Genomic DNA, 461373 nt, shown 5'->3' on the forward strand with positions numbered 1-461373 from the left:
AGATACCAACTGGAATATCATAAAGTACGATACTCATAACCAGTACACCAATGATAAGAACGACAAAAGGCACTTTCTTTTTATCAAATTCCTTAAAGCTATAATATTTGACATTACTGACCATGAGCAAACCGCAAATCACTACCCATGCTGCAAACAAGAACATGACAGCGGTATCATATTGCCCAATCCACTCGTTGTGATCTACTGCAACCATAACAGCAGAGGTTACCAAGATAGCTGCAAGCGGACTTGCCAATCCAACAAAATATTTTTTGTCCACAGCGCCAATCTGCACATTGAATCGCGCCAAACGAAAGGCACCGCAAGCGGTAAACACAAAAGCACAGCCGAGACCAATGCGTCCCAATGGCTGTAGTGCAAAACTATAAATCAAAATAGCAGGTGCCACGCCAAACGCTAGCATATCGGCTAATGAATCATACTGTTCACCAAATGGGCTTTGCGCATTTAGCATACGAGCAACGCGACCATCTGCCCCGTCTAAAATAGCAGATAAGAAGATTGCTAAAGAAGCTTTGTAAAACTCACCTTGCGTGCTCGCCAAAATCGAGTAAAAGCCTGACAGTAGCGATAAGGTAGTGATCAGATTGGGTGCCAAATAAACACCGCGACTGACGACTCGCTTACCTTCAGCCACTTCAGCTTCAACGACTTCAAAGGTCAAGCCATCATAGTTATCGTTGTTTGCTAAGCGTATATTAAAATCATGCTCATCCACGAACGGTGGCTGAGTGGCTGCATTATCTTGCAATAAACCGTCATTCACTGTCTCACTATGGGATTGGCCAGTAGGTGGTTGCACATTTGTCATCTTAATATCCTTATTGGCCGCTACTGCTATTCACTGACACCGTTATTTGCTGACGCTTTTATTCGCCAACGAGCCAGCGCACATTGGTCGCGCTATCAGGTGTCAAGTCTGGCGCGTCCTCTACTTTTAGTACTGGCTGCAAGAAACGTAATATCTCACGTGCATGGTTATCAAACTGCCATGGTGGATTGATAACCAGCAGACCGGTACCGTTCAGACCAACCGCAACATCATTAGGATAAATATTTAGCTCACAAACCAGCTGACGTCTCATTTCAGTACGTTTGAGCTTTTTATAAAAAAGCTCTACGGCTTCGATGTTTTTGATTGGGAACCAAAGCGCATAAGTGCCTTGTGGCCATTTGTTATAAGCCGCAACCAATAAATCGATGAGGCGCGTAAAATCTTTGTGCTCCTGCTCATAAGGCGGATCAAGGAAAATCAAACCGCGCTTTTCTTTTGGTGGAATAACAGCGGTGATACCTTCAAAAGCATCACGATGCTGGATACCAATTGGCAGCTTATGTAGCTGATAGTTCAACGCATCGTATTCAGTCGCTTTGGCTTCAAAAGCCTCAGCACGCACGCCAGCATCAGGCTTTTTAGCCGCGCTTTTTTCGACGTGATGGGCTACCCACCATGGCGAACCAGGGTAGACTTTATTATCATATGTGAATTTGGCTTGTTTGATGCCTTCCATATAATCTTTGACAGCAGCTGGTGCTTTTTCAGTATCTGCTTTCAAAAAAGCTTGAATACCGCCTTTAGCCTCACCTGTCTTACGTGATTCTTCACTACTCAGTGAATATAGTCCACGGCCGCCATAAGCGTCAAGCACATAAAACGGTTTGTTTTTCTGCCCCAGTTGGTTAAGCAGTTGTACCAATAAAATGTGTTTAACCACATCAGCAAAGTTACCAGCGTGGTAGGCGTGTTTATAGTTCATAATCTCAAAAGTTTAAATAAGAAAAATTGCATCTATGGTAGCATAGGCAGAGTAAAAGATAATGTGGTTTTAGTAAGTGCTTTCAATAAAAACGCATTGAATGACGGTATATTGACAGCTGATTGATAATAATGAGATGAAATGACGCAGATTATTAGCAACTTGAGCACGACAGAGCTGGTCGTTGATCGTCCTATCGGTCAGGACAATCCGCCATTACTGCTGCCAGACACTCATAATGATAGCCAAGAAATTCCTACTCAGCACGTATTGCAAATGTCTGACTTTGCGGTGGACTGGGAACAAAAGCTAACGGACCAAAAACTTGATACCTTTGTCAGTGAGGGCTGGCTGATCATTGATGAGGTTTTTGATAGTACCGCATTGCTCGCGCTACAAGCAGAAAGCGGTTTTATTGACTATCGTGATGCAGAGCTGACCGCTGGCGTTCGCATCAGCGATATCCGCGGTGATAGAATACGCTGGATCACCGAAGACTTTTTTGCAGGCTATTACTATATACAAAGCATCAATGCGCTGGCTTCATTATTTAATCGTAGCTTGTTCGCAGGTATTCGCCATAGTGAAGCGCATTATGCGTGTTATCCAACTGGCTTTGGTTATAAATGGCATAGCGACAACCCTGCTGGGCGCGATGAACGAGTGATCTCGGCAGTGTTTTATCTTAATGATGATTGGGAAACAACTGACGGTGGCGCGTTAGAAGTCGTGGATAAATATGGTGTTCACCATGAAGTGATGCCAGTTGCCAATAGACTCATTATCTTTGACAGCGACCTACGACATCAAGTGCAAACTGCCTATCGCCAACGCTACTCTATTGCCACTTGGATGCGCCGTGATGGCCTTGTTCCCTTTGTCGAAGTAGAAGTTTAACACCTACCCTTCTTTACTCATTTATATTAAATATTTTAATTATTATACAAAAGGCTTATTTATGTCTGACTCTTACAACCAAACAAGCACGTCTCAACAAACGACTCATCAGCAAGCAACCTTAGATTTGAGTATTGCGCTGTTAGAGCGCCCTTCAGTGACTCCAGACGATGATGGTTGCCAAGATATATTGTCAGAGCGTTTGGAGCAAGCAGGCTTTGATTGCGAGTTTATGTACTACGGTGATAGACAAGCAAAGGGCGAGCATGCTGAAGTCAAAAACTTGTGGGCGCGCCGTGGCACGACGGATCCCGTCATTTGTTTTGCTGGTCATACAGATGTGGTGCCAACAGGTGATGAGAAAAACTGGACATACCCTCCGTTTACCCCAACTATCGCTGATGGATATCTATGGGCACGCGGTGCCGCTGATATGAAGACCGGCATTGCTGCCTTTACTATCGCAGCTGAACGCTTCGTCGCCAATCATCCTGAGCACAATGGTTCAATTGCTTTTTTAATCACCTCAGATGAAGAAGGGCCGTCAATCAATGGCACGGTCAAAGTTATCGAAACCTTAGAGGCGCGGCAAGAAAAAATTACCTACTGTCTCGTTGGTGAGCCATCAAGTACCGATACGTTAGGCGATATCATCAAGAACGGTCGTCGTGGTTCATTGGGTGCAGAGCTTACGGTCACAGGTAAGCAAGGTCACGTTGCCTATCCACATCTGGCATCTAATCCGATTCATGCGGCGATGTCTGCCCTTGCGGAGCTAACGTCGACTGCATGGGACAATGGCAATGACTACTTCCCAGCCACGTCATTGCAAATATCAAACATCAACGGTGGCACAGGTGCAACCAATGTCATCCCTGAAACGTTAGACGTTGTCTTTAACTTCCGTTTTTCAACTGAAACCACTGAAGATGAACTAAAGGCAAAAACGCATGCTATTTTTGACAAATATTTTGCTGATAGCAAGGCAAACTACGATATTCATTGGAAATTATCTGGCCAACCGTTTTTGACCCCTGAAGGAAAACTGGTCTCGGCATGTCAAAACGCCATCAAAAAAGTCACCGATGTCGATACTACGCTATCAACTTCTGGCGGTACGTCTGATGGTCGCTTCATCGCACCAACTGGTGCCCAAGTCGTCGAGCTTGGCGTGCGTAATGCGACGATTCATCAAGTTGATGAAAAAGTAGAAGTCGATGATTTGGGTAAACTGGCACAGATTTATGAAGGGATTTTAGAAAATTTATTGTTAGATTAATTACTGAGATTCAAAGTAAAAAGCGCCACATCGTATGCGAATGTGGCGCTTTTTTGTGTCCTTATATACTAGCTTGCTTTTATAAAGGATATAACAACTCTATTCAATACCAATATAAACATCGACTTGACCATACTCTAAATTGCCACCGATATAATGCTCAAAATCCACATTAAACGTTCGGGTATGCTCACAGTCTGCCGTATTGAAGTACTCCCAAGCACTCTCCCATGCATTCATGACGGTATTAGGCATGTGCCCTTCTTCAGAAAACACCAAGTATTTTCCTGCAGGTATATTTACTTCTACCACATCACTCATGTTAGCCGCAATTTTACTGTCTGAGCTGTCTAATTGACCATCTTGCTCGCTAGCAGTTTTCCAGCTGGCAACAACATCAAACGCCCCTGCTAGATCATCGCTTTCGTAGTTATGATAGATGCCATAGATATCTTCACCTTCAGGCAGTTCACCCGCATAATTTTGGTAGAACTTTTGCCATAATCTGCCCAGTTTGGCAGTGTCATGGCTAATCTCAGCGTTATTGGTGGTACGCACGCTGATACCGCTACACGCTATCGCTTCTGGTAGCTCTTTAATTTGTGATGTCATGATGCGGCCCTTTATATCTGTTGGTTTAATTTCTTATTTATAGTTATGCTTACAGACTAAGTCGATTAGTCTGCTTCATCGATCCAGTTCATTTGAATGGCTTCTAAAATGCCTTCATTTGAGCGTTGTGGATCATCATCGAAGCCTTCAAGCTCAGTCACCCAGCGGTGCAAATCGGTAAAGCGTATGTACTGCGGATCAGTCTCAGGAAACTTTTCATATAGCTCAATTGCGATATCTAAGCTGTCTGTCCATTTTAATTTTTGCGGGATCATAACGGTACCTTATTCTTTGATGGTTTTGAAATAGTTATTTTAAACACAGTACAGTCGCCTTGAGACCGACGACTTTATGGGTTCTATCCTACCAAAATTTATCAAATGATTATAGCCAAGTTGCTTTGCGACACTGTTTTCGGTGCGGTTTCTTGGTACTGTTTTTGGTGTCCTTTATGCTGACTTGGCTGATTTGACAGCGACTTGGTGCTCGTTCCATGTGTTAATGGTATCCGTCAATTGCTCACCTGTCATATCTAGCACCTCTGGTGTACGCATACCGGTATCATCGGTAAATACAAATTTAGTCATACCAACGCCCATCAACTGGTTTTTTACAAAAAAGCGATGCTCAAAATAGACGTACTTATGATCCCAGCCTGCAACTGCACTGCTCAGCGTCATCTTGTCCAAAAATTTAATTTGCTTGAGATAAATCATCTCCTGCATGGCAATGACCCAGTTTAAAGGTTTGATGCCTTTTTGATGACAGCATGCCTTTACCCAACGTGTCACGTTTAATTCAATAAAAGACAGATAACGATAATTGGGCAGATGATCACGGAAACCCATGTCATGGGGCAATACGCGATAATGACGGACGGTCGGCGCGGTTAATGTCTCTAAGCTAATTGTTTCGCTTGTCGGTTGATGCTTGAGCTGTTGTTTGAGCAAACTGACCATAATAAAAAAACGCAGTAACATATTCATAAATCTTTCTCTTATTTCATTGTATTTATAAGTGCTGATGATAGTAGACATTGACACCAGCTTATAATCCCGCCATAAACGCAGGCCACTTTAACGCAAAAAAAGCCACCTGAGTGACTTTCTTTGTTTGGCTTTGTTTGGCTTATAGGTAAATGCTTATGATCAAACACATGCCTTAGCGATTAGTGACCACCACCATTGATACTACGTACCATCTCTTCTACCATTTTCTTGGCATCACCAAAGATCATCATGGTTTTATCCATGTAGAACAAGCTGTTGTCTAGACCGGCGTAACCCGTGCTCATTGAGCGTTTGATAACCATAACCGTTTGGGCTTTGCTGGCTTCTAAAATAGGCATACCAAAAATAGGCGACGTCGGATCATCTTTTGCAGATGGGTTTACAACATCGTTTGCACCGATAACTAGAACCACATCGGTACTCGCGAAGTCTGAGTTGATCTCATCCATCTCTAGAATATCATCATAAGGCACGTCAGCTTCTGCCAATAGTACGTTCATATGACCTGGCATACGACCAGCGACAGGATGAATCGCAAAACGAACATTGACGCCTTCTTCTTTAAGTAGCTCGTATAGCTCTTTTACTGCATTCTGCGCACGGCCCTGTGCCATACCATAACCCGGTACGATAACCACGTTGCTGGCATTAGACATAAGGAACCCTGCGTCTTCTGCTGATCCTGCTTTGTAGTTCTTGGGTGCACCATCATCGCCGCCTGCGGCAACAGCGCCTGTACCCATACCACCGAACAACACATTGAGTAATGAGCGGTTCATGGCTTTACACATGATGTAAGACAAGATCGCACCTGATGAACCGACCAGCGAACCTGCGATAATCAACATTGAGTTGCCAAGGGTAAAGCCAATACCCGCTGCCGCCCAACCAGAAAACGAGTTCAATAGTGATACCACCACTGGCATATCACCGCCACCGATTGGCGCAATCCACATCCAACCAAAGATAACCGCAATCACTGCCATTGTATAAAACGCTGGTAATGAGTCTGTGACGAAATATACGCCGCCGAAACCAATCATAGCAATGAACAGTAATGCTTGAACCGGTTTTACCCAGCCGCCGACCAGTGTCTTGGCCCAGCTTTTTGCTGCCAGTTTACCAAAGGCAAAAACAGATGCTGAGAATGTGATCGCACCAATAAAGCAACCGATAAATAACTCAACACGGGCCACCGCGCCATGCTGCTGCTCAGTATGTAATACTGTGGCGAGGGCAATCGCTACCGCTGCCAAACCGACGAATGAATGCATCAACGCAACGGTTTCTGGCATCTGTGTCATCGCGACTGTTTTTGCTTTCCACATACCAACGAGGGCGCCTAAAATCATTGCCCCGATAATGAGCCAAAGCACAGGACCTTCTGCTAAAAAGAACGTCGTCACAACAGCGATAGCCATCGCTGCCATACCGAAACGATTACCACGGATAGCGGTTTTTGGGCTAGATAGACCACGTAGCGTTAATACAAAGAGGATGGCACCAACTAGGTAGAACCAATCAGCATTTGCCGCAATCATTGTTGAAAAATCATTCATGCGTCACCTCCAGTTTCTGTTGCTACTGGTGCTTTTTTTGCTTTGGGTTTGAACATCGCAAGCATACGCTCGGTCACCGCAAAGCCACCAAAAATATTTATACTGGCCAAAAATACAGCAAAGGCACCAAGCAAACTGGTTGGTGTGAACATCGAGCCGTCAATATGAACGGTCTGCAGCATCGCACCTACGATGACAATACTTGATAATGCATTGGTTACCGCCATCAAGGGCGTATGCAATGCAGGGGTAACGCCCCAAACGACGTAATATCCGACAAAAATAGCGAGTACAAATACGGTGAAAATCGCTACAAATGGTGTGCTACTCATGGCCGCACCAGCTGGCGCTGCAGCTAAAATAGTGGCAATCATCTTATCCTCCTAAAAATTTATTCATTACTGGCAAATGTATAGTGACAAAACATATCGTGATAGGCAGTCGAACCTAGCGCTTGGCTAGTCGTACCTGACTGTCATGTGTCACTGCCAGTGCGCCCTGAATTTCGTCTTCCATGTCTAAGTTAAGCGAAAGGTCGTTTGCTGGCGCGTCATCGCTAGCAGGCTTGATCAACGTCGTGATAAAGTTGACAAGGTTATTGGCATATAGATCTGATGACTGCGCTGCAAGCATCGATGGGATGTTGGCAGCACCAACAATACGTACGCCGTTATCTGTGGTGACGGTCTCGTTAGGTAGACTGCCTTCGACGTTACCACCGGTACCAGCAGCCATATCGATCAGGACTGAGCCTGCCTTCATTTTGGCAAGCGTTGTCCCGTGTACGAGACGCGGTGCTTGACGACCAGGAATCTGCGCGGTTGTGATGACAATGTCAGCATTGCTGAGTGCTTTATCAACGACAGCGGCTTGATCTTTGATGTATTGCTCTGATGGTGTCCACGCATAGCCGCCTGTTGCTTTGGCTTTTTGCGCTTCGTCTTCACTCATTGGTACATCAAGCCATTTTCCGCCAAGTGATTCGACCTGTTCTTTTGCCGCAGGGCGCAAATCGCTGGCTTCTACGACGGCACCCAAACGTTTTGCGGTGGCGATCGCCTGTAGGCCCGCAACACCAACGCCTAAGATAACCACTTTGGCTGGCTTGACCGTACCCGCTGAAGTCATAAACATTGGAAATGGACGAGAGTATTCATTGGCTGCTAGCAGCACTGCTTTGTAGCCGGCGAGGTTGGCCTGTGATGACAAGACGTCCATGTTTTGGGCACGTGAAAGCGTACGTGGCAACAATTCCATAGCAAAAGCGGTTGTGCCTTTGGATGCATAAGTGTCAAGCTGAGTATTGCGATAAGGGTCCAACATGCCAATGACGATCTGACCCGATGATAGGCTTTGGGTAGCCTCCGTCGGCAAGTCATTGACGGTGGTAATAATTTGAGACTGGGTAATGACCTCGGTGCTGCTATTGGCAATATCGGCACCAGCAGCCTGATACATGTCGTCAGCATAGTATGCTGCTTGACCGGCACCTGACTGTATGACGACCTCAAACCCAAGTTTACGCAATTTTTTGACCGCGTCTGGGGTTAGTGCGACACGGCTTTCGCTCGCGATATCTGCACTGATTACACCGATTTTCATATCGTCTCCTTACTTATATATAATGACTTACCCTTAATACCCTCAACGCATTTTCAAAAAGCACAGGGGACAAAAAACCCTTATTCCATGACTTATTTACTATCAAGAATAAAGACTATCAATTTAATAAATGATGGATTGTTTACCATCATGTCTTTTTATTATAGAGACAACACCCAACAATTTTCATTGTCTAATGATGACCCACAAGTAAAATAAAAATTTTGGGATTTATACCATTGGCATACTTTTTGTTGTTATATTGAACGTATCATCTTTTTCAGAATTCTTTAGACCTTGTACTATATGGCTTGCCATCGCTAGTGAGCCGACTTTGCACATGCTCATAACCTGATAGATAACATCAAGAAAACATAAAAAACCAAGGCTAAGTCAAGTTAAAATCCCATGTATCGTATAATAAGAACGCTTGACACCCAGAGCGGTTGGTCATCGACTCACTATAATAAGGAATAATCATGTATTTTTTACTCTCCCCTGCCAAATCTTTGAATGAGACAGACGATGTACCTGTGAATCTCGGTAACTACTATGGTCAGCCAGAGCTTATCGAGCACTCTCAGGCATTAATGAAAATACTAAAGTCAAAAGAGCCCGTTGATTTACAAGAATTGATGAGTATCTCTGACGATCTTGCCCAGCTCAATGCGGCGCGTAATCAGCAATGGAGCTGGAGCAAAGACAAGCCATTTACCGATGACAGCACTGACGACGCTAACAATGCAGCCAAGCCTGCAGGGTATTTATTCGACGGCGATGTCTATACTGGTCTTGATATGTATCATATGGATAAAGATACCGCCATCTATGTTAATGAGCATCTGGGGATTTTGTCTGGGTTATACGGTGTGTTAAAGCCACTGGATCTTATCCAGCCTTATCGCTTGGAGATGGGTACCAAGCTTAAAAACGAACGTGGTGATAATTTATATGAGTTTTGGGGCGAGGAAGTGACTGACGTTATCAATACTCGTATGGCAGATAGCGATGATCAGGTTTTGATCAATCTGGCGTCGAATGAATATTTTAAAGCAGTAAAAAAGAAAGCGCTGAATGCGGATATTATCACGCCACGATTTGAAGACGAGAAAAATGGTCAATACAAGGTCATTAGCTTTTATGCCAAAAAGGCACGCGGCTTGATGGTCAAGTACGCAGCAGACAATAAGCTCACTACTGCTGAGCAGCTAAAGCAGTTTGATTTGGCAGGCTATTACTATTGTGAAGAAGCATCTGATAATAAGACGTGGACGTTTAGACGAGATGCGGCGGATCAGTAACTTGATATAAAAACGATATTTACTACAGTCACTAGAAGTCACTAAAAGCATTTCGTTCAGTGCTTCTAGTGACTTCATAAAATATCTCTTAGTTAAACGTATGGATAGTTAAACGTATGAACGGATTACAACAATCCTTCTTGTACCATCATTTCCTGTACCGAGGCGCGGTTCAGCATGGCTTGATAGTGTGCATTTAGGTGTGTCCAATCTTGTGCTCGACTGGAATATCGCTGACTCCAGAGAGCAACCATAAATAAATGAAAATCAGCCCCACTTAGTTTATCGCCCAACAACCATGGACCGTTATTAGCTAACTCCTTTTCAACAAGATCCCAGCATTGGATTAGCGTTTCATTTGCTTTGTCTTTTACTTGCTGCAAATTTTTCTCGCCACTGATGTACTGCTCAGGATGTGCCCAGCGATTAGCGGCTTCTTGTAGTGTAGAAGACATCCAGAACAAATACTGGTAATAGACACCGCGCCTAGCCGATCCTGTGTCAGGCGCTAGCCCAGACTCAGGATGCTGATCTAGTACATACATTAAAATTGCCGCAGACTCATAAATGATCTGTCCCTGATGCACTAACGTAGGTACTTTACCATTTGGATTGATGGCTAGATATTCAGCTGATTTTTGCATGTTTTTAGAGAGGTCTATTTCTATCATTTCATAAGACGCGCCTAGCTCTTCAAAGACAGCATGGGTCGCCATGTTAGCGCCGCCCTTATCCCAATATAAAGTATAAATAGTCGTGTCCTTCTTGCTGTGGCGATTATCGAATAAAACCATTGTACTAAGTTATAAAAATTATGCTCTAACGTGAAATAATCGACATGATAGCATCAGCCAATTGAGGAATTTCCGTCATTTTCAAACCGGCAATATTAATTCTGCCATTTGGCATGCCGTAAATCGCGAACTCATCTTGCAATACGAGCATTTGACTCTCTGTTAACGGTAATAGAGAAAACATACCTTTTTGATGCGAGATGTCCAAAAACTCTACAGGTGCATTCCTATCCTTCAAAGCTGCGCCTAACGCTTGGCGAATAGTATCGACCCTATCACGGTAGCTTGCCAGCTCGACTAGCCAAGCATCTGGGCTGTCTAACAAATGAGAAGCCACTGCGGCACCGTGATTGGGCGGCATAGAGTAATTGGCACGTGTAATGGTTTCTAAAAGTGTCTGTATATCTGCGTGACGCTCATGGTGCGTCGTTACCACCGAGGCAATACCTGTACGCTCGTTGTATAGTCCCATGTTTTTTGAACAGCTGGCAGCGATAAATGCAAAATCAGCGTCTTCGATCATTAAACGAAGTCCTGCAGCATCGCTATCAGGATCATCTCCAAAACCTTGATATGCCATATCAATAAATGGGACAATATTTTTCTGTTTACACTTATCAGAGAACAGTTGCCACTGCTCTAAAGAAGGATCTATACCGGTAGGGTTGTGGCAGCACGCATGTAATAGCAGTACGTCCCCTTCTTTTGCTTTTTCTAGCGCGGCAAAACACGCATCAATATCTAATTGACCATTTTTATTTTGCCACGGATACGTCTCAACCGTTAACCCAGCACCTTGCATCAGTGGACGATGATTGATATAGCCAGGATCACTGATCCAAACAGTTGAATCCGGAGCAAGCATAGCGATAAAGTCAGCAATGAGCCGTAACGCCCCTGATGCCCCAACCGTTTGAATCGTGCATTGGTTTTTTAGACTTGGACTCTCACCCAGTACAAGTTTTGCCATTTGTTGATTAAAATTAGCGTTACCCGATAGCATGCCATAAGCCTTTGAGTGCGCTTGATGAGCCAGATGTACTTCTGCATCTTGCACAGTTTTCATCACAGGCGTATCGCCATGCTCGTCTCGGTAAACACCAACCAATAGATCTATTTTATGTTTGCGTTGGTCAGCGCGAAACCTACCTAACAATGCCCACAGTGGATCACCATTGATAACAGGCATATTATCTAACATCATGATATTTCCTTAATTAGTTTATTTCGCTCGATTAGACAAGATGACACCAATAGTACTAAGTACGATGCCGCACATCATAATGACTGATAGAGACTCGTTGAGTATCAGCGCAGCCAGTATAGCGGTTAGTCCTGGAGACAAAGAGCCAAATAATAACGTACGAATGGAGCCCAATTGTTTGACAGCATAAGAGAATGCAATAGTTGATACTACTCCTACACCAAGGCCTTGTACTAGGATAAATGGAAGCGCATCATCAAAAGACACAGACCCTATATTGGTCTCTACGATACCAGACAGAACCATCATCAATGTCAGAAAAAAAGAGGTATAAGAAAGCACGATAGCGATAGCGATTGGACTCAACTTGGTGCTCTTTAACCCTAAGGTAAAACCTGCCCAAATCAAGCTTGCCATTAATAATAACCCCACGCCGTACAGCAGACTATTTGGTATTGCCTGTGCGTGTCCGCCAATCATAGTAGCGATACCAAAGAGAATAAGCATTAATGCGGCAAATTTCCGTAATGATATTCTCTGACGATAAAAAACAAAAGACAATAATGCGGCAAAGAAGACTGGCGTACCTGTCAAAATAGTACCCATGTAAGCTGCTGGCACCGTGCTGGCACCAAAAGCCGCCAACAGCAGAAAAGGCACACCGCCAAGTAGAATAAACATGATATCTGACAGTCTTATGTTTTTGACTTCATTCACACTAGAGAGTACCCAAGGAGTCAATAAGACCAGCGGTACACTAAAGCGAATAAGCATGACATCCGCAATGCTCAGCGGCGATGCCTCAACCGCTCGCACAGTCAACGCAAATCCTGACCAAATCAATAATACGACGCTCATAGCTACATAGCCTTTGGTTAATGGCGACATAATGAACAAAGGATTTTTGCGCGATGAGGGGTGAAATATCGTATTCATAGTCGTGTCTTATACTGGTATACAAAGACCAATTATCGATTAAAATACGCGCTTTTATCTCTATTTATTCATTGCAATTTTGCAAATATTTGGTGGATAATGCCAATTAAATCAAAATTATTGGCTTAAAAAGCCAAAAGGTAAATTATGGACAAAATCGACCGTCATATTTTGGAAGTGCTCCAAAAAGAAGCACGCTTATCTACGGCGGAACTGTCCGAACGCGTAGGGCTGTCGCCGTCTCCTTGTGCACGGCGTTTAAAGCGTCTAGAGGACGAAGGTTATATAGAGAACTATCAAGCAAACATAAATAAAGCCAAAGCGGGCATTATGATGAGTTTCTTTGTGGAGGTCAGTCTCAACAACCACCAAGAAGATTCTATTGCAGCTTTTGAGCAAGCCCTATCCAATATGGACGAGGTCATTAACGGACATGTGGTATCGGGTTCTTATGATTATTTATTGGAAGTGGTTAGCCCCAATCTCGATGGTTATGAGCGGTTCACACGTAAGCTAAATAAACTTGCTAGCGTAAAAGATATACATACTCATTTATCAGTGAGAAAGGTAATTAAAAAGACGACTCTACCTATTTTTGTGTGAGGTTTTTAATACTAATGACTGAAAACGAAAGCTATTATAAACAACTCGTTAATTTGAATGCTTACATAGCTTTGTTATCGCGCATAAAAAAGCCCTGCTATCTTTCGATAGCAGAGCTTTTGATAGTCAAACAGACTTTATGACAAAATCATACTTTTAGCGAAAAGTGGTTTGTCGAGGAAGACGAGCGAAAATAGTACTTATTGTACATTAAGCAAGTCTGACAAAGACAAACCGCTTTGCAGCAGAAGTAGAATTACATCATGCCGCCCATTCCACCCATTCCACCAGCACCGCCGCCCATAGCAGCCATACCGTCATCGCTCTGCGGTAAATCAGTAATCATGGCTTCAGTGGTCAACATGAGACCAGCAACAGACGCTGCGTTCTCTAGTGCTGAACGAGACACTTTGGCTGGATCAAGAATACCCATCTCAAGCATATCACCGTATTCACCAGAGGCAGCATTGTAGCCGTAGTTACCAGTGCCATTTTTTACTGCATTTACGACAACTGATGCTTCTTCGCCAGCGTTGGTGACGATTTGACGTAATGGCGCTTCCATTGCACGACGTAGGATGTTGATACCTGCGTCTTGGTCATCGTTGTCGCCTTTTAGCTCAGACAATGCATTCATTGCACGAACTAATGCAACACCGCCGCCAGGTACAACGCCTTCTTCAACCGCAGCACGAGTGGCATGTAGTGCATCGTCAACACGGTCTTTCTTCTCTTTCATTTCGGTTTCAGTTGCTGCACCGACTTTGATTACTGCTACGCCGCCTGCTAATTTCGCAACGCGTTCTTGTAGCTTTTCTTTATCGTAGTCAGAAGTAGATTCAGCGATCTGACGGTTGATAGACTCAACACGGTTTTCGATGTCAGCTTTGTTACCAGCACCATCAACGATTACGGTGTTTTCTTTGCCAACAGTGACTTTTTTCGCCGTACCCAATTGCTCTAGAGTAGCAGTCTCTAAGCTTAGGCCAATCTCTTCAGAGATTACGGTACCGCCAGTTAGCGTTGCGATATCTTCTAGCATGGCTTTACGACGATCGCCAAAACCTGGTGCTTTAACGGCACAAGTTTTCAAACCGCCACGCATGTTGTTTACAACTAGGGTTGCCAATGCTTCGTTTTCTACGTCTTCAGCAATGATAAGCAATGGCTTGCTTTGCTGCATGACTTGCTCAAGTAATGGCACGATTTCACGAATATTACTGATTTTTTTGTCAACCAATAGGATATATGGGTTTTCAAACTCAGCAGTTAAGCTGTCTTGTTTGTTGGCAAAGTACGGGCTGATATAACCACGGTCAAACTGCATACCTTCGACAACTTCTAGAGTATCTTCGAAGCTTGAACCTTCTTCAACAGTGATAACGCCTTGCTTACCCACTTTTTGCATCGCTTGCGAAATCAGCTCACCAATTTTGGTGTCTGAGTTAGCAGAGATAGACCCTACTTGTGCGATGGCTTTTTCGTCATCAGCAGGCGTTGATAGGTTATGAATTTCTTGCACTGCTACGCGAACGGCTTTATCGATACCGCGTTTCAGATCCATTGGGTTCATGCCAGCAGCTACTGACTTCATGCCTTCTTGTAAGATTGATTGAGCCAATACCGTTGCAGTCGTTGTACCATCACCAGCCACGTCATTAGTGCGGCTAGCCACTTCACGAACAAGCTGTGCGCCCATGTTTTCGAATTTGTTTTCAAGCTCGATTTCTTTGGCAACCGATACACCATCTTTTGTGATGGTAGGTGCGCCAAATGATTTGTCGATAACGACGTTACGACCTTTAGGGCCTAGAGTGACACGCACTGCGTTTGCTAGAACGTTTACGCCGTCCATCATTTGTTTACGGGCATCAATGCCGAATTTTACGTCTTTTGCCATGTTAAATTACTCCACTATTATAAGTATGAGAATACAATGAGATGATTTATTCTTATCGAGAGTCGATATTAGATATGCGCTGAATGTGAAACCACACTCAAAGGGATTAACCTTCTAGCACACCTAATACGTCAGACTCTTTCATGATCAATAATTCTTCGCCGTCAACTTTTACCGTTTGACCAGCATACTGACCGAACAATACTTTATCACCAGCTTTTACGTCTAACACACGAGTTTCGCCGTTGTCACGAACTTGACCATTACCAACAGCAATCACTTCACCTTGTGAAGGCTTTTCTTGTGCAGAACCCGGCAATAAGATACCACCCGCAGTTTTTGTCTCTTCTTCTATGCGGCGGACGACGATACGGTCATGTAAAGGACGAATGTTCATCGATATGACTCCAAAAATTAGTTGTTTGAATAAAGGGTTTATTTGAATTAATAGTCTCAATACCAGTATCTATAAGAGTCGCCATTCAATAACAGCAATCTAAAGATACGCTTTGAGCTTGTAACAAAAAGTGGGGGCAAGATAGGTTGGCTTCAAGTGTAAAGCCCAAAAATTTACAAGATTATTCTGCTGGTTGTTAATGGCACTCAAGAGAAATGGAGCCTAGTAGAGACCATGTGTTTTATTTATCCTCTATTGCTGGCTTTACAGCACGTTACGCCTTATCAAATTATTCCTGTCTATAGCAACATTCGCTACAAGCACTACACGCGTCAGTCGACTGTAACTCTTGAAAATGTAACAGAGTATGACCATTATAAGCGGTGTGAGCATAATAAGAATGATCGATAAATGCTGCTATATCAGCATCATATCAGTTCAGTAATATATTACTAAAGAGGTATCTATGAGTTTGACGTTAATGCACAAAAAATCACTGCACAACGAGTCTAATAGTACGACACGCAAACCATCTACGTTTGTATCTGCCTTAATGACAGGTATCAGTATTTCTACCATTGGAGCCTTAAGTATGACCGCACCCACGCTTGCCAGCGCAAAGACCGTTCAGCCATCGACTGCCGATTATAGCTTTACGGTTGAAGACAAATACAAGGGATCGGCGACTCGTACGCTAAGTAAGTCCGGTAGCACGTGGAAATACAACGTAAAGGCACGCGTCGCTGGGGTGGCTAGTGCTTCGCAAAACAGTACCTTTACGATCAATGGTAATAACGTCAGTCCTACGCAGGCGAGCACTACTTATAAGCTACTAGGTCTTGGTCGTACACATAAGCTGGACTTTAACTCAAGCGCAAAGAAAGTCACTAGCAACTATAAAGGCAAAACCACGACCATGAATATGTCGCAGCAAGCCTTTGATGACTTGAGTCTTGAGGTACAAATTCGCCAAGACCTATTAAATGGTAAGTTCTCTGGTAATTACTACATGGCAAAGAAAAACAAAGTTGAAAAGACACCATTTAAAAAATCAGGCAATACCAAGATTACCGTACCAGCTGGCACCTTCGATACCGTGCGTGTTGACCGCGTCCACGATGACGACAGCCGTTCTACCAGTTTTTGGTTAGCTCCTAGCTTAGACTACTTACCTATCAAGGTCAGTCAGATCAATGATGGTAAAAAAATGGATTTAGAGTTGACCAAAGTCAACTAATACCAGTAAGCACAAGAATCGCTTTATCGTATTAAAAAAGCGGCATCCTAAATAGGATGCCGCTTTTTTTGTTTCAAGTCTGTGTCTCAATGAAACCTATTCATGATAAATAAAGGCTCTTGGATAATGTAGAAATACTAGCGAGAGCGCGGCTGTTTGACGACATTATTCATTGACGGTAAACGTTTTAGCAAAATGAACAACCAGACATTGATACCAAACAATAAGACAAAATCAGTCAAATAGACAACAATCTCAGCCCAGCTACTGCCGTATATACGAGTGAACAGCACCACCCCACTTGCGCCCAGATAGACAAGCGTAAACATACTGCCTATCAGTAAGGCATAAGGCGAGCGTCCACGCAGTATCCATGGTGTCAAAATAAATGCGGGCACAAGCCATAACGCTTGCCAAGCAATACCGCCAATGATGTCAGGACTACTTGGATTGAACACACTGATGAAGACAGGTAATCCAATCATTCTATAAACAAGCCATATCAACCAAGTAATCGTCAAGCGCTTTGCAATAGGTGCAATAGGCTTGGTAGCTTTTAGGGTCTTACTGTCAGAACGGTTTGTGGCCATTAGAGGTATGTATTTCCTAGATTAATATTTGGCTATCAGCGCCTAACAATAAGTCGCTAATCATGCAATTCTTATATAAGCGCTGCATGACAGTAAATAAATGACAGTACAAACTATAAAGAGTCGGTTAACGACCCCAGTTCGCCTGTGCTAAAGCAGTAGCTGTAATTGCCAAACGGTGACCCTGTGCAACCCCGAGCTCACGCTCATCAGCCGATATTGGCTGATCATGAGAGGCGCCGCTGACATGACTGGCACCATAAGGCGTACCACCGCGATCAGTACGATTCAGCGCAGGTTCAGCATAAGGGACGCCCACAATCATCATACCGTGATGCATCAATGGTAACATCATTGTCAGCAATGTGGTCTCTTGACCACCATGCATAGAGCCTGTCGCGGTAAATACGGACGCTGGCTTATTTTGTAGGTTTCCTGCTAACCAAAGCGTTACGGTATTGTCCCAAAAGTATTTCATGGGCGCTGCCATATTGCCAAAATGCGTTGGGCTACCGAGCGCCAAACCGCTACAGTCTTTTAGGTCATCCATCGTACAGTATAGGTCGCCTTCATCAGGTATCGCAGGCTTGCTCGACGTCGTCTCAGGCGCAACTGTCGGTACGGTGCGGATACGAGCAGTCATGCCAGCATCCTCGATCCCTTGAGCGATAGCATATGCCAATGTCTTGGTCGTACCGTAATTAGAATAATAAAGCACTAAAACATAAGGGTCGGTCTGACTCATTGGCAACACTTCCTTATAAAATTATTAACGTTATCATTTATAACCACTATCAGCAGATTGATACTGCCAAAACGTCTGTATTATAGCACTGTGGAATATGGGCACATTATGCCCGAGTCATTCACTGACATGCAAACAACCCTAGTTCTTATTATAGCGAATGCCGTGCTCTATTGGTGTGCTCTGTGCATTTTGACACAATTAAACCGCAGATGATGACCGCGCATGTTTGTTACACTATTGTCACTCTTACTTTTGCTAACTGGTCGACATGGAAAAACTATCACAGAAAATCCCATTTTTGCAGCAACGCTGGTTTCAGTTTTTGCGATTTTTGGTTCGACATTTTTTTGAAGACAACTGTCAGCAAAAAGCAGCATCGCTCACCTATACCACCATGCTGTCGATTGTGCCTGTATTAACGGTATTATTGATGATTCTATCGTCCGTACCAGCGCTCGCCTCAGTGAGAGCACAGATATATGAGGTGATTTATAGCAATCTATTACCACAGTCTAGCCTGCAAGTTAGTGAGTATATTAATGACTTCGCCGAAAAATCATCCAACCTGACCATCATCGGTGCCATGATTTTGTTTTTGACGACCATTCTGACGCTGACCACTATTGAGCGCGCTTTTAACCAAATCTGGCGGGTAGAAAACCGTTCAGGGGGTCTCAAAAGTATGATGCGCTATTGGACGATCGTAACCCTAGGACCGTTAGTATTAGGCACAGCTTTTATTGCCTCTAGTACCGTTCAAAGTCTGAGTTTTCTCAATCGACAAATCGCAGGTTACGGTATTGATTGGGGATTTTGGGTACAGGCTGTATCGATTGGTATCACTGTTGCAGGCTTTATCGGCATGTACTGGTTCATACCGAAAGCACGCGTACCTATAAAAAATGCGGCGATTTCTGGTGTATTTGTCGCCATCGTTTTTGAGCTAATGAAACATCTGTTTGGTACTGTAATGGCCAACTTTACCAGCTACGAGGCGATTTATGGAGCATTTGCAGCGCTTCCTATATTCTTACTATGGATATTTCTGTCGTGGAACCTTATCTTGCTAGGCGTTGAGATCAGTTATACCTTGACTATTTTTGAGACAGAGGAGGTCTACCCTCGCCATCCATTACTTAGCTTGCTGGACATGCTGAACTTGGTATACACCCATCACCTAAAAGGCGAAGCGGTTAGCGAACAAGCGCTGCGCAATGTACTGGGGCGAAAAGAGCTTCCTAAATGGTATACCTATATTAATTATCTACAAGACAGTAATCTCATCACCATGACAGAAGACGATGACTATGTACTCAAAAAAGACTTGAGCGCAATGACGTTATGGGATTTTTATCGTACGCTACCCTATCCGCTGCCGATCAAAGACGAGCTTGACGAGATGAAGTTAGAGGACCAGAAACCTTGGCTCAGCCTATTAGTAGGTCGCTTTGAGCATACCGAAGCCTATGCCAAGCAGCAACTGCATCTACCGCTAAATGCTATTTTTGCCAATAGTGAACCGCGCAAAAAATCTGCTTCTGGCAATAAAAGAAGTCATGCTAAATTATTTAGAAAAACGGCGGCAGCAGATGCTGCTTTAACACAAAACGACCTGGATAAAAACAATACAAATAGAGTCCATTCGACTAACATAAACGGTGAAGCGTCACCGCATTTCGACCCTATTGCCTATGACAAAGACAGCAATGTTGATTACGATGATCACAATAATGAAGCCGTTATTCCCATAGGCTCTACTGAGCACTCGGATAAGACGGAATCAAACAGACGTGGCTATAAGCATGCTGTTATCACTGAGGCTGATAACCCAAAAGCAAACTCGTAACCCATCAACGAGCACTGAATTTAAGGGCACTTGAATTTAAGGGCGCTCGAATCTAAGAGCATTTGAACCCAAAAGCTTGTAGCGAGATGTTCTGACAACTCTGCGACAACAAGCCACTTTACTATTATTTTTGGATACTTTAAGTATATGGCAGCGCACAAAGACGATGACACAAGCATGTGGATCCGTACTATCAGTACCGGTCAAAACAAACTCAAACAGTTTACTCAGTTATGGTCGCTACAGACACTTACCGACCTGCCTGACCGCTTAAGAAACTTGTGGCAGCAGCTTATTGGATCTTATTGGTTTATCCCAACCGCTTGTGTGATTGTCGGCATTTTACTTGCGCCTTTATTAGTGACGATAGATCAGCACTTTGATCGTGAAAGGGTTCGAGAGATCTCTTTTGCGTTTACAGGTGATGACGATGCAGCACGTGCCATCATGACCGCTATTGCTGGTGCGGTATTAGGTGTGGCTGGCACGACGTTTTCGATTACGATTGCTGTACTGTCTATGGCCTCATCACAGTTTGGTCCTAGGTTATTACGTAACTTTTTGACAGATACGCCAAACCAGTTTGTCCTTGGCGCCTTTATCGGCACGTTTAGCTACAGCTTACTCGTCCTAAAATCTATTCATAAGTACGATGTGTCTTTTGGTGTACCGCAATTAGCCGTCACCTTTGCCATTATCATGGCTATTGTTTGTGCGCTGTTGTTGGTTTATTTTGTACAGCATATGGTACATGCCATTCAGGCATCTCACGTTATTCAAAACGCCAGTAATGATGCTTTGACCAACATTTACTATTGGTACACCGATCAGTGTGATATCCAACATCAGCGTGATGCTGAACATCATGATGTCGAACAATTTCACAATTGGCCTGCCATGCCCATCTACTCACCACGCTCAGGCTATTTGCAGCAGATCTATCTTGAGTCACTAATAGCACTGTCGCAAGATTATGGCGGTGTGGTACAGATGCATGTCAATCTTGGCGAGTATATTACTGACAAAAACGTCATTGGGTACTTTTATCAGCGTCCAGCAGACCATCCGTACAATCAACAGAAGACCGCCACCGCGCATCTGGCTATGATACCGCGGTCACCTGACGGTATGTTTTGGCAACGCTTTGCAGGCTGCGTGCGAATCGAACAACGACTGGCGCATTCTGATGACATCGCCTACAGCTTGGGTCAAATGACTGAAATCGCTGTACGAGCACTGTCTCCTGGTATCAATGATCCAAAGACAGCCGTCAACTGCGTCCAGTCTCTGACCAGCTGCTTAAGTATTATGATGCGGCGCCAACCGCCAAGTCCTTATCATTTTTATATACCACACCCAGAGAGTAATGGTTCTGAAAACGCAGTCAAACAAAAGCGACTGGCCATACTCGCGCTAGTCACACATACACCCAAAATATCTGATTTTATCAATGTGTCGCTTGGTGAAATACGCCGTTATGCGGCGGCTGACTTAATGGTGTTAAAAGCACTGTGTCGAGCCATGGTCAATCTGAACTATGCACGGGTGAACAGTGCACAGCAGCAGACGCTACTGCATGAGCTAAAACTGGTGAAACGAGCTGGTGAAGAAAATTTGAGCTATCAAGAGTTGATAGATGATCTAGTCGCTATGTGTGATCAGGCCGAGCAGTTTATTCTCAATGAGGATGCTCGGCATCAACACTTTGATTACGTCAGCGAGTTTGCTATCAATATCCGCCAAGCATTAGAATCGCAGTCAAGCTGAGTGTATGGCCAGTCAATGAAATAGAGTACTGGCTGACTTGGTGCGCCAATATTGATAGATGACAGAACAACAGTTACGTAGCACTTATAAGTCTTTGGCTTAGGGTAAATTTTATATACATACGAGACCTGCTTTATGGCATCTGCAACCAGCTTGACCATACTTGAAATCAGCGCCATATTTTTATCAATTACTGCATCACTGACTTATATCAATCACCGTTTTATTGGTTTACCCACCACCATCGGTGTGATGGTCATTTCTATATTATTGTCTATCGGCGCGATATTTTTGGGGTTCTTGGGGTTCGATCAGCTGATTGATTATGAAGTCAGTCTGTTAGAGCAGCTTGATTTTACCGAAGTACTGTTAGACGGTATGCTCTCGATGTTGCTATTTGCAGGCGCATTACATGTCAATATTAATGACCTTAGACGCTACAAACTACCTATTGGCATATTAGCTGGTATTGGCACTATTGTATCAGCGCTGCTGATTGCTACGGCAATCTACTTTATGCTGCCATTATTTGGTTTTGGTTTGCCGTTTCTGTGGTGCTTATTATTTGGTGCGCTAATATCGCCTACCGACCCTATTGCCGTGATGGGCATTCTTTCATCAGCTGGTGCGCCAAAAAGCATCGAGACTGTCATCGCTGGTGAATCGTTGTTCAACGATGGTATCGGCGTGGTCATTTTTGTCTTGCTGCTTGGTATCCTATCCAGTGGTGATATCCCAACTGCCAACTATGTGGCACATACGCTAGCTGTCGAGGCTGGCGGCGGTGTGGTCTTTGGCTTGGTCCTTGGCGCAATTTTATACTATTTACTCAAGAGTATAGATAGCTATCAAGAAGAGGTGCTATTGACTTTAGCTGGTGTCATTGGCGGCTATGCGCTTGCCAGCCACTGGCATTTGTCAGGACCGCTCGCTATGGTTATGATGGGATTGATGGTTGGTAATCGCGGGCGGGAGCTTGCAATGAGTGATCAGACGCGTCACTACATTGACCTATTTTGGGAATTAATCGATGAGATTTTAAACGCGATTTTGTTTGTACTCATCGGGCTAGAAGTAGTGATGATAGCTTATTCTGGCAATTTATTTATTGCGGCGGGCTTGACCATTTTGATTGCTCTGATTGCTCGGTTCATTGTGGTGGGTATGACGACCAAAACTTTTCATCGTCAATTGGACCTGCCTACTGGTGCTTGGAAAGTGCTGACATGGGGCGGACTGCGCGGTGGTATTTCTGTCGCGTTAGTCCTACAACTGCCCACTGGTACAGAGCGCGATATCTTATTGGCCCTTACTTATGCCGTCGTGATATTTTCTATCCTGGTACAAGGCCTCAGCGTCGGCAAAGTTGCAAAAAGCATTCGCACAGAGGACAAAACCATAGACGTATAATCTTTAAGTGCAGTAGCATAGAAAAGCTAGCGCAAGAGCTGCCTCTTACGCGGGCTTTTTTACGTACGTACAAGGGTTATATCAGACCTTTTTGTTTCATACTACGGTATACCACCATAATAATGATTAGATTAAAGATAAGTATACCAAGCTTAAACCAATCAAATGGGCTAATAATCAGATAGTAGACTTCTATAGGAATAAATATGCCGTAGCCCAGCACGCCAAACCAATACGCCCATGTCTTGTCATGCCATAAGCCATAAGCTTCAAGAAAACGCAGGCTGGCATATGCAAATATCAGTAATAGGAATAATGACCAGTTTTTGCTCGCCTGTTGAGCAATACGTACCACGCTATCGATTTGCGGTGCAAGCAGCTGACCAAAGGTTTGCTCCCAAGAAGATGTGGCAGTCTTTAACCAATGGTCGAGATCCGTATGCCATGACCACAGAGCGCCCGCCCCCAATATCGCACCAACGCCTTTAACCACTTCATAAACCGCTACCGCTTTGATGGACTCACTGGCAGTGCTGCGTGGTTTGTCTTGATGGTCGTCAACGTCAACCTCTTTGCCCTTCGAGGATGGCGGCAAACTGTCATCCTGTCGGGACCAATTAGCCAAAGAACGTCTCCACGACTCGGCCTTGCAATTGCTGATTAAAGAATGGCGTGTTCTTGCCATTTGATAACATAGATTGTGCGGTCACTTGCCACTCGATAGTTGGATCAACCAGTACAGCGCCACCAATGGCTTCGTACTGATCACTGATGCCAGCGATTTTTGCAGGATTGAGACAGATCTTATCGACTAATTGTGCGAGTGTTAAGACCTCATCATGTACCAACTGACACGCCAGCGCCATAAAAGTATCAAAGTTTGAGATACCAGGCGTACTCTCAGCAAACGGCGCTTTTTTTGCCGTACTGTTCAACGGCTCATGATGACTACAGATCGCATCGATAGTGCCATCTTTTAGTCCACGGCGGATAGCTTGCTGGTCGGTATTACTACGTAATGGTGGCAACACGTAAGCTTGTGCATTAAAGCCTTCAAGATTGTCATCGGTTAAGTACAGCTGATGCATCGCAACATCACACGTAACAGGTAGACCCTTGTCTTTTGCCCAGCGCATAAGCTCGATAGAGGACTTGCATGATAGCTGACTAAAGTGAGCGGCGATTCCAGTCTCTTCAACCATGAGCAGCTGCGTAGATAAGGCAACGGTTTCAGCAATCCAAGGAATCCCTTGTAGACCATGATAAGAAGCAATATAGCCCTCATGAGCAACCCCGTCTCCAGACAGGCTTGCCTCATCAGGATAAAAGAATACCTTCATACCAAAGGTCGCTGCATATTCTAGGGTACGTAATAGCACCAAATCATTGCGAAACGGTCTGCGAGCATTAGACACAGCTATACAGCCGCCTTTTTTTAGCCCTGCTATATTAGAAGGACGCTCGCCCTCTAAACCTGCAGTCAGCGCACCCAAAATATGTAAGTGAATGCCACCATCGCCAAGCGCACGCTCACGCAAACCCTTTAAGAGTGAACCGTTTTCTAAAATAGGATTGGTGTCTGGTGGGATAACGACATGCAAGAACCCATTACCACGAGCAGCGCTGCCTTCTGATTTTAGCGTGCCGTGTTGCTGCTGACCTGGCTCACGTAAACGAGCACATAAATCTACCAAAGGCGGTAGTAGCCATTTTTCTTGCCCAGCCTCGAGAGTAGATAGCTTGTTTATTACAGATTGTGGTAGCGCATCTCTGAATGCTGCTGGTAAATGGTCAAGGATAGGTGCATCAGTATTAAGCATGGTAGACATAACGTTATTACCGTATCAATAAAATGAAATAAATGAGAATAAGTCGCGCAGCGGGCTATTACTTACCAGCCGCTTGGTGAGCGCGCTGGCCTTCCATCGCAAGCGATAAGACTGCCATACGTATGGCAATACCATTGTTTACCTGCTTTAAGATGACAGATTGTGCGCCATCTGCCACGCTAGAAGCAATCTCAACGCCTCGGTTCATTGGACCTGGATGCATGACTAATGCATCAGGCTTGGCGAGAGCGACTCGTTCTGGCGTAATACCATAATGCTTGTAATACTCATTGGATGATGCCAAAAGCGGTGAGCCGATACGCTCATTTTGTATTCTTAATCCCATAATGACGTCACAGTCCGTGACGCACTCATCCATACTTTCATACACGGTTACACCAAAACGCTCGATACCTTTGGGCAGTAACGTACGCGGCGCACAAACACGGATATCTGTCACACCTAGCGTTTGCAGTGCACTGATATCAGAGCGTGCCACGCGTGAGTGCTTGATATCACCAACGATTGCGATAGACAGCGCTTCAAATGGACGCGGTGCCTCACGGTGGATGGTCAACATATCAAGCATCCCTTGGGTAGGATGCGCGTGCCAGCCATCACCGCCATTGATGATCGCGATATCAGGGGTGACTTCTGTCGCCATGAAATGCGCAGCACCCGAAGCTGAATGACGTACCACAAAGATATCTGCGGTCATTGCCTGTAGGTTCCATAGCGTATCGCGTAGACTTTCGCCTTTCTTCGTACTGGAGCGTTCGATATCGATATTAAGTACATTGGCGCCCAATCGCTTTTCTGCCACTTCAAACGTCGTTCGCGTACGAGTCGATGGCTCAAAGAACAAATTCATTACGGTATAGCCATCCAACTCAGGACGGTTGATTAATTGACCATTATCATCAAAGAAAGTCTCTGCTTTAGCGATGATTGCTTTGAGCTGCGCTTTATTGAGACCTTCCACACCTAAGAAATGCCGGATACTGCCATCAGTATTCAGCTGCGGACGGCTCAGTGAGGTATTGAGTCTATGATGAATGGTATTAGGATCAAATTTTGCATAATCAGTTGGCGAAACTGCTTGTGTAGCGCTACTATCGATAGAATTTGACATAATGACAAGTCTTCATTGTGGGTTTATATGAGTCTATAGCAATCACTTATTTATCTTTGTTCGATCATTTATCACTGATAAGCATAGATACAAAGGACATTTTGATGCTTATTTGCTACAATTTACCGTAATCGAATGTGACCAAAACGGCATCAGCAGACAATCAGAAAGCATAAGCAGACATACTGCATTCTCATAGAGAACAAGTCTGACAAAACTATAAATGAATAACAATAGATATAGTGTAGCCGATTTTGTGGTCGGGACAAAGATGCCGTATTAGCTATTTAAGAATTTACCTATTTCAGGTGTGCTAAATGCCACCTACTTCTTTACTTTGACACCTATCCGTTCTTTTACTTTCCATACCATTTATTAGGAAGCCTTATGACGACCTTAGCAGACTATCTCAACGAAAATGCTACCAACACTGCGCTCAATGATGTTATTACCACCGTCACTGATGTCGGTAAGACAATTTCGCAGCTACTCAGAAAAGGTGCTCTAGCAGATATTTTAGGCGAAGCTGGCAACCAAAACGTTCAAGGTGAAGACCAGAAAAAACTCGATGTACTGTCCAATGACTTATTACTAGAGGCGTTAGCAAGTAATTCACATTGTGCAGGCGTTGCATCAGAAGAACTCGATGACGCTACCCCTTCCAACAACGATGGCAGCCTATTGGTACTCTTTGACCCATTAGATGGTTCATCAAATATCGATATCAATATGGCAGTGGGTACGATTTTTTCTGTTCTGCCCTATGAGCGTCAAGGTCAAACCAGCGAAAACAGCGATTACCTACAAGCAGGTAATAAGCAGCTAGCCGCAGGTTACCTATTGTATGGCACCTCTACTGTACTGGCGTTAACCATCGCAGACAAGGTTGTGATGTTCAGCCTAGATCCAGAAACTTCTGACTACGTGCTGATAGAAGACAATGTTCAAATTGATGCCGATACGAGTGAATATGCTATCAATAGCTCTAACTATCGCTACTGGCGCGCGCCGATGCAACAGTACATTGATGAGCTAATCGCAGGTGAAACTGGCGTACGCGGACGCGACTTCAATACGCGTTGGGTCGCGGCTATGGTTGGTGACGTTCATCGTATCTTGTGTCGCGGTGGTCTCTTCACTTATCCGTTTGATACCAAATACGCTCATAAAGCAGGTAAGCTGCGTTTGATGTATGAAGCCAATCCAATGAGCCTATTAATAGAGCGCGCAGGTGGCGGTGCGACAGACGCTGTCAATCGTATCCTGGACATTGAACCGACCGATATTCATCAGCGTGTCCCTGTGGTACTCGGCAGCAAAAACGAAGTCAATTATGTGAAAGACTTGCACCTAAACTACTCTGAAAAATAATTAGTTTGCGCCCATGTTAGAAACAGCCAGCAGATTGCTAAATCAAAAATAGACCTTTTGCTGGTTGTCCAAACGACTCCTTTACTCTTCTCTAAGCGATCCACTATGGTACACAATCCCACCGAGCTGATTACCTCAGATAAGAACACAACCGTAAAGCTTGTAAAAGCGCTATTAGCACAAGCACGCCAGCGCAAAAAGAACGGTCAGACCGTTATAGAGGGCGTCCATTTGATAGATGCGGCACTGCGTAGTGACTATCCCTTTGTTCAAATCTTACTATCTGAGTCAGCGCGTAGCCACCCTGAGGTTCAGCAAGTGCTCACTCGCCTGCCCACTTATACGCCTATTCTTGTTTTGTCAGACGCGCTCTATGAGAGCATACGTAGCTTAGGTACTGGCATCGATATTATGGCAATCATCAAGGTGCCAACGCCTAGCTTGCCGATGATCAATGAGGATTGCCTGATCTTAAATGATGTACAAGATAGTGGAAATGTCGGTACGCTACTGCGCACAGCGGCTGCCGTTGGTATTCGCAATATCCTATGTACCAGTGCGACAGCTCAGGCTTGGTCTCCTAAGACGTTACGAGCCGGTATGGGTGCACAGTTTGCACTGACTATTTTTGAGGGCTTAAGTACGCAAGATATTTTAGATTATGTACAGGTACCGCTATTGGCGACTAGCTCACATACAGATACTATCATTTACGATCACGACTTATCTGCACCTGTGGCTTGGATTATGGGTCATGAAGGTCAAGGCGTTAGTGACGATCTAATGCAATGTGCGACGCCTATAGCGCTACCGCAGCCAAATGGTCAAGAGAGTTTAAACGTAGCCATTGCAGGGTCTTTATGTCTGTATGAGACCTTACGTCAAAGACAATACTCTTAGCGTCTATTTATAACTACTATTAAAACCCAATCTATCAAGCATGAAAAAACCCACTATCACTTGATAGTGGGTTTTTTATTATCTGTCTACTACTGATATAGTCAAAGAAGTCTAAAACGGATACAAGGCAGCCGACTGCAGATTATACAAGTAGTACATCTAAGGAGGGTAACGCCGTAGCCGTTTAGTAGTTCTGTGACTATATACTATACCTTGCTGGTTAGCTCAGGCAGTGCTTCGAACAAATCAGCTTCTAAGAAATAGTCAGCAACGCTAGCGATAGGGGCTTCTGGGTCATTGTTGATAGCAACAATAACTTTAGAGTCCTTCATACCAGCCAAATGCTGAATCGCGCCTGAGATACCAGCGGCGATATATAGCTGCGGTGCAACGATTTTACCTGTTTGACCAACCTGCATATCGTTTGGTACATAGCCTGCATCAACAGCAGCACGTGATGCACCAACAGCAGCACCTAGCTTGTCTGCTAGTGGCTCGATATACTTAGTGAAGTTTTCACCGTTCGCTAGTGCACGACCACCAGAAACTACGATACCAGCTGACGTTAACTCTGGACGGTCAGACTTAGCCATCTCTTCATTGACAAAGCTTGCTTTACCAGTTTCTTGTACATTGTCGATAGTTTCAACAGTAGCTGAACCGCCTTCGCTTGCCACTGGGTCAAACGCAGTGGTACGTACGGTTAGTACGACTTTGTCTTCTGTCGTTTTTACTGTCGCTGTTGCATTACCTGCATAGATAGGACGCTCAAACGTTTGTGCGTCTACCACACCAGAGATCTCTGACAACATGCTAACATCAAGTAATGCTGCAGTACGTGGCATAAAGTTTTTGCCAGTAGTCGTTGCAGCAGCCAAGACATGGCTATAGTCACTAGCAATATCTGCAACCAGTAACGCAACGTTGCCTGCTAGTTGATGCTCATAAGCCGCGTTGTCAGCCAATAGTACTTTGGTCACGCCTTCTGCTTTAGCCGCTTCATCAGCCACCGCTTGAGCGCCACTACCTGCAACCAACACATGGATATCATCCCCCATTTGCTTAGCAGCAGCGATAGTGTTCAAAGTTGCCTTTTTTAGACTGGCATTGTCGTGTTCTGCATATACCAAAATTGCCATGGTTTTAATCCTTTATTTATTCGTGTTATCTATTCATGCGGTTGTTTGTGTACAACGCTATTTGAGAGGCTATTAGTTCATATAGAACGGCTCGATCCATAGCCTTGTACAAGATATGCCGTAACAAAGCATCCAATCATTGAAATATTAAATGACTTTTGCTTCGTTTTTCAGCTTATCGACCAACTCATCAACTGACCCTACTGTAATACCAGCTTTACGTTCAGCAGGTGGCACGACTTTAATAATTTCTTGCTTAGATGCCATATCAACACCAAAATCCGCTGGCGTTTTTTCATCAAGTGGCTTTTTCTTCGCTTTCATGATGTTAGGCAATTTAGCATAACGTGGCTCATTCAAACGTAAATCAGTCGTGATGACCGCTGGTAAATCAAGTGCGACTGTTTGCAGGCCACCATCGATTTCACGTGTTACGTTTACTTTATCGCCTTCAACCTTCACTTCTGATGCAAACGTACCCTGACCGATGCCCATCAATGCCGCTAGCATTTGACCCGTTTGGTTGTTGTCATCATCAATCGCCTGTTTACCTAGCAAGATAATATCAGTGCTTTCAGTTTCAGCGATGTTCTTTAAGATCTTAGCAACTTGCAATGGATATGGTTTTTCGTCACTTACTACCAATACACCACGGTCAGCACCTAATGCTAAGGCTGCACGAATCTGCTCTTGTGACTCTTTTGGACCGATTGAAGCAACAATGATCTCATCAATGACGCCAGCTTCTTTTAGGCGAACCGCTTCTTCTACTGCGATTTCATCAAAAGGGTTGATTGACATTTTAGTGTTTGATAAGTCAACGCTAGAGTTGTCGGCTTTTACACGAACTTTTACGTTATAATCAATGACACGCTTGACCGCTACTAATGCTTTCATACGTTCCTCGTTTATTAATGTTATGAATTAAAAATATCAGTTAAGAACCAAATTTTCGTTGTGGTTCGAATTGTCGTTCAAAATACTACTCAAGGTTATTACTACATCAACAGAATGTGATTACTCAAGAAATACAAGCCAATATCAACAATCATATTAGCAATGTGTACTTTATCGATAAATCTGCTAAAGCTAAGCCAACCGTTATTATCAGACCTATGTATCTTGCGTCAGCATGCAGATAAGGTCAAGACAACGCCGTGAATAATGCGTCATAAATTTGTCACCATTCTAAAATAATTGGTCTATAAGCACGTTATTCCACGATTTTTTTAATTGACAGTCGTAATTACTGATACCTTTATAGCATTCTCAGCCCTAGCCTTACTTAACATTTTGTTATTATTTATCTCTTTAGCGTTAATAGATAGGGACTCAGCACTTGTTACTGGTTATCTTCGTTAGAGCTGACATTAGAACCAATCAGCAATTCACTATCACGTATATCATCAAATAATGACCGATCAGGAGTTACTTCACTATTTTTGATAACACTCATATCCCCTGTTGTTTCCATTATGACAGCAAATACCTCAGTTTTAGATTTGATACCGTTTTTACGTAGCACTTCTTGGACATCGCTCGTACTTAGGTTAGCTTCTTGCAAATTATCTGGAAAATACTCGCCATGTGCCATCAATATGATAGCTTGATTGTCTATTAGCGCTTTGAGTGGCTTTATTTTACGCCTTACCACTGAGACCACGCCTTGAATCACGAACAGCACCGCAACAGCGCACAACCCTTGTAGCAGAGAGGGCTCATCAGACAATACGGTAGAGGCTAATATACTACCAATACCAATGGTCATAGCAAAATCATGACTTGATAGCTTAGAAAAGCTACGTAAACCCATGAGGCGTGTAAACAGCATCAGACCCAAATAAAAACCTACTGCGGATATAGAAATACCCAGTATCTGTTGCCAGTCAATTGAAAGCCAAGTTTCCCATTTCATCATAGAACCTTATTTTTAGTGTAGTCAGTGTCTATTACGAACTGATGATACTTGTGAAAATATCAACGATATTTCTTACAAATCGCTCTGCTATAAATATGATGATACAAAAAAAGCAACCTGATAAGAGGTTGCTTTTCTTTAAAGTCGATACAGTATTTTTATTGTTTTGACAAACAAAGTAATCAATGCATATTAGTCATATTACTGTTATCAGGTCTGCTTAGGAAGCCAACTCAATAATGAATAAAATTAGATAGCTTCGATTTGCTCAGCTTGTGGGCCTTTTTTGCCATCACCTAAGATGAAAGACACTTTTTGGCCTTCGGCTAGAGTTTTGAAACCGTTACCTTGGATAGCGCTGTAGTGAGCAAATACGTCTTGTCCGCCATTGTCTTGAGCGATAAAACCAAAACCTTTAGCTTCATTAAACCACTTTACAGTGCCTTCAACTTTATCTGACATAAATTTTCCTGACTCTTTAACTGTTGGCGAGACTTGTGTCATCACCGATTAATTGATATATACCTGCGTATTTTTTGCTTGATGCAATCGTAAAAACTTTAAATAATCTGAAAGAAAATTCAAAATTTTTACCTAAAATATTTCGGGTACAGCCTGATTATAACAGTTTTCGATGTGGGTAACAGTCTAAATTAATAATTTTTGTAAATAAATTTTAGCTATTATTTCGACCTAGGATAAACCATACTTATAAACATATGATACTGATATTAAATGATTTTTAAGTTTTCTTATACTAAATGACGTGTTAGTGGATCTATTAACAACTCAAACAATCAAACCATTCTAGGACTTTATACTAATCATTACTTATTGCGATATAGGTAGCCATGGTGCACTTAATACTAACAAGCATAACGCAAAAAAGATTAATGAGAACGATTGGCTATAGGCAATATATTTGGCTGGTATCACAAGATCCTTTGGAGAATCTGGAATTCCTTTGCGCTTTAGTAACCGTGTGCCATATATCCAACCAAAGGTAGTATAGATACCATAAGCAGCAGGAACCGCAATCGCCAACGGTGCCAAATCAATCACATATAGAGCGACTACAGAGATGAAGAACCATATCGTATCTAAAAGCGAGCTGAATTGAAAAAACTTAGATTTGGGCAATTTGCCATCTGTTTTTTTGAGCATCTCCCCTTCTATCCAAATTAAAACTGCTACCACAGCACTGAGAGTCACATACACGAATTGCGGCGTTAGCCAGTCTGGATAAGATATTTGCACAACATACAACCTGTAATCTGTAGAAAATAAGAATGAGACACCCATCTGCATCTGTTATTCAAAGACAAATAAGCGTGGTAAAAGCACTTTGGACAGTGTAAAGATGACTGCTTATATTGGGCAGTTATTACTACTTTTCAACCAGCATATATAATAACTTGTGTCTCTACCAAGCATGACTTAAAAAACCCGTGCTATCTAGTGATAACACGGGTTCTAGGACTATCTGTCAGTATACTTTAAAGTGATATCGATTTAGTTTTTGTCTTTATCGATAATTTTGTTACCACCGATCCAAGGCATCATACCGCGTAGCTTGGCACCAGTTGTCTCGATTTGATGCTCAGCGTTGTTGCGACGACGTGCTGTCATTGATGGATAGTTGGTTGCACCTTCAGAGATGAACATCTTAGCGTATTCGCCAGACTGGATGCGTTTTAGCGCATTACGCATGGCTTCACGTGACTGCTCATTGATAACTTCAGGACCCGTAACGTATTCACCGTACTCAGCGTTATTACTGATTGAATAGTTCATGTCAGCGATACCGCCTTCATACATCAAATCAACAATTAGCTTTAGCTCATGTAGACACTCAAAGTAAGCCATTTCTGGTGCGTAGCCTGCTTCTGTTAGTGTCTCAAAGCCCATTTTTACTAGCTCTACTGCACCGCCACAAAGCACTGCTTGCTCGCCAAATAGATCCGTTTCCGTCTCATCTTTGAACGTGGTTTCGATGATACCTGAACGACCGCCACCAACACCAGCAGCATACGATAGTGCTAGTTGTTTGGCTTGACCAGAAGCATCTTGATAGATGGCGATAAGATCTGGGATACCGCCGCCTTTAGTAAATTCTGAACGTACAGTATGACCTGGTGCTTTTGGCGCAACCATAATGACATCTAGATCACCGCGCGGTACCACTTGATTGTAATGAATAGCAAAACCATGAGCGAAGGCTAATGTCGCGCCTTCTTTGATGTTTGGCTCGATGACGTCGTTATAAAGCTCTTTTTGAAACTCATCAGGTGTCAAAATCATGATAACGTCAGCAGCTTTTACCGCTTCTTCTACTTCAGCAACTTTTAGACCTGCATTTTCAGCTTTTTTCCATGAGCCTGAGTTGGCACGTAGACCAACCGTCACATCAACGTCAGAATCTTGTAGGTTAAGCGCGTGCGCATGGCCTTGTGAACCGTAACCGATGATGGCAACTTTTTTACCTTGAATAATTGATAAATCACAATCTTTGTCATAAAAAACGTTCATAAATAGAGTCCTTGTCTCAATCATGGCTTGCCATGGATAGTAAACGCTTATGCTGTAATTAATATAGTCACTGGCATAAGCGTCTTGTTGATTTAGATAAATAGTTTTTGATTAAAGTAGAGCTTGATTAAAATAGGTCGTAATGAGTATTAAATACTAAGCGTCTTTTCACCGCGAGCAATACCAATCACACCCGAGCGAACCACTTCCATAATGCGCTCACGTCCGAGCACATCGATAAAGCCGTCAAGCTTTGCCTTGTCGCCAACGATTTGAATCGTATATAAATTGGCATTGACGTCGACGATCTGCGCACGGAAAATATCTGCACTACGTTTGATCTCTTCGCGCACACTACCAGTCGCTCGTACTTTGATCAGCATCAATTCACGCTCGACGTGTACATTCTCTGTTAGATTGTGCACTTTAACCACTTCAATCAATTTATGCAATTGTTTGGTGATCTGCTCGATTCTCTCTGGTGACGTAATAGTTGTCAATGTTAGGCGAGAGATGCTTGGGTCATCAGTAGGTGCGACGTTTAACGTTTCGATATTGTAGCCACGCTGTGAGAACAAGCCGACTAGACGCGACAACGAACCCGCTTCGTTTTCCATCAATACCGAAATCAGATGTTGTTGTTGCATTAGGTACGCTCCCCTTTTGTTAACCACATGTCACGCATTGCCTGTCCAGCGATTTGCATTGGATATACATGCTCATTACGATCGACATAAATATCGATAAATACCAGTTTGTCTTTCATTGCCATGGCTTCTGCCAATTGCGCTTCCATGGTCGCAGGGTCAGTGATCTTGATACCGACGTGACCATAACTTTCAGCCAATTTGACAAAGTCTGGTAATGAATTCATGTAAGACTGGGCGTGGCGACCTTCATACAACATGTCCTGCCACTGCTTCACCATACCTAACTGGGCGTTATTTAGGTTTAGGATTTTTACTGGCAAGTTGTACTGTAGGCAAGTTGATAGCTCTTGGATATTCATCTGAATAGAGCCTTCACCTGTGATACAAACGACGTCACGCTCAGGGTTAGCAAGCTTTGCTGCCATCGCATATGGTAATCCAACACCCATGGTACCTAGACCACCTGAGTTCAACCACTGACGAGGCTCATTGTATGTGTAGTAAAGTGCTGCAAACATCTGATGCTGACCGACGTCACTGGTGATAATAGCGTTACTGTTAGTCACTTTATCTAGAGCCTGTACCGCGCTTTGTGGCTTGATACCATTGTCTGTACTGGTGTCATAACGCAGACCATGGCGCTTACGCCATTCATTGATCTGTGACCACCAGTCTAGTAATGCATGTTGCTCTAGCTGCTTATCCTGACCGACGATCTCTAACATATCTGTTAGGACAGATTTTACGTCACCAACGATAGGGATATGCGCCAGAATGGTTTTTGAAATCGAAGCAGGATCAATATCGATATGAATAATAGTTGCGTTAGGGCAGAATTTTTTGACGTTATTGGTCACACGATCATCAAAACGCGCACCAACTGCCAAAATAACATCAGCATGATGCATACTCATATTGGCTTCATAGGTACCATGCATACCGAGCATGCCTAAGAACTGCTCATCTGAGCCCGGGAATGTGCCCAGACCCATCAACGTATTGGTCACTGGCAGATTTAGACGATGAGCAAGGTCAGTCAACTCTTCATGCGCTTTACTCCAGATCACGCCGCCACCTGCATACACTACTGGACGCTGCGCCGCGAGTAACGTCTCAACCGCCTTTTTGATCTGACCACTATGGCCTTTGAGTGAAGGCTGATACGAACGTATAAATACCTCTTCTGGGTACTCATAGGCATGTTTTTCGCTAGGGGCGGTCATGTCTTTTGGCACATCGATAACCACAGGACCTGGACGTCCAGACTGCGCAATATGGAATGCCTTTTTGACAATCATAGGAATTTCGCTAGCATGGCGTACTTGGAAGCTATGCTTAACGATAGGGCGTGACACCCCAACCATATCTGTTTCTTGGAAAGCATCTTCGCCGATTAGGCTACTTGGTACCTGACCTGAAATCACTACCATCGGTACTGAGTCCATAAAGGCAGTAGCAATTGCAGTAACGGTATTGGTTGCACCAGGACCTGATGTTGCGAGCACCACACCAGTATTGCCAGTCACTCGTGAATAAGCATCTGCCATGTGACCCGCAGCCTGCTCGTGGCGTACTAGAATGTGTTCAACGGCTTCTTGCTGAAACAGCGCATCATAAATGTGTAGAACAGCACCACCTGGGTAACCAAAGATGTATTCGACACCTTCGTCAGTCAGCGCTTGTACCAGCATTTCAGCGCCCGATAGCATTACAGGCTCTGCACTGCCCTCTGCGAGACGTTGTTGCTTTTCTTCAAAATTTTTGGCGGCATTACCCGTTTGGGTATGTCCCGTCATATTCGGACTTTGCGTGGTTTGCGTCACTGTCATCACCTTTTTTTGCGGCGAGAATTTGCAGCATTTTATGAGGAGAGAGAATCCATGTAGGCATTACTTCTAAGTTCGTAAAACGATTGCCAATTCTTGTCCATATCAAGAATATTTGCCTAATGTATTGAGTTACGTTGTTTTTGAAGACAACAAATCACTCAAACACAGCAATGTATTTAAGGTCAGCTTTGTGATGGACATTTATCGATATACAGTGACAAGATACGAGTGCATCTAAAAAAGAAGCTTATTATTGCAAGTGAATACAAGCAAGCACTGATGACAAATTCATTGGTACAGCCGTATAGATATAAACAAATAAGATAAATTCTATAGCCAATAATTTGGCTGTCTCGCAAGCGTATTGACCCTTACGATAGATTTTTAAAAAACCTTATACTTACCTTATGTTTAACACAACTGATAGAATCACATGTAGTACATTTTAAATAATAAGTTTATCTTAGTCATTGTAGACAGATAAGTCCGGAGACGATGATTAGCGGTTAGTAGTCGCTTGACCACTACGTCTGCTAATCATGATCACAAAGGAAATAAAACTGCGTAAGCTACCGATAAGTAACCCGTAGTTTGCATTCACAAGTGCCACGGCAATATCATAAAAGCCGCTCACTGACCAATCAACTGCTCTTATATTCGATGGTTTAGGCCCTATTGTCAAGAAAAACTTCTAAACCCTATACCTAACTATTAGTTATTAAATAATATACATTGATAAGTATTTTTTGCTAAAATCAAAAGTCGGCAGGTTATTACTATCAATAACAGGCTTAAATGTTATATTTAACCTTATACCTATCTGCTTCTACCAAACAAGAGGATTGCCACTATGGCATATGCATCTATAATCACTACTGCTGCCAAACTGCTAACGAGCACTGCGTGTATGCTAATGCTGTCTATGAATGCCAGTCAGGCTATTCAGGTATATAAATCCATTGGTGCACATGGTGAAGTCAAGTACAGTCAACATGCTCCGCAGAATGGCAAAAACATCGAATTGATTGAGTTTCGTAGTGACGGCAGACAAAACAACGCTGGAGAAATGGCAGGCAAAACAGATGCCAGCCAAAGCAATAATACCCAAACGGCAGAAGAGCAGCGTGTAGCCGCTCTTGAAGCACGTATTAAAGAACAAGAAGCACAGGCCAATGCCCAGCGCTGTCAATCGCTGCGCAATAACCTAACCAACCTAAATGTTGGCGGACGTATCTATGAGATGGATGCAGATGGCAAACGTCAATACTTAGATGGACGTGAAATTGAGCTAAAACGTGAGCGCGTACAACAAGCAATCAATCAGTACTGTGGTAGCGCTACGACCTAGTTTTTGTAGCGATGATTACTCAACAATCATCAGCTGCATAACATGGCGAATGGCTGCTGGCATATCTTGAGCTTGTAGCCCTCGCTGTCCGACCAATAGCATATTGTTACTATAACAATCGCCCGTTTGGTTGACCAACACATCCCCTGCAAACCCATGTATAAGTACTGCTTGATGCAAGCTGCGCGACGCTGATACTAAGTCCTGCTGCGCCAACAATCCAGCAGTCACACCAGATAATACATCACCCATGCCAGCCGTTGCCATACCAGCGTTTCCAGCATTGCAGACGTATACCTGCTTTCGCCCTGATTTTTGCTCCAACACTAATGACCCTGCTCCCTTTAGTACCCAGTCACCACCATAAACCTTGGCGCACTGCGCTATAGCTTGCAGTCTATCACGCTCTACCTTGCTGATTTTTTGATCAAGCAGCTTAGCCGCCTCCCCACTATGCGGTGTCATACAGACTCGATGATTTGAGCTATATTCTCGTAGCTCTTTTACCAGTTCATGACTGTCCATATGCAGTGATGCTAAATGATAAAGCCCGTCAGCATCAATCACTATTGATTTTTCATACTCTATAGCTGCCTTTATATAATCGATGAATAGTGCTTTTGCTTTTTCGTCACGGCCTAATCCCATACCGATAGCAATGACGCTGGCTTGTTTTATTAAGGTCTTCACACTATCTGCATCGTGCAGATTGATAGTCATTGCATCTGGCAACGAGGTTAACAATGCACCATGAAAAGCCTCATGGCAGGCAACCGTTATCTTTCCAGCACCAGTAGCCATCGTACTAGACGCAGCGAGTATCGCGGCTCCGCCCATACCTTGTGAGCCATCAATACGATTTCCGCCGATAACGAGTGCGTGACCATAGCTGCCTTTATAACTGTTTTGACGGCGTGCCTGCATACTATGTGCAGCCTTCAGCAGCATAGCAATGGGTTCAGATGCTGGGCTCGTGCTTTCATTGGCTATGGTATGGTTGCTAGCTTCTTGTGGTCGAGTCAACTCATAAGGTATGAGCGGTATATCAGTGACTTTTCCACTATAATCTGTACCATCTTTGGTATGCAGACCAAACTTGCGTGCTATCAGACACAAAGTCACATCAGCCTGTATCGCAACGCGGTCGAACACTTCACCAGTAGAGGCCACCAACCCACTTGGAATATCGACTGCCACTGCTAATGCTTTATGTCGTTGCGTACTATCATTAAAAGTATTAATCGCTTCTTTGTAGATACCTTCTGGCGCACGGTCAAGTCCAATACCAAAGAGAGCATCGATATGCATATCCGCAGATAAGATACTCTCGTTTAAACTATCCTGACGATGATGGATCTCTTCAAAACGTTGATAGTTGCAATTGGCAGATAAGGCTATCTGTAGCGCTTTGGTAGCATCAGTCATGTTGCTGCTATCACTATTTTTATTATTAGCAATTACTGCCTGATTGTTTATGGCAAGATCACTTTTATCAAATCCTACAGTGATTACTTCGACTTGCCAGCCTGCTTGCTGCAAGTAATGAGCAATGAGCCACCCGTCCCCACCATTGTTGCCCTTTCCTACCCAGATGCATGCCCGATGCGGACAAGTATCATGATGATAAACATAAATATTGGGATGACTGTCTTCAAAGTATTTTTGCTCATAAAGCTGTTCTATCCGTTGCGCCATCTGCCAAGCGGCTTGTTTCATTAGCCCAAAGCTATCATACCCTTCTGCAAACCATGCTTGCTCCATCGCGTATACTTGCTTGCTACTATACAGTGCCACAGGTTTTGTGTTTTTTATGGGTAATATAATGGTTTGATTTTTCATTTTATGTCCTCTACTGGTCTTTTCTTATATTTCGTACTAGCTTAGCAAAAGCTAATATCGACTTATGTATCGATATGACTGTAGGTTTATTTTCTTTTATACTTGCGATCGTCACTCACTGGCTTATCATATCGGTATACCCATCACTCATGATCAAACACAAAACCTTCAATCGAACCAAATAAGCATCTATATCTATGCATACTGATAAAAACAAGATTGCCATTAGCGACGCCTATGTATTTTCAACCACAGCAGATGTTAAGCAATGGATCAAAGCGCAAGCACAAGCACTAGGGTTTGCTGACTGTGGATTTCTATCTGTCCACCACCCTTTGTTTACTCAGCAAATTGAACAGTTACAGCAGTGGCTGAGTAAAGGCTACGAGGGACAGTTACAGTTCATGCATAACAACCACCATCTGCGTGCTCATCCTGAGGAGTTAGTAGATGGTGCAAAGACCATTATCAGTGTACGAATGGATTATCTCACTCAGGCACCGACGCCGCGTGCTGTCACGGACAACGATCATCCCAATCAAGGCATCATCGCGCGTTACGCCAGAGGACGTGACTATCATAAGACGATGCGTAGCCGCTTGAAGCAATTGGCCTTGAATATCGAAGCAATGCTTCCTGAATGGCAGCATCTAAGTATCGGTGCAGAAAAAGAATTTATATTCAGACCTTTCAGCGATTCTGCGCCTATATTTGAGCGGCCTATCGCAGATGCTGCAGGTCTTGGCTGGACAGGCAAGCATACGTTATTGATCAACAAACAAGCGGGCTCATTCTTTGTGCTGGGTGAGTTATTTTTGAGCCTTGAGTTACCCGATGATGAGCCTGTTAAGGAACACTGTGGTAGTTGCAGCGCTTGTATTGATATATGTCCTACTCAAGCGATTGTAGCGCCTTATGAGCTCAATGCATCTGCCTGTATCTCTTATTTAACAATTGAGCACGATGGTATTATTGATATCAAATACCGACGCGCGATTGGCAATCGGGTGTTCGGCTGTGATGATTGTCAGCTGATATGTCCATGGAATCGATACGCCAACCTTACTACCGTCGAGGACTTCGCGCCAAGACATGGTCTTGATAACAGCAGTTTGCTTGAATTGTGGCAATGGCAGGAAGCGGACTTTTTAAGAAATACACAAGGTAGTCCCCTTAGACGCACAGGCTATATCAATTTTTTGCGTAATATCGCGATTGGTTTGGGCAACGCCAATGCCAGTTTGGAAGTGGTTGAGCAACTGAAATCTAAGTTGACTATACATAATGCTATGCTCGACGAACATATCGAATGGGCATTGGATGAGCAGTATAAAAAATTAAATCCTAATAGCGAGCTAACCAATTCATAGATACGAATAAATATATGAACTCATTATTTGATCTGATAGAAACCCACAAAAAAAGCCTCTTAAACATAAGAGGCTTTTTTATATTTAGTCGACTCTACTCAATCTCTAAGCACTTTTTGAGAATTATGGCTTAGGAATGCGTAGTACTTGACCTGGATAAATTTTGTCTGGATCAGACAGCATTGGCTTGTTGGCTTCGAATATTTTCATATAATCACCAGATTCGCCATAAACATCTTTAGCAATTTTAGATAAACTATCGCCAGATTTTACGGTATACATAGTTGATTCAGGTGCATCTTCTTCGATGTCGATATTGTCAATAACTTTTGCGACGTTCTGCACATTACCAATAGCGATGATGGCTTTTTCGCGATCAGCTTGAGTCTTAGCATTACCACTGATCTCTGCAGTATCTGTAGAACCATTATATTTGATTTTGAGATTGCTGATATTTAAGTTTTGCTGCTGAATACGACGTAGCAAGATGTTAGCGACTGACTGTGCTGAAGGCTCACTGCTTTGTACTGGTGTATTAGCATCTGCTTTGGTTTCAGATTTTGCGTCATGCTTTTCGTCATCACGGTTAAAAATCTTGTCACCGATATCCTTTGCGAAACTGAACATACCCATATAACTACTCCTTAAATTTTTATTATTCATCGTTGTTTTTTTGATGATATGTAATAAAGCACTGTCTTGCTCTATTCCTAATTACCATGATGAGTATAGACAAAGGAGAATAAAGTAAATAGTAAGAGTATGTTGAGTAATGTTGGATTGACGTAGCTTATGTTAATACAACTCAGTAGTCCAAAGTTCATACATATGAAAACCAGTATATCTAGCATAGTCAGCATATAAAGAAGAACAGACGCATAAAAAAACCGCCTATCTATAAGATAAGCGGCATCACAAAACTGTCAACTGTATAGCAAATTATAGCTGAGCTTGTACGTAATCGATTGCTTTTTGAACAGTAGTCAATTCTGCAGAGTCTTCATCAGGAATAGTGATACCAAAATCACTTTCAAAAGACATAACCAGTTCAACTAGGTCCAATGAATCTGCACCTAAGTCTTCCATGAATGAAGCATCATTGTTGATGTCTTCAACATTCATACCTAATTGCTCAGCTACTGCTGCTTTTACTCTTAGTTCGATATCATTACTCATATAGATCACTCCATTATCATCTATTATTTTTGATAAACTGCTATAGCGCTTAATCTAAGCTTTATAGCATGGTATATAAAATGTATTTGCCAGATCAGCATTGCTGTCTGAGTACTCTATGACATAGTGTACAATCTGTCTGATGTCTAATAAAGCCCTGCTATCATACAGGGCTTTGACTCAAAAGTATCCGTCATTATAGCACCCTTTATTATAGTTTACACTCGTTCACACAGTTTTTTATTATAACTGTGTAACGCCTACATATACATGCCACCATTGACAGGAATAACAGCACCTGTGATATAGCTGGCCTCATCGCTGGCTAAGAAATGTACGGCTGCTGCAATGTCTTCTGGCTGGCCAAGACGGCTGATAGGAACAGCATCTAGCATAGAGTTCAATAGGCGCTCATCAAGCTCATCTGTCATATCCGTTTCGATCAAACCTGGTGCGACGCAATTGATAGTCACTTGGCGTGAACCGATTTCACGCGCAAGCGTACGGCTGAACCCTTCTACACCGGCTTTGGTCGCAGCATAGTTAGATTGACCTGCGTTACCCATTTGAGCGACGACGGAGGTTATATTGATAATGCGACCACGACGTGCTTTCATCATGCCACGTACTGCACGCTTACTCATGCGGTATACTGATGTCAAATTGGTATCGATGACGTTTTCCCAGTCTTCATCTTTCATACGCATCAATAGACCATCTTGGGTGATACCTGCGTTGTTGACGAGTACCTGTACCGCACCATAGACACTTTCGATTTCTTCGAACAGTTTATCAATTTGGGCAGTATCACGTACATCTAACACACGACCGATACCGCCAGTATCGTGAAGATAATCATCAATCAGCTCAGCACCTTTCTCTGTAGTGGCTGTGCCAATGACGAAATGTCCTTCTTTCGCAAAGCGTTTAGCAACTGCCTTTCCAATACCGCGGCTAGCACCAGTCACTAATGTAATCGTACGGCTCATAATAACACCTCTAATAATTTTTCTAGACGGGCAGGCTTGTCAGTCGGATAGCTTGCGATCGGCTGTGCTTGACGCTTCGCCAAATTGCTGAGGACATTACCACTGCCACACTCGATTAATATATTAATTTGTTTGTCAGCCAACTCTTGCATGGTTTTTGACCACAATACAGGTTCACTTAGCTGTTCAGTTAAGGCTTGCTTGACGCCCGCTGCACTGGTCTCAACACGCGCATGGCGATTTTGAATCACAGGGATAGTAGCCTGATCAAATTTGATCTCTGCTAATATCTCAGCTAAGGCATTACTTGCAGGTTCCATCAGTGCGCAATGAGATGGCACACTTACCTTTAGGGGCACAGATTTTTTGCCAGTATTTTTTACTTTGTCGATAACAGCGTTGACGCCCGCAGCATTACCCGAAATAACCACTTGCCCTGGACTATTAAAATTAGCAGCACCAACTACAGCAGCTTCAACATGTTCTGTTGCTTGTTCACATAGGTTTTCGACTCTATTGTCTTCAAGTCCTAATACGGCAGCCATAGCAGTATCAACCCCTACAACAGCCTCTTGCATCAACTGACCACGCTTATGTACCAAGGTCACGGCATCACCAAGCGATATCACATTGGCAGCACATAACGCGCTATATTCGCCAAGAGAATGCCCCGCTAAATAACAAGGCGTTTCTTTTAGTTGTTGTTGTAAAACACGCCAAATAGCAATGCTAGCTGTCAATAGCGCTGGCTGAGTGTATTGAGTTTGATTGAGTTTATCTTCATCTTGACAGATTGCCCACAAATCCTCACCAAGCGCCTCACTCGCTTCGGTAAACGTATCACGTATCTCTGGGTAAGTTTCAGCAAGCTCACTTGTCATTGAGACGGCTTGAGATCCTTGACCAGGAAAAATAACCGCGATACGAGCGGGTTGCTTTTTTACCATATCGGGTACAGAAGCCATAACCAATATTCCTTATCTGATTAGAATATCCCTAAAAACAATGGGGTTTATTATATTATTAGATGTTATACAAAGCCGCTACTTCGACTACCTGTCTACGACAACGGATTGTCAGTAAACTATACACTGACGCAAGCCATTATCATAGCGGATGCGTATCAAGCGATGATAGTGAAGCGCTGTGCGAACCAAAAGACTAATGACATTATCATGCTCTATTATCTACTAGGAACAGAAGCTCGTTTGGGTAATGAGTAGAGTCATAAATAACAAAAAGCCAAGTTATCCAGCCACATAATATATGATAGCGAAATAACTTGGCTTTTTTAGCTCGAAGCTTATTGACTAATAATAATCAGGCAAGACAATGACAGTCACCAGTACTATCACTGCTTTGCTCAAATTATCATAGAGTCAATGTCTTAGGCGTCTTGACTTACTTTAAATAGCTGACGGCCACGATAGAAACCATCTTTAGTCATGTGATGACGACGATGTTTTTCACCAGTAGTAGCGTCTACGCTTAGTTCAGCAATTTCCATACGGTGATGTGAACGGCGCATGTCACGACGAGAACGGCTTTTACGACTTTTTTGAACAGCCATGATATAGCTCCTATACTTAAAAGGGATAAGCTTAAAATTCAGCTTTAGTCGATACTGACAGAGGCTATATAATCATAACAACCTAAGTCTTAAGCATCATTAGTTAAATAAATTGTCACTTACATAAAGCGCTAACTATGTCTGAAATTTATGAAAAATTTACCTAGTCAGCTCCTATCAGCACGCAACAGGTTGCTCGAATGCAATAAACCGGACATTATACGCATGTTTATTGAATTAATAAAGCCCTGCCTTGCACTCTTCTGTGCAAAGCTGACAAAAGGCTCAATAAATACATCTAGCAAGTCAATTCTGTATTTATAATTTGCCTTTTAATGAAGCCAAAGCTGCAAAAGGGTTTTCGGTTTCTTCTTCTTCTGGTAGCTCGCCGAACTGCTCAACTGACATTTCACAGTCGTCATGTTTTGGCGCCATTGGTGTTTTGAGCAAAATCTCATCTTCTACCAGTTTTTTGAATGGCAATAAACGCTCAGGAGATTGCTCAGTGACGATTTCATCGAGCAACAAGTAATCTTGCTCATCATTGACCAAGCGTACTTGGCTATCATTTTCAAGTAGCGCAATATCGTAGTCATCAGACAAGTCTATCGCAATTGGCTGTAAACAACGTTGACACGTCAACCAGACATCACCTGCCAAAGTGAATGCCAGATGCAAAACATTATTGCGGCGATAAAGCGTCGCATTCAACTGAATATGTGATTGTTCATGCTCTGTACTTAGTGTAGTAGCAAGACGATCAAATAGTTTTGGATCAACCTCTCCTGACCACTCATAACCCGTGTCAGCCCACTTATCCAATGAAATATGATCAGGCATGCTAGTAGATACGGACGCTTTTTTATTATCAGCAAAAGGTGCTGACGGCTTAGTTTCTGAAGTGCTTGACATGCGAGGCCTCATTCATAAAAACGGAGTATAATATTGCCTGCCATACTAACGGAAAGTATCAGGCTACGCTAGCGGTAGTATGTTAATATTTTTTGACAGAAAAACTATCTAAGTCTCTATACTTGCTCCTTTTTCATTCAGATAATCTTTCTGTTTTTAATGCTTATCTTTTAACATTTATTGAGTCAATACTTTATCTATGGATCTGTCTAACAACAAAACTGATTTTTCTAACTTACTCTCTTCTATTGACGCCAATGTACTTATCGAGCGCATTACTGAGCAAAATAGCAATCTAGCAAAAATATCTACTAAGTCAGAATGTTTTGACTGTAATAAATGCTTAAAAGAATGGGAACGTCAGTGGCAAAAACTGTCTAGTATCAATCTTGAGTACAGTCGTCAAGCAGTAGAAGCGACTGATAGCGAGCGTGGAGCTACTGATTGGCTGATAAGTCTATTCAATACATTGTTCCGTGAGCAGCAGGTCGTATTGGTCCGTAGTAATAGTGAGCCTGAATACTTCCCTATTCAGGGTAATCAACCTGCCAGAATCGAATTCGCCCATGGTTTTTTTGCAAGTGCTTTGCATGAAATCCACACATCTCCTTATAGGTTGACATGCTAGAAACCTCTTATTCTAATAGTGTACATCGCTATATTATTTGTAGGCATCTAAATTAAAACTATCACTTCGGTGATTATTACAACCTATCAGAACAAATCACTTTTACCTATCCAAAAGATAATGGTCGTTCTATCAATTAGGTATCATAACAATTAAGTTTTTCAGGTATCTTTCACATCTTCAGAAGCATTCTTTCTAATATCATCCTATCTAAGCTATAAACGCGGACATGATGCGCTTCGCTACGTCTATCTATTAATGGTTACTTTTGATCAATCGTACCATCCTCTAATCCAGTAGATTTTATCTATGTCAGATAGGTAGAAGTAAAAGTAGTTTTCTGCTATTCATGTTTATCATTAACGTCTTTGCACATAGTATTGTCAGTTGCAAGATATCGAATCATATGAACACGGATATAATGATGGTAATATTAAAGCACGCGAGTGTAGATAGAAGCAGACCCAAGGATGTAATTCACCACGGTGATATTAGGTCTTAATGCTTATCTATTCACTAAGCGAATAAGCTGACTAGCTATAGCATTATTATGTTTGTGGGCAGAATAGTTATTCTTTATTTCGGAGATGGCTGGACGAGAGTTAGTGATACTGGACTAGTAATCTTACATAGGTGAAATGATTTGATAAATATGATTGAATAGCACAATTAATTATGTTTCATCTTTCGATACTGGCTGTGAAAAGCAATACTATAATAGCTTAGCAACGTCGGGCTCAAACTATAAGAGCTAATTATCTTCGAGCGCTATCTTAGTATAGTGAGCATGTAGCAAAGCTTTTACTTCCTTGCTAGTTGCAATTTTACCTTCCTCAAAGTCTTGAAAGATGTGCTGAGTATCTGGGTTAATAGGAATATTATCGACTGCGAAGCTGCCCAAAGTATCAAAGTTAATGCGGCGGCGCTTTTCTATTTCTTGTTTGCTAACGAGGATAGGACGATCATCGGTAATCGATGCTTCAAATTTAGAATCTTCCATACTAGCTCCTATCAGTAGTAATAAAATTGTTCAGCAAGTCAGATAGTCTTCTATCTAGACAATCTTTCTCTCATTGCTATGTCTTATTCGGCTGATTTAATTGTATTAGTGATTTAGACATCGGTAAATCATGATTGTTTAATATCAAGAGCTATTGTGACTGAATAATTCGTACTTCTAGCATCTCCTAGAGTTGCGTAACTTACTTGCTCTAAAGTTTTTTGGGACCTATATGGGCTGAATAGCTCATCAAGAGTATGGTGAAAACCACCATCATCTACTGCAAATACATAATCAAAAAATATTTTGGCCATTGCAGACTGAGGGTGGCTAGCATCGCGAAAAGATTTATTGTGACTCCAACTACCACTGTATATTTTATTGAATACTCTCTCTATATTACCAGAAACAGAATTTGAAGCATGTTTTCGAGTAATACCTGGTTTTTGCACGTATGCAGCAGCATTTTCCACAGACTTCCAAATGATATAATGCATGGTTGATACAGAGCATTCAGCTAAACATGATCTGAGAATACTAATTAGCTTTTCGCCAATAGGCGGTGCTAGATAGTTCAATCTTGACCTAGTAATCAGGTAGCTTAAACACTCTCCTAGCTGTAACTTTTCACACCAGTTCTTAAATTGATCATTCGCTACTAGAGCACTGGTATTTTTCTGAGATTTAGCGTTTATCAAGATTTTAGTAAGATTCTCAATACTATAAGCAAACTCAAAGATCGCTTGATAGAAATCTATCTCTAGCTCTTTTTCTTCGTTGATAGTTACGTATTCGTAGCTATTTTCAGAAGCGAGTATGAGCAGATTTCGGTTAAAAAGATGCTGTAGTATCTCTTCATCTAATTTAGAGAACGGTGATAAAGGTAATGATAAATTGTCACGTAGAGAGACTGTATTCCTTATATTATCTGCCCCTAGGCTCTCTACAGTCGCTGCGAGTAGAAGTTTATCCACATCGTTAAGCTCAGTGACTGAAGGAATACTGCTTAATTGAATGCTTCGGCATTGATTGATGTACTCTAGAGCGGTCTGTCTCTTTTCTTCTGCTAAACGGTCTTGTTTAAGACGATACTCTAAGTACTCTTGATCCATTCTTTTTTCAAGCGCCGCCCTGCAATCATCACACCGCCATCTAATAAGATCCAATCGAGTTAGCTGTGAGCGAGTATAGCAAATCTTAGTTGTACCGCAGTCTATGCATTGGCAGTCTAGTACGACAAGATGAGCATTTATTTTAACGATACTAGGTATATCCTGATGCTTAACATCAAACTCTTGACCTATTTCTTTACAGGTATATATAAAACCACTTCGTTTATCGCCTTCTCTTAACCAGTACCTCTCACAGATCAGCTTATTAGTTTCTGTTATATCTGGCTGATACTCTAGTTTTGTTTTCATACTCACCTCATAATACCGACTATATCCCGTGGATATTATAGCCCACCACTGTGAGTATTGCTATTTTTAGCAGTGGTTGGTGAGATGAAGACAGATGAACGCATGATAGCCTTTGGAAAGCGTATCCGTGATGTGCGCAGAAGCAAAGGAATATCTCAAGAAGTGCTGGCAGAGATGGCAGATATTGATCGAAGTTATATGGGAAATATCGAGCGTGGAGAGAAGAATGTCACTCTCAAAAAGGCCTATGATATTTGCGATGCATTGGATATAGATATTAAGGATCTAGTCTAAATTGTTCGATTCATAATAATATGATAGTTAACTATAGTCAGTCTAGAATAAAAGAGATACAACCCATATCATGAAACAGCTTAGGTAGATTATTCTCCATCCAGCCTTGACGTAGAAATTTTGCCTGTGCCCACTTCTTTTCAATGGGATTTAGATCAGGGCTGTAGGGTGGCAACCAAAGAATACGAGAGACCATCCCAGATTCTGTGTAACTGACGTTTAGATTAAATACTTACACAAAATTTAGGAAGGTCTCTGAAAATTAACCACCTGACACAACTCGTCACCTACTAACAGATCTTGGCGGTCATAAAAGTTGCCCCAACGCTTATAATTATTATCCGTTCTCGACTCAGGGTTATAAGTAATGGCGATGTAGGTTTGAATTTTATTAGTGTCCTAAATTAGTTGACCACCACCAGATTCTTATCAAAGACTTCATCATCTATTATTCGCCAAACGGCAACTTGCTGATGGTCTTTGGTGGTGACTAGATTTAAAGTTTGTTCAATCATTGCTTGAGGTCTCATATCCTTATGATGTTTATTTGCTTCAAACCCAGTTACTTTACACTTAGCGGTTTAATTAAGCTACTTACTTGAGCTATTTGCTTCAGTTATTAGGCTTGGCTACTTACTCAACTTCAATATTCTAAAGGCGCCCTGAATAACTAAAGCAAATACGATGCTACCAATAATCAAATCAGGCGTACTAGAGTGTAACCAATTAACCAAAATCCCTGCAACAATTACCCCTAAATTGATAATCACATCGTTTGAAGTGAAAATCATACTGGCTTGCATATGGGCTTCTTCTTTTTTGCTTTTCGATTTTTGTAGTAAATAGAGGCAAATCAAGTTTGCAATTAGCGCAAGAATCGATATGACTATCATGGTAGAAAAGTCAGGTAACTGCTCATTGCCAAAGAAACGTCTTAGTACTTCTAAAAAACCAAGAATCGCTAGCGTAATTTGAAAATATCCGGCAATTCTAGCAATCCGTTTTTTCTTAATGACCGTTCCACCGACCGCAAATAAGCTAATTCCGTACACGAAGCTATCTGCTAACATATCTAAGCTGTCGGCGACCAACCCCATCGAACGAGAAATCAGTCCCGTGCTCATTTCAATAATAAAGAAAGCAAAGTTAATGACCAGCACTATCCATAGTAGCTTTCTTTGCTCAGCATCTTTTTTGTGACTAGAGTCAGCATCAATTTTAAAATTATTGTTGGGATCAGAGGGGTCAATGGTTTCGGTCGAGAGTAGGGTGTCTCCTAATTTTAGGTCATGAATAGCAGTCTCTATCCCTTCTATATTGTCATGATGAAACACAGTTAATTGACGGTTAGGAATGTCGAACTCAAGATGTTCAATATTCGAGTGGCCCTCTAATTTCATTCGGATTAGGTTTTCCTCCGAAGGGCAGTCCATCTTCGATATTTTAAAAGTTGTTTTATTCATAGCTACATTTATATCCGGGTGGTGGTTCAAAAAGTAGGCTGGAAAAAAACAGGCTGAGAAATTGATAAATAGTGAAATGCAAATGACACTATACATCAAATGCCCAGCCTGTCTAAGTGACATTACCTTCCAGTTCACATTTTATAAACATACTCAAGTATAAAAAGTATTTTTCCGTATAGAGTGAATACGACGCTAGTTCATTTTGTTTGTGATAATCGGCATCAATGTGCTTATTTATTACGCTTACTTTCTAAAAATATCATGTCAATTATAATCAATGCGACACCGACACAGACACCTATATCTGCAACATTGAAAAGAGGATAATTCCAGACATCAGCATAATGCACATGGATAAAGTCAACCACTTTACCAATTCTTAAACGATCGATTAAGTTGCCAATCGCACCACCAAGCATTAAGGCCAACCCCATAGATAATAGCTTGGCTGCACGTGGCGCTTTGATTAAATAAACCGTTAAAAAGATAGCCATTACAAAAGCTACGCCTGAGAAAAACCATTTCTGCCAACCGCCAGCGTTGGCTAAAAAGCTAAATGCTGCCCCATAGTTATAAGCGAGTGTCCAGTTGAGAAATGGTTCAATGACCGGTACGGGGTCATTGAACGCTAATGTGGTTTGGGCCAACCACTTAGTCCATTGATCAAGTATTAATACCATTATCGCCAACAAATACCAGATAAAAGCGCGACTGCCATTGGCAACCATTTTTGGTATTTTGTCCAACTTATCTTTAGGTGTTATTGAGTTGCCTGAAGTCACGTACATAGCTTTAGGCGTATGATTTATGGTTTTAGAGTCAATCGATTGATGAGTACTACTCACAGCTATAGGTACCTTCTTGTCAGCAATATTAGTACTAGCCGATTCAACGCTATTCAATTTAGTACTATCTAATCTGTCGGTAGATTCAGTCATAGTTGTTTCCTTTATCTATGTTTATACAATGAACAATGTTAAACGTATATGTTTTTGGTATACGATTATTAATCGCGCCACTTTCATAAACGGCTCCACTTACCGCTCTGGTATTATGAAACTTACGGTAATAATTTTTTATTAGGGAATCTGTTGATTGATTTCAACATTAACCTGAGTCTGTTCAACGCTAATCATTATAGGATTACCCGATAAGTCGCCTGATTCTGCTATGGCATTACCGCTATGACTAATACGAGCAACGACTGCTAACTGAGTTTTGTCACTACGAGCTGAATTTAACGTGCGATCTGGCATCATCGCATCAAGATTGCTTAAGCGGATACTAGCCTCACCTTGCTTGATAATACTAATGGGTAAACGTTTGGCGGCAAACGGAGGGCCCCCTTTCACATCACGTATCGCTACAAACAACACATCATCAGCTTTCACTAACGGTAATAAATTAGCGTTAATTTTCACTGTCACGTCAATACCTTCTAGCGCTTGCTTTTCTTGCGTGCTAACGTAGTTGCTTAACTCATCTAAGCTTGCTAAAGCTTTAGTATGATCACCTGGTTTGGCCACAATGCTGCCTTGTAAGCGTTTAATCCAACCTTGCGCTTGGGCAAAGTTACTACCACGTGCCTCACCCATTGCCATTAGCATCTGCGCACCTTCATGCTGTGGATTTTTGGCAAGGACATCTTGTAATACACGGCGGCTACTGGCATCAAGCTGACCTTTATTGGCAAAAAAGCTAATCTGCGCATAAGTGGTCGCAATCTCTTCATTGTCTGGTGACAGACGGTAAGCGCGTGACAAAGCTTCAATCGCTGAGTCGGTAGCTTCAAGCGATAAAAACAGCTCTGACAAACGCATCCAGCGATCAGGATCATCGGCATGACGATAAACGTTGGTCTGCATCGCGCTGATAAGCTGCTGGCCGTTTTCGATTGCCCATACAGGTGGCTGATCGATTTTGCCAGTCAACAAGTCATCAGCGACTTTTCCGACCTTGTCTTCGGCCGTCCACAGATCAAACACAGGCGTTCGGTCACCCACCATCAGATACGCCAGCGCAGCCAATACAGGCACCCAAACCATGAGGATCAAGCGGCTTTTGATACCAGGGGTGACCATCGGCGTGACTTCACGCTGGGCATCCAATAGCTGACGCTCCAGTTCCAGCTTTTGATTTTGATAATGGCTATTATTAATAGTACCGCTGTCTTTATCTGTTTGTAGCTCAGCTAAACGTTCGCGAAATACTGCAACATTAATATCTAGCAGTTGATTGTCTATTGGTTTGGACTGCAAACGCGGTGCTCGTAGCCATGGCATAATAGCAATTAGCGCAAATATAAGAGCAATCAGCAAGCTTAGAGCTACAAATAAGCCAAAAGTAGAAAATAGAGTCATTTTTTGTCCTCTAGGCTAGTAATATCGTGGTCGACATTCTCAGCTTGCGATAATAGACGATCAAGCTCAGCCTTTTCCGCAGAGGTCAAGGCAGCAGTACTGTTCACTGTAACGCCGTTTTGGCCACGGGCGACAACTTGGCGGCGTTTACTTTGCCAAAACCAACCAACAATTAAGACGAGCAATAATAGTGGTGGAAAAAACCATAGGATCCATGTCGATGGTCGCATAGGCGGCTTGTAGCTAATAAAGTCACCGTAGCGCTCTTGCATATAATCCCGGATTTCCGCATCACTACGTCTGTCTTTAATCAAATCATAGACTTTTTGCTTTAAGTCTTGGGCAATCGGCGCATCAGAACCTGCCAAGTTTTGGTTTTGGCATTTCGGGCAACGTAGCTCTTCGATTAGCCCTCGATATTGGGCTTCTTGTTGTGCAGAGTCAAAATCATATACCTCTATCGCCGCATAGCTGGTCACACTTAGGAGACAGGCAAGTATTAAGCTCGCTACTTTTATCGTAACGGCCTTTATTGAACGGGCTATCATTTGCACACCTCTTCAACCTGAATCGCATCTGGACTGACGTTATTATCATTGGCATCATTGAGTACCGTTAAGCAAGGCTCAATACGATCTTGCCAGTTACTCTCGTTAATCTCACCAACAATGTGCTGGCGAATAACGCCTTCACCATCGACAGTGAAAGTCTCAGGCGCACCCGTCAACCCTAAGTCCAAGGCAAACTGGCCGGACAAATCCTGAATAGACATCGAAAAGGGATCACCGCCTCGGTTGAGATAGCTGAGCGCATCACCGATATCGTCTTTATAATTCACGCCAACCAGATTGACACCACGCTCCTCTAGCTGCATCAAAAAAGGATGCTCAATAACGCAAGTTGGGCACCAAGAGCCCCAAATATTCATCAAAAAGGGCTCATCAGGTAAGTTGTCATTGGTCATGATCCGACTGGTATCGGACAACAATGGCAGCTCAAACGCTGGTACTGGGCGTTCAAGCGCGGTATTGGTTACGATTTCAGTCGGCTGCCCCAAACGAAAATAAAGCATAACCATAACAGCAGCAAAGATGATCAGCGGGATCAAAAACCATATTCTAATTTGGCTTTTTTTCATTGTTCGATTACCTTTTGTTTCAGGGGGTTGCTCGGAAAAATGATTAGACTTAGTCATTTTGCTTCTCCCCTATTAGTGTCGTGTTATTAGTAGTGCTTTTAACATCTAAATCAGTAACCGTCGTAAAGCCTGACTTACTCGCTGCAATTTGTGCAGGGGTCTTGGATGTTTTGAGACGATAGCGCCTATCAAGCATACTCAGCAGACCACCCAATGCCATAATAATAGCGCCGAGCCATATCCAACGAATTAATGGTTTTACATAAATCCTTAATGCCCATTGGTTACTACCATCGGCAATAGGTTCGCCCAGTGCGACATAAACATCGCGCATAAGACTGGGGTCAATAGCGGCTTCAGTCGTTGGCATCGTGCTGATAATATAAGTACGCTTTTCTGGAGTCAGTTTCGCCACTTCACGACCGTCTTTGGATACCACGACTTGCGCTTGCGTTGCATCAAAGTTACTACCCTTTATTTCAAAAAATTCAGTTACTTCAAAATCGTAACCTTGAACATTGACTGTATCGCCAATACCCATTGCTACGTCACGCTCAATACTCAGGCTACTAGTAAAGGCTATGCCAATGACAGCAACCAATACGCCAATATGAGCAGTCTGTTGACCCCAATAGCTCAGACGCAACTGCCGCAAACCGTTAAAAAGATTAGGCGCATTCTTAGTTTTATCTTTAAAATCAACTGCCATCCATAGCAGTGCCCAAAAGCTAACGGCTAAAGTCACACCAATATTAAGCATAGACGATGGATTAACAAAGTAAGTAATAATGGCGGCTAATACTAAGCTACTAACGGCGATGACCATGCCTATACCCAGTAGTGGACGGGTGTCTTTTTTCCAGCGAATATTTGAGCCCATACCCATAGCTATTAATAACAGCCACGTTAAAGGTACAAATAATGCATTAAAATAAGGAGGGCCAACGGACACTTGTCCTAAACCAAAAGCATCAGCGATAATAGGGTAAAGGGTGCCGAGCAGCACCACTAAGGTTGCAATCAAAATGATGGCGTTGTTGATCACTAAAAAGGACTCACGTGAAATCAGCTGATATTGACTTTCAACGGTTAAACGCCAACCTCGAACGGCAAACATTAATAGACCACTACCGATGATAATGCCAAGAATAGCTAAGATAACCAAACCACGCGTCGGATCAGCGGCAAACGAATGCACTGAGGTAAGGACTCCAGAGCGTACCAGGAACGTGCCAAGCAAGCTTAAGGCAAAGGCGAAAATAGCCAGCATGATGGTCCATGCTTTAAACACCCCGCGCTTTTCAGTGACTGCTAATGAATGCAGCAATGCTAAGCCGACAAGCCAAGGCATAAACGAGGCATTCTCTACCGGATCCCAAAACCACCAACCGCCCCAGCCAAGCTCGTAGTAGGCCCACCACGAGCCCAGTGCAATACCAATGGTCAAAAATCCCCAAGCCGCGAGCGCCCATGGACGTGACCAGCGTGTCCAAGCAGCATCTAAACGCCCTTCCCACAATGCCGCCATACAAAATGCAAAAGGTACTACCATACCCACATAGCCCATATATAACATGGGCGGATGAATAATCAGACCGAAATCTTGTAGGACAGGATTTAAATCAGCGCCATCGACCGCTAGATTGGGTAAGGTACGCTCAAACGGTGACGAGGTAAATATCAGCATCGTTAGCATCATTAACTGTACACCGGCCAAAATAACTAATACCCGCGCACGCATTGATAACGGCAAGCCGCGACTAAAGTATGATACCAGTGCACACCATGTGGCCATGATGGTCATCCATAGCAGCAAAGAGCCCTCGTGTCCGCCCCATGTCGCCGATAACTTATAGTACCAAGGCAACAGCGTATTGGAATGCTGCGCGACGTAACTGAGGCTAAAATCATTATAATAAAAACCTGCTATCAAAGCGCCAAATGACGTTATCATGGCGGCAAACTGTGCCCAAGCTAGGCTAGGGGCTAGTCGTTGCCAAGCAACTTGGTTACGAATAACACCAATAGTTGGCAGAATTACCTGCAATAACGCCAGTACAAAAGCGGTAAGCAAGGCAAAATAGCCCAATTCTGTAATCAACATACGGTCTAACCTTATTTACTCTAATGCGGTTGCAGTTTACTGTGGCGGTGGAATTTTTATTATTAGAACCCACCCCGAAATCTGCTGCTATCTCTAGTTTTTAATTGATTTCGAAGGGTTTTATTTAACTACTTTAGGCGGATTTACCAGTGGAGGCGCGCCTTTAAAGCGCAGTAAACGTAACGCATTAAGAGTAACGATCACTGTTGCTCCAGCATCAGCTAGAACCGCAATCCATAGTCCAGTAATGCCGAATATGGTCGTGATCAGAAAGACGCCTTTGAGACCTAAAGCGAAAATGACGTTCTGATGAATGTTGCGCATGGTGGCACGTGAAAGTGCGATGAGATGAGCCATGTCCGTAACACGACTTTTTAATAATGCGATATCGGCCGTCTCAATGGCCACATCGGTACCACCACCCATCGCGATGCCAACATCGGCAGTTGCTAGCGCTGGCGCATCGTTAATACCATCACCAACCATCGCTATTTTGCGGTTGTTCTTCATCTCGTTAAGCAGGCGCAGTTTGTCCTCAGGCAACAGCTCAGCTTCCCATTCCACGTCTAAATTACTGGCAAGTGCTTGAGCGGTTAAGCGGTTGTCGCCTGTTAGCATGACGGAGCGCACACCCATCGCTTTGAGCTGAGCCACACCTTCATGAGCGTCGTCTCGTAATTCGTCTCTTAGCGCGATTAATCCAAGCACTTCACGGTTTTGCTCATCGAAAAGAACAGAGACGGTCTTACCCTCATTTTGCAGCGCCTCAATTTGCGCCTGTTGTGTGGATGAAATCAATGCCTCATCGGCTGCGTAAACAGGCGAACCGATAGCTAGCGCGCGCTCCGCGACAGTTGCGTGTACCGCTTTACCGGCAGTTGCAGAAGTATTGAAGGCCACAGGTATGAACACTTTAGCAGCTTCAGCATGACTAACAATGGCTTCAGCAAGCGGGTGACTAGAACCAGTCTCCACACTGGCAAAAAGTGCCAATATCTCATCTTGACCTTGAGAATTCTGACCTTGAATACTTGAGTCCTCTTGTGTAAAGGCAACAACATCGGTCACGCGTGGTTTGCCTTCAGTTAAAGTGCCTGTCTTGTCAAAAGCGACCGTCTTCACTTGGCCGATAGTTTCTAAAGCACTACCGCCTTTGATCAGCAAGCCACGGCGCGCACCAACAGCAAGACCAGAGGCGATGGCAGCGGGTGTTGATAGTACAAGAGCACAGGGACAGGCAATCAGCAACAGTGCTAGACCGCGATACAACCAAGTCGACCAATCTCCACCCATGGCTAACGGTGGAATGATAATAATTAGTGCGGCAATAGCCATCACTGCGGGTGTGTAATAGCGACTGAATTTCTCAATAAAACGGGCAGTGGGTGCTTTGGAGGCTTGGGCTTGCTCTACCAGCTCAATAATGCGCGAAATGGTGTTATCGGCGGCTGTCTTTTCTACGCGCACTTGGAGCACACCATCGATGTTAATTGACCCTGCAAATACATTGTCACCCATCGTCTTGGCAACAGGAACAGACTCTCCCGTCACGGGCGAATCATCAAGGCTGGACGCACCTTGAACAATGGAACCATCAGCAGATACCCTATCTCCAGGACGCACCAGCACAAGGTCATTCACTTGTAATGAAGTCGCTGGAACGTTACGCTGCCCACCTTGAGCATCAAGTAAAATTGCACTTTTCGGAACCAGCGATGATAAGGCTCTGATGCCAGCGCGAGCGCGATCAGCAGCGATACTCTCAAACAGTTCACCGATTGAGAACAAAAAGACAACCGCTGCGGCCTCTTCAGCTTCACCAATGATAAGTGCGCCAAGCACGGCGACGGACATCAGCGTTTCAATTGAAAAGAATGAACCTGTTTTAGCCAGTGCTAAGGCTTTGCGCGCAAATGGAAAAACGCCTACAATCACAGCGATGGCAAACACCCATATCCCATAAGCGGGCAACAGTAGTGACAGTGCATAACCGCTGCCCATCAAAATACCGAGGCCAACAACCTGTTTGCCTTTTTGAGTTTGCCACCATTGCTTATCCTGCGGAGCCATCTGATTGTCGCTGTCAATATCAATAGCCGATACAGTTTGTTGACCAGTATTGGCAGAGATGCCGAACCCTAGGCTTTTGATTGTTTTTTCGATATCACTAGCCTGAGTCGGCGCACCAGGGGCTAAATTTAGCTCTAGCGTTTCTGTAGCGAAATTCAGCTGAACATCAGAAACCCCAGGCATACGTTTCAAAGCTGTTTCAATCTTGCCGATGCAACTGGCACAGTCCATACCTTCAATATGATATTTCATAATAATTTACCCTTTGAATAATGATATTATGAACCCTATAGTGGCTTTAGAGTCAAGGTTATTTATCTACAGTTTCGTAATTTTAATTTCTCTAGCGCTAGTCTTTACAGCCACTTTAATTATTTAAATCATAGAGGTTGTTATGACAATCAAAATTGGTGAGCTCGCTAAACGCACAGGTGCCACAGTAGAAACCATTCGCTATTATGAAAAAGAGCGTTTATTACCCGAGCCTTTTCGTAGCGAAGGGAATTATCGTTTATATAATGAAGAGCACATTGAGCGTCTACAATTTATCCTACATTGCCGTACGCTCGATATGGCTTTAGATGATGTGCGAATCTTACTTGAATACTGGGAGTCGCCTGACAAGGACTGCGGCGATGTGAATAACTTGCTAGATGAGCACATTCATGCTGTGGAAATACGAATGGAAGAACTGATGCACTTAAAGCATCACTTGACCGTTTTGCGCCAGAAATGTGCAAGTAGTGCACCAGCGTCATCATGTGGCATTTTAAACGCGCTTGTCGATAACTCCTGTCATGAGTAATGATATCAGTAGTGTTCATTTCTGACGGATCAAATCATGAAAGGTTAAATACGCCCTGATGTTAAGCACAAAAAAACCCAGCAATGATATTAAGATCACTAGGGCGTGTTGAACATTGGGTATAAATTAATGGCAAAAAAAATAGCGAACGGTTAATCTTTAAGTTCTCACACAAAAAAGATATCGTTCGCTATGCCTCGCACTATGCTCAAAGATGAACACTGGACAAGACTGAAACCTATATTACTAGAACTTAATATCTATGACAAAGGAAATCTTAGACAAACGGTTGAAGGCGTGCTTTATCGCATGCGTGTTGGCTGTCCTTGGTGCGACTTACCCGAGTGTTTTGGCAAGCCCAATACCATCTATAAAGCTTACCAGCGCTGGTTTCGTAGTAATAAGCTGATTACGCTGTTTGCTTTATTAATCAAAGACGCAGACCTTGAGTGGGTCTTCATTGATGGTACTCATATTAAAGCGCATCAGCACAGCAGTGGTGGCAATGAGAACCTACAATCCATTAGTAAAAGTGTGGCAGGACGCGCGACCAAGATTCACTTGGCAGTAGATGCGCATGGCAATCCGATTACCTTTATCTTGTCAGATGGCACGACCCACGATGTTAAAGTCGCACCTGACTTAGTAGACAAAGTTAATTTGAGCAACACAGAGGTTTTATGTGCCGATAAAGGCTATGATTCTGATGCACTACGAGCGCATATTGAACAAGCAGGGACACGGGATAACATCCCTCGAAAACGAAATACTCAGTCTTCTAACGACCATATGGACTGGGACTTATATAAAGCGAGGCATCTAGTAGAAAATGCTTTCGCCAAACTAAAACAGTATAGGGCGGTTGCCACCAGGTTTGATAAGCTCAAGCAAAGTTATGAAAATACGGTCGCTCTTGCTTGTGCTTATATCTGGCTCAAATTATGAATGTTCAACACGCCCTAGTCAGTTCAAAATAACATGGTGATAAATTGAAGAGTGCTACTGGAATGAATGTTGCGCAGCCTCTGTAATAACAGCATGCAAGGAAAATTTATACCAGTAGCACGATGTCATTTTTGCAGTGAATCGACTATAGCTTACTGGCTGCATTTTTACCTCGTCGTTACAGCTTCTAATACTCGACTATGTTAGATTTATCATTAATCCTTGAAGTTATTTACCATAAGTCTTAATAAATTTGAGTAACGTTATGAGTCAAGAAGATGCCAGTCATAAGCAAAATAAGCATTTGCCTCCAAGTGAGCCTATTGATGTCTATAAAAACAACGATAGTAACTATACTGCTGGCAATCAAGACGCTCATGATCATGACACTCACCTAGAGCAAAACACCGCACCAAGAGATACCAAAGGCTATCAGCGTACGTTACTGATTAGCTTTGTGATCATCACAGGCTATATGTTTATCGAGGCGATTGGTGGCTTACTGACAGGCAGCTTGGCGTTACTCTCTGATGCAGGACACATGCTCAGCGACGCCATCGCCCTTGGTGCGACGTTGATGGCATTTAAAATCGGCGAAAAAGCCGCCACCCATCAAAAGACCTTTGGCTATAAACGCTTTGAGATTATCGTGGCCACCGTCAATGGTGCGACGCTAGTAATTATCGCCTTGATGATTTTTTATGAAGCGATCAAACGCCTTAACTCACCGCCTGAGATTGCTACCCAAGGTATGCTAATCGTCGCCACCATCGGTATGCTGGTTAATATCTTGGTCGCTTGGCTGATGCATCGTGGTAGTAGCGGCAGCGATGGACACACCCACAGCCATGGAGCAAATGCAGACAAAGTAAATAAAGAAAAAGCAAATAAAAGCAATGATTCCAAAGAGCCTGTCAACCTCAATATGCAAAGCGCTTACTTGCATGTATTAAGTGATTTGATGGGCTCTGTCGCCGCGATCATCGCCGCTTTACTGATGATGGGGTTTGGCTGGGTTTGGGCCGATGCCGCAGCGTCGGTGATCGTCGCGGTACTTATCTTAGTAAGTGGTTACCGCGTTGTACGTGATTCGGTACATGTCTTGATGGAGGGCACGCCAGAAGGCATATCGCTGGTAGATGTGGAAGACAAGCTGCTTGCCCATCCACAAGTAAAACAAGTCCACGACCTGCATATTTGGAGCATCACCAGCGGGCTAAATGCGCTATCTTGCCATGTGATGGTCGATGGGGATATGAGAATCTCGGATGCCAGCGTATTGATTGCCAATCTTGAGCAAGGGTTGCTTGCGCTTGGTATTCATCACGCCACCATTCAGGTTGAAAGCTTGTCACACCCGCAGACCAGCGCCCATAGCGATGCATTGGTCTGCGACATATCAGAGCAGCAAAGCTCTGCGAATAACCATATCGGGCACAGTCACTAGTCACTAGGGCGTGTTGAACCTTCAACCATGGCACTGACAGAGACTATTTGTGAATGTTCAACACGCCCTACTGGGTTGGAGGAAATAACAACTATGTTGTGCTGACTTAGAAAGTCTTATTTATCATTCATAGCAAGGTAGATATTACGATCTGATGCGGATGCGTCATCCACGTATTTTGAATCGCGCCATGTCGTATAAGCATAGACACCACTGTATGGGCTGATGCTGTTCTGACGGAAGTCAGAAATCCAATTTGTACCATCGAAAATTTGAATATGGCCATGTGGACGCTTTGATGAGCGATCATAGACAATAACATCACCTACTTGGGTTGGCATATCATTGCTGATTTTGCTGAAACCTGCTTTCTCAAGTGTGCCACGAGTAGCGTACTGATAGGCTGAAGGATTTGGAGTGAACTCATAACCAGCTGATTGTAGTGCTTTACGTACGTAACGGGCACAATATCCAGAGCTGCCAGATAAAGCCACTTTTGAGGCGCGAGCAGCAGCGATAGCGGGGGCTGAATTGCTGTCAGGAACCTTATTGACTTGCTGCTGTTGTTTTTCAGCGTATAAGCGGCTGTTTAATGATGAAAGCTGATTCTCTTTTTGCTTGGCCTGCGCACTTAGGTTGCTAATTGCTTGACTAATTTCATCATTATTAGAAACATAAGCACCACTTTTGGTGCTATAGATGTTTTTTGATGAACCGTAGTTTGATGCCACAGAAGTATTGGTGATGGTATTATTTGTTTGAGAGATTGTGATAGCAGCACCACTCGTTTGTGCTATGCCCATACCCAGTACTGACAAAATCAATAAAGCCTGTTTCATAAATCTAATACCTACGGTTAATTCAAAATCGTCTGTTATCAACAACAGCGCAGTCAATTAAATCTCAATAACTCAAGTATATATATGTCATAGTGACTGATACTTCTGCTGCATATTATTCATATAAAAAATGATTATTGGCGATCACAGCTCATTGAAGTCTTACGAAGCTGTTACAAATCAAGCTGCTGACCAAAACACAAAGCCGACTTTAGCATAGGCTGTTTAGCCTGTCATCCCCCTTAAAAACCCCAAAAATACTTTTTTGATGTCGAAAAAATTGCTAATATCCCACATTTTACAATGTAAGTTTGTGTAACATGTACAGAATATAGCTGACTAGATTGACCACAATTTCTACTGTTTTATAAGCAAAAAAACGTCTGAGGGTTAAATCTATAATTTAGATTTAACCCTCAGACGTTTTTCTATTGGATGAAGTAATTACCCTATATAGGGTCTAACTAATTATTAAGATAATATAATAATTTATAATATTAATATAGATGTTAATTCCCTACTGGCTTATGTAATATTACGTAATTGTTTCGATACATCCTGTATATTCTTGTATTAACCCTTAGTTATTTATCTATTTTAAGGGTTAATAACCGATAAATCCGCTTACATTGTCATCAAAAGTTACAAATTCAAAGTTATTTTTAATTTTAAAGTCGCAATAGCTAATGAATTTTTTGATGAAGAATCATTTTATAAGCAATAGAACAGTCTTATACTTGCTTCATTCGCTTTTAACGCTAACACTATAATCAAAGTATTCTTAACTGCTAACACACTATAATTGCTGCTCTACCGATTCAATATCAGCATAAACTTGGGTCGTCCCGTCTTTATTGAGTTGCATAACCTGATAGGGCATGAATTTATTTTGATACTCCATACCCGGGCTACCAACAGGCATGCCAGGTACGGCAAGACCCATAGCTTGTACTGGCGGATTTTCTAAAAACTGTGCCATATATTTAGCGGGTACATGACCTTCAAAGACGTAACCATCAGTAGTGACTACAGTATGGCAAGAACGCATTTCATTTGGAACGCTGTAGCGCTCTTTAAATACGGCTAAGTCCGCAACATCTTGCGCGGTTGCACTTAGACCATTATCTTCTGCATGACTTATCCATTCTTTACAGCAGCCGCAATTGGCATCTTTATAGACAGTGGCTGAGACGTTTTTTAGTAGGTCTGGTTTATTTACTGATGTCATCATAGAAGTATTTATAACGTTTGGTTCAGCTGTCTTCGGAACAGTCACTACATCTTCAGTTGATGCCGATGTTGTGCTTGCATCAGATACGCCACTACTCGGTTGGCTACAAGCAAATAGTGATGAGGCGGCAAGTAATACTAACGTACTACGCAACCCCTTAGACAGATAACGATTGAATATAAGACTGGATTTTATTTTTAAGGGGGTCATAGTGCTCTCTCATGTACTGTAGATATTGTGAGCTATAGAAGGTCAAGTAACACTTCATATCGTTTGGTAATGTAGCATAATAACCCATCAAACGGAGTACGTAAATTTATCCATTGAGCAGTGCGGACTGGTATCATAAGCAGTTTTTATTTTAAAATACTGCCTGTAGTATTAACGGCTCTATCTAAGTTTTGGATTTTGATTAAAAATTCAAAACTCATAATTTTGGATAATTTGCGATGCGCCTGTCTACTATTAATCTACAAAAGCGTTTGAGTACTCACTTAAATCAATTACCGCTATCGCTTACGCTAGTAGCAGCATGGCTTGCAGGAGCTATTTTTTTATTTTCGCTAGCGCCTTATGGGTTTTGGCCGCTAGCAATAGTATCACCAGCGATTTTATATGCGCTGTTGGTGACAAGTATGAGTGGTCGTCGCGCTTTTATTATCGGTGAAGCTTACGGTATGGGGCTATGGTGCGTCGGCGGCTTTTGGCTCTATACTGCTATCCATGATTATAGCGATACACCAACGTGGCTCGCATTGATTATGATTGCATTGATGGGTCTCGGTATGGGACTATTTCATGGATTGTTAGCACTAGTCTTTAACCGTATGGTAGGCAAACAACCCTTTTCATTTGCTGCTCTTTGGGTGCTACAAGAATGGTTAAAAACTTGGTTATTCACAGGCTTTCCGTGGCTGTTTGTTGGTTATGCATTTACTGAAGAGTATTGGTTATCGTCCTTAGCACCCGTTGCTGGTGTTTTTTCCGTCTCTTTTGTTGCCATACTATTGGCTGCAAGTTTAGTAGAGCTACTGCTTCGGCGCAGTAGTTATGCCATCGTTTCTGTACTGTTATTAGCCATTAGCACATCATTATGGCTGGTCAATCCGCAATGGACAAAACCTAAGGGCACACCTGATCTGTCAGTGTCATTGATTCAAGGTAATATTTCACAAGATATAAAGTGGCTGACTAAGTATCAATTAGAAACGCTAAAGATTTATGCGAAGTTAACACGCACTGAGTGGGGACGTGATGTTGTGGTGTGGCCTGAATCATCTATTCCTATGTTTCAGGATGAGGCTGCGGGCTTTATTAGTGAAATGATAGAAATGGCTAATGCGACCAATACGACATGGATAACTGGTATCCCTTATAAGGATAAAGCGGCATTCAATGCCAGTACGGATAAGTATCCCCCATTTTACAATAGCGTGATTGCTCGAGGTGTAGAAGCGGAAGGCCTATACAAGAAGCAGCGTCTAGTGCCTTTTGGAGAGTATATTCCATTTGAAGGCGTGCTCGATATTTTCCCAAGTTTGGCCGGTAGTCAGGATATTAAGAACTATAGTCGTGGTAGTGATCAGCAGTCACCTCTAAAGGTGCGTGGACACAATATAGGGACGGCTATCTGTTATGAGGTAGCTTATCCAGATACCACGCGTAAAAATGCCATCGATACTGAATTTTTGTTGACCGTCTCTAACGATGCCTGGTTTGGCACTTCAGCAGGACCATTGCAACATTTGCAAATGGTACAAATGCGCGCGCTTGAGAACGGGCGCTGGTTTATTCGAGCGACCAATACTGGTGTTACCGCTATCATTAACCATAAAGGTCGTATTGTAAAACGCGCACCGCAGTTTGAGCGTACTGTACTACGTGGTGAGATACAGGCACGGGTTGGTAACACGCCCTTTATGCTTATGGGAAATTATCCTATCTTGATAATAATAACCTTGTTATTACTACTAAGCTATTTTGGCAAAGGTCTAACCACACTTAGAAGACGAGGGTAATAGTAAACTTAATCATAATAATTTAATCAGTGTAAGTTTTTTATTTTTTCTAGGTAACGTCCTAACGCACGTAAATATAAAAGTTTTAAACTATTGACCCCTGCCGTCAAATCCGTATACATAAACTTGGGAGATTTTAATTACGCAGCCTGACGATAATAATCAAACCACACCTGTCTTGGCGATTGATAGCCCAAACCCTTTTGAATCCTCGTCTGATTGTAGTACAGCTCGATATAACTGATAATATCATTGATGGCTGTGAACCTTGTTTTATAGTCTTGATGATATACCAGCTCATTCTTTAATGTGCCCCAGAAGCTTTCTATCGGAGCGTTATCGAAACAGTTGCCTTTGCCGCTCATTGAGCCTATAAATTGATGCTGCTTAATGGTCTTGTGGTAGGCGTGACTGCAATACTGACTGCCTCTGTCTGAATGAACGATTAGCCCTTTGCTTGGACGTTTATTCTTGATGGCCATATTTAGTGCTTTGCAAACTAAATCTGCGGTCATACGCTTGTTAATAGCGTAACCGACAAGCTCTTTGGTGTATAAGTCTTTGACCCCTGCTAAGTACAGCCAACCCTCATTCGTCCAGATATAGGTGATGTCGCTGACCCACGACTCGTTAGGGCGCTTAGCATCAAACTTCTGATCCAGTACGTTTGGATAGACCAGCTTGTTGTGATTGGAGTCGGTGGTGACTTTAAAGCGCTTATGACGACGACATTTAATGCCGTGTTGCTCTTTGATGCTTCTTACCATATACAGGCTAATGTTATGGCCTTGCTCGCTTAGATGAGCATGCAGTCGATCTGCGCCATAACGTTCTTTCGTTTCATTGTGAGCCGCTTTAACCAGTAATTCAGACTGGTTGCGATGTATCTGTTGGTCGCTGAGATCACGACTTAGCCAGTCGTAATAGCTTGATGGCTTAACCCTTAACACACGGCACATAGTGGTGATGCGAAAGAGGAACTGGTTGTCTTTGATAAAGGCGTACCTGACTAGCTGTTTCTCGCGAAGTACGCCGTCGCCAACTCGAGCATAGCTCTCCCCTTGCGTCGGGGCGAAGCAGTGCTTCGCTTTATCCCTCCTCATTTAGTATTTCGCGTTCCTCTTCAGCCACTTTGAGCTGCCGCTTGAGCTGCTTTATTTCTTGAAGAGCACTCATAAGATCAGGATCGTATTGCTTTGTGCCGACAAGCTTGCCTTGATTGGCTTTGTTATGCCAATTTGATAGCGTTTGCATGGCAATGCCAAGCTGCTTTGCAGTGGCTGAGATATTGCCATTATTGTCTGATATCTTCTTGACGGCCTCGGCTTTAAATTCGTCACTGTAGGTTCTTACTTTCTTGGTCATGGTAAACTCCTGTCAATACGCTTAGTTTACCAAGTTTATCTCTACGGTTTCTTCAGCATAGCTCACCATGATTTTGTATCCCTTAATAGTATATTGTAGTATGTTGTATATAATATAACCCCAGTTCGGGATAAGGGCTCAAAAAAAAAATAAAAAAAGAAGTCCGAAGTTGCTAAAGTAAGTTTACCAAGACAAACTTCACAACAAGGACTTCTTACATGGACAACCTAACCGAACTATACTGCCATATTGACGACTTTTATCAGCAATTCAAACCTGAGTTTGACGCTCATTTAATCGCAACGGGACACCAAAGGTTAAGAGCATGCCAGATAAGTGTAGCAGAGATTATGACCATCTTGATACTGTTTCATCAATTACGTTATCGACAGTTTAAGGCGTTTTACTACCATCACATGCTTGGCATGATGAAACGGGAGTTTCCAAATCTGCCGAGCTACTCGCGATTTATAGAGCTTATACCGCGCAGTATCATACCACTGTGCAGCTACTTGCAAAGCATGATGGGCGACTGTACGGGTATCAGCTATATTGATTCAACCAAGATAGCAGTTTGTCATAACAAGCGTATCTACCGTCATAAAGTCTTTAAGGGACTTGCAACCCGAGGCAAAAGCAGCATGGGCTGGTTCTATGGCTTTAAGCTGCACGCCATTATCAATCATAAGGGCGAGCTTGTATCTGTTAAAGTCACTGCGGGTAATACGGATGACAGAGTGCCTGTTAAGGATATGGCAACGCCGTTATTTGGTAAGCTGTTTGGTGATAGAGGATACATCAGTAAAGCACTAAACGCGTGGCTCACAAAACACAGTGATACTAGGCTGATAACGAAACTTCGGCGTAATATGAAACCCCAATTACTTGAGCCTATGGATGAGGCACTACTCAATCATCGCTCTTTGGTTGAAACGGTGTTTGGGGAGCTTAAAAACTTGTGTCAGATTGAGCATTCACGCCATCGTAGTGTCACGGGGTTTATCACAAACTTGCTGTCAGGTTTAATTGCTTATTGCTGGTTTCCCTATAAACCCACCATCAAAAATATGCCTCAGCAGGGACAGGTAGCAACATTGTAAATAGTATCAATGAGTTATAATGTGGCTTATCCCGAACTGGGGTTGTAAATAGACAAGTCCATACAGACAGTGAATTGGTCAATTCGAATATTGGAAATAATAGGTAGCCCTTCATGTCCCTTAAGAGCGCAGAAAAGTCTCCGTCATTAACGCAAAATAAATCGTCGAAAAAATCTTATCTGTTGGCGTTCGCTTTCAGCGCGGGTTCATTATTGACAGGGCTAGCAGCGACTGGGCTGACGGCCGTGCCAGTGGCATCGCAAGCGGCAGGATTGGGCGATTTATTTAGCAGTGATAAAAGCGCGACCCAACCGAAATTTTTGCCTGTTGATGAAGCGTTTCAGGTCAGTAGCAGTAGTAAACCTGTCAATAATGGCACGCGCTTAGCCATTAACTTTGACATTACGCCTGAGCACTATGTTTATAAAGACCAAATTAAGCTAACGTTGCCTGCTGGCGTGAGCGCTGCACCTTTTAGCTTTAGCCAAAAGCCTATCTCCATAGATGATCCGACCTTTGGTCAAGTATTGGTCTTTGACCAAGCCAATATGGTTGCTAGCACCGTTTTGAGCAGTAGTAATGGCAAGGCGATAAATAATGCCGCTGTAACGATAGGTTGGCAAGGCTGTGCCAAAGCAGGACTTTGTTATCCACCGGAGAAAATAAAAACCACGGTCAAAATTGCTGCGTCACAATCGGCAGCCAATAGTTCAAGTAGCACTGCTACAGTTTCTGCGAGCAATAACAGCAATGCAGAAACTGCGCAAGCATCTACAGAGGCGACTGATACTGATCGTCTTGCTACAGAGCAAACTACGCCAGATGACGAGGTGATTGATTACGCTTTGTTAGATGATGAAGCATTAGATGCAGAGCTTGGTACTAGCAATACCATCTCTGGTGCCGATGAAGAAGTTGTAGGCGACAATGTCACAAGTAATATGCCAGCAAACGATAGCGCTACAACTGCAACAAACAATACCGTTGTCGTTGATAACGCCATTAATAGTGACCCTTTTGGCTTAGCTTCGCATCCGTGGTTGGCATTGGTGTTATTGTTCTTGGCAGGGTTGGTCTTGGCATTGACGCCATGCGTGTTACCGATGCTACCGATTGTTGCCAATATCGTCGCGCGTGAAGACAATCCAACGGTAAAACGCGGTGTTATTTTAACGACCAGCTACGCTATTGGTGTTGCCATCGCTTATGGTATTTTAGGCGCGGTCATTGCGGTATTTGGCGAATCGTTAGGCATTATCGGTTGGCTACAAAATCCGATTATTTTAATTGGGTTTGCCATCGTTTTTGTCTTATTAGCCCTTTATATGTTGGGCGTATTTAGCATTCGTCTGCCGAGATTTATCAGTAGTAAAATGCAGGGTCTAAGCCAAGCGGGGGATAGCAAACTTGGTAGTACGGGTGGCAGTTTAATTGCGGGATTCTTATCGGCGCTCGTGGTATCGCCATGCGTTTCGGCACCCTTATTTGGGGCGCTGCTTGCTGTATCAACGATTGGAAGTCCGCTCCTTGGCTTTGCCGCTTTATTTATGCTCGGTTTTGGTTTATCGGCGCCGCTTATCTTAATTGGCGCGACCCAAGGTAAAATCATGCCAAAAGCAGGCGAGTGGATGAATTGGGTCAAGCAGGGCTTTGCTTTGTTGCTTTTTGCCGTGGCATTGTTATTAATTGAACGCGTCTTTATCTCGCCTGTGATGCTGATGGTTTGGGCGCTGTGGTTTATGGTCGTGGCGATGTGGGCGTGGAGCTGGCTAGGCAAAGGTCGGATGCTGACCCAAGCGCTAGGCTTAATCGCTGGTATTTGGGCGACGTGTTTAATCGTCGGCGCCGCATTGGGCAATGACGACAGCTTGCATCCGCTCGCGTCATTAAGCGCCGCGCCGGTGATGCAGACGACTGCTGATCAACCAGCCATGAGTAATGCAACAGATAAAACTGTTACTACGCTTGCTGAGTTAGATGCCATTGTCGCCGCCAATCCTAAAGTGCTGGTCGATGTCACCGCCGAATGGTGTATTGCATGCCGGATTATGGAGAAAAACTTATTTCATAATCGCCCTGCGCAAATGCAAGATTGGCAATTGGTCAGACTTGATATCACGGAGACTACGGCTGATTCAAAAGCAATCTTAGCGCGTTATAAACTATTTGGTCCGCCAGCATTGCTGTATTATCAAGACGGGCAATTGGTCAATCAGCAAGTGGGTGAAATCGGGCGCGCAGCGTTTGAGCAAACCTTAACCGCGCTAAATTAATCGTTTAAATGTAGATAAATTCCACATCATTTCTACCCATTAAAAAGACAACGTCCTTTGATAATAGGACGTTGTCTTTTTCAATCTTACTAAATAGCCTTTTTAACATAGACGCTAAATCCTTGGTTTAGCATTATTTATTACTACTTACCTTATTATTTACATCAGTATTTGCTCGCAATAACGCTAGTATAGTGCCCTTATTTTCATTACAATAAAGCAACATTGCTAAAGGCGCATTACCACGAGTAATGGCTACCTTGCACGTCCATATTTATTGATTTTCTTTAGGGCGTGTCATCAATTAAGCCAAACGACACAAGAAACTAAGTGAATGGCACTAAGGAAATGACTGGCTAACTTATCATAGCGAGTGGCAATCGCACGATACTGCTTAATCTTGGCAAAGAAGTTCTCTATTAGGTGCCTCGCTTTATAAAGCTCTTTATCGAAGTCTCTTGGCTGCAGCCGATGACACTTAGATGGTATAACTGCATTACCTTGCACTGCTTTAATCGGTTCAATAACGCGGGCATCAGCATCGTAAGCTTTATCGGCAAGCCACGTTTGGCTAATACTGACATCAAGCAATTCATCTGAGCCACACAGGTCATGAGCTGCCCCACCTGTTAGATAAAAGCCAGTAGGATTGCCTAATGCATCTGTTCGAGTATGTATTTTAGTCTTCAGTCCACCTTTGCTGCGTCCAATGGCTTGATCCCTTTTTTTCCAGCACTGTGCTGGTGGGCTTTAACAATCGTGGCATCTAGCATGGCATATTCGTCATCGGATTGTTCAGAGAGTTGATTAAAAACCTGCTTCCATACGCCTTTTTTTGACCAGCGACTAAAACGAGTATGAATCACTCTGAAGTCGCCAAAGCGTTCAGGTAGGTCACGCCAAGGTATGCCGGTCTTGTAACGGTACAGAACCGCTTCTACGAACAAGCGGTTATCCTTTGCAGTAACACCAACGTCACTTGGTTTACCAGGTAGAATGTCTTTAATTCTCTCCCATTGGTCATCACGTAGGGCATGTCGTCTTGTCATAGTCATTGAGCTCAAATTCCTAAATACGATCTAAGTATAGCTTATTCTGAAATATCTATGCTAATTGATGACACGCCCTAGTATGGCATACTTATTTTATCTCAAATTACTTTATAGATATTTTAGATAAAATCTCATGTCCACTAATATAAAGTTCATTAGACATGCACATCTCACTCCATCCTTTCCAGTAACTATTAGCTTTCTTTGAATACATTGACCTATCCCAAATATCTTCAATCCAAGAATTGTGACGATACTTATCAATTACTTTGATCGGATTTTGTTTGGCCCAAATTAATTCGTTAAAGTCTGGTTCTGAAACTATTGCTCCTCTGATCTTTGAGATATGGTACTTACAAAGATACTTTAATGTTAAGGATAGGAGCGCTCTGTCTTCAGAGCCACCTATACCTACTTTGTCACTGACATGCACACGAGAGTCTAGAACCAAACCATGCCAACTATCGTAATGCTTGATAATAACTAGTTCACCGTTTTCAGTATTGTTCCGAGCAAACCAGACCAACTTAACCTCATCTTCATTATTACCTTTTAATAAGCTTCTAGCATTCTCTTCAATATCATAACCAAACTCAAATGTTTCTTTTGCGAAAGGCCTTCCTTCATCATGAACGAGCCAATTCTTTTGGCATCCAAAGTATGTGGCTAATTTTTCTAATTCGTTAAACGATGGCTCTTTTCGCCCTTCAAACCAATCCTCAGTAACGCCCACACTATTGTATCCCAGGGCCTCAGCAACTCTAGAAATACTTGGGGTATGAAAACTATCAGTTGCCTTAGCTTCACTCAAGAGGAAATTTAGTTTGCCAGATAGTAGATTTAAGCGATCGCTACGTAAATGAGCATCAAAAAAACTCTTTAAATCGTCGATAGCTTCGATATAACTTCCTTCTTGACCTTCAAAAGATTTTTCTAGTCGATACTGTGCCTCGGCATTAATTGAACGTCCACTAACTTTTGAGGCATCGGAGATCAGGGCTTTCAATTCAGTAGGAATTCTTAAATTAAACTGCACATTTTTTGACATTTTAAAGCCCAAATAGAATATTGAATTTAAAACAAATAATATTACCATAAGGAACTTGCGGCAATGATAGCATAATGCTATCATATTATGTAACAAACCCTAAAGAGGTAAATACATGTCAAATCAGAAGGTTCAGATGAACGTCCGGGTACCTAAAGAACTTAAGAATTTTGCCATAAATGATGCAAAGAACCAGTTCCATTCGTTATCTCAATATATAGAAAAGCTTATGTTTAAAGCCAAAGAACTCAGTGAACTAGAAAAGAGATGAAACCTTCTCTTAAAGACCTTTTTGACTCTAATGCAAAAGTAATTTATCTAAGACGGTTTAGATTGCAGAATGCAAATTGGTCAAAGACTGCTCAGGCTAATGATTACGATTACACTTTTAGCTCTTTAGCTAACTCAGATTATCACTTCAGAATGCCTGTTATCATTCAATCAGATGGTTTACCTTGGAAAATAGGTAACCTATATCTCATGGGACAACTAGACACTCCTGCGCTTTCAAATATGAAAACGTTATCCGCAAGAGCTATCCACCTAAAATACTATCTACAGTACCTAGAACATAGTAACCAACACTTTTTAGACTTACCTACCCAGTATCAGCAAAGAGTTCCTCGCAAATTCAAAGCTTTTTTACAGGCTGTAATAGAACAGCACGACTTTAGCTCTCAATACATTAATAACATTCTGTCCTCTGTTGCTCATTTCTATAATTATATACAGCATCAATCATTCGTATCTCAGTCTGATATAGAGAATAAGCCCTTTAGAGAAAGGAAGGTTTCTATACCTATTCATAATAATGTAGGAATAATGAGGAATATTAGTGTTATTACAAATGATCTCAAGCTAAGAAGCAGCAGAAAACCCTTACCATCACTAGGTAAGTTGAGAGATGGAGGCAGTCTGCGTCCTTTAAGCTCTGAAGAACAAGAAATTATTTTCAGGGCATTTGATAAAAACTATGCGTCAATAGAGTTAGAGCTAATGATAAGAATAGCTCTCGGAACAGGAGCTAGACAACAAAGCGTATGCACTCTCTCTATTGCTTGTATCAAAACTGCTCTCCACTACTTAGAACAAAATGCTGATTCAAATTATGCCGTGATAAATACTGGATATAAATACAGAACAGATTCAAAGGGTGGGCGACTAAACCGCTTAATGTTTTCACGTAACCTAATTGATCATTTAGCAACATATATAGATTGCGAAAGAGCGGAACATAGAAGACAAAATATAAACAGCTTTTATGCAAATACTGACGATAACTATGTGTTTTTAACTCGAACTGGAAACCCCTATTTAACTGCTGAAAGAGAAATTATAGATCGTAATCGTAACAACCCTAAACCAGTTTGGAACACTGAAGCGCCCGTTATGGTACCTAAAAACGGCCAATCTTTAAGAAATGAATTAAAAAAATTCATTTCCAAGGTTCAAAAATTTGAACCAAGTCTTCAAAATTTTTCATTCCATGATTTGCGTGCTACCTATGGGATGAATATCGTAAGAAACCTTAGAGCTAAGGAATACCCTGATTCTAAGATATTTGATCATGTCAGACAAAGGTTAAACCATAGAAGCCTAACAACCACTGAGGCCTATCTAAAATTCGACTCGGAAGTAAAAGAATTCAATGATATACAAGATACGTTCGGCGTAACATTTGATAAGGGCGAATATAATGTCTAATTCTTTCAATGACAGGCAGCTTATTGAGATAAGCACTAAGCAAATAGAAGATATCGTTGATCCTCAATACACAGTAATTGTAGGTTCAAGAGCTGATGGTGTGTCCTTTAAAGTCGATATTGGTAGAGTCTGCTATACCAATAGAGAGAACGATTCTGGTCATTCCCGAGATAAAACTAAGAGCTATATTACGGGCCTAGTTGATGAATCAACATTGTCTATAGAACGTGTAGAATGGTTGAGAAGGTACCTTAGGGAAATCCTTCAAAAAGGGTTGAGAGATGAAACGGTGCGAGGTTACCTTCATAATTTAAGATATTTTTTTGATTTTTGTGATTTTGAAGGCTCTAAGCCTCTTACTTTAGATGATTTAGCATCTAATTATAAATATTATCAAATTAATCTCTATCAAAAGGCGCGTTTAAGTGGTGCAAAATCTATAAGCACTACAACTCTTTATGACAAGCTAAATACTGCAAGAGATTTCATAAAAATCGCTTATAACTTATCTGATATCGATATACTTAGTATTATTCCCAAGCATCGTCATATGGGGCATAACAGTAAAGAAAGAGACTCCTCATTAGAAGACTTCAAAAACTTCTTACAAACCTGCATTACATACTTTAATGAATTCTCATACGCCATATTAAATAAAATCTACCCTATACCTATTACTTTAGCAAAATCATCAAGTAATGATTATTATTGGGATTCAACTAGAAAATATGGCATAAAGAAACTACCTAATTGCTTCTACAATAGTGGTGAACCCTTACCCTTTAATGAGGTAAAAAATGCTTTATCAAATTATTATAATTGTGAGCATACTAAGAAAGATTTCTATAAAAACACATTAATAAACAACAGAAATACATGGATCAATGAGAATTTAGACTCTAGAAAAATTTATGCTTATAACCTATGTACATATTGCTTTTATTACATTTACCTTTCTTTCACTGCTGCTAATATACAACCCACACTTGATTTGAAAATATCTGATTTAAATTTGGAAAACCTTGGCTTATCAACTTTTGCTAAAAAACATAAATATCGAGCAGGTAGACAGATTGAATTTTCCGCTCCTTCTCACTTAAAACGTTATCTCATACAGTATTTGAAACTTAGAGAGTGGGTTGATAACCTTCATCTTCCTGGAGACTGTCAAGAATACTTGTTTATGCGTATTGGAGAACATCGTCAATTAAAGCGTTTTGCACGTAGCTCTGTCAGTTCTATTGACGACAATACTCCACTTTTTAAAGGGGTTAAAAGGGTTACTGCTAGAGACATTAGAAACCTATGTGCGGAATACTACATAAAACATTCTAAAGGAAATTTGTCATTAGTAGCTAGGAAGTTGAATAACTCTTTAACTACAGTAGCTAAATCTTACACTTCGATCGATATTGAGTCTCAAGCAATAGAGATGAATCATTATCACGAAAAAATGATTACCGCAGTTCTTAGGTCTAATCGAACTAATGAACAAACTATATCTATCAAGACTTCAACTAACTATGATACGGAGAAAATACCAGCAGGATCTTGTTCTAACCTATCAGATAATGATCCTGTTAAGGCATTGGGCTTTAATAATGAAGCCCCCAACCCTTCCTGTGCTACATTTGAAAGTTGTTTGTTCTGTGAATTTTTTGCAATTCATATAGATTTTGAAGATATACATAAACTATTAAGTTTGAAGGAGGCTCTACTAAAGTCTTCTATGATTCGTGATGATCCTGAATATCATCTTCTCTCTATAGAACCATCACTATTTAGAATTGACGAGATTATCAATATTCTTAAAGGAAAAGATAATAGAGTAATTGAACTCGTTGATGATGCTGAACAAAAAATAAAAATGCAAATTTATAATGAGTATTGGGATGAGCATATAAATTTTCTCACTGTAGCCTCAGAATCTAACAGAAAAAGCTTAAGTTTATGACCAAGACAATGATGCGTGAACCCCTCGTTAAAGAGATACAACCAATATCTAAAGACCTAATCGAAAACCCATCATCTGGTTTGATTGTAACGCTTTCCAAGAGTGGAGATGCTTTATCATTATTCTCTGATGATATTTGGGACTATAGTGCTACTAGCAATTCACATAGAACTATTAATTTTAGAACTAAAATTCGGAACCTATCCTCATCTATTAATACCGACGGCAAAAAATTCAAATCAGCAGTTAAGTTTTTGAAGGTATTTACTCTCAATTGGAATTGTGAGATGAATGGATGTTCTATGTCAAAATTGAATAGTGATATAGTCGCTATATCCTTCCTAATTAGTTACTGTGTAAACAATAATATTGACTTTAATAATATATTTACTGACAGTAGTGCAATCGACTTCCTAGTAACTAATAGTTCGACGGAGAAACAAATAGGTTTGCATTTAGGCAAGATACAAAGATTTATTGATACAGCATCTGTTTTAAATCAAAGTAATTTTTGGTGTAACATGCAACCTTCAAAAGAATTTTCAAGCAAACTAAGAAAGACTAGAAAATCTTTCCCTGAGACTTCTCAAAGTCTTCAAACCATGATCATTCTGACCTATGCTGTCAAATCTGTAGACATTGACTTGGGAGATTTTAGTTACGCAGCTTGACGATAAAAATCAAACCACACCTGTCTTGGCGTTTTATAGCCCAAACCCTTTTGGATTCTAGTCTGGTTATACTCAAGCTCAATATATTTAATGATGTCATTGATAGCTTCGAATCTCATTTTATAATCCTGATGATACACTAACTCATTTTTCAATATGCCCCAGAAACTCTCTATCGGAGCATTATCAAAGCAATTACCACGTCTGGACATTGAACCCTTAAATTTATGCTTCTTAATGATCTTATGATAGTCATAACTACAGTACTGACTGCCTCTATCAGAATGCACAATCAGCCGTTGGTTGGGTCGTTTGTTCTTGATGGCCATATTGAGTGCACGGCAAACTAAATCTGCTGTCATACGCTTGTGGATAGCATAGCCGACCAGCTCTTTAGTGTAGAGGTCTTTAACACCTGCTAAGTATAGCCAACCCTCATCTGTCCATATGTAAGTGATGTCACTAACCCAAGCTTCGTTAGGACGACTGGTATCAAATTTTTGATCGAGCAGGTTTGGATAAATAAACTTGTTATGGTTTGAGTTGGTGGTAACTTTAAAACGCTTGTGACGACGGCAAACAATGCCGTATTCTTCTTTAATGCGTCTTACCATGTATTGACTGATATGATGGCCTTGCTCTGCAAGATGAGCATGCAATCGCTCACAGCCATAGCGCTGCTTAGTTTCATCATGAGCCACGCGAACCAGCAGCTCACACTGGTTGCGGTGGATCTGCTGATTACTAACACCACGATTTATCCAGTTATAATAGCTTGATGGCTTGACATCTAATACGTGACACATACAAGTGATGCTAAATATTTTCTGGTTATCCTTGATAAAGACGTACCTCATCAACTGTGCTTCGCGAAGTACGCCGTGGCCTTTTTTAGAATATCTCTCTCTTCCTGAGCAACTTTGAGATCACGTTTAAGACGTTTATTCTCTTCTAGTATAGCCATGAGCTCAGGATCATATTCTTTAGTACCAATAAGCTGGCCTTTATCAGCTTTGTTTTGCCAGTTAGATAATGTCTGCATGGCGATGCCAAGCTGCTTTGCAGTCGCTGAAACATTGCCCTTATTATCTGCTATCTTTTTAACGGCTTCAGCTTTGAATGCTGCACTATAGGTTCTGATTTTCTTAGTCATGATAAACTCCTCATTGAGTCGTTAGTTTACCAAGTTTGGTTCTACAGTTTTTTCAGCATAGCTCATTCCTTCACGTATTTATCAGAACCTGCTAAAAGATACCATTGAAAGTTTGCAGGTTTTTAATAAGCACGCTGAGCAGATCTCATATGTTTTTTCTGCACGTACTAAAGTAAGAGATGAAGCATTAAGATTAGATCAGAGTGTACCTATGAGTAAGCTTACTAAATCACAAAAAAGCTTAATCAGATTTTATTGGCAAACTGCTTTGAAGACAGATACAAAGCTAACTAAGATTTTAGCAGAATTAACAGATTTAAACATCATCAAGAATGCTAATTGGTTAAGTTTAACAATCAGCTTAGGTCAAATACAGATGAAAAGCGCTTTTGTTATAGCTGCGTTTACAGGTATGCGTAAAAATGAATTACTATCTATCCCTTTCAACGGGCTAAGACATATTCATTCCGATACTGGGAATATACCTGTAGTATGGTCAACTACAACAAAATTGGAAAGTAATGGAGTACCAAGATTTACAAAATGGGTAACAGGTTCAATTGTTGAAGAAGCTTTTGAAGCAGCTAAATTTATCACTCAAGGAGCTTTGAACTGGTCTGCTAATAAGAGTCAGGTGGCAGAAGATGAGAGTAAGTTACCGTTGTTTTTTTCAATTGAAAATGGGAAATCTGGAAAGCCTCATCCGCATTTTGATTATGCAACAACTGCCTTAAATAGCAACCTCATTCAAAAAATAATGTCATCAGAGCACTTATTAATTTCAGAACAAGACTTAAAGGAAGTCAGTCAATTTTTATACGGCGATGAAATATCTAATAATATTAAATTAGGTAAGCCTTGGCCTTTAGGCTTTCATCAGTTTAGACGCTCCTTAGCCGTGTATGCTGCTTCTAGTGGTTATGTTTCATATCCTACTCTTAAATCCCAGCTAAAACATATAAGCATGATGATGACAGTCTATTACACGGACTCAAACTCTAGAGCGATAAATATTTTAGGCAACGGCCCTGAAGTCAAAGCTATGCAAAAGGAATGGCAGGAGGCCCAAGCAAGAGTAGAGTCAGATAATTTGCATGAATTGTTAGATAGCAGGGTGACACTAACTGGTGCAGCTGGTAAAAATCTACAAAAAAGAAAAGTAGAGAATAAGCTTCCTAAGTTCTTAGATAATAGAAATAGTACTAAGAAAGCAGTCAAAAATGGCAAAATTCGTTATCGATCTACTTTAGTTGGCGGATGTATGTCTATTAAACCTTGTGATAAAGGTGCTGGTGTATTGGCATCTGCTTGTATTAGCTGTGAAAATGCGGTGTTTTCACCAGAATCCAAAAGTATTTTGCTACAAACTAAAGATTTTTATAAGTCTCAACTCACTTTAGATATTCCAAAGCGTGTTCATCATGAATACGAAGTGAGTATTAAAAAAATAGACAGTCTTCTTTCAGTATTAGAAGTAAATCAAGAGAAATAACATGAAAACTAGCCAGGCAGAACAGGCTTATTGGGATGCTTTGAATCGTCTACAAGATGGTACAGCCAAAATTGTCAATACAAAGTCATCACGGTTTAAGTTTACTAGAGACGCTGTAGGTAGAGAGGCAGGTAAAGGAAAAGGGTATGTCCGTAATGAGAGATATCCAGAACTTTGCGAAGCAATAACAAAAGCGGAAGAAGAACGCAAAAATCGTGCTCAAGAAAAACCTAATACTTCTACTAAGTTAAAACATGAAAAAGAGCTCAAAATCAAAGCTAATTTGAAATACGACATGATAAAAGAAGAATATGACATTATAATGCAAGATTATCTTAACATTCTAAGACAGAATTTTGAACTTCAAAGAGAGTTAGCAGATTCTCCACATATAAGATTAGTGAAAAGATCTAATAAATAGCTTAATCTTGTTCCTGTTTAGCTCAAATACAATCTATGAATAAAGCCTCTCTAAAGCTTTATTTCTCATATTACGGCTATTAAGATGCCTTAAAAGTATTCCTATGAATGACGATCATTTGTGTAACAAACTAAAAATTTTATTTGAACATCTTTTTCCTACTCTAACCATAATTGGTGGAGTAGATGAACCCTACTATGAAGCGCCAAAAGCAGATACAAATGCGAAGATCTTTTTTAAAGAAAACTACCCAAGAAGCCTATTACATGAAATTGCTCATTACTGTTTGGCAGGGCAAAAACGACGCAAATTAGATGACTATGGTTACTGGTATACTGAATGTGGTAGAACAAGTGAAGAGCAAGAGCTATTTCAATTGGTTGAAGCAAGACCTCAAGGCTTAGAAAAGGCTATGTGTGAAGCTATAGGTATACATTTTTCACCTAGCTTTGATGATTTTTCAGGTCGACCGATATCAGAGGTGTTTCTAAAAAACTTAGAAGTTAATTATCAAGAGATGATTACGAATCCTCCTCCTACGGCTAGAATAGCTTTAGAAACATTAATGCATACAGATTTTTCTACGTTAAGGGATAATTAGTTTATTAACTACATATTGCAAATTCATACTTACTTAATTTTAAAATTTCAAAGCAGTCATGTGAAGTATATTCATCAGGCTACTATTCAGCCGATGATAACTATAGTAAATATTCTAGCCTTCCCAATTTTATTGAAAAAACAAAGAATATCTACTAAGAGAAGAACCAACAAAAAGTCCCGATCTATTCATCAAAAATAAAATATTGATATGTCTCGATTGTATATACACGGCTAATATAAGCTTCTTAGTGCTTTGAAAAGTGATAATTCCAATGACTCACTTAATGTACAATATCTCCTTTTATGAGGAATATTGTACATTTTTTTATCAAGAAGCTGATTTTACATCATTACAATTACTTCTTTATCAATCAATAACTTAGTAATGTACATTTATAGTTAAGAGTTTACTAGACGTAAGTCATTGGTGTGTGGCTGGTGAGGCTCGTAGGCGGCTACCTGATTTTGGCTACTGGTATGCCCCAGACGGTCGAACAGCAGCTCAGCAGCAGGCATTTGAACGTGTAGAGATCAAGCCGCAGGCACTAGAATGTCTATTTACTCTAGCATGTGGGCGACATTTTCAAGTCTCACAAGATAACTTGTTTGCTGACTTTGACACTAGCGAGAGTACGTTTGCTAATGACGTCTATCAACAAGTAGAAACCTATCTTGAAAATCCAAAAATTTTACCACGTGATGCTAAGACATTACTCAGCACCCTACTCAGTATCTGCCAAGATAAATAATATCAAACGCCAATAAGGCTTTTATTTGAGCTACTCATTTTTTGCCGTTAACGATTTTCTACGATTGGTAACGCCTTACCACTAAAGCTCTATTGGCTTTGAGCTATACTAATAATTGAAATATTATTTTTGAGTAGATTGCATTACCAACACATAAAGTAGTGTTCGTCGACACTACTTTTGATTAAATTAGCTTTAACGAGCTGACAAATTGTTTGTATTAATAAAAAACCAATAATTATAAAATAAGGAATTATTATGGAAGTACTCTATATTCATCCAGAAAATCCGCAGCCACGTCTCATCGAACAAGCTGCCAACATGCTACGCAAGGATCAACTGATCATTTATCCAACGGATACCAGTTATGCTTTTGGTTGTCGGTTGGGCGCAAAGGACGCCTTGACTAAGCTAAAGCAAATTCGCGAGCTTGATGACAAGCATCAATTTACTTTGTTATGCCGTGATCTTAGTGAGATTGCAAACTACGCTACAGTCGACAATGTACAGTTCAAACAACTTAAAGCGCATACGCCAGCGCCAATTACTTTTATTCTCAACGCTACAAAAGACGTGCCTAAGAAACTCGCCCACGCAAAGAAGAAAACGATTGGTATTCGTGTGCCTAGCAATCCTATTGCCCAGGCGCTATTAGAAGCGATGGATGAACCTATTTTGACCAGTTCTTTGATTCTTCCTGATAGAGACGATATTTTAGATGATCCGTTTGAAATCGAAGACTTGTTAGGTAATCAAATAGACGGTCTTATCAATGCAGGCATAAAGACAACCAAACTTACCACCATTGTAGACATGACCAATAGTCAGCCTGAAGTGATCAGACAAGGTGCTGCTGACGTTGATTCGTTATTACTATGAACGGATAATAAATAATTAAACTTCAAACAAAAAAAAAGCTCCAATTCAATTGGAGCTTTTTTTTGAAATATATCTATGGTGCAAAATTAGTCGCGATCAACCAATTCTACATAAGCCATTGGCGCATTGTCACCATCACGGTAACCACACTTTACGATACGCAAATAACCACCTGGACGCGTCTGGTAACGAGGACCTAACGTGCCAAATAATTTGCCTACCATAGCTTTGCTACGCATACGGCTGAATGCTAAACGACGGTTAGCAACGCTGTCTTCTTTAGCCATAGTGATCAATGGCTCGGCAACGCGACGTAGTTCTTTAGCTTTTGGTAAAGTTGTTTTGATCAGTTCATGCTCAAATAATGAGTTGGTCATGTTCTGAAACATTGCCTTACGATGACTGCCGGTACGACCCAGCTTGACTCCACTCTTACGATGGCGCATAGTCAAAAATCCTTAAAGTTTAACGGCTACGATAAGAAAAGCGATCATCAACACGTAAATCAGCTGGTGGCCAGTTATCTAGGCGCATACCGAGCTCTAAATCTTTAGACGCTAATACGTCCTTGATTTCTGTTAATGATTTCTTACCAAGATTTGGGGTTTTTAGAAGTTCAGTCTCTGAACGCTGTACCAAATCACCGATATAGTAAATGTTTTCAGCTTTCAAGCAGTTGGCTGAGCGAACCGTTAGTTCAAGATCGTCCACAGGGCGTAATAGCACCGGATCAACCTCTTCTTTTTCTTTCACAGGCTCAGGCGCTTCTTCAGCTTCTAGGTCAACAAAGATAGAAATCTGTTGCTGTAAAATAGTTGCTGCTTTACGAATTGCTTCTTCTGGATCTATAGTGCCATTAGTTTCAAGCTCAACGATAAGACGATCAAGATCAGTACGCTGCTCAACGCGAGCGTTCTCAACCTGATAAGCAACACGTAGCACAGGACTAAAACTTGCATCAAGCTTTAAGCGTCCAATTGCTCTAGTATCACCATCTTCACGGCGCTGGTTTGCTGGCTCATATCCACGACCCATCACTACGCGCAAACGCATCTTAAGATGACCACGGTCGCTCAATGTACCCAAAACCAATTCTGGATTGATAATATCAACATTGTGCGGTAACGCGATGTCTGCAGCAGTGATAGTGCCTGGACCTTGTTTATCCAAGGTCAAAAATACTTCATTTTGGTCATGAAGCGTAATTGCCAAACCTTTTAAGTTCAAAAGCAAGTCAAGTACATCTTCTTGTAGCCCTTCAAGCGTAGAGTATTCATGGTCAACACCATCAATCTCAGCTTCAATGACTGCAGCACCAGGTAATGAAGATAACAAGATGCGACGCAGAGCATTACCTAGGGTATGCCCAAAGCCGCGTTCTAACGGTTCGAGCGTGACTTTCGCAATCGTTTCATTAACCGTATCCACATTAATGGCATTCGGCGTTAGAAACTCAGTTGCATTTAGCATCATGATGTCACCTCGATTTATTAAACTGGTTTAATTAACGTTGAGTGCTCAATGCTATTTTCATAACATTGAGCATTACGTTATTACTTAGAGTATAGCTCAACGATCAAGCTTTCGTTGATTTCAGCAGGTAGATCAATACGATCAGGCGCTTTTTTGAACGTGCCCTGTAGTTTGCTGTGATCAACATCAAGCCATTCTGGAATGCCACGTTGTGACGCTAGTTCAATAGCGTTTTTAATACGTAGCTGTTCGCGAGACTTCTCTTGGATAGCGATAACATCACCATCTTGAAGCTGAATTGATGGAATGTTCACACGAACAAACTCATCACGACCAGCTTTCTTTACCATTACGGTACGATGGCTAACCAGCTGACGTGCTTCAGCGCGAGTTGAGCCAAAGCCCATGCGATATACAACGTTATCTAGACGGCTCTCAAGCATGGCTAAAAGGTTTTCACCAGTAGCACCGCGCTTACGAGCAGCTTCTTTATAGTAGTTAGCGAACTGACGCTCTAATACACCATAAATACGCTTAACTTTCTGCTTTTCGCGCAACTGTAGAGCATATTCTGAGGTCTTGTTACGGCTTACACCGTGCTGACCTGGTGGACGACCAGCTTTTTTCGTTTTTACGTCGTATGGTTTAACGCCAGACTTAAGACCTAAGTCTGTACCTTCGCGACGTGATAATTTCAGTTTTGGTCCAATATAGCGGGCCATTGTTATGTCTCCTATAAGCTTTTGGAATAAAAAGCTTCGTCTTTAATATTAGACGCGGCGCTTTTTCGGCGCACGGCAACCATTGTGTGGGATTGGGGTTACATCAGAGATGCTGTTAACTTTATAACCCAATGCACCTAGTGCTCTTACCGCAGACTCACGACCCGGTCCTGGTCCTTTGACCAAAACGTCGATATTCTTAACACCGTATTCTTGAGCCGCTTTACCAGCGACTTCAGCTGCAACCTGAGCTGCAAATGGTGTAGATTTACGTGAACCACGGAAGCCTTGCCCACCTGAAGTGGCCCAAGCCAATGCATTACCTTGACGATCGGTAATCGTAACAATGGTGTTATTAAAAGACGCATGGATATGGGCAATGCCCTCCGATACTGAACGACGAGTCACCTTCTTGCGACTACGAGTGTCTTTTGCCATCTTTTAGCTTCCTAAGTTAATTATCTTTTGAGAGGGCGTGTCGGACCCTTACGAGTACGAGCGTTGTTCTTGGTGTTCTGACCTCTAACTGGTAGGTTACGACGATGGCGGATGCCACGGTAACAACCAAGATCAACTAAACGCTTGATATTCATTGAAACTTCACGACGAAGATCACCTTCAGTCATGTAGTTTGCAACTTGTGCACGGATAGCATCTAACTGTGTATCATCTAACTGACTAACTTTAGTAGTAGGGGCAATGCCAACTGCTTCTAAGATTTTCTGAGCAGTGGTACGACCTACACCAAAGATGTAAGTTAGTGAAATAACAGCATGCTTATTATCCGGAATGTTTACGCCGGCAATACGAGCCATTGATTTCTCTCCATTAAAGAAAAATAAGCGTTATTTATCAATAAGGCATTATTTTTCAGAATTGTTGCTGTTGATACTACACACTCTATAATAACTTTTGATACTAGGATTTGGTAAAAACCTGTACCTAAAAACCATTATAAAACATTTTGTATAAACACGGCAAGTGGCGGATGATATCCCATCCGCCGTTATTTTTCAAGTATTAATTTATATAGTAACAAAAGTTTAAAACTTTATGATACTAGATATTAACCTTGACGTTGCTTGTGGCGCGGTTCTGCCGTACAAATGATATGTACACGGCCTTTACGGCGCACAACTTTACAGCTACCACAAATCTTCTTAACTGATGCTTGAACTTTCATAGCATGCTCCTTGAAATATCGTACCGCTCATTAAGGTTGAGTGGGCGATTGAATTAACGTCTGATCATGATATTGATGGGTCATCAAATGCGCTTGAATCTGCGAGATGAAGTCCATTACCACAACCACCATAATCAGTAGCGACGTACCACCAAGTTGAAACGGTACACCAAACGATGACTGGACGACCATTGGCATTAAACAAATAACCGTCATATACATCGCGCCAATAAAGGTCAGTCGGTTTAATACATGATCGAGGTAACGCTGAGTTTGTTGTCCTGGGCGAATACCTGGGATATAAGCACCACTACGTTTAAGGTTTTCTGCTACTTCACGAGGACTAAATACTAATGCCGTATAAAAATAACAGAAGAAAATAATCATTGCACCGAACAATACTAAATACAGCGGCTGTCCTGGAGACAACACCAATGCCATATTTTGCAGTATTTTTTGTACAAAGGTAGGGTCAGTTGATTGACCTACCCACTGCCCTAAACTTGCAGGGAACAACAATAAAGAGCTTGCAAAAATAGCTGGGATAACCCCTGCCATATTAAGCTTCAACGGCAAATGTGACTGCTGCTGAGCGTAAATTTTGCGGCCTTGCTGTTGTTTCTGAGCATAGTTAACAGGGACACGGCGCTGAGCACGTTCAATATAAACAATACCTGCAGTTACCGCTATTCCCAGTAATACAAAAATAAATAGTACAATCAAGTTCATTTGACCTTGATTGACCTGTTCGATAGATTGCGAAATCATACCTGGTGTACCAGCCACAATACTCGCAAAAATGAGCATTGAAATACCGTTACCAACGCCACGTTCTGTAATCTGCTCACCGAGCCACATCAAGAACATTGCGCCCGCTACTAATGAAGTAACGGCTGGAATATAAAAGGTCAAACCAGATGATAAAGTAAGATTTTGGCTGATCAAACCAGCACACATTCCTAATGACTGTACTAGTGCTAAAGCAAGCGTTCCCTGACGGGTGTACTTGTTTAGCTTACGTCGTCCTGCTTCACCCTCTTTTTTGAGAGCCTCAAGCGATGGCAATACTGCAGACATCATCTGTACAATAATCGATGCTGAGATATATGGCATAATGCCAAGTGCCATGATAGACATACGCTCTAGCGCACCACCTGAGAACATATTAAACATGCTCAAAATGGTGTTTTCGTTGCGCGAAAACAGATCAGCCAAGTTAACCGGGTTAATACCCGGCACTGGAATATGTGACCCTAAACGATAAACAATCAATGCGCCGATTAAGAATAATAAACGCGACCATAACTCATCATACTTACGTATAAATGCGAATGGATTAAGCGGTATACCAGTCGATGACATTGATTGTTTTGACACGTTACTACTCCTCGATGCTACCACCAGCAGCTTCGATCGCTTGCTTAGCACCTTTAGTCACTTTGATACCTTTAAAGGTATAAGCTTTGGTGACTTCGCCTGATAGCATAACACGGGCACGCTTCATGTCATGACGGACAAGATTAGCAGCTTTAAGTGTCTCAAGGCTAACCACATCGCCATCAATTTTATTCAGTTCAGAAAGACGTACTTCAGCAGTCTTCATAGCCAATTTACTGGTAAAACCAAATTTTGGTAGACGACGATATAAAGGCATTTGACCACCTTCAAATCCTGAGCGAACGCTAGAACCTGAACGAGACTTCTGACCTTTTACACCACGACCACCAGTCTTACCAAGACCTGAACCGATACCACGACCACGACGTTGGGCAGTTTTCTTTGCGCCAACACCTGGTGATAATTCATTTAATCTAAGACCCATTACGCTTCCTCCACTTTTACCATGTAGTTAACGCGATTAACCATACCACGTGTTGAAGGAGTATCTTCTACTACAACAGTGTGATTAATGCGGCGTAAACCCAATCCTTTCAAGCTCGCTTTGTGGCTCTTTAGGCGATGGGCACCCGATTTGAATTGAGTGACTTTCATTTTTTTCATCGTAACTCACCTAGTCTAAGTTAACCCAAGATTTCGTCTACAGATTTACCACGTTTAGCTGCCATCTTCTCTGGAGTTGACATATCACGTAAACCGTTAAACGTTGCACGAACAACGTTAGCAGTATTGGTAGAACCATAACATTTAGTCAAAACATCTTTGACACCAGCAACTTCTAATACAGCACGCATTGCGCCACCGGCGATTACGCCAGTACCTTCAGATGCAGGTTGCATATAGACTTTACTAGCACCATGACGTGCTTTGATCGGATGATACAAAGTTGCATCATTTAATTCAACAGTGATCATATTGCGTTTAGCAGCTTCTAGTGCTTTTTGGATAGCAGCTGGCACTTCACGTGCTTTACCACGACCAAAACCAACACGGCCATTACCATCACCCACTACGGTCAACGCAGTGAAAGAGAAAATACGACCACCTTTAACAACTTTTGCAACGCGATCAACGGTAACTAAGCGTTCTACTAGACCGTCAGTCTGTTCATTTTTATCATTTTTATCATTTCTAGCCATGATTAAAACTCCAATCCGTTTTCGCGAGCAGCTTCTGCTAAAGCTTTAACTCGACCATGATATTTAAAACCACTACGGTCAAAGGCAACTTTAGTAATGCCAGCTGCTTTTGCGCGTTCTGCGATCATTTGGCCTACAGACGTTGCTGAATCAGCATTACCAGTCGCGCCTGAACGCAAGCTGTTGTCTAAGGTGGATGCCTGAGCAATCACTTCACCACCATTTGGAGAGATAATCTGGGCATAAATATGTTTTGACGTGCGGTTAACCGTTAAGCGATGAACGCCTAAGAAACGGATATGTGCGCGTGTTTTCTTAGCTCGACGCAGACGAGCTGCTTTTTTATCAAACATTTCAACTCACCTTATTTTTTCTTAGCTTCTTTGCGAATCACATGCTCGTCACTATAACGAATACCTTTACCTTTATAAGGCTCAGGTGGGCGGAAACCACGGATATTAGCCGCTGCTTGACCAAGCTGCTGCTTATTGTTTGATTTCAAAACAATTTCAGTTTGCGTTGGGGTTTCAGCTGACACACCTTCAGGTAACGTGTACTCTACTGGATGAGAGTAACCAACATTTAGGGTTACCTTGTTACCAGCAACTTGAGCACGATAACCAACACCAATTAACTGAAGACGTCTTTCAAAGCCTTCGTTCACGCCTTTAACATAGTTGTTAATAAGAGCGCGCATGGTGCCAGTGTGCATCATAGCTTCTTTTGAATCGACTGTAGGTGAGAAAATGATAGCATCATCTTCCTGTTTCAGCTCGACCAATTCATGCAGGTGTAAAGACATAGTACCGTTCTTGCCTTTAACTTCGACCTGCCGATCGTTCAAAGTAACGCTTACGCCGTTAGGCAGCGTCACTGGGGCTTTAGCCACACGAGACATAGGAATATTCCTTAAAAAATTTAACTTCTTTATATTAGCGAAAAAACTAACAGGCTAAAAAGCGTGTTAGTTTAGCATAGTTGACTATGTTAGACACCTATCAATTTGAAATAATTTAATATTACTCAATCAATAGAAGCCTAACAATCATCAAGTAGACTTCATCGTCGTATAGCTTACGCTACAAATGCGACGATTTCACCACCGATACCAGCAGCGCGTGCAGCACGATCGCTCATGATACCTTGGCTAGTAGATACGATAGCAACACCCATACCTTGCTTAACAGTAGGGATTTCATCTTTACCGCGGAACTGGCGTAGACCAGGACGGCTATAACGTTGAATAGTTTCGATGACAGCACGGCCTTCGAAGTATTTCAATTCAATAGTAAGGGTCGCTTTGTTGTTTTCTTCTTCAGCAACAACAGCGCTAGCCACATAACCTTCGCTAACTAGCAAATCAGCAATTGATTTACGTAATTTAGAGCTCGGCATTGCTACCGATACTTTGTTAGCCATTTGTGCGTTACGGATACGGGTTAGCATATCCCCAACGGTATCTTGCATACTCATATAGTTACTCCTTACCAGCTTGCTTTACGAACACCAGGCACATCGCCTTGCATGACACGCTCACGCAGCATATTGCGTGATAAGCCAAACTTGCGGAAGTAACCGTGAGGACGACCGGTGATAGCACAACGATTACGCAGACGTACTGGTGATGAATTGCGTGGAAGAGCTTGTAGCTCTAACATTGCTTCCATACGAGCTTCGTCACTTGCAGTCATATCACTGATAGTTTCTTTTAGCTTGATACGCTTTTCAGCATACTTAGCAACCATTTTTTCGCGCTTTAATTCGCGGTTAATCATGCTCTTCTTTGCCATAACGTCTTTACCTTATTTAAATGGGAAGCCGAATGCTTTAAGCAACGCACGACCTTCTTCATCAGATTGAGCTGACGTGGTGATAGTCACATCCATACCACGGATACGATCAATCTTGTCAAAATCTACTTCTGGGAATACGATCTGTTCTTTGATACCCAATGAGTAGTTACCACGTCCGTCAAAGGCTTTAGGTGAAAAACCGCGGAAATCACGAATACGAGGAATTGCAATGGCAACGAGACGATCTAAAAATTCGTACATTTGCTCACCGCGTAGCGTTACTTTACAACCAATTGGCCATTCTTCACGAATCTTAAAGCCAGCGACTGATTTACGCGCTTTAGTGACAACAGGCTTTTGACCAGCAATAGCGGTCATATCAGCTACAGCACCTTCAAGCAATTTCTTGTCTTGAGACGCGCCGCCCACACCCATGTTAAGTGTGATTTTAGTGATTTTCGGCACTTGCATCACATTATCCAAACCAAGTTCTTCTTTGATTTGTTGCTTTAGTTCATCGTTATATAAAGATTTTAATCTTGCCATTACCATTACACCCTTAGTGTCTTACGCAGTCGCCACTACTTCACCGTTTGAACGATAGACGCGTTGTTTCTTGCCGTCTTCGCCAAACTGATAAGTAATACGGTCTGCTTTTTGGGTTTGCGCATTTAAGATTGCGACATTTGAAATATGCAGAAAAGCTTCTTGCTTAAGAATGCCACCTTCAACGCCAGTTGCCTGATTTGGCTTCTGATGTTTAGTAACAATATTAATGCCTTCAACTTTAATACGATCATTTTTTACAGCTTGTACAGTACCTTGCTTGCCTTTGTCTTTCCCAGCAATCACGATAACTGTATCGCCTTTACGTAATTTTGACATGGATTACCTCACAATACTTCTGGTGCTAGTGATACAATTTTCATAAACTGATCACCACGTAGTTCACGAGTTACCGGTCCAAAAATACGAGTTGCAATCGGCGCTTTGTTTTGGTTCAACAATACCGCAGCATTGTCATCAAAACGTAACACAGAACCATCAGGACGACGAACGCCTTTTTTGGTACGTACAACTACTGCATTCATCACGTCGCCTTTTTTAACACGACCGCGAGGAATGGCTTCTTTAACCGTTACTTTAATAATGTCGCCAACTGATGCATAACGACGATGAGAACCACCCAGTACTTTAATGCACTGAACTCGCCTTGCACCGCTATTGTCTGCAACTTCCAGCATTGACTCAACCTGAATCATAGCGTTACTCCACACGTATGAGCAATAAAAACCAGTTGCTGCCGCTAGCACAGAATGAGTAGACGGCATTTTAATATAAATAGCCGCAATTTACTCTTCATGTGAGTGATATACGCTCGGCGCAATCAGCATCCTTAAAAAGGCGGCTATTTTAACAGCTTCTGGCTTTTAATGCAATTTACTTAGATTTTTTCTACTTTTTCAACCACATCAACCAAAGTCCAAGACTTAGTTTTTGAGATTGGACGCGTTTCTTTGATACGGACAAGGTCACCTTGTTGGCAAACGTTGTTCTCATCATGTGCTTTGATTTTAGTAGAACGACGAAGCTGCTTGCCATACAAAGGATGACGAACCAGACGCTCAATCAAAACTGTGATGGACTTGTCCATCTTGTCGCTGACAACTCGCCCTGTCACTACGCTAGCATTGGTAGCTGTTTGATTGTTATCGCTCATGAGTCGCCTCGTTGTTTCTCGTTAATCAAAGTCTGAAGCTGGGCAATCGTACGACGATTGTCTCTAACTTCATGGGTATTACCCAACTGACCAGTTGCTTTAGCCATACGAATACGGAAAGCATCAAGTTGCTTTTCATCAAGTAACTGGGTCAGTTCTTCTAATGATTTATCACGTAATTCACTGATCTTCATTACATTATCGTCCGCTTAACAATGGTAGTTTTAAAGGGCAGTTTTGCTGCAGCAAGCGTTAAAGCATCGCGAGCAAGCTCTTCAGATACCCCTTCAATTTCATATAGCACTTTACCAGGCTTGATTTCGCATACCCAATATTCAACTGGACCTTTACCTTTACCCATACGTACTTCTAATGGTTTGTTGGTAATTGGCTTGTCTGGGAATACACGAATCCAAATCTTACCGCCACGCTTAATTTTACGAGTGATGGTACGACGTGCTGCTTCAATTTGACGAGCTGTCATACGACCACGCGTCAATGATTTTAGACCAATTTGTCCGAATGCAACGGTGCTTCCACGATGAGCTAGCCCAGTGTTACGACCTTTGTGCATTTTACGAAACTTGGTACGTTTTGGCTGTAACATAGTTTAACCTCTGTCTGAGTTTCGACGGTTTCCACGACCACGGCGTTTTGGCGCACGAGTCTGCTCTTCTTTGACGGGATTGTAAACACTGTTCATACCGTCAAGGATTTCGCCACGGAAAATCCAAACTTTAACACCGATGGTGCCGTAAGTTGTCTCTGCACGAATTGACGAGTAGTCAATATCAGCACGAAGTGTATGCAATGGCACACGGCCTTCACGATACCATTCGCTACGAGCAATCTCAGCACCGCCAAGACGACCAGACAGCTCAACTTTGATACCTTTAGCACCAGAACGCATGCTGTTCTGTACGGCGCGCTTCATCGCACGGCGGAACATAACACGACGCTCAAGCTGGCTACCGATACCGTCTGCTACCAAACGTGCATCAAGATCAGGTGACGTGATTTCTTCAATATTGACCTGAGCAGGTACGCCCATAATTTTGGTCAATTCTTTTTGAAGTCTTTCGATATCTTCGCCTTTCTTACCGATAACGATACCAGGGCGCGCAGTGGCGATGGTAATCTTAGCAGCGCCAGTAGGACGCTCGATCATGATGTTGCTGATCATTGCGTTATCTAGCTTCTTGCGTAGATATTCACGAACTTGAATATCGTTGATTAGGTATTCTGAGTATTGTTTAGGGTTAGCATACCAGTTTGCGTTATGCTTTTTTACAACACCAAGACGAATTCCGATTGGATGTACTTTTTGACCCATAACTTATTCTCCTACCTTTATAGTGATGTGACAAGTACGCTTGCTGATACGATCAGCGCGACCTTTGGCACGTGGTAGGATACGTTTTAGCGTAATGCCTTCATCAACATAGATAGTCGCGACTTTAAGATCGTCGATATCTAGGCCGTGATTATGTTCGGCATTGGCGATGGCTGAGTTAAGACATTTCTTAACAAACACAGCGCCCTTTTTATTGCTATACGTTAGGATATCCAAAGCACGCTCAATAGATTTGCCACGAACTTCATCAGCAACGAGTCTAACTTTTTGTGCCGATATGGCGGCACCGCGTAATTTTGCAGTTACTTCCATGGTAAGCACCTTATCTCTTAGCTTTTTTGTCAATGCCATGACCACGATACGTACGAGTCGGGGCAAATTCACCTAGTTTATGACCAACCATCTGCTCACTTACGATAACCGGTACATGAGTACGGCCGTTGTGGACAGACAAAGTTAAGCCAACCATTTGTGGTAGGATCATCGAGCGGCGCGACCAAGTCTTAATTGGCTTGCGTGAGTTGGTGTCTAATGCATTCTCAACTTTAGCAAATAAGTGCGCGTCTATGAATGGACCTTTTTTCAATGAACGAGGCATGAAATTCTTCCTTTATTTCTTCTTGGCGCGACGGCGGATGATCATGTTGTCAGTACGCTTATTATGACGCGTTTTAAGTCCTTTAGACTTCTGACCCCAAGGGCTAGTTGGATGGCGACCTTTGTTACGACCTTCACCACCACCATGTGGGTGATCAACCGGGTTCATAGCGACACCACGAACTGAAGGACGAACACCACGCCAACGTGAAGCACCAGCTTTACCAAGTGATTTCAAGTTGTTTTCAGTGTTAGAAACTTCACCAATAACAGCACGGCAATTTACGTGTACACGGCGTGTTTCACCAGAGCGTAGACGTATAATAGCGTAGATACCGTCACGGCCTAGTAACTGAACGCTAGCACCCGCAGAACGAGCCATCTGTGCACCTTTACCGATTTTAAGCTCGATATTGTGAATCACAGTACCCAATGGGATGTTTTTTAGCGGTAAGCAGTTACCTGGACGAATTGGAGAAGTCTCACCTGACATTACGGTATCACCAACTGCTTGTTTTTTAGCAGCAATGATGTAACGACGTTCGCCATCAGCATACTTAAGTAGTGCAATATGTGCAGTACGGTTAGGATCGTATTCAATACGCTCTACCGTTGCTGGGATATTGTCTTTAGTACGTTTGAAGTCGATAATGCGATAATGTTGCTTATGACCACCGCCAATGTGACGAGTAGTGATACGACCATTATTGTTACGACCACCTGACTTACTTTTTGATTCTAGAAGCGCTGCATAAGGACGACCTTTATAAAGGTGTGGATGCACAACTTTTTCAACAAAACGACGGCCTGGTGATGTTGGCTTTGCTCTTACGATAGGCATGAGTGTAATCCTTATTCGTTATTCGCTGTTTCACTAGTAGAAGTAGTAGTGTTCGCTACGTCTTCACCAGCATCAGCCATTTGTACATCTTGACCAGCTTTTAAGGTAACATAGGCTTTCTTGTAGTCATTACGACGGCCGATGCTTTTACCAAAACGCTTTGTCTTACCTTTAACATTCAAAGTGTTTACTTTAGTAACTTCAACACCTTCAAACATCAACTCAACTGCTTTCTTGACTTCAAGCTTAGTAGCATTAGAATCAATTTTAAATACCTGCACACCAAGTGAGTCGCCAAGCATTTGAGATTTTTCTGAGAATACAGGTCCTCTTAAGACCTGATAAAGTCTTGCGTTGTTCATGCTAGTGCTTCCTCAAATTGTTTCGCAGCTTCAACTGACATGATCACTTTATCAAATGCGATCAAGCTCACTGGATCCACTTCGCCTGTACCAAGTACGTTGACGTGTGGAATGTTGCGAGCAGCTAAGTATAAGTTCTCGTCAACTTCTTTAGTGACGATCAATGCACGAGGTGCACCAAGCTCATTTAGCTTTGCAATCAGTTCTTTAGTTTTCGGCCCAGAAACGCTCAACTCTTCTACCAAAATCAGACGCTCTTGACGAATCAATTCTGCTAGGATGCACTGCATCGCACCGCGATACATTTTACGGTTTACTTTCTGTGACCAATCTTGTGGTTTTGCAGCGAATGCACGACCACCTGAACGCCAGATTGGGCTACGAATAGAGCCCGCACGAGCGCGACCAGTACCTTTTTGGCGCCATGGCTTGATACCACCGCCAGAAACTTCGGCACGGGTTTTTTGTGCGCGTGTACCTTGGCGAGCACCAGCTAAATAAGCGGTGACGACTTGATGCACTAGTGCTTCGTTGAATTCACGACCAAAAGCCGTATCAGAAAGCTCAACCGCCGCACCTGTAACTGTTTTTAAATCCACGTTAATCCCCTTGCTTAGGCTTTGACTGACGGACGTACGATAACATCGCCACCGGTGGCACCTGGGATAGCACCCTTGATGACAAGTAACCCTTTTTCGGCATCAACCGAAATCACTTCTAGGCCTTGAACGGTAACACGCTTGTTACCCATCTGGCCCGCCATCTTTTTGCCTTTGAATACTTTACCTGGTGACTGGTTTTGACCAGTTGAACCATGCGCACGATGAGACACTGAGTTACCATGAGTAGCATCTTGCATACTAAAGTTGTGACGCTTTACTGGACCCTGAAAGCCTTTACCTTTGCTCTGTCCTGTCACATCAACCATCTGACCTTGTTCGAACAAATCAGCTAGAATCTCGCCACCAATCTCACGACCTTCAAGATCGCTTTCCTTGGCACGGAATTCCCAAACACCACGGCCAGCTTTAACACCAGCTTTAGCGAAGTGACCTTTCTGTGCTGCAGTTACGCGGCTGTCACGACGGGTACCTGTAGTGATTTGGATGGCTTGATAACCATCTACATCAGTACTTTTTACTTGAGTAATGCGGTTTGCATCGACCTCAACTACTGTTACAGGGATAGATGCGCCTGCTTCAGTGAAGACACGGGTCATGCCGCACTTTTTACCGACTAAACCGATCGCCATTTTAGACCTCTTTATATCTTATATTAATGGGTTGGGTGTGCATTAACCCAAAGCAATTTGAACGTCAACACCCGCCGCTAAATCTAATTTCATTAGCGCATCCACAGTTTTGTCAGTAGGTTGAACAATATCAACCATACGCTTATGAGTACGGATTTCGTACTGATCACGAGCGTCTTTGTTAACGTGTGGTGAGGTTAGAACGTTGAAGCGCTCAATGCGAGTCGGCAACGGTACAGGACCACAAACTTGCGCACCGGTGCGCTTTGCAGTATCAACAATCTCTTGTGCAGATTGATCAATCAGACGATGATCAAAAGACTTAAGACGGATACGGATTCTCTGGTTAGCCATGCCAGCAAGCTCCTAATATGTGCTTTCGTCATTCTTGCGTTGCAAGATCATGATCAAAAGCAGTTTGGTTAAATATTCACTTAAAGCGGCCTTCTGTTCTTAACCAGAATGAGTTCTTTATCCGAACTTATAGCGTGCCAAAAGCAAAATAGTTTAAAGCCCCGCCGACCCTCCTATAATGGATGTCAGCAAAGGCATAATGAAATAGTGCTAGAAACGATGCTCCAGCTGTAATAGCGCCAGCTTTTCTGTTCAGCTGCGCGTATATAATTCAGTGGTGTATATTATACACAGTATTTTGGTCATTGCAAGGGCAATATATTTGAGAGTTTCACATGCCAACTCTAAAAATTTCTCGCATATAAATTCATTTATTACTTAGACCTATTAACTGCGCTTAATAATAACTATTGATATCGCTAATCCAGAACAATATCGTACTGTTCTTGGGTATATAGGTTTTCTACATCAAAAGTAATCACTCTACCTAGTAGATACTCTAAATCGGCTACTGTGTCTGACTCTGTTGTGAGTAGTAAGTCAATAACTGCCGCATGAGCCACTACCGTGAACTTTTTGGGAGAGTTATATGTACGAGCACATCGCATGATCTCACGGAATATCTCAAAACAAACCGTTTCTGCGGTTTTTACGAACCCGCGACCCTGACAGGTAGAACAAGGCTCACAAAGCTGCTGACCTAATGACTCACGTGTACGCTTACGTGTCATCTCCACCAATCCAAGCTCACTGACTTGTGTAATCTTGGTTTTGGCATAGTCTTGAGTAAGCTGTGACTGTAGGCTCTCTAGTACATCATCTTTGTGCTGTTGCTCCAGCATGTCGATAAAATCTAGGATAATAATACCGCCCAGATTACGTAGACGCAGCTGACGCGCAATGGCATGTGTGGCTTCTAAATTGGTCTTATAGACGGTGTCCTCTAATGAACGACCACCCACAAAAGAGCCCGTATTGACATCAATAGTTGTCATTGCTTCTGTTTGGTCGATGATTAGATACCCACCAGACTTTAGATCAACACGGCGTTTTAAGGCATCACGCAAGTCATCCTCGACACGATGTACATCAAACAATGACAGCTCTGCCGTATAATGCACGATTCTGTCATATACAAATGGTACAAACTCTTTGGCAAAGTATCTTATTTGCTCATAAATCTGTGTGTTATCGATGATGACTTTTTCGGTATCAGCATGCACTAGGTCGCGGATAGAACGCAGCGGTAGAGACAACTCTTGATAAATAAGCTCTGAGCTCTGGTTATGGTTGATCTCTTGACGACGAGCGCAGATAGTACGCCATAGCTGTAGTAGATAATAGATGTCTTCTTCCAGCTTATCAACAGGCACACGCTCAGCGGCAGTGCGAGCAATGAGTCCACCTTTTAGATTGACTGTCTGCATCAAACTACTCAGCTCAGTTTTTAGACGCGTGCGTTCTTCGTCACCATCGATACGCTGTGATATACCAATATGATCGCTTGAGGGCAGGTAAACCAAATAACGTGATGGTAGCGATATGTTGGTCGTTAAACGCGCGCCTTTACTACCTAGCTGATCTTTGGTCACCTGCACCAAGATACGCTGGCTTTCGTGCAAACGGTGTTGAATCAAAGTCTTCGACGCAGGCACGACCTCAGTACTTTTTGCACTGACAACTGGCGGGGTTACCTCTAAGTTGTCTGCAGAGGTCTCTATAGCCGATCTACTATCACCCGTTTCTTTTTTGGTTTCTGCAGCCATTTTATTTTTATTTTCTGCGACTGGGCGTGGCTCTCGCTGCATGTCGTTGACATGCAAAAATGCAGTTCTTGACTGACCGATATCGACAAAAGCTGCCTGCATACCAGGAAGGACACGTACAACCGTACCCAAATAGATATTGCCGACCAAACCCAGTTTGTGATGTCGCTCAATATAAATCTCACCCAAGATGCCGTTGTCTAAAACCGCAACACGGGACTCCATTGGACTAATATTAATCAGCAGCTCTTCGGACATAGTTTTTTCTCTTATCTTTTAGCTTTCTTATTAGGCGTTCATCGCCTATTCGTTTGACAGTGTAACAAATGCTGCTTGCTCTTGCCCATTACCCTACCGTGTCATTATGTGCATATCCGACATGGGAGGTCGATTGCGTTCACCTTGTGCTATGTGTTCTCGCTACCCTATGACATATCTTTGATCAATGCCAACGTTTGTGCCAATGGCAGACCGACAACATTGGTATAGCTGCCGTTGATACGCTCAACCCAAGCCACACCTAAACCTTGAATGCCATAGCCGCCTGCTTTGTCAGCGGGCTCTCCGCTATCCCAGTAATCGCTCATCATCTGCGTGGTTAACGGTATAAAGGTCACCTCTGTACGTTCAGTGAATTGCTGCTGATCAACAACCTGGAAGTCTTTGATACGGTCTGGTGTATGGCCTTCTTTTTTTGATAGCAACTGTACTCGAGTTGCTTGCACAGCTGTCCACACTTCATGAACATTATCAGACATCTGCTGCCACATACGATAAGCATGCTCGCGATCGACTGGTTTGACCAATACTGTCTTACCATCTGATAGTACACCAATGGTGTCGGAGGTTAGAATAACAACTGACTCGGTAAAGCTATCCTCATTACTCTCATCTATACTTAGTGTTTGGTTTAATTGCTCTATAGCAGCCGCAGCTTTGGTAGCGACCATACGTTCGATATAGTCTTTTGGCAACTCATTAACTTGCTGGGTCTCATCGATGTCTACGCTTAGAACTCTAAAATCTAACTGCGCTCTGGCTAGTAACTCTCGACGACGCGGCGAACCAGACGCTAAAATGATATTCATCGCTTTTCTCTTTATGTATCAAAGTATAATGTATGGGTTTGCTGAATAGATTGGCAAATGCAAAAGCGACTGTGACAAAGCAACCATTGATAGCAACCATTAATAACAGCGCTGTCATTAACGTGCGAATTTGCGTAGCGCCAACAGTATAAGTGGCCAACTGATAATACTCATGATGAGTGACAGTGCAGATTTTGCGACAAAGATGTTTTGGACAAACAATTGCAGTATCCATAGATTCAACTGAAAAACGAACAATCCTAGGCTGGCGATCAACCACGCGCTAATTGTGTTTAACTGCCTAACATAAATACTGACAATCTTGATCACAAGGGCAACCACAACCGCTGCAAACGCTTGCTGCCCTAAATGCGTATCCATCAGTAAGTCTGCAATAAGCCCAATGGTAAATGCCGTAAAGATACCGACATAGCGCGGCTGAAATAGCAGCCAATAGATCAGTACCATAATCATAACCATAGGGCGCAAGGTTGCCATACTAGGACTTAATGGATAGACATTGAGTGAGGAGGCAACGATAAAGCTTAGGGCAATGACCACAATCAATAGCGCCGTTGAATTCTCAGAATCAGGATACGACATGAGTACTTACCTTAGCGATTGTGTGGTGGCGACTGTTATATTGTGGGATGAATACTAAAAGGGCAAATACTGTGAGTATAGTTTGATAACAGAGTTACCTAACGAGCAAGCTATTCGATAGCTTTACGCTAAACATGATACGATCAGTGTTTACTGACTCATAACAGTATTGTTTTTATTGGGCATCTTGTCTTGGAGTATTAACACATAGGCATTATCAATAAAGTTGGCAGCGGGTGTAATTTCGATACTTCTGAAATTATCGGCTTGCTCGTCTTTGATATGAGCAATACGGCCAACACGGTAGCCTGCTGGGATACGTCCACCCAATCCCGACGATACCAACTCATCACCAACGCGTACATCTGAGGTCTTAAAGACATAGTTAAGGCTTAACGCAGATGGGATACCCTGACCTGTCACGATAGCCCGCTGACCAGTACGCTTGACAGTGACTGCAACTGACTGCTGCTCATCAGTAATCAGTAGTAAGCGGCTGGTATTAGGATAGACATTGATAATCTGCCCCAAAATACCATCTTCATCAATGACTGTCTGTCCAACTTGCACGCCATCTTGCTCGCCCTTATTGAGCACAACAATCTGTCTGAGCAGGTTGGTATCGGTACCGATGACTTGAGCCAAGTTAAGATCAAACTGCTCGGGTTTGGTCGTCGACAAAATACCTTGCAAGCGCGCATTTTGTGCCAAGATATAATCTTGCTGCTGCAGCTTTGCATGTGCATGAATAAGTTGCGATTTTAATTGCATGTTTTCGCGGCGCAGTGCTTCTTTTGATTGTAGGCTACCACTCGCCCAATGCTTGGCATAACTGGGCAATAAAGAAAGCTCATAAATAGGCTGCATAGCGGCATGACTGGTATTACGCACTGGATTGAACCATTCCGAATTTTTGCTATCAAACCACATCAGTACTGAGGCCACTATCAATACGATAGCAGTCTTACGAAGTGATAATGCCTGGCGCGCAAAAATACTTGGGGTCATAAGTCGTCTAATTTAAGAATTCTAAAATGAGCAATAGCACGGGGTTAGAGCGTGAGTGTTTATCGATAATATTGGGTTCTAGCATGGTTCAATGCAATTAAAGGCAGCGCAACTGGCTACCTTTAATATTGTAAACTGCGATCTCACAGAATATTTAGCTGTCATAAAGCATGATAGACGCTATAACGACAACCTCACACTCATGAGTAAACGCTACTTAAACAAAAATCATGTTCAAGCTTTTGTTATTGATGAAATCAAGCGCAATACCACCACCGCGGCTAACACAGGTTAATGGATCTTCTGCTACAGTCACTGGCAATCCTGTCTCTTGTGAGATAAGCTTATCAAGATCGCGTAACAATGCGCCGCCACCCGTCAATACAATACCACGCTCAGCGATGTCTGATGATAACTCTGGCGGTGTCTGCTCAAGGGCTACTTTTACAGCACTGATAATACCGCTCAATGGGTCGGTTAATGCTTTTTGCACTTCTTCTGAATTGACGATAAAGGTCTTGGGTACGCCCTCTGCCATACTACGACCACGCACTTCTACCTCTAGCTTGCTGTCTTCATTCAATGCAGAGCCGACTTCTTTTTTGATACGCTCAGCGGTCGTCTCACCGATCACACAACCGTGCGTACGACGTACGTGTGTGATGATTGCTTCGTCAAACATATCGCCACCGATGCGAATAGACTCAGCATAGACACAACCAGACAGCGCGATAACGGCAATCTCAGTCGTACCACCACCAATATCAACGACCATAGAACCACTGGCTTCGTGGACAGGCATGCCAGCACCGATAGCCGCAGCCATAGGCTCTTCTAGTAGTAACACCTTGCTTGCGCCCGCTGATGATACCGCTTCGCGAATCGCCTTACGCTCAACCAACGTAGACTTACAGGGTACACAAACCACCACGTTAGGCTGCGCCATAAAACGCTTGGCTTTTACTTTAGCAATGAAGTGCTTTAGCATTTTTTGCGTCACTTCAAAATCAGCAATCACGCCGTCCTTCAACGGGCGAATCGCTGTGATGTTCGCAGGCGTACGGCCTAACATCTGCTTGGCATCAATACCAACAGCAGCGACGGTCGGGTTTTGAGTACGATTGCTTCGTAACGCGACCACCGTGGGCTCGTCAAGCACGACGCCTTTATTAGGAATAAAAATTAGGGTGTTCGCAGTACCGAGGTCGATAGCGATATTATTTGATAAAAATCCAAACAGGTTCATGACTAATATATCCAGCGTCTTACGAATGAGGCGAATGAGATTGACTGAGGGGTTACTCGTCAGTGTTGAGCAGGTCATCGTTAGACAGTAACGGCAGCGAAATTAAGTCATCGCAACCCGTCAAACCTAAGCAATAATGATGAAATGAAAAACTGAGCTAAATTATACCGATTTAGCTCGAAAAAAACATAGCTATTTGCATCAGTAAGCAAGGATTTTTGTCTTAGACGCCAAAAGTTGTTACAAAGTTTGAAATAGTAGTGACTATCATTCCATTCAATGAAACATCATTTATTCTGATAACTAACAAGGCTCTACAGGCAGATGATTGTTTTACTTAACAGCAGATGCATACTGTAACGTATTTTAGAACCTAATTGGGGAGCAATTGAGAATCAATCGCCAATTATACGCGTAGTTTTGCAAATGTTTGTGTCGCTCTGTTTATACACCCTTATATCATCAGTCCATCTTGGTTGATATTGTGCATCAATCAAGCCTCATACTCTGTAAACTTGAGTCAGATGCTTTATAATAAGCCAACTTTATAGCCAATTACATTTGAGCGCTTATATATTCGCCCTACCCCTACTCTAACAAAAACTGTCCTTAACTGGAGAAACTATGTCTCAGCAATCAGCAACGTCTGACAACACTGTCAGCCGTGAAGAAATCCTAGAAGTGGCCAACCTTGCCCGCTTGGGTGTCAATGAAAGCACGGCCGATAGCTATGCCGACGATATCAGTAAAGTATTAAAACTTATGAACACGTTATCTAACGTAGATACCACAGACATCAAGCCATTAGCCAATATCCACGAAGCTTGCCAAGAGCTACGTGTCGATGTGGCCAAGCACGATATCGAACGCGAGCGCAATCAATCGGTAGCGCCTGCCGTTGAAGACGGCTTGTATCTGGTACCACAGGTGATCGAATAGTCATATCACATGACAGTGATTAGCGCGCCTAATCACGTATTTGCCATTATCTCATCTTATCTTATGCTATTAACATTTTGACGGACGACACCTTATGTCTGAACTTCATCTATTAAGTACCGATCAGCTCATTATGGGCTTGCAAGACAAACAATTTAGTAGCGCGGAATTAACCGAGCACTATATCAAGCGCATCGACGCGCTAGACAGCAAGATCAATAGCTTTATCACGCATACTTCTGAGACTGCACGTGCACAAGCAAAAGCGGCAGACGAGATGCGTGCACAAGGCGATAAGCGTCCGCTACTTGGCGTGCCGATGGCGCACAAAGACATCTTTTGTACCCAAGGCGTACTGACGACTTGTGGCTCAAAGATGCTGCATAACTTTGTCTCACCATATAACGCGACCATCGTCTCTAACATCGACAACGCTGGCATGATTAGCTTGGGCAAGCTCAACATGGATGAGTTTGCAATGGGCTCAGACAACAGCAGCTCGTACTACGGTACGGTACAGAATCCTTGGAACCTAGAGCGCGTCCCTGGTGGTTCATCAGGTGGTAGTGCTGCCGCGGTTGCCGCTGGTTTTGTGCCAGTTGCTACCGGTAGTGATACAGGTGGCTCTATTCGTCAGCCTGCTTCATTCTGCGGACTAACTGGTATCAAGCCTACTTATGGCCGTGTGTCACGCTTTGGTATGATTGCCTATGCCTCAAGTCTAGACCAAGCCGGTAGCATGGGACGTAGCGCAAAAGACTGTGCCTACCTGCTACAGCCAATGATTGGTCATGATCCGCGTGATGCCACCTCTATCAAACATGAGATGCCTGACTACGTACAAGATATCAATGATGCTCAGGCTGCTGCTGGTGATAAGCCATTTGAAGGTCTTCGTATCGGTGTTGCCAAAGAATACTTTGGCGCAGGGCTGGATAGCGAAGTTGAGCAAGCTGCCCGGGCTGCATTAACAAAATACGAAGAGCTGGGGGCGACGATTGTAGAAGTAAACATCACTGATCCTGAGATCACGCTTGCCACTTACTATATGTTAGCGCCTGCTGAAGCATCATCGAACCTATCACGCTTTGATGGCGTACGTTTTGGCTATCGCTGTGAGAACCCAACGGATCTGATCGATCTATATACACGCTCACGCTCTGAAGGCTTTGGCCCTGAAGTACAGCGCCGTATCTTGACCGGCACTTATGCGCTATCGGCTGGCTACTTCGATGCTTACTATACAAAAGCACAGAAGATTCGCCGCCTAATCGTCAAAGACTTCGATGAAGCATTTGCTAGTTGTGATGTGATTGCTAGTCCAACGGCACCGACAGCAGCCTATAAGCTGAGTGAAGATCTTGACCCTGCAACCATGTATTTAGGCGACGTCTATACCATCGCGGTCAACCTAGCAGGTCTGCCTGCACTTAGCCAACCCGTTGGTTTGACTAAGGAAGGTCTACCTATTGGCCTGCAGTTAATCGGTAAGCACTGGCAAGAGAGTCAACTGCTTACGACTGCGCATCTATTCCAGCAGCATACAGACCATCACTTACAACACTCAGCCATCGCAAAGGAGACGGTATAATGAACACAGCAACTACTGATAACAATGCCGCCCGTGAACACGCCGTGCGTAAAGAGCTATTTGTTGATGGTTATGAAGTGGTCATCGGTATCGAGATTCACTGCCAGCTAAACACAGAAAGTAAAATATTCTCAAGTGCGCCGACTGACTTCGGTCATGAGCCAAACAGCCAAGCGAGTATCGTTGACTTAGGTCTACCTGGCGTATTGCCCGTATTAAATGCTGGTGTGGTCGATCGCGCGTTAAAATTCGGTATTGGTGTCAATGCTGAGCTGGGTCTGTTTAATACGTTTGACCGTAAGAACTACTTTTACCCTGACTTGCCTAAAGGCTATCAAATCACTCAGATGGCCAATCCTATTGTCGGCGTTGGCTATATCGATGTCGTGGTCAATGAAGGGGATAAGAACGAATACCCTAAACGTATGGGTATCACCCGCGCGCATCTAGAAGAAGATGCAGGTAAATCAGTGCATGACGCAGTCGACGGTATGACCGGTGTGGATTTGAACCGTGCTGGTACACCACTGATCGAAATCGTCTCTGAGCCAGACATGCGCTCAGCTCACGAAGCACTTGCCTACATCAAAGCCATTCATCAGCTAGTCACGTGGCTTGGTATCTCAGACGCTGTAATGGCTGAAGGCTCGTTCCGCTGTGACTGTAACGTCTCTGTGCGCAAGCCAGGCGCTGATCTCGGTACACGTACTGAGCTGAAGAACCTAAACTCATTCCGCTTTATCGAGCGTGCTATCAACCGTGAGATTGAGCGTCAAATCGATATTATTGAAGATGGTGGTAAAGTCGTTCAAGCGACGATGCTATATGATCCAGAGCGCGACGAAACGCGTACCATGCGTACCAAAGAAGACGCTAACGACTATCGCTACTTCCCTGATCCTGACCTGCTACCTGTCCGTATCGAGCAGCATACGGTTGATGCCATCAAAGCAGCGATGCCAGAGCTACCAGTTGCTCGTCGTGCACGTTTCGAAGAAGCGCTTGGTCTGTCAGAGTATGACGCACGTATCCTGACTGGTAGTCGTCAACTTGCCGATTACTTCGAAGATGTGGTGGCTGAAATCGGTCAGTCAGATGCCAAGATGGCTGGTAACTGGGTCATGGGCGACTTGCTTGGCGCACTGAACAAAGATGACAAAGACATCGTCGATTCCCCTATCAGCGCCAAGCAGTTGGCTGGTATGCTAAAACGTATCAAAGATGACACGCTATCTGGCAAACTGGCTAAGAAAGTCTTTAGTGCTCTATATGAGCGCGAAGGTGGCAATGATGATGACGCAGCAGATGAAATCATCAAAGAAAAAGGTCTCAAGCAAGAAACTGATACTGGCGCTATCAAAGCGATGGTCGAAGACGTCATTGCAAAAAATGAAGCCATGGTAGAAGAATATCGCGGCGGTAAAGAAAAAGCCTTTAACGGTCTGGTCGGTCAAGTCATGAAAGCCAGCCGCGGTAGCGCCAACCCGCAGCAAGTGAACCAAATCCTAAAAGAGCTATTGGGCTAAAGTCACCTGCGCAATAGAAATACTGACTGTGATGCGTAGAATAATGTGGTAGATTTTGGCTAGTATAAATAGCCCTTGCAATATACATAATTTTGCGTAAAATAGTCAGTCATTCGGGGCGTAGCGCAGTCTGGTAGCGCACTACACTGGGGGTGTAGTGGTCGCAGGTTCAAATCCTGCCGTTCCGACCAAACATAGTAGTAAAGAGAAAAGCCAATCATTGTTTTCAATGGTTGGCTTTTTTTGTGCTAAATTTGGCTAGTGATTGTATGATGATTAATAACGCAAAAAATAATAAAAGTACTGCAAGGCACAATGAGTATCCGAAAGCCAGCCGTTCACACACCTTTAGGCTGATAGTGTCTTGTACTTAATCTGATTTAGGGGTGTGTGGAGATATAATATATGCAAGGTGTTTATAAAGATGCTAGATATTATTCACAATTTAATAATTGCGATAATATTAAAAACAATTTTGACTATTTAACCGTACCAGAAGCAGCTATTTTATGGTGTGGTATTCCTAGAAGCGATTTAGCTATTGAGTTAGCTCAATGTAAGCCTAAAGGAGATGGGAATGCTTTATCAAGAAATACTATGAAGCATCCATATGTTCAGTGTGTTGAACCTAGATGCGTATTACTGCATCAAGCTTTTGATGATGGTAAATTGAAAATGGGCAGGGATGGTGACAAAGGAGATTATATAAATGGTGAAAAAGAAAGAGAAGTAGCTAATTATATGAGTGGTGGCATAGGTCATATAAGCCCTGATCGACGTACTATAAAAATTAATGATTTAAAAGAATTTATTGCAGAATACCATGCTGATGATATGCCTAAAACGTTATTTTCTGATATTGATATTCATAAGCTAAAGCCAATTACACATGACGACTATTCAGCTTTATTAGCTAAAAATGAAGCTTTAGAAGCACGCTTAGAAAAAGCCACAGAAGTTTATTACAGCCAGCGTAATGAAATAGACTCATTAAATAAGACCCTACAATCTCAATCAGCTATTACTCAAGATGATATAACGCAAGCAAGCGTTTATCAGCTAATCAATACTATGAAAGGACTATTATTGAACAGTGAAATAACTGAAAGCTTATTTGTGAATAAAGACAATGCAAATGCTGGCAAGCAACCAACACAAAGCATGCTTGTTAATCACATAGCTGATATGAACATCAAAACTTTGAGCGAAAGAACTATTAATGGAATATTTGCTAAGGCAAACAAAATCTGAAAGGTTTTGTAATTTGCAATTTTGATCTTGCAGCTTGCAATGACCCTAGAACCTACACCCACTAACATAGACCATGTAAGCTGTAAAATACCTTTACGGCTCAATACACAACATGGAGCTATAAGCATGGGCCAGCAAAACCAATCACCGCATAACGCACCTAGTCACTTATCAAAATGGCTACTACCAATACTTAAAGCAATAGTTAGCATCCTTCTACCTTACTTGCTATCACCGCCTGATATCAGCATTCATATCCATCACATTAATATCATATTTTAGCGCCAAGAGACTGAGCACTACCCTAGCAGATACTTGTCATCTATAGACTTTTATAGAGCGAGCCGTTAGGGTAAATGCTACCCCTTACACTGGTTTATCTTATGTCCGATCCTGTCAATCAGCCCACATCTACCCGCCTCATAGATAACGCACCTTGGGAGCGTTACCGCCGACCTTATGTGCGCGATTTGGCTTATGTACTGGCGTGTCCCAATGTTTTGACACAGTGGCTAGATTTTGCGCCGCATGAGAGCACACATGCTGTTTCAGTACATAGCGCACAATTTTGGCAGACGCAGTTTGAGGCGTATGAGCAGCGACTCACAGAGTTAGACACCACTGTCGCCTATCAAGAGTTGACCCGCTATTTACTCAAGCGTCCTAGTCCCAATCGCTTGGGGTTTCATTTTGAAGGGTTACTGTCATTTTGGTTAGAGGATGGCTATGCGCGTAACCTACATCCGTATGAGACACTGGCGAATAATGTGCAGCTGTATAATGGTAAGCAGACGGTCGGTGAGCTTGATTTGATTTTATACAATCATGCAGAGAATCTGGTCGAACATTGGGAACTGGCGATTAAATTCTTTATGGGCTCAGCACCGTTTGAACCTGAGAACTGGGTGGGGATCAACTCCAACGATAATCTACAGCGTAAGATGACGCACATGCAGACTAAGCAGTTTCGAGCGGTGTGGGTAGATACCGAAGATCAAGGGCAAGTCAAAATAGATAAGCGCTATGGTGTGATAAAAGGACGATTCTTTTTACCGATTAATACCACTGACCTTGGCGATTATGAGTGGCCTTTGTGGCTTACACCTAGCTTTCCAATACATGAATGGTGTGACAAGAGAGACAAGGCAGGTCTTGCTACGATTGACACCACTGCATTGCGAGCTGCGCATTACATTGAGTGGTTTACTCAGCGCAGCTTTTACAATGACCGTAAGCAGCAGCTAGGTTGGTCAGATAGCGAGTTACCTAAGACAGGTTTGTACTTTGAGGGTGATAGACCCATCGTCATTTACTCAAGACGGCTGAACTCAGACACAGAATTAGAATAAAACCCAGATTAAATTGATAAACCAACTTAGTTAGCTTAGATAGATTAGAGGCTATAGCTCAAACAGCACTGTAATAAGGAACATGATTTGGACGGCATGGCTTAAATAACAATGTTGTTTCAAGCGTCAGATCTATCTAATGAACGGCTTAATAACTCTCGATGACTTGCATCAGCTCATATCTCAGCATATCGGCACTCGGCATACGCTCAGCGTGAAAACGGACAATAGCGATACCTGCGCTCGCAAGGGCTTTGTCTTTTTTGTCATCGGCTTTTTGCCGCGCTTTACTATTGTGAGTCCAGTCATCCAGCTCAATAGCAAGCAGCGTGGTCTGAGCATCGACGTCTACAATCACATAATCAACACTCTGACGACAGATACGATTGAACCAAAAGCTGCGCTCAGATGTCTCATCACTATTGGCTTCAATGATTCGTGACAGCTGAACTTGTACGAATATATGATACTCAGGCAGTGCATTTCTTAATTTATTAAAAAATATGACCTCGGTATCTGTCATGATCGGCATCGGTGCAAATGGCCAGATGGCCAGCTCATCACCGCGCACAGGCTTTGGGTCAGGCTCAGCAACTGGGCGTCGTCTGGCTGACAGTTTCGGTAATGTAATCAGCCCTAAAAACCCAACGGCCAATATTAAAAATATAACACCAAATGACATGGTTTTACCTTATACAATATGAATATGATCTGTCAGTCATTTGCATCAAAAGGCATCGATGACTGACAGATCACAACGCGGCAACCTATATAGGCTGACAAGTTATACAAAGACAAATAATAAAATGGTGCTCATCGTACCCAAGCTTACCTCAATCGGCAAACAATAAAACAAAAAACACGACAGTAGATGTCGTGTTTTAATAAATCAGTAGATATTAGACCAGCACATATTAGATTAGCATCGTGGAGCGTATTTCATTTATTCAAACAGCTCTATTACCAAACCTTTTAGTCTGTGGCTTAACGCCAATATAGTACCCAAGCACTCGTCGTGTTGACATTCGGATCGCTATTGATCTTGTCTTTTAGTGCCAATGCTGCAACTTTGCCGCGCTCAGGACCGACGACAACACGTACGCCGCGACTGGTAGGGCTGGTCTTTACTTGATAGCCTGCGGATTGGAATGTTTTCGCTAATTGGTCTGCTTTAGCTTGGTTATCCGCTAATGCCACTTGTACCCCAAAGCTACCTTTGGCATCGGTCTCTTTCACTTCTTTACGCGCTTCGCTAAGTTTTTGCTGGGCGTCACGTTTGGCGTCGGCAGATTTCTTCGCAAGCGCTTCTTCTTGTTCGCGCTTCTTCTCACGCGCCTGCTCAGCTGCTACCGCTTCACGCTCTAGACGTTGTACTTGGCTACGAGATGGTATAGTGATTTCTTGACCCAGCTGCAGTGAGGTCGATGGTGAGATATTATTTGCTTGAGCCAATACTTCGACAGGCATATTGTACTGCCTTGCCAGTTTAATCAGTCCATCACCTTTTTTTACTTGATAATCAGAGGGCGATTTTGGTGGTTCGTTTTTAGCCGCTTCGGCTGCTTCCCGCTTTTTTTCAGCGGCTGCTTGCACCTCAGCTTGTTTTTTAGCTTCAGCCTGTCTCTTTGCTTCTGCTTCTTTTTTACTATCTGCCAGTTTTTTGGCTGCGGCTTGCTCTTGAGCCTCTTGCTGCTTTTTCGCCTGTGCTTCTTTTACTGCATCGTCCGCGGCTTTGATCAGTTTATCAGCGTCCTGTACTTCTTTGCTTGTCGCATTACTTTGCGTGTTGGTTGCATCTGCTGATTCATCGGTCTGCTCACTTGTCGCAGCAATGTTCTGCACATACTGCTGACTCTCAGCACGGGCTTTGGCTAGTGCTTCTGCTTCAGCAACTTCTTGCTCAGTCAAAAACTCTTTTGCACGCTTTTCTTGCTCTGCGACACGTGCAGCCCGTTCTTTTTGCTTTTGCGCAAGAATACGTTTTTCTGTCTCAATATCCGTTGTTAGCGGCTGCGGCGCCTCCTCTTCAACACTTGGCTTTTCTATCATCGCGGTTGCAGGCTGTGGCTGATTGCTCTCACCGATCTGCTGCACCATGGCGTATAGCATCACGCTACCGCCTAGAATCATCCCAATGCCCAATAAGGCTTGTCTCGAAAAGTTCATCCGTTTACGTCTCTTAGTTGGTGATAAGGTTGATTGAGCGGTGCTCTGACTGTCCTGTAGCAATAGTATCACTGATACAAGACAGTATCGCTTGCCGCCAGTTAATGCCATTAGTGTTCAAGAGCTATGCCGACTATAGCCTACCAGTCTTGCAAATCATTTTGATTATAAAGCATATTTTTTGTGCTGTCTGCTATCAGGCTACGACTAAGATTAACATTAAACTGGCGTGATTTTAACTTAAATTATCATACGGTAAGTGCACTCAATGCCTCGCCAATGGTATGAAACGAGCCACATACTACAATGAGGTCTTGCGGTTGGCTAGCCTCTATCACTGCATGAGTCGCTGCGTGCAAACCATCGCACTCATGAATGGTGCCGCTATCAATATACTTAACCAACACACCCTCTAGCTGCTCAGTGCTCGCAGCACGTGGATAGTCAATCTCAGCCAGATACCAATCACTAATCGGTAGACCTACTTGAGTCAGACGCTGCACCACCATATCAATGTCTTTATCACCCAGCATAGAGAACAGCATGTTTATCTTTGGCATACCTTTATCAGTTTGGCTGCTGTGTTTTGCCACATGCTGCTGCCAAAACGGTAGCAACTGCGCGATTAAGAACTCAACGCCTTGCTCATTGTGCGCCACATCAAACAACCAATGGCGGTCATGACTTTCACGATAGTCAAAGCGCCCAGCCAGTTTAACCGTATGTAGTGCGTGCTCAATAGCGTTGGTATCAACCTCTAGCGGGCTTGCAAGCACTGCCGATAGGGCATTGGCCGTATTGGTCAAAGATAGTGCAGGACGAGGTAATTGCAAGGTGACAGCGGCATTGCTGTATTGCCACATATCGACACTGATGTCTCGATAACTAAAATCTTGTCCAATCTGATAACAAGTCGCCTGTTTCTCATCGATAGCATGCTGCACGCTAGACGGCATTTCTGTAGCCCCATAAATCAGAGGGATGCCTTGTCGTAAGATACCTGCTTTTTCGCGTCCAATGTCTTCGACGTTGTCACCTAGCCAGTCGACATGATCGATACCAATATTGGTAATCACCGCCATATCAGGATCGATGATATTGACGACATCGAGTCTGCCGCCGAGCCCTACCTCTAACACCCAAACATCACAGTCAGCCTCAGCAAATATCAGCAGTGCTGCAAGCGTTGTCATCTCAAAGAACGACAAGGTCAAGCCGCACGCTAAGCGAGCTGACTCAACCTTGCTAAATACGTGGATCAATGTCTCGTCGCTGACCATTTCGCCATTGATACGCACGCGCTCGTTGAAGACGCTTAGATGTGGTGACTGGTATAGCGCTGTCTTATAACCTGCGGCTTTACACATTTCAGCGATGACAGCGGTCGTAGAGCCTTTGCCGTTGGTGCCTGCGACAGTGAAGACATAAGCATCATCTTTGGCTGACTGTACTACGCCTAGCGCTTCGGCGACAGGCAATACGCGTGACAGTCCCATATCTATCGCAGACACATGTATTTGCTGCATATAGTTTAGCCATTCGGTCAAGCTGGCCAAACCGACTTTTTCATTGAGGCTACTAAGATCAGACGCTGAAAAATCAGACATGAATAAAACCTATATAAAATTTGATAAGAGATAAACTATATGTGTTGGCTAAAACCAAAAATAGCATTTACCGTGCAATGACGATAAATGCTATTAGGGGTCTTGCATATGCTGTAGATAGTAGCACGCAGCTATACTGTTATGCACTCAATAAATGGCTCAGACTACTAAGCCATTCATGCTACTGAGCATCTACATTGGGTACGTGGCATAGTTTTGCGAGCAAGCGATAGATCGTATCAATCAATTGGTGACGATGTACCACTTCATCTACCACGCCATGCTCTAACAAGAACTCAGCACGCTGGAATGGCTCTTCTAATGTCTCGCGTACGGTCTGCTCAATCACACGCTTACCAGCAAAGCCGATCATCGCTTTTGGTTCTGCCAAGTGGATATCACCCAGCATCGCAAGCGACGCCGTTACGCCACCGTAGACAGGATTGGTCAATACCACAATATACGGAATACCAGCAATTTTTAGACGTTCAATCGCGGCAGCTGTACGTGCCATTTGCATCAATGACAATAGACCCTCTTGCATACGCGCACCGCCCGAGGCTGCAAAACAAACCAAAGGTATCTTTTGCTCTAGCGCCTTTTCGGCAGCTTGGACAAACCGATCACCGACGACCGATCCCATCGAGCCACCCATAAAGCGAAAGTCAAAGGCACAAGCGACGATATCAAGATTACGCAGTTTGCCATACATAGCAACCAGCGCTTCAGACTCACCTGTTTTTTCTTGTGCTTCACTCATACGTGCAGGATACGGCTTACTGTCCACAAAGCTCAACGGGTCTTTTGCCGTGAACTCTTGACCAGTCTCACCATCTACTTGGTCAAGTAACCAGTTTAAGCGCTCACGAGCACTCATTGGTAGATGATGATCACAATGCGGGCACACATAACAGTTAAAAATTAGTGCTGTATTAGTAATCATCGAGTGACAGTTACTGCACTTAGTTGACGGCTCAGTCTCTACCGCCGTCAGTGGTGCAGTCAGTTGCTGCTTGATACCTGGGATAGGACGATTGAACCATGACTGCTTGCCTGTGTTATTTGGCTCAGCGTTAGCAGTATTGTTTTCAGATTTTGTTATTGTATCAGTCATATTATTTGCCATCATAAAAGGCTTATTGACAAGTTTGCTCATTGGCTTGTCATTGAGAGTGTAATGGTCGTCTAAACAAAGCGTCAAACCCAGTCACAACATGAGCAGTTATGCGACATATCAGATGTTAAGCTAATATGTCGGTACTCTGGCGGTATGCTTTTTGATAGACGATGCAATTATGAGGATAATCACTCACAATAAACTACTATCAGACGCCATATAATAATCATGTTAGTTTACACTCGTAAACTAAATTTAGCAAAGTCATTATTTAGCAAAGTCATTTAGCATTGTCTTCACGTAAAGCACTTGAGTAAAGTCTGTAAAAAAACAGTGGCTGCGATTTGACTTTGCCGTTTCAAATAACTATTTCTTCAAATAACAGCAATACTAAAACAATAGCTACTAAGCACTTAAACTGTCTAGCGCACTACGTAGCTCATCCATTTTTTCCATGATTTTCTGCTGGGCATTGGCAACTGCCGCGGTGTCGTTAGCATCAATATCGGCAAAGTTCTGTACCAATGCACTACCGACGATAACACCATCTGCATGAGTACCGATTGCTTTTGCAGAGGCACCATCACGGATACCGAAACCGACGCATACTGGTAAGTCTGTTTCTGCTTTGATTGCTTGTACTTGAGTTGCAACATCATCTGTATCTAGGGTGGCTGAACCCGTCACGCCTTTTAGCGACACATAATAAATATAGCCACCACAATGAGTCAATACCTGTTCACGGCGCTCAGGCAAAGTCGTTGGCGATAGTAAGAAAATCTCATTCATCGCATGGTCAGTTAGATGCTGAGTAAAGCTGCCCGCCTCGGCTGGTGGCAAATCTACCATTAATAAACCATCAACGCCTGACTGCTCGCATAGCGCCACAAAGTTGTCATAGCCGATGATCTCCACAGGGTTGAGATAACCCATTAGGATAATCGGCGTTTGCGTATCGGTTTGACGGAACTCTGCTACCATCTTGAGCGCATCACGGGTACTGGTACCGGCGGCTAATGCACGCTCGCCAGCCAGCGCAACGGTTGGACCATCTGCCATTGGGTCAGAGAACGGTAAGCCAACTTCGATCATGTCTGCACCGTGCTTGACCAAGTCATGTAACAGACCGACAGTGGTTGCAGGATTAGGATCGCCTGCCATTACATAAGGAATCAAGGCTTTTTTATTTTGTGATTTTAAGGTTTCAAAGGTACTTTCAATTCTGGTCATAGTGGTCTCTTAATTATTAAATTCATATTGAAATAGTTTTCTAATATTTTTATCGCTTTCAGAAGTACAAACAAGTGTGAGCAGAACATTAATATTTGAATACTTAAATATAATTTTTGGCTTAAGCTTCTGATTAATAAAATCCCCCAGATGGGAAGTTATAATCTCTATATCTAAATGCTGACGTTCAAAGGTAGGAACTATCAGAACAAAATTAATCCTATTGCAAACGTCAAGCTGGCTAGACATAATTTGCAACTTTTTAAGGATCGAATTTTCCAATAATTTATAGCCAGTTTCGCTCAAGTACTCTAGGCTTACTAATTCTTCTCTTTCCCAATCGTCTACAGTTAAAAAGTCATAGAAATACTCTTGATTACTTTCTTCAACATGAAAGTAATTTTCTTCTAACCATCTGACGACCTGCTTACGTATATGAAAACCTTCTACCTTTTTTTGGATGTTGCTATTAATAGATGATTTTACAAAAATACTTTGAATATCCTTGATGGTTTCATCTTGAATATCAGTTTCGAGGTATTCTTTAGAATAGTCTAAGAAACTTCTAGTATGATAGATATAGAAATTTTCAACACCTGCTTCTTTGAATATTTCGGATACCAACTCCGGTCTAGCACCTATAGTCTTTTTGCCATGTGAATTTATGATTCGCATCCAATCTTCTTTCGTATCATCAGTAACAAAGATAATGTTTTTCTTTTGATTTTCACGAGCAAACTCAATTATCTGTTTCCAAACGATAAGATCACCATAACCTTTCTTATAGTTGAGTCCTTCAAAAGCATAATACTCTTCATCACTTTTTTTCTTTTGAGCTTCCAAAATATCTTCAAAGCTTGGTGGAATCTTATTCTTTGCTCTAAATTCTCCATCCTTATATATACTTTCCAAGACCTTTTGGTCTTTAGGAGGAGAACCTAAACTTCCCTTACTGACATTAAATAATTTCGTTAATTCAGTTAGAACCACATCTTCATCGATGTCATTAGTCAGTTTTTTAGCCTTAATCTCATCTAGCTCGTTAATAACACTGTCAGACAACTCTCTGAACCTTTCAATGAAGGTTGAGGTTTTAATCTCACTATGTCTCTTATCTAAATCTAGATCTTTGCATTTTTTTTCAATACTACTTATAGAATCTCTAATAGAATTTTTAATAGTTGATAAACTTGAGTTCTGCTCACCTAGCACGGTCAGTCTATTTCTATGGAACTCTAGACCTACTTGGTAAGGTATCCAAACTCTATTTTCTATCTGTTGAATAATATTAAGAACTTCATCTCTTGACTCTATCTTATAGCGGTATAGGTTGAGAAGTACGTTTGTATCAAATACAAACGTACCTTCTTCCCATAGTTCCTTAAACTGCTCAGGCGTTGGTTGATAATAGCCTTTAAATAAACTTTCCATAACTACTACAGCTCAATTCCTTCCGCCTTCATCACTGAATGCAAATCTTTGTCACCGCGACCTGACATATTAACGACGATCGTCTGATCAGGGGTCATGGTTTTAGCCAGTTTCAATGCATAAGCGACGGCATGAGCAGTCTCAAGCGCAGGTATGATACCTTCTTTACGCGTGGCTTCATGGAAGCCTTCTAGCGCTTCTTTGTCAGTACAGCCGACATACTCAACACGCTTCATGTCTTTTAGGAAGCTGTGCTCAGGGCCAACGCCAGGATAATCAAGACCTGCTGAGATGGAATGTGTCTCCTGAATCTGACCATCATCATCTGCCATTAGGTAGGTGCGGTTGCCATGTAATACACCGATACGACCCGCTGCCAATGGCGCAGAATGGCGACCTGATTCGATACCATCGCCCGTGGCTTCGACGCCATACATTTTGACATCGGTGTCATTGAGGAAATCAAAGAACAGACCAATAGCGTTTGAGCCACCACCCACACAAGCGACCAATGCATCAGGAAGCTTGCCTGTTTTTTCTAAATGCTGGATACGGGCTTCTTTACCAATAATCGCTTGGAAATCACGCACCAATAGCGGATAAGGGTGCGGACCTGCCACCGTACCGATAATATAATACGTGCTATCGACATTAGTTACCCAGTCACGCATGGCTTCGTTCATTGCGTCTTTGAGCGTACGTGAGCCAGATGTCACAGGCACAACTGTCGCACCAAGCAAACGCATACGATAGACGTTCATCTTTTGACGCTCAACATCGTCAGCACCCATATAGACGATACATTCTAGTCCTAGGCGTGCTGCAATCGTCGCCGTTGCGACACCATGCTGTCCTGCACCAGTTTCGGCGATGATACGTTTTTTGCCGCACATTTTGGCAAGCAATGCCTGACCGATCGTGTTATTTACTTTATGCGCACCTGTATGGTTGAGATCCTCACGCTTAAAGTAAATTTGCGCTCCACCAATCTCATCGCTCAAACGCTTGGCATGATATAGCGGTGTTGGACGGCCGACATAATTGACCAAATCGTTGTGATACTCTTCCCAAAACGCTGGATCTGCTTTTACTTTGGTATAGAGGGTCTCTAGCTCCTCTAAGGCAGCCATTAGCGTCTCAGAGACAAAACGACCACCATGTACGCCAAAGTGTCCACGTACGTCGGGATACTGGTTAAAGTCCTGTACATTTTCAGGATTGGTAAAGGTGTTTACAGACTGTGCTGTATCAGATAAATCTTTATTAGCGACATGACTCATGATAATTCCTACTGTAATAAGTGGTATTTTTTATAATAAATATAAAGGGAAAAATAAGATTCGAACAGAAAGATCGGAATAACGATCAGATAAGCCTATTATATATAGAAAATCACCTATCATAAAAAACTTAAGCGACGTCAGTGACCGTTTCATTTTGCCATCGGTCACGCTTGACGGCTTTCATAAAGGCACGCATTTTGGCAGCGTCTTTTTTGCCCTTGTCACTCTCGATACCGCCACTGACATCGACGCCATAGATAGGTAGATTAGAGGTTTCTGCCACGTTCTGCGCATCGAGACCACCAGCCAATACAACTGGCAGCGTGCTGTCTTGTGGAATAAGACTCCAGTCAAAGCGCTGCCCTGTACCGCCGTATGCCGCCTGATGATAAGCATCTAACAAAATACTACTGGCACCTGCGCTAGCAAACTGTGCGATCTGAGCACGAACGCTATCGGGTGTATCTGCTTCTGCATTGATACGCAGCGCTTTAATCCAGCGTTTATTGACCATACTTGCCAGCTGCGCGCATTGCTCAGGCGTCTCATCGCCGTGGAACTGAATGATATCAAAGGGTACAGTATTTGCCAGTTCGATCAGCTCATCTGTAGACATATTGACCACTAACGCCACAACGCTCACAAAAGCAGGTACGGCAGCGCTTAGAGTTTGTGCTTGCTCCATCGTGACCGCACGCGGACTTGGCGGATAAAACACCAAACCGACCGCGTCAGCACCTAACTGTGCCGCCGTCTGAATATCACTAAGCTGAGTAAACCCGCAAAACTTAACATGCATGTCGTGACCTTTGATTTTTTGGTACTTTTTCTTTCTTAAGACTGATGATTTCTTTAGAACTGCTTATCTTTTGAGACTTCATCTTCCTAAGCATGACACTGATTATAACGGTATCAGATAGGTTTGAGCTAAAGGTAAATCGTTAGATATGATGATGATTTGTTACTCAAACGGCAAAGCCATTGCATCCAAAAACTTATCCTAGCATACTTTTATCACCAGTTTTGTTTATGATTGCGATTGATTAATATAGGGATACTTTGATGTCTAAGACTACTAACAACAGTGGTAGCAATAATAAGAATAGCGACAGTAGCAGTAGCGATAGTCCGTTGCATTACTTAATGTGGTTTCGTCGGGACCTACGCCTTCATGATAATACCGCATTGGCAGCGCTGTGCGAACGCGCTAATGAGGACAATGCATCAGTATCTGCTGTGTTTTTTTTGACACCTGAGCAGTGGCAAGAGCATGACACTTCTCTTGTCCAAGTCGATCATATTATCCGCACCTTGCCTAATCTAGCGAAGGACTTGCAATCAAAACTCAATATCACCTTGATTGTACAGTTATGCCCTAGTTTCTCTGACTGTATAGATACTCTGACAAGCTTATGCAATGACAACAATATCAGCTGCATTATGGCCAATCATGAGTATGAGGGTAATGAGATCAATCGTGATGAGCAAATAAGCGACCAGCTTGCAAAAGACGATATCGAGTTCGTCCGCTGGCATGATCAATGTATTTTACCGCCACTGAGCATTACGACCAATGACGGTGACAGTATGTATAAGGTCTTCACGCCGTTTTATAAGAAATGGCGACATACCTTGGACGTGAGCACCATCCAAATGCATGACGCAGCAGCGGTTGATTGCGATGATAAACTCAATCTAAAGTCATCAAAGAGTATAGCTACTACAATCGACGATATCGAAACACTCAGTAAAAAAATACTCAGTGATTATCAAAAGACGCTAGAGAAAGGAGATTCATTAGCGCATATCGATATGGAAGCACAATTGACTGCCACAAGAGACGCCTATCCTGCAGGCGAATCTGCTGCTTGCCAGCGTGTAGAGACGTTTGTCGCTGATGATATCAATGATTATGATGTCAGCCGTGATGTACCACATCTGCATGCTACCAGCCAGCTATCGGCTTATCTCACTATAGGCTCTATCAGCCCTAGATTCTGCTATCTACAAGCAAGCAAAGCCCAAGAAAAACTGCATGGCAATGATGGTGACAATGAAGATATCAACCGCTGGATAAGTGAGCTGGCGTGGCGCGACTTTTATCGTCATGTGCTGGTCGACAAACCAAACCTCATTCGTCATAAAGCCTACAAAGAAGACACCGACACCAAAGTCAGTTGGTCATACGATGAAGATGAGTTTGAATCATGGTATACCGGCATGACCGGTGTGCCACTCGTTGATGCGGCGATGCGCTGCTTAAATGCGACTGGATTTATGCACAACCGATTGCGCATGGTCACAGCGATGTTTTTGACCAAGGACTTATTGATTGATTGGCGCTTAGGTGAGCGCTACTTTATGCAGCAGCTCATCGATGGTGACTTTGCGTCTAATAATGGTGGCTGGCAGTGGAGCGCGTCAACAGGTACTGACTCAGCGCCCTACTTCCGTATTATGAATCCTTTTAGTCAAGGCAGTACGCATGACAAAAAAGCATTGTTTATCAAAACATGGCTACCGGAACTAAAAGATATCCCTGCGAGCACCCTGCATAATGAGGACAAGATGCGTAAAGCACTGTCAAAGGATGGGGAGTTTGCCGATGTTGATTACCCTGCGCCAATGGTCGAACACAAATCAGTCCGAAAACTGGCTATCGCTGAATTCAAGAAAGAGGCTTAAGTTTAAAAAGAAGTTTAAGTTTAAGAAAACAACCAACAGTCTAGCCATTCGTAATTGCGGGCAACTGACAGGCGCCTGCACCCTGCGTGGTCACCGTCACAATAGCACCAGTCAATGTAAATAGCTGCTGCAATTGCGTTTGGGCGTTTTGCAGCGCCATATTCATCACGTCGCCTCTACAAGCACGCTCTAGCACCTCTGCTTTTGCCATACGCTGTGCTTCATCCAGTATCTTAGGATCGACTTGCATCATGCCAAAAGCACCGGTCTGCCAGTCATAAATCTCGATGTCATCCAAATATACCGAAAATATCTCTGTAGGTGGTAAGGTAATATTGATTTGGGGCATAGTGGCAGCTGATGAGTTAGGATCAGCGACTTTCTCTTCATCCGTATTAGCTGGAGCAGGCTGTACCACTTGCACCATCTCAGGTGTTAGCGCGCTCAGATCAACCCCTGCCTCTACGCGCCCATGAGCGATAAACAATGCTTTTTGTTCATCTTGCCACAGCTTCATCCAGCTGCCTGGTCGCTCACTGGTAATCACGGTATCCACACTAAACGCAACGGTATGTAATCGGTTGAGCTGCTGAATTTGTGTCACCACGCCCTCTCGTGTGATGGTCTCTATTGGCTCTTCTTCTGTCACGTTTTGTGCACTATAAATAGCAAAAACGATTGCAGCCAAGCCAATGAGTAGTATCACCCAAGACATCGTAGCAATAGGTTTCTTGACTGATTGATCGGTGCCATTGGTATGATTGGTATCAGGACTGTTCATAGAGGTTCCCTTTATAGTATTGCATCGTTCTTATAAGACCAATGGTGCTGTAGAGCCAAAGCAAGTGCTCACGGTATAAATGCGACTATTGTGCAGTAAATTCAAGTAACGACTACCAATCCTCTACATAATATCTGGCGGAGCTGTCTACAAAGTGTCTTACGGTTTGCCATAAAATCATAGGGATAACTTAATTATTTGGCTGTTATCAGAGCCTTTGCGTAGCGTTCGGTCTGAAAAGACAAAAAGTCATTGCGTCTTAGGCTAACTTTACCTAACATAGTCAGACTGTATGTATAAAATGTCAGCATAAGTGTGCTTCTCGGGTTTTGACCTGAGTATTTATCATGACTACTTTGCATTTCGACATCGTGATATATCAGTCTAAATTTGCCGCTCTATTACAAGAGTGGTTTTTACTAATGTGCTTTTACATGAGCATATCAGTAACTAGGAAATACCCTAGATTATTGCTAAGTAATAAAGGTAAGCTTGCGGCGGCAACGAAACGATTAGCCATACGCTCAACATCCTACTATTTCTTATTTTTTTATCGTTGATAAGGTTACGCTTTATTTATGAAAGCCAGTCAATTTTTATTTGCTACACTAAAAGAAACCCCAAGTGATGCTGACATCGCCTCAAGCCAATTGATGGTGCGTGCTGGTCTTATCCGTAAGATCGCTTCTGGGTTATATATTTGGTTGCCTATGGGTTTGCGCATCTTGCAAAAGGTCGAACGTATTGTTCGTGAAGAGATGCAAAATATTGGGGCGCAAGAAGTACTGATGCCAATGACTCAGCCAGCTGAGCTTTGGCAGACGACTGGACGTTTTGATGATTATGGTCCTGAGCTACTGCGTTTCAAAGACCGTCATGATCGCGACTTTGTGCTGGGTCCAACGCATGAAGAAGTCATCACCAACCTCGCACAAGGTGAGCTGCGTAGCTACAAGCAACTGCCGATAAGTTTCTTTCAGATTCAAAACAAATTCCGTGATGAGATTCGTCCGCGCTTCGGTGTGATGCGTGCACGCGAGTTCACCATGAAAGATGCCTATTCATTTCATGTGGATCAAACCTCATTGGCCAAAACTTATGATGACATGTATGACGCTTATACCCGTATCTTCACCCGTCTGGGTTTAGATTTCCGTGCGGTACAAGCAGACACAGGCTCTATTGGCGGGTTTGCCTCACATGAGTTTCATGTATTGGCAGATAGCGGCGAAGATGATATTGCTTTCTCAGACTCTTCTGATTATGCAGCCAACGTCGAGCTGGCTGAATCTGTCAGCACCGCTGAGCGTCAGACACCTAGCATGGATCGTGAAGACGTACTAACAGAAAAGATGACCACTTGTAAGATGGTCGCTGAGCACTTAGACATCCCATTAGAAAACACGGTCAAAACATTAATCGTACACGGTCATACCGAAAACGATGAGCCACAGCTAATCGCTGTTGTGCTACGTGGCGATCATCAGCTCAATACGATCAAGGCTGAAAAGATTGAAGAAGCCAACGTTCCACTAACGCTCGCCTCTGACGAAGAGCTAAAGGCAGCGGGTCTGCATAAAGGCTATATCGGCGTCAATTTAGATATGCCAGTATTCGTTGATCGCTCAGCAGCAGCATTGTCAGATTTTGTCTGCGGTGCCAACGAAATCAATAAGCACACTATCGGCATGAACTGGGAACGCGACGCCAGCATCACGCGTGTCGTTGATGTACGCAATGTGCAAGAAGGTGACCCTTCTCCTGATGGTAAAGGTAGCCTAAAAATCAAACGCGGTATCGAAGTGGGTCATATCTTCCAATTGGGTGATAAGTACTCACAAGCGATGAATTGCACGGTCTCTGGCGAAGACGGCAAGCCTGTGACTCTCATGATGGGTTGCTACGGTATTGGCGTCAGTCGTATCATCGCTGCTGCAATCGAACAGAACAACGATGACAATGGCATCATGTGGCCAAAAACGCCAACGGTTGATGACTCAATCGCACCTTTCGAAGTCGCTATCATACCGATGAAGTCAAAAGAAGAAACCGTTATGCAAACAGCAACGGCATTGTACGAAGAGCTGAAGTCTCAAGGTATCAACGTGCTGCTCGACGATCGTAACGAGCGTCCAGGCGTCAAGTTTGCTGATCTTGAGTTGATTGGTATTCCGCACCGTATTGTCGTCTCAGATCGTAACCTTGCAGAAGACAAGTACGAGTACGTCAACCGCCGCGAAGCTGAAAAACAGATGCTAAGTCGCGAAGAAGTCATGGCAAAAGTAACCGGCAAATAGCAGTATCAATAAGAACGATAAAAAAAGCGCCTATCTTATGAGATAGGCGCTTTTTTGTTGGCTTAGCATGGTTCATACTCTAGCCCTAGTAGTGCTAGCGTTACTGACGAATCAAACGACTAGGCTTAGGTAATAGGCTAATATCGCTCACACGGAAAGGATTGATATCGATACCGCCGCGGCGCGTATACCATGCGCGAACCATCAACTCGCTTGGCTGATAGTGCTGACTCAGGTCAGCAAATATCTGCTCAACACACTGCTCATGAAAACCATTGTGTTGACGAAAGCTCAATATATAACGCAGCATATTAGCATTATTAAAAGTCTTGTCAGTCGTTATGGACACCGCCAAAGTGCCCCAGTCTGGCTGATTGGTCACTGGACAATTACTACGCAGTAGATTGGAATAAAAAGTATACGGCTGCGTACCATCATTTGCCATGCTTTCACCGCTCGCCTCTACTTCGTTAGTACTCAGCAATGACGCATCAGGATGCTCAGTTAACGTTACTTTTTCACTACTATTCGCGAGAGCATCATCAATACAAATCCCTTCAGGCTGAGCAATCAGCAATCCTGTGGCTTTGTCATTCAAGTCGTCATTCAAGCCAAATAGCTCTACCTGTACGTCAGCTTGCAGACAGGCTGACAAATCTTTGGCAATCAACGTCTGTACATCATTCCAGCTAGCAAACTCAGTAAAGTTAATACTATTCAAATACAACTTAAGCGACTTTGACTCTACGATAAAGGGCGAGCTGGCAGGGATACCAAAGCGTGCAATCGCCACTTGTGAAATTCCTTGTGTATTTAACCAAGACATCTCAAACGCCTGCCACCAATCCACACCAACCGTTAATTTATCATCCTGCCAGCCAATCGCATCACGTCCCATACTACGTGCAATAGGATATAGCGTCTCTGGACTATACTCAGTAGGATAGTCTGTGGTTTGCTCACCCAAGATACCGTGGATACTCATCTGTCTTCCTAATATTGAACTGTTAAAAACTTGCTATAACTAATACATTCAGTGGATAGTATCTGTACTACCCTTTTGCATCATACATACTACAAGCGCACGCGCGAACCGTTGCTTAGTAAGCGATAAGCAATCGTATAGAATATTGCGCAGAATACAAAAATCGCTGCCATCGAATACCAGACATTGACATCAGAATAGCCAAGAATCCCGTAGCGGAATGAGTTGACCATGTACACGATAGGATTCAGTAGCGAGACATTTTGCCAAAAAGGTGATAGATTCTCCATCGAATAAAATACACCACCAAGATAGGTCAATGGGGTCAATACAAAACTCGGTATGATAGAGATATCGTCAAATGAGCGCGCAAATACCGCATTGATAAAACCGCCTAGTGAGAACAAAATCGACGTGCCAAGCACCGTAAACACCGTTACAAATAAGTGCTCGATACCAAGATCTGTAAAGAATAACGCCACTATCGAAACAATGACCCCAATAGCCAGTCCGCGAAAGATACCACCGCTGATATAACCCATCAAAATGGCATGTTTGGATACAGGCGATACCAATAACTCTTCAATACTAGATGTGAACTTGGCACTAAAAAAGCTCGACACCACGTTCGAGTAACTGTTGGTAATGATCGACATCATGATCAAACCAGGTACGATAAACTGCATGTATGGTACGCCACCCATCTCACCCACACGCGAGCCAATCATCTTACCAAAGATGACAAAGTACAGACTCATCGTGATCACTGGCGGTAGTAACGTCTGCGGCCAAATACGCAAAATGCGGCGTACTTCTTTGAACCATATCGTACGAAACGCAATCCACTTTTTGCTCAATGACATGGTTTTATTATGATCGGTTAATTCCTGACTCATAATCCCGCCTCCTTCATGCTGTCTGCACTTTCAATATTTTTGTCTACCAAGCGCATAAACAACTCTTCTAATCGGTTGGCTTTATTACGCATGCTTCCTACCTTGATGCCTTTATCAGACAACTGATCAAAAACGCCATTCAATGACTCGCCTTCTGTCAATGTGACTTCTAGTGTTTGCTCATCCGGTTGTAATATATCTGTCACCCCAGTCAAAGCCAACTGCTCAGTGAGCGGCGTATCCAAATCAAAAACAAACGTCTCTACTGACAGCTGTGCCAACAAGTCTTTCATTTCTGTATTGATACGAATCTCACCATGATCCAAGATAGCAATGCGTTTACATAGCTGCTCGGCTTCCTCGAGATAATGAGTCGTCAAAATAATCGTGGTGTTTTCTTCGATGTTAATCTGCTGCATAAACTCCCACATAGAGCGGCGCAGCTCGATATCAACACCCGCCGTTGGCTCATCAAGAATCAATAGCTTTGGTTTATGAATCAATGCTCGTGCGATCATCAGACGGCGCTTCATACCGCCGGACAGCTCACGTGATTTACTGTCGCGCTTATCCCACAGCCCAAGTGCGGTAAGTAGCCTTTTCGCCCGTGGTTTGGCTTCTTTGGCAGGAATACCGAAGTAACCCGCTTGAGTAATCAAGATATCTTCGACTTTTTCGAACATATTAAAATTAAATTCTTGCGGTACCACGCCAAGGTATTGCTTAGCAATCGAAGGGTTTTCTAGTAGATCTGTCCCAAAGATATGCACACTGCCTGTGGTTGGCTTGAACAGTGAGCTGATAATACCGATCATCGTAGATTTACCTGCACCATTTGGGCCGAGCAGCGCAAAAAACCCACCTTGTGGTACCATTAAATCGACCCCTTTTAGAGCCGAAAAGCCGTTATCGTAGGTCTTGGATAAGCCTTGGATAGAAAGTGCTGGTACATCAGACATGAAGACCTCTTTATTTGTTATCGGTGTATATAAAGTGCCATTTTAGAATAATAGGCTGTGTTGAACATTCGACTGTCATATAGGCAAAAGCCATATAGAAACGCAAGAGTATGAGAATGTTCAACACACTCTACTACCTAGAAGAGACGGTACAATCTCATAAAATGAGGCTACCAATGATGAATTTCAACTGCTTTATATTCGAAGTACCGTATTAATAATACTCATCATGAAAAAGCGCCTACCTCATTGCTGAAATAGGCGCTTTATAGATAACTATCCTAAAAGCTTTGAGAGATAGTTAATAAGAATTAGCTGGCTTCTGCAACCATATAATCTACAGCGTTTTGGACTTCTTCGTCAGGAATGTCCGCGCCACCTTTGGCAGGCATCGCATTAAAACCGTTGATAGCATGAGTGTATAAGGTTTCTTTACCCTTTGCTATACGTGGTCCCCACGCACCAGCATCACCAAAGATAGGTGAGCCCAGCAAACCTGCTGTGTGACAAGTCTGACATACCGCGTTATAGACAGCTTTACCATCACGAGGACCATCACCCGCTGATGGACCAGCAGCACGTGCTGTTACATCACAAACTTCATCATCTTCAAAACAGACATTGGCAACAGGCTGAATACGAGCAATTAGATTCGGGTACAGCGCGATCAGTTTTTGGACTTGTGGCGTATCTTGCGGGATCGGCTCTTCGTCAGCGGCAGGTGCTACAGCGGCTGTTTCTTCGCCATCTGCTGCTGCCGTCTCTGCGCCGTCTGCTAGTGCAGCTTCGTCCGTAGTCGCAGCGCCATCTGTGGTATCTGCAGCAGCTATAGGCTCACCACCTAACGTTTGCGGCGCCTCTTCTACAGCATCTTGTCCTTCTGCTACATCAGACACAGATACAGGGGTGTCTACAATATCTTCAGCTTGGCTCACCGCGATACTAGCGATTCCTAGAATGGCAGCTGCCGATAACATAACTACTTTTCTCATTCGTCACGTTCTCTTATTACGTATACAAGGGCTGAGACGGCTCGGACATTCTGTCTGTCCTCCTTTGATGACCTCTAAGTCCTCAATAGCAGACAGCCATCCCGCGTGCCAGCGCACTTGTAATCGGTGATTATAAATATGAATTCTCCCCAACATTATAAGGGAAAAGGCAGGTAAATTGCCATGCTTGTTTAATGACTTGACTGTTTTTTCTCAAAAAACCTCAATCACAGCTGTCATTCATTGGCTTTATGCATTTTATTTGTTAGACTAAGCGGTCTTTATTTACAGGCACTTTATGCTGGTTATCATGCTGATCTAAGCGTGACACTCTGGCATACCGTTATCATATGCGCTCGTAGCTCAGTTGGATAGAGTATCGGTCTCCGAAGCCGAGGGTCGTGGGTTCGATTCCCGCCGAGCGCACCATTATTTATAGCTTAAGTTTTATTCAAGTTTCGCCTCAAACATTATATTGTTTGAGGTTTTTTTGTGTCTATAATTTCCTTTAAAACCTTTATCTATAAAGCCTAGCTATTGTGTCTTCATCAACCCTTAAGAAGCAGTCTACTCTTTAATAACATAATCGCGATAAGTTTGTGGGCATGCACTCTACCCTTTAAAAATTGGTGACCACCTGCTCGGTGACCAAACGGTGACCAAACGGTGACCATTTTGTGACCAAGGTTGTTGAAGGTCGGTGATGGTTATCGACTCCATTGTCGAGGTAGTTAATCGCTAACTTAGCAACCCATTTTCAATATACCTAGTTGCTCGCTTCACCTCATAGCTATCTGACTTTAATAAATTATCCCAAACATCTAAGCATAGACTCAGAGTAACATCATCCTCATCATCGACCGCTTCATCATATATTCTCTGCAATATTTTGGTTAATTTATCCATTTCACTGTAAACAATTTGTTTAGTTTCATCAGATAGACTGGCTGTAGCTATTTCAATAAATAACTGTAATAACATACTTTTAAAATCACTTAAACATAAAACATGGTTTTCTAAAGCGTAAAATAAATGGTATAGCTTTTTGTTCACTACTTGAGAGTTCATATATATATCAACTAGTTCTTCAGTAATACCTTTATTCCAAAAATTCTTTTCTCGAATACAAGATAGCAAATTTCCTCTTACTTTCTGTGAATCATCGTTAAGTAAGGACCTATATACTTCAACTAGTTTATGTTCTTGTTCTGCATAATCATCCGTGGTCAGAAGTTGAACTAAAACTTGAGCAACACCTAGCTTAACTGACTCATCAGCCATTAAAACAGAGAATATTTCTTTTGCAAATAAATCGTTAAAGAAGTAACGGGCGAAAATTTGTGTGCCAGCCTGCCTACGAACCTCTTCGTACTCAGAAGTAAGCATAAGTCTAACTAAATCTATATACTGATCTTTAAATTTATCTATGAAAGCTGAATTAAAAAAATTATAAGATTCATAAGCACAGCTCATTCTTAAGTCAGATTTACATAAATCTAGAAACCTTTGCAATGCATAATTTATGTCGTAATTTAAGAAAGGAGTCAATAATCTGACTGCTACTATTTTTACAGCTGGATGAGGATCATTTATAGCAGAGTCAATCAAACTCAGATTATCCCGTGCATACTCTTCATTATCCCAAAATATTTTGGCAATACCACCGTATGCAATCCCTCTATAACAGTTTATAGAATTTTGCATTAGACTCTCAGCAGTAGTGTGCTCAGCACCTTCTCCCTCTTGAGGGTCATATACATTGAGCTTGTTATTGTTCGGATTGGATGAGTGAAGAGCAATATCAATAAGCTTATCTAGCATATCAGGATGGTCTATAATCTTTGGAGTATCTGTTAATAATCTTGTCAGTGCTTGACTCTCATCAAAACCTTCAAAATGTCTAATAACTTTGTAACGAAGGTCTAATAGGCAAGGTTGCCAGCTTTCTTTAAAATCTTCCGCTAAATTAGATGAATTGTTATCTGCCAGTCCATAGTAAATATTCTCAATAAACTTCTCATTGATATTTTTTGGCAGTGTTAATGATAGTTTTGCGAACCTCTCAGGCTCATTTTTTACAGCTGTACTTAGACTATTAGAAAATGCGCGTATACTGGATTCTGTAATATTCCCCCTATCTAAAGGTTTCATCTTCCAAGTACTGAAACGTTCTTCGTTTGTGAGTATAAGCTTTGTCCATGCTCTATCAGATAATTTATTCGCTTGTGGTATAGGTGAAACAACTGCACCACCATATGAAGAATCATATGAATAAAAATAAGTATCGCTACAACCTTTAAATCTTCTTTGTAAAACATTATATAAGTCTATGGATTTTTTGCTGATACGATTATCATCAAGTTTATTAAGTAAGAAATATTGAGCTTCTCCCCAATAACTTGTCCAAAAGTTTCCAAATTTTCTTCTCATCTCCAACGCATACTCTATACTCTCGAGATCTTTACTAAGCCCGATACCTGATATTACAATTTCAAGGCAATTAAAAATCTCGTCCTCACAATATGGTGAAAATTTATCAATCAATTTTCCAGCCAGTACCCATCTCGGCTCTTCATAATCATTCCCACAAGCTAACCTAGTAGTCGGATTATCTAGGAGCCATTTAATAATTTGATCAGAATACCCAATGGGTAGATTGAGCAACAGATTTGCAATAATGTGCTCTACAACTGGATGCTTATTCGTTAAATATAACGTCAGTAAATTGAATAGCTCATCTGGTTTATCTGTATACTGTTTACCTGCTTCGAAAAAAATACCTAATACACCTCTTACTAAAGAATCTCTATGTTCATTAAATGAATGTCTTGCGCTGTAGAGCCATATTCTTGTATAAGAGCTTTCATTAATTGAGCTATTAATTATTTCGAAGACCTGAAGCATTAACTCTTTAAGAACATCGTAAGGCAGAGCTTCTGAGATACTTTCTAAGTCTTCGATTTGACCTTCTCTCCATACCTTTCGGTGTAGATGCTTAACCGACTCTTCAGACTCCTTTATATCCAGACTCGAGTCTGTTAATTCTTCTTTATAACCTTCTAAAATTAACTGTATTAAATCAATCGCCTTTCTCGGATAGCTTTTTGCTAACTCATTCCAATCAATGTAATTGACTGCACAACCTAGTTGTAAAAGCTTTTTGCGTACTTCAAACATCTTTTCTGAATCATTTTGAATGTTCCAGCTCAAAGCAGAATAGCATCTATTATTCCACTCCTCAGATATACCGATAAATGGCTCAATTTCTTTTAAAACAATATCAGGTGCTTTGTCAGCTATAGAGCTTAACAATCGAATAGCCAAACCAATTTCCGAGTCAGATCCATTCAGCCATCTGGAAATTATATTTTTTTCTGAAAGCACCGTAACTAGTTGTGAATGTCCAAAACAAGCATGGTCAATAAAAGGCTGACTTAACTCTTCATTATTTATAAGACTTGTAATCAAATTACGCATAGGCGTTTTAATAACTTTGATCTCGCCAACCATATTTATAGCTAAGTACTTGATATGGAAACGAATTTCGGAGCTATCAAACAATGCTGAAATATTTTCGCAAAACACTGATTGTCTGGATTGTGATAATAGTTTTAAGGCATATTTGATATGCTCTCTTCGTATTAGTGTTTGTTCAGACTTAGAGCCAATTTCTTTAAGAAAGTCGTCGCTTGACTGTCGAGCAATATCAAAAAGGCGTTTTCCCAAGTGGTAATCGAATAGTGCTTGATGCTGAAAGCTAACCTGATTACCTGTCTTATTAAAAATACCGACAGATATTATTGCCTCAAGAACATTGGGATTGTGACTGCATAAAGCGTTAATTGATATAGAAAACTGCATCTCTCGGCTTGCTTTTTCTATAAAGTCATCAATAATGGTGTTAGCCGAACTTAAATCATTTATAGCATTGTTTAGTTGCTTCAATCTATCAACCCAATACAAACTTATAAGGTCGCTTTTGCTGTTAAAATTGAGGCTGCCCTGATCATTCTTTATAAGCTGTATGTAAAAACTTAACCATATTGGAATTTTCAAAATAGTCTGCTTGACAGGTGATAACGAGTCATAATTTTCGTATGGTGAAAGTAATTTTTTAACTTCTACAACAGATAGCTCTTTTATTGTTATATGCGCTACTTTATTATTTAGACTTGAAATCCAACTTTGTAATTGAATATCTTCGTTTAAATCAAAGTCTCTACAAGCTAAAACTAGACTAATATCATAGTTATCTTTCCTTAGTTGAATCACTTGATACGCAATTTGTTGACAGACTTGTAAAGCACTGCTTGAGTGACTAGCTGTCCAACGTATGGCGTCTAATTGATCCAAAATAATAATAGCTTTTTTAGCGCCTGCAAACTTATTTAAGCTAAATACAGGTGAATGGCTAAAACCTAAATCATCTCCAAAAGCATCTGCATTTTTTTTAGGACGGTTTCGATCTAATCGTATTGGTAGACATATATGACCCTTCTTTTGCATCTCATCGCACAACTGCAATAGAAAAGCACTTTTACCCATACCCGCTTCTGCTTTAATCAAGGTAATTGGATAGTTATCTATTGAGTCAATACAATTTGCCATTTCAGAACGCTCAATTAAACTACCTTCAATTAAAAAGGGTGTAATTGAATCTCGAAAAGCCTGATTAACACGCTCTATAATAGGGAATAATCTTGTGTCGTTTTCATAAATTCTTTGGTTAAAACCTTGGCCTTTCATACTTTCGAGGAGCTGAAACGATGTAATTGATGAGCGTAAATTGTTATCAGTGGGATAATTTTTTAAGTAGTCAACTATGTTATTAGAGTTACTACTAAAATTCTTATCGATTTTTCCAATAATATTACGTTGAGATTCAGAGTTAGCAGGAAAAGCAATAACCTCAAAATTTTTCAAAAACTGAATAGCTTTTGCAATATCAATCTCTACATTAATGTTTAAACCTAACTTATGACACAAATCTTCAAATAACTTTCGACGTTTACCGCTCTGGTCAACCTGAAGTTCAATAAAATCTTGAGGATTAGATGTTGTATTTTTAGCGCTCAAACTTAGTTGGGATAGCTGAGTGAATGATAATGGAGATACGACTTTAAAGGTACAATCTGTTCTCTGTATTTGATTAAAGGCTTTTATCAATACACCCGAAATCTCTAGTGATGATAAGGTCCATACATCCGAATTATTGTGACTAGATTTACATTGATGAAACTCTCTAGATCCGTTTGATTTTTCAACAATCAAATCTACGCCTGTTTCATCTTCACCTAATGGCTCTACAGTTACGGAGGTTATCTCTTCCTCAACTAGTCTTAATAATTGCTCAGCAACCCAAAATTCTTCGTAGCTATTACCGAATTTATCTGCAAACCCACCACCTTCTAATGCCATAGCTGAACTACCTTCACTAATATCAGTATACTGAAAATAGTAGCATGAAAGAATGTTTAGAGAAGATAAATATAGAAATCCTTAATCAAAAAAACCAGAGAGCATTAGCAATCTGGTTATCAAGTACATTTCAAATTGTTACCTGCCCATTGTAAGCTGACCACCAGCAAAGCTAATACATGATTCGCAGAACCAAGATGATCGTTTTCTGATATAAGGTATATCCGCTGGTACATCAAGTTGATACGGCCGTCCACAGTACTCACAGTGCACATCATCTAAGTAAGCCTGACACTCTGCTAATACACCAAACAAAACATGATAATCAACACTATACTGTCTACAGAGCATTTCTATATGCTCTACATACCATCCATCATGCCCGTATGCCCAATAGTCTTCACATAGTTGTATGTCGGACTGATCTGCATTGGCGCTAAAAATAAGTTTTAAGCTCATGGTTATCTCCAAACCAAATAGTTGATAGTAATCACAACGAATAAGGAATCTCGTAATGATTCATAATGACCAAAAATTTGGTTTCAAGATTCGTTAATGCATAATGATTTAGCACTAACCCCTCATTGAGCTCACGTTGGACCCATATCCTAACCGCTTCATCATTGTAGAAAAGGGGGTTAACCCCTAGCATTCTTGCTAACTGCGAGCCCTGTTGTATTTGCAGATTTACCATAAGCTTGGTAGATAGCGATATCGCTTCGGCGCTTAACCAGATTGAAGCATGCGGCGATTTAATAAAGGTGTTCATGTATAATCTCCTGTAGATTAATATTTCTTTCTGTTAGTCGTAATGACTCCCTACAGATTGAATTATACATATATTTTGAGCTGATGCAACTCAAAATAACCTTCTATAGAACTTTTTATTACTTAATAGAACATTTAACTCATTTGAGAAACTATATTGCTGCGTATTATTTGGTGTAATAACTGATAAGCGCAGCACTATCTTGAATTTTAAAAGGAGGAAAGTTTATTCTTCTTCCTTAACTAGCTCATAAAGGTCGCCCACTTCAATATCCAAATATAAGCATAGCTTTTCTACTACCTCTAGATCCACTCTGGTCGCTTCTTCGTTATACATACGTGTGATTGTGCCTCTGTTGACATCTGTATCTCTAGACACATCGGCAATCTTAAGTCTTTTTTCGCCCATAATTCTAGATAAATTACATTTCACCATAACCTCCTCCATAATAAAATAACCTACTGTAGATAAAAATGTCTTGCAAAAGATGATTTTTAGTGTAAATTATGTTCTATAGCAGGTCATAAAGCTATTAGATAATAACACTTTAATCTTTAGTAAGGATTTTACTATGAGTTATACCTATTTAACAACCGAAGAGCTGTCACAACGTATTAAATATGACAGCAAGACAATACGCAATCAACTTAAGGATGCGGTATTCATTGAGGGCGTTCATTACATCAAACCATTTGGAGGTAGAAAAATTCTTTTCATATGGCAAAAGATTGAAGAGTTAATGCTGACAGGCTACGACGATAACATTCCATTTGCAGCGGGAGCGTAATCATGGCGAGTATCAATAGCCGTAATGGCAACCTATATGTAGATTTCCGATACATAGGCCAACGTTGTAGAGAGCAAACCTTACTGGCAGACACTAAGCCTAATCGAAAGCGTCTAGAAAATTTCGTTAGTAAAATGCAAGCAGAGATTCAACTAGGTAGTTTTCGATATGAAAACTATTTTCCGCAGAGTAAAAAGCTTGAGCAGTTTCAAAGCTTAGAGCTCATGAGATCAACGAATAGCCATAAGGACTCAAGCTCAGGATTTGATTGCTTTAGCAGAGTTTGGTTAGAGGAAAAAAAACCGGAATGGCGGTGCTCTCAGATAACTAATGTAGAAAACATACTTAAGATTTATCTATTTCCCTATTTTGGCAATGTGCCACTAAATACCATTAACAAAGCTAAAATAATGGCTTTTCGGGGTAATCTAGTCAAGGAAGGAAATAGTGGACGACTTTTATCAGCATCTCGAATCAACCACATTATGACGCCATTACGTATGGTGATTACCGAAGCATCTGAGCGTTTTGATTTTGAGAACCCTTGGAAGAATATAAAGCCACTAAGTGTACCTAAAAGTAATGTTAGTCCTTTTACCTTAGAGGAAGTCATGCTCATCATTGACAACGTCAGAGTAGACTATAAGCCATATTTCACAGTATGAACCGCCCCGACTATATCGGAAGCTGATCTACTTGAGTCAGGCAGCGATGCCTGACAGGGTTAAATTATCATAATACCGCTTTTCAAACTCAAAGGGTGACACATATCCAATCGTGCTATGTAGACGCTTCTTGTTGAACCAATCCACCCACTCAAGGGTTGCCAGTTCAACATCGTTCACACCAGTCCAGTTCTGCTTTAAATAATGAATCACCTCAGACTTGTAAAGCCCATTGACCGTTTCAGCCAATGCATTGTCGTATGAATCGCCTGTTGTACCAACAGAAGCAATCACGCCAGAGTCCGTCATCTTATCGGTATAGCGAATAGATAAGTACTGAACCCCTCGATCACTGTGATGAATGACATCTTTGGGATTGTTTCTATCTGTTATCGCTTGATTTAATGCCGCCATTACCATATCCGTGTTCATACGATTCGATACTTTCCAGCCGACAATAGCGCGAGCAAATACATCAATAATAAAAGCGGTATAAACCCAGCCGCTCAATGTCTTGATATAAGTAAAATCTGCAACCCACAGCTGATTAGGACGATGGGCATTAAAGTTACGATTGACCAAGTCGTCAGCACGCTTTTGGTCGTCACGGCTGTTGGTGGTAATCTTACCCTTACCGCGCCAGACACCTTGTAAGCCGTGCTGACTCATTAAACGCTCGACGGTGCAGCGTGCGATATAAATGCCATCTGCCTTCATCTGCCGCCAGACTTTGCGAGCACCATAGCGGCATTTGCTGTCCTGCCAGATGCGTTTAATCTCGCTGAGATAGTAGTCGTCATGCTGACTGCGCAGTGAACGCCTTTCAGGGCAGCACTCTAGGTCTTTAGCACGGTGATAGGTTGACGGGGCAATCGGTAGTACTCTACAAATCAGCTCGACCCCATAACTACCTCTATAGTCATCAATAAACTGAACCATTATCTGGGTGGACGGTCGAGCTCCGCCTGGGCGAAAAAAGCAGCAGCCTTACGTATAATCTCATTGGCTTGCTTGAGCTCTCTGCATTCGCGTTCAAGCTCTTTGATACGCTCTTTGTCACTTTGAGCCTGCACTGAGGCGGGAATGGTTTGGTCTATGTGCTTTTTATGCCAGGATCGCAGTGTCTCAGGCGTACAGCCAATCTTTGACGCTATGGCTTGAATGGCTGACCATGTAGAAGGATAGTCGCTCGACGCTTCAATCAGCATGCGAACGGCGCGTTCTTTAATCTCAGGAGTGTAGGTTTGTCTTTTCATTGTCGTATTCTCTCAGAATGTTGAGTCTCCGACAATCCCGGGGCGGTTCAGTACGGTTTTTTACAGGCATGCGGACAGGTGAAATTGACGGTTTACCGTGGAAAAATATTGACTTTGAACGTAGACAAATCGTTATTGATCAAGCAATTGTTGGAGGTGTTATAGGTGACACTAAAACTTCCAGCTCTAATCGTATTATCCACATGAATCAACTGGTTTACGATGCATTGATTGAGCAGCAGAGCTTGACTAAACATCGAAGTGAGTTTGTTTTTAGTACAAAAGCAGGTACTCCTTTGAGTCATCGCAATGTGACAAAGAGAGTTTGGTATCCGTTATTGCGATATCTAGAGCTTGATATACGTAATCCCTATCAAAGTAGACATACGGCTGCCACTCTTTGGCTTGCTGCAGGCGAGTCTCCTGAGTGGATTGCTGCGCAAATGGGTCATAGCAGCACTACAATGTTATTCACAGTGTATTCACGTTATGTGCCCAATCTAACTCGTCAGGATGGGAGTGCTTTAGATAAGCTACTGATAGAGCGAGGTATAATACAAAATCCATGAAAATACCTATGTTTAACAAAAAGACATCCAAATAGATGTCTTTTTTCGATTTTAATGCTGGATGCTTTACATTAATGAAGCTACAGTTATTTGAATGCCTTGTAACGGTAGCAGAATAATGGCTAGTAAAGATAGTAACTCTACAAATATTAAGGATTGGTTGAAGCTAAATCTCCTTGATTTCGCTAATGGCCATGATCTTGAAATATTACTTATCGAGCTAAAATTTTTAAAAGATACCTTACCTGAGCAATTTAGATCAGAATTGAAAGATGAGTATCGAACATTGTCTGAATGGATAAAAACATTAGATGTGGATAGTAATTTGACGAAGACGCATGAATTACAGATATACGAAAATGGAATTGCTCATAAAGTATTTTTAGAAAATATTAGAAAGCCTCATCTGCATTTAAAAGAGCTCTATCTAATTACCTTTTTAATCCATCGAGCAGACTCGTCTAAAATAAATACTATCCGTGCTGTCTACTTTTTTCTATGTTTAAGGATGGTTGAGTTAACTGACTATGATAGTCGAATTGAAACTACGCTCGATGAATGCAGATTTTTAACGAACAAAACTCGTGAATTTTTAGTTCCGTTTTTACCAGACGTCACTCAGTCGAAAAATCTGCAAGATATTAAAGAGCGTCTTATTCAAACGCAAGAAGATGATAACTACACTAGATGGCTAAATAGATCTCCAAAAACATTCGAATTAGAGGTGCGAAGATATAAGAATAAGCTATTAAGCGCAGGAGCTTCATTATTCTCTAGCGATGCTCAGTTTGAGATTAACGAACGTATAGCCAAATATCTGTATGAGTATATCCTACCACTCGAAAACTACTTTAAAAATGACTCAGGTATTACCCGAGTAACGACTGAGACTCATAAGATTATAACTATCTTACAAGATAAGGATGACATCACTGGTAATACCGTTAGCGATCTTACCTACATATCAGAAAATACTAGCGAAGAAAACGGATTTGAAGATCGAGAACGACAAGACGATGAAGAGCAATCATTTGAACAAGTCAGTTTCGAGCAGCCTACAAACTACTATTTAGATAAAATTAGAGCTGAACAACAAGTTAACTGTAGACATCAACGGACTTTAAGTCAGGTAACTGATGTAAATGTTGCACATGCTGATGAAATACAGGTTTTAGTCAAATACTTGCTGAGAAATCTGATGAGTTTAGATCTCAGAAGGATAAATGATAATGAGAACAGCGAAAAAAAACCTTCAAATATTGAATATGATCTGGACCATCAAGCTTCTTTGTATTTACTAATAGTTCTATTGACAGGTAGACCTCAATTATTAATATCCGAAGATTTAAAGAAGAGTTACCTGTGCTATCGGTATCCACTGGAATTCACACCTACTCGTAGTAAAGCTCAAGAAAGCTGGGACTCTAAACTATATGCAGAAAATAGTTCCATCCTTCATCTTATCTACCCTACCGTTATTGGTGATATACACTATTATCTATTACATGACATAAGCATAAAGGATCTAGAAGAAATTAGAAACAAGGCTAATGAAAATTTAAAAGCTCTAAATAAGAAAAGCAAAACTAGATTAACTATTAATAAAATTAAGAATTATTTAGAGCACTTCCTTATACACAGTGGACGAGATCACGCTTTAATCAATGTCCTAATTAGTAAACCAATACACCATTCTTCGGCACTTCCTTATTTCAATGTTAGCCAACTAGATTTATTCCTTTGCCAGGACGACTTTAATGAGCATTTGTATGAAATAACATTTGATAAGGTCAACGATGAATCAAAAAAAAATCAGGAATATCTATTTTTTAAATTACCTGATGATAGAGAAATAAATTACTGGGACAAACAGATAGGTAGTGTTTTAGCCGTACAAGAAGGCCGCTTAACATCTATAGTTAGCGATTTAATCACTCGGATCAATTCTTCATTGCTAGATAGGAATACCCTAAACTCTAGATCTATAGTTGACCTACATAATACCTTTACTGATTACTTATATATTTTGCTATCGGTTTCAAGTGGTTATCGTCCAGTGCGTGAACCTTTTGGTAGGCTTATAGATATAGATGTTAGAACCAAGAAATATTTCATCAGCGACAAGGAAAACCGCCAACATACTCGAGGTAGATATATTTATCTACCTGATATAGCAAATCATCAGATTGAGCAGTACATCAAGTATTTAAAGACAAATGTCTTTATTTTAAATAATCTAGATAATAGTCTATGCGATATTTATTCAAATATTCTTGCTAGCAATATTGGACTTATCAGTTATCTAAAGCTGGATGAAAAAACTAATACTATTACTGAAGTCAGTCTCACTCAAACATTTATTCAAGAAAGACTATCTAGGATTTTAGAGTTACCGTCAAACTGGCATCGTCATTTTATACGCTCATATAAAAGCCCAGAAGTTGGAATCTTTTCTGCTAAAAGCAGTTCATCATTATCTGATAGTTTTGGTCATGATGTTATTGGAGCTTGGATGGGGCATGCTGATGAACTTGGTTTCGATTACTACGATAAGCATAGTGGTCTTAAAAGAAGTGAGTTGCGCAGGTTTGCTTATGAGCTTAATAAAATACTTGAGTATAACGGCTTTAAAATTATCTATTTGGAGAATAATTAATGGCTCAGCGTAAATCAGGTATCAAGGAGCGTGCAGAGAATAGAAGCAAAGAAACCTTAAAGCGTAAAAACTTGTCTAAACGAATAGTTAGAGAGTCTATAGATTTTGACAAAATTATTGCATCAAATGATCCTCAAACAATATTTAATGCTATGTGGGAGCAGCTTGATAAAAGATTATTAGAAAACAAACATTTTCAGGGCTATCTTGGTTATGTAGAAGGATATAACGAAGCAGTAAAGTGCTGTCAAGATTATATTGAAAATAAGGACATTGATATTGGTTTTCCAAAGCTTATTGTTACCTCATACCGTCCAAAGTCTTTTAGAAATGAAGTAACCTTTTCTGAAAACCAACAAATATTAGATTTTTATTTGTATTGGATAGATGGTATAGCTAGCAAAGCTTATGAGCTTACTATCACAGATTTAATGCTATCGTTAATTTTCCATAGTGCTGTATTAAAAAAGCTAATATTACAAACGCTTATATCTCGCATCAGTGACAAATCATTAACTATAGAAAGCATATTTGAACTGCCTGTGACAACACTCATTATTGATGACGATAGCTACCATACTAACACTTACAACGATTCAACAGCTGTACATGAAGTAAAAGTCTTTTTATCGCCATTAACGAGCTATTTAATTAAGCTCTATAACAAAAAGGGCAAGACTAAAAAGGTATCGCTTAGTACTGATATTCATAAGCTATACCAAACATTGCAGATGACTAAATCTCTTAGTCAAAACCAACTATCTATGACTTTAAAGAAGTTTTTAATAGGTGCAGTCTATGTTTTAGAAGATTATCTATTTTTAGATCTGCCAGAACATACTTGGTATCTATTAATTGGTTGGGACTCTACCTATGGTCTGTCAACAGCCAATTGGCAGTCTCTAATCTTTAACATATCTCATGAGACCCTTGCCAATGTAACTACTAGCATTGAGTATCATAACGATGTCGTTGTAGAGCCTAGAAAAGCTAACCCTACTATCACTGTCGAGATTGCTAAGCTATTCAAAAAGAATAAAGATGAAAAAATCTCAATGACTACATTCTCAGCTGGCCTCAAACAGCTATATGAACGTTTATCCACGAGCGATGCTCCTTTAAGTGAGATCGCAATTGTAGGTTGGTTACTGACGAAAACAGTAACTTGCAAAAAAGTAAGTAGTGTTCAGACTTACAGCGGCACTATTACGAATCGTTGGTTATCTCTGACGCAGGGTGTTGCTCTTGAGGAGCACACTGAAGAGGATTATATTCAATTTTATAGCGAACTTATTGAACTTGGGAAGTCAAAAGACGCTAAGAATACTATTGCTACTCGTATTGATGAGATTCATGAATATTTAGTTAATCAACATAATATTGAACCTATTGCACCTCTTTCGTCTACCAAGAGAGCACATCATAGGACAGGTTATCTTTCAGAAACTATGTTTCAGGCTATTCTTAGCAGTGCTGACAATCTTGAAATGACTAAAGATGAGCTAGAAGCGGTAAAGCTCGCTCTGATTTTAGGTCAACGCTGTGGACTTAGAATAGGTGAGATAGTTAAGATTAGATTAAAAGATGTGGCTATAACTTCAGCTTATCTAGAGGTGCGTGACAACAAATATGGTAATAATAAAACGGGTTCTGCATTAAGACGGACGTTGTTAGAACAACTTTTGACAGATTCAGATATGTTGTTTTTTAGAAAAGTCGAGCTTATTCGTGGTGAGGGTAAAGGTGACACCTTAATCGCTAACCAAGCGGGTATGGCTTATCGTGCCAGTGATTTATCTAAAATTTTATCTCAGTTAATTAAAACTGTTACAGGACTTCCTCATCTTACGACTCATCATCTAAGACACAGCTTTTTGACTAATTTTCAATTAATGTCATTTATGTATGACCAAGCTAATAATTTTAAGGGACACAAATGTACTCAGGCTTTAAAAGACCTATTACCTTATGACGAAGAAAAGTCTTGTGAAATATTAGCTTATATTGAGACATCACTACAATACAAAAAAATCTATGCCTTAGCAGGGGTTGCTGGTCATGCCAGTCCTAGTACCACTTTTGAATCTTATGTTCATTTGACTGACATTCAGATTGGATTGTTACTTTGGCATATGGATTACCACCTAACGTCTAAACACCATGAATTAATAAGCATTCCTAGACGTTTGAAAAAGCAGTTAGCCGCTTCACCTGTTGCAGTTAATGACTATCTGCTTAACAAGCTCAAACTTAAACCACTGCCTAAACCAAAACATAGTAAACGACTAAAGAGAGCAGATAAAAAATCTACAAAGCCAAAAAGATACTCATTCGATGAAGTTCGTCAGATTCTAGAGGTACATAATAGAGAGGAAGATTTCAAGGAAAAAATGGATGTTTATAAACTTGATCAAAATACTTTTGAAATGTGGCTTGAGAATGCTAGACGGCTCAGAAACGATTCTGCGTTTAAAACCACACACGGTAATTCCAGATTGTTTGCCTCTGATGATAACAGGAGTTTATTACCAGTTCTCGATAGGTATGCTGAAGACAACCACATGCTCATGCAGATGACCAATAAATTTCGTGACTTATATAAGATAAAAGACAATCGAGAACCTATGCTTCAGTTTGTAGGGCTTACGCTTACGAACTCTCAATACTACAAAAATCATATTAGTTTTAATGAAGCTCTGGATCTATATAGTTATATACAAATACTGAGACAACTAGTCTTAAAGAAGAATATTAATTTAAAAATATACCATTATGCACAAGCTAAAGATGACGATAAAAAGGAATGGCAACCTGTAATGAAATTACTTGCCTCATCTCAAATAAAAAATTGTAATGTAGCAGATAAATTGAACGGCAACGTATACAAAAAGAAGATCCGTGCTGAATTATCACTATCTAGCCAAACTGAGCAGACTAGGCTTAATAATAGAGAGAAATCAAATCTCCCAATCAAGCAATGGACCGTTAGAACTTTACAAATTTTCTGTCATTACGCTTTCATTATGATAGGGCAAAGAATTAATTTAGGAGATCACAAGCCATGAATCTGTCAGCAAAGTCTATCAGCATTAACAATAGCACTAAAATTAGTCTTCATCCGTTGGCTAGCCAACTAAATAAGCTAATAGTGAAAGCCTACTTAATTGGTGGTCAAGAAGCCTATATTAAATCTATGCATACTAAGTTTGATTGTTATAACAGTGTACCTATTCATAATGTATCGTTAGTGAATAATGATGTGAATGAGTATTTACTCATTGGTGGTTGTTTTTTACCTGTATTTAACCTAAAAGATCTTAATAACAACAACACTATTTTCTTAAGTTATAAAACCTCTAAAAAAGACTCTAAGCCTGAGCATAAGAAACAAGTTAAGAAAGAATTTGATCAGGATGTGATTGACTTTATATACATGGACTTTATCCGAGCAATATCAATACTCTCGTTAGCTAAACCTGGGCTTATGTATCCAAGTCTTAAAACAATAACGCAAGAGTATAAAAGTCAGATATGGAGTGAAATATTCAATAGGGAATCAAAAACCCCAAAAGATTACATTTTATTAAATAACGTCGCCGATCTGCTTGATACAACACGTGGCACATTGAATAGTCATACTAAACTAAAGAAGTAGCGGTTAGTTCTTTCCGCTATGCCTGATTAGAAACAGAGCTATCTCACTAAGCTTAGAGTAACAAGCTAGACAACCTTAATCCTCGAATTGGAACACAAGCGATCTAATGCGAGGACTTATTCAGGATTGGATAGCGATATATCTACTTCTAGGAGTCATTAAAGAGATGATTTATGAGAGAGATACAAAGGGATGTATTCACAACCGTATTAAAACTTAATAGCTCTGCCTAACCACGCTACCAACTCACGGGCAGGAGCCTGACTCAAACACTGCGGACAATTAATATAGGTCATTATGCAGTCATTTAAATCAGTCAACATATGTAGTAATAACCCTAAACCAATTACCTTATAGGGCTTTGGTAAAAACAACATGCCCGCATATACTGCCATCGCATAATAAGTATGTAGCGGATGGAAATTAATACTACAACGATTGGGCGAAAAGATAGGTGTCGCTAGCAGATGATCTAAATCAACTAGCATGGTTGCTAATAGGATCAAATAAACTCGCTTATAGTCACTACGAAAAAACATATAGGCGATGATAAACGGCATACCAAAGTGTAGAAAATAATGGATAACGGTTTGAGTCATCGCTTTTTCCGATTTAAGAGGGTGTTTTAGAAAGTGTTCTAAGAGTATCATACACGATCTGAGGTATACCTTCACACCTGAAAGACAGGCGCGAATCCACCACCTGGCATACGGAAGTTGGTCATCTGACCGTGATAAACACGCGCAGCAGGTAACATGCTAATCTACCGTTGAGAGACGCCAGTAAACGGTAACTCGGTCTGGTAATGAGGAACGAGTAAACATGCAACTGTATTTATTGCTATGGCTATTTTTGGAGGAATTATGACTCTTGTAAACCAATCGTGCCGAGCAGCAGCGTTAGCTGTGCTTGCCCTGATGGTGTGGAGCGTAAGTTTCTTTCTCCATTTTTTTTGGGAGATGGCACAGGTACCGTTCTTCTCAGGCATGGCAGAAGCGAGCCACTGGGAGGTGGTCTGGCTTTGTACACATGCGACCTTCGGTGATGCCAATATTGCCTTTGGCGCCTACGTGCTTGGGGCGTTGTTTGTAAAAGACTGGTTCTGGATTTCAAAGCAGTGGCTTCTGTCGACTTTATCGATATACCTTGGCGTTGGCCTGATTGTGACAATACTCTTTGAATACTGGGCAACTGGAGCTGGCCAAAGGTGGAATTATAGTGGTCTGATGCCTGATGTTCCGTTACTAAGCATAGGTGCGTTGCCGCTCTTTCAGTGGATGGTCATTCCGATAATATTAATCTACGCTGTCAAATGGATGTTCCTTAGGTGGCTGGTTTCGAAGCGTACCGAACGCGAGTAGATCGAGTAAAGACAACCACATTCTCTCAAAGCGCTTCCGGAACAGTCAACATCCATGTCCTGACCTGACCTGACCTGAGGTATGAAACTCTGCTCGATATATCGTTGAGAGGGCGTTTAGCTAATTTGAAAGGGGTTTTTTACCACTCATGATCTGAAGAACAAAGGTTCCGGATACTGTAATCAATAGGAAACCGTGGAAAGCCTCCATAGCAGTCATGAATCGTAGATGTCCGTTGGGCATGAGATCGCCTCGCCCAAGCGTTGTGAAGTTGACTAGCGAAAAGTAAAAGTAGTCCATAAAATTAAGAGAGCTACCATCGCTAGATGAGGACGATACGAGGTTACCGACCTCAAGGTCGTGCACAGCAAACCAGAAGCCAGCAGCGTAGAGCAACGCCTCGAACGTATGGGCAAGTACGATTGAGCCGACTGCGACCCCAAGACAGTGTCCTAGACGGCGAGACGGCGTCACAAACTGTGACGAGAACTTTAACGCGCCGTAATGTATTGTCGTGCAGACAGCGATCAGAATCGCTGCCATTATGATTGCCAGAACCACTTTTTACCCTCTTCAAGAAAGTCATGTTATAGTCGAAGGAACGGCACAGATTACCACGCTCTATCTATCAACTGTAGTTGTTTCTTCCTATCGGTGTAAGCACAATAAGCCAGAAAAACTTATGCCCGTTTCGCCTCATAAGATAACGTATCCCTTTTATTCAGTATCGGATATAGTGATCCTAAGCCAATTATTTTGATGCAGAAAGTAATGAATAAAGAGTTGAATCATCATTTTTCCAGTTCAGCATGATATTTTGATTATTGCATTAGTACTTAGAATAATCCAAATAGTAAACACTGCTTAAAAGCCAAACCCAAATGATCACACTTGGAAAACAGGCGCAAATCCACCCCCTGGTGTGCGAAAATTAGTCGCTTGACCTTGATAGATACGCCCAGCAGTTAGTAACAGCTGTCCTGCATAGGTATAAAGACGTATATCTACTTTTTTGGTCGTCACAACATCATCGATTTTTATTGATCGCTCTGTAGCAGGTATAAAGGTCTGTGCAATATAATCCTCATCCAGAATGTTCTCAAAAACGCGTCGAGTGAGCTTGCTACCGCGATAGACGCCTTTGCTTCCATATCCAGCAACTGGCTTAAAAAACAATTGTCCCCGAGTACGCCATAACTCTGCTGCATCCTCTTTTATAACCATTTTGGTAGTTGGCACTGCCCTTTCTAGACATTTTGCATCATCATTATCTAGTCCCCACGACTGCAAAGTTTGCGGATCGGATAGTAAGGCTAAGTTGCGCTTATTCGCAAATATAGCATGGACATGAGGATTAGGCGTTACTACTACCGCACCCTCTAGATAGGCACTTTTAAGCACGGCGTGGTTAGGGTTTTCAAATGCAAAGTCGACCAACCGATTATAGATCATATCAATGGGCTTACCATGCGCTGTCAGCTTGCCATCAACATAGTTAATTTCAGACGGATCAAGTATAACGGTATCAATGCCCTTAGCTTGAAGTAGTCGGCAAGCCAGCTGAAACTCTAAATACATGAACTGACTTTTGGGATCATTATCGATAATAGCTATGCGATTAGGCATGGCAGTAGCCGATTGTCGCTGCCACTCTTGTATGAACATGTTAGTGACGGCTTCTTCAAAGCCATCAAGCATTTTAGTAGTATCAGCACTTTGCTCGGAAGGGTGGCAGCATTGTTTTTGTGCGCGGGCAAGTGCTACGTTTAAAAATGCGCCTCCAGCGTTAGTATTGATCTCAATAAGTTGAGGGCTATCGCTACCTAAGTGAAAGTCATAACCCATAAAGGCTCCTATTGGCCCTGGATCGAAAGCAGCAATTTTGGGTGCCCATGACAATACTTGCTGTTGGTAAGATGGAAGTCTAGCAGCCGACTCAATAGCTGCGACAATTCGCACCATTGTCTCTATCTCTGTTTTGGGGACAAACACCGGTGTTGCTGAAAAAATTTTATTAAGCTCATTAGCTCCTATTGGGTTGTCTCTAGTGTCTGACAATTGATTTTGAAGGCTAGTATTAAGTACTTTACGATCTAAAGTACGGCAATAGCACTCTTTATTAAGTTGATCTGCAAGATTGTCATTCACTTTATCTTGGTTATTGCTTAGGTGTTCCATTTAAATCTCATTACTAAGTTTAGTGGGTATGCTGATAAGGTTTAGAAGACAGCCAAAGTAAAAAAGGTATTTGAAATGTTTAAGATAAGGTTGTTTTTATAGTTGTTTTATAAAATAGTCATTGTGCGCCATAGCTACTTTGCGAGGTTAAACAGTTTTATGCTCTTCTTTGATTAGCACTTTTGCTAAAAACAAACCTAACTCGAACAGTAGCCACATCGGAATCGCTAGCAATAGCATTGAGACACCATCGGGTGGTGTAACTACAGCTGCCACAGCAAAACAACCAACAATGATATATCGGCGCTTACTCTCTAGACTCTGAGTGGATACGATACCGAACATTATCAATAGTAAAGTAACCACTGGAATCTCAAAAGTCAGTCCAAACACCATAAACAACTTGAGTGCAAAGCTCAGATAACTATCAATATCGGTCATAGGTATGACATTCTGCGGAGCGAATAGGATAAAGAACTTTAATACGCCTTTGAGTACCACAAAGTAGGCAAAGGCAACACCCGTATAAAATAGAAATATCGAAGAAAACAGCACAGGAATGGCAATTTTCTTCTCTTTTTTATATAAGCCAGAAGCTATAAATGACCAAATTTGATACAGAATATAAGGCATCACTACAAATGCAGCAACGAAAATTGTCAAGCGAATAGGTGCCATAAAGTTTGAGGTAATGTCAGTGGCAATCATAGTCGAGTTCGCAGGCAACTGTGCAACTAGAGGGTCTGATAAAAGGTTGTAGAGTTCACGCGAAAACCCTACCAATGCTAAGAAAACAATCAAAACGGCTACGCATATTTTGATGAGATGCTTGCGTAGTTCAATCAAGTGTTCAGTAATAGGCATATCACTGAGCGCATTCAGCACATTATCAGCCTCATCACTATGGGCAGTGTCTGGGGCTTTAATATTTGTATCCGCTAACTTTTTTTGTCGATTTTTTTGGCGTTTAAATAAGCTCATTCATTCACCTTTTCTATAGGTGAAGAAGAAATATTTGGCTGATGAGGATCGGTTGGTTGATGTGAAGCGTCTAAGCTTTGATTCTGCGAGTCTTCAAACTTTTGCATACTACCGCGCATCTCTGCTAGTTCACGCTTCATATCTGACTCAGTCTGACGAATTTTTGCAAGCTCATTTTGCATTTGTTGGCGCGTTTCAGCCAGATCAAGCTCAGCTTCTATTTCAGACTGTAAAATGGATACTGTACGGCGCAGTTTGGCATACCATTGCCCAGCCGTACGTGCGGCCTGCGGCAGTTTTTCTGGGCCCAATACGATTAAGGCTATGACGCCAAACAAGAGTAACTCGGAAAACCCGATATCAAACATAACAGACAAATATATTAATTAATAGGCTATTGAGTATCGCCATCTATAGCGGCGCATTTCATACTTTCTGCTTATTATCAGTGGTAGCAGGGTTGATTTCTATATCATCAGCCTGTGTATTTGAGTCAGTATCTGGTACTGGCAGATTGCCTTCATGACTAAGTGCGCGGTTTTTGCGAGTATGCTCGGTCTCTTCATCTTTTACCGCTTCTTTAAAGCCCTTTACCGCACCGCCTAAATCTTTACCCGCGTTTTTGAGCTTAGCGGTACCAAATACAACCACTACGACTACTAACAAAATCAGCCAATGTGTAATAGAAAAACTACCCATAACAGTATCCTTATTTTTAAATTCTAATAAAACCCGTATTGGGCATTACGTTTTGACAATTTTTCCTAACATTCATATCACAAGTCCAACCTACGTAGTCTAAGCGCGTTAACAATCACCGAGAATGACGACAAGCTCATAGCTGCCGCTGCTATCATTGGACTAAGTAGAAGCCCAAATACGGGATAGAGCACACCTGCGGCAATTGGGACACCAAGTGCATTGTAAATAAAGGCAAAAAACAGGTTCTGTCTGATATTGCGCATGGTGGCGTGGCTAAGCTTATAAGCTTTAGCAATGCCCATTAAATCACCTTTTAGCAGGGTGATACCCGCACTCTCCATCGCCACATCGGTACCCGTTCCCATAGCGATACCAACATTAGCCTGCGCTAGTGCGGGCGCATCGTTGATACCGTCACCTGCCATTGCTACCAATTTACCGCTATCTTGCATCTCTTTGACGATACGGTTTTTGTCCTCTGGTGAGACGTCGGCATGGACTTCATCGATACCTAATTTATTGGCGACTGCCTGCGCGGTTTTTTCGTTATCACCCGTTAGCATGACGACTTTTAGTCCCGCGTCATGAAGCAGTGAAATAGCCTCTTTGGTGCTTGGTTTAATAGGGTCAGCAACTGAAATAATACCAGCAGCTTTACCATCTATAGCCACAAACATTACCGTTTCACCGTCTTTTCTACGGACATCAGCTTTAATGGACAGCTCATTATCAAAACTATTTAGGCTTTCCATAAGCTTAGAGTTACCAATAGCGACTTTCTTACCATCGACCACGGCTTGTACGCCTTCGCCAGTAGTCGAATTAAAGTCAGTAGCTTTAGGAATAATGAGTGATCTTTCTTGAGCCGCTCTAACGATAGCTTCTGCTAAAGGATGCTCGCTTGCACTTTCTACTGCGGCTACCAATGCGAGGAACTCGTCTTCATCTTGACCTACCTGCGCGTCAATTGCAGTAAGCTCGGGCTTACCAGCGGTCAGTGTTCCGGTCTTGTCGACGACAATAGTATCGACTTTTTCCATACTCTCTAACGCTTCAGCATTTTTGATAAGCACGCCATTCTGAGCACCCTTGCCAGTACCGACCATAATCGACATAGGTGTGGCGAGTCCTAAAGCACAAGGGCAAGCGATGATTAACACTGCAATAGCGTTGACCAGTGCAAAGGCCATAGCGGGCTCAGGGCCGAATATCGCCCAGACAATAAAGGTAATGACGGAGCAGATAAGCACGATCGGTACGAACCACCCAGCTACCTTATCTACCAATTTCTGTATAGGTGCGCGGCTACGCTGAGCTTCGGCAACCATTTGTACAATTTTGGATAATACCGAATCTGCTCCAACATTGACCGCTTCGACCAATAGCGTTCCAGTGCCATTTACCGTACCGCCAGTAACCGTATCTCCTTGTGCTTTTGACACAGGGATTGGCTCACCCGTTACCATTGATTCATCAACATTACTATTGCCATCGATCACTGTACCATCTACGGGTAGTTTCTCACCCGGTTTAACCCGTAGCTTATCGCCAGTGACGACCTCATCAAGCGAGACTTCGACTTCGTTGCCATTTTCATCGACACGTCTTGCAGTCGGCGGTGCGAGCTCAAGCAATGCTCGAATCGCGCCTGAAGTTTGACTTCTGGCTTTGAGCTCTAATACTTGACCCAAAAGTACTAAGGTTACAATGACAGCTGCCGCTTCGTAATACACACCGACTTGACCATTAGCGTCTCTGAAACTGTCTGGGAAAATATTGGGAAAAAAGGTCGCGACAATACTAAAAATATAAGCAGCGCCTACGCCTATCGCAATCAAAGTAAACATATTGAGATTGCGGCTTTTTATAGACTGCCAACCACGGACAAAAAACGGGGCGGCGCCCCAAAGCACGACAGGGGTCGCAAGCACTAACTCAGCCCATTGTAAGATCTGTGATGAGATACCATACTGACTGAAATTAACTACGTTTACGTCAAACATACCGCTCATCACATATATTAATAGCGGTACAGTCAGTACTGTACAAACCCAGAATCGACGAGTCATATCATCGAGCTCTGAGGTATCTTCTTCACCGATAGTAAGCGTTTCAGGCTCAAGTGCCATGCCGCATATTGGACAGCCACTATTCTCAACATCTCTGACTTCAGGGTGCATAGGACAGGTGTAGACCGTGCCATCATAATCAGCAGGAACTTTGTCGTATTTACCGCCTTTGATAGATTTTACATCAGTGCTGTTAGAAGTATCCTTTCCATGACAGTGTGCATGACTGTCTTCATCAGTAACCTCGTTCTCAGGTTTGAGAAACATACCGCATATTGGGCAATCGCTTTTTTCCACATCTCTCACTTCTGGATGCATAGGACAGGTATAAACGGTTCCGCTATAATTTTCAGGTACTTTGTCGTAATTACTCTCTTTAGTAGGATGGGCATCGGTATTTGACATGCTATGGCAGCTTGCATGGTCATCTTTCATTGCTACCATCTCGGCAACAGTGTCTTCAGGTTTAAGAGACATTTTGCATATGGGACAGCCTCTATCTGTAATGTCTCTGACTTCCGGATGCATCGGACAGGTATAAATGGTTCCACTGTAGCAAGTTGGCACCTTATCGTAAGTGGTATCTTTATTAGATTCTATGCCTGTATTCGCTGTACTGTCACAGCAATCAGGGGCTTCGCTGTCCGAAGTATTTTTTGTCGTATCGTGTTTCATGACTATGTTCCCGTTATTGATTGCAATGATAGTTTAGGGCTAAGTCGCTAGCTTTTGATCCCATTCAAGATTGGTGCACTGTTCGTCTTTCTCAGCATAGCTGACCTATCTGAGCCGAAGATTCAATGGCTACGCTAGACTCATCCTGCTTTAGCAAACCAGCGATATAGCGGTACAAACACAATCGCAAAATACCAACCATAAAGATAGGATTCGACAAATCCAATTAGGAAACCTGACCATGTCAGCCATTCAAAACCAGGTAGCAGCGGTGCCCAAGCCTCATGCATGCTTATCTGCTCAGGTGCGAGTAGGCCAAAGCCTATGCACAAGAGATAGCTAATGAGCAGAAACAGAGAAACGCTATTGCCCACAGGACCAATTCTTAAAGTATTCGCTTTTGAATTCAATTCGTTTATCTTGACTCTCCTTGGTGGATGCTATACACCGCTTTCGTCACTACCAAACAACGGTATGGTATATGACCCGAGCATCCGAGCCAGAAAGCTTTGCGCAATAATTATAGAAAATTACATCAGTAGAGCATTAAAACCGGTCGTCAAACAGTCTCCATATACTTGATGCAAGTACGTCGCAGCACCGCCAGCTGACGGGTAAGCGTTAGAGATTTTGATATAGGAGTAAGCACTAAAAGAGACAACAATTGCAGCAGCCAGAAGGCCAGTAGGGAAAGTGAACCATGCATACTCAGCCTTTTATTGCTTTTTCATGAGCAATGTTTTGATTCTGTAGTGAAAGTAGCTTTGAATAAAAAGACCTATATGCTTAAGTCTATCATTTGATAGACCATTATTTTATTTGTTTAAAATATTCCTATCAGTATAGATCGTTATTCAAGCTCATCAATCAATTGCTTCATCTCAGCGATTTCACGCTTTTGCGCTTTAATAATATCGTCAGCAAGCTTTTGTACACGCGGATCTTCAATATCAGCGCGACTACTAGTGAGAATGGCAATCGAGTGATGCGGTATCATCGCTTGCATCCAATCGACTTGATCGACAGTTGCTTGTGATCTAACACCCCAAATACCAACAGCAAACATCAATACGCTTAGACCATAGATCATTAAATTGACTTTGGTCTTCTTATACATATTCGTCATAAATGCCAACATGACCACTGCCATACCGGCACCCATGTAGAGCGCCATGTAAGCTCGGGTTTCACTAAAATAAATATGATCCCATTCATAAGTATTGAAATACATCATGATGTACATCACAATCGTAGACGTCACAATCATCAGAGTGAACTTTACATAAGGGTTCATGCCCTGTTGATGATCCATGGTGTTTTGATCTGAAGCATTCATAGTATATCCCCTATTATTTTAATAATATTAGAACCAGAATTTGACCCCCGCAGTCAAACTACTGCTATCAACCGATTCATTTTCTTGACGTCGTTGACCACGAGCCTTGCCAAGCGCTGTCTCATAACTCACACCCACATAAGGGGCTAGCTGGCGACTGAACGTCTCATAAGTCAGCCTAACCTCGGCTTCCATTTCATTAAAGCCCTTGGTAATGCCATTATCATGGTCATCTTTACTAAAGGCAGTCAGTCCCACCTCCGGTATGACCACCCAATGCTGATCCAAACGCCATTCGTACTCTGCGCCTAAATCAAGACGAAGTTGACCATCGGTATATAAATAGGCTCTCGCATCTGTTTCGATAAAATACGGCGCGGTACCGACAATACCTGCCATAAGGGCAGCGTTATCGTTTTCAGTATCGTAAGCGACACCAGCTTCACCATTCCAGAAAATGCTCAGTGGTTTCCAATAAGCAAGCGAGCTCAAGCTATCGATTTCTTTATCATCTTTAGTCTGAGCACTACCTTCCGTGCGTAGCCTGATACGATTACTGTCAGTACCATACCAACCCGTCGCCTCGAAGTTGATTTGATCCTCATCAAACTGATAGCCCAAGTCGTCTACTGATACTCCCCATAATGGCATGCTGCCCATCATCATTGGCTTACCATACTGCCCGTAGGGAACCCCATTTGAATAGTCTGGACTACGAGCATCGGCTGGCGGCTGCCCGCCTTGCATCCCAGACATATCCATGCCGCTGTGATCCATGCCTGACATATCCATACCGCTGTGATCCATGCCTGACATATCCATACCGCTGTGATCCATATCAGACATATCGCCTGACATATCCATGCCGCTGTGATCCATATCAGACATATCGCCTGACATATCCATGCCGCTGTGATCCATATCAGACATATCGCCTGACATATCCATGCCGCTATGATCCATACCAGACATATCGCCTGACATATCCATACCGCTGTGATCCATGCCAGACATATCCATATCTGACATATCCATACCGCTATGATCCATACCAGACATATCACCTGACATGTCCATGCCGCTGTGATCCATATTCGACATATCAGCAGCCGTTGCAAACGATGATGTGAGCAAGACTAGCGATGACAAACCAATGAATGGCAGATTTTTCTTAGATACTTTCATAATAAGCCTCATATTCGAAGGTTTGTTAAACGACGGCAACTTCTCTGAACATACCGGCTTCCATGTGATAAAGCAGATGGCAATGCCACGCCCATCGTCCAACTTCACCCGTCACATCGAAGCTAATCTTTTGCGCTGGCTGCACCACAATCGTATGTTTACGTACCTGAAAGTCTCCAGATGGGGTGCGCAAATCACTCCACATACCATGCAAATGCATCGGATGGTTCATCATGGTGTCATTGACTAAGGTGATGCGCACGCGCTCGTTAGGTTTAATATTAACAGGCGTTGCATCCTTAAACATCACACCATCTAACGCCCAAATATAGCGTTCCATATTGCCAGTCAGATGTAATTCGATCTCTCTAGTAGGCTTGCGCTGCTCTGCCAATACTTGCTCATCCACGGAGCGTAATTGGTCATAAGTTAAAACCTTTCTATCAATCTCACGCAGGTTAATACCGGGGTCATCGAGGTTCATACGTGGGCTGTCGACACGCATATCAGATTTAAAGTCATACTCGGTCTTGGCGTGCTTTGCTTTGTAGCCTTTATCACCCATCGCACCCATCATATCAGCCATGGTCAGCCACTCGATCTTATCCATAGCAGGTATTGCAGCACGAGCGCCTTTTTTGGTCGCAAGCGTGGTCGCGACATAGCCCGAACGATCGATGTTTTGGGCAAATATCGTATGTGCATCTTTGGTCGGCGTGACGATGACATCATAAGTCTCAGCCACCCCAATACGGAAATCATCAATCGCAACGGGCGCGACATCATTGCCATCCGTTGAGACGACGGTCATTTTCAGACCCGGTATACGCACATCGAATATCGTCTGTGCTGAGCCATTGATAAAGCGCAGTTTGACGGGCTGTCCCGCTTTCACTAGCTGTGTCCAATTGGCTGCGGTGGTTTTACCATTCATAAGGTAGGTAAAGGTTTTTTCACCAGACAGATCGGTGAAATCTGTCGGCATCATGCGCATCTTATTCCACATTTTGCGCTTGTCATAAGCGGCTTCTAGATCTGTTGCGGCAATATCAGACAGCAGCTTTTTAAAATCTGGCAAGTGGTAGTTATCAAAGTCAGCACGCTGCTTCAATAGCTTTAGCAAGTTATGCGGATCGCGGTGTGTCCAATCACTCAATAAAATCACGTGATCTTCGGCGACTGGATGGCGTTCGCGGCCTTTAGGCTCAATGACGATAGCGCCGCGCATTCCAGTTTGCTCTTGAAAGCCAGTATGGGAGTGATACCAATACGTACCCGATTGAATCAGTTTGAATTTATAGGTAAAGGTACTGTTCGCAGGAATACCATCAAAGCTGATACCTGGCACACCATCCATTTCAAATGGGACGAGCAAGCCATGCCAGTGAATAGAGGTCGACTCATTCATCTGGTTATGGACACGGATGGTCACGGTATCGCCTTCTTGCATCTTTAGCGTTGGCGCTGGCAGTGAGTCATTGATGAGGGTTGCCATACTCGACTTGCCATTGACAGTAACGGGCTTTTTGCTGACATACAGGTCAAACTCATTACCGGTTAGGATAGGTACGATATGGTCAGATTTATCACTGTTGACGGCTACGTTTTGTTGACCTTTACCGAGCGCACTATTGGCAATAGATGGCAGTGTGGATAGCATGGATGCCCCTAATAGAGTAGAGGACCCTGTCAAAAAACGCCTGCGGTTAAGCATATTCTTGTTCATAATTATTTACCTAACTTAATCCATGAAATGGGAGTTGAGTCTATATATTTATCAGTCAAGCTTATGTCTTCGACAGCCCATTAGTAGAGCTGGATAAGCTATTTAAACGTCACTCAAACTATAATTGCTGCTGCGGTGACTCAATGGTTGCATAAATGGCTGTTGAGCCATCTTTGTTAAGCTGCATCACTTTATACGGCATAAATTTATCTTGATATTCCATACCAGGGCTACCAACTGGCATCCCAGGTACGGCAAGACCGATCGCATCACTTGGTGGGTTTTTTAGGAACTGTGCCATATATTTGGCAGGGACATGACCTTCAAATACGTAGCCGTCAGTAGTGACAGCGGTATGACAAGAGCGCATCTGCTGCGGTACGCTGTAGCGCTCTTTAAACAAGGACAAATCTTCGACGTTCTGTGCGGTTGCATTTAGGCCATGACCTTCGGCATAACCGACCCATTCTTTACAGCAGCCACAATTGGCATCTTTATAAACGGTGACTGAGATATTTTTTAGGATAGTTGGCTGGGTGTCTGAATGAGCACTGACAGGCATTATTTCCGCTTTTGGTTGCTCTGTTTGCGCGGTTTGCGTAGCGGTAGTTGGCTCAGTCGCTGGTGTTGAGTCAGCAGCAGCGTTAGGTTGACTACAAGCCGCTAATAATAGTGAAGATGTCATCATCACTAAAAGAACACGACCAGATAACCGGTTGTGTTCACTAGAAAATATATTGGTATAGCGTCTCATAAAATCACTCCTGAGCATTTATCTGACGATCAAATTTATAAAAATTAAAGCCGTAACACTGACCAAAGTGGTATTGGTAAAGCTTAAAACTCAAATCGCAAAAGGCAGCACTCTTGAGTACTGCATTTCTTACGAATAATCAATGTTGCATGCCGGATCCATCACCAGACATATCCATCTCACCATCACCAGACATATCCATCTCACCATCAAATGACATGTCCAACATATCATCGTCTATCCTAGTCGTTAGCATGGTGTATTGATTTTCATCTAAGTCAGGTAACGATCTGATAAAAGCGACCATTGCCCACATTCTATCGTCATCGTGCGAAGCGCCCCATGCTGGCATACCTGATGCCATAATGCCGTGTTTAATGGCCCAAAAAGCTTGCTGAGCACCGGCATCGGTCTTATAGCGTTCAACCAAGTCAACATTGGTAAAACTTGGCGGCTTAGGATATAAACTGGCGCTAAAATCAGTGCTTTCTACCCCAGGAGACAAGTGACAACCTGCACACATATCTTTGTAATCGGCACCGCCCGAGCTGATCATTTCTGTCTTTTCTAAGTTGGGAACCGTAATGTCCTTACTAGCATTCGCTATTGAACGCGTGCGGGCAGTCTCTAAAAAATTGTAAACCAGTGGACTATGGGCTTGATCAGCGCCGATATTTATCATGCCACTCGTCACTACAATAAAAACACCCACAATCGCGACAAAGACGGTAAACAGTATTCCTAGTAAAAACTTCATAGGTTTGTCCTAAAAATCCATTTTTGTTAATATCCAATTACTGCTCGACAAAACCATCTAACAATAATATTGAATTTCTACGATCCACTTCTATAAGATCAATGCCTAAGAGTCACTTTTACTAGTAACACAGTGCTTTTGATACATCGCTTTCATTTTGCTCATGTTGGTCATCATGGCTTTCATAGCAGGATCGTTCATATCCATTTTGCTATGATCCATTTTTCCCATCATATCCATGTGTTTTTCCATCTTTTCACAGTTCATCTGATCTTTCTGCGCATGCATTTTTGGGTCGTGCGCCAAAGCTGACGTTGAAACAACTAAGGCTATAGCAGTGGCTACGATTGATTTAGATAGTGGCATTGATTTGAATAATGACATGGTAAATCCTTATTTGATTTGGTATAAAGTCAAAAAATCTTTGGGATGTTAAGTTATTTTAAAGCATACTTCATTGATTCTGACAGAGAGATGACAGCAAGATTACAATATTGTCATCTTGCTGTTTTTAGTTTTTAATGTTGCTTGTATTCATTTAATATTGAGGCAGCATTAGAATCACGATCACGTCCATACTTATCTACGAAATACTTTTCAGACTGTAAATGTTGATCTTTGTGTTCGATCTCACAAGCCACTCGTGCATCATTATAGCGCTTCATTTGCGTACTAGAAACTTGCGCATCGTTGTGATCCAAGTTTTTTGCAAAGTCAGTAACCGCATCACAGTTATTGATGACTGACGTACTTAGCTCGGTAGTGTGCGCATTAGCCGCAGTAATACCAATAAGTACAGAAGCCGATAGCAGTACTGCTTTTTTGAATGAACCATATGTTTTCATGTAAAACCTCTTTTGTAAGTTGTTAGATATTTAAGTTGTTAGATATTTGAATTGATTACCTGTGAAAATAATTCATAGTCGCTAGGTATGAACAACTATGTTTCATTCATACAGATTAGCAAATGAAGACTGACAATCTGATTACGAACAGATGACATCTTTGTCAGCTAGCAGTCAATTTTGTCATCTGTGTGGGTTAAAACGTTAAATAATTATAATCGTACTGAGGAATTACCATGAAAGTACTGCTGGTAGAAGATGAGTTGAAGCTTGGCGAGTACATAAAAAAAGGCTTAACGGAAGCTGGGTTTATTGTGGATCATCACATAACAGGTTTAGATGGCTATCACGCATTGATGACGGAAGAGTTTAGCGTGATACTGATGGATGTCATGCTACCTGATGTTAGTGGCTTTGAGCTGGTGCGCAATTACCGAGCGGCAGGTAAGCGTACTCCCGTGCTGTTTTTAACGGCAAAAGATGACTTAAGTGACAAAATAAAAGGGATTGAAATTGGGGGCGATGATTATTTAACCAAGCCTTTTGCGTTTGCAGAATTGATCGTTAGAATCAAAAGCTTATTACGACGTGCCAATCAATCCGATTATCAAAGTACGATTATGCAAATAGCGGATCTTAAAATGGACATTGCCAAGCGCACTGTGCATAGAAAAGACAAGGCTATTAAGCTCACGGCAAAAGAGTTCTCATTATTACAGTTTTTATTAGAGCGCCGAGGTGAGGTGCTACCTCGCTCAGTCATTGCTTCTCAAGTATGGGATATGAATTTTGAAAATGATACCAATGTGATTGATGTGGCGATAAGGCGTCTTCGCATAAAAATAGATGATGAGCATGAGGCAAAGCTGATTCATACTGTGCGCGGTATGGGCTACCGATTGGAGGCGCTAGCTACTGAAGTCCAAAGTGGTGCGGACGGAGACTATTCTAAATAGCATGAACTATAAACTCAAAAATCGGCGCTGGTCATTGCTATGGCGAACTATTTTCTTATTGACAGTCTTCGTTATCATCTCTCAGGTCATCATCTATGCGTGGGTGCAGCGCTCTGTGAGTGGACACTTTGAGCAAATGGACTCAGAGATTATCACCCATGCGGCTTTTAACCTGCGCAAACGCATGATTGATGTTAACGATCACATAGAACCATTCACAGTGTCAAAGTCCCAATCACTCATTAATGACAATCACTTGCATTCCTCTTGGCTAGATTATGATTTAAAAACCTTAGTAGCAGATAAAAAAGGCAAATTATTATCCAGTGACCCTAGTAATTTCATTCATAATTTACCGCCCGATTTTAGCTTGTTATCACTATGGCAGGATCATCACGATCAGCAGTTTATGATCAAGATAAATAATAGGCATTACCGAGCAATTATTATTCCAAATCAAGAGGTTTTGGCGTTTATTGCATTACCTATCGATGTGCATCATCAATATCTTATCCAGTTCAATCGCCAGCTGAGCTTGATACTTACTGCCATCACCTTATTATTAGTTTCAGTAGCGGCATTAAGTGTTTATTGGGGTTTTGCTCCTCTGGCCACTATCGTACAAAAAATGAAAGGCATAAACCTCCAAAGGTTAGACGAAAGAGTTGGGGTTGACGATATGCCGTTAGAACTGCGGCCACTAGCAGAGTCTTATAATTCGATGATGGTCAAGCTTGAAAGCAACTTTGAATCTTTGTCACGATTTTCAGACAATATCGCTCATGAGCTACGTACGCCAATAGCGACGCTTAGTACACAAACGCAGGTCATGTTAACTAAGCCAAGAGCTGGCGATGAATACATTGAGCAGCTACATCATCAGCATGATACGTTAGAGCAGCTGTCGGCTATGATAAACAATATGTTGCTACTGGCAAAAACTCAGAAAGGATTAAGTGACTCGCAAATCAGTCACGTGGATACAGTCAGCTTAATTACAAAGCTCGTTGATTACTATGAAATGATTGCAGAAGATCGAGGGATAATTTTTGAGAAATCGGGTAATTTCGAAAGAGTATTAGGTGATGAAGGCTTATTGCAACGGCTGTTTGCCAACCTGATGTCAAATGCCATTTATTACGCAGCTAGTGATAGTACTATCATGATATCCGCTACCGTCTTCACCTCAACCACCTCAATTAATGTAGCAGAAGACGAGGTTCGGCCCTCACAGCAGCCATGGTTAAGACTAACGATAACCAATCGTTTAGACAAACCGTTAGATCAGAGTCAAGCCGATAAATTATTCGAGCGATTTTATCGTCATGATAGAACTAGCCATAAGTATGCAGGTACAGGGTTGGGATTGTCTATCGTGCAGGCTATCGCTAATGCACATAAAGGTACGGTTGGTATCACTATCAAAGATGAGTATTTTTTTGAGGTTACTGTAGGATTATTGATGGCTTAACAAGGTAAATCAAAAGAAGATAAACTCAAAACGTTGTTGTCAAAAACTCAATATCAGAGTATTTGCAAGTGTAGTCCAGAACCGTTTCTTCAACGCATTCGAAAAATCGTTAAGATCTAAACTACGGCTGAAATACCTGACTATTTTTTCGAAATTATAGCAGCCCATTTCTACAGTAATTTCTTCCAATATTACTTTGATGAGTTAATAATTCGCTTAATCAGTAATTTCTGAAAAAGTTAAGTATAAAATACGTACATTAATACTATAAAAAATGATTTAATTATATACTTAACTAGTGACCAAAATTGATATCAATGTTGCTATAAAATACTTTAAAATACGCTAAACGTCATGGCATAAAATCCTTCCTATCCCTTTATTTATAATGTATAGTAGGTTTATATACATCAAAGTCATTTAACGAAATATGGTGGTTCCAGCCTCCGAAGCCGAGGGTCGTGGGTTCGATTCCCGCCGAGCGCACCAATTATCGTATTTACCTTTCCTTAGCATGACATCCACTATCTGCTACAGATAAGTACATAGCAAGGTAATACTTCTAAGTGCTGGCGTTGCTGTGTCCATATACTTTATACAAGCCTACTCTGCCTCTTGCAAATTGGCAGTCAGTTGAGCACGGCTGGGTACACGGTGATAGTTAATCACTGGCATATCTCCTAGACGGCGCTGACTTGCAGCAACCTTCTTATCAATAGTAATCATCGCAACCTTTTTACCTTGTTTGCTAATAAGCAAATGATTCACCTTACGGGCAACGTTGTAATCAGGGAAATACTGCTTTAATAATGCGGATGTCTTGTGCAAGGCATCATTAGATGTTGTTTTTTTTGACTGGTTACCACTCTTTTTGCTTGTCTTTACTCCGCGGGACTTTGCAATAAACCATAAGATTGCAATGACCGCAAACAGTATGACAAGCCACCAAATTCCGTCTATCATAAGAAAAAATATCCATTATTAGCAAGGGTTGGCTCATGTTAGCAGAATTATCACCAGCGTTAATAGCAGAAGTAAAACGTGCAGCAAAACTGTTGGCAGCACAATCACGTATCTGTATCTTGACTGGGGCTGGCATCTCAGCAGAGAGCGGTATCCCTACGTTTCGAGATAAACAAACTGGACTGTGGGAAAACTACGGTGTCGAAGACTTAGCCACACCTGAAGCCTTTATGCGTGATCCAGAGCTAGTATGGTCATGGTATCAGTGGCGCAGACAGATAGTCGCAGACAAAGTACCTAACCCAGCACATCATGCGCTGGCCCAGTGGCAGTATCATGCACAAACCTCCGATCAGCAAGTGACCCTTATCACCCAAAATGTCGATGATTTGCATGAGCAAGCAGGCAGTACGCTCACTCACTTACACGGTCATATATGGCGCAATCGTTGTGGACAGTGTGAGATACCCTACCAAGATCAATTAAGAGCATCATACGATGGCCAAGATACTGTAAGTTTTGAAGATGAGCTGATTACTTGTCCACATTGCAACGGCTATATTAGACCAGATATTGTATGGTTCGGAGAGGCGTTGCCCGCGCAGGCGTGGGAGACTGCAGAAAAGGCAGCTGCCAAATGTGATGTGTTCATCAGTATCGGTACCTCAAGCTTAGTCTACCCTGCTGCTGGGTTATCACAGTTAGCCAAACAAAACGGCGCGCAACTCATTGAGATAAACCCCGATCCAACACCCAATACCATAGTCGATATCACATTAGCAGAAAAGGCTGGCATCATATTGCCGTTACTTATAGAAGAGATTACGTCTTTATAATAGCTACTACTGGTCAGTAGTATCGCAAGATAGACAATAAAAAAGGTTTAACGATTTATATAAACCGTTAAACCTTCTCAACTAAAAAGTCTGGAACGCCTAATTCAGCGCTAGATCAACTTTCGCTAAGTAGGCTTCTTTTAGCTCATCACTGATGAACGCAGATCTAAAAGAGTTCTTTACCAGTTTGACAATATCTTCTTCTGTTATCGGTAGATTCTCGTGTAGATTGATAAAGTTCTGATTTACGTAGCCTTTGAAATACGCAGGATCATCTGAGTTGACACTGATATTGAGACCATAGTCTAAGAGTTCTTTGATATTGTGCTCTTTGTAAGTATCAAACACTCTCAATTCGATGTTTGAGTTTGGGCAAACGGTCAGCGGCATTTGCTCATCTTTGAGCCTTTGCATCAGCTCTGGGCTCTTTATAGACTGTACACCATGATCGATTCTGTTGATATTTAGCAGATCAAGTGCTTCGTAAATATATGAAAAATCTGCTTCTTCGCCTGCATGCGCTACCAGTTTAAAGCCTTCCTCTTTGGCTTTTTTGAAGACTTCTTTGAACTTCGATGGTGGGTTACCCAATTCTGAAGAGTCAAGACCAACCCCGATGATGTCATCTTTATAATCTAGTGCTTGCTCTAGGGTCTCAAATGCTTCTTCTTGCGATAAATGGCGCAAGAAACACATGATGATGCAAGAAGTGATGCCATACTTTTCTTTAGCGTCTGCCAATGCGTCTTTGATACCTGTGATTACCGCATCAAATGGCACGCCGCGCTCTGTATGTGTCTGCGGATCAAAAAATATCTCTGTATGAACGACATTGTCTTCGACACACTTCAAAATATATTCCCACGTCAAATCATAGAAATCGTCTTTGGTAAGTAATACATTTGCACCCGCATAGTAGATATCCAAAAAGGTTTGCAAATTGGTGAAGTTGTAAGCGTTGCGTACGTCTTCTATATCTTTGTAAGGAATCTCCACATTGTTCTTTTTGGCCAGTCTGAACATCAGCTCAGGCTCCAATGACCCTTCAATATGTAGGTGTAGCTCAGCTTTTGGTAGTTTCTTTATTAATTCAATCATAGTATTCCAATAATGGTGTTATCGAGACGTGCTTGTCATCAATGCTATATATTCTTGTACTGTATTCCAACCGTACATATATCAGGCATTATTTATCGCTAGAGGCTCTATTTTAGCATCAAAATCATATCGCCTAAAACAAAACACTTTGCTTATACCCTTTGCTCATATAAATCAAGCAGTCACTCTATTTATAGAGCCAACTACTACGTGTAAAGCCTACAAGTCACTGCTATTTTAAAAATACTACGGTATCAGACAGCTCATTGCCTGCTGGGTCATGTTCGAGCTGATAATACTGACGCAGTAGCTGTCCTACCTCATCGAGTAAGTCAGCCAAACTCTCTTCTGTTTTTTGACTGGCAATACCTGATACTGCCTTTTCGCACATGGCACGCCAGACAGTCGGACTGACGTGAGCACTAATACCGCGGTCAGCGACAATCTCTAGCTGATGCTCACAGATATTGACGTAAATTAGAACGCCTGTGTTTTCTTCAGTATCCCAAACTCGATACTCACTGAATAAATCAATCGCACGCTCTCGGCAATCCATGTGATAGGCATCTTGAATAGGCAAATGGTTTTCTACAATCAAAAAAACCTCACCGCGGTGTCCGAGCTCAGCTTGTGTCACTGCTTCTGTGAGACGTGCCCGAGCTGCTGCTGTTAGCCACTTACTGTGTAGTAAAGGGACAAACAAGACCTGACGCCACCAGCGAGCAAAGCTGGATGTTGAGCTAGAAGTTGAAACGGAGTTTGTAGCGTGGTTTTCTGCCATTATATTATTTCCTCAAATACATCGTTCTAATGGTTGTTTTGGTCTATTACGTAGAACTTGATGGACACTTACCACGAGCCACCAGCGCCGCCGCCGCCAAAACCACCACCGCCGCCGCCGAAGCCGCCACCACCAAAACCACCGCCACCAAAGCCGCCACCACTTCCACCGCCCATACCAGGCAAGAAGATCATGCCACCTCTGCGTCCACCTTTACCGCCGCCGCCTTTACCACCACCGCCGCCACGCGAAATCAAGAACATCCATATAAATATCGCCATGATCAGCGTCATAAAAAAGCCGCCGCCTAATGCCAACGAACCAGCAAAAAATCCACCTGCCGTGACAATCGAGCCAAATACTCGGCCTAGGATATTGGTGATAAAGCTACCAAATATCATCGCCATGATAAATAAGAAAATAGGAGATGGCATCTCCTCTGAACTTTGCTGAGCGCTACGCTCTGCAGCTTGTGCATCAGCACGTGCCAGCACTTCAGGATCAGCGCTCAGACGTGTTTTGAGCGCATCCACACCTGCCAGTATCCCACCACCATAGTTGTTCTGTTTAAATAGTGGTGTGATATCTTCTCTAATAATACGGTTGACTGCCGCGTCTGGGAGCACACCCTCCAGTCCATAACCAGTTAGGATATACATATCACGATCGTTGACTGCGACGACGATGAGCAAGCCATCATCGATAGCGTCATCACCCAGCTCCCATTTCTCTGCAACCTGCAAAGCATAATCAAATATAGGTAAGCCATTGGTCGTCGGTACGATGACAACTGCTGCTTGAGCCAGCCCTTGCTGATAGATATTTCTCAGCTGCGCCTCTAAGCGCTGTTTTTCTTGTGGGTTTAGGATATTGGCCTGATCGACAACTGGCTCATTGAGTATGAGTTTATCGGCATCGACGCTCTGGGCGCTTGAGGTTATTGGTGGTTGGGCTTGCGCCTCAGCTATTGCCTCATCATTCGCCGCGCTTGGATTGATCGCATCATTACCTAAGACCGCACCGTTAATGGCATCATTGTTCAATACTGCATCATTGATGGCTTCGTTGGACTCTCCTGCTTTTGCAATGGCTACCAGATCTTCAACGCTACGGTTTTGTAGATTTGAGTTATTATCTGTCGCAGCAGCACTGCCAACATCATCACCTGGTGCAGCATGTAGCACTGATGTTCCACCGATGCTCAGTGTAAACAATAATGCTGATAAGATTGCTTTTGAATTATTCATCTAATCTATACCACCTCAAATGACATTTTTACAGATTGACAGACATTAGCTAGGCGTCATTACGTCATCAGCTAAATAAATAGAGCGGCATACACCGCTCTATTCTGTATATTTTTAACCAGTACTACTCTGCTGCTGCAGAATCTCCAAAATCGACACTGGGTGCGGTCGAGATAGCTTCCTCATTAGCAACACTAAAGTTTGGCTTGGTATCCATGCCAAATACTTTTGCCGTGATATTGGTTGGGAACTGGCGCACCGTTGTATTGTAACCTTGCACTTCTTGGATGTAGCGATTACGAGATACAGCAATGCGGTTTTCTGTACCCTCTAACTGCGCCTGCAGATCTTGGAACAACGCATCTGATTTTAGTTCAGGATATCGCTCAGATACTGCCATTAAACGTGACAGCGCCCCAGTCATTTGCTCTTGCGCCGCAGCGTAACGCTCCATTGCTTCTGGATCGTTCAGTACTTCAGGTGTCACAGTAATACCGCCAGCACGTGAGCGAGCTTCAGCTACTTGGGTGAAGACCTCTTGCTCTTGCTCAGCATACTGCTGTACAACCTTGACTAAGTTTGGCACCAAATCACTGCGACGCTGATATTGGTTGACCACTTCTGACCACGACGCTGTTACTTGTTCATCTTGCGCCTGTAAGTTGTTATAACCACAACCGCTTAGACCAACCGTAGAGGTTGTCAATAGTGCTGCTAGCAACATCGGCTTCATAATTGATTTGCGCGTCATCTTTGTTTCTCCTAATAATGATAAATAACAAATATCTAATAACCCATTTTTAATAATTTTTGCGTATATGTCCCAATAATCATCGAGCAGTCACATATGTTTTGTATTTTGTATCGAGGCGACTGTTTATAAGCAGTCAAAATACAATATGCGCAAAACTCGCTATTCTTATCGACAATATTATCGGCAGCCACATCGATAACTTCCATATATCGATAGCTTCTATATATTGGTAATCCGCTAACAATGTCGATAGCTTACAGGATGTCATGATAATAATGGCGCTATCGCAAAGCTTTTACAATTGACCGTTACCAAAACACAACCACGTACGTCACCAGTTATCTGATTTCGCGACTGTACATAGATTGGTAGGTTAGTAAACTGGTTCAAATAGACGAAAAGTTGTATGTATACAAACAATTATTTATATCTAAACCAAAACTTGCTAATGTATCTGTCAAATAAAATTCGAATATATCTGCTCTCTACAAAGAAATTTCTAGTAATTAGCATAAAAATATGGCAAATTGCAGTTACGTAGCCGTACGGTTTGAATACATTTGGTAGTGGACTTATAGTTTGATACGTATTAGCGAGTTGGTAGCTGAGACATAAAAACGTCAACCAGCCACCAAATCTTTTCTAATGCTATCAATTCGCCATATCAGCAGTGTAGTCAATCGTAATGGCTCATAGCAAATTGAATACCATCGTCATGACGAGTATTTAATTATATAACCGCCTGTTTTATCCGCGGGTTAACTGATGACTCATCTCATTAATAGCGTGATGATAGGACACCGCACGAATTGATGCTGTATAACATTTACAAACGCAGCTGATATTAATGCTATCGACGATAAGTACTCTGCACATGGTTTTATTGTCGATAAGCCAAGCGGATAAATACAGACAACTACAGTCCATTTTTGGTGGCTAAGCACGTATGAGACTTAACTAATAAAGATATGAGTCAATGCAGATAATTTAACTGCTTAACTTAGATAAGTAAGTTAACCAGTTAATTTACTCCTAGCATACAGAGCCACCTCAAGACAGTACTAGGAATATATATATGGAAGGTTTAGTTAACTTAGTAAATGGAATTATCTGGAGCCCAGCACTGATCTATCTGTGTTTGGGTGCTGGTCTATTCTATTCCATCATGACGCGCTTCGTTCAGGTGCGTCTATTCGGTGAAATGATCAAACTCCTATTCACTGGTAAATCTAGTGCACAAGGTATTTCATCATTTCAGGCACTAGCCGTTTCCCTCGCAGGACGTGTGGGTATGGGTAACATCGCTGGGGTAGCTGCTGCTATCGGCTTCGGTGGCCCAGGTGCTGTATTCTGGATGTGGGTTGTGGCCTTCTTAGGCGCATCTACTGCCTACGTCGAGTCTACCCTTGCACAGATTTATAAAGAAAAAGATGTGGTAACTGGCGAATATCGCGGTGGCCCTGCTTATTACTTTGAGCGTGCCCTTGGTCAAAAGTGGTACGGCATCCTCTTTGCAATCTCTTCTATATTAGCTTGTGGTATGTTCTTACCTGGTGTACAGGCGAACGGTGTTATCAGTGCGTTTGCACAGGTAATGGGCGAAGGTACGATCATGAACGTTGGTGGCCTAGAAGTCGGCTCTATGCGTTTAGTGGCACTAGCTATTATCTTAGTCGTACTAGGTATCATCATCTTTGGTGGTATTAAGCGTATTGCAACCTTTACCGAGTACGCCGTACCTTTCATGGCACTTGGCTATATCGTTCTAGCGTTGATCATCATGTTCGCTAACTTCAGCATGATCCCACAAGTATTTGGTATGATTGTTGGTGATGCGTTCACTGCACAAGCAGGTTTTGGTGCAGCGATTGGTTGGGGCGTAAAACGTGGTATCTACTCTAACGAAGCGGGTCAAGGTACAGGTCCTCACGCTGCTGCTGCTGCTGAAGTTGAGCATCCATCACAGCAGGGTCTGGTTCAGGCATTCTCAGTATATGTTGATACACTGTTAGTATGTTCTGCTACTGCCTTTATGATCCTAACGATGGGTACATACAACATCCAAGGTACGCTACCTGATGGTCAGTTCATCGTTCAAAACGTTGCAGCGACTACTGAAATCAACGCACCTGCCTTTACGCAAATGGCAATGGAATCAGTATACGGCTCATTCGGTGATACCTTTATCGCTGTCGCTGTATTCTTCTTTGCCTTTACAACGATTTTGGCTTACTACTACATCGCTGAAGTAAACGTCACTTACTTGACTCGCTTTATCGGTCGCGGCGCGCACAAAACAGGTCTATTCTTGGTTAAGATCTTGATCATGGCGATGGTTGCTTATGGTGGTCTAAACTCAGCTGGTTACATCTGGGCAATTGGTGATATCGGTGTTGGTCTTATGGCTTGGCTCAACATTGTTGGTATTTTGGTTATCTTTATTGTGGCACGTCCAACCCTTACCATGCTTAAAGACTACGAAGCACAGCGTAAAGCTGGCGTAAAACGCTATAGTTTTGATCCTGCTAAATTCGGTATCAAGAATGCACCTTATTGGGAAGAGCGTCATCTAGAAGAGCAAAAAAGAATGAATGCAGATCCACTACGCAAATAACATATACGTAGATAATACGCATAGTATGTTTTAGAGTAGGTACTGCTCACTCTAATAAAAAGCCCGAGGCAATGGTCTCGGGCTTTTTTGTTGTCTTATTTTCGTACATACCGTTGTAACGACTATTGCAGTAGGTTTAGATAAGTTTAAACCTTAACCGTATGCAAACTTTACTCTGATAGTAGCCTTGTCTGATAAAACGTTTCTTAATAATAATTGCTTGCAGTAGCCCAACGAGTAGCCTACTCTTTTATGCTTATATCAGAAAAACTGCTCATCTTTTGCTAGAGTGACAGCAACGCCAAGTATATTTCTGGTATGTGCTCTTGTCATCTAAACACTCAAAGCACTTTCGTAACTTTTTTATTATCAGATTGCGCTCTAGATGTTTGAGACGTGACGACTATTTCCTTATCTTGCAGGTTCATTATCTTATAAGTACAAAAAAGCCTAGCACTATGGCTAGGCTTTCTCTGTAAAATCAGTTCTATGGTTCAACGTTATCAAATGTGAATCATAAGACTAACCTACATTACAGAATAGTTTACTCAGGCATCAACACTGCATCGATAGTATGTACTACGCCGTTTGTCGCCATGATGTCTGTACCAGTGATGTTTGCTGTACCACCAGTAGCATCGGTAATCACGTTATCTTCACTGATAGTGATGGTTTTACCGTTCGCTGTTTCAATATCAGTACCATAAGGGATATCAGCAGCTTGAACTTCCATTGCTACGACATGGTAAGGAAGTACTGTTTTTAATAGGTCTGTATTGGCCAACAACTCTTCTTTGGTCACACCTAGTTTTTCTAGTACAGGAGCAAATGCATCATCAGTTGGTGCAAATACAGTGTACTTAGTGTCTTCCATTAGCATGCTGTCAAGACCAGCTGCTTGTAGCGCGGCTGTTAGGATAGTTAAGTTTTCGTTACCTGCTGCTAGCTCTGCGATGGTTTGCGTCGCTTCCATATCCATATCGTCTGCCATTGGCTCTGCTTCAACCATTGGGTCAGTCTCTACAACAGGATCCATGGCCACTTCTTCAGTGGTAACTTCAGGCTCAACTGGCTCAGCAACGGTTTCGGTGTCATTACAGGCTGCTAGTGACATGGCTGCTGTAACGACTGCGATAGATAATAAGTTCTTCTTTAACATGGTTATTTCCTTTTATATAATTGGGTGCGTCATTTATTTAACGATGTGTTGTTTTCAATAAATATAACAGTGACTGATATATTGTAAGTATGACCAATCAATCAGTCATAATGTTATGTCCGCTATATCAATAACTACAATTCTAACGATTTAATTTTTAATTGATACTTACTTAAGTAGTGGCACTGTATCAATCACGTATACAGCATTATCAACTTGTATATTAGTTATTGCGATATTTGAAATACAATCGCGTTTTTAACTGTAAATACTCACAAGATATATCTGTCTGACTAGCTAAACGATGGTTATCAATTCTTTCCTAAACTTCTTCTTAAATTTTAAAACAGCTACTACTCGATGATAAGTTCATCAAATAGTAGCTGTTTACTCAAGCTTTGCTATAAAATTTGAGTATTTTTACTGAGTCTTATTTAGGTAGTAATACTCTATCGATGACATGTACAACACCATTAGTGGCTGCGATGTCTGTTTTTACGATATTGGCAGTACGACCGTTTTCATCCATTAATTTACCTTGGTTGGTAACCATCAATGTATCTTTGCTTGCAGTCATGACGTTGCCTGGCTTGACGTCTTTGGCATACATTGCCATATCGCTGCTGACTACGTGGTATCCTAAAACTTTCGTTAACAATGGCTTATTGGCGAATAACTGCGCTTTGGTCATGCCTGTTTCTTGCAATGCTTGCATGAATGCAGCGTTAGTTGGTGCAAATACAGTATAGTCCGCGTTAGGGTCAGACAGCATACCTGTTAAGCCTGCTGCTTGTACCGCTTCTACTAATACTGAAAAATCAGAATTGCCCTGGGCAACCTGTACAACATTCATTTTCGCCATGTTTTGGCTGTGCATTGGTGCTTTCATGTCTGCGCTTTGCGCTGGCATCATATTATTACAGGCACTTAGACCAGCAACAGAAATGGCTAGTGTACCGATAGTAGCAAGTTTGGTTAATTTCATAACATTATCCTTAATGATTGAGTATTTGTTAGCTATAGTTTTACAGGTCACATTCGCTTCTTATACAAGCTGCTTGTTTTATATAGTAACTTGAACTGATACCTCACATTAATATGAGAATACCTGTCTGAGCTACTTAAGCAGTGATTTTTACTTATAAGCAAAACTTACGAAGACCTTATCTTTCTGAAATCAAATTAACATTTATAAGACAACTATCAACCTGCCTTTGCGCAACTTTTTGTAGTACAGGTGTAAACTCTGTCGCACTTGTAAGAACAACCGTTGACTTTCATTTGCAAAACCAAAGCTTTATGTAATCTCTAAGCGAAATGATATTCATTTGTTCTTATTTTCTATACGACATAGAATCGATATCATGCTGTAAGCAGTGCCACAGCCAAACTGCTTGTCTATCACAAAAGTAGAATAGGCAGTATCCACGTGGGGGATATGTTTCATGCTAGAATAATGCGAATTTGCCTACCCCTCTTTATTAGATTTTTTACTCTATTTATTTGTTATTCCTTCCTTTTATAATATTGACGATATAAGCAGCGCTACTATGACTCAAACGATGACTTCACAGACTTCTTCTCACTCTGACATTACTTCTAGCTCGTCATCTGTTGATGACTTTATTCTGACACCGCCTGCTGTCTTTCCTTATAAAGAGCAGCAGCTGACGGCACGCGCCCGTATCATCGAGCAAATGACGTCACGAATTCTGCTGCTAGATGGCGCGATGGGTACGCAGATTCAGACCTACAAGCTAGAAGAGTCTGACTATCGTGGTGAGCGCTTCGCTGATATCGACCAAGACGTACGGGGCAATAACGATCTGCTGGTGTTGACTCAGCCGCACATGATTAAAGACATTCATCATGATCATCTGTTAGCTGGTGCGGATATTATCGAGACCAATACCTTTAACGGTACGCGCCTGTCGATGGCTGACTATGACATGCAGTACTTGGTGCCTGAGCTGAACAAAACAGCAGCCAAGATTGCGCGCGCAGCGGCTGATGAGTTTACCGCCAAGACGCCTGAGAAACCGCGTTTTGTCGCTGGTGTGGTCGGTCCGACCTCACGTACGTGCTCGCTATCGCCTGATGTCAACGACCCTGCATTTCGTAATATTACTTTTGATGAATTGGTGCTTAATTACCGTGAAGCAACTTTATGCCTGATAGAAGGTGGCGTCGATCTTATTTTGATTGAGACAATCTTTGATACGCTAAATGCCAAAGCGGCGATATTTGCGATCACAGGTGTGTTTGAAGATATTGGCTTTGAGCTACCAATCATGATTTCAGGTACGATCACCGATGCCTCAGGTCGTACGCTATCTGGTCAAACGGCGGAAGCATTCTACAACTCGATTCGCCATGCCAAGCCACTATCCGTTGGCTTTAACTGTGCGCTTGGTGCTGATGCGCTGCGCCCACATATCCAAACACTATCAAACATCGCTGATACCTATGTCTCTGCGCATCCAAACGCGGGTCTACCCAATGAGTTTGGTGAGTATGACGAAACAGCAGAAGAAACTGCTGCGCTGCTAGAAGGCTTTGCCAAAGCAGGTATCTTAAACATCGTGGGCGGCTGCTGTGGTACGACGCCTGAGCATATCCGTCAAATCGCTAAAGTCGTGGCAAACTATCCACCACGCATCATTCCAGAGATTGCGCCTGCCTGCCGCTTATCGGGGCTAGAGCCTTTTACCATCAATGCTGATAGCTTATTCGTCAACGTCGGTGAGCGTACCAACGTCACAGGCTCCAAAAAATTCCTGCGTTTGATTAAGACCGAAGCCTATCTTGAGGCACTCGATGTCGCGCGCGATCAGGTTGAAGGCGGCGCGCAAATCGTCGATATCAATATGGACGAAGGCATGCTCGACTCCAAGCAGGCGATGATTCACTTCGTCAACCTCGTATCAGGCGAACCAGATATCAGCCGTGTGCCGCTTATGATTGACTCCTCTAAATGGGACATCATCGAAGAAGGCCTCAAGCGTACGCAAGGCAAATCTGTCGTCAACTCCATCTCGCTAAAAGAAGGTCACGCTGAGTTCGTTGAGCGCGCCAAATTGTGTATGCGTTATGGGGCAGCCGTTATCGTCATGGCGTTCGATGAAGACGGACAAGCTGACACCTACGAGCGCAAGATTGAGATATCGAAGCGTAGCTATGATGTGCTGGTCAATGAAGTAGGATTCCCTTCTGAGGACATTATTTTTGACCCTAATATCTTTGCCGTCGCCACGGGTATCACCGAGCACAATAACTACGGTGCTGACTTTATTAATGCCACGCGCTGGATCACGGAAAACCTACCAAATGCGATGGTTTCGGGCGGGGTGTCCAACGTTTCGTTTAGTTTCCGTGGTAACCCGATTCGTGAAGCGATTAACTCTGTGTTCCTATTTCATGCGATCAAAAACGGTCTGACCATGGGTATCGTCAACCCAGCCATGCTGGAGCTGTACGATGATATTCCAAAAGAAGCGCGTGATGCCATCGAAGACGTCATGCTCAACCGCAACCAAGGCGAAACTGGTCAAGATGCGACTGAACGTCTAATGACCGTCGCTGAGAACTACCAAGATGGCGGCAAGAAAAAAGACAGCACCGTCGATATGAGCTGGCGTGAGGGCACAGTAGAAGAGCGCATCGCTCATGCTCTCGTTAAAGGGGTGACCACCTTTATCGAAGAAGATACCAAAGAAGCCTGGGAGAAATACCCCAAACCGTTAGAGGTCATAGAAGGGCCACTCATGGACGGCATGAATATCGTCGGTGATTTATTCGGTGCGGGTAAAATGTTCTTACCGCAAGTCGTCAAATCTGCCCGCGTGATGAAGCAGTCCGTCGCATGGCTAAACCCATATATCGAAGCGGAAAAAGTCGAAGGCGAAGTCAAAGGTAAAATCCTAATGGCAACCGTCAAAGGCGACGTCCATGATATCGGCAAAAATATCGTCGGCGTGGTTCTTGGCTGTAACGGTTACGACATCGTCGATCTGGGCGTGATGGTACCGTGCGAAACCATCCTCGATACGGCTATTAAAGAAAAAGTTGATATCATCGGTCTGTCAGGTCTGATCACCCCAAGTCTCGATGAAATGGTCTATGTCGCCAAGCAAATGCAAGAGCGCGGTATGACCCTGCCGCTAATGATCGGCGGCGCAACGACATCGAAAGCGCATACGGCCGTCAAGGTCGAGCCGCAATATCAAAACGATGCGGTCATCTATGTCTCAGATGCCTCACGCTCAGTCGGTGTGGTGACCAAGCTGCTATCAAAAGAGCACCGTACTGCCCTTATCGATGAGACCCGCGAAGAGTATATCAAAGTACGTGAGCGTCTGGCTAAGCGTCAACCAAAAGCCGCCAAAGTCACCTATGCTGAATCGGTCAAGATTGGCTTTCAGTATGATTGGGAAACCTATGTGCCACCAGTGCCAAATAAGTTAGGACAAGTGATATTGGATGACTATCCAATCACTAACCTACTGCCCTATATCGACTGGACACCGTTCTTTATCTCTTGGGGTCTGACGGGCAAATATCCCAAAATCTTGCAAGATGATGTGGTGGGTGAAGCGGCGCGAGATCTGTTTGAAAATGCAGAAGAGCTGCTACAAAAAATGATTGAAGAAAAATCAATCGTCGCAAAAGGCGTGTTTAAACTCATGCCGGCCCGCCGTACTGACTCGGATACCGTCACCGTCTATGACAATACGCCTGCTGATGGCGGCAAACCGACCTATCAGTTCGAACACTTACGTCAGCAGAGCGACAAAGCCAGTAGCAAGCCAAACTTTAGCTTGGCAGACTTTATCTCGCCATCAGAGACGCATACCGATCACTTGGGCGGCTTTACCGTCTCTATCGTCGGTACAGAAGCACTGGCTGAGCACTATAAAGCGGCAGGTGATGACTATAATGCCATCATGGTACAGGCGCTATCTGACCGCCTCGCAGAAGCCTTTGCCGAGCATCTGCATGAGCTGATCCGCAAAGACTACTGGGGCTATCAGCCGACTGAATCTCTCACCAATGATGAGATGATCAAAGAAAAATATGTCGGCATCCGCCCTGCCCCTGGCTACCCTGCTTGCCCTGAGCACACCGAAAAAGGTAAGTTGTTTGACTGGCTCGGCACGGTAGAGGCAATCGGTACGACACTAACTGAAAGCTACGCGATGTGGCCTGCGTCATCGGTCAGCGGATTCTATTACTCGCATCCTGATAGTGAGTACTTCAATGTCGGTAAGATCAGTCGTGACCAGTTAGAGAGTTATGCTGAGCGTAAAGGCTGGGATATAAAAACGGCTGAAAAGTGGTTAAATCCGAATTTGTAGATTTTTAAAACTCAGTTAACACTTAAATAATTTGTGATAATTTTTTGGCTTACTCATTTAATGTGGGTAAGCCATTTTTTATGGCGCATCCTTTATTTACTATCAGCGAACTTATCGCTACGTTCATAGCAAAATACTTTTATCATTTACTAGCAATAACCATTCTAGATTATTGTCTACTATATTATTTTTATTGTTGTGAGACAGGCTATGAATCAGATTGCATTACTTTCTAGTTGGATTGGCAAAACGTTTGCAATCTGGGCATTGGCCAGTGCCGTGTTAGGCTTTGTGTTTCCTACATTTTTTGCTTCATTGGCTTTTCTGATTGTGCCAATACTTGGCATCATCATGTTTGGCATGGGTATGACGCTCAAAACCGAAGATTTTTTAGAGATTGTCAAACGCCCCAAGCCTGTACTGGTAGGACTGTTGGCACAGTTCACGCTCATGCCGTTGATTGCTTACCTATTAACCGTCATTTTTAACCTTGATCCTTTAATCGCGGTCGGTGTCATCTTGGTAGGTTGCTGCCCTGGCGGTACGTCTAGTAATGTGATTACATTTTTGGCAAAAGGGGATGTGGCGCTGAGTGTCGCGATTACCTCTATCTCCACCTTACTTGCGCCTTTTTTGACGCCTATTCTATTAAACGTGTTTGCCGGTCAGCTGATCGATATCGACCTAGCCAGTATGATGGTAACCATTACTAAAATCGTCATCTTGCCCATATTACTCGGTGTTATATTCCATAAGTTTTTGGGTAAAAAAATCGAGTTCGTCACGGAGGTATTGCCAATGGTGTCGGTGTTGGGTATATCTATTATCATCGCGGCGGTGGTAGCAGTGTCTAAAGCGACCATCTTAGATAGCGGTGCCATCGTCTTTATCGTCGTTGCTCTACACAATATGCTGGGATATACCTTAGGATATGTGATCGCGCGCTTGTCTGGATTTACGGAGAAACAGCGCCGTGCCATTATGGTGGAAGTGGGCATGCAAAACTCTGGTCTAGGCGCTGCCCTTGCCGCGACTTATTTTAACCCTGTCGCTGCTCTGCCGAGTGCGATATTTAGTGTCTGGCATAACTTTAGTGGTGCGCTGGTTGCGAATATTTTTGCTAAAAGAGATGCGAGTTAGGAGTTTTATTTCTTAATTATAAGCACTTGAATGTCAATGAAGTTAGTTGTAGTTTATTGGAGGGTTAGGGTTAGCATGTAACTTTACAATCTACGCTATCAATATCAATATGCTAACTCATTCATTTAAGAATAGAAGGCAAATCTTTTCTCACCTTTATGCTTAAAATAATTATAATGTTTTCAAACTAACAGTTATCGTAAACTTTGGCTCTAGGAAAACTCGATGATACATAATGACAAACCAATTGAAAGAGCTGAAGATGACTTCCTTAACAGAAAAGATTTTTCACATGAATTAGCTAATAAAATTATAGAATGGAAACATAAGGATTCGTGGGTAATTGCTCTTACAGGGAATTGGGGAATTGGGAAAACGTCTGTTAAAAATTTAGTAGTTAATAGAATTAAAACAACTAATCAGGATACACGTATAATCGAATTTAAGCCTTGGGAGTGGTCATCTCAAGATCTGATCATGAGTGCATTTTTTAAGGAAATAGCTAGTGAGCTAGAGCTTAGAGACAATAATAAAAAATATAAGAGATTAGCTGAAAAATTTCGAAGATATAGTTATTATCTGAATAATATACAAGTCATTACAAGCCCTGCAATAAAAATTATTCCACTTCTGTTAGGTGTGTTACTTGGGGGTAGTTTCTTTATTGAAATTTTTTCTAATAATACTTCACCTGAATTACTATCTAACCTAATAATAAGCGTGTTAGCTATTTGGCTAGTTTTTTTTGAAGGACTGGGTGGGCTGTTTAAATCCATAATGGATAGAAATGAATATTTAGCAAATGAAAACAGTCAGTCTGTTAATGAATTAAAAGAAGGTATTGCGGAAAGCTTATCTAAGATTAATGATCCTATAATCATCATAATAGATGATATCGATAGACTGCAACGTCATCAGATTCTTACAGTTATGCAATTAGTTAAAACTAATACTGATTTTGAAAATATTGTATTTTTACTTCTATATTCAAAATCTGTTCTAGAGAAAAAAATAACAGATAACACTCAAACTGGTCATGAATATATGGAAAAAATAGTTCAGGTGGAGTTTAAAGTCCCTGAACCTGATGTCATTATGCTAAGAAAATATATTATAGACCGCTTAAATTTAATTTTAGATAAAGTAAAACATGACAACTTCGATCAAGTTTTTGATAATGGTTATTTTACCGATATTTTTTACCAGCAAGGCTTAGCTAGTTATTTTACCAACTTGCGCTCTGTTTATAAATTTCTTAATTCTTTCGAATTTAATTTGATATCACAGCTAGAAAATGATTATCTAGAAGTTAATTTTGTGGATTTTATGGTTTTGGAGACATTTAGAATATTTGAGCCGAAACTATATTCAGCTATACATGCAAATAGAGATTTAATGCTAGGTAGGTTAAAAAATACAAATAATCTGATAAGCATGACAGATGAAGAAAAAAAGGATATAGCTAATCTATTTATAAGTAATTTTTGTAACAATCACTCTATTAATTTGATAAAAACTATCTTCCCAGACTTCCATAGCTATATTGAAGAGTCATTCGATACTAATAGCCAGCAAGAAAAAATTGTCAAAAATATGATTTCTCACGAAAGTCGATTTGACAGATACTTCACACTTAAAATATCATCTAACAAATTATCTACTTACGAAGTTATAGTTTTTTTCAAAAATTTAGATGATGAACAATCTACTAGAGCGTATTTAAATAATATCTATGAATACGATAAGTTTGATAGCTTTATTGAAAGCTCATTTTCCAATATCAATAAAATACCTAATAATCTAATTAGTAATTATTTTAACTCTTTAGATTATTTATACAGTATAGTAAAAAATGAAGGTATGATATCAGACAAAAATAGAGTGGGCTTTTTATTCTTTGACTCTTTAAAAAGCTTTAAAGATGAACAGTTTAATATTTTAAGTAAATTCATTGATGATAATCATTTATCGTCTTTACTTCCTACAATCTACTCAAGAATTCAACAAAGAAGTGAAAATTATTCTATAAATGAACACGATCTTAAGATCATCCGAGATAAGATAGCTGCAAATATAGAAGGATTTATCAAAAACCAACTAGAAGATTTCGTCAAGCATGAACGTCGCGTGACATTTTTGTTATTCTGGTATAGTTATGATCAAAATAGCTGTAAAGCTTACATAAGTCAGCTGCTTCACAATCCATCCGATTTTTTCCAAATATATAACGTATTTATAAGAACTAGTAGAACAGTTTCAAATTATGGTACAAGCGAGACTACATTTGTAGACAAAGATCTAATTTCTAGCTTCGTTAATATAAATAATTTTGAACAGCTACTAATCGCAAATAGTATAAATTCCACGAACAGTAAAGAGCTTGAAATGAAAAGCTTATTTTATGAACCTCGTGAAGATTAGTTTTTGTTCTATTACACCTTTTTCCCTCGCCGACAGCGCTCAGAACAATAAATCACTTGCTCCCAGTCTTTCTCCCACTTCTTGCGCCACGTAAATGGACGCTGGCAGACGGGGCAGGTTTTTTGCGGTAGATTTACTTTTTTATGTGCCATTGTTTGCTCCCATCTACTTTTGACTATTTGCGTTATGGTGAAATCTTACTTTTGATGTTCTACGCCCTCATATTTCTTGATTCGACGGCATTGGTCTGAGCAGTACACCATGCTTTCCCAGTTTTTATCGAGCTTCTTCGTCCAACTAAACTCACGCTCACAGACGGGGCAGAGTTTTTTTCGAACGTTCTTTTTTTTGTGCGCCATACATTTCTCATTGGTTTGTTTACGACATCCGTCGCGTGTCACTATAGCCTACTACGTATCATTGCTATTAGTCACAGTTACTAGTCATAATCGTCAAATATTTTATTTAGGCGATTGAGACTGTTGACGATCAGCTTACCAGACTGATCAGTACTGCTATCAATCGCGAGCTTCTCATCCATGCGCATCGTCAGTGGTGCCAGCGCTTGCTTGAGCGCATTGGCCATCAGTGTGGTCTGCTCATGAATATCAGGCGCATCGTTCTCTACGGCTTTACTGTCTTCATTTTTAATCAGGCTTTCGGCTAAGCTACGAGATAAGCTGTCCGCCATATTGTGTGCCAGCTGCTCGACGGCATCGACCAGCTGTACCATCAGCACTTTTTGCGCGTCTTGGTTTTGCTTAAGGTACTCGCCCTCGGCTTTGTGGTCATGCTTGTATATTTGTAGCAATTGGCTCACGCTTTTCTCAAAGCCATTATCGATACTATCGCTGACGACTTTGGCGTTATTGATCACGCTATCGGCGAGGATTTTTTGTGAGGCTAGCTGCGCTTCCATCTGAGTCTCTAACTGAGCCTTACGCTCTGCTTCTCGCAAGCGGGCGATTTGCTCTGGATCGTTTTTGGTTAAGTACGTCTCAAACTGACGACTGATAGTATTGAAGCCACTCGCCAAGTCGACCAACTGCGCGACGATACGCGCACCCGTATCGCCGTCTTCGCCGCCCATGGCTTTATTACGTAAGAAGTCGGCTTTGATTTGCGCCCAACGCGCTTTTTCTGCCTCGGTTAAGGTGCCGCGCATCTCACCAAGCTTCAGTAGATTGCTCTCTGCGCCTTGGGTCAATAGCTGCGACTCGCCCAGATAGTGATCGTCTATCAGCTGGTTTAGCTCATTCTCATTCATGACCGCTGACAGCTTTTCGGTCATTTTATTCATATTACGATAACTGCCTTGTAGCTTAAATATCGGCTCGGTGCGGTATTTATCATCTTGCGAGGCGGAGGCGATATAGGCTTGGTTGACGTCCAGAATGACTGCTTGCACGGCAAACATATGACGCAAGATCGCGACAATCTCGTTGATCTCTGAGGTGCTATATGGATAGGTTAGATCGCTGCTTTGCGCTTGCGCGAGGTTGGCGTTGTCTGTTTTTGCCATTTTAATCAAACGATGTACATCGCTTAAATCACGGTTTGCTAGTGGTGCGAGGACACTATTAGAGGTTAGTGAGTTTTCGATATAACTGAGGGCAAATATGTCTTCCATGCCGCTCATGATGTCGCCTAAGTTGTAGATATCGGCACGGTTGGCAAGCATGTCAGGCACTTTAAAGGCTTCGCCGCTCTCGGTATACGGGTTACCCGCCATGACCACACAGAACTTTTTGCCGCGCATGTCATAGGTTTTGGTCTTGCCTTGCCAGACGCCATCGATACGGCGCGTCCCATCGCCGAGTGAGATAAACTTCTGCAAAAACTCCGCGTGCGTATGCTGAATATCATCGAGATACAGCATGACGTTATTACCCATCTCAAAGGCTAAGTTGATTTTATTTAGCTCTTCTCTTGCCGTGGCATTGGGGGCTTTTTCAGGATCTAATGAGGTGACGTCATGACCGAGTGATGGACAATTAATCTTCATAAAGATCAGACCGAGACGATTTGCTACATATTCCATCAAGGTCGTTTTACCATACCCTGGTGGCGATATCATCATGAGGATACCCATCAAATCGGTCCGCTTATCCTCGCCGACCGTGCCCATCTGTTTGGCAAGGTTGTCACCGATGAGCGGCAGGTAGCTCTCATTAATCAGGCGGTTACGCACAAACGAGGACAATGGACGCGGCATAAATTCGTCCAATCGCAAGGTTTCTTTTGACTCATGTAATATCTCTGAGCGCATGGCCAGATAGCGTCGATAGGCAGGAATCACTTGGGTGTCATGGTGATGCAGACGATTTAAAAAGTCATCGACGGCAAAGGTTAGGCTCTGCTGATGAATACGCGAATGTTCACCCAGTAGATTATTGACTTGTATTTCAAGCGATACCTTACCCGTGTGACGCGCAAATCTTTGCACTTGATTGAGCGGGTTATTGATACTGGTCAGTGACGTTGATGATGACGCTGGAGGTGAAGAGAACGATAAGGTGGAAGCGGCATTAGCTGTGCTTTTATTTGCGCCGCCTTTATCAAAGCGCGCGCCCGAATCAATCAGACGCTGTACCAAAGCTTCACGCTGCGCATCGTTCAGTTGAGTGAGTAATACAGCAATGGCTTCTGGCACATAATGACGACCACTCTCTAGTTGCTGCTTACGTAGTGCGTCTTTTTCTTGACGTTCAGCCAGCTGCGTTTCACTAAGCGCCTCACCTGCCTCACCCAAACCATCATCTGCTGCGTTAGCCGACTCACTATTACCGTAAGTCTTATCAAGCAGTGCATGAAACCATGTGGCTAACAACTCATAGGCTGATTTGGGTTGGAAGCCAAGCTTACCAATTGAGGACTGTAGCTGCGCAAAACTGGCATTACTTTGCGTACTGACGGGCGAGCTACTTAGCGTTTGGCTCAGCTGCTCGCATAATTGCTCGGCTTGCTTGCTGGTCTGCCAGTTTATTGTATTATATGCAGCAGCATTTGATTCCGTTGACTGCCCCATGACGCTGACTAAGTATTCACTCGCCAACTGCACATAGCTTGGCTTAAAAATATTAGTGTTATGAACATCGCTGGTCGTTGAATCTGGCTCTGACGCCAATGCAGCGTCTGACGGCTGCTTAGCATCATGACTACTGCCAATACGCTCGTCACAATAGGCCGCGACAAAACGGTGCATCACTTGGCTCATGTCCTCGACCAGTAAGGATTTAGCAGTGTCGCTGCCCAATGCACGGCGCAACTGCTCGGCGGTAGCGGCTCTATCCGTCCAGTTATTTGCGCGTGTCAGTATTGACTCATTCAGCCAATTGTCGTAGCCAAATTGACGTAGGTTATCTAGCCCCAGCGCTTGTACGATGTTTAATTGCCAATAGAACAACTGTGCTAAAGCACGTACTTGCGGGGTATAAATCAGTAACCCGGCCTCGCGTAATGTCGGCAGTATTTGCATCAACAGTAGCGTAGCATCATGGTCATGAATGCCCTTGTCATAACCGAGCTGATAACGCGGGGTGGCATAGGCTTTGACCAATTTTGCCAGCGGACTGTCATTATAGATATCACCGTTGACGTCCAAAGTAATGACGGTTTCGTCGTATGCTTGGTATAAGCGGGTCTCGGTTAGGCCGTCTTGGCTGTCTTTGGCACTTTCGATGATGCTATACGCCAAGTACTCGGCGCGGTATACCTTGTCGGACTCGGAGGCAATATTCATCTCCCAATACGGACGCAAGTCATTTAATTCAGCGTTGTCGAGCACTTCATAATAGTCGGTACCTGTCAGGTGCAAATTGAGCACGCGCTTGCCATCTGATTGCTGACGACTGAGTAAGGTTAAGTCTAATGGCTGGGTGTTAACCGAAAAACGGTGCTTGCCAAGCTTGATGATCTGACCGCCATCTTCAAACAAGTCCGACTTGTCTTTTAGACTCTTGTAGCTCTCGATTTGAATGGCTTTTAGGCGCGCATCAATGTCATCGGCTTTGACGCTAAAGCCCATCGCTTGTAACTCTTTTGCCATATTGCGGACTTTTTGTACCAATCCATCTGAGGCAAAGTAAGTATTGAGCGCTTCTTCTTCGGTAAAGCCCGTCACGCCTGTGCTTTGCGTACGCTTCTTAATACTCTCAAGCATCCGCAGCGCGCCATCACCTAGGTTTTGCGCTTTACGATTGCGGGCATCGAGCAGTTGCTGCTTATGGTTTTCAAAGGTCTCGTAGATCTCTTCACGTTTGCTGATGATATCGGCTAAAAACTGATCGCCACTATTGGTCTCAGGATCGGCGAACTGGCTTTCTAATTCCTCTAGCTGTACGAGCAGCTTTGCCATTTGCTCGTCTGATTTTTCAGGCGTATTGGCAATCGATAAGGCGCTGGCAATCGACTGACCAAACAGCTTAAACTGCGCGCCAAATTGCGCGACCGCTTCAGCAGATCCTAAGTTTTTACGTTTGTGATTGAGCTTGGCTTTGCTCTGGTTGAGGCTGGCATAAATGGTCGAGATGTCATCGATGATTTGCGTGCGTACCGTGGCATCAGCAACATCTAACGTACCGAGCAGCTCGGTCAATAAATCTAACCCTTGCGCCGTATCGTCAATTTTATCCAGCACTGGTTTTAATTCAGCATTGGTCTCTGCCGTGTTTAAGCGCTCACTGACATCGACCAATATTCCTTCGTAGCTTGATAGCGCTTTATCACCGCTTAAAAACAGTACGGTTTTTTCGGCAAGATCGCTTTCTGCTTTTTCTAGCTGCGCTTGCAACGCTTCTAATTTATCACTGTCTAAATAACGCAAATCCTCTAGGCTGACCAAGCGACCTTTTTGTCGTCTTAATGCTGACAGCTGATCGACATAGTCGCTGGCAGACTCAAACGTCGTGACCCGTATCTGCCGCAAAATCTCATTTTGCTGAGATTCGGCATCCGCGAGCGCGGTTTGGGTTTGCTTTTGGATGCTTTGGACTTTGGCAAATTCATCAATGACCAGCTCAGCCGTCGCCGTCACTTCTTTAATACTACTGGCGACGTCGCTCAGCTCAGGCTCAGACAGCCAGTAGTAGCTATCAAATAACCTGCTGGTATTGTCCGACAGCTCTTCGTAGAGCTTCTGTGATACGCTTTGGTTGTCAATGAGGCGGGTAATGCTATAAAGATCAGAGATGCCGCGTACCAGCTCTTTGTTACCAATTTTGCCATAGAAGCTCGTGCTTTCAGGCAATTCGCTCACATACTCAGGGGAGGCATAAGGGGTGTGCCATATCTGCATCGGATGAATGCGCGACGGCTCACTTTGGTCACTAAACAGTACCAAGCGACCATTGTCTGCCAATGCCATACCGTTACAATAAATTGGGTTTGCCAGTTGTTTTTTGATCAGGTTATAAGGAAATAGCCCCGTGATGCCCAGCTCTCTATCGTAAAATAAGAAGAGAACATCTTCGCCATTCGTTGAGATGATTTTGCGCTTAAACTTTAAGTTTTTGGCACCGACACTGTTGGCATCGAACAGCTTATACTCGCCCGTCTGTAGATAATAACCACCCGGAAATATAATGCCGTGATCTTCGGGCAACTGTACACAGGACTGACCAATCGCATCCAAACGCAGCACCGCTTCGGTCAAGGTGTTATAAACAAAATAGCGGTAATGCTCTTCGCGGTACGGCAGTATTTTGAGGAGGATTAAGCTACCGACCTTGGCGTAAGCAATTTCAGCATCGGTGAGCGACTGGGTGCGGTCATTGACAGGCTCGCTATAGATGCCCTGCCCTGATTGGGTGTTGTCCTCAATTTTAATAGTCAAATCGCCACCGACCGTTTCCACAAATATCGTATCCAAGATATTCATGTGCGGATACTTACCATTGACCATCTGCTCTCGCGTGGTTTCAATCCAATCAAAGTCATAGGCAGGCGGCAACTCAATATCACGCTCGCCGCGATTGTCCACGTAGGCGACTTGGGCAGCTTCTGGTGTGCCTTGGCTAAAATCTAACGCAAAACGAAATACCCGAATATCGGTGATACGCTCACCGATCTGAAAGGCCAATAGCAGCTTGCTGTCTTTCACGGTTAGCTGAATCAGGCGTGTTTGCTTGTAATAGCGATAGAGCTCATTGAAGTCTTGGACAAAGGCATCTTGATCTAAAAACGTCCCTTTTAAATCGACCTCTTCGAGCTGATACTCTTGTTCAGCACTATCACCACCAACATTGCTCTGCGGACTCTCATCGCTGTCATTTTTATCAGCAGGATCTATCAAGCGATATAGCGACAATACATCCTTAACATTGCTGGCACGTTTTAGCCCCATAAACACGTTGTAGCCAAACAGCAGATAGTCGCCAACTTGCACCATATCTTGCGCCACACAGTTGTGTTCGGTACGGATGCGCGTGCGGGCAATGACCTGCATCTGAGTGCTGCCGAACTCTGTCAGACGCGCAGCATTTAGTTTGGCGGTCAGTTGCTCTAGACGGCTGCCTTGCTCTGTTAGGCGTTTTTTGATGAGCTCGTACGCATTACCAGAGGCCACGGCCTGATCGGTTTGGGTTGCTTGGTTCGCATTAGGATCGCTTTTACTATCTGAATTGGTTGGGTATTGCGTGTCCGCCATCGTTGCTCGTCCGTTTCTGTTTTTACATAATAAGAGAATTGTCTGGCAATCAGGAAATAAGAAGCTATTTGAGATAAAACAGTATTAAAAGTAAAGAAGCACGTGGCTAATCTAAAAGAACGGTCAATATGGGTTTGTTTAGATTAGCCAACTCATTTTCAGCGTAAGCGTTGAAAATGCGTTGGTTAAAGCGCTCTGCTATCTAGATAACAGAGCGTTTATAACGACTAATATTCATACCAATCGCACATCATTTAAGCAGTTTTGTCATCATTTGACTGATTGGCTTTCATCGCTTGGTTGGCCATGACCCCATTGATAATACCGCTTAACGTGTCTGACTTACCCGCTAAACCATCAATGGCTTTACCGATCGACAATGATTTGGCAAAGTTGTCAAAGAAGTGCGCTTCACCGCCAACGATATCGATTTTGGCTTTTTGGAGCGCCACTGCCAATACTTCGGCGTTTTCTTTGGCAATCTCTTTACCCGCCTCGATAGAAGCCATGGCTTCTTGTAGCGCAGTCTCAAGTCCCATGCGGAACTCTTCGTGCTCACGTGCTTCCTTACTCATGCTGCCCATAGCATTAAACTTCTCGACCAGACCATCGGCTTCGGCTTGGAAGTGTGCGCGAGTGACTTCGGCTTTTGCTAGTCCAACGTCACGCTCTGCCTTGGCATTGGACTCGCCGCGAGCAGCGATAACCTCAGCATTGGCCATGCCGACATCACGCTCGGCTTTAGCATTAGATTCACCGCGAGCAGCAACAATCTCTGCATCGACCATACCGATGTCACGCTCCGCTTTTGCTTTAGAGGCACCGCGAGCAGCAATAACTTCGGCTTCAGCCATGCCTTTTTCACGGTCTGTTTGAGCCTGAGCCTGCCCTGTAGCTTTGATGACATTGGCTCTCGCAATGCCTTCTTTTTCAAGCGACACTGACTTGGCTTCTTGAATCGCTGCTTCAGCAAAGCCGTGCGCTGACTCTTCTGCTTTAATACCTTCCGCCATCTTGATTTTGGCGTCCGCATCTTTTGCAGAGGCTTCCAGATTGGCATTGGCAAGCGTGGTAATTTCGACAGCTTTATGCTTGGCAGACAGCTCTTCTGCTTCGGCTTTTTTCACCTGACGCACTTTGAGCTCTTCAGCATCTGCTTCGGCAGCCAGTACGCGCGTTTGCTTAGAGCGATCCGCTTCGCTGACTTCGCGAACTTCTTTGATACGCTCTTCTTCTTGCGCCACAGTTTTGTCCACCGCGATGCGCTCACGAATGACGTTGGCGATTTCTTTTTTCTCAAGCTCAATCGCGCGCTCGGCTTCGATACGCTGCAAGTCTACTTCGCGCTCACGCGAGACAATTTCTAAATCGCGAGCACGCGTGACTTTTTCTTCTTCAATGACTACGGCACGCAGGCGATTTTGACCCGCCACTTCGATTTCACGTTGCTGATTTTCACGCTGAATCGCCAAATCTTGCTCCACCATAATGATGGCAGTTTCTGATTTTTTGCGCTCTTCTTCTTCAATCTTGCGAGTTTCGGCCGTTTCACGGGCAATCACTGATGAGATTTCACGCTTTTGCTTGGCTTCGGCATCGGCTTGTTGACGCTCCAACTCTAGCATCGCTTCTCGGGTTTCGACATTCTTTTTCTTAACGGCCAGCTCTTCGTCACGCTCAAGCTCATTGGTAATGACGTTTTGGAACGCTGTTAGCTGAGTGATCTTCTTGATACCTTCAGCATCTAGGATGTTGCTTGAGTCTAGTGATACTTTTGGTGTTTGTTCCAGATAATCAATCGCCACATCCTCTAGGACATAACCATTGAGATCGTTACCGATTTCTTGGACAATACTGTCGCGGAACTCGCTGCGGTTTTCGAACAGTTTGACAAAATCAATCTGCTTACCGACGGTTTTTAGTGCTTCTGAAAACTTAGCGTTAAACAGCTCATTGACCGCGACTTTATCGGAGGCTCTCTCAACACCGACGGACTTGGCGACTTTGAGTACATCCTCTTCGGTTTCATTGACACGTAGATAGAATGCGACTGTGATATCAGCACGCATATTATCCGCACAAATCAAACCTTCTTTACCACGTCTATCAACCTCTAGCGTGATGAGCGAGATTCTCATCAGCTCTTTTTTGTTGATTACTGGCCACACAAAGCCGCCATCAAAGCGTACGGCTATTTTACTCACACCGTTGATAATGAGTGCTTTGCCCTGCTCAACCTTGAAGTAAAAGGCTTTGAGCATCAAAAGTGCGACCATCATAAAAACAAACGCCAGCACCACAACCACGCCGACGATAATGAGTATGTCCATATTCATTCCTTTAATTAAAACATTCCAAGCGAATTTAAAACTCTTGCTATATTTACTAAATACTTATTTTTTATGTTATTGAGCCATCATCCACTGAGCAATATCATTGATGAGCTTTATTTGTCTTCAACAGGAGTCACTCGGTAGGTGTTGGTGCTATCTAAATACTCTACCAGCACGACTTTATCGCCTTGTTTTAGTTGATGGTCGTTCATGTCTGATCGAATCTTGAGTATCAGTCCAGCACCGCCATCATTGAGTGTCGCCTCGCCATGTTTGTCCGTCACACTGAGCGTACGCACTACAGCGACTCTACCCACGTTACTAGACGAATTACGTTTGGGAATTTTGGCTATATTTTTGCGGATAGGGGAAATAATAATGCCTGTCAACCACATCGATACAACCAAGACAAAGACAAGTGCCCCTGTACCGAATAAATAATACAGCGCACCCGAATCAAGATACTGATGTAAAAAGCTGGTATATAAGTAGCTGAGTAGCCACCCTATCAAGCTAACGAGACTGAGTATGATGATCAACGGAACACCATAAAGACCAAATTTGAGCATGAGACCTGTGAAAAAACCAGTCGATGACAAGTTGGCGATATCAGTATCGCTGCCTGACTCACCACTTACATCAACCAGATCGACAGTGTCCATATCTGCCATGCCAAGCAAAGACACAACCCAATACAAGGTGACAAACATCACAAGCCCAGTAAAAATAATCGTGGGATACAAACTGATCTTAGTAACAAATACTAAAAACGCTTCTTGCATGACACCTGCTCTCCCTTTACCCACCTAGTCTGATACGCTAATCGTTCAGTGCAGCGCTTAGTACGATGCGGATAACGCTTAACCGACCTGACGCTATTTGTTTAAACCCTTCAGAATCAACTTATATTTTCTTATTCATAATTATATATACATTTCATTACATAATATATAGGAATTGTTACTAACGTCCCCATATCGGTGAGCGCACGACGCCACCATCTTGACTATTAATGGCGTAGCTTGTATTCCCTGAGAGCGAATGAATCACCAGATCTCCCCCATTCTTACCGCCGATTTGCCCACTGATTTTTGAGTAGCGTGTAGGATAAACCGCATAGTTTCCAGAAGGAGACAGACGAGCAGGTTCATCAAGTCCAGTTTCTGCCAGATTGGATACTTGTCCAGTTGTCAGCGTCATAACAGCGGCTTTACGGCCATTAAGGTAAGCCATCCGTTGACCGTCTGAGCTGAGCTGTGGACTGGCGACATAACCGCTGGTCGGTACAGGCGTGGCACTACTGGTTGCAAAGTTGTAGCGATAGATACGTGGGCGTCCAGCCCGGACTTTATCACTGGTATATACAAAGCTCTTGCCATCTGCTGCATAACTTGGCTGAACCTCAGTACTCGGCAAGGTTGTTAGCTGACGCGTCTTGCCATCGCTCAGTTGCATCTCATAGATATCAGCATTGCCGCCGACGGTCGAGCTGTAGAGTAAATGCTGACCATCCGGTGAGAATGACGCTGACATGTTACTGCCTTCAGCATTGACGACTAGATTGCGCGTCTTGCTACGACGATCATATATATAGATCTTGGGATGTTCACGTGCAGCTTGTTTGCTATAAGCAAGTAATTGCCCATCGGCTGACCATGCTGGTGCATAGATATAGCCGCGCAGTTGATCAATGAGCTGACGATCACTACCATCAGGACGGATACTATAGAGTGTCGATACTTTAGCCGCTCCAAGCCCTTGCTCCTCTACGTAAGCAATATACCCTTGACGATCAATGGTAGGCATACGCGCAGTCAGCGGATTGCTGTCGACGGTACTGATCGGTTTTTTGGTTTGAATATCAGGCAATGTCTGACAGCCTGTCAGCGCCGCAACGATAGCGAGCGTAGTGACACCTCTCACTGTCACTCTTGGCAACTTGAGTTCTGACATGTGGATTTTGAGCATAATGTAGTATCCAATAACGTCTGAGGGAAAAAGCACGGTAAATAGCTAAAATTAAGCATCACTGCTCTGATATTTAAATCCGTAGCTGCTTTTTTAAAAATTAAGTTTATTGCAGGAGCATTACGCTAGTGTAGCGCAAAATTCGACAAACTTTGGACGAAAAAAAGCCCCACTAGTTAGTGGGGCTCTACGAAGTTTAACTCGTCTGTTTGTCTATTAGTCTGTTTACGCTTAATACGTGCTCATCTCAACAAATGGCAAACCTATTTTGAGACCGCTTTGAAGTGAGCTACTTGATTCTCACTTTTGATCGTTAAGATAGGTAGATTATTGGCATTTTTACTGAGGCTGTACTTGCCTTGTACTGTGGCTAATGCTGCGGTATCAAAACTGGCTTGCGGCTCAGGACAGGCCATCAAAGTACTGATACCGTTTTTGATCTGCACATCACCATTTATAACGCTATAACCTGCGCTCATGTTGTTGCAGGTATTCATGAATGCTACGTAGTCTCTGCCCTCATCGTTCATAAAACTTAAGGTCAGAGGTTTTGCTGGATCAAAGAACAGTTGCGATACTTGCTCACCATTGCTCTCTTTGGCGTCAACCAGCTGCCAAGCGTAAGCTTGTAAGGCATCGTTGGTAACTGCCTGACTGCTTGGCGCAGGCAGATTAGCAGTTGTCTGGCAACCAGCAGCAAGCGCCCCAGTGGCAAAAGTAGCGACTATCATTACTTTCATCAGGTTATTCATTTCTTCTCCTTACATATTGAACCGAAAACTCTTGTTATAAGCCCCAATAAGCTTAGCCAAAATTTTAGTTTTATTATGATTGATTGTGTTATTTCCTGTATTAAAGAATAACTACGTTTATCCTGACTCATTATCGGCTGTCATTATAAACTGGGTGTTATATTTAAAACTCATGGATTAAATCCTATAGTCGTCTGGATGCTATTCTAACAAGTGATAAAGCAGATTTGCTCGATGAGTGTTTATACAAAAACACCCCACTATATAGTGAGGTGTTTCATATATTGTTGTTAGATACTAGTGATTGCTGTCATTCCCTACTGCCTCAAATGAAACATCTAAAGAGGGTTTAGTCAGCATATCAGTTATCATTTTAGATCACATCTGTACCTGTAATCTCTGGCTGGTCAGTAGCAGGTGCTGTCATGCTCGACATAGATTGGCAACCGACGAGTACCGTTACCATTACAATACCTGTCATCAATGCTTTGGTCATGTTTTTCATATGAGCTCCTAAATAGTTTTAATATACCGTTATGGTTGGTTCAAGTGAAGTATAACTATCATTGTATTAAACTACAGATATTGGGCCGTACTTCTCCCAGAGACCATAGCTTATTCACACTTTTAGCATACCCATCTCTTACATTGCTGTAAGTTAATTAATGTTAATGAAATAAGCTTACTGCGCCTTCATTTCTTGTAGAGCAGCATACCCTGATAAACGCTTGCGTTCAGCATCGTCAAACAACTGCTGCTCAAGTTGTTCTATCTGAATTTTTGCTTGGCTTTGATCTGCACTTTGACTTAATAAGCGCTGTTTTTGCGTCTCATACTGGTTGAAACGCTGGTCAAAGTTGGCGTCTTCTAGATCAACTTGTGCCAGTCTCTCTGCCGCTGGTGCGCCGACGAGCTCTCGACGCATATCGTATAAGGCTTCGGGTGTTGCACCGCGCGCTTTCATTTGTTCGGTACGAGCCATCAGCTCACCAAGATTGGCTTGCTGCTGGATATTGGTTTTGGTGGCATTGTCTGGCAAGCGACTGACATAGTCTTGCCTAGCGGCTTGCTTTTGAGCGTCGCTCATTTGCTGGTTTTGATTGATTCTGACCATTTCTACACTATAGTCATCATAATCATCTGCAGCACCGAAGAACGCCGTAATGGTCGCTTTGTCAAAATATTGCTGACGTAAGCTGGCCACGTCTTGCTGTTGTTGAGCGACTGCATTCAAGTCCAGCTCGCCACTTTTGGTCGCTTGTAGCTGTAGATTACCGTAACGCTTTTCTATCTCTGGCAGTGCCTTTAGATAGGCGACATACTTGTTAAATATAGCAACTGCTTGGCTGGCAGCAGGTTCTGGCGTGTGGTGACGGATATAACTCTCAACACGTGCGATGATAACTGTTTCGTCCTCCTCACCAAGTGCGGATAAAAAATAATCGAATAAACGCCGCAGCCCTTCTGTAACGACCAATTTCTTGTTTTCATCAATGATGATTTCGCCATCGATTTGTGTGCCCTTTAGTGATCGTGGCAGACGCTCTAATCCAGTGACAAATGCAGACTGGTTTTGGGAGGTTGTCGCTTCCATAACTTGTCCAGTAGCCAACTCAGTTGAGATTGACTCGTTATATTCACTATCATCAACAGATGCCATCGTTTGAGCTGAGCTTGTCTGGTTATTATCAGGCTTGAACCACATAATCACCACCGCAGTTAGCGCTATGATGACCGCGGCGATTATAGCGATGGGTAAATAGGCTGGGCGGCGATTATTCGACATAGATGAGGGTTCTTTTTACTAGTCAGCTTTAGGGCTTATGTTTTTAAAATCTTGCGTTTTTAAAATCCTGCGTTTTAAAACCTTACGCTCTTAAAGGTTAGCGTTTTTGAGACGATTGACCTGAGTACGGTAGATAGATTTTGGTTCAGAATCACCCCATGCTGTCAGACCTAGCACCTGATCAGCTGAATCCAAATGGTTCATTCTATAGTTATCACGAATCACATAACCAAGACGACTCGAACAGGCAGATACCAACCCATCATTAGACTCACCTGCAAACGGTACACCTGTCGCGGCCAATAGATAATCGCTAGGATCAAGTGCGCTTGTGATTTGTCCAACACCGCTAAATGAGTAGTATTTGATCCCATTGACCGCAGTACTGGTAGGCTGACCACAATAGTTTCTTGGCATGGCTGCAGGGAATTTAGCATTGAAGCGTGCAGCACCGTCAGTTGATAACGCCATGAGTGCTTGCCAGCCATCTTGCTCTTGTATCTCTTTAAAACTGATACCTGAACCAACATCTGCAAAACCACCAATCAAATTAAAGACGCCTGATACTAACTCTGTGGTGATGTTCGATGGCGTACCAGTATTGTTATTTGGTTCGAGGACGTTTTTGACAAAATCGGCTGTTTTTGATCCTTGCTCTGGGCTCGACACTGCTGTAACTGATGCGACGTACTTTGGTGCGACGCCAGCGACATAACGAATATCTATACCGCCTTGACTATGCCCAAACAAATTGACTTTAGGATCGCCTGAAATTGCGGCGATGGTTTTGACTTGTTGTAGCAGCTGCTCTCCGCGAATCTCACTGTTATTGACGGCTGACGTCTTGGTGGTATATACCTCTGAGCCACCCTTCATCAACTCTGTAGGGATGCCGTTGAAGTAATCGATAACCCCAAATAACTGGGTGAACCCGCCAAGTCCATGAGCCATAACGACTGGGTATTTGGTTTTGGTATAGCTAGATGTGAAGTACCTACTGTCAACCAGCTTACAACCATTGGCATTGGCACAATTATAGTACTGACCTGCTGCTTGGGCTGATGTGGTTTGTAGTGTCATTAATAAGACACCAGTACCGATTGAACCCAGTATTGGCAAAAAAGCTTTTGGTGTGATGGCGGCACGAACGTATGAAGAGAGTGTCATAACAACATCCTTGTTATCGTTGATTTTAGTTATCTGTACCGCACAAAAGCGATAAAGATTGCTGCTAATCCCTTTAGCAGGCAAAGTTACATTACTGATATCTTCTGTAAGATTCAACTAAATTATCAGAATATGAATATATTAATGTGACTACGGGGTCATGTTCAGTTTTTATAGGCTGTAAAGCAATTATTATCAATCATAATGATAGGTTGACTATCATTTAACCTAGAACTGACGTTCTTCCATTTATGGTATAATTAGTTCACATGAAACCCATAATTATAAGATAGATGATGATGACTAAAAAAAACCTTATCCAGTCGGCTGATGCCATAGAAAAAATGCGCGTGGCTGGCAAACTCGCTAGTGATGTTCTGGTGATGCTTGATGAGCACGTCAAAGTTGGCGTCAGTACCGAGGCATTGAACCAAATCGCTCATGACTATATTGTTAATGTACAGCAGGCTATCCCTGCACCGCTTAACTATAATGGATTTCCAAAATCCATTTGTACTTCAGTCAATCACGTGGTCTGCCACGGTATTCCAACTGAAAGCAAGCTACTAAAAGACGGTGACATCATCAACATTGATGTGACTGTTATTAAAGATGGCTATTATGGCGACACTTCAAAAATGTGGATCGTTGGTAACGGCTCTATCATGGCGCAGCGTATTTGCAAAGTGGCACAAGATGCCCTATATGCTGGTATGAGTGTGGTCAAAAATGGCGCGCGTTTAGGCGATGTTGGCGCTGCAATTCAAGCAGTGGTAGAACCTGAGCGCTTTAGTATCGTGCGTGAGTTCTGTGGTCACGGTATCAGTAATGAGTTCCATCATGAACCGCAGGTTATGCATTATGGCAAAAAAGGCACTGGTTTTGAGCTAAAAACCGGTATGACCTTTACCATTGAGCCTATGATCAATCAAGGGACATGGCAGACTAAGATTTTACCAGATGAATGGACCGCCATTACCAAAGATCGTAAGCTATCTGCTCAGTGGGAGCACACTATGGTCGTGACAGACAATGGCTGTGAAGTCTTTACGACACGCCCTGAAGAAGATTTAAGCTTTTTGACACAGTAAGACAATAAAAGATCGCCTAGGCGGTCTTTTTTTTGGCTCATTTTTTGGTCTATAGTTAGGACATCTTTAGCTAAGCGATATTGAGTATTGTGCTGACAGGGTTTTTATCTTTATACTCTAATGACCTAACCCTTTTTATTGATGGCTTTTGCCAGCAAGCAGTGTGTTGATTGACCAGACATGCCAACTTCATAGATTAGCTTGATAGATTGACTTATAAACTCTTAATTGGATAACGCTCATGTTTAATTGCGATGGCGCTTCTATTGATCTCACGCCTCTCCCACTACTAGCTAACGCTACCGACAAACCACTGCTTGGGATTCCTGAATGGTTAGCACAAGTCAACGAGGATATCAGTCGCGAACTCGAACGTGGCACCAATATCCGTCAGTTGGTTGGTGCACGTGCTTGCGCTATCGATAGTTTACTCGTCGCTTTGTTCAAGTGGTTTGAGCTAGACAAAACTGATTTGGCGTTTTTTGCGACTGGTGGCTATGGACGCGGTGAGTTATCTCTATATTCAGATATTGATATTTTGCTACTATCTCCTGACGAAATAGACGCTGATGCCAGTAGCAAGATCGATAAGCTAGTTGCGTTGCTGTGGGATATTAGGTTAGAGCCTGCGCTTTCTGTACGTAGTGTCAGTGATGCTCTAGAAGCCGCGCTTGATCATACTATTGCTAGTGCCCAGCTAGAAGCCCGACTGCTTATCGGCAACGAATCGTTGCAAGATATGCCGATCCAAATTGTGAATAAACAATGGTCTCCTCGCGCTTTTTTTGATGCAAAAATGGAAGAAACTAAAGCGCGCTATCTACAGCACAACTCTACCGAGTATAACCTTGAGCCAAATATCAAAACAGCGCCCGGCGGTCTACGTGATATTCATATTATTGGCTGGGTCACCAAGCGCTACTTTCGAGTAAGTAAGCTCTATGATTTGGTACAGCAGAACTTTTTGACTGAAAAAGAGTTTGATGAGCTTAATTTTGCAGAAGGCTATTTATGGCAGATACGTCACTACTTACATGTATTGACAGGTCGCAACGAAAATAAGTTATTGTTTGATTATCAGCGTGAGATTGCGCAGCTGATGGGTTACGAGACCCAACCAGACGATCAGCCCAATGCTGCCGTCGAACGCTTTATGCGCGACTATTATCGCTGTGCTATGCAGATATCCACGCTGTCTGAGATGCTCACCAGTCATTATTATGAGACCATCATAGAACCTCAGCTGCCTGATGATGAACGTCCAAAAAAGCAGCCAATCAATGCTAGATTTAACCGTATTGGTAATCAAATCGCTATAGCGCATCATCGCGTTTTCGCCCAGCATCCTGAGTCTATTCTAGAGATGTTTTTATTGATGGGTCAGCATGGTATCGACAAGGTTCGCACCCATACGTTACGTGCTCTAAAAATTGCCGCCCGAGGTATTGATCAAGTTTATCGAGACAACCCCGCTCATAAGGCGCTGTTCTTATCTAACTTAAAAGAGCAAAACTATCTGTTCCATCGTCTGCGTACCATGAATCGTTATGGGGTATTAGGCAACTATATTCCTGCTTTTGCTCAAGTCACAGGTCTCATGCAATATGACTTGTTCCATCGTTATACGGTAGATGCACATACTTTATTTTTGATTCGAATTTTGCATCGCTTTACCGATCCAATGTTCTCTGAGGATTTTCCGCTGGTCAGTGCGATCTTTCAGCGTATCGAACGCAAAGAGATATTGGTACTCGCGGCGATGTTCCATGATATTGCCAAAGGTCGCGGCGGCGATCATAGTGAGCTTGGTCAAACTGAATCGATTGAGTTTTGTTTATCGCATGGGATGAGTCTGGCAGATGCTAACTTGGTGGGTTGGCTGACTCGCTATCATTTGTTAATGTCGATCACTGCCCAGAAAAAAGACATCTCAGACCCTGAAGTTGTGACCATCTTTTCAGATCTTATTGGCAACGTCACACACCTAAACCATCTGTATGTACTGACAGTAGCAGATATGAACGCGACCAATCCACAGCTATGGAACAGCTGGCGGGCGACACTCATGAAACAGCTGTACTCACAGACTCGGCGCATTTTGCGCGCTGATATCGATGCGCCGACCAACCGCCAAGACATGATTAGCGCCACACGCACACAAGCGCTAACGATGCTAGACAACGTCAACAATCAGCATATGAACCGCGATGAAGTATTGCGTTTATGGGATGATCTGGGCGATGAGTACTTCTTGCGAGAAATTGCAGAGGATATTTTGTGGCACACTGAAGCTATCTTGAACCATCCACCGATTGGTCTTGCTTCTAATGCGGATAGTCCGCCACTGGTGGTCTTGCGTGAGCATCGTGAGCTGGCACTCGATGCGGTACAGGTCTTCGTCTATACCCAAGATCAGATTAATCTGTTTGCCGTTACCATGGCTGTTTTTGATCAGATGAATCTCGATGTATTAGATGCCCGTATTATTACTGCTACCCGCGATTTTGCCCTAGACTCTTATGTGCTGCTAGATCCTAGCGGTACGCTGTTGGTGGATCAAGACAGTCAGCAAGAGCTTAAACAACGCTTGATTGATGCATTTAAAGATCCTACCGTTCTGAAGCTGGCAAACAAACGTATGCCGCGTCAGCTGCGACATTTTGAGGTTGAGACAGTTATTAGCTTTGAATTCAACGAAGCATCGAACCAACACATCATGAGTCTCGAGACACTGGACCAGCCAGGACTATTGACTCGAGTTGGACAGATGTTTTTGCAGGAGCAAATCGAAGTTCATGCGGCGCGTATTACTACCCTAGGTGAGCGTGCAGAAGATATGTTTTATATCAGTGACCAAAACGATAAACCACTATCTGCCGATAGGCTTGAAGCGTTAAAGTCAGCATTATTAGCCAGTCTAACAACCAAAAGAGAAGATAACGTGGTCTATAGCTACTAGCGTTACCGCTACTGGACATATAACTACCATGGATAATGGCTATTAGTCGGTCAACCACTAACTGGCATGACTGATATGGCTGACGTCATAGCCAATAGGATTAAGGGCACGCTTTATAGCGTGCTCTTATATATTATATTATCTGCATGTTCATGCAGTTCAGCGTCAGCAAGATCAGGTGGCAGTACGCCCAATTCAAGCGCTGTTTGAGTCATTATTAGACGTCCTGCGCTGATTTCTTTTTGTAGCAAACATTGTAAGCTTGCTAAATGAAACTGTCCTTTGAGGTAGTCATCTAACTGCGCTAAAGAGATAGGTGCTTTGGCATGCACGTCAGGATAAAGGCTGTCTTCTGCCAAAATAACCATCTCGTTGAGCATCTCTTCGCTCATGAGCTCATCTTTATCTATTTTGCGTTGTAGTTTATTTTCTAAGCGACCTTTGGCAGCAAAAGCACTGATATAGAGTATGCTCTGTAGTACAAACAACGAAATATATTGCCATGAGGTTAGCGATATATTTAGCATATTATTGAGCAGCATCAGTGCCATGGCTACGACCACATAACCGACCAGTTGCCACACTAGCCACATGATCAGGCTGTTTTCGCCAAACCAAAACACTTTTTTTTCTTGACGTTCAATCAGTTGTTCTTTGACTTGCCACCAGCACTGTTCACGCTCTTTTAGTAACTGGTATAAATCGGCAGACTTTAAGTCGGTATTAAGATTTTTATTCTTGATATCTTTAGCGATGAGATCATCGTTATTTAGCACACTAGACATATCAAATCATCCTCAAAATGATCTACCTCTTATGCTGGTAGCCATCTTCTATATTGTTATAAGATATTAACCGTAAAGCGATTTGATGGATTGGGTATTGTAATATAGGCTGTCATAGAAGCAGCCCTAAGCATCAGACATCATGAATTCGCACGCGCGGTATAAGAACAAAAAAGACAAAAAATAAGAGAAGTGCTACACTGCTCTTATGTAAACTTTCTTTATAACTTTATTATTAATTGTCTATTATAGTTACCAAACATATGAATCACAACTTAGAGAATCTGCACCCTTATCCATTTGCAAAGATGGCAACGTTGTTGGCTGATAGCAAGCCCGCTAACGGTTACAGTAAAATCAAACTGGGTATTGGCGAGCCAAAACATAAGCCGCCTGCGTTTGTGCTGGACGTACTAAGAGAAAACCTGGACAAAATAAGTCGTTATCCGACCACGAACGGTATGTTTGAGTTGCGTCAGACGATTGCACATTGGTTAGAGAAGCGGTTTTTTCTTAATCATGTCGATGCCAATACTCAAGTACTGCCTGTAATGGGGACTCGTGAAGCGATATTTAGCTTTGTACAGGCCGTTGTCGATCAAGATACAGGTGAACCTGCAATGTCACCGACCGTTGTCATGCCCAACCCGTTCTATCAAATATACGAGGGCGCAGCCATACTGGCACAAGCGACACCTTACTTTGTCCCCTGTACATTGGACAATGATTTTAAAGGTGACTATCGCGCTGTACCACAAGAGGTATGGGCACATACGCAGCTTCTATTTGTTTGTAGTCCGAATAACCCAACCGGCTCGGTTATGACTATGGAGGATTGGGAGTACCTTATTCGCCTATCGGATCAATACGGTTTTATCATTGCTAGTGATGAATGCTATAGCGAGCTGTATTTTGACACCGCTCCTATCGGACTATTGCAGGCTTGCGCAGCGCTCGGTCGACGTGACTTCAAAAACTGCGTTGTCTTTCATTCTTTATCTAAGCGCTCAAATTTACCTGGTCTACGCTCTGGCTTTGTGGCAGGTGATGCCAAGATCTTGCAGGCGTATTTGCAGTATCGTACTTATCAAGGCTGTGCGATGCCGATACCACATCAGCTTGCCTCTATTGCAGCATGGCAAGACGAGAAGCATGTGGCACACAACCGTGCCCTGTATCAAGAGAAGTTTGCGCTATGGATGTCTGAGCTGGGTCAGCTGCTAGAGCTACGGATGCCAGATGCTGGTTTTTATTTTTGGATAAAAGTGCCTGAGCAGTTCGATGGTGATGATGAAGTGTTCGTCAAAGCCCTATATGAACAGGCTAATATTCACGCGTTGGCAGGACGCTATCTATCGCGCGAGATCGATGGTAACAATCCTGGACAAGGGTTTGTCCGTGTTGCGCTCGTTGCTAGTGTCGATGAAAGCCGCGAAGCGATACATCGTATTCGCAAATTACTAGGAGCATAGGCAGCTACTTAGAAAGCTGGAAATTTAGATAGTACAACAGCCTCTAACAACCTTAATATAAATAGGGTTGTTAGAGGCTTTTTGCATTAAGGGTTTTGTAGTAATAGTGCTATAGTAAAAGCTATATTGCAGAATATGCCATCAAGGATGATGCCATGCCCCATCTTGATTTTACCCAGCCGCCCTTTGACGTATTGAGCTTAGCTGAGCGTCAAAGCATCAGAAAAAATACCCAAATCCGCTACCTTGCTAAAAATGAAAGCTTGCCGATAGAAGATATGCAATATCTGTATGTGGTCATTAAAGGACAGATTGAGCAATCACTGGGTGGTGAGTTTGTCGCCTCCTATCTAGGGAGCAACCACTCTGATGATCCGAACAACAACGATTGGTTTGATAGCCGGCGTTTGCCCGAGTCGCTCATCGAAAGTAGCCTACAAAAAACTACAGACACGCCTGCACAATCGTATCAATTTCGAGCCAATGAAGAGACCTTGCTGCTGCAAGTTAATGGCACCACCGTCGATAAGATCAGCGCACAAAATCATCTGGTACGACAAATGCTATCAGACAAATTACCAGAACGACTAAAAGCCTTGCAGCAGCGCCGTAGCAACCATAAAGCACGAGATCCTACCCGCTATACCAATCAACAAGAAGTACAGCAAATTATGCTACAACCGGTGAGAGAGGTTCATCTATTACCCGTACATATCGTCGATGCCAATAGCAGCTTATATGACGCTGCGCGTATCATGACCCAAGCTGGGCTAAAGCATGTGCTGGTACGACCGCTTGAACATATGGAAAATATATCAGGGACCGAAGGCGAAATGCCGCTCGTGCTAGGTATTCTCACTGATACTGATATTTGCCGTGCCATCAGTGACAGACAAGATCCTGCCAAAACTCTTTGCCAGCGCTATACTAATTTTAAACTACGTACCATCAAAGCCACTGACGAAATTGGTGACGCACTACTCACCATGACCCGCTACCGCATTCATAGACTGCCAGTAATTGATGGTAATGGTAGTGTCATTGGTGTACTGGGGCAAAGTGATATGCTGGCTCATATTGGTCATCATTCACAGCTCATCAGTATTCAAATAGAGCAAGCAACTGATCTATCGAGCCTAGATACGGCAGTCGAACTCATCGGGCGCTATATTCGTGCTCAGCATCAAAACGGCGTAAAAATCGGTAATATCAGCCGTATGGTGCAGACTTTGAATGCACAAGTATTTACCAAGCTGTGGCAGATGATCGTACCTGATGAGGTCATACGCAACACTTGCCTCATCGTCATGGGTTCAGAAGGTCGCGGTGAGCAAATCATGCGTACCGATCAAGACAATGCACTCATCATTCGTGATGACTATACGCATCCTGATTTGGCGCAGTTTGCCGAGACGTTCAATACCCACTTAGCAACACTCGGTTATCCGCTGTGCGATGGCAATATCATGATGACTAACCCCATGTGGCGGCAACCCCTCAAACCGTTTACCGCACAAATTGGCTTATGGTTTAGAAACACTGACCCGATGCATGCTATTTACTTGTCTGCCATACTAGATGGAGAATACGTCTGCGGTGATGAGACCCTGCTCACACAGGTGCGTCAGCATTTAAAACTTGCTCATAGACAAGCCGATCCAATGTTTGTACGTCAGTTTGCACGTGCGGCACTGCAGTTTGGTGATGTCAATCAGTGGTGGCAAAAGTTTGTCCCTTTGATAGGCGGTAAATCAGTATCAGCAGATATTGATCTAAAAAAAGCAGGTATCTTTCCACTGGTTCACGGTATCCGTGCCTTGGCAATAGAATACGATGTGCTCGATGTCCCTAGTAGCAAAGACCGCTTAAAAGCCTTGGTACAGGCTGATGTTTTGAGCCAAGAGCGCGCCAGTACATTACTAGAGGCTTTAGAGTTCTTTATGGCGCAGCGTTTGTCGGTGGCACTATCAACCGATGACAAACGCGCACGGCAGGTCAATCCGATGACGCTAACTGCCCTTGAACGTGATTTATTCAAAGAGTGTCTGGCAGTCGTAAAAAGCTTTAAAAATCAGCTGCGTCAACATTATCAATTAGAAATAGCATAAATGAATGGATGAGCAATCAATATGAGCTGGCTACAGCAGTTATCTCGCGCTTGGCAAAAGACGCAGCTACAGCGCCTAGAGCTAGAAACCATGTTCACCACACCTTTGGCTGAGCAATGGGTAGCGATTGACTGTGAAATGACCGGAATAAACCCCAAAAAGCACCATTTGCTATCTGTAGCGGCAATACATATCAATGGTAATACGATCAACACAGGTGATGGTATGCATGTGGTATGCAGGCCTCCTGTGATGCCAAATCGCGACACCATTGTCATTCATGGTCTGCGTACTGCCGATGTCGAGCATGGAATGAGCTATGAAGATATGTTGGCATTATTGTTACCCTTTATAGGCAATCGACCGATTGTCGGATTTTGCACACAGCTAGACCTGGCGTTTTTGAATCCGTTGGTCAAATGCTATATGGGCACGGCACTACCGAACGACGTTATCGACTTGCGCCATTTACACAGTCGGCGTGTGAGTGGTCAGGCCCAAAACCTTCTTGGTCATGCTCAAGACCTAACCCGTATCCTAGCGCATTATGATATTCCTGAGCTTGGCGCTCACGACGCTTATAACGATGCGATCATGACGGCAATGGCATTTCTACATGTGCGCTAACATCTGCCATTGAGGATAAAATTAAGCTTGTGACAGCATGGGCGAAAACAGTAACTCATGTTACCATAGACGGTTTTACCACCTGATGAAACCTGCTCATGCGATACCCTGATCAATGCGATATACCCAAGCGAAATAACCACCCATCTATCACGCCTAAAATCAAAGCATGTATCAGGGGTTGTAATCGTATGCTGTCGTTCAATCAATCGACTAAACACCTCTCTGTGTTGGCACTATTGTCAGCAGCCCTAGTGACGCCAGTTCACGCGTACGCCGCACTGCCAGATGCTATTCAATCGGCCTTATCGCGGGCGGATCTCACAGATTCTGATATCAGTATTGTCATCACACCCGTGGGTGACAAGAATACCAGTCATCTGCCCTCTCCTATTCAGGTGGTCGATAGCAATGATTCTAATAGCCTATTGGCTCAGTCGGCAGCAGCTCAAGATACGGCTCCTGATATGACTATTGGCAAGAGTAACTCCAGCCATATCGCAAGTCGTCCTGACCAGCAGAGCGCACTGATTATGATAGAGCAGCGCACTATTGAACAACACGAGCAAAAAATACATGCCTATACGGATGACCCTTATACTTATCAGAGTGTAGAGAGCATCCCAACCGTACTGCCTGACGACACACCTAAGCTGACGCATGATACTAATGGCACTACTGACACAAGTAGCACTGCTAACTTTCATGATACCGTTGATACTGGTAGCACTGTCAACAATGAAAGCACCTCAATAAAGATTTCTTTTTCGCCCTTATTGGATCATCAGTCGGACATCCCTCGTACTCCTGCCAGCACTATGAAACTCGTTCCCAGTTTTATCGCTTTAGATACGTTAGGAGCGGATTTTGTCTGGTACACACGGGTTTATCACACTGGTATCGTCATCGGTGATCGCCTGCATGGTGATTTGATCATTCAGGGTAGTGGTGACCCAAAGATGACCCACGAGCGGTTGAAACAACTGCTTTATAAAGTACAAGCCTCAGGTATTCGCCACATCGATGGCGATATCATTGTCGATAGCACCATATTTAAGAACGTGAGCGAAGATCCTGCTGCCTTTGATAACTCGCCGTTGCGCCCTTATAACGCAAGCCCCGATGGGTTTTTGGTGAATTTCAGCACTATCGGTATCAAAACCTACCCTTTAGATAATGGTCAAACCAGCCTAGTTTATAAACCGCGACTGGCAAACTATAATCTACCAGATAAGATAAACACCCGCGACGCTTCCTGTGGACAGGCAAGCTATAGTCTGGCGCCGCAGTGGCAAGCAGAGCAGCTCACACTTCATGCCAGTCTGCCAGAGCGTTGCGGTGAGCATGTATTTTATGTCGCGTACCCTAATGCTAAAGAGTTTGCCGCCTATGTCGTCGCGGCAAAATGGCAAGCACTAGGTAATACCTTAAGCGGAAAAGTCATCTCGCAAGAAACGCCTTACCATAATAAAAAAAACCAAAAAGCGGCATCTAGTCTCACAGCTATTGCGATGTCCCCTCTACCGATAGTCAGCTTCCCCTCTTTGAATCTGACGCAGCAAATCCATGATATCAACCACTTCTCAAACAATGTCATGGCTGAGCAAGTCGCGCTATCTATAGGGGCGTACGATAAATCAAAAAAAATGCCGTCCATGCCTGTTGATGCTCTTATCACTGATTCAAACAGCACATTAATAAGCAACAAAAAAACAAGTGCACAAGATAATTCCCAAAAGATCGATAGCTTATATCAGTTTGGTAAACCTCATACAACTGACTACTCATCAGCCTTACAAACCATTGATCACTGGTGGCAAGCCAATCTGAGCACACCGTCCCCTTATTTAACCAATGGCTCAGGACTGTGCCGTAGCTGTACTATTACAGCCGCCAACCTTGCCGAGCTGTTGACGTATGCTTATGATCACCCAAGCTTTGCCGCTTACGTTGACTCGTTAGGTATCGCAGGAGTCAGTGGCACGATTGCGGCTCATAGCGAGCGCTTACCTGAGTCGGCAGCGATTGGCCGAGCATGGATAAAGACAGGCACACTAAATAATGTCACCTCGATGGCAGGTTATGTCAAGGGAGTGTCAGGTCAAGACTATGTGGTCGTTGGTATCATCAATACCGAGCAAGCGCTCAACCCTTATACCGCCAGACCCGTACTCGATGCGCTGCTTGACTGGACCGCTCAGCGCTGACTCTAATAGTGTTTTTTGTAAATCCCAAGCTCTCAAGTAGGCACTCATCGTATTCAGTGTTTTGACGCAGGCGCTATGATGCTTTGCTGTGTGTATTATCCCTATATCTCTACTATTTTATTTTATAAAGGTAAGCTTATGTCACGCCAGACAACCACGCTCAATAAGTCGCCAGCGCTTGCAACCACTCAGCCTAAACTGGCGCAATATGTCGGTTTTTTTGCGATTGGCTATACGCTTGCCAGTACGATATTTATGATGATCCAGACTCAGTTTGCGCTCAACTCACAACTGGTGATGGTGGTCTCTATTATTGTCGGCGCCTATATTGCTGTGAGCAAATTTATCAAGCATCATCAGCGAGCCTTGGCTAAAGGCGAAATCAATACCCTCATGTTTGGCGGCGTCGCTATTGTCTGGTTATTGACAGCTATTTATTTTTTGGCAATATGGTTTTGGTTGTTTGATATGGTCAGCCGTGAGGTATTGTTTGAGATGGCGATGGCACGTCCGCTACCACTACTCTCTTCCTTAGTTATGATGTTTGTATTCACTTTGGTCAGCGCGCGCCTTAGCATCTGGGTGATCAATCATTTTTTGAACCCTATACATAAGAACACCTAAGCACAGCCAACTGTCTACAAGGTACTACAAAGTTTTCCCCTACTCATACGTAAAATCCGTTAGGCTAACTTTAACGAGTAAGATTTTAATGGTTATGTGTTTTATCTGATAAGAGGAGCAAACATCATGGAAATGGTCTTTTTTGATAACATAGATAAGCTTGGTCGCATTGTTCTGACAACGGTCATAGTCTATGTGCTAATCGTACTGGTCACCAAAGCCTCAGGTAAGCGATCGACGTCACAGCTCAATAACTTCGATTGGATCGTCACGGTCATGATTGGCTCGTTGGGCGCCAGTACTATCTTGCTAAAAAACATCCCATTCATCGAAGGGGTGTCCTCTATTTTAGTACTGTACCTCTTACAGTTCTTGGTGACAAAGTACGCTTCTATCTCACCGCAATTTAGCAGTGTGATTTTGTCCGATCCACGGATTGTGTTTTATCAAGGACAGTTTTTGCCAGAGGCGATGCGCGCGGAGCGTTTAACTCGCCAAGAAATCGAATGTGCGATGCGCGACGAAGGTATAAACAATTTTGACGACATTGAAGCCGTTGTCTTTGAGTCCGATGCCAAGCTCAGCGTGATTCCAAAACCAAAACCATCTGATGAGAACGATGATAGCCAAAGTAAAGATCGTAGCGTATCAGAAACGCTCAAGCCGTTGATGTGAGTTTTTGAAGATAACGTAGTAGATATCGTGTTGTCGTATACACAGTAGTTTTCGTGATGATTTTGATAGTTATTGATAATTAAGTTGGTAGGTATTATGAAAGTAAGAATTTTGAGCGTTGGTAATAAAATGCCAAACTGGGTACAAACAGGGTTTGATGAATACTTTAAGCGTATTCAGCCGATGCTAAGCACAGAGATTGTAGAGATTGCTGCTGCAAAACGGGCAAAGAACCCATCAGATGCCAATCTAGCACAGTACCGTGAGCAAGAAGGTCAAGCGATATTGGCCGTGCACAATGCTGCAAGCCGTGAGCAGCTATGGGTACTCGATGTCAAAGGTAAAATGCTATCGACCGAGGGACTGGCAGATAAACTCTCAGGTGCCATGCAGCAGGGCAATGATATTGCCTTGGTCATTGGCGGTGCAGATGGGGTATCACCAGAAGTACTGGCAAAGGCAGATGTAAAATGGTCTTTGTCGGCGCTGACATTACCGCATCCTCTAGTTCGTGTTGTCCTCATGGAGCAGCTATACCGCGCGATGAGTATCAATAACAACCATCCTTATCACCGTGGTAATTAGATAAAAGCCATAACAGCGATCTTACTCTAAAATATCCATCAGACAACGGATTGAAAAACCAGCGCGCGCCCTAATAAATGCTACATGAAATATCCAAAACGCGCGACCTCCAACGCCTCTCAAATTACGCAACAGCGTGATCATTATCACGATAGTGCACCGACGCCTATTACCTCTGCTGCGGCATGGGACAGTGCGTCTGCGGTAATGTCTAATGCCGCCAAACTACCGGCACTGTTTATCTCGCATGGGGCACCCACACTTGCAATTGAGCAATCTGCCACGACCAGCGCACTGGCACGTATCGGACAAAACCTACCGAAGCCACGTGCCATCGTCATTATGTCGGCACATTGGCAATCAGCAAAGCTTGAGATTAGCAGTAACCCGCAGCCAAAGACATGGCATGATTTCTCGGGCTTTTCGCCTGAACTGTACGAGCTGCAGTATCCTGCATCAGGTCAACCAGCGCTAGCTGAGACACTTGCTCAGCAGCTCACTGCTCGTGGTATCACCTGTAGCGTCAACCCAATGCGCGCTTGTGACCATGGGGTGTGGGCGCCACTGAGACATCTGTACCCAGAGGCAGATGTACCTATTGTCCAAGTATCCTTGCCGCAGTATTATGACAGTATCGCTTGCTATCAATTGGGGGCGCAGCTTGCGCAGCTACGTGACGAGCAGATCCTTGTGATTGGTTCAGGTAATATCACTCACAACCTGCAAGCACTGCGCTGGGAAGCCGATAGCATCGATCAAGCAGCCAAAGCCTTTAAGCAGTGGTTGCTCCAGCAGCTCAAGATAGATATACCTACTGCCCTCGACTGGCAGCAATACCCTGAGTACAAAGACATTCACCCAAGCGACGAGCATTTGCTGCCACTGTTTTTTGCGTTAGGTGCCGGTCAGCGCGTCTCTGTCGTTCATCAAAGCATGGCGCACCATAGCTTGGGCATGGATATCTATCGCTTTGATTAGCTCCTATTTATTGGCGCTTACTTATTATGAGCGCCTACTTATCTAATCAAAACGCATAAAACTACTTTTCAAAAGCAGGTTTAGTGAACAAACCTGCGCGCTCTATCTCGCCTGCTAAGCTCAATAAGGTCGCCTCATCATTCATACGACCAATGAGCTGCATACCAATCGGCAAGCCTTTTTTGCTCATGCCGACAGGTACTGACATGGCTGGCAATCCTGTAATATTGCCCAATAGCGTAAAGCCCATTTTTCCTAATACAGGGGCGCTCAATTTTTCGATCATACCTGACTTAAAGGCATACCTACCCACATCAAACCCTTTATTGAGCACTCCAGCACTACGCATCATCATCTCGTCCATGCGACTAGGTGGTAGCACACCATGTTTGACAGCAGGCGTCGGCACTGTCGGCGACAAAATCATATCGTAGGTGTCTAATAACAGACCCGTTTGATATTGACTGTGATGCCAACCATGCTTGGCATGGACCAAATCTACTGCCGATAACGAGCGTCCAAGTAGCGCCATATTGTAAGTTTGTGGCTCTAGGTTTTTGATATGCTCAGATCCAAACTCCCGCTCGATATTATCAATCGTAAAGGCAGTATGTGCGCACACCACTACGATAAAGTCGTGCCAAAACTGCTCGATATTGATATCTGGCTCAGCATGTACGACCTGATGACCCATAGACTCTAGTTGCTTGGCGGTTTGCTCTAGTACAGCAAGGACTTCTTTATCCACGGCAGTATTGGCGATCAGTGGCTGCTGTTGCAACGCAATTTTGAGTGGTCTGGGCGCACGCATGGCCGCCTGCAAAAAAGTCCCATCTGGTGGCGCAATGACATACGGCGCTCCAATCTCTGCACCACTCGTGGCATCGAGCATCGCGGCACTATCACGTACCGAGCGTGTGATCACATGATCGGCAACTGCCCCGTCCCAGCCTTCACCAAGATTAGGTCCCATTGGGTTGCGTCCGCGGCTTGGCTTTAATCCAAATGTACCGCACCATGCAGAGGGAAATCGTATCGAGCCACCACCATCGCCGCCGCCTGCCATCGGTACGACACCGCTCGCGACTGCCGCGGCACTACCGCCTGATGAACCACCAGAGCTATAGCCTTTTTTAAATGGGTTGTGAGTGACACCATGCGCTTTTGGCTCGGTGGTGATAATTAAACCAAACTCTGGCGTATTGGTCTTACCGAAGGTGTTGACGCCTGTCGACTTCATTCGTTTGACGATTTCGCTGTCTTTTTCTGAAATGATATTGACACTACGGCTACCCATCGTAATGGGCTCATCAGCGAAACTAAACGATAGGTCCTTGAGCAGATAAGGTACACCTGTAAACACACCAGATGGCAGTCCTGCCTGCGCAGCATCGTAAGCGCGCTCATCGAAACGATGCACGATGGCATTGAGCTTAGGGTTCACTTGATTGGCTTGATAGACCGCGGCGTCCAACAGTTCCTTTGCACTGACCTCACCTGCATTGACCAATGCCGCTAGTCCTATGGCATCATACTGAGTGTATTCTTTAAACATAACTGACCTTCCTTGGAGAGTAACTGTCGTAAATTTTGGAATGATTGCTTTTTAAAACTGGTATATATTTGCCTAATATACCTCTTTTAGTTTAGTACAGAAAGCCATCACGAATGATGGATAAACAAACTCATTAGTCATTTGAAGCATTCAGTAACGTCTATTTAGACGTAGATATAATGTCCCTCAACACTTTCCACTTAAAGATATCTATACTAATTTAAAGCAAAAAAACGAGCCACTTTCATGACTCGCTTTTTCGTTATCAACTTGAACCTAATGCTATATCAATAATTCACGTTTACCACTTTTGCCCATAGAGCTGACCAACCCCGCTTCTTCCATAGAGTCAACAATACGCGCCGCACGGTTGTAGCCGATACTAAACTTACGCTGGATACTAGAGGCTGAAACCTTACGCGTTTCCATGATAAAGGCGACTGCATCATTGTATAAGTCATCGTCTTCACCAGAAGCATTAGCGCTACTACCGCTGCCCGGACTAGACAGCTCAAAGTTCCCGGCCATATTGTCGATATAGTCAGGGGCACCGCGCTCACGCCATGCATCACAGACACGGTTGACCTCTTCGTCACTCACATAAGCACCATGCACACGATCCGGCTCAATCTGCCCAGGTCCTAAAAACAACATATCCCCATTACCCAGCATGTCTTCAGCACCGCCACTATCTAGAATCGTACGTGAATCGACTTTTGAGTTGACTCGTAGTGCTGCACGCACGGGAATGTTTGCTTTGATTAAACCAGTAATAACATCGACGGATGGACGCTGTGTGGCTAGCATTAGATGGATACCTGCTGCCCGTGATTTTTGTGCCAAACGCGTAATGAGCTCTTCGGCTTGTTTACCAACCTGCATAATCATATCCGCAAATTCATCGGCGACAATAACAATCATCGGTAAGGTTTTGAGCTTTGGTGCCTGACTGATACTGACGCTATCGTTCGGTCGCCATAGTGGGTCGAGCATAGGATTGCCTGATTGTTCTGCTGCCATAACCTTTTTGTTGAACTCATTGAGCTTACGCACTTTGAGTAGGCTCATTAATTGATAGCGGCGCTCCATCTCCGCCACACACCACGATAGACTACTGGCCGCCTCTGTCATATCAGTGACTACCGGCGTTAATAGATGCGGAATATCATTGTAGTTGGCAAGCTCAAGCTGCTTTGGATCAATCAAGATAAGACGCAGCTCATTGGGCGTATACTTTAGTAGCATAGAGAGCAACATCGAGTTGACCAGTACTGACTTACCAGAGCCTGTCGTACCAGCAACCAGCATATGCGGCGCGCGCGCAAGATCAGTGATAATAGGGTTGCCACCGATATCTTTACCCATTGCCATACTGATTTGTGCTTTGGGGTCTTTAAAGGTATCTGTATTTAAAAGCTCAATTAAGCGTACCATTTCACGTTTTTTATTGGGCACTTCAATACCGATATATGGCTTACCCGGTATTACTTCAACCACACGCAGTGACGCCATAGATAGTGAACGCGCCAAGTCACGCGAGATACCTGTTACCTTACTCGCTTTGACACCAGCAGCCAGCTCTACCTCAAAACGAGTCACAACAGGCCCTGGGATAGCGTTGACGACAGACGCTTTTACATTGAACTCCTGTAGCTTAATCTCTAACAACTCAGACAACTGTTCAAGCTCAGCGACGGTATAGCTAGGCTTACGGTCAGGATCGGGCTTATCCAGTATAGAGACCTCTGGAATGGGCGTAAGGCTGCTGCGATAGGCCGCCGTTTGCATCGAGCGTGATTTTTGACTGAATGCTGAATCATCGCTAATGTGCGGCATGACTGGGGCACTCGCATCCTCAGCACTGTCATCTTCTGGCATCATATCCGTGATATGGTTGCTGCTATCACCCTCAGGTACAGCAAAACTAACAGATGGTTTTGCTGCGGTTGTCGGCTGTGTGTCTGCGACTGGACTGACTGCTTCTACCGTTGGTGCTGCCTTCGGGTTTGCAGGTGGTGTATTGGTTGGTGTCATATCTGAGATATCTGAGGTATCTGGCACGGTTGGTGCGACGTCCATTGCTGCTGCAATCGGCTCTTCAGATACAGATAGTGATGCCTCATCATACGGCTGTTCTGCTGGCTCGGCTACTGGCTTAAGAGACGACTCATTTGTAGGGCTAGTAGATACCTTTGTTATAGGCTCTATTATTTGTTCCTGCAACGCTTGTTTAGCGACAGGTTGTTCAATTGCAGGCTTTTCGATTATGTCCTGAACTTTAGACTGTTTAACTCCAGGTTGCTCAATGACGGCTTGCTCAACTCGAGCCTGTTCCGTTATAGCAGTATCTTGAATACTCTGAGAGTCTTGCATTGCAAAGTTTGTGGCAGGTTCGGATAGGTCACCATGCTCAGCCAACCATGCCTCTGCTAACTTATCGACGCTTTGACTCGTATCACTTGATTGAGTTGTTTCAGGCTCATTAGCTTGTAGCTGATCAGCGAACTCCTGGTTATATTCAGCAGATTCAGTCGCAGCTGTTTGCGCAGCTGGCATCGTCTTGGAGTTTGACGCCCACTCCTCTTCGGGCACGTCTATAGCCGTGTCTGTCTGAGTATAGTTGGGTACAGGCGCACTAGAGCTCTCTATACTGCTGGCACCATAGACCATATACTCACTCGCGAGCAGGTCATCAACCGTATTAGCATCGTTCCATGCAAAACTTGGCTCGACTTTTCGAGCAGGTATCGCGGTAGGAGCTGACATTGTTGATGGTGCGATATGGTCCGCTGTGCTATCAGCCGTAGCACTGGCAGTCGCTGGCGCTGTGTATAGTGGCGCACTTTTCTCATCGCTTGACGTAGTAGCTTCTTTTGCGATCGCTATAGAGGCTTTGACGCTGTCTGCCAACCCTGATGTCGACAAGAAATCTGACAACACATTACTGAACCGGCTACTGTTATCTGCCTCATTAATACTATCAGTATGATCAGCTGATTGCAGCTCAAGTGGCAGTTGTTCATGCTCTACTTGCTGCTCAACCTGATCATCTACGCTGTGGCTATCGTCTTGTGGCGCACTGATTGGCTGAGTAACGTCTACATCCTCTTTGTTCTTTACGCCCGAGCCAAGCCACGATAATGCCGTAATTCTCTGATATATTGCGAGCCAATGAATATTGAAAGCGAAGGTAGCCGTAATCACGACAAATACCGCCAAGAAAGCCGCACTACCCCACTGTGATAGTAGCTGTGCCAAGCGCTCTTGTAACTCAAGACCGATAATACCACCAGCCACACCTTCAAATCCTATCGATGTAGGGTTGGTCACTTGTTGAATCAGGGCGGCCAGTTGTGCAAATAATGCACTAGCAGTCAGCAACAAAAACACGTAAGCGACCAGTCGCATGAGCCAAAACGTGGGTTTATTATCCCACCAAATAAGAATCGACTCATAAACGACAAATGCTAAAAACCACCAGGCACCAAACCCAAAAAAGCTGTAGAGCAAATCGGACAACCACGCACCCGTCTGACCACCCATATTATTGATGGTTGTCATATCACTACTGATATGCGACCAGCTAGGATCATTGCCTGTGTAAGTCATTAGAATGACAAACAGATATACGGCTAGTATTAACCCAAGGAGGGTAAACATTCCCTTTTTTAAATACTCAATATGCGGTGCTGATATCACGTAAAATCTGCCTTGTTGTTAATACTAAATGGTCGCCAACGCATGACTAAGCCTAATCATGCTGACATAAAGTGCTGACATAGATGTACCTCGCAGAGTGTTTTTGATAGGGAGGCATTTATCATAAGACGCTAGCATCATAAGAACGCATAACTGTCATTGTCACCCAAACCCTACCGCACTCGGCATAACTCCTTATAATAACAAATACATAGGTACAGTGGCGACAGTCTTATAAATAAAGCGTGTAGGAACGTAAATCGAGACGCTATTTGTGAAAAAAAACCGTCCACCAATAGAGTATTTATTGCTAACAGAATACTGCTAGCGGTTTAGTACAAACGCTATAAAATACCAGCTGTTTCTAGCGCTAGTATTTCAAGGTTATTGTGCTTTGATTCTAATGATAGCTGTGTTTGTTTTAGCAAACTTGCACTTTTCGACCTATGCCCTTATGTTATTATCACACAGCAATTAGAAAAACCATATTAGTCATAATTTTTGATTTTTTTACTATATTTATAACTATCATTATTCATTCGTATTTTTAGAAAGGAACACCTCATGGCAACTGACACTACCGCTCCACGTCACGAAAAACTCATTATTTTAGGCTCAGGTCCTGCAGGTTACTCTGCTGCAGTATATGCGGCGCGTGCCAATCTTAAACCAGTTATGGTTACGGGTATGGAAGTAGGCGGTCAATTAACGACCACTACCGAAGTCGATAACTGGCCAGGCGATGCACATGATTTGACAGGTCCAGCACTAATGGAACGCATGAAGGCGCATGCTGAGCGTTTCGGTACAAAACTGGTTTATGATCATATCAATGAAGTCAATCTAAACGAGCGTCCATTTCAGCTGTCAGGTAACAACGGCAACTATACTTGTGATGCCTTGATCATCTCAACAGGTGCTTCTGCACAGTATTTGGGGCTAGATTCAGAAACCAAATTTAAAGGCCTTGGCGTATCTGCTTGTGCTACTTGTGATGGTTTTTTCTATAAAGACCAAAAAGTCGCCGTGATTGGTGGTGGTAATACCGCCGTCGAAGAAGCTTTATATCTGTCTAATATTGCTTCTGAAGTCACCTTGGTGCATCGCCGTGATAGCTTACGCTCTGAAAAAATCCTACAAGATAAGCTGTTTGAGAAAGCCAAAAATGGTAACGTCAAAATCGAATGGAACTACCAGGTAAAAGAGGTGGTTGGTGATGATATGGGCGTCAATGGTGTCGTTATCGAATCAATGATTGACGGTAGCACCAAACAGCTAGACGCAATGGGTATGTTTGTCGCGATCGGTCACAAGCCTAATACTGACCTATTCACCGGTCAACTGGACATGAAAGATGGCTATCTGACTGTCAATAGTGGTCTCAATGGTAACGCTACCCAAACCAGCATTGAGGGTGTATTTGCAGCTGGCGACGTCGCTGACCATGTTTATCGTCAGGCTATTACCTCTGCTGGTACAGGTTGTATGGCAGCACTTGATGCTGAAAAGTACTTAGATGCTATCGGTGAAGCAACGGCAAAAGACCATACGTACGCATCAACCCTAACTGCTGATCAAGAAGACTAAATGGATAACTTCACGCAGCACGATGATACCACTCAATACATCACGCCTGAGACTCTAAAAAGTCTTGGGCGTTATGACTTTCCTAATCCTATCTCTGTCGATCCTGATGGGATTGGCATTGTCGCGATGGGCGGCGATCTGGCATCTGAGACATTGATATCTGCTTATGCACGGGGACTATTCCCATGGTTCAATGAAGACGAACCTATTGCTTGGTGGTGTCCTGAGCCACGCTGTGTGATAGCACCATCTGATTATCAACCGAGTAAGTCGCTACGTAAGCAAGCAAGCCGCGCGCATTGGCAGTTGACACTCAATCAAGCTTTTGATGAGGTCATACATGCTTGTAGTCTACCGCGAAGCGATGGTCTTAATAACGACTTGCCTGAAGGCGAGCATACTTGGATTCATGATGAGATGATTGAGGCCTATACCAAATTACATGCGCAAGGCTTCGCCCACAGTATTGAGGTCTGGGATGAAAAAGGTCAGCTGATTGGCGGACTTTACGGACTAAAAATAGGCAATATTTATTTTGGCGAGTCTATGTTCCATCGTGCGTCCAATGCCTCAAAGATAGCCTTCTGGGGTTTGATGCGCTTATGCGAACAAAGTCACGTGGCACTCGTCGATTGCCAATTGCCAAATGATCACCTCATGAGCTTGGGCGCTACCACCCTGCCGCGTACTGATTTCCTGGCTCAGTTAGATAGCCTGATAAGTCATCGTTTTGTTCAGTGGGATGACAGCTCGCACAAACCATTGGCAGTGACGCGACTTGATACTACAGAGCCTTGGCAACGCATATCATGATAATGACAGTAGCTAAGCAATAACGAGGTTTTTATGGCGCTTGATATCTCATTTTTGTTGATCGGAGAGCTGGCAGCGAAGGCCAATACCACCAAAGACACGGTACGTCATTATGAGCAGTTAGGTCTGCTAAAATCACGTAAACGTCAGGCAGGGTCACGCTTGTATACGGAGTTTCATCCTGAGTGTATCGAACGTATTGAGTTGATTAAGAGTGCACAAGCTATTGGCTTCACCCTCATCGAGATCAAAAACAGCTTAAACGATTATTACGATGGTCAACTGGATATTGATTTGCAGCTCATGCTGACTCAGCAAAAGCTAGAACAAGTCAAAAAACAACAAGCCAATATCAGTATGATGGTAGAGCTACTGAGCGAGCGCATCGACATTCTTGTTCAGATGCAGGCAGATAGTGAGTATCAGCTGGATATTGAAGTTTGTAAAAAGACGATACCTTCACAGTAACTACGCTGAACGCCGTAATCATAATAACTCTGCTTGATATCCCGTACTTGCCTTCAGAAACACTACTATCTTGACTATCAACTAGATTTCCTCCAGTCTACTCGGTATAAGTGTGCTGCATAATAAGCGCATCAACTGCTGGCTGATGTGATGATTGATAGTAGCCTTTGCGCTTATGGATCACGACGAAGTTTTGCCGCTCATATAACGCAATCGCTGCATGATTGTCTGCACGCACCTCTAGCAACAAACTTTCAACTTGATTACTCTGCAATACTCTATGTAGCTTATCAATAGCTTGTGAAGCAATACCTTGTCGTTGATAATCAGGATGCGTACCAATACGCAAAATCTCTGCTTGTTCAAACATCATCTGATATAAACAATATCCAATCACTTGCTTATCTTCAGCCCACTCTTCTTTCTCTTGTTTATAGACTATTAGCATATTAATGCTGTCTTGCTCAAGCAGTTCAAGCAAAGTCTGGTAGCTCCAAGCGTCTTGCTGCTGGACGATGGCTTCGATATTGGCTACGGCTTGAATCATTTTCTCAGACTCTGCTACATTAATTGGTGACGCTTCTATCGCAAACATGACTGCCCTTTTATGCTTGTTATTTAATTAGTTTTATCATTTGATTCGGCTTAGATTATATAAGTAAGTAGCTACATTATTTATTCTTTATCACAAAAAAAGCCACCCCATTTGGGGTGGCTCTTTTATGACTAACTCACAAGCTCATTACTGAGACTTAATGATTAGTTCAATACGTTAGCAACAACACCAGCGCCTACAGTACGGCCGCCTTCACGAATAGCGAAGCGTAGACCTTTGTCCATAGCGATTGGGTGGATAAGCTCTACGCCCATCTCAACGTTATCACCAGGCATTACCATTTCAGTACCGTCTTGTAATTGGATTGCGCCAGTTACGTCAGTAGTACGGAAGTAGAACTGTGGACGATAGCCGTTTAGGAATGGTGTGTGACGACCACCCTCTTCTTTTGACAATACATACACTTCAGCATCAAACTTGGTGTGAGGCGTGATTGAACCTGGCTTAGCTAGTACTTGGCCACGTTGTACGTCTTCACGCTTAGTACCACGTAGTAGTACGCCACAGTTTTCGCCTGCACGACCTTCGTCAAGCAGTTTACGGAACATCTCTACACCAGTACAGGTGGTTTTTTGAGTGTCACGGATACCAACGATTTCGATCTCGTCACCAACTTTAACGATACCAGATTCAACACGGCCGGTTACTACGGTACCACGACCTGAGATTGAGAATACGTCTTCGATTGGCATTAGGAATGCTTTATCGATGTCACGCTCTGGCTCTGGGATGTAGGTGTCTAGTACGTTTAGTAGTTCTACTACGGCTGGTTGGCCATATTTGTCTTCTGAGCCTTTTAGGGCTTCAGTAGCTGAACCTTTAACGATTGGCGTGTCATCACCTGGGAAGTCATAGTCGTTCAATAGTTCACGAACTTCCATTTCTACTAGTTCTAGTAGTTCTTCGTCATCAACCATGTCACATTTGTTCATGAATACGATGATGTACGGTACGCCAACCTGACGTGAAAGCAGGATGTGCTCACGTGTTTGTGGCATAGGGCCGTCAGTTGCAGATACTACTAGGATTGCGCCGTCCATCTGAGCGGCACCAGTGATCATGTTTTTAACATAATCGGCGTGACCTGGGCAATCTACGTGAGCATAGTGACGGCTGTCTGTGTCATATTCTACGTGTGAGGTGTTGATGGTGATACCACGTGCTTTTTCTTCTGGTGCTGAGTCAATAGACGCGTAGTCTTTTGCTTCGCCGCCAGAGGTGATTGCAGCTACGGTTGCGATTGCAGCGGTAAGGGTTGTTTTACCATGGTCAACGTGTCCGATGGTTCCGACGTTGACGTGTGGCTTGTTACGTTCAAACTTGGCCTTTGCCATGGGTATTTCCTCTTTTTTTGGTGAATGATAAATAAAAAGCTGTTTAATGACTCATAATAAAATTAAATCATCATAAACCTAGCTATCAACCGCACGAACCACTGCTCCTAATCAAACAGCACTCCGAACTAATTTTTGTATCCGTTATTATACGCTGACTTGTCTTAAATAGTCATAACTCTGCCAATACAAACCAATTTTTCTCTGTGTCATAGAACGCTTGATTCATTACAACCTCAGCTATGACCTTTTAACTGTCTCGATGTACAAATCTATTGTATTAGCTCGATGACATCATCAAACAATCCGCAAAGTCCGTCAACATATGAAAAAGCAATCCAATGCCAATAATGTTAAAAGGCTTACGGAAAAAGAGCAAAAACACATATACCAACATTGCATAATACGTATGTAATGGGTGGAAATTAATGCTACATCTATTTGCTTGAAAAATTGGGTTCGCTATTAGGTGATCTATGTCCACCAGCATGGTCGCGAGCAAAATCAGATATGCTTTTTTCCACTCTTTTCTGAAAAACGCAATTGCAATAAAAAGAGGGAAACCAAAATGCAAGAAATAGTGTATAAATGCCTGCATATTCGTTTACCAGTTCTAATAGCGTTGATATCAAACCACCAAAACCAATATTCATTAACCTGCTGACAGCACTAAAAGGCAACACCTCAGTGTCACCTTTGAATCATTATATGTCTTACTAATTTTATATGTTTCAATATTTTATATTTTCGATATCGACGCAAAGCTATATATAAATAGCAAAACAAGCATAAAGGAGATAGATAATAAATGGAGCTCATATCGAGAATTGAACTCGAGACCTCTCCCTTACCAAGGGAGTGCTCTACCGCTGAGCTATATGAGCGTATATTAAAAATCTTTGAGCTACACTAAAAAAAATATCACGATACAGCAATAATAACTGACTGTCGTGATGATTGATTATTAGGCTTTGCGATGGTGTATATATGGAGCGGGTGGCGGGAATCGAACCCGCGTCATTAGCTTGGAAGGCTAAGGTGTTACCATTATACCACACCCGCATTTACTCTTGTTTATATCAACTCTAATCGAGAGTTGTTAAATACAGAGCATGCTTGGCGCTGTGACAAACTTTTAAAAAATATGGTGGTGGGAGAAGGATTCGAACCTTCGAAGCTTTCGCGACAGATTTACAGTCTGTTGGGTTTGACCGCTCCCCAATCCCACCTTAGGGTGCTTTGAACAAAAATGACTTTCATTTAAGACAAATTCATAAAAAGCTACTTTAAAAGAGATGGTGCCGACTGCCGGGATCGAACTGGCGACCTACTGATTACAAGTCAGTTGCTCTACCAACTGAGCTAAGTCGGCTTGTTCTCTCTAAAGTGGTGGCTATTCTATCAAATATTTTGAATGACGCAAGTCCTTTTTTATCTTTTTTTCAATTATTTTGATATAAATACTCAAGCCATTGATTACGTTGTTATTTTTTTAATAGAAAAATACAGTCGTCTTGGTATCTTGTATCCGATTTACCTGTATTTGATAAATTAGAAGAGAATAGTTAGCGAATACGCAATCCATTGCAGGCCATTTTTACGGCTTTTACCAATGCTAGTGCTTTTTCATTGGTTTCATCCCACTCAGCTTCTGGTACAGAATCAGCGACGACGCCTGCTCCTGCTTGGATATGTATCTCGCCGCGGCGCATTACTGCGGTGCGAATCGCAATGGCGGTATCCATATTGCCATTCCAGCCCAGATAGCCTACAGAGCCGCCGAATACCGTTCGACGCACAGGCTCTATCTCATCAATGATTTGCATGGCTCGAATTTTAGGAGCCCCTGATAGCGTACCTGCCGGAAAAGTCGCACAGAACACGTCCAATGCGTCTTTATCAGCTTGTATCGTTCCTTCTACATTGGACGCAATATGCATCACTTGTGAGTAGCGCTCAATAAACATCTTTTCTGTCACTTTGACACTACCATATTCGCAAACGCGGCCGATATCATTACGACCTAGATCAATAAGCATTAAATGCTCGGCAGTTTCTTTTTTGTCATGAAGTAGCTCCTGCTCGAATGCCAAATCCTCTGCTTCATCTTGACCACGCTTGCGTGTTCCTGCTAGCGGACGCACAGTTACCTTGCCATTTTCGATGCGAGATAATATTTCAGGAGACGCGCCGATGATATCAAATCGCTTATGGTCGTCGAGCGTATAACCATGCACCAAAAACAGATAAGGCGATGGGTTAAGGTAGCGGAGCGCACGATAAACAGCTAGAGAGTCACCTGTATAGTCAGCAGTCAATCGCTGCGCTGGGACCACCTGCATGACATCGCCTGCTACGATATAGTCTTTTATTTTGTTGACGTCGCTACAGTATTTATCCTTACCTGTCTGCGATGTAAATGTAGGCGTAGGCATGACTGGCGCAGACAGATTCGACGGCTCTGCCAATTTTTCTTCGATTTTTTCTAATTCACGAATGGCTGTACTGTAGCCTTCTTCAGTCTGGCAGTCAGCATAAACGATTATCGACAAGGTGTTTTCCAGATTATCGAATACGATGACGCTCATTGACAGCATCAGCCACATATCTGGCATCGACATGGGATTAGGAGCATCAGATGTTCCGACACTAGGCTCAATAATACGTACCATATCATAGCCGAAGTATCCCACTAAGCCGCCGCTAAAACTTGGTACAGTGGGCACATCTTCAGCCGTCGGCATCTGATACTGCGCCATCAACTTGCGGATATAATCGAAGGGATCTACTACTGCTTGTGTATCGATATGATCATTTTTTTTGATGGTCATATTGCCATCAGCATATTGTAGGATCAAATCACTACCCAAACCAATCATCGAGTATCGCGCCCAGCGTTCACCGCCTACTACAGACTCAAACAGATAAGCAGAGCCATTTAGATCACGCACTTTAGAAAAGACAGACACTGGGGTCTGTACATCCATCAAACGTTTTTTTATCAAGGGCGCATGACTAAAGCCACGATCTTTGAAAGCTTGGTATTCTTGGAAGGTCATCATAGTAACGCTCACTTTGCATCATGGCGGCAAAAACAAAACAGCACACTGTTAAATAAAATATAGCGCCAACATTTTGTTGTCATGTTGGCGCTATAAAAAAATTATTTGGATAAATAGCTAACCAAGTATTCAGCAATACTCGTTAGCCCTGATAACTTAGTCTTAGTAGCCTCAATAGTCTCCTACTCCAACATTCATTCTATAGAGTAGCTGCCATAGCTAAGTTGTATCCAGGTTGAATAGGATTAAACACCGCCCATGTTAAATAACCACAACGCCAGACCGATAATCAAAATCGCTAGGAAGACCCATATAAACCAGCCGCCACTCGCTTTTTTCTCTACTTGTCCTGTATGCGCTGGATTACTGATTTCTTGATCCATTGCATTATTGCCTTCAGTACCAAGATCACGATCCTGCCCTAAATTGGCTGTACCTGAAAACTGTGCACTGGCTGCTTGTTTGGCTTTTAAAACTTCAGGGTCAGCTTCTTCTTGTAACTCTGTTTTTGTTGTTTTGTCATGTTCCATTTGGTTTGCACGCTCCTCACGTATTACAGTCTCTTTATGTGCCACTGGCTGCTCTACCACTGGTTCCTGCTCTACTAACGAGGCACTCTCATTAGTTACTGTCGACTGCTCTGGCGTTGTTGGTACAGTTGATTCAGATGTTTCGCCTGCTTCAACTGAAGTCTCTTCAATTGGTGCGGGCGCTGCACTGTCTGCTGCTGATAATACGTCTTCGATACCTGTTTCTTTTACTACTGGCTCTGGAGAGACTGATTCAGCAACTACTTCCTCAGTGGTAGGTGTTGTTACTGGGTCTGCTATATTGTCCATCGTGGTGTCTGGCGCTCTAGTTGGGTCGGTATCGACAGATGATACTTTCTCTGTATTAGAACTAGGTAGGATCTCTTCGATACCTGTTTGTTTGACGACTGGTTCATTAGTAGCTGCTACAGGACTCTCATTTGTTTGTTCTTTAATACTAGTCTCTTCAGTAACAAGCTCATCAATAACTGGTCTATTATCAAGAGATTTTTGGTCGATAGTCTCATTAGCTATGCTCTGCTCGTCGACAGTTCCCGCGGTTGTTTCTGTCTCAGTGGTTGTCGCAGTGATTACCTCCTCTTCTGTTGCTGGTGCTAACGTTGTACTTTCTTCAGGAGTAACGGATGCTTGTACCTGAAAGACAAAACTTGCAAAACCAAGCGTATCGTTAGCTTGTAGCACATTTGACTCGTTACCTGTGATACGTCTATCGTTGATAAAAGTACCATTGGAAGAATCCAAGTCTTTTACGTATAGCTGACCGTCTAGTACGCTCAGCACAGCATGATTGCGAGATACCTGTTTGCTACCCAGCACGACATCACTGTCGCTGCCACGGCCAACAGACAAACTATCACTAACTGTCAGTGTTAAATCGCCCAATGCCTCTGTCAATGCATTCAACTGCCACGTATTGGTTGCTGCTGTCATGTTATCTGTACTATTCGTCATACTGTAACTCCTTATTTTTCTATTAATTTTCAAACGATTTTAAGCAAGTTATTATTGATGGTTATTAACTGGTCGATCTGTAGTAGAGAACATAATGTAGTCGTTATTTATCTGTCTATTTTGGTATAAAGTAAGGTTTTATCACCTTATTAAGCTCACTATACGGAATGCTCAATACGGGCATACCATAAGCATACGGACCGATAGAATAGTGCTGATAACGAATGTCAATGCCTGTATCTGTCAACGTCACATTGTCGCTCAACATAAATGGCCAGTTTTTCTCATAGCTACTGACATCGTCAGCGACCGTTTTCACCCATGTCTGGTACGCATCATGCGCAAGTGCTTCGAAACGAGGCTTCTTGCCTGCAATAATCATATCATCAAGGGTGACTTGCTTTTCGGTACTTAGATCAAACGTCAAATACTCACTATATGGCATGCCGTGTGCACCGCCAGTAAAAACATAAGAGTTGATTTCAAACAGCTCAAAGTTATTGACGTGACCTAAATAGACAGGCGTCACCGTCAAACTATAAGCCCACGAAACCTCTTCAGGCATATCTTGAAACTGCGACGCCGCAAAGTCATTAATCGCAGCATTCACGTCTGCTTGAGTGCTTGGTGTTTTAATCGGTGCTGACTCTATTGGCTTACTATTGACAACCAAATTGTTAATACGTGCATTGATTGTTGTATCTATCCAGCTATGACTGCTCTTGAGATATTTAACCTCAATCTCTGGGCAATTATTACGCTCAGCGCATATATTCTGAATTTTTTCTGGCAGTTGATAATCAAGATATTCTGTCGTACTGACAATGCTACCTGCAGTTGCAGACATACTGATAGCGCCGATTAGTAAACCACTTGCTAAGGTACTAATTCGCTGAATATTCGCTGCCCTACTCAATAACAGTTGAAACATAGACTTATTAAAATAGAATCGAATCATCGCTGACATACATTTTCTTTTATAAATATAAAGCATTGCGTAACATTCTACCGTAACAATGACGCTGTATTGTAGGAACACTGTTTGTGTTTATGAAGTATTGCTAATCATTAAAAACCAATATCAGACCATAAACGATAGACAATAAAAAAGACACGGCTAGCGTGTCTTAATCGATGAAAAATAAGCGGTACAGGTGTTTTTAGTACGGATGATATTAATGCTCACGCGTACTACTGAACGTTATTTCTGGATAACGGTCTTGCATCAACTGTAAGTTGACCCTTGATGGTGCAAGGTAAGTTAGATAACCACCACCATCTATTGATAACTGGTCATGGGCTTTTTTCTTAAACTTCGCTAATGCCACGTCATCATCACAATGAATCCAGCGTACGGTGGCAATCGATACCGGCTCAAACGTACATTGGACTTTGTACTCTTCTTTAAGACGATGCGCGACCACTTCAAACTGTAGTACACCGACCGCACCCAAGACTAAATCATTATTAATCTGCGGCATAAATACCTGCGTTGCGCCCTCTTCACTCAGCTGCTGTAACCCTTTTTGCAATGCTTTTGATTTAAGCGGATCTTTTAACACCACACGGCGGAACAGTTCAGGCGCAAAGTGAGGAATACCAGTAAAGCTCAGCTCCTCGCCTTCCGTGAAGCTGTCACCGATAGAGATTGTGCCATGGTTATGTAAACCAATAATATCACCCGGATAAGCCTCTTCTAACGCTTCACGATCACCTGCCAAAAAGGTCAGCGCATCAGCAATACGGACGTCTTTGCCCAGACGTACGTGCTTCATCTTCATGCCCTTCTCGTACTTACCAGAGCATACGCGCAAGAATGCAATGCGGTCACGGTGACGCGGATCCATATTTGCCTGAATTTTAAAGACAAAACCTGTGAAATCAGTTTCGGTTGCTGATACTTCGCGCTCAGTCGTTGGATGGGCTTTTGGCGGCGGGGCATATTTGACTAAGGTATCAAGGACCATATTGACACCGAAGTTACCCAATGCCGTACCGAACAATACTGGCGTCATCTCACCTGCTAAGAACGCGTCAACACTGAACTCTTCTAGCGCCATTTGTACCAGCTCTAATGACTCTTCAAACGCATCAAACATCAACTGCCCAAGACGCTCACGTATATCCGGATAGTCATAGCCCTCGCGAGTCTCAGAGACGGTCATTTTGCCGCCGTTGCCTTTTTCGTAGAGATAGGTTTTGTCTTCTGCAAGGTGATATACCCCAACAAAATCCTGCCCCATACCAATTGGCCATGTAACAGGCACGCATTTAATCTTGAGCACCGCTTCGATTTCACTTAGCAGCTCAAGCGGCTCACGAATCTGACGATCGAGCTTATTAACGAATGAGATGATTGGCGTATCGCGCATACGGCACACTTCCATCAGTTTGATGGTTCGTTCTTCGACACCTTTTGCCCCATCGACCATCATCAGGGCGCTGTCTACGGCGGTCAATGTACGGTACGTATCTTCACTAAAGTCGGCGTGACCTGGAGTGTCTAGTAGGTTGACCATGTGATCCTTGTACGGGAACTGCATGACAGAGGTGGTGATCGAAATACCACGCTCTTGCTCCATACTCATCCAATCTGAGGTTGCATGACGATCTGTCTTACGGCCTTTTACTTCTCCCACTACCTGAATCGCTTGACCCCACAACAGGAGTTTTTCGGTCATGGTGGTCTTACCAGCATCGGGATGCGAGATAATGGCAAAGGTGCGGCGCTTAGCAACTTCTTTGTTTAATTTCTTTGGATCTACGCTCATAATTTTCAGCTTCAACAGTTATGTGATTTAGAAATGACTCTAAATAAATAGAATAGATAATGAGCGTATTGTAGCGGATTTAGCATCAGGGTGCAGAATTAGCGTATAAAAAAACACGCTCCGTTATTTAAACAAAGCGTGTTTTTGGGCTTTTAAATTGTGATCATCCTGCTTGAGTAGCACGACTAATAGCCATCAATTCATCTCAGTAGTAGCGTTCTATTTGCTCAGCTAAGAAGTCGCCAGCCACCTCATTGACGATTGTACAATCGACTACGTCAAAACGACTGTCCGTATTCGGGTCAGTACTACCTTTGGCGACATAATTTGCCTCATAAATATCCTTCCCATATTCAACACCACTATATTCATAGGCAGGTTGATTTTTATATTCAAAGAACATCACTTGCGCCGCTTTTAGTTTACTCCCTTTGCCAACGTCAAACTCAGACAGTCTATAATCTCTATCATCACTAAAGCGTCGTTCGGCAGCTTCGATCCATTCACTTAATGACGAGTATCCTGTCTTATTTTTGTCGTTGAATGCCCAAAATGATTGCTCGCTTGTCACGACTGGAATGTAACAAACGGAGCCTTCAGGGAAAGCAACATTGGATGGAATTTCTGAGTAGTTGCTCAAATCGGTGAGAATACCGCGGCGTTCTTCGATATTCGTGCCCGCGCTATAACTGCGGGTCGTTAAGCCCGACAAGTCCAGTGTTTGATAGGTGGTTTGATAGTCCAGTTTGTTATTACTGTTTTTTTCATAGATAGGGCGTTTGACCGTGCGACCATTGACTCCGATGTCTTTGTTTTCGAGTCGACCTTCGAAATCATCTGCCAGTACCGTTCTGTCTAAATCATTTAGGCTCTGGTTGCTATAACTGTTGATGAGATTGGTAGTTTTGATGTTGCGTGCGCCTGTGCGATAGGTTTCATCGATGCGTGCAATAGCGGTATCGTTGGCCTTACTATCGTAACTATTGGCAAAGCTCGTCAACGTAATATTGTCGCTGTCAGAACCATAACTGCCGTCATCTACTTCGCAGCCTATCAAAGCAAGCATTGTCCAGAAGAAAACACCAGATATCGCAACCACTCTATTCATCGAACAATGTCCTTATGATTTAGATTTTTTATCACCCAATTTGATGATATTAATATGACCAACCACATGGCTTTGGTCATTTTGTTTATTAGCACCAGCAGGTATTGCTACTGTAGAGAGCTCCAAAAGCCATATTTACAAACTTGTCGTAAATGTTTACTACCGACTCACTGAGCTGTTTTAATGATTTGTTATCCTAGGTTGCATATTTAGATTCACTATTCAAATCCAAAAACCAAAACAAAGGATATGTTATGAAAACTTTATATTCAACCAAAGCGACTGTTACTGGCGGCCGGGCAGGTTCAGCAAGCTTAAGTGACAATGACCTGACTATAAACATGGTACCACCAGGCTCTGGAAAAGAGGGCAATAACCCAGAACAACTATTTGCCATGGGATACAGTGCCTGCTTTGATGGCGCCCTTGCAGCTGTTAAGCAAATGGAAAAAGCAAAGTTTGATTCAACCACTTCAATTGAAGTAGATTTGCTTCAAGGCGAAGGCCATGACTATAAACTGGCTGCTAAAATTCATGTCATTGGTGAAAATACAGAATTGTCAGCTGACGAGTTTCAACAGTTGGTCGAGAAAGCGCACCAAGTATGCCCATATTCTAAAGCCACACGCGGCAACATCGATGTTGAAGTCACCTCAGAAGTAAAGTAACGCATTATGAGACTCATTATCAATGATTAATTAAGAAAGTAGTTAATTAAAAATACGTTAATTATAGAAGAACTCAGCTGGTCTGGGTTCTTTTTTTGTTTGAAATTTTGGTGAAAAAATAAAACCGCCAGAACATCTCGTAACGGTTAAGCAGTTCGGCACGCACTGTTTTTATCGTTATAATAAGGACATATTTTTATCTAATAGCTGATAAGTGACTTTTATGACTGATAATATAGCTGACAATACCGCCGATAACGACCACAACTCCCATCAAGCACTCGATCCTAAAACCTTACCGAATTTTGACGATATGCCAAATGTGGCACTGATGGATACCAGTCACGTAGACAAAGATCAGCCGCCCTTTATCTTAGTCGACGGCTCGTATTATCTGTTTCGCACCTATCATGCCCTCCCAAAGACCATGCAAAACTCGCAGGGTCTAATCACCAATGCGATTCGCGGTACCTTGAATGCGCTGCTAAAACTGATGCGTCGTTATCACCCTACTCATATGGCCGTCTGCTTCGATACAAAGTCACCGACTTTTCGCCATCATATGTCGCCTGACTATAAGGCCGCTCGTCCGCCTATCGATATAGAGCTGGTAGAGCAAATTCCTTATATTCATCGTTTGGTCAGCGCCTTGGGTATTCCGCTATTACGTATCGAGGGTGCAGAGGCCGATGATATCATCGGTACACTTGCCTATCGTGCCGTCGAGCAAGGTCACCATGTGGTCATCTCAACGGGCGATAAAGACATGATGCAGTTGGTCAATGATTGCGTCATCTTAGAAGACAGCTTTACTGGTAAAGTCACGGATACACCAGCGGTGATCGATAAGTTCGGCATTAACCCAAACCAAATGATTGATTTTTTGACGCTCATGGGTGATGCCTCTGACGGTATCAAAGGTGTACCTGGCATCGGTAAAAAGACCGCTAAAGACCTACTCGTTGAGTATGGTGATATTGAAAACATGCTCAAGCACATTGGCTTTATCAAAGGTCGCGGGGCGAAAGGTCTGATCGAACACGCCGACGATATTCCTTTTAATAGGAAGCTAGCCACCATCGTCACCAACTTAGCCATCGGTCAGGACTGGAACGATCTAAAAATCAATACCGATCCTTGTGCATATATAGATGAGCTGCGCGACCTGTACAATGAGCTTGAGTTTAGAAACGAGCTGGCATCGCTCGATCATCCAAACCATCCTGCAAACGGCTCAAAGAGTGTCTCGGATAGCCAAGCCAATGCTGAGTCACAAGCGCAAGTCGCCAAATCGCTGCAAGCAAACAGTGGCGATGACATCAAGGTCAACCATCAGGATAAAGCGTGGCATACTGTGCTCGACGAACCTGCGTTTGATAGCTTGGTCGAGTTATTAGAAGCAGCGCCACATTTTGTCATTGATACCGAAACCACCAGCGTCCATTGGCGCGAGGCCCAAATCGTCGGTCTATCTTTTGCTGTGCAAGCACACGAGGCTTACTATGTGCCACTCACCCACAGCTTAGAAGGTGATGAGCTAACAGCAAAACAGCTCGATCGTGATACGGTATTGGCACGCTTAAAGCCTGTGCTAGAAAACCCAAATATCGGCAAAATCGGACAGCATCTAAAATACGACGCACATATCTTCGCACACTATGACATCGACTTAGTTGGTGCGATACATGAGCAGCCAAACAACTGGGCGATGGATACCATGCTGGCAAGCTACGTCATTAACGCAGCAGCCACTCGCCACGGTATGGACGATCTAGCACGCCATTATCTGCAAACGCAGACCATCAGCTTTGAGGAAGTTGCAGGTAAAGGCGCGAAACAAGTCACCTTTGACCAAGTAGCTATCGATATTGCGAGTGACTATGCTTGTGAAGATGCCGATATCACCTATCAGCTGTTTGACGTATTCAGCGTTGAGCTGGCTAATGACGCCAATAACGCCAAGCTACTCCATGAGCTTGAGATTCCAACGGCTGAGATACTTTGTCAAATGGAAGCGCATGGTATTCTCATCAAACGCTCATTTTTGAACGAGCTGTCAAAGCGCTTCGATGAAGAAATCATCGCGCTCGAGCAGCGTGCCTACGAGGTGGCGGGTGAAGAATTTAACTTAGGCTCGCCAAAGCAGCTCGGTGAGATGCTGTTTGAAAAGCTAGGCGTGGCTGGTGGCAAAAAAACCAAGTCTGGTCAATACTCGACTGGTGAGGCTGTACTGTCGAAAATTGATCATCCGTTGGTTGATATTACGCTAGAGTATCGCGGACTGTCCAAGCTTAAGAGCACTTATACCGACGCACTCGATAATGTCGCAGATAGCGAAACCGATCGTGTACATACTAGCTACCATCAGGCGTTAACGAGCACTGGGCGTTTGTCATCGACAGATCCTAACTTACAGAATATTCCGATTCGTACGGCGACGGGTCGCCTGATTCGCCAAGCCTTTATCGCACCAGAAGGTCGTGTGATCTTAGCGGCGGATTATTCACAGATTGAATTGCGTCTGATGGCGCACTTCTCAGGCGATAGCAACCTGACTCATGCCTTTAACGAAGGTCTAGATATTCATGCTGCCACTGCTGCCGAAGTGCTAAGCAAAGAGGTCGCGGACGTCACGCCAACGGAGCGCCGTAATGCCAAGGCTATTAATTTTGGACTGCTATATGGCATGAGTGCTTTTGGACTTGCCAAGCAGTTACAGATGAGCCGCGGTGAAGCACAAGACTACATTGATATGTACTTTGAGCGCTACCCAGGTGTCAAAAACTATATGATCAATACGCGCGCTAGTGCGTACGAGCAAGGCTACGTTGAGACGATATTGGGTCGTAAACTCTATACGCCTGATATCAATCACAGTAATCGTATGGTTAAGCAAGGTGCCGAGCGCGCGGCGATTAATGCACCGTTACAAGGCTCAGCCGCTGATTTAATCAAACTTGCCATGATCGCCGTGGACAAGGTACTGCCTAAAGATCAGGCCAAAATGCTGCTACAAGTCCATGATGAATTGGTGTTTGAAGTGGATGCCGATAAGGTAGACGCGGTTAGCCAATTGATTACGGATGCCATGCAAGATGTCCTAGCGACAACTGCGGTCGATAAAGGCTGGACTGTCGACTTTGCAGTGCCATTATTGGTTGAGACGGACAGTGGTCAGAACTGGGATGAAGCACACTAATTATTGACTTTGGGGAGTTTATAGCTTCCCACAACGTAGAGATAACATGCATTTCGGGGTTTTATGCTTACCAACACTAAAAGTCAAACTTAACCCATTGTTTGCTATGTTTAGTCAGTTAGTACAATCATCGATAGAGTGAAGGGTAATATTTATTTTTATATTACCTATACAAACAACCACTTATGACCAATTGGTTATATTTTATGACGTTATCATCGTCAAGCTAGGTTATAATAGCGTCCTATAGATTATCTGTATTTAGTGAGACAGTTTTGGTTAGAGTGAGCCTACGGGCTCACTTTTTTGTTTTTGACACATTTTTTGACGCGCAGGAGCCAGTTATTTTGAATTCAGATGGCCTCATTGAAATCCCCGGTATGATCCTGTTGTTTGCCTGTTTGCTACGTTGCGCACAATACCTTGTACAAAGTCATATCAAACACATTCAGGCTTTTTGGTTAGCAGCGCTACTGGTATTTGTCGCTGTGATACGACGGGAATTGAACTATCTACCAGATTTGTTGGTTCCAAGCGACTTCTCTTTTTTGAATCAGTCTTATGACTGGTGGGAAGATAGTGTACTTACCGTTATTTATCTCGTGGCGCTTGGGCTATTGGCGTATTCGAGAAAATACCTCTGGGCAGTACTAAAGAACGTACCTGTTTCACTATATCTCAGCGCTGCAGTACTGGCAATTATCCAATATATGGGAGAGAACGCCATTGTATTCCCGCATACATGGGGAGAAGTTGTCGAAGAATTGTCGGAAACGGCTATCTATGCGATTGCCTTGATCTATTTGTGGCGTTTCAAACTGGCTGACTATGAATCGTATCTGATGCAGAAATTAAATTATAAATTCAAGCATACCAATAGCTAAAACGATCATTATCCTGACTCATACTTAATAGTTTAGTGGCTCAAGCTGTATAAAAAATGCTGCAAAATCGGACGGCTGCTCAATATGAGTAGCCGTTTTGCATTTCGTCCATCGCCTTACATATTTTGAACATCCTGTCACACCTTACTACTAGTGAAAATTCTAATAACCGTACAGACTGTTCAGTAGAATAACACTGTCAAAATAAATAATACTTTTACAAGCACGTACGATAATTTTATTGCCAATAATTACAATAAGGAATGACTTATGGAAAACTCAAAAAACCCACTACCAGAAGAGATGGATCATATCGATGGCAATAGCCGCAATGACGGTGTCGTTGGTCAAACCGATGAAGACAATCAGTTGGTCGATCTAGACAATCCGATGTTACATACTATCGATAATGATGATGTCATCGATAACAGCGCTGGTTTTGATAACTCAGAAGTTGGTAGCGCAGCTACACAAGGGCTAACGCCGATGCACCGTCAAAACATTGATGAATCACGCGTAGATGAGGTGTTGGTACAGGACAATCTTGATGACAGTGATTATCCAGATGCGATGGATATCGCCGATAGAGATGCTGCAGAGCGCAGCAATGACGATGATTTTTAGAATCTAATACGACTACTGGAGTACTTCTTTAAATCAGAAAAGCACACCTAACGATAGTAGGTGTGCTTTTTTATAGCTTGTAATTCAGTTGATAATTATATAGATGCTAACCATGCTATGCCCAACCATCAAGCGTACCCGCCCACCCTTTTACAAGAGGCAAGCTCAATGCTTCAAGCAACTCAATATGGGTCTCATCAAGGTTAAGTGCGGGAATGTAGTGATACTCTTGCCCGCCTGCTTCCAGAAAATTATCACGGTTTTCAATGGCCAGCTCCTCTAGCGTCTCAAGACAATCCGCTGAAAATGCAGGACTAACGACTTGTACTGAGCGTACGCCAGACTTGCCCCAGTCTTCTAATACCACATCAGTATATGGCTTTACCCACTCTTGCTTACCAAAACGTGACTGGAAACTAATAATCCATTCATCCTCTTTTAGACCAAGTGCGTGCGCTACTTGCGCCGCCGTACATTTACAACGCTTAGGATAAGGGTCGCCCTTATCCGCGTAGGGCTGCGGGATACCATGGAAGCTAAACATTAACTTGTCAGGCTTGCCATGCTTCTCTTGGAAGCGGCGAATCGAGTTGGCCAATGCTTGAATGTATAGCGGATGAGCAAAGTAGTCTTTGACAATCGTATAGTTTGGCAGATTACGCTGCTTGAGTGTCCACTTCGTCAGCGCATCGTATACCGCGCCACCAGAAGAGGCCGAGTACTGCGGAAACAATGGCAGAATGACAAAGTGATCCACCCCTTCTTCGCGTAGTGCATCCATGACATCAGGCAGTCCAGGATTGCCATAGCTCATCGCAGGATGCACAGAGACACGAAATGGCGCCACACTGTTTGCCAGACGCGGTTCCAATAGCTCAACTTGGCTATTGAGTATCTTACGAATCGGTGAGTCTCCCTCCCAAATGCTGGCATAAGCTTTTGCCACGCGCTTAGGACGACTGGGCAATACAAACAAATTCAAGATGATTGCCCATAAAAACTTGGGAATCTCAATCACGCGCGGATCTGACAGGAACTGTTTGAGATAGCGACGTACGGCAGGTGCCGTTGGCTCATCTGGTGTACCGAGGTTTACTAACAGGACAGCAATACGTGGAGGCAATTCAGGTTTCATAGCAGCACTATTTATCAGCAGTAAGTTATTGGAGATAATGTCACAACTATCACAATAAGAGAACGCAGGATTGTGTAGACACTATGGAATATAGACATCTTTAGTGTAGCATTTTATCCATGAATAGCGCATGGCAAAAGCACTCTTATACAATTTGATACGCAGTTGTCCTTTATTCTTTCCTTATTCATTATATTTGGCACTTATTCATTATTCGTCTATGACCTATTTGCTACAGGGATGACACTCGAAAGGTTTGTTGAAAGGTTGTACTCCTACGCGCATCGCCATACAATAGGCAAGCCCTGCTTATAAAAACTGGGTAGGCAAAATAGTCTGCCAACCGCTTGCCATTTTGTTTTTATTTTATTGATGACTGTCGTCCTGTGAGGTAGCTTTGAACGCACGCTCTGATAACACTAATGACCAGCACTCCAACTCTCATGCCAAAGCCAGCAGCCCAGCCAATTCTGCTGCTAGATCAGTTGGTATTGTTACGCCACAGAACTACCATTTTGCCGAGCCATTGACCCTAGAGTGCAACCGTACTCTGCCCTCGTTTGACTTGATGGTAGAGACTTATGGGACACTCAATAGCGACCATTCAAATGCTATTTTAATTTGTCATGCACTATCAGGTAATCACCACGCCGCAGGTTTTCATAGCGTTGATGACAAAAAAGCGGGCTGGTGGGACAATATGATCGGTCCTAATAAGGCTATCGATACCAATCGGTTCTATGTGGTGTGCGTCAATAATATCGGTAGCTGTTTTGGTTCGACAGGTCCTACTACTATCAACCCAGATAGCGGTGGCTCAGATGCTATCAATACAAATAGCAGCGATGAGCCACAAGTTTATGGCCCTGACTTTCCGCTGATCACCATCAAAGACTGGGTGAAAACCCAAGCCATGTTATCAGATCGCCTAGGCATCGACGTTTGGCACGCCATCGTTGGTGGCTCAATGGGCGGTATGCAAGCGTTACAATGGTCTGTTGATTATCCAGAGCGGTTAAAGCGCTGTGTGGTTATCGCCAGTACGCCAAAGCTCTCTGCCCAGAATATCGCCTTCAACGAAGTCGCACGTCAGTCTATATTGTCCGATCCTGACTTTAAAGATGGTCGCTATATACAAGCAGGTACATACCCTCGCCGCGGTCTCATACTGGCACGCATGGTCGGTCATATCACCTATCTGACTGATGACGCGATGAAAGCCAAATTTGGCCGTGATTTGAAATCTGGCAAATTTATGTATGGCTACGATGTCGAGTTTCAGGTTGAAAGCTACCTACGCTATCAGGGCGAACGCTTTAGTGAAAATTTCGATGCCAATACCTATCTGCTCATGACCAAAGCGCTAGACTATTTTGATCCGACACGTGGCTATCCATCAGCCGTAGTGAAAGACAGTACAGAGTCTGCTATACCGCTAGAGGACTCAATCGCAGCGGCTGTTGAGACGGATAAGAAAAATACGCAAAATGAGTTAGAAGGTGCGGTAGCGACGATTGAAGAGATTGGATCTGATCATCAGCAAGAACTTTCTGCGCTCAAAGCTGCTCTCGCTCATACGCAGTGTCAATATCTAGTCGTGTCATTTACCACTGATTGGCGCTTTGCACCCGAGCGCTCGCAAGAGATCGTGGACGCGCTAATGGCAACGGGCAAACCCGTCAGTTATATCAATATTGATGCCCCGCATGGTCATGATTCTTTCTTATTTGATATCCCACGCTACATGGGTGCGGTCGAAGGGTTTTTGACGGCGCCTTTTATTACCCCTAGTCGCCAAGCCACAGGAGAGCGCTCATGAGAATGGATCACCAATTGGCAGAGCGCTGGATTGCGCCGCAAGCACACGTACTTGATCTGGGCTGCGGGAACGGCGAGCTCCTCGCACATTTGCAACACAAGCTGGGCGTAACAGGCTATGGCCTTGAGATTGATGAAGACAAAATCAATGAAGCAATTGGTAATGGCTTATCGATTATTGAGCAAGATCTAAACGATGGATTGGCACGTTTTGCTGATGACAGTTTTGATACCGTCGTCATGGCGCGTGCCCTGCAAGCGGTAAAGTCCCCTGATGTGCTATTGCTGGATATGTTGAGAGTTGCCCGTGAAGCGGTCATTACCTTCCCTAACTTTGCCCATTGGCAAAACCGTATCCATTTGGGGCTTAAAGGCATGATGCCTGTTTCAGAAGCGCTGCCTTATGAGTGGTACAACACCCCAAACATTCATCTGTGTACATTCAAGGACTTTGAGCAGCTATGCGCGCAGCATGATATTCATATCATTAATCGTTTTGCTGTTAGTGATTCTGAGAAAGGACATACGCCATTGATGAAAGCGCTCATACGCCAAGCGCCTAATTTGTTAGCAGATGTTGCCATCTACCGAGTAACGAAGAAAAAACCGAAGTAATGTCAGTTGTTTGATTTATACTGACGCAAATAAAAACGTGCTTATCAGTAGATATTCGCGCCCGTCAAACAGTCAATTGGTTATTGTCTTATAGTAACTCTATGATTTTAATAGGGACAATCAGGTATAGATGGCTATGAAATCTTGTAATTAGTATTTGAGTTTCGTAAGTTTGGGTGTTAAGCTAGCAAAATGTTGTCAGCCACCCTACTATTACGACCGTCTGTCTAATTATTGGGGTTCAAGCGACGATACAAAAATGATAAAACCCATTGCTAATGATTAGGTAAGTTCATATCGCAAGATGTCACCTAGTTGTTATCGCCGTCTAAAACACTTTGGCGGTACAATTTTTTTGCTTATTAACTGCCTAATTTTGGAGCTGCTATGAAATTATTAAAAGCTGCGTTGTTTACTGCATTATTCTCTTGTGCTGGTTTAGCCAATGCTGAGTTAATATCAAACGTACCGCTTGATACCTCACGTTTTGAGCTTATGCCTGTGAGTGAGCTATCCAGTCGTGCTTCTCAAGGTAACGATCACGCTCAGTTCTATCTAGCCAAGCGTTTGCAAAAAGGTGAAGGTATTGCCCAAAATACCCAACAAGCAATCCAATGGTACACCAAAGCGGCTCAACAAGGCGTTGCTCCTGCTCAGCTAAACCTTGCTATTATGTACTTACGCGGTGAAGGCGTACAGCCTAACCTGCAACAAGCACGTCTGTGGTTGGAAAAAGCCGCCATGCGTGGTGATAACCGTGCCAGCTATACACTTGCCCTATTAGATGAAAAGCAAAAGAATCTGGTCGATGCTTATAAATGGTATGATTTGGCTGCCCGTGATGGCATGCTAGATGAAAAAGTCCGTAACAAAGCTCGCGGTAAAATCGGTCAGTTGGCATTAAACTTATCAAGTGATGACATTGCCAGCGCACGTACCAAAGCAGACACTTGGTTCCAGAGTAAATAAACGCTAGTTTTGTATGACGCATTGAATATAAAAAAGCTCAGTATTTTACTGGGCTTTTTTGTTTTTTATCTTATGAAGAAACCGTCAATTAATAGAGAAACTGCCGATCCTTTTTAACGGTTTCGGCTCAAACACGATAAGCTATTCAAAACCTTATCAAAATTTGCTACACTACGCGCGCATTAGTAATCCCACAATTGAGCTAATGTTATATATATCTACTTTTTTATTACCATTGCACTAGGTTTGCGACCTAGCCAGCAGGAGAGAGACATGAGCACCAACCAAGATAGTAATACCAAAGAAAACGCGATAACGGATAACCAGTCAGCACCTGTCTACGATAGCATTACCAACAACATCGTCGTTGCTGCGTTATATAAGTTCACACGCTTTGCCGATTTTGAGCACTATCGTGAGCCTATCCTAAATACTATGCTGGGTAATGACGTCAAAGGCACATTGTTGCTGGCCAGTGAAGGCATCAACGGGACGATTTCTGGTACGCGCCAAGGTATCGACACTGTACTTGACTATCTACGCAGTATCGAGGCGATTGGTACTTTTACTTTTAAAGAGTCTTATACGAACGCGCAGCCGTTCTATCGCACTAAGGTAAAACTAAAAAAAGAAATCGTCACCATGGGCGTAGAAAACATCGACCCCTTGGAGTCTGTTGGTCGCTATGTAAAACCAAGCGAATGGAATGCACTAATCTCAGATCCTGAGGTCACCTTGATCGACACGCGTAACGATTACGAGGTGCAAATCGGCACTTTCCAAAATGCGGTCAATCCAAATACGGAGACCTTCCGTGAGTTTCCAGAGTACGTCTCAAAAGAGCTGGACCCCACCAAGCACAAAAAAGTCGCCATGTTCTGTACGGGCGGTATTCGCTGTGAGAAATCTACTGCCTATTTGCGCGAGCAAGGGTTTGAAGAGGTCTATCATCTAGAAGGTGGCATCCTAAAATACCTAGAAGAAGTTCCTGCCAGCGACTCTATGTGGCAGGGTGATTGCTTCGTCTTTGACAACCGTGTATCGGTCAATCACAATTTAGAAAAAGGCAGCTACGAGCAGTGTTTTGCATGCCGTATGCCAATCACTGCCGATGATATGCAGAGTCCAGCCTATATTAAAGGCGAATCCTGCCCGCACTGTATCGACAAAGCGACTGATGAGCAAAAAGCCCGCTTCCGTGAGCGTGAGCACCAAATGCAGTTGGCAAAACAACGCGGCGAAGCTCATATCGGTAGTGACGTAATAGACGTCATCGAAAAGCGTAAAGTCGCTAAGACTGAAGCGCGTCTACAAGCAGAAGCTGCCAATAAAGCAAAAGCCAACTAGTTTAGATTTGGCAAAATAAAAAGAGAGGCTCTATTAAATAGAGCCTCTCTTTTTTTGACTTCAAGCAAGGTTAACGCTGTCACTTTTTTCTAATGAATTGACTATATTAGAATAAAATGCGTACGCGGATAGTCTCTTCCACATCTTTTAACTGATCTAGTGCAGCAGTCGAGTCGTTGTAATCGACATCCATAACTAGATAACCCACATCGCCTTCTGTCATCAGGCTCTGTGCTAGGATGTTAATCCCTGCTTCAGCAAACAGACGGTTAATCTGCGACAGTACACCTGGTACGTTTTTGTGGATATGTAGCAGACGATGCGAGTTTTCTTTGAACGGAATAGACACTTCTGGGAAGTTTACCGCCGTCGCTGTATCACCTTGGTCAGAGTATCTAACGAACTTATCTGCGACTTCAAGACCGATATTGGCCTGAGCTTCTTGCGTTGACCCACCGATATGCGGCGTCAAAATCACATTATCGAACTTACGTAATGGTGACTCAAACTCTTCGTCCGCTGATTTTGGCTCTTTTGGGAACACATCGATAGCCGCGCCCAATACTTTACCAGACTCAAGCACAGCCGCCAGATCATCAATCTCGACACAGGTACCGCGTGCCGCGTTGATAAAATAACTGCCGTCTTTCATTTGAGCGAACTGCTCCGCTTTCATCATATAGCGAGTGCTTGGCACGTCAGGTACATGCAAGGTCACGATATCAGCCGTTGATAGTAGCTCTTCTAGGCTGCCTACTTGTACCGCATTACCTAACGGCAATTTGGTCACGACATCATGATAGATAACTTTCATGCCGAAGCTCTCTGCCAGCACAGACAACTGCGAGCCGATAGAGCCGTAACCGACGATACCGATAGTCTTACCGCGCACTTCATGCGAGTTGGTCGCAGACTTACCCCAGCCGCCGCGATGTACAGTGGCATTCTTTTCAGGGATACCGCGGTATAGCATGATGGCTTCGGCCAATACCAGCTCAGCCACTGAACGGGTGTTCGAGAATGGCGCGTTAAAGACAGGAATACCTAAGTCACGAGCTGCCTCTAGGTCTACTTGGTTGGTACCAATACAAAAGCACCCAATGCCGATAAGCTTGTGCGCATGCTCAAGTACTTCGCGCGTCAGCTGAGTACGCGAACGAATACCGATAAAATGAGCGTCTTTGATTTTCTCAATCAGCTCATCTTTGTCTAGTGCGTGACTGATATTCTCGATGTTGTGATAACCAGCGCCTTCTAGTACTTTTAGGGCATTGTCATGTAGACCTTCAAGCAATAAAAACCGGATTTTGTCTTTTTGTAGTGATAACGCCATATGAGAACTGTCCTATAATTGTTTTATAAGATTATCTGTTGGATAATCTATGATGAGTGAAACGAAAACAGTCCCGATATCTTACACAAAATTTGAGGTCGATGTTAGCAGATTAGATGAATTATTGGTTATCAAGCCTGAAAAATTTTTATGCTATAGTGAATCATTCTACTTAAAACCTATCGAACTGCTTTTTTATCATTGACCGCTTCTTATTTGTAAAAACCGCCACCCACTTATTGTTATCACGAGCAGACTCATCACTGAATTTATAGTTGTTTCGCTATATAATAAGCAGTACCAACATTCCTAGCATCGTGCTTACGCTAATATTGAGAGTTGACCATGACGACCATTACCGATCAGCCCATATCCGATACCAACACCACTGCTGTGCAAACGATCTTGAGCACGCTCATTGATGCCCATCAATTTGACCTCAGCCAAATCAAAACCGATGCGGAGAGCTTAGAGCATTGGGGCAAAGACTGGACCAAACACTTCGCCCCTGCTGCCGCTGCCATCGTCTTTCCAAAGAGCACTGAGCAAGTACAAGCCATTGTGCTACTGGCTAATGAGCACAACGTCGTGCTGACCCCAAGTGGCGGTCGTACTGGACTGTCTGCTGGTGCAGTAGCAGCCAATGGTGAGATTGTCGTTAGTATGGATAAAATGAACCAGATTGGGCAGTTCTATCCTGCTGATCGTATGGTCGAGATTGAAGCAGGTGTCATCACAGAGCAACTGCAACAGTTCGCTGAATCAAAAGAGTTATATTACCCTGTTGATTTTGCTTCAGCAGGCTCTAGCCAAATGGGCGGTAATATCGGCACCAACGCAGGCGGCATCAAAGTCATTCGCTATGGCATGACTCGTCAATGGATCATGGGGCTGACCGTCGTCACGGGTAAAGGCGATATCTTGCACCTCAACCGCGGCATGGTAAAGAACGCTACTGGCTATGATTTGCGTCAATTGTTCATCGGTAGTGAAGGTACGCTTGGGCTCGTTACCCATGCACAGATTAAGCTTGAGCGTCAGCCACAAGACTTAAACGTCATGGTGCTTGGCATGGACAGCTTTAATGATGTCATGAATGTACTCTCTGCCTTTCAAGCACAGATTGATTTGACCGCGTTTGAGTTCTTTGATGATGTGGCCATTGATAAGCTGATGGCACATGGTCAAGTACAAGAGCCGTTTGAATCACGTACCAAGTTTTATACACTACTAGAGTTCGAAGCGCCTTATGAGCCAATCATGGATAAAGCCATGGCCATATTTGAGCACTGTATGGAGCAAAGCTGGGTCGTCGATGGTGTGATGAGCCAAAGCTTGGCGCAAGCGGCAGAGCTGTGGAAACTGCGTGAATACATCTCTGAGACCATCTCAGTGTTTACGCCTTATAAGAATGATGTCTCTGTACTGATTAGTCATGTGCCTCATTTTATCGAAGAGATCGACAGTATTGTGAGCACTAACTATCCAGATTTTGAAGTTTGTTGGTTCGGTCATATCGGCGATGGCAATTTGCACCTTAATATCTTAAAACCTGAGAACATGAGCAAGGATGATTTCTTTGCAGAGTGTCAGGTAGTGAATAAACACGTGTTTGAAACCGTACAAAAATACGGCGGTTCAGTATCTGCCGAGCATGGCGTAGGTATGACAAAAAAGCCTTATCTACAATATAGTCGCAGCGAAACTGAGATCAATTACTTGCGAGACATCAAAAGAGTCTTTGATCCAAATAACATTATGAACCGTGGTAAGATTTTTGATATGTAAGCATTAGAGTTCACAAATATATTCCAATGCTTTGTCACAAAAAAGACGCTAAACCATCAGGCTTAGCGTCTTTTTTTGCGGATAATATCTATCGTTTATAAATATAACAGTATCAGCGCGACGACCAGTAACACACTTAAAAACCCTTGAATGATCAAAAATGCCTGATGCGGTGCTGCAATATGGCGAAACATGTTACCCAATGCATTGTAAGTAATGCCTGCCGCTTTGATATGCGGTGGACTATCAAAGGTTTTTATCGTTTGCAAAAACCGCTCTGTACGATCAGATGACCAACCGTGCGGTGCAAATGGCAAAAACGGTGACAGCTGTGCTGCTTGCTCTTTGGTAGCAGGCGACCATAGCCAGCGCTCCAAAAACAGTAAACGCATACGCCAATCCGTAAAGCTACGACGATTGATCACCTCCAGCAACAATACTTCGATGTTTTTGTGACGACTGTCCGCAAATATACGCTCTTTGAGGGCAAATACGTGTCTTTTCTCACCTTCGATACACTGTAAAAAATGCCCATTGCCATAACATAAAGTACCGGTAATACCGTGCTGCTCGTTGTAATTACGAGCATGTCCTTCTACTTCATCAAAAATAGAAGTATTCAGGCGTGAGCTGATGGTCAACGTACTCACATAAACCAGCTGCACCAATGCCGATTCTTCTATATCTTCCCATCTCTTGATTCTATTGCTACGATTTGAGGGCATAATAAAATAATCCTAAAAGCCGATAAATACGGCTAAATGAAACAAGCAAAACGATACTATGCCTGAGGTAAATAAAGGTACTGACTCACACAAACGTAGCAAATAGTTACTACGTAGGACTATTATTACCTCTGCAGCTTGCTATCATAGCAAGCAAAATGAAGGGTACTGATAGATATTACTTAGATTATATATTTATATAATAAATAGCAAAACAATAACCGTTATGAAAGCATTGTATGATTATGTTTTTTCGCTATTGATGATGCGATAAAGATCACACAGTACAGCATGCAATAGTTACTGCCGTTTGCTTTCTATAGTAGTCAAAATAAACCTCAAACATACTGAGCAATATGGCATAAGATGTGACTATAACCTATTGTAAATACGGCAATAAATCATTGTAACGGCTCTGTCTGGTTATTGACATATTTTTATTGGTTTTTTTATAAAAAATTGACAGAATATAGTTTTTGATATCTTTATCTTAGACATACTCAAATTTAGTAGAGACTTAACACAGGAATATTATGAGCAAAATTGAAAAGCTAGACGACTTTCATCTTACGATCGCTGAAATTAAGAAAAAAGACTACCCGCAACTCAAAGCATTGATGGATCGTGTCTATGTCAACTTGGGCGGCGCATGGTCAAAGACAACCATTCATACTTTGATTGATGCTTTTCCTGAAGGTCAGATTGCCTTGTTTGACCATGACCAATTAATCGGTATCGTGCTCTCAATGCGTGTCGATTACGCAAAGTTCTCTAACCCGCACACCTATGATGATTTGATTGGGCAAAAAGAAATCATTAGAGACAACCCTGAAGGTGATGCAATTTACGGTTTGGACGCGCTGATCGACCCTGATTATCGTGGCTATCGCCTTGGTCGCCGTCTTTATGATGCTCGTAAAGAGCTGTGTCGTCAGTTGAATTTTCGCTCTATCCTTGCCGGTGGCCGTATTCCTAATTACCACAATCATAAAGACCTGACCCCAGGCGAGTACATCGATGCGGTCGAAAGCCGCGAAATTCATGATTCAGCGCTGTCTTTTCAGTTATCAAATGGCTTTATTGTCAAACGTATCTTGACCGCTTATCTACCAGACGATAAGCAATCAAAAGGCTTTGCTACCTTGCTCGAGTGGGCCAACATCTATTATGAGCCTAAAGACTACAAACCCAACACACGCAAATCTGAAGTGCGTATTGGCGGTATTCAGTGGCAGATGCGTGAAGTTGAATCTCCTGAAGAGCTCCTACAACAGGTTGAATTTTTTGTCGATATCATGGCTGATTACAACTCAGACTTCGCGTGCTTGCCTGAGTTCTTTAATGCACCATTGATGGGGCTATGTGAAGAAACAGATCAGAATATTGCCATTCGCTTTTTGGCAGGTTATACCGAGTGGTTCAAAAATGAGATTTCGCACTTAGCGGTCAGTTACAACGTCAATGTGATTACAGGCTCTATGCCGTATTTGGATGAAGACGATACGCTATACAACGTCAGCTACTTGTGTCGCCGCGATGGTACGGTTGAAGAACAACGCAAAATCCACATTACGCCGCATGAGCGTAGCGCTTGGGTCATCGAAGGTGGTGATGAAGTCAAAGTGTTCGACACAGATGCTGGACGTATCGGTATCTTGGTCTGCTACGACGTTGAGTTCCCTGAACTTGCCCGACTGATGGCTCTTGACGATATGGATATTTTATTCGTACCTTTCTGGACAGACACCAAAAACGGCTATCTGCGTGTACGTCATTGTGCCCAAGCGCGTGCGATCGAGAACGAATGCTATGTCATGATTTGCGGCTCGGTAGGCAACTTACCACAAGTAGAGAGCTTGGATATTCAGTACGCTCAGTCGTCGATTTTTTCACCGTCAGATTTTGCGTTCCCGCATGATGCGATTATGGCAGAAACCACGGCCAACACCGAGATGGTATTCTTCTCTGATGTAAACTTAGACAAACTTACTCATGTCCGCCATGAAGGTTCAGTACATAACTTGATTGATCGCCGTGATGACTTGTTTAGCTTGAAATGGAAGCGAAAATCCAAAGTTCCAGCGAGCAAATTAACTGATGAGCAGCGCCGTGAAAACTCAGGCAGCGTCCTGATTGGCGATCCATTGCAAAATCGAGCGCAAAAGCCGTAGTTAATTGTAGTTCGTTACGGTCGATTGACGTAGCACCCTTAGAGTAAATTTTACAAACTATACGGCTGATTTTCAGCCGTTTATTTTTATCTACTATCTACTTACTCATTTGTTAAATAGACTTATCTAAACCAAAAAGCCAACGTAATGACAATTGATACTATGCATCAAAAAGTTAAGCATCAAGAAGTAAACCCTGCCAAGACAACAAAGCAAAAGATATTATCTATCCTAAAAACGGTCGTGATATATGGCTTGATGTTCGCGGTCATCTATACAGCGGTCAACTGGTGGCGACAACCGGTCATGCCAGCCAGTCCACAATTGCAACTGACTGATTATCAGGGAGAGACTATTGATCTGGCTGAGTTGAGTCATGAACAGCCGACGCTGGTCTATTTTTGGGGTACATGGTGTTCAGTCTGTAGTTTTACTTCACCTACCATCGATAAGCTAGTGGCAGATAACTATCCTGTTGTCACCATCGCTGTCCAATCAGGTTCTGATCTGGACTTACATAGCTACCTTGATAAAAACGATTTTAGTTTTAGGACGATAAATGATCAAGAGGGCGATATCTTTGACGATTGGCAAGGGCAAGTTACCCCATCATATGTGGTGTTAGAAAATGGCAAAATGACGCAAGGACTGACTGGCATACAGCCATTATGGTCGTTGAAGCTACGCTTATGGCTCGCCTCTGTTTTTTAGCGACTGAACCTGACTTTTTTAAAAATCATTTCAAAAAGAGGTCATCGTTATACTCTCATCAATGACATATAACGTAGATAAACGATTGATATTGGTCAAAATGAGGATGAGATTGCTCAGCTCTTTTTACCCTACCCTTTTTGTCATATAATAGCTGCCGATCTAAATATTTTTTCCTATTATTTATACAAGCATATTTTATGTTGCAATCGTCTCATTACCATTTATTATTGACATAACTATTTATGGACTAATGAGCGATAATGGCTATTTACTGGTATGACGGTTGATAAACCGACTATCATGAGCAATATACCTACTATTCGTAATTAAGCATTATCAATACCACGTGACCCTCAGTATTATATTGAACCACATTGAAAATCGAGCCTTATAGCCGGTTTTGAACCGACACACAAACCTACCTTTTAAAAAGATATCTTCTATGACTGATAAAAGCACTGATACCCCAAGCCAAGATTACAAAGATACGCTAAACCTTGCGGACACGCCATTTGCGATGCGTGCGAACCTTGCCAAACGCGAGCCAGATTGGCTAGCAGCTTGGGAAGCAGATGACGTGTACGGTAAAATTCGTCAGGCACGTACTGGTGCGACTAAGTATATTTTGCACGATGGCCCTCCGTATGCCAACGGTCAGATTCACTTGGGTCATGCAGTTAATAAAGTGTTAAAGGACATTATTGTAAAATCAAAAACGCTATCAGGATTTGACGCGCCTTATGTCCCTGGTTGGGACTGTCATGGTCTGCCGATCGAACAAAAGGTCGAAGCCAAAGTTGGTAAAGTGGGTAAAAAAGTCTCAGCAACTGAATTCCGTGGCCTATGCCGCGAGTATGCGAGCACGCAGATTGAACTGCAAAAGGCAGACTTTAAGCGTTTAGGGGTATTCGGTGATTGGGACAACCCTTATCTAACCATGAACTTCGCGCAGGAAGCCAATATCGTACGCGCGCTTGCCAAAATCTATGACAATGGTCATGTGACGCGCGGTATGAAGCCAGTCAACTGGTGCTTGGACTGTAGCTCAGCTCTTGCAGAAGCTGAAGTAGAATATCAAGACAAGGTCTCTGACGCGATCTATGTCAGTTTTGATGTACTTGATACGGACAAAGTAGCCGCATTGGCAGATATCGCAGATAACATCGCTGCGGTTATTTGGACGACCACGCCATGGACACTACCTGCTAACCAAGCAATCTCAGTCCATCCTGAGCATAACTATAGTGTCGTTGCGACTTCAAGGGGCAACTTACTACTGGCTGCTGATCTGGTTGAAACTGCATTGAGTGAGCTTAAACTAGACAACAACGGTATCTTAGCAACTGTATCAGGGCGTGAGCTTGAAGGCCTACGTGCTCAGCATCCACTGATTGAAGACCGTCAAGTGCCACTCATCTTGGGCGATCATGTCACTACCGATAGTGGTACTGGTCTGGTACATACCGCACCTGGTCACGGTTTAGACGATTATATCGTGGGTCTAAAATATAACTTACCTGTTGAAAACCCAGTAGGCGGTACAGGCGTTTATTTAGATAGCGCAGCGGTATTTGCAGGTGAGCACATCTATAAAGCCAATCCAAAAATCATCGCTGCTCTACATGACAATGGTCACTTAGTCAGCCATACCAAAATCGAGCACAGCTATCCGCATTGCTGGCGTCATAAGTCGCCAATTATTTTCCGTGCAACCCCGCAGTGGTTTATCAATATGGAAACCCAAGGTCTACGTGCTCGCGCGCTTGCTGATATTCCGTCGGTGAACTGGACACCAGCATGGGGACAGAACCGCATCGAGGCGATGATGAATGGTCGTCCTGACTGGTGTATCTCACGTCAGCGTACGTGGGGCGTGCCAATTACGTTCTTTACCCACAAAGAAACAGGCGAGCTGCATCCAAACACGCTTGAGCTGATGGAAACTGCCGCACAAAAAATCGCTGAGGGCGGTGTTGAGGCTTGGTTTGATGCCAGCTGTGAGGACTTCTTAGGCAATGAAGCGGCTGACTATGACAAAGCAACGGACACGTTGGACGTGTGGTTCGATTCAGGCACGACGCATTTTGCGGTACTTGACCAGCGCGATGAGCTGACCAATCCAGCTGATATGTATCTAGAAGGCTCTGACCAACATCGCGGTTGGTTCCAGACATCTCTACTAACCTCAGAAGCCATATATGAGCGTCCACCGTTTAAACAAGTATTGACCCATGGCTTTGTGGTTGATGAAAACGGTCGTAAGATGAGTAAGTCATTGGGCAACATCATCACCCCGCAAGAAGAGATCAATAAAACGGGCGCTGATATGCTGCGTCTGTGGATTGCTTCTAGTGACTATCGTTACGAGATGAGCGCTGGTAAAGCATCATTTAAAGGGGCGATAGATCAATATCGCCGTATCCGTAATACTCTGCGTTTCTTACTTGCCAACACCGATGATTTTGATCCAGCAACTGACAGCATTGACATCAATGAGTTGGTTAGCCTTGATAAATTCATTATTGAGCGTGCGCAAACTGTACAAGCGCAAATCATGAGTGCTTATGATGCGATGGACTTCCATCAGGTCACGCAGCACGTAACGGCGTTCTGCTCGCAAGACTTGGGTAGTTTCTATTTAGATATTATCAAGGATCGTCAGTACACCACGCAGGCGGATGGACAGCCGCGTCGCTCTGCACAGACGGCCATCTACCATATCACTCATGCACTGATTCGCTGGATCACACCAATCTTGTCATTCACGGCGCAAGAAGCATGGGAAGTGCTGAACCAACGTGAAGCAGACAAAGGCGGCTATGTATTCACTCAAGAGTGGTACGAGTTCCCAGCGTTTGAACTCAGTGCCGTCAATAATGATGACTGGCAACGTATTATGTTTGCCAAAGACATGGTAAACAAACATATCGAGACCGCACGTGGCGAAAAAATCATCAATGCTAACTTGTCTGCCGATGTGAGCCTATACGCTGACGGTGCGATGCATGAGAGCTTAGCCAAGCTGGGTGAAGAACTGCGCTTTGTATTGATTACTAGTAAAGCAGCTCTAAAGCCAATGAGCGAAGCACCTGCTGATAGTAAGCAGACAGACGATACGATCGCAGAGAGTACAGAAGAGGTTGTCGACTTAGTCGTACAAGTCAGTGCAGCTACTGGTACTAAGTGTGTACGCTGCTGGCACATCCGTGATGACATCGGCACAGATAGCGCACACCCTGAACTATGTGCGCGCTGCGTGACCAACGTCAGTGGTGACGGCGAGGTACGTCATTATGCCTAACCCAACGGATTCACCTGAAAGCCCGCATGACTCGCAGGTTGAGGTTGACCATTCACCTAAGCCTGCTCATGCGACCACAGGTAGCTCAACCACGCCTAGAAGCCGTCTGGCAAAATCAACAAAGAAGGCACCAAAACTGGTAGCCAATGGCAGTCGCGCTTTTATGTGGTATGCGCTAGCATTGGTTATCATTGTCATCGATCAATGGACCAAATGGCTGGCAGAAACCAAACTGACCTTTCACGATCCAGTGCCAGTGATTGAGCCATTTCTCAATTGGACACTCGCTTATAACTACGGCGCAGCATTTAGCTTCTTGGCAGATGCGGGTGGTTGGCAGAAATGGTTCTTTTCAGGATTGGCATTACTCATGTCAATGGTCTTGATTGTTTATCTGATTAAAGCGCCGCGCAAAGCCACTTTGCTATCATTTGGTCTGGCTTTAGTATTGGGCGGCGCAGTTGGTAACCTTATCGATCGTCTATTGCATGGCCATGTGATTGATTTTATCCATGTGCATTATGCTGATGTTTGGCATTATCCGATTTTTAATATTGCAGACATCGGTATCTCTATCGGTGTTGTACTGATTATCATTGATATGTTGTTTTTGGAAAAAAAGCGTGAAATGCCGCGGTCGTAGCATCTAATCTTAGATATACCAGTACAAAGAGGTCCTGCTATAGCTATCTATAGTGGGACTTTTCAGTTATCTATATCATAAATTACCAAGATCACTTTCGCGATTTGTGGTTTGAGAATTTATCCGGCTCTGTATATCTGCTTACCAACGATGATTAGATTTACCGTTTCATCTGATTCGACTAATTTATCTGGATAGTCTTTATTCAAGCTGTGTAGCCGCAGCATATTGTCTGCTTCTATAAATATCTGTTTAAACATAGCATACTTACCATTCAATATTACGGCGTATATATCACCATCTCTTATAACGGTATCATCTGTGGCAATTCCCACTCTATCTTGGATATTTATGTATGGCTGCATGCTATCATCTATCGCAAAAGTCATTCTAAAACAATCAACGCTTATACCTTTATTTATAAAGTAATTAGGTTGGAAAAAATATATGTCTTTGACTTCTTCAAAATCACAACTATTTTTTTCTTTATTGAAGAAGAAGGATTTATAAATTGGTATCTCGATTAATCCATTAGCTATTTTTTCAGAAAATTTCTCAACTACTTCTTGGGCTAAACCATTATGTTCATGGTCTAGCCAGTTGAGAGGTTTGTTAAAAAACGCTTCTATCTTACTTGCAGTTTCGTCACCAATAGCTTTGATAGGATTCTTACCTATATAATGACCTAATAATGCATAATTGATCTTTGTACCTTGTGATAGATCCATTCTTTTTGTTTTATGTTGCTGCATAAGTCTTCTGACGTTCTCACGTTTAATGTCTTCGATACTAGTAAATATTTTAGACACTTATCCCTCCGTTAATTTCATTTCTGCGAAGTCTATTTTTAGAAAAACTCTGTCAACGTCTCTAACCCACCACCCGCCAATAAAAACAACAAGCCTGCCATGTTAATGACAACGGTCAAATAATAGGTGACCCGAAACTCAGGTTTTTGTGATTTGTGACGCAGATACGTCTGAGCCAATAGCGCGCCTACCCAACCGCCGAGCGCGCTCAGCATGTGCAAGGTTGACTCGGGCGTACGCCAGTCGCCACTTTGTGCGGCCGCCTTGTCTTTGGCATACATGCCATAAGTAATAACCCCTAATGCGACGTACCAGCCGACCACCAGCCAGCTCAGCTTATCTGTCGCTGCCAATAAAACTAAAACACCATAAAAAGCCAGTCCAAGGAATGAGCGTTTCTTTTGACCCGCTTCAAACTCTGCCTGATGGCTACGTTTCTGATTACGCTGACGAATCTGCTGATTTTTTTGTGCCATTTTTTGCTGTACGAAACCAAGCTCTTGTACTTGTTTGGCCTGCCTGCGCCCTTCTGCATCCTGTCCAATGCTAAAGACCACTGCCTCACCGATATCAGGACAGCGCTGAGCCTTAAACTCACTCACATGAAAGAAAACAGACTCGCCTGCTTCAGTTTCAATAAAACCAAACCCTTTATCGTCCTGCCATTTTTTGACAGTGCCTTGTTGTTTATTCACCACCGACACCTCATATCTTTTAGAATTGCCAGTTATAGTACACCATATGCGTTACATTATTGACGCTTACATCTGGCCTTAGATGGCTTATTATTTCTTACACTATAATGGTCTAATTAAAAACACTGCAATCAAACGCGTTATTTTCTATTCATTTATTCTAGCAACAGATGGCTTTTTATTATGACTCAATCTCAATTTATTAATCCAAACGAAGACACTCGTATCGCTTACGGTAGCCTTGTAAGGCTACACTTCGAAGTGTCATTAGAAAACGGCACCATCATCGACTCGACCTTCAATCGGGATGCGCCTGTGTCATTGACTATCGGTGATGAGAGTTTGTTACCTGGTTTTGAGCAAGTACTAATGAACCTACGCGCCGGTGACACTCGTACCGCACACCTTGAGCCAGAGCAAGCATTTGGTGAGTGGAATCCTGAAAACATCCAACACTTTAGCCGTACTCAGTTTGCGCTCGTCGCTGACAACCCAGAGATTGGTATGATGGTTGAGTTCGAAGATAAAGGCAAAAACACCCTACCCGGTACGATCAGCGCCATCGATGAGGACCAAGTCGAAGTAGACTTTAACCATCCACTGGCAGGACAAGATGTTCTGTTTAAAGTAAAAGTCTTTAAGGTCACACCGCCTGGTGTTACTGGTATCAAATTGATGTAAATATCAATAAGTACAACCCCTCTAAAAATAAATATCGATAAAAAACAGTCAAAAAGGAGACTTGCATGCAGTATCAAACATTACCGCAACTCGATGAAAAAGTATCTAAGATCTGTCTAGGTACGATGACTTGGGGACAGCAAAACAATGAAGCTCAGGCTCATGAGCAAATGGACATGGCACTCTCTGAAGGTGTGAACTTTTGGGATACTGCCGAGATGTATCCGTCACCACCAGACAAAGACAAACAGGGTGATACTGAGCGCTGTATGGGTACTTGGTTTGACAAGACCAAACGGCGTGACAAAGTTGTTCTTGCTAGCAAAATATCACCCATGGATTTTTTGCGTGATGGTCAAACGCGCTTTAACGCGCAGCATATCAGTAGCGCTATTGACGGCAACCTTGAACGTCTCCAAACTGATTATATCGATATCTATCAGCTACACTGGCCTGAGCGTAAAACAAACTTTTTCGGTCAGCGCGGCTATACAGAAGACATGGCAGCGCAGTCATTAGATGACTTAACGCCTTTTCTAGAGACTATTCAGGCGCTGAATGACGAGATCAAAAAAGGTCGCATTCGTGCTTATGGCTTATCAAACGATACCGCCTGGGGTCTCATGCGCTACTTATGGGAAGCGGATAAAAACGGCTTGATTGCCCCCATTACCGTACAAAACCCATATAGTTTGTTGAACCGGTTGTATGAAGTTAATATGGCTGAGATTGCCCATCGTGAGAATGTTGGTCTACTCGCGTATTCACCGCTTGGTTTTGGTGTATTGTCTGGTAAATACCTCGATGGCAAACGTCCAGCTGGTGCGCGTCTGACGATGTATGATCGTTTCGGACGTTATGTGAATGAACAAGCCAAATCAGCCACTGAGCAATATGCCAAGATAGCCGCTGAGGCAGGTCTAGACATGGCACAGATGTCATTAGCCTTTGTGAACTCTCGTCACTTTGTCACCAGTAACATCATTGGCGCCACGACGACCGAACAGCTCAAATCAAACATCGATAGTGTCAATGTAGAGCTGACAGCAGATGTGTTAGAGGCTATTGAAGCGGTACATGCGCAGCAGCCTAATCCATCACCATAGCTCGTTGGAGGACATCAGTGTTGATAGCGTTTACTGCGTGATATTGTATTTAGCCTATTAGCACTGACACAAAAAAGGCGCAAATCGGAGTCATATAACTCACGGTTTGCGCCTTTTTGTTGGCTAGATTATGTTACAAACACTACAAGCACTCGCTACTACAAACCATCAGTCCTGCACTGGTGTGTTAAGGACTCTTGAATGCAGCTCTGCTAAGCCTTCTTGCATACGTGCCTGCAATACATTGGTCAGCTCACTTTTAGTACAGCCTTTTGGATCGATCGGTGCTAATGGTAAGACATAAGCGGTGACATCTTTGCTATCGAGCACTTTTTTCATGCTCTCTTTCATGGTCAGTTTGCCATAGTATGGTAGTGCGTCACTCAAGGTGCCCTCTTTATCAATATAAGCGATGATAATCGGTCTGATAGGTACGTCAGCGTCTATGGCTGATTGTAGCAGTGTCCCATGAATGCGCTTGATTTTTTTGCCACTGGTTGTGGTGGCTTCAGGGAAGAACACCACCGAAAAACCTTTGGCTAAGAAATCAGCTATTTGTGAGGATACGGAGCCTGCGTCACCGGAACCACGCTCAATGAAAAGCGTCCCTGCGGCGTGAGCGAGCTTGCCAAATACAGGCCACTCACCAATCTCAGCTTTGGACAAAAAGAATGCTGGACTTACCGTGCCAACAACAGGGATATCCATCCATGAGACATGGTTCGATACCCACAACCCGTGAAGCTGCTCTACAGGCTCAACTTCAACTACCTTTACCCCAAACGAGCCTACCATCTTGCGACAAAACGTCTGAATATAACGTGGTAGTTTTTCGCGTGGTGGCTGCTTAAATGCACCGATACGCTGTGCCGCACGTAAACCGCCGACCATGGTCGTGGTCATACCAGCGATTTGCTTACCGCGACCCAACTGTCGTCTGAGTGAAAAGCTTGATTTAGCTTGGCTCATCTGCGCCCTCATGATTAAATAACGGGTGTTTAATAGTCAAAAAACGAGCCCAGTATAGCAAAGTTCACACACTCAGTGATAGCTTGTTCACTCAGTGAGTGTTTACTTTTATACAAATAGTCAATAAAGCAGATTTATGACAACTTATCCGCAGCAAACGCTGTAACATAAAACTATCGCTAATTATGCTCATACCCTTTAATATCAAGTGATAAGACCACATATAGAGAACCATATGAACGCTACGACAAGGCTTACTAAGCTGATGATAGCGAGACATTTACTTTATTAAATAGGTGATACTCTTTGGATTATTTTGAAAGACATGAAGGCGGCGAGCGCGCCATTTTAGTACATTTAGACATCCGCCAAATTCAAGATCCTGACGATCTGGGCGAATTTGAGCTATTGGCTGATTCGGCAGGTGCCGATCGTTTGGCACTGGTTACGGGCTCACGCTCACGTCCTGATGCCAAGTACTTCGTCGGTAGCGGCAAAGCAGAAGAAATTGCAGAAATGGTACGCGAGCACGATGCCGATATCGTACTGTTTAACCACAGCTTGTCTCCTTCACAGGAGCGTAATATCGAAGCGCTAGTGAAGTGTCGCGTGTTGGATCGTACGGGTTTGATTTTGGATATTTTTGCCCAGCGTGCCCGTACCTACGAAGGTAAGCTGCAAGTAGAGTTGGCGCAGCTCAACCACCTATCAACCCGTCTGGTACGTGGTTGGACGCATTTGGAGCGTCAAAAAGGTGGTATTGGTCTGCGTGGACCTGGTGAGACCCAGCTTGAGACCGATCGCCGTCTACTACAGACTCGCGTCAATCAGCTCAAAAGCAAACTAGAAAAAGTTCGTCAAACCCGCGCACAGGGCCGTGCGCGTCGACAAAAATCTGATGTGCCGACTATCTCACTGGTCGGTTATACCAATGCGGGTAAATCGACGTTGTTCAACCGCTTGGTCGATGAAAACATCTACGCTGCTGATAAGCTATTTGCCACGCTAGATCCGACGCTGCGCCGTTTGGACTGGCAAGGTGTTGGGCGCGTGGTACTGGTCGATACCGTTGGTTTCGTCCGTCATCTACCGCATGAGCTGGTTGAGTCTTTCCATGCAACGTTAGAGGAGACGCTAGAGGCGGACTTATTGCTGCACGTCATTGACTCATCAAGTGAAGACATGCATGAGCAAATTCAAGCAGTCAAGGAAGTATTGGCAGAGATTGACAACGATGTGCCTGTGCTCAATGTCTATAACAAGATCGACCTGACTGATGAGCCTGCCCATATCGGCTATGCTAGCGAAGGACAGCCAAACCGCGTCTATGTCTCTTCTAGAGAGAACCTCGGTATGGAAGGACTAACACTTGCGGTACAGCAATTGCTTACTGGTAAGCTGACTACATTTGACTTGACCTTGCCCTACGATGCTGGACAGTTCAAAAACACTTTGTATGAGCTGGGCGTTATCTTAGAAGAAAGCTATGACGATACTGGGCGTGAGTGTCTCACTATTCGTCTACCAAGTGATCGTTTGCGACAGCTACTTGGTCAAGCCAACCTAAAACCAATAGATGTGTTACCACTTGCCCAAGCCACACTATTGATGCCGGTACTCGAGGAATTCGAGAAGGTAGACAATATTGAAGAGCCGACGATGACAGAAGCCGAAGAAAAGGCGTTTGACGAGTTTGATGCGCTGAGCTCTGAAGCGATAGATTCAGAAAAGTAGGCAATTATCCCGATAAGGCTACTGATTATTGGGTGATATCAGATAGTACTTAGTATATAGTTCAATCATAAATGGACGGTATCAATCGATATCGTCCATTTTTTTGGATATACATTGCTATTGCTTGTACGCTTTATTAGTGGGCTCACTCTCTATATAATCGTCTGTTATACATTCAACAAATATTGATAGATAGCATCAGCTAGCCAAAAGCCAGAATCTCAAAATTATCGATGTTCACAACATCACTCTCTATAGTATTCTTGACGCTATGACTCACTTGCTTTTGCATATAGTCTATCTATATCTGACTTGGCCACACTACTTATGAAGCCTACTCAATCCTCACATATACCGCTATGGCTTGCGTTAATCCTAACGCTAACCATGGTTATCGCTGTTCGTGAAACTGCTGTCATTCTCTGCCAAATGGCTGGTATCGAAAAAGCCGCCAATATCGTGGGATTGGTCGCGATGTTTGTTATTTTAATGGTATGGCGACTGATCAAGGGATTACCCAACTGGATGACTAGAGCCAGCAACACCTTGCTAGTCGATAGTGGCTTCGCTTTTTTGCCTGTTTCGGCGGGTGCAGGCTTGTTGTTATTTGCGCTAGGAGATGAGCTATGGGGTGTGATGATAACGATGCTTATCAGTACACTCATACCACTGTGGGGGCTTGCGATACTAGCCAACCGTTGGTTAAATCAAGATGCCAATGCTGATAGTGTTATCACTAGTGAGCAAAAGGGACAGCAGTGAGCTGCGGAGAGATATTATGACTTTTGACAGCGTATTGATGGCGACCCTAGAGGCTGTACTCCTAACTTTAGTAGCACACGTGACTGCTCGTGTCTTGGCGCGTAAATTGACTTGGTTACCGATGGTCATTACCGCGCTCGTTCTCGTGCTGGTCTTCTTGTTTGTACTGCAATGGGACTATAACAACTACTATAGCGCAGCCAAGCCCGTATTCGATCATCTCTTGGGATATGTCACTGTACTATTGGCCGTGCCACTAGCAGCAATGAACTTTAAAGGCTTACCAGTCAAAAAACTGACTATAATCGTTGCAATTGCTAGCGTCGTTGGCGCCCTACTGCCCATGTCGCTGGCTTATCTGTTTTCGCTCAGCCATGACACCATACTGGCATTCGCTACCCGCTCTGTGACCACGCCTATTGGACTCAGTGTCGCAGATTTAATCAAAGCACCATTAGCGATGGCTAACCTTATTATTATTGTCTCAGGTCTCATCGGCGGCACGGTCGCGCGCTTTTTGTTTCGCGGCGTTAATGATGATCGTGCCAAAGGGCTGGCGCTCGGACTGGCCGCTCATGCATTTGGTACCGTAGAGGCATGGCAAATCAGTCATACGGCTGGACGTTACGCTGCCTTCGGACTGGCTGTCAATGGTCTGGTTACTGCTATCTGGGTACCTGTATTTATTAGTGCCCTTATTACTTAGCGCTTAGACCTTTCTGCCTGCTGGCGCTAATAACTGGCTCTAATAACTGGTCGATAGCTTTGTCGTCGTTTTTCACCGTTGCTGAACACGATTTTGATCTTTGTATGTGTTACAACCTCTGTTCTAAGCACTGTTTTTAATTTTTGACACTACCTGACCTAAATACTATTTCTGAGCATTATTTTTAAATATTGTCATCATGATTAAACTTTAGAGCGTTAAGATGTTGCATTCACTTTGAAATAGACTGCAAGCAATTAGAGGTCGCATGATATGAGGGTTTCGCTCGAAAGTCTCTGAACCTATAGCATGGTACGCACCTTACATTGCACGATGGTAAAAACTTGATTTTACAACTTATTTTGCCAATCTAATACGGCAAAAAGTTATTATATGTTATAGTAAGCAACTATTATTTTTTGTATCTATTGCAAGTGGTTCTTATTAGACGTGGTATCCGCAGAGTAGCTGTGTTCATGATGAGCTACAAAATCCGGCATTACTGATAACCGCTTAAACGCACAAAACAACGCGTCTATAGTCAAAACAATTTGCCATTATTCAATGAAAAGTGATAACACTATGATAAATACTGCTACTTTGATTACTCGCTGTTTGTCTCCTATTTTATTAAGTGCAATTGCTCTGTCTAGTTTTTCTGTTGCTGCCAATGCTGGCAATATGTATATCTATAAAGACAAAGGTGGGCAAGTATTACTGACCAACGTAAACCCTAGTGGAAATTTTGATAAATTTACGAAAAAAGTAAAAGTCACTTATTATAAAGATTCTAAAACGTATGATAATGGCAGTAGCAGCAACAGTTATGGCAGCAGCGCTGCTAGCAATAGCGGCAGCCGCAATGCTTATGACAGCTACATTCGCGCCTCTGCTGAACGTCATGGCGTAGATCCAGGCTTGATGAAAGCGATGATGCATACTGAATCTGCTTTTAATCCTAATGCCCGCTCGCCAGTAGGTGCTCAAGGCCTCATGCAGTTGATGCCTGCCACAGCCCGTCGATTCAAAGTAAGTAATCCTTGGAACCCTGCTGATAATATCGAAGGCTCTGCCAAATATATCGCTTGGCTCATGCGCCGCTTCAACAACAACGTCGAGTATGCCATAGCAGGTTACAACGCTGGCGAAGGCAATGTTGATAAATACGGCGGTATTCCTCCATTTAAAGAAACGCGTAACTATGTTCAAAAGGTCATGAGCCGCTATCATAGCCTGTATAAAAATGATGCAGGTCTATCTGGTGCAAGCATCAATGCTAGTAATCAGACAGGCAGCACCATTACAGGTAACGGTCTACAAAACGTCAGTTATGGTACCAGTAGTAATGTGAATAGTGCTAGCTACGCTAACTCAGCTTATGATGCTTTGCGCTAAATTTAAGTTTACATGCTATTAGGTCTAAAGACTCTCTAACTAAGAACTCACTAACTAGACACCAACTAAATATTAAGACACAAAAAAGCCCGTTAAAAGATTAACGGGCTTTTTTGTGTCTGGACGATCTACTCTAGCTTAATACAAAAAGTAGAGCCAAGTTGCGGGTGCTCATTGAGCACCCGCAGCCTTGTCCAATATACGTCGTGCTTACTTGTTAGCAGCCTGAGTTGCAGCAACTTCAGCAGCGAAGTCTTCTTGCTTCTTCTCGATGCCTTCGCCAACTTCTAGACGTTTGAAACCAAGTACTTTTACGCCTTCAGCTTTTAGTACGTCACCAACTTTTTTCTCATTGTCCATAACGTATGGCTGACGTAGTAAAGTTACTTCGTCTAGGTATTTACGTAGGCCACCTTCGATCATTTTTTCAATGATGTTGTCAGGCTTGCCAGACTCTTTTGCTTTCGCTTCGATGATGTCTTTTTCGCGTGCTAGTACGTCAGCCGCAACATCTTCGTCATCTACAGCAACAGGGTTGAACGCTGCAATGTGCATTGCAAGGTTCTTACCAGTGTCAGCATCACCGCCTTCATAAGAAACAACAACACCGATACGTAGACCATGACGGTACGATGCAATGTTTGCGCCTTCAAGCGTTTCAACGCGGCGAATCTGGATGTTTTCACCAATTTTTTGTACTAGTGATACACGTGCTTCTTCTACAGTTTGGCCATCGCCATAAGGCAATGCAGAGATAGCAGCAACGTCAGTGACGTTGTTTTCTAGTGCAAGGTTAGCTACTTTTTCTGCAAATGCAGTGAAGCTATCATCTTTTGCAACGAAGTCAGTTTGGCAGTTAACTTCTAATAAGAATGCTTTGCCTTCGCCTTGAGCGATGATGATAGCGCCGTCAGCTGCGATGTTGCCCGCTTTTTTAGCTGCTTTTGCTTGACCAGATTTACGTAGGTTATCAATGGCAACTTCAACATCACCGTTTGATTCTTCTAACGCTTTTTTACATTCCATCATGCCAAGACCAGTACGGTCACGCAATTCTTTTACCATTTTGGCAGATACTTTTACTTCTGTCATAAGAGTCACCTTAGTATAGTTATTTATAGGAGCACTGTACTTCTAAGTGCTGTATTTCTATTCGATATCTTGGTATTACTTAAAATCTAGCAGACAGCTCGTTTTGAACGATTACTAATATAGCCGTAGTTGATGTCAAAAAAATAACATCTCTACAGTACAGCGATATAGCCAGTAGGAACGATAATACTCGCCCGATAGCGACTCGCTGATACACATGGTGTTATTAATAATGCCGTATTCAATAACAAGGCATGACGAGTAAAACTACATCATGCCTATTATGAGCTTATACGCTGTTCAACCTATTATATGAATACTGATAAACGTGTTATCAAGGTATCCTTACAACGTTAAACTTTTTGATTCAGTTACTTACTCTGCTGGAGTAGCAGCTTCTTCTGCAGCTGGTGCTTCTTCAGTAGCCGCAGCTGCTTGCTCAGCTTTGCCGCCAGCTTGAGTTTGTGCGTATTCTTTACCAGCGATGATAGCATCAGCCATAGAAGTTACGTACAAAGTCACAGCACGGATAGCATCATCGTTAGCTGGGATGATGTAATCAACGTTGTCTGGGCTAGAGTTAGTATCAACGATACCGATAACTGGGATACCCAAGTTCTTGGCTTCTTTGATAGCGATCGCTTCATGATCTACGTCTACTACAAAGATAGCGTCAGGTAGGCCGCCCATGTCTTTGATACCGCCTAGTGAACGCTCAAGTTTTTCCATATCGCGAGTACGCTCTAACGCTTCACGCTTAGTTAGCTTAGCGAAAGTACCGTCTTCTGCTTGCTTTTCTAGCTCTTTTAGACGGTTGATTGACTGGCGTAGAGTTTTCCAGTTAGTCAACATACCACCTAACCAGCGATGGTCAACGTATGGCATGCCAGCGCGAGCAGCTTGCTCACGTACGATACCACTTGCAGCGCGCTTAGTACCAACAAACAATACTTTGTTTTTCTTAGCAGCTAGGCCGTTTACGTAAGTCAACGCTTCGTTGAATGCTTTTACGGTGTGCTCTAGGTTGATGATATGGATCTTGTTACGTGCGCCAAAGATGTATGGACCCATCTTTGGGTTCCAAAAACGTGTTTGGTGACCAAAGTGAGCGCCGGCTTGTAGTAAGTCGCGCATTTCGATTTTGGTTGGGTTCTTTGTAGCCATGAGAATATATCCTATTGGTTGGGTTATGCCTCCACATCACAAAAACAGCCTATTTAGCGACACGCATCTGCTACCGGTTAGTTTTCATTAGTAAAGCACTAACGGTTCACAAATTAATCAAGTCGCCAAACACCCAGCAATTTTTTGCCATGATGTGTGTGTCATTGGTTGGTTTAAAAAAGAAGCTATCATCAGATTCAAGAAACACTCAAATCCAAATTATAAAGCGAATTATAAAAATAGCTGCGCTGTATTTTATCACATAACGCCTTTGAATCTCCAGCTGTTTATTAGTAGCATATCAATAAGATAAAAACAAAATAGAGCGCTAACAAAATAAAAAAAGCGACACCTTGGTATCGCTTTTTTATTATTCATTCAACTGTATAGACGCCACTTTATGCATATATTACGCAATACAGATCCCAATCACTGCTTTATGACCACGCCAAGTGAATGGGGTGATATAGCTTTGGCGGTCTTTTGGCAAGTAAGAGACGCTAGGCGCACTCTCAACGATATGCGGCGGAGAGATAATAAACTCTGAGCCAAACTCTGTACGCGCGTTACCAGAGATAGTATTGGCCATTTCGCCCAATAAATCTTTCATCATCGTGATTGACGAGTCAGGCTCACCCATCACTCTAATGACTTCGCGCAGCATCACGCTTGGCGCACTGACATAGACGCAGCCTTCTAAAGGACCTGATATCTTAATCACGCCGCTATAGTCAAAACCAATCGCGGTCTTGTTACTATTCAAATAAGGGGTATCAATAGCCACTTCTGAGCCATCAATCTGCGAAAAAAACGCATTGATCGAGCTTAGAAATACACCCAGTTTTTCTACTTTAAACATAATATATTAATATCCATCTGTATTACGTGGCAGCAGGCAGCAGTACCATTAATCCTGCAGACAAACCACAATCTCGCCAACTTGCGAGTGCCAAGTGATGGGAATGATAAAAGAACGCTCATCGTTCGGCAACACAATACTTTGGGGCGCACCCTTAAATACAAATGGTACAGAGATATGAAACTCTGAACCAAATTCTTTACGTGCATTTCCCGCGATTGTATTGGCAACTTCACCCGCCAAATCGATGTAGTTCTCATCACTCTTATCGGTTTCACCCATGCTATCTAAAATCGAAGACAGCAATTGATGAGTTGCCGAAAAGTACACCACGCCTTTTTGTCCACCTGAAATACCGATAACACCCGTATAATCATGAACTTTTGGCTGTTTGTTTTCTAACAAATAAGGCGTATCAGCAACGAGCTCTTCTCCGCCAAACTGATCAAAGTAATTACTAATAATGCTTAAAAAAATCTGTAACTTTTGTTCTTTCATAATGATATCTGCTGTAGTCGATGAATGGTGTTAGTCTTGCATCAGCTCATACAAAGACTCGACAAGCTCCTCTTCTGAGAAGGGCTTGCACAAAAAGCCGCTGGCACCCAATGATAGCGCCTCAATACCAGTGGCTTTATCAGACAATGCTGACACCACTAAAATACGTACTTCAGGATCAATCGCAATAATTTTTTCGATACATTCTAGTCCATCCATTTGTGGCATGGTCAGATCCATCGTAATAACATCAGGACGATGAATATTGAATTTTTCGATAGCCTGAACCCCGCTGGTTGCTGTCGCAACTAGCATGAACTGACCTGAATCATACGCGCGCTGAATGCGGTTTCTAATAATATTTGAATCATCAACAATCATTAATTTATGCATAACTTATCTATTACCTTTAATGAAGTGCTTGTCGTCCCTGACAATATATTTACTGTGTAGTTAAGCTTTAGGTAACGTAATGACAAACCGTGTCATCTGACCCAGTTCACTGTTTACATTAAGCTTGCCATCATACTCTTTGACTTGCGCTTTGATAATATCAAGTCCAACGCCGCGACCACCATCTTCATCTGCGTGCTCTTTGGTTGAGAACCCAGAAGAAAATAACTGCTTGAGCAAATCGCCTTGACTGAGCTGGCTCGCTTCTTCCGCACTAAAACGACCTTCTGCACTCAGCTTATTTCGGATGCTGTCATAGTCGATACCTTGACCATCATCTTGTACAATCAGCACAAAGTCTGAACCGTTATCTTGTACTTCTAGATCAATCGTACCAACGTCAGTCTTGCCCGCTGCTTGGCGAGTGCTTGGTGTTTCGATACCGTGCACGACTGCGTTACGTAGCAATTGAATACTGATCTCTTTGACTGGTTTTGCGAGATGTGCTGGGATGTCAGTTTGCACCAGTGTATTACTCTTTAACTGTACTTGCTTACCTTGTCTTGCAGCGATCTCTTTTGCAAACTCACTATAAAAAGACAAACGATCTTCTTCTGTATTACTGTCCAAATCAATGTCTAGACCGCCACCAATGCTGATATTACCGATTGACTGACTCACAGGCTGACGGGTTGCAGTGACTGGTACGCTATTTGTTGCCACAGCATCATCTGATGTCAACGGCGTGGTGGCTGTTTTTGGTGGTGCTGAGCGATTGATACGCTCGCCTAACGTTGCGATAGTGTTTGATAGGCTGAGCAGATCATCCAAGTGTACTGCTAGTGGCAAGAAGTCATTACCAGACAACTGGCTTTGGTTCTGCAGCGCATGTAACTTATCTTCAGCATCCGAGGCAATCTTAGTAAAGCTATGCAGCTTCAGTGCCGAGGCCTCACCTTTTAAGCTGTGCATCTCGCGATAAATCGCTTTTAGCTTGTTCTCAAGTTCGTACTGCGAGCTGCCTGGATTTTTTAAGATGTTGTTCATCTTCTCAATATGCGCTTGGGTATTGCCAATGAATTCGTTGATGATCTTTGGATTTACATTCAAGATAGTCGTCAACATCTCAATCTGCATATCGTTTTGTGAACGCTCTTTTTCTAGACGCTGTTCTAGATAGACGGCATCTGATACATCATTTACGTTGACCAAGATACGCGCGATATCTTTATTATCATATACACGTGAGAATTTAAAATCTAAGAAGCGGTTATCAAGATTTTTGTTATCAGACACGTTGTGTAGCATGACTTTGTGTAGCGGATTGAGTGAATCAACCAGTTTTTCTTTAACTCGAGGGTTGTATAGCTGTTCAATAAATTGCTGTGTGGTATTTAGGTCTTTATCAGAAATACGACCACGCAATACATTGGTAAAGTTCTCTCCAGCCAGTCTATCAGAACCGATAATATTGTTAAGCGCGCGCGAATGCTGCTGTCCAATATTTAGATCTTTATCAAGCAAGAATAGACCTGTATTTACCGTTTCCATAATCTCTTGCGTCTCGCGACGAGCAGCAAAGGCTTCAGCATCTGTTTCACGCAAGCGGCGTACAAAGAAGAATACGAAGATTAGGAAGTAGGTAAAGATCGCAGCAACACCCAGTATCTGGATAAGACGAATGGTCGTCGCTTGACGCTCTGCGCTATCAAATACGTCTCTTGTCAAACTGTCTAAAGATTCGTTAATAAACAAACTTGATGTTTTTGCCTGTTCAACTGCCTGAGTCAATTCATCGGCAGAAGGCACCATCACATTATCAGCATCTTTTAGATAGGCTTGGATCTTGGGTTCTAGTGTTGTCCATTGCTCATTGGCAGCGGCAATGTTTGCTTGCGCATTGCTATCAATGTTTGGCAGATCATAACTATTGCCTTGCGTATCTGTGATTGTACCGCCCTGCTGGATTGCAGCAATAGAGCTGGTAATCAGTGCCGTGTTTTCTTCTAGACGACTCAATACTCGTTGTATGTGTGGGGACTTAGTATCCTCACCATAACTACTGTCTAAGTCAAAAAGATCTTTAATTACAGCCTGTGCACTATTGGCAACTTGGTTGGTTTGGTCAATTAAAGCCGTGTTTCTTTCTAGTAGACTCGAGGTATAAAACGTAAACGCTAGCAAAGCACCAATCAAAGATAAGAATAGTGCAATTGAAATGATTAGACCTTGATAGCGCTTGTTGTCAACATTTGGTGTGGTTGCCATCTGCAGAATTCCTTAGTTCAATTGCGTGGTAGTAGTGTCAGAAGCGCTATTATCTGCAGGTTCAGTACCACCCAACCAGCGCGTCTCAATCTCTTTAAACGTCCCTTTTTGCTTGAGCTTAGCAATACCTTCATTCACATTGTTGATCAGCTCATTGTTGCCTTTGGCCATCAAAATAACCTGCTGTGCTGAAGGGTTGTCCTGCCCTTCATAAGGAACGATAGTCACATCGTACTCAGGATGGTTTTTTGCAGTGAACTGTAGAATTGGCAAGTCATGCAAGATGACATCTACTTTGCCTTGCATCAAATCTTCATACAATAAATAAGCGGTACTTCGCGTGGTCATATCGCTATATTTGCCCATAGCATTCAGTTGGTCTTCTTGCTTTGAGCCTTCCATAGCAGCGACGTGCATACCCTGCAAGTCCTGTATGTCATTGATGGTGACATTGCTTTTGGCATACATGATAGAGGAGGGATTAAAGAAGTAAGGGGTAGATAAACCGTACTTTACCGCACGATCGTCTTTATATGAGATACCTGATATCGCGATATCACGGCCACCTGAGGCCACACTGTCAAACATATTTTGCCAAGTTTCTTTGTAAAACTCGACCTTAAAGCCTTGCTCTTCTCCAATAGCACGGATTGAATCGATATCAATGCCTTGCATATTGCCGTAATCGTCTTGGAACGAAAATGGAGGCATCGTCCCGGTTGTAGCCACTTTCAAAGTTGGTGCGGTATCAGGCAGTTCACTCACGAAACTGTCCTTGTTCTCTGTTACTGGTGTACTGGTGTTTTCTTGTGTGGAAGACTCACCACAGCCAAATAGGCCAACACTCAATATCACTGGTAACACTCGGTATAACTGCATCATAATCTACCCTTAGAGCTTAGCGTTGTTGTACATTTTATTGAATGACAATTCAGAAAGGTTAGGCAATATCCCTATAATACTTACTTACAGAAAGTTACGTTCAGATAATACTTACCTAACTTTACAATTGCAATAATAATGTTTGGCAATTATGTATAATTAGTTATAGGTCACTGATATCTATAAATTTTTAAAAATGTGTGTTTTATAAAATTGTCTATATGAATTGTAAATAAGTTTTCTTGGGAACGAGCCTTTGTATCTAGTGAGCATTGATATGTAAAACTCTAAGAACAAAAAATCCCTTATATGCGTCGAGCATATAAGGGATTTTTAGAATGTAGCTGACTTGTCGTCTAATGCTTTAGCTACTCCGCATCGTCCAGATTGAGATTACGGTCTATTTGCCAAATCAAAAACGAGCCAATACTCATAAGAGAAAACATCGCAATACCGATCTTGAGTACAGGGTTGACGGGAAATAGATTGAGTAATAACCCACCAAAAATACCTACTGAAAACATAAGCGATCCTTGTAGTGCACTTGCCATACCAGCACGGCGCTTTTGAAATGCCAATGCAATTGCTGATGCATTAGGCTGGGTCAAACCCAGACCTGCAATACAAAAGAAAATACATGCCAGCACTAAGGGCAGCCAAGCATCCGTCCCTAAAAACAGACCTATCACAAACAACACGCCTGCAGAAATGACCTGCATCATGGCGCCAAACCGTAGAATACTCAAAATACGAAATCGGTTGGTAAGCCATTGGTTTAGCTGAGTCAAACCCACAAAACCTGCTGCATTCATCCCAAACAGCCAGCCAAAATGTGTCGCTGATACGCCATACGTATCCATGATCAGCTCAGACGCTGAGCTGATGTAGACAAACATCGCACCCATCAATAACCCACCACCAATGGCTGGATAGTTAAAGGTTGGATCTTTTAGTAGATCCCAATACTGACTGAGCACTTCTCTTGCAGGGCGTACATTACGGTTTTCTTCGGTCAAAGTTTCGAAGAAGAAAAACTTGGTCAATAGTAAGTTTAGCGCACCAAAAGCAGCTAAGAACCAAAATATAGAATGCCAATCAAAGAACTGTAGGAATAATGCACCCAGCGATGGCGCCAATATAGGTGCTAAGCCCATGACCAATATCATGATCGAAAAGGCTTTTGCAGTCTGTTTGGCTGTGAGACGATCACGAATAGCAGCACGCGTCACCACTGCCCCTACACAAGCGCCTAAAGCTTGCAAAGTACGACCTGCAAACAGCACGTATTCGTTATTGGTGGTTGCACACAAGATAGAGGCAATCACATACAGCGTCATACCTATATACAACGGTTTGACGCGACCAACACGATCGCTAAAAGGTCCGTAGAATAGCTGACCAAATACCAGACCTAAAAAATACGCTGGCACAGAGTTGGCCATAAACGCCGTAGATACACCAAAATCATCTGCCATAGAGGGCAATGCAGGTAGGTACATGTCGATAGACAAGGGGCCTACCGCAACCATCAACCCAAGCATCATAATCCAGGCGATAGGCAGATCAGCAGAGCGTACGCGTTCAGAGGCGATAGGTTTATTGGGCAGAGAAGGTTTTGAGGCAGACATATTTGGACCGTTTTATATAGTGATGATTGCTTTGGTGTTTAGGTGCTAATTATAAGCGCAGAGTAGAGAGTCACTTTTAACAACAATAGTGCATCTTTACTTGCAGCTGTGCAAGCGGACAGTGTTATATCGTGCTATCTGCCTGTATTTCAATAGCTGTGAACTGCTAGTGAAACATGCCTCAACAACTAAAAGAAATCGCAATCATTTATCAAAATATGTCTGGTGTGCCTTTTACCTAAATAGCACTAAAAACACTGGTTAAAAAGTACAGGTATAAACTATTGAGATTAGAAATATTTAGGTTAAATAGCTTGGAAGAAAATATCTAGCTTATCTAATTTATCTTTGATTATAGTAAAAGCGTATTAGCGGAACTGACGTTTACTAAATACGGTACTGGCTTGTTTTGCTTTTCTAAGTGCAAGCTTACGATTACGTCCGATCATCATCTTAAACTGCCACACTTTTTCTTTGTATAAGGTTGCCGTAGGTTGCTCGTACATCGCATTGATGACTCGCTTGCTTGCTAACACCGCATCAGGGGAACGTTCAGCAAACTCAGCCGCTAGCTCTTGTGCTTGCTCCAGCGGAGTATCGCTACAATGGCTAATGAGCCCCAAATCTTTGCCTTCGTTGGCATTAACGATGCGCGCACTCATAGCCAGCTCTTTTAACACGTCTTCTCGCACCACACCAAACGCCGATTGCGTCAGACCCATATCCGGTACCAAGCCCCATTTGGCTTCCATGATAGATAACTGACAATCAGGATGGCTAATGCGTACGTCACAAGCCAGGGCCAACTGTAGCCCAGCACCAATACAGTAGCCTTCTAATACCGCAATGACAGGTACTGGCAAATCCCGCCATACCAGACAAACTCGTTGGAACGAGCTTTGCCAAGGCTTGATCAACTCCCAAATAGCAAAGGCTTTATTTTTTGGATGATTTAGATCACCCAAATCAATACCTGCACAGAATGTACCTTCTGCACCTTTCAAAATAACGGCGCGTATTGTTTTGTCTTTGCTGATTCGATCTGCCAAAGTAATCAACTCATCAATCACTTGAAAGCTCATGGCATTTTTTTTGTGTGGACGATTCAAGGTGACCGTTAGTATATTGTCTACAATACTCACCTGTAACGTCTCGTATTGGTAACTTGCAATCGCGTTCATAACAGTCCTTATCAATGAAATAATATAAATATAGTAGTGGTTATAATATTAGCAGGCTTACCCCTACTCTACCGTAGCAATAACTGACTGCCACGGTACGATATGAAAAACCAGCGGCTTTATATTCAAGCAATAAATAGTCAAATAACGGGATGATGGATCGCTTTATATCATTTTCCATGTCATATCGTTTTCGCTCAAACGATGATAATTGAGCTGCGGATAAGCAGACAAATCAACACTCTGTAAATTATTCAGCGCCGTAAGTAATGCCTCGTAATACGGCTCAATCATCGCAAACTGTACTGGTGTCGTATGCTGCACATTTAATAAGCACTTGTCCTCCAAGTCCTGACTGGCCTGACGCAACTGCGGTACACCTGTGTAACGACTACCACCCAGTATACGGTGCGCGATTTGTGCCAATAGGCTACGGTCACGTGCTTCCCATGCTTGAGTCAATGCTTGCTTTTCCTCATTGATCGTATCAATCATCATGATGATAAGCTTCGCTGCTAGATCAGGTTTATTTGCTGATCGAGTCAGTGCATCTTGCCAGTCTAAAATCTCAGACGTATCTTCGGTCGTACTTACGTTTTGTTGATTTAAGTCTTGATTTAGGGTCTGGTGTAAGTTTTGATGCAGATTATGATCTGCTTGCTCATAAACTCTCTCATCTATACTCGCACCCATATCTTCAGAAGCATACGCTATAGGTGCCGCTTGTGAGTCTAATAACGGCGCGCGTCCTTGATTATGCAGGCGTACTCCTCCGTAGCGTGGCTGGTTCTCACGCGTCGTTTCTCGTCTATAATCCTCTCGAGGCTGGCTGTCACGTAAGTAATCATCCCGAATTTTTTTCAATGATAAAGGCCGAGTAACTTTTGCCTGATTTATCGTATCAAGCGTACCTCTAACCCTGTCATTGTCATTGTCTTTGGCTATAGGATAAGGCGCTGTCTTTGAACCTGACAACTGCGTTGCGTGTTCTTTAAGATCTACATGCGTCAGGTCGGCACTTTGTGGGTCAAAGCTTTGTAGATCGTTATCGTGTGGATCAAAACTTTGTATATCAGAGCCTTGTAGGTCAGTGAGTGGTAAACCAGATGCTTGTAAGTCTGTATGAGACAATGCTGTAAGTTGTGGCGAATTGCTTGTACGTCCCAGCCATTTTTGTAGCACTTGTAGTAACTGCGGTTGGCTAATGGGCTTACCAACGTAGTCGTTGATACCACTGGCAATCAACTTGTCACGCTCATCAGCTAAGCCGTGCGCTGTTAGCGCGATAATAGGAATACGGCTATCAGCAGTTTCAATATTACGAATTTGCTTAGCCGCTTCGTGACCTGACATACGCGGCATTTGAATATCCATAAATATCAAGTCGATATGACTTTTGTCTTGTGCAGCGGCTTTATCTTCAACTCCTGCATCTTCAGTATAAAGCGCAGTGCTTGATTTCTTATTTACTTCATCACGCGCTTCTGCTTTAGAGAGCTGCGTCTTATTTGATAGACTCTGCTTATCACTTTTGGCAGTTTTGACATTTTTGGTTTGTTGCTTACTGATAATCTCTATAGCATCAAACCCACTACTCGCTGTGATGACTTGAATACCAAGCTCACTCAATAGTGCATCTAACACCAACAAGTTTGGCAAATGATCATCAACTGCTAGTACCGTAACCCCTTTCCAGCGCGGCGCTTGTAAGCTATTTGGTACGCTGCGGTTTTGCGTATCAAGCATCGCATAGAGCTGTCTTTTGTCTAACGGCTCATACAAGATATTAGCGTGATAACGGTTCAGCAGCGCTTGGTCAGCAGCGACTTGGTAGCCAAACACAGCCAGCTTTCCTTGATAGTGCAGACGTATTTGTTTGAGCAGCGCCATCATGTCGTCTTGCGTATCATCATCAACAATGACCCAATCCCAAAAATTCCCATATTCTTTTAGTGACTCAAGTACCCCTGGTAGTGAGTTGGCTTGGGTTAGCTTAATCGGTAAGTATTGCAAGCTTGCTTTGAGCACTTGTATTGAGGCGGTATGATTAATCCAGACCAACACGTTAAACTCATCGGTTTCGCTCGCAAGCGGCGCCAAAACTGGTAGCTCAATGGTCTGACCAGTTGCTGCTTCTAGCACATCGACATGAGCTGGCATACGGAACCAGAACGTCGCTCCTTGATTGGCGATGTTTTCTTGAGCATTGTCATGAAACCCAATATCACCGCCCATCAGACGCGTCAGCTGTTTGGAGATAACCAGTCCCAGTCCTGTACCGCCATATTGACGCGTGATGGATGGATCCCCTTGACTGAAGCTTTGAAACAGCATTTTTTGATCAGCAAGAGAGATGCCTTTACCACTGTCCTGCACACTAATCATCAGATAGTTATCACGATGGTCATCCAAGCTCACTCGCACCACCACATCGCCACTATCCGTGAACTTGATAGCATTACCGACGATATTGGTCAGTACTTGCTTAAGACGTAGCGCATCGCCATTGATACGCATCGGCACATCATTGTAGAACAGTACCGCCATACGCAAACCCTTCTCCGCAGAGACAGGAGAGAGCATATCGACCACATCGTATATCGTGTCATAAAGATCAAATTCATGGCGATCAAGCACTAACTTGCCAGCCTCAATTTTAGAAAAATCTAAAACGTCATTTACTAGAGCAAGCAGGTGCGCCGAAGACTTACGGATGGTCTGTACATACAAATCCTGCTCGGGGTTTAGCTCACCGTGACGCGCCAGCAAGTTGATAAAACCATCAATACTGTTTAGCGGGGTACGCAGTTCATGACTGATATTGGCTAGAAATGCAGACTTGGCTTGGCTGGTTGAGATTGCTGCATCACGTGCGTTTCGGATAGAAATATTCTGCATCTCCATCTCATCAAAAGCCAAACGTAGGTCATCTTCGGTCTGCTCGGCGTGGTCTTTGAGCTCTTGGAAACTCCTATGCAGTCGGCGCAGCGTCCTAACCAAGTCTTGCTGTAATAAGTTTAGCTCACCATCTGACTCGACTGGCACAGGCTGATAGAGATTGTCGACATGGGTACGTTGTAACTGCAAGCGCAGCTCATAGATTGGCGCAATCCAACGTTTTGAGTAGATATTTAAGCTAAGCAATAGAATTAAGATAGTGAATAGCCCTGTAATCACTAGTGCCATCGCAATACGATAACGGGCGATGTAAAGAGGCTCATTATCCATATCGACCAGTAGCCACAAGGTCTGACCTTCAAACTCACCCAGCACACTGCCATATGCCGTCCCTACCGGCGTTGGTTTTTGTGACAAGAAACTTGCCGAATCAGTGATTAAAGGCCACTCTTCATTCAGACCATAGCCAACGGTTGCCAAGACCTGATTGCCTTCATTGATGATAGCGATACGCTGTACATGCTGCTCAGACTGCATACGCCCAAGTTTATCTTGTATGCTTTCAAGCGTAGTCATTGCAGTTTCCGATGCGCCAGCGGTGCCTTTCCATATTTGCTGACGCTCTTGCGCTAACAGATCAGGGATTAGCTCAGCGATAACTGGTGTATAGCGAATAAGTACCGCTTCAGCCAACACTTCTTGCTCTGAGTCACTAGCACGCATAGTTTCGTGAAACACCAAAATACCACCCACCGCTGCCAACACACAGATGGGCAAAAACACCAGTATGACCAACTGGCCATAAGCACTACTGGTATCGAAACGTTTTCTATATGCCATGCTCGCCCTACTCTCTACCGAATTTTTGCAGTGAATTTTGATGCTGCTTCTAACATGCGTGGTCCAAGCGATTAACTTTGCTAGCCTAGTTCTTCACACAATATATTGTTGTACGCTTGAGATTATCTTAACAGGATTCTATAAATGACGGTTAATCATTAAGAATTACATCACTTAGGTTCTCTCGTTTCATGTTCCTTTAACTCAGGCTCGCTCGGACAGCCACGGTAACTACTACGACAATCGATCAGAAATGATAAGCCCTACTACATATTTTCATCTTAATCGCACTCAGCACTAACGATACCAAAACGCTGTATCACGACTGGTATTTACCTATTCATTAATATCTTAGGTAGCTAACAAATTAACTCAGTCACTATTATTCCTTCATGCGATAAGCGCAGCTGAAAACAAAATGATATAATGACGCAACTTTTTATTTGCCACAATAGATCGCTCATAGTCAACACGTATGGGAGCGTATTCTACTGCCTTCACGTTTTGGTTTGCTTCTCACCATAAACCAATATACAAAACAGCTGTCTCGAATTATTATCAAACAATAAAAACAGTAACCCTATCTAAAACGGTTACCCAAAAAGTATTCTAAAAAATAAATAAGGATCCCTTATGTCCGCTACGGCCATATCAAACACCAACTTTATCACTCAAGTGACCACGCTTGCTGACTGTGTCGGTCAGACGCCACTGGTCAAATTACAGCGCCTGGCCGAGCAAGAGCACATCGGCAATGGTGCCACGCTATTGGCTAAACTCGAAGGCAACAACCCTGCTGGTTCTGTAAAGGATCGCCCTGCCTTTAATATGATCTATCAAGCTGAACAGCGCGGTGATATCAAGCCTGGTGACATGTTGATTGAAGCAACTAGTGGCAATACTGGTATTGCGCTAGCCATGGTCGCGGCGATGCGCGGTTATCCAATCACCTTGCTAATGCCAACCAACTCAACGCAAGAACGCAAAGACGCTATGATTGCTTATGGCGCGACGTTGATCGAAGTAGATGAAGGTATGGAAGCGGCACGTGACTTGGCATTACAGATGCAAACCGATGGCAAAGGCATCGTGTTGGATCAGTTTAACAACCCTGATAATAGCCAAGCACATTACCTAACCACAGGGCCTGAGCTATGGGCACAAACCGAAGGTAAAATCACTCATTTTATTAGCTCAATGGGTACCACAGGCACCATCACAGGTGTCTCACGGTATCTAAAAGAACAAAATCCAGATGTTCAAATCATTGGCTTGCAACCCGATGAAGAAGCCTCTATTGCGGGCATCCGTCGTTGGCCTGCTGCATATATGCCAGGTATCTTTGACGCAGACTTAGTAGATGACATCATGGATGTCGATCAGAACATTGCTGAGATTTATATGCGCAAATTGGCGAAGAACGAAGGGATTTTTGCTGGTGTATCCTCAGGCGCTGCTACTTGGGCAGCAACGCAAGTAGCCAAAAACAATCCTGATGCTGTTATTGCCTTTATTGTCTGCGATCGTGGAGATCGTTATTTATCAACCGGTCTATACAGCGTCGATGATAGCGCTATAGATGACGCCACCAATTAAGCTTATAACCAGCTATCTTACAAATAGTAAGCTGATAAATAGTTAGGATTATTCATGTCACAATCGCTACCATCTGACCCTATACTCGTCTTTGATATCGAGACGGTTGCCGATATTGATGCTGCGCGTCGTATCTATCCGCAGCTGGCGCAGCTCAACGATGCAGATACGTTGAGTGCGCTGACGGCAATCCGGACGCAAGAGGCAGGGCATGACTTTATGCGCTTGCCACTACAGCGTATTGTCTGTATCTCAGCGTTATATATCAAAGACGGTAAGTTATCGTTGTTTTCGTTAACTGCAGATAAGTTTAGCGAAAAAGACATACTTGCTAAGTTTTTTCGAGCGTTTAGCGATGTTGAGACATTGCCACAGCTCATCAGCTGGAATGGTTCGGGCTTTGACATCCCTGTACTGATATATCGTGCGATGCAGTACGATTTATCGGCGCCATGGCTGTTTGAAGAAGGCGAACGCATCAAGAACATGCGTTTTGATAACTATGTCAATCGCTTCCACACGCGTCACCTTGATTTGATGGACAGATTTAGTCAATACGGTGCCAGCCGCCGCGAAGCTATGGATATCGTCGCCAGTTTATATGGCTTACCAGGCAAGACTGACGTTGATGGTAGCATGGTCGGTGCTCTAGTCGAGAGTGGTGACTGGCAGACCTTATCTATCTACTGTGAGTCTGATGTGATGAACACATGGCTTATCTATCTACGCTGGTTACGTCTTACAGGACAGTTATCCTCACCAGGCTTCGATGCTTGGCAACAGCAGAGCTACGACTATCTAGCACAGTATACCCAGGCAGATGGTAGTCCGCGGCACCAAGAGTTTATCGCTGACTGGTCATCGGCACCCACATTATAGCCATAGTACGATCAGCAGCTTTCACTCCCCTTTTCTAGTTATTTATTTTATTTATTATTAAGGCAGGTTTATGCAACCCACCGATTCAAAAACGCCTATAGCATCTGATGCGACATCACAAAACAGTGACACTCAAACGAATGAATCTCAGATGAAAGACACCCAAAAGATTGCTATTCCGCCTAGTAAGAAAAAATCTAAACCATCATCCAAAACGCGTCGTCGTCTAAAAGATGCAGAGCCAATTCCATTTAACATTGATGGCTTATCACATGATGGTCGCGGCGTTGCTGTCTATGGTAATGGCTTTGGTATTGATGATGGTCACGCTGAAGACAAACACGGCAAAAAGATATTTGTCAGCTTTGCCCTACCGGGTGAAAGCGCCTTGGTCAAAATAACCAATAGCCGTGCCAGTTTTGAAGAAGGCGATGCAATTAGTATTACTGCCAATCCAAATCCTGAGCGCGCGGTACCGCCTTGCCCGCATTTTGGGGTTTGCGGCGGTTGTAACTTACAACACTGGCAGCCAGATGGTCAGATAAACTTTAAGCAAACTGTACTTGCTGAGATGCTGGTACATCAAGCCAATGCAGCACCGGATAACTGGTTGCCTCCTGTTGTCGGCGATCGACTGGGCTACCGTACCAAAGCACGTCTAGGCGTGCGTTATGTGGTCAAAAAAGAAACGGCGCTGGTCGGCTTTCGTGAGCGCTCGAGCAACTTTTTGGCAGAGCTAAATGAGTGTCATATTTTAGACCCCCGTATTGGCTTTGAGATCGAAAACCTAAAGACTCTAATTAGCACATTGGACAGTCGCGATAAGATTGCTCAGCTTGAGCTTGCGATGGGTGAGCATTTGCCTGAGCTACCTGATGGCGATCAGCCAGTTGCCCTTATCGTACGTAACTTAGAACCATTGTCAGATGCGGATATAGATAAACTAAAAGCATTCTTTGCAGCGCGTAACTGGCAGCTATATCTGCAGTCGAAAGGTGCTGATAGCATTCAACGTATCGCTTTAACCGATGCCGACGACTTAAGCGAGCAGTTTGGTCGCTTGTATTATCAGCTGCCAGAATATGACTTAACCTTTGAGTTTATCCCTACTGACTTTACCCAAGTCAACCTATCTGTAAACCGTCAAATGACGAAGCTGGCTTGCGACTTGTTGGATCTAAAAGCAGGCGAACGAGTGCTGGATCTGTTCAGTGGTTTGGGCAACTTTAGTCTACCTTTAGCGCGTCTAGTTGGAGAGACAGGTTCAGTGATTGGGGTCGAAGGTAGCGAAGCTATGACCGAACGCGCGGCTGACAACGCACGCCGCAATGGTATCAATAACACTGAATTTTATAGTCAAGATTTGACGCAAGACTGCACTGACAAGCCTTGGGCCAATCAAGGTTTTGATGCACTATTGATCGATCCACCACGCTCTGGTGCGTGGGAGATTATGCAGTATTTGCCAAAATTCAATGCGGAGCGTATCGTCTATGTCTCTTGTAATCCAGCAACGCTCGCTCGTGATACAAAGGCATTGCTAGAGCAAGGCTATCGTCTAACACACGCGGGTGTAATGGACATGTTCTGCCATACAGGCCATGTTGAATCTATCGCTCGCTTTGAAAAAGTAGCCGTTTAATTTAGGCCCTATCATATGATGAATAAGCCATATTAAGTAGACGTTTGATGATGACATAATCTGATACAAAATTTGGATAAGTTCTTATCGAGAAATAACGGCTAATCCATACAATTAGCCACAGTCATTACAGACGCTCGCTTGATTTGTCATTTCAAAGTGAGATAATAGTAAACAATCTTCTTATATTTTAGATCAAAGTATGAGAAGTACCTACGCTCATAGCTTTATATATTTTACGCGCATTTTATAGCTGCTAAAAATAACATTTTTAGCAGTTGTATTGGTTTATAGCTGGCACTTTATGAATCGTCAATTCAGAGTGTGTGCATAGTAGATGAGGTTATAATCAATTCAAAATAGCTAAGAGGAGTCGGCTATGGTAAAGATTCGTGAAGGATTACCACTGGTGGATGGACAGACCACACAGGCCGATAGTGCAACACTAGCGGCGCAACTGGTAGCGAGCCAACGCTCTCATCAGTCGGCCAATAGCTATGCCCAAATTCCCCTCGATATCAAATACCAGCTGGCAACTCATAAACTACATACGACTTTTGATCGCTCCGCTGCACATACTTATGATGGCCGCGATCCCAAGCTTGATAATGAGCAATTAGACAATACCTACGCGCAGTCAAATGAAGAGCTTGAGGCTGTTGATATAGATCAAGCCAATATCGACGTCCCAACATGGCTAGATAATGTTGCCAAACGCATTGGACAAGAGTCAGTGCCTCATCTTAGTGCTGCCTGTGAGTTTATCCGCAATCATATGAACACCAGCCAATCTGAGCGTTCAGGGGCTTATGTGACCGGCATCGGAATGACGGATATATTGACATATCTCTATCAGGATGAAGATGCACTCGTCGCAGCCATGCTATACCGTAGTGCTCGTAAGTCGATCATTAGTCTTGCTGAAGTAGAGAAAAACTTCGGCTCAGACGTCCATACCCTTGTCAAAGACACCTTGGCCATGGGTAAGCTCTCAGAAATTATTGAGAGCAACAAGCGCTTAGAAGACCATTTCGTAAACAACCAACGTGATCAGCTGTCAAACATCTACAGCATGCTTATCTCTGTCACCAATGACGTACGCGTGGTTCTCATTAAGCTGGCAGAGCGTACCTTTGCTATGCGTGAGCTGACTTTTTCTAATGAAGAGCGTCAGAGCCGCGTTGCACGCGAAGTCATGACTATTTATGCGCCACTCGCGCATCGCTTGGGTATTGCACAGCTTAAATGGGAGCTTGAAGACTTGGCTTTTCGTTATCTTGCGCCTGACAGATATAAAGAAATTGCCAAATTACTGTCAGAGAAACGCAGCGAACGCGAATCCTACATCCAGCGTGTGCAAGACAAGCTCAATGATTCACTATCACAGGCAAATATTGAAGGTGAGGTCTCTGGACGTGTCAAACACATCTATTCCATTTATCGCAAAATGAAACTTAAGGGTTTGTCGTTCGATCAGCTTTATGATATTCGTGCACTACGTGTATTGGTAACCAATCCCTCTGACTGCTATCATGTTTTGGGTCTGGTACATGGCTTGTGGCGTTATATTCCTGAGCAGTTTGATGACTATATTACCAATCCAAAGTCAAATGGCTATCGCTCTCTACATACTGCAGTCATTGCTGAGAACAAGTCCCTTGAAGTGCAGATTCGTACGCACGAAATGCATTTTGAGGCTGAGCTTGGCATGTGTGCGCATGTCAACTATAAAGAAGGTCTGAAGAACAAAAAGGACAACTACTTAAATCAAAGAATCAGCTCGCTACGTCAGTTATTGTCTATTAATAATGAAACGCGTAGTCAAACGCGCTCATCTACTCTCACAGGCGAAGAGATAGATGACACAGAGTTCGATGAAGAAGAACAACTCGTTGATTTCGACGAGCTCGAGCGTATTTATATCTTTAGTCGTGATGGCGACATTACCGAACTGCCCAAAGGTGCAACTGTTCTTGATTTTGCCTACTACGTGCATACTCAAGTAGGCAACAGTGCCCAAGCCGCTCGAGTCAATCAGCGCTATGTACCACTGACCTATCAACTCAAAACAGGTGAGCAGGTTGAGATTATTACCAAGTCTTCACGTGAGCCAAACCGCGACTGGTTAGTGGCCTCACTAGGTTATATTCATACCAACCGTGCGCGCTCAAAACTGCGTCAGTGGTTCAATAAACAAGATCGTGATAAGAATATAGAGATAGGTCGCCAGATGCTCAGCAAAGAGCTTGAGCGCCTGTCTGTACATCCTAATAGTATTGATTTAAATGACTATATTCAGCATTTTCACGTTAATACCACCGATGATATTATTGTGGGTCTTGTTACAGGTGATATTGGACTTAATCAGCTTACCAGTCATATCTCGCGTCAGCTGCATCTAGAGCCTGAAATACCGTCAGAGAATTTCACCTCTCATGTGGACAATAGAGACTCAGGTAAGATTGATGCTTACAAAATCCATATCGATGGTCTAGATAATATTGAGGTCAACTTAGCAGGCTGCTGTCATCCTGTGCACGGCGAACCAATCGCTGGATATATTACGTTATCACGAGGCGTGAGTGTTCATAACCGCGGTTGCCCTGAATATACACGTCTGGTTGAGCGTGATCCCGAACGCAAAATCGAAGCAGCTTGGGAGGTACAATCAGGTCGCTATCAACCAGTTGATATTCATGTGGAGGCATACGACAGGCGTGGTTTATTGCGTGATCTGACGCAAATTATTGACAAAGAAAATGTCAATATTCGCCAAGTTCAGACCCTTAGTAATGATGACAATATTGCCTTTCTAAAGTTTCATATCGAGGTTTCAGGGTTGGCACATTTGTCTAAGCTACTAGCAAAGCTAGAGCAGCAACATGGTATTTTGCATGCTCGCCGTGCTGTCGCTTAAGTCATACCGTTATCTATATATCGATTATTCAACAATAGAGTTGTCATAAGAATACTATGCCTGAATTGCCAGAAGTAGAAACGACCAAAACCAGCCTTGCACCGCTATTGGGACAACAGGTAGCTGATATAAAAGTGTTCCAACCCAAATTACGCTGGGCAATGCCAGATGACCTAGATAGTGTAGTGAATCACACGTTAGATAGCGTGGAGCGTCGAGCAAAATATCTCGTTCTCAATTTTTTACCTATCATAGTTGATGACAAGTCTGCCTTCATCAAAACAGCATCACCACTTCAGATGCTCGTTCATTTAGGAATGTCAGGTAGTTTGCAGCAGCATCCCTATGGTACTGATAAACGCAAACATGATCACCTGATCATAACTTTTAACAATGCTGACAATACAAAGTCTCAACTACACTACTATGACCCTAGACGTTTTGGCTCAGTACTATGGTACAAAGATTACGGTGCTAAATTATTAGATCACCTAGGTCCTGAACCACTCTCAAAAGCGTTCACTGCAGATTATTTGTACGCGTTGATTCAACGTACTGACTCTGGTCGTCAAGATAACCTCAGTACAAAACCGGACAGATCCTTATCGACCAAGCAGCAAAAATCTATCACTCGAGCCATTAAATCAGTGATTATGGAACAAAAAGTTGTGGTAGGTGTTGGTAATATTTATGCGACCGAAAGCCTTTATCTATCAGGTATTCATCCTGCTACCCCTGCTAACCAAATCTCATACCAACAGCTTAATATCTTGGTTGATCATATTAAAGATATCTTAAAAAAGGCCATTAAACTTGGGGGTTCGACGCTACGCGATTTTACAGTAGCGAGTGGTCAGACTGGTTACTTTCAACAAACTTTAAACGTTTATGGTCGGCAAGGAGAGCACTGTCTACATTGCGACACTACATTAGAGAATATAAAACTCAATGGTAGAGCCAGCGTTTACTGTCCAGAGTGTCAACCGCTAGCATAACCGCTGGCTATACATGGCGCCTTATTTTGCCTTAAGCTCAAGCGAGCACTCTTACCAAGTCGCTCTAACTGAGCAAAATATGTTTTATTGCAGTAAGAATATCCTGCGCATTCTTGTTGCTTATTGACGTGCATCTTGCTTTAATAGAAGGAGCTCTTACATAAACAGTGCAAGCTATTTATTTTTCTGTAATACTATACCCGTATATCGTTGCCGCATTATTCTCGTGTGAAGACAGCAGCAGCCATTAATCATACTAATTATGAATCTTAGGATATCGTCATGACTGTTAAAGCTAAAACCCAACGCACAGTTAAGCAAAGCCTCTTCACTGTTGTTGCTACCTTAGGGTTAATGGTTGCTAGTATGCAGCCTACTTTTGCAGCCATAGAAATAGACGAGACTGACTTTGGTCCTTCATACGAGACAATGGTAGTTGATACAGTCGTTGGCAAGCCATTACAGCTCGTTAATGCTGTGGCTGGTACCGCAGTGTATCTCGTTAGTCTACCCTTCTCACTTATTGGGGGTAATGCAGACCAAGCGCAGCAAAAATTGTTTGTTGAGCCTTGGGATGCCATGGGAAGATGTTTAGGCTGTACCGTTGCCGAAGACAACTACTATAAATCGCAGGTTGTTGATAATAATATTGTACGTATCGTCGTTGATCAACCATCAGAGATTTTGATTAATACCAACGATTACGTGGTTGTCACTCCATAGAACTGTCATTCCATAGATTACTATTGTTAACGGTTTTTTGGGTAGTTTAAGAACTGTCAGCTTGTGAACAAACGATTTATAAACAGATATAAAAAAAGGCTAACGTTACGTTAGCCTTTTTTATTGATTTATTTTAGAGATACTAAAATATTAAGCACCTTTCTTGCTACGACCGTGACGCTTACGCTCACTTTCGGTCAAGTAACGCTTACGGATACGTACCGCTTTTGGCGTTACTTCAACCAATTCGTCGTCTTGAATAAACTCAAGCGCTTGCTCAAGAGTAAATTTGACGGCTGGCGTCAACGTCAATGCTTCATCAGTACCACTTGCACGTACGTTGGTAAGCTGTTTAGCAGTCGTTGGGTTAACTGTCATATCATCGTTACGAGAGTTAAGACCAACAATCATACCTTCGTAAACTTCAAGCTGTGGCTCAGCAAATAACTTACCACGTTTCTGTAGGTTAAATAGTGCAAAACCTAAGCAAGTACCGTTTGCCATAGAAACCAATACGCCATTAGAGCGACCACCAACATCACCAATCTTTTGTGGACCGTAATGTGAGAAGCTTGACGTCATGATACCGCTACCTGAAGTCAATGTTAAAAACTCAGAGCGGAAACCAATCAAACCGCGAGCTGGGATCGTGGCTTCAATGCGCATACGGCCTTTACCATCAAGCTCCATATTGGTCATCTCGCCTTTACGTAGACCGACCTGCTCCATGATAGAACCTTGATGCTCTTCTTCAATATCGAAAACAACGTTTTCGTACGGCTCTTGTAGCTTACCATCAACTTCTTTTACGATAACTTCTGGACCTGATACGCCCATCTCGAAACCTTCACGGCGCATGTTTTCGATAAGTACAGATAGATGAAGCTCACCGCGACCTGATACCTTAAATTTATCAGGAGACTCAGTATCTTCTACACGCAATGCCACGTTATGAATCAACTCACGCTCAAGACGCTCACGAATATTACGTGACGTCACAAACTTACCATCACGACCAGCGAACGGTGAGTTGTTTACTTGGAAGTTCATCGATACTGTAGGTTGATCAACCGTTAGTGGTGGTAGCGCTTCAACATTATTAGGATCACAGATGGTATCAGAAATATTTAGTGCATCGATACCAGTAATGCAAACGATATCACCTGCCTGCGCATCTTCAACATCGATACGATCAAGACCATGATAGCCCATAATTTTCAGGATACGGCCGTTACGTGTCTTACCATGCTTATCGATAATGGTCACTGGCGTGTTAAGTTTAACTTTACCACGCTGGATACGACCAATACCAATCACACCAACAAAGCTGTTGTAATCAAGGCTTGAGATTTGCATACGGAACGGAGCATCAGCATCAACTTGTGGAGGCTGTACAACATCGACGATAGTTTTGAAAAGTGGGGTCATGTCATCAGCTAGATCGTCTGCTTCTAGACCTGCAATACCATTCAATGCCGACGCATAAACAACTGGGAAATCAAGCTGTTCGTCATTAGCACCTAAGTTATCAAACAAATCAAAGATTTGATCCATTACCCAGTCAGGGCGTGAGCCAGGACGGTCAATTTTATTGATAACAACAATTGGTTTTAGACCTTGCTCAAATGCTTTTTGCGTTACAAAACGAGTCTGAGGCATTGGACCATCAACAGCATCGACAACTAGCAATACGCAGTCAACCATTGACATTACACGCTCAACTTCACCACCAAAATCGGCGTGACCTGGGGTATCAACAATGTTGATACGGTATTCAGTTTCTGAAGTCTGATCTGTCCAGCGGATAGCTGTGTTTTTAGCCAAAATAGTAATACCACGTTCTTGCTCAATATCACCTGAATCCATTGCACGTTCAGCGATGTTTGCACGATCACCAAAAGTACCAGATTGATGTAATAATTTATCAACCAAAGTTGTTTTACCGTGGTCAACGTGGGCAATAATTGCAATGTTACGCAGGTGTTTGATATCGTTCGCCATATAAAATGCTCGTGTCGTCTTAAAAAAATGCAGTAGCAATAAGCGCCGCTGGATAAACTCTTATCATCAATCAGATAGATACTAAAATTCAGATGACACAGTATAAGTGCTATCAAAAAATTCAATATAATCAAATATCTATGCCGATAAATTCATCGTACAGATAGCTATGCTAATGTACATTCTGTCAATTTACAGAATGTTTGGGTGGCTAGTATAACATTATTGATTCATAAATTTATGAAATAACTTACTTTTCTCAATTCACAAATAAAAAAAAGCCACCCATTAGGTGACTTTTTTTGTAACCGTATATTTAACTATACAGCTGATTAGCTAATACTTATTGAACAACCATATCTTTAGTTTGCTCAACAGTCATAGTTTTGTCACCAGTGATGATGGCATAAACACGACGGTTCATAGCACGACCTTCTTCAGTGTCGTTTGATGCAATTGGGTTGTCATAACCATAACCAACAGTTGATAGACGGTTTGGAGCGATACCGAATTCGTTGGTTAGCATAGATTTAACAGCAACGGCACGAGCTTCAGATAGACGTTGGTTGTAACGTGCTGAAGGACCAGTTTTAGAAGCATGACCTTCTACACGAGCTGTAGAGTTAGGATACTCACGCATCTTCTCTGCTACTTTAGCGATTTCTGGCTGGTATTGAGCTTTGATAGCCGATTTGTCGTTGTCAAAGAATACACGTAGTTCCATTTTCAGCTCGTCAGTAATATCTACTGGTACTGGGCAACCGCGCTCATCAACTACTACATTCATTGGAGTGCCTGGGCATGCATCCATGCTATCAGGTACGCCATCACCATCAGAATCAAGGTCAGCTTCAACAACAACTACTGGAGTAGTATCAACCATTGGCTCTTGCATTGGTGGTACTGCTACTGTAGGTGCTAAATGGCCACCAAGTACAACTTCTAGACCGGCTAAAGCCATGCCTTCCCACCAGTTGTTATCAAAGTTGTGAATCGCACGAGCTTCACCACGTAGGCTTAGTGCATCGTTGATACGATACATAGCACCTAGACCTAGGTTACCGATAGTGTCTTTAGTACCACTAACTTTATCACCTGAAGAATCTTTAATCTCAAGCTTAGACTGGCCAGCACCAACTAGTACATAAGGCTTAAGTGCACTATCAGTATAACCAGTAAACTCTTCAGTACCGATCAAGAAGTTACCAGAAATCATTTCTTGTTCTGCATCAAAGTTATCAGAACCATCTTGGCGGATAGCATCAGTATCTGATACACCATACTCTACTTGGAACTGAGTAGAAGGAGTCAATTCGATACCTAATGCTGCACCAGTGTAAAGACCATCTTCTTTGTAATAGCTATCGCCATTACCGCTATAGTCTCCCAATAATTCCGCTTGATCATCATCAGCGCCTTCGCTGTAGTGATAACCTAGTAATAGTGGGCTGATAGTTACACCAGCATTGGCTGCTAAAGGTGCAGCTGTTACAGCGAACAGTGCTAGAGCGATTTTATTCAGTTTCATGGACTTCCTCCAAAGGATAATTTTAGTAATGCATTAAGCAAAACCGATTCTCAAGACGTTTTCTTTAAAGTAGACATCTTTTACACATTTAAGTTACAGAGCAAAACTAATTAAGAAGCAGCTTAGCGATTATCAATTCAGTTTACAACGTTTTTCGTTAACGAGCTACACATTATTACACGATGATGTTGCAACTAAAACACAATCCATTGCCTAAGTTACTCAGAACTAACATACCTTACGAATTTTATCTATTGTATGTGAGTTCGCGGTAGATATTGATAAGACCACACCTACCGTTTGAACATATTTTATTACAATTTATAATTTTTCTCTATGCTTAATATGGATAATTCACTAATTGAAACATTTTTTGACAGTAGGTATATATTCTGTTTATATTAAGACAGTCAACATTGTTCTAGGCATAAAGCAAATTTGCCAACGTACCAGTTTTGTATACTAACTTCAGTTGCAGCATTTAGCTACTTTAATTGAAAGCCTCTAAGCATCGCGTTTGATAGAAGCTATAGGACAGGCTAGATCATTTATTAAAATAATTTAATACTATGGGATATGGCAGCTTATGAGATGGCGTCGTAAGATATCATCAGAAAGTAGTCAAGGATTCACTCTGGTTGAGTTGATGGTAACTATTTCAGTATTGGCTATTGTTACTGCCATAGCCACGCCAAGTATTTTGACACAATTAACACGTATGGAGGCAAACCGTGTTAAGAGCCAGCTGGAAAACACTTTATCTCTAGCCAAAGCTGAAAGTTATATCAGTAGACAAGATATAATAGTCTGTTTGGCTAAAAATGAAAGACGATGCCATAGAAATGGTGATAAAACGCTTTTAGCGTTTGTAGATAAAAATAACAACCATCGTTTTGATGCTCAAGTAGATACTTTGCTAGCTAAGCAGATTTTGAACCTGAAGTACAGTACTGTAAAACTGAGAGTAGGTAGCAGACGTCACTATACTAAGTTTTGGGGGGATAGTGGCAAACCTCGAGGACACTTCGGACATATTAAGTACTGTCCCACCTCTTCTTACAACCAGACAATGTACCAGATATCATTCAACCAAGCAGGTATTGTCAGATACAAACCTAACGCAGACCATCCTACTGGTTGCTAGCATGACGAAAGAGCTCATGCTGACTATATGACTTGAAAGAATAAATTCACTGATAACGCTGCTGCTGTTGCCATAGTAGCCGACTTTGTAATGGTTGATAGTCAAGTAAATGATCTATCAGATGCCGATGAAGCTTTGACCAATTGTTTAGTGTCGTCTCAACAATACCAAGATGTGCCATTTCAATAATATCCACACCTTTGAGAACCGTTTGGCTAGTACTACTTTCCAAATGCTCAGATTCAGTATCGTTTTGTGCAATAGGCAGTAGACCTACATCAGGTAAAAACCGATAAACACCATCAGGCTCAATATTATCTTCGACATTGTCATGTGTTAGCGTTAACGTAAAACCAAGCTCATTAAACAGATGCTTTTCAAATTGGCGCAAACATAGGCGTAGCTCATTAGCACTCAAAGACTGCTTAAGGCGCTCTAAACTGGTTTGATAATGTTGCCACAAAATAGGCATTGGATCTTCGGTAGGTAACAGGCGCCACAGTATCTCATTAAGATATAACGCTGCATATTGGTGTTGACCATTGATATTGGCGTAAGGTACTGCTTGTGAAGTCTTGGCAAAACTATCTTCTAATGCGCTATCTGTTTGAGTGACCGTTTGCGAGGTGATATGAATTTGACTGAATGTCTTTAAATCGCGTTTACCCGTCGCAAAAAGCTGCAGAGGCATAAATAGCGGTGCGCCTTTTTTCCCAACACCATGAATCACGCCATGCTGCTGAGAAAAAAGATAATACAACGCACGCTTTTCTTGATAAGGTCGCTGATGTAATAAATAACCAATTAACGCTTCGTTACGCATCGTTTATCACCTCAGCATTTAATATATGGGTAGCAGTATTACCGCACTACCCTTTAATCGCTATCAATAGCCCAAGCTGGTCAATGCACGTTCGTCATCAGACCAACCACGTTTTACTTTGACCCATAATGTCAGCATAATCTTCTTATCGAACAGCTGCTCCATATCTTTACGAGCATCCATACCGACTTGCTTAATACGTTGACCTTTGTCACCAATGACGATAGCTTTTTGACCACCGCGCTCAACAAATATAGTCGCATCAATAAAAGTGCATGCTTTACGTGGACGCCCTGTCTTTGGATCAGTATGCGCAGGTTCATCTTTAAAAGCGTCAATCTGTACAGTCAAGTCATAGGGTACTTCATCACCTGCACTACGCATGATTTTTTCGCGGATGATTTCACTAGCCAAAAAGCGCTCTGAGCGATCAGTGATTTGCTCTGTATCATAGATAGGTGCGGCAATTGGTAGATGTGAGGCAATGACTTCTTGCAGACGATCTAAATTTTGGTTTTTGAGCGCAGATACTGGAACAATATCAGCAAAATCGAAACTTTCATTGAAGGTTTCAATAAGCGGTAACACACTGCCTTTATCTTTTAGCGTATCCGATTTATTAATCACCAGTACGACTGTCAAATTGGTTTCACCAAGTTTTTGCAACGTCAGCAAATCATCATCACGCCATTGATCTGAGTCAACGACAAATAATACGAGATCAACATCCACCAAAGCAGATACTGCTGCTTTATTCATGCGCTCGTTAATCGCACGCACCTCATTACGATGAATACCTGGCGTATCAACAAACACAGCTTGCATTTCATGGTTCGATAAAATGCCATGAATACGGTGGCGAGTCGTTTGTGGCTTACGTGAGGTAATAGATAACTTTTGACCAAGCAGATGGTTCATCAACGTTGATTTACCTACGTTTGGACGTCCAACGATCGCAACATAACCTGATCTGAAGTCATCAGCTATGCGAACATTATTACTTGGTGAAAAAAACTCTTCGATCGCCATATCATTGTCTACTGTGACATCTTCTACGTTATCACTATCGCCATCAGTAATTTCGATATTGTCTCGGTCTAAATCGTTATCAGCATGTTCGATCATGTCTTGAGTGTTGTCTTCTTTGTTTGATGGCAAATCAGTACGATTGCTCATAAGGTATTCCTATAGGGGTTGTATCTAGCCAGATATCGCTTAATAGCTTGCTTATGTCATTGCTATTGGCTATCGGCCAGTAATATTTAAAGTTTTAAGACGATTGATAGGTAAGGTAGCGTTAAACAGTGCATTTCAAGGTATCCTCGCTTGAAAGTGACACTCTATAGTTAAAATATTTTTGCGGATATCGATAGCCATTCACTAAGGACGCTTTTTGGCTGATCCTGGAAGTTTATGTAGCTGATTGATCATAAGCTCTGCTGCTTTTTGCTCAGCAATACGGCGACTCTCACCAGATTCAGTAATATCAGGACAGTTATTGATATTGACGTGACAGCGTACTACAAAGATTTGATGGGGAGCATTACCGCGCGTTTCCATTAGCTCATAGTTTGGCAAATCAAACTGCTTCGACTGTAGCCACTCTTGCAAACGGCTTTTGGCGTCTTTTAGTGCTTTTTGGTCGTTGACGTTATCGATCAAATCTCCATACCATGACAGCACGCAGTTTCTAGTAATATCCATATCATGACTGTCTAAGTAGATAGCACCAATCAATGACTCTACTGCGTCAGCCAGAATAGAGGCGCGATTGCGACCACCACCTTTACGCTCACCTACGCCTAATATTAGATGGTTAGACAACTCCAAGTTTTGCGCAATGATAACCAGAGACTCTTGGCGTACAAGCGTGGCACGCATACGAGTGAGACGTCCTTCATTCTGATTAGGATAACGATGGTATAGCGCTTCGCCCACAATCATACCCAACAGCGCGTCGCCTAAAAACTCTAAACGTTCGTAGTTTTTTTTGCTGTCAAATGAGCGATGTGTCAATGCAAGCTTTGGGAGGCTTAAGTCATTAAACACATAGCCTAACTTACGCGTCAATACCGCTAACCGCTGAATAAATTCTGAGCTAACAACAAGCGTGTCGACAGACGTGCTATTTTTTTTGGGAGTAGGAACCGCTTGGGAATGTTGCGAAGTTGGTTTCATGCGTGGCTTGTGGTTATCCCTTCTGTTTTACAGATTTAGTTTAATAAAAGTATACGTTGGGCAATATCAAGAGTACAAAAGTACTGTGCTGGATTGCTGCCGCTTACTTTGCTTCAGCCATATCAACATTGCCTTCGAAACGATTGACAATATCAACATTGCTAAAAAAATTATTGGTTACTTCGTATTTTTTATGAATAGCCAATTGGCCTGTTTTTTTGTCGGTAAAAGTAAATACTTCTTCTGCCTTGGTATCATAATCAGCATTGATAGACAGCTGTTTATTCACACGCTCAACGAACTGCTTAGCTGTTTCATTATTATTGTTGGCTACTTTTAGCTCTGCGCTCAAAAGCTTTGTTAACTGATAGTCACCAATTTGAGCAGGTAGGATAGCTACCATAAGCTTCAGAGAAATACCCAGCACCATAATAATGAGAACGATATTGGTCACACTAGCACCGCGCTGCGTGGTCAAACCAGATAACTGCTGCATTATGATATTCCTCTATGGGTAAATAACTGTTTTTGATGGCTACTTATCAGACAGTCATCGATTGGATAGCAACGATATTAGCATAAAACTATTATCTATAAATCAACCAATAGAGCAATCACAATGTTAATCAATAGTACCATTACGCTCAAAGGTCGGTAAATTTAGTCCAGGTGGTTTATGCATCCATATGTAGACGGCTTTACCTGCTAGGTTTTCATCAGGAACAAATCCCCAAAATCGACCATCCGCACTACGATCGCGGTTATCACCCATCACAAAATACTGACCTTCTGGTACTTCGATACGCCACTCTGTGCCTTCTGAATCAACCACTTCTGGCGATTGTTGTTGTAAAAAAGGCGCGTACTGTGCGCTGTTCATACCATCTAAATAGCGAACTAAGTGCTTGTTGTCACCTTGCGTTTCTTGAAAGTACGTTGCTGCGTCTTCTTCTTGCTGACCCATTGCAGCCGCACTCTCTTCAGTGAGCACTTGACCTGGACCCATCTGTCCTGGCAAATAGAGCTGTGACGTCAGCTCAGCATTTGCATCAAAATCGATAGGCGTCGTATCTACAGGAACATCATTGATAGAAATCGTACCCTGACTGTAGCTGACCGTATCACCAGGCAAACCAATCAAGCGTTTAATATAGTAGATGCTTGGGTTTTCAGGATAGCGGAAAACCACCACATCACCATGCTCAGGCTCACCTGTATCCACAACTTTATTATAAGTCAGTGGCAAACGGACGCCATAAGCATACTTGTTGACTGCAATGAAGTCACCCGTATACAACGTTGGTACCATAGAAGATGATGGAATATTAAAAGGCTCAACCAAAAACGAGCGGACAACCAGTACCACGGCCAAAACAGGGAAAAAATCATAAGCCCAGCGTACCAAGAGGCTTTCTTGACCTCGCCCGCGAGTTTTACGTTGCTTGAGCGCAAGCTTATCTAACAGCCATACAATCCCTAAGCCTATAGTTAACGGTACTAAAATTAAATTAAAATCAAAATCCATACCAAATTGCCTATTAACACGCTGCCTGTATAGCTGCTTTGACGATAAGACCAACGACGTTCAACTGTGATGTACCAAAACTATAGTAGATAACGCTAGTGTTTAGCTATCTACTTGCAGGACAGCCAAGAAGGCTTCTTGTGGAATCTCCACGTTACCCACTTGCTTCATACGTTTTTTACCTGCTTTTTGCTTAGACAGCAGTTTCTTCTTACGTGATACATCGCCACCATAGCACTTAGCCAATACATCTTTACGCATCGCTTTTACGGTACTACGACCAATAATCTGACTACCGATAGCTGCCTGAATAGCCACATCAAACATCTGACGCGGAATCAACTCTTTCATCTTGGTCACGAGCTGGTTACCGCGGAAACGTGCTTGATCTTGATGGACAATCATCGCCAAGGCGTCAACTTTATCGCCATTGATTAGTACGTCAACTTTAACCAGTTTATCCACTTGGTAACGATCAAAATTATAGTCTAGTGAAGCAAAACCGCGAGAGACTGATTTTAGACGATCAAAGAAATCCATGACCACCTCGCCCATCGGAATATCAAAGATAATCTGAACTTGCTTGCCCATAAAACGCATATCGACCTGTACACCTCGGCGCTCGATACATAGCGTCATGACATTACCTAGGTAATCTTGTGGCACTAGAATCTGACAGCGCGCAATCGGCTCACGGAACTCTTCGATATTGTTCGGCTCAGGTAGTCTTGATGGATTATCAACATAGATAACCTCGCCGCCTTTCTTTTCGATCTCATAGATAACAGACGGTGCAGTGGTGATCAAATCCAAGTTATACTCGCGTTCTAGACGCTCTTGGATAATCTCCATGTGTAGCATACCCAAGAAGCCACAACGAAAACCAAAGCCTAATGCATCTGAGGTATCCGGCTCAAAAAACAACGACGCATCGTTGATTTGTAGTTTCTGTAGTGCTTCACGGAACTTTTCAAAATCACTAGAATCTACTGGGAACATCCCTGCATATACTTGCGGGGTAATCTGTTTGAAACCTGGAATACGATCGACGTCAGGCGTTTTAGAATGCGTAATCGTATCGCCTACTGGGGCGCCAGCGATGTCTTTGATACCCGCAATGATAAAGCCCACTTCGCCTGCTTCTAAAACACCAGTATCGACAGGCTTAGGGGTGAATACACCGATAGAACTCACGGGATGAGCATCGCCGGTCGATTTGATATAAATCTTATCGCCCTTTCTCACAGTTCCTTGGCGTACGCGTACTAGCGATACCACGCCCAAATAGCTATCAAACCATGAATCAATGATAAGCGCTTGCAGAGGAGCTTCGCGGTCGCCAGTCGGTGCCGGAATAAACTCAACCAGTGCTTCGAGCAATTTATCAACGCCAAGACCAGATTTCGCTGAGACACGCGGTGCATCTACTGCATCGATGCCGATGATATCTTCAATCTCTTGAATAACACGCTCAGGCTCTACTTGTGGCAAGTCAATTTTGTTGAGAACTGCCATTACTTCTAGACCTTGGTCTACTGCTGTGTAGCAGTTGGCAACCGACTGTGCTTCTACGCCCTGAGCCGCATCAACGACCAATAGCGCGCCTTCACAAGCCGCGAGTGAGCGTGATACTTCATATGAGAAGTCAACGTGCCCGGGCGTATCAATAAAGTTCAGCTGATAGCGCTCACCATTTGGGTGATCATAAAACAGCGTTACCGACTGTGCTTTGATGGTAATACCGCGCTCACGCTCAATATCCATCGAGTCGAGCACCTGCGCCTGCATCTCTCGATCTTGCAAGGCACCGCACATCTGAATAAAACGATCGGCAAGGGTCGACTTACCATGATCAATGTGGGCAATGATTGAAAAGTTACGAATATTGGCTAATGCAGTCACAAAGCGCCTACTAATTTAAGGGTGATAGAATAATGAAGCTAAAGAACAGATGCGGTCAGGTACAATTGGAGATACTTGTGCTTCGTTGAGAATTAGATGTCTCAATCCAGTCAATTTTAATAATGTCGTCGCCTACTATACAAAGCCAAGCATATTAACTCTTATGCATACGCATGAAGGAGTATTCTAGCAGTTTTCAACCACAAAGTAAGGCGATTTTAGTAGTAGAGAGACGATTTATCAATGGTTTAAGATTGACTGACAATCGACAAGGGATATCTAACTGAGCAGTGACGTCTAGAAACTTTTGAGACAAGACATTATTTGAAGCAAAAAAAAACCAATCTCGAAGGATTGGCTTTTTGATATTGCAAGTACTGCTATATATGGTGGCGATGAAGAGACTTGAACTCTTGACCTCACGATTATGAGTCATGCGCTCTAACCAGCTGAGCTACATCGCCGTTTTAGGCTGCACATTATGCCCAAGCTGTTGACTGCCGTCAACCCCTAATGGGCATTTTTTGCAAAAAAATGAATGTAATTCAGATTAATTGCAACGATTACTACCACAAACAATAAAAAAGGTTTGGTAAACCGATAAGCCGGGTTCTGTCGTGGACGATCATTCCTCTAGGCGTATCATCGCTAATACGCTCAAGCAACCTACCCGCATCGAACGCGGGCCGCGCCATGCCGATGCCTATTTGGTCTTGCTACGCGTGGAGTTTACCATGCCGTGAGATGTTGCCATTCACGCGGTGCGCTCTTACCGCACCCTTTCACCCTTACCGATAATACCCTAAGATACTAAAGGCGGTCTACTCTCTGCTGCACTGGTCGTCAAGTTACCCTGCCCAGCCGTTAGCTGGCACGCTGCCCTATGTAGCCCGGACTTTCCTCCCCTGCTCATCTGTTGCCAGTGTGCAGCGGCGATCGCCTAGTCTACCAAGCGCGCTAGTATAGCAAACTTATGAGAGCCTGCGCATGTCTTTTAGATTTATTTTTGAAGATAATACAAATGGGCTAAACAAAATTTTCTGGCAGTGTTTCAATATTACCGACCAAGTTATCTTTTAGATATGGTATCTGTAGCCAGTGCGCTTTGGGGTAATGTCTGGCTAAATAATTTTGCAAAAAATCAATGGTACTGTTTGCAATCTCAGCATCCGTTTGCTCAGCGTCATCATGAATATGATTATAAATCACACTATGTACCGTTAAGCCGCGCGATTTTATGGCTTCTAAACTCAGTAACGTATGATTAATACTACCTAACCGACCGGAGGTGACCAAGACAATAGGATAGTCTTGCTCCGCAATATAATCTAAGGTCAATAATTCAGTAGTAATGGGAACTAATAAGCCGCCTGCTCCTTCTAATAACACCATATCGTAATCGGCTTGCAATGCTTTGGTGGCTTCAGTAATCATCTGAATATCTAGGGGCTGGTTTGCCAATGCAGCAGAAAGATGCGGTGAGGCAGGTTTCTCGTAGCGATAAAAACAGGTGGTAAAATCTAAATCACAAGGCTGCAGCGGAATCTTCATCAGCTTGCGGTGGCTCAAGATATCATCTGCAATGCCTAGCTCGCCATTTGCTTGTTTACTAATGCCCGTTTGCACTAGTTTTTGAGTGATTACATTTACGCCTTGTTGCATAAGTGCTTTGGCAAGCAGTCCCGTGGCGTAGGTTTTACCGATATCGGTATCGATGCCGGATACAAATAGCACGCTCATGGTTGACCTCGATTTTCTAAATACGTACGCACCACTTTTAGGAGCGATTGGCATAAGGTAGTCAGCTCATCATCAGTAATCACGTAAGGCGGCATGATGTACACTAGCTTACCAAACGGTCTGACCCAAATACCGTTATCAATCAATAAAGACTGAAAAATGGGCATATCGACCGCGTCATGCAACTCAATTACAGCAACTGCGCCCAAACAATGCACCTCAGCAACACCTTCTAATAACGCGGCAGGCGCTAACTGCTGTTCCATAATAGTCTGCATGTTTGCGGTACACGCTTCGATATCATAAGACAGGATCAAATCAATCGATGCACATGCCACTGCACAAGCCAGTGGATTGCCCATGAAGGTTGGGCCATGCATCAGCGCTGGATAATCACTATTATGAATGGTATCGGCAATATGACGGGTACATAGCGTTGCAGCAAAAGTCATATAGCCACCCGTCAGCGCCTTGCCAATGGTCATGATATCAGGGCTGATATCAGCATGTTCACACGCAAATAATTTACCACTACGTCCAAACCCAGTGGCGATTTCATCGGCAATCAAGAGCACATCATGCTCATCACACAGTTGACGCAGCAATTGTAGATATTCAGGACTATAAAAACGCATTCCGCCTGCGCCCTGAATAATTGGCTCAATGATAAATCCCGCCAGCTGCGCACCATACTCGTTAAAAAACTGAGCTAATGATTCACGCTCATTTACTGTCAATGCGCGATCAAATCCAATTGACGGCGCAGGAACAAAATGCTGCATCGGTAACTGCTTGCCATACAGACTGTGCATACCATTGACAGGATCGCAGACACTCATGGCATGCCACGTATCACCGTAATACCCTGAATGGGTTGACGCAAACTGCTGCTTATTTGGATGCTTGGCAGCGACTTGATATTGCAATGCCATTTTTAGTGCCACTTCCACGGCAATACTGCCACTGTCAGCATAAAAAATCGCATCAAGTCCAGCAGGTACAATATCGAGCAGTTTTTTGCCTAAATTTATAGCTGGCTGATGGGTCAATCCACCAAACATCACATGCGCCATTTTGCTCAACTGCTGGGTCAGCGCTTCGTTTAGCTTGGGGTGATTGTAGCCATGGACGCTCGCCCACCATGACGACATACCATCGATCAGACGCGTGCCATCTTCGGTGATGATATAAATACCTTCAGCGCGATCGATTACGATATTAGAATAAGTGGGTGGCAGACTGGCATATGGGTGCCAAAGATGTCGCTGATCGAACTCACTTGCTACTTGAATGAGTTTGGTTGTTGTTTGCGTGGTTATTGTTTCCATAGTCATCGTGCTGTCCCCAAAACGTTCTAAATCCAAACGTCATCAATCGCTTATCAATGTTTTATTGACCCGTAATTCGCTTGTATTTAGACAATAAATCACTCTCTGTTTCGACATGATCAGGATCATGAGGGATACAGTCAACTGGACAGATCACCACGCACTGCGGCTCGTCAAAATGTCCGACACATTCTGTGCATAAATCTGGGTCGATCACATAGATATCATCGCCTTCTGAGATGGCCTCATTGGGACAAGCGGGCTCACACACATCACAGTTGATGCACTCATCAGTGATTAATAGTGCCATAAACTGCTCCTTATATTTTAATCGTCTCACGCGTAACTGGTCTCTCTTTGCCATTTTGGCAAGTCCTACCAGCAAACCGTTTAGTCAGCATCTACTATTCAATATTTAATTTTTTGTCAAAAGCTTGCAAGACACAGGGCGGGACGAATTTATTAACATCACCGCCGAGTTTGGCAATTTCACGAATCATGGTAGACGAGATAAACGAGTAGTTCTGAGATGGGGTCAAAAATACGGCTTCAAAGTTTTCGTCTAGCTCGCGGTTCATGTTGGCCAATTGAAACTCATACTCAAAATCTGACATCGCTCGTAATCCACGTAACACTGCCGTAGCGTGCTTTTCGCGCATGAAATCGACAAGCAACCCTTCAAAGCCAATCACAGATACTTGCGGTAAGTCTGCAAATACGGTTTCGACCAAGGCGACCCGCTCTTCAAAATTGAACAGGGGTTTTTTATGATGCCCTGAGGCAACCGCAATCACGACCTCGTCAAATAGCTTGACGGCGCGTGTAACCAGATCCACATGACCATTGGTAATAGGATCAAAGGTACCAGGATATAGAATTTTGGTATGTAGCTTTGAGGAGTTAGAAGAAATAGAATGGCTCATAGCATGACTGATATAATCGGTGATATTAGGCCATATGCTAGCAAATTTTGCTCAAACTTAATACTTATCTGCTACATTTGTCCTAATAGCTGATTTACCTTTTCATTAGAGGCTTTGATACAATAGGCAGTTCGACTCATCCATCTCATAATCGAAATAAAAAACAAGACTAGTTATTGGATTAAGATGAGGAATTAGTAGAACTGATCAGATAAGGCGCTCGCATTTCGGGCAAACCTTATGGAGAAATTATGTCAAAAAAATCAAAAAAACCTGATAATCAGATTTGCGCCAATAAAAAGGCGCGTCATGAGTATTTTATCGAAGAATCCTTCGAAGCGGGACTGGCGCTACAAGGTTGGGAAGTAAAAGCTATTCGTGCAGGGAAGATGACGATTACTGAAGCGTATGTCATATTTCGCAATAACGAAGCTTTCTTGTTTGGTTCGCATATTCAACCACTACTATCGAGCTCTACACACGTTAGTCCAGACAGTATTCGTACCCGTAAACTGCTTCTAAATCGTCGTGAGATCGAGAAACTGTCTGGGGCAATCAACCAAAAAGGCTATGCTTGCGTACCGCTATCTTGCTACTGGAAAAACTCGCTAGTAAAGTGTCAAATTGGTCTAGCATTGGGTAAAAAGCAGCATGATAAACGTAAAACGTTAAAAGATCGTGACTGGGAACGTGATAAGCAGCGCGGCTTCAAACAGCATTTAGATTAAGCGTTATTTAATCTATATAAAAAAGGACGACTTAATATTTACTGAGCCGTCCTTTTTTGTTGTCTATCACATTTTTTAAATAGTCACCTTTATAACATCTATCCAGTGATTTTTTATGCCATTTGCTCTTCTAAAGACAACGCTGTCTTTCTACTAGCCTGACACAATTGCCTAACACCATGAGCAATCAGACAGGCAATACCCAACCAAATCAGACCATAGCTATAGATCATCGCTGACTCAAAAGGATTACCCAGCACGGTCACTGCCAAAATAAATAGTAACGCAGGCTCTAGATAGCTCATCATGCCGTAAACATTAACGGGTAGCATTTGACTGGCATCAATATTGGTCTTCATCGCCAAGACGCTGAGCACACCCAATCCTATAAGCATCATGATAAAGAAACCAGAGCCACCAACCATCACTACACTGTTTGGGGCAAAAAAGAATAAGTAAGCCAAAGCAAAGGGCGCAGATATCGTCAAATCGACCAACAATCCCGTTACAGCACCGATTCCTTGCATGCGGCGTAAAATGTAATAAATAGGATACGTACCACACACCCATAGCGTCGCCCAAGAAACACTCTGCGTACGGATAACTTCGCTACCCACACCCAGTGCAGCAAAGGCTACTGCTAACCATTGCAAACGACTGAGTTTTTCGCCAAAAAGCACGCAACCAAACACCACCATCATCAGTGGGAATAAGAAGTATCCCATCGCGGTTTGTACACCTTGTCCATTGACTGGCGCCCACATAAACAACCAAAACTGGCTCAGAAATATCGGTGTAGGCAGTAGCAACCAAGCCCATTGTTTAGCGCCTTTGAGCACTTTCAATTTATCAACGTGCAATCCTAGACGTCCACTCACTATTAAGTATCCGACCAACGCTGCCCACATCGCGAGCATGCGCCAGATGAAAACCTGCGTCCCTGATAATGGCGCCAAAAAACTGCTATACGCATAGAGGACGCCAAATAGCACATTGGATAATATGGCAAAGGAAACCCCTAATATCAGAGTGCGTTGCTGTGTGTTACCTGCCGTCCAAATCGCAGGTAATGGCAAACGTGCAGCAGTCGTTGCTAGCGTATTAGCGAATGCATTGGAGAGCATTGAGATAGACATGATAAGCACCGTAAGTATTGATAGACAGTAAAGACCCAACCGCTTGCTCTCATTTTTGAGTAGCTCTGATTGATATGGTCTATTTTACTTAAGTACTTTGAGATATTATCTCTATATAAGTACATAAATGAATAAAATTATCATATTACTGGTATATAAATTATTATTTTCTTATATTAGTATTTTTAGTGATAATTTTTATAAAATCATTAAACTCTCTGCTACCAAGGATGTACTGAGATGAGTCATATTTTAGATAATACTGATAAAGCTATTTTGAACTTGCTACAAGATGATGCGACATTACCGCTTAAAACTGTCGCAGAGCGAGTACATGTGTCTATTGCAACAGCTCAGCGGCGTATACAAGCACTCATAGATCATGATGTAATTAGCAAACAAGTCGCCATCGTCAATCCTGACAAAGTAGGCTACGGTCTGACGGCGGTGGTCATGATAGAAATGGAGCGCTCTAACACTTCAATGCAGCATCGGTTTGAGCGACTGATGGACGCACAATCACGAATCATGAGCTGCTATGAGGTTTCGGGCGATTTTGATTTTATGTTGATGGTCAATGCCAAAAATATGAGCGACTATCATCAGTTCACTCGCAGCTTGTTGACATATGAAAATAATGTCCGTAATTTTAAAAGCCAATTTGTGATGAACTTTACCAAGAGTGGAACCAAAATCACGTTGGACTGATAACCCCTATCTCTCTAACGCGATGGTGTTTCTTATAAATTCTGGTGACAAGTAGATAAGTGGTCGCTAATCCCTGTACGATATAATAAAAGTTAGATAAGCAGTAAAATATCGATGGTTCATTCTATAGACAAGGACGCCTACTCATGACTAACGACACAAACTCTACTGGCACAGATATGCATGCCACCCAAAAACCACTACGCCCAAAAGTAGTGCTAACAAGTGCGTTGTTCGCTATGGTACTAGCCAGCTCAGGCTGCGCTACCAGCTCATTGCTTGACAGTGGCAAGTATGTCACGACTAATACGGCAAAACAGATACTCTCTGAAGATCAAATCATAGCCTTTGGTCGCCCAGCGCAGGCATTACCCAAAATGCCAAACGCCACGATGGTGATCGTGGGTGAGAAGAACAGTTACGTACTCACCCAAGGTGGGACTGAGATGGTGAACTTACTGAGTAATCTGACACAAAAAAACATTCAAGTTGATAATGACATGAGCTTTTATGTACCGAACAACGATGGCTATTTTCAAGGGGAAATGAAGCTGTCTTATGCCAAACTAAAGGATGAGTTTGGGCGCGCGGATTATCAGTTCTTTTTGCAAAACAATGGCAAAGAATGCACCTCAGCAAGTGATCAACGCATGAATGCTCAGCGCTTTTGCTTCAGCGTGCCTGTGAAAGGGGCTATCTATCCGCAAGTTAGCAATTTGGGGCTCATTCAGTCAAAGTATCGCGCCTTGACCAAACCTTATACCGTAAGCTTCTATACAAAGACTCAGCAAGATATGGTCACCCGTAGCGGACCAAACGGTGTGCAAAAGCTGGTATTGCTACCCTTTGCACTCGCTTTTGATGTGATTACCTTCCCGCTTCAACTGGTAGAGTAGATAGTTGACAACTATTAGGCAGTCCATTTTCTAATATCAATTTTTAAACCACATTATACAAGGCACGTTATCGAAAGGTACTCCATACTCAACCGTAACGTACCCACTTGGTCTATTAAAACAACTTCTCGACGACTGCTTTTGGATAACTTTGCTTGGTCGTTTGTGCAGCTTGAAACAATATCTCATCTGCCTCAACAGGTCCTGCAACGTCGCACAAGCAAACATAAGCAAGCTGAATCAAATTGTTGAGAAGATACTCATTGTCAGGTACGACTGGACGATCACCATCCAAAAATGATTTGATATTGATACTATGCCCTTTGAAGGTGCGCTCTTGCGAGACAGTTTGGTGCATGGTCAAAAAAAAGTTACGACTGTCGATGGTCGATAGTTGACTGCGAAGCGTCTCCATCACCGTATAAAACGCCAATACCAGCTCAGAGAGAGGCAATGGTACTGGGGTATCGATGGTCTCTTGATGACTGTCGGTCTCCACTATCTGCTCATTGCTCGCTTGCAGCGTATCCCAAAAGCCTTTACGAATCTCAGATTTGTGCGCTTGTAGCTCAGGATAGCGCCGAGTTGCGTCCAACACGCACTGTTGCATCATCTTGACAGAGACCGCCGGATACCGTAGCCATTGCGTCTTCAGCAGTCGTACTTCCTCAGGATGTAAGTATTTTGCCAGCACCTCTGCCATCGCGGATACCGTTTGGTCTACGGATTGAGTATCAGTATTCATCAGCTCTCTCCTATAAGTGACGCTCTGTTAGACTTTTAGCATCAAACATTTGCTTTTGAAACTCAGGGTAACCCAGCTCTGCATGCTCGGTATAATCAAGGCCACGCTGCTCATGTAAACGGCTTGCCTTTAATCCAAAGCTCAGATCAATCAGCTTATACATAATAAGACCCAGACCTAATGCCCATACCAAAGCCACACCGACGCCCAGCGCCTGCACGCCCAGCCGTGATAAATTAAATAAATCCCCTGTATAAAACAGTCCAGCTGCAAGCGTACCCCACACGCCGCCGAAGCCATGTACGGCCACTGCTGAGACCACATCGTCTATCTTGAGCTTTAGTAGCGCCTGCGTAGACAGTATATAGACCACGGCCGCTACGGCACCGATAATAATAGAAAATAAAGGTGTCGTTGTGGCACAGCCTGCCGTGATAGACACGAGTCCGATCAAACTGGCATTGACACTATCGCTGAGCAAGATTGCTTTGTTTAGTGTTCGAGAGATAAGCATATAGCTCACTACAGCACTGACTGCGGCGACAAAGGTATTAACCGCGATAAGACCGATATCGCCTGTGATAGACAGGGTCGATCCAGCATTGAACCCAAACCAGCCAAACCACAAGATAAACCCGCCTAGCGCTAGTAGCGTCATGTTATGCCCTGCGATCAATCGCGGCGTCCCATCAGGTGCAAAGCGGCCCAGTCTTGGTCCAATAACCAAAACACCTGCCAGCGCCAACCAGCCGCCGATAGAATGGACCACCGTCGAGCCAGCAAAATCAATAAAACCACGCTCAGCAAGCCAGCCTGACCCGCCAAAATAGCCACCCCAGACCCAGCTGGCAAACACAGGATAGATAAACAAACAAATCAAACAAGCCGCTATCGCATAACCGAAAAACGAGACGCGCTCTGCCATCGCACCACTAGCAATCGTCACTGCGGTCGCCGCAAACATCATCTGAAAGAACATCAGTGCCCAGTCCATATTGGACAAGGCAGTTGGCATAAAATTATCAGTACCCACAAATCCAGAACTATTGGTGCCCATCATTAGCCCAAAGCCAACCAAATAAAACGCCAAACCACCGATACACATATCGGTATAGTTTTTCATCATCACGTTTACTGCATTTTTTGCGCGTACTGATCCGCTCTCTAGTAGCGCAAAACCTGCCTGCATAAAAAACACCAACACCCCAGCCCAGATAATCCAAGCAATGTTCTGGTATTCGAGCAGCTGTGCTATGGTCAATGTATCTGCCTCAGCAGCTTGTGCACGGCCCATCGCGCCAAACAATAGCGTACTCAGCATGAGCATATTACGCGGTAATGACCCACATATTTTCTTTGTCACATCTAGCCCAACAGATGATGTTCTCATTTTATCTCCAAACACTTATCCAACCCTTTAAATGTTATCGGTGCACCATTTTCACTCATAGATGCACACAAATAAGCCCTGATAGAGTCGGAGCAAAACCTATGCCAGAATCTGTGGAGAAAAATTAGAACGGCTAACAAACATGAGAAAACGTGTGAGAAATGGGTTTGTCGCGCTGATGATATTGCTGCTCAGCTTGGGTTATTTTTATCGCTACCCTGCTGTACTGGCGGCTTACTTTGTCACTGCAGTTTATCTCGCGCTATCAATAACTTATCGGCAGTCGCCCATCGTAGAATAGGTCGCATAGTGAGGTTGATTCATGTTAAAATGAGCGCTTTTAAATTCGCCTTTATTATCATTGAGTGATAAGGGACGTATTTTTAGTGCCATTTTCTAATTAACAGGTCCGCCCATGTCTGCCGATACCATCGCCCGCACTGCCTTTAAACAAGGCACCAAGCCACTTTATGATTATGACAAACACTGGGCGAGCTGCTACGAGCCTGCGCCTTATCTACCGATGAGCCGCAAAGAGATGGACGATCTGGGCTGGGATGCTTGTGACGTCATCATCATCTCAGGCGATGCCTACGTCGATCACCCAAGCTTTGGTATGGCGATCATCGGTCGTCTGCTCGAGTCACAAGGCTTTCGTGTGGGTATCATCGCGCAGCCAGATTGGAAGAGCAAAGATGCCTTTATGGAGCTTGGCAAGCCGGTCTATGCTTATGGCGTGACCGCAGGCAATATGGACAGCATGATCAACCGCTATACAGCCGATCGCAAAATCCGTAGCGATGATGCCTACTCTCCTGGCAACGTCGCCAACAAACGCCCTGACCGCGCTGCTATCGTCTACAGTCAGCGTTGCCGTGAGGCCTACCCTGATGTACCGATCATCTTAGGCGGTATCGAGGGTAGCTTACGCCGTATCGCCCATTATGATTATTGGTCAGACAAAGTGCGCCGTAGTATCCTGCTGGACGCTCGCGCCGATGTCTTACTGTATGGTAATGCGGAGCGTGCCATTGTCGATGTGGTACATGGTCTGTCAAAAGGCTATAGCTTCGAGCAAATGAGTAAATTGCGCGGTACCTCTTATCTGTTGACGCCGACTCGTCGCCATTGGCAAGCAGGCATGACAGAAGTCGCCAGTAACGATGTCGATACCGTTGGCCGTGTCGACCCCATCATCAACCCGTATGTCATGACCGAAGATGTTGACAGCTGCTCAATTGAGCAAAACAAACCATCGGACTCGCCTGTTGGGCAAGCGATGCCGTCATCTATGTCATCACAGTATCAGGGTTTTGTCGCTGAGCCAGTTACAGACAAAGTCATCAATGCCGATCAGGTAGACACCGACACGCAAGTGGTACAAATGCGCGGCTTTGATAAGCCAAAAACCGCCCGTAAGCATAAGATTAAAATGCCGCCACGTGAAGAAACGGTGATTCGTCTACCTGATTATGAGCACGTCAAATCTGACCCTGTACTCTATGCCCATGCCAACCGTATTTTGCATTTAGAGACCAATCCGGGTAATGCTCGCGCGCTCGTACAACGTCATAGCAGCGGTGCGGGTAACTCGCATACCTCTATCGATGTCTGGCTGAACCCACCACCGATTCCACTCTCAACCGAAGAAATGGACTATGTGTTTGACTTGCCATATGCCCGCCTGCCACACCCAAGCTACGGCGATGCGCGTATCCCTGCTTATGACATGATCAAATTTTCGGTCAATATCATGCGTGGTTGTTTTGGTGGCTGTACGTTCTGCTCAATCACCGAGCACGAAGGGCGCATTATCCAAAACCGTTCAGAAGAGTCGATCTTGCGCGAAGTCGAAGCGATTCGTGATACCGCCCCTAACTACACTGGTGTGATATCTGACCTTGGCGGACCAACGGCCAATATGTATCGTCTGAGCTGTAAGGATGAGACTATTGAAAAGAACTGCCGTAAGCCGTCATGTGTCTATCCTGATGTCTGCGAAAATTTGCTGACCGATCACAGTAACTTGACCAAACTGTATCGCAAAGCCCGTGATATCAAAGGCGTGAAAAAAATCCTAATTGCGTCTGGCTTGCGTTACGATCTGGCGGTAAAAGACCCTGAATACGTCAAAGAGCTGGTCAGCCATCATGTCGGCGGTTATCTCAAGATTGCCCCTGAGCACTCTGAAGAAGGCGTGCTATCGAAGATGATGAAGCCGGGCATGGGCAGCTACGATCAATTCAAAGCCATGTTTGAGCAGTTCAGTCAAGAAGCGGGCAAAGAGCAGTATCTGATTCCTTATTTCATCGCGGCCCACCCGGGTACCAAAGATGAGGACATGATGAATCTTGCGCTGTGGCTAAAAAACAATGGCTACCGTGCTGACCAAGTACAGGCATTCTATCCAAGCCCAATGGCAACCGCGACCACCATGTATCACACACACAAAGACCCGCTACACAAGGTTAGCCGTGATGAAGGTGACATGGATATCGTCAAGTCTGGCAAACAGCGTAAACTGCACAAAGCGTTCCTGCGCTATCATGATCCCAAAAACTGGGTACTACTGCGTAAAGCGCTACAAGACATGGGTCGTAGCGATCTGATTGGTAAAAACCGTGGTTGTTTGATTCCACCATTTAATGCCAGTTTAGAAGGGCGTGACGCGGCACAAGACAGCTATCAGTCCGCGCGCAAAAAGAACAGTCGCCTAGGCAATGACTCGGTGAAGCGCAGTAACAATTCGTCAAAGCCTAACGCCTCAAACCGTGCTGGCACAAGCAAAAACGCTGTCGGAAAAAATACCAAGAAAAAAGTCAGTAAAGGCAACTTCCAAACCCAGCATACTGGTCTGCCACCGCGCAAAACCAAGTAGCGTTAACGATATAAAAGAACATGCTCAGTTTAGAGCGTGTTTAGTTAATCAAAAAATCGTCTATCGACAATTCGTTGATAGGCGCTTTTTTATGAACAAACTTAGCAGTACCACCCACTATAATCGGTGTTTTTGATTTACTGCCTTTACTTTATAGAACATATGCAGTTGGTAGTATTTACGATTAAAAACACCTAGAACTCATGGCACCTAGGGTTAGTAATACTCAGCATTAAGGGCATTTAGAATCATAAGTTACATTAGTCATGGATTAGGTAACCAAGCTAACAGGTAATAAACAATTTCTAACACTGAAATAGTTCGTTTTCGCTACTATAACCCTCATAGGCTACCTACCCAAATAAATATAATCGAATGACATTAGTGACAAACTCTGGAGAGAACCATGAACATGATAACTAAAATCGCGACCGCCCTACCAGCCCTTACCCTATTGAGCGCTTGTGCTACAACGGCTCCAGAAACCACTGATACACCCGTCACAGAAAAGGTAACCGCGGCTTATGATCGCATGGCACCAGCACCCTACACCTGTACTGACGGCAGCAAAATCATGGCAAAGCAATCTATCAATAAAGAACAAGTCATGGTCAATGCCACATTACCAAAAGTAAAATGGGCAGAGCAGCCAGTCGTCTTGAACGGTGGTGTAAAAGGTGACGTCGCAAGCTATGTCAACGACTCAAACCCCGAAGTCATCTATGCATGGCACATGAAAGAGGACAAAGGCATCTTTGCGATGAAATGGGCAAACGGAAAAGAATACAAAGTAAACTGCCAAATCTAGTCCGTCAAAGATAAGCAGAAACCTATTAAAAAATAAAGCAGTCACTAGATAGTGGCTGCTTTTTTGTGCCCGTTTGATCGATAGTTTCGTGACTATGATTATGGCTCTAGGGCTATGTTTATGGCTCTAGGGCTATGTTTATGGCTATGGTTATGAGAACAACGACATCTATTCGTTCCAGCTCTAGCATTAGCTCAAAAACTGGTCACTGACGCTTTTTGCTAGAGAACCGCTAAGAAACCTGTCAAAATAGTATTTATAGATTATATCCCTATAACGCACATGATATAAATAATCTATAAGCAGCAATCAGTACCAAACGATAGCAAAGCAAGTAAAAACAAAAAGGATAACTCGATGGCGAAGCGTCTGATAAGTATAATGGTAGTGGCAACGGCGAGTATGTGGACGCTGACAGCCTGCGATAACACCCCCGACTCCGTCGATACTACCGATCAAGTAGCGAACACGGTAGCGACAGCAGATACCACAGCCGAGTCATCGACAGCAGAAGGCAAACTGGCTGCCAACACGGTAGACTGGTCACTGGTAGACAGCGGAACAAAGCCTGCTGACCCCACCAACTACAAGTATCCGTTTGCAATCGATAGTCAAAACGTCCGAGACTATGCTGAGTTTTTCAAAGTGGATGCGGCGACCGCACAGCACAACCTTACTATCAGCATGGCAAGCAACGAAGCACTGTCTAAAGTCTTAGATCAGCTGAGCGAAACCTATGTCTCACATGAGCTGACCGATGGCAATGAGATGACGCTTATCATTCATACCACGCCTGAAGTCGCTGCCAGCAGCTATGATTATGTGCTGTCTGATAACTTTGCCAAAGGACTGGTATTGCCCATTGAGATCAAACCTGATGGTAAAAAAGGTGAGGCGAAGGCGCATGGGGAAATGGTGGAGTAGAAGGATAAGATATATCTCATCTTTATATATACGGCAAGGTTTTTGTGTAGAAGTCTGGGGTAATGATTCAATTGGGTTTTTTTAGCATTTTTCAGATAAATTAGAGTAGTTTATTTTCCTAGGTGCGCTGGGCGCATCCTACACTGACTTTGCTGAACGAAATTTACCTATAACTCACTGCTAATCTTATTCATCCAAAAAGTATTATTATTAAGTTTATAGAAAGACTCGATCTGAATAGTAATATTTTCAATCGTAATATCTAGGACTTTCTCTAGATCTTCAAATGATAAACCTCCACTTAAAATATATATAGCCTCTTCACGAGTATAATTATCCGGCATCCTTTTAAGCTGTTTTTTGTCAAGTAAGTAGTGAACAAATAGGTTTCGAAGAGAGGTCTGTGTCAAAAGCCACTTAACATTTTTATTACTAAATATAGTTTTGAAAAACATTATTTCATTATCAGTGGGTGCTCCCTTCATCACTAAACTTTGAATTTTAGTTAAGCTTTGACACGCATGATAAATATTTATAAATTTTAACCTTAGCAAAGTATGGCTATTTTTTGAAAGAAACTGCGACGTTATCATTCTGGTATAGTTTAATCGAACCAATATCAATATTAATGCTGGCGCAAATCTCTTATTGCTCTCTTGAAAGTTACTACGTTTAAAGAGACTCTTGCTTTTAATATCCAATATTTGGTAATCATTTTTACTAAAAACATAGCCACTATTAATATTAACTTCATCTATTTTAAAGTTTTCAATAATAGTCTGGAGATAAATATCAATAACCTCTCCTATACTAAAAAAATATTCTGATTCGATTTTTGCATCCGGCCCCATATCGAATACGGTTGAATGAGTTGTAGTAATAAAATGTCCTTGATATTTAGTTATACCCATATCGGGTTGAATAAACTGCTTTAGTTTATAAAGTAAACTTGTGTTATGTATTTTAAAAGATTTTGACTGTTTAATATCAATTAGACTTAAATCATCTAACCCTGAGTTAATGTCTTTTGTATATTCAAGAATCTTTGCACGATGTCTTGATTTCCTTAGTGCTTCTATTGAGACGGTGTCGAACAGTGATTTTACTTCAGGAGCTATTTTAACCAAGCAATCATAGCTTTCAGTAACGAACATTGATACTTCAGACATAAATCCGTTGATAAGTAATCCACATTCTTTCAGTTCAGAAATATATACAAGCATATTTCTAAAATAAATAGCATCTGTAAAACAGGCTTTTCGTGCTTGTAACTCATTAACGGTGAACTCATCCTTCACATCACTTTACCTCTTAATAGTTAACGGTTTAAAACTAGCTACATTGAGCAGAAATCCCTGCGTTAAGCTCAGACTAAATCACTATAGTGAGATTAGCGAATATAATATTCATCATCTACTCCCCAACCATCACCAAAAACTCATCCTCAGCCACAATTTTAACGCCCAATTTTTCCGCTTTGGTTAGTTTAGAGCCAGCCTTATCTCCTGCCAGTAGCGCAGTGGTTTTTGCCGAGATACTGCCCGACACTTTTGCACCGAGCGCTTGTAGTTTGGCTTTGGCTTCATCACGCGCCATGCTATCGAGCGCACCTGTGATGACCCACGTTTGCCCATCAAGTGGCAGCCCTTCTGATGCGACCTGCTCGACTTTATCCCAATGCACACCAGCCGCGCGTAATGCAGTGATGACTTCGATATTGTGCGGCGCGCGGAAGAATTTATAGGTCAGCTCGGCAGTAATTTCGCCGACATCTTGGGTTTTTATCAAAGTCTCAATACTGGCTGCCATCAGACTATCTAAATCACCAAACTGCTGAGCAAAGTTCTGTGCCGTGCCTTCACCGACACCGCGTATGCCGAGTGCATAGATAAAGCGAGCCAATGTCGTATGCTTGCTGGCTTCGATAGCGTTGATGATATTCTGAACGGACTTTTCACCCAGTTTTTCAAAGGTCACCATCTCGTCTGCATGGTTGTGCAACTGATAGATATCAGCGACCGTTTTGACCAGACCATGCTCAAAGAAGCTAATCAGCCAACTCGCACCAAGTCCATCAATATCCATCGCACGGCGTGAGACAAAATGAATGAGCGCCTCAGTCTGCTGCGCGGGACAAAACAGTCCGCCCGTACAACGCGCCAATGCCTCGTCTTCTGGCAACACCACAGGCGAGTCACAGACAGGACAAGCCGAAGGTAAGGTTACTGACGTGCTATCGGCTGGGCGCTGATCATGCCAGACACGAGTGACTTTGGGGATGACATCGCCTGCGCGATGCACACTGACCGTGTCGCCTGCTCGTACATCCAGACGCTGAATCTCACCAAAGTTATGCAAGGTGACATTGCTGACGGTGACGCCGCCAACTTTGACAGGTTCGAGCTTACCGACTGGGGTGATTTGCCCTGTCCGTCCGACTTGCCACTCGATATCGTTGAGACGCGTCATGACGGTTTCGGCAGGGAATTTATATGCCGTTGCCCAGCGCGGCTCGCGGGATAAAAAGCCAAGCTGCTGCTGTAGCGCAAGGCTGTTGACCTTGATCACCATACCATCAATCTCAAACGGCAAATCGCCACGACCTTCTATCACAGACTCATAATAGGTCTGCGCGGCACGTGGGTTGGCGACCACTTCTACGGCGCTGACGGTAAAGCCAAGCTCGGTGAGCCATGCCAGAGCTCCTGATTGGGTATCGATATTCTCAGGCAATCCTTGATTGACCGAATAGCCATAGAATGCGAGTGGACGACTAGCAGCCACGGCTGGGTCTAGCTGACGTAAGCTACCAGCGGCGGCATTGCGTGGATTGGCAAAGGTTTTACCTTCACTCTCTTCCGCCAATCGATTGAGACGCTCAAACCCTGCCTTTGGCATCAATACCTCACCGCGCACTTCTAACAGCGCACTATCAGCAGCATCGGCGATCCATAATGGCAGATTACGAATGGTTTTGGCATTTTGGGTAATGTCTTCACCCGTCTGTCCGTCGCCGCGCGTGACCGCTTGCACAAATTTGCCATGCTCATATTTCAACGATACTGCCAATCCGTCAAGCTTTAGCTCCATCTCGTACTCAGGGTTTTGCTGCGAGTCGCTCAGACGATCATTGACACGGCGCATAAAATCGCGCAAATCATCATATTCAAATACGTTGCCCAGTGACAGCATCGGAATGTCATGCGTGACTTGAGTAAAGGCTGAGAGCGGCACATCGCCGACTTGATTGATCGGGCTGTCAGGTTGTATCAGGTCTGGATATGCTTCTTCGATTTCTAGCAATGAGCGACGCAGTTGATCGTATTCACTGTCTTCTAATATCGGATTATCAAGTACATAGTAAGCGTAGTTATGCGTTTTTATCGCTTCGATCAGCGCGCGCATTTTTGAGACAACCTCTGTATTATTGCTGCTACTATCGGCTGAACTGGCTATATTGGATGTCGAAGAAATTTGGCTTTCTACTTGAGTAGATAGATTTTTAGAATTAGTTGATGAGGTGGCGTCAGTCATAGTCGGCGTCTTTTTTGTCATTCAAGATGCCGATATGATAACAAGTTTGCAGGATGCTCGGTATAGTCAATCCGATATAAATCAGATACTGTCTCAGGCTCGCTCAGTCTACTATGTGTAGTACTTACACTCACTTTGCTTGTATCTAACTTATCTTTAACCAACTCTAATATTTTGCAGAAACTAGAGCCCATTAAAAAAGGCAAATAACGTTAATCGCTATTTGCCCTTTTTATGATTGCTTATGCTAGTCAGCTTTTAACTTTTGTAGCTTTTAAACTTTTAAGCTTTTAGCCTTCATAATCACGAACTTGATTACGCAGCTGCTGCTTGTATTCAGGGGTGATTGGTTCGTTCTCTTCATCTAGCATAATCGCGTCTAGATCGCTTGCCATCATATAAGCAATGCTCATCATGCTATCGAAGCTACGCACGGCTTGTGGATGCGGCAATGATAAGAATACCACCACACCGTTATAGGTATTGGTGGCGACACTATGCGGATCAAATGGCGCGATACCGCTATCGGTGATACCCATCATACTGAACCACAGCATACCAGTGCCGTCTTTTTGCTCGTAGCGATGGAACATATTCATCGCACCATAACGCAGACCATATTTGTCAATCAATGCTAATAGATCACGACCACGGATAGTTGAGGCTGGACGATCACGATACTGGTGCGGCAAAATAGTAATATTGATGTTGTCTTTAGCATTGATCAACGGACCGTTTTGCGCATCATCGTCAGACGCGGATAGATGCTGATCAAGTACTGGGCTATTGTTCTCAAAACTTGGCTCTTCTGCCGTGTCGATTGAGGGCATCAAACTATCTGTTGCTGACATCAGGCTTGAGAAAGCATCAGGCTCTTGCTCGACTTGCATTTGGTCAGCAGCAGCTAAGAACTCAGTATCATCGCTACGTTGCTGCTCCTCTTGCCAGCGTGCATAGTCTGCATCATCTATAACGTCATGCTCGGTATCTACCACATGGTTGCGCTCAGCCGTCAGCTGCGCATCGACATTGGTATGAGGCTGAGTCAGTGGCTCTTCTTCGACGACAGCATTGAGATAGCTGCGGTCAGGGCCGATACTCGTCTCGCCCGCGACCGTATCGTCAAAGTCTGGCTGATCGACGATGTTGCGCTCGTGACGCGGTATGATAGGAATACCATTTTTGTCATAATTGACCGCTGCCGCTTCAGCATTACCGCGGCGCTTAAAACTGCGAATGACCATAAACAGCCCTGCAAGCACGATAAACGCGGCAATGGCAATCAATATAAACTGAATAACGGTCATGATAAATACATCCTAGTATATATAACAAAAGGGAATACACAAACGAGCATAAATGGCAATATTCTAGCATGGCTAATCTATGTCGTCACCACATTGTGTACTTTATAACCAGTATGCTTGGCTAAGGTCAAGCTTATTTGCGTTTATGCTAATGGATTGATTATATTTGCATTGCTCTGATTCTTATAACCTATTTGCTGTCGGGCTTTTGTATTAGCTCTCTACGTAACGCGCGGCCTCATCGAGCGATACACTGACTAGGGTAGAAATGCCTGCACTGGGCATGGTGATACCTTTTAGCTCATCAGCAATTTGCATCGTCAGCTTGTTATGACTGATAAAGATAAACTGTAAGTCATCTGCCAGCTCATGAATGAGACTGGTAAAGCGTGCAACATTGGCATCATCAAGCGGCGCATCGACCTCGTCTAGCACACAGAACGGTGCGGGATGCTGCTTAAATATCGCAAAAATCAAACTCAGCGCAGTAAGGGTCTTTTCACCGCCAGACAGTACCGCTAATCGACTGTTGCGTTTGCCCTTAGGCTGCGCCATTAGGGTCAACCCTGCCCGCCATTGCTCTGACTTTGGCGTACCTGCAGGCATCTCGTCAGCGTTCAATGTCAGGCTAGCTTGTCCACCGCCAAATACTTTGGCAAATAAATTGGACAGCTCGTTATTAACTGCATCAAGTGTCTGCATAAATAGCGTCTTAGTCGTCTCATCGATAGAGGCAATCGCCTCGACCAACGTCTGCATACTAGCCGCAATATCTGTCGTCTGCTGAGCAAGTGGTTCTAGACGCTCATTGACCTCAGCAAGCTCTGCCACTGCTGCCAAATTGACTGGCCCAATCTTGCTCAATTGCTGCGCAAGCTTAGTGCGCTCGGACTCTAGCTCAGCGATTTTGTCTGGACGGACGCGGCGATCATGCGCGATGAAGTCTGCTAATAAGTTTGAGACGCTCATGCTTTGCTGCTGTGTATGCGCAGCTTTTGCTTTGTATTTTTCAGTTACACGAGCGTAAGCGTCTAGAGCACTTTGTGTATGCGCAATGGCATCGTCTAATCGTGCCGCGCTTAGTGCCAGTTCAGTTGCATGCTGGGCAAGCGCGCCCTGCTGTGCTTGCAAGGTGTTCTGTAAGGTATCAAATGCCGTCTGCTGCTGAGCATACGTTTGTTTTAGGGCACTTAACACGCTATCGCGCTCGCTCAATAATACTTGCTGTGCATCACGAGCTGTCTGGGCGCCCTGCAATGCGGCTTGTAGCGCTGGCAGTTTAGCCTGCTGCTGTTCATAACGCGTCTGTAATGTTTGCTCGTTCTCTAACGACTTGTCATATTGCTCGGTCGCACGAGCCAGACTGTTGATAGTAGTCTCTAGGCGTATCTCATGCTGCTGAATACGCAGCTGCAAGGCTTGCCATGCGTCATCATCAGCTTGCCGCGCACGGTTTAGCGCACTGCGCTCCGCTTGTAATTGCTGAGTGATGGTGCGTGCTTCTGCGATTTGCGGTGTGAGCGTAGCGATTTCGCTGTCGATATGCTGCTGCTCATGCGTAAGCGTCTGTTGTTCTTGTATCAGTTCTTGCTCTTCTTGCTCAAGCGTCACTTTTTCAGCGTTCAGGCGTTGACTATCCGCTTGCAAACGCTCGGCACTCGCTCGCTCGGTCGTCAGTTGCTGCTGGTAGTGATGCTTATCACGGATTAGCTGCTCAGCTTGCGCACGTGTCTCTTCCAGACTGACCATCAGCGCATCATAGTCGCGCTGGTTTTTAGCAATGGTTTGCTGTTGATCTTGGATACTCGTTTCAAGTTCATCGAGCAAGTCTTCTAATACTTGTAAACGATTACGCTGCTCTAGACGCTGCGTGAGGAACTGGCTACTGCCTTCGTTCTGTCTGTCTTGCGCACCAGCGAGTTTGCTTAAATTAATTGTTCCATGACGACTGATAAGCCAACCGTCTGCGGTTAACAAAATAGCTGACGATGGCAACGCTTTTAAGATATTGGCAAAATCTTCAAGAGTCTGCTGATTGGTCGCTTTTGATTGCGTAATATACAAGTAGCACTGCTGCCAAAGCGCTAATACTGGCTGCTTAATCAACTGCGATAATGGCAGCACTTTATCAATCAAGCTAACTGGCAAATCACTGATAAAGGCATGGTCTTTGACTTCGTTCTGCTCAGTAGGCAGCCACATGCTATGACCTATTTCGACTGTTGCTTTATCTTTGGTATTGGCAGGCTTATTCTGTGAGGTTTGTGCGGTTTGATACATCAGTAAATCATTGACGTTCGGCGTAAGCACCTGCCACAAGCTATCGGCTTTTTGAGCCTCACCGCTCATATGATCAACGTGTGACGGATTGATTTGGTTAGCTTGTTGGTTGGAGATTGGCACATGACTGTCTAGCCATAATCCCAAGATGCTATCGAGTAGCTGTGCGTGCGCCTGCCCTTTTGTACTCAGCTCAATTCGCTCACGTAGCGTCGCGATAGCCAATCGCTGAGTTTGTGCGCTATCACTGTCTTTATTGTCTGTTACCGCGACTTGTACGGGTGCTGATTTCTGCTGAGCCTGCTGTGTAGGTTTGGGATGTAGTATCTGATGCAAGGTATCGTATTCGCCTGCCAGCAGCGCATGACGTTTTTCATCGTCGCTCAGCTCACGCTGCTGCGTGCTTAGGTTTTGCTGCAAATGATGTGCTTGCGGCTGCATATCGGACAGCCGTTCGTCCACGCTGTCTTTTTGACGTTCAATCTGCTGTAGCTTTGTGTTCAGTTGAGCAATTTGATCCTCTAGCACCTGACTCAGGTCTTGCTTATCATCTGCCTGATTTGTATTAGCATTGACACTAGCAGCATTAGCATTAGCATTAGCATTAGCATTAGCATTAGCATTAGCATTAGCATTAGCATTAGCATTAGCATTAGCATTAGCATTAGCATTGTCAGATGGTGATAGTGATTGCTGTAGCTGCTGCCAGAGATTTTGCCAATTTTGCTCGCGGCGCTGCCATTTGTCATGATTTTGATGATGACGTTTTTGTGCTTGAGCATTAATCGTTTGCTGCTGCTCAAGCGTGCGCGCTTTATCCTGCAAGCGTGACAGCTGGTTTTGCGCGTCATGCCATGCGCGCTGCAACGGCTGCTCGTTACGCTTATCATTGTCGCGCTTACTGGTTAGCTCAGCGAGCTGCGGACGTAGTTCATTTAGGGCATTGCGCTGCGCTACTTGCTCAGACTGTAAGTGCTGGGTGTCAGTAAGGGCTTGCTCACGCTGCTGCGCTAAGTGAGACAGTTGCTGCTCGATAGCTGCCAGTTGTGAGGTGGCGTCACCTAACTGATGCTCGGCGTTTTGATAGCTGAGCTGCTGCTGATAGTGAGCGCTTTGGGCATCGTCTTTGAGCCACTGCTCTTGATTAATACGTGCAGTGAGCTTGTCTTGCTGAGTTTTGAGCGCATCGTAGTCAGCTTGCAGCGTTGATACTTCTGCGGTACTTCGCTGGTGCGCTATTTTTTGCTGCTGCTGATTATGCTTGGCTTGATAGAGCTGCTGGATGGCAAGCTGCTGCTCTATATCGGCCAAGCTTAGAGAGAGCTCTTCGTAACGCTGTGCGCTCGCTGCCTGTTTAGCCAGTGTCTTTTGTTGGCGCAGTAGCTCGCTTTGCATATCATGCAGACGTGCTAGATTGTCTCTTGTTTTCTCAAGCTTCTTTTGTGTTTCTTCGCGGCGTGCTTGATAGCGTGAAACCCCAGCCGCCTCTTCAATAAACTCACGCAGCTGTATAGGGCTAGATTCAACAATACGCCCAATCATGCCTTGCTCAATCACCGCATAACTGCGCGCGCCCAGCCCTGTCCCCAAGAACACATCGACCACATCACGGCGGCGACAGCGCGTGCCATTGATAAAGTAGTCCGAGCGCCCCTCTTTATTTACCTGACGGCGAACGGACAGCTCTTGATATAAGTTAAACTCATGGCGAATGCCCGTCTGCTCATCTTGAGTATGCTCAAAAGTCAGCTCAACACTGGCGACGCTCTTGGCGGTTTTGTCCTGCGTACCAGCAAAGATAACATCACTCATCGCCCCGCCGCGCAGCTGCTTGGCGGAGGTTTCGCCCAGCACCCAGCGAATGGCATCAATCACATTGGATTTGCCGCAGCCGTTTGGTCCGACAATGGCAGTAATACCATGACGAAAAGTAAAGGTCGTTGGGTTGGCAAAGGATTTGAATCCTGCCAGCTTTAGAGATTTTAAACGCATGAATAGTCAGTTGATATGGCAAAAACAGGCGGCTATTCTACCTGAAATTGTGACTGATTTTTAGGATTAAACAGCCAAGTGCATAAATGACTTTGCCTTAAGGCTTTGGTGAAACCCTTGTAGCAATTTTTGTTCGACTTGGCAGGTATCATTTTCTGCTAAATAACGATTATTAAACTCAATCAGTGCTGGCCACGTGAGACTGGCTACTTGGAGATGATCAACAATATCTAACAGCTCTTTTCTTAATAAGTGCTGATACTTCTTAGGTCTTTTGTGACACAGTGCCAGTTCTCGGTCGACGAGGCGCTGCTTACTATGCTCTAACGCATCACCGCCAATGAATAATAATAAAAACGTCGCGCCTTTATCGATAAAGCCTTTTTCGAGCAAATGCTCGTACATCACGCAGTACTTTAGGATCTGATCTGGGTTTTTTCGACTATTGAATTTTAATTCATTGGCGATCAGTACATTTGACTGATGGTTATAAGCCAAATTGTCCATATACATGGCTTTTAGCGCTGTACTGGCTTCAAACAGTCCGCTGTTGCCGTGTGTCGACCATGTTCCACCTGTCTTAAAAGTCACAAATTGCTGATAAAATAAATCTAAATAGACATCACTACATAAGCTCAAAAATATATCGAACTCTTTATTAAGATACTCTTCAGAAAAAAACATGACGCGGCGAGTGGCTTCTCTCGGATGGCAAATACCGACCCTTTGTGTTGAATAAGTCTCTAGCTGCTCAGACTCATGCATTTTTGTATTGAGCTTTTTGATGATAGATTGTTCAATTTCTTCTACGTCTTTACCTGCCAACTCTGGATCGGTCGCCCATTCGATGATTTGGCGTACGTATTGTTTTTTGGTGATACCAAGAATCTGCTTTGGCTCCCACGCCAAAAACTCTACCATGTTCGTAAGACCAGTCGTCCATGATATCTGGTCTTTTAAATGATTTATTGAGCCAAAAACACGGCGATATTTTTCTGCTGCTTTCATACTAAGAATGTCTCATGTTTTACATTTTTTATAATAAAAATTTGAGATTGCTACAATATGCCCAGTCCACTTAATAACAACTGCCCTCCTGCAAATATCAGTAGTACGCCAAACGCGCGCTTAAGCATCAGAGCAGGCAATACGTGGGCAAGCTTGGCGCCCACCTTTGCCATCGCAAAACTGACCACTGAAATGCACAAAAACCCTGTGACATGCACAAACCCGATGGTGCCTTCAGGAAGGTTGACCACATCTTGACCGAACCAAGCAAAGCCAGCCGCACCAGCTAATGCAATGGGTAACCCGCACGCCGCCGACGTACCGACTGACTGCTTCATCGGTAGCCCCGCCCAGTTCAAAAACGGTACCGTCAAGCTACCACCGCCAATACCAAAGATAGACGACGCCATACCAATGCCCGTACCAGCGCCAAACTGCACACCAGCAGGGGGCAACGGTTTGCCCAATTGCTCTTTGTTAGAAAAGAACAGCATCTTTAGGGCAACCAATAGCGCACCAAAACCAATGATAGCTTGTAGCGCCTGTCCATCAATCATATCTGCGATACCAGCGCCAACCAGACTACCGATGACTAGACCAAGCGCCATCTTGCGCCATACTTCCCAGCGGACACCGCCGCGTTTATTATGAGCTGTCAGTGAGCTGATCGAGGTCACCACAATAGTCGCAAGAGACGTACCAATGGCCAAGTGAGTGATCACTTCTGGCGAAAAGTCATAAGCGGTAAATATCCAGACCAGTGCAGGCACGATAATCATACCGCCACCCACGCCAAACAGACCTGCACTGACCCCTGCAAACGCCCCTGCAATCACAAACCAAACATATAACATCATAGAAAAAACCTTTTATAATACTGACTGGCGCTATAGTACTCGCTGGCGCTTGAGCATGTTTAATTACATTTGCCAAACCTCAATGTGAGCTTTATGCTGTCTAATCGGTACTGTCTGACGATAACAATCGCCCAGTATATCAAAGTTTCCTTCAACCACATCGACTAAACTTATGCCACCACTCACTAGTTTTTCCGCCTATTTATCTGAGCTCAACCACCGCCACGTCGTCAGTAGTGCCTCGACCAATAGCGAGCTGATAGAGGCGCTACAGGATGGCACGCTAAATGCTGCTACCGTACACGTTTTGACCGCGGAGACTCAAAGCGCTGGACGTGGTCAGCATGGGCGCTCATGGCAGTCACCACGTGGCAATGTCTATCTGTCACTGTACCATCCTGTGCATACGCCCATCAGTGGGTTGTTGTCTTTGATTATTGGCCTTGAGCTGGCAAAGATGCCTGTCATCCAAATATTGAATGAGCAACTGCAAGCACAAGGGTTAACTCCAGTAGGTGTGAAATGGGCAAATGATTTGGGCTTTTATCCCCCTCAAGAGGCTCATCGTATATCATCGGATAACGCCGCCGCACAGCAACAGCAACAGCAACAGCAACAGCAACAGCAACAGCAACAGCAACAGCAACAGCAAACACTACCTTTTCAAAAACTCGCTGGCATCTTAATAGAACCCGTAACCAAATCTGGCAAATTGGTCGGTGTGGTGCTAGGCATTGGTTTGAATGTAAAAGCGGCGCCAACGCTCACCGCGCAAACCTCTGAAGGCATGAGCTATCAGGCGATAAGCTTACAAGATATTCATGCAATGCTGCAGCCAGCAGCACAAGCCACTAGCCTACCAGACTTACAAACGCTGTATCAGCAGATGAGCAAAGCCTTGATGGCGGCGATGACACGCTTTGAGCATTTGGATATAGAAAAACCAACAGGTCATACCTATTATTTAGACGGGTTTTTGCAACAGTTTGCAGCAATGGACGCACTGGCAGGACTACGTATACGCGTCACCCAAGACTATAATAATAAGAAACAAGTCGTCACAGGAGTGGCGTGCGGTGTCGATACGCATGGGTGTTTGCAATTGCAGCAAGATAACGGTAAGATTTCTACGCTTTTTACTGGACGCATAGACGTTATTTATTAGGCTTAGATGACTATATTGATGAACCCCATCACTAACGAGCACTTTGTAAAGGGATTTTTATGCTCTGGCTTGATCTTGGAAATACCCGCCTAAAATACTGGCTGACCGATGATATCGGGCAGATAGTCGCCCATGATGCCAAGCAGCATTTGCAAGCGCCTGCCGAATTACTTATGGGTCTGACGGATCGTTTTGAGCGTTATGCGCCTGACTTTATTGGTATCTCATCGGTATTGGGCGACAATCTCAATGCCAAAGTCTCAGAGACGCTCAGCCGTCTGAATATTCCGTTTGAGTTTGTCCATGTCAATGCCGCGCATGCACTGATGAAAAGTGATTACGACGACCAACAGCTCGGCTGTGATCGCTGGCTACAGATGCTTGGGGCGGTTGACAAGAAAAAACGCCAATGCGTGATCGGTTGCGGTACCGCGGTGACTATTGATTTGATTGATCATGCTGAGCATTTGGGCGGTTACATCTTCCCTAGTATTTACTTGCAGCGTGAATCACTGTTTTCTGGTACCAAACAAATCACGATCTCTAACGGTACTTTTGATAGTGTTAGCCAAGGCGTGACTACCCAAGATGCGGTTCATCGCGGGATACTATTGTCCATTGTTGGCGCCATTAATGAGATTAGCCGTCGTCATCCCAACTTTGAGGTTATTATGACAGGCGGAGATGCAGCGACTATTGCTCAGCATGTCAATCGCCCCGTACGCTTGCGTGATGATTTATTATTAAATGGATTGGCGCGATATTTTGATTACCATAACCAACCATAGACACTCACAGATAACGTAATTAACGCAATGTTATGCCCATAAAAAAGCAGCACGTCTAAAACGTGCTGCTTTTTTGGTATTGTCTTTTGAAGATAGTTTTTATAAAACTTTAATCTTACTCAGCTAACTACTACGCTAATATCGCTTTATTTGGTTTCGTTAAATAGCTCACGACCAACCAGCATACGGCGAATCTCGCTGGTGCCTGCACCAATCTCATAGAGCTTGGCATCACGCCAGTAGCGACCTAGTGGATACTCATTGGTATAGCCGTTGCCACCAAATATCTGAATACCCTCGCCTGCCATCCAAGTGGCTTTTTCGGCACACCATAAGATCACACTGGCGCAATCTTTACGCACTTCTCGGCTATGACCGGCACCGCGCGCATCTAACATATCCAAATTCTTGCCGACGGTATATAAGAAGCTACGACCAGCTTGTAGTATCGTATACATGTCTGCGACTTTGCCCTGAATCAACTGGAACTCACCAATCGCTTGACCAAACTGCTTACGATCATGGATATAAGGTACAACATTGTCCATTACTGCTTGCATGATACCGATAGGACCGGCGGCCAATACAGCACGCTCATAATCGAGCCCGCTCATCAGTACCTTCACGCCCTCATTGAGACCGCCTAAGATATTTTCGCTCGGTACGGTTACGTTATTAAAGGTCATCTCGCCCGTATGACTACCACGCATGCCGAGCTTGTCTAGCTTTTGCGCGGTGCCGAAGCCTTCCATGCCTTTTTCAACGATGAATGCCGTCATGCCTTTCGCGCCCATTTCAGGGTTGGTCTTGGCATAGACTACCATCACATCCGCATCAGGACCATTGGTGATCCACATTTTACTGCCATTTAATACATAGTTGCCGTCTTTTTCTTCAGCTTTGAGCTTCATGCTAACGACGTCTGAGCCAGCGCCTGTCTCACTCATTGCTAAGGCACCGATGAACTCACCGCTGATGAGCTTTGGTAAATATTTTTGCTTTTGCGCCTCAGAGCCGTTACGTTTGATTTGGTTAATACATAGATTAGAGTGCGCACCATAGCTAAGCGCTACCGATGCCGAAGCACGGCTAATCTCTTCCATCGCGACCATGTGTGCGACGTAACCCATGTTAGAACCGCCATACTCTTCAGGAACGGTAATGCCATGTAGTCCGAGGTCCCCCATCTTTTGCCACAAATCCATGGGGAACTCATCACTACTGTCAATTTCGCTTGCGCGTGGGGCAATCTCGTTTGCCGCAAACTGCTGCACGACATCACGTAGGGCGTCGATATCTTCGCCAAGCTGAAAATTTAATCCAGGTAAACTCATAACCATTCCTTGTATATAAATGTTCTTAATTTTTGCGATAATTTTTAAGACTGACGTTTATTGATTAGAGCCCGAGCCACGTTTGAGCCATTTGGACGCTTCAAATATGCACTGATCCCTTCACCCGCCACGACCAGCTTATCTAAATCAATACCGGTGCTGATACCCATGCCATGCAGCATATATACCACATCTTCAGTCGCAACATTGCCCGTTGCGCCTTTGGCATACGGGCAACCGCCGAGACCAGCGACGGAGGTATCAAACTCACTAACACCCATTTGTAATGCAGCCAAAGTATTGCTTAGTGCTTGACCATAAGTATCATGAAAATGACCAGACAGCATCGTGATATCAGCATACTCAAGGGCAGCTTGCAACGCTCGTTGTACTTTGAGCGGTGTACCCACACCGATCGTATCAGCGATGCCAATCTGCTCAGAGCCAATCTCAACCAATCGTTTGGTGACATAAGCGACTTGGCTGGGGTCAATCTCACCTTCATAAGGACAGCCAACCGTACAAGAGATAACACCGCGTACTTTGATACCCTGCGCTTTTGCTGCCGCAGCCACTGGTGCAAACCGCTCAATACTCTCATCAATACTACAGTTGATATTTTTTTGGCTAAAGGTTTCACTCGCTGAACCAAAGATAACGATTTCATCAGGACGATGTACGATGGCATTTTCAAAGCCGCGCATATTGGGTACTAATACTGAGTAGCAAATGTCTGTCTGACGCGTAGGCTCAAGTGCGTCAAGCAGCGCACTATTATCGCCCATCTGTGGCACCCACTTTGGTGAAACAAAACTGGTTGCTTCTAGTTTTTTGACGCCCGCTGCAATCAGATCATTAATGAGTGCTTGCTTAATAGCGGTCGGCACCGTCATCGATTCGTTTTGGAGTCCATCACGTGGACTGACATCGACGATAGTGACATGCTCTGGATACGAATGGCTCATACTTATTATCCTTTTCTATTCGCTTTCACTATCGATACGTAATAGCTCATCACCATCAGCGACCAAGTCACCTGCTGCAAATAACAGCTCTGCTACCACACCATCGGTCGGTGCCGTAATCGTATGTTCAATCTTCATAGCTTCGATGACGGCAAGTGGCTCACCTTTTTTAACAGTATCGCCAACAGCCACTTTGAATGCAACCACTTGCCCTGGCATTGGTGATTTTAAGCTACCAACCGCTGCTGTATCCTCGCCTACATGTGCCATGATATCAATAAGCGTAATTTCATCACGTCCGCTATCTGTGAATACATAAACTGTCTCATTATTGACCCAGCTTTGGGCACTGATACGGGCACCCTCTAACCATAAGGTATGATTGTGCGCGTCACTGCTATCATAGCTGACTTGCCCTTCATAAACCGTTTCGGTCTGAGCAGCTACATTGATATTATCTTGCGTATTCGCGATTTCTTTCTCGATAACAAGCGTAAAGCTACTGAGATTATCGTCGCTCTTCTTGCTGTCAGAGCAACTCGCATTGTGCCAATTGCCAATGCGAGCACTATAGGCTTGCTCATCATAGACCAAGCTAAATGAACGAGTATAGTCGCTATAAGCACGGAAACCCGTTGGCTTGTTGAATGGATCTAAGCCATGCGTAGTCGCTTCGCTCGCAAGCTGCTGCGTAATAGCCGTTACCACAAGCGTCGACAATCCAAGCGGATGCTGATCAAAAAGCTTGTCCTGCTCGCGCTCAATCAAGGCGGTATCAAGATTGGCTTGGCTAAATGAATCGGTATTCAAAATATAACGCAAAAATGCCACGTTATTTGGCAGACCTACAATACGCGTCTGCGCCAATGCCCGATCTAGTCTAGCTAACGCTTGCTCGCGCGTAGGCGCATGGACGATCAGCTTGGCAATCATAGAGTCGTAGAAAGGACTAATGACATCACCTGCGCGTACGCCATCATCGATACGTACGCCATTACCGTCTTTATCAATGACAAACGTACTGTGCTCAGGCTTTTGATAAGTGAATAACGTCCCTGTCGCTGGCAGGAAATTATTGTCAGGGTTTTCAGCGCAGATACGTGCTTCGATTGCATGACCGTTGATAGCCAGATCATTTTGCGTTTTTGGCAATGGCTGACCTGCCGCAACCAACAGCTGCCACTCGACCAAATCGACACCAGTAATTGCTTCACTAACGGGATGCTCAACTTGCAAGCGCGTGTTCATTTCCATGAAATAAAAATTCATAGCGTCTTCACGCTGCTCAACGATAAACTCAACCGTCCCAGCACCCACGTAATCGACAGCACGTGCTGCTTCGATTGCCGCTGTGCCCATCGCTTCACGCATGGCAGTATCGACACCGGGTGCTGGCGCTTCTTCTAGTACTTTTTGATGACGGCGCTGTACGGAGCAGTCACGCTCAAACAGGTGCACGTAATTGCCATGTGTATCACCGAATACTTGGATTTCGATATGACGTGGTTTGAGGGCGTATTTTTCAACCAACACTTGATCATTACCAAAACTGGTAATCGCTTCACGGCGGCATGAGTCGAGCAGGTCAATAAAATCGCTGCTTTGCTCAACGATACGCATGCCTTTCCCACCACCACCAGCGCTGGCTTTAATCAAGACAGGATAGCCAATACTATCAGCCTGCTGCTGCAAAAACTGAGCATCTTGGTTTTCACCATGATAGCCGGGTATCAGTGGTACGCCAGCAGCCTCCATCAAGCGCTTAGACTCAGACTTACCGCCCATGGCGCGAATAGCATCCGCCGATGGACCGATAAATACTAGACCAGCATCCTGGCAAGCCTGCGCAAAATCTGCGTTCTCACTTAAAAATCCATATCCTGGATGAATTGCTTGAGCGCCCGTTTGCTTAGCGATAGCAATAATAGCATCGCCTTTTAGATAACTGTCTTTCGGTGCCGAACCGCCTAAATAGATAGCTTCATCACAGACAGCCACATGTTTGGCGCTACGATCCGCATCAGAATAGACAGCGACGGTACTGACGCCAAGACGCTTAGCAGTCGCGGCCACTCGGCAAGCAATTTCACCACGGTTGGCGATTAGAATTTTAGAAAACATAACTATCCCTGTGTCTTGTCATTATTATTTGACGTCTTGTCTATTTGCTCATTTATCTACTATTCATCATTAGTCTGCTGTCAGCCAATCAGGTTTACGCTTTTGCAAAAACGCTTGCACGCCCTCTTTACCTTGCTCTGATGAACGAATATCAGCGATACCTTTTACGGTATCGGTAATCAGCTCATCAGTAATAGGTGTACCAGCGATATCGTGTAATAGTTGCTTGCAGGTTTTGACAGCATCAGGGCTGTTCTTAACTACTTTATTACAGAATGCAGCCACTTCATCGGCCAGCCATTCTTCGCTAACACGCTCGTGGATAAAGCCAAGCTGACGGGCTTTTTTGGCATCGAACACTTCAGCACTTAAGAAATAACGCTGCGAGGCTCTAGCACCTAACGCTCGGATGACATAAGGACTGATCGTGGCAGGCGCTAAGCCTAAACGCACTTCACTGAGGCAGAAATTAGCAATTTTGACCGCAATGGCTACGTCACAAGCAGCAACCAGACCCATGCCACCTGCATAGACATCGCCTTGAATAGCCGCAACTGTTGGCTTAGGACATTCATAAATAGTCTTAAGCATTTGCGCCAATTTATCAGCATCTGCTAGATTCTCTTCATAGCTGTAATCTGCCATGGCACGCATCCAATTGAGGTCAGCACCTGCACAAAATGCCTTGCCAGCTGCCGCGAGTACAATGACACGTACTTCATTATCAGTACCCAACTTCGTGAAGGCCTCTGTTAGCTCGGCAATCATTTCATCGTTAAAGGCATTACGTATCTCAGGACGATTCAACGTCACTGTCGCCACGTGCTGCTCGACGTTAACCAGTAGGTTTTTATAATTTTTATCACTATCTTTTTGCATAACTTTCTCTATATTTTCTATGTAAATACTTAAACAAACTCTTGGGCAATCCATAATAATATTAAGACAAGGAAATCAACTGCAGATATACAAATCGTGTTTCAAATGAAGTTTACACAGTAGTCTCTTATTATGGGTAAACCTTAAAACTATTACATTCTAAAGACACCAAAGGTCGTCTCTTCAATCGGTGCGTTATAAGCCGCGCTCAACCCTAGTGCCAACACATTACGCGTATCAGCAGGGTCAATTACGCCGTCATCCCACATACGTGCGGTGGCATAATACGGATGACCTTGCTCTTCGTACATCTCACGAATCGGCGCTTTAAATTCGGCTTCATCTTCTTCGCTCCACGCTTCACCCTTACGATCGAAATTATCACGTTTGACCGTTGCTAATACTGAGGCTGCTTGCTCACCACCCATGACAGAGATACGCGCATTTGGCCACATCCATAAGAAACGCGGGCTATAAGCGCGGCCACACATGCCGTAGTTACCAGCGCCGAATGAGCCACCGACGATGACGGTGAATTTTGGCACTTTGGCATTGGCAACTGCCATTACCATCTTGGCACCATGACGAGCGATACCTTCGTTCTCGTATTTGCGGCCAACCATAAAGCCAGTAATGTTCTGGAGGAATACTAATGGAATTTTGCGCTTACAGCACAGCTCAATGAAGTGCGTGCCTTTTTGCGCTGATTCACTAAATAGAATGCCGTTGTTGGCGATGATACCGACGGGCATCCCTTCGATATGTGCGAATCCGCACACCAGCGTCGTACCAAAGCGCGCTTTGAACTCATCAAAGGCACTGTCATCAACGATACGGGCGATAATCTCTTTGATATCAAATGGCTTGCGCTTGTCCGTTGGAATCACGCCGTATAGCTCTTTGGCATCATAACGCGGCGGACGCGGTGTGATTTGATTAGGAATGTTTTTCGCAGGGCGATTGAGATGACTGACAATATTACGTGCAATCGACAACGCGTGCGTATCGTTTTGCGCCAAGTGATCAACCACGCCTGACAAACGCGTATGCACATCACCGCCGCCCAAGTCTTCTGCAGTAACCTCTTCGCCCGTCGCTGCTTTAACCAGTGGCGGACCGCCCAAAAAGATCGTGCCTTGCTCTTTTACAATGATAGACTCATCACTCATAGCAGGCACATAGGCACCGCCAGCAGTACAACTACCCATGACGACGGCAATTTGCGGAATACCTGCTGCACTTAGATTGGCTTGGTTAAAAAAGATACGACCGAAGTGCTCCTTATCAGGGAACACATCATCTTGATTGGGTAAGTTGGCACCTCCTGAATCGACTAGATAAACGCACGGCAGATGGTTTTCTTGCGCAATCTCTTGAGCGCGTAGATGCTTTTTGACGGTCATTGGGTAGTATGTGCCACCTTTTACTGTGGCATCGTTACAGACAATCATGCACTCAACGCCATTGATACGGCCGATACCGGCAATCACCCCAGCCGCTGGAATCTCTTCACCATACATATCATGTGCGGCCATTGGCGCCACTTCTAGGAACGGTGTACACACATCCAGCAGACGCTCGACCCGCTCGCGTGGTAACAGTTTGCCACGTGCAAGATGCTTGGCACGTGCGCGCTCCGAGCCACCTTGGGCAACTTTACGCAAGTGTGTATACAGGTCATCGACGATCTCTTGCATCGCGGCACTGTTTTGCTGAAAATCGCTTGAGTTCGGACTCAGTTTACTGGTTATAGTAGCGCTCATGATATCCCTTTTTCTTTTATACATAGATACGTAATTACGAGTAGCTTGTTATGCGAGTCGCTTTTTAGATGCGCAGTCATTTATTTAAATAATACTGACCGCTGTTTTTAATGGCTACTCACATGGTTCATCTTTTATATTTTGGATCTGGTAAACAAGTTTAAAGCTGATAAGCAAGGCTATTAAAGACCCAACTCTTCTTTCATTTGCTCAATAATTTTATACTTTTGGATTTTGCCTGTGATGGTCATTGGGTATTCAGTCACAAAACGATAGTATGCCGGTACTTTATAGTGAGCGATATGCTCACTACAGAACTCTCGTACTTCCTCTTCGGTTAAGCAGCCCGGTTCTTTAGGAACAATCCATGCTGCGAGTACTTCGCCATATTTTTCATCTGGTATACCGACGATCTGTACATCGCGAATCTTTGGATGACGATAGAGGTAGTTTTCGATTTCTACCGGATAGATATTCTCGCCACCACGGATGACCATATCTTTACTACGACCGACGATTTTGACATAGCCGTCTTCATCCATTGTCGCCAGATCACCTGTATGCATCCAACCATCTTGGATGGCTTCACGTGTCTTGAAGCGACTGCCCCAATAGCCTTTCATCACTGAATAGCCACGTGTGAGCAGCTCACCTGTCTCTCCTAACGCTACGATCTCACCCGTTGCGGTATCAACGACTTTTACTTCTAGCGCAGGCTGTACTAGCCCCACGGTCGAGACTTGCTTATCAAGTGGCGTGTGCTCATTGGTCTGACAAGACACGGGGCTGGTCTCTGTCATACCATAGGCAATGGTGACTTCACTCATATGCATATTATCGATGACGCGGCGCATGACCTCAATCGGACAACTGGACCCTGCCATGATACCTGTGCGCAGAGTCGATAGATCAAAGTTTTTAAACTCAGGATGGTCGAGCTCTGCGATAAACATCGTGGGCACACCATGCAGACCTGTACATCTCTCTTCCTCTACAGCTTGCAATACAGTCAGTGGCTCAAAGCCATCATTTGGATAAACGATACAACCACCATGCGTAAGAATCGCTAGGTTGCCAAGTACCATGCCAAAGCAATGATATAGCGGTACGGGGATGCAGAGTCTATCTTCTTCAGTGAGGTTCATCGCCTCACCAATGAAATAACCATTGTTTAAGATATTGCGGTGACTTAAGGTGGCGCCTTTTGGAGTCCCTGTCGTGCCACTGGTGAACTGTACATTGATAGCATCGGTGTTTTTGAGCTGAGCTTGGCGCTCTGCGACACGTGGATCATTGGCATCACCCTCACTCATCCAGCTTGAGAATTTCTGCATAAAGCCAAAGGTCTCATCAGACTCTGGCTCATCAATCCAAATGATACGCTCAATCGTTGGAATCTCAACCAAATCAAGCTGAGTGTAGTCTTTGTGATAAATCTCAGGACACAGCTCACGGATTAGGCCAGCATAGTCACTGGTTTTGAAATGGCGCATAAGTACAAGCGCTGAGCAGCCGAGTTTATTTAGAGCATATTGCAACTCAAAAGTGCGGTAGGCAGGATTGATATTGACAAGGATGACGCCAACTTTTGCTGTGGCTAACTGCATCAGTAGCCATTCAGCATTGTTATGTGACCAGATACCGATACGATCGCCAATCTCAAGCCCCATCTCAATCATACTGCTAGCCAACTGATTGACTTGCTGCTGTAGCTCACGATATGTCCAGCGGATGTTTTGATGACGAACAACCAATGCTTCGCGATTAGGATACTTAGAAACAACAGCATCAAAAAAGTCGCCGATTGTCGCTTCAATCAGCGGTACATCAGGACCTTTATCGTAGCTTTGAGTGAGCGGTGCATTTGCTGAGCGCGCGCCCATATTTATACTAGGAATGTTGTTTAAAATGGCATCGAAGTCAATGCGAGTCGAATCGAAATCGGGAGTTTGAGTCATAACGAGTCCTTTCGTTTTACTTTTTATGTGCTGATTGATCGCTTGTATACAAACCTTCTTCCGTGATGAGGCCGTGCATAGCGTTCAGCTACTATAACGCCATAGGCAAAAGCCTGTCAACAATATCAATACAATATGTATCATTTAATTAGTCATAAAAAATACTTGCTCAGAGATATATAACGAAACATAGCATAGAATCATGGCAAATTTTTGACACAAAAAAGCCAGCCCTATTAACTGTTATAGGGCTGGCGCAGTCATAAACGCTGTTTTTAAACGTGCTTATTCGAAGCCAGTTTATTATGATGATTTAGGAGTGGCAGGTGCTTTTATCGTTACCGTTGCACTAACAACATCATTCTCATCCAGCAAATCCATAACAAGCTCATCATCACTTTCGGTTTTGACTTGCCAATTGCCAATCGCTTGTGGCACACCCGTCACCATCACAGAGATCGCTTTGTTTTTTAGGCGAATCATAGGTGGCTTATGATCGTAGCCATCATGCTCATGACCTAAGATATCATCAGCGATGGTCGCAGCCTGTGCCCGCAGCGGTGCGACGTAGCGACACGCGACCCCATTGATAGACATGCAGTCACCAATGGCATAGATGTTCGCCGCGTTGGTACGCAGTGTCGCTGCATCAACCACAATACCCGTACGACGATCGAACTCCACGCCAGCCGCAGTCGGCAGTTGAGCGTCAACGGTCAAACCTGTACTGGCAATTACGTGATCGACAACTAGCGGCTCAAGCGACTGAGCATCAGTGTTGTCTGCATCCGATGATAATGGTGCATAGTCTACTCGCAGCTTATCGTTTTCACTGCTATCGCCAACACGGGTAACTGCTGATACTTGATAACCACCCAAGAACTGGATGCCTTGTGACTCAACTGCCTTAGCAATACGTGCCGTCGCTTTGGCTGGTAGCATCTGTGATAGCGGCGCATCATTGAGATCAATCAGCGTTATTTTGTGCCCTGCTTTAAGTAAGTCTTCTGCAATCTCTGTCCCCACCATACCCGCACCAACGATTGCAACGTGTTGGCTGCCGGTTGCCAGTTTTTCTTGTAGCTGACCGAAACGCTCAATATGATTGACATGCCAGACCAAATCTTGCGGCAAGCTCTTAGGAAAAATAGGATGTGCGCCCATTGCTAGCACCATTTTTTCATAACCGATGGTCGTCGGTGCGTCGTCTGAGTGCTTGGTAGCACGCAGTTGTAGGGTTTGGCTCACCGGATCAATATCTGTTACCTCTGTATTGGCCAGCAAGGTTACGTCTGCTGTTTGCGCCGCATCTACGCCCGTCGCCCTTACTAAATCTGACGCGCGTTTGTTTTGACTGATTGCCATGGTCAGCATCGGTTTGTGATAACGATCACCACTGTCCACTGTGATCAAAGTGATTGGAATGACTTTATCTTTGGCACGAATAGCATCAATCACATGCCAGCCTGCCAATCCTGCACCAATGATGACGACACCTGTTTTCGCTGATGCTGATGATATTGTAGATAGATTTTCTGCGCTCATAGTAGCTCCAATATAGATGAGGAATTTTTTTAATTATCGATAATAATGGCAGCTATTGTATCAGTAAACAGACATGCACTCACCTATCTAACCACGTGTATTAGTCAATATCGAACGCCATGCGATGTGCTGTTGCACGCATGGTGCCACTGTCTATTAATTTTTCTATACAGTATAGACTCGCATGGATGCCTGCACTGATTCCCGCTGATGTGACAATACTACAAGTGTCATCGCTTGCATCCACAAAACGCTGTTCAGAAATAACGATGATATCAGGGTATGATGCCAGATTATCCAGATCCATCCAGTGAGTGGTCGCTGACCTACCAGCGAGCAAACCTGCCTTTGCTAGTAACAAGGCACCTGTACACACTGAGAGTGTCAGTACTGCCACGTTTGTTTGGGCAATAATCCAATCAATCACTGCCTTATTATGTATTTCTGTTTGTTCAGCACCATAACCACCAGGAACTACCAACACATCAATAGCTGGATGAGTGGCAAAACTATAATCAGGAATAACCTGTAAACCGTTTCTGGCAGAGATCGGTGCTTGATGCTCAGCAATAGTAATAACCTCAAAGTGCTTATCGCTTGCACCGTTCTCCGCCAACGAGAACACCTCAAAAGGCCCAGCAAAGTCCAATACTTCTACTTCATTAAACAGTAATATACCAACGGTTCGCTTGACCATTATAGTGCCCCTCAATTAAGCTGATATCGTTAAACAATATTCAATCCGTTAATATCGTAATCATTATCTTCATCGGTGTTTCTAAGTCGGTTTTTTTAAAGAATAAGTTTAGCCATGGCATCTGCCTTTGCCGTATTACACTGTTGCAGTCCGGCGAGTACACCTGCTCTATTTTCAGCTGTTTTGTTTTGACTCAGCTTAAACTGTGCTTGAATGTCTGTAATACTGATGCGAATACCCACAATTGCTCGACAAAGTGCCTGAATATAATTTTCTGGCGCATCATCAAGTGACCACGGAATAGGCTGATTGGCTTCAAAATCTTGAGTGAGTTCCGATAATATTTCCGTCAATACCATAGGGTCGGTCAATAGACTAACTGAGCCTTTGATATGCACACTACGATAGTTCCAAGTCGGCACTTCTTTGTGGGTTATTGCTTTACTTGGGTACCAGTTGGGACTGATGTAATGACCCGCATCCTGAAATATAATCAGCCATGGTGCATCGAGATTATCATAGTCGTTCAAAGCGTTTACTTTGGCGATGTGACCGTATAGGCAACCGTACTCACTACCATCATCCTGCCAATACATGGGGATATGACAAGCCTCTAATCCATTCTGTGTTTGTACAACAACAGTCGCTAGAGGCTGCTCTTTGATAAATGCTTTTATCGTATCAAAACGCTCTTCTTTAAATGCTTTAGGAGTAAACATAGCAAGCTCCAAGTCGTTTTTTGAATAACCATAGAAAAGAGAGTGAATACAAAGCGCCCTATCAAAGAGAGCATTTCGCTATCCTTAATAGGGCGCTTTGTATAACCATTAATAGTAAAAAGTATATTTGTGGACGTGTTTTTTACTATTAATGGTACTGTTAGTAGCATTACGATTGCAAATAATGCCATCAATAGTCGCAAATCAAAATACGATCAATGATTCAAAATCTTTGATAAAAATTGCTGTGCGCGTTCACTTTTTGCACCTTCAAAGAACTCATCCTTACTACAGTTTTCTACCACATGTCCTTCATCCATAAAGATAATACGGTTGGCAACCTGACTGGCAAAACCCATTTCATGGGTCACGCACATCATAGTCATACCATCGCGAGTCAGCTCGACCATTACATCGAGCACTTCTTGGATCATCTCAGGATCAAGCGCGGATGTCGGCTCATCAAAGAGCATCGCCACAGGATCCATAGCCAGTGCACGAGCAATCGCCACACGCTGCTGCTGACCACCAGAGAGCTCAGCTGGATATTTTGCTGCCTGTACCGTCAGACCAACGCGGTCTAGGTATGCCATAGCTTTCTGCTTGGCCTCGCTTTCTTTGCGTCCCAATACTTTGATCTGTGCGACGGTCAGATTATCAATAATCGTCAAATGCGGAAACAACTCAAAATGTTGAAACACCATGCCGACACGGCTACGTAACTTGGGTAAATTGGTCTTTGAGTCACCGACAGAGACGCCATTGACCATGATTTCCCCTTTTTGAAAAGGCTCAAGTCCATTGACCGTCTTAATCAAGGTTGATTTACCGCTACCTGATGGGCCACAAACCACGACCACATCCCCTTTATGTACATGCGCGGTACACTCCTTCAGTACCTGAAAGTCTCCATACCATTTACTGACATCGGACATTTGAATGACCATCTCATCACTAGCATGACCATTGTTGGTGACCAGTCCGCCAAAGGCATTTAAGTATGTATCCGCTGTGCTCATCACTGGCTCCTAACCACATTGTTTTTGATAACTGTTATTTAAGATGTCATCATCTAAAAAATCACATCAAGTACTACATCAGAACCGCAGACGCTTTTGAATACGCTGCACCCCAATAGAGGCACTCAAGCTAATCACAAAATAGACAGCACCAGCACCTAAGATATAAGGTGTGAGTAATCCCATAAGCTCACCGCGAACGTATGCGGCACGGAAAAAATCTGTCAAACCAATCGCAAATACCAGTGTGGTATCTTGGAATAAAATAATACACTGCTGCAAAATCAATGGCAGCATCTTGCGAAAGGCTTGCGGCAAGATAACCAGACTCATGGTTTGTCTATATGTCATGCCCAGTGCTTTGGCAGCATTGACCTGTCCGCTGCCAATCGATTGAATACCAGCACGTACCACTTCTGAGAAGTAAGCGGCCTCAAACATCATAAAGGCAACCACACAAGACGCAAAAGCAGCATCAAGTTGCAAGTACTTGCCTGTTACCCCCAGATAAATCATCGGTACCGCAAAATAAAACCACAGTAGTACCAGTAGCAGCGGTACAGAACGGAAGTAATTGACGTATAGCTTCGCTGGAATCTCAAGCGCTTTGATGCCTGATAAGCGCATCAATGCCAATACGGTGCCTAGACTGATACCGCCCAAAATAGCCAAAAACAGCACTTTTAAGGTGGTGATCATGCCGCCCATCAAACCAGGATAGGCGGTTGCCAATTCGGTCATATTCATTTCTGACCTCCTGCAATGAGCCCGGGCACGCGCAATTTACGCTCAATCAGTCCCATAATAGCAATCAAGGACAGATTGAAAACCAAGTAGATAATCGTCGCATAGGTATAAATCTCAATGCTGTTTTGGGTGTACTCGCTGATGGTTTTGGTTTGGCTAATCAGCTCCATCACCCCAACAAGCGAGGCGACAGATGCGTTTTTAAAGCAGTTGGTCAGCTCAGAGCTGAGTGGCGGTAAAATAATACGAAAGGCTTGCGGCAGTAGTACTTCTTTGTAGACTTGCGGAATACTAAACCCTAGTGCATAGGCCGCATTGATCTGCCCATCAGGCAGTGACTCAATACCTGTACGTACCTGCTCGACGATACGAGCAGCGGTAAATAGACCCAGACCGATACTGGCTGATAGCATGGCTGAGGTATTCGGAGACAACTCCTTGTACCACCATTCTTGTATCGTAGGCGTAAGCCAGCCAGGTGCAATATAAAACCAAAAGAACAACTGGACTAATAGTGGAATATTACGAAAAAACGTCACATATGCCGTACCAATGGTACGAGCAGTCTTATTGGGTAGCGTACGCATGATACCAAAGATGGTACCGACGACCATAGCGATGGTCCAGGCAATACTACCAATCAATAGCAGCCAGCCTAGACCAGTAATCATCCAATGGATATAAAGCTCGTTACCGATACCAGTCTGCTCAAAGAGCACACCCCAGTTCCAGCTATAATTCATGGTTGTCTCTCCGAGCAGCGATTGATAAGCCTAGACGTCACAGATAGCATCACAAGCTATCTGAGCGTATAGGCAAGCTATATTGAGGGACAATGAGCGTTATTGAGCCGTTGCAACTTTTGGCTGAGCGCTGTCATGTGGATTGGCAATCAACGCTTTTAGGTTGTCTGACATCTCAAAGTTTAGATTGACGTTCTTTGGCGGGATTGGGTTCAAGAACCATTTGTCATAAATGCTATTGATTTCGCCTGAGCTAAAGACATTGGTCAATGCTTCATCAACCACTGCTTTGAATTCAGGATCGTCTTTACGCATCATACAACCATAAATCTCAAACGACTGTGGCTCACCAACGATAACCCACTCATCAGGATTTTTTGCTTTGGCTTGTTCACCAGCGAGCAGTACATCATCCATCATAAAGGCATCAGCGCGGCCGTTTTCTAGCATCAAGAAAGCTTCGCCATGATCTTTTGCTGAGATGATGTTGGTATCCATCTGATTGTCATCATTGTACTGACGAATATAGCGCTCTGACGTCGTGCCTGCCGTGGTCACCAAAGTCTGACCTTTTAGGTCTGCAAAATCTTGAATGCCAGAGTCTTTTTTGGTCAGTAAGCGTGTACCAATTTCAAAGAAACCGTTAGAGAATGCCACTTGTTTTTGGCGCTCTTCATTATTGGTGGTTGAACCACACTCAAAATCTACCGTACCGTTTTGTACCAATGGGATACGGGTTTGTGAGGTCACCAGGTTATAACGAATGTTAAGGTCTGGCATGTTTAGCTTTTGCTTGACGGCTTCGACTACCTTCATTTCTAGGTCATGTGCATAACCGATAGGCTGGTTAGGGTCATCAGCAATATAAGAAAAAGGGATAGAGGAGTCACGGTGACCGACAACGATGGTACCCGAGTCTTTGATTTTTTGTAGCGTACCATTCATGGTTTCTGTCGCGGTTGCATCATCTGCAGGCGCTTCAGTGTTCGTGTCGCTGCTGTTGCTACAACCCGCTAAGCCAAGTGCCATAAAGGCCGCCAAAGTCAACGGTTTAGAAAATGAGTAGGTCATGAAATACATCCTTTTATCACAAGATTAATGAGTGCTTGGACGACATAGGTCTAATTGGACAACCTAACTGCGCCGCATCCGTACGGTTGTTGCTGTTGTTTATCACAATGCAATTTAATGTTACTGTACAACAAAATTGCACTCGATGGTGAATTTTTTTCGAGAGAATATATATCTACATAGATATCTATACTTTGGTTAAACGCCAGTAATTTACTGCTGCTATAAGGTTATAAACTCGAACCAATAAAGGCTATATAGGCTGTGATCAATAAAAGCTTGTATAGATATAGCTTTATCCTTTAGACCGCTTATTGGGTTTTGCTATACAAGCTAGTCATCGCAGTATGATAAATACAATTGATAAATCGGCAGCAATCCCCATAAAGCAAACAACTTCCTTATACTACAAATGACTTATGACACAAGATACCCAAGTCCCAAATACGGACAGCCAAATTACTGACTCTCATGGTAGTAACGACATTCGCCAACGTTTCTTTATTGAAGACTCTCCAGTGCGCGGCGACGTCGTGCGCCTATCACGCAGCTATGCGAGCACCATTGCTCAAAAGCCATATCCTGAAGCTATCAAACGCTTATTGGGTGAGATGCTGACCGCAGCGAGTTTGCTCATCAGTACGGTCAAAATCAACGGTCGCTTATCTATTCAATTGCAGTCGTCAGACAGTGATAGTCTACTGAACTGGGCAATGGCAGAATGCGATCAAGACGGTATCATCCGTGCGCTTGCCAGCTGGAAAGGTGAGACAGATGAGCAAATACAAGCATGGGACAACATGACTCATGCCAAAGACGCCTTTGCTGAGCTGGGCGCGATGGGGCAAGGCGTCTTGTTTATCAATATCCAACCTGATGGCGGTGAGCCGTACCAAGGTATCGTTGAGCGTAGCCATGACAATCTGGCAGACTGCTTGGCACATTATCAAAAGCAATCGGCACAGATTCCGACATTGATCAACTTGGCATCTGACGGCCTACAAGCGGGTGGTATATTGGTACAGATGCTACCGCGTACGGCTGAAGAAACATCTGAAGTTGAGCAAAACCAAGATGCCGGTATCGATGATGACTTATGGACTCGTCTGAGCGTGCTGACGCGTACGGTTAAGGCGGAAGAGTTGACGACGCTGGATGCCAACGAAATACTCTATCGCTTATATCATGAAGAGAACATCGTCGCCCCTGAGCCTGCTCCCTTAGCCTTTGGGTGTACCTGCTCACGCGAAAAATGCGAGATGGCAATCGAGCAAATCGGTGAGGCAGAAGCGTTAGACATTATCGATGAGCAAGGTGGCACGTTTGAGATGGATTGCGGATTCTGCGGTGAAATCTATACCTTTAATAAAGATGATGTAGCAGCAATATTTGCTGAGTAAGTTTTCTTACCTACTATAAATCAGTATTCATAAAAAACCCTCAAGCGTCATGCTTGAGGGTTTTTTATTTTTAGAACTTTAAAAGTATATGACTGCTTTTACGTTGAATTGCTTTTTTACACCGCCACAGCCAAGCTTCTAGGATAAGAATGTATGCGTGGACGTCCGGCATAGTCACTTCGACCGTTGTCGAACAGCCATTCAACGACTTGCTCACGCACCCGTCTACTATGAATTAAGTTCATATGGTTCACACCATAAAATATCGCTTTGTGACCATCTGGCACAAACAAAGCATGCTCAGCATCATCCTCTCCCAGCGCTGATGCCACTGATACCAGACTATCACCTAGCAGATCGGTCACCTTAGAGTCATAATGCGTCTCAAGCAAAGCACTAGCGACAAAGTAGGTTTTAATCCCACTTGGCAGACGCGCAGGATGGCGGAAATCTTGTGGTAATACACTGCGTCCCTCTAATGCCTGCCAGTCAGCATCACGAATACTGCCGTGACGTAAATCAATGATACCAGCACTACGCATGTCACCGAGTTTGGCAAGTGAGCCTGCAAATGGCAACTTGGCAATGATGTCTTGTACATAATTACCGATACGCTCAAGCACTGCTCCATGATGCGGGGAGCCTAGGGTGATGAGATTACCCACGCGCTTTATCCAGTCCAAGCGCTCTTGCTCACCATAAAACAGCGCACTACGAGAGACCAATCCACCCATACTGTGACCAACCAAATCTATCTGACTGATGTCTGGATTATCATCGACCAAGTCCTGTAGTAGCTGAGAGAACTTATGACCGCTACGTGAGATACGTCGCCCTGTATTGTAATCTAAGTAAAGCACGGTAGTATCAGGCTGACTGACATGTACCGCATCGCCTAGGTTGTTATTTTCTTGTGCATGCCAGCTCAAATGGCTCATACACAAACCATGGCAAAAGATAACGATACGTCCGGATAGGATCTGTTCTTGGGGACTGCCATCTTTGTTGTATAACATCATCGGGACAGCGAGTGCGTTTTGATTGTTGACCAAATGATCGCCCATGACGCCGTTGATAACATTGACCAATTTTTTTAATGAGTCAGGCAATGGTTGAGCCGTTTTTTGGACGATGAAGTTTTTGTATATTCGTAGGATAGAGGCTAGATTATTACCGACCATGAGCATGATATGGCGTATCGTGCCATAGATGCGTCCGGTAAAACCACGCTGCCACTTATTTAGGTGTTTATCATTGAATCGACCCATCGGACGCAAGATAACCTCACGGTGAATAGCCTCAACTATTTCAGTGATCTCGACCACACCCATTGTTGCAAGCTGCGCCAATCCTTCAAAAAAGTCCGCCAAAGAGACAGGTTTTTTGACGGCTTCGTTGCCGTCGTCTGTGTCTGCCAACAACTTGACCAGCTCATCCATATCGATTGCTTCGAGCTGATCTATCTGCCCATACCAATCACTATGCAGCGGTACGCTAGCATCTGAGAAAAAATGCGCATCAAGCTCATGGTGATTGCGAGTATAATTGCTATCATTTTGAGCGCTACTGTCACTAACACTAGGGTTATAAAACAAATTTGGGCTGCTCATAATATTGACACATTTAGCGATAAGGATAGTTTTCCATACTATCCTTTAACTGTCGCAAATAGAAGCGAATGATTTGATTTCAGCGTCCATTAGTGACCAAAAGAGAGATATAGATGATAAACGGTGGCTTTGTCATCATAAAAGCATTATCCAGCATATACACCCAAACAAAAATCCCAAGCCATAACTTGGGATTTTTTATATAGTTTTAGTACTTTTAGTTATGCGATAGACCATCACTTATCTGACTGTTTTATCTGGTTGTTTTGCCTTATTGTTTTCGCTTATTGCGTCGGGCTATCTGTCTCGTCGAATGATTCTGCCAGTATGACATCACCATCATCACGTGTGATCATCACAGTCGCGGAACGAGGAATATTGCCACCAGCCACTGCACCCCACGTATTGCCTGGATGCTGAATATTAATAAACAAGGTTTTGAAATCTGGTGCCATAGTAATGCCTGTAACTTCACAGCCCTCAGGACCGACGAAGAAGCGTTTGATATTGTCATTACTGGCGGATGTGCCCACTCGGGTTGACTGCCCTGCTGATGTGGTGGTCATCGATCCATCACTGACCTCACCCGGTAGTGCGGCCAGCAGCATGCAGCTACTGGTGTCAGTATAAGCGCCATCATCTGTCTGAATCCATAAAACGCCGCGTGGGTCAAAGTACAAGCCATCAGGTGAAGAAAAATCGTTGTTTTCATTCAGCCCAGATAGGTTTTCTGCTGACAGATCATTTGGCGCACCAAATAGATAGATATCCCACTCAAAGCTCGTTGCAGCATGATCGCCACCCGCTTCTGCCCAGCGAATGATATGACCATTGTCATTGCCATCATTATTATAACTGCGAGGATTGGATGCTGAGACAGGCTGATCATCGCGCTCACCGCGATACTTATTATTGGTCAATGTCACATAGACATCGCCTGTCATCGGACTGACCGACACCCATTCAGGTCGATCCATCTTAGTAGCGTTCAGCGCGTCAGCAGCAGCGCGAGCGAATACGAGCACCTCATCTTGCCCGTTAAACGGCAATACGCTGTTAGATGCATCCAGCCCATTTTGACCATGAACGAGGGCTTTCCATTCGCCGCTACCATCTTCATTGAAGATCGCAACGTACAGCGTGCCGTCATTGAGATACTTATCACCTGCTGCTAATCCACCACCGATATCTGAGTTTGACCAGACTGCTGTAGATACAAATTTATAGATGTACTCGCCACGCGCATCATCACCCATATAGAACACCACTGGTTTACCTTGCTCTACAGGGGCATAGGCACAGTTTTCGTGCGCGAAACGGCCTAGAGCAGTACGTTTTTGCGGTACAGAGTTTTGGTCAAATGGGTCAATCTCGGTAATATAACCAAACGTATTAAAACCATAGCGATAATCATCAGCGGCGCTGGCACCGACGGCCGTCATATCCCAGCGTGAGAACTCGTCTGTTATCTTGGCGTCATTTGCATCTGGGGTATGCCATAGATACTCCCAGCCTGGGAAGTTCTCTGTCGCACCATAGCGCTCACGCCCGTAGTTATCACCAGTACTCAATTGACTGGCATCTTGTCCACGGGCGAACACTCCCAAAAAGTTCTCTTCTGTGGTCAGATAAGTACCCCAAGGTGACAGTCCTGCACCGCAGTTGTTGTTGATACCGCGAGTCTGAAAGCCTGTTGGATCAAACTTGGTTTTGACCAGATCAGAGCCTGCTACAGGACCTGCTAATTGCGCAGTCGTACTACTGGTAATACGGCGGTTGTATTTTGAGTTTGCTACCATCTCATAGCCGTTGCCATCCGCACGGCGAGTGAGCTCAACCACCGAGACACCATGACAGTTAACCTCGCGGCGCACGTCGCTTGCAAGACGTCGGTTTTTGAAGATAGGAGCCGCATCACTATCCTGAGTGACATAGTAGCCAAAAGGACTGAGCTCACTGCTGTTGACGTATTCGTGATTCATGACCAATAGGCTATTTTCTGAAGCTTTGGCGTCATAGGCATTGCCTTTTTTGCCAAAGAACCACATCCCGTCGTGGTTATCGCCCATGCGCCACTCAAACGATTCGGCAGACTGTTCGCGGTTGTCTTTCCAATCCTCAATACCCGACATAAGCGGTGTGCCAAGCGGCAAGATCATCTCAGCGGTGTAGCCTGCTGCTACCGTCATGGTGTCCGCAGTTGAGTGCGCGACTGCCTCAAATTTCAACGTATCCGGACGACTCAAATCCCCTTGTGCAGGGATAGCGGCGTTATTGTCACTGCCTACAATATTACCGTCGTCATCATCACTACAACCAACCAATGGTAGTGCGCCAAAAAACGCAGCAGCCGTCAATCCTGTGCCCCCTTTTAGGATGCTTCGGCGGTTCAATCGACGATTGATAATCGTCTGAAAATCAGTATTGTTAGTAGGGTTTGAGTCTTCAACCACTTCGTGGGCAAGCGTTCGCTCATTGTTCAATAATGTCATTATCAGTCACCTTGCTATTAAGCTAGATTGGCGGAGGATGGGTCGCGGCGTTGCGATTACAACCACAAAAATACGAATTCCGCTTAAGTCTACTGATCCTTTATGACAGCACGCTGAACGATAGATGACAAAATAATGACAATTGTCGGCTCGATGACAACTAAGCACAATTGAGCCAATAAGAACCATCAAGCAGATAAGATAGTGTAATAATCAGGCTTAATATAAAGAGCACAAAATATAAAGAGCACAAACGCAAAAAACCCCAAGCGATTGCTTAGGGTTTTTGATATGTATTACTACAAGCTGTCATTGCTAGCCGTTATCAAAAATTATGGCTTTAGCTATCTTAGCAAGCCTATCGTACTTGTGATGTCCACTCATGAGCGCCCAACGTGAGGGTAAGCTTATCTCCTGCTTGCAAGACGCCTACGCCACTTGGTGTGCCAGTCATAATCACATCGCCTGCCTGCAAATTAAAGGCACGACTGATATTGACCAGTAACTCATAGACGGGAAACAGCATCAAAGCACTATCACCATCTTGAGTTAATTTATCATTGATAGTCAGCTGGTACTGTACGTTTTGAAGATTGCCAAATGCTTGCGGATCAAGCCAATCGGCAATCACGCATGCCCCATCAAAACACTTGGCACGCTCCCACGGATGACCTTTTTCTTTTAACTTGCTTTGCAAATCGCGCAAGGTTAAATCCAAACCTAATGTCACCCCGCCGATTGCTTGCTGCGCCTGCTCAATGGTCGCCATAGACAAATCAGCGGATAGCTGAATGCATAGTTCAGCCTCATAATGCGTCTCGCCAAACTGCTCTGGATTGGGTCGGATCACATCGCTACGCATAGAAACCACCGAAGACGCTGGCTTCATAAATAGTATTGGCGATGACGGCACTTCATTGCCTAATTCTGCAGCATGCGCCGCATAGTTACGGCCTACACAGACCACTTTGCCAATAGTAGCGCGGAGACTATCGTTATGGTTATTAACGCTTTGCTCTTGATTGACACCCGCTGCGATAGCATTGGCTAACGACACATGTGGTGATTGGCTCATACTAGACTCTTCCTGTAAATGATGAATACTTATCAGCAATCCATACTGTCTTGTCTACTGTCACCTTAACGATTTCGATAATCAGCTGCTAACTGCTAACTGCTAACTATGGAATCGTATTGGTAACCACATCTGGTGGCACATAGCTGGTATGACGATTCATGCGCTTTTCAAACAATCTAAAGCTAAATAAGATCACCCATGACAACAGTAAATAAACGATACCCGCGGCAAAGAACAGCTCCATCAAGGTATAAGTACGCGCACTAATTGTACGAGCGACACCCGTGATATCCATCAAAGCGATGGTCGAAGCCAGCGCACTACCTTTTAGCATAAAGATAACTTCGTTGCTGTAGGCCGGTATCACGATACCAAACGCACGCGGCAGTGTAACCCGTGTAAGCTTCTGCCATTTTGACATACCAAGCGCATCAGCAGCTTCAAGCTCTCCAATAGGAATCGTCTGAATCGCACCGCGTATAATCTCAGCGAGATAGGCACTGGTATTGAGGGTAAAGGCGATGATAGCACACCAGTATGCTTGGCTAAGTACTGGCTCCCATAAAAACGACTCACGCACCGCCTCGAACTGACCCAAACCATAATAAATCAGGAATATCTGTACCAGCAACGGCGTACCACGGAAGAAGAAGATATATAAAAACGGGATTATCTGTACGAGCCAGTTTTTCGACAGGCGTAACAATGCCAAAACCAAGCCGAAGAGCAACCCAATAACACCTGAGATCACAACCAGCTGTACGGTCAATACCGCGCCGCCTAGTAAGTCAGGGATATGATCAAAAATGACCTGCCAATTCCAATCCATAGTATCTCTCCTCTACCCTATGGTCGATTGACTGTGAGTGGATTGACGGCTTATCTTTTTGGCATAGCGTGCCGCAGGATTGGCGCGCCACTCAAGCCACATCATAAAGCCAGTAATCAACATGGTCAGACCCAAATAAATAATCGCGGCTGCCATATAAAAGGTAAATGGCTGCTGTGTTGACTGCGCTGCTCGTGAAGACTGATACATAATGTCCTTGAGACCCACGACCGATACCAATGCCGTATCTTTGAGCAATACCAAAAACAAATTCCCCAGACCAGGCAGTGCAATCTGCCATACCTGCGGCAACGTAATGCGATAAAACGTCTGAAAAGGACGCATACCAATCGCTTGCGCCGCTTCGCGCTGACCTACCGGAATCTCTTGGATGGACATGCGAAAAATCTCAGTCGCATAGGCACCAAAAGCAATAGACAACGCCATAACACCGCCCCAAAAAGCGCTGATCTCGACATAGTCGTTATAGCCGAACTTTTTGAGGATGCTCATCAATAATATAGAGCCGCCATAATAAATAAAGAGCACCAATAACAGCTCAGGAATACCGCGCATCGTCGCAGTATAGACAGTCGCAAGCTTACGCAGTAACCAGATGTTGGACATCTTTGCGGTTGCGCCAAGCAAGCCTAAGCCCAGACCAATAATTAAACTGGTCACGGCAAGCTGTATGGTGACGGTAGCGCCGCTTAATAAAAGCGCGCCAAATCCTTGTAAGTCAAACACGATTATCCACTCAGTCTCTTTATATTAGCAATTAGGGCATGTCTTCAATTCAATCGATAGACATCTAAATGGTTTAAAAACGGCTAAATCTTGCCAAACGGCGTCAAATAGCTGACTAATATCTCGATATTATTTGTGCTATTTTCCTTGTTTGACTGCAATTTATCTCATTTTTATTACCATTTTTAAAATGAAGACACGCCCTAGCAAAATATGAGTTAAAAGAATCAGCATCAATAGCTGAACGCGGCGAAACACCGTATTTTATACCAAATCAATAGGAATGGTCGGCGTCAAAAAACGACGTCAGAAGAATACGATTAGCGCTACGATAATTGACACGGTAGAAATGAGCGCTGATTTTATCATATTCACTCGCCGTGATGTTAATACTGACGCGTAAAAGCTGTGCCTAAACCGTACCTAAACAGACACTTGGACTGATAACCAGGAAAAAGACTGACTAAGTTTGAGTAAAACGGATGGGGAATAGCGATGACTATGCTATGAGTATAGAGTACGTTTAGGAATTGATAAAAAAGGACATCGCCATGACAGCGATATCCTTTTGCGAATCAAAACAGTAATTTTGAATCAGTATTTTTTATTGCTATTAGACATCAGCTAGCGTCTGCTACCGCTGGCTGTTCAGTAGCTTCTGTGCTGACCGTGCTCGTCTCAGCTGCTGATACCGCAAAGTACTTCTCATTGATTGTATCGTATGTACCATTAGCCTTGATATTGGCTAGAGACTGATTGATTTTTGCCTGTAGCGGATCGCCTGGACGTACCGCTATAGCAAAGTTATCATTGATATCAATTTCATCACCTTTTAGCGCGTATTTGCTACCAGCAGGTGAGCTAAGCCACTCTATCGCTGGTAGCTTATCGGAGATCATGGCATCAACACGGTTCGACCCAAGATCCAAAAACGCATTGCTCAGCGTATCATAAAGCTTCATCTCAGCTTGCGGGTAAGTATCTTCAAACCACTGTGATGAGATAGTCGAGCGCTGTGCGGCAATCGAATTAGAGTCGATATCGCTAGGATTGCTGGGGTCGAAGCTACTGTCTTTTTCGGCCAAAAAAACCAAGGCATTACTGAAGTACGGATCGGTAAAGCTGACCTGCTCTGCGCGCTCTGGTGTGACCGACATCGCCGCCACAATCGCATCATACTTACCTGCTTTTAGACCAGGGATAATACCGTCCCAGTCTTGCGCTACAATCTCGCAAGTCACCTGCATATCGGCACAGAGTGCCTCTGCTATCTCAACATCAAAACCGCCAAGTGTCCCATCCGCATTGGTATAGTTGAAAGGCGCATACGCCCCTTCAGTCCCGATACGTAATACGTCCTCTTTCGTGACTGCCGCTGTATCGGTATCGCCTGCATTGTCTTGACTGTTGCTACAACCAGAGACTGCAAAAACAGTCGCTAGTGCAAACAACGGTACAGATAGACGACTGGTCGTTATGGTACTCATAACAGGTTTGCCAATCGTGGCACAGGCTGGGGCACAATGGTCGCTCATGATCATCCTTGGGTTTTCTTGGTTAAACAACATCCTTTTGAGGAACAAGAGTTCGCTCGCTAGACGTCCTTTTAGTTAGTTGCCGCCTCGTCGGTGACCACTACCTCTTCGACACCATCCGTGACGACTGCTTACTGTGCAGCAGCGGTCGAGCTAGTACCAAAGTAGCTGCCAGTGATTTGGTCATAAGTGCCATTATCTCTTAGCTCAGCCAATGCCACATTGAATTTTGCAGCCAATGGATCGCCTTTACGGAAGGCAATACCCATCGCATCATCGTCACTGCTAATCTCTTGACCTTTGATTTCGTAATCTTTGCCGGCTTCGGTTTTTAGCCAATCAGTGCCAGTGACTTTGTCAGACATCATACCGCGTACTCGGCCTGACGTTAGGTCTAGGTACGCATTGTCTTGCGTGTCATAAAGTTTGATGTCAGCATCTGCATGCTCGTCTTGTAGATACTGTGAAGATACCGTTGAGCGCTGTGACGCAATTGGCTGACCTGCTAGCGCATCGACACTCAAGTCATCGCCTTTTTTGCCAATTAGGATGATGCCGCTATAGAAGTACGGGTCACTAAAATCAACCACTTCTTGACGCTCAGGGGTGATCGACATACCAGCGATGGCTGCATCAAATTTTTGTGCGTTCAATCCTGGAATCAACCCATCCCAATCTTGTGAGATCACTTCACACTCAGCTTTCATCTGTGCACACAATGCGTCAACCAGTTCAATCTCATAACCGATTAGCTTGCCATCAGCGTCTGTGTAACTAAAAGGCTTATAGCTTGATTCTGTGGCAATCTTGATGTCTAGAGGTGCTTCGGTAGCGGTATCAGCTTCAGCGCTTTCTTCTGGTGCTGCGCTATTGTTACAACCTGCCAACATTAGCATTGCTGCGCTAAGCGGCGCCAGCCACAATGCTTTTTTGCTCATTGAAATTGTCATATCTTTTATTCCTTAATATATTTACCAGCCGTATCATCACTTATTACTGACTACTTTATACTCAATTGATCCTGCAATACTGAACCGTTTTTTACTTATCAGCATCGCTTGTTTTGAGTACAAACATTCAGGAAAACATTATTGACCAAAGTTCTTTTGCTCAAGGCGTGCAAGCTCACCGTTACTACGGATTTCGCTCAATGCTTTATCAAATTTTGCTTTGAGTCCATCCCCTTTACGCACAGCAATCGCAATGTTGTCATCGTTATCAATTTCATCACCAACAATACCAAAGCCTTCTGTATTATCTGCTAACCATGATTTGGCAGAGACTTTTTCGGCCAATACCGCATCGCTACGACCAGACTTTAGATCCAAGTAAGCATTGTCATAGTTGTCATACAGTTGAACCGTGTTGCCTTCTTTGCCTTCGTAGTTATCCTGTAGATAAGCCCCTGGCGTGGTAGAGCGCTGTCCACCTAGTGTGACATTGTTGATCGCCATCGGATCAAAACTGCCATCGTTGTTGGTTAGCCATACCATCGTGTTGGCAAAGTACGGCTCAGTGAAATCGACTTTTTCTTGACGTTCAGCAGTGATAGACATCCCTGCGACAACCGCATCATATTTCTGTGCCAATAGACCTGGGATAATACCATCCCAATCTTGAGCGACGATTTCACATTCAGCTTGCATCTGATCACATAGCGCATTTGCGACATCGACATCAAAGCCTGACAAGCTACCATCCGCATTGGTATAGTTGAATGGAGGGTAAGCGCCTTCGGTTGCAATACGAATGGTTTGCCCAGTCGTTTCTGCAGCAGGTGCATCGGCGCTGGCATCAGTTGTTTCGTTGGCAGGTTGGCTACAAGCACTCAGCATCAATGCTGCGGTGACGGTCATTGATGACCACAGTAGGCGAGAATTCGACATCATACATTCCTTAAATTCTGATGGGTTTGACATAGGGTTTTGACAGGATTTTCTGGCTTTAGGTTCTGATATTTAGTTCTCTGACGTCCCTGCCAGACAAGCAATATAGATAGCAGAATGACAGGCAGCCAGCAGCTGTGACTACCTATAAACCTTTTGATAATACCTGAGTAAAATATCAAAAACAAACGTTTTGCATACTCACAGTTATTATCGGGTAATAAAGAGTCAACAATGGTTACGATATAGTGATTTTTGCACTTGGCAAGATTTGGTAGTGATAGGAGTTAATAATATAGGGGTTTGACTGTAGCAGAGCTAGATAATGGTAGGGTCAGATGGTAGTAGGATTCTACTACCATCTAATGTGGGCAGAATTAGTTTGGGCGATGTGAGGCCATAAAGTCTTTGACACGTTCAGAGGTAGGGTTGTCAAAGACTTGCTCAGGCGTACCGATCTCTTCGACCACACCTTGGTGCAAGAAGACTACTTTACTGGATACTTCACGGGCAAAACGCATTTCGTGGGTAACGATCAGCATCGTACGACCCTCTTCTGCTAGCTCTCGCATGACAGCAAGTACTTCGTTGACCAGCTCAGGGTCCAATGCCGAGGTTGGCTCATCAAACAACAGCACTTGTGGTTTCATAGCAAGTGCACGGGCAATAGCCACACGCTGACGCTGACCACCCGATAAGTTGGCTGGATAAGCGTCTTTCTTGTCAAGTAGCCCTACTTTGTCGAGTAGCTGCTCAGCATCACTAATCGCTTGCGCCTTCTTAATCTTGAGCACCTGCGTCGGTCCCTCAATGATGTTTTGCAAAATAGTCTTATGCGGCCACAAGTTAAAGTTTTGGAAGACAAACCCCACGCGAGCACGCAGACTCTCTAACTGCTTAACGTCTGATGCTTGAAGCTCGCCTGACTTGGCAGGTTTGAGCATCAGCTCTTCATTGCCGATTAGGATGCGACCTTGATTTGGGTTTTCAAGCAAGTTGATGCAGCGCAGCAATGTTGATTTACCTGAGCCTGATGAGCCCAGAATAGAGATGACATCACCATCATAGGCGGTAAGAGATACCCCTTTTAACACTTCTAATGAGCCATAGCTTTTATGGATATCTTGTAAGTCTAGGGCGATAGGCCGAGTCGGGGTTTTTGCGGTATCAAGCATGGTTCAGCAGACTTCCAATAAATATGAGTGAAAACACGAATAAAAATAAATAAGAGCTTTATATAATAGTATAAGTATCTATAGCACTAGCGTAATAGTCCTATGCCTGAGCAGGCCAAGAGAAAAAATGCCATATTGTCTCTCATTCCACAGCAAAAAGGCAAATCTTGTGTTTAACCAGTCAGTTAGTCGTTACTACTGATTATGGCTACTTTATAAACCGTTGATCTAAAAAAGCCCAGATTGCATTTATCGCTCTGGGCTTTATTTTATCACTTTCATGTACTAGACGTGGTTTTATCTTGTGCGTCTACACTGCGCCTTTGATATTGAACCTTTGACCAACAGCTAATGACAGCGCGTCACCCGTGATATGTAGCATAAAACGGGTACGCTATAACTCTTAGTACGTCGATACATGCTCTGAGTCTTCCGTACCATCGAGCATCTCTGCGTCATCTACGGTTGCAATAGCCACATCATCTGTCGTTTCAACGACCATGCCGTCATCAGCAGTAGCAACGGCGACGTCGTCAGAGCTGTTTGCTGTGGCGTTTTCTTCAACGCTCGTTTGCGCATCAACAGTCGTATCAGCTTGTGTTTCCATCGGTGTCTCATCTTTACTACACGCACTTAGCGCAAGCGCGCCTGCAACCAATCCGGCCATCAACCAATTTTTATACGATGCGTTTTTAGTAGCCATGTTCATTCTCCATTATTCATCATTTTATGATCCAGCACTATCTATTGTTAGCGCTGCTTTGTTAATGCTTACTATACTGATGATGCGTCATGGCTACCTTAGTATTTACAGCACAGTTCTGTTAAAGACACGTAAAGTTAGAGTGCAGTATTGATACCATTATCTAGCGGAGGATATGTGATATTGCTCATGGCACTGTACTAAATAACTCACAGCGCTGTCTAAATAAAGGATGATCAGCACGTTGTAAAGCGGGCGCTGTTCACAAAATCATCTTTACTATCGCCTCAATCTGCTCTATTTTAAATAGCATAATGACCTACCGCTATGTAAGTAGGCATTCAAAACTTCTTTTTTGCCAAATTTTCGCCTTTCTAGGCGCTTTTATTTAGAACCACTTTTATCTATATAAAACCTGTATGACATAAGGAAAATAATTTATGAGTCAAGCAAATACGACGGACATCACAACCTACATGCACTCTGTTGGTAAGCAAGCACGCGCTGCTTCTCGCGCACTTGCTGCTGCCAATACTGGCGATAAAAATGCAGCACTCATGGCGATTCATGAAGAGTTGGTCAACGCTAAGCAAGATATCTTGGCTGCCAATAAAATCGATATGGATAACGGTCAAAAGAACAACCTTGATAGTGCCCTTCTCGATCGCTTAGAGCTAAATGAAGCGCGCTTCGATGGTATGCTTCAAGGTCTTAAAGACGTGGCTGGTCTCCCTGATCCAATCGGCGAAGTCACTGACATGACCTATCAGCCATCAGGTATTCATCTTGGCAAGATGCGTGTACCACTGGGTGTGGTCGGTATGATCTATGAGTCACGTCCTAACGTAACGTTGGAAGCGGCATCGCTGGCGCTAAAATCAGGTAACGCAATTATCTTGCGCGGTGGTTCTGAAGCGTTTGAATCCAACCAAGCGATTGCAAAATGCATCATCAAAGGCCTCAGCCATACTGATCTCTCTGAGCACAGTGTTCAGGTATTGCAAACTACCGATCGCGCTGCTGTTGGTGAATTGATTACGATGACTGACTATGTCGATGTCATTGTGCCACGTGGCGGTAAAGGTCTGATTGCCCGTATCAGCAACGACGCTAGAGTACCTGTGATCAAGCATCTAGACGGTAACTGCCATACCTTTATTGATAGCGATGCTGATACAGACACGGCTATCAACGTCAGTGTCAATGCCAAAACCCATCGCTACGGTACTTGTAATACGATGGAGACGTTACTGGTCGATGCAGCAGTTGCAGGCGAGCTACTGCCTAAGATTGCTGAAGCCATCGTGGCTGCCGATGATGCCATGCAACTGCGTCTTGATGACAAATCGCAAGCCATCCTAAACGAAAATGCTAAGCTTAATGGTCACTTATCTGCTGCCACCTCTGAGGATTGGGATACTGAGTATCTAGCCCCTATCCTCGCGGTAAAAGTTGTTGCAGGCATTGACGAGGCGATTGAGCATATCAATACGCACGGCAGTCACCATACTGATGTTATCATCACGGATAACTATACTAAGTCACAACGCTTCATCCGCGAAGTGGACTCAGCAAGCGTAATGATCAATGCGTCTAGCCGTTTTGCAGATGGTTTCGAATATGGTCTGGGTGCTGAGATTGGTATCTCAACGGACAAAATCCATGCACGCGGCCCTGTCGGTCTCGAAGGTCTCACTTCACAAAAATGGATCGTCTACGGTCATGGCGAGACTCGTGCGTAATCATACGAGCATTCACTACGCCCATGAGTAACCAAAAACGTCAGCAATTTTGCTGGCGTTTTTCATTTGAATAATAGGTATGCAAATTATAGACATTTAAATCATAAGTTTTTAGATTGTAGGCATTCAAGTGTTAGACATTTAAATTACAGGGAGCGGTGCAACCATGCAAAGTGGCAAGATTAAACACTGGAATCAGGATAAAGGCTATGGCTTTATCGATGTAGATGACCAAAGTGAAGATGTGTTTTTTCATATTAGTAACGCACGATTGGTAGAGCCTATAACGGTTGGTCAAAGCGTGTATTTCAATAGTACCCGTAATGAAAAAAACCAGTTGCGAGCCACCGAAGTCACACCGTCGTCACTGAGCATTGCACCAGATACTGGGCCAAGTGCACTCAGTAAAACACCTAGTAATAGCAAGCGACGCAATCATTCAAATCACATTAACCAAAACCCCGTTAATCAAAATCGTAGACAACATAACACTCAATACGGCGGTCAAAACAGCAGTCAAAATAAAAGAAGCCTAGGCTCTACCCTATTTAGCCTCATTGCTATTATCGCCATTGCTGTCTACTTCTTTGGCGATATCAGCTCAACGTTGTTTGCTGATAGTGTTGAGTCAACCACCTTGTCGCAAACTGCCTCAGATAGTACAAGTCAAGTCGCCACTGCTGGCATAACAGGTGATGCACAAGTCGATAATACGATTGCGCTCATCCAGCAAGGTGGACCATACCCTTACCCAAATAAGGATGGCACGACGTTTTATAATCGTGAAGGCAGACTACCGACACAATCACAAGGCTACTACCGCGAGTACACCGTACCCACACCTGGCGTCTCACATCGCGGCGCACGTCGTATCGTCACAGGGGGTTATCCACCTACTGTGTATTACTTGACCGTCGATCATTACGATAGTTTTCAAAGACTGCAGGTGCCTTAGTGCTAAACAAACAAATACTGAGCAAAAAGATATACAGCATAGATAAGGAGCAACGGACATGAAACAAGCAGATATGAAAAAAGAAAATATCGATCAAGAAAGTATAAGCCAAGCCATCCACTATATTAACCAAAGCCATGTTGATCAAGACCGTATTAATCAAAGCCACATTAACCAAAACGGTACAGCACTATATGCGGATATTCCTGCGCAGGCTGTTACCATACCGGCGGGTGACATACTGGATAAAACCACGCTATTGACGAGTCTTGCCTGCGCCTGTGAGTTCCCTGATTACTTTTCGTATAACTGGGACAGTGCATGGGACTGCCTGACAGATAGCGATGTGATGCACCTGATGCTTGATTTGACGGGAGCAAAAAGTATAAACACCGAAGACTTCAATATGTTTAAGTGCATCATTGAAGATGCCTATCGAGACTTTGGCAAACCACAATTGTGGATCATTGTGCCATCTGCAGATGAGATCTAGTGTTGTTAATAGAGTAATCACCGTTAATCATTCATCATCATAAAAACCTGAATCATAGAAACCTGAATTCGAGATAAAGCCATATTTATCCCGAATTCAGGTTAATTTATTTTATACAAAGGATTAACCTATGGAGATTACCTTAAACGGTTATTACACCCTGATACTCGCCACCTTAGTGCTACTGCTGGGGCGTTTTTTGGTAAAGAGAGTCAAGTTTTTAGAAGACTTCAATATTCCTGAGCCTGTTGCAGGCGGTCTAGTTGCAGCGATTGTTGTCTATGTTCTCAATATGGTTTGGGGATATAGCTTCAACTTTCATCAAGGACTACAAACTGCCACCATGTTGATGTTTTTTGCCTCTATCGGTCTGAGCGCTGATTTTAGTCGTCTAAAAGCGGGTGGTACACCGCTATTGATCTTCACCATCGTAGTATCCGTATTTATCGTGCTACAAGATGTCGTTGGTGTGGCTATGGCAAGTGCATTAGGGCTTGATCCGCTACTCGGTCTGGTCACAGGTTCTATCGCTCTGACGGGTGGTCACGGTACTGCTGGGGCTTGGGGCATTACCTTAGAAGAGGACTACGGCGTGGTTGGCGCGACCACATTAGGTATCGCTGTTGCGACTTATGGTTTGGTCGCAGGCGGTATCGTCGGTGGTCCCGTGGCGCGTCGTTTGATCAATCGACTTGGCCTAAAGCCTGCGCCTGCTAATCCGAACCCAAGCGATATAGAAAAGGTCGCAGGAAATCAGTCGCTGTATAGCACGAAACACGATGAGGAGTCTGCCGGTAGTAATAAAGATATCTTTGAGAGACCTGATAGCATGCGCTTTATCACAGCGTCCTCTACTATCGAAACCTTGGCGCTATTTGCAGGCGCTTTGGCTTTTGCCGATGTGATGGCCATAGTTGCTGAAGGCACTTGGTTTGAGTTGCCGACATTCGTGTGGGCACTGGCAGGCGGCGTGATCATACGTAATGTACTAACCATGGTCTTCAACTTTGATATGTTTGACCGCTCGATTGATGTGCTTGGTAATGCGTCATTGAGTCTGTTTTTGGCGATGGCATTGCTGTCCTTAAAACTATGGCAGTTGACCGATTTGGCAGGTCCTGTATTGATTATATTGGTCGTACAGACCATCATCATGATTATCTATGTCTACCTAATTACCTTTAAAGTCATGGGCAAAGACTATGACGCGGCGGTACTATCAGCAGGACATTGCGGTTTTGGTATGGGGGCGACCCCGACGGCGATTGCTAATATGCAAGCAGTTACGGATCGCTACCTACCCTCGCCGAAAGCATTTTTAATCGTGCCAATGGTCGGTGCGTTCTTTGTCGATATCGTCAATGCAACGATATTGCAGATATTTACCAAGTTGCCGTTTATGTAGGCTAATGCTTTCACAGACTGAAGCTTGATAGTTGTCTATAAAATCAAGAATGCCAGACATCAAAAAGCCCGCCAAAACTCATCTTGGCGGGCTTTTTTAAATATCAAGTTATCATAGCGTATTTAATCAAACCCACTATTTATACTTTTTGATTTCACCACTCTTCACACGAGCGACGAAAGAATTCACTTCTTTTTTCACAATCGGCATCAAGAAGTATAGACCGATGATGTTAAAGATCGCCATAGCGAACAGAGCCGCATCTGCGAAGTCGATAACAAAACCAAACTGTATGACAGTACCGATAACGACGAAGACTAAAAATATAATTTTGTATATTATTTCTTTAGTTCTACCTTCACCGAAGAGGTAAGTCCAAGCTTTTAGACCATAATATGACCATGAAATCATCGTTGAAAATGCGAACATGATTACAGCTAAGGCTAGGAAATACTGAAAAATTGGAGCCGTTTGCATAAAGGCGGCACGGGTTAGCTCTACACCAGTGATCGCTTGATCTTGCAAGTTTGCTGCTGTGTTCACACCAGAGATGGTAATCACTAACGCAGTCATAGTACAAATGACAACCGTATCAATGAAAGGCTCTAGTAAAGCTACCAAACCTTCAGTTGCAGGCTCATTTGTTTTTACCGCGGAGTGAGCAATAGCGGCTGAACCGACACCTGCTTCATTAGAGAAAGTTGCCCGTTTTAAACCCTGAATCAACGCACCGATAAAGCCACCAGCCACGCCAGCACCAGTGAAGGCACCTGTGAAAATCTCTCCAAATGCTGTGCCAATTTGGTTAAAGTTAGCAACCAGTACGATTACTGCCATAGTAATGTATAACAAAGCCATAAAGGGTACGACTTTTTCGGTAACGGTTGCTATGCGAGGCATACCACCAAGGATGACCGAACCGACTAAAACCGCTAAGACAACACCAAAGATTATACTGTACTCAGTAGGAATAGAAAAAGTAGAGCTTACCATTGCAAAGGCTTGGTTGCCTTGAAACATGTTGCCAGCACCAAAGGTTGCTAGTATCGTCATAAGGGCAAAACCAACGGCTAAAACCTTACCAAATCCGCCCATACCACGTTCAGCCATACCACGACTGAGGTAGTACATAGGTCCACCTGATACGGCACCAGAGGGCAGTATAGTACGGTATTTAACACCTAGCGTACACTCTACAAACTTAGATGCCATACCGAACAGGCCAACCACGATCATCCAAAAGGTAGCACCAGGTCCACCAATAGCAAGGGCGGCACCTACACCAGCAATATTACCCAGACCGACCGTGCCTGATAGAGCAGTCGCCAAGGCTTGGAAATGACTAACCTCGCCTTCTTCTTTAATAGCAGGATTAGGATCGGTATATTTACCTCTGACGATATTCAGAGATAACCCTACAAGACGAAACTGAATAAAGCCAAAGTAAAAGGTAAAGACTAAGGCGGCAACCAACAACCAACCTACAATGAGTGGGAAGCTAACGTCCCCAAGCGGTACTGAAAAGAAAATAAGATCAACGAACCAGCCAAATATACTGGCCATGAAACTGTCGAGACCTGCCCCAAATGCTGCTAAACCTGATTGCTCTGCTGCTTGGGCAAGAGTAGTGCTAAGTAATAGCATCGTTGCGACTAAAGATTGTTTTTTCATATAAATCCCTTTAGTAAAAATAATATTTATATCGTTACTTAATCAATTACATCGACACTAATACAAAGTGTAATTATTTATTATACTTTGTATTAGTATTATTACTAAACGTTCAATGCTGACTATATACTAATACTCTTGTATAAACAAAAAAATTTATATGTTTTTCTCGACTAAACATCAACTTAGCGCTCTCATATTGACAATCAAATTCAGGCGAATCCACTATATTTGTCAAATAATGTTGATAGTGGTTTGAAGTATACATAACAGACTTAAAGTTGCTTAAAATTACTAGATGATAATACCAGCACAAGGTTGCGCTAGATGCTCAGATATTTATAGAGGACAACAAAAAAACCGCCTAGCAAATGCTAAGCGGTTTTTATTTTGGCAGCTTTTAAGGAGAGCTGACTCAATCAGTATAGATTTAGGTTTACTGGTTTTTCTCGTACACTGGCAGCTCTTTGCAGATCGCTTCTACTTTACCACGTACTTCAGTTGCAACTGCTTCATCACCGCGGCTGTCTAGTACATCACATATCCAACCTGCTAAATCAGCGGCTTGCGCTTCGTTAAAGCCGCGAGTCGTAATTGCTGGCGTACCGATACGGATACCAGAGGTCACGAATGGTGACTTTGGATCGTTTGGTACTGCGTTTTTGTTGACAGTGATGTGTGCATCACCAAGCCACTTGTCCGCTTCTTTACCGGTCATTTCTTGCTTAACGAGGCTGATCAGCATTAGATGGTTTTCAGTACCACCAGAGATGATGTCATAGCCGCGCTCTTGGATGACTTTCGCCATTGCTTGTGCGTTCTTGACTACTTGCTGTTGATAGGTTTTGAAGTTGTCTTCTAGCGCTTCTTTAAAGCAGACTGCTTTTGCCGCGATGACGTGCATCAACGGACCGCCTTGGTTGCCTGGGAATACCGCAGAATTAAGCTTTTTAGCCAATTTTTCATCACGTGACAAGATCATACCTGAGCGCGGGCCACGTAGGGTCTTGTGCGTGGTAGTGGTGGCTACATCGGCAAAAGGTATTGGGTTTGGATAAACACCGCCTGCAACCAGACCAGCAACGTGTGCCATATCTACCAACAGGTACGCGCCTACTTCGTCAGCGATGTCACGGAAACGCTGCCAATCGACTACTTGTGAATACGCTGAAAAGCCAGCAATGATCATTTTTGGCTTGTGTTCACGTGCTAGAGCGTCTACTTGGTCATAATCGATCAAACCAGTACCGTCTACCAACCCATACTGTACAGCATTGTAGTTCAGGCCTGAGAAATTAATGTGCGCGCCATGTGTCAAGTGACCACCAGCGTCTAAGCTCATGCCCAGTACGGTGTCATTTGCTTCTAGCAATGCTAAAAATACCGCAGAGTTTGCTTGGCTACCAGAATGTGGCTGGACGTTGACATACTCAGCACCGAACAACTCTTTTGCACGATCAATTGCCAATTGTTCAACGACATCCACATGCTCACAACCACCGTAGTAACGCTTACCAGGATAGCCTTCTGCGTATTTGTTGGTCAGGTCAGTACCCTGCGCTTCCATTACTGCTTGTGAGCAGTAGTTCTCAGACGCAATTAATTCGATATGGTTTTCTTGACGAACGCTTTCTGCGGCCATGGCTTCAGCAAGTACTGGATCAAAATCTTTGATAGAAATATCTTTAAACATAGTGATGTCCTAAGTAGTGACTGTCATTGAAAAAATGTCATTGAAAAGAAGCTGATAGCCTGCCCACAATAAAACAACTAATGCGTCAACGTCGCTTGAGGTATGTTAAACACCTCTGCACTCTGTTTTTCTACAATCTGTTGTCTTTTTACGTTCTGTCTTATGGTATGTCCACTATTGTGAATGGCGTCTATTAGCAAAGAATAAAATAAGAACAAACACAGGCGATTAACCTGCTATTAACTTGACTGATTCGTCAATAAAATCGATATACATTTGCATCGATATCACTGCGAAAGATTAAGTGTAACATGAAAATTTGTACGATGAGCGCAAAAAAACCTCACCTTAAGATGAGCGAATTAAATGGTCATATAACGCAGCTAAATAGCCAACAAAATAAAGGATTTACCCATTGAGAATTTTCGCTTGACTGCCTTTTTATACTGATAAAGGCATGAAATATTTTTATAGATCGTTAGATAAAAACGCAGGTAAGAACGTTTCGCTAATCATGAGTGTGCGGCCATACCAGTCATAACGCGTTTGCCGTTGCCAACCGTCACTCGTATGACTAATAAAACGCTCGTTCGGCAAGGTACGGCAGCGCTTGAATAGTACATAGCCGATAGGGGTGTTTTTTAGTTGCTGAAGACGACGTGCCTGACCCTGCAAACTGTATAGAGGAAAGATACTTTGGGCTTGTACCCATGGCGCATCATCACAGCCATAGAGGTGTACTTCACGCACCCATGCCAGCAGCGGTCGTCCTAACATACCACCTGTGATACCCAGTTGCTTTTTTTGCATTAAAGATAGCTGTCGATAGCCCTCAAAGCTACGTTTTACCCGCAGTGGCTGCCCTGCCCTCTCTTCTAGCATAGCAGTGAGAGAGCCTTTGGCACCCAGCCAAGGCAACAGCTCGGTAGGTGGTAGACAATGTGTAGAATGAGACTGGTTACAGGTCATAGTTGATAGCTGGTACGCTTTGATAGGTATTTGATAGTTAAAAGGTGCTTGCGCGTAGAAGCAGCATTCACCATGGCCGATTGCCGTTATAAGTGACTGCTATGAGTTGCTACTATTAAAATCAGGCATATTATCCGCGTTAAAAGGCAGCGCCTCAAACGCCTGCTTGCGATACTGTGCCATATGCATCCGGTCTCTCATACAAAAGTCACCAATCGCAGGTACAAACCGCGGATCATAAATACGGTGGATAGAGTGCGTTGTCGTAGGAATAAATCCTCGAACCAATTTATGCTCCCCTTGCGTCCCAGGATCAAAAGCAACTAGCCCCTGCTCAATGGCAAACTCAAGACCTTGATAATAGCACAGCTCAAAATGCAAACTGTCATACTCACCAAGCGCACCCCAGTATCGACCATACAAGGTTGCATTATCACTAACATCAACATTGTCGCTATCAGGATTCTTATTATCGCTATCAGGGTCATCATATAAGAACAGACTACTCGCGATAATCTCACCACCAGCATCAAACGCTTGTGCGAGCATAATATGTTCAGACATACTCGCTGCCAATGCCATAAAAAAGTCTAGCGTGAGATAAGGCTGCTGTCCACGCACCGCATAGGTCATGACATAGCAATGATAAAAAGCTTTCCAGTCTGCCTCACTGATTGCATCGCCGCACTTTCGCTCACAGGTGATACCTTGCTCTGCAACTTTGCGGCGCTCGGCACGGATAGTCTTGCGTTTTTTAGCTTTTAGCGTCATCAAAAACGCATCAAAATCAGCAAATGGTTGACTGTTATTAAGCAAGTCTTTGTTTTGCCATAAGAACTGGCAGCCTTGGCGCTCGAGTATAGGCATCTCGATAGGCACGGCATCAATACCACTCTCTTGTGCGACTATCGCACGCTCTACATCAACTTCAGTAGGCATAGAGGTGGTAGCAATAGATGCCAGCGTAGGAGTGACAAATAGCCCATGCCAGCTTGAGGCACCCACTTGCTGGGCAATATCGTCGATACCTGCAATAGCTGTTTTGAGGATATCTTCATTTAGGGTTTGCCCTTTTGCTACCCAAAGACGCTGACCCGTAATCGGTGTATAGGGTACGCTGGTGACCAATCGCGGATAATAATCTACGCCATAGCGCGCGTAAGCTTCCGCCCATGAATGATCAAATACAAACTCACCGCGATGATGACCCTTTATAAATACCGGCATCACGGCCACAGGTTGCCATGCATTGTTTGCAGTGCTGCTTACTGAGCCATCGGTACTGTCTTCATTATCAGCATGATCGTCGACTCGATGTACCAAAATAAATATTGGTAGCCAGCCTGCTTGCTCACCAATCGCGCCAGTGTCAGTCAAAGCTTGCCAAAACTCAAATGACATAAAAGGGGTATCTGGCGTTTGCCATTCTGTCTGGCTCTGCCAACTGGTATCATTAATCAGCGCATACTCTAAACTCATATTCATCGTCGCTATATATAGATAATCTATCTGTTGATGACCTAGCCTAGCAAATTTTTGCGGTTTTGCTGTCACAATTTGCAAAAATTATTGCGGCGTAATAAAAAACCACCGATTGAGAGGTCGATGGTTTTTTATTACGCGGTTGCTGTAGCATTTGGGTCGATATAAAAGCCCATAAAAAGACAGTAGTTGTATGGAAAAGATGATATCGAAGCCGATGACTGGTAGAATAAGGTTGTTATTAGCTTAGTACAATTCAAATCATAGGATATGGATTAAAACAGGATACTTGGTTCATCGTATATGATTGACAACCTATCGGATTTATAGTGGATTGATTATAATATACCGTCAGTGAATGACTCTTAAGCAATATCGCATCACAGTTGACGTATTGCCTAAGAGTGCTGCTTGAATAAATATTATTAAAAGAAAATGCTTTACCCATCTTGAATATTGTTAACTTGAATATTGCTAAGCAGCTACATACAACGTACTTGATCGAACGATATCATTCATTATTGCATAGTATCATTGACCCATCTTCAACACTGTATTTGAGCTTTATTATTAACGACAACTAAAGGAAGATCTAAATAAAATGTCAAAAATTATTTATACAAAAACTGACGAAGCCCCAGCGCTGGCGACTCTATCTTTTTTACCTATTATTAAAGCGTTTACGCAAACTGCAGGTGTCTCTGTTGAGAGCACTGATATCTCTGTTGCTGCGCGTATATTGGCCGAGTTCCCTGAGTACTTGACTGAAGAGCAACGTGTTCCTGACAACTTAGCTGAGCTTGGTCGCCTGACTCAAGACCCAAACACTAATATTATAAAACTACCTAACATCAGTGCGTCTGTACAGCAGCTCAGAGCCGCTATCAAAGAATTACAAAGCAAAGGTTTTGCACTACCTGACTTCCCAGAAGATCCACAAACTGATGAAGAAAAAGAATTACGTAAGCGCTATGGCAAGAGCCTAGGTAGCTCTGTCAACCCAGTACTTCGTGAAGGCAACTCAGATCGCCGCGCGCCAAAAGCAGTCAAAAACTATGCCCGCAAACATCCGCACTCTATGGGCGAATGGAAACAGTGGTCAAGCACGCATGTATCACACATGCATGGTGGCGATTTCTATGATGGCGAACAATCAATCACGCTAGACAAAGCCCGTACCGTACGTATGGAGCTACTACTTGATGATGGCACCACAAAAGTATTAAAACCTAAACTTGCGCTACTTGATAAAGAAATCATCGACTTGATGGTTATGAGCAAATCTGCGTTGCTAGAGTTTTATGAGCGTGAAATGGAAGACTGCCGCGAAGCTGGTATTCTATTCTCACTGCACGTAAAAGCCACCATGATGAAGGTGTCACACCCTATCGTATTTGGTCACGCGGTACGTATTTACTATAAAGAAGCTTTTGAAAAGCATGGCGAGTTCTTTGATGAGCTAGGCATCAATGTAAACAACGGTATGGCAGATCTATACGACAAAATCGCTACCCTACCATCATCAAAACGCGAAGAGATTGAGCGCGACCTACATGCCTGTCAAGAGCATCGCCCGCGTCTGGCGATGGTGGACTCTTCAAAAGGTATCACCAACTTCCATTCGCCAAGTGATGTCATCGTTGATGCCTCTATGCCAGCGATGATTCGCTCAGGTGGTAAGATGTGGGGTGCAGACGGCAAAATGTATGACTGCAAAGCCGTGATGCCAGAGTCTACCTTTGCGCGTATTTACCAAGAGATGATTAATTTCTGCAAGTGGCATGGCAACTTCGATCCAAAAACAATGGGCACCGTGCCTAACGTTGGCTTGATGGCTCAAAAAGCTGAAGAATATGGTTCACATGACAAAACATTCGAATCTAGCGATGCTGGTACTGCCCGCATTGTAGATGTTGAAACCGATGAAGTATTGCTAGAAAAGCGCGTTGAGAAAGGCGATATCTGGCGTATGTGTCAGACCAAAGATGAGCCTATCCAAGATTGGGTAAAACTTGCAGTACGCCGTGCGCGTGATTCAGATACACCAGTTATCTTCTGGTTGGATCCATACCGTCCACACGAGAACGAGCTGATCAAAAAGGTCAGAACATATCTAAAAGATCATGACACTAATGGCTTACATATCGAAATCATGTCTCAGGTTCGCGCCATGCGTTATACCCTAGAGCGTGTCGCTCGTGGTCTTGATACCATCTCTGCTACTGGTAACATCTTACGTGATTACCTCACTGACTTATTCCCAATCCTAGAGCTAGGTACCAGTGCCAAGATGCTATCGGTTGTGCCATTAATGAAAGGTGGCGGTTTGTTTGAGACAGGCGCTGGCGGTTCTGCACCAAAGCATGTTCAGCAGCTAACAGAAGAAAACCATTTACGTTGGGATTCTTTGGGCGAGTTCTTGGCATTAACAGAGTCTCTAGATCATCTGGCGACGAATGATAAAAATGCCAAAGCCAAAGTATTGGCAGATACGTTAGATACCGCAACCGAGAAGTTGCTATTGAACGACAAGTCGCCATCACGCAAGACAGGCGAGCTGGACAACCGTGGTAGTCATTTCTATCTTGCCATGTACTGGGCAGAAGAGCTGGCGGCGCAAGATCAAGACGCGGAACTAAAAGCGAAGTTTGCAGAGCTGTCGCAAAATCTTCAAGATAACGAAGCGGCTATCGTCAAAGAGTTCAATGATGCTCAAGGCAAATCTGTAGATATCAAAGGCTACTACTATGCTGACGAAAAACTGGCGACACAAGTAATGCGTCCAAGCAAATTGTTTAACGACGCATTGGCATCGCTATAGTTTGTTTAAATAGCTGTGCCGAGATAATTGAGCATAATTGTCTTTAGTCTTTAAAGTCAAAGTTAGTTATGCCGGTTATGGTTATGCTATTTACAGTCATTGTAAATCAAACACCTCAATGGTCTTAGGACATTGAGGTGTTTTTTATGCGCGCTCTAAAAATATGGAACGCTCGCTTTTATACAGTACCCTATGTAAAAGGTTGACCTTATCGTTCACCTTTCATACTCAAAACCATAATTATTAGCTTTATTCTACCTTTTCAGTTTTCAAATACACAAAAAGCCACCTACGTCAGCAGATGGCTTTTAATAGCGTTTAATAGAACACAGTGCTGTGAGCACATATATCACTTACAACTTCTATGGCGAAGTTCGTATATCGCTAAGCATCCATATGCTTGATAACTGCTTTGCCAAATTCAGAAGTACTGAGTAAGATGGCGTCGGGCATGAGACGTTCAAAATCATACGTCACTGTTTTGTTTGCAATCGCGCCTTGAATACCACTAATAATAAGATCAGCCGCCTCACACCAGCCCATGTCACGTAGCATCATCTCAGCAGACAATATCAATGAGCCTGGGTTTACTTTGTTTTGACCAGCATATTTGGGCGCGGTACCATGTGTCGCTTCATAGACTGCGATAGCACCGCCTTTGTTTGCTCCTGGCGCAATACCGATACCGCCGACTTCAGCCGCTAGCGCATCAGAGATATAGTCGCCGTTCAGGTTAAGCGTTGCGACTACAGAGTAGTCTGCAGGACGCATCAAAATCTGTTGCAGGAACGCATCAGCAATCACATCTTTGATAATGATATCGTTGCCAGTTTTTGGATTTTTTATCGTCATCCATGGGCCGCCATCCAATAGCTCAGCACCAAAGCGCTCTGCTGCCAGTTCATAGCCCCAATCTTTGAATGCTCCTTCAGTAAATTTCATAATATTGCCTTTATGCACCAGTGTTACATTTGGCAAATCATTATCAATAGCATGCTGGATTGCTTTACGTACTAGGCGCTGGGAGCCTTCTTTTGAGACAGGTTTGATACCGATACCGCAGTCATCATCAAAACGAATTTTGGTCACGCCCATCTCTTCTTTTAGGAACTTAATAACTTTTTTAGCATCCTCGCTACCTGCTTTCCACTCGATGCCAGCATAGATGTCTTCTGAGTTTTCACGAAAAATAACCATATCTGTCAGCTCAGGATGCTGAACTGGACTTGGCACGCCTTTAAACCAACGTATTGGACGTTGACAGACATATAGGTCGAGCTCCTGACGTACTGCCACATTGAGTGAGCGAAAGCCACCACCCACTGGCGTGGTCAATGGGCCCTTGATACTAACGACATAGTCTTTTAAAATCTCTAACGTCTCACTTGGTAGGTAATCACCGTCGTATATCTTGGCCGCTTTTTCGCCGAGATACGCTTCCATCCATACAATAGATTTTTTGCCATGATAGGCTTTATCGACCGCAGCATCGACCACCTTTCTCATGACGGGTGTGATGTCTACCCCGATACCATCGCCTTCAATAAACGGAATAATCGGATGATTGGGGACGTTTAACGACAAATCAGCATTTACGGTCACTTTTTCGCCGTCTCTTGGTACGATAACCTTATCATATGACATAGATGATACTCCTTGGTTGTCTGTTATAGATCGTAAACGAGTTGAACACGCTATTATGCCAACGGTTTTTTATCGTTATAACGCTTAAAAACTTATGATTTAAGCAAATATGAACTGAGCAAAGCTGTGATAAATGTAGCACTTGTATCATTGGTTTGAACCGTACTAAAAATAGTTTTAAGCGACAGAAGCTAAGACAAAAACAACATCATAATCAAATTGAATGCTTAGCTTGTCCAAAATATAAAAAACCACTATTAGGATATGGATTTAGAATAGCAATAAACCTATATGACCACTGTCCTACTTTTGTAGCGGATGATCGATATCCATTCTGTCACTGACAAGACCGCTATGCTGATTGTTTAATACCGATTATTCAATACTGGCGTGACCTTGTAAGACATAGGCTACAATAGACCACCACTTACCCATTACTAGGAAATATCGTTTTATGTCTAGTCTCGTTTTATTCAACAAGCCTTATGGCGTGCAAAGTCAGTTCAGAGATGACAGCAATAACGATCACACTACCCTATCTGAGTACTTTACCGATAAGTCTTTACGTGTGGCAGGTAGGCTTGATGCCACATCAGAGGGTCTACTTATTTTGACCGATGATGGGCGTGTCAATAAAGCCATCGCTCATCCACCCAAGGCCAATGCTGGGCGCAAGCAAGGTAAGACTTACTTAGTACAAGTCGAGGGGATTCCTACTACCGAGCAACTGAGCAAATTACGTAAAGGCGTGATTCTAAAAGATGGTAAGACCCTGCCCGCCACTGTTAAACACGTCCATGAGGATGAGTTACCAATGACGCTCTGGCAGCGTAACCCACCGATACGTGAGCGTAAAAGTGTGCCGGACTCATGGCTGATGATGACGATTTACGAAGGTAAAAACCGTCAAGTTAGACGCATGACTGCTCATGTTGGTCTACCTTGTCTGCGCTTGATCCGTTGGTCGGTTGCAGGGTTTAAACTTGACAATCTAGGGGTTGGTGAGTTTGTGCGCATCTCCTTAGATAGCGCACATTATCATCAATTGGGTATTATCAATCAGTGAACACTACTTAGCTGTCTGTTGTTCGTTGCTCAGTTACCGATATATAATTTCATATAATATAAAGATATTACGACCTATTAAACATAGCGTCTCGAATGGGTAAGGTTTATCTGCTAAAATTCAGCACGTTATTGGTTATGTATAGCCATTAGTTGTATAAAGTGGGTCTTATCCATTTATCGTCTTATTTTATAATAGGGACATGTCATGATTGCTTCTCATCGTTTTGCTTTGTTGGCTACCAGCATTTTCGCGGCACTTTTGCTGAGCGCGTGTCAGCCAGCAGCAGAGGACAATCAACCAGCACCCGTAGAAGAAAACACGCCACCAGTGACTGATACTACTCATGCTGAGCATGACGACATGAGCGAAGATGCATTGCAAGACGATATAAACGTCACGGACGGCTCCGAGATGACTGATATTCTCAAGGACTATAAGAAAACCATGACCAGTATGCATGCTGAGATGCTGATTGGTATGGGTTACAACGACCCTGATACTGCGTTTGCCAAAGGTATGCTTGGGCATCACCGCGGCGCGATAGATATGGCAAAAATCCAGCTGAAATATGGTACTGATGAGGCTATGCGCCAGCTTGCTCAAGATATCATCACCGCACAGCAAGCTGAGATTGATATTCTAAATAAATGGCTTGCCAGCCACCCTGATGCACCCAAACCTAAGCCTAATACGACTGCCATGCAGCAGGCATATGCCAAGAGCATGGAAGACATGCATGGTGATATGACATTAGGTATTGCCGATCCCATGCCTGATATGGCCTTTGCTCGTGGCATGTTACCGCATCATATTGGCGCAGTAGATATGGCAAAAGTCCAGCTCGAGTACGGCACCGATGAGGAAATGCGCCAATTGGCACAGACTATTATCGATACACAGCAGGCAGAGATTGATGTCATGCAGAACTGGATTGCAGCGCTTCAAGTTTTGAACAGCACTCAGACCAGCATTGACATCATGGATCCTGACAGCCAGTCTACTGAAGACGAAAGTTTAGACAGTGAAAATACCGATAATGACCGTGTTGATAAAGGTACTGAGGCACAGTAGCAAGAATATCAGAAAGCCGGAATCTAATAACGATAATCCCCCAACAAGCATCATTGCTTATTGGGGGATTATCGTCAGTGCAGCATTAGTCGGTGCGGTATAGGTTATGAATGGCGTTGCGTATCGCGAGCTATACTAGCGCACCTAATGTTGACACACCACTTAACATATCTAACTTGGCTTATGATTCATAACATTTAGCCACGTCTCCCAGCCTGCTTCTGCCTGCGCCTCATCGCCATTGCTTTGTAACGCCTTGCCTTCTTTTGCTAAGCGTAGACCGATCTTGTGAGGGAATGACTTTTCGCTAGCATCATTGCTATCTATGCTGTCTTTTTGCTGCGCTTTAGTTGGTTGTACTTGAACACACATCAGCTCATCACGGCGGAACAAGTAACACTCGACAGTACGCTTGGCGTTACTAAGCGAAGCCAACTGCTTGCTGTCTGCTTTTATACCATCAATCGCAATAATGATGTCATGTGCTGAGATGCCAGCTCTGGCAGCCACGCTACCACGCATCACTCGATTGACCTTGAGTCCGGCTGGTGTTTCGCTACAGCGCATACCCCAAGGCACATGTTTATCAGCCACTTCCTTTTTATTGACCTGTATTTTTAGACCGTTTTCGATTAGCAATGTCTCAATGGGTAGCTCCTCTACTCCATTGACATAACGACGCTCAAAATCCTCCCATTCTGCTAGCGGCATGAACTGCCCAATCACCGTACCCATATCGGCGCTACTGATACCGATACGCTTATTGTCGTTTTGCTTGGCTTGAGTATAGAACGCTTTGACCACATCAAAGAGGCGATAGCGACCATCGGTGTTTTTGAGCAGTATCAGATCCAAACACAATGCCACTAGCGCACCTTTATTGTAGTAGCTGATGCCTGCATTGCCCGTATTTTCGTCAGTACGATACAGCTTGATCCACGCATCGAAACTCGACTCTGCCACGCTTTGGTTGCTGCGCCCAGGCGTTTGATAGTAACGATTGATTTGTTCTGCCAATAATCTCAGATAGCTTAGCTTGTCGATCACACCAGACGCCTGCAGCATAAAATCATCGATATAAGAGGTAAATCCTTCAAACACCCAAAGCAGAGGCGTAAATGCTTCGCGGCGTAGATCAACATCGATCATGACATCGGGACGCACTGTTTTGACCCACCACGAGTGAAAATACTCATGACTGCATAAGCCCAAGAACCGTTGATAATCGGTACTGGGTAGTTTTGGCTCATCCATATTTGGTAAGTCACGGCGCGGCGTAATCAGGCTAGTAGAGTTAATATGCTCAAGCCCGCCGTAATCTTGACCACTGGCAAAGGTCATAAAAGTATAATCATTGAATGGCGCATCGCCCAGCCAGTCTAGATAAGTCTGGCAAATCTGAGTGACATCTTGCTGTAGCCTGCCCATGTTGGCGCTATGCTTACCTGAGAGATAAAAACTGTGCTGCAGCGTCTCATGCTGATTATCCTTGATAATAAAATCAAATTTTTGCTGCTCTGCAATCTCGAAAGGATAGTCGATCAGCTCGTGGTAGTTGTCTGCCTGTAACTGATAACTGTGCTGTCCATCTGTGTCCTGACCTTCAACACGCAGATGAGTAGCTGCCAAACCACACGCCAAGAGTACATTATTCTCTTTTTTATCTAGCAAAAATGCCGCAGGTACAATCAAACTGACCTGTACGGGTTCCAGCTCTTGTCCATCAATTGCGAGTGCGAGCGAGGTAAAATTACCATACAGACGCTGCTGGTCAACATACGCCGTACGCACTGATAAATCATAACAGTAGACTTCGTACGCGACATTTACCGTTTGTCCTGCCTGTACAGCTGGGAGTTGCCACGTATGTTTATCTATTTTTTGTGCGCGATAAGTCTTGGAGGACTCGTCACTCTCTTTTATTTGGCTGTCTATGATTTGATAGTGTACCGCAGTAATATTGCGGGCAAACTCACGCATCAAATAACTGCCTGGTATCCATGCTGGTAGCCAAAATTGAGGCGCGGCTGAGGTTGTCGTAAAGGTCAGTGACACATCAACCAAATGCTCAGAAAAACGCGCAAAATCGAACCGATAACTGATCAAGGGCAGTCGCTTGGCATCATTGTGGCTGATGGACACATCGCTCGTTGGTTGATTGTTGGCAGTATTGGTAAATGAAGTCATCGTCTCTCTCTTCCTTATTTTTATCATTATGGTAGGAGCCAATCCGAAAAAACGCAACTCCCAAGCCCTAAATAGCCCATAGCTACCCATCAACTATAGAAAATAACAGTTATTATTGTAAATTGGGGCATTAATTGGCTTTTTTTATGTTTTTTGCCTTGAAACTCATGTGACCCATCTCAATTAAAGATGCTAACTGCTAAAGTTACTTTAATAAACTGATGATAATTGACTAATATCGTGGCTATTTGGCTTGCTGATTGGCTTTTTTAGGTTTATTGCAACCGCATTTAATTTTTTACATAGATATATTTAGGATATTTTATGACTACTATCGCAAAAGACACTGCCGTCAAATTTAACTACACGCTAAAAGACGACGAGGGCAATATCCTTGACCAATCACCAGAAGGTCAGCCACTTGCTTATCTACATGGTCACAGCAACATCATCCCAGGCCTAGAAGCACAATTAGAAGGCAAATCTGCTGGCGAAAAAGTCAACGCAGTTGTTGAGCCTGCTGATGGCTACGGTGAGTATCAAGAGCAAGCAGTACAGCACGTACCACGTGAGAACTTTCAAGGCGTTGATGACATTCAGCCTGGTATGCAGTTCCAATCAGAAGCTGGCGGTCAAGTTATGCTAGTTACTGTAACTGACGTGAATGAGCAAGAAGTTACTGTTGATGCAAACCATCCATTGGCTGGTAAGCGTTTGACATTTGACGTTGAGATCCAAGAAGTACGTGCAGCAACTGAAGACGAACTAAACCACGGCCATGTACATGGCGCAGGTGGCGTTGAGCACTAATCTCTTCTAGAGTACAGTGAACAGCTATTGAGTGATGAGTTATTATTAGACTTGTCGCACAAAAAAAGGTCAGTGACTATGTCTACTGACCTTTTTTTATGCGTGTGTCATCATCGGAGACTTATCAAATAGATGCTTTGTCGAATAAATAATCTACCAAGTAAATAGAGTGATTTGAAAAGTTGAATACTTAACAGACTTTGCTTAAGCTCCATTTTGCTATTTGTAGATAATAACCAATAAATATTTATAAATTTTAGACATAACAAAGCCGCATAACGACAAGCGTCATGCGGCTTTTATTACCAACCATCCATGTTAGCGTTACGCGATACCTAATCCCGGGGTATCTCATAACTGACAGGCATCCAGCCTTATCATCCCTAATCAGCAAACCACTTATCCCTGATGCGACCTTAAGATACCAATCCCTAGTATCAATGAACTATTCCGTTCAATCGTGCCGTACAGTTATAATCGCAGATTACCCTATCATTAGTAAGTAGTCCGAACGTCAATCCATGTAAGCATATGCTTACATGGAAATTATAGCTACCTATAATGCGTTATAGCTTTTCTTGTGGGCTCAGCATTGCTGTAGGTTCAGCACTAAGCATGAGATAAGCGGCTTCATTAATAAATGCTTCATCTTCTGGTAACTCTGGACGCTCACCAGCTTTCATGCGACTACGCTCTTCGAACTTTGCATCCATCGCAGCTTGGTACGTATTCCAGTTAGAGTATGGACGTTCACCAGTGGCGATCAAGCGCTTGTTTTCTGCTTCTAATGAGCGCTTCTCTATGAGCTGCATTTTAGCGCGGCGGCTGTTAATGTCTAGACGAACAGGTTTCTTCTCATCATCCATGTTACGTATGTCATTGAGCGTCGATAGATAAGTAAACTGCGGGTTCTTTTGTTGGCGAACCTTAGACTGCTGATTGAGCGTTGCGAGTGTATCACTGGTAAACTTACCCTCAGGCTTATAAGGAGACGTTCTGATAGTATCCCAAGGTAGCGCTTTTTTCTGCGCGCGCTCGCCAAAGGTGGCGTCGTCATAGATGTTGACCAATTCAACATCAGGTACCACGCCTTTGTTCTGAGTACTACCGCCAGTGATACGATAGAACTTACGCTGAGTTAAGGTAGCAGAACCCAGCGCCAAGCTGTCGAGCTGAATCTGTGCAGAGCCTTTACCTGTCGTGGTACTACCCACAACCAATCCACGACCATAATCCTGAATGGCAGCAGCAAAGATCTCACTGGCTGAGGCCGATGCCAAATTGGTGATGACGGTCATTTTGCCATCATACAACTGCTCGCCACCATCATTGTCACGGTATACTTGAATGTTACCGCGGTTATCACGAATTTGTACCAGTGGTCCACTCTTGATAAACATGCCGAGCATTTTAGCAACTTCATCCAAAGAGCCACCAGGGTTGTTGCGCAGATCGACAACCAAGCCATCGATGTTTTCTTTGTTCAACTCTTTCAGTGCTTTTTCGGTATCAATACTGACACTGCGATAATCCTCACCGTTACGGCGCGCACGATAGTTCAAGTAAAAACTTGGTATTTCAAGCACACCGATACGTTTGGGTGTCTCATCTATATTAGGACGCTGCACCTCTACCACACGCTGAGTCACGCCAGACTCTTCTTGCTGAATAATGTCACGTACGACAGTAACCGTACGGGCGCTAGCATCTGGTGTATTTGGTTGACGTAGTTTGAGAGTGACCGAGGTGCCACGCTTACCACGAATCAAGCTGACAATCTCACGCGTTGACCACCCAACCACGTCAGTCATGTTCTCGCCATCTTTTGCGATACCGACGATTAAGTCATTGGGCTTAATTTGACCAGATTTTGCAGCGGGCCCTCCATCTACCAAAGTCACAATACGAGTGTAGTCTGGGTTTTTACGATCAGGGCGGATAGAGACACCGATACCCTCTAACTGTAAGCTAGATTGTATTTGTAGCTCAGTTGCTTGGATCGGTGCGTAGTAGTTGCTATGTGGATCATACGTCAGCATTGCCGTGTTCAAGATGGTTTCCATGATTTCATCGTCTTTGAGGCGTTTGAACTGCTCCTGCTGACGTGACAAACGGTTTTGCAAAATCTCACTTGGTGTACGCTCATCGTTACGTACCAAATCTTGTCCACGTGTGATATCTGGATTGTTTAAAAACACGGCTTCTTTGGCTTTTTCGTCTTCTTGCCCCAGCGTAATACTCATTAACTGAAATTTCAGCTGACGCGCCCAGTAGTCTCGTTGTTCTTTTTTGGTTTTGAAGTGACCCAGTTTTTCGCGGTCAAGTATGATGGTGTCATTACCTGTCAGATCGATGTCTGTTTTTAGCATTTTCGTTGCCATCGCAAAGTATTCATTTGAGCGTTTGCGATAACGATCATAGACTTCTACCCCTGCGGATAGATCGCCCTGTTTGAGACGCGCACCAAAATCAGCCGCGTGCTTTTTTTTCAGCTCATCGACATCAGACTGCAAAAACAACGTATGGTTTGGATCAAGGCTATCAATATACATTGATAAAATCTCGCTGCCCGTTTTGCTATCTAACGGCTGGTTTAGGTAATGACTGCGATCCAGCAAGGCGGCGACTTGGCGGGTAGTGACTTTTTGTTCAGGCGTCTGAACAAAACTTCCTGTATTGGTTTCTGCGACTGCAGTACCGTAACTTTGTGTCAGGATAATACCGGCTATGCCCACTGACGCTGCACTGAGTAACCACTGTGCTGGTTGTTTTTTCATCATATGTACCTAGTTATTTGAAGTTAATGATTTGTTTGGAATTGAGGATATTGTTTGTTTTGTTAAAATCTAAAAACTCTGAATCTGTGATTATCTATCAATACTGATTATTTTCATTACTCGTCGTCTTGAGCTTACGCTCTTCTATACTTTTATTGTTATAAGATTTTTTTGTCGTTGTATCTTTCCATAATTTTTACAACGATGTTATTTTTGAAGCTCTTTATATTTTATAGCCTTTGAAGCTTACAGCTACTGTTATTACCCACTAATATATACTCTAAATTGAATAATATTATCATGAGCAATAATACTGAACTGTCTCAAACTGTATAAGCAATCTTACACGCTACGCCTACACATACCAAACTTTCTATCACTTTTCTCACTTAGAGCAAATGCAGACTATCAACCTCTATTCGATGATGATTAATAGACTGATTTGACGTCTATAATTCGTACATTAGGTTCATTTGATAATAGCTGTCATAATAAAGTCTATTGACGATGGCCTGCGAGTGAGTAGACATTTAGAGTTCATCAGACCCATAATATAACAATATAAAGAAGAATAAGGATCATGCAATGTACGGCGTTTTAATGATTGATATTGATAGTACCGCACTGACCGCTGAGGATGTCAGTTTACTCAAACAAGCACAAGTCGGCGGGGTCATACTGTTTGGACGTAATGTAGCCGATGCAGCCCAAGTACGTACACTGTGCGACGATATACGTTATCACAATCCCGATATATTGATTGGTGTTGACCAAGAAGGTGGGCGCGTTGCACGGCTACGTGAAGGCTTTACCCCCTTACCAGCAATGGGTAGACTAGGCGAGTTGTTTAATCAAGATCCGAGTCGTGCACTTAGCTGTGCGTATGACTGCGGCTACCTAATGGCAGCTGAAGTATTGGCAGTAGGGATTGATTTGAGTTTTGCGCCTGTACTAGATAGAGATGGTATCAGCCAAGTCATTGGTGACCGTAGCTTTCATCACGAGCCACAAGCGATTACTGCACTTGCGACACAGTTCATGCGCGGTATGAAAGCAGCAGGCATGGCCACCACTGGCAAACACTTCCCAGGTCACGGCGCTATTGCCCCTGACTCTCATGTGTCAGAAGCCATCGATACACGTAGCTTGGATGAGATCATAAATAGTGACATGCAGCCTTTTGCCCAAACGCTACCACTGCTCGATGCCCTTATGCCAGCACATGTGATTTTCTCGCAAGTAGATGATAAGCCTGCGGGGTTCTCTAAAATTTGGCTAAAAGACATTATTCGCGAGCAATTAGCGTTTGATGGTGTACTCTTCTCTGATGATTTGTCGATGGCTGGGGCACAGGCAGCTGGCGATGTCAGCGCACGCGTCAAAGCTGCTATCGAGGCTGGCTGCGATATTGCATTGGTATGTAACGACCGCGTGGCCGTCCACGAGGCTGCAGCAGCTGCTCAAGAGCTGTCTTATCCCAATCAAAAACGCATCAAAACCATGTGCGGCAATATACCAGAGTGGCAAGGCAATCTTGAATCTACTTGCCAGCATTTTGATTACTGGCAACAAGCAAAGAATAACGTCACTCAAACATTTTTTAACGCCTTTGCTGACACGCAAGTTACTGAAGAATTGAAAGAACCGATAGACCCTACTCATTACAAATAGGTATTCGATAATGGGTAGCCTCTAATAGATGATCAGTAATAGGTAACCACTAACGCGCTGATAAAATAAAACCGCCTTTATATAAAAGGCGGTTTTTTATTTTTAACTATCGTGTGTTTTTAACCATCGTGTAATCAGAGGTTTGCAGATTAGTTTATTGAATCTACTACCGTGTCTTGCGTAGCGTCATCACCATCTGGTAGCAAATCGTCATTATTACTGTCTAGCGGATTCAAATCTGGGTCTAACGAATCACTATTGATCGTCATACCATCGTTTGGATCGACCATCTCGTCATTAACCATAAACTCAATGCGACGATTACGGAAACGACCCTGCTCGGTTGAGTTATCTGCGATAGGATCTGACTCACCCATACCTTTGGTCGTCAACTTGCTTGCATCGACACCTTGAGCCACTAGGTATTCTTTCACTGATTCAGCACGCTCACGAGACAGCTCCATATTATAAGAATCAGAAGCTTGACTGTCTGTATGACCAATAATCATCAGGTTCAAGTCAGGTACGTCGTCGATGATTTTTGCAGCGCGGTCTAAAATGGCTTTGTTGACATCAGGAATGACAGCTTCATCCACTTGGAAATTGATAACCTGAATGCTCAAAGCACGAGCAACGTCACGTGGATCTGGGTTTTCACCTAGGTTGTTCATTGCGACATCTGCTGCAGCGACACTATCGTCAATCTCACCTTGTAGATCTAATGGGCCTTCAGCCTCTACCATCATTGCAGGTGCAGCTGCTTGTAGGTCGGATACCAATTGGGCCAATGCCGCATCATCAGGTGCGTTGACTGTGATGGTATCGCCTTTAATAATCATACTGGCATTCGGTACGTTTTTGACGATAGGTAATATAGTGGCGAGTTGAGCGGCAGCTGGCATGTCTATGGCAAAGTTATCATCAACATCGGCGCGGCACTTATTGGCTTCATCGCCGAATGCACCAGTTAACGCATTCATTACATTGGTCTGTAGCGTTTCATTGCCTACGTTCATGCGGCAGGCATAAAGCGTACCATTTTCGCCAGTAGCGATACGGAGTGAAGCAGGCTCAATATCAGCTGCCATCACTGATTGCTCATTGCCTTGCTCATCTTGCTGTATGGTAGTCGCTGGCGTAGCAACAGGCTCTGGATTTTCCTGGCAACCTCGAAGTAAGGCCCAAGCCAATGCCCCCAAAATAATCAAACCAATAATCGGTAGTAGCGCTTTCATAAAGCTACCTTGTGGTTCTTCTTCTTTGTGTAGCGGTGCAGTGCTGACAGTATCGGACATGGGTGTAGCTGCAACTGCGCTCGCAGGCAATACAGCAGTTGCCCATGCAGGAATATGATGCTGATAGCTACTCAGATTATTACTTAAGAATTGAGGTACAGGCGTAGTACCAGCCAAACTTTTTATTTCGTGGAAGGCAAGTGGTGCTGCCATCGCAATCAAACCACGAGAGGCTGTCTCGTCAACGTTGTGCTCATGAGCGAGCTCACGGGAGATTTGATCGCGATGAGCCTCTTCTGTCCACACGCGATCATAAAAGGCATTGTCATCACGGGCAATGTTTTCGTTGGCAAAGCGATTGTAAGTCTCATCATTCGCTAAGCGAGCAGCAAAAATCGCATAAAACTGTTCCAGTAGGTTCTTTTTAGTAGGACTATGATCGTCCGCTAGTACCGCAGGACTGACCGTACGTGTCAAATGACTGATAATATCCATAATATAACTCTCCTCTTAATTTTTATTTGTATCATCCGATTACTCAATGCATAAGACCGCCAAGTAAAGCTAAAACATGACATCGAAATTCATTATGCAAAAATTCTGTTGTCAGTCTACTGTAGTCGCGCTACTGCATTTTATTTCAAACATTATAAAATTATTAAGAGAAGGTTCACAGTCGATGCGTTGTTGTACAAATGATACGTTAAGTAATGTTTGAGTTGGTACTCGTAACTATACAAGCACTTGGGTACATATCAATAACAGTCGAACAATTAGTTGAAGGAGACTACTGTTCGTATTAGAGGGTGTAGTTTTTAAAGCTTGCCTTGCAAAGCTACAAACAAGGTCTGATTAACCCATATGGACAAAAAGCAGTATAGAAATCTACACTGCTTTTGAGTCTTTATAGCTGCTGTTCTCTTAGCCACTTGACCTCTTAGCTATCTCACTTGGGCAGGCTCAGCGACGATGACACTACTCGCCATATCATCTACTTCTGATTCAGAGATAGGACCTGATGGTCTGCTCGTTCTGTTATTAGAAGGAGCATTGCTAGGAATGTTATTAGACATACTACTTGGGCTATTGCTTGGTATGTTAGGCAGCCCACTGTTTGTGTTATTACTGCTTGGATTGTTATTGAGCCCTCTGTTGTTACCATTATTAGGTAGCGGCGCCGGTATCACGCGATCACCAGTGTTATCGTCAGGCGCTTGATACTCTACAGAGCCATTACCAGTACCATCGTTACTATACTGATTATTAGAGGCTGCTCCACCACCAAACTGATTGTTCACACCATCAGCACTTCCCATACCATATGCAGCGTTATTATTAGGTAGTGGCAACGGTGCAGTACTATCAACTGCCATAGCGGGTACTAAGCTGCGTATGTTTGTCACCAATTGCTGTAGTAGCATATTATCTGGTGCCTCTACTATAAGACGTTCGTTTTGTAACTGTAGACGCGCAAATGGCGTTGATCTGAGCATGGTTAAGACGTTAGGAAGTACGTCCACTGGCATATTAGCAATAGTAGTTGCTATTCCCTCATTTACAGTCAATTCACAAATACCCGCTTGCTCTCCAAAGCTTGTATTGAGTGCCTGCTGCAGTGTACTTTGCAATCCTACGTCACCGACTGTGGCACTACAAGTATAGAGATTGCCGCTATCATCAATACCAATGATAAACTCGACAGGCGTCATCGCTTCTACTACTGGTTCGGTCGCAGGCGCTGGTACTACAGGCGTAGCAGTAACAGGTTCTAGTGGTATGTCATTGTTGGGCTTGATCAGCAACGCCCATGCAGCAAGCGCAAGCCCGGCAAGTGCTACTATCAATAAAAACACCCGTATCAACAAATCGTTTCGCTGATTACGAGTGCGTACTTGCTCTCGTTTCAGGCTGCCGTTCTCTGCCAAATGATGTGCTGCTGGACTGGCATGAATGGCATCGTCACTACCGAAGCGAGTCTCTTCACCCAATCTGCCAGTATATCCCATACGGGGTTGTCCGCCATCAGAGGCTGTAGCTGCAGCGGCTGTGATGGTAGGGACAGTGCTGGTGTTCAGATTGGGGTCATCAAGTCTATCAAGCGTAGTTGACGTACTATCACTTAATGGTCCGATAGAGTTATCCGCCATAGCTGCTGACGATATGTCTTGACTGACATTACTTGTATTATCTACGTCTAGAGTAGATGTAATAACTGGTGTTGCCCATATGGGTAGATATGGGCGTAGTGAGGGCTGCTCTGCTTGTAAAAATACTGGTAAAAACTGCCCATTGGCGAGTGTTTTTAGCTCACGATACGCTAAGGGTGCAGCATTGATCAGCAATTGGGCGGTGACTGACTCATTAATATGATGTGTGGCTGACAGCTCTTGAATAATTATATTTTGTAATACCTCACTATGCCACAGCTGCTCAAACAAGGGCATTTCAGGGATATTGTCGTTAGCTATTACTTGATCGTTACGCAGCAATTGCGAATAAACCTGCGGCACCGCCAAACGCGCAGCTAGAACCGCATAAAACTGCTCCAGAAGACTAATATATGCCACACTATCGCTACTATTGCGCTCGCCCAATACAGCTGGGGTAACCGTCTGCTCTAATTGATCAATAATACTCATAAGTCACTGCCTCGTTCGGCTTTTGAAATTTGCAAAGGTTAATTGCTCGTCTTTAATTATATATATAACACTCGCTTTTTGCTCTTGCCTTCCTAATCATACTTAATAGGCCGTATCTATAGATTGTTTACTGAACTCACATGATACACTGCTACATTACTCACTATAAAAGCATAAAAAAGCATCGTTTTGTCACATAATAAACATTTGCAACCTGATAACTACTGTTAGTATTGTTTTATTACTCTACGAATAGCTTAGATTTATTATTAGTACGTTAATTATCGGTCATATTTAGTTTTCATTCAGCCTTAGCGCTAGGTTTTGAACACTGTCATTTATCGCATTGTCACACATCAGGCGCGGCCTAAGGATTATCCTTTGTTAAACCATACGACCCTTATTATCATTATCACGGTTATTGTCAGCTTGTTGGCATGGCAAAACAAAAAGCTACTCAATCGACTCATATTTTATCCACCAGCTGTAAACAATGGACAGTGGGATCGCTTTGTGACGCATGGCTTCATTCATGCCGATAGTATGCATCTACTTTTCAATATGTTTACGCTGTATTTCTTCGGTCGAGCTATCGAAGGTCTGTATCGCTCATTCTTATTCGGCTATGGTTTTGTCGTTTTTTATGTGTTGGCTATTGTTGTGGCCATGATTCCAAGCTACCTGAAAAATAAAAACAATGCCAGTTACTTAAGCCTTGGAGCCTCAGGCGGCGTATCAGCCGTTTTATTTGCTTTCATTTTGCTAGCGCCATGGGAACGCATTTATTTGTTTGCCGTTATTCCGATTCCTGCAATATTATTTGCTGTCGCTTATGTGTTTTATAGTATTTATGCTGACAAACGCGGTGGTTCCAATATCAATCACATGGCCCATATGTGGGGCGGCGCGTTCGGTGTCGTTGCTACCATTATCTTGGAACCCAAAGTGCTGCCCCATTTTATAAATGCTCTATTATCGCCTGGTTTTTAGACTAACTTTATTTAGAGTGAAGAGCGTTGTTAGAATTAGGAGCGTTATTAGAATGAAGAGCATCAGAATAAACAACCTTTAACATCCAGCTATTGAGCAACCATTTACTTTTATATGTGAGATTTAACCACTCGTTATGATTATAGATATTATCGGTGATATTCATGGTTATGCAGATAAGCTGGTCGGTTTATTAAACCAATTAGGTTACGAGCATAATGGTCAGCATTTTGTCCCGCCTACGGGTCATAAAGCATTGTTCATTGGAGATTTGATTGACCGTGGTTCGCAGCAGTTAGCAACGCTTGAGATTGTCTTTGCTATGATAGATGCGGGCGTGGCTGATGCAGTGATGGGCAATCATGAATACAATGCATTGGCTTATGCTACGCTCAATCCTGATGATAAGACTGAGTATCTACGAACGCATAATGCTATACATAAGCGTCAGCACGAAGCATTTTTAGCAGAGGCTGCATTTGGTTCAGAGCTACATAAGTACTGGTTGCAGCGTTTGTATGAGATACCTTTATGGATTGAGACAGACTATGCTTGTTTTGTACATGCATGCTGGGACGTAGATAGTATGGATATCCTCAAACCATTTTTGACTGATAATAACTGCCTAACCACTGAGGGTCTACTCGCGACTGCCAAAGAAGATACTGTCGAATTTGATGCATTGGAGCGCGTACTAAAGGGCGTCGAAACAGGCTTGCCCGATGGCATCGTAATGGTCGACAAAGAAGGCACAGAGCGCTCGCGAGTGCGAGTACGCTGGTGGCTTGATGAGCTAAATAAACGCACGCTTCGCGAGGTGGCACGCGTACCCTCATCAGCAATGGCGCAAATACCGGCCGATGCACTCGCTGAAAATATTGATTTTGCGCTCAAAACACATAAACCTGTGTTTGTCGGTCACTATTGGCTGACAGGCACACCCGCACCGCTTAGTCCACAAGTTGCTTGTACTGATTATTCGGCAGCTGTAGATAGTGGTTACCTCACTTGTTATCAGCTTGATACCAACCAGCCCCTACCCTTAGCAGCGTCTCATTTTGTACAGCATTATCATGATAAAAAAACAGATATAAACCAGTGATGTTGCGGCTCTTAATACCAAGCAAGTATTAAAAATCAAACTTGGCTTTACGACTATAGCAAAACTTTTGTATGATGGTCTTTTTGAGGATATCCAGTCATGAGCACCATAAATACTGCTGCTAACCAGAACGGCCCTATCACCTCTCCTGCTGGTCAATCGAAAGTTGGCATTATCATGGGTTCGCAGTCGGATTGGGCGACCATGAGTGTGGCTGCACAATTGCTAGCAGACTTTGATATTGCTTTTGATTGTGAAGTGGTTTCTGCACATCGCACACCTGACAGACTGTTTGATTATGCCAAGAATGCTAAAGGTAATGGTCTGCAAGTCATCATTGCTGGTGCAGGCGGTGCCGCTCACCTGCCGGGTATGTGCGCAAGCCAAACACCACTACCTGTTTTTGGGGTACCGGTAAAATCCTCAATGCTGAGTGGTTGGGACAGTCTGCTGTCTATCGTGCAGATGCCTAAAGGCGTCGCGGTTGGGACATTGGCGATTGGTGCTGCTGGTGCTTATAACGCTGCTCTACTTGCGATTCAGGTATTGGCATTGCATGATGATACGATTGCGACCAAGCTCGATCACATGCGCCAGACGCAAACCGACACCATTCTTGCTAGTCCAACACCTGGTATTATCAATACCTAAATGCATTGATTGCATATAGATTGACGAGTACTTTTGATAGCATAAGACTGCTATTGCAATAGTAAAGCTACTATTATTTATTTTTGATTCAGTCCTACTAAAGATAAGGTGCATACAGTGCACCTTTTCCTATTTTCACCCATCGGGTTTTAACTTTCAATATACATCAGACCTCATTCACTTTTATTCAAAGAGCCTGCCATGACTACAGCAAACGCTTATCCTATTACCCAAACCATTCGTACCATCGGTATTTTAGGCGGTGGTCAGCTTGGTATGATGCTTGCCGAAGCCGCGATGCCACTCGGCTACCAATGCGTATTCTTAGAAGACAATCTAGAATGCCCTGCCAGCTTATACGGCCGTGTCTTTCACAGCGATCAATTAGTAGACTTTATCGCAGCCGCTGATGTGTTTACCTTAGAGTTTGAAAACACACCAACATCTACAGTCGAGCAACTGGTTAGTTTGTCAAAATCTGGCAGCAAGCAAGGCATGTTCCCGCCACTGATTGCTCTCGACATCGCTCAAGATCGTCTAAAAGAAAAGCAGATGTTTAACACACTCGATATTGCGACAGTGCCTTTTCTGGAAGTCAGTTCCGAGACTGAGCTCAAGCACGCTTGTAAAGAGCTAGGACTGCCTATTGTCCTGAAAACTAGTCGCGGTGGTTACGACGGCAAAGGACAGTTCGTCATCAAACAAGACAGTGATATTAAAACAGCTTGGCTAGACTTAAAGGATGCGGTCAGCGGTAAAGGCTCACTCACACCAACGCCTGCACCACTGATTGCCGAAGGGTTTATTAACTTTAGCCGTGAGGTCTCTATCATTGCCGCACGAGCGCAAGACGGTCAGGTACGCTGCTATGATTTGGTCGAAAATCATCATCATCATGGTATTTTGGCAAAAACTCAAGCACCTGCGGTTGGTACAAGCCACCTGTTTGAGCAAGCAACAGACGCTATTACCAAAGTTATGAATCACTTAGACTATGTCGGTGTCATGGCGCTTGAGTTGTTCGTCACCAAAGATGCTCGCGGTCACAACACGATACTGGCGAATGAGATCGCACCACGTGTACACAACTCTGGACACTGGAGTATCGAAGGCGCTATTACCAGTCAGTTTGAAAACCATATCCGTGCCGTGGTCAATTTACCATTAGGCGATACAGATAACGTGCATCCTGCAATTATGGTGAATGTACTTGGTCAATATCCCGATATCAGTGCAGTGTTAAACATCGATGGTGCTCATTATCATAGCTATCATAAAGCTGAGCGTGACGATCGCAAGATTGCTCATATCACCTTAATGCCCAATGACGTGACTGATTTAGAACCTGCTATGGCAAAGCTGGTTTCTATATTGCCGAATAAGGTAGGGCTCGATAAAGAGTATGCGAGTGTCAATGTGCAAACCAAAACGGTAGAAGGCGATGCTACGAATGATGATCAGAATGACAATACAGACAATGAGTTGAAAAATAAAGACAGCCAACCAGTCCTTTCATCAGATACCGAGAAGGCCAAAAAATAATGCAAATTTGGGTAGATGCCGACTCAGTGCCATTGATTGCCAAAGACTTGATTATCAAAACAGCTGAGCGTACCAAGACTATGGCAATATTTGTGGCCAATCAGCCGATCAAGCTACGCAAATCGCCCCTACTGGTCATGACTGTGGTGCCATCAGGTTTTGATAAGGCTGATGATTATATCGTTGAGCAGATACAAGCAGGTGACTTAGCTATCACCAGTGATATTCCTTTGGCAAATGACATCTTGGACAAAGGTGGTATGGTACTGACGACGCGCGGCGTGGTTTATGATAAAAACAACATCAAACAAAAGCTTAACATGCGTGATTTTATGGACACCATGCGAGGCACTGGCGTGTTAGAGCTACAAGAAATGAGCGGACAAAAACCGTATGGCGACCGTGACAAAAAAGCTTTTGCTGACGGTCTCAATCGTCTGGTTCGTTAGTACCTCTCATTTTTTTGGCAATTATCTGTTATAAGCTTATAGAACAAAGCCCTTTTTATAACGGCGTTTCATGAGCTTTACTTACCTCCTTGCAAACCATATACACTCTATAACCAAACACCATTCAATCAGCACGCTTTATAACGAAGCGTGCTGCCTATTTTTGTTACGCTATATTCAGTTTTTGAGATAAATAGTTTTTATATAAATAGTATTTGTATAAACATACTATAAGAACATCAAACAACAAAATCTAGAAAAAAATAGGAATTATTATGAAAATTTTAGTCGTTGGTGCTAGTGGTCGTGTAGGTGGTGATTTGGTTAAGCAGCTATTAGCTGATGATCATAAAGTCATTGGAACAACCCGCCAGGAAGAAAAGTTATTTGATAGTGACCGTTACACTCAGTTAGATTTAGATATCATGGCAAGTAAAGAGTCAATCGCAAAACAATTGGATCAAGATATCGATGCGGTCTACTTCGTGGCAGGATCTGGCGGTAAAAATGTATTAGAAGTTGATTTGCACGGTGCTGTAAAAACGATGCAGGCGGCTGAGGACAAAGGTATCAAACGCTATATTATGCTTAGCTCTGTATTCTCGCTAGAGACCGAAAAATGGGACGAAAACCCTGGTATTGCAGATCTAAAAGATTACTATATCTCCAAGCATTATGCAGACCATTGGTTGGTCAACAGTGCGCTTGATTACACGATTGTACAACCGGGTGCACTAAAAGAACGCGCAGGTACTGGTAAAATTACTATTAATGATACCAGCTCTGGCGAAAATGCCATCGAAGACGTTGCGACTACATTGGCTGCTGTACTCACAGCAGATAACACCATAGGTAAGGTATTCAATCTACATAATGGTGATATCGACATCAATGAGGCAGTCGCTACCGTATAAGGTACTTTATAAGCTACTATCATATAGGTAGCTATTAGCTATCATTTAATATATTAGTTGACAGATATAACGTATAAAAAGGTCGTTACCAGATTGCCCACATTTAGTTGGTACATCAGTAACGACCTTTTGTTGTTTGGTCTACAAATAAATTAAAAATCTACTAGCTCATTATGCTTGCCCACTAGGGAAAGGAATCACCTCTTCTAAACTGCTTGCACCTGTTATGACCATCAGCAACCTATCAACACCAACTGCGATACCGCTACAAGGTATTAAATCATTAGACGCCGCTAATAAGTGCTCATCGATTGGCATTTGGGGCAGATTATGATGCTGACGCAATTGATTGTCTTGTTCAAAGCGTGCTCGTAAAGCCTGACCATCTGCCAGCTCATCATAGGCGTTAGCAATCTCAATGCCATTGATATACAGCTCAAAACGCTTTGCGACTTTATTGCCCTCTTTATCTAAAGCCGTTTTTGCCAATGCCGCCGTCGCAGGGGGATACTCTATAATCAACGTTGGCAAATCATGTCCCAGATTTGGCTCTACGGCATGACTGAACAACAAATCCAACCAGCTCTGGCGACGACTCTCCTCGCTATCGTCAGCGTTGTTGAAATCAAACCCTGTCAGACCACTATCTTCTGCTACTGCTTGTAGCGCAGCTAAACTCGCTGTCAGTGGATGGATACCAACGAAATCCATAAAGGCATCGACGTAGCGGTAATGACTCATCACAATCGAATGACCATAAAGCGCCGCCAACAACTCATTAAGCTCGCCTGCCATATCATCTAAGCTGTAATTAGGTTGGTACCATTCGAGCATCGTAAACTCGATATTATGGCGCACACCTATTTCGTTATCTCGAAAGACAGGGCAGATTTGATAAATAGGTACTTGCCAACTGGCTAATAAACGCTTCATCGCGAACTCGGGAGACGTGTGCAAGTAGTAAGTGCGAGGACGATCTTGGTAGGTCACCTGCGCTGCTACTGATTGTAAAAAAGTATCGGTATTACCTGCCTGCGATAAAAGCGGTGTCTGTACCTCAAGCACTTGGCGACTCGTAAAAAACTGTCGAATATCTCCGATGAATTGCGCACGCTGCTGTGCCATCGCAAGTGTCATGGTTGGTGCATATTTTGGTTTTGTGTCGTAACTGGGCATGCTGTTTGGTTGGCTCATGACGGTCTACCGTGATTCACGAATAATAAATTGATAACGACGTAATTGCTTGAGTCTTAAGTGGTCCACTTGATACGTCAAGCTTGCCATTCACGGCGAAGATGATAATCACGACGCAGCTGATCAAAATCGGCCCCATTGACCTGTCCTGTCATCTGTTCATCAGATACATTGCTATATGTCTTACTGGATAAATTGCTAGACACATTATGAGATACTTTGTTTCGCAATGCAGCGTCATCTTGCATGATGTCATAGAACTTAGCCAATCTGTCTGGATGTGCTTTTAGTTCCGACCATAGAAACATATTGAGTGGTAGCAGGTTAGACATCGACTGGACAGGTGTTATCGCAAGCGTCGCGCATAGGGCATCATAAATAATTTGTGTACCTCGCAGTTTACCCTCTAGCGTATAGCCCGCAATATGCGGCGTGGCAATAGCAAGCTTCGATAATAATCTTGCAGCAACTTTTGGTTCATACTCAAACACATCTAGTACCACTTGTCGCCCAGTACGATCAATATCGCTCATTAGGTCACTTTCATTAATGACAGGACCACGTGCGCTATTAATCAGTATCGTATCAGCGGACATCGCTGCCAATGCCTCTGCATCAATAAGGTGATAGGTTGGATACTCACTCCCGCGAGGATTACTATCGGCTTTCTCGGTCGTCAAAGGCACATGTAGACTGACTACGTCGCTTTGAGACAGGACTTGCTCAAGGCTAGCATTGTTGGTTGTGGACGCTGGGACTAAGGGATCATAACCTAGTACTTGCCATCCTAAATCATGTGCATACTGAGCAAGCGTACTACCAATATTGCCAAGTCCAATGATGCCTAGTGTCATAGGCTTCGTAGATGTTGTCGACTGCTGCCAATATTGCGGACGCAACGTCAAAATAGACGTCAACACATACTGAGCCACAGAATGCTTACTACAGCCTGCCGCATTGGCAAAAGTAATATTACGCATGGCGAGATAGTCTTGGTCGACATGGTCGGTGCCGATAGTCGCCGAACCAATAAACTGCACGCTATGATTATCAGCCAATAACGCCTCACCTACTCGCGTCACAGAGCGTATCAGTAATATATCTGGCTGTACCTCAGCAAGCAAATGTGCATCGATATCACGGCCAGCAGTGCTTATGATATTGACAGTTTGCTCAGTCAGCTTACCCAGTGTCTCAGCGTTAAAAAACTCACTTAGACTAGCAATGTTGCTATCAGCAACGATAGTAATGCCCTTAATTTTGCTCATCTTATCCATTTTTACTGCCTATAACGTCTGCAACGTTCGAGTTTGTTGTTAGCTACATTTTCTATCCTATAGGTTTGCTATATAGATTCGTTTTTACCAACTATTTCTTGTTCTGGCCTAGGCACTGGCGTTACAGCACCAGTTTCAGAAAGCATAACTTCTTGCTGAGCGAATATCTCATTCTTGTGCTGTGATATCCACTCGCGCCATACGGCAAGACCGATGGCCAGTACCACAGGACCGATAAACAACCCGACAAAACCAAATGCGGTCAGACCGCCCAATACTCCGATAAAAATAATGATAAAAGGAATCTTGGTCGCGCCACTAATGACGATAGGACGAATCAAATTATCCACCCAACTGATCACTAATACGCCCCATAGTGCCAGACCAATACCGCCTGCAGTATGCCCTTGGCTCAATAGCCAAATCGATACACCGCCCCAAACGAATGGAGTTCCAAACGGGATCAATGCAATGATGAAGGTGACGATAGTCAATAAAATAGGACTTGGCGCACCAGAGAAGTAATAGCCAATGCCAGCGAGCGTCGCTTGCGCCAGTGCTGTGAGCCCAATACCGTATACGACCGCGCGGGTGGTTGTACCCACAGAGTCAATGTAGCCGTCGATGCGGTTGCCAATGATGTTGCGTAGCGCTTGGCGAATTTGGCGTACCAAACTGGTGCCATCACGATAAAAGAAGAACAAGGTCATCAGTGCCATACCAAGTTTGGCCAGCGCACTAAACACCACATCGAATGCGATCTTGCCATAATACAGATGCGACTGAACCCAAAGACGAAAGGTCTCTAATGTCCCTTCTGGATTCTTGTTGATTCGCCACAGTACATCTTTGACTTGCTGCCCAATGATAGGCAGCTCTTTGAGTGAGTCAGGCACATCCAAATAGCCCACTTTAATACGGTATATCAAATTACTAATGAGACTTAGCGCTTCTTGCTGCAAAATAAAAACCCCGATAACCAGTGGTATGCCTATCATCAAGGAGATACTGACCGTCATAATCGCAGCACTAAAATCTGGACTTAACTTAACTTTTTCGTGAAAAAACTTATAAACAGGAAACGTCACATATGCCAAAATCGCAGCCCACAGTGCAGGCACAATAAAAAACTGCACCACTTGAAAGCACAATACAAATAGCGCAACCAGCAACGTAATAGCAAGTAAGCGCTGAATAATAAATTCTTTTGTCCAGTTTTCAATCATAGCGTATAAACCAAGAGCGGACAGCAAACGACAGCTTGCTGGCGAGTTTATAAATGGGTGATGAACACCAGCTTATAGATGGTGTCCATAAACGGTATCCATAGGCGAGTGTGGTAGCTTATTTATGTATCAATAAAAACGACGTTGACGCTAATAAATCAAATGATAGTGTCAAATATTTACAGACTATCACTCCCATAAGGACATAACGAAAAGCGCCGTTGTTACACTTTATTATGCAATAAAGTACGATAATTATATAACGCTATGTTGTAATCTTTACTTACAACTTTGTCTATGCAAGCTTACTAGATGATGACCACAATAACTAGCGCATAATGCATGGATTTGGTATGTAAAAACGGTGTAATTGAAACCACTTTTGTGTGCAGCTATTAAACTGCTATCTTATGAGGGAATTCACTGGTGCGTTCTATTTGTCATGACAATTGATGTTATACTAAAGCAATTATTTTAAGCTTTTCAATATAGTTAAGTGTATTTGTACGCATTTATTTTTGTCGTTGGCACAGACACTATAACTGATAAGGCAGAGTCCAGATCCTCTTGTATCGTTGTCATCTAGACTACTATAAACGCTAATTTTAAGATGGCGCGACTATTCGGGACAGCGGGCATAGCGAGTAAAATTTTACATATTGTCTTAACGCTTATGCCAGATTTAGACTCTTTATATCCACTCAATATTCGAGCGTGATAGTTTAGAGCGAAGTTTTGAATGTATTTAGGACTTATTTTAAACCAATAAAAATTCACCACATTTTAATAATATATCGATAGGAACAATAACAATGTCAAAAGACACTGATAACCCAAACTCTAACCCCTCAAACGAAACTAGCAAGACCAATAAATCACAAGATACTGTCACGTTTGCTTTAGCCCAATCACATTTTTTGGTAGGTGATATCGCAACCAACGTCGAAAAAATGCGAACCCTTGCATTACAAGCTCGCGAACAAGGGGCTGACGTCATTGTATTCCCAGAGCTGGCTTTGCTCGGCTACCCTCCGCAAGACTTATTGCTACGACCAAGCTTATCAGGCCGCGTCAAAAGCGCCCTATCTACCCTGAGTGATATCGACGATATCGTTATGATTGTCGGCTATCCGCATGTCGATCATCACGGTACGTTTAACTCTGCCGCTATCTTGCACAACGGTCATCAAAAAGGCTTTTATCATAAGCAAATTTTGCCAAATTATGGCGTGTTTGATGAGCGTCGTTATTTTGATAAAGGTCGTAACCAAGTTTTGTTTGACTATAAAGGCATTACTATAGGTCTACTCATCTGCGAAGACCTATGGGAAAAGTCACCTATCGCCGAACTCAAGAAACAAGGTGCTGACCTCATTGTTAGCTTAAACGCCTCACCTTTTGAAATCGAAAAACAAGACAACCGCAAGGCCATGCTTGCCAAGCGTAGCCGCGAAAACAATCTACCTATCGTCTATGTCAACGCTGTTGGCGGTCAAGATGACCTGGTGTTTGATGGCGGTTCTATGACCATACAAGCAAATGGTAGCGTGGCCCATGAAGCACCGCGCTTTATGAATCAACTATTATTATCCACTTTAGATGTAAAGACTGCCAAATTTGACAGCCAAGCCAAAGCACCGCTAACACTAAGTCGCGAGTCAGAGATGTATCAAGCATTAGTCGTCGGTCTGCGCGACTATGTCAATCATTCTGGCTTCTCTGGCATTATCGTTGGATTATCAGGTGGTATCGATTCGGCACTGACGCTTTGTATCGCTGTTGATGCACTAGGCGCTGACAAAGTCTACGCGGTCATGATGCCATATGAGTACACCTCTCAGATCAGTTTAGAAGATGCACAGGCTCAAGCGCGTCGCTTGAATGTCTCTTATACCGTATGTCCTATTTTCGATGCTGTTGAAGGTATCCGTCATACATTGGCCCCATTGTTCAATAAATCACCGGCTGACACTACTGAAGAGAATATCCAAGCCCGTGCTCGCGGTGTCGTACTGATGGCACTGTCTAACAAGTTTGGTCATCTGGTCATCACGACAGGTAACAAATCAGAGTTAGCCGTTGGTTACTCAACCTTATATGGTGATATGGCAGGTGGATTTGATGTCTTAAAAGACGTGTACAAATCACAAGTCTATAAATTGGCAAGCTATCGCAATCGTTTAGAAGACACCCCCGTCATTCCTGAGCGCGTTATCACTCGCCCGCCATCAGCTGAACTGCGTCCCGATCAAAAAGATCAAGACAGCTTGCCTGATTATGATGTATTAGACAGTATTTTAATGTCATATATCGATGAAGACATGGGCTATCAGGAAATTGTCGATAAAGGTTTCGACGCTGACATGGTGGCAAAAGTCATCAAGATGGTAGACAACAGCGAATACAAACGCTTGCAGTCTCCTATTGGTACGAAAATTACCCACAAGGCTTTTGGACGTGAGCGTCGTTATCCATTAGTCAATAAATGGTCAATAAAAGGCTAAATATTGCATCCCTAGCAACTTCTAAAATGTAGAAATTGCTAGGGGCTAGTTAGCTGGTTTTACACAGTCCTGAATTATACGATTAGCTGGGTGCTTGCCCAGCTTTTTTGGTTTCTATATATCAACAATCTTCATAAATAACGATTTTCTTTTATACCCTCCCACCGATTATTTCTTTTTTCGAGTACGTCATGAGTTTGCTAACCGCTAGTGTGTTTCTTCTTTTACTGCTTGCCTTGAGTGCCTGTGTTTCTGCTACTGAGATTGCCATTGCCGCTGGACGCAAAATAAAACTCCAAATTATGGCAAAAGAAGGAGACGTCCGTGCCTTTGATGTTCTCAAAATGCAGGAGCACCCTGGTAGTTTTATTACTGTCGTGCAGGTGGTGCTAAATGCAGTGGCTATCTCTGCGGGTGCCGTGGGTGAATCAGCCATTAGCCCTTATCTTGAGCAGTTATTAGGTAGCGAGGCAGTAGCATCAGTCATATCATTTGTGCTCATCACCAGCTTGTTTTCTTTACTTGCCGATTTGATGCCTAGACGTTTGGCAATGTCGAATGCTGAGACGTTAGCCGTACGACTGGTACGCCCAATGATATTATTAATCTTTGTATTAAGACCAGTCATATGGGTATTTGATGGCGCTGCAAATATTTTGTTTAGATTTCTGGGTATCTCAACCATACGTCAAGATGATATGACCCCAGAAGATATCTATGCCGTCATGGATGCTGGTGCCGAAGCTGGTGTGCTAAAAAAACAAGAACATCACCTCATAGAAAATATCTTTGATATGCAAGAGCGTACTGTCACCTCAGTTATGAACCCACGCGAAAACATCGTTTATTTTGATACCAATACCAGTACCGAAGAGGTGGTAAAAATCATGATTGCACAGCCACACAACAAGTTCTTGGTCTGTCATGATGATGATTTAGAGCATATCGTCGGCTATGTAGAGTCACGCAGCTTTTTGGCATTGGTGCTAAACCAGCAAGAGGTTAGCGTCACCAATAAAACCTTGTTAAAACCCGCTCTGTTTGTGCCTGATACATTGTCTTTGTTTGAAGTATTAGAGATGTTCAAATCTACTGGCGCTGACTTTGCGGTTATCGTCAATGAATATGGGCTCGTGGTTGGTGTCATCACGCTCAAGGATGTGATGAGTATTGTGATGGGTGAGCTTGTGACGCTTGAGGAGCAACCGATCGTTCAGCGTACTGATAACTCATGGCTCATCGATGGTATGACACCTATCGAAGACGTGATTCGCGCCTTAGATATCGTTGACTTACCACGCAGCGAGAACTATGAAACTATTAGCGGCTTTATGATGTATATGCTCCGAAAAATTCCAAAAAAGACCGATACTATTGAGTATGCCAATTATCGATTTGAGATTATTGCGACTGATAATCTCAAAATCACTCAAATGTTAGTAACCAAGTTAGAAGAGGCTACTTAATTGCTAAATGAGTAAGTTTTTATTCAATCAGACGAGTACACAAACTTTGAGAGTGCATACTCATTTTATAGCTTTCATAAAACGAGTCAATAGCTCAAACGAAGAAGTATAGCCAATAGCAATAGTATCAAAACATTCCCAAGCGACTCAGAATAACTTGACAGCGATTAAACCATTCTGAGTCTGCTTACTATTCAGCTTAAGGGACACGCCCTAGTCTCGCGCCCCAAAGATAGCCGTACCGACGCGCACCATGGTAGAGCCATTGTCTATTGCCTCTGCCATATCACCGCTCATCCCCATGCTAAGCGTATCCCAAGCCTTTAACTCTGGGTAGTTGATTTTGACCTCTTCAAACAGAGCTTTGGTTCTAGCAAAGGCATTTGTGTCTGTTTTGGCAGGGATAATCATCAAACCGCGTAACTGTAGACGCTCGTATCCTTGAATCGCTGTGATCAGTTCTGGTAGTTGTTCTGGTAAGCAGCCTGATTTGCTATCCTCGTTATCGATATTAAGTTGTATCAGTACATTCAATGGCGCTAGATCAGCTGGACGCTGATCATTCAAGCGTTTAGCGATAATATCGCGCTCAAGAGTCTGTACCCAATCGAAATGCTCTGCAATATCACGCGTCTTGTTACGCTGGATACTACCGATATAATGCCACACAACCTTGTCACCTTCAGACTGTGACTTTAGCGAATTGATTTTCTCGATAGCTTCTTGCAGGTAGTTTTCACCAAAATCTCGCTGTCCTTGCTTGGCTAAAGCTGCCACCATATTAGCAGGTTTGGTTTTCGAAACCGCTAGCAAGGTCGTATGATTGGCAGATCTGTCTGCATGATCGGCTGATTGTTCATAAACTTGAGTCATTTGTGTTTTTACTTGCTGCCAATTATCAATCAACATTTGATTATCAATATTGCAGTTTGTCTTTGTCGTATTTGTCATATATCAGGCTCTCGTTTTTTTTAGTTTTTTAATAGTCTGTGCAGAAAATCTTTATTATGAATAATAAATAAGATAATTAAATCTCACCAATAAAATAAATCACTTATTTTTTATATGTAAATTGAGCCTAAAAATAATTAATTTTATATTTTATTCAGGAGTGGATGGTTAAATACTCACAGTCTTGTTATGATATTGTTACATGCATTAACATATGCTACTAAATATGATAGCAGTCATAAAGACTGCGCACCGGTTGACTCATAAATATCACATGCTTGTATAGAGCAACTGATCTATAGTTTATCACGTGCTCTCACGCTCTTTTGTCTTACGCTGACTGATTGATAGGAATATCGAATTATGGCTGAAAAAAACGCTTTAAGTATTGAAGATTTGCTACGTTTTACCGTAAAACACAAGGCATCAGATTTACATATTTCAGCAGGTATGCCTGCGATGATTCGTACCGATGGTGAAATGACCCGTATCAATATGCCTGCGATGACTCACCAAATGGTTCATCAACTCATTTATGACATTATGAATGACAAGCAGCGTGCTGACTTTGAAGAGTTTTTTGAAACAGATTTTTCTTTCGAAATCCCCAATTTAGCTCGTTTTCGGGTAAATGCTTTTAATCAAAACCGCGGTGCTGGTGCTGTCTTTCGTACGATTCCATCCAAAGTTTTGACGATGGAAGACTTGGGAATGGGAGATGTTTTCAGACGTGTTTCAGACTTCAAACGCGGCGTAGTATTGGTAACCGGTCCAACAGGCTCGGGTAAATCAACGACGCTTGCAGCGATGATTGACTATATCAATGAAAGCCGTAAAGAGCATATTTTAACGATTGAGGATCCGATTGAATTTGTTCATGAGTCAAAGAAAAGCCTGATCAACCAGCGTGAAGTGCACCGTGACACATTGGGTTTTGAGCCAGCATTGCGTTCAGCACTACGAGAAGATCCAGACGTAATCTTGGTCGGTGAGCTACGTGACCTTGAGACTATCCGTTTGGCACTGACAGCAGCAGAAACAGGTCACTTAGTGTTCGGTACGTTGCACACCAGCTCAGCTGCCAAAACGATTGACCGTGTCATTGATGTTTTTCCTGCTGCTGAAAAAGATATGATTCGTGCCATGCTATCGGAGTCGCTGCAGGCCGTGATTTCACAGACACTGTTGCGTCGTCAAGCCGGTGGCCGTGTGGCAGCTCATGAAATCATGCTAGGGACGCCAGCTATTCGTAACTTGATACGCGAAAACAAAATTGCTCAGATGTATTCTGCCATTCAAACGGGTGCAGGTGAAGGTATGATCACGCTCGATCAAACCCTAAAGAATTTGGTAGGCAAAGGCACAATTAGTAAAGATGTGGCTCGTCCTTATGCTAAGCAACCTGAGGCATTTTTATAATACAATTTAAGCCAAACAAAAGGAGTAATACTGGCTAGGTTTTATTGGTTTTTGTTTATAGTTTTTAAAATATAACTTCAAATAATATTTAATCTACTTACATCAAATGCAGGTACGATATGGACATTGATAAATTATTGCAATTAATGATTAATAAAAATGGTTCTGACCTTTTTATTACTGCTGATGTAGCACCTTCCATGAAAGTAAATGGAAAAATTTTGCCTGTGGGCAAAACCCCTTTAAGTGCTGATCAAACAATGACATTGGTTAAAGGAGTAATGACACCAAGCCAACAACAAGAATTTAAAGAAACGAACGAGTGTCAATTTGCGATCACTGATGAAGCACAGCAAGCACGATTTCGAGTCAGTGCATTTATACAGCGCGATATGGCAGGAATGATTCTACGGAAAATTGAAAATAAAATTCCTACGGTCGAAGAGCTACGCCTACCACCAGCGCTCAAAGAGCTATCCATGAAAAAGCGCGGTATCATCTTACTGGTAGGCGCGACGGGTACAGGTAAATCCACTACCCTTGCAGCGATGATAGGACATCGCAATCAGCACTCGCATGGCCATATTATTACGATTGAAGACCCTATCGAGTTTGTGCACAAACATCGTGGCTGTATCATTACTCAGCGTGAAGTCGGTATTGATACCCACTCCTTTGAAGCTGGTCTAAAGAACACGCTACGCCAAGCACCAGATGTTATCTTGATCGGTGAGATTCGTAACCGTGAGGTCATGAGCTATGCGATTCAATATGCAGAGACAGGACATTTAGTGTTTGCCACCTTGCATGCCAACAATGCCAATCAGGCCATTGACCGTATCATTCATTTCTTTGAAACCAGTCGCCATAATCAGCTCTTTATGGACTTATCCTTGAACCTACAAGCCATTATCGCTCAGCAACTCATTCCAACCCCTGACGGCAGAGGACGCCGCGCGGCTATTGAAATCTTATTGAACTCTCAGCTGATCAGTGACTATATTCGTAAAGGTGAGGTACACGAGATCAAAGATGTCATGACGCGCTCAAGAGACAGCGGTATGCAAACCTTTGATCAGGCATTATTTGACTTGTATGAACAAGGGGAGATTACTTATAAAGAAGCCATTCTCCATGCTGACTCTCCTAATGACTTGCGCCTCAAAATCAAACTTAGCAGCAAAAATGGTAAGGCCAATTTAGATGAAGGTGCTGATAGCCTGTCGTTAGATGTCAGTTAGACAGTCAATTTTGCCATAGTATGATAGTGAAATAACTAAAAAAGCCCCCGTTACTGATACGAGGGCTTTTTGATATAAATATGCTGATAACGAGCCAAAAGATTATGAAACCATAAAGCCCTTACTTTGCACTGTCTCTGCAAGCTTGGTCGGCACAGATACCATATAACACCAGCGAGTGACCTGATAGCTTGAAGCCGTGCGTCTCTGCTACTTTGAGCTGCTCTTCCTCGATCACCTCATTGTGGAATTCGATAATCTTGCCACAAACATCACAAACCAGATGATCATGATGCTCTTCTTGGGTGATTTCAAACACTGACAGATTGTTTTCGAAGTTATGACGCTCAACAATACCTGCTTGCTCAAACTGAGTCAGCACACGATAAACTGTTGCCAGACCAACATCTTCACCTTGTTCGATCAGCGCTTTATATACTTCTTCTGCACTCATATGATGCAGTTCTGCACTCTCTAATAGTTCTAGAATTTTGATGCGCGGTAGCGTGACCTTTAATCCTGCTCTGCGTAAATCTTGATTGGTAAAAGAAGCCATAATATCCCTTCTGACTGTGACAGTCTTAGCAAATTAAAAACTAAAAAATAGGAGACGAATAATCGTTAATGATTATTTTTTTTGAATATAAGTGATTTTAATATTATAAAAACAGCGCTACTGAGGCGAATCTCTTGCTTATTGTTTTTTCGATGACACCATGCAAGCGCATGAATTTAAAATATAAATAATAAAATCGCTCAGGTAGTGTTTGGTAAATAATGTCGTAAGTGGTAGGCAATTGCAAGTAAATGACGTATCATTTGTCCAAGATTGTCGGTCAGACTTGCATCATCTAACGTTGGCCGCGCCTAATTCATTTCTTATGAGTCATCTTACCATGATAAAGACATTAAATTTTCGTCCGTTGAGCCATGCCAGTGTATTACGCAAAATTGTCATGACCAGCATGCTTAGCGCTACTGTCGCTATGTCTGGCTGCTCATTATTGAGTGTTTATAAGATTGATTTGCCACAAGGCACAGCGATTACTCAAGTACAAGCACAAAAACTAAAAGTAGGCATGAACCAAAACCAAGTGCTCTATATTCTTGGTAGCCCTGCGATCCGAGATACCCTTGAGCCTAAGCGCTGGGATTATATCTACGATTATAAAGCAGGCACAGAAGGTAGCCGCAAAGGTATTGCTGATGTCAAAAATGCCAGCCAGCACTTAGTGGTTTACTTCGATGACAATGGCTTGGTCACGCGTATCGAAGGTATCGAGAGCTTACCAGCATCATAGTCAGTAAGATTATGCGATTTAACTAAAGCTATAAGTTCTAACTGCCAATCATTTATCCGCGAGATTTATTTTTGCGCTGAGACATTGGATCAGCGCTCAAACTGCGATACACCTCAATACGGTCAAAAGGCTGTAATACGTAACTGAGCGGCTGTTTTTGTGCATAGATACCTACATGCCAACGTTTAGCCGTTGGCGTAGCCACATCTTTGACTTGCTCACACCACTCTGCTAATTCTGCAAACTTCTCTAACCATCCTGCTTGATTCAGTGCGTCGTATAGACTGGTTCCAGATATGACTTTTAATGCCAAGTAATGCTGACGCTGCTCATTTTCAGCATACGCCAGATATACCGTCGTTAGCTTGGACTCAACAGATTGCAGCGTACTATTACTATTGGTATTCCCCGTTAGCTCAGCCACTGCATCACCCAACCTATCAGTGCTAGCAGTAATGCTAATGGCACCACCAGACGTATTGCTATGCGCCACAAGTTATAGAACGCTTCACTGCTAAAGTTCAATGACTTACGTAGATGACTGATTTTCATCTGCCAACCTGCAAATATCGATAATAATAATACAGCGATACTACTAACTATCACTAAGATACCTACCAACCATTGGGTTGGAATGGCAACTACCAATAGCAACGCTAAAGCAAAAGTCATTATTAAGCTGACTAACAGTCCAAATTTATGCGTTAATTGCTGTGTGCTGTAATGTAATAGGTAGCTTGCCACGAACAGTACCCCGACCCAATATGATAGCTGGCCAATCGGAGGTAATGACATACCACTGATAAACAAGGCTACGACACCCACCATTAACTGTAATATCCAAATCGGTAATACCAATTTCGTTGCACGGTAATGACGAGCGGCAGCTCTACTTTGTGCTTGCCGATCGCTGGTTTCTACTGCTGTGACTGTTTGTTTGCTAACCAAATTCTGAGCGAACCAGTATAGCCCTGTACCTGCACCGACACTGACCAATGCAAGTGCCACTGCGCGCGCCCACTCCGCCAAGCTGATATCCGTCATAGCAAAACCAGCATTTGGCACACCATTTGCGACACCCAGTACCAGCCCGACTACCATCAGTCCTAGTCCAATGTGTAATGGTGCCACGCCTAATAAACTTAGTAAGACAGCAATAACCATCAACCCAGCAGCAACAGCAAAGCTTGGTATATTGGGTACACTATTTAGCTCAGTAAGCGCGCCTAATATACCAGTGCTGGCACCTGATATGATCAATGCTGCGATCACAATAGAGACCAATGCCGCAAGCCAACCAAAGCTTCGCCATATTGGGCTTGCATCAGCTTCACGAGTCAGCTTTTGCATACCAGCTAGCGGCCCCTCTACACTGCGGTAGGCCAATGCAATCTCAGCATAAACCACTGGCAATGCAACGACTACCATTGCTAGCAGCCATAATAGCCAAAAATCAATCTCACCAATTGATGTTGGTGCAAACCAACGAAACAGGAGTAACGGTAACAGTGCCGCGATAAAATAAGAGGCATAACGGGTCATCATAATCTCAATCCAAACGATCTGATATCATCGACAAAAACTTGAGTAGCAGAAGAAGTCGCTATAAGGACTACGCATTGTAGACTAAGCGAATTTGATAAGGCTAATCATGCTTTTGGGTTTGATATAAAGTGAATAATGATAATTTGTAATTATACAGACCAATGATAGGCATCTGTAAAGGAGTTAAGCTTTTATTGCTTGTCTGATATAAGAGACAAACAGTTATAAAAAAACCCCGAAAACGGGGTTTAATAGTTCAGGCATAGTAGATACAAAATGCAGTACTTAGCCATTTTATCCACAAGTGGCTGTTACTAGTATGCATCAATGCGAGCCAATTAATGAATAGCACTCACGTAGTCTGACAAAATACGAATGTCACGATCTGATAGCTTCGATGCAACCGTTTGCATCATACCCATCTCACCTTCTTTGGCAGCATCATTGACTCGTTTTTGGTCATCGCTATCGATATCATCAACACGTCCCGCAGCACGGAATAGTTTTAGCTGAGTCGCAATATACTCAGCATGCTGTCCGCCTAGCTTTGGAAACGCAGCCCAAGTGTTACCTGCGGCATCTGGTCCATGACAACCGGCACAGCCAATGACACCGCGTGACTTATCACCGCCCAAAAACAACTTGGTTGCTTCTTGGTTGGTTGCAGGGTTACCGTAACCGACACCCCAAGGCGCTTGGGTAGCATAATAACCTGCCACGTCAGCCAGATCTTGCTGAGACAAGTTTGCCACCTGAGACTGCATGATACCGTTTTTGCGATAGCCTGCTTTAAAGTTGACCAACTGTTTGTATAGATACTTTACGTTTTGACCACCAAGGTTTGGCTGTGCAGGAACAACACTGACACCATTAAGACCATGACACGCAGCACAAACGGTTTCTGCAATTTTCTGACCTGCTTCGATATCATGCTCAGGAACAACAATAGCAGCTTGTACGCTGAAACTTGCAACGCATAAGCTGGCAGCAGCGATTAACTTTTTCATTGATACAAATCCTACTAGCTCGGCGTAAGCATTATCTAGAATGGTTGTATGGATGGGATACCCGATATAGCCGTCTCTTTAACAATGAGCATGGCGCATATTTTGAGGTATCGGACACAAGCAGTCTGAAAAGTACTTACTAATATCAGGGTTTATTTTCGATTATTATAGCAAGACTTTGTATCATTTGCCTACTTAATCATAGTATTCATCAGTTTTCTAACTGATACAGCCCAAAGCACCACACAAAAACAAAAAGCGCATCAAGGCCACAAGACCAGCGCTTTGTTTCATATACTTGGGCTTAATTTATAAGCTGACTACTGACTCATATACTCGATGAGTTTTCGATAGTCATCATCACTACAGGTGTCACAGAGACCACCTGCTGGCATCTGCGTCATACCACCTTTAACAGACTGAATAAGCGTCGGCATGCTTTTTTGTTCGATGAGCTGCTGCCACTTGGTACTATCGCCTTTTTTAATAGCATTTAATGCGCCACTATCATGGCAGGCTGCACATGAGTTATCATAGGTGGTGGCTATGTTAGTAACGTCAGCCGCACTTGCACTGCTAATTATGGCAATGCTCAAAAAGAATGCAGCACCACTAGCGGTCATAGCCGCATGACCTTTACTAAGAAGTTTATTGATTGAAAACATGGAGCACCTCCTCGTGATATTTCACGTGTCTCATCAATCGTTCTATTAAACGTCTTTCACTAAACATTGTAACAATATATGTCATGTAAACATAGCCAAATTGGATGTGGCTTTGTTAACGCCATCAACTTGTCTTATGAACCATTAACTTTAATGTTATTCTACTATTTATATGATGCTAATCGCAGTTATTTCAATAAGTAAGACAGGTAATGGTATAGAATAGCTGCCAATATAAAGTCGCAACTTTTATAGTGTATAACTAGTGATTTAGATTGAATTTATTGAGAGCAAATAGCTTTCATACATTACCTGCATTTCAGTACCAATTTAATATCCAAAAACTAACGTTTTATCACCGTATCCAATTTTTAAGATTAATGAGCCATTTATGAATACCCCGTTTACAGATGTTGCAGCCGAACATGCGCTGTTCAACACCAAGTCTCGTCAAAAAATTCAACAAACTGAATTTATGACATCAGCGCCTACTTTTAAGCTTTGTCCGCCTGATATGGGCTTAGAGGTCGCCTTTGCAGGTCGCTCGAACGCTGGTAAATCCTCGGCCATCAACGCTTTGACCAATCAGCGTCAACTGGCTCGTTCGTCTAAAACACCTGGACGTACGCAAATGATTAACTTTTTTAGTATCGGCGACACTGACAGACGATTGGTCGATTTGCCAGGTTATGGCTATGCCGCTGTACCACTTGAGATGAAAAAAGAATGGCAGGTTGAGCTAGAAGAGTATTTGGTATCACGATCAAGCCTGGCAGGATTGGTGCTGATGACAGATATTCGTCACCCCCTTAAGTTTTTTGATGAACAGATGCTGCATTGGGCAAAAGATGGCGAGCTGCCGGTACACATTCTATTGACGAAAGCAGATAAGCTGAAATACGGCGCTTCCAAAAACGCCCTACTCAATACGCGTAAAAGACTCAAAAAACTAGGCTTAAACTGTACTATTCAGTTATTCTCGGCGCTGAGAAAAGAAGGTCTTGATGAGCTGGCGGGTGTCATGGGCAACTGGTATGAGTATCAGCTCGATGCCGATAAAATCATTGAGTCTTCTTTTGCGTTATTAGAAGGTGCTGAACTAGAAGAAGCCATTGAAAAAGAAGGCACTCAAGAAGAAAAATAAATACGCTAGTTTTGAGTTGAAAAGGGTTTATCGATAATAACGATAAACCCTTTTTTATATAACTTCACAAGACTATTATTTAAGCACACAACAGCTCGGCCAATGCCTGCGGAGTATCAACCTGATAAGTAGGATTTTGTGCGGCGAGCTCCGCACTCGTTGCCGTACCATAGTTGACCGCTATACTGGTCATACCCAATGCCGTTGCCATCTGAATATCGTAGATACTGTCACCGATAAACACCGCTTTAGCGATCTCTTGCTGTGTATATTCCAAGATATCGGTCAACATCTGCGGATTAGGTTTTGAGCCGGATTCATCAGCACAGCGCGTCATCACAAAATAATGGTGACTCTTTGAGGCATCTAACACACGATCTAGCCCTTTTCTTTTTTTACCTGTTGCGACCGCAAGCTTTTTATTCTGCTGCTGCAAAGTCTGCAACATATTTTCTATTGGATCAAATAGCGGCGTCGCATGACTGTTGGCAATATAGTACTCTGCATAGGTTTGCTGAATGGCAAGCATTTGCGACTCGTTTGCCTGAGGATATAAAATCTCTATACCATTCATCAAACTCAAGCCAATGATGTCTTTAACCGCTTTATCAGTGGTTTCAAACCCGTGCGCCTCTCCCGCCACATGCATAGAATCAACGATTAAGCCGATTGAATCCATCAATGTGCCATCCCAATCAAAAATAATCAGTGTCTTATCAGAGAGATGATGCTCGTTTGCGGACTGAGTATTTTTGGCAAGATGTGTAGTTTTGGTTGTCATTGGTGCAGTCATGAATTTACCTTAACGAATAACAGTAATAGGAGATACGAAAACGTCACGGCGGCTTATTCATAAAAATAAGAGTTCGTGACGTTTTGGTGTTCTAGCAATGGCCTAATAGATCAAGCCGCAGTAATTTTCTTAAATTTACTCAGGCAACTGCGTGGTCTCTGGTAGCCAATCTGCCATATCGTCTGGCAGTGGCGCGGTGATAGTCTTATAGCCTGGGATATCTAGGCGCCACGCATGTAGACATAGGCGATGCACACCTGATTTATCATGGACATTGTATTTGTCATCGCCCAAGATAGCATGACCAATATGCGCCAAATGCACGCGAATCTGATGTGTACGTCCCGTCATTGGCTTGGCTTCGATGACGCTTACTGGCTGACCTGCCATCACAAAACGATCATGGACAATAATATCAGTCTGGCTTTCTTTTGCCTGCATATCTTGGCTGTCTACTTTGACTCGGCGTTCACCACTGGCTAGCGTATAACGTAGCAATGGCGCATCAATACGCTGCTCATTAAGTGCAGGTTGCCCTTTCGCTAGGCATAAATAATGCTTTTGAATGGTCTTATCGACCAAATGCTGCTGCAACACTTTTAGCGTTGAGCGTTTTTTAGAGATCATCAATAGCCCTGAGGTATCTTTGTCGATGCGATGTATCAGCTCTAGGTATTTTTTACCAGTCACTTCACGCATGGCTTCGATCACCCCAAAGTCCAAACCACTACCGCCATGCACAGCAATACCAGAGGGCTTATTAAGTACGATCAGCCCTTCGTCTTCATAGACCACACGTGCCAGCAAGCTCTTAGCAAACTCAGTGCTGATGATTGGTTTTTCGCGTGTCGCCAGCTCCACAGGAGCGATACGCACGACGTCTTCACGTTGTACTCTATCGTGGGCTTTGCAACGCTTATTATTGACGCGCACTTCATCTGAGCGAATCATTTTATAGATGTGCGGTTTTGGCAAACCCTTTAAGCGATTCAACAAAAAGTTATCCAAACGCTGATCATGTTGATGGCGTGTCACTTCAAGGTAGTTTACCTTACCAAAGTTACTAATCTCATCGTCAGCGCTTTGCGGGCGTGTTTTGCTATTAAAAATAGCAGGGGCTTCATGGGTAGGAGCGTCGTCAGTCATTTTTGAGTTTGTCATTTTTAGTTAGGTGTTTACACAAAGATTTGTTATAGTTTAGCATGTTGAGCGACAATTAAGCAGAGACTACGACAATAATCATTGTTGTTTCAGATAGCTGGTCACCGTTTTATTACTTTCCAGTGTTTACTGATTGCTAGTAAAGAGGTCTATGCTATTTACCTTGCTGATATTAGACGTTTGATCTGATTTAGGGCGCATTATTTACTTAAAGGTATTACTTACCAAATATCGCTCCATAAATTAAAAACACTGTATTGAATGTTATTCGATACCATAAAACAAATAGTGACACTAAACACCATCGCGTTCGTAAATATGACAACAAATCTATTTATCAACGGATGACGACACCACATTGACTCACTAACTGCATGACAACGACTTTACTTGATAACTATTTATTATTTAATGATTATTTATCTGATGGTCCTTTATGACAGCGTAGTTGAGCAAGTATGAGTAGTCTAGCGTTAGGATCGAAAAGTAACTCGATAGCTGCCGAAGTATTGGTGGTCAAACAGATGACGACAAAATGTAAATCCAATACCATGCTGATGAGCTGGCTCATTACTCTGTTTGCCAAGTACGCCCCGCTGATAACCACAGCCGCAACCCCTAACCTTGAGACACCCAAGATATTATTAACGACACACAAAGAACGATAAACAAAGAGTAACCAATCGCTTCACCTGAATAGATAATCGCTGACTGACGAACTATATATAATAGCCACCACGATCGCGATATCATTGTTAGACTTTGATGGATAAATGGCAACATCAGCACGCCTTTTTAATATGAGTACTTTTGAACACTGCAACTGACCATCGCCTACGCTTACAACGTGCGCCAAAATCACGACCAATAAAATGTACTGACTTTAACCAGGCTTGATGAATTCGCTATATATACCAAGTTTACTGATGGCAATATACAGATACCATAGCCTTACACCCTATATTATTTACATTGACATGAGTATCCCTAACCACTTCAGGTAAAAAAAGCCATTGAATAAGCCATTGTGCTTTATTAGACCCACGATTTACGTTTTACCGTTAATTGATATCTGTAAATGCTAATGTAATATTAGCCACACTTGCCACTATGTTCTAAAGACTGTCTTATCGTTGTTATGCGTACTCATATAGGATATAAATATGAAACGCATTTTGATCAACGCCACCCAAAACGAAGAGATTCGTGTCGCCTTATGTAAAGGCAACCACTTGTACGATTTTGACTTAGAAAACCGTACCCGCGAGCAAAAAAAATCTAATATCTATAAAGGTCACGTGACTCGTGTCGAGCCATCACTCGAAGCTGTGTTTGTTGAATATGGCTCACAGCGTCAGGGTTTCTTGCCAATTCGTGAAATCTCTGCTGAATACCTAAGCGGCAACCCACGTGACGAAAACATCAAAAAGCTGATCAAAGAAGGCGACGAGCTTATCGTTCAAGTCGAAAAAGAAGAGCGCGGCAATAAAGGCGCTGCCCTATCGACGTATGTCTCATTAGCTGGTCGCTATCTGGTACTCATGCCAAACAACCCACGTGGCGGCGGTATCTCACGTCAGATCTCAGGCAAACTGCGTGAAGACATGAAGCGCATGCTGAGCAATCTTGATTTGCCAAAAGGCATGAGTGTCATCATTCGTACGGCAGGTATTGGTAAAACTCAAGAAGATTTACAGCATGATTTAAATCACTTGCTCAATATTTGGCAAGCTATCCAAGAACAAAACCAAAAATACCCATCACCGCGCTTGGTTCACCAAGAAGCGGGTGTAGTCACTCGTGCTGTGCGTGACTATCTACGTGATGATATCGCTGAGATTTGGATCGATAACGAAAACGCTTACATTGAAGCGGCGGGCTTTATCGATGCGGTGATGCCAAAGCAAGCCGAGAAGCTACGCAAGTATACTGATTATGAGCCGATGTTTTCGCGCTTCAATATCGAAAAACAAATCGAAACTGCCTATCAGCGTGAAGTGCGTCTGCCTTCAGGTGGCTCAATTGTTATCGACCAAACAGAAGCCCTGGTGTCTATTGATATCAACTCAGCCAAGTCAACTAAAGGTTCAGACGTCGCTGAGACCGCTTATCACACCAACCTAGAAGCCGCTGATGAAATTGCTCGTCAGCTTCGCTTACGTGATATGGGTGGTTTGATCGTTATTGATTTTATTGACATGAATGACAACAAGCATCAAAAAGAAGTGGAAAAACGTCTGATCGACGCCACCAAATACGATCGTGCGCGCGTACAATTCGGTGATATCTCTAAATTTGGTCTGATGGAAATGAGCCGTCAGCGTCTACGTCCTTCACTAGAAGAGTCAACGGGCTATATCTGCCCGCGTTGCCACGGCAATGGTATGATTCGTGACCTGCGTTCATTGTCGCTCTCTATCATGCGTCAAATCGAGCAAATTGCGCTTAAAGAACGTCAAGGTGAAGTACAAGCAGAAGTGCCCACAGACATCGCAGCATTCTTGTTAAATGAAAAACGCGACAGCTTGGTTTATCTGGAGCAAGACAGTGGGACGCGTATCACGATTTTGCCACATGCTCATCTAGAATCACCAAACTTCAAGCTACACTTCAACCGTGATGGTTTTGCACCATCGAGCTATGAGCGTATCACTGACGCTCAAGAACAAGAGCACAGCGATCTTGGCTACAATGTCGACTGGCAAACTGCAGAAAAAGAACGTCCTGAGCAGCAACCTACTCGCCAGCCACGCAAAACGCCAAATGACAGCAACAAACCAAACCGACCAAACACGCAGCAGAACAAAGCGTCACAAACGCAAAATGAGACGGTAAATCATAGCAATGATCGCCGTAATCATAAAAATACCAATGATACTGTGTCTGCACCGGAAGATAGCAAAACCCAAAGTAATTCGGTACCAGTGCCACCGCAAGCTCAAAATATCGAAACGACTGCTCAGCCACAAGCCGTTGCTTGGTTATCCAACCTATTTGCTCAGGCACCGCAAGCGACCACAACGCCTAGTGTTAGCAGTCGTGATGCCGCTGAAGCTATCGAAGCGTTAGTAAACACTGGGGCTCAAAGCCTAGGCTCATTCGGTCAAGTTGATAGTAATGCGTTGAATAGTGCTGGCACAAATAGTGCGCAACCAACTCAACGAAGTAATAGTCAAAATGATGATAGTCAATCGTCAGACAGTAATAGCAACCGTCAGCAAGCTCGCCGCAACAACGACAGTGATACTGATGAAAACAATAACGAGGACAGAAGAAGACGTAAGACCCGTAAGTCTAGATCTTCTAAACCGCGTCAAAGAAAAGAGACAGCTGACGAGAGTACTAATAACGTCAGTAATACGGACAATAGCGCTGATAGTAAATCGTCTGACAGTCAAGACCAAAATCAGCCAGAAAAGCGTCAGCAAGATAGCAGACGTAACAACAATCGCAACAATCGTCAAGACAGCAATCGCAGCACGAATGAGCAGAACAAAGCTGACAAGACTGAGAACGAAACCAGCCAAAAGCCTGATGAGCAGACTCGTGCTAAGCGTAAATCACATAGCCAACGTGGCTCACGTGGGAAGCTGGAGCGCGGTGAGACGCTAACGGCTGACAATATTGAGCAAAGCAAGCAGCAAAACGCTAAGAACAGCGATGCCTCCAATAGCAAAAACCACTCTGGTACAGGCCGTAGTCAAGATCCTAACGAAGTCGTGCTACAGGTCAACGAAGCACCCACTACGTTAAAAGCGTCAGAAGTCGTGCACTTGTCTTTAGATGACAGCAAGTCTGCACAGGCAAAGCCTCAACCTAACGATAGGCATAGCCAAAAAAACAGCACGGTGAAAGACGAGCGTACTGAAAAAAGCGCTGTTCAACAGCCTTCTGCTAGCCAACCTAGTGGCAGTGAGCAAAACGCTGAAAAGCAAAATACCACGGCTCAAAAGGCGGATAAGCGAAGTGAAGATAAGCAAAGCACGGTAGAAACGTCAGAGCGTAAAGTTAATAATGATAAGGGTGATGCTACCAAAGCTGAGGTACAGAACGAGATACCTGTACATGAGCCAGTTGCTAAAGAAAGAAAAGCACCTGTAGAAGCACCATCAACTCCTACAAGTAACATCAAAAGCAAATCGGAAGCGCCAACACCGGTCATTGCTGATGCGAAAGAAACGGTAGAGACTCCAAAACAGCAGGAGACCAATACTGCTGAAAGTACGAGTAAGGGCAATGAAGCTCAAAAAACTCAGTCTGACAGTAATAATGCAAGCACAAGTAGCGTGAGTAACTCAGCACTTGAGCTGACACATGAGGCATTGTTTGGTGCACGTTACGTGACTGCTGAGAAGTTTGGTCAAGCCAGTAACGATCCACGAGTCGTACAGAGCAAGCAAGCCCAAGCTGCGCCAATACCTCAAGTAGCAAATTCTGCTGTGGTAAGTGCTCCTGCAATACGCGGTACAGTTGGTGAGTTTATACGTACAACGCTGCCAGACGCGCCAGCTCGCTTAGCAGAAGATGGCGTTATCAACTGCTTTATCGCAACGGTTGCCTTGCATGCTGAGCAAGCAAAAGCTACTGGCAATGCTGCTGAAGATAAAATCATTGCCAGCAATAGTAACGTAGCCAGTCAGAGCTTTGACTTTAGTAACTATGGTTATCAGCCATTAGCAGCCGACTATTTGACGCGCTTTGAAGCGATGACGCAAGCCGTCAGTCAATTTGCAGCAGCTCAAGGCAAGACGGACGTAGAGCCACGTACTATTAGTAAACGTGCTAGCAATGATCCGCGTGGTCAGCATCCTGACTATCAAGAATCTACTCAGGAGTCCGTAGTCTTAAGCGTTCCTAACAAGCTAACTTCAGAAAATGAAGAGCCGTTAGTAGATACCAAGCAAGATACTGCTGAAGTGAACGCGCATGACGTTGAAGCGACCGCCCTCGCCAATCAGACACAGACGGATGATGTCAGCACTGATAGTGAGCACTTGCTAGAAGTCGAGCACGCTCAATCAGCGACTGAAAATGTAGAAGCTGAAGTTGAGCAAGTTACCGACGATAAAGCAGAAGAGTCTACTAAAGAAGCGAGTAAAGACGATAGTCAGGCAGCCAAATCTAAGACGACTATTGCCAGCTATAAAAACATGATCGAGAATGTGGCTGAGCAATTGCTGCCGCAAACAGGCATGTTTAACCTGACTACGCCAAAAGTACCAAAAGCACGCAGTCGTAAGCCTAAGTCTGAGCATAAAAAGCCGACGCAAGTAGAAAAAGCAGAAGCTGATGATAATAGTGATGATAGCTAAAGCACGGTAATATAAAAATCATATAGATGTAAAAGCAAAAGCCCCGATACTTATAAGTATCGGGGCTTTTTATGTTTTTGACGTGATGATCTTAGTTTAATGATCTTAGCTTGCTTTCAACTTAACTTCTTTAATCTAATACATAGCTAACGGGGCAATGACTGAGTTAATGCGCAGTAGCATCGCCGCCACGCATTTTACTAATAGTCGTCACAATGGCTACTACGATAACACCAACGATTAGTCCGACCAGTCCATTCAATAATGACGCGGTCACTCCTTCAAACACCCCAGTAAGATGAGCAATATCTTCTACGCTATGATGTAAAAAGCCAATACCGTGAACAATAATACCGCCACCCACTAAGAACATTGCAATCGTGCCCGCTATTGATAAAAACTTCATTAGCTTCGGTGCTGCTGCAAGCATAAATTCACCAAACTTGCGTTTGCTATCACCTGCTTGTGAGTTCTCAATAAGATGTAAACCTGCATCATCAATCTTGACAATACCTGCAACTAAGCCATAAATACCGACGGTCACCACAGCAGCTACTATCGAGAGCACGATACCTTTTTGAACGATATCGCCGCCAGCAGCTGTGACCGCGCCTAAAGAGATAACAATAATCTCAGCCGACAAAATAAAATCGGTGCGTATCGCGCCTTTGATTTTGTCTTTTTCAAACGCAACCAAGTCTATATTGTCATCTGCGTTAGCTTTTAAGCGGGCGTTTTGTTCTTCATCATGAGGCAATAATTTTGGCCAAAACTTATGAATAATTTTTTCAGCCCCTTCATAACTCAGATACAACCCGCCAATCATCAATAGCGGGGTAATCAACCATGGTATAAAATAGCTGATCAAGAGCGCCGCTGGTACTAAAATCACCTTATTGACGGCCGAGCCCTTGGCAACTGCCCAAATAACAGGAAGCTCGCGACTTGGCTTAACCCCTGTGACCTGCTCGGCGTTGAGTGCCAAATCATCACCAACTAAGCCTGCGGTTTTTTTGGCGGCAATTTTGGTCATGACGCCTACATCATCCATTAAGATGCTGATGTCGTCGAGTAAGGTTAATAAACTGGCACCTGCCATGCGTGCTCCTTAAAGCAAATTTGTTAAAGATAAATCGTTAAATGATATAAATTATTATAAAAACGATGCTATTAGCTGTAGATTACAAGGGCAGGCATATATATTAAATAGTACAAATGTATCTTATTTTTTTAGCTCACGTTAGCAACCATTCTTTAAAGTTAGTATTGTTTGCACTAATTGGCTGATGTACTGCCGCTGTCATTGTCTACAATTATGGTAATATAGAGAAACTAACCACCTACCCTTTACCATCAACAAGTCATAAAAACCTCTATAAAATTAGACCTTTAAAATACTATTAAGACACACCACTATAGATGCACGTTCACAGTATTTTTATATATAGTGTTGTTACATAACGAACTCATCATTAGGCGCGATGCCTATAGGAAACCCGTATGCCATCACCTATTAGCAAAAAGACCACTACGTATCATCGTTTTTCTCGTACTATCCTCTCTCGTGTTGTGATGGGTGCCTTACTGGTAGGTGTTGCTGCTGGCTGCTCCAATAATTCAGCGGACGCAACCAGCAATACTAGCGTGGTCGGTGCTACACAAGCTCAAGCTGCTTCTGGGAAAGTATCAACTGGTGCAACATCAGCTGACAATGACCCTACCGTTGTCAAAGCATTACAGGCAAATTTAAAAGCATCTGGTATCGAAGAAAATATCGTTTCAGCAGTACCGACAGATATGGATGGTATCTATTGGGTGACGGCTGAAGGGCTACCGTCTTTCTTTACTGATAAATCCGGCAAGCATATTATCCAAGGACAAATCGTCGCCGTTGGTGATGCTGCACCCGTTGATATTAGTGCTGCCTTGGTCGCCAATACCGCACAAGAAGCGCTAAAAGCAGTGGATAAAAAAGAGATGATTATCTATCCAGCAAAAGGAGCGACCACCGCTGTTATCTATGCCTTTACTGATGCAGACTGTGGTTACTGTCGTAAATTGCACGAAGAGATGGATGATATCAATGCCCGCGGTATTGAAGTACGTTACTTGGCATGGCCACGTAGCCAAGAGTCGGTACCAAAAATGGAAGCAGTTTGGTGTAGTCAAGACCGCAACGCCGCTATGAACCAGGCAAAAATGGGTGCCAATGTGCAAGCCCCCAACTGCGCAAATCCAGTACAGGAACATATGGCATTAGGGTCAAGGCTTGGCGTACGTGGCACCCCAGCTATCTTTACTGAGACAGGACAGCAAGTGGGCGGCTACCTACCTGCGGCACAATTGGCACAAGCCGTCGGTGCTAACTGATGATTTTTCTGACAAAATTCACTGCTATTATCGTTTTATCAACAGTAGACGATATGACCTTGGCGACATTGTATAGACGTCACAACTGCTTGTCGGTATGATACGATAAAGCACGATGCAACATCAGCAATACCCTTTTATCTGAGCATTTTTTATTCAACTATGATGAAGTATATATGCGAGGCCGCCATAGAAAATGCGCACAGACTGTCGGTTTAGTACCGCAGGCTCATTTGGCACTGTCACAGCGTTTTACTTCATTATATTCAACCTCTTGAGGATACTGTGAGCAATTCCATCAAACTAGCGATACTTGGTCTAGGAACCGTCGGAACAGGCGTGATCAACCTAATCAATGACAATTTAGATGAGCTAAAACGCCGTAGTGGACGCGACATTATTATTACCGAAGTAGGTACGCGTCGTCAGCGTGATGATATCGACACCAACATCACGCAAAACAGTGACTTGATGGCAATTGCGGCAAGCGACAATGTCGATATCGTTATTGAAGTGATTGGCGGCACTACCCTAGCCAAAGACGTCATTATGCAGGCCATCAAAAATGGCAAGCATGTAGTGACCGCAAACAAAGCCTTATTGGCTGAGCATGGCAATGAGATCTTTTCTTTTGCTGAAGAAAACAATGTCCACGTTGCCTATGAAGCAGCGGTAGCAGGCGGTATCCCAATCATCAAAGTGATGCGTGAAGCTCTCGCTGCTAATAAAATCGATTGGCTTGCAGGTATTATCAACGGTACTGGCAACTTTATCATGACCGAAATGCGCGACAAGGGTCGTCCATTTGCTGATGTATTGAGCGAAGCACAAGAACTTGGGTATGCAGAAGCGGATCCAACCTTTGATGTCGAAGGTATTGATGCCGCGCACAAACTGGCCTTGCTCGCCTCTATTGCGTTTGGTATCCCATTGCAATTTGACAAGGTTTACTGTGAAGGCATCACTGGTATTACCCTACAAGACGTCAACTATGCCGAGGAGCTGGGCTATCGTATTAAGCACTTAGGATTTGCAGTGCGGCGTGATGGTCAAGGTAACGACGACGATGCTGGCGTTGAGCTGCGTGTACATCCAACGCTTATTCCGCAGGATGCGTTACTTGCCAATGTCAATGGCGTCAAAAACGCCGTGTTGGTCAACTCGCATCCGCTTGGACAGACCCTCTATTGCGGTGATGGTGCAGGTGCAGGCGCTACTGCTTCTGCCGTGATGGCAGATGTCATGGATTTGGTCCGTGTACTCGGCAGCAAAGATAATGACGATCAAAGCAGCAGCGATCAAAATAATCACGGACATCATGTGCCGCATTTGGCATTCATCCCTGAACAGTTATCGGACACGCCGATATTACGCGCTGAGCAAATGATTACTGGTTATTACTTACGCGTACATGCTTACGATAGCCCTGGCGTCTTAGCAGACATCACTCGCATCCTAAGTGATGCTGGTATCAATATCGATGCTATTTTACAAAAGCCTGCCCATAAAGTCGGTCAAGTGCCAGTGATTATATTGACCCTGCCTGTCGTTGAGAGTCGAATGAACCTAGCTATCGAAAAAATTGAAAAACTCGATACTATTACTGATAAAGTAGTACGCATTCGCTTAGATGAGCTAGCGTAAACAAAATACTGAATGAATCAGCCCTTTTAGTAATATAAATATTTGTAGTCATACAAATGCAGCTAGCTGATCAATGTCTGATCCATTCAGCAAAATTTTTAAACAAAACACGTAATAAGGAATAATAACGATGTCAAATGATTCAATTGTAATTTTAAACGGCGCACGTACTCCAATGGGCGGATTCCAAGGCGTATTAAAAGACGTCAGCGCTACCGATTTAGGTGCTGCTGCTATCAAAGCCGCTCTTACACGCTCAGGCGTTAGTGCTGATAACGTTGATGAAGTTATCATGGGTTGTATTTTGACTGCAGGTTTGGGTCAAGGCCCTGCCCGTCAAGCAATGCGCAAAGCAGGCCTACCTGATGCGACTGGTGCTGTGACCATCAACAAGCTATGTGGTTCAGGTCTAAAAGCAGTCATGCAAGCGCACGACGGTATCAAAGCTGGCAGCTTCAATGTTGCTGTGGCTGGTGGTATGGAATCAATGACCAATGCTCCTTACCTGATGCCAGGGTCGCGCGGTGGCTACCGTATGGGTCACAAAGAAGTAAAAGACCATATGTTCTTAGACGGTCTAGAAGATGCTGAAACGGGTAAGCTAATGGGTATGTTTGCTCAAGAAATGGCAGACGAAAAAGGCTATACGCGTGAGCAAATGGATGAGTTTGCTATTGAATCACTTAACCGTGCTCTAACAGCGATCAAAGACGATCATTTCAAAGATGAGATCGAGCCTATAACGTTCAAAACTCGTAAAGGCGAACAGACAGTCGATACTGATGAACAACCAGCCCTAGCAAATGCTGATCGCATCCCTACCCTACGTCCAGCATTTGCTAAAGACGGTACGGTTACAGCGGCAAATGCCAGCTCAATCTCAGATGGTGCTGCTGCTGTTGTAGTCATGAAAGAATCACAAGCGAAAGCTGAAGGTCTGGATTATCAGGCTCGTATCGTTGCGACTGCATCAAACTCGCGTCACCCAAGCGAATTTACGATTGCACCGATTGGTGCAATTGAAAAAGTACTCGCAGGTGCTGGCTGGTCAGTAGATGAAGTGGATCTATGGGAAATCAACGAAGCCTTCGCGATGGTCACTATGGCTGCTATGGATGAGCTAAAAATCGACCATGCCAAAGTAAACGTTGAAGGCGGTGCTTGTGCCCTTGGCCATCCAGTAGGCTGTTCAGGTGCGCGTATTCTCGTTACCCTTATCAACTCTCTTAAGCGTACCGGTGGCAAAAAAGGGGTTGCAACCCTATGTATCGGTGGCGGCGAAGCTGTAGCCGTTGCGATTGAGCTACCTTAAGTAAAAACTGCACTTGTACATGACATTTAGAATGTAACTGACTATTTAGTATATCAATTACTTTATATATGTTACCCAAAAACCGCATTGCCCTAGGTGATGCGGTTTTTTTGTTTCTATTTAATTAAAACACACGCCAAACATTACTCTATGTTAAGGCGCGTTAACTTGTACCCCCTTCTCTGTTATTGCACTTACAGCCTATTACACGCAATTACGGCAAGTGCACACTTTGCTACCTTGCTCATATATCTCATCCAAAATCATGGTGTTAGGATAGCTACAAGTTGATGAGAGGGCTGTTCCAATAGTTTGATCCTAACTTTGTAATACAAATGATATTGCGTTAAAACTTAAAAATAACTATTAATTTTAAAACTATAAACTCATATAAAAGGAAGACAATAATGAGCCAGCTAATCCGTTTAAAAGATATCCAAGCCACTCACCGCGACTTAATCGGTGACGACTATTATGATCCAACAGAAAAAACCGCTTACGGTGTGAATGAAGAAAAGATCGGTAAAATTGAAGGTGCCCTAGTAGAAGACACTACTGGTCGCATTCGCTATTTGATCGTTGATGCAGGTGGTTGGTTCAGCTCAAAAGAAGTACTAGTACCAGCAGGTTTAGCACGTATTGTAGGTGACGACGTATTCTTTGATAGTTTGACTAAATCACAAGTAGAGGCGATGGAAGCATACGACCATGACTATCAGTACAGTTACAAGGAGCAGTACGAAAAAGATCGTCAAACCTTTACTGCTGATACCCTACCGGCTGAAGAACGTGTAGATATTGCAGACCACACTTATGATGCACCAAATACATTAGAGCTTTTAGAAGAGCGTTTGACAGTAAACAAAGACCGCATCGTAGCTGGCCTAGTAAAAGTTGGCAAACATGTCGTAACTGAAGAGCGTAATGTTGAAGTAGAGCTAGAAGAAGAGCATGCTGATATTCAGCGTACTAGCGTCAACCGCCCAACAGACCGTCGTATCGGTGACGTAGATGTAAGCGAAACAGTAGAAGTTGAGCTAGAAGCAGAGCGTGCTCGCGTGGCCAAAGAGACTTACGTAACTGAAGAAGTAAATGTTGGTAAAATAACAGATCGTCATACAGAGACTCTTGTTGAAACCATTCAACGTGAAGAGTTAGACGTGGACAACAATGGTAACGTAGTTGACCGTGAAGGCAATTTAGTTAATCGTGATGATATTACTGCAGATGACGTACGCCGCGCCCGTGGTATGTAATCTGTAAAGTAAATACACGCTTATATCTAATAAAGAGACCGGGGTTATACTCTGGTCTTTTTTGTGGGTTAGTTTCTTTACCACTCTCTATATAATCTGTTGCACGACTCATACTGAGATCCACGCGCTATATTTAGTATCTTATACAATATAAATAATTTTAAAAACCTATCATCCATTGCTCGCACAAAATAAGGAAATAACCATGTCTACTAACAACAGCGATCTATACCAAGACAATTTAGACAATGAGCAACACCTGTCAACTGACAACACATCGAATGTAGTTAATATTGGGCATCTAGAGCTATTGGAAGAACGGCCAGTTGTAAATAAAGAGCGCTTAGACGTGGGTAAAGTGACGGTCACCAAACATGCACGTACAAAGACCATCAACGTACCCATTGAGCTTATAGAAGAATATATTACTGTTCGTACTGAGTATCATGATACAGAGAGTCAAGATTTACTCTCAGGTAACTACGATGAAAAAGATATATTGCGTCATGTTGAGCCATCACTAGACAGTAAGGCAGTAGTAACTATTAATGGTAAACAAATAGAGATCGGTGATGAGCCAATTGAAATTGTTTTATCACGTCAAGTAGCTACGGTTACTAAAGACACTTATGCTATTCAAGAAATCGATGTCAATAAGAGCACGCACGTACATACCGATAGTATTCAAGTAGAACTCAAGCATGAAGAGCTAGACGTCACTGAAGAGGGTTTCTTAGCGCACGAGTCACAGAATAATGACTCTACTCGTTTGAAATAGATGAGAGGCTGATTTTTTATTTATTAGCCCGTACAAGTTACAGACAATAAAAAGCAACGCTTACTCGCGTTGCTTTTTATTACTTGCTGTTTGTTCTAAAATCTCTAATGCTTGACTATGAGACTTTGTTACATTCAAAAGTATCAACGTTTGCCTCATCAGTACCAGCAGTACGCATCACACCTGTATCGCGCGCTTCGTGGGCGACGCGCCACTGAGTGAATCCTTGACCACCATCAATCGATGTTGCGACTTCAAACACTTCAGGGTTAGTACCTTCATTGGTTTGATTCAATGTTACTGTACCCATGTCAGTTGCAACTACCACTTGATTGGTTTCTTCCTTGTAGGTTGCATCAACTTTCAACTCAGGCGAGCACAAATATAGTATCTGTGTCACGCCGCTATTAACAGAAGCAACCGTGTCATCCTCTACTTCATTGAGTGAGGCATCTTCGCTATTGACCACAACGTCACTCGGTTCAGCAGGCTCAGCAGACATAGGCACAGACTCTTCTGTACTAACGCCTTCCATACCTGCTTCTGGCTCTGATTGTTGCTGACAAGCGCTGATCGTCAATGCACCAGCTAGCAGTCCTGTCAACGCTACTGAAGTCCGCAACTGTTTTAATAATTCTAAACTCATAACTCTCTCCCAAATAGATATGCTAAACACTATAGCGTGTCCGCAAATTCACGCCTATGCTGAATTTGTAAATAATCAATACAAATTGTCTGCTAGACATATAAGAATAAATGTCAGTGCAAGAAAGCTTCGTATTCACATAAAAAAAGCCCTTACCTAATTTAGATAAGGGCTTTTCTTTTTCAGCTCAAAGGTATTACTTTATGACGACCAATCCTTAGATCTTGCCGTGACACTGCTTATACTTGAGGCCTGAACCACAAGGACAAGGGGCATTACGACTGATATTCATACCAGCATACGGGTTTGGTTCATTGGTATCACTCGGGTTGCCTGCTACAGCTGCACTCACGCCAGCTGCTGCAGCACCAGCAGTATTGCGGTTCTGTGGTTGCGGCTGAGCGGTGGCACTGTTTGGATTACTATCTAAGTTATCAACATCATCATGCTCGAACTGCATCTGCATGTGAGCGGCATTTTCGCGCTGCTGAGCTTCTAGTGCTTCAAGCTCTTCTTTTGTTGGTATATGTACACGTGACAAGTCTTGTACGGTTTCAGACTTGATTGCACCCAGCATCATCTGGAACAGCTCAAACGATTCACGCTTGTACTCTTGCTCAGGGTTTTTCTGTGCATATCCGCGTAGATGAATTCCTTTACGCAGCTGATCCATCTGTGTCAAATGCTCTTTCCAATGCTTATCTAGGCTTTGTAGCATAAAGTGACGCTCAAGCTGAGCTGCGTCTTGCTCACCCATCTGCTCACGGCGACTGTGATAACGGTCTATCGCCGTCTGAACGATTTTCTCGCGTAGCCCTTCTTCATCCAGTCGGCGGTCTTCATCTAACCAATCGTTGATCGGCATTGTGATCTTGAACTCATCCTCAAGCTCATCTTCTAATCCATCGACGTTCCACTGATCATCAATAGAGCCAGGCGGAATAAACTGATTGATCATCGCATTGTAGACTTCTTTATGCATCACTTCGATGGCTTCTAATAGCTCCATCTCAGCCAGCAAATCATCACGCTGACCATAAATCACTTTACGCTGCTCATTGGCGACGTCATCATACTTCAATAGATTTTTGCGAGCATCAAAATCGCGGCTCTCAACTTTACCCTGTGCGTTCTCAATCGATCTAGAAACCATCTTATGCTCGATAGCTTCGTCTTCTTTTAGACCCATTGCGCGCATCATGTTGACCACGCGATCACCTGCAAAAATACGCATCAAGTCATCTTCGAGCGATAAGAAAAAGCGTGACATACCAGGGTCACCTTGACGACCAGCACGGCCACGTAACTGGTTATCGATACGGCGTGACTCATGGCGCTCAGAACCAATAATATGCAAACCACCAGCGGCCACAACTTGATCATGCTTGACTTGCCACTGAGCTTTTAGACGCTGCATCTCCTCCGGGCTGACCGCATCGATATCTTCGATAAATGATTGCCAGTTACCGCCTAAGATAATATCCGTACCACGACCTGCCATGTTGGTTGCAATCGTGACTGATTTTGGACTACCTGCTTGCGCGATGATCTCAGCTTCACGTTCATGTTGCTTGGCGTTTAGGACATTATGCTTGACGCCCCCTTGATCGAGTAAGTAAGACAACTCTTCACTGGCCTCAATCGTCGCCGTACCAACCAGAACTGGCGCACCTTTTTCCTGAATTTCTTTAATCTCACGGATGATACCTTTGTATTTTCCTAACTTGGTTAAGAAAATTTGATCATCCATATCAATACGAGCAATGGGCTCATGCGTTGGAATGACGATGACATCTAGATCATAGGTAGACTTAAATTCTGCTGCTTCGGTATCAGCAGTACCCGTCATACCAGACAGTTTGTCATACAGACGAAAGTAGTTCTGGAACGTCGTCGTTGCAAGCGTTTGGTTCTCTGCTTGAATCTCCACACCTTCTTTCGCTTCTACTGCTTGATGTAGACCTTCTGACCAACGGCGACCTGGCATCGTACGACCGGTATTCTCATCAACGATGACCACTTCGCCTTCATCGACGATATAATGGACGTTTTTGACAAAGACATGATGCGCACGAATGGCGGCCTGAACGTGAGCCAATAGTGGCAAGCGGCTTGGGCTATACAGGCTTTCGTTTTCACCAAGCTCACCTACTTCGATTAAGAAGCGCTCAATTTTCTCATAGCCTTTTTCGCTAATCTCAATCTGGCGATTTTTTTCGTCAATCCAAAAATCTTCTTCTTCGTTATTCTTGTTGGCTTCTTCATCTTTTGAGCGGATCAGCACAGGAATAATGGTGTTGATCAGCGCATACATGCGTGATGAATCTTCAGCTTGACCCGAAATAATGAGCGGTGTACGCGCTTCATCGATTAAGATTGAGTCAATTTCATCAATAATACAGAAATTTAGTGCGCGCTGTTTCTTCTCTTCTAGCTTGAACACCATGTTATCGCGCAAGTAATCAAAGCCGTACTCGTTATTGGTACCATAGGTAATGTCTGCTTGGTAAGCATTGATCTTTTCTTGTGGCGGCTGCTGCGAATAAATAACACCAACGGTCATACCCAAAAACCCAAATAGTGGGCGGTTTAGCTCAGCATCACGAGCAGCCAAATAATCGTTGACCGTAACCAGATGGACACCTTTACCACTGATAGCGTTTAGGTACATCGCCAAAGTACCCATCAGGGTTTTACCTTCGCCTGTTTTCATCTCAGCGATTTTGCCTTCGTGCAAGGTGATACCACCGATCAGCTGCACGTCGTAGTGACGCATACCATTCACACGTAATGATGCTTCGCGGCAAACGGCAAATGCCTCTGGCAATAGTGCATCTAAGCTTTCGCCTTTTTGATGGCGCGCTTTGAACTCTTCGGTTTTTTGTTGTAGTTGCTCATCAGACAGGGCTTGTATTTCAGCCTCTTTTGCGTTGATCTTATTGACCACTTTACGCATGCGTTTTAATTCGCGGTCATTTTTAGTGCCAACCACACTGCCTATAATCTTTGATAACATAATTTTTTGACCTATGGAATATTCGATAATTAGTGCGCATTAGCCAAAGCTTAGCTCGCGGCCTTGTCTTCATTCGACTAAGTACTACCTAATTTAGTATCGCCCAATTAAGTGTGCCGTCATTATATATGGTTATGGCGCTGATGGATACAAGGGCAGTGAGTAGATATTTGCCGCGGTAAAAACCACGCAGGACGTGTTAAAATATAGTGTATACCCTCTTACATTCTTAGCGTTTTGTATGACTTTATTGGTTTGTCATCTTTACTAGTTTGCCATTGCTTTGACTCTCGTATAGCTCTATCGGTAAATACTAATCTAGAATTGATAACTGAACCAGTTATGTATGAACATCTGATGCACCTATCAAACCAACATTCATATATCAAACAAGCAATGCTATAAAGCATCTACCACAATACACTAATCACCACTCATTACAGTACTATAAGAGACTCTGCATGACCGTAAAGCCACCTGTACAAAAACACACGTTAGCGCCTACTACAACAGATAACACCTTGTCAAAATCAGACACCTCTAACCATTTGAGCATAGGCGATGCTGTCTATAATCTATCAGACCATACGCCAATGATGGTGCAATATCTAACCATGAAAGCCAACTATCCACAAGCGCTGCTGCTATACCGGATGGGTGACTTTTATGAGCTGTTCTTCGATGATGCCAAGCGTGCCGCACAAATATTAGATATTACGCTCACTCGCCGCGGTAATGACAAAGCAGGCAATACGATAGCGATGGCGGGGGTACCGTTTCATGCAGCCGATAGCTATATGGCACGCTTGATCGCGGCTGGGCAAACAGTAGTGGTCTGTGAGCAGGTAGACGACGCCGTCAGTAGCCCTGCCGCTGACGATAACGCCAGCTTACCTAGCATGGGTGACAAACAAAAAAAGAGTAAAGGTAAATCGGCAGCTGGTAGCATCATGCGCCGCGAAGTCGTCAAAACACTCACTGCAGGCACTATTACTGATGATGCTCTGATTGCGCCAAACCATACACCTACTGTAGTCGCTATCGATATTGCTAGTATAAAAGCTCAAGATAGTAGCCAGACCATACAGGCGGCAGTCAGTCAAATGGACTTGACCGCTGGCACATTAACCACGCAAACCTTGCGTGCTGACAAAGACGATGCAGATAGCTTGCAGACGCAGATGCTGACGGTGTTGGCACGGTTTGCACCTAGTGAATGTATCATTAGTGAAGCACTCGGCGATAACATTAGCGGCAGCATTGGAAGCAATGATACAGAGTGGATGTTGTGGTTACGGCAGCATCTTGACTGCCCTATCATAGAAGTCGCTGCCAATGACTTTCATCGTGGGCACGCTAGTGACACACTTTGTCAGCAGTTTGAAGTACAGCGTCTCGATGGTTTAGGTATTGCGGACAATGTACTGGCACAATCTAGTTGCGCTGCGCTGATTCACTATGCACGCCAGACTCAGCAGCGACATGTACCACAGGTCAATCAGCTTATCGTTGAGCACAGTGATGACTACCTGATTATCGATGCTAATAGTCAGCAAAACCTTGAGCTATTTGCTCCTGTTAGTAGCAGCGGCACGTCATTGATATCGGTTCTGAACCACTGCCAGACACCAATGGGCAAACGACTGCTCATACAGCAGATGAAGCGTCCGCTTCGCCAACATTCACATATCAATATGCGTCTTGATGCAATAGACGCGTTATTGAATACCGTTAGCAACTCAGTTCGAACTAACCAAAGCTCAAGAAACAGTTCATTGGTAACCAGCCTACGTGACACGCTCAATACCATTGGGGATATCGAGCGTATTAGTAGCCGTATCGGGCTAATGAGCGCAAAACCTCGCGATTTGCGCAAACTCGCCGACAGTATCTCGAGTAGCGCTCACCTTACGACTGTACTCGTGGATGCGGGTATCAACCATGAAGACGCTGGACTGCTACCTATGCTTATGCAGCAAATGCCCGCTCAGCTCCCTGCTGTTCAGGCTGTCTCTGAGGTAATCGAGCGTGCCATCATCACAGAGCCACCTGCACATATACGTGATGGTGGCATGCTGTCAGCGGGTTACGACGATGAGTTCGATCGTCTCACTCACCTCCATGACAATATCCAAGCCACACTGGATAAAATGGTAGAACAGGCTCGTCAAGACAATCAATTACCCAGTCTAAAAGTAGGCTTTAATAAAGTCAGTGGCTTTTACTTTGAACTGCCTAAAATGCAGGCAAAGAACGCTCCAGCTCATTTTATCCGTCGGCAAACCCTCAAAAGTAGCGAGCGTTTTATCACCGATGAGCTAAAAGAAGTCGAGACAGAATATCTGAGCGCGCAGTCTTTGGCACTAGCTCGTGAAAAACAGCTCTATCAAGGGCTATTGAATCAATTAAATGAAAGTCTGGCTGATCTACAACAGCTGAGTGCTGCTATTGCCCAAATAGATGTGCTGAGTAACTGGGCCAATCTTGCCATAACCTATAACTGGCAACGTCCAGTCATGGATCATAGGTCGAAGGATAAAAACGAATTAGTAGCTCGTAATCAGAGCACTATCGATATTCGTCAAGGTCGTCATGTCGTCGTCGAGGCTGCATTGAGTCAAAATAACGCTAACCACAAAAATAATCATTCATTAAGCACCAAACACTTCGTCGCCAATGACTGTACGCTAGGTAGCGCTTATACTGATAGTACTGAAGAAGGGCATCCTGAAAGACTGCTTTTGATTACTGGTCCCAACATGGGCGGTAAATCCACTTATATGCGCCAAACTGCGCTGATTGTCTTGCTTGCTCATTGCGGTAGCTTTGTGCCCGCTGAGCACGCTCATATTGGTGATATTGACCGTATCTTTACCCGCATCGGCTCAGCTGACGATTTAGCCGGTGGCAAGTCGACATTTATGGTAGAGATGATAGAAACCGCTAATATATTAAACCAAGCAACGAATAAGTCGCTCGTATTAATGGATGAGGTCGGACGCGGTACGGCGACCACTGACGGCTTGGCCATTGCTCACGCCTGTGTCAATCGCCTAGTAGAGATTGGTTGCCTGACATTATTTGCCACCCATTATTTTGAACTGACGCAATTGGTACACAGCGATGAGGGTCGCCATAACAATATTCGCAATGTTCATGTTGCCGCTAGCGAAGTCGATGGTCAATTGTTACTACTGCATCAGATTAAAAAGGGTGCGGCAAGCTCTAGCTTTGGATTGCATGTCGCAAAGATGGCAGGAATTCCCACTCAAGTGCTAGATGATGCCAAACGCTACTTAGCCGAGCACCTACAAATGGATAGCCTAAAAACAGGTGACTCAAAAGCATATCATCAGAAATCTATTGATGATAAAAATGAATTAGCTAAGTCAGTAACAGATAAACGAGCACAGGATTATAATAGCGACGCTCTAAATCACGAGATGAACCATATTGCGCAAGCGGTAGACACAATAGATAATCCAAAACAAAATCAGCTATTTAGCTTACAAGATGAGCTGATTGCTATCGATCCTGATAGCCTGACTCCCAAACAAGCGCATGATATGCTATATCATTTAAAGAAAATCATTAGTCATTAAAGGGAATTGTCAAATAGTAGCAAAGGCGCTAAAATACGATTTATTTTTTCACTATTCTATATAGCCCTTATAGTTGATTAAATTTAAAAGCGCTACAATGCGACCGAGTGTAGGTATATACCTTACTTCAAGTGACGTTGACGCAGTAGCGCTTTTAAAAATTGACTATATCAGCCAATCCAATAACAGGTAGACCTCGCTATGACCTTTGTCGTTACAGATAACTGTATTCTTTGCAAATACACCGACTGTGTAGAAGTCTGTCCTGTGGACTGCTTTTATGAAGGCCCAAACTTCCTCGTCATCGATCCTGATGAGTGTATCGACTGCGCACTATGTGAGCCTGAGTGTCCAGCCAATGCGATCTTCTCAGAAGACGAAGTACCAAAAGATCAGGAGATGTTCACTCAGCTCAACGAAGAGCTGGCGCAGAAATGGCCGAACATCACTGAGATGAAAGGACAAATGCCAGAAGCAGCTAAGTGGGATGGTGTGGAAGGCAAGATTCAGTATTTAGAGAGATAATTCTCTAAGCGTTTCTCAATATATTGAGTCAATAAAAAACCACCTAGTAGCGATGTGCTGTTAGGTGGTTTTTTGACGATTAAGTCTCAAGTGTTAGTTAAACACTTTATTAGTAGTATAAAGTTCATTTTACTACTATGGTCTAATATAACCTTTATCTACACAGACGCCACTGTAATCCCATGTTAGGCGACCAGTTGCTTCGACTGTAGGAGATAATACACACGTTTCTGGCGTTACTTCTCCCACGCCTTTAATACCTTTAAATGTATTAGGTGTGGCAGTAATTACAGCAGTATCTATTGCAATAGATACTGTATTAAGCACTTTATTTGTTGCGCCTGTTGGCAATACTTCACCGATTTCAGCTCCAGTATCACATCTACTTAATTCTTTCTTTACTGCATAGCAATTATCAATAGCAACCTTAGCTCCTGCCATACCAGCGATTATTTCTGCATAAGTAGCTTTCTTTACATAGTTTTGATACGCAGGTAACGCTATAGCAGATAAAATGCCGATAATAGCAACCACGATCATTATCTCAATTAACGTAAATCCTTTCTGTACCACATTCATAAAGCTTTCCTCTTATAGTACAACTAGTTGTCTACAATAATATTCTAATATATCAGCTTAAGAGACTTTAAAGATACTTTGGCTATTTACTTTTATTGTCTTGGACATGTTCATAAAAGTATCTTAATAAGAAATTCGATATATAGTATTCAAGTTACTGCACAGGTTATACCAACATATTACGATTTAAAGGAATAGTTCGAATGTTCAAGTTATTATTTGGGACATTCACAATTAAGAGGAATCAGTAATAATTTTTCACATAGAACTACGCAAATTTTATAATCCAACATGAATTATAAATGTTCTTTTATAGTTCGAAATTTTTTACTGCTTTTTGAATATAAAAAAGCTGACTAGTATAGTCAGCTTTTTCTACGCTTAGTTGCAAGTCTCAGATAAGATTAATTCTTGACATAACCGTTAGTAGCACAGGCACCACTATATGACCAGATTAGTCGACCAGTTACAGCACCACCATCACCATCATTAGTTTCAGCAGTCGGAGTAAGAGTACAAGTTTCTGTTGCTTCGATTCCTTTAAATGCATTAGGTGTTGCTGTAATTGCAGCTGTGTTTGCAGCGATTTCGATTTTATTAAGTGCTTTGTCCTTCGTATCTGTTGGTAATGTTTCACCAATTTCTGCATCAGTATCACATTTGGTTAGATCCTTTTCGATCGCATAGCAAGTATCAACTGCTGTCTTAACAGAGCCCATGGCCGTTGGGATTTCAGTGTAGGTAGCTTTCTTGATGTAGTTTTGATATGCAGGCAATGCAATCGCAGCTAAGATACCAATAATAGCAACAACGATCATTAGTTCGATTAAGGTAAAACCTTTTTGAGTGTTCATAAGAACTCCTTTTGCGATAATATAATGGCAGTATGATGCATGGTCTGGCCTAGCTATCATTACTACTGATTGTAGGTGTCAGTTTAGACTAAGTATTTAGTCTAATTACTGTCTTACTAGTATTCTTGCAGGTAGCATGCCAACTTTTCATAACTGCTTAAAATATTCATTTATATCTTTTAACTAACACTCTTACTAATGCTTGTTACCTTGTAGTGTTTAGTTTATGACCTATCTTAGCTATTAGACATGTTCATTCAGGGCTCTTAATGAATAACATGGCGAACAATACTGGAAGAGTCAATAGTATTGCCAGTTTATTGCTTAAAATTGTCAGTTTATGTAAATTATCGAAGATTGCCGTAATTACAGCTGACATTTTTTGTCAGCATGCGAGATTGAAGCTATTATTATCAATTACTCCACTCTTTATCTGTACCACATTTTTTGTTAGTACTGTTACCTCGACACTTTATACCTTGATAATTAAGCGTTAGATTACCATCGCTTGCCATTTGAGTATTAGACTTTGGCGTAGCAGTAATTGTCCATTTAGTGACAAGTGGATTTGTAATAGTGACATCATATAGCTTAGTTCCCTGTCTCGGATATGCTGTAGCAAAATCTGCTATGACACCTGTACTGATAACACTATAACTTCCTTGAGCTAATTTTCGACTCTCAATTTCCGAAGCAATATTGTACATTTCACTCATCATATCGGTACGTTTGGTTTTAATAACGTATTGCTGATAGCTAGGATAAGCAATCGCAGCAAGTACGCCAATAATAGCGACGACTATCATCATCTCAATCAAAGTGAAACCATGTTGTGGCTTATATGCTTTTGTAATTATAAACATTACCAACTCTCCTCCCCCGTACCGCAATCAGTAGACGTTATCTTCACCGTTCTATCTTTGCTCTGGCACCTTAACCCCGTACTATTGAGCATAAGAAGGTGTGCATTAGAGCTTGTGAGGCTAGAATTAGGCTCAGCAAGCATTCGCCACGCATTACCTGCCACAGAAAAACCCGCTGCATTAGGTGCTAGAGTGGCGTCCGTACTTGCATCAACTAGACGAATTTTGTAGCGGTAATTATTATTATCACTACCTGCTGGCACATAGATTGTTTGGTTAGTAGGTGCATCGTCGTAGCCATTGCTAACCGTACCATCACTAGATAGCTTTCTAGGTTGAAACCCTTTGTAAGTAAGCGCAGTAGCACGCCAACGATTGAGCTCTATCTCAAGCTGTTGCATACGTGCTTGCGCTTGTAGCTCTGAATTACGAACGACATATTGTCTATAAGACGGAATCGCTATCGCAGCCAAAATAGAGACGATAAAAATCACGACCATTAACTCAATGAGGGTAAAACCTATCTGTTGCCTAAATAATTTCTTCATACGGCTGTCTCATCAGTCTACTTCGTACCATACTTTTGGTTGAAGGGTAAATCTTTCGTTGAATATAAAATCAGGAGCAGTACCACTTCCCAAAATTAAATCAGCAGCTGACAAGTTTTGATTCAGCCCATTAGGTTTTGATGTTGCGTTAAATAGCCCTTTATCTGTATCAGAGCCAAAATTCACACGATCATTCGCACGTTCTGTCAGAGTTCTAGTACCGATAAGCAAACGCTGATTAGAGAGTGTCGAACTTCGTGGACCTAAAGTAAGCTCTTGAATACCTTTACCTGCTCGGACAAACCCACCTAAACCATTTTTGGATGCATCATCAGTACAAATACCATAAGGTAGACAATATAGTTGTCTCTCTGAACCACCAGTAATCTTGGCAGAACAAGAATCTACCGTTCCATAGTTCATATCTGGGTTATAGACGGTAGTGTACAAAAAACTATCAATCACTTCAGACTTTCCTACACCTTTGGTATATCTGACGTTGCCATAGCCATCAAAGTTCGTTAGCGGAATGTACCATCCATTCTTTGATGTTCCTTGTAGTACCGAGATAGCACTATTCTTTTGCGCCAATGTATAACCTGCAGCATTCAGAGTTCCAATCGCGTTAGGTAATTGAGTCAAATTACTAGTTGATGAGCTATTAGCTGTTAAATCAGCTATTTTTTGACCATTAGCGTTATTTGCTGCTGTAAAGTTGCTTGCATAAAAAATGCTGTCTACCTTTGTAACATCAGTATCCATGATGCCATAGAGCCTGTCAGCTTTGCTGAGATCACGTATCTTAGATAGAGGTGAGCTACGATCGCCTGAAATGACATTTACAAGTGCAAATAAGCTACTACTCACTGGATTACGATAGAAACTAACGACTGGACGCTCATAAAAGCGATGATTGTATTTGGTATCAGAACCAGTATAAGCACTTTGCAGAACCCGAGTGACCCGCGTATTGGTGAAAGAGCTTTCAGGCGACGATGCTGTGGCTGTCGCAGATGGTTTTATAAACCCTGCATTGGTAAAGTCGGCACGGAATACTTGACCACCTAAGTCAGCAAAATAAATATGGTCCATAAAGCCATCATTGTTACGATCTAACGTGGTCACGCCAGCGACGATACTATTTTTCATGGTAGGCACTGTTTTCGTAGCACTTGAATCACTGGAGGCTGACCAAATAAGAGCGCCTGTTTTAGCATTAATGATATAGACAGCATTACCTTTCGCCTGCGTGGTCGCCGTCAACGCACAGCCACCCAATATAGAGTCAATCAAACCCACTTGAAAACCTTCATTTTCATAACACATGTCATAACCACCACCAAATACTAGAACATCTGTACCTTTATCACTAGCAGCAGTACTTGTTTTTATTTTAGCCTTAGTAGGCTTTTCCCAAATCTGACCCATACGACTGAAACCTGAAGTCGCTGGTGTAATTGCAAACATCATACTAGGATTGTCATTGTCAATGAGGTTCAGACCATATAAAGCTTCGCCGCCCATACGTAGACCACCATAAGCATAGACACCTTTGCCATCAGTAGTGTCAATATTGACACGTTTGGCTTCAAAATCGTATTTATAGTCAGCACTGACCATCCAAGGTGCATCAACACCAAAATTAGGTGAACCCGTACTAGCCTTGGTCGCGTCTTTGACTAATGCTGCTGATTTTTCGGGATCTATCAGCATCTCTCTTGGAATAATGACAAACTTCTCTTTACCGCCATCACCACTAGTACTGGCATTGTCAGCATTAACCAAATGCAGACCACCTTCTGATGAACCAAATAGTACGTAATCATCACGAGTAGTGTTGACTCTACCATCATCATCTAAGTTTGCTGAATATGATACTGAAGCAGGAGTCGAGTGTATCGTCGCTCCTAGTACTTTGATAGGTTGGGTTGCATTAGCGCTAGTCAACGTCATATCCTTCACATTGACCGTTGTCGCTGGAAGATTGGCAAAACCTAAAAAGTTCAGTAGCTTTCTCAACGTCGCTTCATTGTAGGTTGCTGTATCTACAAAGGATGTATTTGTCAAAGCAGTGTTATTTACTAACACTTTACCTGCAGCATTGACACTCACCTTTTTCAATACTGGCTTTTTGCTAGTACTATTTTCCCAATCTTCTACATACAGAGTTCTAACAGAGGCAAGACCAGTAGCTGGTGTACTTAACTGAGAATAAAAACCACCAGACTCTACCTTGTCATTGGCACCAGCATAATTAGTATCTGACCACAGATCCTGTGCTGCTGGGTTTAATTCCCCTGCTATATTTTTGAAGAGCTTAGTATTACTCTTACCATATAGCGTGCCTTCATTTAAACTATATTTCTTTAGGTTACCTTCCCAAATTACTGAGTTTTCAGCAACCTTGGGCTGTATAGTTGGATAGTAGGCAATAGCGAGCTGACTGTCGGCACGATAGGGATCGTCTGGGATAATGATAGTCCCTGATGGTGTGGAAGGTAGTGTTTGATTCAAATCGCTAACGAACGTGGTAATACTGTTCACAATATCCTCGGTAGACTGTGCAGAGTAGAAGCCTCCTTCGCCAAAACCACCAACGCCTGGCAATGCTGCAGTTGTCTTTTCACCCCAGTTACAAGCATTTCTTGCGTCGATATCTGTGAATTTTGTGCAATTATAAAAATCTCGATTGGCAGTGATGCCAGTTCTTGGATTGGTATAAGGAAGGTTACGAATAATGCGATCTGCTGGATCTCTATTATTATCCTCCACTCTATCGACATTAAACGCTGAGCCAAAACCAACTACTGCTGTAAATATTTCTCTATCAGTACCTAATGGATTAATTGTAGGATCACGTAAGGCTTTGGCAAATGAACCAACTGCTGCCATACCATTATTATTTTCGCTACCATCAGGTAATGTCACCGGTGATAGGCTAAAAGAATTGCGATCCAACGCTCTTTCCATCAGTTTCAAAGGATTACTAGAGTTATTTGGTGCACCATCGGTCAAGAAGTAAATACCACGTCCATCACAGCTAGATGGAGAGGAAAGTGGGCTGATATAACTATTATTAGTTTTAGACAATGTTGTAGATTTATTGAAACCACTCCCATTACCGTTTGTTTTGGTACCTAACATATAAGCGCCAACCTCTGCATAAGCGTTAGCTGTAGGCGTTCCGCCACCACCACCTGCTGCTGCAACAACGTTTCTTATATTCTGACGTTGAGCATCATCTAGTAAGGCGGCAGGTAGTAATATCTTACCACTACTACCATCGCTATTTTTGGCAGTTCCGTTAGAGTTAAACTCCACCACATTATTACTGCCGCTTTGAGAGGAAAACTGACCAATACCTATAGCTACTTTTTTAGGGTCTAACTTAGTACTATCCATCAAAGTAAAAATGGCATCTTTAAGCCGAGTTAGGCGGTCATAGTATTTTTCACCTCCGACATCTTTGTAGTAATATGTAGAAGTATTAAAAAAACCACCGACTTCCGATTTATAGCCATTGACTGATGGTTTGTCTATTACTGTATTACATGTTTCTCGATTCGTAACGCCTAAACCATTACTACTTTCACAGATATACCATATATTGCCAAAAATACCTGAATAATTTCTATAAAAATATCTTTTCTCTCCTTTTACTTCGCAATACATTCTAGGGTAGGAAGGCGATGTCATAGACGGTTCAGAATCCACCATACTTCTATCAAAACTAATTGTCGACGGCAAGTCACAAGCGTAATCAACCTGATTGATAGTCATACTACCTGACGTGTCTAACATCATGGTGATGGTGGTTTTACCACCTTCGGCCGCCTTATATATCTCCAAATCACCGATTTTTTTGCCCGCGACATCAGCTTGTGCGACGGGCAAAGCGACCATAGCAGCCATGGCAACGACTAGATGCTTCAAAGGTAACGTAACTTTGCCACTCATTGGCGATACAGTATTTAGTCGTTTCATAACCTCTATCCTTTGTATAATAAGTAAACTATTTATGGCGTAGTTTTGAGGACGCATTCTGCATTTAATGTACCTCTACCGAACGGGATACACTTCGTAGAAGAAGAGATGTTTTCAACATCCGCTCGCTCATATAACATTTTGCTTGGAGTGTCGGCAGCGAGCATACAATCACTCAGTGATTTTTTACTACCGACAACGTTATCTTTAATGCTGGTTTGTGCAAAACAATTATCTCCATTAGCTTTAGGTTCACTATAGGATGGCAATGCTGAAGCAGATCTAATATCAAATGTGAATTTTTTGCTGGTTCTATCTTCGATTTCTTTACCAATGACCATATGTCCAAATCTTTCAGCATTTGGGTCAACGGGCGCAACAGTGACGCTCATTTGAGTAACAACCGTTTGCCTAGCACTGGTATAGCCGTCAGCACTGTTGTAATCACATATACCATTGTTCAAACCACTCCAATAGGCTGTAGGATTTGCTGCAGTTCCCTTTACCATAACAGTAGCATTGGATGTCAGATATTTTTTGGTACGAGGGTTAAAACAATAGATAAACTCATTAGTAGCATTTTCATCATTCAATAGAAAATGCCCAAACACACCTGATGCACTTGTCACATCTAAGTATTCAGTAGAGGTTGAGCTACCATTGAGCATCATTTCGAGCTTTTGATTGGCACTATCTGAAGACTGTAATAATACTGTATTGATCTGATCGCTTGTCGCTATTTTGAGATCTGTATTGCTTTGTCTCACTGCTATAGCACCGGCGAGCATAATCAATACCAAGAATAGTAGTACTGCTATTAATGTTGCACCGCGCTCGGTATGCCGATATCCGAGAGTCATTTTAACGTCTTTCACGGTTGGGTTTGGTGAATCGCGATGGATCGTCACTCTTACTCTCCTTACCAGAATTTATAAGCTGGTTTTCACATTGACTACACGAGCGTTGCGTAATAGCGTTGTGGTCTCATAAGTCGCGCGTACTTGTTTTTGACGTGTAGTATCCGTCTTCAATACATTATTCTGACCTAACAGTGTAAACGAAGTTTGATCATCACTACCTAAAACAGGAGTGCTACCATGAACAATTAGACCTATTTTTACTGATGTTATTGCTGGTTTGTTCGCAGTTATCGATAGATAAGCACTACTTGGTAAGTACATAGTCTGACCTGCATTGACACCCGAATCATATTGGACACCTAACAAGATTTTGAACTGATCTACATTAGTAATAAACTCTTGACCAGCTTGACCAAAGTTGCGAGCGTCTGTACCACTTATCGTTCTGATCTTACCTGCTGCAAAGTCAACCCTTCCAGCATCACAAGCTAACACTAGGTCTTTGATGGCGCCACTACTACTGTCATTCGTAACAGGTCGCAGAAAATAACGCTCAATAGCAATATCGTTTACCTCAACTGCTGAGCCTTCACAGTCACTGAATGGGCTACCCGTTATATTTGTATATTGGATTGTCAGTTGATCACTATTAACAGTAGTATTTGAGACTCCTGTCCAGCCATTCGTACCACCAACCGCATCACCCGCACGTCTCGTCAAGTAACCAGTGTCAGTATATGGCGTAGTAGTAATACCTAAGTTGGCGCCTGTTAACACAATACCACCCTTCGCAGTCGTTCCGTCTATTCTCGTAATTGGGTTACCTAAATTAGCTAAACGAACTTTCTTTTCTAACTGCTGCAAACCGAACACACTAGCATCTTGCAACTCGCTACCACTAGATTGCACACTGCTTGTTTTTACACTAATTGTGTATATCTGTACGACGGCGGCGGAGATAATCAAACCTAGCACTAATGAGATCATAAGCTCTATTAGAGTAAAACCAGACTGCTTGCAATTACTGTTGTTATGGCTGTCAACGTTCAGCATCAGTAAGCCTCCATAATAAAGCACTCTGCACCATTTTTATAAGTACCATTCGCATAAGCACAAGCATTTGTATCACTATCACTTAGAGCTACAGTAGTATCGCCCCAGCTGGCTACAAAGCATTGACGCTCTTGTTCACCTGACGTGCCAGGACACCCATTAGGAACTAAACCTAACTTGATATCATTTATCACCGCGTATGACTTCATTAATAAGGCATCACGTGTTGCTAGTTGATCAATAGTGCAACTGTCTGCAGCGACAGGTGCTCCCGTTGTATTTTTGATACAACTGTCCTTTGTGATTACAGCGCCATCTATTGTTACAGAGTCAGTGCTACCGTTTACAGCTGTTTTGAAAGCGCCTATTCCGCTTGAATTTGCACGCATTGTTTCCGCGCCACCTCTCATAATAGCTAATGCTCGTGTACGCATGAGGCTCTCATCAGTAGCTTTTACTGCAGTCATTTGCATAGCTGAGAATCCAAGCACTGCAACTGCTAGTAATAATAGTGCTACTAGCACCTCTACCAAGCCTACACCATGCTGACTACCTAAGTTTCTCACTAGCAAGTTCCTTCTAGTTTGTGAGTAATGCTTGCTATCGTACTAACTTCAATTTTTCGAGGTGTAGCGGCTGTATTACTATCACAAATGGTATAAGTGACTTTGACGCCATTAGCAGTCACTTTATTCGGCTGAAAAGTTACCGTATTGGTTGAATTAGGAGTAATAGATACGGTGCTTCTAGAGTTAATATCATAACTGGTCAACACAGTACCACTGGTGTTTTTCAATACAATAGTTTTTGCAGTATCGCTATATACGACTTGAATATTCTGGCGACGAATAACACTTTCGACTTTAGCGTCTTTCAATATACTAGTAATAGTAGAAGCCGTTGATTTAACCCGCTGGTTGGCAAGCTGAGTACTGATACTTGGTGCAGCAATACTTACGATGATAGCCAGTACCGCAATCGTCACCATGAGCTCAATTAAGGTAAAACCTGAATGAGCTACCCGTATGTTGGGTTGTCGATTATTCACAGATGCATTCACATCAAATCCCTATTTAGCACCGCTAATGTCTGTCTCTTATCAGTTTTTGTTTTAAAATAACTAAAATCTGATGTCGTCTTTGCTAATGATTTTGTAGTTAACTTAACTAATAACATGCAATTTTTGTTCCATAACATTCTGTTGAGTTTATATACAAAACGACAAAAATCCCTATTCAGGGTGTCAACAACTATATACGTATTTAATAATATATCGTGAAGGCAAAGAATTAGCAATATATTAATGATTTCAAATAGATAGCTTAATTAACACTATTGACTACCATGCGCTAAAGCATATGCTGAAATGTGGTAGTTACTATAGCGTTGAGCATTTATCGTATTTGGATGCTCAGGTCCGATAAATGCTCGCGCTAAAGCCTGTAAGCTTGCACCTGTCGTTGAGACATCATCGAACAGCAATAAGCGTTTTACAGGAGGGCTCTGTGAGAGCGCGAAAGCATTATCTAGGTTACTTAGACGTTCAGCACGTGTCAGGCCCTGCTGACTCATCGTATCGTCAATGCGCTGAACACCGTGCCACAACGGAATGTTCCAGTGTTTCGATAGTTGCGTAGATAGAATACTGACAGGATCAAAACCTCGTTTGGCTAGGCGTTGATCGGTGGTCGGCATAGCGACAATCACACTATTATGCTGATGACAGCCATGCGGGCGTGGCAGTTGGCGTATGACATGTAGTAATAAAGGCAGCTTAGTCATGTCTTCATGATGCTTGAATGCCCAAATTGCTTGGCGTATTGGATAGTCATAATAAGTAGACGCTTGTATGGATAGCGATTTACCAAAAGCGATATCAACGTCAAAAGGTTCTGGGAGCCACGCGATACCATGATGACAGTGAGTACAAAGTAAGCCACTACTCAGGCGAGGTCTGATCTGATGATGAATACGAGTAAGCAAAGCGTCGCTAGTTACCAGTGCGAGTTTGGGTTTTGTACTCTCATGTTTTGTGCTTGGCGAGTGACCAGCGTTAGATAGCGCGTGATGCGGTATTAGCTGAGGTGCTAATGTACTACGGTAAATACGGCATAGCTGGCAGCGTATATCTATATACTCTGCCAACCACAGTCCAGTTTGATACGGTGCTAAGTTGTGCATAGATTATTTATCATCATAATGCATGATAAGGCTCTGCTATATTAGAGACCTTTCCAATCGTTAAGCACAATACCAAAGCCGATAGAGGTGTTTTCATGATTATAATCAACAATAGACTCGCCATACCCTTGGAACAACTGCACCATACCATTGACGTTTTCTGACAATGGATAGATATAATCGATTTGTGCAGCACCTTTATTGGTGCTTGGGTTATAGCGCAAAGTACCGCTGACACTCTGCTGGTCTGGCAAATCATATAAGAATTTGATATCGCCATAACCCATGTAATCTTCGATATCTGGGTTGTCATCATCGCTGCTACTGTCACTATTCACGCGAGCCCAGAGACGCGGTATGACGGATAGCTTACCCCACTCTGCCCCTGCCATCAGATAAGCACGGTTCCATGAACGTGATAATGGATCATCCTGACCATTTGAGTGATGCACAGCACCAGCCCCTAACATACGTAAACGTCCACCGAAAGGCAGGTCTGCTGTCACAGGCTGGGTCAAGAATATCTCTGGTTGATAGTCGGTGGCACGAAACGGTCGTGAGTTGTCTTCGTTATAAACCTGCCAATGCGACTCCTGAGTATAGCCAAACCATAAATCTGCACTGGTATCGAATAAATCTTCTGCTACTTTACTCTTTAGTGACAACTGAAACTTCAGCTCAGTCTCACGTATGTCATTAGAGTCAAAAGGCTCAATGTCTTGAGAAGGTGTGCTTGGGTTTAAGTTAGGATCAAAAGTATAAAACAACGGCAGCAAATACGTCGGTCGGTATGGTCTTACTGTCCAAGTACCGCGCTCGCTATTTTGGTCGAGATCATACGCTAAGCTCAGCGGTGTATACTTTTCGATATCTGTTTGAGTGACGCCTACGCTATCTAAAACCTGAATCTCTTGCTCACTATCTGCATCTGTATCCATACGCTTAGCAGCAGTCTGTTGAGTGGCGGCTAGACCTGTAGTTGTGCTGTTGCCATTGAAAGTATTGGTTGATTTTTCTTCTACAAAGACAACCTGCGGGTTACCTGAAATGGTCGTTTTAAACGTCTTTGCCAAGTCAACGGGCTGTTTGGTCGTGGTATAGCTTGGGGTTTTTCCTTGCTCAGCCACCTTGTCAAAACACGCCAAACGAGCAGCACTACTCTGAACTTGCGTACAGTCAGAAAACAGCTTTGCTTGTTGGGCAATAAACTCTTTACTAATGACGTTGCCACTTTGAGCAGTGACGCTCGTGTATGTCTCATTATTGCTAGTATTCTGAGCCGTCTCCACGCTGCCGTACTCAAATGCTGCTTCTGGTACTGGCAGCTCATTATAAGTCTGACTATTGTCAGCTGCTTGTACTTGTACCGCTGTACAACTCAAAGCGATAGCAACGGCAACACTCAAATGAGTATGCCTCGTTCGGCTACTGGCGTTACGACTGATTACATTGGTACGTTGTAATTGACGCTGAGTGGTGATGTGGGCAAACATAAATGTCCTTTATCTAACCAGCATTATCGCTAGCAGAGTATGTGAATTAATTGGTATAACCGTTAGCGTCACCGCTAAAAAACAAGAAGAAATCAATAATACATAAACACCAAAGACAGTCTTGACGGACTAATCTATCCCTGCACTATTGTTACTTTATTGTAATGAAAATATAAAGACTATACTAGCGTTATCGGCATATTAAATACGATCAGAAAATCCTAATCTCTATCCAACTAGATATCGGTATAAGATATTACAAGCATGATTTAATGACACTAAAAAGCCGATGTACGGTTATTACGGTACACCGGCTGCTCTTTATTATTAATCCTAAATCAGGATTCTACTCAAATGATTAAATCTACTTATTGATTAAAAGTTATTCATTATCAGTTATTCAGCGTTGTTAGAGTTTGCTCAAACTCCAAGCGACCGATTTCGCCCACTTGCTGATCAACCAATTGACCATTTTGATAGTAAAGCAACGCTGGTGGACCAAATAATTTATAGCGTGATAAAACAGCTTTGGAGTCTTCAGTCGTTTCTGTAATATCGAGCTTGACCAGTTGCCAGTCTTGCATTTGTGCTGGACGATTGTGAAATAAATTTTTATCCATAATACGGCACTCAACGCACCAGTCGGCAGTCAGATCAATGATTACTTTTGGATTGGAGGCCACGATAGCATCTAGCTCGGCAAGTGTCGTGATCCTCTCATCTTTTGCGCTATTGCTACCTACTGAATAAGTAGCATTCGACGGTGCCATCATTGGCGCAGCACTCAATGACACTAATGGATGTAAGCTATCATCATTTCCTAGTGCTGCACCTACGATCAAACAAGTGGCCCAAATACCCATAATAAAACTCAACGCTTGAGTCAGCATACGACCTTTACCCAGCCAACTCCACGCCCATATCGCTACCACCATAAACCATAATGCCCATACCATCAGCATGATTGGTGATATAAACACACGCTCGATGAGTAGCAGTGCCACAGCGAATAGCAATAAGGCAAAGCCTTGTTTGACCCAGTTCATCCACGCGCCTGCCTTTGGTATGATCTTGCCTTGGGTAGCACCTATTAAGATAAGCGGCGCTGACAAACCAAACCCCAACATAAATAAAGCAGCAAAGCCCAACAACGGACTGCCAATGGTCGAAACGGCGAGTAACGCACCGAACAGTGGCGCAGAGACACAGGGAGATACTACCAATGCTGACAAGAAACCAGCAATCAAACTGCCCCCCGTACTACCCAGCTTACTGTCACCTGCTTGGCTTAGATTTTGCATTTTTCTCCTTAGCACATGTGGCAAGCGTACGGTGAACGCATCCAACATATATAGCGCTAATAATACAAAAACAACGGCAAAGCTGATAAGAATAATCGGGTTTTGCAACCACCCAATAATGCCTAGTGACTCCCCAAACACCGCAATAACCGCACCCAAAACACCATAGGCAGTTGCTACACCTATCGCATAACTGGTGGTTAAGATAACGCCACGTTTGACAGTTGGGTTTTGTTCACGGGCCACGATATTGGCAACGATAGGTAGCATCGGCAGTACGCAGGGCGTCAATGCCAAACCCAGACCTGCTAAAAACAGCAACACCAATGCAAGCCAAGGATGAGAGGCTAGCCCAAAAGGATCACCATCGACCAGTGTATTGCCAACGACGTTTTCGCTACTGGTCGCGCTGCCTGAGATGTTCGTATCTGTCCCAGAAATCGTGGTCGTCGACGTACTGCCATCTAAAGAGTCATATTCTAAAGTGCTGTCATCAATGAGGTCATAGTCAATAACGTCGTCATCTATCAATGCTTGATCGTCATCAGACTGAGTTGTATTGGCTATACCAGCCTCTATCGATGTCGTCTCATTGTCATTCGTTGATGCTGTCACATCAGTTAGATTACTCGCAGCAGCGCTATCAGTACTAGCATTACTTAGTCTTGTTTGCGGCGACGTCGCTGCGATGTTAACTGTAGTTTTGATTTTTTCGGGTGGATAGCACAGCCCTGCTTTTGCACAGCCTTGCCAGCCAATGACAATCGCTGTGTCATTTATGCTTGTGCCATTGTTGCTGGTCAATGTGGTCGTTGCGACCATATTGATTTGATCAAAGACCAGCACCTTACCAAAAGTCGGATCATCGATTGAGTATGGCTGTTGGCTAAAGGTAAAAGGGGCTGCATTCACGCCAGCCGGTAGCGTGAGTTTTATTTGATCTTTATAAACATAATGTTCGGGCGTGATATCAAAATTGATAGACAGGCGCGTACCTGTTTGGGTAGGTGTACTACTGCTAATGACCTGAAAAGCCTCATCCACTGGCAAGAATTTCGACTGTGCGTTGCTTTGACTATTGCCAAATAAATCACTCAATCCTGCAGCTTGCGCTGTTATTGGTGCCAAACCAGTTAACAGCGAGCTGCTCGCAATAGCAAACGCTAATACGTACGATTGTTTTGGAGACGTTTTAGCAGTTCGTGAGAAAGGTTGTGGTGACGCCTTGATGGACATGAATAGCTACCTGTTATGACTGATATGTGAATCGACCTACGCGATATTTATTTGCGCGTTGCAGCAATATTTATCTTGGTTTTGATTTTTTCTGGTGGGTAGCATAATCCAGCTTTTGCACAGCCCTGCCAGCCAATCATAACGGGAACATTTTTCGCTCCCTTACCACTACTGGTCGTCAGCGTTGTGGTTGCAACGATACTTCTTTGCGTGAATACAGGAACCTGACCAAAGGTCGGATCATCAATTGATACGGGTGCCTGATTAAAAATAAATGGGGCTGCGCTCACACCTTTAGGAAAGCTCACAGTCAGCTTATCTTTATAGACATAGTGCCCTGGCGTGATGTCAAAGATAATAGATAATTGTGTACCCTTAGATGTTGCTTTGGCACTACTGAGGACTTGAAAAGCCTCATCCACTGGCAAAAACTTTGATTGCGATGAGCTACTACTATTAAATAAATCGCTCAATCCTGCAGCCTGTGCACTTATTGATGTCATTGATAACGCGGCTATCAGTGAGGTACTGGTGACAGTAAGTGCAAGCGCGTAGTATTTGGCAGCGCGGTTATTGAGTGCAATTATTTGAGATGCTGGCATTTTAATGGGCATAAATCGTTACCTCTGATAATGGTTAGCAGTAAAAGCCTGGCAGTAAAAGCATAAACTCAGCATAAACATGCTGATAAAAGTATCAGCGCTCGTATCAAACGATGAGCACTTTATAAGCTGATAAAAAATATCAACCAATAAGGGATTATTGGTTGATATTTAGAGGTTAGTAAATATGAGCAAATGACCAAATACGTTTATAAACACTATAATGCTATGGGTTTCATAAGCGTTTGTACAATCAAACCTTATAGCTGAGCGTAAAGATCAGCATCCTGACCCTCGCCACCTTGCTGCCCATCTGCACCCAATGAAAATAAATCATAAGGACGACCTTCACTACCTGGGGCCACATATTGCATTTCGTTTTCCCAACCATCTGTCGGATAGCCACCTTTTATATAACCACCTTCAGGGTAATTCTTCGCATCAGCAGGCGGTGTTGTCAGTGCCTCTAATCCTTGAGCTGTCGTTGGATAGCGTGAATTATCGACTTTGTACATATCTAGTGCATTTGAAACAGTAGCCAGCGCAGTCTCAGTCGTTTTGACACGAGCTTTATCGCTTTGTCCGACGACTTTAGGTACGACCAAGCCCGCTAAGATAGCTAAGATCACGATGACAACCATGATTTCAATCAGAGTAAACCCTGATTGCCTAGATCTATGTGCTGAACTGTACGGCATCGTTGAAGAGAGCGTCTGATGAACACCTACAGTAGCTGAGTCATCTAATATACTGTTACTAATTTTGGCATTGTTATTGTTTTTAGCATTGTTAGTAGTATGGGCACTTTTTGGAATCGTATTCACTTGAAAATTGTCAGTCATAGTCATCGCTTTGGTCATCACAGTTATGTCAGTGGTAACAGTAGCACTCTAGTGGCGCTTACTACTGTCAGATCTTATCAGTAATATCCTACATCATTATCACTATAAACCATGGTTTTATTTTTATCCAGCGCGGCGCTCAGATTGTCATTATAGGTCAATATTGAATAAACAGTGAGGTCTACAACTGTCGTCTCATCTTACTTTTACTATAGCGTGGTGCTCAGATTTACCCTAATAAAACTATAGCCTAGACAATAATATACAACAGTAAGCAAATCTTAAGAAAGCTCGCTCAGAGTTTAGCAAGATGTGCCGTATAGGTAAGATAGAGATATCGGATTTGTGTCAGCCGTTCAAGTGACTGCTTGCTAGCCTGCCAAGTCATTCATATTAACGATAGGTAGCATAACCGCCATAACGATAATCATCACGACCACACCCATCAATACCAGCATCAGAGGCTCGAGCAATGATAGCAAAGTACTGATGAAGTTGGTTGCTTCTGCCTCCTGCATATTGGCAGCACGGCTTAGCATATTTTCTAGCTCACCTGAGTTTTCGCCACTTTTTATCATCTGCACCATCATCGGTGGAAAATAAGTAGATTTCTCTAACTGACTAGATAAGCTTGAGCCTTCTGTGACTCTATCAGCAGCAGTGATAATCGTTTTTTGAATATGTAAATTGGTTGTGACCGCAGCACCGATATGCAATGCTTCAATCAGTGGCACGCCTGAGCGTACTAATATCGCAAGGGTGCTAGCAAATCGCGCGGCATTCAATCCTTTGGACAATCTTGCCAGTATCGGTAATCTAAGTACCACACTATCAATAGTCAATTTCCCTGCCTGCGTTTGAGCAAAACGGTAGAATAAAAATGCAGCCCCTGCCAATACCAGAAGCATTAGCCACCACCACTGAGTAATGATATTCGATAATGTCAGAACGACTTGGGTAATCAATGGTAGGGCTTGCTCGGACTGCTCAAAAACTTTGACAATTTTGGGCACCACAAAACTCATTAGACCCATAATCACCGCAATTGCCATAACCATCAGTACAATCGGATAAACCATGGCGCCTTGTATTTTCTTTTGGAGGGCAAAACGGTTTTCGGTGTAGTCTGCCAACTGGTTCAGGATGAGATCAAGATGACCTGATTTTTCGCCTGCTGCAATTGTGGCGATATATAGTGGTGGAAAGCTGGCGGCTTGTTGTAGTGCTCGTGCTAAGCTCAACCCTTCTAGGACATGTGAGCGTACAGCGAGCATCAAAGATTTGATATGCGTCTTGGGTGACTGTTTGGCGACCGCAGCCAAAGTCTCCTCGAGTGGAATACCAGCCGCCAGCAACACAGACAATTGGCGTGTGAGCAGCGTCAGCTCATAAGCAGATGGTTTTTTGTAGCGGTTTTTACTTTGGCTTTTTCGGTCATTGACAGCGCTGACTTCGACTGGTGTCCACTGCTTATCACGCAGTTGCTGACGAACTTGCCGCGCAGAGTCCCCTTCTAGCAAGCCTTTTTGGACACTGCCGTGGTCATCAAGCGCTTTGAAATAATAAGCGGGCATAGCAGCAGATATCCTAAATGGGTCATAGGTAAATGGTTATAGCGTACGGTTTAACGAAAAACGTCATACCTATCAAAGCGGCGTTGAGTCATTACTATCAGGCATCAAGCCTTGTAATAATAAAACATCCAAGTGCTGCTGCTGTAACTTTTTATCAAAATCATTGACCTCAGCGATCAGCATGCGCTCAATACGTTTGTCACTAGCAAAAACACTCAAACGCGCACAAATAACCGCCAATTGATAAATGCGTTTTTTACAATAACCATCCAAGCCTTGTAGCAGTCTAACCATATGCGGTGTCTCAAGACTAGCATAGTCATAATCGGCGACTACTTGCTGACCAAGCGCCGTTACACCATAACTGACCGATAGATGCGCGCAAAAATAACAGCTGAATAGATACCCCACCACATGACCGATATAGTAGCCTCGATCATAGGTAAAACTACTTACCCCAAAGTGACCAAGTACGTAGCTGTTGAGACTGCCTTGGTCGCGAATAGGCTTTCCATGTTTTAGCTTACCGACCGTGGCAAAACACAGTGGGTTGCGTCCATCTTGAGTAGTGAGCTGCCAGCCTGCTGGCTGCTGCGCAGGCATATGACGTACGATATCTGCGATGATATCGTCGACTACATGTAGCTGTTGCCAGAGTCGTTCAAGCATATCCGTATCCATCAGACCACGCTTATCGAGCTGCTGAGCAAGCAAATATTGCTGATATTCTATAAATTGTGATTTGAGGGTTTGTACCAAATACGTGGGGCGCGTATTGGCAGATGCCATATATAGTAGCCGGGTACGTTCATGCTGGGTATGATAAAGCGCGACACGCTGTGCTGCGACAGATGTCTCACTGGCAGTAGACTGACTGGTTGAGGTATGCGTATTGGACTGCTCTGTAGCGCCTAACTCGTACGCTTCTTCTTTGGCATCTGATAAAGTAAATAAGGTCAGTAGTGCCGCCTTATCAGGAACTTGTCTCACATCCTCTGTCTGCGCTGATTGTGTGCTACTCAAATTATCTTTATCAGTATTATTTTCTTTTTTAGCAGTTGCAGTAGCGCCTTGTTGGCTATTGGCTTCTGTACTTGGCTTTGCGGTCGGTTCAGTCATAACATACCATCAGCAGCAAAAATAAACATCGTCTAGATCCTTTTGTATTGCTGGCATTCAGCTATACATCGTGCGCTAAACGCACACACTCATATCTCGACGACTCATTACCTCATAGTACCTGAACACGCATGCCTTGTCAGCTTTGTATAACCGAAATAGCACGGTCTAACTATCAGATACTGTGTCTCTATACCTGCTCGGTATATAGAAGGTCGCGGATAAAATTAAAAGAGTTAATCAAAGCAAAAAGCGCTAAAGCAACGTTGGTCGCTTTAGCGCTTCTATAGATAGATACTGCCGATATAGCAAAACTGACCTAGGCGAGTTTTTGTTGTTGATACTGCTGTCGGTACGCTTTTGGTGAGACCCCATAGACACGCTTGAACGCCTGACTAAAGGTAGAGTCAGATGCATAACCCACCATATCACTGATGCGGCTGATACTGTTCTGCTGTAATCGTAAATATCGCGCTGCCAAACGCAAGCGGTAATCGATTAGATACGTGAGCGGCGGCATGCCGACTGTGTCTTTGAAACGCTGAGCAAAGCTCGATCGTGACATTCCTGCTACTTCTGCAAGCTTATGAATGGTCCAGCTTTGGCTTGGTGCTTCGTGCATCGCGGCTAGCGCCTTGGTCAAAAACGGATCTTTCATTGCTTTGAGCCAGTTTTCGGTGGCTTCAGGCAAGCTCTCAATATAGACACGTAAGCACTCAATCATCATGATACTCGCCCAATGATTGATGACAGCGGTTTTACCCATACGCTCACGCTCAGCCTCCAAGGTCAGCAGCTTAATCTCTACATCAATGACCTCAAAACGACCATCGGCGGCATCGTTGAGCTCGGGTAATATCGGTGGTAGTACAGACAGTAGAGGATTGATCATCTCTTTGTCGTATTTGCATTCGATAAGTATCAAAGACGAATTAGGGTCACCATCACCATCGATGTCAAGCATACGGTCCTTACTGTTAATCAATAACTCATCAAGCGGTTCAGCGACATCACCATTATGATTGAGCGCATAGCTCACATGCTTGTGTGCATTGGGGATCATAATCATATCACCAGCGCGGGCTTCTCTTAGACCATTACCAACATCAATACAAAAACCGCCAGACATCACCAAATAAAACAAAATAGTGTCTTTTCTCGTAATAGAGTAAGACCAATTGCCAGCACCGTTCAAACGATAATACTTGGTCTCAAATAAGTGCACGTTTTGTAGCAATACGCTCAATGCGTCCATTAATCAGTTCCTCAATCATACAGGGTCAATAATAAAGCTTAAAGATGTAGATATATTTAAAATACTTTTGAACGCTAACGTAATCAATAGGATATTTTGATTCGCTATTTTATGCCAGTGCCTAACACCTCAGTTGACGACACGATTAGTGTGATGAATAAATCGAAACATAAGCATAATGCCCGATTTGAAACATCGTGTCCATTCACTCATAAGTATTACTAATTAATAATAGAGCAGACACAGTGAATTTAGGCTTTTGGAAAAAAACCTACAACGATATGAATATCAAAAAATAAAGGACGTAAACCAGCAAAGTATGGGCACTTCGAACGGTTCAAAACTACAGGAGGATACAGAGGGATGAAAAATAAACAGACATAAAAAAACGCCAACAGTGGCGAATGGTATTGCTTATAGGCTTTGGTATAAATATAGGATATCTATACGGATAATACAAAAAAATGGGGCGACTGATGGGACTCGAACCCACGACAACCGAGATCACAACCCGGGGCTCTACCAACTGAGCTACAACCGCCATAACTATTGCCTGATAAGGCAAGATTTGCAGGCTAAATGGCGCGCCTGGCAGGATTCGAACCTGCGGCCACCTCCTTAGAAGGGAGATGCTCTATCCAGCTGAGCTACAGGCGCTCTTAGAGGACTTTTATATACCACATTCAGTCAAAAATACAGTTTTTACTATATCAGAAACTAAACCATTATACATAAAAAAAAGCCTGTAAGGCTCTTAAAATAGATGGTCGGAGTGATAGGATTCGAACCTACGACCCTCTGGTCCCAAACCAGATGCGCTACCAAACTGCGCCACACTCCGAAATTCTCTATTATCACGATAGTTTGTTGAGTAACTCGTTGTTGGCAATGCCGCTAACTTGTTAATGTTCCTCGCTATCGAGGTGCACATATTAAGGGGAAAAGGCGATTGTGTCAACACCTATTTTCAATTAATTTAAAATAATCTCTAAATTCTTTAAAAAAGCAGATTACCACAAAAACATCGCGACGACCTCTAGTAGATAATCTCTAATCGGTGGCCTTTAAATAGCAATCTTAATTATCCAGTCTGCCTATCAGCTATAGCCTATATTACTACTAGCGTCATTATGCTCTATTCAAATGTGGTCGCCCATTACCGTTTACTGTCCCTGTCAATACATCAAACGGTATCAACCACAAATGCGCATCACTTGAGTCATTATCGGTATCAATAGCTTGATGAATTTGCTGCTTGAGTACCACTGGCTGCCTCTCATCTCCTAATACGGGATAAACCATCCAAACCTGCCCTGCTTGATAAGCCTGTGCATAGCTGGTCAATTGATAAGCATCGCTCGCGCTAATAGCATTGCTATAAGGTAAGTATTTCCATTTGATATCGATAACATGGCTGTAGTGACCTTTAGTCTTAGTCATTGTAGTCTTAGTCACTGTAGTCCTAGTCACTGCCCTATCATTCTGATCAGTATCACTCTGACCTTGGTAATGATTATCAGACGTTTGATATATCAGTAGGTCAGGTCTTATAGATAGACACGCCCGCCCTTCTGCATCGTTTAGCCAAACACTCTGAGTTTGATACAGGGGACGACAGTGATTACTTAATCGTTGGAACATCGATGCGATACGCTGACTTGCCCACTGCTCAAATGCTTGATTCATATCAATCAACAAATACAAGCGCAGTTGGGGTCGATGTGGTTTGGTTGAGTCAACACCATAGCCTGCTGCAGCAGTTGACTGCCGTAATAACCAATAAGCCAAATCTACCAGTTGATGAGCAGCTTGCAGTTTTTGCCTTTGTAGTGGCAGAGTGTCTAGTTGCTTTGTTGCCTGAGTATATATTGACGCTAGGCGCTGTATCTCACGTTGGTCGAGCGTAGGCAAGTGCTTCCACTGCTGCAAGAGCGTCGAATATCCAGATTTTAGAAATAAAGGCATCAAGTAGACTAATGCGCTTTTTATCAATCGATTGGCCAGCATATCATGACTCAGTACACTACTTTCACAGACAAATCGATGCGGCTGCGTGCTATTGCGCCTTAGCTGCTCTTTGATAAGCAGTCGCCCTTGTACTGAAGACTGATTTTGGACACGCTCCTGATAATGCTGGGTTGGTTGATAGTGTACTAGACGCTGTAAAAATTGCGTAATCAGCCAATCCGACAATGGTGGTGCTTCTATGGGTAGTCGTACTGATGGATGAGCGAATTGACCGAGATTTTTCATGTTGGGCAGCTTACAACTCTTTGGCCTATCAAGACGCGTCAAGTCGGATAGCATGCCTTGTACCCAGTGACGCGTTTGAGCGATATCGTCGCTCTGAATGGATGTATTCAGCTTTGGTAGTAGCTCAAGCGTCATGCCACTAGGCAGTAAAATAATGCCTATATAGTGTCCGACCTTGAGCTGCCACTGTCCTTGCTTACGCTTGATGGTAAATACAGCAAACTCCTGCGCCATCAACCATTGGAAATCAGACACATGCAAAAAATCATGCGCGGTGAGGCGTTGATGCTCGAACACGGTGATGATATTGGTTTTGACGTTTCTTGCTTTAGCGTTCTTACGAGGCGTATAAGTACGAATGATATTTTCATCGTAGCTTTTATTGTAGCCTTTTTGGTGATATACGCTGTTGTTTATCATAAGTCAGCCACCTTGCTAGTACAGACGCTGATAGATAGAGGGCTGATTTAATTTACCAGTCTTTGCAATGAGGTCTGCATTGATTATATAGCTGCTCATGTTCATAGATTGACTAAGAAAGCTGTCTTGCCCCGTGAACATGTTGTTTTGGTTGGCCATAATCTGCTGATGACTCACCGAATCCTGTAATTTATTGTTGACCAGCACATGGCTGTCATGAATGAACTGCGCGCTTATTGGCTGCTGCTCATCCTGAAAAATATACTGTAATACCGCAACTTGACCACCAGCAGCTTGTGCCAGTTGCGGAATGATCTGTTCGACTAAAACGGTTTGTAATTGATTCAAACTCTCAACTGATAATAAAAATGCATGTCCGAGACAAGCGTCTACTCCTAGCGTCTGTGTAATACGTGTATTGAGCCCCGTTAGCAATTTACCCAAGTCAATCGTGTCCGCCTCTACGCTATCAGTCGTGCTACTAATACCACTAATGATAGGTAGTAATTCAGGTTGCGGCGGACACTCAATAAAGCGAAAGCGTCGACGTAGTGCCATGTCGAGAGGCGCAAGCGAGTAATCTTGAGTATTCATAGTGGCATAGATATCGACGTTATCAGGCACGCTAAAAGCACGTCCTGAATATGCGAGATTTACTGTCATCGCATTTGGCTTGCCTGCACGCTTATCTGGCTCAATCAAACTGAGCAGCTCGCCAAATACTCGTGAGACATTGGCGCGGTTGACCTCATCGATTAGCATCGCGTAACGCTGCTGAGGGTCACGCGCCGCACGCTGACACAACTTTAAAAACGCCCCATCTTGTACTGCGTAGCTCATTTGCGTCTGATTGGCATGGCTATTGTTTACCTGATTATTATTTACCTGATTATTGTGTGCTTGGTTAGAGCCCGCCATGACAGGGCGAATCCCTTCAACAAACTCTTCATAACCATAGGCTTGATGGAAGCTCACCATACTAAACCGCTGCTGACCAATGTTTTGATTGTGCTTGGCTTGGTGATCACGCTGTGCCTGCTGGAACTCTGCTAGTTGCTGTGCCAGCTCATTTAGTAGCGTCATACTCTCAGGCAGTAAATACCATGCGCCGCTGTTGTCCTTATCAAAATAAGCTTGGCTGGCACGATTGTCGAAACTGACGGTTTTAGAGTCTACAGGACTATGTCTGCGCAGCTCTAGCCAAGCGGTACTCTCTAGGTTTTTCTCGCGAGCGTTTTGTGCAGCTTTGGCAATAAAAAACGGATGATCAACCAACTCTCTGACTTTTACCAAATCCTGTTGTACAGCGTGTAGGTCCAAAAATACCAAACACAGCACCTCACGCCAGCTTAAGTCCTGCAACAACTGTCCGAGTAGCTCTTCCCCATTGGTCTCAGGCAGATAATCAGTGTATTGCTTGGCGATTTGGAGCAGTCGATACGTTTTCCCCGTACCTGCGACGCCAGTATAGATAATATTGGTTGGCTCAGGAGTAGACATATCAGACATAGCGGCATCCAGCATTAAAGCATTCATAAGATAATCATATCGTGTCATTATAACGCGGGTAACAAGCGTGAAGGTATCTACGGGTTAGCTGACTGTCTTGCTATTTTATAAGCGCAGCAGTTCATGCTAATAATAGTCGAAAGGTAGCGGTTAATGTACCATAGTGTTTATAGTGGTTTTACGCACAGTTGCCGTTATCAAAAAACATCATTCGATTTATCTACATTAAGGAATTTTGTATGTCAGGATTACTAAAAAACCTACCCGCCAAGCTAACTGGCAAGCGACCAGCCAAAGTCTCTGACAACAAAAAACCACCCACTGAAACACCCAGCAGTACGCTAAAACCTATTAATAATCAATTTACCAAACTGCTATCTGTCACCAAATACCTACCTGCTGGTGCACGCTCAAGCATTTTGTCTAAAGCCTTTGGTAAAGTCGTGCCTTACGTAGGGACGACAGGTGTGTACTACGAAACCGTCGAACCAAACCAAGTGGTCGTCAGCCTCAACAATGTCAAAGCGGTACAGAACCATATTGGCTCTATTCACGCAGTAGCCATTACCTTGCTGGCTGAAACAGCAACAGGATTCATTTTGGGTTTAAACCTACCCTCTGATCGTATACTACTGATCAAATCCTACTCGGTTAACTTTTATCGTCCGATCAAAAAAGGTCAAATTGCGGCGGTGGCTAGTCTCTCTGATGAGCAGCGCTTGGAGATTTTAAATACACCAAAGGGTGAAATGGTTATTCCTTGCCTCATTGATGATCGTGAGTCTGACAGTGACCGCGACCCTATCGTAGTCGAGATGACTTGGGCCTGGATTCCAAAATCTGAGCTAGAAGCACGTCGCAAAGGCTCGGCGGACAAAACTGTAGAAAGTGAGACCGTTGATAGTAAATAATGAGTTGGATTGAGGTAACCTGTGCTATTTACTTCTTGTAATGCAGGTTACCTATTGGCAATCAATGAGATAAGTGCGCGATGTTCACATCGCGCACTTATCTATCTACAGCCTCGCTGGTCGTCTTGTACTCACTACATCAGTCACCACTGCTCTATTTTTGCTTATTAGCTGTCTTGTCCAATCATTTGTATATCACCGAACTTAGATCAGAATTAGACCAGTATTTCGTCATCTGCTACTGCGCTTTCCTTTGTGACTCGCAGCACCTCTTCTAACGTCGTTCGCCCCTCTATCACTTTACGTAGACCATCGGCGCGAATCGATGGCGTTTGTAGGCGCGCATATTCTTCTAGCTCATACTCAGCAGTATTGCTATGGATCATACGGCGCAGCGTATCATCAACTGGCACGACTTCATATATCGCGGTACGACCTCTAAACCCTGATTGATTGCATTTATCACAGCCAACGGGTTTCGGTAAGCGAATGGACGTGTTGACTGCCTTTTCATTATTATCATCTGCATCTGACGCCATGCCAACTTCGGCAAAAAGCTTGGCTTGCTCCGTATCTGCTGCCTGCCAGTCATGACAATGTGGACACAAAGTACGCACCAAACGCTGCGCTACCACACCAATGAGCGAAGACGATAGTAAAAATGGCTCAACACCCATGTCTTGCAAGCGCGTCACTGCACCAATAGCCGTGTTGGTATGTAATGTCGACAAGACCAGGTGCCCTGTCAAAGAAGCCTGTACAGCAATCTCCGCCGTCTCTAAGTCACGAATTTCACCTACCATCACGACATCGGGGTCTTGGCGCAACATCGCTCGTAGACTCTTTGCAAAGGTCATATCTACTTTATTATTCACTTGCGTTTGTCCAATACCATCCAACTGGAACTCAATCGGATCTTCGGCGGTCAAGATATTACGAGTTTGGTCATTCAGATCAGTCAATGCAGAATACAGCGTGGTGGTCTTGCCTGAACCCGTCGGCCCTGTCACCAAAATAATGCCATGTGGACGATGAATCAAACGTTTAAGCTCGGTATAATCATTATCAGACAGTCCCAAATACGTCATATTTAGGCGACCTGCTTGCTTGTCTAGTAATCGCATCACCACGCGCTCACCAAAGCTCGATGGCAGTGTCGATACGCGCACATCCACCTCACGCCCTGCCAGCCTCAAACTGATACGACCATCTTGCGGTACACGTTTTTCAGCGATATCTAACTTTGCCATGACTTTGATACGCGAGACTAATAATGGCGCCAGTTGGCGTTTTGGGGTGATGATTTCTTTTAGCTCACCATCGACACGAAAGCGAACAACCAAGCGCTTCTCGAAAGTCTCTATATGGATATCGGATGCACTTAGACGAATGGCTTCGGACAGTAATGCATTGATCAGACGGATAATAGGCGCGTCGTCCTGCTGATCCATCAGGTCTTCAGTTTCGGGGACACTGTCTGCTAGGCTATCAAGGTCAGGATGATCTTCAAGACCAGCGGCGATATGCTGCGACTCTCCTGTGTTACCAGCGTAAGCGGCGTTCATACGTTTTTCAAAGTCATCTGCGCTGATACTTTCGTAAGTAGGTACGCTGCGGCTACCTTGCTGCTGCAAAAACCGCACCGCTTCATTGATTGCAGATAATGGTGTGGCTTTTGTCAGTACTAACGTCGGCGGCAACTCAGGGTCAATCGCAAGTATCGCCAAAATCTGATGGCGTTTCGCAAAACTGTACGGTAACTGCATCATAAAGACGACCTAATAAAAAATAGTATCAAAAACCAAATCATAGCCGAGCGTTGTAAACACCTTGTACACCACTGACCAAACCAAAAAGAGTACAAGTAAGATTGGATGAGTTTGTTATAATAGCATTTTGTTTTAGACGCGTATTATTTTATGCGGTGGGCAATTTTGGCTATCACCATTCGCTTAGGGTTACGGTATATATAGGCATCGATTTTTTATTTTGCTAATGGTGCGCTATTATTGTCTATTTCACTTTTTAATATTATAAAGACGGCTCATGATATTTCGCTATAATCAATGTCATACCATGTAGGGGCGTTGCTCGGCAATGACTTGCCGTACTTGTGCCTATATCCCTTGTGTCTGAATTATCTTCAACCGATTATATCTACCTCGCCCGCTCGCCATTAGGATTTTTAGTTATGTCAGAGAACGTTAGCACTGCTACTCACCCGACACCACTTTTGCAAGATACTTTTACCGTTGGTAGTCGTACCTTTTCCTCCCGTCTATTGGTCGGTACAGGCAAATATAAAGACATGACTGAGACCGGAGAAGCCATTGCCGCTTCAGCAGCAGAGATCGTGACCGTTGCTATTCGTCGTGTCAACATTGGTCAAAATAGCAATGAGCCTAATTTGCTCGATGTCATCTCACCTGACAAGTACACCATTTTGCCCAACACTGCTGGTTGCTTCGATGCCGAAACAGCCATTCGTACGTGCAAGCTGGCTCGCGAGCTATTAGGTGGACATAACTTGGTTAAACTTGAGGTATTGGGCGATGAAAAGACCCTTTATCCCAACATTACCGAGACATTAAAAGCGGCTCAGGTATTGGTCGATGATGGTTTTGAAGTCATGGTTTATAGCTCAGATGATCCTATCGTCGCCCAAGAGCTGGAGAGTATGGGCTGCGTCGCTATTATGCCACTTGGTAGCTTGATTGGTTCTGGACTCGGCTTACTGAATCGTCATACACTCAGTCTCATTATCGAAAATGCCAAAGTTCCTGTATTGGTCGACGCAGGGGTCGGTACGGCGTCTGATGCCGCAATTGCTATGGAGCTTGGCTGTGATGGTGTCTTGATGAACTCGGCCATTGCTAACGCGCAAAACCCAGTAATGATGGCACATGCCATGAAGCATGCTATATGGGCAGGTCGCGCCGCATTTATGGCAGGTCGTATGCCAATGCGTAAGATGGCGACTGCCAGCTCGCCGCAGACAGGGTACTTTTTTCAGTAATTATTTAAACTGAATTACATAAAGACCAATTATAAAATAATAAGACAGAAAGACTACTTGGTCAGCGCTCTGTCAGCTATAATTTTTTATTCATTATCGTCATAAAAGGATTTATTATGCGACTTCTCACAGCAGTCGACCAGTTGTTCTTACTTCTTGAGTCGCGTAAACAGCCCATGCATGTTGGCGGATTGTTTTTATTTGAATTACCAGAAGGTGCTGATAGCGATTTTGTCTATCAGCTGGTACAGCAAATGCAAAACTCTGATGTACCGCCAAGCTTCCCGTTTAATCAGGTGCTAGAGCATTTGGTGTTTTGGAAAAAAGACAAAGATTTCGATGTGGAGCACCATTTTCACCATGTTGCACTTCCAAGTCCTGGGCGCGTTCGTGAGCTGTTGATGTATGTGTCAAGAGAGCATGGACGGCTGCTAGATCGGGCGATGCCTTTGTGGGAATGTCATATCATTGAAGGGATTGAGCCAGAGGTAGAAGGCGGTCCTGAACGATTTGCTTGGTATTTTAAGATTCATCACTCACTCGTTGATGGTATCGCTGCGATGCGTCTGGTCAAAAAATCCTTGTCGCAGTCTCCTGCTGAGCCTGTCACGCTACCCGTGTGGTCACTGATGGCGCGCCACCGTAACCAAGTCAACGCTATATTGCCTGCCGAAAGATCCATCAAAAAGATCTTAAAAGAGCAGATATCAACCATCAAACCGGTATTTACAGAGTTGGTAGATAACCTCAAGAACTACGGTGATGAAGGCTATGTCGGTACGTTTGATGCGCCGATGAGTATCTTAAATAAGCGTATATCAGCATCGCGCCGAATCGCGGCGCAGTCCTATGATATACAGCGCTTCAATATGATTGCTGACAGACTCAAAATCAGTAGAAATGATGTGGTTCTAGCCGTCTGTGCTGGGGCTATACGTCGTTATCTGATATCCATGGATGCGTTGCCAAGCAAGCCGCTCATTGCTTTTGTGCCCATGTCACTACGCACTGACAACAGCATATCGGGCAATCAGTTGTCATTTATATTGGCAAACTTGGGCACGCATTTAGACGATCCGATGCGCAGAGTAGAGCTGATCCACCGTAGTATGAATAATGGCAAGCGCCGCTTTCGCCGTATGAATCAAGCGCAAGTCATTAACTACAGTATCGTCTCATACGCTTGGGAAGGTATTAATCTAGCGACTGGGCTGTTCCCTAAAAAGCAGGCATTTAACCTAATTATTTCTAACGTTCCAGGCTCTGAGAAACCTCTCTACTGGAATGGTGCACGTTTGCAGTCTTTGTACCCCGCTTCTATCGTATTTAATGGTCAAGCCATGAATATCACCTTAGCCAGTTATTTGGATAGGATTGAGTTTGGTATAACTGCATGTAGCAAAGCATTGCCGCGTGTACAGGACATGCTGATGCTGATAGAGGAAGAATTGCAATTGCTAGAGACCACCAGTAAAGAGATGGCGTTTAAAGGCATTACTGTTGAAGACAAAAGTGGCTACAAGGGTGATAATAAAACAAAAAAGCTGGCTCCATAACGGAACCAGCTTTTTGTTGTTTGGATAACAGCTATTTACTCTTCAGATAACCCAGTGCTATTAGCTATCTACTAGATAGCTATGCATTTCGTCTGCGCTTATATAGCGTCGCCCCAGATTGGCACGACTGTCTGCATCAATGGCTTTAGTAGCTTAACGTTACAAGCAAAGATAGAACCTGATGTCATAGAGTTGTGCGCACCAGTATGGTCAACCACAACGCCGCGTGCTTCAGTCACAATCAACTCACCTGCTGCGATATCCCAAGGCTTGATAGACATCTCAAAATAACCGTCAAAACGACCAGCAGCAACGTAACATAGATCAAGCGCAGCTGAACCCATACGACGTACCTGACCACCTGCCTCAGATACCTTTTGTAAGCTCTCAAAGTGCTGTTTAGCAAAAGAGACCACTTCGCCATTACGCTTACGCTCAAGCGGATGACCGGTCGTAAAGAAACCACCATCGATGGTTTTGCGTTCGCTCACTTGCATACGGCGATTATTCAAGCGCGCGCCTTTACCACGGCTCGCTGAGAACATCTCATCACGGACAGGATCATAGACCACACCATGTTGGGTGACGCCTTTGTGCTGTACAGCGATAGATACACAGAACTGCGGTACACCATGTACAAAGTTTTTGGTGCCATCTAGTGGATCGATAATCCAGCACCAGTCAGCATCTTCACCGCGACCTTCTTGCATACCAAACTCTTCACCCAAAAATGAATGATCAGGGTAGCTGGCTTTTAGCGTCTCGATTGTAAGCTCTTCGCTAAAGCGATCGATACGCGTAACCAGACCATCAAGTCCTTTGGACTCAATATCTAACTCAATTTTGTGGCGGTTTTGATGCGCATATAAAATCTCTTTACCAACTTTTTCAGCAGTACGCGCTGCGATGACGACCATGGGTTCCATAAATAACCTATTTGCTTGATGAATGAATATAAAAAATAAGACCAACTCTGTGCCCACAACATGCCAAACAGCCGCCGCATCACACCACATCTATGCGATTTAAAAACGTGCCTTTTATAAATGAAAACTTATAAACGACAATCACATTATACTAAAATTGTTAGATAAAAACGAAAAAACCATTACGCTGACGATACCAATGTTTTGGTAGTCACAGACACTGCGCAAGTTGTAAAAAAGTTAGCACCTACGGCTAGCAGGCGTTTGCTCCGTTTAGAGAGCTAATATCTGTATCATTCAATGTATATTTAAAGTATTGAGTGACACAATCATAGAATGAAATAATCCGTGCTATGACAAGAGCTGCTTGAGCTGCCCTATCACACCAGCGACGTCTAGACCACAGTCTGCCAATTGCTCTATTTGTGAGCCATGAGCGATAAAGCGATCAGAAATACCTATATTACTAACTGATGGACGCTGACGTTTGAAGGCTGTAGATTCATTGAGTAAATACTCATTTACCGCGCTACCTGCGCCGCCCATAATCATGTGCTCTTCTAGCGTTGCAATATGAGTCACCCCTTGCGTCAATAATCTTTCAATCATTGCCGTATCTAGAGGTTTTACCCAGCGCATATTGATCACGTGTACCTGACACTCAAGCGTAGTATCAGTGACTAGGCTATCAGCTGCTTGCTGTGCTGTTGCCACCATCGTACCAAATGCCAGTAACGCAAGCTTATGAGGCGCGCCATCGCTGCCAATGACTGAATCGACAACCGCTTCACCAATTTTATAAGTCTGTGCCGGTTGCTCAATAGCAGCCCCAGTACCCGTGCCACGCGGATAGCGTACAGCCGTGCAGCCTTGGTATTCATAACAGGTATTGAGTAGATGGTAGCACTCGTTCTCATCTTTTGGTGCTGCAATGATGACATTAGGAATACCACGCAAAAACCCAAAATCGAACACGCCAGCGTGTGTGGCGCCGTCTTCACCCACTAACCCTGCTCGATCGATGGCAAACATCACATCAAGATTTTGCAAAGCCACGTCATGAATCAGCTGGTCATAACCGCGCTGCAAAAACGTTGAGTAGATCGCGACAATGGGTTTAACGCCTTGGGTTGCCATACCCGCGGCTAGTGTGACCGCATGTTGCTCAGCGATAGCCACATCGAAAAAACGCTCTGGGAAATGACGAGCAAAGTCAATCATCCCTGAGCCTTCTTCCATAGCAGGCGTAATTGCTAACAGCTTATCGTCCTCGTCCGCTTTATCACATAAAAACTTGCCAAATACTTGCGAGTACTTCAGCGCAGGTTTTGTATCTGGTTTAATTGGTTCTATAGATTCATTCGAGATTTCATTATGACTTTCAGCAGGTAGCTTACTAATCGCATGATAGCCAACTGGATCTAATTCTGCTGGCGCAAAGCCTTTGCCCTTGGTGGTATATATATGCACTAATACTGGGCCTTTTACTTGCTTCGCCAGTGACAATACACGCAATAGCTCAGGAATATCATGCCCATCGAATGGACCAAAATAGGTAAAACCAATGGCTTTAAATAAGTTGTCTTCTAGCATCGGTACGTCACGCATCTCTTTGTGACGTTTACGGCGATCAAATGCTTGCATATCAGGGCGCTTACACAGCATCGGCTCGCCCGTCTCAGATATATCGACTTGATAGCCTGACTCCCACAGCATTGCTAAATGTCGTGAAAAGCCACCAATAGAGCAAGATATCGACATGTCGTTATCATTTAAGATAACCAGTAGATCAGCGTCTTGTTGTACGGCATCGTTCATCGCCTCAAACGCCATACCGCCTGTCATTGCCCCGTCACCAATAATGCAAGCAACCGTTTGTGCTCGGCCTTGATAACGTAACGCTAGACTCATGCCCAGACCTGCTGAGATAGAAGTCGATGAATGCCCCACACCAAAAGTATCGTAAACAGACTCAGCGCGCTCAGGAAATGCCGTCAGACCATCTTTAGATCTAATGGTCGCCAACTGATCACGGCGACCAGTCAATACTTTGTGCGCATAGGCTTGATGACCCACATCCCATACAATCTGATCTTGCGGCATATCAAGCAAATAATGCAATACGATGGTCAGCTCAATCACGCCCAAGTTGGCGCCAAAATGCCCGCCACTCTGACCGGCTGAATACAGCAAAAAAAGACGCAGCTCATCAGCTAGCGTAATTAGCTGAGCTGATGACAACGTATTCATATCAGAGGGAGAGTCTATCGAATCAAGCAATGGCGTATTAGGGCGTACACGTGGAATCACAGTATAAGTCTGCTGTAAGCTCGATAGCTGGGCAGCAGGATCAGATACTGATGCAGATAGGGACTGAGACTTTGGGGAGTGAGGTGACTGCTGCATAAACCGTACGATACCTACCAATCTGCTGACAAGACGCGCCTGTAGTATAGTTAAGACTACAACCAAGGAGCGCCAATAATATCTACATCATTATTGATGTAATCGACCATATAATTATTCATGCAACTTTTACGTGTATATAGCTGCGCTACGTATACCATCAGCACACTACCCTAGTAGATCATGCCTTAAGACTACGTGTTTGATACTGCGTGGTGCGTTGATACTGTGTGCTTCACCGCTAGGGACTATATTCAGGGCTGTGTTAGAGACTGTTATTATGCCCTATTAGTTTGCATCGATATCGGATGTTAGTGACGACATAGTAATGTAAGGGTATAGACTTGTCACTGTATCCGTCAAAATAGTATGGCATAATAGCATTTTTTTTTAATTGTCGCTTTAATCATCGTGCGTCGTATGTGAACTTTGTGTGTTTTTATAATAAATACAATAAGCACGCGCTCTTTACGAACAGGGTATACTGATAATATCTTAGCCAAATTATATAGGTTAGGATATCGTCGCTGTTTTAGTACAGACATCACAGACGCTTTACCGCCACGATTATAGGCTTATGCAGGACAGTAATGTCATATCAATTTATCACTAGTGCCAAATTACCAACTCGTCACGGCGAGTTCGATATTCATATCTTTGAGAACGACGAGGGTCAAGAGCATGTGATGTTGACCGCTGGCCTGTCTGCGGTCGATCAAGAGACCAGCAGCACGACTGCACAGCACTCAATCAATACTGACTCGGTCTCTCCAGTTCCACTGGTTCGTATTCATTCTGAATGCCTGACGGGTGATGCCTTTAGCTCATTGAAGTGTGACTGTGGTCCGCAGCTCAACAGCGCGATGCAAGCGATACAAGAAGCTGGGTGCGGTGCAATTTTGTATCTTCGTCAAGAAGGTCGCGGTATTGGTCTGACCAACAAGATTCGCGCTTATGCCCTGCAAGACCAAGGACACGATACGCTAGATGCCAATCTTATGTTAGGGTTGCCTGCTGATGCGCGTATATATGACATGTGCGGGCCGATGCTGGCACATATCGGCGTTGACGCTGTGAGACTCATCACTAATAACCCAAATAAGGTTGCTTATCTGACCAAGCACGGTATCGATGTCGTTGAACGTGTGCCCATGCTCGTTGGCGTAAACGACATGAATGCTGAATACCTAGCAACTAAGCGCGATAGAATGGGGCATCTGCTGGATCAAGACCTCAATCTCGACAAAGACTTTAATACAGCCATACACCTAAACAAATAGACAGCTTATGAGTATTTCACACACAGACAACATGACAGACTTGCCCGAGCTCGCCTCAGTCGCAACGCCAACTAACAGCGACATCATGCGAGTGCGTGAGTTTTTGGTTGATTTGCAGGCACGTATTTGTGACTCTCTAGAGGCGCAAGAGCGTGACGGTGGCGGTAATGCCACCTTTGTTCCTGATAATTGGGAGCGTGCGGAAGGCGGTGGCGGTCGGTCATGCGTATTAGCCGATGGCGCGGTCATCGAAAAAGCAGGCGTGATGTTCAGCCATATTCATGTCCACAATCTGCCAGCCTCAGCGACGGCACGCCATCCTAATATCGCTGGACGTAAAGCCCAAGCAATGGGCGTCTCACTGGTTGTCCATCCCAAAAACCCTAACGTGCCGACCAGCCATGCCAATGTACGTCTGTTTGTGGCAGAAGCAGAAGGCGAAGCGCCTATTTGGTGGTTTGGTGGTGGTTTTGATTTGACCCCCTTTTATCCTGTTTTGGCAGACTGCGTGCACTGGCATCAGGTGTGCCATGATTTATGTGCGCCATTTGGTGATAATATTTATGCTGATTTTAAGCAGTGGTGCGATGAGTATTTTCATCTGCGTCATCGCGATGAACAACGCGGTATCGGTGGCCTGTTCTATGATGACGTCAGTACCGAGAGTCGCGGCTGGGATTTTGAGACCTGCTTTAATTTTATGAAAGCAGTTGGTAACGGTTATCTTGACGGCATCATGCCCATCTTTGAGCAGCGTAAAAATACACCTTATACTGATGAACAGCGTGAATTTCAGCTCTATCGTCGTGGTCGTTATGTTGAATACAACCTTGTCTACGATCGTGGGACGTTGTTCGGATTGCAAAGTAACGGACGTATCGAGTCTATACTAGTCAGTATGCCGCCGCTTGCTAGCTGGCACTACCGCCTCGAGCCTGCTGAAGGTACGCCTGAGTTTGAGTTGACTGACTATTATCTGAAGCCCCGTAATTGGCTGGCATTAGAGGTCCATAAATAGTTCGTATTTGTCAGTACTTGCTATCATCATTATCAGGAGTTCTGGTTTTTTAGAGAACTCCCATCAAGTCAGCTGCAATAGCTGACTTTTTTCGTTCAAAAATTTCCATTTATCGTGTACGTTATTGCGTTTTTATAGCAAAAAATAAAAGTATAAAAACAAAACAACTGAGCACTGAGTCCACACGTCTTAAACATCTTCACAATAACCTGAACGCTTACGAGGATATAACAACTATATCATCACCATTTTGCAGATAACGGCTACAATAAGAGAAGTTCTTTGACGGTCACTGTACATAAAAGAATTTTCGGCAGTATTTTTATAATAATATTTTAGGCAAAGTGAGCGTTTACAATGACGTCTGCGATTGGCCAAGTTTAAAGGAGTAAGTCATATGGCACAGGTTCACACCAACAAATCTTTAAAGTCTTTATTCAGTATCACCTTGATGGCAGCTGCATTAGGTTTAACCGCCTGTAGCAGTCCAGCAGATGATTCTGATATCAAAGCACGACAAGATAGTATGAAAAGCTGGGGCGATGCGATGGGCGTCATGGGTGATATGGTCAAAGCGCCTGATACATTCGATGCTGCAGTGTTCAAAGAACAAGCCGCATTCTTAGCAGAAGACGCTTCAAGTCCTTGGAGTCATTTTGAAAACCAAGAATCTATGGGTAACGCGACTGAAGCTGTTTGGTCAAATGCTGATGGCTTCAGTGCTGAAGCAGATAATTTCCAAAAAGTGACTGCTGATCTGAGCGCTGCTGCACAGACAGCTACGAGTGCCAGTGACGTTCAGCCTGCTTTTGGTGAAGTGGGGGCAAGCTGCAAATCGTGCCACACAGAATTTAGAGCAAAGAATGACTAGGGCGTATCCCTAATTCAAACGCTTATCACTAAATGGGCTAAAAATGGCTAAATCTTTGACAAACGGCGTCAAATAGCTGGTCAATATCTCGATATTGTCTGCACTATCTTCCTTGTTTGCCTGCGATTTATTTCATTTTTATCACCATTTTTGAAATAGGGACACGCCCTAACTCTAGCCATTCATAAAAAATAGCCAAACAAAAACCATCCTATCAAGATAGGGTGGTTTTTTCGTTTTTGAAATCAAGTTTCGTCAGCCGCAAACAGTACATTGCGGACCACAGAGCGCGAGTCTGCTGATCCACCTAGAGAGCCTGATAGTATCCCTACAGCTGCCAAAAAAGACGCTAGACGCATGTGGGCTGCAAAGGTTGCGCCATCCTTGTCAGAGGTCCATGTACTCATCAATGGGTCTGGAAACACAAAGACCACCACACCATACATGAGCACACCAAACATAAAAAAAAGATAGATCAAAGTCAGCATCAGTGCGACATAAGTCGCTCCAGCCGTGACCACTGAGCTCTCTGACGTCTGCCCTCGCCGCGTGGATACTAGCCGAAAGGAAAAAGCGCGGTACAGTACAAACGTGGCTGCCAAAAAACTTGCTACTACAAATATCATTAGCTGATTATAAGAGACCGAGGCTGCAAAGTCCCAAGTCTCGCCGCCGAAGATGAGTACAATAATCACTGATAGCGCGGTTGCGATCATGGTTGGCAGTTTGGTAGCGATACGCAAAGGATTGGCGCGAATAGCCCCGCGAAGAATACGTGGAAGATTACCAAAAACATGCCGCATAATAAAAGCACATCTACTGCCTTCAGAGTAACGGTCATTAGCCTCTCGTGGCAAGTTTTTACTCATTTGCTGATACTGTGTATTTGTGAAGTGCCGCATGGTATCAAGATCGTCTGGCACTTGGACGCGTGCCATATAATTGGTTGGTGTGTCCGCGTAGTTGAGATTGAGCAGCCGTCCAAAACAATGCAACATGAGGCTGGCTAAACGCTCGGTACGTAGCGCTGGCTTAGGAGTGCTATCTTCTCCGTAGGCGATCAAACGGCGCGTTGAAATCACAGCGACATTGGTGATTTGTGAAGGAAGGGCCAAGAGATAGGACATCGACGCCGCTGCAACTTCTACGTCCGTAATGATAAGCAGAAAAGCAAGTTTGCGTTCGGTTTTCTCATTGATACCGATTTGAATGAAATCAAGAGCTAGATAACCGTTTTCGCTCGAGTTAAGACTAGGACTTGCAAAAGAAAAGGATTCGACCTGTACCGCTAGATTCTGCTGGACGATCTGACTAAAGGTAGCCGTTGCTGCCGCCGTCAGATCATTGAAAGCACCGTCGCTCTCTTGTCCAGCCATATCGAGCCTCATAATACCGACAGCGAGATTTCTATCGGTCACTGAGGGATGCAGCGAGTCAAATGAGAACTCTGTACCAGCCAAGCTACTCGGTCACCGGTTTGTTGGTTTCGTTAGTGTGGTTAGCGTCTTCACCTTGTTGCTCATTTATTTGCTTAACAATAGACTTTACTGAAGGGTCGCTCAAATCTATCGTACGGATTGGGAACGGAATATTGATGTCTGCTGCATCAAGAGCGTTTTTGATCTCGACGATCACTTGATGAATCGAGGTGACTTTGTTGGCCTGGGTGCCATCTTCGATGAACCAGCGTACCATCAGATCCATAGACGAGCCACCGAACCCTGTCGCAATTACGCTAGGTGTGGCCTTCTTTGACACGCTACTGACTTTGTCTAGCGCTTGCAGAATCTCAGCTTTTGCGGTTTCGATATCATCCTCATAACCAATACCAACCGCCACTTGTAGACGACGCTGTTTATAAGCGGTGTTGACCGTCAATGCCGAGGTATACAGCTCCGAGTTTGGGATAACCACTTGCCTACCATCATACGTTTTGATGGTCGTTGCACGAATTTTGATATCTTCAACCGTGCCTTCATAGTCCCCTGAGACAATCTGATCGCCGATACGAAATGGCTCTGATATCAGCAGTAAAATACCAGAGAGTAGGTTTTGGAAAATGTCTTTGAAGGCAAAACCAATCGCTACCGAACCGATACCAAGCGCGCCGATGAGCTTAGCAGGTGTGAATCCTGGAATAGCAACGACCATGGCGATCATAAAGCCAATAAATAAAATAAGTGCCCCGCCTATCCGCTGGAACACCTTTACCAAGTTTTGATGACGCACGCGCGCGCCGAGTATTTTATGTACCACTTTTTTAAATACAATAGACAATAGCCAAAAAATACCCAGAACAATAAGCGCCGCCACAAAGTATGGAATGCGCTCGATAAAGCCGCTCGCCAAATCTTGCGTGGTATAGACCACTTGTTGATAGATGGTCACACCATCGGTTAGCGTGTTCGATATGCGGCTCACATCAGGGATGGGCATAAAGGGTTACTCCTATTATTGTTTTAGCGCGTGTTTAAAAGGATAAATAGCTGGCTGTAATAACTGGCTGCATTGCCAATCACAATATCTCAATTACGACATCAAATCAGCTTGTACAATTTCGATCCAGTAGCCATCGACATCTTTGATAAAGGCAATGTTTTTCATACTGCCATCTTCTGGGCGTTTTTTGAATTCGACATCGTTTTTATCAAACCAAGCAACTGCCTCTTCTAAATTCGGTACGCTAAAACAAATATGACCGAAACCTTGCGGGTCTTGATTACCATCATGATAGCTAAAATCTGGCTTTGTCTCGGTGCCGTAGTTGTGCGTCAACTCCAAAATACCGCGCTGACGAAACGCAAAGATTTCTAAATCGTCGCCAGTTGGCAAGTTTTCACGCTCGCTCTCGGTCAATTTTGCCAAGAAATACAAATCAAATCCCATATCAGGGAACTTTTTGACCGCAAGCAGTGTCATACCCAAAACGCCCGTGTAGAACGCTAATGATTTGGCGGGATCTTTGACACGTAGCATCGTATGGTTAAAGGTAAATCCTGTCGTTTGCGCGGAGATTGGCTGAACGCCATCAGTACTAACGCTGCTGGCTGGCTGGTTTATGATTGAGTCATTATTATTAGAGGGAGTAGACATAATTATCCTAATGTAATTCAATAAATATATTTATGGTTGCGCGAGACTCGGCTGTCATAACTCGCGCATCCCTTTCATCATAATAAAAAATAGCAAAATAAATGATAGGGTTTTGTAAGAGTATGAACAAAGTATGTTCATACTTAAGCAAATATTAGCTGTCTAAGAATTTAACCTTTCCTGTTGCCAAGTCATACTCAGCCCCAACGACGAGCAGCTTACCACTATTGGTCAAATCCTCTAGTGCACGTGATCCATGCTTTAGCTGACTGACGGACATACGTACGTTGGCACGGATAGAGCGATCGACCAGCTCGTCTGCATCGACAGATTGACCATTGGCAGTCGCCAATTCATGTAAGTTATAGACACTTGGACGAATACGATCAACGATAGACTGTAAGTTAGGCGAGTAATTCTGTTCAGGATTGATCAAAGTCTCAACACAAGCGGTAACCGCACCGCACTGGGAGTGTCCAAGGACAACTACCAACTGCGTACCAAAAGCCTCTGCTGCAAACTCGATTGAGCCTATCTGTGAAGGTGCCACCACATTGCCCGCAACACGTATGACAAACAAGTCTCCCAAACCTTGATCAAAGACAATCTCAACAGGTACTCGTGCATCAGAGCAGCCCAAAATAATGGCCAATGGATTCTGGTCTTTGACCAATTCTGGGCGGCGCTGCATATATTCATCGGTACTGGTGAGACTATCCACGTAGCGGGCGTTACCTTCTTTTAACAGCTCAAGCGCTTCTTGACCGGTTGTTGGACGTGTATCGTTAGGCATGAGAGATCCTTTATTATCAATAATATGAGAGTTATGAGTGGCTTTACATATATATTCAAACATGGGTATACGCACAACTACCAGCTTATCACGCGTATGATGTTTGTCAGCCATATTGTGATTGTATAGGAATAACAGCCAAAAAATGATAAAAAACTTTGTTTAAATGTCATTATATAAAGCACATATCACTGGAAATATCGCCGTGTTTATCGCTGTCATAGCGGTAAGGCTCGCATCACTGATAACGAACTTCCACTGATTTGCATCAAGGGTTTGTTATAATGTGCAGGAATCAGGCAACAATCAGACAGTAATCAAATCGTGCTTACGCTCTTGCCAATTTTTTGATGACAGCGAGCTATCTCGATGGCCGCACCAGCTACTATATCGGATGCTTAGGAACAGATATTATGACCGACCCATCTCAAAACACGCGCACAACCTCTGCGTCCCCTTATAATGACAAGACACTATTGAAAATAACGGGTCTCAAAAAAACCTACGATCAAACCGAAGTGCTAAAAGACATCAACCTTGATATCAAACACGGCGAGTTTCTGACGCTGCTGGGCCCATCAGGATGTGGCAAAACCACATTGCTACGCTTGATTGCTGGTTTTGAGCAGCCAAATGCAGGCGCAATACACTTGGATGGCGTACAAATGGCAGGCTTGCCTGCTGATAAGCGTCCGATCAATACGGTCTTTCAGCAGTATGCGTTGTTTCCACACATGAGCGTCGCGCAAAATGTCGCGTATGGACTGACACTAAAAAAAGTACCGAAAGATGAAATTAAAACGCGGGTGAATGAGATGTTGGCCATGGTGCAGTTGGGGCATTTAGCCAACCGCAAACCACAAGACTTATCTGGTGGTCAGCAGCAGCGCGTGGCAATCGCGCGCGCCGTAATCAATCGACCCAAACTGTTATTGCTTGATGAACCATTATCCGCGCTCGATCACAAACTGCGGTTGCAAATGCAGTCTGAGCTAAAGCGCTTGCAACGCGAGCTGGGCATTACCTTTGTGTTTGTGACCCATGATCAAGAAGAAGCGTTGTCGATGTCAGACCGTATCGCGGTGATGAAAGATGGCATGTTCCAACAAATCGGTACGCCTATCGAGATTTACGAGACCCCCGCCAACTTGTTTACCGCCAAATTTATCGGTGAGACCAATCTATTTAGAGCCGAAGTCAAGGGTGTCTATCCAGACCAGCCAGATCGCAATGGCAACGTGACCAATGGGCGCATTGAGGTCGAAGTCTGTGAAGCACAGGCGCAAGAGGGACCAACCACACGGCGTAATCTGCGTCGACCCAATTTTGCCAATGATGTGCAAGTGGGCGACATTGTCAATTTATTACTACGCCCTGAAGATCTGCGTATCTATGATCCAAAAGACAATGAGCATAATGGACTAGTAGGCCGCGTCATCGAAAGTAACTATAAAGGCAGTACCTTAGATTCTATTATTGAATTGGCCAATGGTCATATCATCAAGGCCTCTGAGTTTTTTGATGAAGATGACCCAAGC

The 461373-nt window shown here is 43.4% G+C and carries 382 protein-coding genes, 10 tRNA genes, 1 other RNA gene, 5 pseudogenes and 1 other annotated feature (2 of these 399 cut by a window edge); of the genes and pseudogenes, 138 read left to right on the top strand and 260 right to left on the bottom strand.

Features of this window, described 5'->3' with window-relative positions; genetic code table 11:
* Positions 1-835 carry the 5' portion of a CDP-diacylglycerol--serine O-phosphatidyltransferase gene (pssA, locus tag AC5JPO_RS05415; protein ID WP_493853485.1) on the bottom strand. Its footprint begins 68 nt before the window's first position, so the window shows 835 of its 903 coding nt (coding positions 1-835); its start codon is at positions 833-835; its stop codon lies beyond the left edge, outside the window.
* Positions 836-893: 58 nt separating this feature from the next.
* The gene (locus AC5JPO_RS05420; protein ID WP_319052029.1) at positions 894-1781 is read right to left on the bottom strand and encodes a 23S rRNA (adenine(2030)-N(6))-methyltransferase RlmJ; all 888 of its coding nucleotides are present in this window, start codon (positions 1779-1781) and stop codon (positions 894-896) included.
* A gap of 141 nt (positions 1782-1922) precedes the next feature.
* Between AC5JPO_RS05420 and AC5JPO_RS05425 the strand changes: the two genes are divergently transcribed.
* Together AC5JPO_RS05425 and dapE are read left to right on the top strand one after the other, a co-directional pair.
* A complete protein-coding gene (locus AC5JPO_RS05425; RefSeq protein ID WP_493853486.1) occupies positions 1923-2678 on the top strand; it encodes a 2OG-Fe(II) oxygenase in 756 nt (251 codons plus the stop codon).
* Between the two features lie 61 nt (positions 2679-2739).
* Complete coding sequence (gene dapE / locus AC5JPO_RS05430) at positions 2740-3957, top strand: succinyl-diaminopimelate desuccinylase (protein ID WP_493853487.1); 1218 nt, start codon at positions 2740-2742, stop codon at positions 3955-3957.
* A 99-nt stretch (positions 3958-4056) separates the two neighbouring features.
* On the opposite strand, the gene AC5JPO_RS05435 is transcribed toward dapE, so the two are convergent.
* The 6 genes from AC5JPO_RS05435 to AC5JPO_RS05460 form a co-directional block, all read right to left on the bottom strand.
* On the bottom strand, positions 4057-4569 hold the full coding sequence (locus tag AC5JPO_RS05435) for a GyrI-like domain-containing protein (protein ID WP_493853488.1): 513 nt from the start codon (positions 4567-4569) through the stop codon (positions 4057-4059).
* A 65-nt stretch (positions 4570-4634) separates the two neighbouring features.
* Positions 4635-4844: a Fe-S cluster assembly protein IscX gene (gene iscX / locus AC5JPO_RS05440; RefSeq protein ID WP_201572234.1), complete on the bottom strand. Its 210-nt coding sequence runs from the start codon at positions 4842-4844 to the stop codon at positions 4635-4637.
* A 174-nt stretch (positions 4845-5018) separates the two neighbouring features.
* The gene (locus AC5JPO_RS05445) at positions 5019-5555 is read right to left on the bottom strand and encodes an acyl-CoA thioesterase (RefSeq protein ID WP_493853489.1); all 537 of its coding nucleotides are present in this window, start codon (positions 5553-5555) and stop codon (positions 5019-5021) included.
* A 182-nt stretch (positions 5556-5737) separates the two neighbouring features.
* Positions 5738-7138 carry an NAD(P)(+) transhydrogenase (Re/Si-specific) subunit beta gene (locus AC5JPO_RS05450; protein ID WP_443526898.1) on the bottom strand — a complete coding sequence of 467 codons (1401 nt, stop codon included), beginning with the start codon at positions 7136-7138 and terminating at the stop codon, positions 5738-5740.
* Positions 7135-7470, bottom strand: a complete 336-nt coding sequence (locus tag AC5JPO_RS05455; RefSeq protein ID WP_493854012.1) for a proton-translocating transhydrogenase family protein — start codon at positions 7468-7470, stop codon at positions 7135-7137. Before AC5JPO_RS05455 ends, AC5JPO_RS05450 begins: the two co-directional genes overlap by 4 nt.
* Positions 7471-7585: 115 nt before the next feature.
* Entirely contained in the window at positions 7586-8740 is a 1155-nt protein-coding gene (locus tag AC5JPO_RS05460) for a Re/Si-specific NAD(P)(+) transhydrogenase subunit alpha (RefSeq protein ID WP_493853490.1), read from the bottom strand.
* 479 nt (positions 8741-9219) lie between these two features.
* Here AC5JPO_RS05460 and yaaA point away from each other — a divergent pair, with 479 nt between their 5' ends.
* Positions 9220-10041 (top strand): peroxide stress protein YaaA, encoded by an 822-nt coding sequence (gene yaaA / locus AC5JPO_RS05465; protein ID WP_493853491.1) that lies wholly within the window; start codon positions 9220-9222, stop codon positions 10039-10041.
* A 125-nt stretch (positions 10042-10166) separates the two neighbouring features.
* On the opposite strand, the gene AC5JPO_RS05470 is transcribed toward yaaA, so the two are convergent.
* Genes AC5JPO_RS05470 through AC5JPO_RS05480 form a run of 3 tightly spaced genes read right to left on the bottom strand, consistent with a single transcriptional unit; the run spans position 10167 to position 12975 of the window.
* A complete protein-coding gene (locus AC5JPO_RS05470) occupies positions 10167-10835 on the bottom strand; it encodes a glutathione S-transferase family protein (protein ID WP_493853492.1) in 669 nt (222 codons plus the stop codon).
* Positions 10836-10860: 25 nt separating this feature from the next.
* Positions 10861-12039, bottom strand: coding sequence for an amino acid aminotransferase (locus AC5JPO_RS05475; RefSeq protein WP_493853493.1), 1179 nt, complete (start codon positions 12037-12039; stop codon positions 10861-10863).
* An 18-nt stretch (positions 12040-12057) separates the two neighbouring features.
* Complete coding sequence (locus AC5JPO_RS05480) at positions 12058-12975, bottom strand: DMT family transporter (RefSeq protein WP_493853494.1); 918 nt, start codon at positions 12973-12975, stop codon at positions 12058-12060.
* 147 nt (positions 12976-13122) lie between these two features.
* Between AC5JPO_RS05480 and AC5JPO_RS05485 the strand changes: the two genes are divergently transcribed.
* Entirely contained in the window at positions 13123-13578 is a 456-nt protein-coding gene (locus tag AC5JPO_RS05485) for an Lrp/AsnC family transcriptional regulator (protein ID WP_319052040.1), read from the top strand.
* 256 nt (positions 13579-13834) lie between these two features.
* Here the strand turns inward: AC5JPO_RS05485 and groL are convergent, their stop codons facing one another.
* Both groL and groES read right to left on the bottom strand, forming a co-directional pair.
* Entirely contained in the window at positions 13835-15478 is a 1644-nt protein-coding gene (groL, locus tag AC5JPO_RS05490; RefSeq protein ID WP_493853495.1) for a chaperonin GroEL, read from the bottom strand.
* Positions 15479-15584: 106 nt separating this feature from the next.
* Positions 15585-15875 (bottom strand): co-chaperone GroES, encoded by a 291-nt coding sequence (gene groES, locus AC5JPO_RS05495; RefSeq protein ID WP_493853496.1) that lies wholly within the window; start codon positions 15873-15875, stop codon positions 15585-15587.
* Positions 15876-16356: 481 nt separating this feature from the next.
* Between groES and AC5JPO_RS05500 the strand changes: the two genes are divergently transcribed.
* Positions 16357-17112 (top strand): DUF3108 domain-containing protein, encoded by a 756-nt coding sequence (locus tag AC5JPO_RS05500; protein WP_493854013.1) that lies wholly within the window; start codon positions 16357-16359, stop codon positions 17110-17112.
* Positions 17113-17249: 137 nt separating this feature from the next.
* Here AC5JPO_RS05500 and AC5JPO_RS05505 read toward each other — a convergent pair whose 3' ends face one another.
* On the bottom strand, positions 17250-17702 hold the full coding sequence (locus tag AC5JPO_RS05505) for a hypothetical protein (RefSeq protein ID WP_493853497.1): 453 nt from the start codon (positions 17700-17702) through the stop codon (positions 17250-17252).
* Positions 17703-17829: 127 nt separating this feature from the next.
* Complete coding sequence (gene wrbA, locus AC5JPO_RS05510) at positions 17830-18447, bottom strand: NAD(P)H:quinone oxidoreductase (protein ID WP_493853498.1); 618 nt, start codon at positions 18445-18447, stop codon at positions 17830-17832.
* A 271-nt stretch (positions 18448-18718) separates the two neighbouring features.
* Here wrbA and AC5JPO_RS05515 point away from each other — a divergent pair, with 271 nt between their 5' ends.
* The 3 genes from AC5JPO_RS05515 to AC5JPO_RS05525 all read left to right on the top strand — a co-directional run bounded on the left by AC5JPO_RS05515 (position 18719) and on the right by AC5JPO_RS05525 (position 23473).
* A complete protein-coding gene (locus tag AC5JPO_RS05515) occupies positions 18719-20296 on the top strand; it encodes a YihY family inner membrane protein (RefSeq protein WP_493853499.1) in 1578 nt (525 codons plus the stop codon).
* Positions 20297-20443: 147 nt separating this feature from the next.
* Positions 20444-22063 carry a DUF2254 domain-containing protein gene (locus tag AC5JPO_RS05520; protein WP_493853500.1) on the top strand — a complete coding sequence of 540 codons (1620 nt, stop codon included), beginning with the start codon at positions 20444-20446 and terminating at the stop codon, positions 22061-22063.
* 135 nt (positions 22064-22198) lie between these two features.
* Positions 22199-23473, top strand: coding sequence for a cation:proton antiporter (locus AC5JPO_RS05525; RefSeq protein ID WP_493853501.1), 1275 nt, complete (start codon positions 22199-22201; stop codon positions 23471-23473).
* A gap of 76 nt (positions 23474-23549) precedes the next feature.
* Here AC5JPO_RS05525 and AC5JPO_RS05530 read toward each other — a convergent pair whose 3' ends face one another.
* From AC5JPO_RS05530 to AC5JPO_RS05540, 3 genes are read right to left on the bottom strand one after another with little or no spacing between them, the layout of a single operon-like run.
* Complete coding sequence (locus AC5JPO_RS05530) at positions 23550-24098, bottom strand: DUF2127 domain-containing protein (protein ID WP_493853502.1); 549 nt, start codon at positions 24096-24098, stop codon at positions 23550-23552.
* Entirely contained in the window at positions 24091-25302 is a 1212-nt protein-coding gene (locus tag AC5JPO_RS05535; RefSeq protein WP_493853503.1) for a dihydroorotase, read from the bottom strand. The genes AC5JPO_RS05530 and AC5JPO_RS05535 overlap by 8 nt, the downstream gene beginning before the upstream one ends.
* A gap of 58 nt (positions 25303-25360) precedes the next feature.
* Positions 25361-26434 (bottom strand): aspartate carbamoyltransferase catalytic subunit, encoded by a 1074-nt coding sequence (locus tag AC5JPO_RS05540; RefSeq protein ID WP_319052050.1) that lies wholly within the window; start codon positions 26432-26434, stop codon positions 25361-25363.
* Positions 26435-26821: 387 nt separating this feature from the next.
* Between AC5JPO_RS05540 and AC5JPO_RS05545 the strand changes: the two genes are divergently transcribed.
* Positions 26822-27805 (top strand): class 1 fructose-bisphosphatase, encoded by a 984-nt coding sequence (locus AC5JPO_RS05545; RefSeq protein ID WP_493853504.1) that lies wholly within the window; start codon positions 26822-26824, stop codon positions 27803-27805.
* A 105-nt stretch (positions 27806-27910) separates the two neighbouring features.
* The gene (locus AC5JPO_RS05550; protein ID WP_493853505.1) at positions 27911-28705 is read left to right on the top strand and encodes a TrmH family RNA methyltransferase; all 795 of its coding nucleotides are present in this window, start codon (positions 27911-27913) and stop codon (positions 28703-28705) included.
* A gap of 206 nt (positions 28706-28911) precedes the next feature.
* On the opposite strand, the gene AC5JPO_RS05555 is transcribed toward AC5JPO_RS05550, so the two are convergent.
* From AC5JPO_RS05555 to AC5JPO_RS05590, 8 genes are all read right to left on the bottom strand, one after another.
* A complete protein-coding gene (locus tag AC5JPO_RS05555; RefSeq protein ID WP_493853506.1) occupies positions 28912-29844 on the bottom strand; it encodes an electron transfer flavoprotein subunit alpha/FixB family protein in 933 nt (310 codons plus the stop codon).
* A 147-nt stretch (positions 29845-29991) separates the two neighbouring features.
* Positions 29992-30741, bottom strand: a complete 750-nt coding sequence (locus tag AC5JPO_RS05560) for an electron transfer flavoprotein subunit beta/FixA family protein (protein WP_493853507.1) — start codon at positions 30739-30741, stop codon at positions 29992-29994.
* A gap of 445 nt (positions 30742-31186) precedes the next feature.
* The gene (locus tag AC5JPO_RS05565; protein ID WP_493853508.1) at positions 31187-31759 is read right to left on the bottom strand and encodes a DUF421 domain-containing protein; all 573 of its coding nucleotides are present in this window, start codon (positions 31757-31759) and stop codon (positions 31187-31189) included.
* A gap of 252 nt (positions 31760-32011) precedes the next feature.
* Entirely contained in the window at positions 32012-32224 is a 213-nt protein-coding gene (locus tag AC5JPO_RS05570) for a cold-shock protein (protein WP_057758834.1), read from the bottom strand.
* Between the two features lie 369 nt (positions 32225-32593).
* A complete protein-coding gene (locus tag AC5JPO_RS05575) occupies positions 32594-33019 on the bottom strand; it encodes a hypothetical protein (protein ID WP_319052057.1) in 426 nt (141 codons plus the stop codon).
* Positions 33020-33274: 255 nt separating this feature from the next.
* Positions 33275-34291, bottom strand: coding sequence for a ketol-acid reductoisomerase (ilvC, locus tag AC5JPO_RS05580; RefSeq protein ID WP_238038758.1), 1017 nt, complete (start codon positions 34289-34291; stop codon positions 33275-33277).
* 149 nt (positions 34292-34440) lie between these two features.
* A complete protein-coding gene (ilvN, locus tag AC5JPO_RS05585) occupies positions 34441-34938 on the bottom strand; it encodes an acetolactate synthase small subunit (protein ID WP_319052058.1) in 498 nt (165 codons plus the stop codon).
* Positions 34938-36650, bottom strand: a complete 1713-nt coding sequence (locus tag AC5JPO_RS05590; RefSeq protein ID WP_319052070.1) for an acetolactate synthase 3 large subunit — start codon at positions 36648-36650, stop codon at positions 34938-34940. Before AC5JPO_RS05590 ends, ilvN begins: the two co-directional genes overlap by 1 nt.
* Before the next feature lie 970 nt (positions 36651-37620).
* Between AC5JPO_RS05590 and AC5JPO_RS05595 the strand changes: the two genes are divergently transcribed.
* On the top strand, positions 37621-38118 hold the full coding sequence (locus tag AC5JPO_RS05595) for a DUF4124 domain-containing protein (RefSeq protein WP_443526875.1): 498 nt from the start codon (positions 37621-37623) through the stop codon (positions 38116-38118).
* Between the two features lie 15 nt (positions 38119-38133).
* Here the strand turns inward: AC5JPO_RS05595 and AC5JPO_RS05600 are convergent, their stop codons facing one another.
* On the bottom strand, positions 38134-39957 hold the full coding sequence (locus AC5JPO_RS05600) for an NAD(P)H-hydrate dehydratase (protein WP_493853509.1): 1824 nt from the start codon (positions 39955-39957) through the stop codon (positions 38134-38136).
* A gap of 197 nt (positions 39958-40154) precedes the next feature.
* On the opposite strand from AC5JPO_RS05600, the gene queG reads away from it, so the two are divergent.
* The gene (queG, locus tag AC5JPO_RS05605; RefSeq protein WP_493853510.1) at positions 40155-41327 is read left to right on the top strand and encodes a tRNA epoxyqueuosine(34) reductase QueG; all 1173 of its coding nucleotides are present in this window, start codon (positions 40155-40157) and stop codon (positions 41325-41327) included.
* 123 nt (positions 41328-41450) lie between these two features.
* Here queG and lysM read toward each other — a convergent pair whose 3' ends face one another.
* From lysM to fabD, 4 genes are all read right to left on the bottom strand, one after another.
* Positions 41451-41960 (bottom strand): peptidoglycan-binding protein LysM, encoded by a 510-nt coding sequence (lysM, locus tag AC5JPO_RS05610; RefSeq protein ID WP_071003170.1) that lies wholly within the window; start codon positions 41958-41960, stop codon positions 41451-41453.
* A gap of 306 nt (positions 41961-42266) precedes the next feature.
* Complete coding sequence (gene acpP / locus AC5JPO_RS05615) at positions 42267-42503, bottom strand: acyl carrier protein (RefSeq protein ID WP_057758815.1); 237 nt, start codon at positions 42501-42503, stop codon at positions 42267-42269.
* Positions 42504-42763: 260 nt separating this feature from the next.
* Positions 42764-43492, bottom strand: coding sequence for a 3-oxoacyl-ACP reductase FabG (fabG, locus tag AC5JPO_RS05620; RefSeq protein WP_057758813.1), 729 nt, complete (start codon positions 43490-43492; stop codon positions 42764-42766).
* On the bottom strand, positions 43489-44457 hold the full coding sequence (gene fabD, locus AC5JPO_RS05625) for an ACP S-malonyltransferase (RefSeq protein ID WP_493853511.1): 969 nt from the start codon (positions 44455-44457) through the stop codon (positions 43489-43491). The genes fabG and fabD overlap by 4 nt, the downstream gene beginning before the upstream one ends.
* Before the next feature lie 108 nt (positions 44458-44565).
* Between fabD and AC5JPO_RS05630 the strand changes: the two genes are divergently transcribed.
* On the top strand, positions 44566-44715 hold the full coding sequence (locus AC5JPO_RS05630) for a hypothetical protein (protein WP_493853512.1): 150 nt from the start codon (positions 44566-44568) through the stop codon (positions 44713-44715).
* 164 nt (positions 44716-44879) lie between these two features.
* Here the strand turns inward: AC5JPO_RS05630 and rpmF are convergent, their stop codons facing one another.
* Both rpmF and AC5JPO_RS05640 read right to left on the bottom strand, forming a co-directional pair.
* Positions 44880-45062 carry a 50S ribosomal protein L32 gene (gene rpmF, locus AC5JPO_RS05635; protein ID WP_057758809.1) on the bottom strand — a complete coding sequence of 61 codons (183 nt, stop codon included), beginning with the start codon at positions 45060-45062 and terminating at the stop codon, positions 44880-44882.
* Between the two features lie 318 nt (positions 45063-45380).
* Positions 45381-45974 carry a YceD family protein gene (locus AC5JPO_RS05640; protein ID WP_493853513.1) on the bottom strand — a complete coding sequence of 198 codons (594 nt, stop codon included), beginning with the start codon at positions 45972-45974 and terminating at the stop codon, positions 45381-45383.
* Between the two features lie 412 nt (positions 45975-46386).
* Here AC5JPO_RS05640 and AC5JPO_RS05645 point away from each other — a divergent pair.
* Positions 46387-46572: pseudogene (locus AC5JPO_RS05645) on the top strand (elongation factor P hydroxylase); the annotation flags it as partial.
* A gap of 781 nt (positions 46573-47353) precedes the next feature.
* Here AC5JPO_RS05645 and AC5JPO_RS05650 read toward each other — a convergent pair.
* Together AC5JPO_RS05650 and AC5JPO_RS05655 are read right to left on the bottom strand one after the other, a co-directional pair.
* Positions 47354-47602, bottom strand: a complete 249-nt coding sequence (locus AC5JPO_RS05650) for an antitoxin VbhA family protein (RefSeq protein ID WP_057758803.1) — start codon at positions 47600-47602, stop codon at positions 47354-47356.
* Between the two features lie 128 nt (positions 47603-47730).
* Positions 47731-49023: a hypothetical protein gene (locus tag AC5JPO_RS05655; protein ID WP_057758801.1), complete on the bottom strand. Its 1293-nt coding sequence runs from the start codon at positions 49021-49023 to the stop codon at positions 47731-47733.
* Positions 49024-49107: 84 nt separating this feature from the next.
* On the opposite strand from AC5JPO_RS05655, the gene AC5JPO_RS05660 reads away from it, so the two are divergent.
* Positions 49108-49317 carry a helix-turn-helix domain-containing protein gene (locus AC5JPO_RS05660; RefSeq protein WP_058025361.1) on the top strand — a complete coding sequence of 70 codons (210 nt, stop codon included), beginning with the start codon at positions 49108-49110 and terminating at the stop codon, positions 49315-49317.
* A 37-nt stretch (positions 49318-49354) separates the two neighbouring features.
* On the opposite strand, the gene AC5JPO_RS05665 is transcribed toward AC5JPO_RS05660, so the two are convergent.
* The 8 genes from AC5JPO_RS05665 to AC5JPO_RS05700 all read right to left on the bottom strand — a co-directional run bounded on the left by AC5JPO_RS05665 (position 49355) and on the right by AC5JPO_RS05700 (position 58707).
* A complete protein-coding gene (locus AC5JPO_RS05665) occupies positions 49355-49513 on the bottom strand; it encodes a transposase (protein WP_224737862.1) in 159 nt (52 codons plus the stop codon).
* A gap of 433 nt (positions 49514-49946) precedes the next feature.
* Positions 49947-50780 carry a cation efflux transmembrane domain-containing protein gene (locus AC5JPO_RS05670; RefSeq protein WP_493853514.1) on the bottom strand — a complete coding sequence of 278 codons (834 nt, stop codon included), beginning with the start codon at positions 50778-50780 and terminating at the stop codon, positions 49947-49949.
* 233 nt (positions 50781-51013) lie between these two features.
* On the bottom strand, positions 51014-51721 hold the full coding sequence (gene lspA, locus AC5JPO_RS05675; RefSeq protein ID WP_057758795.1) for a signal peptidase II: 708 nt from the start codon (positions 51719-51721) through the stop codon (positions 51014-51016).
* 141 nt (positions 51722-51862) lie between these two features.
* Entirely contained in the window at positions 51863-53143 is a 1281-nt protein-coding gene (ccmI, locus tag AC5JPO_RS05680) for a c-type cytochrome biogenesis protein CcmI (protein ID WP_191114792.1), read from the bottom strand.
* Positions 53140-53691, bottom strand: coding sequence for a cytochrome c-type biogenesis protein (locus AC5JPO_RS05685; RefSeq protein ID WP_493853515.1), 552 nt, complete (start codon positions 53689-53691; stop codon positions 53140-53142). The genes ccmI and AC5JPO_RS05685 overlap by 4 nt, the downstream gene beginning before the upstream one ends.
* A complete protein-coding gene (locus AC5JPO_RS05690) occupies positions 53688-54338 on the bottom strand; it encodes a DsbE family thiol:disulfide interchange protein (protein WP_058025866.1) in 651 nt (216 codons plus the stop codon). The genes AC5JPO_RS05685 and AC5JPO_RS05690 overlap by 4 nt, the downstream gene beginning before the upstream one ends.
* Positions 54331-56385 (bottom strand): heme lyase CcmF/NrfE family subunit, encoded by a 2055-nt coding sequence (locus tag AC5JPO_RS05695; RefSeq protein WP_105244429.1) that lies wholly within the window; start codon positions 56383-56385, stop codon positions 54331-54333. Before AC5JPO_RS05695 ends, AC5JPO_RS05690 begins: the two co-directional genes overlap by 8 nt.
* 120 nt (positions 56386-56505) lie before the next feature.
* Positions 56506-58707: a heavy metal translocating P-type ATPase gene (locus AC5JPO_RS05700; RefSeq protein WP_201549280.1), complete on the bottom strand. Its 2202-nt coding sequence runs from the start codon at positions 58705-58707 to the stop codon at positions 56506-56508.
* A gap of 142 nt (positions 58708-58849) precedes the next feature.
* Between AC5JPO_RS05700 and cadR the strand changes: the two genes are divergently transcribed.
* The 3 genes from cadR (at position 58850) to AC5JPO_RS05715 (ending at position 61652) form a co-directional block, all read left to right on the top strand.
* A complete protein-coding gene (cadR, locus tag AC5JPO_RS05705) occupies positions 58850-59260 on the top strand; it encodes a Cd(II)/Pb(II)-responsive transcriptional regulator (protein WP_007394845.1) in 411 nt (136 codons plus the stop codon).
* A gap of 192 nt (positions 59261-59452) precedes the next feature.
* On the top strand, positions 59453-60205 hold the full coding sequence (locus AC5JPO_RS05710; protein WP_191114789.1) for an IS5 family transposase: 753 nt from the start codon (positions 59453-59455) through the stop codon (positions 60203-60205).
* A 265-nt stretch (positions 60206-60470) separates the two neighbouring features.
* The gene (locus AC5JPO_RS05715; RefSeq protein ID WP_077448184.1) at positions 60471-61652 is read left to right on the top strand and encodes a cation diffusion facilitator family transporter; all 1182 of its coding nucleotides are present in this window, start codon (positions 60471-60473) and stop codon (positions 61650-61652) included.
* A 116-nt stretch (positions 61653-61768) separates the two neighbouring features.
* Here the strand turns inward: AC5JPO_RS05715 and AC5JPO_RS05720 are convergent, their stop codons facing one another.
* Positions 61769-62491, bottom strand: coding sequence for a CHAP domain-containing protein (locus tag AC5JPO_RS05720; protein ID WP_068405068.1), 723 nt, complete (start codon positions 62489-62491; stop codon positions 61769-61771).
* Between the two features lie 796 nt (positions 62492-63287).
* A complete protein-coding gene (locus tag AC5JPO_RS05725) occupies positions 63288-63932 on the bottom strand; it encodes a DUF411 domain-containing protein (RefSeq protein ID WP_057758748.1) in 645 nt (214 codons plus the stop codon).
* 239 nt (positions 63933-64171) lie between these two features.
* Between AC5JPO_RS05725 and lnt the strand changes: the two genes are divergently transcribed.
* The gene (gene lnt / locus AC5JPO_RS05730; RefSeq protein ID WP_493853516.1) at positions 64172-65740 is read left to right on the top strand and encodes an apolipoprotein N-acyltransferase; all 1569 of its coding nucleotides are present in this window, start codon (positions 64172-64174) and stop codon (positions 65738-65740) included.
* A gap of 140 nt (positions 65741-65880) precedes the next feature.
* Here lnt and AC5JPO_RS05735 read toward each other — a convergent pair.
* Positions 65881-67105 (bottom strand): annotated as a pseudogene (locus AC5JPO_RS05735) (IS3 family transposase).
* Positions 67106-67323: 218 nt separating this feature from the next.
* Here AC5JPO_RS05735 and AC5JPO_RS05740 point away from each other — a divergent pair.
* Together AC5JPO_RS05740 and AC5JPO_RS05745 are read left to right on the top strand one after the other, a co-directional pair.
* Positions 67324-68205, top strand: coding sequence for an IS982 family transposase (locus tag AC5JPO_RS05740; RefSeq protein ID WP_057758743.1), 882 nt, complete (start codon positions 67324-67326; stop codon positions 68203-68205).
* Positions 68206-68318: 113 nt separating this feature from the next.
* The gene (locus AC5JPO_RS05745; RefSeq protein WP_057758740.1) at positions 68319-70478 is read left to right on the top strand and encodes a cytochrome c biogenesis protein CcdA; all 2160 of its coding nucleotides are present in this window, start codon (positions 68319-68321) and stop codon (positions 70476-70478) included.
* 300 nt (positions 70479-70778) lie between these two features.
* Here AC5JPO_RS05745 and AC5JPO_RS05750 read toward each other — a convergent pair.
* Positions 70779-71527, bottom strand: a pseudogene (locus tag AC5JPO_RS05750) (IS5 family transposase).
* Positions 71528-71633: 106 nt separating this feature from the next.
* A complete protein-coding gene (locus AC5JPO_RS05755) occupies positions 71634-72578 on the bottom strand; it encodes an Arc family DNA-binding protein (RefSeq protein WP_057758737.1) in 945 nt (314 codons plus the stop codon).
* Positions 72579-72845: 267 nt separating this feature from the next.
* Between AC5JPO_RS05755 and AC5JPO_RS05760 the strand changes: the two genes are divergently transcribed.
* From AC5JPO_RS05760 to AC5JPO_RS05770, 3 genes are read left to right on the top strand one after another with little or no spacing between them, the layout of a single operon-like run.
* Positions 72846-74282 (top strand): tyrosine-type recombinase/integrase, encoded by a 1437-nt coding sequence (locus tag AC5JPO_RS05760; RefSeq protein WP_057758735.1) that lies wholly within the window; start codon positions 72846-72848, stop codon positions 74280-74282.
* On the top strand, positions 74275-76236 hold the full coding sequence (locus AC5JPO_RS05765; RefSeq protein ID WP_057758733.1) for a site-specific integrase: 1962 nt from the start codon (positions 74275-74277) through the stop codon (positions 76234-76236). Before AC5JPO_RS05760 ends, AC5JPO_RS05765 begins: the two co-directional genes overlap by 8 nt.
* On the top strand, positions 76233-76907 hold the full coding sequence (locus tag AC5JPO_RS05770) for a hypothetical protein (RefSeq protein WP_493853517.1): 675 nt from the start codon (positions 76233-76235) through the stop codon (positions 76905-76907). The genes AC5JPO_RS05765 and AC5JPO_RS05770 overlap by 4 nt, the downstream gene beginning before the upstream one ends.
* Here the strand turns inward: AC5JPO_RS05770 and AC5JPO_RS05775 are convergent.
* A protein-coding gene (locus AC5JPO_RS05775; protein WP_201608321.1) for an IS3 family transposase occupies positions 76895-78060 on the bottom strand; the annotation gives its coding sequence in 2 pieces (ribosomal slippage) (positions 76895-77802 and positions 77802-78060; 1167 coding nt in all). The two genes, AC5JPO_RS05770 and AC5JPO_RS05775, sit on opposite strands and share 13 nt — an antisense overlap.
* Positions 78061-78271: 211 nt before the next feature.
* On the opposite strand from AC5JPO_RS05775, the gene AC5JPO_RS05780 reads away from it, so the two are divergent.
* From AC5JPO_RS05780 to AC5JPO_RS05800, 5 genes and pseudogenes are all read left to right on the top strand, one after another.
* Positions 78272-79552, top strand: coding sequence for a hypothetical protein (locus tag AC5JPO_RS05780; RefSeq protein WP_201605165.1), 1281 nt, complete (start codon positions 78272-78274; stop codon positions 79550-79552).
* A gap of 1 nt (position 79553) precedes the next feature.
* A complete protein-coding gene (locus tag AC5JPO_RS05785) occupies positions 79554-79973 on the top strand; it encodes a hypothetical protein (RefSeq protein ID WP_057758729.1) in 420 nt (139 codons plus the stop codon).
* Between the two features lie 103 nt (positions 79974-80076).
* Positions 80077-80574 (top strand): elongation factor P hydroxylase, encoded by a 498-nt coding sequence (locus tag AC5JPO_RS05790; protein WP_057758727.1) that lies wholly within the window; start codon positions 80077-80079, stop codon positions 80572-80574.
* A gap of 394 nt (positions 80575-80968) precedes the next feature.
* Positions 80969-81325, top strand: a pseudogene (locus AC5JPO_RS05795) (elongation factor P hydroxylase); the annotation flags it as partial.
* Between the two features lie 258 nt (positions 81326-81583).
* Positions 81584-82204 (top strand): L-threonylcarbamoyladenylate synthase, encoded by a 621-nt coding sequence (locus AC5JPO_RS05800; RefSeq protein WP_319052276.1) that lies wholly within the window; start codon positions 81584-81586, stop codon positions 82202-82204.
* Positions 82205-82290: 86 nt separating this feature from the next.
* On the opposite strand, the gene rplQ is transcribed toward AC5JPO_RS05800, so the two are convergent.
* From rplQ to AC5JPO_RS05965, 33 genes are all read right to left on the bottom strand, one after another.
* On the bottom strand, positions 82291-82650 hold the full coding sequence (gene rplQ / locus AC5JPO_RS05805; RefSeq protein WP_021813387.1) for a 50S ribosomal protein L17: 360 nt from the start codon (positions 82648-82650) through the stop codon (positions 82291-82293).
* A gap of 19 nt (positions 82651-82669) precedes the next feature.
* A complete protein-coding gene (locus AC5JPO_RS05810) occupies positions 82670-83677 on the bottom strand; it encodes a DNA-directed RNA polymerase subunit alpha (protein ID WP_201599219.1) in 1008 nt (335 codons plus the stop codon).
* Between the two features lie 80 nt (positions 83678-83757).
* A complete protein-coding gene (gene rpsD / locus AC5JPO_RS05815; RefSeq protein WP_301449228.1) occupies positions 83758-84399 on the bottom strand; it encodes a 30S ribosomal protein S4 in 642 nt (213 codons plus the stop codon).
* Between the two features lie 48 nt (positions 84400-84447).
* Positions 84448-84837 (bottom strand): 30S ribosomal protein S11, encoded by a 390-nt coding sequence (gene rpsK / locus AC5JPO_RS05820; RefSeq protein WP_045454458.1) that lies wholly within the window; start codon positions 84835-84837, stop codon positions 84448-84450.
* 20 nt (positions 84838-84857) lie between these two features.
* Positions 84858-85214, bottom strand: a complete 357-nt coding sequence (gene rpsM, locus AC5JPO_RS05825; RefSeq protein ID WP_021813384.1) for a 30S ribosomal protein S13 — start codon at positions 85212-85214, stop codon at positions 84858-84860.
* A gap of 251 nt (positions 85215-85465) precedes the next feature.
* On the bottom strand, positions 85466-85582 hold the full coding sequence (gene rpmJ / locus AC5JPO_RS05830) for a 50S ribosomal protein L36 (RefSeq protein WP_010196721.1): 117 nt from the start codon (positions 85580-85582) through the stop codon (positions 85466-85468).
* Between the two features lie 30 nt (positions 85583-85612).
* On the bottom strand, positions 85613-86944 hold the full coding sequence (secY, locus tag AC5JPO_RS05835; RefSeq protein WP_443526908.1) for a preprotein translocase subunit SecY: 1332 nt from the start codon (positions 86942-86944) through the stop codon (positions 85613-85615).
* A gap of 19 nt (positions 86945-86963) precedes the next feature.
* Complete coding sequence (rplO, locus tag AC5JPO_RS05840; protein ID WP_443526868.1) at positions 86964-87404, bottom strand: 50S ribosomal protein L15; 441 nt, start codon at positions 87402-87404, stop codon at positions 86964-86966.
* On the bottom strand, positions 87404-87583 hold the full coding sequence (gene rpmD, locus AC5JPO_RS05845; RefSeq protein ID WP_057758718.1) for a 50S ribosomal protein L30: 180 nt from the start codon (positions 87581-87583) through the stop codon (positions 87404-87406). The genes rplO and rpmD overlap by 1 nt, the downstream gene beginning before the upstream one ends.
* Positions 87584-87603: 20 nt before the next feature.
* Entirely contained in the window at positions 87604-88119 is a 516-nt protein-coding gene (rpsE, locus tag AC5JPO_RS05850; RefSeq protein ID WP_010196711.1) for a 30S ribosomal protein S5, read from the bottom strand.
* A 2-nt stretch (positions 88120-88121) separates the two neighbouring features.
* Positions 88122-88472 carry a 50S ribosomal protein L18 gene (gene rplR, locus AC5JPO_RS05855; RefSeq protein ID WP_319052273.1) on the bottom strand — a complete coding sequence of 117 codons (351 nt, stop codon included), beginning with the start codon at positions 88470-88472 and terminating at the stop codon, positions 88122-88124.
* An 11-nt stretch (positions 88473-88483) separates the two neighbouring features.
* On the bottom strand, positions 88484-89017 hold the full coding sequence (gene rplF / locus AC5JPO_RS05860; RefSeq protein ID WP_201599217.1) for a 50S ribosomal protein L6: 534 nt from the start codon (positions 89015-89017) through the stop codon (positions 88484-88486).
* A 176-nt stretch (positions 89018-89193) separates the two neighbouring features.
* Positions 89194-89592 (bottom strand): 30S ribosomal protein S8, encoded by a 399-nt coding sequence (rpsH, locus tag AC5JPO_RS05865; RefSeq protein WP_319052272.1) that lies wholly within the window; start codon positions 89590-89592, stop codon positions 89194-89196.
* Between the two features lie 11 nt (positions 89593-89603).
* A complete protein-coding gene (rpsN, locus tag AC5JPO_RS05870) occupies positions 89604-89909 on the bottom strand; it encodes a 30S ribosomal protein S14 (protein ID WP_193006033.1) in 306 nt (101 codons plus the stop codon).
* Between the two features lie 12 nt (positions 89910-89921).
* Positions 89922-90458, bottom strand: a complete 537-nt coding sequence (gene rplE / locus AC5JPO_RS05875; protein ID WP_319052271.1) for a 50S ribosomal protein L5 — start codon at positions 90456-90458, stop codon at positions 89922-89924.
* 21 nt (positions 90459-90479) lie between these two features.
* The gene (gene rplX / locus AC5JPO_RS05880; RefSeq protein ID WP_011279796.1) at positions 90480-90797 is read right to left on the bottom strand and encodes a 50S ribosomal protein L24; all 318 of its coding nucleotides are present in this window, start codon (positions 90795-90797) and stop codon (positions 90480-90482) included.
* An 8-nt stretch (positions 90798-90805) separates the two neighbouring features.
* Positions 90806-91174 carry a 50S ribosomal protein L14 gene (gene rplN / locus AC5JPO_RS05885; RefSeq protein ID WP_010196702.1) on the bottom strand — a complete coding sequence of 123 codons (369 nt, stop codon included), beginning with the start codon at positions 91172-91174 and terminating at the stop codon, positions 90806-90808.
* A 182-nt stretch (positions 91175-91356) separates the two neighbouring features.
* Positions 91357-91632: a 30S ribosomal protein S17 gene (gene rpsQ, locus AC5JPO_RS05890; RefSeq protein ID WP_319052270.1), complete on the bottom strand. Its 276-nt coding sequence runs from the start codon at positions 91630-91632 to the stop codon at positions 91357-91359.
* A complete protein-coding gene (gene rpmC, locus AC5JPO_RS05895) occupies positions 91629-91826 on the bottom strand; it encodes a 50S ribosomal protein L29 (RefSeq protein WP_102094164.1) in 198 nt (65 codons plus the stop codon). The genes rpsQ and rpmC overlap by 4 nt, the downstream gene beginning before the upstream one ends.
* Complete coding sequence (gene rplP / locus AC5JPO_RS05900; protein WP_025644399.1) at positions 91826-92239, bottom strand: 50S ribosomal protein L16; 414 nt, start codon at positions 92237-92239, stop codon at positions 91826-91828. Before rplP ends, rpmC begins: the two co-directional genes overlap by 1 nt.
* Before the next feature lie 3 nt (positions 92240-92242).
* Positions 92243-92965: a 30S ribosomal protein S3 gene (gene rpsC, locus AC5JPO_RS05905; protein ID WP_057758704.1), complete on the bottom strand. Its 723-nt coding sequence runs from the start codon at positions 92963-92965 to the stop codon at positions 92243-92245.
* 3 nt (positions 92966-92968) lie between these two features.
* Positions 92969-93298, bottom strand: a complete 330-nt coding sequence (gene rplV / locus AC5JPO_RS05910; RefSeq protein ID WP_021813373.1) for a 50S ribosomal protein L22 — start codon at positions 93296-93298, stop codon at positions 92969-92971.
* A gap of 10 nt (positions 93299-93308) precedes the next feature.
* Positions 93309-93584: a 30S ribosomal protein S19 gene (gene rpsS, locus AC5JPO_RS05915; protein WP_010196682.1), complete on the bottom strand. Its 276-nt coding sequence runs from the start codon at positions 93582-93584 to the stop codon at positions 93309-93311.
* Between the two features lie 12 nt (positions 93585-93596).
* Complete coding sequence (gene rplB, locus AC5JPO_RS05920; RefSeq protein WP_319052269.1) at positions 93597-94424, bottom strand: 50S ribosomal protein L2; 828 nt, start codon at positions 94422-94424, stop codon at positions 93597-93599.
* 11 nt (positions 94425-94435) lie between these two features.
* Positions 94436-94786, bottom strand: coding sequence for a 50S ribosomal protein L23 (gene rplW, locus AC5JPO_RS05925; RefSeq protein ID WP_319052268.1), 351 nt, complete (start codon positions 94784-94786; stop codon positions 94436-94438).
* Positions 94783-95385 carry a 50S ribosomal protein L4 gene (gene rplD / locus AC5JPO_RS05930; protein ID WP_319052267.1) on the bottom strand — a complete coding sequence of 201 codons (603 nt, stop codon included), beginning with the start codon at positions 95383-95385 and terminating at the stop codon, positions 94783-94785. The genes rplW and rplD overlap by 4 nt, the downstream gene beginning before the upstream one ends.
* 14 nt (positions 95386-95399) lie before the next feature.
* Positions 95400-96038: a 50S ribosomal protein L3 gene (gene rplC / locus AC5JPO_RS05935; protein WP_493853518.1), complete on the bottom strand. Its 639-nt coding sequence runs from the start codon at positions 96036-96038 to the stop codon at positions 95400-95402.
* A 42-nt stretch (positions 96039-96080) separates the two neighbouring features.
* Positions 96081-96392, bottom strand: coding sequence for a 30S ribosomal protein S10 (gene rpsJ, locus AC5JPO_RS05940; RefSeq protein ID WP_010196670.1), 312 nt, complete (start codon positions 96390-96392; stop codon positions 96081-96083).
* Between the two features lie 419 nt (positions 96393-96811).
* Positions 96812-98416 carry an Rne/Rng family ribonuclease gene (locus tag AC5JPO_RS05945; protein ID WP_493853519.1) on the bottom strand — a complete coding sequence of 535 codons (1605 nt, stop codon included), beginning with the start codon at positions 98414-98416 and terminating at the stop codon, positions 96812-96814.
* A gap of 167 nt (positions 98417-98583) precedes the next feature.
* Positions 98584-99246, bottom strand: a complete 663-nt coding sequence (locus AC5JPO_RS05950) for a Maf family protein (RefSeq protein ID WP_493853520.1) — start codon at positions 99244-99246, stop codon at positions 98584-98586.
* Positions 99247-99363: 117 nt separating this feature from the next.
* Entirely contained in the window at positions 99364-99849 is a 486-nt protein-coding gene (gene mreD / locus AC5JPO_RS05955) for a rod shape-determining protein MreD (protein WP_443526864.1), read from the bottom strand.
* A 150-nt stretch (positions 99850-99999) separates the two neighbouring features.
* Complete coding sequence (gene mreC, locus AC5JPO_RS05960) at positions 100000-100857, bottom strand: rod shape-determining protein MreC (RefSeq protein ID WP_493853521.1); 858 nt, start codon at positions 100855-100857, stop codon at positions 100000-100002.
* Between the two features lie 217 nt (positions 100858-101074).
* The gene (locus tag AC5JPO_RS05965) at positions 101075-102112 is read right to left on the bottom strand and encodes a rod shape-determining protein (RefSeq protein WP_319052277.1); all 1038 of its coding nucleotides are present in this window, start codon (positions 102110-102112) and stop codon (positions 101075-101077) included.
* Between the two features lie 615 nt (positions 102113-102727).
* On the opposite strand from AC5JPO_RS05965, the gene gatC reads away from it, so the two are divergent.
* From gatC to AC5JPO_RS05995, 6 genes are all read left to right on the top strand, one after another.
* Positions 102728-103042, top strand: a complete 315-nt coding sequence (gene gatC, locus AC5JPO_RS05970; RefSeq protein ID WP_319052261.1) for an Asp-tRNA(Asn)/Glu-tRNA(Gln) amidotransferase subunit GatC — start codon at positions 102728-102730, stop codon at positions 103040-103042.
* Between the two features lie 94 nt (positions 103043-103136).
* On the top strand, positions 103137-104633 hold the full coding sequence (gatA, locus tag AC5JPO_RS05975) for an Asp-tRNA(Asn)/Glu-tRNA(Gln) amidotransferase subunit GatA (RefSeq protein WP_493853522.1): 1497 nt from the start codon (positions 103137-103139) through the stop codon (positions 104631-104633).
* Complete coding sequence (gene gatB / locus AC5JPO_RS05980) at positions 104633-106159, top strand: Asp-tRNA(Asn)/Glu-tRNA(Gln) amidotransferase subunit GatB (RefSeq protein WP_493853523.1); 1527 nt, start codon at positions 104633-104635, stop codon at positions 106157-106159. The genes gatA and gatB overlap by 1 nt, the downstream gene beginning before the upstream one ends.
* 114 nt (positions 106160-106273) lie before the next feature.
* Positions 106274-106350: transfer RNA gene (locus AC5JPO_RS05985), tRNA-Pro, on the top strand.
* Positions 106351-106564: 214 nt separating this feature from the next.
* Entirely contained in the window at positions 106565-107410 is an 846-nt protein-coding gene (locus AC5JPO_RS05990; protein WP_493853524.1) for a hypothetical protein, read from the top strand.
* A gap of 383 nt (positions 107411-107793) precedes the next feature.
* Positions 107794-108759, top strand: coding sequence for a DUF1853 family protein (locus AC5JPO_RS05995; protein WP_493853525.1), 966 nt, complete (start codon positions 107794-107796; stop codon positions 108757-108759).
* A gap of 148 nt (positions 108760-108907) precedes the next feature.
* Here AC5JPO_RS05995 and AC5JPO_RS06000 read toward each other — a convergent pair whose 3' ends face one another.
* From AC5JPO_RS06000 to AC5JPO_RS06035, 8 genes are all read right to left on the bottom strand, one after another.
* Positions 108908-109441 (bottom strand): DUF2726 domain-containing protein, encoded by a 534-nt coding sequence (locus tag AC5JPO_RS06000; protein ID WP_493853526.1) that lies wholly within the window; start codon positions 109439-109441, stop codon positions 108908-108910.
* 302 nt (positions 109442-109743) lie between these two features.
* A complete protein-coding gene (locus AC5JPO_RS06005; protein WP_493854014.1) occupies positions 109744-110925 on the bottom strand; it encodes a LysM peptidoglycan-binding domain-containing protein in 1182 nt (393 codons plus the stop codon).
* Positions 110926-111173: 248 nt separating this feature from the next.
* Positions 111174-112532, bottom strand: coding sequence for a bifunctional folylpolyglutamate synthase/dihydrofolate synthase (locus tag AC5JPO_RS06010; protein ID WP_493853527.1), 1359 nt, complete (start codon positions 112530-112532; stop codon positions 111174-111176).
* A gap of 181 nt (positions 112533-112713) precedes the next feature.
* Positions 112714-113658: an acetyl-CoA carboxylase, carboxyltransferase subunit beta gene (accD, locus tag AC5JPO_RS06015; RefSeq protein WP_493854015.1), complete on the bottom strand. Its 945-nt coding sequence runs from the start codon at positions 113656-113658 to the stop codon at positions 112714-112716.
* A 396-nt stretch (positions 113659-114054) separates the two neighbouring features.
* Positions 114055-114879 carry a tryptophan synthase subunit alpha gene (trpA, locus tag AC5JPO_RS06020; protein ID WP_493853528.1) on the bottom strand — a complete coding sequence of 275 codons (825 nt, stop codon included), beginning with the start codon at positions 114877-114879 and terminating at the stop codon, positions 114055-114057.
* A gap of 9 nt (positions 114880-114888) precedes the next feature.
* Positions 114889-116310 carry a PIN-like domain-containing protein gene (locus AC5JPO_RS06025; RefSeq protein WP_493853529.1) on the bottom strand — a complete coding sequence of 474 codons (1422 nt, stop codon included), beginning with the start codon at positions 116308-116310 and terminating at the stop codon, positions 114889-114891.
* Between the two features lie 5 nt (positions 116311-116315).
* Positions 116316-117590: a tryptophan synthase subunit beta gene (gene trpB / locus AC5JPO_RS06030; RefSeq protein ID WP_493853530.1), complete on the bottom strand. Its 1275-nt coding sequence runs from the start codon at positions 117588-117590 to the stop codon at positions 116316-116318.
* 130 nt (positions 117591-117720) lie between these two features.
* Entirely contained in the window at positions 117721-118407 is a 687-nt protein-coding gene (locus AC5JPO_RS06035; protein ID WP_493854016.1) for a phosphoribosylanthranilate isomerase, read from the bottom strand.
* A 248-nt stretch (positions 118408-118655) separates the two neighbouring features.
* On the opposite strand from AC5JPO_RS06035, the gene AC5JPO_RS06040 reads away from it, so the two are divergent.
* The gene (locus AC5JPO_RS06040) at positions 118656-120278 is read left to right on the top strand and encodes a cryptochrome/photolyase family protein (RefSeq protein WP_493853531.1); all 1623 of its coding nucleotides are present in this window, start codon (positions 118656-118658) and stop codon (positions 120276-120278) included.
* 40 nt (positions 120279-120318) lie between these two features.
* Here the strand turns inward: AC5JPO_RS06040 and AC5JPO_RS06045 are convergent, their stop codons facing one another.
* A complete protein-coding gene (locus AC5JPO_RS06045; RefSeq protein ID WP_493853532.1) occupies positions 120319-121059 on the bottom strand; it encodes a DUF4230 domain-containing protein in 741 nt (246 codons plus the stop codon).
* A gap of 578 nt (positions 121060-121637) precedes the next feature.
* Between AC5JPO_RS06045 and AC5JPO_RS06050 the strand changes: the two genes are divergently transcribed.
* Positions 121638-123356, top strand: coding sequence for a proline--tRNA ligase (locus tag AC5JPO_RS06050; RefSeq protein WP_493853533.1), 1719 nt, complete (start codon positions 121638-121640; stop codon positions 123354-123356).
* Positions 123357-123456: 100 nt separating this feature from the next.
* Here AC5JPO_RS06050 and queF read toward each other — a convergent pair whose 3' ends face one another.
* From queF to AC5JPO_RS06070, 4 genes are all read right to left on the bottom strand, one after another.
* A complete protein-coding gene (gene queF / locus AC5JPO_RS06055; protein WP_493853534.1) occupies positions 123457-124341 on the bottom strand; it encodes an NADPH-dependent 7-cyano-7-deazaguanine reductase QueF in 885 nt (294 codons plus the stop codon).
* Positions 124342-124430: 89 nt separating this feature from the next.
* Positions 124431-125204, bottom strand: coding sequence for an ABC transporter permease (locus AC5JPO_RS06060; RefSeq protein ID WP_319051792.1), 774 nt, complete (start codon positions 125202-125204; stop codon positions 124431-124433).
* 29 nt (positions 125205-125233) lie between these two features.
* On the bottom strand, positions 125234-126196 hold the full coding sequence (locus tag AC5JPO_RS06065) for an ABC transporter ATP-binding protein (protein WP_319051738.1): 963 nt from the start codon (positions 126194-126196) through the stop codon (positions 125234-125236).
* 311 nt (positions 126197-126507) lie between these two features.
* Positions 126508-127188: a c-type cytochrome gene (locus AC5JPO_RS06070; RefSeq protein WP_319051739.1), complete on the bottom strand. Its 681-nt coding sequence runs from the start codon at positions 127186-127188 to the stop codon at positions 126508-126510.
* A 352-nt stretch (positions 127189-127540) separates the two neighbouring features.
* Here AC5JPO_RS06070 and AC5JPO_RS06075 point away from each other — a divergent pair.
* Positions 127541-127617 (top strand) — tRNA-Arg (locus tag AC5JPO_RS06075).
* A 309-nt stretch (positions 127618-127926) separates the two neighbouring features.
* Here the strand turns inward: AC5JPO_RS06075 and AC5JPO_RS06080 are convergent.
* The 3 genes from AC5JPO_RS06080 to AC5JPO_RS06090 form a co-directional block, all read right to left on the bottom strand.
* Positions 127927-132606, bottom strand: coding sequence for an NACHT domain-containing protein (locus AC5JPO_RS06080; RefSeq protein ID WP_443526830.1), 4680 nt, complete (start codon positions 132604-132606; stop codon positions 127927-127929).
* 490 nt (positions 132607-133096) lie between these two features.
* Entirely contained in the window at positions 133097-133375 is a 279-nt protein-coding gene (locus tag AC5JPO_RS06085) for a hypothetical protein (RefSeq protein ID WP_493853535.1), read from the bottom strand.
* Positions 133376-133600: 225 nt separating this feature from the next.
* Positions 133601-133822, bottom strand: a complete 222-nt coding sequence (locus tag AC5JPO_RS06090) for a helix-turn-helix domain-containing protein (protein ID WP_225735171.1) — start codon at positions 133820-133822, stop codon at positions 133601-133603.
* A gap of 124 nt (positions 133823-133946) precedes the next feature.
* Here AC5JPO_RS06090 and AC5JPO_RS06095 point away from each other — a divergent pair, with 124 nt between their 5' ends.
* Positions 133947-134162, top strand: a complete 216-nt coding sequence (locus AC5JPO_RS06095; protein WP_021813684.1) for a hypothetical protein — start codon at positions 133947-133949, stop codon at positions 134160-134162.
* Positions 134163-134164: 2 nt separating this feature from the next.
* The gene (locus tag AC5JPO_RS06100) at positions 134165-134827 is read left to right on the top strand and encodes an Arm DNA-binding domain-containing protein (protein WP_493853536.1); all 663 of its coding nucleotides are present in this window, start codon (positions 134165-134167) and stop codon (positions 134825-134827) included.
* A gap of 36 nt (positions 134828-134863) precedes the next feature.
* Here the strand turns inward: AC5JPO_RS06100 and AC5JPO_RS06105 are convergent.
* Positions 134864-136083 (bottom strand): IS3 family transposase gene (locus tag AC5JPO_RS06105; RefSeq protein ID WP_493853537.1). Its coding sequence is split into 2 segments (ribosomal slippage): positions 134864-135807 and positions 135807-136083, totalling 1221 coding nucleotides; the frame shifts between segments, so codons are not numbered across the junction.
* Positions 135692-135808, bottom strand: a sequence feature (AL1L pseudoknot). It overlaps the preceding gene by 117 nt.
* Before the next feature lie 47 nt (positions 136084-136130).
* Between AC5JPO_RS06105 and AC5JPO_RS06110 the strand changes: the two are divergent.
* From AC5JPO_RS06110 to AC5JPO_RS06125, 4 genes and pseudogenes are all read left to right on the top strand, one after another.
* Positions 136131-136652, top strand: a pseudogene (locus AC5JPO_RS06110) (site-specific integrase); the annotation flags it as partial.
* Between the two features lie 118 nt (positions 136653-136770).
* The gene (locus AC5JPO_RS06115) at positions 136771-139308 is read left to right on the top strand and encodes a hypothetical protein (RefSeq protein WP_371532714.1); all 2538 of its coding nucleotides are present in this window, start codon (positions 136771-136773) and stop codon (positions 139306-139308) included.
* Complete coding sequence (locus tag AC5JPO_RS06120) at positions 139308-142373, top strand: tyrosine-type recombinase/integrase (protein ID WP_443526827.1); 3066 nt, start codon at positions 139308-139310, stop codon at positions 142371-142373. The genes AC5JPO_RS06115 and AC5JPO_RS06120 overlap by 1 nt, the downstream gene beginning before the upstream one ends.
* Positions 142370-142963 (top strand): hypothetical protein, encoded by a 594-nt coding sequence (locus AC5JPO_RS06125; RefSeq protein WP_290176785.1) that lies wholly within the window; start codon positions 142370-142372, stop codon positions 142961-142963. Before AC5JPO_RS06120 ends, AC5JPO_RS06125 begins: the two co-directional genes overlap by 4 nt.
* 209 nt (positions 142964-143172) lie before the next feature.
* Here the strand turns inward: AC5JPO_RS06125 and AC5JPO_RS06130 are convergent, their stop codons facing one another.
* The gene (locus AC5JPO_RS06130) at positions 143173-143562 is read right to left on the bottom strand and encodes a DUF6122 family protein (RefSeq protein WP_290176786.1); all 390 of its coding nucleotides are present in this window, start codon (positions 143560-143562) and stop codon (positions 143173-143175) included.
* A gap of 264 nt (positions 143563-143826) precedes the next feature.
* Between AC5JPO_RS06130 and AC5JPO_RS06135 the strand changes: the two genes are divergently transcribed.
* Entirely contained in the window at positions 143827-144324 is a 498-nt protein-coding gene (locus AC5JPO_RS06135) for a hypothetical protein (RefSeq protein ID WP_493853538.1), read from the top strand.
* 120 nt (positions 144325-144444) lie between these two features.
* On the opposite strand, the gene AC5JPO_RS06140 is transcribed toward AC5JPO_RS06135, so the two are convergent.
* From AC5JPO_RS06140 to AC5JPO_RS06205, 14 genes are all read right to left on the bottom strand, one after another.
* Positions 144445-144867 carry an ion channel gene (locus tag AC5JPO_RS06140; RefSeq protein WP_371532716.1) on the bottom strand — a complete coding sequence of 141 codons (423 nt, stop codon included), beginning with the start codon at positions 144865-144867 and terminating at the stop codon, positions 144445-144447.
* Between the two features lie 342 nt (positions 144868-145209).
* Positions 145210-146502, bottom strand: coding sequence for an ATP-grasp domain-containing protein (locus tag AC5JPO_RS06145; protein ID WP_240216647.1), 1293 nt, complete (start codon positions 146500-146502; stop codon positions 145210-145212).
* A gap of 147 nt (positions 146503-146649) precedes the next feature.
* A complete protein-coding gene (gene tatC / locus AC5JPO_RS06150) occupies positions 146650-147366 on the bottom strand; it encodes a twin-arginine translocase subunit TatC (RefSeq protein ID WP_443526905.1) in 717 nt (238 codons plus the stop codon).
* Positions 147367-147479: 113 nt separating this feature from the next.
* Positions 147480-147851, bottom strand: coding sequence for a Sec-independent protein translocase protein TatB (tatB, locus tag AC5JPO_RS06155; protein WP_240216649.1), 372 nt, complete (start codon positions 147849-147851; stop codon positions 147480-147482).
* A gap of 58 nt (positions 147852-147909) precedes the next feature.
* Positions 147910-148182 (bottom strand): Sec-independent protein translocase subunit TatA, encoded by a 273-nt coding sequence (tatA, locus tag AC5JPO_RS06160; protein ID WP_240216650.1) that lies wholly within the window; start codon positions 148180-148182, stop codon positions 147910-147912.
* Between the two features lie 77 nt (positions 148183-148259).
* Positions 148260-150929, bottom strand: coding sequence for a copper-transporting P-type ATPase (locus AC5JPO_RS06165; protein ID WP_290176788.1), 2670 nt, complete (start codon positions 150927-150929; stop codon positions 148260-148262).
* Positions 150930-151069: 140 nt separating this feature from the next.
* Positions 151070-151303 carry a DUF5676 family membrane protein gene (locus AC5JPO_RS06170; RefSeq protein ID WP_443526904.1) on the bottom strand — a complete coding sequence of 78 codons (234 nt, stop codon included), beginning with the start codon at positions 151301-151303 and terminating at the stop codon, positions 151070-151072.
* 476 nt (positions 151304-151779) lie between these two features.
* On the bottom strand, positions 151780-152265 hold the full coding sequence (locus AC5JPO_RS06175; protein WP_290176789.1) for a DUF305 domain-containing protein: 486 nt from the start codon (positions 152263-152265) through the stop codon (positions 151780-151782).
* A 27-nt stretch (positions 152266-152292) separates the two neighbouring features.
* Positions 152293-153450 (bottom strand): copper resistance protein B, encoded by a 1158-nt coding sequence (locus AC5JPO_RS06180; protein WP_493853539.1) that lies wholly within the window; start codon positions 153448-153450, stop codon positions 152293-152295.
* 25 nt (positions 153451-153475) lie between these two features.
* Entirely contained in the window at positions 153476-155176 is a 1701-nt protein-coding gene (locus tag AC5JPO_RS06185) for a copper resistance system multicopper oxidase (RefSeq protein WP_493853540.1), read from the bottom strand.
* A gap of 118 nt (positions 155177-155294) precedes the next feature.
* Positions 155295-155930, bottom strand: coding sequence for a DUF411 domain-containing protein (locus tag AC5JPO_RS06190; RefSeq protein ID WP_371532718.1), 636 nt, complete (start codon positions 155928-155930; stop codon positions 155295-155297).
* 139 nt (positions 155931-156069) lie between these two features.
* Positions 156070-156687: a c-type cytochrome gene (locus AC5JPO_RS06195; protein ID WP_240216053.1), complete on the bottom strand. Its 618-nt coding sequence runs from the start codon at positions 156685-156687 to the stop codon at positions 156070-156072.
* 105 nt (positions 156688-156792) lie between these two features.
* Positions 156793-157071, bottom strand: a complete 279-nt coding sequence (locus AC5JPO_RS06200) for a hypothetical protein (RefSeq protein ID WP_201588556.1) — start codon at positions 157069-157071, stop codon at positions 156793-156795.
* Between the two features lie 134 nt (positions 157072-157205).
* Entirely contained in the window at positions 157206-157532 is a 327-nt protein-coding gene (locus AC5JPO_RS06205; protein WP_189585232.1) for a hypothetical protein, read from the bottom strand.
* A 236-nt stretch (positions 157533-157768) separates the two neighbouring features.
* Between AC5JPO_RS06205 and AC5JPO_RS06210 the strand changes: the two genes are divergently transcribed.
* Together AC5JPO_RS06210 and AC5JPO_RS06215 are read left to right on the top strand one after the other, a co-directional pair.
* Positions 157769-158488, top strand: coding sequence for a heavy metal response regulator transcription factor (locus tag AC5JPO_RS06210; RefSeq protein WP_413190034.1), 720 nt, complete (start codon positions 157769-157771; stop codon positions 158486-158488).
* Position 158489: 1 nt separating this feature from the next.
* Entirely contained in the window at positions 158490-159959 is a 1470-nt protein-coding gene (locus AC5JPO_RS06215; protein ID WP_443527192.1) for an ATP-binding protein, read from the top strand.
* 603 nt (positions 159960-160562) lie between these two features.
* Here AC5JPO_RS06215 and AC5JPO_RS06220 read toward each other — a convergent pair.
* Positions 160563-160922 (bottom strand): hypothetical protein, encoded by a 360-nt coding sequence (locus tag AC5JPO_RS06220; RefSeq protein ID WP_493853541.1) that lies wholly within the window; start codon positions 160920-160922, stop codon positions 160563-160565.
* A 35-nt stretch (positions 160923-160957) separates the two neighbouring features.
* On the opposite strand from AC5JPO_RS06220, the gene AC5JPO_RS06225 reads away from it, so the two are divergent.
* Entirely contained in the window at positions 160958-161758 is an 801-nt protein-coding gene (locus AC5JPO_RS06225; RefSeq protein WP_493853542.1) for an NAD-dependent deacylase, read from the top strand.
* 99 nt (positions 161759-161857) lie between these two features.
* On the opposite strand, the gene AC5JPO_RS06230 is transcribed toward AC5JPO_RS06225, so the two are convergent.
* The 4 genes from AC5JPO_RS06230 to AC5JPO_RS06245 all read right to left on the bottom strand — a co-directional run bounded on the left by AC5JPO_RS06230 (position 161858) and on the right by AC5JPO_RS06245 (position 165635).
* Positions 161858-162856 carry an adenosine deaminase gene (locus tag AC5JPO_RS06230; protein ID WP_493853543.1) on the bottom strand — a complete coding sequence of 333 codons (999 nt, stop codon included), beginning with the start codon at positions 162854-162856 and terminating at the stop codon, positions 161858-161860.
* A gap of 232 nt (positions 162857-163088) precedes the next feature.
* Entirely contained in the window at positions 163089-163637 is a 549-nt protein-coding gene (locus AC5JPO_RS06235; RefSeq protein ID WP_493853544.1) for a TPM domain-containing protein, read from the bottom strand.
* A 68-nt stretch (positions 163638-163705) separates the two neighbouring features.
* On the bottom strand, positions 163706-164884 hold the full coding sequence (locus tag AC5JPO_RS06240) for a TPM domain-containing protein (protein WP_493853545.1): 1179 nt from the start codon (positions 164882-164884) through the stop codon (positions 163706-163708).
* Positions 164885-165008: 124 nt separating this feature from the next.
* A complete protein-coding gene (locus AC5JPO_RS06245; RefSeq protein WP_443527198.1) occupies positions 165009-165635 on the bottom strand; it encodes a LemA family protein in 627 nt (208 codons plus the stop codon).
* A gap of 1078 nt (positions 165636-166713) precedes the next feature.
* Between AC5JPO_RS06245 and AC5JPO_RS06250 the strand changes: the two genes are divergently transcribed.
* A complete protein-coding gene (locus AC5JPO_RS06250; RefSeq protein ID WP_319051746.1) occupies positions 166714-168252 on the top strand; it encodes an alanine/glycine:cation symporter family protein in 1539 nt (512 codons plus the stop codon).
* A 544-nt stretch (positions 168253-168796) separates the two neighbouring features.
* Here AC5JPO_RS06250 and AC5JPO_RS06255 read toward each other — a convergent pair.
* On the bottom strand, positions 168797-169411 hold the full coding sequence (locus AC5JPO_RS06255; protein ID WP_493853546.1) for a fasciclin domain-containing protein: 615 nt from the start codon (positions 169409-169411) through the stop codon (positions 168797-168799).
* A 430-nt stretch (positions 169412-169841) separates the two neighbouring features.
* Positions 169842-170396: a fasciclin domain-containing protein gene (locus AC5JPO_RS06260; protein ID WP_493853547.1), complete on the bottom strand. Its 555-nt coding sequence runs from the start codon at positions 170394-170396 to the stop codon at positions 169842-169844.
* A 565-nt stretch (positions 170397-170961) separates the two neighbouring features.
* On the opposite strand from AC5JPO_RS06260, the gene metH reads away from it, so the two are divergent.
* From metH to AC5JPO_RS06275, 3 genes are all read left to right on the top strand, one after another.
* The gene (metH, locus tag AC5JPO_RS06265; protein WP_493853548.1) at positions 170962-174765 is read left to right on the top strand and encodes a methionine synthase; all 3804 of its coding nucleotides are present in this window, start codon (positions 170962-170964) and stop codon (positions 174763-174765) included.
* A gap of 210 nt (positions 174766-174975) precedes the next feature.
* A complete protein-coding gene (locus AC5JPO_RS06270) occupies positions 174976-175905 on the top strand; it encodes a bile acid:sodium symporter family protein (protein WP_493853549.1) in 930 nt (309 codons plus the stop codon).
* A 225-nt stretch (positions 175906-176130) separates the two neighbouring features.
* The gene (locus tag AC5JPO_RS06275; protein WP_493853550.1) at positions 176131-178326 is read left to right on the top strand and encodes a KAP family P-loop NTPase fold protein; all 2196 of its coding nucleotides are present in this window, start codon (positions 176131-176133) and stop codon (positions 178324-178326) included.
* An 11-nt stretch (positions 178327-178337) separates the two neighbouring features.
* Here AC5JPO_RS06275 and AC5JPO_RS06280 read toward each other — a convergent pair whose 3' ends face one another.
* From AC5JPO_RS06280 to AC5JPO_RS06325, 10 genes are all read right to left on the bottom strand, one after another.
* On the bottom strand, positions 178338-178478 hold the full coding sequence (locus tag AC5JPO_RS06280; RefSeq protein ID WP_493853551.1) for a DUF2256 domain-containing protein: 141 nt from the start codon (positions 178476-178478) through the stop codon (positions 178338-178340).
* 45 nt (positions 178479-178523) lie between these two features.
* Positions 178524-178685, bottom strand: a complete 162-nt coding sequence (locus tag AC5JPO_RS06285) for a DUF2256 domain-containing protein (protein WP_075106903.1) — start codon at positions 178683-178685, stop codon at positions 178524-178526.
* An 80-nt stretch (positions 178686-178765) separates the two neighbouring features.
* Complete coding sequence (locus AC5JPO_RS06290; RefSeq protein ID WP_493853552.1) at positions 178766-184972, bottom strand: DNA repair ATPase; 6207 nt, start codon at positions 184970-184972, stop codon at positions 178766-178768.
* 254 nt (positions 184973-185226) lie between these two features.
* On the bottom strand, positions 185227-187302 hold the full coding sequence (locus AC5JPO_RS06295) for a hypothetical protein (protein WP_493853553.1): 2076 nt from the start codon (positions 187300-187302) through the stop codon (positions 185227-185229).
* 116 nt (positions 187303-187418) lie between these two features.
* On the bottom strand, positions 187419-188087 hold the full coding sequence (locus AC5JPO_RS06300; RefSeq protein ID WP_319051756.1) for an OB-fold-containig protein: 669 nt from the start codon (positions 188085-188087) through the stop codon (positions 187419-187421).
* 181 nt (positions 188088-188268) lie between these two features.
* Entirely contained in the window at positions 188269-189273 is a 1005-nt protein-coding gene (locus tag AC5JPO_RS06305; protein ID WP_493853554.1) for a Xaa-Pro aminopeptidase, read from the bottom strand.
* Between the two features lie 263 nt (positions 189274-189536).
* Positions 189537-190025, bottom strand: coding sequence for an META domain-containing protein (locus AC5JPO_RS06310; protein WP_493853555.1), 489 nt, complete (start codon positions 190023-190025; stop codon positions 189537-189539).
* A gap of 373 nt (positions 190026-190398) precedes the next feature.
* Positions 190399-190530, bottom strand: a complete 132-nt coding sequence (locus AC5JPO_RS06315) for a hypothetical protein (RefSeq protein ID WP_319051759.1) — start codon at positions 190528-190530, stop codon at positions 190399-190401.
* Between the two features lie 177 nt (positions 190531-190707).
* Complete coding sequence (locus tag AC5JPO_RS06320; protein ID WP_493853556.1) at positions 190708-191811, bottom strand: lipase secretion chaperone; 1104 nt, start codon at positions 191809-191811, stop codon at positions 190708-190710.
* A 90-nt stretch (positions 191812-191901) separates the two neighbouring features.
* Positions 191902-192978, bottom strand: a complete 1077-nt coding sequence (locus tag AC5JPO_RS06325) for an esterase/lipase family protein (protein WP_443527211.1) — start codon at positions 192976-192978, stop codon at positions 191902-191904.
* Between the two features lie 299 nt (positions 192979-193277).
* Here AC5JPO_RS06325 and map point away from each other — a divergent pair, with 299 nt between their 5' ends.
* On the top strand, positions 193278-194069 hold the full coding sequence (map, locus tag AC5JPO_RS06330; protein ID WP_442967669.1) for a type I methionyl aminopeptidase: 792 nt from the start codon (positions 193278-193280) through the stop codon (positions 194067-194069).
* Positions 194070-194310: 241 nt separating this feature from the next.
* Positions 194311-197028, top strand: coding sequence for a [protein-PII] uridylyltransferase (gene glnD, locus AC5JPO_RS06335; RefSeq protein ID WP_319051763.1), 2718 nt, complete (start codon positions 194311-194313; stop codon positions 197026-197028).
* A 113-nt stretch (positions 197029-197141) separates the two neighbouring features.
* On the opposite strand, the gene AC5JPO_RS06340 is transcribed toward glnD, so the two are convergent.
* Positions 197142-197813 (bottom strand): hypothetical protein, encoded by a 672-nt coding sequence (locus AC5JPO_RS06340; RefSeq protein ID WP_319051764.1) that lies wholly within the window; start codon positions 197811-197813, stop codon positions 197142-197144.
* A 263-nt stretch (positions 197814-198076) separates the two neighbouring features.
* Between AC5JPO_RS06340 and dapC the strand changes: the two genes are divergently transcribed.
* The 8 genes from dapC to AC5JPO_RS06380 all read left to right on the top strand — a co-directional run bounded on the left by dapC (position 198077) and on the right by AC5JPO_RS06380 (position 207089).
* Entirely contained in the window at positions 198077-199285 is a 1209-nt protein-coding gene (gene dapC, locus AC5JPO_RS06345) for a succinyldiaminopimelate transaminase (RefSeq protein ID WP_493853557.1), read from the top strand.
* Between the two features lie 155 nt (positions 199286-199440).
* Positions 199441-201393, top strand: coding sequence for a DUF294 nucleotidyltransferase-like domain-containing protein (locus tag AC5JPO_RS06350; protein WP_493853558.1), 1953 nt, complete (start codon positions 199441-199443; stop codon positions 201391-201393).
* A 21-nt stretch (positions 201394-201414) separates the two neighbouring features.
* A complete protein-coding gene (locus AC5JPO_RS06355; RefSeq protein WP_493853559.1) occupies positions 201415-202020 on the top strand; it encodes a 3'-5' exonuclease in 606 nt (201 codons plus the stop codon).
* A gap of 191 nt (positions 202021-202211) precedes the next feature.
* The gene (locus tag AC5JPO_RS06360; protein WP_493853560.1) at positions 202212-204227 is read left to right on the top strand and encodes a D-alanyl-D-alanine carboxypeptidase/D-alanyl-D-alanine-endopeptidase; all 2016 of its coding nucleotides are present in this window, start codon (positions 202212-202214) and stop codon (positions 204225-204227) included.
* A gap of 138 nt (positions 204228-204365) precedes the next feature.
* Positions 204366-204851, top strand: a complete 486-nt coding sequence (locus AC5JPO_RS06365) for an ABZJ_00895 family protein (RefSeq protein ID WP_319051769.1) — start codon at positions 204366-204368, stop codon at positions 204849-204851.
* A 126-nt stretch (positions 204852-204977) separates the two neighbouring features.
* Entirely contained in the window at positions 204978-205526 is a 549-nt protein-coding gene (locus AC5JPO_RS06370) for a DUF421 domain-containing protein (RefSeq protein WP_493853561.1), read from the top strand.
* A 96-nt stretch (positions 205527-205622) separates the two neighbouring features.
* A complete protein-coding gene (gene rlmH, locus AC5JPO_RS06375) occupies positions 205623-206111 on the top strand; it encodes a 23S rRNA (pseudouridine(1915)-N(3))-methyltransferase RlmH (RefSeq protein WP_493853562.1) in 489 nt (162 codons plus the stop codon).
* Between the two features lie 207 nt (positions 206112-206318).
* The gene (locus AC5JPO_RS06380; protein ID WP_493854017.1) at positions 206319-207089 is read left to right on the top strand and encodes a DODA-type extradiol aromatic ring-opening family dioxygenase; all 771 of its coding nucleotides are present in this window, start codon (positions 206319-206321) and stop codon (positions 207087-207089) included.
* 61 nt (positions 207090-207150) lie between these two features.
* Here AC5JPO_RS06380 and AC5JPO_RS06385 read toward each other — a convergent pair whose 3' ends face one another.
* Positions 207151-208644, bottom strand: coding sequence for an amidase (locus AC5JPO_RS06385; protein WP_493853563.1), 1494 nt, complete (start codon positions 208642-208644; stop codon positions 207151-207153).
* Between the two features lie 282 nt (positions 208645-208926).
* Complete coding sequence (locus tag AC5JPO_RS06390) at positions 208927-212304, bottom strand: DNA translocase FtsK (RefSeq protein WP_493854018.1); 3378 nt, start codon at positions 212302-212304, stop codon at positions 208927-208929.
* Between the two features lie 603 nt (positions 212305-212907).
* Here AC5JPO_RS06390 and trxB point away from each other — a divergent pair.
* From trxB to AC5JPO_RS06405, 3 genes are read left to right on the top strand one after another with little or no spacing between them, the layout of a single operon-like run.
* Positions 212908-213930: a thioredoxin-disulfide reductase gene (trxB, locus tag AC5JPO_RS06395; protein ID WP_493853564.1), complete on the top strand. Its 1023-nt coding sequence runs from the start codon at positions 212908-212910 to the stop codon at positions 213928-213930.
* Positions 213931-214743, top strand: coding sequence for a leucyl/phenylalanyl-tRNA--protein transferase (gene aat / locus AC5JPO_RS06400; protein ID WP_493853565.1), 813 nt, complete (start codon positions 213931-213933; stop codon positions 214741-214743).
* A 33-nt stretch (positions 214744-214776) separates the two neighbouring features.
* Positions 214777-215211, top strand: coding sequence for a MerR family transcriptional regulator (locus AC5JPO_RS06405; RefSeq protein WP_443527227.1), 435 nt, complete (start codon positions 214777-214779; stop codon positions 215209-215211).
* A 97-nt stretch (positions 215212-215308) separates the two neighbouring features.
* On the opposite strand, the gene rimI is transcribed toward AC5JPO_RS06405, so the two are convergent.
* From rimI to AC5JPO_RS06465, 12 genes are all read right to left on the bottom strand, one after another.
* Positions 215309-215806, bottom strand: coding sequence for a ribosomal protein S18-alanine N-acetyltransferase (gene rimI / locus AC5JPO_RS06410; protein ID WP_493853566.1), 498 nt, complete (start codon positions 215804-215806; stop codon positions 215309-215311).
* Between the two features lie 164 nt (positions 215807-215970).
* Positions 215971-217161, bottom strand: coding sequence for an elongation factor Tu (gene tuf, locus AC5JPO_RS06415; protein ID WP_319050997.1), 1191 nt, complete (start codon positions 217159-217161; stop codon positions 215971-215973).
* 280 nt (positions 217162-217441) lie between these two features.
* Positions 217442-217759 (bottom strand): DUF6122 family protein, encoded by a 318-nt coding sequence (locus tag AC5JPO_RS06420; RefSeq protein WP_493853567.1) that lies wholly within the window; start codon positions 217757-217759, stop codon positions 217442-217444.
* 211 nt (positions 217760-217970) lie between these two features.
* Positions 217971-218045: transfer RNA gene (locus AC5JPO_RS06425), tRNA-Thr, on the bottom strand.
* 104 nt (positions 218046-218149) lie between these two features.
* Positions 218150-218223, bottom strand: a tRNA-Gly gene (locus tag AC5JPO_RS06430).
* A gap of 83 nt (positions 218224-218306) precedes the next feature.
* Positions 218307-218390, bottom strand: a tRNA-Tyr gene (locus AC5JPO_RS06435).
* A gap of 67 nt (positions 218391-218457) precedes the next feature.
* Positions 218458-218533: transfer RNA gene (locus tag AC5JPO_RS06440), tRNA-Thr, on the bottom strand.
* Positions 218534-218726: 193 nt separating this feature from the next.
* The gene (gene trpE / locus AC5JPO_RS06445) at positions 218727-220223 is read right to left on the bottom strand and encodes an anthranilate synthase component I (RefSeq protein ID WP_493853568.1); all 1497 of its coding nucleotides are present in this window, start codon (positions 220221-220223) and stop codon (positions 218727-218729) included.
* A gap of 245 nt (positions 220224-220468) precedes the next feature.
* Positions 220469-221725: an FHA domain-containing protein gene (locus AC5JPO_RS06450; RefSeq protein WP_493853569.1), complete on the bottom strand. Its 1257-nt coding sequence runs from the start codon at positions 221723-221725 to the stop codon at positions 220469-220471.
* A gap of 115 nt (positions 221726-221840) precedes the next feature.
* Positions 221841-222692: a DUF3298 and DUF4163 domain-containing protein gene (locus AC5JPO_RS06455; protein WP_493853570.1), complete on the bottom strand. Its 852-nt coding sequence runs from the start codon at positions 222690-222692 to the stop codon at positions 221841-221843.
* A 208-nt stretch (positions 222693-222900) separates the two neighbouring features.
* On the bottom strand, positions 222901-224496 hold the full coding sequence (locus tag AC5JPO_RS06460; protein ID WP_493853571.1) for a peptide chain release factor 3: 1596 nt from the start codon (positions 224494-224496) through the stop codon (positions 222901-222903).
* Positions 224497-224701: 205 nt separating this feature from the next.
* Positions 224702-225604, bottom strand: coding sequence for a hypothetical protein (locus tag AC5JPO_RS06465; protein ID WP_493853572.1), 903 nt, complete (start codon positions 225602-225604; stop codon positions 224702-224704).
* A 254-nt stretch (positions 225605-225858) separates the two neighbouring features.
* Here AC5JPO_RS06465 and AC5JPO_RS06470 point away from each other — a divergent pair, with 254 nt between their 5' ends.
* The 4 genes from AC5JPO_RS06470 to AC5JPO_RS06485 all read left to right on the top strand — a co-directional run bounded on the left by AC5JPO_RS06470 (position 225859) and on the right by AC5JPO_RS06485 (position 230979).
* Entirely contained in the window at positions 225859-226272 is a 414-nt protein-coding gene (locus AC5JPO_RS06470; protein WP_071002265.1) for an organic hydroperoxide resistance protein, read from the top strand.
* A gap of 223 nt (positions 226273-226495) precedes the next feature.
* Positions 226496-229471: a DNA polymerase I gene (polA, locus tag AC5JPO_RS06475; protein ID WP_493853573.1), complete on the top strand. Its 2976-nt coding sequence runs from the start codon at positions 226496-226498 to the stop codon at positions 229469-229471.
* A 380-nt stretch (positions 229472-229851) separates the two neighbouring features.
* On the top strand, positions 229852-230355 hold the full coding sequence (locus AC5JPO_RS06480; protein WP_493853574.1) for a hypothetical protein: 504 nt from the start codon (positions 229852-229854) through the stop codon (positions 230353-230355).
* 270 nt (positions 230356-230625) lie between these two features.
* A complete protein-coding gene (locus AC5JPO_RS06485) occupies positions 230626-230979 on the top strand; it encodes a hypothetical protein (RefSeq protein WP_493853575.1) in 354 nt (117 codons plus the stop codon).
* A gap of 115 nt (positions 230980-231094) precedes the next feature.
* Here the strand turns inward: AC5JPO_RS06485 and hemH are convergent, their stop codons facing one another.
* Positions 231095-232114 (bottom strand): ferrochelatase, encoded by a 1020-nt coding sequence (gene hemH, locus AC5JPO_RS06490; protein ID WP_493853576.1) that lies wholly within the window; start codon positions 232112-232114, stop codon positions 231095-231097.
* A gap of 490 nt (positions 232115-232604) precedes the next feature.
* Between hemH and metX the strand changes: the two genes are divergently transcribed.
* From metX to trhO, 4 genes are all read left to right on the top strand, one after another.
* Positions 232605-233933 carry a homoserine O-acetyltransferase MetX gene (gene metX, locus AC5JPO_RS06495; RefSeq protein ID WP_442967675.1) on the top strand — a complete coding sequence of 443 codons (1329 nt, stop codon included), beginning with the start codon at positions 232605-232607 and terminating at the stop codon, positions 233931-233933.
* Positions 233930-234547: a methionine biosynthesis protein MetW gene (gene metW, locus AC5JPO_RS06500; RefSeq protein WP_319051870.1), complete on the top strand. Its 618-nt coding sequence runs from the start codon at positions 233930-233932 to the stop codon at positions 234545-234547. Before metX ends, metW begins: the two co-directional genes overlap by 4 nt.
* Before the next feature lie 387 nt (positions 234548-234934).
* A complete protein-coding gene (locus tag AC5JPO_RS06505; RefSeq protein WP_319051871.1) occupies positions 234935-235516 on the top strand; it encodes a tetratricopeptide repeat protein in 582 nt (193 codons plus the stop codon).
* Between the two features lie 273 nt (positions 235517-235789).
* A complete protein-coding gene (gene trhO, locus AC5JPO_RS06510; RefSeq protein WP_493853577.1) occupies positions 235790-236863 on the top strand; it encodes an oxygen-dependent tRNA uridine(34) hydroxylase TrhO in 1074 nt (357 codons plus the stop codon).
* A gap of 106 nt (positions 236864-236969) precedes the next feature.
* On the opposite strand, the gene serA is transcribed toward trhO, so the two are convergent.
* Positions 236970-238196 carry a phosphoglycerate dehydrogenase gene (gene serA, locus AC5JPO_RS06515; RefSeq protein WP_443525500.1) on the bottom strand — a complete coding sequence of 409 codons (1227 nt, stop codon included), beginning with the start codon at positions 238194-238196 and terminating at the stop codon, positions 236970-236972.
* Between the two features lie 345 nt (positions 238197-238541).
* Between serA and AC5JPO_RS06520 the strand changes: the two genes are divergently transcribed.
* Positions 238542-239984 (top strand): FAD-binding oxidoreductase, encoded by a 1443-nt coding sequence (locus AC5JPO_RS06520; RefSeq protein ID WP_493853578.1) that lies wholly within the window; start codon positions 238542-238544, stop codon positions 239982-239984.
* A 95-nt stretch (positions 239985-240079) separates the two neighbouring features.
* Here the strand turns inward: AC5JPO_RS06520 and AC5JPO_RS06525 are convergent, their stop codons facing one another.
* Complete coding sequence (locus AC5JPO_RS06525; RefSeq protein WP_493853579.1) at positions 240080-240709, bottom strand: BLUF domain-containing protein; 630 nt, start codon at positions 240707-240709, stop codon at positions 240080-240082.
* Positions 240710-241242: 533 nt separating this feature from the next.
* Here AC5JPO_RS06525 and AC5JPO_RS06530 point away from each other — a divergent pair.
* The 4 genes from AC5JPO_RS06530 (at position 241243) to lspA (AC5JPO_RS06545) (ending at position 247538) form a co-directional block, all read left to right on the top strand.
* Positions 241243-242880, top strand: a complete 1638-nt coding sequence (locus tag AC5JPO_RS06530; RefSeq protein ID WP_443525495.1) for a carbon-nitrogen hydrolase family protein — start codon at positions 241243-241245, stop codon at positions 242878-242880.
* A 147-nt stretch (positions 242881-243027) separates the two neighbouring features.
* The gene (locus AC5JPO_RS06535; protein ID WP_493853580.1) at positions 243028-243591 is read left to right on the top strand and encodes a protein disulfide oxidoreductase; all 564 of its coding nucleotides are present in this window, start codon (positions 243028-243030) and stop codon (positions 243589-243591) included.
* Positions 243592-244036: 445 nt separating this feature from the next.
* Complete coding sequence (ileS, locus tag AC5JPO_RS06540) at positions 244037-246895, top strand: isoleucine--tRNA ligase (protein WP_493853581.1); 2859 nt, start codon at positions 244037-244039, stop codon at positions 246893-246895.
* Complete coding sequence (gene lspA / locus AC5JPO_RS06545; protein WP_493853582.1) at positions 246888-247538, top strand: signal peptidase II; 651 nt, start codon at positions 246888-246890, stop codon at positions 247536-247538. Before ileS ends, lspA (AC5JPO_RS06545) begins: the two co-directional genes overlap by 8 nt.
* A 119-nt stretch (positions 247539-247657) precedes the next feature.
* Here the strand turns inward: lspA (AC5JPO_RS06545) and AC5JPO_RS06550 are convergent, their stop codons facing one another.
* Positions 247658-248347 (bottom strand): S24 family peptidase, encoded by a 690-nt coding sequence (locus tag AC5JPO_RS06550; protein WP_493853583.1) that lies wholly within the window; start codon positions 248345-248347, stop codon positions 247658-247660.
* A 38-nt stretch (positions 248348-248385) separates the two neighbouring features.
* Positions 248386-249042, bottom strand: a complete 657-nt coding sequence (locus AC5JPO_RS06555; protein ID WP_493853584.1) for a DUF1294 domain-containing protein — start codon at positions 249040-249042, stop codon at positions 248386-248388.
* A gap of 183 nt (positions 249043-249225) precedes the next feature.
* Between AC5JPO_RS06555 and AC5JPO_RS06560 the strand changes: the two genes are divergently transcribed.
* Both AC5JPO_RS06560 and AC5JPO_RS06565 read left to right on the top strand, forming a co-directional pair.
* Complete coding sequence (locus tag AC5JPO_RS06560) at positions 249226-249723, top strand: FKBP-type peptidyl-prolyl cis-trans isomerase (RefSeq protein ID WP_493853585.1); 498 nt, start codon at positions 249226-249228, stop codon at positions 249721-249723.
* A gap of 65 nt (positions 249724-249788) precedes the next feature.
* Positions 249789-250829, top strand: coding sequence for an aldo/keto reductase (locus tag AC5JPO_RS06565; RefSeq protein WP_493853586.1), 1041 nt, complete (start codon positions 249789-249791; stop codon positions 250827-250829).
* A 168-nt stretch (positions 250830-250997) separates the two neighbouring features.
* On the opposite strand, the gene AC5JPO_RS06570 is transcribed toward AC5JPO_RS06565, so the two are convergent.
* Positions 250998-251798 carry a lysophospholipid acyltransferase family protein gene (locus tag AC5JPO_RS06570; protein WP_493843728.1) on the bottom strand — a complete coding sequence of 267 codons (801 nt, stop codon included), beginning with the start codon at positions 251796-251798 and terminating at the stop codon, positions 250998-251000.
* A gap of 306 nt (positions 251799-252104) precedes the next feature.
* On the opposite strand from AC5JPO_RS06570, the gene hflX reads away from it, so the two are divergent.
* The 4 genes from hflX to AC5JPO_RS06590 all read left to right on the top strand — a co-directional run bounded on the left by hflX (position 252105) and on the right by AC5JPO_RS06590 (position 256395).
* Positions 252105-253532 carry a ribosome rescue GTPase HflX gene (gene hflX / locus AC5JPO_RS06575; protein ID WP_443525480.1) on the top strand — a complete coding sequence of 476 codons (1428 nt, stop codon included), beginning with the start codon at positions 252105-252107 and terminating at the stop codon, positions 253530-253532.
* Between the two features lie 327 nt (positions 253533-253859).
* Complete coding sequence (locus tag AC5JPO_RS06580; protein ID WP_493853587.1) at positions 253860-254294, top strand: CidA/LrgA family protein; 435 nt, start codon at positions 253860-253862, stop codon at positions 254292-254294.
* 16 nt (positions 254295-254310) lie between these two features.
* Entirely contained in the window at positions 254311-255000 is a 690-nt protein-coding gene (locus AC5JPO_RS06585; protein WP_493853588.1) for an LrgB family protein, read from the top strand.
* 582 nt (positions 255001-255582) lie between these two features.
* Positions 255583-256395 carry a lytic transglycosylase domain-containing protein gene (locus AC5JPO_RS06590; protein WP_493853589.1) on the top strand — a complete coding sequence of 271 codons (813 nt, stop codon included), beginning with the start codon at positions 255583-255585 and terminating at the stop codon, positions 256393-256395.
* A gap of 210 nt (positions 256396-256605) precedes the next feature.
* Here AC5JPO_RS06590 and tsf read toward each other — a convergent pair whose 3' ends face one another.
* The 10 genes from tsf to AC5JPO_RS06640 form a co-directional block, all read right to left on the bottom strand.
* Positions 256606-257487 (bottom strand): translation elongation factor Ts, encoded by an 882-nt coding sequence (gene tsf, locus AC5JPO_RS06595; protein ID WP_201607368.1) that lies wholly within the window; start codon positions 257485-257487, stop codon positions 256606-256608.
* 375 nt (positions 257488-257862) lie between these two features.
* Positions 257863-258651: a 30S ribosomal protein S2 gene (gene rpsB, locus AC5JPO_RS06600; RefSeq protein WP_493853590.1), complete on the bottom strand. Its 789-nt coding sequence runs from the start codon at positions 258649-258651 to the stop codon at positions 257863-257865.
* Between the two features lie 409 nt (positions 258652-259060).
* Positions 259061-259510, bottom strand: a complete 450-nt coding sequence (locus tag AC5JPO_RS06605; RefSeq protein WP_319051887.1) for a chemotaxis protein CheX — start codon at positions 259508-259510, stop codon at positions 259061-259063.
* Positions 259511-259558: 48 nt separating this feature from the next.
* Complete coding sequence (locus tag AC5JPO_RS06610) at positions 259559-260008, bottom strand: chemotaxis protein CheX (protein WP_319051888.1); 450 nt, start codon at positions 260006-260008, stop codon at positions 259559-259561.
* Positions 260009-260038: 30 nt separating this feature from the next.
* Positions 260039-260401: a response regulator gene (locus tag AC5JPO_RS06615; RefSeq protein ID WP_087814005.1), complete on the bottom strand. Its 363-nt coding sequence runs from the start codon at positions 260399-260401 to the stop codon at positions 260039-260041.
* A 60-nt stretch (positions 260402-260461) separates the two neighbouring features.
* Positions 260462-262669, bottom strand: a complete 2208-nt coding sequence (locus tag AC5JPO_RS06620) for an ATP-binding protein (RefSeq protein ID WP_493853591.1) — start codon at positions 262667-262669, stop codon at positions 260462-260464.
* A gap of 12 nt (positions 262670-262681) precedes the next feature.
* On the bottom strand, positions 262682-263551 hold the full coding sequence (locus AC5JPO_RS06625; RefSeq protein ID WP_319051890.1) for a substrate-binding periplasmic protein: 870 nt from the start codon (positions 263549-263551) through the stop codon (positions 262682-262684).
* 368 nt (positions 263552-263919) lie between these two features.
* Positions 263920-265179: a multidrug effflux MFS transporter gene (locus AC5JPO_RS06630; RefSeq protein WP_493853592.1), complete on the bottom strand. Its 1260-nt coding sequence runs from the start codon at positions 265177-265179 to the stop codon at positions 263920-263922.
* A gap of 368 nt (positions 265180-265547) precedes the next feature.
* Positions 265548-266360, bottom strand: coding sequence for a crotonase/enoyl-CoA hydratase family protein (locus AC5JPO_RS06635; protein ID WP_493853593.1), 813 nt, complete (start codon positions 266358-266360; stop codon positions 265548-265550).
* A gap of 165 nt (positions 266361-266525) precedes the next feature.
* Positions 266526-270098: an ATP-binding protein gene (locus tag AC5JPO_RS06640; RefSeq protein WP_493853594.1), complete on the bottom strand. Its 3573-nt coding sequence runs from the start codon at positions 270096-270098 to the stop codon at positions 266526-266528.
* Positions 270099-270731: 633 nt separating this feature from the next.
* Here AC5JPO_RS06640 and cysM point away from each other — a divergent pair.
* From cysM to AC5JPO_RS06670, 6 genes are all read left to right on the top strand, one after another.
* The gene (cysM, locus tag AC5JPO_RS06645; protein WP_493853595.1) at positions 270732-271694 is read left to right on the top strand and encodes a cysteine synthase CysM; all 963 of its coding nucleotides are present in this window, start codon (positions 270732-270734) and stop codon (positions 271692-271694) included.
* A gap of 54 nt (positions 271695-271748) precedes the next feature.
* Entirely contained in the window at positions 271749-272573 is an 825-nt protein-coding gene (locus AC5JPO_RS06650; protein ID WP_493843736.1) for a 3'-5' exonuclease, read from the top strand.
* A gap of 70 nt (positions 272574-272643) precedes the next feature.
* Positions 272644-274215, top strand: a complete 1572-nt coding sequence (gene rlmD / locus AC5JPO_RS06655; RefSeq protein ID WP_493853596.1) for a 23S rRNA (uracil(1939)-C(5))-methyltransferase RlmD — start codon at positions 272644-272646, stop codon at positions 274213-274215.
* 379 nt (positions 274216-274594) lie between these two features.
* Entirely contained in the window at positions 274595-277132 is a 2538-nt protein-coding gene (locus AC5JPO_RS06660) for a RelA/SpoT family protein (RefSeq protein ID WP_493853597.1), read from the top strand.
* A 56-nt stretch (positions 277133-277188) separates the two neighbouring features.
* On the top strand, positions 277189-278127 hold the full coding sequence (mutM, locus tag AC5JPO_RS06665) for a bifunctional DNA-formamidopyrimidine glycosylase/DNA-(apurinic or apyrimidinic site) lyase (RefSeq protein ID WP_493853598.1): 939 nt from the start codon (positions 277189-277191) through the stop codon (positions 278125-278127).
* A gap of 282 nt (positions 278128-278409) precedes the next feature.
* On the top strand, positions 278410-278850 hold the full coding sequence (locus AC5JPO_RS06670) for a hypothetical protein (protein ID WP_493853599.1): 441 nt from the start codon (positions 278410-278412) through the stop codon (positions 278848-278850).
* Positions 278851-279000: 150 nt separating this feature from the next.
* Here AC5JPO_RS06670 and typA read toward each other — a convergent pair whose 3' ends face one another.
* Both typA and AC5JPO_RS06680 read right to left on the bottom strand, forming a co-directional pair.
* Positions 279001-280851 carry a translational GTPase TypA gene (gene typA, locus AC5JPO_RS06675; protein ID WP_319051900.1) on the bottom strand — a complete coding sequence of 617 codons (1851 nt, stop codon included), beginning with the start codon at positions 280849-280851 and terminating at the stop codon, positions 279001-279003.
* Between the two features lie 343 nt (positions 280852-281194).
* Positions 281195-282379 (bottom strand): OmpA family protein, encoded by a 1185-nt coding sequence (locus AC5JPO_RS06680; RefSeq protein ID WP_493853600.1) that lies wholly within the window; start codon positions 282377-282379, stop codon positions 281195-281197.
* A gap of 586 nt (positions 282380-282965) precedes the next feature.
* Here AC5JPO_RS06680 and AC5JPO_RS06685 point away from each other — a divergent pair.
* On the top strand, positions 282966-283523 hold the full coding sequence (locus tag AC5JPO_RS06685) for a pilus assembly FimT family protein (protein ID WP_493853601.1): 558 nt from the start codon (positions 282966-282968) through the stop codon (positions 283521-283523).
* A gap of 46 nt (positions 283524-283569) precedes the next feature.
* Here the strand turns inward: AC5JPO_RS06685 and recO are convergent, their stop codons facing one another.
* From recO to coaD, 12 genes are all read right to left on the bottom strand, one after another.
* Positions 283570-284346: a DNA repair protein RecO gene (gene recO, locus AC5JPO_RS06690; protein ID WP_493853602.1), complete on the bottom strand. Its 777-nt coding sequence runs from the start codon at positions 284344-284346 to the stop codon at positions 283570-283572.
* A 63-nt stretch (positions 284347-284409) separates the two neighbouring features.
* The gene (gene era / locus AC5JPO_RS06695; RefSeq protein WP_493854019.1) at positions 284410-285375 is read right to left on the bottom strand and encodes a GTPase Era; all 966 of its coding nucleotides are present in this window, start codon (positions 285373-285375) and stop codon (positions 284410-284412) included.
* Between the two features lie 351 nt (positions 285376-285726).
* The gene (gene rnc / locus AC5JPO_RS06700; protein ID WP_319051904.1) at positions 285727-286524 is read right to left on the bottom strand and encodes a ribonuclease III; all 798 of its coding nucleotides are present in this window, start codon (positions 286522-286524) and stop codon (positions 285727-285729) included.
* 103 nt (positions 286525-286627) lie between these two features.
* Positions 286628-287020 (bottom strand): DUF4845 domain-containing protein, encoded by a 393-nt coding sequence (locus AC5JPO_RS06705; RefSeq protein WP_319051905.1) that lies wholly within the window; start codon positions 287018-287020, stop codon positions 286628-286630.
* 126 nt (positions 287021-287146) lie between these two features.
* Positions 287147-288049: a signal peptidase I gene (lepB, locus tag AC5JPO_RS06710; RefSeq protein ID WP_493853603.1), complete on the bottom strand. Its 903-nt coding sequence runs from the start codon at positions 288047-288049 to the stop codon at positions 287147-287149.
* 102 nt (positions 288050-288151) lie between these two features.
* Positions 288152-289951: a translation elongation factor 4 gene (lepA, locus tag AC5JPO_RS06715; RefSeq protein ID WP_319051907.1), complete on the bottom strand. Its 1800-nt coding sequence runs from the start codon at positions 289949-289951 to the stop codon at positions 288152-288154.
* Between the two features lie 387 nt (positions 289952-290338).
* A tRNA-Met gene (locus AC5JPO_RS06720) sits at positions 290339-290415 on the bottom strand.
* A gap of 121 nt (positions 290416-290536) precedes the next feature.
* Positions 290537-290903: RNase P RNA component class A (gene rnpB, locus AC5JPO_RS06725), an RNA gene on the bottom strand.
* 74 nt (positions 290904-290977) lie between these two features.
* A complete protein-coding gene (bioD, locus tag AC5JPO_RS06730; RefSeq protein ID WP_493853604.1) occupies positions 290978-291691 on the bottom strand; it encodes a dethiobiotin synthase in 714 nt (237 codons plus the stop codon).
* Positions 291688-293025 carry an adenosylmethionine--8-amino-7-oxononanoate transaminase gene (gene bioA, locus AC5JPO_RS06735; protein ID WP_493853605.1) on the bottom strand — a complete coding sequence of 446 codons (1338 nt, stop codon included), beginning with the start codon at positions 293023-293025 and terminating at the stop codon, positions 291688-291690. The genes bioD and bioA overlap by 4 nt, the downstream gene beginning before the upstream one ends.
* 55 nt (positions 293026-293080) lie before the next feature.
* Complete coding sequence (locus AC5JPO_RS06740; RefSeq protein WP_045453660.1) at positions 293081-293329, bottom strand: YfhL family 4Fe-4S dicluster ferredoxin; 249 nt, start codon at positions 293327-293329, stop codon at positions 293081-293083.
* Between the two features lie 94 nt (positions 293330-293423).
* Positions 293424-293942 carry a pantetheine-phosphate adenylyltransferase gene (gene coaD / locus AC5JPO_RS06745; RefSeq protein WP_057758372.1) on the bottom strand — a complete coding sequence of 173 codons (519 nt, stop codon included), beginning with the start codon at positions 293940-293942 and terminating at the stop codon, positions 293424-293426.
* Between the two features lie 251 nt (positions 293943-294193).
* On the opposite strand from coaD, the gene smpB reads away from it, so the two are divergent.
* A complete protein-coding gene (gene smpB / locus AC5JPO_RS06750; protein WP_493853606.1) occupies positions 294194-294670 on the top strand; it encodes an SsrA-binding protein SmpB in 477 nt (158 codons plus the stop codon).
* Positions 294671-294783: 113 nt separating this feature from the next.
* Here the strand turns inward: smpB and rarD are convergent, their stop codons facing one another.
* On the bottom strand, positions 294784-295806 hold the full coding sequence (gene rarD / locus AC5JPO_RS06755; protein WP_493853607.1) for an EamA family transporter RarD: 1023 nt from the start codon (positions 295804-295806) through the stop codon (positions 294784-294786).
* A gap of 240 nt (positions 295807-296046) precedes the next feature.
* Between rarD and AC5JPO_RS06760 the strand changes: the two genes are divergently transcribed.
* A complete protein-coding gene (locus AC5JPO_RS06760; protein ID WP_493853608.1) occupies positions 296047-296514 on the top strand; it encodes an Lrp/AsnC family transcriptional regulator in 468 nt (155 codons plus the stop codon).
* A 146-nt stretch (positions 296515-296660) separates the two neighbouring features.
* On the top strand, positions 296661-297410 hold the full coding sequence (locus AC5JPO_RS06765) for a YidX family protein (RefSeq protein ID WP_493853609.1): 750 nt from the start codon (positions 296661-296663) through the stop codon (positions 297408-297410).
* 115 nt (positions 297411-297525) lie between these two features.
* Here AC5JPO_RS06765 and AC5JPO_RS06770 read toward each other — a convergent pair whose 3' ends face one another.
* Positions 297526-298155 (bottom strand): hypothetical protein, encoded by a 630-nt coding sequence (locus tag AC5JPO_RS06770; RefSeq protein ID WP_493853610.1) that lies wholly within the window; start codon positions 298153-298155, stop codon positions 297526-297528.
* Positions 298156-298165: 10 nt separating this feature from the next.
* Entirely contained in the window at positions 298166-299482 is a 1317-nt protein-coding gene (locus AC5JPO_RS06775; RefSeq protein ID WP_493854020.1) for an ammonium transporter, read from the bottom strand.
* A 205-nt stretch (positions 299483-299687) separates the two neighbouring features.
* Between AC5JPO_RS06775 and AC5JPO_RS06780 the strand changes: the two genes are divergently transcribed.
* The 4 genes from AC5JPO_RS06780 (at position 299688) to AC5JPO_RS06795 (ending at position 304155) form a co-directional block, all read left to right on the top strand.
* Positions 299688-299846 carry a hypothetical protein gene (locus tag AC5JPO_RS06780; RefSeq protein WP_493853611.1) on the top strand — a complete coding sequence of 53 codons (159 nt, stop codon included), beginning with the start codon at positions 299688-299690 and terminating at the stop codon, positions 299844-299846.
* Between the two features lie 114 nt (positions 299847-299960).
* On the top strand, positions 299961-302423 hold the full coding sequence (locus AC5JPO_RS06785; RefSeq protein WP_493853612.1) for a YgiQ family radical SAM protein: 2463 nt from the start codon (positions 299961-299963) through the stop codon (positions 302421-302423).
* 406 nt (positions 302424-302829) lie between these two features.
* Positions 302830-303231 carry a hypothetical protein gene (locus tag AC5JPO_RS06790; protein ID WP_493853613.1) on the top strand — a complete coding sequence of 134 codons (402 nt, stop codon included), beginning with the start codon at positions 302830-302832 and terminating at the stop codon, positions 303229-303231.
* A 357-nt stretch (positions 303232-303588) separates the two neighbouring features.
* Positions 303589-304155, top strand: a complete 567-nt coding sequence (locus tag AC5JPO_RS06795; RefSeq protein WP_493853614.1) for a hypothetical protein — start codon at positions 303589-303591, stop codon at positions 304153-304155.
* Positions 304156-304322: 167 nt separating this feature from the next.
* Here AC5JPO_RS06795 and AC5JPO_RS06800 read toward each other — a convergent pair whose 3' ends face one another.
* The 6 genes from AC5JPO_RS06800 to AC5JPO_RS06825 form a co-directional block, all read right to left on the bottom strand.
* Positions 304323-305453 (bottom strand): hypothetical protein, encoded by a 1131-nt coding sequence (locus tag AC5JPO_RS06800; protein ID WP_493853615.1) that lies wholly within the window; start codon positions 305451-305453, stop codon positions 304323-304325.
* A gap of 115 nt (positions 305454-305568) precedes the next feature.
* Positions 305569-307689: an NAD-dependent DNA ligase LigA gene (ligA, locus tag AC5JPO_RS06805; protein WP_493853616.1), complete on the bottom strand. Its 2121-nt coding sequence runs from the start codon at positions 307687-307689 to the stop codon at positions 305569-305571.
* A gap of 290 nt (positions 307690-307979) precedes the next feature.
* A complete protein-coding gene (locus AC5JPO_RS06810; protein ID WP_319051074.1) occupies positions 307980-308996 on the bottom strand; it encodes a cell division protein ZipA in 1017 nt (338 codons plus the stop codon).
* Positions 308997-309209: 213 nt separating this feature from the next.
* Complete coding sequence (locus tag AC5JPO_RS06815; protein WP_493853617.1) at positions 309210-313268, bottom strand: AAA family ATPase; 4059 nt, start codon at positions 313266-313268, stop codon at positions 309210-309212.
* Positions 313269-313334: 66 nt separating this feature from the next.
* Positions 313335-314276, bottom strand: a complete 942-nt coding sequence (locus AC5JPO_RS06820; RefSeq protein ID WP_493853618.1) for a hypothetical protein — start codon at positions 314274-314276, stop codon at positions 313335-313337.
* Between the two features lie 50 nt (positions 314277-314326).
* Positions 314327-315130 carry a sulfite exporter TauE/SafE family protein gene (locus tag AC5JPO_RS06825; RefSeq protein WP_319051233.1) on the bottom strand — a complete coding sequence of 268 codons (804 nt, stop codon included), beginning with the start codon at positions 315128-315130 and terminating at the stop codon, positions 314327-314329.
* A gap of 175 nt (positions 315131-315305) precedes the next feature.
* Here AC5JPO_RS06825 and AC5JPO_RS06830 point away from each other — a divergent pair, with 175 nt between their 5' ends.
* Complete coding sequence (locus tag AC5JPO_RS06830; protein ID WP_493853619.1) at positions 315306-316298, top strand: biotin--[acetyl-CoA-carboxylase] ligase; 993 nt, start codon at positions 315306-315308, stop codon at positions 316296-316298.
* A 59-nt stretch (positions 316299-316357) separates the two neighbouring features.
* Entirely contained in the window at positions 316358-317086 is a 729-nt protein-coding gene (locus AC5JPO_RS06835) for a pantothenate kinase (protein WP_493853620.1), read from the top strand.
* Positions 317087-317232: 146 nt separating this feature from the next.
* Here AC5JPO_RS06835 and AC5JPO_RS06840 read toward each other — a convergent pair whose 3' ends face one another.
* The 13 genes from AC5JPO_RS06840 to AC5JPO_RS06900 form a co-directional block, all read right to left on the bottom strand.
* Entirely contained in the window at positions 317233-318420 is a 1188-nt protein-coding gene (locus tag AC5JPO_RS06840; protein ID WP_493853621.1) for an isovaleryl-CoA dehydrogenase, read from the bottom strand.
* Positions 318421-318464: 44 nt separating this feature from the next.
* On the bottom strand, positions 318465-319385 hold the full coding sequence (locus AC5JPO_RS06845) for a hydroxymethylglutaryl-CoA lyase (RefSeq protein ID WP_493853622.1): 921 nt from the start codon (positions 319383-319385) through the stop codon (positions 318465-318467).
* A gap of 15 nt (positions 319386-319400) precedes the next feature.
* Entirely contained in the window at positions 319401-321506 is a 2106-nt protein-coding gene (locus tag AC5JPO_RS06850) for an acetyl/propionyl/methylcrotonyl-CoA carboxylase subunit alpha (RefSeq protein ID WP_493853623.1), read from the bottom strand.
* 69 nt (positions 321507-321575) lie between these two features.
* Positions 321576-322385 (bottom strand): enoyl-CoA hydratase/isomerase family protein, encoded by an 810-nt coding sequence (locus AC5JPO_RS06855; RefSeq protein WP_493853624.1) that lies wholly within the window; start codon positions 322383-322385, stop codon positions 321576-321578.
* Between the two features lie 152 nt (positions 322386-322537).
* Entirely contained in the window at positions 322538-324148 is a 1611-nt protein-coding gene (locus AC5JPO_RS06860) for a carboxyl transferase domain-containing protein (protein WP_493853625.1), read from the bottom strand.
* 182 nt (positions 324149-324330) lie between these two features.
* Positions 324331-326106 (bottom strand): AMP-binding protein, encoded by a 1776-nt coding sequence (locus AC5JPO_RS06865; protein WP_493853626.1) that lies wholly within the window; start codon positions 326104-326106, stop codon positions 324331-324333.
* Between the two features lie 303 nt (positions 326107-326409).
* Positions 326410-327651 (bottom strand): FAD-dependent oxidoreductase, encoded by a 1242-nt coding sequence (locus AC5JPO_RS06870; protein ID WP_493853627.1) that lies wholly within the window; start codon positions 327649-327651, stop codon positions 326410-326412.
* A gap of 100 nt (positions 327652-327751) precedes the next feature.
* Positions 327752-328348 carry a DJ-1/PfpI family protein gene (locus tag AC5JPO_RS06875; protein ID WP_493853628.1) on the bottom strand — a complete coding sequence of 199 codons (597 nt, stop codon included), beginning with the start codon at positions 328346-328348 and terminating at the stop codon, positions 327752-327754.
* Positions 328349-328443: 95 nt separating this feature from the next.
* Positions 328444-329067, bottom strand: coding sequence for an FMN-binding negative transcriptional regulator (locus AC5JPO_RS06880; RefSeq protein ID WP_493853629.1), 624 nt, complete (start codon positions 329065-329067; stop codon positions 328444-328446).
* A gap of 215 nt (positions 329068-329282) precedes the next feature.
* Positions 329283-330014, bottom strand: coding sequence for an amino acid ABC transporter ATP-binding protein (locus tag AC5JPO_RS06885; protein WP_493854021.1), 732 nt, complete (start codon positions 330012-330014; stop codon positions 329283-329285).
* A gap of 150 nt (positions 330015-330164) precedes the next feature.
* A complete protein-coding gene (locus AC5JPO_RS06890) occupies positions 330165-330833 on the bottom strand; it encodes an ABC transporter permease subunit (RefSeq protein WP_319051088.1) in 669 nt (222 codons plus the stop codon).
* The gene (locus tag AC5JPO_RS06895; RefSeq protein ID WP_319051089.1) at positions 330830-331576 is read right to left on the bottom strand and encodes an amino acid ABC transporter permease; all 747 of its coding nucleotides are present in this window, start codon (positions 331574-331576) and stop codon (positions 330830-330832) included. Before AC5JPO_RS06895 ends, AC5JPO_RS06890 begins: the two co-directional genes overlap by 4 nt.
* A gap of 99 nt (positions 331577-331675) precedes the next feature.
* A complete protein-coding gene (locus tag AC5JPO_RS06900) occupies positions 331676-332647 on the bottom strand; it encodes a glutamate/aspartate ABC transporter substrate-binding protein (protein ID WP_493853630.1) in 972 nt (323 codons plus the stop codon).
* Positions 332648-333066: 419 nt separating this feature from the next.
* Between AC5JPO_RS06900 and hslO the strand changes: the two genes are divergently transcribed.
* Positions 333067-334047 (top strand): Hsp33 family molecular chaperone HslO, encoded by a 981-nt coding sequence (gene hslO, locus AC5JPO_RS06905; RefSeq protein ID WP_493853631.1) that lies wholly within the window; start codon positions 333067-333069, stop codon positions 334045-334047.
* A 116-nt stretch (positions 334048-334163) separates the two neighbouring features.
* On the opposite strand, the gene AC5JPO_RS06910 is transcribed toward hslO, so the two are convergent.
* The 10 genes from AC5JPO_RS06910 to AC5JPO_RS06955 form a co-directional block, all read right to left on the bottom strand.
* A complete protein-coding gene (locus AC5JPO_RS06910; protein WP_493853632.1) occupies positions 334164-335657 on the bottom strand; it encodes an esterase/lipase family protein in 1494 nt (497 codons plus the stop codon).
* A 284-nt stretch (positions 335658-335941) separates the two neighbouring features.
* A complete protein-coding gene (locus AC5JPO_RS06915; protein WP_493853633.1) occupies positions 335942-338149 on the bottom strand; it encodes a PhoX family protein in 2208 nt (735 codons plus the stop codon).
* Between the two features lie 358 nt (positions 338150-338507).
* Positions 338508-339224 (bottom strand): fumarylacetoacetate hydrolase family protein, encoded by a 717-nt coding sequence (locus AC5JPO_RS06920; protein WP_493853634.1) that lies wholly within the window; start codon positions 339222-339224, stop codon positions 338508-338510.
* A gap of 106 nt (positions 339225-339330) precedes the next feature.
* Positions 339331-340056, bottom strand: coding sequence for an ABC transporter permease (locus AC5JPO_RS06925; RefSeq protein ID WP_493853635.1), 726 nt, complete (start codon positions 340054-340056; stop codon positions 339331-339333).
* A gap of 12 nt (positions 340057-340068) precedes the next feature.
* Positions 340069-340803, bottom strand: coding sequence for an ABC transporter permease (locus tag AC5JPO_RS06930; RefSeq protein ID WP_114701215.1), 735 nt, complete (start codon positions 340801-340803; stop codon positions 340069-340071).
* 620 nt (positions 340804-341423) lie between these two features.
* The gene (locus tag AC5JPO_RS06935) at positions 341424-342338 is read right to left on the bottom strand and encodes an ABC transporter substrate-binding protein (RefSeq protein ID WP_493853636.1); all 915 of its coding nucleotides are present in this window, start codon (positions 342336-342338) and stop codon (positions 341424-341426) included.
* Positions 342339-342469: 131 nt separating this feature from the next.
* Positions 342470-343288, bottom strand: coding sequence for a transporter substrate-binding domain-containing protein (locus tag AC5JPO_RS06940; protein WP_493853637.1), 819 nt, complete (start codon positions 343286-343288; stop codon positions 342470-342472).
* 138 nt (positions 343289-343426) lie between these two features.
* The gene (locus AC5JPO_RS06945; RefSeq protein WP_493853638.1) at positions 343427-344227 is read right to left on the bottom strand and encodes a transporter substrate-binding domain-containing protein; all 801 of its coding nucleotides are present in this window, start codon (positions 344225-344227) and stop codon (positions 343427-343429) included.
* Positions 344228-344601: 374 nt separating this feature from the next.
* The gene (locus tag AC5JPO_RS06950; RefSeq protein WP_443525379.1) at positions 344602-345399 is read right to left on the bottom strand and encodes an ABC transporter ATP-binding protein; all 798 of its coding nucleotides are present in this window, start codon (positions 345397-345399) and stop codon (positions 344602-344604) included.
* Between the two features lie 403 nt (positions 345400-345802).
* Complete coding sequence (locus AC5JPO_RS06955; protein ID WP_493853639.1) at positions 345803-346102, bottom strand: hypothetical protein; 300 nt, start codon at positions 346100-346102, stop codon at positions 345803-345805.
* A 440-nt stretch (positions 346103-346542) separates the two neighbouring features.
* On the opposite strand from AC5JPO_RS06955, the gene AC5JPO_RS06960 reads away from it, so the two are divergent.
* The 4 genes from AC5JPO_RS06960 to gltS all read left to right on the top strand — a co-directional run bounded on the left by AC5JPO_RS06960 (position 346543) and on the right by gltS (position 350697).
* The gene (locus tag AC5JPO_RS06960; RefSeq protein ID WP_493853640.1) at positions 346543-347844 is read left to right on the top strand and encodes a glutamate-5-semialdehyde dehydrogenase; all 1302 of its coding nucleotides are present in this window, start codon (positions 346543-346545) and stop codon (positions 347842-347844) included.
* A gap of 166 nt (positions 347845-348010) precedes the next feature.
* Positions 348011-348799 (top strand): ribonuclease domain-containing protein, encoded by a 789-nt coding sequence (locus AC5JPO_RS06965; protein WP_493853641.1) that lies wholly within the window; start codon positions 348011-348013, stop codon positions 348797-348799.
* A gap of 58 nt (positions 348800-348857) precedes the next feature.
* On the top strand, positions 348858-349292 hold the full coding sequence (locus AC5JPO_RS06970) for a barstar family protein (RefSeq protein WP_493853642.1): 435 nt from the start codon (positions 348858-348860) through the stop codon (positions 349290-349292).
* 130 nt (positions 349293-349422) lie between these two features.
* Positions 349423-350697 (top strand): sodium/glutamate symporter, encoded by a 1275-nt coding sequence (gene gltS / locus AC5JPO_RS06975; RefSeq protein WP_443525370.1) that lies wholly within the window; start codon positions 349423-349425, stop codon positions 350695-350697.
* Between the two features lie 135 nt (positions 350698-350832).
* Here gltS and AC5JPO_RS06980 read toward each other — a convergent pair whose 3' ends face one another.
* The 4 genes from AC5JPO_RS06980 to AC5JPO_RS06995 form a co-directional block, all read right to left on the bottom strand.
* Positions 350833-352368 carry an alanine/glycine:cation symporter family protein gene (locus AC5JPO_RS06980; RefSeq protein ID WP_443525368.1) on the bottom strand — a complete coding sequence of 512 codons (1536 nt, stop codon included), beginning with the start codon at positions 352366-352368 and terminating at the stop codon, positions 350833-350835.
* A gap of 436 nt (positions 352369-352804) precedes the next feature.
* Complete coding sequence (gene glyA, locus AC5JPO_RS06985) at positions 352805-354061, bottom strand: serine hydroxymethyltransferase (protein WP_319051105.1); 1257 nt, start codon at positions 354059-354061, stop codon at positions 352805-352807.
* 468 nt (positions 354062-354529) lie between these two features.
* On the bottom strand, positions 354530-355030 hold the full coding sequence (locus AC5JPO_RS06990; RefSeq protein WP_493853643.1) for a chorismate--pyruvate lyase family protein: 501 nt from the start codon (positions 355028-355030) through the stop codon (positions 354530-354532).
* A gap of 99 nt (positions 355031-355129) precedes the next feature.
* Positions 355130-356509 carry a GNAT family N-acetyltransferase gene (locus AC5JPO_RS06995; protein ID WP_493853644.1) on the bottom strand — a complete coding sequence of 460 codons (1380 nt, stop codon included), beginning with the start codon at positions 356507-356509 and terminating at the stop codon, positions 355130-355132.
* 604 nt (positions 356510-357113) lie between these two features.
* Here AC5JPO_RS06995 and AC5JPO_RS07000 point away from each other — a divergent pair.
* The gene (locus tag AC5JPO_RS07000; RefSeq protein ID WP_319051108.1) at positions 357114-359333 is read left to right on the top strand and encodes an NADP-dependent isocitrate dehydrogenase; all 2220 of its coding nucleotides are present in this window, start codon (positions 357114-357116) and stop codon (positions 359331-359333) included.
* Positions 359334-359717: 384 nt separating this feature from the next.
* On the opposite strand, the gene icd is transcribed toward AC5JPO_RS07000, so the two are convergent.
* Entirely contained in the window at positions 359718-360977 is a 1260-nt protein-coding gene (icd, locus tag AC5JPO_RS07005) for an NADP-dependent isocitrate dehydrogenase (protein ID WP_493853645.1), read from the bottom strand.
* Between the two features lie 454 nt (positions 360978-361431).
* On the opposite strand from icd, the gene AC5JPO_RS07010 reads away from it, so the two are divergent.
* Both AC5JPO_RS07010 and copM read left to right on the top strand, forming a co-directional pair.
* Positions 361432-362043: an rRNA large subunit pseudouridine synthase E gene (locus tag AC5JPO_RS07010; protein ID WP_493853646.1), complete on the top strand. Its 612-nt coding sequence runs from the start codon at positions 361432-361434 to the stop codon at positions 362041-362043.
* Positions 362044-362250: 207 nt separating this feature from the next.
* The gene (copM, locus tag AC5JPO_RS07015) at positions 362251-363117 is read left to right on the top strand and encodes a CopM family metallochaperone (RefSeq protein ID WP_493853647.1); all 867 of its coding nucleotides are present in this window, start codon (positions 362251-362253) and stop codon (positions 363115-363117) included.
* A gap of 171 nt (positions 363118-363288) precedes the next feature.
* Here copM and AC5JPO_RS07020 read toward each other — a convergent pair whose 3' ends face one another.
* Positions 363289-365304, bottom strand: a complete 2016-nt coding sequence (locus AC5JPO_RS07020; protein ID WP_493853648.1) for a M61 family metallopeptidase — start codon at positions 365302-365304, stop codon at positions 363289-363291.
* Between the two features lie 324 nt (positions 365305-365628).
* Between AC5JPO_RS07020 and AC5JPO_RS07025 the strand changes: the two genes are divergently transcribed.
* On the top strand, positions 365629-366114 hold the full coding sequence (locus tag AC5JPO_RS07025; protein ID WP_319051113.1) for an FKBP-type peptidyl-prolyl cis-trans isomerase: 486 nt from the start codon (positions 365629-365631) through the stop codon (positions 366112-366114).
* A gap of 566 nt (positions 366115-366680) precedes the next feature.
* Here AC5JPO_RS07025 and AC5JPO_RS07030 read toward each other — a convergent pair.
* On the bottom strand, positions 366681-368891 hold the full coding sequence (locus AC5JPO_RS07030; protein WP_493853649.1) for a carboxy terminal-processing peptidase: 2211 nt from the start codon (positions 368889-368891) through the stop codon (positions 366681-366683).
* A gap of 585 nt (positions 368892-369476) precedes the next feature.
* Here AC5JPO_RS07030 and nagZ point away from each other — a divergent pair.
* Positions 369477-370562: a beta-N-acetylhexosaminidase gene (gene nagZ, locus AC5JPO_RS07035; protein ID WP_493853650.1), complete on the top strand. Its 1086-nt coding sequence runs from the start codon at positions 369477-369479 to the stop codon at positions 370560-370562.
* Between the two features lie 149 nt (positions 370563-370711).
* Here the strand turns inward: nagZ and AC5JPO_RS07040 are convergent, their stop codons facing one another.
* Together AC5JPO_RS07040 and AC5JPO_RS07045 are read right to left on the bottom strand one after the other, a co-directional pair.
* Positions 370712-372292 carry an OmpA family protein gene (locus AC5JPO_RS07040; protein WP_493853651.1) on the bottom strand — a complete coding sequence of 527 codons (1581 nt, stop codon included), beginning with the start codon at positions 372290-372292 and terminating at the stop codon, positions 370712-370714.
* A gap of 446 nt (positions 372293-372738) precedes the next feature.
* Positions 372739-374436, bottom strand: a complete 1698-nt coding sequence (locus AC5JPO_RS07045) for a hypothetical protein (protein ID WP_493853652.1) — start codon at positions 374434-374436, stop codon at positions 372739-372741.
* A gap of 381 nt (positions 374437-374817) precedes the next feature.
* Here AC5JPO_RS07045 and AC5JPO_RS07050 point away from each other — a divergent pair, with 381 nt between their 5' ends.
* From AC5JPO_RS07050 to AC5JPO_RS07075, 6 genes are all read left to right on the top strand, one after another.
* Positions 374818-375426 carry a rhomboid family intramembrane serine protease gene (locus AC5JPO_RS07050; protein ID WP_319051118.1) on the top strand — a complete coding sequence of 203 codons (609 nt, stop codon included), beginning with the start codon at positions 374818-374820 and terminating at the stop codon, positions 375424-375426.
* A 136-nt stretch (positions 375427-375562) separates the two neighbouring features.
* A complete protein-coding gene (locus AC5JPO_RS07055) occupies positions 375563-376528 on the top strand; it encodes a metallophosphoesterase (protein WP_493852381.1) in 966 nt (321 codons plus the stop codon).
* 99 nt (positions 376529-376627) lie between these two features.
* Positions 376628-377179, top strand: coding sequence for a 5-(carboxyamino)imidazole ribonucleotide mutase (gene purE / locus AC5JPO_RS07060; protein WP_493852380.1), 552 nt, complete (start codon positions 376628-376630; stop codon positions 377177-377179).
* A gap of 201 nt (positions 377180-377380) precedes the next feature.
* Positions 377381-378721 carry a 5-(carboxyamino)imidazole ribonucleotide synthase gene (locus AC5JPO_RS07065; RefSeq protein ID WP_493852379.1) on the top strand — a complete coding sequence of 447 codons (1341 nt, stop codon included), beginning with the start codon at positions 377381-377383 and terminating at the stop codon, positions 378719-378721.
* Complete coding sequence (locus AC5JPO_RS07070; protein WP_102093310.1) at positions 378721-379170, top strand: YaiI/YqxD family protein; 450 nt, start codon at positions 378721-378723, stop codon at positions 379168-379170. The genes AC5JPO_RS07065 and AC5JPO_RS07070 overlap by 1 nt, the downstream gene beginning before the upstream one ends.
* 275 nt (positions 379171-379445) lie before the next feature.
* On the top strand, positions 379446-380084 hold the full coding sequence (locus tag AC5JPO_RS07075) for an SDR family oxidoreductase (protein WP_493852378.1): 639 nt from the start codon (positions 379446-379448) through the stop codon (positions 380082-380084).
* A 171-nt stretch (positions 380085-380255) separates the two neighbouring features.
* Here AC5JPO_RS07075 and epmA read toward each other — a convergent pair whose 3' ends face one another.
* The 3 genes from epmA to AC5JPO_RS07090 all read right to left on the bottom strand — a co-directional run bounded on the left by epmA (position 380256) and on the right by AC5JPO_RS07090 (position 383781).
* Positions 380256-381278 carry an EF-P lysine aminoacylase EpmA gene (epmA, locus tag AC5JPO_RS07080; protein ID WP_493852377.1) on the bottom strand — a complete coding sequence of 341 codons (1023 nt, stop codon included), beginning with the start codon at positions 381276-381278 and terminating at the stop codon, positions 380256-380258.
* A gap of 77 nt (positions 381279-381355) precedes the next feature.
* Entirely contained in the window at positions 381356-382537 is a 1182-nt protein-coding gene (locus AC5JPO_RS07085; protein WP_493854022.1) for a 4-phosphoerythronate dehydrogenase, read from the bottom strand.
* An 86-nt stretch (positions 382538-382623) separates the two neighbouring features.
* A complete protein-coding gene (locus AC5JPO_RS07090) occupies positions 382624-383781 on the bottom strand; it encodes an AI-2E family transporter (RefSeq protein ID WP_493852376.1) in 1158 nt (385 codons plus the stop codon).
* Between the two features lie 812 nt (positions 383782-384593).
* Between AC5JPO_RS07090 and AC5JPO_RS07095 the strand changes: the two genes are divergently transcribed.
* Both AC5JPO_RS07095 and paeA read left to right on the top strand, forming a co-directional pair.
* The gene (locus AC5JPO_RS07095) at positions 384594-386285 is read left to right on the top strand and encodes an NAD+ synthase (RefSeq protein ID WP_493853653.1); all 1692 of its coding nucleotides are present in this window, start codon (positions 384594-384596) and stop codon (positions 386283-386285) included.
* 191 nt (positions 386286-386476) lie between these two features.
* Positions 386477-387751, top strand: a complete 1275-nt coding sequence (gene paeA / locus AC5JPO_RS07100; RefSeq protein ID WP_493853654.1) for a polyamine export protein PaeA — start codon at positions 386477-386479, stop codon at positions 387749-387751.
* A gap of 213 nt (positions 387752-387964) precedes the next feature.
* Here the strand turns inward: paeA and AC5JPO_RS07105 are convergent, their stop codons facing one another.
* Entirely contained in the window at positions 387965-388702 is a 738-nt protein-coding gene (locus tag AC5JPO_RS07105) for a YggS family pyridoxal phosphate-dependent enzyme (protein ID WP_493853655.1), read from the bottom strand.
* A gap of 363 nt (positions 388703-389065) precedes the next feature.
* Here AC5JPO_RS07105 and AC5JPO_RS07110 point away from each other — a divergent pair, with 363 nt between their 5' ends.
* On the top strand, positions 389066-390121 hold the full coding sequence (locus AC5JPO_RS07110; protein ID WP_443525339.1) for a type IV pilus twitching motility protein PilT: 1056 nt from the start codon (positions 389066-389068) through the stop codon (positions 390119-390121).
* A 119-nt stretch (positions 390122-390240) separates the two neighbouring features.
* A complete protein-coding gene (locus AC5JPO_RS07115; RefSeq protein WP_443525337.1) occupies positions 390241-391362 on the top strand; it encodes a PilT/PilU family type 4a pilus ATPase in 1122 nt (373 codons plus the stop codon).
* A gap of 121 nt (positions 391363-391483) precedes the next feature.
* Here the strand turns inward: AC5JPO_RS07115 and fur are convergent, their stop codons facing one another.
* Positions 391484-391918 (bottom strand): ferric iron uptake transcriptional regulator, encoded by a 435-nt coding sequence (gene fur, locus AC5JPO_RS07120; RefSeq protein ID WP_319051131.1) that lies wholly within the window; start codon positions 391916-391918, stop codon positions 391484-391486.
* 325 nt (positions 391919-392243) lie between these two features.
* On the opposite strand from fur, the gene AC5JPO_RS07125 reads away from it, so the two are divergent.
* Positions 392244-392663, top strand: coding sequence for an outer membrane protein assembly factor BamE (locus tag AC5JPO_RS07125; protein WP_319051132.1), 420 nt, complete (start codon positions 392244-392246; stop codon positions 392661-392663).
* A gap of 52 nt (positions 392664-392715) precedes the next feature.
* Here AC5JPO_RS07125 and AC5JPO_RS07130 read toward each other — a convergent pair whose 3' ends face one another.
* The 4 genes from AC5JPO_RS07130 to AC5JPO_RS07145 form a co-directional block, all read right to left on the bottom strand.
* On the bottom strand, positions 392716-393087 hold the full coding sequence (locus AC5JPO_RS07130) for an RnfH family protein (RefSeq protein ID WP_493853656.1): 372 nt from the start codon (positions 393085-393087) through the stop codon (positions 392716-392718).
* The gene (locus tag AC5JPO_RS07135) at positions 393075-394208 is read right to left on the bottom strand and encodes a hypothetical protein (protein ID WP_493853657.1); all 1134 of its coding nucleotides are present in this window, start codon (positions 394206-394208) and stop codon (positions 393075-393077) included. The genes AC5JPO_RS07130 and AC5JPO_RS07135 overlap by 13 nt, the downstream gene beginning before the upstream one ends.
* Before the next feature lie 338 nt (positions 394209-394546).
* On the bottom strand, positions 394547-395215 hold the full coding sequence (locus AC5JPO_RS07140; protein ID WP_319051135.1) for a c-type cytochrome: 669 nt from the start codon (positions 395213-395215) through the stop codon (positions 394547-394549).
* 320 nt (positions 395216-395535) lie between these two features.
* Positions 395536-395880 (bottom strand): c-type cytochrome, encoded by a 345-nt coding sequence (locus tag AC5JPO_RS07145; protein ID WP_319051136.1) that lies wholly within the window; start codon positions 395878-395880, stop codon positions 395536-395538.
* A gap of 391 nt (positions 395881-396271) precedes the next feature.
* Between AC5JPO_RS07145 and yihA the strand changes: the two genes are divergently transcribed.
* On the top strand, positions 396272-397024 hold the full coding sequence (yihA, locus tag AC5JPO_RS07150; RefSeq protein ID WP_493853658.1) for a ribosome biogenesis GTP-binding protein YihA/YsxC: 753 nt from the start codon (positions 396272-396274) through the stop codon (positions 397022-397024).
* A gap of 79 nt (positions 397025-397103) precedes the next feature.
* On the opposite strand, the gene AC5JPO_RS07155 is transcribed toward yihA, so the two are convergent.
* The gene (locus tag AC5JPO_RS07155) at positions 397104-397817 is read right to left on the bottom strand and encodes an HAD-IA family hydrolase (RefSeq protein WP_493853659.1); all 714 of its coding nucleotides are present in this window, start codon (positions 397815-397817) and stop codon (positions 397104-397106) included.
* A 135-nt stretch (positions 397818-397952) separates the two neighbouring features.
* A complete protein-coding gene (locus AC5JPO_RS07160; protein ID WP_493853660.1) occupies positions 397953-398963 on the bottom strand; it encodes an RluA family pseudouridine synthase in 1011 nt (336 codons plus the stop codon).
* Between the two features lie 473 nt (positions 398964-399436).
* On the opposite strand from AC5JPO_RS07160, the gene AC5JPO_RS07165 reads away from it, so the two are divergent.
* A complete protein-coding gene (locus tag AC5JPO_RS07165; protein ID WP_493853661.1) occupies positions 399437-399646 on the top strand; it encodes a hypothetical protein in 210 nt (69 codons plus the stop codon).
* A 495-nt stretch (positions 399647-400141) separates the two neighbouring features.
* The gene (locus tag AC5JPO_RS07170; RefSeq protein ID WP_493853662.1) at positions 400142-404290 is read left to right on the top strand and encodes an Rne/Rng family ribonuclease; all 4149 of its coding nucleotides are present in this window, start codon (positions 400142-400144) and stop codon (positions 404288-404290) included.
* Between the two features lie 166 nt (positions 404291-404456).
* Here the strand turns inward: AC5JPO_RS07170 and AC5JPO_RS07175 are convergent, their stop codons facing one another.
* A complete protein-coding gene (locus AC5JPO_RS07175) occupies positions 404457-405389 on the bottom strand; it encodes a DUF808 domain-containing protein (RefSeq protein ID WP_493853663.1) in 933 nt (310 codons plus the stop codon).
* Between the two features lie 401 nt (positions 405390-405790).
* Between AC5JPO_RS07175 and AC5JPO_RS07180 the strand changes: the two genes are divergently transcribed.
* The 5 genes from AC5JPO_RS07180 (at position 405791) to AC5JPO_RS07200 (ending at position 411650) form a co-directional block, all read left to right on the top strand.
* Positions 405791-406660 (top strand): DsbC family protein, encoded by an 870-nt coding sequence (locus AC5JPO_RS07180; protein ID WP_493853664.1) that lies wholly within the window; start codon positions 405791-405793, stop codon positions 406658-406660.
* Positions 406661-406945: 285 nt separating this feature from the next.
* On the top strand, positions 406946-408304 hold the full coding sequence (locus AC5JPO_RS07185) for a homoserine dehydrogenase (protein ID WP_443525318.1): 1359 nt from the start codon (positions 406946-406948) through the stop codon (positions 408302-408304).
* A gap of 130 nt (positions 408305-408434) precedes the next feature.
* Complete coding sequence (locus tag AC5JPO_RS07190; RefSeq protein WP_493852371.1) at positions 408435-409616, top strand: thiolase family protein; 1182 nt, start codon at positions 408435-408437, stop codon at positions 409614-409616.
* 407 nt (positions 409617-410023) lie between these two features.
* Positions 410024-410872 (top strand): DUF2382 domain-containing protein, encoded by an 849-nt coding sequence (locus tag AC5JPO_RS07195; protein ID WP_493853665.1) that lies wholly within the window; start codon positions 410024-410026, stop codon positions 410870-410872.
* A 205-nt stretch (positions 410873-411077) separates the two neighbouring features.
* Entirely contained in the window at positions 411078-411650 is a 573-nt protein-coding gene (locus AC5JPO_RS07200) for a YsnF/AvaK domain-containing protein (RefSeq protein ID WP_493853666.1), read from the top strand.
* A gap of 115 nt (positions 411651-411765) precedes the next feature.
* On the opposite strand, the gene AC5JPO_RS07205 is transcribed toward AC5JPO_RS07200, so the two are convergent.
* Both AC5JPO_RS07205 and secA read right to left on the bottom strand, forming a co-directional pair.
* Positions 411766-412296, bottom strand: a complete 531-nt coding sequence (locus tag AC5JPO_RS07205; RefSeq protein WP_443525314.1) for a hypothetical protein — start codon at positions 412294-412296, stop codon at positions 411766-411768.
* A gap of 217 nt (positions 412297-412513) precedes the next feature.
* Positions 412514-415312, bottom strand: coding sequence for a preprotein translocase subunit SecA (gene secA, locus AC5JPO_RS07210; RefSeq protein ID WP_493853667.1), 2799 nt, complete (start codon positions 415310-415312; stop codon positions 412514-412516).
* Between the two features lie 461 nt (positions 415313-415773).
* Between secA and mutS the strand changes: the two genes are divergently transcribed.
* The gene (mutS, locus tag AC5JPO_RS07215; protein WP_493853668.1) at positions 415774-418914 is read left to right on the top strand and encodes a DNA mismatch repair protein MutS; all 3141 of its coding nucleotides are present in this window, start codon (positions 415774-415776) and stop codon (positions 418912-418914) included.
* 201 nt (positions 418915-419115) lie between these two features.
* Positions 419116-419439, top strand: coding sequence for a ferredoxin FdxA (gene fdxA, locus AC5JPO_RS07220; protein ID WP_194363584.1), 324 nt, complete (start codon positions 419116-419118; stop codon positions 419437-419439).
* A gap of 135 nt (positions 419440-419574) precedes the next feature.
* Here the strand turns inward: fdxA and AC5JPO_RS07225 are convergent, their stop codons facing one another.
* The 22 genes from AC5JPO_RS07225 to AC5JPO_RS07330 form a co-directional block, all read right to left on the bottom strand.
* On the bottom strand, positions 419575-420018 hold the full coding sequence (locus tag AC5JPO_RS07225; protein WP_493853669.1) for a pilin: 444 nt from the start codon (positions 420016-420018) through the stop codon (positions 419575-419577).
* Between the two features lie 404 nt (positions 420019-420422).
* The gene (locus tag AC5JPO_RS07230; RefSeq protein WP_493853670.1) at positions 420423-420872 is read right to left on the bottom strand and encodes a pilin; all 450 of its coding nucleotides are present in this window, start codon (positions 420870-420872) and stop codon (positions 420423-420425) included.
* A gap of 413 nt (positions 420873-421285) precedes the next feature.
* A complete protein-coding gene (locus AC5JPO_RS07235) occupies positions 421286-421735 on the bottom strand; it encodes a type IV pilin protein (RefSeq protein WP_493853671.1) in 450 nt (149 codons plus the stop codon).
* Positions 421735-422283, bottom strand: a complete 549-nt coding sequence (locus tag AC5JPO_RS07240; RefSeq protein ID WP_493853672.1) for a type IV pilin protein — start codon at positions 422281-422283, stop codon at positions 421735-421737. Before AC5JPO_RS07240 ends, AC5JPO_RS07235 begins: the two co-directional genes overlap by 1 nt.
* Before the next feature lie 12 nt (positions 422284-422295).
* Positions 422296-426267 carry a pilus assembly protein gene (locus tag AC5JPO_RS07245; RefSeq protein ID WP_493853673.1) on the bottom strand — a complete coding sequence of 1324 codons (3972 nt, stop codon included), beginning with the start codon at positions 426265-426267 and terminating at the stop codon, positions 422296-422298.
* A 32-nt stretch (positions 426268-426299) separates the two neighbouring features.
* Complete coding sequence (locus AC5JPO_RS07250; protein ID WP_493853674.1) at positions 426300-427175, bottom strand: pilus assembly PilX family protein; 876 nt, start codon at positions 427173-427175, stop codon at positions 426300-426302.
* Between the two features lie 21 nt (positions 427176-427196).
* Positions 427197-428180 (bottom strand): PilW family protein, encoded by a 984-nt coding sequence (locus AC5JPO_RS07255; RefSeq protein ID WP_493853675.1) that lies wholly within the window; start codon positions 428178-428180, stop codon positions 427197-427199.
* Positions 428180-428746: a type IV pilus modification protein PilV gene (gene pilV, locus AC5JPO_RS07260; RefSeq protein ID WP_493853676.1), complete on the bottom strand. Its 567-nt coding sequence runs from the start codon at positions 428744-428746 to the stop codon at positions 428180-428182. Before pilV ends, AC5JPO_RS07255 begins: the two co-directional genes overlap by 1 nt.
* Positions 428746-429240 (bottom strand): pilus assembly FimT family protein, encoded by a 495-nt coding sequence (locus AC5JPO_RS07265; RefSeq protein WP_493853677.1) that lies wholly within the window; start codon positions 429238-429240, stop codon positions 428746-428748. The genes pilV and AC5JPO_RS07265 overlap by 1 nt, the downstream gene beginning before the upstream one ends.
* Before the next feature lie 272 nt (positions 429241-429512).
* Entirely contained in the window at positions 429513-430361 is an 849-nt protein-coding gene (locus AC5JPO_RS07270; protein ID WP_493853678.1) for a ComF family protein, read from the bottom strand.
* A gap of 41 nt (positions 430362-430402) precedes the next feature.
* Positions 430403-431854: a phospholipase A gene (locus AC5JPO_RS07275; RefSeq protein ID WP_493853679.1), complete on the bottom strand. Its 1452-nt coding sequence runs from the start codon at positions 431852-431854 to the stop codon at positions 430403-430405.
* A gap of 392 nt (positions 431855-432246) precedes the next feature.
* Complete coding sequence (locus AC5JPO_RS07280) at positions 432247-434391, bottom strand: cytochrome c biogenesis protein CcdA (RefSeq protein ID WP_493853680.1); 2145 nt, start codon at positions 434389-434391, stop codon at positions 432247-432249.
* 47 nt (positions 434392-434438) lie between these two features.
* Entirely contained in the window at positions 434439-435005 is a 567-nt protein-coding gene (locus tag AC5JPO_RS07285) for a protein-disulfide reductase DsbD N-terminal domain-containing protein (RefSeq protein ID WP_493853681.1), read from the bottom strand.
* 248 nt (positions 435006-435253) lie between these two features.
* Entirely contained in the window at positions 435254-435691 is a 438-nt protein-coding gene (gspG, locus tag AC5JPO_RS07290) for a type II secretion system major pseudopilin GspG (RefSeq protein WP_493844460.1), read from the bottom strand.
* A 515-nt stretch (positions 435692-436206) separates the two neighbouring features.
* Positions 436207-437409: a type II secretion system inner membrane protein GspF gene (gspF, locus tag AC5JPO_RS07295; RefSeq protein WP_493853682.1), complete on the bottom strand. Its 1203-nt coding sequence runs from the start codon at positions 437407-437409 to the stop codon at positions 436207-436209.
* 72 nt (positions 437410-437481) lie between these two features.
* Complete coding sequence (locus tag AC5JPO_RS07300; RefSeq protein WP_493853683.1) at positions 437482-438528, bottom strand: hypothetical protein; 1047 nt, start codon at positions 438526-438528, stop codon at positions 437482-437484.
* 319 nt (positions 438529-438847) lie between these two features.
* Entirely contained in the window at positions 438848-439783 is a 936-nt protein-coding gene (locus AC5JPO_RS07305; protein WP_493853684.1) for an AraC family transcriptional regulator, read from the bottom strand.
* Between the two features lie 465 nt (positions 439784-440248).
* Positions 440249-440324 (bottom strand) — tRNA-His (locus AC5JPO_RS07310).
* Between the two features lie 39 nt (positions 440325-440363).
* Positions 440364-440440 (bottom strand) — tRNA-Arg (locus tag AC5JPO_RS07315).
* 107 nt (positions 440441-440547) lie between these two features.
* Positions 440548-440624 (bottom strand) — tRNA-Pro (locus tag AC5JPO_RS07320).
* Positions 440625-440911: 287 nt separating this feature from the next.
* A complete protein-coding gene (locus AC5JPO_RS07325) occupies positions 440912-442456 on the bottom strand; it encodes an McrC family protein (protein ID WP_493853685.1) in 1545 nt (514 codons plus the stop codon).
* A 15-nt stretch (positions 442457-442471) separates the two neighbouring features.
* Positions 442472-443992 (bottom strand): McrB family protein, encoded by a 1521-nt coding sequence (locus AC5JPO_RS07330; RefSeq protein ID WP_493853686.1) that lies wholly within the window; start codon positions 443990-443992, stop codon positions 442472-442474.
* Between the two features lie 212 nt (positions 443993-444204).
* Here AC5JPO_RS07330 and AC5JPO_RS07335 point away from each other — a divergent pair, with 212 nt between their 5' ends.
* Positions 444205-444876, top strand: coding sequence for a DUF4442 domain-containing protein (locus tag AC5JPO_RS07335; RefSeq protein WP_493853687.1), 672 nt, complete (start codon positions 444205-444207; stop codon positions 444874-444876).
* 215 nt (positions 444877-445091) lie between these two features.
* On the opposite strand, the gene gspE is transcribed toward AC5JPO_RS07335, so the two are convergent.
* Complete coding sequence (gspE, locus tag AC5JPO_RS07340) at positions 445092-446645, bottom strand: type II secretion system ATPase GspE (protein WP_493853688.1); 1554 nt, start codon at positions 446643-446645, stop codon at positions 445092-445094.
* Positions 446646-447109: 464 nt separating this feature from the next.
* Between gspE and AC5JPO_RS07345 the strand changes: the two genes are divergently transcribed.
* Positions 447110-447892, top strand: a complete 783-nt coding sequence (locus tag AC5JPO_RS07345; protein WP_493844461.1) for a thiazole synthase — start codon at positions 447110-447112, stop codon at positions 447890-447892.
* A 116-nt stretch (positions 447893-448008) separates the two neighbouring features.
* Positions 448009-449448 (top strand): WS/DGAT/MGAT family O-acyltransferase, encoded by a 1440-nt coding sequence (locus AC5JPO_RS07350; protein ID WP_443525284.1) that lies wholly within the window; start codon positions 448009-448011, stop codon positions 449446-449448.
* 98 nt (positions 449449-449546) lie between these two features.
* Here AC5JPO_RS07350 and AC5JPO_RS07355 read toward each other — a convergent pair whose 3' ends face one another.
* The gene (locus AC5JPO_RS07355) at positions 449547-450374 is read right to left on the bottom strand and encodes an inositol monophosphatase family protein (RefSeq protein ID WP_319051171.1); all 828 of its coding nucleotides are present in this window, start codon (positions 450372-450374) and stop codon (positions 449547-449549) included.
* A 351-nt stretch (positions 450375-450725) separates the two neighbouring features.
* Positions 450726-452780 (bottom strand): 1-deoxy-D-xylulose-5-phosphate synthase, encoded by a 2055-nt coding sequence (gene dxs, locus AC5JPO_RS07360; RefSeq protein ID WP_493853689.1) that lies wholly within the window; start codon positions 452778-452780, stop codon positions 450726-450728.
* Between the two features lie 590 nt (positions 452781-453370).
* Between dxs and ribA the strand changes: the two genes are divergently transcribed.
* The 3 genes from ribA to AC5JPO_RS07375 all read left to right on the top strand — a co-directional run bounded on the left by ribA (position 453371) and on the right by AC5JPO_RS07375 (position 455949).
* Positions 453371-454060, top strand: coding sequence for a GTP cyclohydrolase II (gene ribA, locus AC5JPO_RS07365; RefSeq protein ID WP_493853690.1), 690 nt, complete (start codon positions 453371-453373; stop codon positions 454058-454060).
* Positions 454061-454091: 31 nt separating this feature from the next.
* Positions 454092-455078 (top strand): oxygen-dependent coproporphyrinogen oxidase, encoded by a 987-nt coding sequence (gene hemF / locus AC5JPO_RS07370; protein WP_493854023.1) that lies wholly within the window; start codon positions 454092-454094, stop codon positions 455076-455078.
* 397 nt (positions 455079-455475) lie between these two features.
* On the top strand, positions 455476-455949 hold the full coding sequence (locus tag AC5JPO_RS07375; protein ID WP_319051174.1) for a c-type cytochrome: 474 nt from the start codon (positions 455476-455478) through the stop codon (positions 455947-455949).
* A gap of 245 nt (positions 455950-456194) precedes the next feature.
* Here AC5JPO_RS07375 and AC5JPO_RS07380 read toward each other — a convergent pair whose 3' ends face one another.
* From AC5JPO_RS07380 to AC5JPO_RS07395, 4 genes are all read right to left on the bottom strand, one after another.
* Positions 456195-457325 (bottom strand): hypothetical protein, encoded by a 1131-nt coding sequence (locus AC5JPO_RS07380; RefSeq protein WP_493853691.1) that lies wholly within the window; start codon positions 457323-457325, stop codon positions 456195-456197.
* An 85-nt stretch (positions 457326-457410) separates the two neighbouring features.
* Positions 457411-458385 carry a mechanosensitive ion channel family protein gene (locus AC5JPO_RS07385; RefSeq protein ID WP_493853692.1) on the bottom strand — a complete coding sequence of 325 codons (975 nt, stop codon included), beginning with the start codon at positions 458383-458385 and terminating at the stop codon, positions 457411-457413.
* Positions 458386-458478: 93 nt separating this feature from the next.
* Positions 458479-459042 (bottom strand): lactoylglutathione lyase, encoded by a 564-nt coding sequence (gene gloA, locus AC5JPO_RS07390; protein ID WP_493853693.1) that lies wholly within the window; start codon positions 459040-459042, stop codon positions 458479-458481.
* Between the two features lie 154 nt (positions 459043-459196).
* Positions 459197-459835, bottom strand: a complete 639-nt coding sequence (locus tag AC5JPO_RS07395; protein WP_319051178.1) for a carbonic anhydrase — start codon at positions 459833-459835, stop codon at positions 459197-459199.
* 413 nt (positions 459836-460248) lie between these two features.
* Here AC5JPO_RS07395 and potA point away from each other — a divergent pair, with 413 nt between their 5' ends.
* Positions 460249-461373 carry the 5' portion of a spermidine/putrescine ABC transporter ATP-binding protein PotA gene (gene potA, locus AC5JPO_RS07400; protein ID WP_493853694.1) on the top strand. Its footprint extends 117 nt past the window's final position, so 1125 of the gene's 1242 nt are visible here — the first part of the coding sequence; it begins with the start codon at positions 460249-460251; the stop codon falls past the right edge of the window.

Source organism: Psychrobacter sp. H25 (genome assembly GCF_059076335.1).

Excerpts from the sequence above, each read along its gene's own strand:
- AC5JPO_RS06125 (WP_290176785.1), top strand. The coding sequence starts at position 142,370 with ATGAATCTGTCAGCAAAGTCTATCAGCATTAACAATAGCACTAAAATT.
- AC5JPO_RS06135 (WP_493853538.1), top strand. The coding sequence starts at position 143,827 with ATGACTCTTGTAAACCAATCGTGCCGAGCAGCAGCGTTAGCTGTGCTT.
- AC5JPO_RS06200 (WP_201588556.1), bottom strand. The coding sequence starts at position 157,071 with ATGTCATTATTCAAATCAATGCCACTATCTAAATCAATCGTAGCCACT.
- rplQ (WP_021813387.1), bottom strand. The coding sequence starts at position 82,650 with ATGCGCCATCGTAAGAGTGGAGTCAAGCTGGGTCGTACCGGCAGTCAT.
- queG (WP_493853510.1), top strand. The coding sequence starts at position 40,155 with ATGCATACTGATAAAAACAAGATTGCCATTAGCGACGCCTATGTATTT.
- AC5JPO_RS05790 (WP_057758727.1), top strand. The coding sequence starts at position 80,077 with ATGAATGACGATCATTTGTGTAACAAACTAAAAATTTTATTTGAACAT.
- AC5JPO_RS05655 (WP_057758801.1), bottom strand. The coding sequence starts at position 49,023 with ATGAAAACAAAACTAGAGTATCAGCCAGATATAACAGAAACTAATAAG.
- epmA (WP_493852377.1), bottom strand. The coding sequence starts at position 381,278 with ATGAGCCAACCAAACAGCATGCCCAGTTACGACACAAAACCAAAATAT.
- AC5JPO_RS06300 (WP_319051756.1), bottom strand. The coding sequence starts at position 188,087 with ATGCAAGAAGCGTTTTTAGTATTTGTTACTAAGATCAGTTTGTATCCC.
- gloA (WP_493853693.1), bottom strand. The coding sequence starts at position 459,042 with ATGTCTACTCCCTCTAATAATAATGACTCAATCATAAACCAGCCAGCC.
- AC5JPO_RS05460 (WP_493853490.1), bottom strand. The coding sequence starts at position 8,740 with ATGAAAATCGGTGTAATCAGTGCAGATATCGCGAGCGAAAGCCGTGTC.
- tuf (WP_319050997.1), bottom strand. The coding sequence starts at position 217,161 with ATGGCAAAGGCCAAGTTTGAACGTAACAAGCCACACGTCAACGTCGGA.
- AC5JPO_RS05540 (WP_319052050.1), bottom strand. The coding sequence starts at position 26,434 with ATGTCAAATTCTATCGATAGTAGCGCTACACAAGCAGTTTCGCCAACT.
- AC5JPO_RS06625 (WP_319051890.1), bottom strand. The coding sequence starts at position 263,551 with ATGATGCAGTTATACCGAGTGTTACCAGTGATATTGAGTGTTGGCCTA.
- AC5JPO_RS06820 (WP_493853618.1), bottom strand. The coding sequence starts at position 314,276 with ATGAAAGCAGCAGAAAAATATCGCCGTGTTTTTGGCTCAATAAATCAT.
- AC5JPO_RS05700 (WP_201549280.1), bottom strand. The coding sequence starts at position 58,707 with ATGAAATATCATATTGAAGGTATGGACTGTGCCAGTTGCATCGGCAAG.
- AC5JPO_RS07025 (WP_319051113.1), top strand. The coding sequence starts at position 365,629 with ATGACTACTATCGCAAAAGACACTGCCGTCAAATTTAACTACACGCTA.
- AC5JPO_RS06740 (WP_045453660.1), bottom strand. The coding sequence starts at position 293,329 with ATGGCACTATTAATCACTGATGAGTGCATCAACTGTGATGTGTGTGAG.
- AC5JPO_RS05555 (WP_493853506.1), bottom strand. The coding sequence starts at position 29,844 with ATGGCAATTTTGGTATATGCAGAACACGACAATGCCAGTCTAAAAAAG.
- AC5JPO_RS06660 (WP_493853597.1), top strand. The coding sequence starts at position 274,595 with ATGGTAAAGATTCGTGAAGGATTACCACTGGTGGATGGACAGACCACA.
- AC5JPO_RS05600 (WP_493853509.1), bottom strand. The coding sequence starts at position 39,957 with ATGAAAAATCAAACCATTATATTACCCATAAAAAACACAAAACCTGTG.
- AC5JPO_RS05945 (WP_493853519.1), bottom strand. The coding sequence starts at position 98,416 with ATGTCCGAAGAGCTGCTGATTAATATTAGTCCAATGGAGTCCCGTGTT.
- rpsS (WP_010196682.1), bottom strand. The coding sequence starts at position 93,584 with ATGCCTCGTTCATTGAAAAAAGGTCCATTCATAGACGCGCACTTATTT.
- AC5JPO_RS06275 (WP_493853550.1), top strand. The coding sequence starts at position 176,131 with ATGATACATAATGACAAACCAATTGAAAGAGCTGAAGATGACTTCCTT.
- AC5JPO_RS06310 (WP_493853555.1), bottom strand. The coding sequence starts at position 190,025 with ATGAATAACCTGATGAAAGTAATGATAGTCGCTACTTTTGCCACTGGG.
- AC5JPO_RS06025 (WP_493853529.1), bottom strand. The coding sequence starts at position 116,310 with ATGGAAAGTTTATTTAAAGGCTATTATCAACCAACGCCTGAGCAGTTT.
- AC5JPO_RS06210 (WP_413190034.1), top strand. The coding sequence starts at position 157,769 with ATGAAAGTACTGCTGGTAGAAGATGAGTTGAAGCTTGGCGAGTACATA.
- rpsB (WP_493853590.1), bottom strand. The coding sequence starts at position 258,651 with ATGGCTACAAAGAACCCAACCAAAATCGAAATGCGCGACTTACTACAA.
- AC5JPO_RS06635 (WP_493853593.1), bottom strand. The coding sequence starts at position 266,360 with ATGAACGCGATTGCAAGTTACCAATACGAGACGTTACAGGTGAGTATT.
- AC5JPO_RS06605 (WP_319051887.1), bottom strand. The coding sequence starts at position 259,510 with ATGTTTAAAGTAGAAAAACTGGGTGTATTTCTAAGCTCGATCAATGCG.
- AC5JPO_RS05640 (WP_493853513.1), bottom strand. The coding sequence starts at position 45,974 with ATGTCAAGCACTTCAGAAACTAAGCCGTCAGCACCTTTTGCTGATAAT.
- AC5JPO_RS06615 (WP_087814005.1), bottom strand. The coding sequence starts at position 260,401 with ATGCATAAATTAATGATTGTTGATGATTCAAATATTATTAGAAACCGC.
- AC5JPO_RS05595 (WP_443526875.1), top strand. The coding sequence starts at position 37,621 with ATGGCATATGCATCTATAATCACTACTGCTGCCAAACTGCTAACGAGC.
- AC5JPO_RS06355 (WP_493853559.1), top strand. The coding sequence starts at position 201,415 with ATGAGCTGGCTACAGCAGTTATCTCGCGCTTGGCAAAAGACGCAGCTA.
- lspA (WP_057758795.1), bottom strand. The coding sequence starts at position 51,721 with ATGACTGAATCTACCGACAGATTAGATAGTACTAAATTGAATAGCGTT.
- rpsH (WP_319052272.1), bottom strand. The coding sequence starts at position 89,592 with ATGAGTATGCAAGATACCGTTGGGGATATGCTAACCCGTATCCGTAAC.
- AC5JPO_RS06670 (WP_493853599.1), top strand. The coding sequence starts at position 278,410 with ATGACTGTTAAAGCTAAAACCCAACGCACAGTTAAGCAAAGCCTCTTC.
- AC5JPO_RS05810 (WP_201599219.1), bottom strand. The coding sequence starts at position 83,677 with ATGATGCTAAATGCAACTGAGTTTCTAACGCCGAATGCCATTAATGTG.
- AC5JPO_RS06285 (WP_075106903.1), bottom strand. The coding sequence starts at position 178,685 with ATGGCGCACAAAAAAAAGAACGTTCGAAAAAAACTCTGCCCCGTCTGT.
- hemF (WP_493854023.1), top strand. The coding sequence starts at position 454,092 with ATGACAGACTTGCCCGAGCTCGCCTCAGTCGCAACGCCAACTAACAGC.
- AC5JPO_RS06530 (WP_443525495.1), top strand. The coding sequence starts at position 241,243 with ATGAGCAAAATTGAAAAGCTAGACGACTTTCATCTTACGATCGCTGAA.
- AC5JPO_RS06960 (WP_493853640.1), top strand. The coding sequence starts at position 346,543 with ATGAGTCAAGCAAATACGACGGACATCACAACCTACATGCACTCTGTT.
- AC5JPO_RS05760 (WP_057758735.1), top strand. The coding sequence starts at position 72,846 with ATGAAACCTTCTCTTAAAGACCTTTTTGACTCTAATGCAAAAGTAATT.
- rplO (WP_443526868.1), bottom strand. The coding sequence starts at position 87,404 with ATGGGTCTTAGATTAAATGAATTATCACCAGGTGTTGGCGCAAAGAAA.
- AC5JPO_RS06890 (WP_319051088.1), bottom strand. The coding sequence starts at position 330,833 with ATGAATATGACCGAATTGGCAACCGCCTATCCTGGTTTGATGGGCGGC.
- AC5JPO_RS07280 (WP_493853680.1), bottom strand. The coding sequence starts at position 434,391 with ATGTCCATCAAGGCGTCACCACAACCTTTCTCACGAACTGCTAAAACG.
- yihA (WP_493853658.1), top strand. The coding sequence starts at position 396,272 with ATGAATACCCCGTTTACAGATGTTGCAGCCGAACATGCGCTGTTCAAC.
- trxB (WP_493853564.1), top strand. The coding sequence starts at position 212,908 with ATGGCAACTGACACTACCGCTCCACGTCACGAAAAACTCATTATTTTA.
- AC5JPO_RS05420 (WP_319052029.1), bottom strand. The coding sequence starts at position 1,781 with ATGAACTATAAACACGCCTACCACGCTGGTAACTTTGCTGATGTGGTT.
- AC5JPO_RS06070 (WP_319051739.1), bottom strand. The coding sequence starts at position 127,188 with ATGAGAAAAGTAGTTATGTTATCGGCAGCTGCCATTCTAGGAATCGCT.
- AC5JPO_RS06060 (WP_319051792.1), bottom strand. The coding sequence starts at position 125,204 with ATGTCATTGAGCAAAAAGTGGATTGCGTTTCGTACGATATGGTTCAAA.
- AC5JPO_RS07230 (WP_493853670.1), bottom strand. The coding sequence starts at position 420,872 with ATGAACACTCAAAAAGGTTTTACCTTAATCGAACTAATGATCGTTGTT.
- AC5JPO_RS06935 (WP_493853636.1), bottom strand. The coding sequence starts at position 342,338 with ATGAGCGACCATTGTGCCCCAGCCTGTGCCACGATTGGCAAACCTGTT.
- AC5JPO_RS07055 (WP_493852381.1), top strand. The coding sequence starts at position 375,563 with ATGATTATAGATATTATCGGTGATATTCATGGTTATGCAGATAAGCTG.
- AC5JPO_RS06650 (WP_493843736.1), top strand. The coding sequence starts at position 271,749 with ATGTCACAATCGCTACCATCTGACCCTATACTCGTCTTTGATATCGAG.
- AC5JPO_RS05485 (WP_319052040.1), top strand. The coding sequence starts at position 13,123 with ATGGACAAAATCGACCGTCATATTTTGGAAGTGCTCCAAAAAGAAGCA.
- rplR (WP_319052273.1), bottom strand. The coding sequence starts at position 88,472 with ATGTTTGATAAAAAAGCAGCTCGTCTGCGTCGAGCTAAGAAAACACGC.
- AC5JPO_RS06290 (WP_493853552.1), bottom strand. The coding sequence starts at position 184,972 with ATGGCGGACACGCAATACCCAACCAATTCAGATAGTAAAAGCGATCCT.
- AC5JPO_RS06630 (WP_493853592.1), bottom strand. The coding sequence starts at position 265,179 with ATGTCTGCCTCAAAACCTTCTCTGCCCAATAAACCTATCGCCTCTGAA.
- AC5JPO_RS07205 (WP_443525314.1), bottom strand. The coding sequence starts at position 412,296 with ATGAGTTTAGAATTATTAAAACAGTTGCGGACTTCAGTAGCGTTGACA.
- rpmJ (WP_010196721.1), bottom strand. The coding sequence starts at position 85,582 with ATGAAAGTTCAAGCATCAGTTAAGAAGATTTGTGGTAGCTGTAAAGTT.
- tatB (WP_240216649.1), bottom strand. The coding sequence starts at position 147,851 with ATGTTTGATATCGGGTTTTCCGAGTTACTCTTGTTTGGCGTCATAGCC.
- AC5JPO_RS06995 (WP_493853644.1), bottom strand. The coding sequence starts at position 356,509 with ATGAGTTTAGAGTATGCGCTGATTAATGATACCAGTTGGCAGAGCCAG.
- fabG (WP_057758813.1), bottom strand. The coding sequence starts at position 43,492 with ATGAGCCGTACGATTACATTAGTGACTGGTGCTAGCCGCGGTATTGGA.
- AC5JPO_RS06045 (WP_493853532.1), bottom strand. The coding sequence starts at position 121,059 with ATGAACAGTCCTGATACCAATCATACCAATGGCACCGATCAATCAGTC.
- tatA (WP_240216650.1), bottom strand. The coding sequence starts at position 148,182 with ATGGGTAGTTTTTCTATTACACATTGGCTGATTTTGTTAGTAGTCGTA.
- rpsK (WP_045454458.1), bottom strand. The coding sequence starts at position 84,837 with ATGGCAAAAGACACTCGTAGTCGCAAGAAGGTGACTCGTCGTTCAGTA.
- map (WP_442967669.1), top strand. The coding sequence starts at position 193,278 with ATGACTAAAAAAAACCTTATCCAGTCGGCTGATGCCATAGAAAAAATG.
- AC5JPO_RS07190 (WP_493852371.1), top strand. The coding sequence starts at position 408,435 with ATGTCAAATGATTCAATTGTAATTTTAAACGGCGCACGTACTCCAATG.
- AC5JPO_RS06940 (WP_493853637.1), bottom strand. The coding sequence starts at position 343,288 with ATGACAATTTCAATGAGCAAAAAAGCATTGTGGCTGGCGCCGCTTAGC.
- AC5JPO_RS05470 (WP_493853492.1), bottom strand. The coding sequence starts at position 10,835 with ATGGTTTTATTCGATAATCGCCACAGCAAGAAGGACACGACTATTTAT.
- AC5JPO_RS06225 (WP_493853542.1), top strand. The coding sequence starts at position 160,958 with ATGTTAGCAGAATTATCACCAGCGTTAATAGCAGAAGTAAAACGTGCA.
- dapE (WP_493853487.1), top strand. The coding sequence starts at position 2,740 with ATGTCTGACTCTTACAACCAAACAAGCACGTCTCAACAAACGACTCAT.
- acpP (WP_057758815.1), bottom strand. The coding sequence starts at position 42,503 with ATGAGTAATGATATCGAACTAAGAGTAAAAGCAGCAGTAGCTGAGCAA.
- AC5JPO_RS05455 (WP_493854012.1), bottom strand. The coding sequence starts at position 7,470 with ATGAGTAGCACACCATTTGTAGCGATTTTCACCGTATTTGTACTCGCT.
- secY (WP_443526908.1), bottom strand. The coding sequence starts at position 86,944 with ATGTCATCGACTGGTATACCGCTTAATCCATTCGCATTTATACGTAAG.
- AC5JPO_RS06840 (WP_493853621.1), bottom strand. The coding sequence starts at position 318,420 with ATGAGTTTACCTGGATTAAATTTTCAGCTTGGCGAAGATATCGACGCC.
- AC5JPO_RS06420 (WP_493853567.1), bottom strand. The coding sequence starts at position 217,759 with ATGCAGGCATTTATACACTATTTCTTGCATTTTGGTTTCCCTCTTTTT.
- AC5JPO_RS06965 (WP_493853641.1), top strand. The coding sequence starts at position 348,011 with ATGCAAAGTGGCAAGATTAAACACTGGAATCAGGATAAAGGCTATGGC.
- AC5JPO_RS05990 (WP_493853524.1), top strand. The coding sequence starts at position 106,565 with ATGCAAGGTGTTTATAAAGATGCTAGATATTATTCACAATTTAATAAT.
- AC5JPO_RS06095 (WP_021813684.1), top strand. The coding sequence starts at position 133,947 with ATGAGTTATACCTATTTAACAACCGAAGAGCTGTCACAACGTATTAAA.
- AC5JPO_RS07000 (WP_319051108.1), top strand. The coding sequence starts at position 357,114 with ATGTCAAAAATTATTTATACAAAAACTGACGAAGCCCCAGCGCTGGCG.
- fabD (WP_493853511.1), bottom strand. The coding sequence starts at position 44,457 with ATGGCTTCTGTACCCGATATGGTAAAAAAGCAACCCGCTCGTATCGCG.
- rplP (WP_025644399.1), bottom strand. The coding sequence starts at position 92,239 with ATGTTACAGCCAAAACGTACCAAGTTTCGTAAAATGCACAAAGGTCGT.
- AC5JPO_RS06790 (WP_493853613.1), top strand. The coding sequence starts at position 302,830 with ATGAACATGATAACTAAAATCGCGACCGCCCTACCAGCCCTTACCCTA.
- AC5JPO_RS06305 (WP_493853554.1), bottom strand. The coding sequence starts at position 189,273 with ATGCTCAAAATCCACATGTCAGAACTCAAGTTGCCAAGAGTGACAGTG.
- glnD (WP_319051763.1), top strand. The coding sequence starts at position 194,311 with ATGTTTAATTGCGATGGCGCTTCTATTGATCTCACGCCTCTCCCACTA.
- AC5JPO_RS05670 (WP_493853514.1), bottom strand. The coding sequence starts at position 50,780 with ATGAATAAAACAACTTTTAAAATATCGAAGATGGACTGCCCTTCGGAG.
- AC5JPO_RS06215 (WP_443527192.1), top strand. The coding sequence starts at position 158,490 with ATGAACTATAAACTCAAAAATCGGCGCTGGTCATTGCTATGGCGAACT.
- AC5JPO_RS05660 (WP_058025361.1), top strand. The coding sequence starts at position 49,108 with ATGAAGACAGATGAACGCATGATAGCCTTTGGAAAGCGTATCCGTGAT.
- cysM (WP_493853595.1), top strand. The coding sequence starts at position 270,732 with ATGTCCGCTACGGCCATATCAAACACCAACTTTATCACTCAAGTGACC.
- rplW (WP_319052268.1), bottom strand. The coding sequence starts at position 94,786 with ATGAACAACGCAAGACTTTATCAGGTCTTAAGAGGACCTGTATTCTCA.
- AC5JPO_RS06855 (WP_493853624.1), bottom strand. The coding sequence starts at position 322,385 with ATGCAAAAAGATAGTGATAAAAATTATAAAAACCTACTGGTTAACGTC.
- AC5JPO_RS06795 (WP_493853614.1), top strand. The coding sequence starts at position 303,589 with ATGGCGAAGCGTCTGATAAGTATAATGGTAGTGGCAACGGCGAGTATG.
- lnt (WP_493853516.1), top strand. The coding sequence starts at position 64,172 with ATGCGCCTGTCTACTATTAATCTACAAAAGCGTTTGAGTACTCACTTA.
- icd (WP_493853645.1), bottom strand. The coding sequence starts at position 360,977 with ATGTCATATGATAAGGTTATCGTACCAAGAGACGGCGAAAAAGTGACC.
- AC5JPO_RS06010 (WP_493853527.1), bottom strand. The coding sequence starts at position 112,532 with ATGTCTGATTTTTCAGCGTCTGATCTTAGTAGCCTCAATGAAAAAGTC.
- ligA (WP_493853616.1), bottom strand. The coding sequence starts at position 307,689 with ATGACTGACGCCACCTCATCAACTAATTCTAAAAATCTATCTACTCAA.
- hslO (WP_493853631.1), top strand. The coding sequence starts at position 333,067 with ATGACACAAGATACCCAAGTCCCAAATACGGACAGCCAAATTACTGAC.
- AC5JPO_RS06350 (WP_493853558.1), top strand. The coding sequence starts at position 199,441 with ATGCCCCATCTTGATTTTACCCAGCCGCCCTTTGACGTATTGAGCTTA.
- AC5JPO_RS06900 (WP_493853630.1), bottom strand. The coding sequence starts at position 332,647 with ATGACCTACTCATTTTCTAAACCGTTGACTTTGGCGGCCTTTATGGCA.
- AC5JPO_RS06450 (WP_493853569.1), bottom strand. The coding sequence starts at position 221,725 with ATGACGAATAGTACAGATAACATGACAGCAGCAACCAATACGTGGCAG.
- AC5JPO_RS07335 (WP_493853687.1), top strand. The coding sequence starts at position 444,205 with ATGTCAGGATTACTAAAAAACCTACCCGCCAAGCTAACTGGCAAGCGA.
- AC5JPO_RS06235 (WP_493853544.1), bottom strand. The coding sequence starts at position 163,637 with ATGGCAGAAAACCACGCTACAAACTCCGTTTCAACTTCTAGCTCAACA.
- AC5JPO_RS06460 (WP_493853571.1), bottom strand. The coding sequence starts at position 224,496 with ATGAGCGTAGATCCAAAGAAATTAAACAAAGAAGTTGCTAAGCGCCGC.
- AC5JPO_RS06925 (WP_493853635.1), bottom strand. The coding sequence starts at position 340,056 with ATGGATTGGAATTGGCAGGTCATTTTTGATCATATCCCTGACTTACTA.
- rpmD (WP_057758718.1), bottom strand. The coding sequence starts at position 87,583 with ATGAAAAAAATGAAAGTCACTCAATTCAAATCGGGTGCCCATCGCCTA.
- AC5JPO_RS07095 (WP_493853653.1), top strand. The coding sequence starts at position 384,594 with ATGTCAAAAGACACTGATAACCCAAACTCTAACCCCTCAAACGAAACT.
- ribA (WP_493853690.1), top strand. The coding sequence starts at position 453,371 with ATGTCATATCAATTTATCACTAGTGCCAAATTACCAACTCGTCACGGC.
- AC5JPO_RS07350 (WP_443525284.1), top strand. The coding sequence starts at position 448,009 with ATGCGACTTCTCACAGCAGTCGACCAGTTGTTCTTACTTCTTGAGTCG.
- AC5JPO_RS07270 (WP_493853678.1), bottom strand. The coding sequence starts at position 430,361 with ATGCACAACTTAGCACCGTATCAAACTGGACTGTGGTTGGCAGAGTAT.
- AC5JPO_RS06945 (WP_493853638.1), bottom strand. The coding sequence starts at position 344,227 with ATGATGTCGAATTCTCGCCTACTGTGGTCATCAATGACCGTCACCGCA.
- serA (WP_443525500.1), bottom strand. The coding sequence starts at position 238,196 with ATGGCGTTATCACTACAAAAAGACAAAATCCGGTTTTTATTGCTTGAA.
- AC5JPO_RS05520 (WP_493853500.1), top strand. The coding sequence starts at position 20,444 with ATGGCAGCGCACAAAGACGATGACACAAGCATGTGGATCCGTACTATC.
- gatC (WP_319052261.1), top strand. The coding sequence starts at position 102,728 with ATGTCTCAGCAATCAGCAACGTCTGACAACACTGTCAGCCGTGAAGAA.
- AC5JPO_RS05475 (WP_493853493.1), bottom strand. The coding sequence starts at position 12,039 with ATGATGTTAGATAATATGCCTGTTATCAATGGTGATCCACTGTGGGCA.
- AC5JPO_RS06705 (WP_319051905.1), bottom strand. The coding sequence starts at position 287,020 with ATGCAGCAGTTATCTGGTTTGACCACGCAGCGCGGTGCTAGTGTGACC.
- AC5JPO_RS06455 (WP_493853570.1), bottom strand. The coding sequence starts at position 222,692 with ATGTCAGCGATGATTCGATTCTATTTTAATAAGTCTATGTTTCAACTG.
- AC5JPO_RS05720 (WP_068405068.1), bottom strand. The coding sequence starts at position 62,491 with ATGAAACAGGCTTTATTGATTTTGTCAGTACTGGGTATGGGCATAGCA.
- AC5JPO_RS07105 (WP_493853655.1), bottom strand. The coding sequence starts at position 388,702 with ATGACAAATACGACAAAGACAAACTGCAATATTGATAATCAAATGTTG.
- AC5JPO_RS06465 (WP_493853572.1), bottom strand. The coding sequence starts at position 225,604 with ATGAATAGAGTGGTTGCGATATCTGGTGTTTTCTTCTGGACAATGCTT.
- AC5JPO_RS05770 (WP_493853517.1), top strand. The coding sequence starts at position 76,233 with ATGACCAAGACAATGATGCGTGAACCCCTCGTTAAAGAGATACAACCA.
- rpsC (WP_057758704.1), bottom strand. The coding sequence starts at position 92,965 with ATGGGTCAAAAAGTACATCCAATCGGAATTCGTCTTGGTGTTGTAAAA.
- AC5JPO_RS06185 (WP_493853540.1), bottom strand. The coding sequence starts at position 155,176 with ATGAACAAGAATATGCTTAACCGCAGGCGTTTTTTGACAGGGTCCTCT.
- AC5JPO_RS05560 (WP_493853507.1), bottom strand. The coding sequence starts at position 30,741 with ATGAAAGCATTAGTAGCGGTCAAGCGTGTCATTGATTATAACGTAAAA.
- AC5JPO_RS06570 (WP_493843728.1), bottom strand. The coding sequence starts at position 251,798 with ATGAGCCAAGCTAAATCAAGCTTTTCACTCAGACGACAGTTGGGTCGC.
- AC5JPO_RS06785 (WP_493853612.1), top strand. The coding sequence starts at position 299,961 with ATGTCTGCCGATACCATCGCCCGCACTGCCTTTAAACAAGGCACCAAG.
- purE (WP_493852380.1), top strand. The coding sequence starts at position 376,628 with ATGAGCACCATAAATACTGCTGCTAACCAGAACGGCCCTATCACCTCT.
- AC5JPO_RS06535 (WP_493853580.1), top strand. The coding sequence starts at position 243,028 with ATGACAATTGATACTATGCATCAAAAAGTTAAGCATCAAGAAGTAAAC.
- AC5JPO_RS05780 (WP_201605165.1), top strand. The coding sequence starts at position 78,272 with ATGAGTAAGCTTACTAAATCACAAAAAAGCTTAATCAGATTTTATTGG.
- lysM (WP_071003170.1), bottom strand. The coding sequence starts at position 41,960 with ATGGGTATGTTCAGTTTCGCAAAGGATATCGGTGACAAGATTTTTAAC.
- fdxA (WP_194363584.1), top strand. The coding sequence starts at position 419,116 with ATGACCTTTGTCGTTACAGATAACTGTATTCTTTGCAAATACACCGAC.
- AC5JPO_RS06005 (WP_493854014.1), bottom strand. The coding sequence starts at position 110,925 with ATGAACTTTTCGAGACAAGCCTTATTGGGCATTGGGATGATTCTAGGC.
- coaD (WP_057758372.1), bottom strand. The coding sequence starts at position 293,942 with ATGAGCCATTCTATTTCTTCTAACTCCTCAAAGCTACATACCAAAATT.
- metW (WP_319051870.1), top strand. The coding sequence starts at position 233,930 with ATGAGAATGGATCACCAATTGGCAGAGCGCTGGATTGCGCCGCAAGCA.
- rpsJ (WP_010196670.1), bottom strand. The coding sequence starts at position 96,392 with ATGGCTAACCAGAGAATCCGTATCCGTCTTAAGTCTTTTGATCATCGT.
- AC5JPO_RS06040 (WP_493853531.1), top strand. The coding sequence starts at position 118,656 with ATGTCTAAGACTACTAACAACAGTGGTAGCAATAATAAGAATAGCGAC.
- gatA (WP_493853522.1), top strand. The coding sequence starts at position 103,137 with ATGTCTGAACTTCATCTATTAAGTACCGATCAGCTCATTATGGGCTTG.
- smpB (WP_493853606.1), top strand. The coding sequence starts at position 294,194 with ATGTCAAAAAAATCAAAAAAACCTGATAATCAGATTTGCGCCAATAAA.
- AC5JPO_RS06240 (WP_493853545.1), bottom strand. The coding sequence starts at position 164,884 with ATGAATAATTCAAAAGCAATCTTATCAGCATTATTGTTTACACTGAGC.
- AC5JPO_RS07300 (WP_493853683.1), bottom strand. The coding sequence starts at position 438,528 with ATGACTGAACCGACCGCAAAGCCAAGTACAGAAGCCAATAGCCAACAA.
- AC5JPO_RS05695 (WP_105244429.1), bottom strand. The coding sequence starts at position 56,385 with ATGTTGATTACAGAATTGGGCTATTTTGCCTTGCTTACCGCTTTTGTA.
- AC5JPO_RS06830 (WP_493853619.1), top strand. The coding sequence starts at position 315,306 with ATGCCACCACTCACTAGTTTTTCCGCCTATTTATCTGAGCTCAACCAC.
- AC5JPO_RS06470 (WP_071002265.1), top strand. The coding sequence starts at position 225,859 with ATGAAAACTTTATATTCAACCAAAGCGACTGTTACTGGCGGCCGGGCA.
- mreD (WP_443526864.1), bottom strand. The coding sequence starts at position 99,849 with ATGTCGTATCCTGATTCTGAGAATTCAACGGCGCTATTGATTGTGGTC.
- AC5JPO_RS06870 (WP_493853627.1), bottom strand. The coding sequence starts at position 327,651 with ATGAGCGCAGAAAATCTATCTACAATATCATCAGCATCAGCGAAAACA.
- AC5JPO_RS06810 (WP_319051074.1), bottom strand. The coding sequence starts at position 308,996 with ATGACCGTTATTCAGTTTATATTGATTGCCATTGCCGCGTTTATCGTG.
- AC5JPO_RS06765 (WP_493853609.1), top strand. The coding sequence starts at position 296,661 with ATGACTAACGACACAAACTCTACTGGCACAGATATGCATGCCACCCAA.
- AC5JPO_RS06915 (WP_493853633.1), bottom strand. The coding sequence starts at position 338,149 with ATGACATTATTGAACAATGAGCGAACGCTTGCCCACGAAGTGGTTGAA.
- groL (WP_493853495.1), bottom strand. The coding sequence starts at position 15,478 with ATGGCAAAAGACGTAAAATTCGGCATTGATGCCCGTAAACAAATGATG.
- AC5JPO_RS05685 (WP_493853515.1), bottom strand. The coding sequence starts at position 53,691 with ATGATAGCCCGTTCAATAAAGGCCGTTACGATAAAAGTAGCGAGCTTA.
- AC5JPO_RS06560 (WP_493853585.1), top strand. The coding sequence starts at position 249,226 with ATGACTCAATCTCAATTTATTAATCCAAACGAAGACACTCGTATCGCT.
- AC5JPO_RS06860 (WP_493853625.1), bottom strand. The coding sequence starts at position 324,148 with ATGAGCGCTACTATAACCAGTAAACTGAGTCCGAACTCAAGCGATTTT.
- AC5JPO_RS06850 (WP_493853623.1), bottom strand. The coding sequence starts at position 321,506 with ATGTTTTCTAAAATTCTAATCGCCAACCGTGGTGAAATTGCTTGCCGA.
- AC5JPO_RS07380 (WP_493853691.1), bottom strand. The coding sequence starts at position 457,325 with ATGGCTGGACAAGAGAGCGACGGTGCTTTCAATGATCTGACGGCGGCA.
- AC5JPO_RS06485 (WP_493853575.1), top strand. The coding sequence starts at position 230,626 with ATGGAAAACTCAAAAAACCCACTACCAGAAGAGATGGATCATATCGAT.
- AC5JPO_RS05765 (WP_057758733.1), top strand. The coding sequence starts at position 74,275 with ATGTCTAATTCTTTCAATGACAGGCAGCTTATTGAGATAAGCACTAAG.
- rpsN (WP_193006033.1), bottom strand. The coding sequence starts at position 89,909 with ATGGCAAAGAAGAGCATGATTAACCGCGAATTAAAGCGCGAAAAAATG.
- AC5JPO_RS07010 (WP_493853646.1), top strand. The coding sequence starts at position 361,432 with ATGTCTAGTCTCGTTTTATTCAACAAGCCTTATGGCGTGCAAAGTCAG.
- yaaA (WP_493853491.1), top strand. The coding sequence starts at position 9,220 with ATGTATTTTTTACTCTCCCCTGCCAAATCTTTGAATGAGACAGACGAT.
- AC5JPO_RS06100 (WP_493853536.1), top strand. The coding sequence starts at position 134,165 with ATGGCGAGTATCAATAGCCGTAATGGCAACCTATATGTAGATTTCCGA.
- AC5JPO_RS06260 (WP_493853547.1), bottom strand. The coding sequence starts at position 170,396 with ATGAAATTAACCAAACTTGCTACTATCGGTACACTAGCCATTTCTGTT.
- AC5JPO_RS07135 (WP_493853657.1), bottom strand. The coding sequence starts at position 394,208 with ATGATGACCCGTTATGCCTCTTATTTTATCGCGGCACTGTTACCGTTA.
- AC5JPO_RS07165 (WP_493853661.1), top strand. The coding sequence starts at position 399,437 with ATGAGTAGTCTAGCGTTAGGATCGAAAAGTAACTCGATAGCTGCCGAA.
- AC5JPO_RS07255 (WP_493853675.1), bottom strand. The coding sequence starts at position 428,180 with ATGCTGAACGTTGACAGCCATAACAACAGTAATTGCAAGCAGTCTGGT.
- AC5JPO_RS06405 (WP_443527227.1), top strand. The coding sequence starts at position 214,777 with ATGGCGCTTGATATCTCATTTTTGTTGATCGGAGAGCTGGCAGCGAAG.
- AC5JPO_RS06895 (WP_319051089.1), bottom strand. The coding sequence starts at position 331,576 with ATGAATTATAGCTGGAACTGGGGTGTGCTCTTTGAGCAGACTGGTATC.
- AC5JPO_RS06990 (WP_493853643.1), bottom strand. The coding sequence starts at position 355,030 with ATGACCTGTAACCAGTCTCATTCTACACATTGTCTACCACCTACCGAG.
- AC5JPO_RS06245 (WP_443527198.1), bottom strand. The coding sequence starts at position 165,635 with ATGACGCGCAAATCAATTATGAAGCCGATGTTGCTAGCAGCACTATTG.
- AC5JPO_RS06120 (WP_443526827.1), top strand. The coding sequence starts at position 139,308 with ATGGCTCAGCGTAAATCAGGTATCAAGGAGCGTGCAGAGAATAGAAGC.
- AC5JPO_RS06825 (WP_319051233.1), bottom strand. The coding sequence starts at position 315,130 with ATGTTATATGTTTGGTTTGTGATTGCAGGGGCGTTTGCAGGGGTCAGT.
- AC5JPO_RS07395 (WP_319051178.1), bottom strand. The coding sequence starts at position 459,835 with ATGCCTAACGATACACGTCCAACAACCGGTCAAGAAGCGCTTGAGCTG.
- AC5JPO_RS05445 (WP_493853489.1), bottom strand. The coding sequence starts at position 5,555 with ATGAATATGTTACTGCGTTTTTTTATTATGGTCAGTTTGCTCAAACAA.
- AC5JPO_RS06080 (WP_443526830.1), bottom strand. The coding sequence starts at position 132,606 with ATGGCATTAGAAGGTGGTGGGTTTGCAGATAAATTCGGTAATAGCTAC.
- AC5JPO_RS05740 (WP_057758743.1), top strand. The coding sequence starts at position 67,324 with ATGGACAACCTAACCGAACTATACTGCCATATTGACGACTTTTATCAG.
- AC5JPO_RS05725 (WP_057758748.1), bottom strand. The coding sequence starts at position 63,932 with ATGACCCCCTTAAAAATAAAATCCAGTCTTATATTCAATCGTTATCTG.
- era (WP_493854019.1), bottom strand. The coding sequence starts at position 285,375 with ATGGCGATCGAAGAGTTTTTTTCACCAAGTAATAATGTTCGCATAGCT.
- trpE (WP_493853568.1), bottom strand. The coding sequence starts at position 220,223 with ATGATGACCTTCCAAGAATACCAAGCTTTCAAAGATCGTGGCTTTAGT.
- AC5JPO_RS05565 (WP_493853508.1), bottom strand. The coding sequence starts at position 31,759 with ATGAAATGGGAAACTTGGCTTTCAATTGACTGGCAACAGATACTGGGT.
- AC5JPO_RS06180 (WP_493853539.1), bottom strand. The coding sequence starts at position 153,450 with ATGAAAGTATCTAAGAAAAATCTGCCATTCATTGGTTTGTCATCGCTA.
- AC5JPO_RS06320 (WP_493853556.1), bottom strand. The coding sequence starts at position 191,811 with ATGTCGAATAATCGCCGCCCAGCCTATTTACCCATCGCTATAATCGCC.
- AC5JPO_RS06380 (WP_493854017.1), top strand. The coding sequence starts at position 206,319 with ATGTCTAATGCCGCCAAACTACCGGCACTGTTTATCTCGCATGGGGCA.
- trhO (WP_493853577.1), top strand. The coding sequence starts at position 235,790 with ATGAGCACCAACCAAGATAGTAATACCAAAGAAAACGCGATAACGGAT.
- polA (WP_493853573.1), top strand. The coding sequence starts at position 226,496 with ATGACTGATAATATAGCTGACAATACCGCCGATAACGACCACAACTCC.
- rpsQ (WP_319052270.1), bottom strand. The coding sequence starts at position 91,632 with ATGAGCGATAACAATCAAACAGCTACCAATGCTAGCGTAGTGACAGGG.
- gltS (WP_443525370.1), top strand. The coding sequence starts at position 349,423 with ATGGAGATTACCTTAAACGGTTATTACACCCTGATACTCGCCACCTTA.
- rpmC (WP_102094164.1), bottom strand. The coding sequence starts at position 91,826 with ATGAAGATCAGTGAATTACGTGATAAATCATTAGAAGAACTGACCCAG.
- AC5JPO_RS05545 (WP_493853504.1), top strand. The coding sequence starts at position 26,822 with ATGACGACCTTAGCAGACTATCTCAACGAAAATGCTACCAACACTGCG.
- queF (WP_493853534.1), bottom strand. The coding sequence starts at position 124,341 with ATGAGTATCCACGGTATCTTGGGTGAGCAAACCACAGACTATCCTACT.
- AC5JPO_RS07030 (WP_493853649.1), bottom strand. The coding sequence starts at position 368,891 with ATGAAAAAACAACCAGCACAGTGGTTACTCAGTGCAGCGTCAGTGGGC.
- AC5JPO_RS07235 (WP_493853671.1), bottom strand. The coding sequence starts at position 421,735 with ATGTTTATAATTACAAAAGCATATAAGCCACAACATGGTTTCACTTTG.
- AC5JPO_RS06880 (WP_493853629.1), bottom strand. The coding sequence starts at position 329,067 with ATGTTTACTCCTAAAGCATTTAAAGAAGAGCGTTTTGATACGATAAAA.
- AC5JPO_RS06365 (WP_319051769.1), top strand. The coding sequence starts at position 204,366 with ATGTCACGCCAGACAACCACGCTCAATAAGTCGCCAGCGCTTGCAACC.
- AC5JPO_RS05710 (WP_191114789.1), top strand. The coding sequence starts at position 59,453 with ATGCCTCGCACTATGCTCAAAGATGAACACTGGACAAGACTGAAACCT.
- trpA (WP_493853528.1), bottom strand. The coding sequence starts at position 114,879 with ATGACCAGAATTGAAAGTACCTTTGAAACCTTAAAATCACAAAATAAA.
- rpsE (WP_010196711.1), bottom strand. The coding sequence starts at position 88,119 with ATGGCTAGAAATGATAAAAATGATAAAAATGAACAGACTGACGGTCTA.
- AC5JPO_RS06255 (WP_493853546.1), bottom strand. The coding sequence starts at position 169,411 with ATGTTAAAGAAGAACTTATTATCTATCGCAGTCGTTACAGCAGCCATG.
- AC5JPO_RS07070 (WP_102093310.1), top strand. The coding sequence starts at position 378,721 with ATGCAAATTTGGGTAGATGCCGACTCAGTGCCATTGATTGCCAAAGAC.
- AC5JPO_RS05570 (WP_057758834.1), bottom strand. The coding sequence starts at position 32,224 with ATGTCAGATAAAGTTGAAGGCACTGTAAAGTGGTTTAATGAAGCTAAA.
- AC5JPO_RS07225 (WP_493853669.1), bottom strand. The coding sequence starts at position 420,018 with ATGAATGTGGTACAGAAAGGATTTACGTTAATTGAGATAATGATCGTG.
- rimI (WP_493853566.1), bottom strand. The coding sequence starts at position 215,806 with ATGTTTGCGATAGAAGCGTCACCAATTAATGTAGCAGAGTCTGAGAAA.
- AC5JPO_RS06295 (WP_493853553.1), bottom strand. The coding sequence starts at position 187,302 with ATGGACATACTCATTATCGTCGGCGTGGTTGTGGTGCTGGCGTTTGTT.
- AC5JPO_RS06090 (WP_225735171.1), bottom strand. The coding sequence starts at position 133,822 with ATGGAGGAGGTTATGGTGAAATGTAATTTATCTAGAATTATGGGCGAA.
- AC5JPO_RS07180 (WP_493853664.1), top strand. The coding sequence starts at position 405,791 with ATGCCATCACCTATTAGCAAAAAGACCACTACGTATCATCGTTTTTCT.
- bioD (WP_493853604.1), bottom strand. The coding sequence starts at position 291,691 with ATGAGCGTGCTATTTGTATCCGGCATCGATACCGATATCGGTAAAACC.
- AC5JPO_RS07355 (WP_319051171.1), bottom strand. The coding sequence starts at position 450,374 with ATGGAACCCATGGTCGTCATCGCAGCGCGTACTGCTGAAAAAGTTGGT.
- AC5JPO_RS07385 (WP_493853692.1), bottom strand. The coding sequence starts at position 458,385 with ATGCCCATCCCTGATGTGAGCCGCATATCGAACACGCTAACCGATGGT.
- tsf (WP_201607368.1), bottom strand. The coding sequence starts at position 257,487 with ATGACAGAAGTAAAAGTATCTGCCAAAATGGTAAAAGAATTGCGTGAC.
- AC5JPO_RS06315 (WP_319051759.1), bottom strand. The coding sequence starts at position 190,530 with ATGAAAAACATGACCAAAGCATTGATGACAGGTATTGTAATGGTAACG.
- AC5JPO_RS07075 (WP_493852378.1), top strand. The coding sequence starts at position 379,446 with ATGAAAATTTTAGTCGTTGGTGCTAGTGGTCGTGTAGGTGGTGATTTG.
- groES (WP_493853496.1), bottom strand. The coding sequence starts at position 15,875 with ATGAACATTCGTCCTTTACATGACCGTATCGTCGTCCGCCGCATAGAA.
- AC5JPO_RS06230 (WP_493853543.1), bottom strand. The coding sequence starts at position 162,856 with ATGATTGAATTAATAAAGAAACTACCAAAAGCTGAGCTACACCTACAT.
- AC5JPO_RS07195 (WP_493853665.1), top strand. The coding sequence starts at position 410,024 with ATGAGCCAGCTAATCCGTTTAAAAGATATCCAAGCCACTCACCGCGAC.
- AC5JPO_RS05715 (WP_077448184.1), top strand. The coding sequence starts at position 60,471 with ATGAGTCAAGAAGATGCCAGTCATAAGCAAAATAAGCATTTGCCTCCA.
- AC5JPO_RS06250 (WP_319051746.1), top strand. The coding sequence starts at position 166,714 with ATGGAAGGTTTAGTTAACTTAGTAAATGGAATTATCTGGAGCCCAGCA.
- AC5JPO_RS05650 (WP_057758803.1), bottom strand. The coding sequence starts at position 47,602 with ATGGAAGATTCTAAATTTGAAGCATCGATTACCGATGATCGTCCTATC.
- lepB (WP_493853603.1), bottom strand. The coding sequence starts at position 288,049 with ATGGATTTTGATTTTAATTTAATTTTAGTACCGTTAACTATAGGCTTA.
- AC5JPO_RS06220 (WP_493853541.1), bottom strand. The coding sequence starts at position 160,922 with ATGATAGACGGAATTTGGTGGCTTGTCATACTGTTTGCGGTCATTGCA.
- gatB (WP_493853523.1), top strand. The coding sequence starts at position 104,633 with ATGAACACAGCAACTACTGATAACAATGCCGCCCGTGAACACGCCGTG.
- dapC (WP_493853557.1), top strand. The coding sequence starts at position 198,077 with ATGAATCACAACTTAGAGAATCTGCACCCTTATCCATTTGCAAAGATG.
- AC5JPO_RS07285 (WP_493853681.1), bottom strand. The coding sequence starts at position 435,005 with ATGCCCATTAAAATGCCAGCATCTCAAATAATTGCACTCAATAACCGC.
- ilvN (WP_319052058.1), bottom strand. The coding sequence starts at position 34,938 with ATGCAACAACAACATCTGATTTCGGTATTGATGGAAAACGAAGCGGGT.
- AC5JPO_RS06585 (WP_493853588.1), top strand. The coding sequence starts at position 254,311 with ATGACTTTTGACAGCGTATTGATGGCGACCCTAGAGGCTGTACTCCTA.
- AC5JPO_RS06770 (WP_493853610.1), bottom strand. The coding sequence starts at position 298,155 with ATGAATACTGATACTCAATCCGTAGACCAAACGGTATCCGCGATGGCA.
- ilvC (WP_238038758.1), bottom strand. The coding sequence starts at position 34,291 with ATGAACGTTTTTTATGACAAAGATTGTGATTTATCAATTATTCAAGGT.
- AC5JPO_RS06085 (WP_493853535.1), bottom strand. The coding sequence starts at position 133,375 with ATGAACACCTTTATTAAATCGCCGCATGCTTCAATCTGGTTAAGCGCC.
- rarD (WP_493853607.1), bottom strand. The coding sequence starts at position 295,806 with ATGTCTATCTCAATGCTCTCCAATGCATTCGCTAATACGCTAGCAACG.
- AC5JPO_RS06640 (WP_493853594.1), bottom strand. The coding sequence starts at position 270,098 with ATGGCATATAGAAAACGTTTCGATACCAGTAGTGCTTATGGCCAGTTG.
- nagZ (WP_493853650.1), top strand. The coding sequence starts at position 369,477 with ATGTACGGCGTTTTAATGATTGATATTGATAGTACCGCACTGACCGCT.
- AC5JPO_RS05505 (WP_493853497.1), bottom strand. The coding sequence starts at position 17,702 with ATGGCCACAAACCGTTCTGACAGTAAGACCCTAAAAGCTACCAAGCCT.
- AC5JPO_RS06065 (WP_319051738.1), bottom strand. The coding sequence starts at position 126,196 with ATGTCTGATGTACCAGCACTTTCTATCCAAGGCTTATCCAAGACCTAC.
- AC5JPO_RS06175 (WP_290176789.1), bottom strand. The coding sequence starts at position 152,265 with ATGAATGCTTCAGATCAAAACACCATGGATCATCAACAGGGCATGAAC.
- AC5JPO_RS05745 (WP_057758740.1), top strand. The coding sequence starts at position 68,319 with ATGTCCCTTAAGAGCGCAGAAAAGTCTCCGTCATTAACGCAAAATAAA.
- AC5JPO_RS07170 (WP_493853662.1), top strand. The coding sequence starts at position 400,142 with ATGAAACGCATTTTGATCAACGCCACCCAAAACGAAGAGATTCGTGTC.
- AC5JPO_RS06970 (WP_493853642.1), top strand. The coding sequence starts at position 348,858 with ATGAAACAAGCAGATATGAAAAAAGAAAATATCGATCAAGAAAGTATA.
- AC5JPO_RS07200 (WP_493853666.1), top strand. The coding sequence starts at position 411,078 with ATGTCTACTAACAACAGCGATCTATACCAAGACAATTTAGACAATGAG.
- cadR (WP_007394845.1), top strand. The coding sequence starts at position 58,850 with ATGACAATCAAAATTGGTGAGCTCGCTAAACGCACAGGTGCCACAGTA.
- AC5JPO_RS06270 (WP_493853549.1), top strand. The coding sequence starts at position 174,976 with ATGAATCAGATTGCATTACTTTCTAGTTGGATTGGCAAAACGTTTGCA.
- gspF (WP_493853682.1), bottom strand. The coding sequence starts at position 437,409 with ATGCCCGCTTATTATTTCAAAGCGCTTGATGACCACGGCAGTGTCCAA.
- AC5JPO_RS07240 (WP_493853672.1), bottom strand. The coding sequence starts at position 422,283 with ATGAAGAAATTATTTAGGCAACAGATAGGTTTTACCCTCATTGAGTTA.
- AC5JPO_RS07065 (WP_493852379.1), top strand. The coding sequence starts at position 377,381 with ATGACTACAGCAAACGCTTATCCTATTACCCAAACCATTCGTACCATC.
- copM (WP_493853647.1), top strand. The coding sequence starts at position 362,251 with ATGATTGCTTCTCATCGTTTTGCTTTGTTGGCTACCAGCATTTTCGCG.
- mutM (WP_493853598.1), top strand. The coding sequence starts at position 277,189 with ATGCCTGAATTGCCAGAAGTAGAAACGACCAAAACCAGCCTTGCACCG.
- AC5JPO_RS06000 (WP_493853526.1), bottom strand. The coding sequence starts at position 109,441 with ATGTCATTTGGTGTTATATTTTTAATATTGGCCGTTGGGTTTTTAGGG.
- AC5JPO_RS06580 (WP_493853587.1), top strand. The coding sequence starts at position 253,860 with ATGAAGCCTACTCAATCCTCACATATACCGCTATGGCTTGCGTTAATC.
- AC5JPO_RS06815 (WP_493853617.1), bottom strand. The coding sequence starts at position 313,268 with ATGCGTTTAAAATCTCTAAAGCTGGCAGGATTCAAATCCTTTGCCAAC.
- AC5JPO_RS06325 (WP_443527211.1), bottom strand. The coding sequence starts at position 192,978 with ATGACACTCTCTTCATACGTTCGTGCCGCCATCACACCAAAAGCTTTT.
- AC5JPO_RS06920 (WP_493853634.1), bottom strand. The coding sequence starts at position 339,224 with ATGAGCCAATCACCACATGTGTCGTTAGCCAATGCTATCGCAGCGGGT.
- AC5JPO_RS07275 (WP_493853679.1), bottom strand. The coding sequence starts at position 431,854 with ATGTTTGCCCACATCACCACTCAGCGTCAATTACAACGTACCAATGTA.
- AC5JPO_RS05480 (WP_493853494.1), bottom strand. The coding sequence starts at position 12,975 with ATGAATACGATATTTCACCCCTCATCGCGCAAAAATCCTTTGTTCATT.
- aat (WP_493853565.1), top strand. The coding sequence starts at position 213,931 with ATGGATAACTTCACGCAGCACGATGATACCACTCAATACATCACGCCT.
- rpmF (WP_057758809.1), bottom strand. The coding sequence starts at position 45,062 with ATGGCTGTTCAAAAAAGTCGTAAAAGCCGTTCTCGTCGTGACATGCGC.
- paeA (WP_493853654.1), top strand. The coding sequence starts at position 386,477 with ATGAGTTTGCTAACCGCTAGTGTGTTTCTTCTTTTACTGCTTGCCTTG.
- rplN (WP_010196702.1), bottom strand. The coding sequence starts at position 91,174 with ATGATTCAGGTTGAGTCAATGCTGGAAGTTGCAGACAATAGCGGTGCA.
- AC5JPO_RS07375 (WP_319051174.1), top strand. The coding sequence starts at position 455,476 with ATGGCACAGGTTCACACCAACAAATCTTTAAAGTCTTTATTCAGTATC.
- AC5JPO_RS05535 (WP_493853503.1), bottom strand. The coding sequence starts at position 25,302 with ATGTCTACCATGCTTAATACTGATGCACCTATCCTTGACCATTTACCA.
- AC5JPO_RS05785 (WP_057758729.1), top strand. The coding sequence starts at position 79,554 with ATGAAAACTAGCCAGGCAGAACAGGCTTATTGGGATGCTTTGAATCGT.
- AC5JPO_RS07325 (WP_493853685.1), bottom strand. The coding sequence starts at position 442,456 with ATGATAAACAACAGCGTATATCACCAAAAAGGCTACAATAAAAGCTAC.
- trpB (WP_493853530.1), bottom strand. The coding sequence starts at position 117,590 with ATGAGTCATGTCGCTAATAAAGATTTATCTGATACAGCACAGTCTGTA.
- AC5JPO_RS06775 (WP_493854020.1), bottom strand. The coding sequence starts at position 299,482 with ATGCTCATGCTGAGTACGCTATTGTTTGGCGCGATGGGCCGTGCACAA.
- fur (WP_319051131.1), bottom strand. The coding sequence starts at position 391,918 with ATGGCTTCTTTTACCAATCAAGATTTACGCAGAGCAGGATTAAAGGTC.
- AC5JPO_RS06050 (WP_493853533.1), top strand. The coding sequence starts at position 121,638 with ATGAAAGCCAGTCAATTTTTATTTGCTACACTAAAAGAAACCCCAAGT.
- AC5JPO_RS07040 (WP_493853651.1), bottom strand. The coding sequence starts at position 372,292 with ATGGATATTATCAGTCATTTGACACGTACGGTCAGTCCTGCGGTACTA.
- AC5JPO_RS06505 (WP_319051871.1), top strand. The coding sequence starts at position 234,935 with ATGAAATTATTAAAAGCTGCGTTGTTTACTGCATTATTCTCTTGTGCT.
- AC5JPO_RS05950 (WP_493853520.1), bottom strand. The coding sequence starts at position 99,246 with ATGAATATCATTTTAGCGTCTGGTTCGCCGCGTCGTCGAGAGTTACTA.
- rplB (WP_319052269.1), bottom strand. The coding sequence starts at position 94,424 with ATGCCTATCGTAAGAGCAAAGCCAACATCACCAGGCCGTCGTTTTGTT.
- ccmI (WP_191114792.1), bottom strand. The coding sequence starts at position 53,143 with ATGACTCTATTTTCTACTTTTGGCTTATTTGTAGCTCTAAGCTTGCTG.
- AC5JPO_RS07125 (WP_319051132.1), top strand. The coding sequence starts at position 392,244 with ATGAGTCATCTTACCATGATAAAGACATTAAATTTTCGTCCGTTGAGC.
- AC5JPO_RS06370 (WP_493853561.1), top strand. The coding sequence starts at position 204,978 with ATGGAAATGGTCTTTTTTGATAACATAGATAAGCTTGGTCGCATTGTT.
- AC5JPO_RS05755 (WP_057758737.1), bottom strand. The coding sequence starts at position 72,578 with ATGTCAAAAAATGTGCAGTTTAATTTAAGAATTCCTACTGAATTGAAA.
- AC5JPO_RS06130 (WP_290176786.1), bottom strand. The coding sequence starts at position 143,562 with ATGACTCAAACCGTTATCCATTATTTTCTACACTTTGGTATGCCGTTT.
- AC5JPO_RS07110 (WP_443525339.1), top strand. The coding sequence starts at position 389,066 with ATGGCTGAAAAAAACGCTTTAAGTATTGAAGATTTGCTACGTTTTACC.
- AC5JPO_RS07330 (WP_493853686.1), bottom strand. The coding sequence starts at position 443,992 with ATGAATGCTTTAATGCTGGATGCCGCTATGTCTGATATGTCTACTCCT.
- metH (WP_493853548.1), top strand. The coding sequence starts at position 170,962 with ATGACTCAAACGATGACTTCACAGACTTCTTCTCACTCTGACATTACT.
- AC5JPO_RS05665 (WP_224737862.1), bottom strand. The coding sequence starts at position 49,513 with ATGGTCTCTCGTATTCTTTGGTTGCCACCCTACAGCCCTGATCTAAAT.
- AC5JPO_RS06385 (WP_493853563.1), bottom strand. The coding sequence starts at position 208,644 with ATGTTTAAAGAATACACTCAGTATGATGCCATAGGACTAGCGGCATTG.
- bioA (WP_493853605.1), bottom strand. The coding sequence starts at position 293,025 with ATGACTATGGAAACAATAACCACGCAAACAACAACCAAACTCATTCAA.
- rpsM (WP_021813384.1), bottom strand. The coding sequence starts at position 85,214 with ATGGCTCGTATTGCCGGCGTAAACATTCCGGATAATAAGCATGCTGTT.
- dxs (WP_493853689.1), bottom strand. The coding sequence starts at position 452,780 with ATGCAGCAGTCACCTCACTCCCCAAAGTCTCAGTCCCTATCTGCATCA.
- accD (WP_493854015.1), bottom strand. The coding sequence starts at position 113,658 with ATGGCAAATAATATGACTGATACAATAACAAAATCTGAAAACAATACT.
- AC5JPO_RS06620 (WP_493853591.1), bottom strand. The coding sequence starts at position 262,669 with ATGGCAACCACACCAAATGTTGACAACAAGCGCTATCAAGGTCTAATC.
- AC5JPO_RS06520 (WP_493853578.1), top strand. The coding sequence starts at position 238,542 with ATGACGACCATTACCGATCAGCCCATATCCGATACCAACACCACTGCT.
- AC5JPO_RS06340 (WP_319051764.1), bottom strand. The coding sequence starts at position 197,813 with ATGTCTAGTGTGCTAAATAACGATGATCTCATCGCTAAAGATATCAAG.
- rplX (WP_011279796.1), bottom strand. The coding sequence starts at position 90,797 with ATGTCAAAATTACGTAAAGGCGATACAGTTATCGTGATTGCTGGGAAA.
- AC5JPO_RS07045 (WP_493853652.1), bottom strand. The coding sequence starts at position 374,436 with ATGAGTATTATTGATCAATTAGAGCAGACGGTTACCCCAGCTGTATTG.
- AC5JPO_RS06910 (WP_493853632.1), bottom strand. The coding sequence starts at position 335,657 with ATGAGCAGCCCAAATTTGTTTTATAACCCTAGTGTTAGTGACAGTAGC.
- recO (WP_493853602.1), bottom strand. The coding sequence starts at position 284,346 with ATGCGTAACGAAGCGTTAATTGGTTATTTATTACATCAGCGACCTTAT.
- AC5JPO_RS06950 (WP_443525379.1), bottom strand. The coding sequence starts at position 345,399 with ATGCTTGATACCGCAAAAACCCCGACTCGGCCTATCGCCCTAGACTTA.
- tatC (WP_443526905.1), bottom strand. The coding sequence starts at position 147,366 with ATGCCTATTACTGAACACTTGATTGAACTACGCAAGCATCTCATCAAA.
- mutS (WP_493853668.1), top strand. The coding sequence starts at position 415,774 with ATGACCGTAAAGCCACCTGTACAAAAACACACGTTAGCGCCTACTACA.
- glyA (WP_319051105.1), bottom strand. The coding sequence starts at position 354,061 with ATGTTTAAAGATATTTCTATCAAAGATTTTGATCCAGTACTTGCTGAA.
- AC5JPO_RS06955 (WP_493853639.1), bottom strand. The coding sequence starts at position 346,102 with ATGGCTACTAAAAACGCATCGTATAAAAATTGGTTGATGGCCGGATTG.
- AC5JPO_RS06190 (WP_371532718.1), bottom strand. The coding sequence starts at position 155,930 with ATGAGACGCTATACCAATATATTTTCTAGTGAACACAACCGGTTATCT.
- AC5JPO_RS06610 (WP_319051888.1), bottom strand. The coding sequence starts at position 260,008 with ATGAAAGAACAAAAGTTACAGATTTTTTTAAGCATTATTAGTAATTAC.
- secA (WP_493853667.1), bottom strand. The coding sequence starts at position 415,312 with ATGTTATCAAAGATTATAGGCAGTGTGGTTGGCACTAAAAATGACCGC.
- AC5JPO_RS06590 (WP_493853589.1), top strand. The coding sequence starts at position 255,583 with ATGATAAATACTGCTACTTTGATTACTCGCTGTTTGTCTCCTATTTTA.
- AC5JPO_RS05450 (WP_443526898.1), bottom strand. The coding sequence starts at position 7,138 with ATGAATGATTTTTCAACAATGATTGCGGCAAATGCTGATTGGTTCTAC.
- AC5JPO_RS07155 (WP_493853659.1), bottom strand. The coding sequence starts at position 397,817 with ATGACTGCACCAATGACAACCAAAACTACACATCTTGCCAAAAATACT.
- AC5JPO_RS06145 (WP_240216647.1), bottom strand. The coding sequence starts at position 146,502 with ATGGAACACCTAAGCAATAACCAAGATAAAGTGAATGACAATCTTGCA.
- AC5JPO_RS05995 (WP_493853525.1), top strand. The coding sequence starts at position 107,794 with ATGTCCGATCCTGTCAATCAGCCCACATCTACCCGCCTCATAGATAAC.
- AC5JPO_RS06390 (WP_493854018.1), bottom strand. The coding sequence starts at position 212,304 with ATGTTTACCCTCCTTGGGTTAATACTAGCCGTATATCTGTTTGTCATT.
- rplE (WP_319052271.1), bottom strand. The coding sequence starts at position 90,458 with ATGGCAAGATTAAAATCTTTATATAACGATGAACTAAAGCAACAAATC.
- hemH (WP_493853576.1), bottom strand. The coding sequence starts at position 232,114 with ATGAAACCTGAATTGCCTCCACGTATTGCTGTCCTGTTAGTAAACCTC.
- AC5JPO_RS07090 (WP_493852376.1), bottom strand. The coding sequence starts at position 383,781 with ATGATTGAAAACTGGACAAAAGAATTTATTATTCAGCGCTTACTTGCT.
- rplV (WP_021813373.1), bottom strand. The coding sequence starts at position 93,298 with ATGGAAGTAACTGCAAAATTACGCGGTGCCGCCATATCGGCACAAAAA.
- AC5JPO_RS06360 (WP_493853560.1), top strand. The coding sequence starts at position 202,212 with ATGCTGTCGTTCAATCAATCGACTAAACACCTCTCTGTGTTGGCACTA.
- AC5JPO_RS06760 (WP_493853608.1), top strand. The coding sequence starts at position 296,047 with ATGAGTCATATTTTAGATAATACTGATAAAGCTATTTTGAACTTGCTA.
- lspA (WP_493853582.1), top strand. The coding sequence starts at position 246,888 with ATGCCTAACCCAACGGATTCACCTGAAAGCCCGCATGACTCGCAGGTT.
- AC5JPO_RS05800 (WP_319052276.1), top strand. The coding sequence starts at position 81,584 with ATGGAAGTACTCTATATTCATCCAGAAAATCCGCAGCCACGTCTCATC.
- AC5JPO_RS06835 (WP_493853620.1), top strand. The coding sequence starts at position 316,358 with ATGCTCTGGCTTGATCTTGGAAATACCCGCCTAAAATACTGGCTGACC.
- AC5JPO_RS05500 (WP_493854013.1), top strand. The coding sequence starts at position 16,357 with ATGCACAAAAAATCACTGCACAACGAGTCTAATAGTACGACACGCAAA.
- gspG (WP_493844460.1), bottom strand. The coding sequence starts at position 435,691 with ATGCCGTACAGTTCAGCACATAGATCTAGGCAATCAGGGTTTACTCTG.
- iscX (WP_201572234.1), bottom strand. The coding sequence starts at position 4,844 with ATGATCCCGCAAAAATTAAAATGGACAGACAGCTTAGATATCGCAATT.
- gspE (WP_493853688.1), bottom strand. The coding sequence starts at position 446,645 with ATGATGCAGTTACCGTACAGTTTTGCGAAACGCCATCAGATTTTGGCG.
- AC5JPO_RS06875 (WP_493853628.1), bottom strand. The coding sequence starts at position 328,348 with ATGGTCAAGCGAACCGTTGGTATATTACTGTTTAATGAAGTAGAAGTA.
- AC5JPO_RS07140 (WP_319051135.1), bottom strand. The coding sequence starts at position 395,215 with ATGAAAAAGTTAATCGCTGCTGCCAGCTTATGCGTTGCAAGTTTCAGC.
- rplC (WP_493853518.1), bottom strand. The coding sequence starts at position 96,038 with ATGGCGATCGGTTTAGTCGGTAAAAAGTGCGGCATGACCCGTGTCTTC.
- AC5JPO_RS06980 (WP_443525368.1), bottom strand. The coding sequence starts at position 352,368 with ATGAAAAAACAATCTTTAGTCGCAACGATGCTATTACTTAGCACTACT.
- AC5JPO_RS07245 (WP_493853673.1), bottom strand. The coding sequence starts at position 426,267 with ATGAAACGACTAAATACTGTATCGCCAATGAGTGGCAAAGTTACGTTA.
- AC5JPO_RS05550 (WP_493853505.1), top strand. The coding sequence starts at position 27,911 with ATGGTACACAATCCCACCGAGCTGATTACCTCAGATAAGAACACAACC.
- AC5JPO_RS07115 (WP_443525337.1), top strand. The coding sequence starts at position 390,241 with ATGGACATTGATAAATTATTGCAATTAATGATTAATAAAAATGGTTCT.
- AC5JPO_RS06885 (WP_493854021.1), bottom strand. The coding sequence starts at position 330,014 with ATGGTCATTCAAATGTCCGATGTCAGTAAATGGTATGGAGACTTTCAG.
- AC5JPO_RS06780 (WP_493853611.1), top strand. The coding sequence starts at position 299,688 with ATGAGAAAACGTGTGAGAAATGGGTTTGTCGCGCTGATGATATTGCTG.
- AC5JPO_RS06565 (WP_493853586.1), top strand. The coding sequence starts at position 249,789 with ATGCAGTATCAAACATTACCGCAACTCGATGAAAAAGTATCTAAGATC.
- AC5JPO_RS06480 (WP_493853574.1), top strand. The coding sequence starts at position 229,852 with ATGATCCTGTTGTTTGCCTGTTTGCTACGTTGCGCACAATACCTTGTA.
- AC5JPO_RS06525 (WP_493853579.1), bottom strand. The coding sequence starts at position 240,709 with ATGCCCTCAAATCGTAGCAATAGAATCAAGAGATGGGAAGATATAGAA.
- AC5JPO_RS06195 (WP_240216053.1), bottom strand. The coding sequence starts at position 156,687 with ATGAAGTTTTTACTAGGAATACTGTTTACCGTCTTTGTCGCGATTGTG.
- AC5JPO_RS05425 (WP_493853486.1), top strand. The coding sequence starts at position 1,923 with ATGACGCAGATTATTAGCAACTTGAGCACGACAGAGCTGGTCGTTGAT.
- wrbA (WP_493853498.1), bottom strand. The coding sequence starts at position 18,447 with ATGAGTCAGACCGACCCTTATGTTTTAGTGCTTTATTATTCTAATTAC.
- rplF (WP_201599217.1), bottom strand. The coding sequence starts at position 89,017 with ATGTCTCGTGTGGCTAAAGCCCCAGTGACGCTGCCTAACGGCGTAAGC.
- typA (WP_319051900.1), bottom strand. The coding sequence starts at position 280,851 with ATGGCGAACGATATCAAACACCTGCGTAACATTGCAATTATTGCCCAC.
- AC5JPO_RS06280 (WP_493853551.1), bottom strand. The coding sequence starts at position 178,478 with ATGGCACATAAAAAAGTAAATCTACCGCAAAAAACCTGCCCCGTCTGC.
- AC5JPO_RS06685 (WP_493853601.1), top strand. The coding sequence starts at position 282,966 with ATGAGATGGCGTCGTAAGATATCATCAGAAAGTAGTCAAGGATTCACT.
- rlmH (WP_493853562.1), top strand. The coding sequence starts at position 205,623 with ATGAAAGTAAGAATTTTGAGCGTTGGTAATAAAATGCCAAACTGGGTA.
- rlmD (WP_493853596.1), top strand. The coding sequence starts at position 272,644 with ATGCAACCCACCGATTCAAAAACGCCTATAGCATCTGATGCGACATCA.
- AC5JPO_RS07145 (WP_319051136.1), bottom strand. The coding sequence starts at position 395,880 with ATGTTTTCAATCAATAAACTTCTTAGTAAAGGTCATGCGGCTATGACC.
- AC5JPO_RS05690 (WP_058025866.1), bottom strand. The coding sequence starts at position 54,338 with ATGACTAAGTCTAATCATTTTTCCGAGCAACCCCCTGAAACAAAAGGT.
- AC5JPO_RS05525 (WP_493853501.1), top strand. The coding sequence starts at position 22,199 with ATGGCATCTGCAACCAGCTTGACCATACTTGAAATCAGCGCCATATTT.
- AC5JPO_RS05590 (WP_319052070.1), bottom strand. The coding sequence starts at position 36,650 with ATGCTATCGGGCGCTGAAATGCTGGTACAAGCGCTGACTGACGAAGGT.
- AC5JPO_RS07020 (WP_493853648.1), bottom strand. The coding sequence starts at position 365,304 with ATGACTTCATTTACCAATACTGCCAACAATCAACCAACGAGCGATGTG.
- AC5JPO_RS06680 (WP_493853600.1), bottom strand. The coding sequence starts at position 282,379 with ATGAAACTGAATAAAATCGCTCTAGCACTGTTCGCTGTAACAGCTGCA.
- AC5JPO_RS06140 (WP_371532716.1), bottom strand. The coding sequence starts at position 144,867 with ATGGCAGCGATTCTGATCGCTGTCTGCACGACAATACATTACGGCGCG.
- AC5JPO_RS07160 (WP_493853660.1), bottom strand. The coding sequence starts at position 398,963 with ATGACTGACGACGCTCCTACCCATGAAGCCCCTGCTATTTTTAATAGC.
- mreC (WP_493853521.1), bottom strand. The coding sequence starts at position 100,857 with ATGACCCCAAGTATTTTTGCGCGCCAGGCATTATCACTTCGTAAGACT.
- AC5JPO_RS07305 (WP_493853684.1), bottom strand. The coding sequence starts at position 439,783 with ATGGACGCATTGAGCGTATTGCTACAAAACGTGCACTTATTTGAGACC.
- AC5JPO_RS05515 (WP_493853499.1), top strand. The coding sequence starts at position 18,719 with ATGGAAAAACTATCACAGAAAATCCCATTTTTGCAGCAACGCTGGTTT.
- AC5JPO_RS06165 (WP_290176788.1), bottom strand. The coding sequence starts at position 150,929 with ATGAAACACGATACGACAAAAAATACTTCGGACAGCGAAGCCCCTGAT.
- rpsD (WP_301449228.1), bottom strand. The coding sequence starts at position 84,399 with ATGGCCCGCTATATTGGACCAAAACTGAAATTATCACGTCGCGAAGGT.
- AC5JPO_RS06205 (WP_189585232.1), bottom strand. The coding sequence starts at position 157,532 with ATGAAAACATATGGTTCATTCAAAAAAGCAGTACTGCTATCGGCTTCT.
- ileS (WP_493853581.1), top strand. The coding sequence starts at position 244,037 with ATGACTGATAAAAGCACTGATACCCCAAGCCAAGATTACAAAGATACG.
- rnc (WP_319051904.1), bottom strand. The coding sequence starts at position 286,524 with ATGAAACCAACTTCGCAACATTCCCAAGCGGTTCCTACTCCCAAAAAA.
- AC5JPO_RS06865 (WP_493853626.1), bottom strand. The coding sequence starts at position 326,106 with ATGACTCAAACTCCCGATTTCGATTCGACTCGCATTGACTTCGATGCC.
- AC5JPO_RS06845 (WP_493853622.1), bottom strand. The coding sequence starts at position 319,385 with ATGAGCCATTCGTATCCAGAGCATGTCACTATCGTCGATGTCAGTCCA.
- AC5JPO_RS06115 (WP_371532714.1), top strand. The coding sequence starts at position 136,771 with ATGGCTAGTAAAGATAGTAACTCTACAAATATTAAGGATTGGTTGAAG.
- AC5JPO_RS05435 (WP_493853488.1), bottom strand. The coding sequence starts at position 4,569 with ATGACATCACAAATTAAAGAGCTACCAGAAGCGATAGCGTGTAGCGGT.
- AC5JPO_RS07175 (WP_493853663.1), bottom strand. The coding sequence starts at position 405,389 with ATGGCAGGTGCCAGTTTATTAACCTTACTCGACGACATCAGCATCTTA.